426 protein-coding genes, 1 other RNA gene, 3 pseudogenes and 1 riboswitch (1 of these 431 only partly in view) are annotated in these 454991 nt (G+C 61.8%); of the genes and pseudogenes, 219 read left to right on the top strand and 211 right to left on the bottom strand.

The window, feature by feature from the left end:
* Positions 1 to 142, top strand: partial view of an acyltransferase gene (locus HBO11_RS16050; protein ID WP_169953727.1) — the final stretch only. Its footprint begins 746 nt before the window's first position; the window shows 142 of its 888 coding nt (coding positions 747-888); the start codon falls outside the window, past its left edge; it ends in the stop codon at positions 140 to 142.
* Here the strand turns inward: HBO11_RS16050 and HBO11_RS16045 are convergent.
* A complete protein-coding gene (locus HBO11_RS16045; protein WP_169953725.1) occupies positions 139 to 708 on the bottom strand; it encodes a DUF2780 domain-containing protein in 570 nt (189 codons plus the stop codon). The genes HBO11_RS16050 and HBO11_RS16045 overlap by 4 nt on opposite strands.
* A 182-nt stretch (positions 709 to 890) precedes the next feature.
* Between HBO11_RS16045 and HBO11_RS16040 the strand changes: the two genes are divergently transcribed.
* Together HBO11_RS16040 and HBO11_RS16035 are read left to right on the top strand one after the other, a co-directional pair.
* Complete coding sequence (locus HBO11_RS16040; protein WP_169953723.1) at positions 891 to 1349, top strand: anti-sigma factor; 459 nt, start codon at positions 891 to 893, stop codon at positions 1347 to 1349.
* Positions 1350 to 1607: 258 nt separating this feature from the next.
* A complete protein-coding gene (locus tag HBO11_RS16035) occupies positions 1608 to 1973 on the top strand; it encodes a hypothetical protein (RefSeq protein WP_178121185.1) in 366 nt (121 codons plus the stop codon).
* Between the two features lie 137 nt (positions 1974 to 2110).
* Here HBO11_RS16035 and fdhA read toward each other — a convergent pair whose 3' ends face one another.
* The 8 genes from fdhA to HBO11_RS15995 form a co-directional block, all read right to left on the bottom strand.
* Positions 2111 to 3310: a formaldehyde dehydrogenase, glutathione-independent gene (fdhA, locus tag HBO11_RS16030; RefSeq protein ID WP_038443950.1), complete on the bottom strand. Its 1200-nt coding sequence runs from the start codon at positions 3308 to 3310 to the stop codon at positions 2111 to 2113.
* A 233-nt stretch (positions 3311 to 3543) separates the two neighbouring features.
* Positions 3544 to 4401 (bottom strand): formyltetrahydrofolate deformylase, encoded by an 858-nt coding sequence (gene purU / locus HBO11_RS16025; protein WP_169953721.1) that lies wholly within the window; start codon positions 4399 to 4401, stop codon positions 3544 to 3546.
* Between the two features lie 51 nt (positions 4402 to 4452).
* Positions 4453 to 5085, bottom strand: coding sequence for a sarcosine oxidase subunit gamma family protein (gene soxG / locus HBO11_RS16020; RefSeq protein WP_169953719.1), 633 nt, complete (start codon positions 5083 to 5085; stop codon positions 4453 to 4455).
* A gap of 132 nt (positions 5086 to 5217) precedes the next feature.
* Positions 5218 to 8235 (bottom strand): sarcosine oxidase subunit alpha, encoded by a 3018-nt coding sequence (locus HBO11_RS16015; RefSeq protein ID WP_169953717.1) that lies wholly within the window; start codon positions 8233 to 8235, stop codon positions 5218 to 5220.
* A complete protein-coding gene (locus tag HBO11_RS16010; protein ID WP_169953715.1) occupies positions 8232 to 8534 on the bottom strand; it encodes a sarcosine oxidase subunit delta in 303 nt (100 codons plus the stop codon). The genes HBO11_RS16015 and HBO11_RS16010 overlap by 4 nt, the downstream gene beginning before the upstream one ends.
* A 15-nt stretch (positions 8535 to 8549) precedes the next feature.
* Positions 8550 to 9800: a sarcosine oxidase subunit beta gene (locus HBO11_RS16005; RefSeq protein WP_010207084.1), complete on the bottom strand. Its 1251-nt coding sequence runs from the start codon at positions 9798 to 9800 to the stop codon at positions 8550 to 8552.
* Between the two features lie 22 nt (positions 9801 to 9822).
* Positions 9823 to 11076 (bottom strand): serine hydroxymethyltransferase, encoded by a 1254-nt coding sequence (locus tag HBO11_RS16000; RefSeq protein WP_029296971.1) that lies wholly within the window; start codon positions 11074 to 11076, stop codon positions 9823 to 9825.
* 236 nt (positions 11077 to 11312) lie between these two features.
* Positions 11313 to 12041 (bottom strand): TraX family protein, encoded by a 729-nt coding sequence (locus HBO11_RS15995; protein WP_169953843.1) that lies wholly within the window; start codon positions 12039 to 12041, stop codon positions 11313 to 11315.
* Between the two features lie 90 nt (positions 12042 to 12131).
* On the opposite strand from HBO11_RS15995, the gene HBO11_RS15990 reads away from it, so the two are divergent.
* Positions 12132 to 13172: a low specificity L-threonine aldolase gene (locus HBO11_RS15990; RefSeq protein WP_169953713.1), complete on the top strand. Its 1041-nt coding sequence runs from the start codon at positions 12132 to 12134 to the stop codon at positions 13170 to 13172.
* Positions 13173 to 13241: 69 nt separating this feature from the next.
* On the opposite strand, the gene HBO11_RS15985 is transcribed toward HBO11_RS15990, so the two are convergent.
* Positions 13242 to 15056: an NAD(P)/FAD-dependent oxidoreductase gene (locus tag HBO11_RS15985; RefSeq protein WP_169953710.1), complete on the bottom strand. Its 1815-nt coding sequence runs from the start codon at positions 15054 to 15056 to the stop codon at positions 13242 to 13244.
* Positions 15057 to 15319: 263 nt separating this feature from the next.
* Here HBO11_RS15985 and HBO11_RS15980 point away from each other — a divergent pair, with 263 nt between their 5' ends.
* Positions 15320 to 16765, top strand: coding sequence for a cytosine permease (locus HBO11_RS15980; RefSeq protein WP_169953708.1), 1446 nt, complete (start codon positions 15320 to 15322; stop codon positions 16763 to 16765).
* A complete protein-coding gene (locus HBO11_RS15975) occupies positions 16762 to 17577 on the top strand; it encodes a nitrilase family protein (protein ID WP_169953706.1) in 816 nt (271 codons plus the stop codon). The genes HBO11_RS15980 and HBO11_RS15975 overlap by 4 nt, the downstream gene beginning before the upstream one ends.
* Before the next feature lie 60 nt (positions 17578 to 17637).
* Here HBO11_RS15975 and gbcB read toward each other — a convergent pair whose 3' ends face one another.
* Positions 17638 to 18738, bottom strand: coding sequence for a glycine-betaine demethylase subunit GbcB (gbcB, locus tag HBO11_RS15970; RefSeq protein ID WP_169953703.1), 1101 nt, complete (start codon positions 18736 to 18738; stop codon positions 17638 to 17640).
* A gap of 281 nt (positions 18739 to 19019) precedes the next feature.
* Between gbcB and gbcA the strand changes: the two genes are divergently transcribed.
* Positions 19020 to 20315 carry a glycine-betaine demethylase subunit GbcA gene (gene gbcA / locus HBO11_RS15965; protein WP_170058899.1) on the top strand — a complete coding sequence of 432 codons (1296 nt, stop codon included), beginning with the start codon at positions 19020 to 19022 and terminating at the stop codon, positions 20313 to 20315.
* An 854-nt stretch (positions 20316 to 21169) separates the two neighbouring features.
* On the opposite strand, the gene HBO11_RS15960 is transcribed toward gbcA, so the two are convergent.
* The 6 genes from HBO11_RS15960 to HBO11_RS15935 all read right to left on the bottom strand — a co-directional run bounded on the left by HBO11_RS15960 (position 21170) and on the right by HBO11_RS15935 (position 28952).
* Complete coding sequence (locus tag HBO11_RS15960) at positions 21170 to 21940, bottom strand: electron transfer flavoprotein subunit beta (protein WP_169953699.1); 771 nt, start codon at positions 21938 to 21940, stop codon at positions 21170 to 21172.
* 15 nt (positions 21941 to 21955) lie between these two features.
* A complete protein-coding gene (locus HBO11_RS15955) occupies positions 21956 to 23176 on the bottom strand; it encodes an electron transfer flavoprotein subunit alpha/FixB family protein (protein ID WP_169953697.1) in 1221 nt (406 codons plus the stop codon).
* Complete coding sequence (dgcB, locus tag HBO11_RS15950; RefSeq protein ID WP_169953695.1) at positions 23176 to 25113, bottom strand: dimethylglycine demethylation protein DgcB; 1938 nt, start codon at positions 25111 to 25113, stop codon at positions 23176 to 23178. Before dgcB ends, HBO11_RS15955 begins: the two co-directional genes overlap by 1 nt.
* Positions 25114 to 25298: 185 nt before the next feature.
* On the bottom strand, positions 25299 to 27359 hold the full coding sequence (dgcA, locus tag HBO11_RS15945) for a dimethylglycine demethylation protein DgcA (protein WP_169953693.1): 2061 nt from the start codon (positions 27357 to 27359) through the stop codon (positions 25299 to 25301).
* Between the two features lie 15 nt (positions 27360 to 27374).
* The gene (locus HBO11_RS15940) at positions 27375 to 27905 is read right to left on the bottom strand and encodes a DUF5943 domain-containing protein (protein ID WP_169953691.1); all 531 of its coding nucleotides are present in this window, start codon (positions 27903 to 27905) and stop codon (positions 27375 to 27377) included.
* A 69-nt stretch (positions 27906 to 27974) separates the two neighbouring features.
* Positions 27975 to 28952, bottom strand: a complete 978-nt coding sequence (locus tag HBO11_RS15935; protein WP_169953689.1) for a dipeptidase — start codon at positions 28950 to 28952, stop codon at positions 27975 to 27977.
* 220 nt (positions 28953 to 29172) lie between these two features.
* On the opposite strand from HBO11_RS15935, the gene HBO11_RS15930 reads away from it, so the two are divergent.
* Both HBO11_RS15930 and HBO11_RS15925 read left to right on the top strand, forming a co-directional pair.
* The gene (locus HBO11_RS15930) at positions 29173 to 29574 is read left to right on the top strand and encodes a lysozyme inhibitor LprI family protein (protein ID WP_169953687.1); all 402 of its coding nucleotides are present in this window, start codon (positions 29173 to 29175) and stop codon (positions 29572 to 29574) included.
* A gap of 42 nt (positions 29575 to 29616) precedes the next feature.
* On the top strand, positions 29617 to 30024 hold the full coding sequence (locus HBO11_RS15925; protein ID WP_169953685.1) for a DUF3010 family protein: 408 nt from the start codon (positions 29617 to 29619) through the stop codon (positions 30022 to 30024).
* 132 nt (positions 30025 to 30156) lie between these two features.
* Here the strand turns inward: HBO11_RS15925 and HBO11_RS15920 are convergent, their stop codons facing one another.
* Entirely contained in the window at positions 30157 to 31101 is a 945-nt protein-coding gene (locus HBO11_RS15920; protein ID WP_169953683.1) for a GlxA family transcriptional regulator, read from the bottom strand.
* Positions 31102 to 31294: 193 nt separating this feature from the next.
* Between HBO11_RS15920 and HBO11_RS15915 the strand changes: the two genes are divergently transcribed.
* The 5 genes from HBO11_RS15915 to HBO11_RS15895 all read left to right on the top strand — a co-directional run bounded on the left by HBO11_RS15915 (position 31295) and on the right by HBO11_RS15895 (position 35409).
* Positions 31295 to 32233: a choline ABC transporter substrate-binding protein gene (locus HBO11_RS15915; RefSeq protein ID WP_169953681.1), complete on the top strand. Its 939-nt coding sequence runs from the start codon at positions 31295 to 31297 to the stop codon at positions 32231 to 32233.
* Between the two features lie 74 nt (positions 32234 to 32307).
* Positions 32308 to 33195: a 3-keto-5-aminohexanoate cleavage protein gene (locus HBO11_RS15910; RefSeq protein WP_169953679.1), complete on the top strand. Its 888-nt coding sequence runs from the start codon at positions 32308 to 32310 to the stop codon at positions 33193 to 33195.
* Positions 33196 to 33340: 145 nt separating this feature from the next.
* Positions 33341 to 34306 (top strand): L-carnitine dehydrogenase, encoded by a 966-nt coding sequence (locus HBO11_RS15905; protein WP_169953677.1) that lies wholly within the window; start codon positions 33341 to 33343, stop codon positions 34304 to 34306.
* Between the two features lie 117 nt (positions 34307 to 34423).
* The gene (locus HBO11_RS15900) at positions 34424 to 34897 is read left to right on the top strand and encodes a thioesterase family protein (RefSeq protein ID WP_169953675.1); all 474 of its coding nucleotides are present in this window, start codon (positions 34424 to 34426) and stop codon (positions 34895 to 34897) included.
* Positions 34898 to 35145: 248 nt separating this feature from the next.
* Positions 35146 to 35409 (top strand): hypothetical protein, encoded by a 264-nt coding sequence (locus HBO11_RS15895; RefSeq protein ID WP_169953673.1) that lies wholly within the window; start codon positions 35146 to 35148, stop codon positions 35407 to 35409.
* Between the two features lie 88 nt (positions 35410 to 35497).
* Here HBO11_RS15895 and HBO11_RS15890 read toward each other — a convergent pair whose 3' ends face one another.
* Both HBO11_RS15890 and HBO11_RS15885 read right to left on the bottom strand, forming a co-directional pair.
* Positions 35498 to 36601, bottom strand: a complete 1104-nt coding sequence (locus tag HBO11_RS15890; protein WP_029300670.1) for a GlxA family transcriptional regulator — start codon at positions 36599 to 36601, stop codon at positions 35498 to 35500.
* A gap of 560 nt (positions 36602 to 37161) precedes the next feature.
* Positions 37162 to 38538 (bottom strand): L-serine ammonia-lyase, encoded by a 1377-nt coding sequence (locus HBO11_RS15885; RefSeq protein ID WP_170058898.1) that lies wholly within the window; start codon positions 38536 to 38538, stop codon positions 37162 to 37164.
* Positions 38539 to 38965: 427 nt separating this feature from the next.
* Between HBO11_RS15885 and HBO11_RS15880 the strand changes: the two genes are divergently transcribed.
* The 3 genes from HBO11_RS15880 to choV all read left to right on the top strand — a co-directional run bounded on the left by HBO11_RS15880 (position 38966) and on the right by choV (position 42001).
* Positions 38966 to 39913 (top strand): choline ABC transporter substrate-binding protein, encoded by a 948-nt coding sequence (locus HBO11_RS15880; protein WP_169953669.1) that lies wholly within the window; start codon positions 38966 to 38968, stop codon positions 39911 to 39913.
* Positions 39914 to 39980: 67 nt separating this feature from the next.
* The gene (gene choW / locus HBO11_RS15875; protein WP_032858679.1) at positions 39981 to 40826 is read left to right on the top strand and encodes a choline ABC transporter permease subunit; all 846 of its coding nucleotides are present in this window, start codon (positions 39981 to 39983) and stop codon (positions 40824 to 40826) included.
* Positions 40823 to 42001, top strand: coding sequence for a choline ABC transporter ATP-binding protein (gene choV / locus HBO11_RS15870; RefSeq protein WP_029300678.1), 1179 nt, complete (start codon positions 40823 to 40825; stop codon positions 41999 to 42001). Before choW ends, choV begins: the two co-directional genes overlap by 4 nt.
* Before the next feature lie 156 nt (positions 42002 to 42157).
* Here choV and HBO11_RS15865 read toward each other — a convergent pair whose 3' ends face one another.
* Positions 42158 to 44095: a BCCT family transporter gene (locus HBO11_RS15865; protein ID WP_346266490.1), complete on the bottom strand. Its 1938-nt coding sequence runs from the start codon at positions 44093 to 44095 to the stop codon at positions 42158 to 42160.
* A gap of 378 nt (positions 44096 to 44473) precedes the next feature.
* Here HBO11_RS15865 and betI point away from each other — a divergent pair, with 378 nt between their 5' ends.
* From betI to yccS, 11 genes are all read left to right on the top strand, one after another.
* Complete coding sequence (gene betI / locus HBO11_RS15860; protein ID WP_032858683.1) at positions 44474 to 45067, top strand: transcriptional regulator BetI; 594 nt, start codon at positions 44474 to 44476, stop codon at positions 45065 to 45067.
* A 94-nt stretch (positions 45068 to 45161) separates the two neighbouring features.
* The gene (gene betB, locus HBO11_RS15855; protein WP_169953665.1) at positions 45162 to 46634 is read left to right on the top strand and encodes a betaine-aldehyde dehydrogenase; all 1473 of its coding nucleotides are present in this window, start codon (positions 45162 to 45164) and stop codon (positions 46632 to 46634) included.
* Between the two features lie 128 nt (positions 46635 to 46762).
* The gene (betA, locus tag HBO11_RS15850; protein ID WP_169953663.1) at positions 46763 to 48463 is read left to right on the top strand and encodes a choline dehydrogenase; all 1701 of its coding nucleotides are present in this window, start codon (positions 46763 to 46765) and stop codon (positions 48461 to 48463) included.
* Positions 48464 to 48709: 246 nt separating this feature from the next.
* Positions 48710 to 49405, top strand: coding sequence for an RraA family protein (locus HBO11_RS15845; RefSeq protein ID WP_029297314.1), 696 nt, complete (start codon positions 48710 to 48712; stop codon positions 49403 to 49405).
* A gap of 127 nt (positions 49406 to 49532) precedes the next feature.
* Positions 49533 to 50975, top strand: coding sequence for a TldD/PmbA family protein (locus HBO11_RS15840; RefSeq protein ID WP_169953661.1), 1443 nt, complete (start codon positions 49533 to 49535; stop codon positions 50973 to 50975).
* A complete protein-coding gene (locus HBO11_RS15835; protein WP_169953659.1) occupies positions 50975 to 52291 on the top strand; it encodes a TldD/PmbA family protein in 1317 nt (438 codons plus the stop codon). Before HBO11_RS15840 ends, HBO11_RS15835 begins: the two co-directional genes overlap by 1 nt.
* A gap of 256 nt (positions 52292 to 52547) precedes the next feature.
* Entirely contained in the window at positions 52548 to 53438 is an 891-nt protein-coding gene (locus HBO11_RS15830) for an alpha/beta hydrolase (RefSeq protein ID WP_169953657.1), read from the top strand.
* Between the two features lie 36 nt (positions 53439 to 53474).
* Positions 53475 to 54902, top strand: a complete 1428-nt coding sequence (mdtD, locus tag HBO11_RS15825) for a multidrug transporter subunit MdtD (RefSeq protein ID WP_169953655.1) — start codon at positions 53475 to 53477, stop codon at positions 54900 to 54902.
* A gap of 130 nt (positions 54903 to 55032) precedes the next feature.
* Positions 55033 to 56370 (top strand): ATP-dependent RNA helicase DbpA, encoded by a 1338-nt coding sequence (gene dbpA, locus HBO11_RS15820; protein WP_232545553.1) that lies wholly within the window; start codon positions 55033 to 55035, stop codon positions 56368 to 56370.
* 163 nt (positions 56371 to 56533) lie between these two features.
* A complete protein-coding gene (locus tag HBO11_RS15815; RefSeq protein WP_169953653.1) occupies positions 56534 to 57712 on the top strand; it encodes an NAD(P)/FAD-dependent oxidoreductase in 1179 nt (392 codons plus the stop codon).
* A 223-nt stretch (positions 57713 to 57935) separates the two neighbouring features.
* A complete protein-coding gene (gene yccS, locus HBO11_RS15810; RefSeq protein WP_169953651.1) occupies positions 57936 to 60119 on the top strand; it encodes a YccS family putative transporter in 2184 nt (727 codons plus the stop codon).
* An 87-nt stretch (positions 60120 to 60206) separates the two neighbouring features.
* Here yccS and HBO11_RS15805 read toward each other — a convergent pair whose 3' ends face one another.
* Positions 60207 to 60944, bottom strand: a complete 738-nt coding sequence (locus tag HBO11_RS15805; protein WP_169953649.1) for a transporter substrate-binding domain-containing protein — start codon at positions 60942 to 60944, stop codon at positions 60207 to 60209.
* A gap of 255 nt (positions 60945 to 61199) precedes the next feature.
* Here HBO11_RS15805 and HBO11_RS15800 point away from each other — a divergent pair, with 255 nt between their 5' ends.
* Complete coding sequence (locus tag HBO11_RS15800) at positions 61200 to 61652, top strand: GNAT family N-acetyltransferase (protein WP_169953647.1); 453 nt, start codon at positions 61200 to 61202, stop codon at positions 61650 to 61652.
* 96 nt (positions 61653 to 61748) lie between these two features.
* On the opposite strand, the gene HBO11_RS15795 is transcribed toward HBO11_RS15800, so the two are convergent.
* From HBO11_RS15795 to HBO11_RS15785, 3 genes are read right to left on the bottom strand one after another with little or no spacing between them, the layout of a single operon-like run.
* Positions 61749 to 62045, bottom strand: a complete 297-nt coding sequence (locus HBO11_RS15795) for a winged helix-turn-helix domain-containing protein (protein WP_169953646.1) — start codon at positions 62043 to 62045, stop codon at positions 61749 to 61751.
* 17 nt (positions 62046 to 62062) lie between these two features.
* Positions 62063 to 62569: a M48 family metallopeptidase gene (locus HBO11_RS15790; RefSeq protein WP_169953644.1), complete on the bottom strand. Its 507-nt coding sequence runs from the start codon at positions 62567 to 62569 to the stop codon at positions 62063 to 62065.
* 42 nt (positions 62570 to 62611) lie between these two features.
* Positions 62612 to 64732, bottom strand: a complete 2121-nt coding sequence (locus HBO11_RS15785; protein WP_169953642.1) for an EAL domain-containing protein — start codon at positions 64730 to 64732, stop codon at positions 62612 to 62614.
* A gap of 319 nt (positions 64733 to 65051) precedes the next feature.
* Between HBO11_RS15785 and HBO11_RS15780 the strand changes: the two genes are divergently transcribed.
* The 5 genes from HBO11_RS15780 (at position 65052) to HBO11_RS15760 (ending at position 69032) form a co-directional block, all read left to right on the top strand.
* On the top strand, positions 65052 to 65717 hold the full coding sequence (locus HBO11_RS15780) for a polysaccharide lyase family 7 protein (RefSeq protein WP_169953640.1): 666 nt from the start codon (positions 65052 to 65054) through the stop codon (positions 65715 to 65717).
* A gap of 131 nt (positions 65718 to 65848) precedes the next feature.
* Positions 65849 to 67078, top strand: coding sequence for an alanine racemase (gene alr, locus HBO11_RS15775; RefSeq protein ID WP_169953638.1), 1230 nt, complete (start codon positions 65849 to 65851; stop codon positions 67076 to 67078).
* Positions 67079 to 67396: 318 nt separating this feature from the next.
* On the top strand, positions 67397 to 67654 hold the full coding sequence (locus HBO11_RS15770) for a hypothetical protein (protein WP_169953636.1): 258 nt from the start codon (positions 67397 to 67399) through the stop codon (positions 67652 to 67654).
* 374 nt (positions 67655 to 68028) lie between these two features.
* A complete protein-coding gene (locus HBO11_RS15765) occupies positions 68029 to 68298 on the top strand; it encodes a hypothetical protein (RefSeq protein WP_169953634.1) in 270 nt (89 codons plus the stop codon).
* Between the two features lie 272 nt (positions 68299 to 68570).
* A complete protein-coding gene (locus HBO11_RS15760) occupies positions 68571 to 69032 on the top strand; it encodes a hypothetical protein (RefSeq protein WP_169953632.1) in 462 nt (153 codons plus the stop codon).
* Between the two features lie 119 nt (positions 69033 to 69151).
* On the opposite strand, the gene fba is transcribed toward HBO11_RS15760, so the two are convergent.
* From fba to tkt, 6 genes are all read right to left on the bottom strand, one after another.
* Entirely contained in the window at positions 69152 to 70216 is a 1065-nt protein-coding gene (gene fba / locus HBO11_RS15755) for a class II fructose-bisphosphate aldolase (protein WP_029297347.1), read from the bottom strand.
* Between the two features lie 279 nt (positions 70217 to 70495).
* Positions 70496 to 70831: an MliC family protein gene (locus HBO11_RS15750; protein ID WP_169953630.1), complete on the bottom strand. Its 336-nt coding sequence runs from the start codon at positions 70829 to 70831 to the stop codon at positions 70496 to 70498.
* A 60-nt stretch (positions 70832 to 70891) separates the two neighbouring features.
* On the bottom strand, positions 70892 to 71113 hold the full coding sequence (locus HBO11_RS15745; RefSeq protein WP_169953628.1) for a hypothetical protein: 222 nt from the start codon (positions 71111 to 71113) through the stop codon (positions 70892 to 70894).
* Positions 71114 to 71142: 29 nt separating this feature from the next.
* Complete coding sequence (locus HBO11_RS15740) at positions 71143 to 72306, bottom strand: phosphoglycerate kinase (protein WP_169953626.1); 1164 nt, start codon at positions 72304 to 72306, stop codon at positions 71143 to 71145.
* Positions 72303 to 73388: an erythrose-4-phosphate dehydrogenase gene (epd, locus tag HBO11_RS15735; RefSeq protein WP_169953624.1), complete on the bottom strand. Its 1086-nt coding sequence runs from the start codon at positions 73386 to 73388 to the stop codon at positions 72303 to 72305. The genes HBO11_RS15740 and epd overlap by 4 nt, the downstream gene beginning before the upstream one ends.
* 122 nt (positions 73389 to 73510) lie before the next feature.
* Entirely contained in the window at positions 73511 to 75508 is a 1998-nt protein-coding gene (tkt, locus tag HBO11_RS15730) for a transketolase (RefSeq protein ID WP_169953622.1), read from the bottom strand.
* A gap of 273 nt (positions 75509 to 75781) precedes the next feature.
* Here tkt and HBO11_RS15725 point away from each other — a divergent pair, with 273 nt between their 5' ends.
* The 5 genes from HBO11_RS15725 (at position 75782) to HBO11_RS15705 (ending at position 80839) form a co-directional block, all read left to right on the top strand.
* Complete coding sequence (locus HBO11_RS15725; protein WP_169953620.1) at positions 75782 to 76777, top strand: metalloregulator ArsR/SmtB family transcription factor; 996 nt, start codon at positions 75782 to 75784, stop codon at positions 76775 to 76777.
* Positions 76778 to 76796: 19 nt separating this feature from the next.
* On the top strand, positions 76797 to 77987 hold the full coding sequence (gene metK, locus HBO11_RS15720; protein ID WP_169953618.1) for a methionine adenosyltransferase: 1191 nt from the start codon (positions 76797 to 76799) through the stop codon (positions 77985 to 77987).
* Positions 77988 to 78238: 251 nt separating this feature from the next.
* Positions 78239 to 78586: a DUF1090 family protein gene (locus HBO11_RS15715; protein WP_070993955.1), complete on the top strand. Its 348-nt coding sequence runs from the start codon at positions 78239 to 78241 to the stop codon at positions 78584 to 78586.
* A gap of 95 nt (positions 78587 to 78681) precedes the next feature.
* Positions 78682 to 80364 (top strand): NAD-dependent DNA ligase LigB, encoded by a 1683-nt coding sequence (ligB, locus tag HBO11_RS15710; RefSeq protein ID WP_169953616.1) that lies wholly within the window; start codon positions 78682 to 78684, stop codon positions 80362 to 80364.
* Between the two features lie 79 nt (positions 80365 to 80443).
* Positions 80444 to 80839 carry a DUF1090 domain-containing protein gene (locus HBO11_RS15705; RefSeq protein ID WP_169953614.1) on the top strand — a complete coding sequence of 132 codons (396 nt, stop codon included), beginning with the start codon at positions 80444 to 80446 and terminating at the stop codon, positions 80837 to 80839.
* 18 nt (positions 80840 to 80857) lie between these two features.
* Here HBO11_RS15705 and HBO11_RS15700 read toward each other — a convergent pair whose 3' ends face one another.
* Entirely contained in the window at positions 80858 to 81307 is a 450-nt protein-coding gene (locus HBO11_RS15700) for a cytochrome c (RefSeq protein WP_169953612.1), read from the bottom strand.
* A gap of 127 nt (positions 81308 to 81434) precedes the next feature.
* On the opposite strand from HBO11_RS15700, the gene HBO11_RS15695 reads away from it, so the two are divergent.
* Positions 81435 to 82616, top strand: coding sequence for an MltA domain-containing protein (locus HBO11_RS15695; RefSeq protein WP_169953610.1), 1182 nt, complete (start codon positions 81435 to 81437; stop codon positions 82614 to 82616).
* Between the two features lie 102 nt (positions 82617 to 82718).
* Here HBO11_RS15695 and HBO11_RS15690 read toward each other — a convergent pair whose 3' ends face one another.
* The 4 genes from HBO11_RS15690 to HBO11_RS15675 form a co-directional block, all read right to left on the bottom strand.
* Entirely contained in the window at positions 82719 to 83105 is a 387-nt protein-coding gene (locus tag HBO11_RS15690) for an MAPEG family protein (protein WP_057960859.1), read from the bottom strand.
* A gap of 31 nt (positions 83106 to 83136) precedes the next feature.
* The gene (locus tag HBO11_RS15685) at positions 83137 to 83970 is read right to left on the bottom strand and encodes an EamA family transporter (RefSeq protein ID WP_169953608.1); all 834 of its coding nucleotides are present in this window, start codon (positions 83968 to 83970) and stop codon (positions 83137 to 83139) included.
* A 74-nt stretch (positions 83971 to 84044) separates the two neighbouring features.
* Positions 84045 to 84932 carry a formate/nitrite transporter family protein gene (locus tag HBO11_RS15680; RefSeq protein WP_169953842.1) on the bottom strand — a complete coding sequence of 296 codons (888 nt, stop codon included), beginning with the start codon at positions 84930 to 84932 and terminating at the stop codon, positions 84045 to 84047.
* 87 nt (positions 84933 to 85019) lie between these two features.
* A complete protein-coding gene (locus HBO11_RS15675; protein ID WP_029297383.1) occupies positions 85020 to 85418 on the bottom strand; it encodes a hotdog domain-containing protein in 399 nt (132 codons plus the stop codon).
* A gap of 198 nt (positions 85419 to 85616) precedes the next feature.
* Positions 85617 to 85724, top strand: a riboswitch (S-adenosyl-L-homocysteine riboswitch).
* A gap of 21 nt (positions 85725 to 85745) precedes the next feature.
* Between HBO11_RS15675 and ahcY the strand changes: the two genes are divergently transcribed.
* The 4 genes from ahcY to HBO11_RS15655 all read left to right on the top strand — a co-directional run bounded on the left by ahcY (position 85746) and on the right by HBO11_RS15655 (position 91208).
* Positions 85746 to 87155, top strand: a complete 1410-nt coding sequence (gene ahcY / locus HBO11_RS15670) for an adenosylhomocysteinase (RefSeq protein ID WP_169953606.1) — start codon at positions 85746 to 85748, stop codon at positions 87153 to 87155.
* Positions 87156 to 87324: 169 nt separating this feature from the next.
* The gene (gene metF / locus HBO11_RS15665; protein WP_029297387.1) at positions 87325 to 88170 is read left to right on the top strand and encodes a methylenetetrahydrofolate reductase [NAD(P)H]; all 846 of its coding nucleotides are present in this window, start codon (positions 87325 to 87327) and stop codon (positions 88168 to 88170) included.
* A gap of 130 nt (positions 88171 to 88300) precedes the next feature.
* The gene (locus tag HBO11_RS15660; RefSeq protein WP_169953604.1) at positions 88301 to 89104 is read left to right on the top strand and encodes a transporter substrate-binding domain-containing protein; all 804 of its coding nucleotides are present in this window, start codon (positions 88301 to 88303) and stop codon (positions 89102 to 89104) included.
* Between the two features lie 223 nt (positions 89105 to 89327).
* Positions 89328 to 91208, top strand: a complete 1881-nt coding sequence (locus tag HBO11_RS15655; protein ID WP_169953602.1) for a DEAD/DEAH box helicase — start codon at positions 89328 to 89330, stop codon at positions 91206 to 91208.
* A gap of 226 nt (positions 91209 to 91434) precedes the next feature.
* On the opposite strand, the gene HBO11_RS15650 is transcribed toward HBO11_RS15655, so the two are convergent.
* Both HBO11_RS15650 and HBO11_RS15645 read right to left on the bottom strand, forming a co-directional pair.
* The gene (locus HBO11_RS15650; RefSeq protein WP_169953600.1) at positions 91435 to 92013 is read right to left on the bottom strand and encodes a YceI family protein; all 579 of its coding nucleotides are present in this window, start codon (positions 92011 to 92013) and stop codon (positions 91435 to 91437) included.
* A 32-nt stretch (positions 92014 to 92045) separates the two neighbouring features.
* The gene (locus tag HBO11_RS15645; protein ID WP_169953598.1) at positions 92046 to 92597 is read right to left on the bottom strand and encodes a cytochrome b; all 552 of its coding nucleotides are present in this window, start codon (positions 92595 to 92597) and stop codon (positions 92046 to 92048) included.
* Between the two features lie 274 nt (positions 92598 to 92871).
* On the opposite strand from HBO11_RS15645, the gene HBO11_RS15640 reads away from it, so the two are divergent.
* Positions 92872 to 94278 carry an adenosylmethionine--8-amino-7-oxononanoate transaminase gene (locus HBO11_RS15640; protein ID WP_169953596.1) on the top strand — a complete coding sequence of 469 codons (1407 nt, stop codon included), beginning with the start codon at positions 92872 to 92874 and terminating at the stop codon, positions 94276 to 94278.
* Positions 94279 to 94444: 166 nt separating this feature from the next.
* The gene (locus tag HBO11_RS15635) at positions 94445 to 95164 is read left to right on the top strand and encodes a 16S rRNA (uracil(1498)-N(3))-methyltransferase (RefSeq protein WP_169953594.1); all 720 of its coding nucleotides are present in this window, start codon (positions 94445 to 94447) and stop codon (positions 95162 to 95164) included.
* A 120-nt stretch (positions 95165 to 95284) separates the two neighbouring features.
* Here HBO11_RS15635 and HBO11_RS15630 read toward each other — a convergent pair whose 3' ends face one another.
* The 3 genes from HBO11_RS15630 to HBO11_RS15620 are packed head-to-tail and all read right to left on the bottom strand — an operon-like array spanning position 95285 to position 97816.
* Positions 95285 to 96187 (bottom strand): transporter substrate-binding domain-containing protein, encoded by a 903-nt coding sequence (locus HBO11_RS15630; protein WP_169953592.1) that lies wholly within the window; start codon positions 96185 to 96187, stop codon positions 95285 to 95287.
* Between the two features lie 24 nt (positions 96188 to 96211).
* Positions 96212 to 96565, bottom strand: a complete 354-nt coding sequence (locus HBO11_RS15625) for a RidA family protein (RefSeq protein WP_169953590.1) — start codon at positions 96563 to 96565, stop codon at positions 96212 to 96214.
* A gap of 9 nt (positions 96566 to 96574) precedes the next feature.
* The gene (locus tag HBO11_RS15620; RefSeq protein ID WP_169953588.1) at positions 96575 to 97816 is read right to left on the bottom strand and encodes a D-amino acid dehydrogenase; all 1242 of its coding nucleotides are present in this window, start codon (positions 97814 to 97816) and stop codon (positions 96575 to 96577) included.
* A 106-nt stretch (positions 97817 to 97922) separates the two neighbouring features.
* On the opposite strand from HBO11_RS15620, the gene HBO11_RS15615 reads away from it, so the two are divergent.
* Positions 97923 to 98825 (top strand): LysR substrate-binding domain-containing protein, encoded by a 903-nt coding sequence (locus HBO11_RS15615; protein WP_169953586.1) that lies wholly within the window; start codon positions 97923 to 97925, stop codon positions 98823 to 98825.
* Between the two features lie 95 nt (positions 98826 to 98920).
* Here the strand turns inward: HBO11_RS15615 and HBO11_RS15610 are convergent, their stop codons facing one another.
* Entirely contained in the window at positions 98921 to 99538 is a 618-nt protein-coding gene (locus HBO11_RS15610; RefSeq protein ID WP_057440355.1) for a hemolysin III family protein, read from the bottom strand.
* Between the two features lie 132 nt (positions 99539 to 99670).
* Between HBO11_RS15610 and HBO11_RS15605 the strand changes: the two genes are divergently transcribed.
* Positions 99671 to 100585, top strand: coding sequence for a LysR substrate-binding domain-containing protein (locus tag HBO11_RS15605; protein WP_169953584.1), 915 nt, complete (start codon positions 99671 to 99673; stop codon positions 100583 to 100585).
* A 102-nt stretch (positions 100586 to 100687) separates the two neighbouring features.
* On the opposite strand, the gene madM is transcribed toward HBO11_RS15605, so the two are convergent.
* From madM to HBO11_RS15550, 11 genes are all read right to left on the bottom strand, one after another.
* Positions 100688 to 101452, bottom strand: coding sequence for a malonate transporter subunit MadM (gene madM, locus HBO11_RS15600; RefSeq protein WP_169953582.1), 765 nt, complete (start codon positions 101450 to 101452; stop codon positions 100688 to 100690).
* A 5-nt stretch (positions 101453 to 101457) separates the two neighbouring features.
* Positions 101458 to 101850 (bottom strand): malonate transporter subunit MadL, encoded by a 393-nt coding sequence (madL, locus tag HBO11_RS15595; RefSeq protein ID WP_169953580.1) that lies wholly within the window; start codon positions 101848 to 101850, stop codon positions 101458 to 101460.
* Positions 101851 to 101916: 66 nt separating this feature from the next.
* Entirely contained in the window at positions 101917 to 102822 is a 906-nt protein-coding gene (gene mdcH / locus HBO11_RS15590; protein ID WP_169953578.1) for a malonate decarboxylase subunit epsilon, read from the bottom strand.
* Positions 102819 to 103415 carry a malonate decarboxylase holo-ACP synthase gene (locus HBO11_RS15585; RefSeq protein WP_169953576.1) on the bottom strand — a complete coding sequence of 199 codons (597 nt, stop codon included), beginning with the start codon at positions 103413 to 103415 and terminating at the stop codon, positions 102819 to 102821. Before HBO11_RS15585 ends, mdcH begins: the two co-directional genes overlap by 4 nt.
* Positions 103409 to 104188 (bottom strand): biotin-independent malonate decarboxylase subunit gamma, encoded by a 780-nt coding sequence (gene mdcE, locus HBO11_RS15580; RefSeq protein ID WP_169953574.1) that lies wholly within the window; start codon positions 104186 to 104188, stop codon positions 103409 to 103411. The genes HBO11_RS15585 and mdcE overlap by 7 nt, the downstream gene beginning before the upstream one ends.
* A complete protein-coding gene (locus tag HBO11_RS15575) occupies positions 104185 to 105027 on the bottom strand; it encodes a biotin-independent malonate decarboxylase subunit beta (protein ID WP_169953572.1) in 843 nt (280 codons plus the stop codon). Before HBO11_RS15575 ends, mdcE begins: the two co-directional genes overlap by 4 nt.
* Positions 105020 to 105319, bottom strand: coding sequence for a malonate decarboxylase subunit delta (locus tag HBO11_RS15570; protein WP_057960874.1), 300 nt, complete (start codon positions 105317 to 105319; stop codon positions 105020 to 105022). The genes HBO11_RS15575 and HBO11_RS15570 overlap by 8 nt, the downstream gene beginning before the upstream one ends.
* Positions 105319 to 106176 (bottom strand): triphosphoribosyl-dephospho-CoA synthase, encoded by an 858-nt coding sequence (locus tag HBO11_RS15565; protein ID WP_169953570.1) that lies wholly within the window; start codon positions 106174 to 106176, stop codon positions 105319 to 105321. The genes HBO11_RS15570 and HBO11_RS15565 overlap by 1 nt, the downstream gene beginning before the upstream one ends.
* The gene (gene mdcA, locus HBO11_RS15560; RefSeq protein ID WP_115129199.1) at positions 106177 to 107847 is read right to left on the bottom strand and encodes a malonate decarboxylase subunit alpha; all 1671 of its coding nucleotides are present in this window, start codon (positions 107845 to 107847) and stop codon (positions 106177 to 106179) included.
* A gap of 99 nt (positions 107848 to 107946) precedes the next feature.
* Entirely contained in the window at positions 107947 to 108669 is a 723-nt protein-coding gene (locus HBO11_RS15555) for a hypothetical protein (protein ID WP_169953569.1), read from the bottom strand.
* A gap of 121 nt (positions 108670 to 108790) precedes the next feature.
* Complete coding sequence (locus HBO11_RS15550) at positions 108791 to 109054, bottom strand: DUF6124 family protein (protein ID WP_169953567.1); 264 nt, start codon at positions 109052 to 109054, stop codon at positions 108791 to 108793.
* A gap of 395 nt (positions 109055 to 109449) precedes the next feature.
* Between HBO11_RS15550 and HBO11_RS15545 the strand changes: the two genes are divergently transcribed.
* Together HBO11_RS15545 and HBO11_RS15540 are read left to right on the top strand one after the other, a co-directional pair.
* Complete coding sequence (locus HBO11_RS15545) at positions 109450 to 109710, top strand: type II toxin-antitoxin system RelE/ParE family toxin (RefSeq protein WP_169953841.1); 261 nt, start codon at positions 109450 to 109452, stop codon at positions 109708 to 109710.
* A 14-nt stretch (positions 109711 to 109724) separates the two neighbouring features.
* Positions 109725 to 110012 (top strand): HigA family addiction module antitoxin, encoded by a 288-nt coding sequence (locus tag HBO11_RS15540; protein ID WP_099168625.1) that lies wholly within the window; start codon positions 109725 to 109727, stop codon positions 110010 to 110012.
* A gap of 73 nt (positions 110013 to 110085) precedes the next feature.
* Here the strand turns inward: HBO11_RS15540 and HBO11_RS15535 are convergent, their stop codons facing one another.
* From HBO11_RS15535 to pilG, 6 genes are all read right to left on the bottom strand, one after another.
* Entirely contained in the window at positions 110086 to 110541 is a 456-nt protein-coding gene (locus HBO11_RS15535; protein WP_169953565.1) for a chemotaxis protein CheW, read from the bottom strand.
* Positions 110534 to 116389 carry an Hpt domain-containing protein gene (locus tag HBO11_RS15530; RefSeq protein ID WP_169953564.1) on the bottom strand — a complete coding sequence of 1952 codons (5856 nt, stop codon included), beginning with the start codon at positions 116387 to 116389 and terminating at the stop codon, positions 110534 to 110536. The genes HBO11_RS15535 and HBO11_RS15530 overlap by 8 nt, the downstream gene beginning before the upstream one ends.
* A gap of 158 nt (positions 116390 to 116547) precedes the next feature.
* The gene (locus HBO11_RS15525) at positions 116548 to 118599 is read right to left on the bottom strand and encodes a methyl-accepting chemotaxis protein (RefSeq protein WP_169953563.1); all 2052 of its coding nucleotides are present in this window, start codon (positions 118597 to 118599) and stop codon (positions 116548 to 116550) included.
* Positions 118596 to 119132: a chemotaxis protein CheW gene (locus tag HBO11_RS15520; RefSeq protein ID WP_169953562.1), complete on the bottom strand. Its 537-nt coding sequence runs from the start codon at positions 119130 to 119132 to the stop codon at positions 118596 to 118598. Before HBO11_RS15520 ends, HBO11_RS15525 begins: the two co-directional genes overlap by 4 nt.
* Positions 119133 to 119144: 12 nt before the next feature.
* Positions 119145 to 119510, bottom strand: a complete 366-nt coding sequence (gene pilH / locus HBO11_RS15515) for a twitching motility response regulator PilH (RefSeq protein ID WP_169953561.1) — start codon at positions 119508 to 119510, stop codon at positions 119145 to 119147.
* A gap of 44 nt (positions 119511 to 119554) precedes the next feature.
* A complete protein-coding gene (pilG, locus tag HBO11_RS15510) occupies positions 119555 to 119962 on the bottom strand; it encodes a twitching motility response regulator PilG (protein ID WP_032858786.1) in 408 nt (135 codons plus the stop codon).
* Positions 119963 to 120200: 238 nt separating this feature from the next.
* On the opposite strand from pilG, the gene gshB reads away from it, so the two are divergent.
* The 7 genes from gshB (at position 120201) to HBO11_RS15475 (ending at position 126124) form a co-directional block, all read left to right on the top strand.
* Positions 120201 to 121154, top strand: a complete 954-nt coding sequence (gene gshB / locus HBO11_RS15505; RefSeq protein WP_029300457.1) for a glutathione synthase — start codon at positions 120201 to 120203, stop codon at positions 121152 to 121154.
* Between the two features lie 77 nt (positions 121155 to 121231).
* A complete protein-coding gene (locus tag HBO11_RS15500; protein ID WP_169953560.1) occupies positions 121232 to 122131 on the top strand; it encodes an energy transducer TonB in 900 nt (299 codons plus the stop codon).
* A gap of 100 nt (positions 122132 to 122231) precedes the next feature.
* A complete protein-coding gene (locus HBO11_RS15495) occupies positions 122232 to 122801 on the top strand; it encodes a YqgE/AlgH family protein (protein ID WP_169953559.1) in 570 nt (189 codons plus the stop codon).
* Positions 122801 to 123238 carry a Holliday junction resolvase RuvX gene (gene ruvX / locus HBO11_RS15490; protein WP_005792259.1) on the top strand — a complete coding sequence of 146 codons (438 nt, stop codon included), beginning with the start codon at positions 122801 to 122803 and terminating at the stop codon, positions 123236 to 123238. The genes HBO11_RS15495 and ruvX overlap by 1 nt, the downstream gene beginning before the upstream one ends.
* Positions 123239 to 123320: 82 nt before the next feature.
* Positions 123321 to 123827: a bifunctional pyr operon transcriptional regulator/uracil phosphoribosyltransferase PyrR gene (gene pyrR / locus HBO11_RS15485; RefSeq protein ID WP_169953558.1), complete on the top strand. Its 507-nt coding sequence runs from the start codon at positions 123321 to 123323 to the stop codon at positions 123825 to 123827.
* Positions 123828 to 123851: 24 nt separating this feature from the next.
* On the top strand, positions 123852 to 124856 hold the full coding sequence (locus HBO11_RS15480; RefSeq protein ID WP_038444135.1) for an aspartate carbamoyltransferase catalytic subunit: 1005 nt from the start codon (positions 123852 to 123854) through the stop codon (positions 124854 to 124856).
* A complete protein-coding gene (locus tag HBO11_RS15475; protein ID WP_169953557.1) occupies positions 124853 to 126124 on the top strand; it encodes a dihydroorotase in 1272 nt (423 codons plus the stop codon). Before HBO11_RS15480 ends, HBO11_RS15475 begins: the two co-directional genes overlap by 4 nt.
* A gap of 128 nt (positions 126125 to 126252) precedes the next feature.
* On the opposite strand, the gene HBO11_RS15470 is transcribed toward HBO11_RS15475, so the two are convergent.
* Positions 126253 to 126681, bottom strand: a complete 429-nt coding sequence (locus tag HBO11_RS15470) for a TM2 domain-containing protein (protein WP_169953555.1) — start codon at positions 126679 to 126681, stop codon at positions 126253 to 126255.
* A gap of 249 nt (positions 126682 to 126930) precedes the next feature.
* On the opposite strand from HBO11_RS15470, the gene HBO11_RS15465 reads away from it, so the two are divergent.
* Positions 126931 to 127566 (top strand): C40 family peptidase, encoded by a 636-nt coding sequence (locus HBO11_RS15465; protein ID WP_169953553.1) that lies wholly within the window; start codon positions 126931 to 126933, stop codon positions 127564 to 127566.
* Between the two features lie 76 nt (positions 127567 to 127642).
* On the opposite strand, the gene HBO11_RS15460 is transcribed toward HBO11_RS15465, so the two are convergent.
* A complete protein-coding gene (locus tag HBO11_RS15460; RefSeq protein WP_169953551.1) occupies positions 127643 to 128677 on the bottom strand; it encodes a type IV pilus twitching motility protein PilT in 1035 nt (344 codons plus the stop codon).
* A gap of 57 nt (positions 128678 to 128734) precedes the next feature.
* Between HBO11_RS15460 and HBO11_RS15455 the strand changes: the two genes are divergently transcribed.
* The 9 genes from HBO11_RS15455 (at position 128735) to HBO11_RS15415 (ending at position 135393) form a co-directional block, all read left to right on the top strand.
* A complete protein-coding gene (locus HBO11_RS15455) occupies positions 128735 to 129421 on the top strand; it encodes a YggS family pyridoxal phosphate-dependent enzyme (protein WP_169954934.1) in 687 nt (228 codons plus the stop codon).
* Between the two features lie 33 nt (positions 129422 to 129454).
* Positions 129455 to 130273: a pyrroline-5-carboxylate reductase gene (proC, locus tag HBO11_RS15450; protein ID WP_057440375.1), complete on the top strand. Its 819-nt coding sequence runs from the start codon at positions 129455 to 129457 to the stop codon at positions 130271 to 130273.
* Positions 130274 to 130282: 9 nt separating this feature from the next.
* Positions 130283 to 130873, top strand: a complete 591-nt coding sequence (locus HBO11_RS15445) for a YggT family protein (protein WP_057440376.1) — start codon at positions 130283 to 130285, stop codon at positions 130871 to 130873.
* Between the two features lie 162 nt (positions 130874 to 131035).
* On the top strand, positions 131036 to 132175 hold the full coding sequence (locus tag HBO11_RS15440; RefSeq protein ID WP_169954935.1) for a homoserine O-acetyltransferase: 1140 nt from the start codon (positions 131036 to 131038) through the stop codon (positions 132173 to 132175).
* Between the two features lie 7 nt (positions 132176 to 132182).
* Positions 132183 to 132803 (top strand): methionine biosynthesis protein MetW, encoded by a 621-nt coding sequence (gene metW / locus HBO11_RS15435; RefSeq protein ID WP_029300485.1) that lies wholly within the window; start codon positions 132183 to 132185, stop codon positions 132801 to 132803.
* Between the two features lie 21 nt (positions 132804 to 132824).
* Complete coding sequence (locus HBO11_RS15430) at positions 132825 to 133259, top strand: DUF4426 domain-containing protein (protein ID WP_029300487.1); 435 nt, start codon at positions 132825 to 132827, stop codon at positions 133257 to 133259.
* Positions 133256 to 133852, top strand: coding sequence for an RdgB/HAM1 family non-canonical purine NTP pyrophosphatase (rdgB, locus tag HBO11_RS15425; RefSeq protein ID WP_169955044.1), 597 nt, complete (start codon positions 133256 to 133258; stop codon positions 133850 to 133852). Before HBO11_RS15430 ends, rdgB begins: the two co-directional genes overlap by 4 nt.
* Positions 133849 to 135051: a radical SAM family heme chaperone HemW gene (gene hemW, locus HBO11_RS15420; protein ID WP_262381048.1), complete on the top strand. Its 1203-nt coding sequence runs from the start codon at positions 133849 to 133851 to the stop codon at positions 135049 to 135051. Before rdgB ends, hemW begins: the two co-directional genes overlap by 4 nt.
* A gap of 18 nt (positions 135052 to 135069) precedes the next feature.
* Complete coding sequence (locus tag HBO11_RS15415; RefSeq protein WP_034116244.1) at positions 135070 to 135393, top strand: DUF3392 domain-containing protein; 324 nt, start codon at positions 135070 to 135072, stop codon at positions 135391 to 135393.
* A 138-nt stretch (positions 135394 to 135531) separates the two neighbouring features.
* Here HBO11_RS15415 and trmB read toward each other — a convergent pair whose 3' ends face one another.
* The 4 genes from trmB to HBO11_RS15395 all read right to left on the bottom strand — a co-directional run bounded on the left by trmB (position 135532) and on the right by HBO11_RS15395 (position 137769).
* Positions 135532 to 136257 (bottom strand): tRNA (guanosine(46)-N7)-methyltransferase TrmB, encoded by a 726-nt coding sequence (gene trmB / locus HBO11_RS15410; protein ID WP_169954936.1) that lies wholly within the window; start codon positions 136255 to 136257, stop codon positions 135532 to 135534.
* Between the two features lie 9 nt (positions 136258 to 136266).
* The gene (locus HBO11_RS15405; protein ID WP_017845016.1) at positions 136267 to 137061 is read right to left on the bottom strand and encodes a thiazole synthase; all 795 of its coding nucleotides are present in this window, start codon (positions 137059 to 137061) and stop codon (positions 136267 to 136269) included.
* Positions 137062 to 137116: 55 nt separating this feature from the next.
* Positions 137117 to 137317 carry a sulfur carrier protein ThiS gene (thiS, locus tag HBO11_RS15400; RefSeq protein WP_162947777.1) on the bottom strand — a complete coding sequence of 67 codons (201 nt, stop codon included), beginning with the start codon at positions 137315 to 137317 and terminating at the stop codon, positions 137117 to 137119.
* 71 nt (positions 137318 to 137388) lie between these two features.
* A complete protein-coding gene (locus HBO11_RS15395) occupies positions 137389 to 137769 on the bottom strand; it encodes a DUF423 domain-containing protein (RefSeq protein WP_076963151.1) in 381 nt (126 codons plus the stop codon).
* Between the two features lie 74 nt (positions 137770 to 137843).
* Here HBO11_RS15395 and mtgA point away from each other — a divergent pair, with 74 nt between their 5' ends.
* Positions 137844 to 138566 (top strand): monofunctional biosynthetic peptidoglycan transglycosylase, encoded by a 723-nt coding sequence (gene mtgA / locus HBO11_RS15390; protein WP_169954937.1) that lies wholly within the window; start codon positions 137844 to 137846, stop codon positions 138564 to 138566.
* A 170-nt stretch (positions 138567 to 138736) separates the two neighbouring features.
* Here mtgA and rpoH read toward each other — a convergent pair whose 3' ends face one another.
* From rpoH to ftsY, 4 genes are all read right to left on the bottom strand, one after another.
* Complete coding sequence (gene rpoH / locus HBO11_RS15385) at positions 138737 to 139591, bottom strand: RNA polymerase sigma factor RpoH (RefSeq protein ID WP_003176698.1); 855 nt, start codon at positions 139589 to 139591, stop codon at positions 138737 to 138739.
* Positions 139592 to 139720: 129 nt separating this feature from the next.
* Positions 139721 to 140743 (bottom strand): permease-like cell division protein FtsX, encoded by a 1023-nt coding sequence (ftsX, locus tag HBO11_RS15380; protein ID WP_057440383.1) that lies wholly within the window; start codon positions 140741 to 140743, stop codon positions 139721 to 139723.
* Positions 140740 to 141411, bottom strand: a complete 672-nt coding sequence (ftsE, locus tag HBO11_RS15375; RefSeq protein WP_003213784.1) for a cell division ATP-binding protein FtsE — start codon at positions 141409 to 141411, stop codon at positions 140740 to 140742. Before ftsE ends, ftsX begins: the two co-directional genes overlap by 4 nt.
* Positions 141408 to 142820 carry a signal recognition particle-docking protein FtsY gene (gene ftsY / locus HBO11_RS15370; RefSeq protein ID WP_169954938.1) on the bottom strand — a complete coding sequence of 471 codons (1413 nt, stop codon included), beginning with the start codon at positions 142818 to 142820 and terminating at the stop codon, positions 141408 to 141410. The genes ftsE and ftsY overlap by 4 nt, the downstream gene beginning before the upstream one ends.
* 341 nt (positions 142821 to 143161) lie before the next feature.
* On the opposite strand from ftsY, the gene HBO11_RS15365 reads away from it, so the two are divergent.
* Genes HBO11_RS15365 through HBO11_RS15350 form a run of 4 tightly spaced genes read left to right on the top strand, consistent with a single transcriptional unit; the run spans position 143162 to position 147668 of the window.
* Positions 143162 to 144517, top strand: coding sequence for a pitrilysin family protein (locus tag HBO11_RS15365; RefSeq protein ID WP_169954939.1), 1356 nt, complete (start codon positions 143162 to 143164; stop codon positions 144515 to 144517).
* A complete protein-coding gene (locus HBO11_RS15360; RefSeq protein ID WP_169954940.1) occupies positions 144510 to 146000 on the top strand; it encodes a pitrilysin family protein in 1491 nt (496 codons plus the stop codon). The genes HBO11_RS15365 and HBO11_RS15360 overlap by 8 nt, the downstream gene beginning before the upstream one ends.
* Complete coding sequence (rsmD, locus tag HBO11_RS15355) at positions 146000 to 146614, top strand: 16S rRNA (guanine(966)-N(2))-methyltransferase RsmD (RefSeq protein ID WP_169954941.1); 615 nt, start codon at positions 146000 to 146002, stop codon at positions 146612 to 146614. Before HBO11_RS15360 ends, rsmD begins: the two co-directional genes overlap by 1 nt.
* 58 nt (positions 146615 to 146672) lie before the next feature.
* Positions 146673 to 147668, top strand: coding sequence for a hydrolase (locus HBO11_RS15350; RefSeq protein ID WP_169954942.1), 996 nt, complete (start codon positions 146673 to 146675; stop codon positions 147666 to 147668).
* Between the two features lie 113 nt (positions 147669 to 147781).
* Here HBO11_RS15350 and HBO11_RS15345 read toward each other — a convergent pair whose 3' ends face one another.
* Both HBO11_RS15345 and HBO11_RS15340 read right to left on the bottom strand, forming a co-directional pair.
* Entirely contained in the window at positions 147782 to 148636 is an 855-nt protein-coding gene (locus tag HBO11_RS15345; protein WP_169954943.1) for a sulfurtransferase, read from the bottom strand.
* Between the two features lie 33 nt (positions 148637 to 148669).
* Positions 148670 to 149341 carry a TetR/AcrR family transcriptional regulator gene (locus tag HBO11_RS15340; protein WP_029300622.1) on the bottom strand — a complete coding sequence of 224 codons (672 nt, stop codon included), beginning with the start codon at positions 149339 to 149341 and terminating at the stop codon, positions 148670 to 148672.
* A gap of 147 nt (positions 149342 to 149488) precedes the next feature.
* On the opposite strand from HBO11_RS15340, the gene HBO11_RS15335 reads away from it, so the two are divergent.
* From HBO11_RS15335 to HBO11_RS15315, 5 genes are all read left to right on the top strand, one after another.
* Positions 149489 to 150916: a coniferyl aldehyde dehydrogenase gene (locus tag HBO11_RS15335; RefSeq protein WP_169954944.1), complete on the top strand. Its 1428-nt coding sequence runs from the start codon at positions 149489 to 149491 to the stop codon at positions 150914 to 150916.
* A 28-nt stretch (positions 150917 to 150944) separates the two neighbouring features.
* Positions 150945 to 151490 (top strand): twin-arginine translocation pathway signal protein, encoded by a 546-nt coding sequence (locus tag HBO11_RS15330; protein ID WP_169954945.1) that lies wholly within the window; start codon positions 150945 to 150947, stop codon positions 151488 to 151490.
* Between the two features lie 57 nt (positions 151491 to 151547).
* Positions 151548 to 153143, top strand: a complete 1596-nt coding sequence (locus HBO11_RS15325; protein ID WP_169954946.1) for a GMC family oxidoreductase — start codon at positions 151548 to 151550, stop codon at positions 153141 to 153143.
* A gap of 114 nt (positions 153144 to 153257) precedes the next feature.
* The gene (gene coaD / locus HBO11_RS15320) at positions 153258 to 153737 is read left to right on the top strand and encodes a pantetheine-phosphate adenylyltransferase (protein WP_003176711.1); all 480 of its coding nucleotides are present in this window, start codon (positions 153258 to 153260) and stop codon (positions 153735 to 153737) included.
* 103 nt (positions 153738 to 153840) lie between these two features.
* On the top strand, positions 153841 to 154092 hold the full coding sequence (locus HBO11_RS15315; RefSeq protein ID WP_003213796.1) for a YfhL family 4Fe-4S dicluster ferredoxin: 252 nt from the start codon (positions 153841 to 153843) through the stop codon (positions 154090 to 154092).
* A 122-nt stretch (positions 154093 to 154214) separates the two neighbouring features.
* Here HBO11_RS15315 and mutM read toward each other — a convergent pair whose 3' ends face one another.
* Both mutM and HBO11_RS15305 read right to left on the bottom strand, forming a co-directional pair.
* A complete protein-coding gene (mutM, locus tag HBO11_RS15310; RefSeq protein WP_169954947.1) occupies positions 154215 to 155027 on the bottom strand; it encodes a bifunctional DNA-formamidopyrimidine glycosylase/DNA-(apurinic or apyrimidinic site) lyase in 813 nt (270 codons plus the stop codon).
* A 21-nt stretch (positions 155028 to 155048) separates the two neighbouring features.
* Positions 155049 to 155861 (bottom strand): HDOD domain-containing protein, encoded by an 813-nt coding sequence (locus HBO11_RS15305; protein WP_169955046.1) that lies wholly within the window; start codon positions 155859 to 155861, stop codon positions 155049 to 155051.
* 296 nt (positions 155862 to 156157) lie between these two features.
* On the opposite strand from HBO11_RS15305, the gene HBO11_RS15300 reads away from it, so the two are divergent.
* The 3 genes from HBO11_RS15300 (at position 156158) to ilvD (ending at position 160870) form a co-directional block, all read left to right on the top strand.
* Positions 156158 to 157354: a class I SAM-dependent rRNA methyltransferase gene (locus HBO11_RS15300; protein WP_169954948.1), complete on the top strand. Its 1197-nt coding sequence runs from the start codon at positions 156158 to 156160 to the stop codon at positions 157352 to 157354.
* Between the two features lie 246 nt (positions 157355 to 157600).
* Positions 157601 to 158800 carry an MFS transporter gene (locus HBO11_RS15295; RefSeq protein ID WP_169954949.1) on the top strand — a complete coding sequence of 400 codons (1200 nt, stop codon included), beginning with the start codon at positions 157601 to 157603 and terminating at the stop codon, positions 158798 to 158800.
* A 228-nt stretch (positions 158801 to 159028) separates the two neighbouring features.
* Positions 159029 to 160870 carry a dihydroxy-acid dehydratase gene (ilvD, locus tag HBO11_RS15290; protein WP_169954950.1) on the top strand — a complete coding sequence of 614 codons (1842 nt, stop codon included), beginning with the start codon at positions 159029 to 159031 and terminating at the stop codon, positions 160868 to 160870.
* A 168-nt stretch (positions 160871 to 161038) separates the two neighbouring features.
* Here ilvD and HBO11_RS15285 read toward each other — a convergent pair whose 3' ends face one another.
* Positions 161039 to 162037: a haloacid dehalogenase-like hydrolase gene (locus HBO11_RS15285; protein WP_169955047.1), complete on the bottom strand. Its 999-nt coding sequence runs from the start codon at positions 162035 to 162037 to the stop codon at positions 161039 to 161041.
* 302 nt (positions 162038 to 162339) lie between these two features.
* On the opposite strand from HBO11_RS15285, the gene HBO11_RS15280 reads away from it, so the two are divergent.
* Positions 162340 to 163731: an L-cystine transporter gene (locus tag HBO11_RS15280; RefSeq protein WP_169954951.1), complete on the top strand. Its 1392-nt coding sequence runs from the start codon at positions 162340 to 162342 to the stop codon at positions 163729 to 163731.
* 67 nt (positions 163732 to 163798) lie between these two features.
* Here the strand turns inward: HBO11_RS15280 and HBO11_RS15275 are convergent, their stop codons facing one another.
* Entirely contained in the window at positions 163799 to 164311 is a 513-nt protein-coding gene (locus HBO11_RS15275; protein WP_169954952.1) for a dihydrofolate reductase, read from the bottom strand.
* Positions 164312 to 164380: 69 nt separating this feature from the next.
* Between HBO11_RS15275 and HBO11_RS15270 the strand changes: the two genes are divergently transcribed.
* Together HBO11_RS15270 and HBO11_RS15265 are read left to right on the top strand one after the other, a co-directional pair.
* Complete coding sequence (locus HBO11_RS15270; protein WP_169954953.1) at positions 164381 to 165760, top strand: DUF2868 domain-containing protein; 1380 nt, start codon at positions 164381 to 164383, stop codon at positions 165758 to 165760.
* A complete protein-coding gene (locus HBO11_RS15265; protein WP_169954954.1) occupies positions 165753 to 167120 on the top strand; it encodes a DUF3482 domain-containing protein in 1368 nt (455 codons plus the stop codon). Before HBO11_RS15270 ends, HBO11_RS15265 begins: the two co-directional genes overlap by 8 nt.
* On the opposite strand, the gene HBO11_RS15260 is transcribed toward HBO11_RS15265, so the two are convergent.
* From HBO11_RS15260 to HBO11_RS15235, 6 genes are all read right to left on the bottom strand, one after another.
* Positions 167117 to 167671, bottom strand: a complete 555-nt coding sequence (locus tag HBO11_RS15260; RefSeq protein WP_169954955.1) for a phosphonate degradation HD-domain oxygenase — start codon at positions 167669 to 167671, stop codon at positions 167117 to 167119. The two genes, HBO11_RS15265 and HBO11_RS15260, sit on opposite strands and share 4 nt — an antisense overlap.
* Before the next feature lie 141 nt (positions 167672 to 167812).
* A complete protein-coding gene (locus HBO11_RS15255; protein ID WP_169954956.1) occupies positions 167813 to 168838 on the bottom strand; it encodes a putative 2-aminoethylphosphonate ABC transporter substrate-binding protein in 1026 nt (341 codons plus the stop codon).
* 26 nt (positions 168839 to 168864) lie between these two features.
* Positions 168865 to 170589 carry a putative 2-aminoethylphosphonate ABC transporter permease subunit gene (locus HBO11_RS15250; RefSeq protein ID WP_169954957.1) on the bottom strand — a complete coding sequence of 575 codons (1725 nt, stop codon included), beginning with the start codon at positions 170587 to 170589 and terminating at the stop codon, positions 168865 to 168867.
* 1 nt (position 170590) lies between these two features.
* Positions 170591 to 171655: a putative 2-aminoethylphosphonate ABC transporter ATP-binding protein gene (locus tag HBO11_RS15245; protein WP_169954958.1), complete on the bottom strand. Its 1065-nt coding sequence runs from the start codon at positions 171653 to 171655 to the stop codon at positions 170591 to 170593.
* A gap of 237 nt (positions 171656 to 171892) precedes the next feature.
* A complete protein-coding gene (locus HBO11_RS15240; RefSeq protein ID WP_169954959.1) occupies positions 171893 to 172756 on the bottom strand; it encodes a LysR family transcriptional regulator in 864 nt (287 codons plus the stop codon).
* A 16-nt stretch (positions 172757 to 172772) separates the two neighbouring features.
* Positions 172773 to 175112, bottom strand: coding sequence for a heavy metal translocating P-type ATPase (locus HBO11_RS15235; protein WP_169954960.1), 2340 nt, complete (start codon positions 175110 to 175112; stop codon positions 172773 to 172775).
* 85 nt (positions 175113 to 175197) lie between these two features.
* Here HBO11_RS15235 and cadR point away from each other — a divergent pair, with 85 nt between their 5' ends.
* A complete protein-coding gene (gene cadR / locus HBO11_RS15230) occupies positions 175198 to 175647 on the top strand; it encodes a Cd(II)/Pb(II)-responsive transcriptional regulator (RefSeq protein ID WP_169954961.1) in 450 nt (149 codons plus the stop codon).
* A gap of 114 nt (positions 175648 to 175761) precedes the next feature.
* Here cadR and HBO11_RS15225 read toward each other — a convergent pair whose 3' ends face one another.
* Both HBO11_RS15225 and lgt read right to left on the bottom strand, forming a co-directional pair.
* Positions 175762 to 176733, bottom strand: coding sequence for a thymidylate synthase (locus HBO11_RS15225; protein ID WP_029289382.1), 972 nt, complete (start codon positions 176731 to 176733; stop codon positions 175762 to 175764).
* A 51-nt stretch (positions 176734 to 176784) separates the two neighbouring features.
* Complete coding sequence (gene lgt / locus HBO11_RS15220) at positions 176785 to 177597, bottom strand: prolipoprotein diacylglyceryl transferase (RefSeq protein WP_169954962.1); 813 nt, start codon at positions 177595 to 177597, stop codon at positions 176785 to 176787.
* A 213-nt stretch (positions 177598 to 177810) separates the two neighbouring features.
* Between lgt and HBO11_RS15215 the strand changes: the two genes are divergently transcribed.
* A complete protein-coding gene (locus HBO11_RS15215; protein ID WP_169954963.1) occupies positions 177811 to 178557 on the top strand; it encodes an NRDE family protein in 747 nt (248 codons plus the stop codon).
* A gap of 111 nt (positions 178558 to 178668) precedes the next feature.
* Here the strand turns inward: HBO11_RS15215 and ptsP are convergent, their stop codons facing one another.
* Both ptsP and HBO11_RS15205 read right to left on the bottom strand, forming a co-directional pair.
* Positions 178669 to 180948, bottom strand: a complete 2280-nt coding sequence (ptsP, locus tag HBO11_RS15210; protein ID WP_169954964.1) for a phosphoenolpyruvate--protein phosphotransferase — start codon at positions 180946 to 180948, stop codon at positions 178669 to 178671.
* A 22-nt stretch (positions 180949 to 180970) separates the two neighbouring features.
* A complete protein-coding gene (locus HBO11_RS15205; RefSeq protein ID WP_032858866.1) occupies positions 180971 to 181450 on the bottom strand; it encodes an RNA pyrophosphohydrolase in 480 nt (159 codons plus the stop codon).
* 143 nt (positions 181451 to 181593) lie between these two features.
* Here HBO11_RS15205 and HBO11_RS15200 point away from each other — a divergent pair, with 143 nt between their 5' ends.
* Positions 181594 to 182250 (top strand): HAD family hydrolase, encoded by a 657-nt coding sequence (locus HBO11_RS15200; RefSeq protein WP_169954965.1) that lies wholly within the window; start codon positions 181594 to 181596, stop codon positions 182248 to 182250.
* A gap of 112 nt (positions 182251 to 182362) precedes the next feature.
* Here the strand turns inward: HBO11_RS15200 and HBO11_RS15195 are convergent, their stop codons facing one another.
* Together HBO11_RS15195 and ilvA are read right to left on the bottom strand one after the other, a co-directional pair.
* Complete coding sequence (locus HBO11_RS15195; protein WP_169954966.1) at positions 182363 to 182776, bottom strand: DUF2269 family protein; 414 nt, start codon at positions 182774 to 182776, stop codon at positions 182363 to 182365.
* 40 nt (positions 182777 to 182816) lie between these two features.
* Positions 182817 to 184331, bottom strand: coding sequence for a threonine ammonia-lyase, biosynthetic (ilvA, locus tag HBO11_RS15190; protein WP_169954967.1), 1515 nt, complete (start codon positions 184329 to 184331; stop codon positions 182817 to 182819).
* 136 nt (positions 184332 to 184467) lie between these two features.
* On the opposite strand from ilvA, the gene rpiA reads away from it, so the two are divergent.
* Both rpiA and HBO11_RS15180 read left to right on the top strand, forming a co-directional pair.
* Positions 184468 to 185139, top strand: a complete 672-nt coding sequence (gene rpiA, locus HBO11_RS15185; protein WP_076963671.1) for a ribose-5-phosphate isomerase RpiA — start codon at positions 184468 to 184470, stop codon at positions 185137 to 185139.
* A gap of 348 nt (positions 185140 to 185487) precedes the next feature.
* A complete protein-coding gene (locus tag HBO11_RS15180) occupies positions 185488 to 187434 on the top strand; it encodes an autotransporter domain-containing protein (protein ID WP_169954968.1) in 1947 nt (648 codons plus the stop codon).
* A gap of 7 nt (positions 187435 to 187441) precedes the next feature.
* On the opposite strand, the gene HBO11_RS15175 is transcribed toward HBO11_RS15180, so the two are convergent.
* The 4 genes from HBO11_RS15175 to HBO11_RS15160 form a co-directional block, all read right to left on the bottom strand.
* On the bottom strand, positions 187442 to 188362 hold the full coding sequence (locus HBO11_RS15175; protein ID WP_169954969.1) for an SdiA-regulated domain-containing protein: 921 nt from the start codon (positions 188360 to 188362) through the stop codon (positions 187442 to 187444).
* 121 nt (positions 188363 to 188483) lie between these two features.
* Entirely contained in the window at positions 188484 to 189410 is a 927-nt protein-coding gene (locus HBO11_RS15170) for an SdiA-regulated domain-containing protein (RefSeq protein WP_169954970.1), read from the bottom strand.
* Positions 189411 to 189673: 263 nt separating this feature from the next.
* Positions 189674 to 190339, bottom strand: coding sequence for a fumarylacetoacetate hydrolase family protein (locus HBO11_RS15165; RefSeq protein ID WP_169954971.1), 666 nt, complete (start codon positions 190337 to 190339; stop codon positions 189674 to 189676).
* A 24-nt stretch (positions 190340 to 190363) separates the two neighbouring features.
* Positions 190364 to 191758, bottom strand: a complete 1395-nt coding sequence (locus HBO11_RS15160) for an FAD-binding oxidoreductase (protein ID WP_169954972.1) — start codon at positions 191756 to 191758, stop codon at positions 190364 to 190366.
* A gap of 205 nt (positions 191759 to 191963) precedes the next feature.
* Here HBO11_RS15160 and serA point away from each other — a divergent pair, with 205 nt between their 5' ends.
* Positions 191964 to 193193: a phosphoglycerate dehydrogenase gene (gene serA / locus HBO11_RS15155; RefSeq protein ID WP_029289418.1), complete on the top strand. Its 1230-nt coding sequence runs from the start codon at positions 191964 to 191966 to the stop codon at positions 193191 to 193193.
* 63 nt (positions 193194 to 193256) lie between these two features.
* Here the strand turns inward: serA and HBO11_RS15150 are convergent, their stop codons facing one another.
* Positions 193257 to 193694: a DUF4399 domain-containing protein gene (locus tag HBO11_RS15150; RefSeq protein ID WP_169954973.1), complete on the bottom strand. Its 438-nt coding sequence runs from the start codon at positions 193692 to 193694 to the stop codon at positions 193257 to 193259.
* Between the two features lie 134 nt (positions 193695 to 193828).
* Between HBO11_RS15150 and HBO11_RS15145 the strand changes: the two genes are divergently transcribed.
* Positions 193829 to 194452: a transporter substrate-binding domain-containing protein gene (locus tag HBO11_RS15145; RefSeq protein WP_169954974.1), complete on the top strand. Its 624-nt coding sequence runs from the start codon at positions 193829 to 193831 to the stop codon at positions 194450 to 194452.
* A 131-nt stretch (positions 194453 to 194583) separates the two neighbouring features.
* Here the strand turns inward: HBO11_RS15145 and HBO11_RS15140 are convergent, their stop codons facing one another.
* Positions 194584 to 195078, bottom strand: a complete 495-nt coding sequence (locus HBO11_RS15140) for a DUF523 domain-containing protein (RefSeq protein WP_169954975.1) — start codon at positions 195076 to 195078, stop codon at positions 194584 to 194586.
* Positions 195079 to 195080: 2 nt separating this feature from the next.
* Positions 195081 to 195713: a 2OG-Fe(II) oxygenase gene (locus HBO11_RS15135; RefSeq protein WP_169955048.1), complete on the bottom strand. Its 633-nt coding sequence runs from the start codon at positions 195711 to 195713 to the stop codon at positions 195081 to 195083.
* A gap of 131 nt (positions 195714 to 195844) precedes the next feature.
* On the opposite strand from HBO11_RS15135, the gene HBO11_RS15130 reads away from it, so the two are divergent.
* Complete coding sequence (locus HBO11_RS15130) at positions 195845 to 196597, top strand: DUF2059 domain-containing protein (protein WP_169954976.1); 753 nt, start codon at positions 195845 to 195847, stop codon at positions 196595 to 196597.
* Between the two features lie 122 nt (positions 196598 to 196719).
* Here HBO11_RS15130 and HBO11_RS15125 read toward each other — a convergent pair whose 3' ends face one another.
* Entirely contained in the window at positions 196720 to 197661 is a 942-nt protein-coding gene (locus tag HBO11_RS15125; RefSeq protein ID WP_169954977.1) for an alpha/beta hydrolase, read from the bottom strand.
* 111 nt (positions 197662 to 197772) lie between these two features.
* Here HBO11_RS15125 and HBO11_RS15120 point away from each other — a divergent pair, with 111 nt between their 5' ends.
* Together HBO11_RS15120 and HBO11_RS15115 are read left to right on the top strand one after the other, a co-directional pair.
* A complete protein-coding gene (locus HBO11_RS15120) occupies positions 197773 to 198348 on the top strand; it encodes a DUF6436 domain-containing protein (protein WP_169954978.1) in 576 nt (191 codons plus the stop codon).
* A gap of 40 nt (positions 198349 to 198388) precedes the next feature.
* The gene (locus HBO11_RS15115; RefSeq protein ID WP_169954979.1) at positions 198389 to 200755 is read left to right on the top strand and encodes a penicillin acylase family protein; all 2367 of its coding nucleotides are present in this window, start codon (positions 198389 to 198391) and stop codon (positions 200753 to 200755) included.
* 110 nt (positions 200756 to 200865) lie between these two features.
* On the opposite strand, the gene HBO11_RS15110 is transcribed toward HBO11_RS15115, so the two are convergent.
* Complete coding sequence (locus tag HBO11_RS15110; RefSeq protein WP_076963658.1) at positions 200866 to 201771, bottom strand: AraC family transcriptional regulator; 906 nt, start codon at positions 201769 to 201771, stop codon at positions 200866 to 200868.
* 99 nt (positions 201772 to 201870) lie between these two features.
* On the opposite strand from HBO11_RS15110, the gene HBO11_RS15105 reads away from it, so the two are divergent.
* Positions 201871 to 202263: a carboxymuconolactone decarboxylase family protein gene (locus HBO11_RS15105; protein WP_169954980.1), complete on the top strand. Its 393-nt coding sequence runs from the start codon at positions 201871 to 201873 to the stop codon at positions 202261 to 202263.
* Here HBO11_RS15105 and HBO11_RS15100 read toward each other — a convergent pair.
* Positions 202202 to 203167 carry a GlxA family transcriptional regulator gene (locus HBO11_RS15100; RefSeq protein ID WP_169954981.1) on the bottom strand — a complete coding sequence of 322 codons (966 nt, stop codon included), beginning with the start codon at positions 203165 to 203167 and terminating at the stop codon, positions 202202 to 202204. The genes HBO11_RS15105 and HBO11_RS15100 overlap by 62 nt on opposite strands.
* A gap of 272 nt (positions 203168 to 203439) precedes the next feature.
* On the opposite strand from HBO11_RS15100, the gene HBO11_RS15095 reads away from it, so the two are divergent.
* Entirely contained in the window at positions 203440 to 204081 is a 642-nt protein-coding gene (locus HBO11_RS15095) for an HD domain-containing protein (RefSeq protein ID WP_169954982.1), read from the top strand.
* A gap of 130 nt (positions 204082 to 204211) precedes the next feature.
* Here the strand turns inward: HBO11_RS15095 and HBO11_RS15090 are convergent, their stop codons facing one another.
* The 8 genes from HBO11_RS15090 to HBO11_RS15055 form a co-directional block, all read right to left on the bottom strand.
* On the bottom strand, positions 204212 to 205096 hold the full coding sequence (locus tag HBO11_RS15090) for an ABC transporter permease subunit (protein ID WP_057440425.1): 885 nt from the start codon (positions 205094 to 205096) through the stop codon (positions 204212 to 204214).
* On the bottom strand, positions 205093 to 205974 hold the full coding sequence (locus HBO11_RS15085) for an ABC transporter permease subunit (protein WP_169851359.1): 882 nt from the start codon (positions 205972 to 205974) through the stop codon (positions 205093 to 205095). Before HBO11_RS15085 ends, HBO11_RS15090 begins: the two co-directional genes overlap by 4 nt.
* A gap of 35 nt (positions 205975 to 206009) precedes the next feature.
* Complete coding sequence (gene potA, locus HBO11_RS15080) at positions 206010 to 207152, bottom strand: polyamine ABC transporter ATP-binding protein (RefSeq protein WP_029289449.1); 1143 nt, start codon at positions 207150 to 207152, stop codon at positions 206010 to 206012.
* A gap of 67 nt (positions 207153 to 207219) precedes the next feature.
* Entirely contained in the window at positions 207220 to 208314 is a 1095-nt protein-coding gene (locus HBO11_RS15075; protein WP_169954983.1) for a polyamine ABC transporter substrate-binding protein, read from the bottom strand.
* Between the two features lie 241 nt (positions 208315 to 208555).
* On the bottom strand, positions 208556 to 209668 hold the full coding sequence (locus HBO11_RS15070) for a polyamine ABC transporter substrate-binding protein (RefSeq protein ID WP_220273125.1): 1113 nt from the start codon (positions 209666 to 209668) through the stop codon (positions 208556 to 208558).
* A gap of 179 nt (positions 209669 to 209847) precedes the next feature.
* Positions 209848 to 211212, bottom strand: a complete 1365-nt coding sequence (locus HBO11_RS15065) for an aspartate aminotransferase family protein (RefSeq protein WP_169954984.1) — start codon at positions 211210 to 211212, stop codon at positions 209848 to 209850.
* Positions 211213 to 211267: 55 nt separating this feature from the next.
* Positions 211268 to 212626: a glutamine synthetase family protein gene (locus HBO11_RS15060; RefSeq protein WP_169954985.1), complete on the bottom strand. Its 1359-nt coding sequence runs from the start codon at positions 212624 to 212626 to the stop codon at positions 211268 to 211270.
* Positions 212627 to 212665: 39 nt separating this feature from the next.
* A complete protein-coding gene (locus HBO11_RS15055) occupies positions 212666 to 213454 on the bottom strand; it encodes a gamma-glutamyl-gamma-aminobutyrate hydrolase family protein (RefSeq protein WP_169954986.1) in 789 nt (262 codons plus the stop codon).
* 278 nt (positions 213455 to 213732) lie between these two features.
* On the opposite strand from HBO11_RS15055, the gene HBO11_RS15050 reads away from it, so the two are divergent.
* Together HBO11_RS15050 and HBO11_RS15045 are read left to right on the top strand one after the other, a co-directional pair.
* Positions 213733 to 215109: a glutamine synthetase family protein gene (locus HBO11_RS15050; protein WP_057440427.1), complete on the top strand. Its 1377-nt coding sequence runs from the start codon at positions 213733 to 213735 to the stop codon at positions 215107 to 215109.
* A 163-nt stretch (positions 215110 to 215272) separates the two neighbouring features.
* Complete coding sequence (locus tag HBO11_RS15045) at positions 215273 to 215899, top strand: TetR/AcrR family transcriptional regulator (protein WP_169954987.1); 627 nt, start codon at positions 215273 to 215275, stop codon at positions 215897 to 215899.
* Between the two features lie 114 nt (positions 215900 to 216013).
* On the opposite strand, the gene HBO11_RS15040 is transcribed toward HBO11_RS15045, so the two are convergent.
* From HBO11_RS15040 to HBO11_RS15005, 8 genes are all read right to left on the bottom strand, one after another.
* Positions 216014 to 216229 carry a TOBE domain-containing protein gene (locus HBO11_RS15040; protein WP_003213899.1) on the bottom strand — a complete coding sequence of 72 codons (216 nt, stop codon included), beginning with the start codon at positions 216227 to 216229 and terminating at the stop codon, positions 216014 to 216016.
* A gap of 27 nt (positions 216230 to 216256) precedes the next feature.
* Positions 216257 to 217063 carry an aliphatic sulfonates ABC transporter ATP-binding protein gene (ssuB, locus tag HBO11_RS15035; protein WP_169954988.1) on the bottom strand — a complete coding sequence of 269 codons (807 nt, stop codon included), beginning with the start codon at positions 217061 to 217063 and terminating at the stop codon, positions 216257 to 216259.
* Entirely contained in the window at positions 217060 to 217848 is a 789-nt protein-coding gene (gene ssuC, locus HBO11_RS15030; RefSeq protein WP_169954989.1) for an aliphatic sulfonate ABC transporter permease SsuC, read from the bottom strand. The genes ssuB and ssuC overlap by 4 nt, the downstream gene beginning before the upstream one ends.
* A 9-nt stretch (positions 217849 to 217857) precedes the next feature.
* Complete coding sequence (ssuD, locus tag HBO11_RS15025; RefSeq protein WP_169954990.1) at positions 217858 to 219006, bottom strand: FMNH2-dependent alkanesulfonate monooxygenase; 1149 nt, start codon at positions 219004 to 219006, stop codon at positions 217858 to 217860.
* A 25-nt stretch (positions 219007 to 219031) separates the two neighbouring features.
* The gene (locus tag HBO11_RS15020; RefSeq protein ID WP_169954991.1) at positions 219032 to 220000 is read right to left on the bottom strand and encodes a sulfonate ABC transporter substrate-binding protein; all 969 of its coding nucleotides are present in this window, start codon (positions 219998 to 220000) and stop codon (positions 219032 to 219034) included.
* Between the two features lie 93 nt (positions 220001 to 220093).
* Complete coding sequence (gene ssuE / locus HBO11_RS15015) at positions 220094 to 220687, bottom strand: NADPH-dependent FMN reductase (RefSeq protein ID WP_038444301.1); 594 nt, start codon at positions 220685 to 220687, stop codon at positions 220094 to 220096.
* Positions 220688 to 221003: 316 nt separating this feature from the next.
* Positions 221004 to 221642, bottom strand: coding sequence for a peroxiredoxin (locus HBO11_RS15010; RefSeq protein ID WP_169954992.1), 639 nt, complete (start codon positions 221640 to 221642; stop codon positions 221004 to 221006).
* A gap of 276 nt (positions 221643 to 221918) precedes the next feature.
* Positions 221919 to 223250, bottom strand: a complete 1332-nt coding sequence (locus HBO11_RS15005; protein ID WP_169954993.1) for an OprD family porin — start codon at positions 223248 to 223250, stop codon at positions 221919 to 221921.
* 369 nt (positions 223251 to 223619) lie between these two features.
* Between HBO11_RS15005 and tauA the strand changes: the two genes are divergently transcribed.
* Positions 223620 to 224606 carry a taurine ABC transporter substrate-binding protein gene (gene tauA / locus HBO11_RS15000; protein WP_169954994.1) on the top strand — a complete coding sequence of 329 codons (987 nt, stop codon included), beginning with the start codon at positions 223620 to 223622 and terminating at the stop codon, positions 224604 to 224606.
* A 114-nt stretch (positions 224607 to 224720) separates the two neighbouring features.
* Here the strand turns inward: tauA and argA are convergent, their stop codons facing one another.
* Positions 224721 to 226019: an amino-acid N-acetyltransferase gene (argA, locus tag HBO11_RS14995; RefSeq protein ID WP_032858930.1), complete on the bottom strand. Its 1299-nt coding sequence runs from the start codon at positions 226017 to 226019 to the stop codon at positions 224721 to 224723.
* Positions 226020 to 226154: 135 nt separating this feature from the next.
* On the bottom strand, positions 226155 to 227303 hold the full coding sequence (argE, locus tag HBO11_RS14990) for an acetylornithine deacetylase (RefSeq protein WP_169954995.1): 1149 nt from the start codon (positions 227301 to 227303) through the stop codon (positions 226155 to 226157).
* A 160-nt stretch (positions 227304 to 227463) separates the two neighbouring features.
* Between argE and HBO11_RS14985 the strand changes: the two genes are divergently transcribed.
* Positions 227464 to 228831, top strand: a complete 1368-nt coding sequence (locus HBO11_RS14985) for a CYTH domain-containing protein (protein ID WP_169954996.1) — start codon at positions 227464 to 227466, stop codon at positions 228829 to 228831.
* Positions 228832 to 228933: 102 nt separating this feature from the next.
* On the opposite strand, the gene HBO11_RS14980 is transcribed toward HBO11_RS14985, so the two are convergent.
* Positions 228934 to 229404 carry an Lrp/AsnC family transcriptional regulator gene (locus HBO11_RS14980; RefSeq protein WP_076963642.1) on the bottom strand — a complete coding sequence of 157 codons (471 nt, stop codon included), beginning with the start codon at positions 229402 to 229404 and terminating at the stop codon, positions 228934 to 228936.
* Positions 229405 to 229531: 127 nt separating this feature from the next.
* Between HBO11_RS14980 and HBO11_RS14975 the strand changes: the two genes are divergently transcribed.
* The 6 genes from HBO11_RS14975 to HBO11_RS14950 all read left to right on the top strand — a co-directional run bounded on the left by HBO11_RS14975 (position 229532) and on the right by HBO11_RS14950 (position 234843).
* Positions 229532 to 229867, top strand: a complete 336-nt coding sequence (locus HBO11_RS14975; RefSeq protein ID WP_169954997.1) for a hypothetical protein — start codon at positions 229532 to 229534, stop codon at positions 229865 to 229867.
* A gap of 84 nt (positions 229868 to 229951) precedes the next feature.
* A complete protein-coding gene (locus HBO11_RS14970) occupies positions 229952 to 231703 on the top strand; it encodes a GspE/PulE family protein (RefSeq protein ID WP_169954998.1) in 1752 nt (583 codons plus the stop codon).
* A 74-nt stretch (positions 231704 to 231777) separates the two neighbouring features.
* On the top strand, positions 231778 to 232698 hold the full coding sequence (locus tag HBO11_RS14965; RefSeq protein WP_027608388.1) for an SPFH domain-containing protein: 921 nt from the start codon (positions 231778 to 231780) through the stop codon (positions 232696 to 232698).
* Between the two features lie 10 nt (positions 232699 to 232708).
* Positions 232709 to 233155, top strand: coding sequence for an NfeD family protein (locus tag HBO11_RS14960; RefSeq protein WP_169954999.1), 447 nt, complete (start codon positions 232709 to 232711; stop codon positions 233153 to 233155).
* 69 nt (positions 233156 to 233224) lie between these two features.
* On the top strand, positions 233225 to 233542 hold the full coding sequence (locus HBO11_RS14955) for a DUF2388 domain-containing protein (protein WP_057440438.1): 318 nt from the start codon (positions 233225 to 233227) through the stop codon (positions 233540 to 233542).
* Between the two features lie 161 nt (positions 233543 to 233703).
* The gene (locus HBO11_RS14950) at positions 233704 to 234843 is read left to right on the top strand and encodes a DegT/DnrJ/EryC1/StrS aminotransferase family protein (protein WP_169955000.1); all 1140 of its coding nucleotides are present in this window, start codon (positions 233704 to 233706) and stop codon (positions 234841 to 234843) included.
* A 42-nt stretch (positions 234844 to 234885) separates the two neighbouring features.
* On the opposite strand, the gene gcvH is transcribed toward HBO11_RS14950, so the two are convergent.
* From gcvH to HBO11_RS14905, 9 genes are all read right to left on the bottom strand, one after another.
* On the bottom strand, positions 234886 to 235269 hold the full coding sequence (gene gcvH, locus HBO11_RS14945) for a glycine cleavage system protein GcvH (RefSeq protein WP_169955001.1): 384 nt from the start codon (positions 235267 to 235269) through the stop codon (positions 234886 to 234888).
* Positions 235270 to 235321: 52 nt separating this feature from the next.
* Positions 235322 to 236404, bottom strand: coding sequence for a glycine cleavage system aminomethyltransferase GcvT (gene gcvT, locus HBO11_RS14940; RefSeq protein ID WP_169955002.1), 1083 nt, complete (start codon positions 236402 to 236404; stop codon positions 235322 to 235324).
* A 156-nt stretch (positions 236405 to 236560) separates the two neighbouring features.
* Complete coding sequence (locus HBO11_RS14935) at positions 236561 to 238177, bottom strand: iron ABC transporter permease (RefSeq protein WP_169955003.1); 1617 nt, start codon at positions 238175 to 238177, stop codon at positions 236561 to 236563.
* 197 nt (positions 238178 to 238374) lie between these two features.
* On the bottom strand, positions 238375 to 239379 hold the full coding sequence (locus HBO11_RS14930) for an extracellular solute-binding protein (protein WP_169955004.1): 1005 nt from the start codon (positions 239377 to 239379) through the stop codon (positions 238375 to 238377).
* Positions 239380 to 239545: 166 nt separating this feature from the next.
* Positions 239546 to 240763: a 2-octaprenyl-3-methyl-6-methoxy-1,4-benzoquinol hydroxylase gene (locus HBO11_RS14925; protein WP_169955049.1), complete on the bottom strand. Its 1218-nt coding sequence runs from the start codon at positions 240761 to 240763 to the stop codon at positions 239546 to 239548.
* A 9-nt stretch (positions 240764 to 240772) separates the two neighbouring features.
* Complete coding sequence (locus HBO11_RS14920) at positions 240773 to 241258, bottom strand: DUF4442 domain-containing protein (protein WP_169955005.1); 486 nt, start codon at positions 241256 to 241258, stop codon at positions 240773 to 240775.
* Positions 241251 to 242438 carry a 2-octaprenyl-6-methoxyphenyl hydroxylase gene (ubiH, locus tag HBO11_RS14915; protein ID WP_170042110.1) on the bottom strand — a complete coding sequence of 396 codons (1188 nt, stop codon included), beginning with the start codon at positions 242436 to 242438 and terminating at the stop codon, positions 241251 to 241253. Before ubiH ends, HBO11_RS14920 begins: the two co-directional genes overlap by 8 nt.
* Entirely contained in the window at positions 242435 to 243757 is a 1323-nt protein-coding gene (pepP, locus tag HBO11_RS14910; protein ID WP_169955007.1) for a Xaa-Pro aminopeptidase, read from the bottom strand. The genes ubiH and pepP overlap by 4 nt, the downstream gene beginning before the upstream one ends.
* 20 nt (positions 243758 to 243777) lie before the next feature.
* A complete protein-coding gene (locus HBO11_RS14905) occupies positions 243778 to 244335 on the bottom strand; it encodes a YecA family protein (protein WP_169955008.1) in 558 nt (185 codons plus the stop codon).
* Positions 244336 to 244472: 137 nt separating this feature from the next.
* Here HBO11_RS14905 and HBO11_RS14900 point away from each other — a divergent pair, with 137 nt between their 5' ends.
* The 4 genes from HBO11_RS14900 to HBO11_RS14885 all read left to right on the top strand — a co-directional run bounded on the left by HBO11_RS14900 (position 244473) and on the right by HBO11_RS14885 (position 245897).
* The gene (locus tag HBO11_RS14900; RefSeq protein WP_057440444.1) at positions 244473 to 244682 is read left to right on the top strand and encodes a TIGR02449 family protein; all 210 of its coding nucleotides are present in this window, start codon (positions 244473 to 244475) and stop codon (positions 244680 to 244682) included.
* Complete coding sequence (locus HBO11_RS14895; RefSeq protein WP_029289530.1) at positions 244679 to 244996, top strand: cell division protein ZapA; 318 nt, start codon at positions 244679 to 244681, stop codon at positions 244994 to 244996. Before HBO11_RS14900 ends, HBO11_RS14895 begins: the two co-directional genes overlap by 4 nt.
* 30 nt (positions 244997 to 245026) lie before the next feature.
* Positions 245027 to 245205: non-coding RNA, 6S RNA (gene ssrS / locus HBO11_RS14890), on the top strand.
* A 56-nt stretch (positions 245206 to 245261) separates the two neighbouring features.
* Complete coding sequence (locus HBO11_RS14885; RefSeq protein ID WP_169955009.1) at positions 245262 to 245897, top strand: 5-formyltetrahydrofolate cyclo-ligase; 636 nt, start codon at positions 245262 to 245264, stop codon at positions 245895 to 245897.
* Positions 245898 to 245899: 2 nt separating this feature from the next.
* Here HBO11_RS14885 and HBO11_RS14880 read toward each other — a convergent pair whose 3' ends face one another.
* Positions 245900 to 246049, bottom strand: a complete 150-nt coding sequence (locus HBO11_RS14880; RefSeq protein WP_169955010.1) for a hypothetical protein — start codon at positions 246047 to 246049, stop codon at positions 245900 to 245902.
* A gap of 195 nt (positions 246050 to 246244) precedes the next feature.
* Between HBO11_RS14880 and HBO11_RS14875 the strand changes: the two genes are divergently transcribed.
* The 5 genes from HBO11_RS14875 (at position 246245) to HBO11_RS14855 (ending at position 252178) form a co-directional block, all read left to right on the top strand.
* Positions 246245 to 246694, top strand: a complete 450-nt coding sequence (locus HBO11_RS14875) for an EVE domain-containing protein (protein ID WP_169955011.1) — start codon at positions 246245 to 246247, stop codon at positions 246692 to 246694.
* 86 nt (positions 246695 to 246780) lie between these two features.
* On the top strand, positions 246781 to 247746 hold the full coding sequence (locus tag HBO11_RS14870; protein WP_169955012.1) for an HlyD family efflux transporter periplasmic adaptor subunit: 966 nt from the start codon (positions 246781 to 246783) through the stop codon (positions 247744 to 247746).
* On the top strand, positions 247743 to 250460 hold the full coding sequence (gene rbbA, locus HBO11_RS14865; protein ID WP_169955013.1) for a ribosome-associated ATPase/putative transporter RbbA: 2718 nt from the start codon (positions 247743 to 247745) through the stop codon (positions 250458 to 250460). Before HBO11_RS14870 ends, rbbA begins: the two co-directional genes overlap by 4 nt.
* A complete protein-coding gene (locus HBO11_RS14860) occupies positions 250460 to 251578 on the top strand; it encodes an ABC transporter permease (protein WP_169955014.1) in 1119 nt (372 codons plus the stop codon). The genes rbbA and HBO11_RS14860 overlap by 1 nt, the downstream gene beginning before the upstream one ends.
* A 150-nt stretch (positions 251579 to 251728) precedes the next feature.
* Positions 251729 to 252178 carry a hypothetical protein gene (locus HBO11_RS14855; protein WP_169955015.1) on the top strand — a complete coding sequence of 150 codons (450 nt, stop codon included), beginning with the start codon at positions 251729 to 251731 and terminating at the stop codon, positions 252176 to 252178.
* A 62-nt stretch (positions 252179 to 252240) separates the two neighbouring features.
* Here the strand turns inward: HBO11_RS14855 and HBO11_RS14850 are convergent, their stop codons facing one another.
* Positions 252241 to 252648 carry a flagellar basal body-associated protein FliL gene (locus HBO11_RS14850; protein ID WP_169955016.1) on the bottom strand — a complete coding sequence of 136 codons (408 nt, stop codon included), beginning with the start codon at positions 252646 to 252648 and terminating at the stop codon, positions 252241 to 252243.
* 149 nt (positions 252649 to 252797) lie between these two features.
* Between HBO11_RS14850 and HBO11_RS14845 the strand changes: the two genes are divergently transcribed.
* The gene (locus tag HBO11_RS14845; protein ID WP_169955017.1) at positions 252798 to 253778 is read left to right on the top strand and encodes an NADPH:quinone oxidoreductase family protein; all 981 of its coding nucleotides are present in this window, start codon (positions 252798 to 252800) and stop codon (positions 253776 to 253778) included.
* A gap of 288 nt (positions 253779 to 254066) precedes the next feature.
* On the top strand, positions 254067 to 255404 hold the full coding sequence (gene glpT, locus HBO11_RS14840; protein WP_057440450.1) for a glycerol-3-phosphate transporter: 1338 nt from the start codon (positions 254067 to 254069) through the stop codon (positions 255402 to 255404).
* Here the strand turns inward: glpT and HBO11_RS14835 are convergent.
* On the bottom strand, positions 255388 to 256053 hold the full coding sequence (locus tag HBO11_RS14835) for a gamma-glutamylcyclotransferase (protein WP_169955018.1): 666 nt from the start codon (positions 256051 to 256053) through the stop codon (positions 255388 to 255390). The genes glpT and HBO11_RS14835 overlap by 17 nt on opposite strands.
* A gap of 26 nt (positions 256054 to 256079) precedes the next feature.
* Entirely contained in the window at positions 256080 to 258467 is a 2388-nt protein-coding gene (locus tag HBO11_RS14830) for a TonB-dependent receptor (protein WP_169955019.1), read from the bottom strand.
* A gap of 326 nt (positions 258468 to 258793) precedes the next feature.
* Between HBO11_RS14830 and HBO11_RS14825 the strand changes: the two genes are divergently transcribed.
* Positions 258794 to 259270: a sn-glycerol-3-phosphate transporter gene (locus HBO11_RS14825; RefSeq protein ID WP_169955020.1), complete on the top strand. Its 477-nt coding sequence runs from the start codon at positions 258794 to 258796 to the stop codon at positions 259268 to 259270.
* A 203-nt stretch (positions 259271 to 259473) separates the two neighbouring features.
* Here the strand turns inward: HBO11_RS14825 and HBO11_RS14820 are convergent, their stop codons facing one another.
* From HBO11_RS14820 to HBO11_RS14800, 5 genes are all read right to left on the bottom strand, one after another.
* Positions 259474 to 260442 carry a CDP-6-deoxy-delta-3,4-glucoseen reductase gene (locus HBO11_RS14820; RefSeq protein ID WP_169955021.1) on the bottom strand — a complete coding sequence of 323 codons (969 nt, stop codon included), beginning with the start codon at positions 260440 to 260442 and terminating at the stop codon, positions 259474 to 259476.
* Positions 260442 to 261908 carry a 4-hydroxy-3-polyprenylbenzoate decarboxylase gene (gene ubiD, locus HBO11_RS14815; RefSeq protein ID WP_038444369.1) on the bottom strand — a complete coding sequence of 489 codons (1467 nt, stop codon included), beginning with the start codon at positions 261906 to 261908 and terminating at the stop codon, positions 260442 to 260444. The genes HBO11_RS14820 and ubiD overlap by 1 nt, the downstream gene beginning before the upstream one ends.
* A 156-nt stretch (positions 261909 to 262064) precedes the next feature.
* On the bottom strand, positions 262065 to 263324 hold the full coding sequence (rho, locus tag HBO11_RS14810) for a transcription termination factor Rho (RefSeq protein WP_003176825.1): 1260 nt from the start codon (positions 263322 to 263324) through the stop codon (positions 262065 to 262067).
* Between the two features lie 232 nt (positions 263325 to 263556).
* A complete protein-coding gene (trxA, locus tag HBO11_RS14805) occupies positions 263557 to 263886 on the bottom strand; it encodes a thioredoxin TrxA (protein WP_169955022.1) in 330 nt (109 codons plus the stop codon).
* A 120-nt stretch (positions 263887 to 264006) separates the two neighbouring features.
* The gene (locus HBO11_RS14800) at positions 264007 to 264708 is read right to left on the bottom strand and encodes an FCD domain-containing protein (protein ID WP_169955023.1); all 702 of its coding nucleotides are present in this window, start codon (positions 264706 to 264708) and stop codon (positions 264007 to 264009) included.
* A gap of 254 nt (positions 264709 to 264962) precedes the next feature.
* On the opposite strand from HBO11_RS14800, the gene HBO11_RS14795 reads away from it, so the two are divergent.
* From HBO11_RS14795 to HBO11_RS14780, 4 genes are read left to right on the top strand one after another with little or no spacing between them, the layout of a single operon-like run.
* Complete coding sequence (locus HBO11_RS14795; protein WP_169955024.1) at positions 264963 to 265748, top strand: transporter substrate-binding domain-containing protein; 786 nt, start codon at positions 264963 to 264965, stop codon at positions 265746 to 265748.
* Positions 265749 to 265762: 14 nt separating this feature from the next.
* Positions 265763 to 266431, top strand: coding sequence for an amino acid ABC transporter permease (locus HBO11_RS14790; RefSeq protein ID WP_169955025.1), 669 nt, complete (start codon positions 265763 to 265765; stop codon positions 266429 to 266431).
* Positions 266428 to 267078 carry an amino acid ABC transporter permease gene (locus HBO11_RS14785; RefSeq protein ID WP_169955026.1) on the top strand — a complete coding sequence of 217 codons (651 nt, stop codon included), beginning with the start codon at positions 266428 to 266430 and terminating at the stop codon, positions 267076 to 267078. The genes HBO11_RS14790 and HBO11_RS14785 overlap by 4 nt, the downstream gene beginning before the upstream one ends.
* On the top strand, positions 267065 to 267802 hold the full coding sequence (locus HBO11_RS14780; RefSeq protein WP_169955027.1) for an amino acid ABC transporter ATP-binding protein: 738 nt from the start codon (positions 267065 to 267067) through the stop codon (positions 267800 to 267802). The genes HBO11_RS14785 and HBO11_RS14780 overlap by 14 nt, the downstream gene beginning before the upstream one ends.
* On the opposite strand, the gene HBO11_RS14775 is transcribed toward HBO11_RS14780, so the two are convergent.
* The 4 genes from HBO11_RS14775 to HBO11_RS14760 form a co-directional block, all read right to left on the bottom strand.
* Entirely contained in the window at positions 267774 to 268328 is a 555-nt protein-coding gene (locus HBO11_RS14775) for a hypothetical protein (protein WP_178121768.1), read from the bottom strand. The two genes, HBO11_RS14780 and HBO11_RS14775, sit on opposite strands and share 29 nt — an antisense overlap.
* A gap of 4 nt (positions 268329 to 268332) precedes the next feature.
* Positions 268333 to 270762, bottom strand: coding sequence for a fimbria/pilus outer membrane usher protein (locus HBO11_RS14770; protein ID WP_169955050.1), 2430 nt, complete (start codon positions 270760 to 270762; stop codon positions 268333 to 268335).
* Positions 270763 to 270811: 49 nt separating this feature from the next.
* Positions 270812 to 271504 carry a fimbria/pilus chaperone family protein gene (locus tag HBO11_RS14765; protein WP_169955028.1) on the bottom strand — a complete coding sequence of 231 codons (693 nt, stop codon included), beginning with the start codon at positions 271502 to 271504 and terminating at the stop codon, positions 270812 to 270814.
* A gap of 143 nt (positions 271505 to 271647) precedes the next feature.
* On the bottom strand, positions 271648 to 272295 hold the full coding sequence (locus HBO11_RS14760) for a DUF1120 domain-containing protein (protein ID WP_169955029.1): 648 nt from the start codon (positions 272293 to 272295) through the stop codon (positions 271648 to 271650).
* A gap of 480 nt (positions 272296 to 272775) precedes the next feature.
* On the opposite strand from HBO11_RS14760, the gene ppx reads away from it, so the two are divergent.
* Positions 272776 to 274278 carry an exopolyphosphatase gene (gene ppx, locus HBO11_RS14755; protein WP_170058897.1) on the top strand — a complete coding sequence of 501 codons (1503 nt, stop codon included), beginning with the start codon at positions 272776 to 272778 and terminating at the stop codon, positions 274276 to 274278.
* A gap of 3 nt (positions 274279 to 274281) precedes the next feature.
* Here the strand turns inward: ppx and HBO11_RS14750 are convergent, their stop codons facing one another.
* The 3 genes from HBO11_RS14750 to hemB all read right to left on the bottom strand — a co-directional run bounded on the left by HBO11_RS14750 (position 274282) and on the right by hemB (position 279179).
* A complete protein-coding gene (locus HBO11_RS14750; RefSeq protein ID WP_262381045.1) occupies positions 274282 to 275784 on the bottom strand; it encodes an amidase family protein in 1503 nt (500 codons plus the stop codon).
* A 140-nt stretch (positions 275785 to 275924) separates the two neighbouring features.
* Positions 275925 to 278147, bottom strand: coding sequence for a polyphosphate kinase 1 (gene ppk1 / locus HBO11_RS14745; protein ID WP_169955031.1), 2223 nt, complete (start codon positions 278145 to 278147; stop codon positions 275925 to 275927).
* An 18-nt stretch (positions 278148 to 278165) separates the two neighbouring features.
* Complete coding sequence (gene hemB, locus HBO11_RS14740; protein WP_169955032.1) at positions 278166 to 279179, bottom strand: porphobilinogen synthase; 1014 nt, start codon at positions 279177 to 279179, stop codon at positions 278166 to 278168.
* Between the two features lie 218 nt (positions 279180 to 279397).
* Here hemB and HBO11_RS14735 point away from each other — a divergent pair, with 218 nt between their 5' ends.
* A complete protein-coding gene (locus tag HBO11_RS14735; protein WP_169955033.1) occupies positions 279398 to 280042 on the top strand; it encodes a DedA family protein in 645 nt (214 codons plus the stop codon).
* Here the strand turns inward: HBO11_RS14735 and HBO11_RS14730 are convergent.
* On the bottom strand, positions 280023 to 281258 hold the full coding sequence (locus tag HBO11_RS14730; protein WP_169955034.1) for a sterol desaturase family protein: 1236 nt from the start codon (positions 281256 to 281258) through the stop codon (positions 280023 to 280025). The two genes, HBO11_RS14735 and HBO11_RS14730, sit on opposite strands and share 20 nt — an antisense overlap.
* Positions 281259 to 281372: 114 nt before the next feature.
* Here HBO11_RS14730 and elbB point away from each other — a divergent pair, with 114 nt between their 5' ends.
* The gene (gene elbB, locus HBO11_RS14725; RefSeq protein WP_169955035.1) at positions 281373 to 282038 is read left to right on the top strand and encodes an isoprenoid biosynthesis glyoxalase ElbB; all 666 of its coding nucleotides are present in this window, start codon (positions 281373 to 281375) and stop codon (positions 282036 to 282038) included.
* A 63-nt stretch (positions 282039 to 282101) separates the two neighbouring features.
* Here the strand turns inward: elbB and HBO11_RS14720 are convergent, their stop codons facing one another.
* Positions 282102 to 284000: an FTR1 family protein gene (locus tag HBO11_RS14720; RefSeq protein ID WP_169955036.1), complete on the bottom strand. Its 1899-nt coding sequence runs from the start codon at positions 283998 to 284000 to the stop codon at positions 282102 to 282104.
* 301 nt (positions 284001 to 284301) lie between these two features.
* Between HBO11_RS14720 and HBO11_RS14715 the strand changes: the two genes are divergently transcribed.
* From HBO11_RS14715 to HBO11_RS14700, 4 genes are read left to right on the top strand one after another with little or no spacing between them, the layout of a single operon-like run.
* Positions 284302 to 285699, top strand: coding sequence for a hypothetical protein (locus tag HBO11_RS14715; RefSeq protein ID WP_169955037.1), 1398 nt, complete (start codon positions 284302 to 284304; stop codon positions 285697 to 285699).
* 10 nt (positions 285700 to 285709) lie between these two features.
* The gene (locus HBO11_RS14710) at positions 285710 to 286078 is read left to right on the top strand and encodes a YcfL family protein (RefSeq protein WP_169955038.1); all 369 of its coding nucleotides are present in this window, start codon (positions 285710 to 285712) and stop codon (positions 286076 to 286078) included.
* 35 nt (positions 286079 to 286113) lie between these two features.
* Positions 286114 to 286701, top strand: coding sequence for a penicillin-binding protein activator LpoB (lpoB, locus tag HBO11_RS14705; protein WP_169955039.1), 588 nt, complete (start codon positions 286114 to 286116; stop codon positions 286699 to 286701).
* A gap of 3 nt (positions 286702 to 286704) precedes the next feature.
* Positions 286705 to 287445 carry a penicillin-binding protein activator LpoB gene (locus tag HBO11_RS14700; protein ID WP_169955040.1) on the top strand — a complete coding sequence of 247 codons (741 nt, stop codon included), beginning with the start codon at positions 286705 to 286707 and terminating at the stop codon, positions 287443 to 287445.
* A 122-nt stretch (positions 287446 to 287567) separates the two neighbouring features.
* On the opposite strand, the gene HBO11_RS14695 is transcribed toward HBO11_RS14700, so the two are convergent.
* The 3 genes from HBO11_RS14695 to HBO11_RS14685 form a co-directional block, all read right to left on the bottom strand.
* The gene (locus HBO11_RS14695; protein WP_169955041.1) at positions 287568 to 288200 is read right to left on the bottom strand and encodes a LysE family transporter; all 633 of its coding nucleotides are present in this window, start codon (positions 288198 to 288200) and stop codon (positions 287568 to 287570) included.
* 70 nt (positions 288201 to 288270) lie between these two features.
* Positions 288271 to 288840, bottom strand: coding sequence for a mechanosensitive ion channel family protein (locus HBO11_RS14690; protein ID WP_057440468.1), 570 nt, complete (start codon positions 288838 to 288840; stop codon positions 288271 to 288273).
* Positions 288840 to 290750: an ATP-binding cassette domain-containing protein gene (locus HBO11_RS14685; RefSeq protein ID WP_169955042.1), complete on the bottom strand. Its 1911-nt coding sequence runs from the start codon at positions 290748 to 290750 to the stop codon at positions 288840 to 288842. Before HBO11_RS14685 ends, HBO11_RS14690 begins: the two co-directional genes overlap by 1 nt.
* Positions 290751 to 290800: 50 nt before the next feature.
* Here HBO11_RS14685 and HBO11_RS14680 point away from each other — a divergent pair, with 50 nt between their 5' ends.
* Positions 290801 to 291265, top strand: a complete 465-nt coding sequence (locus tag HBO11_RS14680; RefSeq protein WP_169955043.1) for a TIGR02444 family protein — start codon at positions 290801 to 290803, stop codon at positions 291263 to 291265.
* On the opposite strand, the gene HBO11_RS14675 is transcribed toward HBO11_RS14680, so the two are convergent.
* Positions 291262 to 292377: an AlgP family protein gene (locus HBO11_RS14675; RefSeq protein ID WP_170058896.1), complete on the bottom strand. Its 1116-nt coding sequence runs from the start codon at positions 292375 to 292377 to the stop codon at positions 291262 to 291264. The genes HBO11_RS14680 and HBO11_RS14675 overlap by 4 nt on opposite strands.
* 192 nt (positions 292378 to 292569) lie before the next feature.
* Here HBO11_RS14675 and HBO11_RS14670 point away from each other — a divergent pair, with 192 nt between their 5' ends.
* Positions 292570 to 293235: an FKBP-type peptidyl-prolyl cis-trans isomerase gene (locus HBO11_RS14670; protein ID WP_169955373.1), complete on the top strand. Its 666-nt coding sequence runs from the start codon at positions 292570 to 292572 to the stop codon at positions 293233 to 293235.
* Positions 293236 to 293290: 55 nt separating this feature from the next.
* Here HBO11_RS14670 and HBO11_RS14665 read toward each other — a convergent pair whose 3' ends face one another.
* The 7 genes from HBO11_RS14665 to HBO11_RS14635 form a co-directional block, all read right to left on the bottom strand.
* Entirely contained in the window at positions 293291 to 293749 is a 459-nt protein-coding gene (locus HBO11_RS14665) for an Rsd/AlgQ family anti-sigma factor (RefSeq protein ID WP_070994033.1), read from the bottom strand.
* Positions 293750 to 293953: 204 nt separating this feature from the next.
* Positions 293954 to 294475: a disulfide bond formation protein B gene (locus HBO11_RS14660; protein WP_169955374.1), complete on the bottom strand. Its 522-nt coding sequence runs from the start codon at positions 294473 to 294475 to the stop codon at positions 293954 to 293956.
* Between the two features lie 236 nt (positions 294476 to 294711).
* Complete coding sequence (locus HBO11_RS14655) at positions 294712 to 295953, bottom strand: heme biosynthesis protein HemY (RefSeq protein WP_169955375.1); 1242 nt, start codon at positions 295951 to 295953, stop codon at positions 294712 to 294714.
* 5 nt (positions 295954 to 295958) lie between these two features.
* Positions 295959 to 297071: a uroporphyrinogen-III C-methyltransferase gene (locus tag HBO11_RS14650; RefSeq protein WP_169955376.1), complete on the bottom strand. Its 1113-nt coding sequence runs from the start codon at positions 297069 to 297071 to the stop codon at positions 295959 to 295961.
* A gap of 19 nt (positions 297072 to 297090) precedes the next feature.
* Positions 297091 to 297858, bottom strand: a complete 768-nt coding sequence (locus HBO11_RS14645; protein WP_169955377.1) for a uroporphyrinogen-III synthase — start codon at positions 297856 to 297858, stop codon at positions 297091 to 297093.
* The gene (gene hemC / locus HBO11_RS14640) at positions 297855 to 298796 is read right to left on the bottom strand and encodes a hydroxymethylbilane synthase (protein WP_169955378.1); all 942 of its coding nucleotides are present in this window, start codon (positions 298794 to 298796) and stop codon (positions 297855 to 297857) included. The genes HBO11_RS14645 and hemC overlap by 4 nt, the downstream gene beginning before the upstream one ends.
* 137 nt (positions 298797 to 298933) lie before the next feature.
* Positions 298934 to 299680: a LytTR family DNA-binding domain-containing protein gene (locus HBO11_RS14635; protein WP_169955379.1), complete on the bottom strand. Its 747-nt coding sequence runs from the start codon at positions 299678 to 299680 to the stop codon at positions 298934 to 298936.
* 552 nt (positions 299681 to 300232) lie between these two features.
* Here HBO11_RS14635 and argH point away from each other — a divergent pair.
* The gene (gene argH, locus HBO11_RS14630) at positions 300233 to 301627 is read left to right on the top strand and encodes an argininosuccinate lyase (protein ID WP_169955380.1); all 1395 of its coding nucleotides are present in this window, start codon (positions 300233 to 300235) and stop codon (positions 301625 to 301627) included.
* 167 nt (positions 301628 to 301794) lie between these two features.
* Here the strand turns inward: argH and HBO11_RS14625 are convergent, their stop codons facing one another.
* Positions 301795 to 302457, bottom strand: a complete 663-nt coding sequence (locus tag HBO11_RS14625; RefSeq protein WP_170058895.1) for a glutathione S-transferase — start codon at positions 302455 to 302457, stop codon at positions 301795 to 301797.
* Between the two features lie 126 nt (positions 302458 to 302583).
* Between HBO11_RS14625 and HBO11_RS14620 the strand changes: the two genes are divergently transcribed.
* The 3 genes from HBO11_RS14620 to HBO11_RS14610 all read left to right on the top strand — a co-directional run bounded on the left by HBO11_RS14620 (position 302584) and on the right by HBO11_RS14610 (position 306281).
* Positions 302584 to 302868, top strand: a complete 285-nt coding sequence (locus HBO11_RS14620) for a hypothetical protein (RefSeq protein WP_057440482.1) — start codon at positions 302584 to 302586, stop codon at positions 302866 to 302868.
* A gap of 149 nt (positions 302869 to 303017) precedes the next feature.
* Positions 303018 to 303272: a TIGR02647 family protein gene (locus tag HBO11_RS14615; RefSeq protein WP_169955381.1), complete on the top strand. Its 255-nt coding sequence runs from the start codon at positions 303018 to 303020 to the stop codon at positions 303270 to 303272.
* A 168-nt stretch (positions 303273 to 303440) separates the two neighbouring features.
* Positions 303441 to 306281, top strand: a complete 2841-nt coding sequence (locus tag HBO11_RS14610) for a class I adenylate cyclase (protein WP_169955382.1) — start codon at positions 303441 to 303443, stop codon at positions 306279 to 306281.
* On the opposite strand, the gene rnk is transcribed toward HBO11_RS14610, so the two are convergent.
* The 3 genes from rnk to cyaY form a co-directional block, all read right to left on the bottom strand.
* Positions 306278 to 306688, bottom strand: coding sequence for a nucleoside diphosphate kinase regulator (gene rnk, locus HBO11_RS14605; RefSeq protein WP_169955383.1), 411 nt, complete (start codon positions 306686 to 306688; stop codon positions 306278 to 306280). The genes HBO11_RS14610 and rnk overlap by 4 nt on opposite strands.
* A 143-nt stretch (positions 306689 to 306831) precedes the next feature.
* Positions 306832 to 307050, bottom strand: coding sequence for a DUF1289 domain-containing protein (locus HBO11_RS14600; protein ID WP_169955384.1), 219 nt, complete (start codon positions 307048 to 307050; stop codon positions 306832 to 306834).
* Between the two features lie 2 nt (positions 307051 to 307052).
* Positions 307053 to 307385, bottom strand: a complete 333-nt coding sequence (gene cyaY, locus HBO11_RS14595; RefSeq protein ID WP_038444425.1) for an iron donor protein CyaY — start codon at positions 307383 to 307385, stop codon at positions 307053 to 307055.
* A 239-nt stretch (positions 307386 to 307624) separates the two neighbouring features.
* On the opposite strand from cyaY, the gene HBO11_RS14590 reads away from it, so the two are divergent.
* The 6 genes from HBO11_RS14590 to HBO11_RS14565 are packed head-to-tail and all read left to right on the top strand — an operon-like array spanning position 307625 to position 312210.
* Positions 307625 to 307786, top strand: coding sequence for a lipoprotein (locus HBO11_RS14590; RefSeq protein WP_038444426.1), 162 nt, complete (start codon positions 307625 to 307627; stop codon positions 307784 to 307786).
* Positions 307787 to 307795: 9 nt separating this feature from the next.
* Positions 307796 to 309043: a diaminopimelate decarboxylase gene (gene lysA, locus HBO11_RS14585; RefSeq protein ID WP_169955385.1), complete on the top strand. Its 1248-nt coding sequence runs from the start codon at positions 307796 to 307798 to the stop codon at positions 309041 to 309043.
* 3 nt (positions 309044 to 309046) lie between these two features.
* Positions 309047 to 309877, top strand: coding sequence for a diaminopimelate epimerase (gene dapF / locus HBO11_RS14580; protein WP_169955386.1), 831 nt, complete (start codon positions 309047 to 309049; stop codon positions 309875 to 309877).
* Between the two features lie 13 nt (positions 309878 to 309890).
* Entirely contained in the window at positions 309891 to 310616 is a 726-nt protein-coding gene (locus HBO11_RS14575) for a DUF484 family protein (RefSeq protein WP_169955387.1), read from the top strand.
* A 2-nt stretch (positions 310617 to 310618) separates the two neighbouring features.
* Positions 310619 to 311518 (top strand): tyrosine recombinase XerC, encoded by a 900-nt coding sequence (gene xerC / locus HBO11_RS14570; protein WP_169955388.1) that lies wholly within the window; start codon positions 310619 to 310621, stop codon positions 311516 to 311518.
* On the top strand, positions 311515 to 312210 hold the full coding sequence (locus HBO11_RS14565) for an HAD-IA family hydrolase (RefSeq protein ID WP_169955389.1): 696 nt from the start codon (positions 311515 to 311517) through the stop codon (positions 312208 to 312210). Before xerC ends, HBO11_RS14565 begins: the two co-directional genes overlap by 4 nt.
* Positions 312211 to 312320: 110 nt before the next feature.
* On the opposite strand, the gene sutA is transcribed toward HBO11_RS14565, so the two are convergent.
* The 4 genes and pseudogenes from sutA to glnK form a co-directional block, all read right to left on the bottom strand.
* Complete coding sequence (gene sutA, locus HBO11_RS14560) at positions 312321 to 312644, bottom strand: transcriptional regulator SutA (protein WP_169955390.1); 324 nt, start codon at positions 312642 to 312644, stop codon at positions 312321 to 312323.
* Between the two features lie 103 nt (positions 312645 to 312747).
* Positions 312748 to 312909, bottom strand: a pseudogene (locus HBO11_RS14555) (YjbQ family protein); the annotation flags it as partial.
* A gap of 251 nt (positions 312910 to 313160) precedes the next feature.
* Entirely contained in the window at positions 313161 to 314498 is a 1338-nt protein-coding gene (locus HBO11_RS14550; RefSeq protein WP_029289659.1) for an ammonium transporter, read from the bottom strand.
* Positions 314499 to 314532: 34 nt separating this feature from the next.
* On the bottom strand, positions 314533 to 314871 hold the full coding sequence (gene glnK / locus HBO11_RS14545) for a P-II family nitrogen regulator (protein WP_002555808.1): 339 nt from the start codon (positions 314869 to 314871) through the stop codon (positions 314533 to 314535).
* A 420-nt stretch (positions 314872 to 315291) separates the two neighbouring features.
* Here glnK and HBO11_RS14540 point away from each other — a divergent pair, with 420 nt between their 5' ends.
* Positions 315292 to 315552, top strand: coding sequence for an accessory factor UbiK family protein (locus HBO11_RS14540; protein ID WP_057444205.1), 261 nt, complete (start codon positions 315292 to 315294; stop codon positions 315550 to 315552).
* A 176-nt stretch (positions 315553 to 315728) separates the two neighbouring features.
* On the top strand, positions 315729 to 317225 hold the full coding sequence (locus HBO11_RS14535) for a YifB family Mg chelatase-like AAA ATPase (RefSeq protein WP_169955391.1): 1497 nt from the start codon (positions 315729 to 315731) through the stop codon (positions 317223 to 317225).
* A gap of 6 nt (positions 317226 to 317231) precedes the next feature.
* Here HBO11_RS14535 and HBO11_RS14530 read toward each other — a convergent pair whose 3' ends face one another.
* A complete protein-coding gene (locus HBO11_RS14530; RefSeq protein WP_169955392.1) occupies positions 317232 to 317807 on the bottom strand; it encodes a TetR family transcriptional regulator C-terminal domain-containing protein in 576 nt (191 codons plus the stop codon).
* Between the two features lie 113 nt (positions 317808 to 317920).
* Between HBO11_RS14530 and HBO11_RS14525 the strand changes: the two genes are divergently transcribed.
* Positions 317921 to 318835, top strand: a complete 915-nt coding sequence (locus HBO11_RS14525) for an ABC transporter six-transmembrane domain-containing protein (RefSeq protein WP_169955393.1) — start codon at positions 317921 to 317923, stop codon at positions 318833 to 318835.
* A gap of 3 nt (positions 318836 to 318838) precedes the next feature.
* Here HBO11_RS14525 and HBO11_RS14520 read toward each other — a convergent pair whose 3' ends face one another.
* A complete protein-coding gene (locus HBO11_RS14520; protein WP_169955394.1) occupies positions 318839 to 320815 on the bottom strand; it encodes a methyl-accepting chemotaxis protein in 1977 nt (658 codons plus the stop codon).
* Between the two features lie 188 nt (positions 320816 to 321003).
* On the bottom strand, positions 321004 to 321924 hold the full coding sequence (locus tag HBO11_RS14515) for a LysR substrate-binding domain-containing protein (protein WP_169955395.1): 921 nt from the start codon (positions 321922 to 321924) through the stop codon (positions 321004 to 321006).
* 152 nt (positions 321925 to 322076) lie between these two features.
* Between HBO11_RS14515 and HBO11_RS14510 the strand changes: the two genes are divergently transcribed.
* On the top strand, positions 322077 to 323444 hold the full coding sequence (locus tag HBO11_RS14510; RefSeq protein ID WP_169955396.1) for a NorM family multidrug efflux MATE transporter: 1368 nt from the start codon (positions 322077 to 322079) through the stop codon (positions 323442 to 323444).
* A 129-nt stretch (positions 323445 to 323573) separates the two neighbouring features.
* Here HBO11_RS14510 and HBO11_RS14505 read toward each other — a convergent pair whose 3' ends face one another.
* Positions 323574 to 325247: a bifunctional diguanylate cyclase/phosphodiesterase gene (locus HBO11_RS14505; protein WP_169955397.1), complete on the bottom strand. Its 1674-nt coding sequence runs from the start codon at positions 325245 to 325247 to the stop codon at positions 323574 to 323576.
* A 268-nt stretch (positions 325248 to 325515) separates the two neighbouring features.
* On the opposite strand from HBO11_RS14505, the gene rep reads away from it, so the two are divergent.
* Both rep and HBO11_RS14495 read left to right on the top strand, forming a co-directional pair.
* Positions 325516 to 327525, top strand: coding sequence for a DNA helicase Rep (gene rep, locus HBO11_RS14500; RefSeq protein ID WP_169955398.1), 2010 nt, complete (start codon positions 325516 to 325518; stop codon positions 327523 to 327525).
* A gap of 57 nt (positions 327526 to 327582) precedes the next feature.
* Positions 327583 to 328155, top strand: coding sequence for a xanthine phosphoribosyltransferase (locus HBO11_RS14495; protein WP_029289761.1), 573 nt, complete (start codon positions 327583 to 327585; stop codon positions 328153 to 328155).
* A gap of 131 nt (positions 328156 to 328286) precedes the next feature.
* Here HBO11_RS14495 and HBO11_RS14490 read toward each other — a convergent pair whose 3' ends face one another.
* The 6 genes from HBO11_RS14490 to dadA form a co-directional block, all read right to left on the bottom strand.
* The gene (locus HBO11_RS14490) at positions 328287 to 330209 is read right to left on the bottom strand and encodes an acetyl-CoA hydrolase/transferase family protein (protein ID WP_169955399.1); all 1923 of its coding nucleotides are present in this window, start codon (positions 330207 to 330209) and stop codon (positions 328287 to 328289) included.
* 133 nt (positions 330210 to 330342) lie between these two features.
* Entirely contained in the window at positions 330343 to 330756 is a 414-nt protein-coding gene (locus tag HBO11_RS14485; RefSeq protein WP_169955452.1) for a c-type cytochrome, read from the bottom strand.
* A gap of 181 nt (positions 330757 to 330937) precedes the next feature.
* A complete protein-coding gene (locus HBO11_RS14480; RefSeq protein WP_029289768.1) occupies positions 330938 to 331486 on the bottom strand; it encodes a cupin domain-containing protein in 549 nt (182 codons plus the stop codon).
* A 116-nt stretch (positions 331487 to 331602) separates the two neighbouring features.
* Entirely contained in the window at positions 331603 to 332676 is a 1074-nt protein-coding gene (alr, locus tag HBO11_RS14475; protein WP_169955400.1) for an alanine racemase, read from the bottom strand.
* Positions 332677 to 332753: 77 nt separating this feature from the next.
* Entirely contained in the window at positions 332754 to 333107 is a 354-nt protein-coding gene (locus HBO11_RS14470) for a RidA family protein (RefSeq protein WP_032856829.1), read from the bottom strand.
* Positions 333079 to 334380, bottom strand: coding sequence for a D-amino acid dehydrogenase (dadA, locus tag HBO11_RS14465; RefSeq protein WP_170058894.1), 1302 nt, complete (start codon positions 334378 to 334380; stop codon positions 333079 to 333081). The genes HBO11_RS14470 and dadA overlap by 29 nt, the downstream gene beginning before the upstream one ends.
* A gap of 156 nt (positions 334381 to 334536) precedes the next feature.
* Here dadA and HBO11_RS14460 point away from each other — a divergent pair, with 156 nt between their 5' ends.
* Positions 334537 to 335025: an Lrp/AsnC ligand binding domain-containing protein gene (locus tag HBO11_RS14460; RefSeq protein ID WP_003206849.1), complete on the top strand. Its 489-nt coding sequence runs from the start codon at positions 334537 to 334539 to the stop codon at positions 335023 to 335025.
* Between the two features lie 105 nt (positions 335026 to 335130).
* On the opposite strand, the gene HBO11_RS14455 is transcribed toward HBO11_RS14460, so the two are convergent.
* On the bottom strand, positions 335131 to 335484 hold the full coding sequence (locus HBO11_RS14455) for a YkgJ family cysteine cluster protein (RefSeq protein ID WP_169955401.1): 354 nt from the start codon (positions 335482 to 335484) through the stop codon (positions 335131 to 335133).
* 115 nt (positions 335485 to 335599) lie between these two features.
* Here HBO11_RS14455 and HBO11_RS14450 point away from each other — a divergent pair, with 115 nt between their 5' ends.
* Positions 335600 to 336892, top strand: a complete 1293-nt coding sequence (locus HBO11_RS14450; protein WP_169955402.1) for an FAD-binding oxidoreductase — start codon at positions 335600 to 335602, stop codon at positions 336890 to 336892.
* Position 336893: 1 nt separating this feature from the next.
* On the opposite strand, the gene HBO11_RS14445 is transcribed toward HBO11_RS14450, so the two are convergent.
* On the bottom strand, positions 336894 to 337127 hold the full coding sequence (locus tag HBO11_RS14445; protein WP_169955403.1) for a DUF1127 domain-containing protein: 234 nt from the start codon (positions 337125 to 337127) through the stop codon (positions 336894 to 336896).
* Between the two features lie 165 nt (positions 337128 to 337292).
* On the opposite strand from HBO11_RS14445, the gene HBO11_RS14440 reads away from it, so the two are divergent.
* Positions 337293 to 338726, top strand: a complete 1434-nt coding sequence (locus tag HBO11_RS14440) for a PLP-dependent aminotransferase family protein (RefSeq protein WP_169955404.1) — start codon at positions 337293 to 337295, stop codon at positions 338724 to 338726.
* Between the two features lie 62 nt (positions 338727 to 338788).
* On the top strand, positions 338789 to 340354 hold the full coding sequence (locus tag HBO11_RS14435; RefSeq protein ID WP_169955405.1) for a phospholipase D family protein: 1566 nt from the start codon (positions 338789 to 338791) through the stop codon (positions 340352 to 340354).
* Between the two features lie 82 nt (positions 340355 to 340436).
* Here HBO11_RS14435 and HBO11_RS14430 read toward each other — a convergent pair whose 3' ends face one another.
* Together HBO11_RS14430 and HBO11_RS14425 are read right to left on the bottom strand one after the other, a co-directional pair.
* Entirely contained in the window at positions 340437 to 341579 is a 1143-nt protein-coding gene (locus tag HBO11_RS14430; protein WP_169955406.1) for an MFS transporter, read from the bottom strand.
* A 166-nt stretch (positions 341580 to 341745) separates the two neighbouring features.
* Positions 341746 to 343239, bottom strand: a complete 1494-nt coding sequence (locus HBO11_RS14425; protein WP_057440504.1) for an aldehyde dehydrogenase — start codon at positions 343237 to 343239, stop codon at positions 341746 to 341748.
* A 227-nt stretch (positions 343240 to 343466) separates the two neighbouring features.
* Between HBO11_RS14425 and HBO11_RS14420 the strand changes: the two genes are divergently transcribed.
* Entirely contained in the window at positions 343467 to 343829 is a 363-nt protein-coding gene (locus HBO11_RS14420) for a cupin domain-containing protein (RefSeq protein ID WP_169955407.1), read from the top strand.
* An 80-nt stretch (positions 343830 to 343909) separates the two neighbouring features.
* On the opposite strand, the gene rpmG is transcribed toward HBO11_RS14420, so the two are convergent.
* A complete protein-coding gene (gene rpmG, locus HBO11_RS14415; protein WP_003176906.1) occupies positions 343910 to 344065 on the bottom strand; it encodes a 50S ribosomal protein L33 in 156 nt (51 codons plus the stop codon).
* A gap of 11 nt (positions 344066 to 344076) precedes the next feature.
* Positions 344077 to 344310, bottom strand: coding sequence for a 50S ribosomal protein L28 (gene rpmB / locus HBO11_RS14410; RefSeq protein ID WP_007920377.1), 234 nt, complete (start codon positions 344308 to 344310; stop codon positions 344077 to 344079).
* A gap of 458 nt (positions 344311 to 344768) precedes the next feature.
* On the opposite strand from rpmB, the gene HBO11_RS14405 reads away from it, so the two are divergent.
* Entirely contained in the window at positions 344769 to 346361 is a 1593-nt protein-coding gene (locus HBO11_RS14405; protein WP_169955408.1) for an ABC transporter substrate-binding protein, read from the top strand.
* 47 nt (positions 346362 to 346408) lie between these two features.
* Here the strand turns inward: HBO11_RS14405 and radC are convergent, their stop codons facing one another.
* Complete coding sequence (gene radC / locus HBO11_RS14400) at positions 346409 to 347083, bottom strand: DNA repair protein RadC (RefSeq protein WP_169955409.1); 675 nt, start codon at positions 347081 to 347083, stop codon at positions 346409 to 346411.
* Positions 347084 to 347215: 132 nt separating this feature from the next.
* Between radC and coaBC the strand changes: the two genes are divergently transcribed.
* From coaBC to argB, 4 genes and pseudogenes are all read left to right on the top strand, one after another.
* The gene (gene coaBC, locus HBO11_RS14395; RefSeq protein WP_029289805.1) at positions 347216 to 348424 is read left to right on the top strand and encodes a bifunctional phosphopantothenoylcysteine decarboxylase/phosphopantothenate--cysteine ligase CoaBC; all 1209 of its coding nucleotides are present in this window, start codon (positions 347216 to 347218) and stop codon (positions 348422 to 348424) included.
* Between the two features lie 5 nt (positions 348425 to 348429).
* Entirely contained in the window at positions 348430 to 348885 is a 456-nt protein-coding gene (gene dut / locus HBO11_RS14390) for a dUTP diphosphatase (protein WP_169955410.1), read from the top strand.
* Positions 348886 to 349035: 150 nt separating this feature from the next.
* Positions 349036 to 350439, top strand: a pseudogene (locus HBO11_RS14385) (phosphomannomutase/phosphoglucomutase); the annotation flags it as partial.
* A gap of 21 nt (positions 350440 to 350460) precedes the next feature.
* Positions 350461 to 351366 (top strand): acetylglutamate kinase, encoded by a 906-nt coding sequence (gene argB / locus HBO11_RS14380; RefSeq protein WP_076963434.1) that lies wholly within the window; start codon positions 350461 to 350463, stop codon positions 351364 to 351366.
* Positions 351367 to 351562: 196 nt separating this feature from the next.
* Here argB and pyrE read toward each other — a convergent pair whose 3' ends face one another.
* On the bottom strand, positions 351563 to 352207 hold the full coding sequence (gene pyrE, locus HBO11_RS14375) for an orotate phosphoribosyltransferase (protein ID WP_169955412.1): 645 nt from the start codon (positions 352205 to 352207) through the stop codon (positions 351563 to 351565).
* Positions 352208 to 352289: 82 nt separating this feature from the next.
* Here pyrE and HBO11_RS14370 point away from each other — a divergent pair, with 82 nt between their 5' ends.
* Positions 352290 to 353069, top strand: coding sequence for an exodeoxyribonuclease III (locus HBO11_RS14370; RefSeq protein WP_029289816.1), 780 nt, complete (start codon positions 352290 to 352292; stop codon positions 353067 to 353069).
* Between the two features lie 58 nt (positions 353070 to 353127).
* Here HBO11_RS14370 and HBO11_RS14365 read toward each other — a convergent pair whose 3' ends face one another.
* Both HBO11_RS14365 and rph read right to left on the bottom strand, forming a co-directional pair.
* Positions 353128 to 353496: a DUF4870 domain-containing protein gene (locus HBO11_RS14365; RefSeq protein ID WP_169955413.1), complete on the bottom strand. Its 369-nt coding sequence runs from the start codon at positions 353494 to 353496 to the stop codon at positions 353128 to 353130.
* Between the two features lie 23 nt (positions 353497 to 353519).
* Positions 353520 to 354242 (bottom strand): ribonuclease PH, encoded by a 723-nt coding sequence (gene rph, locus HBO11_RS14360; RefSeq protein WP_057961002.1) that lies wholly within the window; start codon positions 354240 to 354242, stop codon positions 353520 to 353522.
* A gap of 233 nt (positions 354243 to 354475) precedes the next feature.
* Here rph and HBO11_RS14355 point away from each other — a divergent pair, with 233 nt between their 5' ends.
* The 7 genes from HBO11_RS14355 to HBO11_RS14325 all read left to right on the top strand — a co-directional run bounded on the left by HBO11_RS14355 (position 354476) and on the right by HBO11_RS14325 (position 360585).
* Complete coding sequence (locus HBO11_RS14355; protein WP_169955414.1) at positions 354476 to 355339, top strand: YicC/YloC family endoribonuclease; 864 nt, start codon at positions 354476 to 354478, stop codon at positions 355337 to 355339.
* A 10-nt stretch (positions 355340 to 355349) separates the two neighbouring features.
* On the top strand, positions 355350 to 355970 hold the full coding sequence (gmk, locus tag HBO11_RS14350; RefSeq protein WP_169955415.1) for a guanylate kinase: 621 nt from the start codon (positions 355350 to 355352) through the stop codon (positions 355968 to 355970).
* A gap of 167 nt (positions 355971 to 356137) precedes the next feature.
* Positions 356138 to 356401, top strand: a complete 264-nt coding sequence (gene rpoZ, locus HBO11_RS14345; RefSeq protein ID WP_169955416.1) for a DNA-directed RNA polymerase subunit omega — start codon at positions 356138 to 356140, stop codon at positions 356399 to 356401.
* 60 nt (positions 356402 to 356461) lie between these two features.
* The gene (gene spoT, locus HBO11_RS14340) at positions 356462 to 358567 is read left to right on the top strand and encodes a bifunctional GTP diphosphokinase/guanosine-3',5'-bis pyrophosphate 3'-pyrophosphohydrolase (RefSeq protein ID WP_032856810.1); all 2106 of its coding nucleotides are present in this window, start codon (positions 356462 to 356464) and stop codon (positions 358565 to 358567) included.
* A 37-nt stretch (positions 358568 to 358604) separates the two neighbouring features.
* Complete coding sequence (locus tag HBO11_RS14335) at positions 358605 to 358985, top strand: RidA family protein (protein ID WP_025130815.1); 381 nt, start codon at positions 358605 to 358607, stop codon at positions 358983 to 358985.
* A gap of 55 nt (positions 358986 to 359040) precedes the next feature.
* Positions 359041 to 359784 (top strand): hypothetical protein, encoded by a 744-nt coding sequence (locus HBO11_RS14330; protein WP_169955417.1) that lies wholly within the window; start codon positions 359041 to 359043, stop codon positions 359782 to 359784.
* Between the two features lie 66 nt (positions 359785 to 359850).
* A complete protein-coding gene (locus HBO11_RS14325) occupies positions 359851 to 360585 on the top strand; it encodes a hypothetical protein (protein ID WP_169955418.1) in 735 nt (244 codons plus the stop codon).
* Positions 360586 to 360686: 101 nt separating this feature from the next.
* Here HBO11_RS14325 and HBO11_RS14320 read toward each other — a convergent pair whose 3' ends face one another.
* On the bottom strand, positions 360687 to 361538 hold the full coding sequence (locus HBO11_RS14320; RefSeq protein ID WP_169955419.1) for an NAD-dependent epimerase/dehydratase family protein: 852 nt from the start codon (positions 361536 to 361538) through the stop codon (positions 360687 to 360689).
* Between the two features lie 190 nt (positions 361539 to 361728).
* Between HBO11_RS14320 and exbB the strand changes: the two genes are divergently transcribed.
* The 6 genes from exbB (at position 361729) to HBO11_RS14290 (ending at position 368644) form a co-directional block, all read left to right on the top strand.
* On the top strand, positions 361729 to 362742 hold the full coding sequence (exbB, locus tag HBO11_RS14315; RefSeq protein ID WP_169955420.1) for a tonB-system energizer ExbB: 1014 nt from the start codon (positions 361729 to 361731) through the stop codon (positions 362740 to 362742).
* Between the two features lie 6 nt (positions 362743 to 362748).
* On the top strand, positions 362749 to 363174 hold the full coding sequence (exbD, locus tag HBO11_RS14310) for a TonB system transport protein ExbD (protein WP_029289838.1): 426 nt from the start codon (positions 362749 to 362751) through the stop codon (positions 363172 to 363174).
* Entirely contained in the window at positions 363171 to 363917 is a 747-nt protein-coding gene (locus tag HBO11_RS14305) for an energy transducer TonB (RefSeq protein ID WP_169955421.1), read from the top strand. Before exbD ends, HBO11_RS14305 begins: the two co-directional genes overlap by 4 nt.
* Before the next feature lie 220 nt (positions 363918 to 364137).
* Positions 364138 to 365058: a hydrogen peroxide-inducible genes activator gene (locus tag HBO11_RS14300; protein ID WP_169955422.1), complete on the top strand. Its 921-nt coding sequence runs from the start codon at positions 364138 to 364140 to the stop codon at positions 365056 to 365058.
* A 7-nt stretch (positions 365059 to 365065) separates the two neighbouring features.
* Positions 365066 to 367141, top strand: coding sequence for an ATP-dependent DNA helicase RecG (gene recG / locus HBO11_RS14295; protein WP_057961010.1), 2076 nt, complete (start codon positions 365066 to 365068; stop codon positions 367139 to 367141).
* Between the two features lie 102 nt (positions 367142 to 367243).
* Complete coding sequence (locus tag HBO11_RS14290; protein WP_170058893.1) at positions 367244 to 368644, top strand: aminoacyl-tRNA deacylase and HDOD domain-containing protein; 1401 nt, start codon at positions 367244 to 367246, stop codon at positions 368642 to 368644.
* A gap of 122 nt (positions 368645 to 368766) precedes the next feature.
* Here HBO11_RS14290 and HBO11_RS14285 read toward each other — a convergent pair whose 3' ends face one another.
* The 4 genes from HBO11_RS14285 to HBO11_RS14270 form a co-directional block, all read right to left on the bottom strand.
* Positions 368767 to 369144, bottom strand: a complete 378-nt coding sequence (locus HBO11_RS14285) for a hypothetical protein (RefSeq protein WP_029289848.1) — start codon at positions 369142 to 369144, stop codon at positions 368767 to 368769.
* 286 nt (positions 369145 to 369430) lie between these two features.
* Positions 369431 to 369706, bottom strand: a complete 276-nt coding sequence (locus HBO11_RS14280; protein WP_003213368.1) for an HU family DNA-binding protein — start codon at positions 369704 to 369706, stop codon at positions 369431 to 369433.
* A gap of 190 nt (positions 369707 to 369896) precedes the next feature.
* Complete coding sequence (locus HBO11_RS14275) at positions 369897 to 371045, bottom strand: FAD-dependent oxidoreductase (RefSeq protein ID WP_169955424.1); 1149 nt, start codon at positions 371043 to 371045, stop codon at positions 369897 to 369899.
* Positions 371046 to 371083: 38 nt separating this feature from the next.
* Positions 371084 to 371251: a rubredoxin gene (locus HBO11_RS14270; RefSeq protein ID WP_003213373.1), complete on the bottom strand. Its 168-nt coding sequence runs from the start codon at positions 371249 to 371251 to the stop codon at positions 371084 to 371086.
* Positions 371252 to 371447: 196 nt separating this feature from the next.
* On the opposite strand from HBO11_RS14270, the gene HBO11_RS14265 reads away from it, so the two are divergent.
* On the top strand, positions 371448 to 372011 hold the full coding sequence (locus HBO11_RS14265) for a chorismate lyase (protein ID WP_169955425.1): 564 nt from the start codon (positions 371448 to 371450) through the stop codon (positions 372009 to 372011).
* Positions 372011 to 372901 (top strand): 4-hydroxybenzoate octaprenyltransferase, encoded by an 891-nt coding sequence (ubiA, locus tag HBO11_RS14260; protein WP_169955426.1) that lies wholly within the window; start codon positions 372011 to 372013, stop codon positions 372899 to 372901. The genes HBO11_RS14265 and ubiA overlap by 1 nt, the downstream gene beginning before the upstream one ends.
* 102 nt (positions 372902 to 373003) lie before the next feature.
* On the opposite strand, the gene HBO11_RS14255 is transcribed toward ubiA, so the two are convergent.
* Entirely contained in the window at positions 373004 to 373384 is a 381-nt protein-coding gene (locus HBO11_RS14255; RefSeq protein ID WP_169955427.1) for a hypothetical protein, read from the bottom strand.
* Between the two features lie 152 nt (positions 373385 to 373536).
* On the opposite strand from HBO11_RS14255, the gene phoB reads away from it, so the two are divergent.
* From phoB to HBO11_RS28700, 4 genes and pseudogenes are all read left to right on the top strand, one after another.
* Positions 373537 to 374226 (top strand): phosphate regulon transcriptional regulator PhoB, encoded by a 690-nt coding sequence (gene phoB / locus HBO11_RS14250; RefSeq protein ID WP_003176964.1) that lies wholly within the window; start codon positions 373537 to 373539, stop codon positions 374224 to 374226.
* A gap of 81 nt (positions 374227 to 374307) precedes the next feature.
* The gene (phoR, locus tag HBO11_RS14245) at positions 374308 to 375594 is read left to right on the top strand and encodes a phosphate regulon sensor histidine kinase PhoR (RefSeq protein WP_187699292.1); all 1287 of its coding nucleotides are present in this window, start codon (positions 374308 to 374310) and stop codon (positions 375592 to 375594) included.
* 259 nt (positions 375595 to 375853) lie between these two features.
* Positions 375854 to 377194, top strand: a complete 1341-nt coding sequence (locus HBO11_RS14240; protein ID WP_029289929.1) for a hemolysin family protein — start codon at positions 375854 to 375856, stop codon at positions 377192 to 377194.
* Positions 377195 to 377218: 24 nt separating this feature from the next.
* A pseudogene (locus HBO11_RS28700) lies at positions 377219 to 377305 on the top strand (outer membrane lipoprotein carrier protein LolA); the annotation flags it as partial.
* Positions 377306 to 377311: 6 nt separating this feature from the next.
* Here HBO11_RS28700 and HBO11_RS14235 read toward each other — a convergent pair.
* The 8 genes from HBO11_RS14235 to HBO11_RS14200 all read right to left on the bottom strand — a co-directional run bounded on the left by HBO11_RS14235 (position 377312) and on the right by HBO11_RS14200 (position 387824).
* The gene (locus tag HBO11_RS14235; protein WP_169955429.1) at positions 377312 to 377992 is read right to left on the bottom strand and encodes a M23 family metallopeptidase; all 681 of its coding nucleotides are present in this window, start codon (positions 377990 to 377992) and stop codon (positions 377312 to 377314) included.
* A 168-nt stretch (positions 377993 to 378160) separates the two neighbouring features.
* Positions 378161 to 379060, bottom strand: coding sequence for a response regulator (locus HBO11_RS14230; protein WP_169955430.1), 900 nt, complete (start codon positions 379058 to 379060; stop codon positions 378161 to 378163).
* Positions 379061 to 379228: 168 nt separating this feature from the next.
* Complete coding sequence (phoU, locus tag HBO11_RS14225) at positions 379229 to 379990, bottom strand: phosphate signaling complex protein PhoU (protein WP_057961181.1); 762 nt, start codon at positions 379988 to 379990, stop codon at positions 379229 to 379231.
* Between the two features lie 70 nt (positions 379991 to 380060).
* Positions 380061 to 380894, bottom strand: a complete 834-nt coding sequence (gene pstB, locus HBO11_RS14220) for a phosphate ABC transporter ATP-binding protein PstB (RefSeq protein WP_029289934.1) — start codon at positions 380892 to 380894, stop codon at positions 380061 to 380063.
* Between the two features lie 164 nt (positions 380895 to 381058).
* On the bottom strand, positions 381059 to 382729 hold the full coding sequence (gene pstA, locus HBO11_RS14215; RefSeq protein WP_169955431.1) for a phosphate ABC transporter permease PstA: 1671 nt from the start codon (positions 382727 to 382729) through the stop codon (positions 381059 to 381061).
* Between the two features lie 15 nt (positions 382730 to 382744).
* Entirely contained in the window at positions 382745 to 384778 is a 2034-nt protein-coding gene (locus HBO11_RS14210) for an ABC transporter permease subunit (RefSeq protein WP_169955453.1), read from the bottom strand.
* A 487-nt stretch (positions 384779 to 385265) separates the two neighbouring features.
* Positions 385266 to 386252 carry a phosphate ABC transporter substrate-binding protein PstS gene (locus HBO11_RS14205; protein ID WP_169955432.1) on the bottom strand — a complete coding sequence of 329 codons (987 nt, stop codon included), beginning with the start codon at positions 386250 to 386252 and terminating at the stop codon, positions 385266 to 385268.
* A gap of 291 nt (positions 386253 to 386543) precedes the next feature.
* The gene (locus HBO11_RS14200) at positions 386544 to 387824 is read right to left on the bottom strand and encodes an MFS transporter (RefSeq protein ID WP_169955454.1); all 1281 of its coding nucleotides are present in this window, start codon (positions 387822 to 387824) and stop codon (positions 386544 to 386546) included.
* A gap of 562 nt (positions 387825 to 388386) precedes the next feature.
* Between HBO11_RS14200 and HBO11_RS14195 the strand changes: the two genes are divergently transcribed.
* Together HBO11_RS14195 and HBO11_RS14190 are read left to right on the top strand one after the other, a co-directional pair.
* Positions 388387 to 388791 carry an acyl-CoA thioesterase gene (locus HBO11_RS14195; RefSeq protein WP_003176975.1) on the top strand — a complete coding sequence of 135 codons (405 nt, stop codon included), beginning with the start codon at positions 388387 to 388389 and terminating at the stop codon, positions 388789 to 388791.
* Between the two features lie 57 nt (positions 388792 to 388848).
* Positions 388849 to 389736 (top strand): D-hexose-6-phosphate mutarotase, encoded by an 888-nt coding sequence (locus tag HBO11_RS14190; RefSeq protein ID WP_169955433.1) that lies wholly within the window; start codon positions 388849 to 388851, stop codon positions 389734 to 389736.
* Between the two features lie 126 nt (positions 389737 to 389862).
* On the opposite strand, the gene HBO11_RS14185 is transcribed toward HBO11_RS14190, so the two are convergent.
* The 5 genes from HBO11_RS14185 to HBO11_RS14165 form a co-directional block, all read right to left on the bottom strand.
* On the bottom strand, positions 389863 to 390399 hold the full coding sequence (locus HBO11_RS14185; protein ID WP_169955434.1) for a DUF3299 domain-containing protein: 537 nt from the start codon (positions 390397 to 390399) through the stop codon (positions 389863 to 389865).
* Between the two features lie 78 nt (positions 390400 to 390477).
* Positions 390478 to 390723, bottom strand: a complete 246-nt coding sequence (locus HBO11_RS14180) for a GlsB/YeaQ/YmgE family stress response membrane protein (RefSeq protein ID WP_029289950.1) — start codon at positions 390721 to 390723, stop codon at positions 390478 to 390480.
* A gap of 100 nt (positions 390724 to 390823) precedes the next feature.
* Entirely contained in the window at positions 390824 to 391909 is a 1086-nt protein-coding gene (locus tag HBO11_RS14175) for a 5-(carboxyamino)imidazole ribonucleotide synthase (RefSeq protein WP_032856724.1), read from the bottom strand.
* 12 nt (positions 391910 to 391921) lie between these two features.
* Entirely contained in the window at positions 391922 to 392413 is a 492-nt protein-coding gene (purE, locus tag HBO11_RS14170; protein ID WP_057440545.1) for a 5-(carboxyamino)imidazole ribonucleotide mutase, read from the bottom strand.
* A 313-nt stretch (positions 392414 to 392726) separates the two neighbouring features.
* Positions 392727 to 393650 (bottom strand): LysR substrate-binding domain-containing protein, encoded by a 924-nt coding sequence (locus HBO11_RS14165; protein ID WP_169955435.1) that lies wholly within the window; start codon positions 393648 to 393650, stop codon positions 392727 to 392729.
* A 180-nt stretch (positions 393651 to 393830) separates the two neighbouring features.
* Between HBO11_RS14165 and aspA the strand changes: the two genes are divergently transcribed.
* From aspA to HBO11_RS14035, 26 genes are all read left to right on the top strand, one after another.
* A complete protein-coding gene (aspA, locus tag HBO11_RS14160; RefSeq protein WP_038444539.1) occupies positions 393831 to 395255 on the top strand; it encodes an aspartate ammonia-lyase in 1425 nt (474 codons plus the stop codon).
* A gap of 521 nt (positions 395256 to 395776) precedes the next feature.
* On the top strand, positions 395777 to 396613 hold the full coding sequence (locus HBO11_RS14155; RefSeq protein WP_262376972.1) for an ABC transporter ATP-binding protein: 837 nt from the start codon (positions 395777 to 395779) through the stop codon (positions 396611 to 396613).
* A 39-nt stretch (positions 396614 to 396652) separates the two neighbouring features.
* Positions 396653 to 397645 (top strand): ABC transporter substrate-binding protein, encoded by a 993-nt coding sequence (locus tag HBO11_RS14150; protein WP_169955437.1) that lies wholly within the window; start codon positions 396653 to 396655, stop codon positions 397643 to 397645.
* A gap of 28 nt (positions 397646 to 397673) precedes the next feature.
* Positions 397674 to 398447: an ABC transporter permease gene (locus HBO11_RS14145; RefSeq protein ID WP_076963115.1), complete on the top strand. Its 774-nt coding sequence runs from the start codon at positions 397674 to 397676 to the stop codon at positions 398445 to 398447.
* Complete coding sequence (locus HBO11_RS14140; protein ID WP_169955438.1) at positions 398447 to 399211, top strand: SDR family oxidoreductase; 765 nt, start codon at positions 398447 to 398449, stop codon at positions 399209 to 399211. Before HBO11_RS14145 ends, HBO11_RS14140 begins: the two co-directional genes overlap by 1 nt.
* Before the next feature lie 13 nt (positions 399212 to 399224).
* On the top strand, positions 399225 to 399764 hold the full coding sequence (locus HBO11_RS14135) for a cupin domain-containing protein (RefSeq protein ID WP_029289969.1): 540 nt from the start codon (positions 399225 to 399227) through the stop codon (positions 399762 to 399764).
* A 4-nt stretch (positions 399765 to 399768) separates the two neighbouring features.
* Complete coding sequence (locus HBO11_RS14130; RefSeq protein ID WP_169955439.1) at positions 399769 to 400647, top strand: alpha/beta hydrolase; 879 nt, start codon at positions 399769 to 399771, stop codon at positions 400645 to 400647.
* Positions 400644 to 401477: an IclR family transcriptional regulator gene (locus HBO11_RS14125; protein ID WP_169955440.1), complete on the top strand. Its 834-nt coding sequence runs from the start codon at positions 400644 to 400646 to the stop codon at positions 401475 to 401477. The genes HBO11_RS14130 and HBO11_RS14125 overlap by 4 nt, the downstream gene beginning before the upstream one ends.
* A 1-nt stretch (position 401478) precedes the next feature.
* Entirely contained in the window at positions 401479 to 402276 is a 798-nt protein-coding gene (locus HBO11_RS14120) for an SDR family oxidoreductase (protein ID WP_169955441.1), read from the top strand.
* Positions 402269 to 403951, top strand: coding sequence for a thiamine pyrophosphate-binding protein (locus HBO11_RS14115; protein WP_169955442.1), 1683 nt, complete (start codon positions 402269 to 402271; stop codon positions 403949 to 403951). The genes HBO11_RS14120 and HBO11_RS14115 overlap by 8 nt, the downstream gene beginning before the upstream one ends.
* Positions 403952 to 403961: 10 nt before the next feature.
* Positions 403962 to 404765: an aspartate dehydrogenase gene (locus tag HBO11_RS14110; RefSeq protein WP_169955443.1), complete on the top strand. Its 804-nt coding sequence runs from the start codon at positions 403962 to 403964 to the stop codon at positions 404763 to 404765.
* 10 nt (positions 404766 to 404775) lie between these two features.
* Positions 404776 to 406269: an aldehyde dehydrogenase gene (locus tag HBO11_RS14105; RefSeq protein WP_169955444.1), complete on the top strand. Its 1494-nt coding sequence runs from the start codon at positions 404776 to 404778 to the stop codon at positions 406267 to 406269.
* Complete coding sequence (locus HBO11_RS14100) at positions 406269 to 407234, top strand: VOC family protein (protein ID WP_169955445.1); 966 nt, start codon at positions 406269 to 406271, stop codon at positions 407232 to 407234. The genes HBO11_RS14105 and HBO11_RS14100 overlap by 1 nt, the downstream gene beginning before the upstream one ends.
* 13 nt (positions 407235 to 407247) lie before the next feature.
* On the top strand, positions 407248 to 408390 hold the full coding sequence (locus HBO11_RS14095; RefSeq protein ID WP_169955446.1) for an FAD-dependent monooxygenase: 1143 nt from the start codon (positions 407248 to 407250) through the stop codon (positions 408388 to 408390).
* Between the two features lie 2 nt (positions 408391 to 408392).
* The gene (locus HBO11_RS14090) at positions 408393 to 408710 is read left to right on the top strand and encodes a hypothetical protein (protein ID WP_169955447.1); all 318 of its coding nucleotides are present in this window, start codon (positions 408393 to 408395) and stop codon (positions 408708 to 408710) included.
* Between the two features lies 1 nt (position 408711).
* A complete protein-coding gene (locus HBO11_RS14085; protein ID WP_029289990.1) occupies positions 408712 to 408939 on the top strand; it encodes a recombinase-like helix-turn-helix domain-containing protein in 228 nt (75 codons plus the stop codon).
* A gap of 21 nt (positions 408940 to 408960) precedes the next feature.
* On the top strand, positions 408961 to 409995 hold the full coding sequence (locus HBO11_RS14080; protein WP_169955448.1) for an aromatic ring-hydroxylating dioxygenase subunit alpha: 1035 nt from the start codon (positions 408961 to 408963) through the stop codon (positions 409993 to 409995).
* Entirely contained in the window at positions 409992 to 410399 is a 408-nt protein-coding gene (locus HBO11_RS14075; RefSeq protein WP_169955449.1) for a Rid family hydrolase, read from the top strand. Before HBO11_RS14080 ends, HBO11_RS14075 begins: the two co-directional genes overlap by 4 nt.
* Positions 410392 to 411351: a PDR/VanB family oxidoreductase gene (locus HBO11_RS14070; RefSeq protein ID WP_169955450.1), complete on the top strand. Its 960-nt coding sequence runs from the start codon at positions 410392 to 410394 to the stop codon at positions 411349 to 411351. The genes HBO11_RS14075 and HBO11_RS14070 overlap by 8 nt, the downstream gene beginning before the upstream one ends.
* A gap of 437 nt (positions 411352 to 411788) precedes the next feature.
* Entirely contained in the window at positions 411789 to 413015 is a 1227-nt protein-coding gene (locus HBO11_RS14065; protein ID WP_169955451.1) for a hypothetical protein, read from the top strand.
* 1125 nt (positions 413016 to 414140) lie between these two features.
* Entirely contained in the window at positions 414141 to 415592 is a 1452-nt protein-coding gene (locus tag HBO11_RS14060; RefSeq protein ID WP_169954010.1) for an alanine/glycine:cation symporter family protein, read from the top strand.
* A gap of 77 nt (positions 415593 to 415669) precedes the next feature.
* A complete protein-coding gene (locus HBO11_RS14055; RefSeq protein ID WP_169954011.1) occupies positions 415670 to 416647 on the top strand; it encodes an asparaginase in 978 nt (325 codons plus the stop codon).
* A 50-nt stretch (positions 416648 to 416697) separates the two neighbouring features.
* Positions 416698 to 417690, top strand: a complete 993-nt coding sequence (locus HBO11_RS14050) for an AraC family transcriptional regulator (RefSeq protein WP_057440561.1) — start codon at positions 416698 to 416700, stop codon at positions 417688 to 417690.
* 136 nt (positions 417691 to 417826) lie between these two features.
* A complete protein-coding gene (locus HBO11_RS14045; RefSeq protein WP_169954012.1) occupies positions 417827 to 418861 on the top strand; it encodes a histone deacetylase family protein in 1035 nt (344 codons plus the stop codon).
* Complete coding sequence (locus HBO11_RS14040; RefSeq protein WP_169954013.1) at positions 418858 to 419949, top strand: polyamine ABC transporter substrate-binding protein; 1092 nt, start codon at positions 418858 to 418860, stop codon at positions 419947 to 419949. Before HBO11_RS14045 ends, HBO11_RS14040 begins: the two co-directional genes overlap by 4 nt.
* 115 nt (positions 419950 to 420064) lie before the next feature.
* Positions 420065 to 424699: a DUF6543 domain-containing protein gene (locus HBO11_RS14035; RefSeq protein WP_169954014.1), complete on the top strand. Its 4635-nt coding sequence runs from the start codon at positions 420065 to 420067 to the stop codon at positions 424697 to 424699.
* Between the two features lie 3 nt (positions 424700 to 424702).
* On the opposite strand, the gene HBO11_RS14030 is transcribed toward HBO11_RS14035, so the two are convergent.
* Positions 424703 to 426226 carry a PLP-dependent aminotransferase family protein gene (locus tag HBO11_RS14030; RefSeq protein WP_169954015.1) on the bottom strand — a complete coding sequence of 508 codons (1524 nt, stop codon included), beginning with the start codon at positions 426224 to 426226 and terminating at the stop codon, positions 424703 to 424705.
* Between the two features lie 87 nt (positions 426227 to 426313).
* On the opposite strand from HBO11_RS14030, the gene HBO11_RS14025 reads away from it, so the two are divergent.
* The 3 genes from HBO11_RS14025 to HBO11_RS14015 are packed head-to-tail and all read left to right on the top strand — an operon-like array spanning position 426314 to position 428074.
* On the top strand, positions 426314 to 426949 hold the full coding sequence (locus HBO11_RS14025) for an FMN-binding negative transcriptional regulator (RefSeq protein ID WP_169954016.1): 636 nt from the start codon (positions 426314 to 426316) through the stop codon (positions 426947 to 426949).
* Positions 426946 to 427392 carry a GNAT family N-acetyltransferase gene (locus HBO11_RS14020; RefSeq protein WP_169954017.1) on the top strand — a complete coding sequence of 149 codons (447 nt, stop codon included), beginning with the start codon at positions 426946 to 426948 and terminating at the stop codon, positions 427390 to 427392. The genes HBO11_RS14025 and HBO11_RS14020 overlap by 4 nt, the downstream gene beginning before the upstream one ends.
* A 10-nt stretch (positions 427393 to 427402) precedes the next feature.
* Positions 427403 to 428074, top strand: a complete 672-nt coding sequence (locus HBO11_RS14015; RefSeq protein WP_169954018.1) for a GNAT family protein — start codon at positions 427403 to 427405, stop codon at positions 428072 to 428074.
* A 3-nt stretch (positions 428075 to 428077) separates the two neighbouring features.
* On the opposite strand, the gene HBO11_RS14010 is transcribed toward HBO11_RS14015, so the two are convergent.
* Entirely contained in the window at positions 428078 to 428347 is a 270-nt protein-coding gene (locus tag HBO11_RS14010; RefSeq protein ID WP_346266875.1) for a transcriptional regulator, read from the bottom strand.
* Between the two features lie 125 nt (positions 428348 to 428472).
* Here HBO11_RS14010 and HBO11_RS14005 point away from each other — a divergent pair, with 125 nt between their 5' ends.
* On the top strand, positions 428473 to 429729 hold the full coding sequence (locus HBO11_RS14005; RefSeq protein ID WP_169954020.1) for an autotransporter outer membrane beta-barrel domain-containing protein: 1257 nt from the start codon (positions 428473 to 428475) through the stop codon (positions 429727 to 429729).
* Between the two features lie 76 nt (positions 429730 to 429805).
* On the opposite strand, the gene oadA is transcribed toward HBO11_RS14005, so the two are convergent.
* Together oadA and HBO11_RS13995 are read right to left on the bottom strand one after the other, a co-directional pair.
* Entirely contained in the window at positions 429806 to 431614 is a 1809-nt protein-coding gene (gene oadA / locus HBO11_RS14000) for a sodium-extruding oxaloacetate decarboxylase subunit alpha (protein WP_169954021.1), read from the bottom strand.
* An 11-nt stretch (positions 431615 to 431625) separates the two neighbouring features.
* Positions 431626 to 433041 (bottom strand): acetyl-CoA carboxylase biotin carboxylase subunit, encoded by a 1416-nt coding sequence (locus HBO11_RS13995; protein WP_029290035.1) that lies wholly within the window; start codon positions 433039 to 433041, stop codon positions 431626 to 431628.
* A gap of 194 nt (positions 433042 to 433235) precedes the next feature.
* On the opposite strand from HBO11_RS13995, the gene HBO11_RS13990 reads away from it, so the two are divergent.
* Positions 433236 to 434210 carry a LysR family transcriptional regulator gene (locus HBO11_RS13990; protein ID WP_169954022.1) on the top strand — a complete coding sequence of 325 codons (975 nt, stop codon included), beginning with the start codon at positions 433236 to 433238 and terminating at the stop codon, positions 434208 to 434210.
* Here HBO11_RS13990 and HBO11_RS28695 read toward each other — a convergent pair.
* The 3 genes from HBO11_RS28695 to HBO11_RS13980 form a co-directional block, all read right to left on the bottom strand.
* Entirely contained in the window at positions 434140 to 434337 is a 198-nt protein-coding gene (locus HBO11_RS28695; RefSeq protein WP_262376960.1) for a hypothetical protein, read from the bottom strand. The two genes, HBO11_RS13990 and HBO11_RS28695, sit on opposite strands and share 71 nt — an antisense overlap.
* A gap of 224 nt (positions 434338 to 434561) precedes the next feature.
* Positions 434562 to 435428, bottom strand: coding sequence for a transcriptional regulator HexR (gene hexR, locus HBO11_RS13985; protein ID WP_029290040.1), 867 nt, complete (start codon positions 435426 to 435428; stop codon positions 434562 to 434564).
* A 156-nt stretch (positions 435429 to 435584) separates the two neighbouring features.
* Entirely contained in the window at positions 435585 to 438464 is a 2880-nt protein-coding gene (locus tag HBO11_RS13980) for an EAL domain-containing protein (RefSeq protein ID WP_170058892.1), read from the bottom strand.
* 280 nt (positions 438465 to 438744) lie between these two features.
* Between HBO11_RS13980 and uvrD the strand changes: the two genes are divergently transcribed.
* From uvrD to HBO11_RS13940, 8 genes are all read left to right on the top strand, one after another.
* Entirely contained in the window at positions 438745 to 440928 is a 2184-nt protein-coding gene (uvrD, locus tag HBO11_RS13975; protein ID WP_169954024.1) for a DNA helicase II, read from the top strand.
* Between the two features lie 223 nt (positions 440929 to 441151).
* Positions 441152 to 442024 (top strand): Tim44 domain-containing protein, encoded by an 873-nt coding sequence (locus HBO11_RS13970; protein ID WP_169954025.1) that lies wholly within the window; start codon positions 441152 to 441154, stop codon positions 442022 to 442024.
* A 185-nt stretch (positions 442025 to 442209) separates the two neighbouring features.
* A complete protein-coding gene (locus HBO11_RS13965; protein ID WP_169954026.1) occupies positions 442210 to 442707 on the top strand; it encodes an RNA polymerase sigma factor in 498 nt (165 codons plus the stop codon).
* Between the two features lie 43 nt (positions 442708 to 442750).
* Entirely contained in the window at positions 442751 to 443731 is a 981-nt protein-coding gene (locus tag HBO11_RS13960) for a FecR domain-containing protein (protein ID WP_346266489.1), read from the top strand.
* Between the two features lie 135 nt (positions 443732 to 443866).
* Positions 443867 to 446977, top strand: a complete 3111-nt coding sequence (locus tag HBO11_RS13955; protein WP_169954027.1) for a TonB-dependent receptor — start codon at positions 443867 to 443869, stop codon at positions 446975 to 446977.
* A gap of 310 nt (positions 446978 to 447287) precedes the next feature.
* Positions 447288 to 447827, top strand: a complete 540-nt coding sequence (locus tag HBO11_RS13950) for a Slam-dependent surface lipoprotein (RefSeq protein WP_262381042.1) — start codon at positions 447288 to 447290, stop codon at positions 447825 to 447827.
* A 93-nt stretch (positions 447828 to 447920) separates the two neighbouring features.
* Positions 447921 to 449420 carry a surface lipoprotein assembly modifier gene (locus tag HBO11_RS13945; RefSeq protein WP_169954029.1) on the top strand — a complete coding sequence of 500 codons (1500 nt, stop codon included), beginning with the start codon at positions 447921 to 447923 and terminating at the stop codon, positions 449418 to 449420.
* A 99-nt stretch (positions 449421 to 449519) separates the two neighbouring features.
* Positions 449520 to 449927 (top strand): SMI1/KNR4 family protein, encoded by a 408-nt coding sequence (locus tag HBO11_RS13940; RefSeq protein ID WP_029290059.1) that lies wholly within the window; start codon positions 449520 to 449522, stop codon positions 449925 to 449927.
* A 60-nt stretch (positions 449928 to 449987) separates the two neighbouring features.
* Here HBO11_RS13940 and HBO11_RS13935 read toward each other — a convergent pair whose 3' ends face one another.
* Entirely contained in the window at positions 449988 to 451751 is a 1764-nt protein-coding gene (locus HBO11_RS13935; RefSeq protein WP_169954030.1) for a cation:proton antiporter, read from the bottom strand.
* Between the two features lie 293 nt (positions 451752 to 452044).
* On the opposite strand from HBO11_RS13935, the gene HBO11_RS13930 reads away from it, so the two are divergent.
* Positions 452045 to 452527: an acyl-CoA thioesterase gene (locus tag HBO11_RS13930; RefSeq protein WP_029290061.1), complete on the top strand. Its 483-nt coding sequence runs from the start codon at positions 452045 to 452047 to the stop codon at positions 452525 to 452527.
* A 116-nt stretch (positions 452528 to 452643) separates the two neighbouring features.
* On the opposite strand, the gene pdxY is transcribed toward HBO11_RS13930, so the two are convergent.
* A complete protein-coding gene (gene pdxY / locus HBO11_RS13925) occupies positions 452644 to 453516 on the bottom strand; it encodes a pyridoxal kinase PdxY (RefSeq protein ID WP_169954031.1) in 873 nt (290 codons plus the stop codon).
* A gap of 116 nt (positions 453517 to 453632) precedes the next feature.
* Here pdxY and HBO11_RS13920 point away from each other — a divergent pair, with 116 nt between their 5' ends.
* Entirely contained in the window at positions 453633 to 454025 is a 393-nt protein-coding gene (locus HBO11_RS13920; protein ID WP_057961211.1) for a DUF3301 domain-containing protein, read from the top strand.
* Here the strand turns inward: HBO11_RS13920 and HBO11_RS13915 are convergent.
* Positions 454019 to 454981, bottom strand: coding sequence for a CobW family GTP-binding protein (locus tag HBO11_RS13915; protein ID WP_169954149.1), 963 nt, complete (start codon positions 454979 to 454981; stop codon positions 454019 to 454021). The two genes, HBO11_RS13920 and HBO11_RS13915, sit on opposite strands and share 7 nt — an antisense overlap.
* Positions 454982 to 454991: the final 10 nt, after the last annotated feature.

The raw sequence follows: 454991 nt of genomic DNA, 5'->3' as shown, positions 1-454991 counted from the left end.
CACCCGCGAGCTGGATCCGGCGTTGTGGCAGGGGGATTACGAGAATGATCCGGCGTTTCGCCAGACCGTCCAGAACTGGGTCAACCAGCTCTGGATGGAGAAGGATGCGCGCATTGCCCAACTGCGCGCCGAGCGACCTTAGCTACCGGTACCCCAGGCCTGGGCCAGTTTGCCAAGCAGTGAGCTGTCGGCACCCTGGCCGCCCAGGTATTGCAGGATCACCGGGGCAAACTGGCCGATCATGCCGCTGTCCATGCCCAAGGCGCTGAACGCGGTGTTCAGGTCGTTGGTGTTCTTCACGTTACCCAGCACGCCGTCCAGGCCGCTGGTCTTGCTGCCACCGTTCTGGCCAAGCATGCCGCTCAAGGCGCCAAGGCTGCCCAATGCGTTGTTGCCCGACAGCTTGTCCAGGCCCGGTACGCTTTTGCCCAACTGCGAATAATCGGTGCTGCTCAGTTGGTTCTTGGCCAGGCCCAGCATCGCACCGGTACCGCCGACGGCCTGCTCCGGGGTGACATTCAGTTGCTGGGTCAGTGCGCCCAGCAAGCCAGCGGTCTGTGAGGTCGGCGCAGCGGCGGCGGCCTTGTTGGTGCCCTGGGCGCCAGAAACGGCGTTGGCCACATCGCCCAGGCTGAAACCTGCTGCAAATACCGGGCTGGCCACCACGGTCAGGAGGCAGGACAGGGCAAAACCGCGTGAAATCTTCATCGAGACAACCTCGTAAATGTAGGAGCTAAAGCAGCCGTTTGACTCAGCATCCAACAGGTTGTTCCACGTCACAGATTTGTTCAGAAAAGCACCAAAGCCCGGCACCATCAAACTGCCACTAGGAACCCATCGCCTGTCACAGGGTCAATCAACACACTACAAAACTTGTCAGGAAGAGCCTTATGACTGCGTCCCAACCCCCAGTGATCGAGCACAAGCCCTCATTCTGGACCCGCCCGCGCCTGTTCATCGGCGTCTGCGTGGTGGTGGTTGCCGGTATCGGCGGCGCGCTCTACACCCAGGACAGCGTCAAGTCCGCCGCGACCCTGGTCAGCAGCACCCAACAACCGGCGGCGCAAATTGTGGCGCACAAGGATTACCTGGAAGTCCAGCCCATCGCCGCCACCGCGCCTGAGCCGGACCGCAGCCTCGAACTGTGGGCCCTGCCGGCCGGCGGCACGCCTGTGTCTTTGGGCCTGTTGCCTGAAGATGGCAAAGGCATCATCGGCCTCAACCCACGCCAGCAGGAAACCATCAGCCAGCCGGTGGAGTTAATGGTCAGTTCGGAAACCAAAGGTGGCTCGGTGAGCAAGCAGCCTACCGGCCCGACGGTGTACCAGGGCGCGCTGGCAATTCGCTAACCGCCCTGCCTCCCCCCAAAAAACACTGTGGAAACGGGCTTGCCCGTGATAGCGCACGCGCCGTGAAGTTCGCAAAAAAAACCTGCTCCTTTGCAGGTTTTTTTGCGCCTGCGCATTTGCTCGGTCGCAGTCGCGGCGTTTGAAATAAGACACGTACTTTTAATTGTATTTGATTTTATCTAACTGTCATTTCCCACAGTAGGCACCCTCCAACTCCCGTTGCAACATGAAGCCTCCCACAACAAAGGAACGTTGATCATGCACAGCAAAATTGCAATCGGAGCACTCGTCTTCATGGCCCTGACCGGTCAGACCCTGGCGGCAGACATTAGTAGTTGTCCCGACGTAAGCGCGATCAAATCGTCACCCTACAGCGACCCCGCGCTTGGAACGTTTGCTGATGGTTTCAAATACGAAGCCAGCAGCAACGGCAAGAAGTGGGAGGGCGTAACGGCCGGCACCGACGATGACTACCTTGATCCCAAATACAAACTCAAAGCTGAAGGCTTCAACCAGGCAAATGGCAAGCTGACATGTATTTATGGTGGCGAGGCGGTGAAGGCGGGCGAACCTGGCAAAGAAGTCTATTCCAACCCCTTCCTGAAATTACATGCCCCCGAGTAGTCCGCCCCGGTATCAAAACGCAAAAACGATGACCGTTGGATCTAATGCCGATCAGTCAAGAGAAGGCGCAGACAGGCCGCTGTTCGCTCTTGGTTGGTCGGCATTAACCTCGGGTCACCGTTTTGTATTACGAGTGCCTACGCCGCGCTGAACAGCTTGTGCGGATCAATCACAAACTTCTTCGGCACCCCGGCATCGAACTCGCCGTACCCACGCGGCGCGTCATCCAGGCTGATCACCTGCACGCCGACGATCTCGGCGATGTTGATGCGGTCCCACATGATCGCCTGCATCAACTGGCGGTTGTACTTCATCACCGGGGTCTGGCCGGTGTGGAAGCTATGGGACTTGGCCCAGCCCAGGCCAAAACGAATGCTCAGGCTGCCCATTTTCGCGGCGGCATCCACCGCCCCTGGATCTTCGGTGACGTACAGGCCGGGGATGCCGATCTTGCCTGCGACGCGCACCACCCCCATCAGTGAGTTGAGCACCGTGGCCGGCGCCTCGTGCTTGACGCCATCATGCCCGTGGCCGCGCGCCTCAAAGCCCACGCAGTCCACCGCACAGTCCACTTCCGGCTCGCCCAGCAACGCGGCGATCTGCTCGTGCAGCGGCGTGTCCTTGGACAAATCGGCGATTTCAAAACCCTGGGCCTTGGCGTGGGCCAGGCGGATCGGGTTGACGTCACCGATGATCACCACCGCCGCGCCCAGCAGACGCGCCGAAGCGGCGGCCGCCAGGCCTACAGGACCGGCGCCGGCGATGTACACGGTACTGCCAGGGCCAACGCCAGCAGTGACGGCGCCGTGATAGCCGGTGGGCAGGATGTCGGAGAGGCACGTCAGGTCACGGATTTTCTCCATGGCCTTGTCGCGATCCGGCAGTTTCAGCAGGTTGAAGTCGGCGTACGGCACCAGTACGTATTCGGCCTGGCCGCCGGTCCAGTCGCCCATGTCGACATAGCCGTAGGCACCACCGGCACGGGCCGGGTTGACGGTCAGGCAGACGCCGGTGTGTTGTTCCTTGCAGGAGCGGCAGCGGCCGCAAGCAACGTTGAAGGGCACAGACACCAGGTCGCCGAGCTTCAGGTTCTCGACGTCGCTGCCCTTCTCGATCACCTCGCCGGTGATTTCGTGACCGAGCACCAGGCCGGTCTGGGCGGTGGTACGGCCGCGCACCATGTGCTGGTCGGAGCCGCAGATGTTAGTGGAGACCACGCGCAGGATGACGCCGTGCTCGATCTTCCTGCCACGGGGGTCCTGCATTTTGGGATAGTCGATTTTCTGTACTTCGACCTGACCGTTGCCGAGATACACGACACCACGATTACCAGACATGCTTTCACCTCGCTGTTGTTTTTATGGAACTGCGGTGCCCGTTCGAGTGGGCAGCGCGTTTAAGTGCTCGGGTTACAGATGCTGTTTTTGCGTTGTTTGTAAGGGCCTCATCGCGGGCAAGCCCGCTCCCACATTTGATCGGGTTCACACACCACTCTGTGGGAGCGGGCCCTCACATTTGGTCGGGTTCACATATCACCCTGTAGGAGCTGGCTTGCCTGCGATGGCGTCAGTCAGAGCACCACCGTTCTATTGGCATTCAAGAACACCCGCCGCTCAATGTGGTACCCCACCGCCCGCGCCAATGTCAGCCCTTCGATATCCCGCCCCTTGGCAATCAGGTCCTCGGGATAGTGGCTGTGATCCACCACCTCCACGCCCTGGGCGATGATCGGGCCTTCGTCCAGGTCGTTGTTGATGTAGTGCGCAGTGGCGCCGACCAACTTCACGCCCTTGTTGTACGCCTGGTGGTAGGGCTTGGCGCCCTTGAACCCCGGCAGCAATGAGTGATGGATATTGATCGCCTTGCCATCGAGCTTGCGGCACAGCTCCGGCGACAGCACTTGCATGTAGCGCGCAAGGATCACCAGTTCGGCACCCGCGTCTTCAATCACTTGCCACACCTGACGCTCCTGGGACGGCTTGTCGTTGGGGTCGAGGGGGAAATGGTAGTAGGGAATCTGGTGCCAGTCGGCCAACGGCTTGAGATCGGGGTGGTTGGACACCACCGCGACCACATCCATCGACAGTTGGCCGATACGCTGGCGGTACAGCAGGTCGTTAAGGCAATGATCGGCCTTGGACACCATGATCACTACTTTTGGCCGGTAGTTCGGTGCCGTCAGCTCGAAGATCATCCCAAAGGCTTCGCCTCGCGTGGCCAGGCCATCGCGAAAACCTTGCTCGTCGAAGCCATCGGGCTGACGGAACTCCACGCGGATAAAAAAGCGCCCCGAGAGGCGGTCATCGAACGAATGGTGCTCGGTGACGTAGCAGCCCTGCTCGAACAGATAGCGGGTGACCGCGTCCACCGTGCCGAGCACGCTGGGGCAGTCGGCGGTCAAAATCCATGTATCGGGTGCGCGGCTCATTACAGTTGACTCCTCAGGGATGCGTTCCCACGCAGCGCATGGGAACGATCATCAGGCTTGGACATTCAGGCCGAATTCGGCCGAGGCATCCTGCAACCACAACCACCAGTAGTCCGAGAAGCTGCGACGGATCAGCAGTTCCCAGGTGTCTTCGGCGGTATGGCGGATCACCAGCTGCGACTTGGCGAACACCGTGCCCACTGCCTTGCCCACCGGGAAGTTGTCGGGGTGCACGTCGTAGCTGGTGGACTTCATCAGCACATCGCGCACGTTCGGGCCGCTGAGTTCGAGGATCTGCTGGCCGCCGCTGACGTTGACGACCTGGATGTGCAGATCGCCCAGGGCGGCCCGCAGGTTTTGCTCGGCGGCAAATTCTTCACCGCCTGGCACGATCAGCAACCACTCATCCGGGCCGAGCCATTGCAGGCTGGTTTCGCCTTTGACGATGACCTGCAGGGCGCCGGGCAGTTCGATGCCCAGGGCCTTGTGCACGCCGGCGGCGAAGGCCGCATCGTGGCCGTCGCCGCGCAGGGTCAGGTGGCCGAGGAGTTTCTTTTCGCGCACGGTCACGCCGGCGTTCTTGCGGCCCTTGCCCACCTGGCTGGCGAGGTCGGCATGGTGCAGCGACGACTCGGCCTTGGCGCCGGAGGTGGGGCGTTGTTGGTACACATTGGCTGCTGTCATAAAGCACCTATCTGAATTCCAATGAACACCACAACCCCTGTAGGAGCCGGCTTGCCGGCGATGAGGCCCTCAAGCCTGGCGGCGATTTCCGAAACGCCATCGCCGGCAAGCCGGCTCCTACAGGGAGTGGTGTCAGATGTTTTGGCGATCGCCTTTCGGGTCGAAGAACACCGAAGACACAATCTCCGCTTCGATCACGCTGCCATCGGCCTGGGGCGAGAACACCCGCTCGCCCAATCGCTTCAAGCCGCCCTTGACCACCGCCATCGCAAACGAATAGCCGAGGGAGTTGTGCGCATAGCTGGAGGTGACGTGGCCGACCATCTTCATCGGGATGCTCTGCTTCGGATCAAACACCAGTTGCGCGCCTTCCGGCAGCCACACCTTCGGATCGATCGGCTTCAAGCCCACCAGTTGCTTGCGCTCTTCACGCAGGCAATCCTCACGGTTCATCCCACGCCAGCCGATCCAGGAGAACGGTTTGGTACGGCCCACGCACCAGCCCATGTTCAGGTCGTCCGGGGTCATCGAGCCGTCGGTGTCCTGGCCGACGATGATGAAGCCCTTCTCGGCCCGCAGCACGTGCATGGTCTCGGTGCCATATGGGGTCAGGTTGTACTGTTTGCCGGCCTCGACGATCTGTTCGAGCACGCCCATGGCGTAGTCGGCCTGCACGTTGACTTCGTACGACAGCTCACCGGTAAACGAGATCCGGAACACCCGCGCCGGCACACCGCCCACCAGGCCTTCTTTCCAGGTCATGAACGGGAAGCCATCCTTGTCCAGGTCGATATCGGTGACCTCGCTCAACAGCTTGCGGCTGTTGGGCCCGGACAGGGTCATGGTCGCCCAGTGGTCGGTGACCGAGGTGAAGTACACCTTGAGGTCCGGCCATTCGGTCTGCTGGTAGATTTCCAGCCACTGCAACACACGCGCCGCGCCGCCGGTGGTGGTGGTCATCAGGAAGTGGTTGTCGGCAAGGCAGGCGGTGACGCCGTCGTCGAAGACCATGCCGTCTTCCTTGCACATCAGGCCGTAGCGCGCCTTGCCCACGTCGAGCTTGGTCCAGGCGTTGCTGTAGATGCGGTTGAGAAACTCCCGGGCATCCGGGCCCTGGATGTCGATCTTGCCCAGGGTCGAGGCGTCCAGCAGGCCGACGCTGTCGCGCACGGCCAGGCATTCGCGCTTGACTGCCGCATGCAGGTCTTCACCGTTGCGCGGGAAGTACCATGGGCGTTTCCACTGGCCGACATCTTCGAACTCGGCGCCGTTTTTCACGTGCCAGGCTTGCAGCGCGGTGTAGCGCACCGGCTCGAAGATATGCCCGCAGTGCCGGCCCGCCACGGCGCCGAAGGTCACCGGCGTGTAGTTGGGGCGGAACATGGTGGTGCCCATCTGCGGGATGGTCACGTTCAGCGAGCGCGCGGCAATCGCCAGGCCGTTGACGTTACCCAGCTTGCCCTGGTCGGTGCCAAAGCCCAGCGCGGTGTAGCGCTTGACGTGTTCCACCGACTCGAAGCCTTCGCGGGTCGCCAGTTCGATGGCGGCGGCGGTGACGTCGTTCTGCAGGTCGACAAATTGCTTGGGCGCCCGTGCAGTGGCTTTTTCGTGAGGCACCTGGAACAAGGCCAGGGTCGGCTCTTCCAGGCGCGTCAGGGCCTTGGGCAGCGTACCTTCCACCGGGGCAAACCCGGCTTCGCTGGCCGCGCGCACGCCACCTTCAAAGCCATCGGCCAGGGAATCACCCAGGCCGTAGACGCCATTGATACCGCCCACGCACACGCGTTTTTGCGGTGCTTGGCCCGGAACAAAACCGAGGATATCTTCACGCCAGGTTGGCTTGCCGCCCAGGTGCGAGGCCAAGTGCACCACCGGGCTGTAGCCGCCGGAGCTGGCCACCAGGTCGCAGTCCAGCCATTCGCCGGGGCTGGTGACCTTATGTGCTTTGACGTCGATGGCTGCCACACGGGCGCCAGTGACGTGCTTGCTGCCACGGGCTTCAATCACGGCGCTGCCGGTGAGGATGCGAATGCCTTTGGCGCGCGCTTCTTCCACCAGCGCGCCGCGTGGGTTGTGGCGTGCATCGGCCACCGCGACCACGCTGAGGCCAGCGTCGAACCAATCCAGCGCCACACGGTAGGCGTGATCATTGTTGGTCGACAGCAGCAGCTTTTTACCCGGCGCCACGCCATAACGGCGCACGTAGGTCGAAACCGCACCCGCCAGCATATTGCCCGGCACATCGTTATTGCCGTACACCAGCGGACGCTCGCAGGCACCGGTCGCCAGCACCACACGCTTGGCGCGCACACGGTGGATACGCTGGCGTACCACGCCAATCGGCGCACGGTCGCCGAGGTGATCGGTGAGGCGCTCGTGGATGGTCAGGAAGTTATGGTCGTGATAGCCATTGACGGTAGCGCGAGGCAGCAGCACCACATCCGGCAGGGCCTTGAGCTCGGCGATCACGCTGGCGACCCACTCGGCCGCCGGCTTGCCGTCGAGGCTTTCGCGCGAGTCGAGCAGCGACCCACCGAATTCTTCCTGCTCATCGGCGATGATCACCCGCGCCCCACTGCGCGCAGCAGCCAGGGCCGCTGCCAGGCCCGCTGGGCCTGCGCCGACGATCAGCACGTCGCAATGGCGGTTCATGTAGTCGTAGGTGTCCGGATCATTCTCGGTCGGCGAGCGGCCAAGCCCGGCGGCCTTGCGGATGTACTTCTCGTAGGTCATCCAGAACGATTGCGGGTACATGAAGGTTTTGTAGTAGAAACCCGGCGGCATCAGCTTGCCGCCGACCTTGCCGAGGATGCCCATCATGTCGTTGTTCACGCTCGGCCAGCCGTTGGTGCTGGTGGCCACCAGGCCCTGGTACAACGCCTGTTGCGTGGCGCGCACGTTGGGGATCTGCGTGGCTTCGGTGGCACCGATCTGCAGCACCGCGTTCGGTTCTTCGGCGCCGGCGGCAAAGATGCCGCGCGGGCGCGAGTACTTGAAGCTGCGGCCGATGATATCCACGCCGTTGGCCAGCAGGGCGGCGGCCAGGGTGTCGCCTTCAAAACCTTTGTAGCTCTGGCCGTTGAAGGTAAACGTCAGGACTTTATTGCGGTCGATGCGGCCACCGTTGGACAGGCGATTGATCTGGCTCATACCTTCTCTCCAGAAGCCTTGGCGGTGAATTGCGGCTGGGTGCCAATCTTGTAGGTTTCAAGAATTTCGTAGGTCAGGGTGTCGCGGGTGGCGTTGAAATACTGGCGGCAACCGGCGGCATGGATCCACAGCTCGTGATGCAGGCCGCGCGGGTTATCGCGAAAGAACATGTAGTCACCCCACTCTTGATCGGTGCAGGCATTCGGGTCCAGCGGGCGCGGGATGTGCGCTTGGCCGGAGGCGTGGAATTCCTCTTCGGAGCGCAGTTCGCCACAGTGAGGACAGAAGATATGCAACATAGGGAATTTCTCCTGTTAGTGGGCGACGGCCGCAGCGCCGTGTTCGTCGATCAGCGCACCGTTGTGGAAACGGTCGATGGAGAAAGGTGCCGCCAGCGGGTGCATCTCACCCTTGGCCAGGCTCGCGGCAAATACGTTGCCTGAGCCGGGGGTGGCCTTGAAGCCACCGGTGCCCCAGCCGCAGTTGAAAAACATGTTCGGCACCGGGGTCTTGGAGATGATCGGGCACGCGTCCGGCGTGGTGTCGACGATGCCGCCCCACTGGCGGTTCATGCGCACCCGCGAGAGCACCGGGAACATCTCGACGATGGCCTGGATGGTGTGTTCGATCACCGGGTACGAGCCGCGCTGGCCGTAGCCGTTGTAGCCGTCGATACCGGCGCCGATCACCAGGTCGCCCTTGTCGGACTGACTGATGTAGCCGTGCACGGCGTTGGACATGATCACGCTGTCGATAATCGGCTTGATCGGCTCCGACACCAGCGCTTGCAGCGGGTGGGATTCGATCGGCAAGCGGAACCCGGCCAGCGAAGCCATGTGCCCGGAGTTACCTGCGGTGACCACCCCAACGCGCTTGGCGCCGATAAAGCCCTTGTTGGTCTCCACGCCGATGCACACGCCGTTTTCCTTACGAAAGCCGATCACTTCGGTCTGCTGGATCAGGTCCACGCCGAGCGCATCGGCAGCACGGGCAAAGCCCCAGGCCACGGCATCGTGACGGGCCACGCCGCCGCGCCGCTGCACGGTGGCGCCAAGTACCGGGTAGCGGGTGTTTTTCGAGCAGTCGAGGTACGGGATCTCGTCCGCGACCTGCTTGGCATTGAGCAACTCGCCATCCACGCCGTTGAGGCGGTTGGCACTCACGCGGCGCTCGGAATCGCGAATGTCCTGCAGGGTGTGGCACAGGTTGTAGACGCCACGCTGGGAGAACATCACGTTGTAGTTGAGGTCCTGGGACAGACCTTCCCAGAGCTTCATCGCGTGCTCATACAGGTGCGCCGACTCGTCCCACAGGTAGTTGGAACGCACGATGGTGGTGTTGCGCGCGGTGTTGCCGCCGCCCAGCCAGCCTTTCTCGACCACCGCCACGTTGGTGATGCCGTGCTCCTTGGCCAGGTAGTAAGCGGTCGCCAGGCCATGCCCGCCGCCGCCGACGATGACCACGTCGTAGACCTTTTTCGGGGTCGGCGTGCGCCACATCTTCTGCCAGTTTTCGTGGTGGCTGAGGGAGTGTTTGAAGAGGCCGAAGCCCGAGTAGCGTTGCATAGGCATTACTCCAAAACCGCGCTCAGCGATAAACCGGGAAATCCGCGCACAGGGCAGACACGTGCTTGGCCACGTTGGCCTCGACGTCGGCATCGCCGAGGTTGTCGAGGATGTCGCAGATCCAGCCGGCCAGCTCCACACATTGCGCCACCTTGAAGCCACGGGTGGTCACCGCCGGGGTGCCGATGCGCAGGCCCGAGGTCACGAACGGCGACTGCGGGTCGTTGGGCACCGCGTTCTTGTTGACGGTGATGTGGGCGCGACCGAGGGCGGCGTCTGCGTCCTTGCCGGTGAGGCCCTGGCGGATCAGGCTGACCAGGAACAGGTGGTTATCGGTGCCGCCGGAGACTACATCGTAGCCACGCTTGATAAACACGCTGGCCATGGCCTGGGCGTTGTCGATCACCTGCTGTTGATAGGCTTTGAAGCCTGGCTCCATCGCCTCCTTGAAGCACACAGCCTTGCCCGCGATCACGTGCATCAGCGGGCCACCCTGTGCGCCGGGGAACACGGCGGAGTTGAGTTTTTTCTCAATCTCTTCGTTGGACTTGGCCAGGATCAGGCCACCCCGCGGACCGCGCAGGGTTTTGTGGGTGGTGGTGGTGACCACATCGGCGTAGGGCAGCGGGTTCGGGTACAGGCCAGCGGCCACCAGGCCGGCGACGTGGGCCATGTCGACGAACAGCAGCGCGCCGACCTTGTCGGCAATCTGACGAAAGCGTGGGAAATCCAGGGTCTTGGAGTAGGCAGAGAAGCCAGCGACGACCATCTTCGGTTTGTGTTCCACGGCCAGGCGCTCGACTTCGTCGTAGTCGATCAGGCCGGTGTCGGTGTTGATGCCGTACTGCACCGCGTTGTACAGCTTGCCCGAGGACGACACCTTGGCGCCGTGGGTCAGGTGGCCGCCGTGGGCCAGGCTCATGCCGAGGATGGTGTCACCGGCATTGATCAGCGCCAGGTACACCGCACTGTTGGCGGACGAACCGGAGTGCGGCTGCACGTTGGCGTAATCGGCGCCGAACAGTTGCTTGGCGCGCTCGATGGCCAGGGCCTCGACCTTATCCACATGCTCGCAGCCGCCGTAGTAGCGCTTGCCAGGGTAGCCTTCGGCGTATTTGTTGGTCAGGCCGCTGCCCTGGGCCTGCATCACGCGCTTGCTGGTGTAGTTCTCCGACGCGATCAGCTCGATATGATCTTCCTGGCGCTGCTCCTCGGCATTCATGGCCGCCAGCAGTGCGTCGTCATATCCCTGGATCTGGTCTTGTTTGCTGAACATCGCGTCTCTCCCAGCCTTTCGTATTGTTGAGGCCCGTGCAGGGCCCTTTGATGCGATGGTAGGGCTGGCGCAGGCAGGTCAAATGCCTACGCACGCCACGCAAAGGTGCGTTTACGACATGGCCAGAACAACACCGAACAAATGTGGGAGCGGGCTTGCTCGCGAATGCGATGTGTCAGGCAGCACATGCATTGGCTGGCCCACCGCATTCGCGAGCAAGCCCGCTCCTACAGGGACTATGTGATGACCTTTCGAAGGAGTAGCAGCAGTAAGAAATGCGCGGGATAAAGTGCATACGCCCAGCGCCGCATAGCCGGCGGTGACACATGTGTGACCTGTCGCAATAAGACCAGCCCGGCGAGCGGCGCAATCAGGCATGCGGCCAACCCGAGCATCGCGACGAGATTGCCGCTATTGAGTAAGACCTGCCATTGATTGGCAGCTACACACACCAACCCCGGCAACACGCTGAAATACCAGGGGCGACTGAACACCAGCAACATCGCCAGCGGCAGTAATACACCAAAAAAGCCGAACATCAGTTGCGCCGAGAACGTACCGGCGATCAACAGCGCGATCAGCGCCAATCCCCGGTCAAAATTCGTCTTCTGCTGCCATCCCCTGGCAACCAGCAGCCCCAGCGCCAGGGTCGGCAGCACGTTCAATGTATCGGCATCGTCGATAAACATCCGATACGGCACCTCGCTGATCACGCTGAACAGCAGCAACCAGCCCAGGTAACGCCATTGCCCGCTGACCGGTGCATCCCGGACCCGCTGCAAATTGGCCGCAATCGCCAGGCAAAACCACGGGAACGCCAGGCGCCCCGGCACGTACAGGCCATCGAGGCTTAAACCGACATAACGCAGGTGGTCGAGCACCATGCTCAATAGCGCCAGCCATTTGAGCAGGTCCAGAGCGCCATCGCGCCCGCGCTGCAAAGGAATCGTTTCAGTACCGTGCATAATTCCCCAGAGACTTTGCATTAACAGTGCGTGCGCCCGCCGGATATTCTTGGTTAAAGTGCGCACCAACATCGACCACAGGAACGGGCCATGACCGACAAGAGCCAACAATTTGCCAGCGACAACTATTCCGGGATCTGTCCGGAAGCCTGGGCCGCCATGGAGCTCGCCAACCAGGGCCATCAACGCGCCTATGGCGACGATGAATGGACCCATCGTGCTGCCGACGGTTTCCGCAAACTGTTCGAAACCGACTGTGAAGTGTTCTTCGCCTTCAACGGAACAGCGGCCAACTCCCTGGCCCTGTCTTCCTTGTGCCAGAGCTACCATAGCGTGATTTGCTCGGAAACCGCCCATGTCGAGACCGACGAATGTGGCGCACCGGAGTTTTTCTCCAACGGCTCCAAGCTGCTCACCGCGCGCACCGAAAACGGCAAGCTGACCCCCGAATCCATCCGCGAGATCGCCCTCAAGCGCCAGGACATCCACTACCCCAAGCCGCGCGTCGTGACCCTGACCCAGGCCACCGAAGTGGGCAGCGTGTACACCCCGCAAGAAATCCGCGCCATCAGCGTCACCTGCAAGGAACTGGGGCTGAACCTGCACATGGACGGTGCGCGTTTCTCCAACGCCTGCGCGTTCCTCGGCTGCTCACCTGCCGACCTGACCTGGAAAGCCGGTGTGGATGTGCTGTGCTTTGGCGGCACCAAGAACGGCATGGCGGTGGGTGAAGCGATCCTGTTCTTCAACCACAAGCTGGCGGAAGACTTCGACTACCGCTGCAAACAGGCCGGCCAGTTGGCGTCGAAAATGCGCTTTTTGTCAGCCCCGTGGGTCGGCCTGCTGGAAAACGACGCCTGGCTCAAACATGCACGCCACGCCAACCACTGCGCCCAGTTGCTCAGCAGCCTGGTGGCGGATATTCCCGGCGTGGAATTGATGTTCCCGGTGCAGGCCAACGGCGTGTTCCTGCAACTCTCGGAGCCGGCCATCGCCGCGCTGACGGCCAAGGGCTGGCGCTTCTACACCTTCATCGGCAAGGGCGGCGCGCGCTTCATGTGTGCGTGGGATACCGAGGAAGAGCGGGTGCGAGAACTGGCGGCGGATATTCGTGAGGTGATGGGCGCCTGATCTCCCCCCGAAGGAGCCGGCGTGCCGGCGATGGCGACCCTGAGGGCGCCATCGCCGGCACGTTGTTGCCTACAACTGGAGAGGTTGTAATGCGTCCCACTGATCAATCGGCCCGGGATTGTGTTCGATCGTCCCACCGCCAAACTTGACCGCCAACTTGTTCACCGCATTCAACGCCGTCGTCACCCCGCCCTCGGCCCAGCCCCCGGTCCAGGAAATATCATCTCCAGACAGAATGAAACCGTCCGGCGCGCCCTCCTTTACACCACTCATGAACTGGGAAAACAGCAGTCTTTGATACTCATACTGCCCCGGCAGGTTCATCTTGAAGGCACACAGGTAGAACGGCTCATTTTCCCAGTTGATCTCGATAAAAGGGTCAACCATGCCGAACTCGGCTGCCAGGTTTAGTTGCGTGTCGGCATACACCGTATCGAGTAAGGTCGTACACAAATCGACATGAGACGGCAACGGCGCGCTGCGGTCGCCAAGGAACTTCAGGCTGTCATCGTTCCAGGTATATGAGAGAAACATGCCGCTGCCCTTGTTCACCCCGTTGCTTGGGGCATAGTCCAGCAGATAGGTGCCACGGGTAAGGCGGTCCGACAAGGTCACACTCATCTTGTAGCGACCATTCTCGACATCATTCCAAAACGGCCGTCGAGTGTTGGCGAAGATCTTTGCCGATTGCATGTAATGGGTATACATCACCGCTTCCCAGGTAGCCTGGGGCAGTAAGTTGTTCATCGGCGTAAAGCGCTCTTTGCCATCCATATAGCGGAACTTGTCGAGCACTCGCACGTGAGGCGTATAAATCACACTTTTAAAGTTACGCAGGGTGTCTCCACCCTGTTTGTTGTCATGCAGGTACACATCGAACGTGCCATCGGCCAGGCGGTGGATCTGCCGGACTTCCTGGTTGAGAGGGTCAGCAATCTCCCGCCGCGTCAAACTCTCCACCGTCGTGCCTGCCGGCCAATGGACCTGGGTGTCGCCGAACGAAGCCGGCGTGCGGCTCCATAGGCGCAGGGGCAGCTCGCTGGAACCGTCATACATCAACGTGTGGTTGGTATCCAGGCCGGTGTACAACACCCGCAACACTTCCAGGAAACAGTTCGGATAGTCGGTGTTCCAGCCGCCAGTGCCGAAGCCTATCTGGCCAAACAGGTCAATGTCTTCGCGGCTCCACTTGGCTTGCTCGACCATGGCGGCATAGAAACTCAGGTCATCCCAGCCCGCCCTGAGGATCGTATTCCAGATCGCTTTGATTTCACCTTGGTCCACTGCCGTTTCCTGCATCGCGTTTTCCATGTCAGTGAACCGGATCGGGTCTTGTTCAAGGAATTCGCCGAAGAACATATCTTCGATTCGCCTGTATTTTTGCGGCAGGTCATTGCGTTCGTAGTAGGTCTGCTCGTTCTCGTAATCGACGAGGGTACTGGGGGCGGCGGGCGAGCCGGGGTTAGGGAAGTCCGCCGAGTTGGCGCTCATCCCGACCTTGGCAAAGTAGTGCATCAACGCCTTGCCGGACTTGGGGAAGCGCATCGCCCCCAGTTCACAGATCACCCGGCCTTGTGGGTCGTTGCGATCACCCAGCACATGGGAATAGAGCCGCCCGCCAATGCGCCCCGAAGCTTCCACCACTATCGGATGCAGGCCCATGCGCATCGCCTCGTAGGCTGCCACCAGCCCGGACACGCCGGCACCGACGATCAACACCTGCTCGCCAAGATGCTGCGCGGCAACTTGGGCCAGGGGCTTTTTAAGGATCGCGGCCTGCCATAAATAGCGGGCGTAATGAAACGGAAAGTCAGGAATCAGCGCCGTGACATTTTTGTTCAAAAGCCGCTGAGCACCTTGGGAGCGGGAGGGAATCGCAGACATGATGGCGTCCTTGCAGGTTGGGTAAATGTCCACCCTCTACTACAAGGCTAAAGGCGAATGCGACGAGACTAAGAGCCAGCCTAGTAGACCGTCCTCGCCACAATTAGATCGCTTTGCAATAAGAAAGAACGGCTCCATCGCCCCCCACGCGCAAAAGCCATTACTTAAGGAAAGTCTGAAGTGATTATTTATAGATCAGGATTTAATCGGGCCATCAGTTGCCCGATGCTGCGGCACTCACTATAAAAACAAGCCGTGAATCTATGAACGCCCTATCTGACAAGACGGTTCCCTGCGTCGCCCCTCGCCCAAAAATCGAGACCCGTTCCATTGACTATGTGCCGCGCAACGAACGGCACGGCAAAGTCTGGCATCAGGGACCCTTCTGGTTCACCGGCAACTTCGTCCTCACCACCATGGTCACCGGGTTCACCGGCGCCGCACTGGGCTTGAGCCTGGTCTACGCGATCCTGGCGATTGTCATCGGCGTGGGCCTGGGCACCTTTGCCATGGCCTTCCACGCCAACCAGGGCCCGCGCATGGGCTTGCCGCAGATGATCCAGTCACGGGCCCAGTTCGGGCTGCGCGGCGCTATCGTGCCGTTTGTCGCGGTGATCTTTGTGTACATCGGCTTCAATGTGTTCAACGTGATTCTCGCCACCGACGCCATCAACACGGTGCTGCCTGGCAGCCGGGCGCCGTGGTATGCGTTGATGATCATCCTCGCGGTGATGATTGCCGTGATCGGCCATGACCTGCTGCACACTGTGCAACGCTGGCTGACCTACGTGATGATCAGCGTATTCGCAGTGCTGACCGTTGCCGCCCTGATGAGCCTGTCGGCCGATGCCGCAGTGGCCGAGGCGCATTTCTCCTGGTCGGCGTTCCTGATCCAGCTCAGCGCCGCTGCCGGTTATCAGATCAGCTACGCCGTGTATGTATCGGACTACTCGCGCTACCTGCCCCATCAAACCCCGTCGCGCCGGGTGATTTTCTGGACCTACCTGGGGGCTGCCGGCTCGGCGCTGTGGCTGATGTCTCTGGGCGCGTTCCTGGCCTCGGCCCTGCCCTCGCCCGATGCCATCGCCAGCGTGCGCACGGTGGGCAACCAGGTGATTCCTGGCTTCGGCACCTTGACCGTGCTAATCGCGGTGCCGGCGCTGATTGGCATCATGGCGGTCAATTGCTATGGCGCGATGCTGACCGGCATCAGTGCCATCGACGGTTTCGTGAAAATCCAGCCGCGCCTCAAGAGCCGGGTCATTGGCATCGGCCTGGTGGCAGTGATCATTTTCCTGATCGCCTTGAGCATTCCCGACAGCTATCTGGCCAGCTTCAACACGTTCGTGCTGCTGATGTTGTACTTCCTGGTGCCATGGACTGCCGTCAACCTCGCCGACTTCTACCTGGTGCGCAAAGGCCAATACGCCATCAGCGATATCTTCAACCCCGCCGGCATCTATGGCCTATGGGGCAAGGCGGGCTTGGTCGCGTACTGCCTGGGCCTGGTGTCGATGATCCCGTTCATGTCGTTGAGTTTCTACGAAGGACCGGCCGCCGTGGCGCTGGGCGGGGCCGATATCGCCTTCGTGATCGGCCTGGGCGTTTCCGCGCTTATCTATTGCCTGATGAGCCGCAACCTTGACCGCGATGCCGAACACCGTGCCATTGCCGCCAGCGAGGCCATGTTGGAAGGTGGTAAGCCATGAACACCCTACGTGTCGTCTGTGATCAACTCGCCCCGCGTATCGCCGATGTGGAACACAACCGCGCACTCAGCGCCAAGGCCATTCGCGGTGCGGCGGCGCTGGGCGCGCAAGTGCTGGTGTTGCCGGAGCTGATGCAAAGCGGCTACGCGTTCAATGACCGGGAGGAAGCCCTGGCAGTGTCCGAGGAGCTGGACGGCCCGACACTCACCCGCTGGAAAACCCTCGCGAGCGAACTGGGCATCATTGTCGTGGCCGGCTTTTGTGAGCGCCTGGCGGCAGGCCAGGTGGCCAACAGCGCCGCGCTGATAGAGCCGGGCGGCAGGCTGACGGTGTATCGCAAGGCGCACTTGTGGGATCGCGAGAAATTGATCTTCACCCCCGGAACTGAACCGCCACCGGTGGTGGAAACCGCCGCTGGACGGATCGCTGTCATGATCTGCTACGACCTGGAACTGCCGGAGTGGGTACGCCTGGCAGCCCTGTCCGGGGCCGACCTGCTCTGTGTGCCGGTGAACTGGCCGGACGGCCCGCGCCCAGCCGGTGAAAGACCGGCAGAAATCGTGCGGGTCCAGGCCAATGCGGCGGTCAACCGGATGTTTATCGCCGCATGCGATCGCCATGGCGAAGAGCGGGGGGTCAACTGGATTGGGGGATCCGTCATTGTCGATGCCGATGGCTACCCATTGGCCGGAGCGGTCTCACATCAGAACGAACAACGCCTGGTGGCCGACCTGCCCCTGACCCAGGCCAGGGACAAGTTCATCAGCGAGCACAACCACGTGCACCAGGACCGTCGGCCGCAGTTGTACTGATCCGCCCGTTAACTCCCCTGATCGCTCCCACGCTCCACGTGGGAACGATCACACGATCTATCAGAACTCGATCCGCACATCGCCCTTCGGCACGCTGCAGCACGACAGGATGTAGCCCTCGGCTTCGTCTTCCTCGGTAATCCCGCCGTTGTGCTCCATTTCTACTTCCCCGCCCAGTTTCATCACCTTGCACGTGCCGCAAATGCCCATGCCGCAGGCCTTGGGGATCAGCAGGCCGAGCTTGGCCGCTGCCGCATGCACGGTTTCCCCAGGGGCCACACGGATACTTTTGCCCGACGAGATGAACTCCACCTGGTGCAAGTCCGCCAGGTCGATTTCTGGCGCATCGGCCGCCTGTTCGGCTTGCTCCACCGCATCGGCACGCGCCTCTGGCGGGGTCGCACCGAAGGACTCCTCGTGGTAGCGGGTCATGTCAAAGCCATTGGCTTCCAGCAGGCGCTTGACCGCGTTCATATAGGGCGTAGGGCCGCAGCAGAACACTTCGCGCTCAAGGAAGTCCGGCACCATCAGTTCGAGCATTTTCTGGTTGAGGTAGCCCCGATATCCGGCCCACGGTTCGCCCAGGCCGTGCTTCTCGCAGATCAGGTGCAGGCTGAAGTTGTCGATGCGCGAGGCCATATGCTCCAGCTCGCGGTGGTAGATGATGTCTTTGGGTGACCGGGCGCTGTGCACGAACACCATGTCGACATTGGCGTTGGTGTCGTAATACCAGCGCGCCATGGACATCACCGGGGTGATCCCCACGCCGCCGCTCAGGTACAGCACCTTGGGGTTGCTGAAGTCGATGGCGTTGAACAGCCCGACCGGCCCGTGTACTGCCAGTTCCTGGCCTTCGTGCAGGGTGTCGTGCAGCCAGTTGGAAACCTTGCCACCGGGCACGCGCTTGATCGTCACCGAGAAGCTGTAGGGCACCGACGGCGAGCTGGAGATGGTGTACGAGCGCATGATCGGCTGGCCGTCGATTTCCAGCTCCAGGGTGACGAACTGCCCCGGCTTGAAAAAGAACAGGATCGGCTGGTCGGCCATAAAGCAGAAGGTGCGCACATCCCAGGTTTCCTGGATGACTTTGACGCAACGGACGATGTGCCGACCATTGGCCCAGGTCTGGGTGGTGACAGGATTCAGGAAGCTGTTGGACATGCTGTTCTCCACGGCCGTAGTTCGGCTTGATGCTGGCGATTCTGCGTAAGGCCGCAACCTGCCATTTACCTATCTGCGACATTCGCATACTTATCGCGACCAGCCCCCATACCACTGGGGTTGCGCGTCGGGAACAGAGTGGGCCATGTCGTTAATGGACAAGGTTGCGGGCAGCGCCGGGCCCACACTCGCAGCCAACAACGACGCTTTCTTTACGCCTTGCTGCAAACCTGATTAGCCACTTATCGCGGCCACACAGAATGGCCTTGAGGACACACACGATGGACGTCACCGCAACCTTGAGCTTGGGCGATCCGCTGGAACCCGCACGCAAGGCCACCGCGCAAATGCTGCAGGAGCGCGAGCGCACTTTTTCACTGCCACAGCCGTTTTACTCTGACCAGCGCCTGTTCGATATCGACATGCAGGAGATCTTCCAGAAGGAATGGTTGATCGCCGGCATGACCTGCGAGATCCCCAGCAAGGGCAACTACCTGACCCTGCAGATCGGCAAGAACCCGATCATCGTGATCCGTGGCGCCGAGGGCGTGGTGCATGCCTTCCACAACGTCTGCCGCCACCGCGGCTCGCGCTTGTGCACCAGCGACAAGGGCAAGGTCGCCAAGCTCGTATGCCATTACCACCAGTGGACCTACGAACTGGACGGGCGCCTGCTGTTCGCCGGCACCGAGATGGGCGCTGACTTCGACATGAAGCAGTACGGCCTCAAACCGGTGAACGTGAAGACCGCCGGCGGCTACATCTTCATCAGCCTGGCCGAGAACCCGCCGGCCATCGATGACTTTTTGTCGACGCTGAACCACTACATGGAACCCTACGACATGGAGAACACCAAGGTGGCGATCCAGACCACCTTGTTCGAAAAAGCCAACTGGAAACTGGTGCTGGAAAACAACCGCGAGTGCTACCACTGCAACGCCTCGCACCCCGAACTGCTGAAAACCCTGCTGGAATGGGACGACGTCACCGACCCACGGGCCGACCAGGCCTTCAAGGACCACGTCGCCGCCTCCGCCGCCGCCTGGGACGCCGAGAAGATCCCTTACGCCCACGCCAGCTTCGGCCTGCGTAACCGCATCGTGCGCATGCCGTTGCTCAAGGGCACCGTGTCCATGACCCTGGATGGCAAGCAGGGCTGCAAGAAACTGATTGGCCGGATCAAGAACCCCGACCTGGGCTCGATGCGCATCCTGCACCTGCCCCACTCGTGGAACCACTGCATGGGTGATCACATCATCGTGTTTACCGTGTGGCCGATCAGCGCCCAGGAAACCATGGTCACCACCAAATGGATTGTCCACAAGGACGCCGTGGAAGGCGTGGACTATGACGTCGACCGCATGCGCCAGGTGTGGGACGCCACCAACGACCAGGACCGGCGCCTGGCCGAAGAGAACCAGCGCGGGATCAACTCCACCGCTTACCAGCCGGGGCCGTACTCCAAGACCTATGAGTTTGGTGTGGTGAACTTTGTGGACTGGTACAGCGAACGCATGTTGAACAACCTGGGAGCGGCGCCAGCGCCGTACCTTAAAGGTGTCGCCGCTCACGAATAACGGACACACCAGAGATCAAACTGTGGGGCTTGTGTGGGAGCGGGCTTGCCCGCGATTGCGGTGTATCAGTCACAGATTTGTTGGCTGACCCACCGTAATCGCGGGCAAGCCCGCTCCTACATTTGGTTACTCATCTGGTCAGAAATTAATCATCGCGCCTCCAGCCCGCTATTACCCTGCCCTCCAGCCATCCCCCAACAACTTATCCACAAAGCCACCCACAGTAATTGTGGGCAACTGCCTTATCTCCTTGAAATAAAACCAAGAAAATCCGTGACTTATTCAAAGCAGCGGGTTTGATCGAACATTGATCATTTTTTAATCAGAAGCGTACAAGCCACGTTTTATATGGCCTGTAGCGGATCGCAAACACCTTATCCACAGAAGCGCCAACAGACTTTGGGGGCAACTTCGGCCATTCTGTGGAAAACCGCCTGCAACCGAGCAAAATCGAGGCTTTACGCGCGTAAACCGATTGAAATGGCGATATTGATCATATTTCAACCAACTCACTGCAAGCCTTTATTCACATGGCCTGTAGCGGGTAGCGAACATCTTATCCACAGAAGCACCAACAGACTTTGGGGGCAACTATGAGCCGAGCTTTTTCCTTATCCACAGAAAAAGCCCAGTAAAAACCGTCGCTTAGGTTGGTTGTTTTTCGTACAGAGGGCTACAGGGCTTGATTTACATGGGGTGTGGACAGCCGCGAACAGGTTATCCACAGCTGGGCTAACAGGGATTGTGGGTAACACCGCAAACCCTGTAGGAGCTGGCTTGCCTGCGATGCAGGCACCGCGGTTTTTCAGTTACACCCAGGTGACGCCATCGCAGGCAAGCCAGCTCCTACAGGGTCAGCGCACCACGCCCTCTTCGACCAACAGCTTGAGAATCGCCTCGGCACCCGCCTCAGGGCTCACCCCCTTGAGCACCTGCCCACCGCCACCACTGGCCTTGGCCGTGGCGGCTTTCATGCGGTCGGCGCCGCTCTTGGCCTTGATCACCTTGAGTCGCTTGGGCCGAGGCTTGGCCGGTTGCAGCACGGCGCCTGTGAATAACTCATCGTCCACCACCTGCACGTCGTGCTCCTGCAGCACGCCACGCTGGGCCGGGCCGTAGGCGCTTTGCCGAGGCTTGGGCGCGGCGTTATCCACCGTGGCCAAAAAGGGCAGGCGCACCTTCAGGCGCCGCCGCTGCCCGCGAGGCAGCGCTTGCAGCACAAGGGCCACGCCGCTGTCGATGGACTCCACCTGGGCCAGGCCGACGATCAGCGGCCAGCCCAGTTGCTCGGCCAACAGGAACGGCAACATGCCCGAGCCTTCGCCGGTTTCGGCCTGGCTGCCGGTGAGCACCACCTGGGCGCCAGCGTCCCGCAGGTAGTCACCGAGTACCGGCAAGGCATCGGCGCCAGCCGGTTGTTCCAGCACGTGCAACTGCGCCAGCCCCATGCCCAGGTAGGCGCGCAGGGTCGGTTCGGCGATGTCGCCGGCATGCAGGACTTGCAGGTTATCCCCAGCCAGTTGCAGCCCCAGCTCGACGGCGCGGGCATCCTGTTCGGCGCGGCGCGGACGGCCGGAGGTCGGGTGGGCGCCTATGGATACCAGGCTGATTACATGGGTGGTCATGGCCATATCCTTTGTTTAAGCCGCATCGCGCTTGGCGCCGTTGCGGTGGGCCTGGACCGCTGCAATCAAGGCCCGGAGAATGTCACCGCTGTCGCCGATTACCGACAGGTCGGCGCGCTTGATCATGTCGCAACCCGGATCGAGGTTGATCGCCACCACCTTGTCGCAGGCCCCGATGCCTTGCAGGTGCTGGATCGCCCCGGAGATCCCGACCGCCACATACACCCGCGCGGTGACCCAGATACCACTGGCGCCGACCTGGCGATCACGGGTCATAAAACCATCGTCCACCGCCACCCGCGACGCACCTTCGGTGGCGCCCAGGGCAGCGGCGGTCTGGTGGAACAGGTGCCAATCCTTGACCCCGTTGCCACCGGAGAAAATAAACTCGGCCTCGGCCATGGGAATCGCACCGGGATCCACCGCCACCGCGCCCAAATCCTCGATACGCGGCAAGCTGCGCGCCAGGGCTGTGGATAACTCCACGGGCAACACTTCGTGACGCGTATCGCTGACCGGATCGGCGCATTCCACAGCAGCCAGGATCAGCCGTGGCAGCGCGCGCGCCAGGTCTTCCCGGCCTGCGCCGGCACGGCCGATGCACTCAGAGCCCTTGATCTGCCACACCCGGGTGGCCGGGCGTTCCTTGAGGCTGGCGGCAAAGCGCCGCCCCAGTTCGCCACCGCCACTGCGGCTGTCGGGCAGCAGCCAATGACGCGGGCTGAACTGGTTATCCACAGCCCGCAGGCCATGGACCCGCTGCTCCGGTGAATAACCGTCGAATTCGTGCCCGTCGAGCACCAGCAGGCGGTCCACGCCGGCCGTGTCGAAGGCACTTTCCTTATGCTCGCCAAACACCACCGCCAGCACCGCGCCGTCGCTGCCGGCCAGTTGCCGCGCCAGGCCCAGCAAGTCGCGGTCGTGGCTGCTCAGGCGGCCGCCGACCATGTCCGGCACCACGTTGATGTAGAACGCCGGGGCTGGCACCTGGTGCAACGGCAACTGCACTTGCGCCGCTGCCGTACGTTTGGTCGCACCGCCCTGCTGGGCGCCGCTGCGGTCGATACGCTTGATGCCGTTGGGCCCGATAAAACCTATGCCATGCACGTTTTTACGGAGGATGCCGTTAGGCCCCATCCAGCTGTGCTGTTCCGGTTGCATCGCCGCATGCAGCGGGTGCAAGCGGTTGCGGGCGATCCATTCGGCCCGTGGGTCGCGGCGGATAATGTCGCTCATCAGTGGACCTCCGCTGGTACACGCGTGTTCTTGGCCGGTACAGCCTCTTCGAGCAAGGCGTCCGCCACCAACTCGGCAATGTCCTTGATCAGTGGGCGGGGTTCGACCACCCCTTCGAGCATCGCCGTGCACTGTGGACAACCCACGGCCACCAGTTCGGCGCCGGTCTCGCGGATGTCTTCCATGCGCATGTCGGGGATGCGCTGCTTACCGGGAATATCGGTGATCGGCGCGCCGCCACCGCCACCGCAACAACGGGAACGGAACCCCGAACGTTGCATCTCCTTGACCTCGATCCCCAGCGCCCGCAGCACTTGGCGCGGTGCCTCGTACTCACCGTTATAGCGGCCCAGGTAGCACGGGTCGTGGTAGGTCACGCTGTTGCCTTTGTGCTGGTCCAGGTTCAGCAGGCCTGCGTCGATCAGCTCGGCCATGTAGGTGCTGTGGTGCTGCACCCGGTAGTTGCCGTCGAAGGCGCCGTATTCGTTTTTCAGCACATGGAAGCTATGGGGATCGCAGGTGACGATGCGCTGGAAGCGGTACTTGGCCAGGGTCTGGATATTGCGCGCGGCCAGCAGCTGGAACGTTGCCTCATCGCCCAGACGCCGGGCCACGTCGCCGCTGTCACGCTCCTCAAGGCCCAGTACGGCGAAGTCGACCTTCGCCGCCTTCAGCACTTTGACGAAGGCGCGCAGGGTGCGCTGGTTACGCATGTCGAAGGCGCCGTCGCCGACCCAGAACAGCACGTCGGTGCTGCCTTTATCGCCGAGCAGCGGCAGGTTCAAGTCCGCCGCCCAGTTCATCCGCCCACCCGGGGCGAACCCGCCGGGGTTGTCGGTGGCGATCAGGTTCTCCAGGACTTCGGCGCCCTTGTTCGGGGTCGCGCCTTTTTCCAGGGTCAGGTGGCGACGCATATCGACGATGGCATCTACGTGCTCGATCATCATCGGGCATTCTTCGACACAGGCACGACAGGTGGTGCACGACCACAATGTCTCGGCATCCACCAGGCCATTGACGATCGGTTGGTGCGGATTGCCGCTGTGTTCGCCGATGGCCTTACCCGGGTAAGGGCTGCCGGCGAACTTGGCATCGGTGCCGCCGGCCAGGCCGACCACCATGTCCTGGATCAGTTTTTTCGGGTTCAGCGGCTGGCCGGCGGCAAACGCCGGGCACGCGGCTTCGCACTTGCCGCACTGCACGCAGGCGTCGAAGCCCAGCAGTTGGTTCCAGGTGAAATCCTTGGGTTTTTCCACGCCCAGGGGCGCGCTCTTGTCGCTCAGGTCCAGCGGCTTCAAGCCGGTAGAGCGGCCCCCGCCAAAGCGTTCGGCGCGGCGGTGCCAGGCCAGGTGCAGGGCGCCGGCAAAGGCGTGTTTCATCGGGCCGCCCCAGGTCATGCCGAAGAACAGTTCCGACACACCCCACAGCACGCCCACACCAAGCAGTACGGCCAGCAGCCAGCCACCGAAGTCGGCAGGCAGGAGCCCGGCCACCGGCAACGTCACTAGGAAGAAGCTCACCGAGAACGCCATCAGGCTTTTCGGCAGGCGCATCCACGGGCCTTTCGACAGCCGCGACGGCGGGTTGCGCCGGCGCAGATAGACGAAGGTGGCGCCGACAAACATCAGCACCGACGCCAGCAGCAAGGCGTAGCCGAGGATGCGGTTATGCAGGCCGAAGCCGTGCACCAGGATCGCCAGCAATGCCGACAGCACAAAGCCCAGGGCCGTGGCGACGTGGGTGTTGGCGATGTATTTGTCGCGGGCGACCACGTGGTGCAGGTCGACCATATAGCGCTTGGGCATGGCCAGCAGACCGCCCAGCAGGTCGACCTTGGCAGCACGGCCCCGGCGCCACATGTTCATCCGGCGCACAGCACCGAGGACGGCCAGGCCTATCGCTGCGAACAAAAGAACAGGAAGCAAGGTGTTCAACATGGTGAAGCTCCCACAGACCACGCAAGTCTCGCGTGGGACCCGGCTCAATGTGGGAGCTGGCTTGCCTGCGATGGCATCACCCAGGTCTCACTCGAGACCGAGTTGCCTGCATCGCGGGCAAGCCCGGCTCCTACATAAAGCAGCTCCCACATTTTTGACCGAGTCCACATTGGTTCGGTGTTGGGTCAGAAATCCTTGCACAAGCGCAGGGCGTCGTAGATCGCAGCGTGGGTATTGCGCTGGGCCACACAGTCACCGATGCGGAACAGCAGGTACCCTTCCCCCGGCTCGCTCAGGCACGGTTGCGGCTTGATCGCGAACAGCGCCTCGACGTCCATCTGCCCCTTGTTGCGCGCCCCTTGCTTGAGGGCGTAGTAGATTTCTTCGTCCGGACGCACGCCGTTCTCCACCACCACCTGGTCCACCACCCGTTCTTCCTTGGCGCCGGTGTATTCGTTCTCCAGCACGGCTACCAGCTTGTCGCCCTCGCGGTAGACCTTCTCCAGCATCATGTCGCCGGTCATGATCACTTCCTTGGGATACATGCTGCGGTAGTAGGTCGGGAATGACGTACCGCCGATGGCCACGCCAGGCTTGATGTCGTCGGTGACGATCTCGACCTGGCAGCCCTTGTCGGCCAAAAAGTCGGCCACCGACATACCGGTGAATTCGCAGATGGTGTCGTACACCAGCACGTTCTTGCCCGGCGCCACCTTGCCGTCGAGCACGTCCCAACTGCTGACCACCAGGCCTTCTGCCGCGCCCCAGTGTTCGTTCTGCTCGATGAACGGATGCCCGCCCACCGCCAGCACCACCACATCGGGGCGCAGGTCGAGGATGGTCGCGGCATCCGCCGCCACGCCCAGGCGCAGGTCGACGTTCAGCCGTGCCAGTTCCAGCTGGAACCAGCGGGTGATACCGGCGATCTGGTCGCGCTGCGGCGCCTTGGACGCCGTGGTGATCTGCCCGCCGATAAAGTCTTTTTTCTCGAACAGAGTCACGTCGTGGCCGCGCTCGGCAGCGACCCGCGCCGCTTCCATCCCGGCCGGGCCGGCACCGACCACCACCACTTTGCGCTTGGGCCCGGTGGATTTTTCGATGATGTGCGGCACGCCCATGTATTCACGGGAGGTTGCCGCGTTCTGGATACACAGCACGTCCAGGCCCTGATACTGGCGGTCGATGCAATAGTTGGCGCCGACGCACTGCTTGATCTGGTCGATCTGGCCCATCTTGATCTTGGCGATCAGGTGCGGGTCGGCCATGTGCGCGCGGGTCATGCCGACCATGTCCACATAGCCGCCTTCGAGAATGCGCGTGGCCTGGTTCGGGTCCTTGATGTTCTGCGCGTGCAGCACCGGGGACTTGACCACTTCCTTGATCCCGGCCGCCAGGTGCAGGAACGGCTCCGGTGGATAACTCATGTTGGGGATCACGTTGGCCAGGGTGTTGTGGGTGTCGCAACCCGAGCCGACCACGCCGATGAAGTCGAGCATGCCGGTGTCGTCGTAGTACTTGGCGATCTGTTTCATGTCCTCGTGGGACAGGCCGTCCGGGTGGAATTCATCCCCGCACAAACGGATACCCACGCAAAAGTCCGGACCGACCTCCGCACGCACAGCCTTGAGCACTTCCAGGCCGAAACGCATGCGGTTTTCAAAGCTGCCGCCCCATTCATCGGTGCGTTTGTTGACCCGTGGGCTCCAGAACTGGTCGATCATGTGCTGGTGCACCGCCGACAGTTCCACGCCATCCAGGCCACCGGCCTTGGCCCGGCCTGCGGCGCTGGCGTAGTTGCCGATCACCCGCCAGATTTCTTCCGGCTCGATGGTCTTGCAGGTCGCACGGTGCACCGGCTCACGCACGCCCGAGGGTGACATCAGGGTCGGCCAGTTGAAGCCGTCCCAACGCGAGCGGCGCCCCATGTGGGTAATCTGGATCATGATCTTGGCGCCATGCTTGTGCATCGCGTCAGCCAGGTTCTGGAAGTGCGGGATGATGCGGTCGGTGGACAGGTTCACCGAACTCCACCACTCCTGCGGGCTGTCGATCGCCACCACCGAGGAGCCGCCACAGATCGCCAGGCCAATGCCGCCCTTGGCTTTCTCTTCGTAATACCTGATGTAGCGCTCGGTGGTCATCCCGCCGTCGGTGGCATACACCTCGGCGTGGGCGGTACTGAGCACGCGGTTACGGATGGTCAGTTTGCCGATCTGGATCGGCGCAAACATTGCTTCGAAAGCCATGGCACGGTCCTCGGCTTACAACGGCTTGACGGTGAACAGACCGTCGTCGTGGCCCTCTTCGGAGCCTCCGTAGACTTGCTCGGCGACGGTGCGGATGTTGCTGCCGCGCGCTTGCAGAATCTGGTCCATGGCACCGGCAAACCAGCCGGTGAACATGTAGTCGACCTTGCGCCCGACCTTGCCGTACACATAGACGAAGGCCGAGTGTTCGAGGGTGACGCTGGCGGTGCCTTTATCGAGGTCGATGTCCTGGATCTTGAACAGGCCCCAGCCGCGCTGCGACAGGCGCTTCATGTAGTGTTCGAACACCGCGACGCCTTCCAGGCCGTGGCATTCTGCTTCTTTTTCACACCAGTGCCAGGCGGACTTGTAGCCGGCCTTGTAGAGGATTTCGGCGTAGGCGTCAGCGCCCAGGACCTCTTCGATACCCATGTGGTTGTTGACGAAAAAATGGCGCGGCACGTACAGCATCGGCAGGGCGTCGGAAGTCCAGACACCGGTTTCGCTGTCGACTTCGATAGGCAATTGCGGGGCGATCTTGGCCATGGAAACTCAACTCCAGAAAATTCGGTTTGGTGCCCGCCGCACGGATGGCAGCGGGAAAGAATGCAGGGCTTATTCGCCCCAGACGTCCTTGAGAACGTTGACCCAGTTCTCGCCCATGATCTTGCGCACTACGCGCTCGCTGTGGCCGCGCTTGAGCAGGGTTTCGGTCAGGTTGGGGAACTCGCCCACGGTGCGGATGCCCAGCGGGTTGATGATCTTGCCGAAGCTGGTCAGGCGGCGGGCGTAGCCCTTGTCATGGGTCAGCATTTCGAAGAAATCCTGGCCATGGCCCTGGGTGAAGTCGGTGCCGATGCCGATGGCGTCTTCGCCGACGATGTTCATGGTGTACTCGATGGCTTCGGCGTAGTCGTCGATGGTCGAGTCGATGCCCTTGGCCAGGAACGGTGCAAACATGGTCACGCCGACAAACCCGCCGTGGTCGGCAATGAACTTGAGTTCTGCATCGGACTTGTTGCGCGGATGCTCTTTCAGGCCGGACGGCAGGCAATGGGAGTAGCACACCGGTTTCTTCGATTCGAGGATGACTTCTTCGGATGTCTTGGAGCCGACGTGGGACAGGTCGCACATGATCCCGACACGGTTCATCTCAGCAACGATCTCACGCCCGAAGCCCGACAGGCCGCCGTCACGCTCGTAACAGCCGGTGCCCACCAGGTTCTGGGTGTTGTAGCACATCTGCACCACACCGACGCCGAGCTGCTTGAAGATCTCGACGTAGCCGAGCTGGTCCTCAAAGGCATGGGCATTCTGGAAGCCGAAGATGATGCCGGTCTTGCCCTGCTCCTTGGCGCGGCGGATGTCGGCGGTGGTCTTCACCGGGATCACCAGGTCGCTGTTCTCGCGGATCAGGGTCTGGCTGGCCACGATGTTATTGATGGTGGCCTGGAAGCCTTCCCACACCGACACCGTGCAGTTGGCGGCGGTCAGGCCACCCTTGCGCATGTCCTCGAACAGGTCGCGGTTCCACTTGGCAATGATCAGCCCGTCGATAACGATGCTATCGGCGTGCAGTTCGGCTGGGCTCATCAGGCGTCCCCTTATTGGCGATTCATGCGCCGAATCGTCTGCCGGCGCTTTGGGGCCAGCATATGCCCAGGGGCTGACAGAGCCGGGTGCAAAAACGACAGGGGAATTGCCGAAAGCGTCAATCCACGACAAAGGGTGCACGCAGGTGTCTGTCCTGCATCTGTTCTTTGGCCTACGCTTGAGCCAGAATTCGACCCATCCACTGATATGAGAAGGCGCAATGAAACCGATTTTCCTGGCTTTGGCACTCCTCGCCACCGGCGTCCACGCAGCCGAAGACACCGACAGCACCCCGTGTGATGGCATCGAAAACGACAAACAGACCCTGGAATGCGCCTCCTACAACAAAACCACCGCCGAACAGCTGCTCAAGGATAACTACCAGGGCCTGCTGGAACGCATGGGCTCCACCTACGCCAGCAACAAGGCGCAGTTGGCGGACATCACCGCTCGTCTGAAGGATGCCCAGCAGAAGTGGGAAAAACTGCGGGATGCCGACTGCGCGGTGGACACCTTCCCGGCAGTCACCGGCACCAAGGCCTACGCCATTGCGCAAAATGACTGCCTGGCGCGGATGAGTGATGAGCGGTCGGAGTTTTTGGAGTCGATCGGGCAGGAATAAGCGACAATCGCGCCCATCCTTTCCTCTGAACCAAGGCCACCCATGACTCTCTGCGGCATCGAAATCAAAGGCAGCGAAGCCATCATCGCCGTTGCCACCCTGGATCTGGCCCACGTCGCCCTGGCCACCAAGAAAATCGCCCTCGAGGACGATGACGAGGCGGCCAACGTCAAAGCTTTCGCCAGCCAGGTGGCCGCGTTTGTACGCGACAACGGCATCACCCGTATCGCGATCAAGAAACGCAGCAAAAAAGGCGAATTCGCCGGCGGCCCGACCACGTTCAAGATTGAAGGAGTGCTGCAGTTGCTGGACGGCGTTGAAGTGACACTGCTGTCGCCGCAGACCATCAATGCGCAGAACAAGAAGCACGACTTTGCGTTGCCGGCGACGCTGAACAAGTATCAGCATGAGGCGTTTAAAACCGCGTGCTCGGCCTTGGTAAAAAAGTAAGCCCCACCACAAATCCGATGTAGGAGCTGGCTTGCCTCCGATAGCGGTGGGTCAGCAACTTATCTGCCAACTGATAGACGGCTATCGCAGGCAAGCCAGCTCCTACATGGGGTCGGCGTATGCGCAATAGACTTACACCACCTCCCGCCGCCGATCCTCCCGCGGGCACTTGGCAAACCGCGCCCGGTAGCTTCGAGTGAAATACGACGGCGACTCGAACCCACAGGCAATGCTTACTTCCAGCACGCTCATGCCGCTCTGGCGCAGTAACTGCCGGGCTTTTTCCAGGCGCAGGCCGAGGTAGAAGTTGCTCGGGGTGTCATTGAGATGCAGGCGGAACAGGCGCTCCAGCTGGCGCCGTGTGACCTTGATCATCTGCGCCAGCGCCAGGGTGCTCAGGGGCGGTTCGGTGTGTTGTTCCATCTCGCCAATCACCTGCACCAGCTTCTGGTTGTTGATGCCGTAGCGCGTGGCGATCTGCATGCGCTGGTGGTCTTTGCGCGGGCGGATGCGGCCCAGCACGAATTGCTCGGAAACCTGGATCGCCAGCTCCGGGCCGTGGGCCTGGCTGATCAGGTCGAGCATCAGGTCGATGGACGCGGTGCCGCCGGCGCAGGTGATACGCCGGCGGTCGATCTCGAACAGTTCCTGGGTCACGGCCAGTGCGGGATAGGATTCCTTGAAGGCATCGATGGCCTCCCAATGCAGGGTCAGGCGGTAGCCGTCGAGCAGGCCGGCCTGGGCCAGGACGAAACTGCCGGTGTCGATAGCGCCGAGGGTCACGCCGTCATGGTCGAGGCGGCGCAGCCAGTGCTCCAGGGCCGGCGTGGCGAATTCCAGGGGCTCGAAGCCGGCGACTACCAGCAGAGTCGCACCTTTTTTCAGAGGCTCAAGCCCGGCGTCGGCGTTGACCGACATGCCGTTGCTCGCCAGCACTGCACCACCGTCAGCGCTCAGCACATGCCAGCGATACAGCTCGCCGCGAAAGCGGTTGGCCACGCGCAGCGGTTCGATGGCCGAGATAAAGCCGATGGCCGAGAAACCCGGCATCAGCAGGAAGTAGAAATCCTGGGACATGGTGCGCACTCGTGGGACGGGTAGCGTGGTCACTGTGATACGCCAGTTCCAGCGCCCATTCAAGGGCACAGGTCGCTGCAGTGCAAGAGTGGGTCGCCGCCGTGCGTTTTGCCGCGCCGCAAGCTGGGTAACTTGGCGGCACGGTGCACAAAGACGCCGGAACCCACAATAACGACCTGCCGAGGGATCCATCATGAACCGACTGATCAGCCGCTGCGTGCTCGCACTCAGTGCCGTCTTGAGCACCAGCCTGTGGGCCGCCGATGCCGCTTCCTGTAAGAACGTGCGCATGGGCGTGGTGAACTGGACCGACGTGATCGCCACCAGCGCCATGACCCAGGTGCTGCTCGACGGCCTCGGCTACAGCACCAAGCAAACCAGTGCGTCCCAGCAAATCATCTTCTCCGGCATTCGCGACCAGCGCCTGGACCTGTTCCTCGGCTACTGGAACCCGCTGATGACCCAGACCATCACCCCGTTCGTCGACGCCGGGCAGGTCAAAGTCCTCGAGGCGCCCAGCCTCAAGGACGCCCGCGCGACCCTGGCGGTGCCGACCTATCTGGCAGACAAGGGCCTGAAAACCTTCGCCGACATTGCCAAGTTCCAGAAAGAGCTGGGCGGCAAGATCTACGGCATCGAACCAGGCTCCGGGGCCAACACCCAGATCAAGGCGATGATCGCCAAGAACCAGTTCGGCCTGGGCAAATTCCAGTTGGTGGAGTCCAGCGAGGCCGGCATGCTCGCCGCCGTGGACCGCGCCGTACGCCGCAACGAAGCCGTGGTGTTCTTTGGCTGGGCGCCGCACCCGATGAACGTCAATGTGCAGATGACCTACCTGTCCGGCAGCGAGGACGCCCTGGGGCCCAATGAAGGCATGGCCACGGTCTGGACAGTGACCACCCCGACCTACGCCGAGCAATGCCCGAATGTGCACAAGTTGCTGACCAACCTGACGTTCACCGCCGCCCAAGAGAGCCGGATGATGCAGCCGTTGCTGGAGCACAAAGATGCGTTCGAGTCGGCCCGCCAGTGGCTCAAGGATCACCCCCAGGACCAGCAGCGTTGGCTGGAGGGCGTGACCACGTTCGACGGCAAGCCCGCTGCCGCCCATCTGCAATTGACCAGCAAATAACCTCTCCCGAATCACCGTTTCGCGGCCAACAACGGCCGCGAACGGCACTACCACGCCTGTAAGGAACCTGCCCCATGAACCACGACGTCATCATCACCTGCGCACTCACCGGTGCTGGCGACACGACCGCCAGAAGCCCCCACGTGCCGGTCACCCCCAGGCAAATCGCTGCGGCTGCGGTAGAGGCCGCCAAAGCCGGCGCCACCGTGGTGCATTGCCATGTGCGCGACCCGCACACCGGCAAGTTCAGCCGCGACGTGGCGCTGTACCGCGAGGTGATGGAGCGCATCCGCGAGGCGGACATCGACATCATCGTCAACCTCACCGCCGGCATGGGCGGCGACCTGGAAATCGGCGGTGGCGAGAACCCCATGGCGTTCGGCCCCAATACCGACCTGGTCGGCCCGCTGACCCGCCTGGCCCACGTCGAGGCACTGCTGCCGGAAATCTGCACCCTGGACTGCGGCACCCTGAACTTTGGCGATGGCGACACTATTTATGTGTCCACCCCGGCCCAGCTGCGGGCGGGCGCCAAGCGCATCCAGGAACTGGGGGTGAAGGCCGAGCTGGAGATTTTCGATACCGGCCACCTGTGGTTCGCCAAGCAACTGATCAAGGAAGGCCTGCTCGACAACCCACTGTTCCAACTGTGCCTGGGCATCCCCTGGGGTGCGCCGGCCGATACCACCACCATGAAAGCCATGGTCGACAACCTGCCCGCCGACGCGGTGTGGGCCGGCTTTGGTATCGGGCGCATGCAGATGCCGATGGCGGCGCAGGCGGTGCTGCTGGGCGGCAACGTGCGGGTTGGGTTGGAAGACAACTTGTGGTTGGACAAGGGCGTGCTGGCGACCAATGGGCAACTGGTGGAGCGTGCCGGGGAAATCCTCAGCCGCCTGGGCGCGCGGGTTCTGACCCCGGCTGAAGGCCGAACCAAGATGGGCCTGACCAAACGTAGCTAATCCCCTGCCGCAACCGGCTCAAAAATGTAGGAGCTGGCTTGCCTGCGATAGCGGTGTATCAGTTGATGCATTTGGCACTGACCCACCGCTATCGCAGGCAAGCCAGCTCCCACAATGAACCTCTTTAGCACTGGAAATTACCGAAATGAGCTTTATCACCGAAATCAAAACCTTCGCCGCCCTGGGCAGTGGTGTCATCGGCAGCGGCTGGGTATCCCGCGCCCTCGCCCATGGCCTGGATGTGGTGGCCTGGGACCCGGCGCCCGGCGCCGAAGCGGCCCTGCGCAAGCGTGTCGCCAATGCCTGGGCCGCCCTGGAAAAGCAGGGCCTGGCACCGGGCGCCTCCCAGGACCGCCTGCGGTTTGTCGCGACCATCGAAGAATGCGTGCAAGACGCCGACTTCATCCAGGAAAGCGCCCCCGAACGCCTGGAGCTGAAGCTGGAGCTGCACAGCAAGATCAGCGCGGCAGCCAAGCCCAATGCGTTGATCGGCTCCAGCACTTCGGGGCTTTTGCCCAGCGAGTTTTATGAAAGCGCCACACACCCGCAGCGCTGCGTGGTCGGCCACCCGTTCAACCCGGTGTACCTGCTGCCGCTGGTGGAAGTGGTCGGCGGCAAACACACTGCGCCCGAAGCGATCCAGGCGGCGATAAAAGTCTACGAATCCCTGGGCATGCGCCCGCTGCATGTGCGTAAGGAAGTCCCCGGTTTTATCGCCGACCGCTTGCTTGAGGCGCTGTGGCGCGAGGCGTTGCATCTGGTCAACGACGGTGTAGCGACCACCGGCGAGATCGACGATGCGATCCGCTTTGGCGCCGGTTTGCGCTGGTCGTTCATGGGCACGTTCCTCACCTACACCCTGGCCGGCGGCGATGCCGGGATGCGGCATTTCATGGCGCAATTCGGCCCGGCGTTGCAGCTGCCGTGGACGTACCTGCCGGCCCCGGAACTGACGGACAAACTGATTGATGATGTGGTCGATGGCACCCGCGAGCAGTTGGGCAGCCATAGCATTGCGGCGCTGGAGCGCTATCGTGATGATTGCCTGCTGGCGGTGCTGGAGGCGGTGAAGACCACCAAGGAAAAACACGGCATGAGCTTCGCCGAATAGCGGCTGTTTATTTCTGTGGGAGCTGGCTTGCCTGAAATAACGGTGTTGGATTGACCACCACCATCGCAGGCAAGCCAGCTCCCACAGTTGACCGCGTACAGATCTGGAATTGACGACATGCCCGCACTGACGACCTACACCACCCACATCATCCCCGACTGGGTCGATTACAACGGCCACCTGCGGGATGCGTTCTACCTGCTGATCTTCAGCTACGCCACCGATGCGTTGATGGACACCCTGGGCCTGGACAGCGACAACCGCGAAGCCAGCGGCCACTCGCTGTTTACCCTGGAGCTGCACCTCAATTACCTGCACGAAGTGAAACTCGGGGCCGAGGTCGAGGTGCGCACCCAGTTGATCGCCCATGACAACAAGCGCCTGCATCTGTATCACAGCCTGCACCTGGTGGGCGAAGAGCGGGAGCTGGCGGGCAATGAGCAGATGCTGCTGCATGTCGACCTTGCCGGGCCACGCTCGGCACCGTTCAGCGCAGCGGTGGCACAGCGCCTGGCGGCAATCAGCAGCGAGCAGGCAGACCTGCCCCGGCCGGCCCTGCTCGGGCGTGTCATCGGCCTGCCGGTCAAATAAAAAAAGCCCCGATCCAGCCGTGACAGGATCGGGGCAGAGTGCTTTGTGCGAGCGTGCGGGCCGAGGGTGACCAAACCTTCAATCTGCTTGCTTGAGCCTAAGTGTGCCCACAACCACCCTTGGCAACTGGCCCGAAAACGACCTGTTCATAGTCGTTCCAGCCATCGCGCCATTCAGGCCTTGCCGACCCGCTGACGGCCCACCAGAATCGAACCTGATCGAAGTCTCCCCTAACCAGGATGAACATCATGATGCACGCGGATTTGATTGATCAGGATGACCTGCTGAGCCAGCTGCGCTCCCTGGGTTTCGAGGTGTCCAGCGGCGCCACTGCCGAGCAGGCCTGTGAATGCGCGGTACGCGGCTTGAGTGAAGCGCGGGCCAAGGCACTCAAGGGCATGGTCGAGCAGATGTACACCGGCAGCGCGACTATTCTGCCGGCGGTGCGCCAGGCGATTGATAAGCAGTTGTTGCCTGCTTTGGTGGCATTCAGGAATAGTTCTGGGGCCTGATACACCGCTATCGCGGGCAAGCCCGCTCCCACAGGGGAATGCATTCCAAATGTGGGAGCTGGCTTGCCTGCGATGCAGGCGCCTCGGTCTACAGCCTTACACTGGCAAACGTCGACTCATTGCGCGCCTGGCTCAACGCCGACATCGGCCCCGCCAACGGTGACAACACCAACGCCTGCGGAATCGGCATCATCGCCACTTGCTGGGTGGTGTTGGAACCGACGCGTTCATCCCGTGGCGGAATGCCGAAATACTCGCGGTAGCACTTGGAGAAGTGCGGCGTGGACACAAACCCGCACACCGAGGCCACTTCAATGATCGACATCGGCGTTTGCTTGAGCAACTGCCGGGCACGGATCAGGCGCAGCTTGAGGTAGTAGCGCGACGGCGAGCAGTGCAGGTATTTCTGGAACAGGCGCTCCAGCTGGCGCCGCGAGACGGCGACGTAGACGGCCAGTTCATCGAGGTCGATCGGCTCCTCCAGGTTGGCTTCCATCAGCGCGACGATTTCCTGCAGCTTCGGCTGGTTGGTGCCGAGCATGTGCTTGAGCGGCACACGCTGGTGATCCTGTTCATTGCGGATACGTTCGTACACAAACATCTCGGAAATCGCCGCCGACAGTTCACGGCCGTGGTCGCGGCTGATCAGGTGCAGCATCATGTCCAGCGGCGCGGTGCCGCCCGAACTGGTGAAGCGATTGCGGTCGAGGGTGAACAGGCGCGTGCTCATCGACACCCGTGGGAAAGCTTCCTGCATCGACGCCAGGCATTCCCAGTGCACGCTGCAATCAAACCCGTCGAGCAAGCCGGCGCAGGCCAGGGCCCAACTGCCGGTGCACACCGCGCCGAGGCGGCGGGACTGGCGCGCCTGGCTTTGCAGCCACGACACATGTTCGCGGGTCACGGTGCGCTGGATACCCACGCCGCCGCAGACAATCACGGTGTCCAGGGCCGGGGCTTTGTGCATGGAGCAATCGGGGGTGATTTGCAGGCCATCGCTGGCCCATACCTGGTTGCCGTCGACGCTCAAGGTGGTCCAGCGATACAGCTCGCGACCGGACAATTGGTTGGCCATGCGCAGTGGCTCCACTGCGGACGCCAGGGAAATCAGCGTGAAATTGTCCAGCAGCAAAAAGCCGATGGATTGAGGCGCACGGTTCTGGGGTTGAGCCCCGGAGTTGAACGACGTCATCGCGGTATCTCCTCACACAAAGCAGGTGATGGCCTCAGGCGAGGCTCTTGTTATTGCACTCTTCGTCCGTCAGGAGAGAGGCTTTGAATTGATAGAGCAAATGCCATGCCTAAAGTTGAATAGGTATTCAATAACTCCTGAAAACGACCTATTGAGGTGTCTATATAAGCCCGCGCCCGGCGTGAGGATATGAGTCGGAAAAAGCCTACGCTCACGGTCTGTGAGCAGATCGGTAGCACTTGTGGGAAGGCGCTTTCAGGGCGTAGGAAAAGTGTGTCACCACACGCACAGGTGACGGGTGGTCGGGAGGGAAATCGTTTGGGGGCTACTTATCTGTTTGCGACGCGCTAAAAGGTGGCGTGTTGGGGGTGAAGTGTTCACTTTATGAGCAGTGGGGTTTGACCCTGCGTCATCGCGGGCAAGCCCCAATGCCAGTCAGTTAAGCGCAGATCCCCTGTGGGAGCGGGCTTGCCAGCGATAGCGGTAGTGAATCCAACACCGCTATCGCTGGCAAGCCAGCTCCTACATTTGATCTTCACTGCTTTGAGCATTGGGTTCGCTTAACACTCAACAGCACTCACCGCCAACCCACCCCGCGAGGTCTCCTTGTACTTGTCATGCATATCCGCCCCGGTATCGCGCATGGTGCGGATCACCCGGTCCAGGGAGATAAAGTGCTGGCCGTCGCCACGCAACGCCATCTGCGCGGCATTGATTGCCTTGACCGCTGCAATCGCATTGCGCTCGATGCACGGCACTTGCACCAGGCCGCCCACCGGGTCGCAGGTCAGGCCGAGGTTGTGCTCCAGGCCGATTTCGGCGGCGTTGCACACCTGCTCCGGCGAGGCGCCGAGAATCTCTGCCAACCCCGCCGCCGCCATGGCGCAGGCCGAGCCGACTTCGCCCTGGCAACCGACTTCGGCGCCAGAGATCGACGCATTCTTTTTGCACAGAATGCCGATGGCCGCCGCACCGAGAAAGTAGTCCACCACATTGGCCTCGGTGACTTGCTCGCTGAACTTCATGAAGTAGTGCAGCACCGCCGGAATGATCCCCGCCGCCCCGTTGGTCGGGGCCGTGACCATGCGCCCACCGGCAGCGTTTTCTTCGTTGACGGCCAGGGCGAACAGGTTGACCCACTCCATGGCGCTCAAGGTCGAGCCGATCACATTCGGCTTGCCCAACTCCTGCAGGCTGCGGTGCAACTTGGCGGCGCGGCGGCGCACATTCAAGCCGCCGGGCAGGATGCCTTCGTGCTTGAGGCCCTGCTCGACGCAGTCCTGCATGGCACGCCAGAGTTTCATCAGGCCGCTGCGGATTTCTTCCTCGGAACGCCAGACCTTTTCATTGGCCAACATCAGTTCGGCGACGCGCAGGTTGTGGGTCTTGCACAACTGCAACAACTCCACCGCGCTGGAGAAATCATAGGGCAGTTCGGTGCGGTCCATATCTGCCACGCCGCTGCGCGCCTGGGCTTCATCCACCACAAAGCCGCCGCCCACCGAATAGTAGGTATCGCGATGCAACTCGGTCTGGGCGCCGTAGACCACCAGGGTCATGGCATTGGGATGGAAGGGCAGGTTTTCGTCGATCAGGCGCATGTCCCGCGACCACACAAACGGCACCGGTACGCGGTTGTCCAGCAGCAACGTCTGCGTTTGGCGCAGGGCCTCGATACGCGGGCCGATCTGCGATGGATCAATCGCGTCTGGCCACTCGCCCATCAGCCCCATGATCACCGCGTTGTCGCTGCCGTGGCCGATGCCGGTGGCCGATAACGAGCCATACAGCTGCACTTCGACACGCCGTACCTGATCCACAAGCGCACGTTCCCGCAAGCCCTGGACGAATAACGCCGCGGCGCGCATGGGGCCGACGGTGTGGGAACTGGACGGCCCAATGCCGATCTTGAACAGGTCGAAAACGCTGATAGCCATTGCGCGAAACTCCTCGATAGCACAGGCCAGGCGCAATAACGCCTGGTGGCGGAGCTGCTACGCTCAAGTCGCCCAGATGGCGGCATCATCAAGCTTTCACTGCGCCGTCCGGCGTCTCACACCGACATACCCATGCTCACCAGCGTCTTCCCCGTGCAATGGGACGTAATCGCCGTTTTTTGCGGCGCAGATCGAGAAAAAGTGCAGTTTTGCCTATGGAAAAATCTGTAAGCGACGTCACCGACACTGGATACGACCATCCCTGTACTGGATACGACCCACCCTGTAGGCGTCAGATTTTCACTGGTACATGATCAGTCTCGACTCGTTTGCAAGGCACCGAGGCTGCACATCGCTCGCACGCCCCAACTGCAACACTTATAAGCGCGGTCAAGCACCGCCGGAAAAACACCAGGAGTCCAAACCCATGAAAGGTTCCCCCCCGTTGTTGTTGGCCGCCATGCTGAGTCTTCCCCTTGCGGCCCTCGCTGCTGATCCTGAGCAGTGCAGCACCGTCAACTTCTCCGATGTCGGCTGGACCGATATCACCGTCACCACCGCCACCACCAGCGAAGTCCTCAAGGGCCTGGGCTACAAGCCCCGTACCACGATGATTTCCGTACCCGTGACCTACAAGTCCCTGGCCGACGGCAAGAACATGGATATCTTCCTTGGCAACTGGATGCCGACCATGGAAAACGACATCAAGCAGTACCGTGATGCCGGCACCGTGGAAACCGTGCGCGCCAACCTGGAAAACGCCAAATACACCCTGGCCGTGCCACAAGCGCTGTACGACAAGGGCCTGAAGGACTTCGCCGACATCGTCAAATTCAAGGACGAACTGGGCGGCAAGATCTACGGCATCGAGCCGGGCAACGACGGCAACCGTACGATCCAGAGCGTGATCGACAAGAATCAGTTCGGCTTGAAGGACGCAGGCTTCAAGGTGGTGGAGTCCAGCGAAGCGGGGATGCTCTCGCAAGTGGACCGCGCCACCAAGCGCGGCCAGGCCATTGTGTTCCTCGCCTGGGAACCGCACCCGATGAACACCCGTTTCAAACTCAAGTACCTGACTGGAGGTGACGATTCATTCGGCCCCAACTACGGCCAGGCCACCATCTACACCAACACCCGCAAGGGCTACGTGCAGGAGTGCAGCAACGTTGGCCAACTGCTGAAAAACCTGTCGTTCACCCTGGACATGGAAAGCACCCTGATGGGCAACGTCCTCGACGACAAGATGAAACCCGACGTAGCCGCCAAGGCCTGGCTGAAGAAGAACCCGCAAGTACTCGACACCTGGCTCGCCGGGGTCACCACCCTTGATGGCAAACCAGGACTTGCCGCCGTGAAAGCCTACCTCGACAAGTAACCGCTGACCCTGGGCCGGCGTGCCGGCCCGGGATGTTTTCCCTCTTCGCATGTGGACATTCACTACCATGCTGACTGAACAGAAAATCCCACTAGGCCAGTACATCGCTGCCTTCGTCGAATGGTTGACGCAGAACGGCGCCGATTATTTCGACGCGATCGCATCGACACTGGAAACGATGATCCACGGCGTGACGTTTGCGCTGACCTGGTTCAATCCGCTGGCATTGATCGGTCTGATTGCGCTGCTTGCTCACTACATTCAACGTAAGTGGGGCCTGACCGTATTTGTCATCGCCTCCTTCCTGCTGATCCTCAACCTGGGGTACTGGCAGGAAACCATGGAGACCCTGGCGCAGGTGCTGTTCGCCACCCTGGTCTGCGTGGTGATCGGCGTGCCGCTGGGCATAGTTGCCGCGCACAAGCCGATGTTCTACACGATGATGCGCCCGGTGCTCGATTTGATGCAGACCGTGCCAACCTTCGTCTACCTCATCCCGACCCTGACCCTCTTCGGGCTGGGCGTGGTACCTGGCCTGATCTCCACGGTGGTGTTCGCGATTGCCGCGCCGATCCGCCTGACCTACCTGGGCATCCGCGATGTGCCGCAAGAGTTGATGGATGCCGGCAAGGCCTTTGGCTGCTCGCGCCGCCAGTTGCTCTCGCGCATCGAACTGCCCCACGCCATGCCGAGCATTGCTGCCGGCATTACCCAATGCATCATGCTGTCGTTGTCGATGGTGGTGATCGCGGCCCTGGTGGGCGCCGACGGCCTCGGCAAACCCGTGGTCAACGCGCTGAACACCGCCGACATTGCCCTGGGCTTTGAAGCCGGCCTGGCGATTGTGCTGCTGGCCATCATGCTCGACCGCATCTGCAAACAACCCGACGCCAAAGTAGGGGGTGATGCATGAGCATTATCCGATTCGACAATGTCGACGTGATCTTCTCCAAAGACCCACGCGAAGCCCTCAAGCTGCTGGACGAGGGGATGCACCGCAACGAAATCCTGAAAAAGACCGGGCAGATCGTCGGCGTGGAAAAGGCCAGCCTGGATATCGAGAAAGGCGAGATCTGCGTGTTGATGGGCCTGTCCGGCTCCGGCAAATCCAGCCTGTTGCGCTGTATCAACGGCCTTAACACCGTGAGCCGTGGCCAGTTGTTTGTCGAGCATGAAGGGCGCCAGATCGACATCGCCTCATGCACCCCGGCAGAGCTGAAAATGATGCGCACCAAGCGCATCGCCATGGTGTTCCAGAAGTTCGCCCTGATGCCCTGGCTCACGGTACGTGAAAACATCAGCTTTGGCCTGGAGATGCAGGGCCGCCCCGAGAAAGAGCGGCGCAAGCTGGTGGACGAAAAACTTGAGCTGGTGGGCCTGACCCAATGGCGCAACAAGAAGCCCGACGAACTCTCGGGCGGCATGCAACAGCGCGTCGGCCTGGCTCGCGCCCTGGCGATGGACGCCGATATCCTGCTGATGGACGAACCCTTCTCGGCCCTCGACCCCCTGATCCGCCAAGGCCTGCAGGATGAACTGCTGGAGCTGCAACGCAAGCTGAGCAAGACCATCGTGTTCGTCAGCCACGACCTGGATGAGGCGCTCAAGCTCGGTAGCCGGATCGCGATCATGAAAGACGGCAAGATCATCCAGTACAGCGTGCCGGAAGAGATTGTGCTGAACCCGGCGGATGACTATGTGCGCACCTTCGTCGCCCATACCAACCCGCTGAACGTGTTGTGCGGCCGCAGCCTGATGCGCACCCTGGACAACTGCAAGCGGGTCAACGGCTCGGTGTGCCTGGACCCAGGCGGCGATTCGTGGCTGGACCTGGCCGAAGGCAACACCATCCAGGGCGCGCGGCAAAATGGCGTGGCAATGAACCTGCAGAACTGGGCGCCAGGGCAAGCCGTGGAAGGCCTGGGGCGGTTGCCGACCTTGGTGGATTCGAATATCGGCATGCGCGATGCGTTGCAGATTCGCTACCAGACCGGCAACAAGCTGGTGCTGCACGACAACAACAAGGTGGTAGGGATTCTGGGGGATAGCGAGCTGTACCACGCCCTGCTGGGCAAGAACCTGGGCTAAAGACCCAACTGAAGGAACTGGGTCATTGTAGGAGCTGGCTTGCCAGCGATAGCGGTAGTGAATCCAACACCGCTATCGCTGGCAAGCCAGCTCCTACATTTGAGCGCATTGCCAAGTTTGAACAGGCGGTGTCAGTGACGACACCGCCGGCTTTTATCAGCTATAGACACGGCCAAGGAGCTGCCGATGGCTTTCAAACTGATCGAGCACATCCCGGGTGATCTGCTCCTGGGTGAAGCCCATCAGGTCGTATTCCTGGCCGCCGTTGTGCAGGTAGACCTCGGCGCGGTAGTAGCGCGCACGCTCCTCGTCCGCTTCGATCGACTCACTGGGCGCCGCCAGGTAGCCGTCCAGGCTCACCTCGTAGACAAACGGGTTGCCTTCCATCTCGATCCGCACGCCAATGCAGCGCTTGGACTTACCCAGCAGCGTCTGCACATCCAGCCCTTGGGCGCGCAATGCCACGGCCGCTTCTTCCAGCGCCGGGGTGACTTTCTTGTCCATAAAGCGTTGCACCACCGCCTGGCTCGGTTGCAGGTCCTGGGCGGTGAGGCGCTCGCTGAAACCGCGACGGCCGCGTTCGGCCAATTGCGCCTGCTCCTGTTCGATGGCCACATCCTGGCGCATGGCCTTGTGCAAACCGAACATAAAGAAGATCAGCACCACCGAGAACGGCAGGCCCGCCAGTACCACCATGGTCTGCATGGCTTCAAAGTTGCCGGCAAACAACAAGCCGATGGTCACCAGGGTGATCACCGCCGACCAGAAGATCCGCAGCCAATGCGGCGCATCCTCATCCACATTGCCACCTTTGCACGACAGGTTGGCCATCATCACCGCGCCAGAATCCGCCGGCGTCAGGAACAGCACAAAGCCGACAAAGATCGACACGCCAATCACCACTTTCGACGCTGGGTAGTATTCCAGCAACTGGTAGATCGCCATGGATGGCTGCTCCAGCGCGGTCTTGCCCAGCTCCACCGCACCGTGGTTGAGCACCAGGTCCAACGCCGAGTTGCCGAAGATCGACAGCCACGCCAGGGTAAAGCCCAGCGGGATCAGCAATACGCCAGCCACCAGTTCACGCACGGTACGGCCACGGGAAATACGCGCGATGAACATGCCTACGAACGGTGCCCAGGAAATCCACCAGGCCCAGTAGAACAGGGTCCACAGGCCCATCCAGCGCTCGGACTTCTCGCCATCGCCTTCGTACACGTAGAGGTCGAAGGTTTTGAGCACCAGGCCGTTCATGTAGTCGCCCAGGTTCTGCACAAAGCCGTTGAGCAGGTGCAGGGTCGGGCCAAACAGCAGCACGAAAATCAGCAGGCCGCTGAACAGCACGATGTTCAGGTTGGACAGGCGGCGAATGCCATTTTCCACGCCCGACACGGCGGCGATGGTCGCCACGGTGCTCATCACGATGATCACGATCAGCAGGTTGGTGTTGCTGTGCTCCATGCCGAACAGGTTTTCCAGCCCGGACGACACTTGCATCGAACCAATCCCCAGGTTCGTCACCAGGCCCAGCAGGGTCACGAACATGCCGAAGCCATCCACCGCATGACCGGCCGCACCCTTGACCCAGCGCTCGCCCATCAACGGGTACAGCGCCGAACGCAGGGCCAGCGGCTGGTTATGGCGGTAAGCAAAGTACGCCACGGCCAGGCCGACCAGCGCATAGATCGCCCAGCCATGCAGGCCCCAGTGCAGGAAGGTCAGCTGCAACGCCTGGCGCGCGGCCATATGGGTGGCGGCGGCGCCTTCGGGCGGGTTGAAGTAGTGGTCCAACGGCTCGGACGCGCCGAAGTACAGCAACGAGATGCCGATGCCCGAGGAGAACAACATGCCGGCCCAGGCGCCGTAGCTGAAGTCCGGGGTATCGGCCTTGCTGCCCAGCTTCAATTTGCCGTAGGACGAAAACGCCAGGCCCACGACAAATACCAGGTAGGCGGCGATAACCACCATGTAGTACCAGCCAAAGCTCTTCGAGAGCCAGGTCTGGGCGACTCCCAGCATTCTGCCGGCCTCTTGCGGGGCGATGATCAGAACGGCGGTCAACAACAGGATCAGCGCGGTGGAGGTGTAGAACACCCAACCGTTGACCCGCACCTTTTCCGGTGGGGTCTTTATAAGAGAGGCAGAACTCATGGCACAGAGGCTCCGGGCAGTGCGAGAGAGGACACAAGGCAGCGCGTGACCCGCGCCATCGATTTTTCGGCAGTCGACGGACGGGTGTTATAAAGACATCCCGAAAATCCCCGAACCCCAGCGACCCAGGGTCATGGGCGGTTTCAAGGGTTTTTACGGATGTCAGATGTGCCTGCCGACATGTAGGAAATACCTGTAGGCAGCGACCATTTGTCGCAGATCTTATTCTTTGTTGATTGAACGTTCAATCAAAACAAAATAGACTGGCCCTCAAGCCGACGAACGTTTACGCCCGTCGGCAGGCCTAAGGAGAGGTGCTACATGCCCAAGGTCGGTATGCAACCCATACGCCGCCAGCAGTTGATCGAAGCCACATTGACGGCCATCGATCAGGTTGGGATGGGAGATGCCAGCATTGCGCTGATCGCCCGTCTGGCCGGCGTCTCGAACGGCATCATCAGTCACTACTTTCAGGACAAGAATGGCCTGATCGCCGCAACCATGCGGTACCTGATGAATGTGCTGATCGAGAACGTCCACGAACGCCGGCAGGCATTGAAGGAAGACAGCCCCCGGGCGCACCTTCAAGTGATTATTGGCGGCAACTTCGACGCCAGCCAGGTCAACGGCCCGGCAATGAAAACCTGGCTGGCCTTCTGGGCCACCAGCATGCACCACCCGTCTTTGCACAGGTTGCAGCGGATCAACGATCACCGCCTGTATTCCAACCTGTGCTGCCAGTTCCGCCGTGTGCTGCCGCTGGAAGATGCACGCAGCGCAGCCCGAGGCCTGGCGGCCCTGATCGACGGCTTGTGGTTGCGCGGCGCCCTGTCGGGAGACGCTTTCGACACGGAGCAGGCGCAACGGATCGCTTACGAATACATGGATTTCCAATTGGCCAAGCAGGTGAGTTAGAGCCCACATAAACGCTCAACCCCTGAACTGCTGCTGAGCGGGCTATGCCCCTTCAGTGGTTAACGCCAACCACTTATGCACTTGCGAGGACTTTATGGCCCGTTTCGAACTGCAAAAACTCTACATTGACGGCGGCTACAGCGACGCTGGCAGCGATGCCACCTTCGAAGCCATCAACCCGGCTAACGGTGAAGTTCTCGCCAACGTGCAGCGCGCTACGTTCGAAGACGTTGAGCGTGCGGTGGTCAGCGCCGAAAAGGGCCAGAAAATCTGGGCCGCGATGACCGCTATGGAGCGTTCGCGCATCCTGCGTCGCGCCGTGGAAATCCTGCGTGAGCGCAACGATGAACTGGCCGCCCTGGAAACCCTGGACACCGGTAAATCCTTCTCTGAAACCAAGTACGTCGACATCGTCACCGGTGCCGACGTGCTGGAATACTACGCCGGCCTGGTGCCCGCCATCGAAGGCGAGCAGATCCCGCTGCGTACCACTTCGTTCGTCTACACCCGCCGCGAGCCGCTGGGCGTGGTCGCCGGTATCGGCGCGTGGAACTACCCGATCCAGATCGCCCTGTGGAAGTCTGCCCCAGCTCTGGCGGCCGGCAACGCAATGATCTTCAAGCCAAGTGAAGTGACGTCGCTGACCACCCTGAAACTGGCCGAGATCTACACCGAAGCCGGCGTTCCGGATGGCGTGTTCAACGTCCTGACCGGCAGCGGTCGTGAAGTCGGCACCTGGCTGACCGAGCACCCACGCATCGAAAAAATCTCCTTCACCGGCGGCACCGACACCGGCAAGAAGGTCATGGCCAGCGCTTCGAGTTCCTCGCTCAAAGACGTGACCATGGAACTGGGCGGCAAATCCCCGCTGATCATCTTCGACGACGCCGACCTGGATCGCGCCGCCGACACCGCGATGATGGCCAACTTCTACAGCTCCGGCCAGGTCTGCACCAACGGCACCCGCGTGTTTATTCCAAAGCACCTGCAAGCTGCCTTTGAAGCCAAGATCGTGGAGCGTGTTGCGCGCATCCGCGTCGGCAACCCAGAAGACGAAAACACCAACTTCGGCCCACTGGTCAGCTTCGCCCACATGGAAAGCGTGCTGGGCTACATCGCCAAGGGCAAGGAAGAAGGCGCACGCCTGCTGTGCGGCGGCGACCGCCTGACCGACGGCGACTTCGCCAAGGGCGCGTTCGTGGCACCGACCGTGTTCACTGACTGCACCGACGACATGACCATCGTGCGTGAAGAAATCTTTGGCCCGGTAATGAGCATCCTCACCTACGAGACCGAAGAAGAAGTGATCCGTCGTGCCAACGACACCGACTTCGGCCTGGCCGCGGGCCTGGTGACCCGCGATCTGAACCGCGCTCACCGCGTGATTCATCAGTTGGAAGCCGGTATCTGCTGGATCAACGCCTGGGGCGAGTCCGACGCCAAGATGCCGGTGGGCGGCTACAAGCAGTCGGGTGTTGGCCGTGAGAACGGCATCAGCTCGCTGAACAACTTCACCCGCATCAAATCGGTACAGGTTGAGCTGGGCGACTACGCCTCGGTGTTCTAACCCGGCTACCGCCAATCGCCCGCAAGCGGGCTCCTACAAGAATTGCGCACGACCTGTAGGAGCCGGCTTGCCGGCGATCGAGGGCAACGCCCTCGCCTGACCTGACCATCTCCAAAGAGGGTGCATTTATGTCCCAAGAATACGACTACATCATTGTGGGTGCCGGTTCCGCCGGTAACACCCTGGCGACCCGTCTGACCGAAGACGAAGGCGTCACCGTCCTGCTGCTGGAAGCCGGCGGCCCGGACTACCGTTTCGATTTCCGTACCCAGATGCCCGCCGCCCTGGCGTTCCCGCTGCAAGGCCGCCGCTACAACTGGGCCTATGAAACCGATCCAGAGCCACACATGGACGGCCGCCGCATGGAATGTGGGCGCGGCAAGGGCCTGGGTGGCTCGTCGCTGATCAACGGCATGTGCTACATCCGTGGCAACGCCATGGACTACGACAACTGGTCGAAGCTGCCAGGCCTGGAAGACTGGAGCTACCTCGACTGCCTGCCGTATTTCCGCAAGGCCGAAACCCGCGACATCGGCCCTAACGACTACCACGGTGGCGAAGGTCCGGTCAGCGTGACCACGCCTAAAGCCGGGAATAACCCGCTGTTCCACGCCATGGTTGAAGCCGGCGTGCAGGCCGGTTACCCGCGTACCGAGGACTTGAACGGCTACCAGCAAGAAGGCTTCGGCCCGATGGACCGTACCGTGACGCCCAAAGGCCGTCGCGCCAGTACCGCCCGTGGCTACCTGGACACCGCCAAGAAACGTTCGACCCTGACCATCGTCACCCATGCCCTGACCGACAAAGTGTTGTTCGAAGGCAAGCGTGCGGTCGGCGTGCGTTACCTGATCGGCGCCGCCGAAGAACGTGTTGAAGCCCGCGCGCGCAAGGAAGTGCTGGTGTGCAGCGGCGCCATCGCTTCGCCGCAATTGCTGCAACGCTCCGGTGTAGGCCCGGCCAAACTCCTGGAAAGCCTCGACATCCCGGTGGTCCACGACCTGCCAGGCGTCGGTGAAAACCTGCAGGACCACCTGGAGCTGTATCTGCAATACGCCTGCACCCAGCCGGTCTCGCTGTACCCGTCGCTGCTCTGGTACAACCAGCCGGCCATTGGTGCCGAATGGCTGTTCAACGGCACCGGCATCGGCGCCAGCAACCAGTTCGAGGCGGGCGGTTTTATCCGTACCCGTGAAGAATTCGAATGGCCGAACATCCAGTACCACTTCCTGCCGGTCGCGATTAACTACAACGGCAGCAACGGTGTGAAAGAGCACGGTTTCCAGGCGCACATGGGCTCCATGCGTTCGCCGAGCCGTGGCCGTGTGCAAGTGAAGTCGAAGAACCCACGGGACTACCCGAGCATCCTCTTCAACTACATGGCCACCGAGCAGGACTGGCAAGAGTTTCGCGATGGCATCCGCCTGACCCGTGAAATCATGCAGCAGCCGGCACTGGACGCGTACCGTGGCCGCGAGATCAGCCCGGGCATCGACGTGCAAACCGACGAGCAACTGGACAAGTTCATCCGCGAACACGCCGAAACCGCGTTCCACCCCTCCTGCTCGTGCAAGATGGGCACCGACGAAATGGCTGTGGTCGATGGCGAAGGCCGCGTGCATGGCATGCAGGGCCTGCGGGTGGTCGATGCGTCGATCATGCCGATCATCACCACCGGCAACCTGAACGCGCCAACCATCATGATCGCCGAGAAAATCGCCGACAAGATGCGTGGCCGCCAGTTGCCGCGCAGCACCGCGGACTACTACGTGGCCGGCGATGCGCCAGTGCGTGGCAAGCCGTTGCGTGAAGTGGGTCCGACCGCGCAGTAACTGTTACACCGCGGTGCTCTTATCGCGGGCAAGCCAGCTCCCACATTTGAATGTATTCACCCGTCAAAATGTGGGAGGGGGCTTGCTCCCGATGAGGCCCGACCAGCCAACACACATCTTCCCAGACTCCTCCTACACAGCCCCGCCCTTGATCCCACCCCCCGCGCCGGCCTAATCTAGTCCCTCGCGCAAACGTTTCACCTTCCTACCGACACGCCGGCTTCTGCCTGGCCACGAGGCTTTCTCATGTTTGATGTCGTTTCTTCGAGCAAATGGCCTACCGGCTTCCTGATCAATCCAAACGTTGAACCGCTGGACCCGAAATGGCTGAAGGAATTCAGCAAGATTCCGGCCGCGGCCGTCAGCGACTGCCTGGGCCGTAACGTCGGTGGCCTGGGCCTGAAGGCCTTCCACGGCAATGCACCGATGCTCGGCAGCGCGCTGACCGTGCGAGTGCGCCCCGGTGACAACCTGATGATTCTCAAAGCCATGCAAATGGCCCGCCCGGGCGATGTGCTGGTGATCGACGGCAGCGCCGACCTGACCCGTGCGGTGTTCGGCGGCATCATGCGCGCCATGGCCCTGAAGGCCGGCATTGTCGGGGTGGTGATCAACGGCGCCCTGCGTGACCTCGACGAATGGCAGACCGGCGAACTGCCAGCCTACGCCATCGGCGGCGTGCATCGTGGCCCGAGCACTGACGGCGGCGGCGAGATCAACGTGCCGATCTCCTGCGCTGGCATGCTGGTAGCGCCTGGCGACCTGATGATCGGCGACGGCGACGGCGTGGTCGCCGCCTCGCGCAGCGAACTGCCGGAATTGCTGGTGCGCTGCCATGACCTGCTGGCCCGCGAGAAAGCCACACTGGCCGCCATCGAAGCCGGCACCCTGGACCCTGATCGCTTTGACGCGATTTTGCGCGCCAAGGGTTGCCCGGTCTAAAGCCAAGGCAAAAGCATCGCAGGCAAGCCAGCTCCCACATTTTGATTTGTGAACACATTCAAAAGGTGGGAGCTGGCTTGCCTGCGATGGGGCCCTCAAAGCCATCACCGCCCACAAGGAAGGCCCCATGTTCGACAAACACCCGCAACTCAAACAACATTTCGCCGCCCTGCGCACCCGCGCCGAGTTCTTTTCCCTGCGCTACGTGCGCGAGTCTGGCCAGTACCTGTCGGTGCGCAAGAACGTTGCCGAACCGCCACACCTGAGCCGCGACGAAGGCGCCATGCTCACCGTGCGCCTCAACGGGGTCGAAGCCTACGCGGCCACGAATGATATTTCCCTGACCGGCCTGCAAGCCGCCCTCGAGCGTGCCGAGCAGCAAGCCCGGCGGATCAGGCCCCACGCCCTGCTCGACCTGCGCGACCAGCCGGTGTCCAGCGACGTCGCCGACTATCTGTCGCCAGAACTCGAGCAACCCTTCCCGTCCCTGAGCGACTGCTACCAACTGCTCGGCGCCGAATCGGCCGCCGTGCCCAAGGACGAGCGCCTGGTGAACTGGGAGGTCAGCCTGGGCACCACCCGCGTTGAACAGATTTACCTCAACAGCGCCGGCGCCGAGTTGCGCCAGGCCCAGCGCTTTGTGTTCCCCGGCGTCAACGTGACCGCCTACGACGGCAACGACAGCCAGACCCGCACCCTGGGTGGCAGCAACTTTGGCCAGCAAGGTGGCTTTGATGTGATCAGCCGCTTCGGCCTGATAGGTGCTGCACCCCGAATTGCCGACGAGGCCCTGCAACTGCTGCTGGCCCCCAACACGCCCCAAGGCCCGCGCGATCTGCTGCTGATGCCCGACCAGATGATCCTGCAGATCCACGAGTCCATCGGCCACCCGCTGGAGCTGGACCGCATTCTCGGCGACGAGCGCAATTACGCCGGCACCAGCTTCGTCAAGGCCAGCGACTTCGGGCACCTGCAATACGGCTCCAACCTGCTGAACGTGACCTTTGACCCCGACATTCCCGAGCAACTGGCCAGCTACGCCCATGACGATGACGGCACGCCCGCCAACAAGCAGTTCCTGATCCGTAACGGCCTGCTGCTCAAGCCCCTGGGCGGGGCGCTGTCGCAATACCGCTCGGGCATGGGCGGCGTGGCCAACAGCCGCGCCAGCAGTTGGAACCGCGCGCCCATCGACCGCATGGCCAACCTCAATATCGAGGCCGGCGACCAGAGCCTGGGGCAACTGATCGGCGGCATCGAGCACGGCATCCTGATGTCGACCAACCGTTCCTGGTCCATCGATGATGCGCGCAACAAGTTCCAGTTCGGCTGCGAATGGGGCCAGTTGATCGAGAATGGCGAACTCAAGGGCGTGGTGAAGAACCCCAACTACCGGGCGATTTCCGCGCAGTTCTGGCGCAAGCTCAGCGCCGTGGGCGATGCCAGTACCTTCAGGGTGCTGGGCACGCCCAACTGTGGCAAGGGCGAGCCGAACCAGGTGATCCGCGTCGGCCATGCGTCGCCGGCGTGTGTCTTCAGTGATGTGGATGTGTTTGGGGGAGACGCCTGATGAAGGCTTTCAAGGACCTGGTGGAGTGGCTCAAGCGGGCCATCACCGAAGGGGAACAGTTTCATCTGGACTACGCGGCGGAGTCGTCCGAATTCGTGCGTTTCAACCACGCCAAGGTGCGCCAGGCCGGCCAGGTACAGCAGGCCAGTGTCAACCTCAAGCTGATCAACGATGGCCGGCACGCCGACCTCGGTATCACCCTGGCCGGAGACCCCGAGGTGGACCGCCAGCGCCTGGCCGAGGGCCTGCAGCAACTGCGCGAAACCTTGCCCTTGCTGCCCAAGGATCCTTACCTGCTGCTCAATCACACGGCCTGGCAAAACAGCAGCGAGCAGGCTCAGGCGCTGCCGGACCTCGATCAGGTCCTGGGCGAAATCAGCCAGGGCGCCCAAGGTTTCGACCTGGTCGGCATTTATGCCGCCGGGCCGATCAGCCGTGGGTTCGCCAGCTCGTCGGGGGCTTTTGGCTGGCATCAGGCCAATAGTTTCAACTTTGACTTCAGCCTGTTCCATGCCAATGGCGAGGCGGTCAAGGCCAGCTACGCCGGCGATGCCTGGGACAGCGCGGCCTTTGCCCAGCGCTTGCAGCAAGCCCGCGAACAACTGGAGTTCCTTGGCCGGCCCTTGCACACCCTGGCGCCCGGTCAATACCGCGCGTACCTGGCACCGGCGGCCATGGAAGAAATCATCGGCATGCTCGCCTGGGGTGGTTTTTCTGCGCAGGCCATCGCCAGCAAGGGCAGCCCGTTGCAGCGCCTGTATGCCGGCGACCAGGCACTGAGCCCGCTGGTGGGCATGAGCGAACAGATCACGGCCTCCCTGAGCCCGGCGTTCTCCCGTGACGGCTACCCGCGCAGCGACGTGACCTTGATCGCCAATGGCCAGGCGCAAGGGCAACTGGTCAACTCGCGCAGCGCCGCCGAATACGGCTTGAGCACCAACGGCGCCAGCGCCGATGAGTCCCCCAGCGCCTTGCAGATGGCCGCCGGCAGCCTGGCCCAGGCCGATATCCTCAAGCAACTGGGCACCGGCCTGTACATCAGCAACCTGTGGTACCTGAACTACTCCGACCAACCGGCGGCGCGCCTGACGGGCATGACCCGCTTCGCCACGTTCTGGGTGCAAGACGGTGAGATCAAGGCGCCGGTCAGCACCATGCGTTTTGACGATAGCGTCTACCAACTGCTGGGCTCACAGTTGGAAGCGCTGACTGCCGAGCGCGAGTTGTTGCTGTCGGCCAGCACCTATGGCGAGCGTAATACCTCGTCCAACCTGCTGCCCGGCGCGCTGGTAAAACGTCTGACCCTGACCTTGTAAACGCCCGGCTTGGCGGCGATGGCGGCCAGACGATCGCCGTCAGGCTCCCGGGCCTGATCGCCGGCAAGCCGGCTCCTACAGGGGAATGCCCTGGGTTCTGATGAACCGTCCCTTGCCGCACCCCGTTGGTTGGCGGGCTGTTGTCGACACTCCAAAACCTCGTTATAACGGTTGGTGGCATCCCGCCACCTTTCAACCCGCTTGCGCGCAAGCGATGCATGACCTCGCCCGGGATAGGGCGAGCCGGAGCGTTGACATGTACCAAGGAAGTTTTGTCATTGATAAGTTGTTCAAGCACTACAACGTTCACGTAGAGCAACTGGGTAACGATCCGCAACGCAAGACCGTGCTGTTGGTCAACGGCGCGCTGTCCACCACCCGCTCATTCGCCCGCACCAGCAAGTGCCTGGCCGAGCATTTCAATGTGTTGATGTTCGACTTGCCGTTTTCCGGTTATTCGCGCCCCCACAACACCGATCTGGACCTGGTGACCAAGGACGACGAAGTCGAGATCCTGCGGGCGCTGGTGGAGCGTTTCCAGGTCAACCACCTGGTGTCGGCCTCCTGGGGTGGCATCTCGACCCTGCTGACCCTGGCGCGCAACCCGCCTTCTATCGAAAGCTCGGTGGTGATGGCCCTGGCGCCCAATCTCAACCAGGCGATGCTCGAATACGTGGAGCGCGTGCGGGTGCTGATCGAGGCCGATGACAAGTCCGCCGTCGGCCACCTGCTCAATGAAACAGTCGGCAAATTCCTCTCCAGCCGGCTCAAGCGCAATAACCATCGGCACCTGTCGACCATGGCCACCACCGAATACCGCCAGGCGCGCTTTCATATTCATCAGGTGCTGGCCCTGGGCGATGGCAACTACCTGCCGCAATTGCGCCAGATCGAAACCCCGGTGCATTTTCTCAACGGCACCCTGGACGAATACACCCCGGCCAATGAAGCCCAACTGTTCAAGCAGTACGTGGGCCGCAGCAGCTTCGCCAGCGCCGAGCACACCGGCCATTTGCTCGACCTGGAGTCGCGGGAGGCGGCGCTGGCGGTGCACCGGGCGTTGATCGATTTCCTGGTGGGTAAAGACGTTCCCCTGTCAGATATAGACGAACCGCCAGTGGGAAAACCGGCGGAGGTTAGCGCATAATCGGCAACACATAGCCTGCTAACAAAAAGGGATCCCATGCCCAATCGTGTCGTGCTCGATGCCAAGACTGCCCGCTGGTTGCCCTGGGTGGTCGCGATTGCCTTCTTCATGCAGTCGCTCGACGGCACGATTCTCAACACGGCACTGCCCGCCATGGCCGAGGATCTGGCGGAAAACCCGCTGCGCATGCAGGGCGTGATCATCGCCTACATGCTCACCGTGGCCCTGCTGATCCCGGCCTCGGGCTGGATCGCCGACCGTTTCGGTACCAAGAAGATTTTCTTTGGCGCGATCATGCTGTTCAGCATCGGCTCGCTGCTGTGCGCCCTGTCCAGCAGCCTGACCATGCTGGTGGGCGCGCGGGTGATCCAGGGCCTGGGCGGTGCGCTGATGCTGCCGGTCGGCCGGCTGGTGGTGCTGCGCGCCTACCCGCGCTCGGAGCTGGTGCGGATCATGGGCTTTATCACCATCCCCGGCCTGCTCGGCCCCTTGCTCGGCCCGACCATGGGCGGCTGGATGGTGCAATACCTGACCTGGCACTGGATCTTCCTGATCAACCTGCCGGTGGGCATGATCGGCTGCTACGCCGTGTGGAAGTTCATCCCCGACCTGCGCGGCAGCGAGCGAACACGCTTCGACAGCCTGGGCTTTTTGCTGTTTGGCGCGGCGATGGTGCTGATCACCATTGCCATGGAAGGCCTGGGTGAGCTGCACTTGCCGCATTTGCGCGTGATGTTGCTGCTGTTCGGCGGCATGGCGTGCCTGGCGGCCTACTGGCTGCGCGCCGGGCATATCGAAAACCCACTGTTCTCGCCGGTGCTGTTCAAGACCCGGACCTTTGCCGTGGGCATTCTCGGCAACCTGTTCGCGCGCCTGGGCAGCGGCGCCCTGCCGTTTCTCGTACCGCTGTTGTTGCAGATCGCCCTGGGCTATTCGCCGTCCCAGGCGGGGATGAGCATGTTGCCCCTGGCGGCGGCGGCCATGCTCGCCAAGTCCATCGCCCGGCCGCTGATCGAACGCCTGGGCTATCGCATCGTGCTCACCGGCAACACCCTGGCGCTGGGGATCATGCTGGCGAGCATGGGCCTGGTCAGCGAGCAGACGCCGTACCCGCTGCTGCTGGCAATGCTCGCAGTGCTGGGGGCGATCAACTCCCTGCAATTTACCGCGATGAACACCGTGACCCTGATCGACCTCGACGACGCCCAGGCCAGCAGCGGCAACAGCCTGCTGTCAGTGGTGGCGCAACTGGCCCTGAGCCTGGGGGTGGCCTGTGCCGGTGCCCTGCTTGGCGGGTTTACTGCCGAAGCCGGTAACGATGGGGTCAACACCGTACTTGAGGCATTCCAGTTGACGTTCCTCACCGTGGGCATCATGGCGATGCTGGCGGCGGCGATCTTCCTGCAATTGTCGCCAAAAGACGGCAAACGGGTGGTCAGCCGCGAGCACGACATTGAGCATTAAGCAGCGACTCGTCTAGAACTTGCAGGGAAATTCCCACGGGGCTGGTACACTGCGCGACATTTTGTTTTGCAGAGCCAGTCCCGTGACCACCATCGCCACCGCTTTTAATACTTTGCCGCTCTCCGCCGCCATGCTGGCTAACCTCGACTCGCTGGGTTATGCCGAGATGACGCAGATCCAGGCGCAAAGCTTGCCGGTGATCCTCAAGGGGCTGGACCTGATCGCCCAGGCCAAGACCGGCAGCGGCAAGACCGCTGCCTTTGGTATCGGCCTGCTGAACCCGATCAACCCGCGCTACTTCGGTTGCCAGGCCCTGGTGATGTGCCCGACCCGCGAGCTGGCAGACCAGGTGGCCAAGGAAATCCGTCGCCTGGCCCGCGCCGAAGACAACATCAAGGTGCTGACCCTGTGCGGCGGCGTCTCCCTCGGCCCGCAGATCGCCTCCCTGGAACATGGCGCCCACGTCATCGTCGGCACCCCGGGCCGCATCCAGCAACACCTGCGCAAGGGTTCGCTGGTGCTGGACGGCTTGAACACGCTGATCCTCGATGAAGCCGACCGCATGCTCGACATGGGTTTCTACGACGCCATCGAAGACATCATCAGCAAGACCCCGGCCCGTCGCCAGACCCTGCTGTTCTCGGCCACCTACCCGGTGAGCATCAAGCAACTGGCCTCCAAATTCATGCGCGCTCCGCAGCAGGTCAAGGCCGAAGCGTTCCACTCCGATGAGCAGATCGAGCAGCGTTTCTACGAAATCTCCCCGGAAGAACGCATGGACGCGGTGACCAAGGTGCTGTCGCACTTCCGTCCGGCCTCATGCGTTGCCTTCTGCTTTACCAAGCAGCAAGTGCAGGAAACCGTGGATCACCTGACCGCCAAGGGCATTTCTGCGGTCGGCCTGCATGGCGACCTGGAACAGCGCGACCGTGACCAGGTGCTGGCGATGTTCGCCAACCGCAGCACTTCGGTACTGGTGGCCACCGACGTGGCGGCCCGTGGCCTGGACATCGACTCGCTGGACATGGTGATCAACGTCGAACTGGCCCGCGATTCGGAAATCCACATCCACCGCGTCGGCCGTACCGGTCGTGCCGGTGAGACCGGGATCGCCATCAGCCTGGTGGCGCCGTCCGAGGCGCACCGCGCCCAGGCCATCGAACTGCTGCAAAAGGCCCCGCTGAACTGGGACCAACTGAGCAACCTCAAGTCCCAGGGCGGCGCGCCGCTGCTGCCGGTGATGAGCACGTTGTGCATTGCTGCCGGCCGTAAAGACAAGGTTCGCCCAGGCGACATCCTTGGCGCGCTGACCGGTGAAGCCGGGATTCCGGGCGCCCAGGTCGGCAAGATCGCGATCTTTGACTTCCAGGCCTATGTGGCAGTGGAACGCAGCGTCGCCAAGCAGGCGTTGCAGCGCTTGAACGACGGCAAGATCAAGGGCCGTTCGTTGCGCGTACGGATCCTGTAAGCACACCGCGTTCCTGTTGAAGGAACCGAATCAATGTGGGAGCCGGGCTTGCCCGCGATGCAGGCGACTCGGTCTGACAGATTGACCGAGTTGATGCCATCGCAGGCAAGCCAGCTCCCACAGTTGATTGCATTTCAAATCAGGTTTTTGTGAGGACATTGCTGTGCGCTCGACCGAAGTTGTGATCATTGGCGCTGGCGCCGCAGGCTTGATGTGCGCGCTGACCGCCGCCGGGCGTGGGCGCAAGGTGATGCTGATCGACCATGCGAACAAGGCCGGCAAGAAGATCCTGATGTCCGGCGGTGGCCGCTGTAACTTCACCAACATGTACACCGAGCCGGCCAACTTCCTCTCGCACAATGCGCACTTCTGCAAATCCGCCCTGGCCCGCTACACCCAGTGGGATTTCATCGCCTTGGTGGCCAAGCATGGCGTGCCGTACCACGAGAAAAAACTCGGTCAGCTGTTCTGCGATAACAAATCCAGCGACATCCTCGGCATGCTGCTCGACGAATGCATCCAGACCGGCGTGAGCCTGCACCTGGACACCTCGATCCAGGAGATCGCCAGGCTCGACAGCGGCTACCAACTGCAAACCACCCTCGGCGAGTTGCGCTGCGAATCCCTAGTGATTGCCACCGGCGGCCTGTCGATTCCGACCCTGGGCGCCACCGGCTTTGGTTATCAGGTTGCCAGGCAGTTCGGTCATGAACTGCTGCCAACCCGCGCAGGCCTGGTGCCGTTTACCATCACCGATCAGCTCAAGGAGCTGTGTGGCGAGCTGTCCGGCACCTCGGTCGATTGCCTGGTCAGCTGCAACGAGCAGAGCTTTCGCGAGAACATTCTGTTTACCCATCGCGGCCTGAGCGGGCCGGCGATTTTGCAGATTTCCTCGTACTGGGAGCCCGGCGACACGGTTGAGATCAACCTGCTGCCCGACCACGACGCCCACGCCTGGCTGCAACAGCAACAGGCCGAGCGCCCCAACAGCGAGCTCAAGACCCTGCTGGGCGAGATCTTCACCAAGAAGATGGCCAACCTGCTGGCCGAGACGTGGTTTGTGTCCAAGCCGATGAAGCAGTACACCCACGCCGAGCTCGCGGACATCGCCACGCGGCTGGGCTGCTGGCAATTGGTCCCGGCCGGCACCGAAGGCTACCGCACCGCCGAAGTCACCCTGGGCGGGGTGGATACGCGGGAAGTGTCGTCCAAGACCATGGAATCGCTGAAAAGCCCCGGCCTGTATTTTATCGGCGAAGTGCTGGACGTGACCGGGCACCTGGGCGGCTTCAACTTCCAGTGGGCCTGGGCTTCGGGGTATGCGGCGGCGCAGTACGCCTGAACCAAGGATGTACTCGATCAAACTGTAGGAGCCGGTTTGCCGGCGATAGCGGTGTATCAGTGCCCCATTTGCCGGTTGACCCACCGCTATCGCCGGCAAGCCAGCTCCTACAGTTGATTGCGGTGCCTGGGATATTTTTTGCTTATGAATGTGATCGCCACGCTTGCCGTGGCGTCATTACTGGCTCAATTTAGCGGCATCGTCCCGGAAGACCCCAGACTTCATGTCCTCGACCTCGTTCAAGCAGTCCATGCGGCGCCTTTGGGCACTGGATAAGTTCAGTTACAGCGTACGGGTGTTTATCGCCCTCACCGGCAGCATGGCGCTGTGCTGGTATCAGGATGAAATGTCGCTGCTGATCCCGCTGTTCCTGGGGATTATCGCCAGCGCCCTGGCCGAGACCGATGACAGCTGGCAGGGCCGCCTCAATGCGCTGGCGGTAACGCTGGTGTGTTTCAGCGTGGCGGCGCTGTCGGTGGAGTTGCTGTTTCCCTACCCGTGGATTTTTGCCATCGCCATCGCCCTGGCGAGTTTCTGCCTGACCATGCTCGGCGCGTTGGGCGAGCGTTATGGGGCGATAGCCTCGGCCACCTTGATCCTGTCGGTCTACACCATGATCGGCGTGGACCAGCGCGGCGGTGCCGTCACAGACTTCTGGCACGAGCCTTTGCTGCTGGTGGCCGGTGCCGCCTGGTACGGCGCACTGTCGGTGCTGTGGCAGGCAATGTTTTCCAACCAGCCGGTGCAACAGAGCCTGGCCCGGCTGTTTCGCGAGCTGGGGCGTTACCTCAAGCTCAAGTCATCGTTGTTCGAGCCTATTCGCCAGCTGGACGTAGAAGCGCGGCGCCTGGAGCTGGCGCAACAAAATGGCCGGGTGGTGGCGGCGCTCAATGCGGCCAAGGAAATCATCCTGCACCGTGTCGGCAATGGCCGGCCGGGGTCCAAGGTCAGTCGCTACCTCAAGCTGTACTTCCTGGCCCAGGACATCCACGAGCGCGCCAGCTCCTCCCACTACCCCTACAACGCCCTGGCCGAGGCGTTCTTCCACAGCGATGTGCTGTTCCGCTGCCAGCGCCTGCTGCGCCAGCAAGGCAAGGCCTGCCAGGCCCTCGCCGAGTCGATCCAGTTGCGCCAGCCATTCGTCTACGACGACAGCTTCGCCGAGGCCCTGGGCGACCTGAACGCCTCCCTCGAACACCTGCGCATCCAGAGCAACCCGGCCTGGCGCGGGCTGCTGCGTTCGTTGCGCGCGCTGGCGGCCAACCTGTCGACCCTCGACCGCCTGCTCAGTGACGCCAGCAACCCCGACAGCCTGGCAGATGCCAGCGACAGCAGCCTGCTGGACCGTTCGCCGCGCAACCTCAAGGAAATGTGGACGCGCCTGCGTACCCAACTAACCCCGACTTCGCTGCTGTTCCGTCACGCCCTGCGCCTGCCGCTGGCGCTGAGTGTCGGCTACGGCATGGTGCATTTGATCCACCCGTCCCAGGGCTACTGGATCATCCTCACCACCCTGTTTGTCTGCCAGCCCAACTACGGCGCCACGCGGCGCAAGCTCGGCCAGCGGATCGTCGGCACAGCCATCGGCCTGACAGTGGCCTGGGCGCTGTTCGATCTGTTCCCCAGCCCCCTGGTGCAATCGATGTTCGCCATCGCCGCCGGGCTGGTGTTCTTTATCAACCGCACCACCCGCTACACCCTGGCCACCGCGGCCATTACCCTGATGGTGCTGTTCTGCTTCAACCAGGTGGGCGATGGCTACGGGCTGTTCCTGCCGCGCTTGTTCGATACCCTGCTTGGCAGCCTGATCGCCGGGCTGGCGGTGTTCCTGTTCCTGCCGGACTGGCAAGGCCGGCGCCTGAACAAAGTGCTGGCCAACACCCTGACCTGCAACAGCATCTACCTGCGCCAGATCATGCAGCAATATGCCGCCGGCAAGAGCGACGACCTGGCCTACCGCCTGGCCCGGCGCAATGCACACAACGCCGACGCCGCGCTGTCCACCACCCTGGCCAATATGCTGATGGAGCCTGGGCATTTCCGTAAGGAAGCCGACGTGGGCTTCCGCTTCCTGGTGCTGTCCCACACCTTGCTCAGTTACCTCTCGGGGCTTGGCGCGCACCGCGATACCCAACTGCCAGCAGACGTGCGCGAGCACCTGATCGAAGGCGCGGGCAAGACCCTCGCCACGAGCATCGATGAAATCGCCACGGGGCTGGCGAACAAGCAGCCGATCGCGGTGCAAAGCGATGCCGAGGAAGCGCTGGCGGTGGAGCTGGAGCAGATGCCGGATGAGATCGACGAAGCACAACGCCTGGTACAGACACAGTTGGGGTTGATCTGTCGGCAGTTGGGGCCGCTGCGTACCTTGGCGGCGCATTTGATCAAGGAAACCAGTGCGGCTTAGGCCGTCATCGCAGGTGAGCCAGCGCCTACCTTTGAAATGCATTCCCATGTGGGAGCTGGCTTGCCTGCGATGAGGCCCTGAAGACCACTACATCCCATGCTGTTTGAGCAGTCGCGCATAACTGCCATCAACTTTCATCCGGGCAATCTCCCGATCAAACCCGGCAACAATCTGCTCATGCCTGGGGTTTTTCAGGCTGACCAGAATATGCAGGCTGTTCTCACTCAAGGGCTTAGGCAAAAACTCCACCGCACTGCGCACCCTGGGTGATTCCCGCGCCAGGTAAAAGCGCGCGACATATTCGTCCTCGACCGTCAGCCGCACCCGCCGGGCCGCGAGCATGCGCACGGCCATGGCGAAGTTATGCACCGGGACTTTTTGCAGTTGGGGATCGGCATCGAACTCGGCCGAATAGGCGTAGCCGCGTACCACGGCGACGGGATAGTCGTGCAGTTGCTGCAGGTTCTGGAACTCGATGGAATCGTCGCGGCGCTTGATAAAACGCACGCGGTTGAGCAGGTACTCGGCGGAAAACTGCCCCAACTGCGTGCGCGCCTCGTCGTACCAGGCATTGATCAGTACGTCATAACGCCCGTCGCCTACACCCATCAGCGCCCGCGCCCAAGGCACCTGCTCGAAATCACTGGCATAGCCGGCACGCGCCAGGGCAGTGCTGACGATATCGGTGGCCAGGCCTCCATTGACCAGGGTCGCATCGGTAAACGGCGGCCACGCATCCGCCACCAGGCGCAAGCGTTCCGCGGCCACCGTGGGGGCCAGCAACAGCAATACGATCAAAGCAACGGCACGAGACAATCGCAGCATGCTTAATGTCCTTGCACAGCGGGCAGTTCCTTGCGGGCGATGACGCCTGGCGGGAATCCTTCCAGGTTCTGACTTTAGCTTATCGCTCGCGGTGTACCGCAGATTACACAAAGAACCCGGCCGCGAAAGCACTCAATGATGGCAAATTGACGCCACTCACAAAAAACGTGGTTTTGCAGGTGTTTGCACCACCGCCCAAGACAGTCGCCGGTCAGGGCATTACTATCCAGGCAGGTCTTTATGCGAGATGGAACGATGACTGTCGATTGGGTTTGCAAGCACCACAATGATCTGGGCAAGGAACAGCTCTACGCCATTTTGCGTCTGCGGGCAGCGGTGTTTGTGGTCGAGCAGAAATGCGTCTACCAGGATATCGATGACCAGGATCTGGAGGGCGATACCCACCACCTGATGGCCTGGCAGGACAATCAACTGGTGGCCTACCTGCGCCTGCTCGACCCGGAGCTGCACGGCGGCGACGTGGTGATCGGCCGCGTGCTGGTGGCCGAGGCGGCACGGGGTACCGGCCTGGGGCACGAGATGCTGGAGGAAACCCTCAAGCAGATCGACGATATCTGGCCGCAGACGCCGATCTTTCTCTCAGCCCAGGCGCATTTGCAGGGGTACTACGCAAGATACGGGTTCAAGGTCGAGGGGGAGGAATACCTGGAGGATGAAATTCCGCATATTGGGATGCGGCGCGCCTGAGGACGCCATCGCGGGCAAGCCCGCTCCCACAGGTTGATTGCGATCAAATGTGGGAGCGGGCTTGCCCGCGATAGCGCCAGGCCTGCCAACCCAACTTCAGGGATAACCCAACACCTGCTTGACCTGCACCAGGTTGCGCTCGATCCAGCCGCGGTCAATCGCCCCCCAGTCGCGAATCCGATAGTGCCCGGCATGATTGCGGGCGCCCTCTTCCTGCTCGAACTCACAGACGATATCCAGGTCCGCCAACGCGGCGATGGTGTCCTGCGCCGTGCGCCGGGGCATGCCGGTCACCTCGGTCAGCGCCGGGACGCTGCTGGCCAATTGGCTATCGATCAGGTACGCCACATACAGGCGGCGGTAGAAACTGCTCTTGGTCTTGCTGACATCCATGCTCGCTTCCTCTCGATTCAATCCCGCGCCGCGCCTTGCAAGTCGCGATAGGTCAGGTACACCCGCAGGTCGAATTCCACCTGGTGGTAGCCGGGCAACATGTATTCGCAAAGTTTATAGAACGCCTTGTTGTGGTCCGATTCCTTGAAGTGCGCCAGTTCGTGGACAACGATCATCTTCAGGAACTGCGGCGCCGCGTCCTTGAACAACGCGGCGATGCGGATCTCTTTCTTGGCCTTGAGATTGCCGCCCTGCACCCGCGAGATCGTGGTGTGCAGGCCCAGGGCGCGGTGGGTCAGGTCCAGGCGGTTGTCGAACAGCACTTTGTCGATGGCCGGCGCGTTGCGCAGGTGCTCCTGCTTCAGGGCCAGGGCGTAGCTGTACAACGCCTTGTCACTTTGCACCCCATGACGCTCGGGGTAGCGCTGTTGCAGGTAGTCGCCCAGTTGATCCTTGGCGATCATTTGGCGCACTTGCTCTTGCAGGGCGGCGGGATAGGCCTGGAGGTATTTCAACGCAGTCATGGGTTCGAACGGCAGGGGCGTGAGGCCGCCAGTGTAGCGAATTCAGCAAGGGCCTGCCCGTAGCGCGAAAAGCTGCGGCCACTGGCAAATATCCTCAGCCGTCAGGGGCGGGGCCACCAGCGGTCCCTGGATAAACTGGCAGCCATTGGCCTGCAGCCAGTGGCATTGCTCAAGGGTTTCCACACCTTCGGCGATCACCAGCAAGCCGAAGTGCCCGCACAGCTCGATAATGCTGCGGGCCAGCGCCGCCTCCCGCGGCGAGCCGAGCACGCGGGCGACCAGGCCGGGGTCGAGCTTGAGCGTGTCGAACTCCAGGTCACGCAGATGCGCCAGGGAGCAGTTGCCCGAGCCAAAGTCATCCAAGGCTATGCGCACGCCCAGGCGCCGTAGCTGCTTGAGCTGCTTGATGGACTCTTCAATGTTGTGCATCAGGCTTTCTTCGGCGATTTCCACTTCCAGTTGTCGCCCGTGCAGCCCATGTCGCTCCAGTGCCTGCTGCAGTTGAGCCACCAGGTTGGGCATATTGAACTGGCTGCTGCTCAGGCTCACGCTGAGCACCCAGTCGTCACGCATGACTGGGGCCCAGGCCTGTCGCGCCAATGCCACCTGGTGGTAGATCCAACTGCTGAGCTGGCTAATCAACCGCGCCTCTTCCAGCAAGGGCAGGAACAACCCGGGCGGCACATCGCCAACACTGGGGTGCTGCCAGCGCAACAAGGCTTCGACCCCGCGCAAGTGCCCGTCCACCAGGGACACTTGGGGCTGGTACACCAACGTCACCTGCTTGTTGTCGATGGCCTCGCGCACACTGCTTTCTAGCATCAGGCGCGAGCGGGCCCGGCCGTTCATTTCCTGATCGTAATAGCGATATTGCTGACGCCCTGCCCGCTTGGCTTCGTACATGGCGATGTCGGCGGCGCGCAGCAGGCCAGTGAGATCGCGCCCGCAATCGGGGAAAGTGGCAATGCCGATACTGACCCCCAGCATCACTTCCAGACCGTCTACCTGCTGGCAGATCGACACTCGCTCGATCAGTTGTTCGGCGAGCTTGGCGGCCTGCTCCGGGTATTGCAGTTCCAGCAACGCGACAAACTCATCCCCCCCAAGGCGGCCAAGAATGTCACAACTGCGCAGGCACAGCTCCAACTGCTCCGAGACCCAGCGCAGCACCCGGTCGCCGGCGTCGTGCCCCACGGAATCATTGACCCGCTTGAAGCCATCCAGGTCCATGTACAGCAGCACCGTGGCCAGCTCGCTGCGCTCGTTGCGCAGCAGGATCGTCTCCACGGTCTGGTAAAAACCCCGCCGGTTGAGCAGACCGGTGAGGGGGTCGGTGACGGCCTGGGACTCCAATTGCTGATGCAGGTGCCGTACTTGCGACATGTCCTGCACAGTCACCACCATGGCCTTCTGCTCGCGGGGCAAGGGCGCACAGGACATCGCCACCGGCAGTTGCTGGCCGGGCGCGGTACGCAGGATCGCATCGTGCAGGCGCCAGGTTTCGCCGCGCAGGTAGCCGGCGTAAAGCTCGCAGCCGAACCAGTCGGGCATATGGGGTTTTTGCAGGTAGCCGAGGAACGCCCGGCCTTGCAGTTCATCCACCGTGGCATTGAGCAATCGCGAAATAGCCGGGTTGGCGTAGCTGATCACCCCGTCTTCGCCCACCACCAGGATGCCCTCGGCGGCGTTGTCGAGCACCGAGGCATTGAAGGCACGAGCCAGTTCCAGGTCATGACTCAAGCGCTGCAAGGCCCGTCGGTTGCGCTGATGCTCCAGCAGGGCCTGGACCTTGGGCTTGAGGATCTGCGGGTCGAATGGCTTGAACAGGTAGTCGATGGCACCGCTGGCATAGCCTTCCAGCACGGCGGCGGGCGATTGCTCATTGGCACTCAAGAAAATGATCGGAGTCATGCGGGTGCGCTGGCTGCCGCGCATCAAGCGCGCCACTTCGAAGCCGTCCATGCCCGGCATTCGCACATCCAGCAGCACCAGGTCGACGTCACGTTCGAGCAGCAGCCCCAGGGCTTCCTCGCCGGAAGCCGCCGTCACCACCTGCCAGTCGTCGCGCTGCAGGAGCGCGCGCATGCTGATCAGGTTTTCCGGGTAGTCATCGACCACCAGGAGCACTGAACAGCCGTCGGCCGGGGTTGGAACGGATTCCATGCTGCATCTCTTCCTTGAGGGTTAATTCCGGTCATTTTTGCGACAAAACCGGACACTTAATGTGGAGTCACTCTAGCCCTGGATCCAATAAAGCAGAAGGCGCGACGATGCCATCATTGCGCCAAAAGGCCACACAACCGACTAACGGTCAGCGCCTACAGCCCACGGACTACGGGAAAGATGGCTTTTTGACAGACTATTGACGCCAATAAACCGCCTAAAACTTGTTAACAAACAGTTACCAGCCGCTTATAAAGAACGCGCCAATCCACGGGCCAAAGCCTTTTGACCCTTCTTTCGTACAGTAAAGGCGCACCCCATGATTGATCTGTCCACCTGGAACCTGAGCATCCCTGTTGGCACCCCGCCAGCCACCATCGACACCCCCAAGCTGCTCAGTGGTTTCAAAGGCAAATACTTCCAGGCCGAAGGCAGCAGCGTGCAATTCTGGTCCCCGGTGACCGGTACCCGTACCGAAAACGCCATCTACCCGCGCAGCGAACTGCGCGAAACCTATGCCGACGGCCGGCTGCGCAACTGGACCTATCCCGAAGCCGACAATTACCTGCGCGCCACCCTGGCCATCAACCAGGTGCCCTCTTCGGGCAAGATCGTGATCGGCCAGATTCACGCCTATGACAGCCAGAAACCGCTGGTCAAAGTCGAATACCAGTACAAGGAAAAAACCCAGACCGGCAACATCGTCGCCAAGGTGCGCATGCGCCCGGACGACAGCAAGGGCCGGGTAATTATCGTGGCCGAGAATGTGCCCCAGGGGCGCAACTTCACCTACGTCATTCACCTGAACAAGGCTGGCTTGTTGAGCATCGAGGCCGCCAACGGCCAATGGAACGAACGCCTCGGCGCGGCCTGGGGCAAAAAGCCGTTGTACTTCAAGGCCGGTGTGTACGTGCAAGACAACAGTGGCGACAGCAAAGAGGGCGGCAAAGTGACGTTTGCCAAGCTGGATATCGATCACAACTGACAGTCTGATCATTCTCACGACGCTTTAGGACAGAACCGCGACCCTGGGTCTCGACTTTCTTGTAGGACAATTCGAGTATGGCGCCGCGCACGCGCAATGCTTACCTATAAGAAAGTCATGGAGACTCATCAATGCCCTTCACTCGCACCCTACTCGCCCTGTCCATGGGCATGGTTCTGCTGCAAAACCCGGCCTTCGCGGCCCCGCCGTTGTCGATGACCGACGGGGTGGCCCAGGTCAATATCCAGGACAGCAACGCCTGGGTTGAGATCAGCAAAGCCGCGTTTGAACACAACATCCGCACCCTGCAAACCAGCCTCGCCGACAAGTCGAAAATCTGCGCCGTGCTCAAGGCCGACGCCTACGGCCACGGCATTGGCCTGCTGATGCCATCGGTGATCAAGCTCGGCGTGCCTTGCGTGGGCGTGGCCAGCAATGAAGAAGCCCGCGTGGTACGCGAAAGCGGCTTCAAGGGCCAACTGATCCGCGTGCGCACCGCCGCCCTGAGCGAACTGGAAGCGGCGCTGCCATACAACGTCGAAGAGCTGGTGGGCAACCTCGACTTCGCCGTGCGCGCCAGCCTGATCGCCGAGCATCACGGCCGCCCGCTGGTTGTGCACCTGGGCCTGAACTCCAGTGGCATGAGCCGCAACGGCGTGGAAATGACCACCGCCCAGGGCCGCCGCGACGCCGTAGCCATCACCAAGGTGCCAAACCTGGAGGTGAAGGCGATCATGACCCACTTCGCCGTCGAAGACGCCGCCGACGTACGCGCCGGCCTCAAGGCCTTCAACGAGCAGGCCAACTGGCTGATCAACGTCGCCCAACTGGACCGCAGCAAAATCACCCTGCACGCCGCCAACTCCTTCGCCACCCTGGAAGTGCCCGAGTCCCGCCTGGACATGGTGCGCCCTGGCGGCCTGCTGTTCGGCGACACCGTGCCGTCGTTTACCGAATACAAGCGGGTGATGCAGTTCAAGTCCCACGTGGCCTCGGTCAACAGCTACCCCAAGGGCAACACCGTCGGCTATGACCGCACCTACACCCTGGCGCGTGATTCGAAACTGGCAAACATCACCGTGGGCTATTCCGACGGCTATCGCCGGGCGTTCACCAACAAAGGCATCGTGCTGATCAATGGCCATCGCGTGCCGGTGGTGGGCAAGGTGTCAATGAACACGCTGATGGTGGATGTGACGGACGTGCCGACCGTGAAGAGCGGCGATGAGGTGGTGTTGTTTGGCAAGCAGGGGAATGTGCAGACGACCCAGGCGGAGGTAGAGGATATTAACGGGGCGTTGTTGGCGGACCTTTATACGGTGTGGGGTAATTCCAATCCCAAGGTTCTGGTCGATCAATAAACTACAGCAACCCTGTGGGTTGATACTTTCAAATCCTGCCCACAAAAAACCCGCATCTCTGCGGGTTTTTTATTAATACCTAAAGCTTAGTTAACCCTGTTATTAATTTTAAATACCACTTCAAATTTACCGCTCTCACACAACTTACATTTCCTAATAACAACCATTCCAAAAAAATCTAAAAAACTGTCATTTCTTACAGATGAAAGCAACAGTTAACGCCCCTATCATTCTCCTCGCACCACCCAGGAAGGGTGAAGCTGGAAACCGGGATTTATCTAATTCACCCACCAACTTTATTTAATAAAGGAATATGCAATGACCATTTCAATCAACTATGCACAAAGCACTTCAACCGGGACCATTACCGTCGGTGGTACAGGCGCAGCACCAAATACTGTTCTAAACGTACAGCAAGCCAACACCGGATATCTCTATGGGCAAATGACCTCAAGTTATGATGGTAGTTTTGCTGGAACATTTGCAGGTGTACCTTCAGGCACACGACAAGACTTGACGATCTACGATACAACCATCGGTCGATACACGCCTTACTATTATGTAGACGTCCGATAAGAAGCATCCCTCTGAGCACTATAAAAGCAACCGAAGGAAGCTTGCTCAAACATCGCTACAAAAAAGCCCGCGTCGCTGCGGGCTTTTTCCATTGAGGATAAAGGGGACGGATCTTTTTTGGCACCATTTTTACTGCTATACGTCTACCCGATTACACGGGCGTGGGAGGATCGATGCCCAATCTGGCTAGAGTTGCATTGCCTAAAAACCCGCATCAGATGGTCCAGCGCAGCCATAACAAACAGATCTTATTAACCACAAGTGCAATCACGAAAAAATATAAAAAAGCCACCAATACTGTGAGATTTCACAGTAGAGACAGTTATAAAAAAAAACTACCTTAAGGACTCAGATCAATCCAGATGAGAAAAATCATGAAAAACTCAATCCTTACGAAGTTATTAAATTCAGGAAAAAACCTCACCCCGGCAGCTTTCCTTGCTTGCACCCTAGCGGTGTCTGCTCCAGCCCATGCACAGGAGGATACATACATATGCAATATATCGTTACCTGGCAACCCAATTTCAACTGTCAAAGCAACGTCTGCAAGTGAGGCAGAAAAAAAAGTAAAAGCGGAAATGGCGGGCACCGCCCAAAAAATTTACGGCATAACATCCCTTAATGTTACTTGCGTAAAAAAGTGAACAAGCCATAACGATAAAGAGGGTAAAGGGGACGGATCTGTTAGATTCCATAGAGTACTGACGCCCCATAAGGGTGGGTTAGTTAAATAGATCTGTCCCCATTATCGATATTCTTCCATTTTATCCTCAATAGCGAAAGAGTCTAAAGACTGCAGCTTTTGACAGGTTTAACTTGGTTTTTGTTGGTTTATTTTTGTTGTGTGGTCTTTGGTGATTAAGGATGAGCCACAAAGTGTGTTTATTTCGCTAACATTTAGGTGAGGTTTAAAGTCATGGAATATAATTTTGTACAAGCACCACATGTAGGCACTGCAACTGCAAGGGCTTTGGCTCACCGGGACTTTCTTAAAAATCCTGAAGACTCGACAAAGAAACTTTTTATATCTCTTGGGGGTTGGACACCGGAAGACCCTTTATCTTATGAAGAGACACAAGTGCTTCAGCAGCATGACCAACAATGGGCTGAATTTACTAATCATCATTACTTCTTTGAAGAAACCATCTCAGATGCTCAAAGAATCAGTTATATAGTCGGGCATCGCGTTGGAGACGAGTTTCCAGGCGTTACAGGCGCCGCTAATTATGAGGAACTGGCATCTGGGGTCTTGTCGCAATTAAGAGCCGGTACTTATAAACGAGGAAGTGGTGCTGCATATTCCTTGGATGATTTTGAAAAAAATGTGAAGGCGAGCAATAAAAGCAAGTTGAAATCAGGATGGTTGCGAAAAGAATGATTTTGCTGCGGTTTCGCCTTGCGTTGCCAGGTGTTTCACGCATCTATAAAAAACCCGCAGGAATCAGGCTGCGTTTTCACACAGCCTGAAGAGGCGGGTTTTTTATTAACACCTGAAGCTTAGTTAACCTTGGCGTTCAACTCACCTTTCAAGTACCGCTGGTACATCGCTTCCAACGACACAGGCTTGATCTTCGAAGCATTACCGGCAGTACCGAACGCTTCGTAACGCGCGATACATACATCACGCATCGCAGTCACAGTGGCACCGAAGAACTTACGCGGGTCGAACTCGCTCGGGTTGGTGGCCATCAGGCGACGCATCGCACCGGTGGAAGCCAGGCGCAGGTCGGTGTCGATGTTGACCTTGCGCACGCCGTGCTTGATGCCTTCGACGATTTCTTCAACCGGTACGCCGTAGGTTTCTTTGATGTCGCCGCCGTACTGGTTGATGATCGCCAGCCACTCTTGCGGTACCGAGGAAGAACCGTGCATCACCAGGTGGGTGTTGGGGATGCGTTTGTGGATTTCCTTGATGCGGTCGATGGCCAGTACGTCGCCAGTCGGTGGCTTGGTGAACTTGTAGGCGCCATGGCTGGTGCCGATGGCGATGGCCAGGGCATCGACCTGGGTGCGCTTGACGAAGTCAGCGGCTTCTTCGGGGTCGGTCAGCATCTGGCTGTGATCCAGCACGCCTTCGGCGCCGATGCCGTCTTCTTCACCGGCCATGCCGGTTTCCAGGGAACCCAGGCAGCCCAGCTCACCTTCTACCGACACACCGCAGGCGTGAGCCAGGGCGACGGTTTGTTGGGTGACACGCACGTTGTAGTCGTAGTCGGTCGGGGTCTTGCCGTCTTCACCGAGGGAGCCGTCCATCATTACCGAGCTGAAGCCCAGTTGGATCGAGCGCTGGCACACGTCAGGACTGGTGCCGTGGTCCTGGTGCATGCACACCGGGATGTGTGGGAATTCTTCGATTGCCGCAAGGATCAGGTGACGCAGGAACGGCGCACCGGCGTATTTGCGGGCACCGGCCGAAGCCTGGACGATCACTGGGGAGTCGGTCTTGTCAGCGGCTTCCATGATGGCGCGCATCTGCTCAAGGTTGTTGACGTTAAAGGCTGGGACGCCGTAGCCGAACTCGGCTGCGTGGTCCAGCATTTGACGCATGCTGATAAGTGCCATTGTGTTGTCTCTCCCGGTCGAGGGTCGTTAATCGTGCAAGCCTGCCGTAGCGGCGGCTGCTATTCAAGTTATTGCAGATCAAGGCGTTGAGCCTTGGCCTGCTGAATCGTTATTGCTACTGGGGCTGACCCAAATTCCAATCTGGAACCGAAACATGTGGGAGCTGGCTTGCCTGCGATCGCGGTGTGCCAGACACCGAATTCGCCAACTGCGCCACCGCTTTCGCGGGCAAGGTCGCTCCCACATTTGGATATCATTTATGTTGAGACCGTGTTCTTTCTATTGGGCCTTGCAGCCCCGGCCGATCAAATCATCGGTGGCCACCCAGTAAACCAGGCCTTCCTCACCTTTGGTGTGAAACGCCAGCCGTTCATTGCTGTACAGCGCGCCGGAGGCCGCCACGTCTTCCTTGAGGCGATAGACCTGGTCGGAGCCGCCGAGGCGCACATCCACCTGCTTGTGGTCGGTATCGACAAACCGCCAGTTCACCTGGGCCTGGCTGTCGCATACCCAGGTGGTCCATGGTGCTTGCTGCGGTTGTGCCTTGTTGAACATGTTCAGGTTGGCACAACCGGCCAGTAGAGCCAGTGCTGCCAGGGCGATAACGCCTTTCATTGCCAATCCTCGAACGGCGGCCTGGGGCCGCCACTGCTGTCGGTTAGTGAATCAGACCCATCAAGGGCAACCCTGTTCCTTACCTTTGGGCGGGGAGTCGTATTTCTCCAGCCCGTCGGGCCCTATGCGCTTGCTGATCACCGGCATGGTTTCAGCCTGCCAGTCGGCCTGGTAGCAGCCCTTGTGCGGCGCAGCCCCCGGTGCCTCTGGCGGCGCCTTGGGCGCGCTGCCGCAGCCGGCCAACAGGCCTGCTGCAATCACCAGCGCGAATGGCTTGATCATGGGAATGCTCCTTTTCCAGACCGCAGGCCTCAGCCCTTGGCTCGACTTTCCAGCACTTCAACGGCTGGCAGCACCTTGCCTTCGACGAACTCAAGGAACGCGCCACCACCGGTAGAAATGTAGGAGATCTGCTCAGCAACGCCATATTTATCGATGGCCGCCAGGGTGTCGCCACCGCCGGCAATGGAGAATGCCGAACTTTCGGCAATTGCCTTGGCCAGCACTTTGGTGCCGTTGCCGAACTGGTCGAACTCGAACACACCCACCGGGCCGTTCCACAGGATAGTCCGGGAGGCTTTCAGCAGCTCAGCGAAGTTCGCAGCAGTTTGTGGGCCGATGTCCAGGATCATGTCGTCTGCCGCCACGTCGGCGATCAGCTTGACGGTCGCTTCGGCGCTTTCAGCGAATTCCTTGGCTACTACCACGTCCACCGGCAGTGGCACGCTGACCTTGGCCGCGATGGCGCGGGCAGTGTCCAGCAGGTCCGGCTCGTACAGGGATTTGCCTACCGGATGGCCAGCAGCCGCCAGGAAGGTGTTGGCAATGCCGCCGCCCACGATCAACTGGTTGCAGATCTGGCTCAGGCTGTTGAGCACGTCCAGCTTGGTCGACACCTTGGAGCCCGCCACGATGGCGGCCATTGGCTGGGCCGGTGCGCCCAGGGCCTTGCCCAGTGCGTCCAGCTCGGCAGCCAGCAACGGGCCAGCAGCGGCCACCTTGGCGAACTTGGCTACGCCATGGGTCGAACCCTCGGCGCGGTGCGCGGTGCCGAACGCATCCATCACGAACACGTCACACAGCGCAGCATATTGCTGGGCCAGTTCGTCGCTGTTCTTTTTCTCGCCCTTGTTGAAACGCACGTTTTCGAACAGCACGATGTCGCCGGCCTTGACGTCGACGCCGCCCAGGTAATCAGCCACCAGCGGCACTTCGCGGCCCAGGGCCTTGCTCAGGTAATCGGCTACAGGCTTGAGGCTATTTTCGGCGGAGAACTCACCTTCGGTCGGACGACCCAGGTGGGAGCAGACCATTACGGCCGCGCCTTTTTCCAGGGCCAGCTTGATGGTCGGCAGCGAGGCAAGGATGCGCGCATCGCTGGTGACCACACCGTCCTTGACTGGGACGTTGAGGTCTTCGCGGATCAATACGCGCTTACCTTGCAGATCGAGGTCGGACATCTTCAACACGGTCATGGTCGCAGTTCCTGAATTGCTTGATTTTGAAAGGCTGATTTTGCAGAAGCGATGTGCAGATAATGTTCCGCAACATCCAGCATGCGGTTGGCAAAGCCCCATTCGTTATCGAACCAGGCCAGGATGTTCACCAGCCTCGGGCCGGAAACACGGGTCTGGCTGGCATCGACGATGGCCGAATGCGGGTCATGGTTGAAATCACAACTGGCGTGGGGCAACTCGGTGTAGGCCAACAGGCCTTTGAGCGGGCCGCTGGTGGCGGCGTCGCGCAAGATCCGGTTGACCTCGCCGGCGTCGGTGTCACTGACGGTTTGCATGGTGATATCCAGGCACGACACGTTCACCGTCGGCACGCGCACTGCTTTGGCCTGGATTCGCCCGGCAAGTTCCGGCAGCAGGCGTTCGATACCACGGGCCAGGCCGGTGGACACCGGAATCACCGACTGGAACGCCGAACGGGTGCGGCGCAGGTCTTCATGGTGGTAGGCGTCGATCACCGGCTGGTCGTTCATCGCCGAGTGAATGGTGGTGATCGACACATATTCCAGGCCAATTGCCTGGTCCAGCAGACGCAACAGCGGCACGCCGCAGTTGGTGGTGCAGGAGGCGTTGGACACCAGCAACTCGTCACCGGTCAGGCAGTCCTGGTTGACGCCGTAGACGATGGTGGCGTCGACATCCGCCTCGCTGGCCATCGGCTGGGAAAACAGCACGCGCGGCGCACCGGCGTCGAGGAATCGCTGGCCATCGGCACGGGTGTGGTAGGCACCGGAGCATTCCAGTACCAGGTCGACGCCCAGCGCCGCCCAGTCGATGCCCTCGGGCGTGGCACTGCGCAAAACTTTCACGCAGTTGCCATTGATATGCAGACAATCGCCGTCGATCCGCACTTCGCCGGGGAACCGGCCGTGGGTGGAGTCGAAGCGTGTCAGGTATTCGATGCTGGCCATGTCGGCCAGATCGTTGATTGCGACAATTTCAAACCCGGCCGCCGCCCCTCGCTCGAACAGCGCACGCAAGACGCAACGACCAATCCGGCCGTAGCCGTTGAGTGCAACTTTGTAGGGACGGGGTTCAGGCATGGGGTTCTCGATCAATATGTTCCATCGCTATCGCGGGCAAGCCCGCTCCCACATTAGACCGCGATCCAAATGTGGGAGCGGGCTTGCCCGCGATGGCGCCAGTACAGACAACGCAGACTGACTTAGTCTTCCAGCAGCTCTTCAGCCTGACCCAGGATGTTTTCCAGGGTGAAACCGAACTCTTCGAACAACGCTGGCGCCGGCGCCGACTCACCATAGGTAGTCATGCCGATCACGCGACCTTCCAGGCCCACGTACTTGTACCAGTAGTCGGCGTGCGCCGCTTCAATGGCGATACGCGCGCTGACCTGCAACGGCAGGACCGATTGCTTGTAGTCCGCGTCCTGGGCTTCGAACACGCTGGTGCACGGCATGGACACAACGCGCACGTTACGGCCTTGGGCAGTCAGCTTGTCGTAGGCCTGAACGGTCAGGCCCACTTCGGAACCGGTGGAGATCAGGATCAGCTCCGGCTCGCCGATGCAGTCCTTGAGCACGTAGCCACCACGGCTGATAGCGGCGATCTGCGCGTCGGTACGCGCCTGGTGCTGCAGGTTCTGGCGGGAGAAGATCAGCGCCGAAGGGCCGTCCTTGCGCTCGATCGCGTGCTTCCAGGCCACGGCCGATTCCACTGCGTCGGCTGGGCGCCAGCAATCCAGGTTCGGCGTGGTACGCAGGCTGGTCAGTTGCTCGACCGGCTGGTGCGTCGGGCCGTCTTCGCCCAGGCCGATGGAGTCGTGGGTGTACACGTGGATCACGCGCTTCTTCATCAGCGCCGCCATGCGTACGGCATTGCGTGCGTATTCCATGAACATCAGGAAGGTCGCGCCGTAAGGCACCAGGCCGCCGTGCAGGGCAACGCCGTTCATGATGGCGCTCATGCCGAACTCGCGCACGCCGTAGTACATGTAGTTGCCGCTGGCGTCTTCAGCCGAGACACCTTTGCAACCTTTCCACAGGGTCAGGTTGGAACCGGCCAGGTCAGCCGAACCGCCAAGCAGCTCAGGCAGCAGTGGGCCGTAGGCATTCAGCGCGTTCTGGCTGGCTTTGCGGCTGGCGATGGTTTCGCCTTTGGCGGCCACTTCTGCGATGTACTCGTCGGCCTTGGCCGAGAAGTCCAGCGGCAGGTCGCCATTGAGGCGGCTCATCAGCTCATTGGCCAATGCCGGGAATTGGGCGGCGTAGGCTTCAAAACGCTGGTCCCACTCGGCTTCAGCGGCGCGGCCGGCTTCCTTGGCGTCCCACTCGGCGTAGATATCAGCCGGGATTTCGAACGGGCCGTAGTTCCACTTCAGCGCTTCGCGGGTCAGGGCGATTTCCGCGTCACCCAGTGGGGCGCCGTGGCAGTCTTCCTTGCCTTGCTTGTTCGGCGAACCGAAGCCAATGGTGGTCTTGCAGCAGATCAGCGTCGGCTGCTCGCTTTTGCGCGCCGTTTCGATGGCCGTCTTGATCTCTTCCGGATCGTGGCCGTCAACATTGCGGATGACCTGCCAGTTGTAGGCTTCGAAACGCTTTGGCGTGTCGTCGGTGAACCAGCCTTCGACTTCGCCATCGATGGAGATGCCGTTGTCATCGTAGAAAGCAATCAGCTTGCCCAGGCCCAGGGTACCTGCCAGGGAACTGACTTCGTGGGAAATGCCTTCCATCATGCAGCCATCACCCAGGAACACATAGGTGTGGTGGTCGACAACGTTATGGCCTGGACGGTTGAACTGCGCCGCCAGGACTTTTTCGGCCAGGGCGAAGCCCACGGCGTTGGCCAGGCCTTGGCCCAGGGGACCGGTGGTGGTCTCGACGCCAGGGGTGTAGCCGAATTCCGGGTGGCCCGGGGTGCGGCTGTGCAGTTGGCGGAACTGCTTGAGGTCGTCGATGGACAGGTCGTAGCCGGTCAGGTGCAGCAACGAATAGATCAACATCGAGCCATGGCCGTTGGACAGCACGAAGCGGTCACGGTCGGCGAACGAGGGGTTGCTCGGGTTGTGTTTCAGGTAGTCACGCCAAAGTACCTCGGCGATATCCGCCATGCCCATCGGGGCACCGGGATGGCCGCTGTTGGCTTTTTGCACGGCATCCATGCTGAGGGCACGAATGGCGTTGGCACGCTCACGACGGCTGGGCATCGCTGATCTCCTGAGGATATTGAATCGAGAGTGAATAAAAGAAACGGAAAAAAGGACCGGCATTTTCCCTCAGCCAAGGCCTTAGGGGCAATGACAGATACCGACATATGTAGGTTTTTCCTGTGGTTTGGACTGCATTGGCAGCAAGAACACTTCCCGCCGTTCGTCTAAAGGTTATAGCGCCTGCTTATAACCACCGATTATCGACCAATATCAAAACTTTTTGATATTGGCCTTGCGAGGATTTGACCTCATCACTAGACTGCTGGCCTTATGAACTTACCTGCGCCTTCCATTCGCCCCGACGACTGCGATGAGCTGGCGGCCCTGTGCAAGGCCGGCGGCGATCCGCTGCGCCTGAATGTACTGCGCGCCCTGGCCAACGACTCGTTTGGCGTATTGGAACTGGCACGGATCTTTGCCATTGGCCAGTCCGGTATGAGCCATCACCTGAAAGTGCTGGCCCAGGCCGACCTGGTGGCCACCCGCCGTGAAGGCAACGCGATTTTTTACCGTCGCGCCCTGCCCCACACCGACTTGCTGGGTGGCAAGCTGCACGCTGCATTGCTCGAAGAAGTGGACAACCTGGCCCTGCCGGCTGACGTCCAATCGCGGATCGCACAGGTCCACGGGCAACGCGCCGCCGCCAGCCAGGACTTTTTCTCACGGGTGGCGGACAAATTTCGCGCCCAGCAGGACCTGATTGCCGGGCTGCCTCAATACCGCGAAAGCGTATTGGCGCTGCTCGACAAACTGGGCTTCAGCCAGGCTGCCACGGCGCTGGAAGTCGGCCCGGGCGATGGCGGGTTCCTGCCAGACCTGGCACGCCGCTTCCACCAGGTGACGGCGCTGGACAACAGCCCGGCCATGCTGGAACTGGCGCGCCAGCTGTGCGAGCGCGAGCACTTGGGCAACGTCAGCCTGCGGCTGGCCGATGCCTTGAATGATGTAGGGCTGCAAGCCGATTGCGTGGTGCTGAACATGGTCTTGCACCATTTCGCCGCCCCGGCCGATGCCCTCAAACAAATGGCCGGTTTGCTGCAACCGGGCGGCAGTCTTTTGGTAACCGATTTATGCAGCCACAACCAGAGTTGGGCCAGGGAGGCCTGCGGTGATCTATGGTTGGGGTTTGAACAGGACGATCTGGCCCGTTGGGCCACCGCTGCGGGACTCGTTCCCGGGGAAAGCCTCTATGTAGGCTTACGTAATGGTTTCCAGATTCAGGTCCGCCACTTTCAGCGGCCAACTGGCGACACTCACCATCGGTAAATATCAGGAAAACATCGAGATGAGCGAATATTCCCTTTTCACCTCCGAGTCCGTGTCTGAAGGGCATCCGGACAAAATCGCCGACCAGATTTCTGATGCGGTGCTGGACGCCATCATTGCTGAAGACAAGTTCGCCCGCGTGGCGTGCGAGACGCTGGTGAAAACGGGCGTGGCGATCATCGCCGGTGAAGTCACCACGTCGGCCTGGGTCGACCTGGAGCAGATCGTCCGTGACGTGATCACCGACATCGGCTACACCAGCTCCGACGTCGGCTTCGACGGCGCGACCTGCGGCGTGATGAACATCATCGGCAAGCAGTCGCCCGACATCAACCAGGGTGTGGACCGTGCCAAGCCAGAAGACCAGGGCGCCGGCGACCAGGGCCTGATGTTCGGCTACGCCAGCAACGAAACCGACGTACTGATGCCTGCGCCGATCACCTTCTCCCACCAGTTGGTCAAGCGCCAGGCCGAAGCCCGTAAATCCGGCCTGCTGCCTTGGTTGCGCCCGGACGCCAAGTCCCAGGTGACCTGCCGTTACGAAGGCGGCAAAGTGGTGGGCATCGACGCCGTGGTGCTGTCGACCCAGCACAACCCGGAAGTCTCCTACAAAGACCTGCGCGAAGGCGTGATGGAGCTGATCGTCAAGCACGTGCTGCCTGCCGAGCTGCTGACCAAGGACACCCAGTTCCATATCAACCCGACCGGCCAGTTCATCATTGGTGGCCCGGTAGGCGACTGCGGCCTGACCGGTCGCAAGATCATCGTCGACAGCTACGGCGGCATGGCCCGTCACGGCGGTGGCGCGTTCTCCGGCAAGGATCCATCCAAGGTTGACCGCTCGGCCGCCTACGCCGGTCGTTATGTGGCCAAGAACATCGTTGCCGCCGGGCTGGCCGAACGCTGCGAGATTCAGGTGTCCTACGCCATTGGTGTGGCCCAGCCTACGTCGATCTCGCTGAACACCTTCGGCACCGGCAAGATCAGCGACGACAAGATCGTCAAGCTGGTGCGTGAGATTTTCGACCTGCGTCCGTACGCAATCACCACCATGCTCGACCTGCTGCACCCGATGTACCAGGAAACCGCGGCCTACGGCCACTTCGGCCGTACCCCTGAACAGAAGACCGTCGGCGACGACACCTTCACCACGTTCACCTGGGAAAAAACCGACCGCGCCGACGACCTGCGCAGCGCTGCCGGCCTGTAATCGCAGCATGTAGCACCCAAGGCCCCGCCGGGTATTCCCGGCGGGGCTTTTTGTTGCGCTTTTTTACAGGCGCCGATGAGCACGCGACGGCGAACCTGGCAAATAGTTCACATTTATTGGATCCAAACCTTGCAGGCAAAATGATGGCCCACTAGAATCCGCGCCCTCCCGAGCGCTCAACCACATTGGATATTGCATTGCGCCCGCTCGGGACAGCCAAGTGCGCAGGCAATCGAACATTGAGGTTTTTCATGCGTATTTCCACGTTCGCCCCTGCCGCCGTCCTGTTCAGCCTGTTCGCCCTGCCAGTGCAAGCCGCTGACCTGAGCGGCCTGACTGGCGCCCTGACTTCCCAGTTGGGCGGCGCAACCGGCAACTGCGAAAAACAGAGCCAGGAGCTGCAAGCCAAGGTCGATGCCGCCAAAGCCAATGGCGAAGACCTGAAAGTGAAGGCCATGCAGGCTGCACTGGATCAGGTAAACAAAGGTTGCAAAAAAGTCGGTGAGTCCCAGGGCAAGCTCGACGAAGCCTCGCAAAAGCAGCAGGCCAAGGCAGACAGCAACGACACCGTGAAAGCCCTGGGCGGTCTGTTCAAGTAAGCAGAAACACCCGGTAAAAAGCCTCGCGCCTGCGGGGCTTTTTTATGGGCGTCTGCCTGCTTTAGGCTGGCCCCCCCTTCAGAGCAAGGATGCTCATGATGCCGCCACGCCTGCTGACCTACCTGCTGTTGATGCTCTTCCCTCTCATCGCCTGGGCGCAGGGCTGCCCGGACTGGCCACTGAACAAGGCCCAGGACGAAATAACCGCTCTGCAACGGCAAATCGGCCTGTGGGATGACAGTTACCATCGGCTCGGCCAATCCCTGATCAGCGACGAGCTCTACGATCAGGCCCGCATACGCCTGGAGCAATGGCGGGGTTGCTTCGCACAGGCACCGTCATCTGCCGACAACCCCCTGTCCAGCGCGCGCGGCACTGTTGCCCACCCAGTCGCGCATACAGGCCTTGAGAAGCTGGTCAACGACCGCGCCGTGGCAGACTGGATCAGCACACGCCGCGACCTGTGGGTACAACCCAAGGTCGATGGTGTGGCGGTGACCCTGGTCTATCGCGCAGGGCGCCTGGTCCAGGTCATCAGCCGCGGCGACGGCCTGTTCGGCCAGGACTGGACCGCCTCGGCCCGCAACATTCCAGGCATCGTGCAACAGCTGCCCGAGGCCATCGACCTGCTCTTGCAGGGCGAGCTGTATTGGCGCCTGGGCGCCCACATACAAGGGGAGACGGGCGGCATGAATGCCCGCAGTAAAGTCTCCGGGCTGATGAACCGCCAACACCTGAGTGACGCCGACGCCGCAGGTATCGGCCTGTTTGTCTGGGCCTGGCCCCATGGGCCGGCGGACCTCAAGCAGCAGTTGGACAGCCTCGAACGCTGGGGTTTTGGCGATAGCCAGCGTTACAGCCAGCCCATCGACACCTTCGAACAGGCACGGCACTGGCGAACTTTCTGGCATGAACATCCATTGCCCTTCGCCACTGATGGCGTGGTGCTGCACCACAGCCAGCGCGCCCCGGCCGAACGCTGGCAGGCCAGTACGCCGTATTGGGCTGTTGCCTGGAAATACCCGGTCATCAAAGCCCTGGCCCATGTTCGCCATGTGCAGTTCAAAATCGGCCGCACCGGCCGTATCACTCCGATCCTGGAACTGGACCCGGTGCTGCTCGACGACCGTCAGATCAAACGCGTCAGCATCGGCTCCTTGAAGCGCTGGCAGGAATTGGATATCCGCCCAGGCGACCAGGTGTCCATCAGCCTCGCCGGCCAAGTGATCCCAAGGCTCGACCAGGTCATCCTGCGCAGCTATCCACGGGTCGATGTCGCGGTGCCGGTAGCCAGCAATTTCCATCACCTGAGCTGCTGGCAATTGGCCCCGGCCTGCGAGGAGCAACTGCTGGCCCGGCTGACCTGGCTCAGCGGCAAGCAAGGGCTGGACCTGCCACACATTGGCCGCGAGACCTGGAATGGCTTGATCCAGGCCGGGCAAATCAGTGGTTTGGTGGATTGGTTGAACCTTGATGAGACAGAGCTTGCTACCATTGACGGATTCGGCGACCGCAGCAGTGCGCGCCTGCTTGCGAGCCTGCAAGTGGCGCGCCAGCGACCGTTCGCGCAATGGCTGATGGCGCTTGGGGTTCCACCTACCGCCCGCAATAACCTGGCGGGCGGCTGGCATGCCCTGGCTGCGCGAGACACTCAAGCCTGGCAGGCCGAAGCAGGAATCGGCCCGGGGCGCGCGGCGCAATTGAGCGCCTTTTTTCGCGACCCCCAGGTGGTGGCTATGAGTGAAACACTGCGGGCTGCCGGGATAGATGGCTTTTAGTCCCGACCCGCCAATTTAATCGGTGCCAGCAGAAATCATCCTGCCCACCTGACAACGATCTGTTTACTTTGGAGTTTCCATGAAATTTCTTGCACCGCTTGCCCTGTTGACCGTTACCAGCTTCCTCGCCACGCCATTGCTGGCTGCCGAGACAGCCCCGCAACTGACCGGTTGCGCCGCCAAGCGCCAGGCCATCAGCCTGCAGATCGAACAAGCCAAGGCCCACGGCAACAGTGAGCAACAAGCCGGCCTGGAAAAAGCCTTGAGCGAAGTCACCACCCACTGCACCGATGCCTCCCTGAAAAAGGAACGCGAGAACAAGGTGCTGGACGCCAAGCACGAAGTCAGCCGCCGTCAGGCCGACCTCGACAAGGCCATGAAAAAGGGCGACTCCGAGAAGATCAACAAGCGTAAGGACAAGCTCGCCGAATCGCGCAAAGAGCTGCAGCAAGCTCTCGACGACCTGGACAAGTAAGGCGCAGCCAATCGAGCCTCAATGGTCGCGAAACTGCTTATGACAGGCGCTGCAGGCATCTTCGACTTTCTGCACCGCAGGCTTCAGGTCACTGGCTTTGTAAGGCTGCACCTGGCTGGCGATCACCAATTCACCGGTGGCCGCCTCAAGGTTGCGCGCCAGTTCCTGGAACTGGGCCTGTTTTTGCCATACGTCGTCCTTGGCGCTGGTGTGATCTTCTTCGCGCACCGTTGGAAAGTGCTTCCACGGCTCATGGGACAAAGCGTCAAGCTTGACCGCACCTTCGGCAAATTTGGCCCCGTCGAACGGGATGCGGCCACGCAGCATGCCGCCCAGGTCTTCGCCCGTCTTGAGCATCTGCTTGAAGATGGCCTTGCGCTGGCCCAATGGCGAGTTCGGGTCAACGCCACCGCAAGCGGTCAGCGTCAGGCAGGCCAGCAATACAACAGTCAGTTTTTTAAAAGTCATGGTGGCTCAGGGTTACGGGAAACGGCGGCCAGTATCCTCGCCCCGCCCGCAAAGACCAATAGCCCTATTAATAATATGGATGCTTGCGCCGCACCCTGCGCAGGCAATCGCCTTGGGAATTACTTGCATGAATAACCTGTTTAACCCCTGGAGCCGCCGGCTGGCATGGGCTCTGCCGATGATCGCACTACTCGCCGGATGCGACGGCGGCAACGCTCCGGCACCCAAACCTGAGCCAGAAAAACCCCATGCTGTGGCGACCTACGTCAGTGCCACCTGGGAAGACCTGCCGGTGGTTTCGGACAGCGACCTGCAAGCTGGCTTCGAATCCTGGCGTAGTGCCTGCCAACGCCTGAAGAACGATCCGGTGTGGGGCGCCACCTGCGCTGCAGCGGTCAATGTGCCGGGCAATGCCGGGGATATCCGTGGCTTCCTCAAGCAGCAGTTGGACGTCTATGGCTTGCGCTCGGCGGACAACACGCCCAATGGCCTGATCACCGGCTATTACGAACCGGTCTACCCGGGCAGCCTCACCGAAACCAAGACCGCCCACGTGCCGGTGTTTGGGGTGCCGGACGACCTGATCATCGTCAACCTGGAAAGCATCTACCCCGAACTCAAGGGCAAACGCCTGCGCGGGCGCCTGGAAGGCCGGGTACTCAAGCCCTATGACGATGCCGGCACCATCAACCAGCAAGGCTCCAGTGCCAAGCCTATTGCCTGGCTGACCCACCCGATGGACCTGCAATTTCTGCAAATCCAGGGTTCTGGCCGCATCCAGCTGGCTGACGGTCGTCAGTTGCGCGTGGGCTATGCCGACCAGAACGGCTTCCCGTATCGCCCTATCGGCCGCTGGCTGGTGGAGCAAGGCGAGTTGAAGAAAGACGAAGTGAGCATGGGCGCGATCAGTGCCTGGGCCAAGGCCCATCCTGAGCGGATCCCGGAACTGTTGGCGAGCAACCCCAGCTACGTCTTCTTCAGCACCCGCCCCGACAGCAATGAAGGCCCGCGCGGCTCGCTGAATGTGCCGCTGACCGCCGGCTACAGCGTGGCCGTGGACCGCAAGGTCATCCCGCTGGGCAGCCTGTTGTGGCTGTCGACCACCCGCCCCGATGGCGCGCCGGTCGTACGGCCGGTAGCGGCCCAGGATACCGGCGGCGCGATTGTCGGCGAGGTACGTGCGGACCTGTTCTGGGGCACCGGTGATGCGGCGGGCGAGTTGGCCGGGAACATGAAGCAGCAGGGCCAGATCTGGATGTTGTGGCCCAAGGGTACGGCGCTGCCTCAAGTGCCGGATGCGCCTTTGTAGGAACCGGCTGGCCGGCGATGGCGGTTTGAAATCCGACATCGCGGGTGCACGTGCTGGCGTCATCGCTGGCAAGCCAGCTCCCACAAGGGCTGGCTGCGTGCCTTAGATCGAGACGAAGAAGAAACTCGCAATCAACGCCATGCCCACGAACCACACCAGCGAACGCAAGATCGCCCAGTCCGCCAGGTAGCAGATGATGTACAGCAGGCGGCTGGTGATAAACAGCACCGCCAGTACGTTGATGGTCACCAGTTCCGCGTTGCCGGCCAGGTGGGCAATGATCACCGCAGCGGCAAACGCCGGGGTCACTTCGAAGCTGTTGAGCTGTGCACTATGGGCGCGCTTGGCGAAGCCTTCGAGGGTTTCGAGGAAGGCCCGGGGGTCATGGTTCTGCCGGGGGCCGAACTTGCCACCACTGAACTTGGCCACGCCGGTACACAGGTAAGGCAGAAAAATTGCGATCAACACACACCAGAAAGCGACAGTCATCACTCATTCCTTTTTTAGTTTTATCCGCTGGTTAGAGTTTCATCACGAGCATGCCGATCAGTACCAACCCACAGGCTAAGAGCCGGGAGCGGCCGAAAGGTTCTTTCAGGTAACGCATGCCGAACAACACCACCAGGATCACGCTGACTTCCCGCAGCGCGGCGGCCTCGGCAATCGAGCCCAACTGCATGGCCCAAAGCACCAGAGCGTAGCTCAACAACACGCACAATCCCACGCTCAGCCCCAACCGCCATTGTGTGCGCCAGAACAGGCTGAACGCCGCACGCTTGCGCACCATGGCCAACAATGGAAACGGCCAGGCGCTGAGCAGGGTCACCCAGACCAGGTAGTCCAATGGGTGCGACCAGCGCCGCAGCGCCTGACCATCGAGGAAGGTATAGCAGCCGATGCACAGGCCGATCAGCGCCACCACCGGCAACATCGACCACGGCAACCGATCCCCACCACCGCCATGCCACAACAGGCACAACATGCCGAGCGGGATCAGCAGGATGCCGACAATCTGCTGGGTACTGAGTACCTCCCCGGCAAACACCAGGGTCAACGCCAGCACCACCAGCGGCGATAAGCCGCGCATCAGCGGATACACCAACCCCAGGTCACCGACGCGGTAGGCCTGGATCAGCAGGTAGCGGTAGAGCAACTCGAACAGCGCCGAGGCGATGATCCACGGCCAGATTTCCAAGGGCGGCAGCGACACAAATCCTACCGCCAATAGCACAAACAGCAGCGCAACGCTGTCCATGCAGGCGATCACCAACAGGCGTTCGCCGCTGAATTTGATCAAGGTGTTCCACGTCGCATGCAACAGTGCCGCTATCAGTACCAAGACTGTCGCAAGCAATGGAACCTCCTGTAAGTGATTCGTGATGTGTCAGCACATACATATACCAAATACCGCGCTGGCACACACTGGCCTCACTGATCCTTGTCGATCCGCTGCGGATGCCTCGGGTCCGCCGCCTTTTTGCCCGGCAGGCTGCCTTCGCTGCGAATCTGCGCATGGCTGATCAACGCAAAGATAAAGCTGCCGCCGATGATATTGCCCGCCAGGGTCGGCCCGGCAAATACCAGCCAGAAGTCCTTCCACGGTAGCTCGCCGGCAAATACCAGGTAGGACACTTCCGCCGAACCGACGACGATGTGGGTGAAGTCGCCCAAGGCCATCAGGTAGGTGATCAGGATAATGATCCACATCTTGGCGCTTTCCATGGACGGGATCATCCACACCATGGTGGCGATCATCCAGCCGGAGACGATGCCCTTGGCGAACATCTGGCCCGTATCGTTTTCCATGATCTTGCGCCCGATTTCGAGGAAGGCCTGGTCGGTCTTGGTGTCGAAGATCGGCAGGTGCAGCATCACATAAGCCACCAGCAAGGTGCCGCAGAGGTTGCCCACCAGCACCACCGTCCACAGCCGCAACAGGCGCCCGGCATTGCCCAGGGTCGGCTTGCTCATCACCGGCAGCACGGCGGTCAGGGTGTTTTCGGTGAACAGTTGCTGGCGCGCGAGGATCACTGCAAGGAAGCCTGCGCAGTAGCCAAAGCTGGCAATCACCTTGAAGCCTTCGCCGTCGGGCAGGCGTGAGTTGAGCAGCCCCATGGCCATCAATGACAGGCCCATGGTCAGGCCGGCGGCCAGCGCCGACCACCACAGCGCCGCTACGCTGCGCTCCAGCTCCTGGTCGCCCTGGGTGCGGATGATTTCATGCAGCACCGCCGCCCGGGGTGGCTGGTTCTTGTCCACATCCTGCTGTTCTTCCTGCGACAGGTTGGGAGTCTTGCCGTCTTTTTGCGTGGCCATGGGCGTACCTGAACGTTGGGTGACGATGTTCAGGTACGACCTGCCAGTCATCACCAGCGTTCAATGGCCACTTGCTTATACGGAGGGTTACTCGCTGTCGTCCTGGAACTGGTCTTTGACGTACTTGATCTCGGTACGACCATGGGGTGCCGGCAGGCCGTCTTCGCCGAGGTTGACGAAGACCATTTTTTCTACGGTGAGGATGCTCTTGCGCGTGATCTTGTTGCGCACTTCACAGGTCAGGGTGATGGAGGTGCGGCCAAACTCGGTGGCGGTGATGCCCAGTTCGATGATGTCGCCCTGGCGCGAGGCGCTGACAAAATTGATCTCGGAAATGTACTTGGTCACCACGCGCTGGTTGCCCAGTTGAACGATGGCGTAGATCGCCGCTTCTTCGTCGATCCAGCGCAGCAGGCTGCCACCGAACAGGGTGCCGTTGGGGTTGAGGTCTTCGGGTTTTACCCATTTGCGGGTGTGGAAGTTCATGTTCACTCCAAAGCGTCTTGCGAAATGATGGCCAACATCATGGCAGAGCGCCGGCCCAAGCTCTATGAGCCATTGCCTATCAGTGTCATGAGCGATCTTCATGACCCCGACAGAAAGGCTTGGGAAGTCAGGCGCAGGCGGCTATAATCGCCACCGTTTCAAAACGGTCATCTGTGATTGATACCGTTCTCCCGCCACCTGTCCGAGGGGCGCTGCAGCAGGCCGTGGCCTGTCAGGCTCGGATGGGGCGTTGCCCAGCCGGGTTGTCCTGGCTGGATACTAAACGCACAACGGCGCCCATTCGCACACTACGAATGGAGGCTCTTCATGAGCGCTGTAATCACGCCTGCAGGTTTTACCGACTACAAAGTCGCCGATATGTCCCTCGCTGCCTGGGGCCGTCGCGAAACCTTTATCGCCGAATCCGAAATGCCTGCCCTGATGGGCCTGCGCCGCAAGTACGCCGCTGAGCAGCCGCTCAAGGGCGCGAAGATTCTCGGCTGCATCCACATGACCATCCAGACTGCCGTGCTGATCGAAACCCTGGTTGCCCTGGGTGCCGAAGTGCGCTGGTCGTCCTGCAACATCTTCTCGACCCAGGACCAGGCCGCTGCTGCCATCGCCGCTGCCGGCATCCCTGTCTTCGCCTGGAAAGGCGAGACCGAAGAAGAGTACGAGTGGTGCCTGGAGCAAACCATCCTGAAAGATGGCGCGCCTTGGGATGCCAACATGATCCTCGACGACGGCGGCGACCTGACCGAGCTGCTGCACAAGAAGTACCCGCAGATTCTCGACCGCGTCCACGGCGTGACCGAAGAGACCACCACCGGCGTACACCGCCTGCTGGACATGCTGGCCAAGGGCGAGCTGAAAATCCCGGCCATCAACGTCAACGACTCGGTGACCAAGAGCAAGAACGACAACAAGTACGGCTGCCGTCACAGCCTCAACGATGCGATCAAGCGCGGCACCGACCACCTGCTGTCGGGCAAGCAAGCCCTGGTGATCGGCTACGGTGACGTGGGCAAGGGTTCGTCCCAGTCCCTGCGCCAGGAAGGCATGATCGTCAAGGTCTCCGAAGTCGACCCGATCTGCGCCATGCAAGCCTGCATGGACGGTTTCGAAGTGGTCTCGCCGTTCATTGACGGCCAGAACGACGGCACCGAAGCCAGCATCGACAAGGCCCTGCTGGGCAAGATCGACCTGATCGTGACCACCACCGGTAACGTCAACGTCTGCGATGCGAACATGCTCAAGGCCCTGAAAAAGCGCGCCGTGGTGTGCAACATCGGGCACTTCGACAACGAAATCGACACCGCTTTCATGCGCAAGAACTGGGCATGGGAAGAGGTCAAGCCTCAGGTACACAAGGTTCACCGTACAGGCAGTGGTGATTTCGACCCACAGAACGATGACTACCTGATCCTGCTGGCCGAAGGCCGCCTGGTTAACCTGGGCAACGCCACTGGCCACCCAAGCCGCATCATGGATGGCTCGTTCGCCAACCAGGTACTGGCGCAGATCTTCCTGTTCGGCCAGAAGTACGCCGACCTGTCGCCAGCCCAGAAAGCCGAGCGCCTGACCGTGGAAGTACTGCCGAAGAAACTCGACGAAGAAGTGGCCCTGGAAATGGTCCGCGGCTTCGGCGGCGTCGTGACGCAACTGACCAAGACCCAGGCCGACTACATCGGAGTGACCGTCGAAGGCCCGTTCAAGCCGCACGCCTACCGCTACTAAGTAACCGGCTCTCTCCCTGCTGGAGCGGGCTTGTGTGGGAGCGGGCTTGCTCGCGAATGCGCAGTGTCAGTCGAAGCAGTAACGACTGGCACACCGCTTTCGCGAGCAAGCCCGCTCCCACATTGACGGTGTATGTCTTCCGGTTTTATGAGTTTTCAAGGGTATTACCATGTCCCAAGACCGTCGCTACAGCTTCGAGTTCTTCCCGACCAAGACCGATGCTGGGCATGAAAAGTTGATGGCGACTGCCAAGCAGTTGGCCAGCTACAACCCCGATTTCTTCTCCTGCACCTACGGCGCAGGCGGCTCGACCCGTGATCGTACGATCAACACCGTGCTGCAGCTGGAAAGCGAGGCCAAGGTGCCTGCCGCGCCGCACCTGTCGTGCGTGGGCGACAGCAAGGACGACCTGCGCGGCCTGCTGACCCAATACAAGGCCGCCGGCATCAAGCGTATCGTCGCCCTGCGCGGTGACCTGCCGTCCGGCATGGGCATGGCCAGCGGCGAGCTGCGCTACGCCAATGACCTGGTGAGCTTCATCCGTGAAGAAACCGGTGATCACTTCCATATCGAAGTGGCTGCTTATCCGGAAATGCACCCGCAAGCGCGCAACTTCGAAGACGATCTCAACAACTTCGTGCGCAAGGCCAATGCCGGCGCCAACAGTGCGATCACCCAGTACTTCTTCAACGCCGACAGCTACTTCTACTTCGTCGAGCGCGTGCAGGCCCTGGGCGTGAACATCCCGATCGTGCCGGGCATCATGCCGATCACCAACTACAGCAAGCTGGCGCGCTTCTCTGACGCCTGCGGTGCAGAAATCCCACGCTGGGTACGCAAGCAGCTGGAAGCCTACGGCGATGACGTCAAGAGCATCCAGGCCTTCGGCGAGCAGGTCATCAGTGAAATGTGCGAAACCTTGCTGCAAGGTGGCGCACCGGGGCTGCACTTCTACACCCTGAACCAGGCTGACCCGAGCCTGGCGATCTGGAACAACCTCAAGCTGCCACGCTGAGGCTGCCCCCTTTGTACCGCCGGCCAGGATTCCTTCCCGGCTCGGCGGCACAATAAAAGTTCAGGTTTGCCGCCTGAAGATCCCCGATCCAGAGCTTCTCTTTAACCTGAGACAGTCGTAACCTCAGGGTATGCCCGTCATTCTCCAGCTGTTGAGCGCTGTTCTTTTCACTTGCCTGAGCCTGACCGCCCACGGCGAGAAACTGCGCATTGTCACCGAGCCCTGGGCACCTTACGTCTACGAAGAAAACGGCCAGATGCGCGGGCTCGACTACGAGACTACCGTCATCGTGTTCCAGCGCCTGGGGATCGAGGTGCAGTGGCAGTTCCTGCCCTGGAAACGCTGCCTGGCCATGCTCGACCAAGGCCTGGCCGACGGCGCGCTGGATATTTTCCACAGCCACGAACGCGACGCGGCGCTGCTTTACCCCAGCGAACCGTTGTCCCAGGTTGAGTTTGTGATGTTCTACGCCAACCAGCGCCCGCATCCGTTCCAGACCCTGGATGAGCTCAAAGGGCTGACCATCGGCACCTCCCCCGGTTACCTGTATAGCGCCGGGTTCAGCGAATCCACGCTGTTTACCCGCGAACCGGCCCCCAGCCATGAGGCTAACTTCGGCAAATTGGCCCGTGGCCGGATCGATCTGGTGATCACCGACCGCCGGGTCGGCCAGCATGTGCTCAAGGAATTGGGCCTGGAGCACCAGGTCACCCAGGCGCCGCCGGTGATCAGCAGCCAGAAACAATTCCTCGCCGTACGCCGTGGCGCGGGCATGGACCTGCTGGTCCAGCGTTTTGGTGCCGAGCTCAAACGTTTCAAGCAAGAGCCCGCCTACGCGGCCCTGAGTGCCAAATATGCCGGCGCCGGGACCCAGATAGCCCCGTCGCCGCTGCTGGACGACACCGTTGAGCAGCAGGAAAGCAGCGCGCAGTGATTGCTCTGTTATACTCCGGCCTTTCCGCCAGGCTTACGCCCGGCCGCTGTGGTCGTATCACAGGCATCCAACCCCGCTACTGCGCAGCTTTGCAGCCCGCGCGAGCCATTGGAGTGCCTGCCAGCCCCAGCAGGACCGGACGGGGTTGCGTTCCTCTAAACGCCATTCGCGCCCGGCAAGATTATCCCTTTGGGCCAAGCCCTAACTACAAACAGGATTACTCATGTCCTTTGCTTCCCTCGGTCTCTCCGAGGCTTTAGTCCGCGCCATCGAGGCAGCGGGCTATACCGAGCCTACTCCGGTGCAACAGCGGGCTATTCCCGCCGTGTTGCAAGGTCGCGACCTGATGGTCGCGGCTCAGACAGGTACTGGTAAAACCGGCGGCTTCGCCCTCCCGATTCTGGAGCGGTTGTTCCCCAACGGTCACCCGGACAAATCCCAGCGTCACGGCCCGCGCCAACCCCGCGTACTGGTCCTGACCCCTACCCGCGAACTCGCCGCACAAGTGCATGACAGCTTCAAGCTGTACGCTCGCGACCTGAAGTTCGTCAGCGCCTGCATCTTCGGCGGCGTCGGCATGAACCCACAGGTTCAGGCCATGTCCCGCGGGGTTGACGTGCTGGTCGCCTGCCCTGGTCGTTTGCTCGACCTGTGCGGCCAAGGCAGCGTCGATCTGTCCCACGTGGAAATCCTCGTGCTGGACGAAGCCGACCGTATGCTCGACATGGGCTTTGTCCATGACGTGAAGAAAGTCCTCGCGCGCCTGCCGGCCAAGCGTCAGAACCTGCTGTTCTCGGCAACGTTCTCCAACGACATCACCGCCCTCGCCGGCAAGCTGCTGCACAACCCCGAGCGCATCGAGGTCACGCCGCCCAACACCACGGTCGAGCGTATCGAGCAACGGGTATTCCGCTTGCCGGCCAGCCACAAGCGCTCGCTGCTGGCCCACCTGATCACCGCTGGCGCCTGGGAACAGGTGCTGGTGTTCACCCGCACCAAGCACGGCGCCAACCGCCTGGCCGAGTACCTGGACAAGCACGGCCTCACCGCCGTCGCCATCCACGGCAACAAGAGCCAGAACGCGCGGACCAAGGCCCTGGCCGACTTCAAGGCCGGCTCCGTACGGATCCTGGTGGCCACCGATATCGCCGCCCGCGGCCTGGATATCGACCAACTGCCGCACGTGGTCAACTTCGAGCTGCCAAACGTCGATGAAGACTACGTGCACCGTATCGGCCGTACTGGCCGTGCCGGTCGTTCGGGCGAGGCCATTTCCCTGGTCGCCCCGGATGAAGAGAAACTGCTGAAAAGCATCGAGCGCATGACCAAGCAGAAAATCGCCGACGGCGACCTGATGGGCTTCGATGCCAGCACCGTGGAAGCCGAAAAACCGGAAGTGCGCGAGCGTCCGGATGTGCGTAACCCGCGCAACCCACGTGGTCCCAAGGGCGATGGCCCGAACGGCGGCGGTGGTGGCGGTGGTCGTCGCGACAAAGGCAAGGACAAGGGTGGCAAGGACAAGGCGCCTACCAACGGCCGTGGCGAACGCCCAGCCCGTGAGCAAAAGCCCCGTGAAGGCACCCCGGCCCGCGAACAGCGCCAGCCGAGCCAGCCGCCACGCGCCGCAGCCGACCGCGCACCGGACGAGTTCCTCGACGACGACGTGGATAACTTCGGCAACCGCGTCGACTACGTACCCCAGGCCAAGCCGGCCCAGGGCCGTGGTCGCCGCCCAGGTGCCCCGGCACCGGGCGCTGGTGCAGGTGCTCCGCGCACCGGCGGCCAGCCGCAGGGTCGCCAGAACGGTCCGCGCAGCAGCACCGGCGCCACCACCGGCACCCCACCGGCCAAGCGCAATGGTCCGCGCAACGGCGCTCCGCGTGACGGCCAGGCCCGTCGCGAAGAGTCGCGCAACCGCCGCCCTGCGCGTGATGAGCAGCCACGCGCCTCGGAACCTGCCGTGCAGAACCCGCGCAGCGGCACCACGCCGAAGATCATCCACAAGGAGTCGAAAAGCGATCGCTTCCCGACACCTGAGCAGTTGGATCAACTGCCAGGCCGCCCTCGTGGTGAAAAACCAGCGTTGCTGACCCGCAACCGCTGATTTTCAAAGCGCCATAAAAATGCCCCGAATCGAAAGATCCGGGGCATTTTTTTGGACTCGACATCGATCAACTGTGGGAGCTGGCTTGCCTGCGATGACGGAATTTCAGCCTGCATCGCAGGTGGCTGACCTGCCGCTATCGCAGGCAAGCCAGCTCCTACATTGACCGTATTCCAGGCTAAAAAAACCGGATCTCACGATCCCGTTTTTTATGCAGCCTGCGAATTTACTTCGCTTTGACACCTTCCAGCGAGATGTCCAGGTCCACGGTCTGGGAAGTCGGGCCTGGGCCTTTGATGCCGAAGTCATTCAGGTTCAGCGTAGTCTTGGCGTTGAAGCCAGCACGTTCGCCGCCCCACGGATCCTTGCCTTCACCGTTGAACGTGGCCTTGAAGGTCACAGGCTTGGTCACACCATGGAAGGTCAGGTCGCCGGTCACGTCAGCAGTTTTTTCGCCGGTTGGTTTAACTGCGGTCGAAACGAACTTGGCATCGGCGAACTTGCCAACGTCCAGGAAGTCCTTGCTGGCGATGTGCTTGTCACGTTCAGCGTGGTTGGACCACAGGCTGGCGGTTTTCACGTCGACGGCGATTTTGCTCGCTTCAGGCTTGGCGGCATCCCAGCTGAACGTACCATCCCAGTCCTTGAAGGTACCGTGGATGTAGCTGTAGCCCAGGTGGCTGATTTTCCAATCGATGAAGGCGTGCTGCCCTTCCTTGTCGATCTTGTAATCAGCAGCCATCACCTGACCAGCAGACAGCAGAGCAGAACCAATTGCCAGAGCGGCGAGAGTCTTTTTCAACATGCTTTCTATTCCTTGTGAGTCGAGGTTGAACATCAGGCTTTGCGCCCCAGCATACGAACCAGGGTCGCGTCACGATCAATGAAGTGGTGCTTCAACGCGGCCACGCCATGCAGGCCGGCAAACACCACCAGTACCCAGGCCAGGTACAAATGCACCAGCCCGGCTACGTCTGCCTGGTCCGGTAGACCGGAAACCACGGCAGGAATTTCAAACAGGCCAAACACCGGGATCCCGACACCGTCTGCGGTGGAAATCAGGTAGCCGGCAATCATCACGGCAAACAGCCCGAGATACAGGAACGCGTGGCCAAACGCCGCGCCGATCCGGGTCATGCGGCTATAGCTGGCCAGTGGCGGCGGTGGTGGGCTGAGCAGGCGCCAGACAATGCGCACCAACATCACCGCAAACAACGTAATACCAATGCTTTTGTGCAAGTCCGGTGCATCTTTGCGCCATAGGCTGTAGTAGTCGAGGCCGACCATCCACAGGCCCAGCGCGAACAGGCCAAACACCACCAGGGCCACACTCCAGTGGATAACAATGCTGACCCAGCCGTAGCGGGCCGATGTGTTTCGTAGTTGCATTCCCCAAATCCTGTAAGAGCCGTGTCCAAGACTAGCGTGTTACCTATCGATATAAAGCCGAAAATTTCGCTTTGAAATATCGATTTATCCGATGTTGAGCCTATGAACAGTAAATTAACTAGGGATTAAGGACTATTGAGCACAAACGTGACAGACCGTCCTGCATTTACTGCCAATTCACCGTTCATGGGTTGTGACACAGCCCACCATTGCATAGGCTTGCGCGATTGTTTTGCCTGCGCGGGTCACGGCAGCGCTTCGAGGAGACTAAAAGATGGGCTTGAACAACCAGTGGATGCAACGCGATCTTGCGGTGCTGTGGCATCCCTGCACCCAGATGAAAGACCACCAGCAACTGCCGCTGGTGCCGATCAAGCGCGGTGAAGGCGTATGGCTGGAAGACTTCGAAGGCAAGCGCTACCTCGATGCCGTCAGCTCGTGGTGGGTCAACGTATTCGGCCACGCCAACCCGCGTATCAACCAGCGCATCAAGGATCAGGTGGACCAACTGGAGCACGTGATCCTCGCCGGCTTCAGCCACCAGCCGGTGATCGAGCTGTCCGAGCGCCTGGTCAAGATCACCCCCGAAGGCCTGACCCGCTGCTTCTACGCCGACAATGGCTCGTCGTGCATCGAAGTCGCGCTGAAGATGAGCTTTCACTATTGGCTCAACCGCGGCCAGCCGAACAAAAAGCGCTTTGTCACCCTGACCAACAGCTACCACGGCGAAACCATCGCCGCGATGTCGGTCGGTGATGTGCCGCTGTTCACCGAGACCTACAAGGCGCTGCTGCTGGACACCATCAAGGTGCCAAGCCCGGACTGCTACCTGCGCCCCGCAGGCATGAGCTGGGAAGAACACTCGCGCACCATGTTCCAGGCCATGGAACAGACCCTGGCGGACAACCACGACAGCGTCGCCGCCGTGATCGTCGAACCACTGATCCAGGGCGCCGGTGGCATGCGCATGTACCACCCGGTGTACCTCAAGCTGCTGCGCGAAGCCTGCGACCGGTATGGCGTGCACCTGATCCACGATGAAATCGCCGTGGGCTTCGGCCGTACCGGCAGCATGTTTGCCTGTGAGCAGGCGGGCATCCGCCCGGATTTCCTGTGCCTGTCCAAGGCCCTGACCGGCGGCTACCTGCCCCTGGCCGCCGTGGTCACCACCGAAGATGTGTACAGCGCCTTCTACGACGACTATCCGACCCTGCGCGCCTTCCTGCACTCCCACAGCTACACCGGCAACCCGCTGGCCTGTGCGGCAGCCCTGGCGACCCTGGATATCTTCGAAGAAGACAACGTCATCGAGAACAACAAGGCCCTGGCCCAGCGCATGGCCACCGCCACCGCGCACCTGGTAGACCACCCCCATGTCTCGGAAGTGCGCCAGACCGGCATGGTGCTGGCCATCGAGATGGTGCAGGACAAGGCTACCAAGACCGCCTACCCCTGGCAGGAACGGCGCGGCCTGAAAGTGTTCGAGCATGCCCTGGAACGCGGCGCGCTGCTGCGCCCGCTAGGCAGCGTGGTGTATTTCCTGCCGCCGTATGTGATTACCCCGGAGCAGATCGACTTCCTCGCCGAAGTGGCCACTGAAGGCATTGATATCGCCACCAACAGCAAAGTCAGCGTGGCCGTGCCCAAGGACTTCCACCCAGGCTTTCGCGACCCCGGCTAACCCTCAGCCCCCTGTAGGAGCCGGCTTGCCGGCGAAAAACGTGAGAGCGCCGCGTTCATCCAGGCCCCCTCGTTATCGTTGACCTCCATCGCCGGCACGCCGGCTCCTACAGTACGCCGTCGCTCCCGCTGCATAGCAACACACACATTATTTGCAGAGAACAGAAATGAGACTGTCGCGTTTTTTCACCGATACCCCGCTAAGCCTTGGCGACCACGAATTGCCCGAAGCCCAGGCGCACTACATCAGCCGCGTGCTGCGCATGAACGAAGGCGATGCCGTGCAACTGTTCGACGGCTCTGGCCAGGAATTTCGCGGCAGCCTGCTGGAAGTCGGGAAAAAACGCGTGACGGTGCAACTGACCGAAGCCTTCGCCGGCCAGGTCGAGTCGCCACTGCACATTCATCTGGGCCAGGGCCTGTCCCGTGGCGAGCGCATGGACTGGGCCATCCAGAAAGCCACCGAGCTTGGGGTCAATGCCATCACGCCGATCTTCAGCGAGCGCTGCGAAGTGCGCCTCAAGGACGAACGTGCCGACAAACGCCTGCTGCACTGGCGCCAGGTCGCAATCAGCGCCTGTGAGCAATGCGGCCGCTCTACGGTGCCGGTGATTCACCCACCGCTGTTGCTGGCCGATTGGTTGAAACAGGCCGAGGCAGATTTGAAGCTGGTGCTGCACCCGGTGGCCGAGCCGCTGGTGAGCCATGCCAAGCCATCGAGCCTGGCGTTTTTGATCGGGCCGGAGGGTGGCTTGACCGATGGTGAAGTCCAGACCGCGCAAGGCGTTGGCTTCCACGCCGCACGGCTGGGGCCGCGGGTGTTGCGCACCGAGACGGCGCCCGTAGTTGCGCTGGCCGTCGCACAACAGCTATGGGGCGACTTCTAACCCCACGTTGCAAACCCAATCAAACTGTAGGAGCTGGCTTGCCTGCGATGGCGGCATCAAGGCCTGCGCAAGACTTGCGGGCCTCATCGCCGGCAAGCCGACTCCTACAGGCCGGGTGTTTTATTCCACCGGATCACTCACCGGCTTGGCAATGATCGCCTTCAGCTCGCTGGTCATGGGGAACTCCAGGTTCAAGCCCTTCGGCGGGATCGGCTGTTCAAACCAGCGCTGGTAGATCCCGTTGATTTCCCCCGAGCTGTACAGCTCGCCCAACGTTTCGTTGACCACCGCCAGAAACTGCGGGTCGTCCTTACGCACCATGCAGCTGTAGATTTCCCGCGACTGCTCCTCGCCCACCACCACCCACTTGTGCGGGTCCTTGGCCTTGGCGCGCTCGCCGTAGAGCAACGCATCGTCCATGTAGAACGCCACGGCCCGGCCCGATTGCAACATCTGGAACGCCTCGCCGTGATCCTTGGCGCTGATCACCGACATATCCAGCTTGTGCTCGTGGTTGTAGCTCTTGAGGAACCGCTCGTTGGTGGTGCCGGCAGTGGTCACCACGTTCTTGCCGCGCAGGTCGGCGAAGCGCTGGATACCGCTGTCGTTGGCGGTGAGCAACTGGCCCTTGACGTAGATAAAGCCGTAGGAAAACGCCACCTGCTTCTGCCGCTCGGCCGTCACCCCGGTGGAGCCGCACTCCAGGTCGACGGTGCCGTTGATCACCAACGGAATACGGGTCTGGGAGGTGACCAGGTTGTACTTCACGTTGAGCTGGGGCACGCCGATCTTCTGTTGGATGCGCTCGACAATCTTGCTCGCCAGGTCCACCGAGTAACCCATGGGTTTGCCGGTGTGGTCGCCGACATAGGAAAACGGCACCGACGCATCGCGATAGCCCAGGGTGATGCTCTTGGCATTCGCGACCTTGGCCAGGGTGCCCACCAGCGGCGCTTCATTGGCCTGGGCCTGGGCCGCCAGTAACAGCCCGAGGGCCGTGCCGATCAACGTGATTTTTTGCATTGTTATTCTCCGTTGGTTTTCTTGTTATGGGCGGCGTACAGCGATGACGCTGATTTCCACCAGCACACTGGGGCGTGCCAGTTCCGCCTGCAGGGTGGTACGGGTCGGTGCCTGGCCGGGCGTGAGCCAGGCGCACCAGACATCATTCATCGGCGCAAAACCCTCCTGAATGTTTTTCAGGTAGATAGTCGCGTTGAGCAGATGATCCTTGTCGCTGCCGGCTTCGGCCAGCAGCGCATCAATCTTGGCCAGCACCTCGTGGGTCTGGGTACTGACGTCCTGGCCGTCGCCCGGAACCTGGCCGGAAAGGAAGACCAGGTCCTGGAAAGTCACGGCGCCCGACAAGCGACTATTGCTGTTGATCCGGGTGATGGTCATTGCGCTGTCCTATGCGGCGCGGGGCGCGAGGCCCTGCATATCAATGGAAGGAGTGTGCTGGCCGATCAGTTCGGCCAACACCTGGCCGCTGCCGCAGGCCAGGGTGAAACCCAGGGCGCCGTGGCCGAGGTTGAGCCACAGGTTGCGGTACACGCTGGCGCCAATCAGCGGCACGCCGCTGGGGGTGGCCGGGCGCATGCCGGCCCATTCGATGGCCTGGCTGTAATCGCCGGCCAAGGGGAACGTCTCACTGGCCTGGCGCTTGATCAGGGCCAGGCGCTTGGGCTCAAGGCCCTTATCGAAGCCGACGATATCGACCATCGCCGCCACCCGCAGTTGTTCGCCGATCCGCGCGTAAACGATCTTGCGGTCATAGTCGGTGATGCTGATGTTCGGCGCGGCGTGCTGCGCGCCAATCGGCACGCTAAGGCTGTAGCCCTTGAGCGGATACAGCGGCAATGCGATGCCCGGCAAGGCCAACTCGGGGCTGCGTACTCCCGCCGCCAGCACCAGGTGCTGCACCGGCATCACCTCGTCACCTAACTCAATCGCCTGCACGGTGCCGTTGGCATGGCGGATGCCCGTGACCTTGCGCCCCAGCACAAACCGGCAACGACCCGACGCTTGCAGGCGCGCCGCCAACTGCTGGCAGAAGCCATGACAATCCGCCACTTCTTCATTAGGCGTGTAGATGCCCCCGACAAAATCCCTGGCCCCCAGGGTCGGCTCCAGCCGCGTGCAATCGGCCGCCGACAGCACTTGCTGTTGCAGGCAATCGAGCACCTTGTTGCGAGCGTGCTCGAAGGTGTGATGGCTGCGAAATGTCACCAGCTTGCCGTTACGTTTCCAGTCGAAGCCGTCCAGCCCGTCTTCTTCGCGCCATTGCTGCAAGGTGCCCTGGCTCAGAGTGGCCAGGCGCAGCAAGTGCCCGGCGTTGCGTTTGTTGACCGAAGCCCGGCAGGCACCAAGGAATGAGGCCATCCAACGCCATTGCGCCGGGTCCAGGCGCGGGCGCAGCTTTAACGGCGAGTCACCGCGCAGCAGCCAGCCAATGGCTTGCAACGGCACGCCTTTGTCCGCCAGCGGCGCAACGTAGCGATAGGACAACTGGCCGCCATTGGCAAAGCTGGTCTCGCTGCCCAGGCTGTCGCGGGCTTCGACCACCGTCACGTCCATGCCGGCGCGCACCAGGGCATAGGCGCTCGCCAGACCGATGACCCCACCGCCAATGATGCAAACCTGCTCAGCCATATCGATTCCCAAGCGTTGTAATGAGCGTCCAAGGGTAGGGGCAGGTGACAGGCGCCGGACAATGAATAAAGATGGGCCACCTATAAACAAAGGTTATGGACTCGTCATGCGCTTGCGTCATATCGAAATCTTCCAGGCCATCCGCCAGACCGGCTCGGTCAGTGCCGCCGCGCAGTTGCTGCATGTCTCGCAACCGGCGGTGACCAAGGTGCTGCAACATGCCGAGCTGCAACTGGGCTTCCCGCTGTTCCTGCGCATACGCGGCAAGCTGCAGCCCACCCCGGAAGCCCTGGCCCTGGAGCGCGAAGTCGATAAGGTCAGCGAAAGCCTGCAAGGCGTGCGGCGCTTGGCGCAGAACCTGCGGCGCGCACCCGGCCAAAGCTTGCGCATTGGCGCCACGCCGGCCCTGGCCTTGTCACTGCTGCCGCCGGCGATTGGCGAGTGGACCCAACGCTACCCGGACATCGCCTGCGAACTGTCCAGCGCCCACAGCCGCGAGCTGGTGCAAAACCTGTTGATGCGCGAGATGGATGTGGCGCTGACCCTCAAGTCCCCGGACCATCCGGGGCTCAAGGCACAGGCATTGGCCCACGGCGTATTGGTGGCCCTGGCGCCACGGGGTTTCTGGCCGGCGGCGGAACTGGGCAAACCCCTGCCCTTGATGGCCCTGGCGGGCACGCCGTTGATTGGCCTGTCGAGTGCCGACCCGCTGTCGGCGCGGCTCGACAGCTATCTGGAAGCGGTCGAACCACCGCCGCGCGTGCGGATCTCGGTGCAGACCTACTCCCTGGCCCGGGCCATGGTGGAGTCCGGCGCCGGCCTGGCGGTGATCGACCCCTTCACCGCGCTGGGCGCATCCACCGACAGCACCTGCATCCGCCCCCTGGCCCCACCGCTGCCCATCACCCTGTATGCCCTGACCCGCGCCGACGAGCCACCGCCGCATATGTTGGCGAGCCTGCTGGAGATCTTTGGCAGCCGTGCCCAGGAGCAGCTAGACCGCCTCTAAACCTGTAGGAGCCGGCTTGCCGGCGATGAGGCCATCAAGTCTTGCGCCAACCTTGCTGACGCCATCGCCGGCAAGCCGGCTCCTACAGAGGTGCGTCAGAGCACGTAGCGCATGATCGCCACAAAATGCAGCAGGCTGCCGCCAATCACAAACAGATGCCAGATCCCGTGGGAGTGCCTTAAACGGTGTTCCAGGGCAAAGAAGATAATCCCCACCGTGTACAACACCCCACCCGACGCCAGCCAGATAAACCCGTCCATGCCCAGCGCGGCAATCAACGGCTTGACCGCCACCAACACAATCCAGCCCATCACCGCGTAAATCACAATCGACAAAATGCGCGCCTCGGAACGCGGCTTGATCTCCTGCAAGATCCCGATCACCGCCAGCCCCCAGACAATCCCGAACAGCGTCCAGCCCCACGGCCCGTGCAGGGTCACCAGGCAAAACGGGGTGTAGCTGCCGGCAATCAGCAGATAGATCGAAAAGTGATCGACCTTCTGCATGATCGCTTTCTTGCGCCCGCGCACGCTGTGATACACCGTCGAGGCGCTATACAGCACCAGCAAGGTAAAACCGTAGATCGCCACGCTGACGATCTTCCACGGGCTGCCGTCCATGCTCGCCACCACCAGCATCCACACCGCGCCGATAAAGGCTGCCACGGCGCCGAGCAAATGGCTCCAGGCGTTGAATCGTTCTCCGTGATACATGTGTTGCCAACCTCCAAAACTGCTGCATCTACCCCATAAGGCTCAGGCCTGACAGGCGAGAGTGCAAGACCGTTATGACGGTTGCGGCGCTTTAAGGGCACAATCGAACGCATTCGAATAAGAGTCATCGCCATGCTGATCGACGAAGAATTTACCCTCAAGAAACTGGAAATCTTCCTGGCCTTCATGCGCACCGGCAACCTGGCCCGTGCCGCCGCCGAGTTGCAGACCAGCAATGTCAGCGTGCACCGGGCCATCCACTCCCTGGAAAACGCCCTGCGCTGCCCGCTGTTCAAGCACGAAGGGCGCAACCTCACCCCCCTGGAAAGCGCCTACGTCCTCGAAGAACGCGCGCAGAAGCTGGTACAGGATGTGGTCGACAGCGTGCGCCTGACCCGCGAAGCCGCCGGTTTCTCCGCCGAGCGTTTCAAGCTCGGCGCTCTGTATTCGCTGACGGTCAAGACCGTGCCGCAACTGATCATGGGCCTGAAAATCAGGCGTAGCGAGCTCAATATCGACCTGATCCTGGGCTCCAACGTCGACCTGATGTACAAGCTCAAGAACATGGAAGTCGACGCGATCCTGATCTCCCTCGACGACCAGGCCGTCGAGCCGGACTGCGCGCAGATCCAGCTGTTTTGCGACGATATCTTCCTCGCCACCCCCGCCGACTCGCCCCTGGACCGCGAACAGGAAATCGACCTGGCCCAGGTGCGCGATGCCACCTTCATCACCCTGACCCAAGGCTTCGCCACCCACCAGGACGGCGCACGGGTGTTCAAGCAGGCAGGCTTCGAGCCGAAGGTGGCGATGCAGGTCAACGATATCTTTACCCTGCTGAGCATGGTCAGCTCGGGCGTTGGTTATGCGCTGCTGCCGGGAAGGATCGCGGCGGTGTATGAGAACCGGGTCAAGCTGATCCCGCTGCAACCACGCTACCGGTTGCAGCAGCACATTGGCGTGGTGTTCTTGAAGGCCAAGGAGCGCGATCCGAACTTGCTGGCGTTGTTGGCGGAGTGTCGGATGTATGCCAATCGGCAACGTTGAACACTGCCCCTGTAGGAGCCGGCTTGCCGGCGATGAGGCCATTCGCCTTGCGACACATCCAAGGCAGCCATCGCCGGCAAGCCGGATCCTACAAAGGGTCGATCAGCCCACCAACCCGCGCATGATCAAAAACAACAACGAAGGTCCCAACAAACACCCCAGCGCCGTATAAAACGCCGCCGTCAGGCAGCCATAAGGCACCAGCTTCGGATCAGTCGCCGCCAACCCACCGGCCACGCCGCTGGAGGTGCCCATCAGCCCGCCGAAGATCACCGCACTGCGCGGGCTGTTCAGGCCAATCAGCGGGGCGACGAACGGGGTCATCACCATCACCAGAATGGCCTTGATCAACCCCGCCGCGATGGACAGCGCCATCACCTCGGAACTGGCGCCAATCGCCGCCCCGGTCACCGGCCCGACGATGTAGGTCACGGCCCCGGCGCCGATGGTGGTCAGGCTCACCGCATCGGTATAACCAAACGCCATGGCCACTCCGACGCCTGCGATAAACGACGAACCAACGCCGACAAACAACGCCAGCACCCCCACATATCCAGCACGCTTGAGCTCATCGACGCTCACCCCAAACGCGGTGGCCACGATGGCAAAGTCCCGCAGCATCGCCCCGCCCAGCAGGCCGATGCCCGACAGCAACGGGATATCCACCACGCCCTTGGCCCCGCCGGTAAACGCACCACCCACATAGGACAGCACCAGCCCCAGCAGGATCGCGATGGCCGAACCATGCAGGCGGCCTTTGGTGAAGGTGTCGCTGATCCAGTAGGACACCCACATGGTCAGGCCGATCACCGCAAAACCGCTGATCAGGCCGTAGCCGGTGATGACTTTCATCAAGGATTCGTACATGGCGCTCACCCTGCCGACTTGGGAGTGACAACCGCTTCCGGCTCACGCTTGCCGATGCGCACCAGCACCGGCACCAGGGCAAATGCCACCACCACCGCGCTGGTGCCGGCGAGGATCGCCATCGGGCCGCCACTGATCGCGCCATACACGTTTTGCTGGGCCGCCATGGCCACCACAATGGGAATGTACACCGCCGCCCAGAAGCTCACGCCCTGCTCGGATTTGCCGGTAAACAGGCCACGCTTGGCGAGGTAACTGCCCAGGCCGATCAGCAGCAACATCGCGATCCCCACCCCGCCGACGTTGGCCGGGATGCCCATCCATTTGCCCAATAGCTCGCCGACGAACAGGCCCGCCAGGGTACACAGGGCCAGAAACGCCACACCGTAAATAATCATGCTGGTAGTCCTCTTGATGCTTGATCGAAATTGTTGTTTTTGTGCTTCGAAAGCCAAGCTCACGCTTTATCGGTGGTGGCGGCCCTCCTGTTCCAGCAAGGCCTGCAAGGTGTCCAGGCGCGCACCTTCGAAGGCAATCACGGTGCCTTGCTCAAACACCCGCCGCGCAAGGCCGGTGAGGACTGTGCCCGGAGGCAGCTCGATGTGCAGGCGCACGCCGCGCTCATAGGCGCTTTGCACGGTGCCGCGCCAATCGACGAGGCGGCACATGTTGAACGCCAGGTCGTCGCGCAACTGCGCAGGATCGCGAATCGGCCGCGCCCGGCTGCTGCTCAGGTAAGTAATGGCCGGCGCCTTGAGCGCGACCTTGGCAAACGCTTCAGCGAGGGCCTGGGCCGGTTGCTCCAGCAGGGCGCAATGGGACGGCACGCTGACGGCCAGGCGCTTGGCCACGCCCTGGCCTTTGACGCGGTTGGCCACCCGTTGCATGGCGGCATCGCTGCCGGCGATCACGCACTGGTTATCGGCATTGATATTGGCCAGGTACACCGGGGTTTGCGCGCTGTGGACCTCGGCGAGCACGCTTTCGACGGTGGATAACTCCAGGCCGATCAGTGCGGTCATGCCATAGCCCTGTGGATAAGCGTGCTGCATCAGTTCACCGCGCAGGCTGACCAGCCGCAGCGCATCGGCAAACGCCAGGGCCCCGGCGATCACTGCCGCCGGATAAGCGCCGATGGACAGGCCCGCCACATAATCCGGTGTGTGTTGCAACTCACGGGCATGGGCCACGCCGGCGATCAGCAGGCACAGTTGCACGGCGCGGGTGCTGGCCAGGGCCTGCGCCGAATCGAGCTGGCGCACCTCTTGTCCCAAGGTATCGCTGGCTTCATCGAGGACGTTGGCAGGCAATTGCTGGAGCATGCCCGGGCGTTGGGCACCCTGCCCCGGAAACACCAGGAGGCTGCTCATGCCACGGCCTGCCAAGGGTCGATCACCAGATGCGCACCGCTGGCGTTTTTCAGCAGCACCCGCAGCGATGGGCCGGCCCATTCGCGCAAGGCCACCGCGCCATAAGGGGTTTGCAATTGCAGGTCCACGGCACACGGTGCGGTGTCCAGAATCGCCAGCAGCGCCTCGGCATCGCCACGATCAAGCCGCTCAGGCGCGCGCAGCAGCAAATCCAGATCGCTCTGGGCATGCAGTGCCTCAATGCCCGTGGCCAACTCGAAACCCGCGCTGCCCGTCACACCCCAAACCTCTTGCGCCAGCACCGGCCGCAGTTGATCGAGGGCGCGCAACGCCGGTAAATCCCGCGGCGAGATCACCCCGCACAGGGCCTCGGGTGTCACTCGTCGTTGCACAGCCGCCACGGGCATCACGGCCGCAAAGCGCTGCTCACGCACACGTCCACGCACACCCACCGCCACATAGCCCGGTTCGGCCAGCGCCCGGCGCACCACCACTGGCTGCCCCGCCCCGATCACCGCCAGTACCCAGGCCGGTGCGTCAGCGGGCAAGTGCGCCGGGGCCATGCCCCAGAGCAAGTCGTGGGCGTTCACCATTGTTCCCGCAACAGCTGGCGTACATGGCTAGACGCGGCACGATTGACGGCGCCCAGGCGCCCGAGTAAATCGCGCACGCCGCTGTTCTGCACATCCTTGATCGCCTGCACCAGGCAATCCCTGACCCGCGCCAGGTCGTCGGCGGTCGGTTGTTCGATCTGGCTGACCGTGAGGGTTTCCCAGAGCAAGCCGAGGCTGGCATAGCTGTCGATGTCATAGGCCATGGGCGGCACGCTGGCGGCCAGGGCTTCGAGTTCTTCGACGCTACGCAAGGTGACCCGCGCCGCCGAGGCCTTGCCCATGGCGTGCACCATCACCCCAGGGTCGCGCAGGGCAATCAGGCGGTTGGCCTGGTAGCCATGGGCGAGAAACGCCCCGGACATGGCCTTGCCCACCAGCAACCCGATCACCGGATGCCCGGCCAAACGGGCGCGGGCATAACTGTCCGCCGCCGCCGCCAGGGCCTGATGAATGCCCAGGGCTTCTTCGCGACGGCCATAGGCCTGGCTCGGCACGTCGACAATAGCCACAATCGCGCGTTGATCAGCGCGAGCGATGGCTTCATCCACCGCCTTGGCCAGGCCCCAGCCTTCCAGCAACCCAACCTCACCTTGGCGGGCGCGGGGGAAGCGGTTGGCAGCATCGGGCACCACCGCGATAAACCGCACGGCCTGCTCGCCGAGCACGCCATCAGCAACTTTCAACGAAGCCGGCAAACCCGCCACCGGCGCCGCATCCGCGCGCAATGCGTTGAACCAGTGCAAGCCTCTCATGAGCGTTCTCCCTGATACAGGTCACGAACCGTGGCCGGCTCGATCTGCGGTTCGGCGTCCAGCGCAGCCAGGCGCGCCAGGTAATAGTCGGCCTGGCGGCTGCGTTGCGAGGCCGGCAAACCTTGCTGCAACAGTTCGCTGATCTGCTGGCGGATCTGCGCCACATCGTCCGCCACATAACGGTCGGCCAGGCCGCTGTTGAAGCGCTGCTCGCCGCCGGTCAGGCTCCAGATGAAGGGCCGGTCACGGGAGTCGTATTCTTCAAGGCCGGCTTCCTGTTCGATCACTTGCGGGCCGTTCAAGCCCAGGCGCGCTTCACGGGTCACCACCAGGTAGCTGCACAGGCCCGCGGCAATGGACATGCCGCCAAAACAGCCAACGCTGCCGGCCACTACGCCGATCACCGGTTGGTACTGGCGCAGGTCGACAATCGCCGCGTGGATATCGGCAATCGCCGCCAGCCCGAGGTTGGCCTCCTGCAGGCGCACGCCGCCGGTTTCCAGCAACAGCACCGCACGCGTCGGGATGCCGTTGCGGTTGTCCTCGGCGGCCAGCTCCAGGGCACCGGCGATTTTTGCGCCACCCACTTCACCGAGGCTGCCGCCCTGGAAATTACCTTCGATGGCGGCGATCACCAGTGGCAGGCCATCGAGGGTGCCCTTGGCAATCACCACCCCGTCGTCAGCCTGCGGCACCACGCCCTGGCGGCTCAACCACGGCGACATCACGCGCTGGAACGGGTCAATCAATTCACGGTAGCTGCCGGCATCGAGCAAGGCCTTGGCCCGCTGGCGGGCGCCGAGTTCGACGAAGCTGTGCCGGTTGAGTAAATCAGTCATGGCCAAGCTCCTCGAAACCTTGCTCCAGGCGCAAACGCACTACGCCGGGGGTGGCGCCAAAATCGTGGATCTGAATGTTCAATGCCGGGGGGGTCTGCTCCTGGAAAATCCGCTGGAACAGGTGCTGCCAACGCTGCTCGGCGCCGTTGACCGAGGTTTGCACCTGGATGCTCAAGGTGCCCGCCGTGCCCGGTTCCAGCAGCACTTCAAGGTCGCCGGAACCGACGCAGCCCACCAGCGCGCGGCCTTTGGGCGGCTGACCGGCGGGGAATTCAAAGGATAGGGTTTCCATCAAAACGCTCCGTCGCAAGACTCGATGCGGTCGATAAACAGGCAGGCGGCCAACAGGTCGGCGGCGCCACCGGGGGAGGCATTCAGGGCCAGCAGTTGCTGGTCCAGCTCATTGAGGCGACGCCGCCCGGCCAGGCTCGCGCTGCCGCCCGCATCCAGCACGGCCTGGGCGCCCCGTTGCATTGCCTGCAAGCCATCGGTGCCGGCGCGGTAGAGCACGCAGGTGTCGGCCAGTTGGGTCATGATCGCCAGCAGCGCATCGAGGCGCGCGTTCTGCTCGCCGTGTTGTTGCAAACGGCTTGCGTGCAGTTGCGGCAGGCCCCGTTGCAGCACTGCGGGGAAGCCCAGTTGCGCTTCTTCGCGGGCGCCACGTACGCCATAGCGCTGCGCGACTTGCGCGCCATGGCTCAGCGGTTGCGGTGCAAAACGGTCATGGAGCAGGGCCAGGCGCGCAGCCCTTAAAGTCAGCGCATTGGCCGTGCGCGAGGCAGGTGCCAGCGCGGCGGCGGCCACCAGCAGGCCAAGGGCCCAGATCGCGCCACGGTGGGTATTCACGCCCTGGGTGGTGGCGAGCATCGCCTGTTCGCCTTCGCGGCCGATCCGGCCGAGGGCTTCGCGCAGCGGCAGGCCGATCTCGCCCAGGGCAATCGCCGCTTCGGCCATTTCCTTGAAGGCCGGCCACAAGGACAGCGCCGACGCGTGCATCAGGCCCAGGTGCAAATCGTGATGGGCGCCATTGCCGCGCCGATCCACCAGCGCCGGCTTGGGCGACAGGTCCGCTTCGTCGATCAGTGCATCGACCGCCAGGTCCGCCAGTTGCTCGGCCAGGGTCAGTGTGTGCAATTTGAGTGCGTGCATTTACCAGCTCCTGAACTTGGCGGGCGGGTTGTACAGGCCACCGGACCAGTCCACCAGGTCGGCCACGCTTTTGGCCGCCAGCAGTTCGCGGGTGGCGTCGGTGCGGCGGATGCCGAGGTCTTCGGGCAAGGCGATCAGGCCTTCGCGGCGCATGCGCGCGGTGTCCTTGGGGTTGTGGCGCAGGCCGATGGCGGTCACCCCGGCGACCGCCGCGATCATCGCCTGGCGCTCTTCCAGGGAGCGCGCCTTGTACAGGTAGGCGATGCCTTCTTCGGTGAGCAAGTGGGTCACGTCGTCGCCGTAAATCATGATCGGCGCCAGGGGCATGCCGCTTTTGCGCGCCACTTCCACTGCGTCGAGGGTGTCGACGAAGGTCGGTTTGCCGCCCTCCTGGAAGGTCTCGACCATCTGCACCACCAGCTTTTTGCCGCGCTCCAGCAAGGCTTCGGGGGCATCGTCGTGGCGCATATCGAGCCAGGCCGGGGTGCCGTGGCGGCGCCCGCGTGGGTCGTGGCCCATGTTCGGCGCCCCGCCAAACCCGGCGAGCCGGCCTCGGGTCACGGTGGACGAATGGCCGTCACCATCCACCTGCAAAGTGGCGCCGATAAACAGGTCCACCGCGTATTGCCCCGCCAGTTGGCAGAACATCCGGTTGGAGCGCAACGAGCCGTCGCGACCGGTGAAGAACACATCCGGGCGCGCGGCGATGTAGTTTTCCATGCCCAGTTCGGTGCCAAAGCAATGCACGCTTTCAACCCAGCCGCTTTCGATGGCGGGGATCAACGTGGGGTGCGGGTTGAGGGTCCAGTTGCGGCAGATCTTGCCTTTAAGGCCCAGGGACTCACCGTAGGTCGGCAGGATCAGTTCAATCGCGGCGGTATTGAAACCAATGCCATGGTTCAGCGACTGCACGTTGTGTTTTTCGTAGATGCCACGGATCGCCATCATCGCCATCAGCACATGCACCGGCTTGATATGCCGGGGGTCGCGGGTGAACAGCGGTTCGATATAGAAGGGCTTGTCGGCCACCACCACGAAATCCACCCAACTGGCCGGGATGTCCACGCGGGGCAAGTCGCTGACGTCGTCCACCAATTGGTTGACCTGCACGATGACGATGCCATCGCTGAACGCCGCCGGCTCGATCAGCGCCGGGGTGTCTTCGGTGCTGGGGCCGGTGTAGATATTGCCGGCGCGGTCGGCCATGAAGCCTGCGGACAGCACCACGTTGGGGATCAGGTCTACGACCAGTCGCGCATAGAGTTCGATGTAGGTGTGGATCGCGCCGACTTCCAGCAGGCCGTCTTCAAGCAGCTGGCTGATGCGCAGGGATTGGGTGCCGGCAAACGAGAAATCGAGCTTGCGGGCGATGCCCTTTTCAAACAGGTCCAGGTGCTCGGAGCGCCCGACGCTGGGCATGATCATGTGCAAATCGTGGAGCACGGCCGGGTCGGCCTTGGCCAGGGAGCGCGAGAGAAAGTCGGCCTGCTTCTGGTTATTGCCTTCCAGCACCACGCGGTCGCCGGGCAGGATCAGGGCTTGCAGGGCCTCGACGATCCTGTCGCTGGGCAGCACCGCCCCGTCGGCAAACGCCTGGACCAGCCCGAGCCGCCGCTGCTTCTCGTCGCGGCGCCGCGTCCAGCGCGAGTCGGGGGTTATTGTTGTTGTCATGATCGCTCCACGGGTTCGCTGTCGTGGGGCTCACCATAGGAGTGAATCGGGGGGGTATCAATCAAGCTCGGCGGTGGATTGTTACGGTTGGAGTAATGGTCAGGAGCGCCGCCATTCCATGCGCTGGCGCCACACCGTCCAACCCAAGCCAATGCCCGCCACGCCATGAAACCCCAGCACCGCCGCCAGGCTCCAGCTCACCAGCCCCCAAATCGCCTGCACGTACACGGGCAGCAGAAACAGCAACAGCCCAAACAACACGGCCACGCCCCATTGCTCCCACTTCATCAACCGACGCAGATAGGAGACGATCGCACAGCCTGAAGCCGCGCCCAGGAAAGCCAGCAACAGGCCGGTAACTTCATGCCCCGACACCACGGGCCAATCCAGGCGCCACAAGGGCAGGCAGAAAACAGTCAGCACCAGTGAACACATCAGGATAAACACGAACAGGTATTCAAAGACCGCCAGGCCCCAGCTACGAATGCTGGTGCGGGTCTGTTCAATCTCGGCCTTGCTCGGCCTTTTCGAAATGGCCACCCCAAGCAAGCACGAGCCCAAACCGCCGAGGCTCATGACCACCAGGTTGATCACAACACCCTTGATTTCTTTGCCTGTGGCGTTGAGCACGAGGGTTTCCAGGTACCCCAAGATAAACACCGCGCCCACCACCGAAATCCCGAAGCCAGCGAGCTTGCCGCGCCGTGTCGGAAAACTCATCGTCGCGCTGGCAGTGAACACCAACACCAGGAACCACAACAGCAAAGCACCGGTAAACGGGGTGAAGTTGTACAGCCAGGCAAATACGTCAAATAGCCACATTGTGTTGTTGCTTCCACCGAAAGACTCGTCGGGTTATCGGCGGGTTTACGTGGGGCTTTACCCGAGCAGGCATCAGTCCCAAAAAGGGAACGAACGGTCCCTTTCTGGGACTGATCAAGTTTTACGCAGCGGCCGCAGGCGATAGTTGCTCCAGCGCACGCTCGACCAGCAGTTGGCCCAGTTCGGTCATTTGTTGGATGGCCAGGAGCACGCCGCGCTGGGCGCCGTTCAGCTCAAAGGCCAGGCCGCAGGCCAGGGCGCAGGCCAGGGCGTTGAGGGAGGCGAGGGTTTCGCTGGCGTTGACCAGCAGGGTTTCGGTGTTCTGGTGTGGGTTGACGGTGAAGATACTGGATGAGGTAGGCGGGTTGGGGGTGGGTTTGATCATGGTGAACATCTCCGATATGTGAAGGAGACTGACACCGCTTGCTTGCACGCAAATCGGGTGGCAGCTGTGCGCAGGTGTGCAAGACCGGGCATATCGGACCCCGGCAGACCCGAAGGTCTCCCACGCACAGCCGCCATAACAAACACAGCAGGCATAAAAAACGCCCGCTGAATGGCTATGGGCGTTGGTGCGCCGATATGTAACCGGACTTGCACGTCCGTGTCACCGTTTTTTGCGATGACCGACCAAGCCTAGGCGCGAAGGCGGCGAGCGACAAGTTCATGGGCGGCGCGAAAATGCGCGGGAAAAATCTGAAGGCATCATGCCGCATGATCATTCCTACAGATTTTTAGGGTTGTTGCTCGGATGGCACCTCTCTAGCCTTTGGAATTTGAATCATCTCACCAGCAGAACATTATGAAACAGGATCAACCAAAGGCATCAACGCGGGTCACGCGAAACGCTTGCGTCGTGTGCTGCTGATTCTGGATAGCGCAGGACACCCGGGCGAATTGAATCTCCCAGGATGGCGTTTTCATCGACTCAAAGGCGATCTGCTCGACTACTGCTCCGTCAGCATTAGCGGTAACTGGCGCATCATTTTTCGTATGCTTGATGATCACGTCGAACTGGTTGATTACCTTGACTACCATTGAACAGGGGCACGTACATGGGTATGCACAACCCGCCACATCCCGGCGAAATCCTGCTTGAGGATGTGATGCCCAGCTTGGGCATCACCATTACCGAAATGGCCCGGCGGCTCGGCTTTGCCAGGGAAACATTCTCCAGGATCCTGCATGGTCACGCACCAGTCAGCCCAGACCTTGCCGTGAGGTTGGAGCGGGCAGGCATCAGCAAAGCGCGGTTATGGTTGTCGATGCAAAGTACCTACGATCTTTGGCAAGCAGAGCACCGTGAACAACCGGTCATTGAGCGTTTTGCGCAGATTAAGTAAGGTTTGGCGCCAAGCCAGCTCCCACACAAGCCAGCTCCCACATTGGGTCTTCAGAGGTGCTGAAAACGGTTGTTCACGCCAACCCAGCCTCGACCAGCAGCGCTTCCAACCCCATCAGATCCGGCACTTTCGCCACATGCTCGCCGACCTGTACCGCCGCCAGTTCCAGCGGTGATAGGGGTACGTCCACGTAGCTCAACTGGCTGTCGAGCTTGTACGAGCGGGGAATGCCCTGGATCACCAGCGCGATGAACTTCAAGGTCGGGCGCCCGCCTAGGGCGTTGAGCACGACGATCCGTGCGCGTTCGCTGACAACGCTGGTACCACCGCAGGCCGCTTCGAAGCTGATCAGGGGCAGTTGCTGGTCGCGCCAGGTCACTTGCCGCAGGTACCAGGGCGGAGCGTCGCTGGCCGGTTCGCCGCGCTGGAAGTCGATCAGCTCGGCCACCGCTACGTTGGGCAGCAGCAGGTGGCGGTCGGCCAGGGGCAGCAGCAAGCCGGTGAGTTGGCTGGTGCGGTGGTCAAGCATGTTTCGGGCTCCAGTAGGCGATGCTTTCGAGCAACACCGACTCTTGATAGGGCTTGCCAAGGTAGTCGTTGACCCCAATCGCCATGGCCCGATCGCGGTGTTTCTGGCCGGTGCGCGAGGTGATCATGATGATCGGCAGGCGCGCAAGCCGTGGGTCGTTGCGCACCTGGATCGCCACTTCGAAGCCATCCATGCGCGGCATTTCGATGTCCAGCAACATCAGGTCCGGGGTGTGTTCTTCGAGCAGGGCGATGGCGTCGATGCCGTCCTTGGCAGTCAGTACGTTCATGCCGTTGCGCTCGAGCAGGCGGCTGGTGACTTTGCGTACGGTCACCGAGTCGTCTACCACCAGCACCAGCAATCGCTGTTTTTTCTGCGGCTCGTTGACCGCCAATGCCGTGTCCGCCGCCTGGGCCGGCAAGGCCGGGGCCAGGGCGCGGATATGTGCCAGCAGGTCGATGATCAACACCACCCGGCCATCGCCGAGGATGGTCGCCCCGGACAGCCCCTGCACCGCCGCAAACTGCGGGCCCAGGCCCTTGACCACGATTTCCCGGGTGCCGGCCATGTCGTCCACCTGCACCGCAATATATCGCTCGTTGCATTGCATCAGCAGCACCGGCAGCGGCTGGTTCTGCCCCAGCAGCTTGGGCCGGGCCACGGTGTGCAGCAGCTCGCCCAGGTAATACAACTCGTAGCGCTGGCCGGCGTATTGATATACCGGCGGGTCCAGTTGGTAGTGCCCTTCCAGCTCATTGGGCAACACGCGCACCAGGCCCTGGATGGTGTTCAGCGGGATCGCGTACTGATCTTCCGCGCACTGCACCATCAACGCCCGGTTGACCGACACGGTGAACGGCAGGCGAATGCGAAAATGCACGCCCTGCCCCGGCGTAGAGTCGATCACCATGCTCCCGCCGAGCTGGCGCACTTCTTCATGCACCACGTCCATGCCCACGCCGCGCCCGGAAATCTGGGTGATTTTTTCGGCGGTAGAAAACCCCGGCTGCAAGATGAACTGCAACACATCGCGATCGCTGATCTCCATCTCCGGGTCCAGCAGGCCACGCTTGATCGCCTTGCGCCGCACCGCATCCAGCGGCACGCCAGCGCCGTCGTCGCGCATGTCGAAGATGATGTCGCCACCTTCATGGCTCAGGTCCAGGGTGATCCGGCCCTTCTGCGGCTTGCCCGCCAACAGCCGTGCATCCCGCGATTCCAGGCCATGGTCGACGGCGTTGCGCAGCATATGCTCCAGGGGCGCGGCCATGCGCTCCAGCACGTTGCGGTCCATCTCGCCCTCGGCATTGCCGACCACAAATTCCACGTCCTTGCCCAGCTCGCCGGCCACTTGCCGCACGATACGCTTGAGGCGCGGCAGCATGCGCTCGAACGGCACCATGCGCGTGCGCATCAGGCCTTCTTGCAGCTCGGTGTTGATCCGCGCCTGTTGCTGCAACAGGTTCTGCGCGTCCTGGTTACGCTGGTCGAGGGTTTCCTTGAGGTCCAAAAGGTCCGAGGCCGACTCGGACAACGCGCGGGACAGCTGTTGCAACTGGGAATGGCGATCCATTTCCAGCGGGTCGAATTCTTCGTAGCCCAGGCGCTCGGTCTCGGCGTGCTGGCGGCTGAGGATACGGCCCTGGGTCTCGGTATCGAGGCGGCGCAGTTGGTCACGCATGCGCTCGATGGTGGTTTCCACCTCACTGAGGGCGGCGCGGGCGTCGTTGACCTGCTGCTCGATGCGCCCACGGAAAATCGAGGTTTCGCCGGCGAGGTTGACCAGGTCATCCAGCAGCTCGGCAGAGATTTTCACCATGTCCGCGCCCGGCTCGCTAGCGGCCGGGGCTTCGGGTTTGCTGGCGGCCATGGCGATCGGTGCGGCCTGGTCTTCGCTGGGCTGGACCAGGCTTTTGATGCGCTCGATCAGGCGCTCCACCGAACCGACCGGCAACCCCGCCGCCACTGCCTCGACCATCTGCGCCAGGCGGTCATGGCAGCCCTGCAGCAGCGCAAACAGCTCGCTGGTGGGCGCCAGCAAGCCCGCCGACAGGCCTTCGTAGAGAAACTCCAGTTCGTGGGCCAGGTCGCCAATCGGGCCGATCTCGACCATCCGCGCGCCGCCCTTGAGGGTGTGCAGGTCGCGTAGCAGGGTCTCGACTTCCTGGCGGCCCTGGGGCTCGGCCTGCCAGCGCGACAGTGCGGCGCCGGAGCTGTCGAGGATGTCGGCCGCTTCCTCCAGAAAGATGTCCAGCAGCTCCGGATCACTGCCGCCGCCCTGTGCATCGGGCGGTGTGGGTAGCGCCACCGGCGCGGCGTTCTGGCGCACCTCGCGCAAGCGGCCAATCAGGGCGCTGGAATCACTCAAGGGTTGCTGCTCTTGCAACTGCTCCAGTTGCAAGGCCAGGTGTTCATGGCTGTCCATCAACACTTGCGCCATTTCAACGGAGTAGTTGTAGCGCCGGTCCACCAGGCCTTCGTAAAGGCTTTCCAACTCTTGGGCCAGATCGCCCACCGGGCCGATTTCGGCCATGCGCGCACCGCCGCGCAGGGTGTGCAGGTCGCGTTGCAGGGACGACAGCGGCGCCACGCCGTCGGGGTCCAGCAGCCAGCGCTTGAGGGACTGCCCGGCGCTGTCGAGGATATCCACCGCTTCTTCAAGGAAGATCTCGACGATCTCATCGTCCACCGCCCAGTCCTGCTGCAACTGCGAGGTGGCCGCGCCCAGTTCGGCAATGCTCAAGGCGCGACTGCCATCGGTTTTGATCAGGCCGGTGGCGCTGGGGTCGAGCCCTTCATCGAGTAACTCGCGCAAGGCTTTCATGCGCGCCGGCGCCGGGCAGACCTCCTGGCCGGCGGCCAGTTGGTCGAGCATGTTGATCAGGGCTTCATGGGCCTGTTCGGCCTCCTGGAAAAATCGCTCGCTGACCGCCAGGCTGCTTTCTTCCACCGCGCCATACAGGTCGAGCAAGGCTTCGCACAGTTCATCCATCGGATGCAGTTCGGCCAGGTGCGCGCCCTCGCCCAGGGTGGTCAGCTCGTCCAGCAACGCACTGAGCTCCTGGCGCTCGCCAGGGTGTTGTTGCCAGCGCCGCAGCAGGCTTTCGGCATCGAGCAGGATGTCCATGCCCTGGGCCAGGAAGTTGCTGATCAACTGTGGGTCGCGCTTGACCCGCAGGCCGGCGCTCGGCGCATTGAGGAAGGCTTCGAGCTGGCCGTCGAGGCGCGCCTGGGTGCGCTCGATCAACGATTGCGCACCGTCGATGGGCGCCAGGGGGTCACTGTCCAACTGGCGCAGGCCGCGCTGGAACAGGGCTTCGCCCTCCAGCAGCAAGTCGATTTCATCCAGGTCCAGGGCCAGGCGATGGGCCTTGTATTCGCGGGTCAGGTGGTCCAGCGGCCGCGCCAGCTCGGCGATGGGCAAGACGCCCGCCATGTAGGCACTGCCCTTGAGGGTATGCAGGGCACGTTGCAGCTCATCGCTGACAGGCAGCGGCATCTGCTCGGTGGCCTGGTGCAAAAACCGATTGAGGCTGTCCAGGTGACTCTGTGCTTCGTTGCGAAAGATCTCCAGCAGCAGTGGGTCGAGCGCGCTGTCATCCTGAGCCACGGCTGGCGGTAACGGCGCGCCACTGGCCAGGGCATGGGCGCGTGCGGCAAGGTGGTCGACATCATCGCGCTGGCGCTGGGTGTCGGCGGCGAACTCGGCGATCAAGGCCGGCAGCAGCACCAGCACGTCATCCAGCACGGCCTGGACCTCGGCGCCCGGCGCGACCACCCGCTCGAGCACGCGGTTCAGCAGGTTTTCCACGGCCCACGCCAACTCCGCCAACACCAGGGCACGCACCATGCGCCCGCTGCCCTTGAGGGTATGGAAGGCGCGGCGCATGTCGCTCAGGGCGGCTTTATCTTCAAGGCTGGCGGCACCTTGGGGCACCAGGCGCTGCAACACGTCCAGCACTTCGGCGGTTTCCTCCAGGAACACTTCGCGCAGTTCATCATCCACCGACTCTTCATCGGCTGGCGGCGGCAGCAGGCTGCCCGGGCGTTGCAGGGCCGGTGGGTTGAGACGTGGGGTCGGGCTGGCCAGGGCCTGCGCCAGGGTCTGGGAATCGACCGGCAATTCATCGTGCGGTGCCGAGGGTTCCTGGCGCCAGGCTTGCTGCGCGGGCAATGGCGCATAACCTAGCGCCGCGAGCCCTTCAAAAGCGATATCCAACACCCGCTCACCCGGTGCATCCGGGTCCTGCAGCATGCGCTCCAGGTAGTGTTCCAGGCTGGTGAGCACATCGGCGCAATGCTCCAGCTGCGCCGCCGGCGGCGCGGTGTCATGGCCCATCCACTGTTCATCGACGTAAATCTTGAAACCACGCACCAGGCTCGCCGCGCGCGGCAGCGGGATCATCGCCAGGGCGCCACGCACCTGGGTCAGCAGCTCTGGCAGGGACTCCAGGCGCTGTGTATCCCATTGCGCCTCAAGGCAGTCGATGACCAGCTCTCGCGCCTGCTTGAGGCACTGGCATGACTCCTTGATCACCAATTGGTGGATCTGGGTCAGGTCGGTGGTGGGCAGGCGGCTGTCTTCACGGTTTTGCGGTTCGACGGTGCCGACCATCCCGGCCAGCGTCGCCTCGACATACAGCAACGCCCCGGCCACATCCATCAACACGGCATCATTGGGCTCGCGCTGCCCCTGGGCCAGGCCCTGGACCACCGCCAATTGGTCGATGATCACTTTGCGCGGCTGGCCAAAGCCCAATACCGCCAGGGTATCGGCGATCTGCCGCAACGGCGCCAGCAGGCTGTCCAGGCCAGAGATGTGTTGGCGGTCGCTGCGCACGAACAGGTCCAGGCGCTCCTTGACCCGCACCAACTCCTCACACAATGCGCCGAGCACCGAGCCCATGGCGTTGCGGTCCGGCCCGGCCAGGCGCGCGCGCTCGGCATCGACCACGGTGCTGTCGGGCAAGGCTTCATCCAGGCCGTAGCGTTCCTTGAGGCTTTGCATGCGCGGTGTCGGCCGGGTGACTTTGGCGATGTAAAACAGCAGGCTCTTGAGCAGTTGGTCGGGCGCCGGGGTGTTGATCCCTTCGATGCCCTGGATTTGCAGGCGCTTGAGCACCTTGTCACAGCTCTTGAGCAGGCTGCGCAACGCCGGGCTATTGGCGATAACGCCGGTGAGCATGCCTTCGGCCAGCGCCGAGGTGACTTGCCACAACGCCAGCAACGGCGCGCCGTGACACAGCGCTTCCAGTTGCGCGAAGACCCGCGCCATGTCTTCCAGGTTGCTCGGGCCGTGGTCTTCACGCAGCAGCCCGGCCAAGCCCTGTTGCAGCATTTGCCGCCATTGCTGCAGTTGCTCGGCAAAATCAGCCGGCGCTCGTTGGGCCAGGGCATCATCGGGCAGCGGCGCGATCACCAGCAGTTGCGGGCTGAACAGGCTGGTTTCCGAGAGCAGGCTTTTGCCGTGCACGCTGCGCAGGTCGTTGAGCAGTGGCAACACCACCAGGGGCAGGTCGCGCCGCGCGCTGTGCACACGGTCCAGGTACAACGGCAGTTGGCCGAGGGCCTGTTGCAGCAGGCGAATGCCTTCTTCACGCTGGCTGACACGCCCGGCTTGCAGGGCCAGGGCCAGGTGCTCCATTTCTTCGGCGAGCAGTGCCGCGCCGTAGAACTCGACCATTTGCAGGGCACCGTGGACCTGGTGAATGCCCTCCAGGCACTGCGCCAGGGCTTGCTCGCTGGCGTCCTCGGCAAAGGCGTCCAGCGCCGCACGGGCCTGCTTCAGGGTGTCGGCGATCTCGCCCTTGACCCATTCGAGGGCGACGTAGTCGTGCCGGTCAACCATAACGACTCCCGTCTGAATGGGTGAAAAGTGAGAATCCATGTGGGAGCGGGCTTGCTCGCGAAAGCGCTGGGTCAGTCGGCACATTAGGTGACTGATACACCGCTTTCGCGAGCAAGCCCGCTCCCACATTTAGATTGCGGTGGTTTTGGGGGGGCATGTCATTCATCGGTCTTGCGCACGGGCGGCAGGGTGAAGCCCGATACCGAGCGGCGCAACTGGCTGGCCATTTTGGCCAGGTTGCCAATGCTCTCGGCGGTGGCCGTGGAGCCCGATGAGGTCTGGCTGGTGATCTGCTGGATCACGTTCATGGTCAGGGAGATCTGCCCCGCCGACGAGGTTTGCTGCTGCGCGGCGTTGGAGATGCTCTGGATCAGCGCGGCCAGGGTCTTGGACACCCCCTCGATTTCTTCCAGGGCCACCCCGGCGTCCTGGGCCAGGCGCGCGCCACGTACCACTTCGGTGGTGGTCTGCTCCATGGAGATCACCGCTTCGTTGGTGTCGGTCTGGATCGCCCGCACCAGGTTCTCGATCTGCCGGGTAGCCGCCGACGAGCGCTCGGCCAGGCGTTGCACTTCATCGGCCACCACCGCAAACCCGCGCCCGGCGTCACCGGCCATGCTCGCCTGGATCGCGGCATTGAGGGCGAGGATGTTGGTCTGCTCGGCGATGTCGTCGATCAGGCTGACGATGTCGCCGATTTCCTGGGACGACTCGCCCAGGCGCTTGATGCGCTTGGCGGTGTCCTGGATCTGCTCGCGAATGTTGTCCATGCCGTGGATGGTGTTGTGCACCACCTCGTTGCCCTTGTTGGCGATCTCCACCGAGCGCTCGGCCACCGCCGAAGACTCGGCGGCGTTGGCCGATACCTGGTCGATGGATTGGGCCATCTGGTTGATCGCCGTCGAGGCTTCGGCAATCTGCTGGGCCTGATGCTCCGAGGCCTGGGCCAGGTGCATGGCGGTGGCCTGGGTTTCCTGCACGGCGCCGGCCACTTCACCGGCGGTGAGGTTGATGGTCGCCACCAGGTCGCGCAACTGGTCCACCGAATAGTTGATGGAGTCGGCGATGGTGCCGGTGAAGTCTTCGGTCACCGAGGCGGTCACGGTGAGGTCGCCGTCAGCCAGGTCTTCGATTTCGTCGAGCAGGCGCATGATCGCGTTCTGGTTGCGTTCGTTTTTCTCGGCGGTTTCGCGCAGCTGGCGATTGGTCTCGCGCACCATCACCAGGCCAATCAGGATGATTGACGCCAGCGCCAGCAAGCCCAGGACATAGCCGCCGATGGTGTCGAGGGTGCGCCCGCCGGCCAGGTTTTCAAAACCGGTGGCCAGGTGCGAGGCTTCATCGAGCAGGGTTTGCGACAGGCTGAAGATGTTGCTTGCCGAGGCGCGCACCTGGAACAGTTGCGGCGAGGTTTCGAGGATTTCATCCACGGAGCCGGAGACAAACTCGAACAGCTCGGCAATCTCCGCCAGGCGCGCACGGGCATCCGGGTCCTGCACTTCGCTGATCTTCAGGCCTGCGCTGCCCTGGAGCATGCCGGCCAGGACCTGGCCAAAGCGGTTGGCATCGCGGCCAAAGGCGTCGGCGGCCTTGACCGCCGTGTCATCCCCCGCCAGCACGGTGTTGACCGCCCCCAGGATGCGCTCGGCCAGCAGCGACTGGCGCTGGGCCACGGCCACCTGGCTGGCGGGCGCGCCGCGCTGCAGCAGGATCTCGACGACCTTTTCCGACTCCAACTGCAATTGCGGCACGGTTTCGGCCAGGGTCGCCGCCACTTGATGCAGGGACAGCACCGTCTGCTCGCTGGCCAGGATCACGTCGGTGTTCTTCAGCAAGGCTTCCCAGTCATGCTGCACGGCGCGCATTTCGCTGCGCACGGCGCTGGGCGCAGCGGGCAGGCCGGTGGCCGGGTCGCCTTTTTTCAGGTAGCTCCAGCGCTGGGCAAAATCATTGCGCGCCTCGCTCAACAGCTTGAACGCGGCGGCCTTGCCGGCTGCGGCCTCGGTGGCGTTCTTGGCAATGCGCTGGGACAGCACGCGCAGCTCGCCGGCGTGGCCGATGTACTGCTTGTCGTAGGTGGACTGGGTGTTGAGGTACGCGAAGTTGGCGAACAGCAGCATGATGAAGATAATCAGCGCGATAAACAGCACGATGATCTGCGAGCGGCTACGGGAGGCTTCCTGCGGTTTGACGGGCGTGGCGGTGCTCATGCGGCAACATCCAGAAAGCCCGGGGCCTGGGCCAGGGCGAAGGGGCTGAAGACCTGCCACAGCGGGTCGCCGCTGAACTGGCCTTGGATAAACGCGGCGCTGGCCGCGGGCACGCTGGCCGATACCGGGCGCAGCTGGTCCTGGGCGAAGTGCTGCAGGCCGACCACCTCATCCACCAGCAGGCCGACGAAAGTGTCTTCGTGTTCGATCACCAGCACCCGGCGCTGCTTGCGCGCCGTCGACAGCTCATAGCCGAAAAACCCGCACAGGTTGATCACCGGCAGCAAGCGCCCGCGCAGGTTGGCCACGCCCCTGACCCAGGGCTTGACCCCGGGCATCAGGGTGCAGCGCGGTTCATGCAGTACCTCGGCGACTTCGCCCATGGGCGCCACATACCAATGCCCGCCCAGGCGAAAGCCAATGCCGCTCCAGCTGTGCGAGCGAGTTTCCTGGGACGGCAAATCAGCGGCCAGCAGGCGGCAACGGCGGTCGATGTCCAGCAGCAGCTCAAAGGCGGTTTGCGACTCGGTCATGGGAACGTGCCGTCAGGACTTGAGCACCGAGTTCAGCACTTCGATCAGCTTGTCTTCTTCCACCGGCTTGGTCAGGTACGCCTTGGCGCCCTGGCGTGCGCCCCAGATCTTGTCGGTTTCCTGGTCCTTGGTGGTGACGATGATGATCGGGATACCGTTGGTTTCCGGCTCCTTGGACAACTGGCGCGTGGCCTGGAAGCCATTGAGGCCGGGCATGACGATATCCATCAGGACGGCGTCGGGTTTTTCCTGGCGGGCCAGGGCCACGCCATCGGCGCCATTCTCGGCCTTGAGGACTTGGTGGCCGTGCTTTTCCAGCATGCCGGTCAGTTTGTACATTTCAGTCGGCGAATCGTCGACGATCAGAACGCGTGCCATGGTTTTCCCCACTACATTGGTTGACGCAAGCCCAGGGGGCTGGGTCAATGTGCTTGTTCTACTGCGGCGAAACCCGGCACATAGGCCTTGATCGCACTGAGCAGTTCTTCCTTGCTGAAAGGCTTGGTCAAAAATTGATCGACGCCGACGATGCGCCCCTTGGCCTTGTCGAACAGGCCGTCCCTGGACGACAGCATGATCACCGGGATGGCCTTGAACGCCGGGTTGTTCTTGACCAGGGCGCAGGTCTGATAGCCATCCAGGCGCGGCATCATGATGTCGACAAAGATAATGTGCGGGTGATGGTCAACGATCCTGGCCAGGGCATCAAAACCGTCGATGGCCGTGATGACTTCGCACCCCACGTTCTTCAACAGCGTTTCAGCGGTGCGGCGAATCGTTTTCGAGTCGTCGATCACCATCACTTTCAAGGCGTTGGAATGCTGTTCCATATCTGCTCTACCATCGCCACAGCGAATCGGGTTTCGGTGTGTACTGCCGGATGCTGCCTGGGACGAGCGCCAAAACCCTTGCCATGCAAGGGCCGACACGCCATGGCAGCCTTTTTAGCACAGACTGGGGAGGCAATCTATCGGCCGACCGGCAAGGTGGTTTTTCCTTGACCCACAACAGCCGCAGCGCCACTCTGACGCCACTTTTATGCGCCCTTATTTGCTAGAGGAATTCCCCATGAGCGTTCGCGTCGGCATTGTCATGGACCCTATCGCCAGCATCTCCTATAAAAAGGATAGCTCGCTGGCCATGCTGCTGGCCGCCCAGGCCCGCGGCTGGACCCTGTTCTATATGGAACAGCGCGACCTTTACCAGGGCGATGGCGAGGCGCGGGCGCGGATGCGCCCCTTGCAGGTGTTCGCCAACCCTGAGAAATGGTTTGAGCTGCAAGACGAGATCGACAGCCCCCTGAGCGACCTGGACGTGATCCTGATGCGCAAGGATCCGCCGTTCGACATGGAGTTCGTCTACTCCACCTACTTGTTGGAGCAGGCCGAGCGCGCCGGCGTGCTGATCGTCAACAAGCCGCAGAGCCTGCGCGACTGCAACGAAAAACTGTTCGCCACCCTGTTCCCACAGTGCACGCCGCCGACCGTGGTCAGCCGCCGCGCCGATGTGCTGCGTGAATTTGCCGCCAAGCATGGCGATGTGATCCTCAAGCCGCTGGATGGCATGGGCGGCACCTCGATCTTCCGTCACCGCGCGGGCGACCCCAACCTGTCGGTGATCCTTGAGACCCTGACCGCCCTGGGCACCCAGCAGATCATGGGCCAGGCCTACCTGCCGGCAATCAAGGACGGTGACAAGCGCATCCTGATGATCGACGGCGAGCCGGTGGATTATTGCCTGGCGCGTATCCCGGCGGCCGGCGAGACCCGAGGCAACCTCGCGGCCGGTGGTCGTGGCGAAGCCCGCCCGCTGAGCGACAAGGACCGCTGGATCGCCGCCCAGGTTGGCCCGACCCTGCGGGAAAAGGGCCTGCTGTTTGTAGGCCTTGACGTAATTGGCGAGCACCTGACCGAAATCAACGTGACCAGTCCCACCTGTATCCGCGAAATAGACAACGCGTTCGGCACCAATATCGGCGAAATGCTCATGGCGGCAATTGCCGACAAGCTACAAGCCAAGTGACATAGAACAGCCAGATGTAAACCAACATTGCGCTATCATGCGCCACCCGTGAGACGCGCGATGTTGGTTTTCCTGTTATGACGCTTCCGTCCGACCTGCCCCCCGAACTCAGCCACAGCGGCGTACGCCCGGCTGATCGGCTCGGATTTACCCTGTTCCTGGCAGCGCTGATTCATTTGGCGTTGATCCTCGGCCTGGGCTTCACGTTCGTCGAACCCCAGCAAATCAGCAAAACCCTGGAAATCACCCTCGCCACCTTCAAAAGTGAGAAAAAGCCCGAGAAGGCTGACTTTCTGGCGCAGGACAACCAGCAGGGCAGCGGCACCCTGGATAAAAAGGCAGTGCCCAAGACCACCGAAGTGGCGCCCTTCCAGGACAACAAGATCAATAAGGTCACCCCGCCTCCAGCGGCCAAGCCCGAGGTCAAGCAGGCCGCGCCCAAGGCCGCCGTCGCCACCATTGCGCCAAAACCCCAGAAGGCCGTGACCCAGCGCGAAGCCGTGAAGACCGAGCCTGTGCCGAGCAAGCCCGCACCGACATTCGACAGCTCGCAACTTTCCAGCGAAATCTCCAGCCTGGAGGCCGAACTGGCCAACGAACAACAGTTGTATGCCAAGCGCCCGCGCATCTATCGGCTCAATGCCGCCTCTACCATGCGCGACAAAGGCGCCTGGTATAAGGACGAATGGCGCAAGAAGGTCGAGCGCATCGGCAACCTGAACTACCCGGACGAGGCCCGGCGCCAGCAGATCTACGGCAACCTGCGCCTGCTCGTATCAATCAACCGCGACGGTTCCTTATATGAAGTGCTGGTGCTGGAGTCGTCCGGCCAGCCATTACTGGACCAGGCGGCACAACGCATCGTGCGCCTGGCCGCACCGTTCGCCCCGTTTACCGGCGACCTGAACGATATCGACCGCCTGGAAATCATCCGCACCTGGCGCTTTGCCAAGGGCGACCGGCTTTCCAGCAATTGACTACCCCACGCTCGCTCCTACACGGGCAACAAATCCGCTAACCGTATTCCTACACATCCCCAGCTTGTCAGTTCGCCCCTCCAACGCCACACTAGCGGACATGAAAAATGTCAGCCCGACTTACCTCAAGCACCAATTCCTGATCGCCATGCCCCATATGGCCGACCCGAACTTTGCGCACACCTTGACCTATATCGTCGAGCACACGGCCAATGGCGCCATGGGGCTGGTGGTCAACCGACCGCAAGACCTGAACCTGGCGGATATCCTTGAGCAACTGCGCCCGGAGATCGATCCACCCGCCAGTTGCCAGGCGGTGCCGATCTACTTCGGTGGCCCGGTGCAGGCTGACCGCGGCTTCGTGCTGCATCCCAGCGGCCCGACGTTCCAGGCAACCGTCGACCTGGAGGGCGTGTCGTTGTCCACTTCCCAGGACGTGCTGTTTGCCATCGCTGATGGCGCCGGCCCGCAGCAGAGCCTGATCACCCTGGGTTACGCGGGCTGGGAGGCCGGGCAACTGGAAGAAGAGCTGGCCAACAATGCCTGGCTGACCTGCCCCTTCGATGCCGACATTCTGTTCAACACCGCCAGCGAACTGCGCCTGAATGCCGCGGCCAAGCAGTTGGGGGTCAACCTCAACCTGCTGACCAGCCAGGTGGGGCACGCCTGATGGCCTTGCGACTGATCCTCGGGTTTGATTACGGCACCAAGCAGATTGGCGTGGCCGTGGGCCAGGTCATTACCGGCCAGGCCCGCGAGCTGTGTACCTTGAAGGCGCAGAACGGCATACCGGACTGGAATCAGGTCGAAGCCCTGATCAAGGAATGGAAACCCGACGCCGTGGTGGTCGGCCTGCCGCTGAACATGGACGGCACCCCCAGCGACATGTGCCTGCGCGCCGAAAAGTTCGCCCGCCGCCTCAACGGCCGCTACAACCTGCCCTTCTATACCCACGATGAACGCCTGACGACCTTCGAGGCCAAGGGTGAGCGTCGCGACCGTGGCGGGCAGAAAGGCAGCTACCGCGACAACCCGGTCGACGCCATTGCCGCCGCCTTGCTGCTGCAGGGTTGGCTGGATGAAAACACCGCTTTATTTGAATCCTGACTGACGCGGCTTGCCGCGTCTTCTTACGTTTGAGCCCGGACTTTGCCAGCGTCACGCTGCCCAAGCCCTTGAAGGAGCCACCATGAGCCTGCCCAATCCCGCCGAACTGATCCGTCAGATGGCGACGAGCCTCACGACCCACCTGCAACACCGCGCCATCAGCGAGCCGCGTTTCATCGGTATCCGTACCGGTGGCGTGTGGGTCGCCCAGGCGTTGCTGCAAGAGCTGGGCAGTGATGCGCCCCTGGGCACCCTGGATGTGTCCTTCTACCGCGATGACTTCAGCCAGAACGGCCTGCACCCGCAAGTGCGCCCGTCAGCGCTGCCCTTTGAAATCGAAGGCCAGCACCTGGTACTGATCGATGACGTGCTGATGAGCGGGCGCACCATCCGCGCCGCCATGAACGAGCTGTTCGACTACGGCCGCCCGGCCAGCATCACCCTGGTCTGCCTGCTCGACCTCGAGGCTGGCGAACTGCCGATCAGCCCGGATGTGGTGGGTGCGACCCTGTCGCTTTCGGCCCAGCAGCGGGTAAAATTGTCCGGTCCCACGCCGCTCGAACTCGAACTGCAAGACCTCGCCCTTTAAACCGCCTTGTAAAGAGTCCCCGCGATGACGCCTCTAGATGCCAAGCGCCCGCTGCAGCTCAACGCTCAGGGCCAGCTGCAACACTTCCTGTCCCTCGACGGCCTGCCCCGCGAATTGCTCACCGAAATCCTCGACACTGCCGACTCGTTCCTTGAAGTCGGCGGCCGGGCGGTGAAGAAAGTCCCGCTGCTGCGCGGCAAAACCATTTGCAACGTGTTCTTCGAGAACTCGACGCGCACCCGCACCACCTTCGAACTGGCGGCCCAGCGCCTGTCAGCCGACGTGATCACCCTGAACGTCTCCACCTCGTCGGCGAGCAAGGGCGAAACCCTGCTCGACACCCTGCGCAACCTGGAGGCCATGGCGGCCGACATGTTCGTGGTGCGTCATGGCGACTCGGGCGCGGCGCACTTTATCGCCGAGCACGTGTGCCCACAGGTGGCGATCATCAACGGTGGCGATGGCCGCCACGCCCACCCGACCCAGGGCATGCTCGACATGCTCACCATCCGTCGGCACAAGGGCGGCTTTGAAAACCTCTCGGTGGCCATCGTCGGCGATATCCTGCACTCGCGGGTGGCACGCTCGAACATGCTGGCCCTGAAAACCCTGGGCTGCCCGGATATCCGCGTGATTGCGCCGAAAACCCTGCTGCCGGTAGGCATCGAGCAATACGGGGTGAAGGTCTACACCGACATGGCCGAAGGCCTGAAGGATGTCGACGTGGTGATCATGCTGCGCCTGCAACGCGAGCGCATGGCCGGTGGCCTGCTGCCCAGCGAAGGCGAGTTCTACCGCCTGTTCGGCCTGACCACCGCACGCCTGGCCGGCGCCAAGCCGGATGCCATTGTCATGCACCCAGGCCCGATCAACCGGGGGGTGGAGATTGAGTCGGCGGTGGCCGACGGTCCGCACTCGGTGATTCTCAACCAGGTCACCTACGGCATCGCGGTGCGCATGGCCGTGCTGTCCATGGCCATGAGCGGGCAAACCGCCCAACGTCAATTCGAGCAGGAGAACGCCCAGTGAAGCTCAGCATTCTCGGCGCCCGAGTCATCGATCCGGCCAGCGGCCTGGATCAAGTCACTGATCTGCACCTGGAAGCCGGCAAGATCATCGCCATCGGCGCCGCCCCCAGTGGTTTCAGCCCGGTTCAGAGCATCGACGCCAAAGGCCTGGTGGCCGCGCCCGGCCTGGTAGACCTGAACGTGGCCCTGCGCGAGCCGGGCTACAGCCGCAAAGGCAGCATCGCCAGCGAAACCCGCGCCGCCGCTGCAGGCGGTGTCACCAGCCTGTGCTGCCCGCCGCAGACCAAACCGGTGCTGGACACCTCGGCCGTGGCCGAGCTGATCCTCGACCGCGCCCGCGAGGCCGGCAATTGCAAAGTGTTCCCCATCGGCGCCCTGAGCAAAGGCCTGGATGGCGAGCAACTGGCCGAGCTGATTGCCCTGCGCGACGCGGGTTGCGTGGCCTTCGGCAACGGCCTGGAGAGTTTCCGCAGCACCCGCACCCTGTGCCGTGCCCTGGAGTACGCGGCCACCTTCGACCTGACGGTGATCTTCCACTCCCAGGACCACGACCTGGCCGAAGGCGGCCTGGCCCATGAAGGCCCTACCGCCAGCTTCCTCGGCCTGGCAGGCATCCCGGAAACCGCAGAAACCGTGGCCCTGGCCCGTGATCTGCTGCTGGTGGAACAAAGCGGCGTGCGCGCACACTTCAGCCAACTGACCAGCGCCCGCGGCGTAGCCTTGATCGCCCAGGCCCAGGCCCGTGGCCTGCCGGTGACCGCCGATGTGGCGCTGTACCAGTTGATCCTGACCGATGAGGCATTGATCGACTTCTCCAGCCTGTACCACGTGCAACCGCCACTGCGCACCCGCGCCGACCGTGACGGTTTGCGTGCGGCGGTGAAGTCCGGGGTGGTTTCGGCGATCTCCAGCCACCACCAGCCCCACGAACGGGATGCCAAGCTGGCACCGTTTGGCGCGACAGAGCCTGGGATCAGTAGCGTCGAGCTGCTGCTGCCACTGGCAATGACCCTGGTGGAAGATGGGTTGCTGGACTTGCCAACGTTGCTGGCACGCCTGAGCTCAGGCCCGGCGCAAGCGCTACGCCTGCCGGCGGGCAAGCTGGCGGTGGGTGCGGCGGCGGACCTGGTGCTGTTTGACCCGGCCAGTTCTACTGTCGCCGGCGAGCAGTGGCTGTCCCGCGGTGAAAACTGCCCGTTCATCGGCCATAGCTTGCCGGCGACTGTGCGCTACACCCTGGTGGATGGACGGATCAGCTACCAGGCCTGACCCGCTAAAGTGTGGGGGCTAGCTTGTGTGGGAGCTGGCTTGCCTGCGATTGCATCACCTCAGTGTCACTGACATACCGAGGTGCCCGCATCGCAGGCAAGCCAGCTCCCACATGCGCCCAGCGACGCTTACCGCCCGCCCAGGCGCTCGGCATTGCGCACCGAAATCTGCGTGTTCAGTGTCCAGAAGTCATACAGCACGCCAATCAGGAACAAGCCGCCGGTCACCAGGTACAACAAGCCGGTGAGCCATTTGCCCTGGTACATGCGGTGCAAGCCAAATACCCCCAGAAACGCCAACAGAATCCACGCCACGTTGTATTCAATCGGCCCGGCGGTAAAACGCAGGTCGGCTTCACGGTCCATTGCCGGGATCAGAAACAGGTCGATCAACCAGCCAATCCCCAGCAAACCAAAGGTGAAGAACCAGATCGTCCCGGTCACCGGCTTGCCGTAGTAGAAGCGGTGCGCCCCGGTAAAACCGAAGATCCAGAGCAGATAACCGATCATCTTGCTGTGAGTGTCCTGTTGCGAAACATCCTGTCGATAGGTGTTCATGAATGACCTCTTTTGCCTTGATAGATAAATATTTCTGGTTTCTTTGTGACTTTTTTACAGGCACCTGACGTACGGCAAATGCTATCGTCGCTTCCCTCAAAGCCTTATGCCGCCTGACTTGTGTAGGACAATTGCGACAGTTCGTCGCGGTTTTCCTGATTTTGACGTCAAGGTTCAGTCGACAAACGGCCTGAGAAAGACACTAAAAGCTGTTATAAAGTTGCGCGCAAACCAACAAGAGCCTGCCTTATGCGACCATTTTTAAAGACATGGCTAACCATTTGCCTATTGATGCCACTGGCCGCCCACGCCACCAATCGTGAGCAACGACTTCCGAACGTTAATGGTTTCACCCCTAAAATTCACGCCACTACCAGCTCCGCCAAATCGGTAAAGCTCAGCGTCAAGCGCCCGGCTCAACTGAGCAAGGCCAACGTTAAAGCAGTTCCCGGCCTGGTCGCGAGCAATAACCAGCAAAGCAGCAAAGTCTTGAGCCGCGCGGTCAACGTGCTCGGTACCCCTTATCGTTGGGGCGGCAGCAGCCCAAGTAAAGGCTTTGATTGCAGTGGTTTGGTGAAATACGCGTTCAATGATGTAGCTGCGGTGGACTTGCCACGCACCTCCAATGCCATGGCCAGCGGCCACGGGCAGAAGGTTGATCGCAAGGATTTGAAGCCCGGCGACCTGTTGTTCTTCAAGCTCAAGAGCCGCCAGGTCAACCATGTAGCCATTTACCTGGGCAACGACCGTTTTATCCACGCACCGCGCCGTGGCAAGTCGGTCAGTATCGACACCCTGAAAAAACCGTTCTGGAACAAGAACTACGTGATTGCCAAGCGCGTGCTGCCCAAAGAGCAGAACAACCTGCGGATTGTGCAGCGCTGACAGTAAATGCAAATGTGAATGCTGGCTTGTGTGGGAGCTGGCTTGCCTGCATCCCAGGCAAGCCAGCTCCCACATCCTATATATCTGCTGGCACCCGCGCCTGCCCCCGCGCCTCTTCGCGACTAATCAGCCCCTGACCGACCAACCCCTTCAAGCTCATATCCAACGTTTTCATCCCCAACGCCCCACCTGTCTGGATCGCCGAGTACAACTGCGCCACCTTGTCCTCGCGGATCAGGTTACGGACCGCCGGCGTGCCGAGCATGATTTCATGGGCCGCCACGCGCCCGCCGCCGACTTTGCTCAATAACACCTGACTCACCACCGCCTGCAGCGACTCCGAGAGCATCGAGCGGACCATGGCCTTTTCCCCAACCGGGAACACATCCACCAGCCGGTCCACGGTCTTTGCCGCCGAACTGGTGTGCAGGGTGCCAAACACCAGGTGCCCGGTTTCAGCCGCTGTCAGGGCCAGGCGGATAGTTTCCAGGTCGCGCAACTCCCCCACCAGGATCACATCCGGATCTTCGCGCAGAGCAGAACGCAGGGCCGACGAAAAGCTGTGGGTGTCGCGATGCACCTGGCGCTGGCTGATCAACGCCTTGCGCGGTTCGTGGACAAACTCGATGGGATCCTCAAGGGTCAGGATGTGCTGCTGGCGAGTGTTGTTGAGGTAATCGACCATCGCCGCCAGGGTGGTGGACTTGCCCGAGCCCGTGGCACCTGTCACCAGCACCAGCCCCCTGGGCAGCTCGGCGATGCGCCGGAATACATCGCCAAGCCCCAAGGCTTCCAGGCTTTGGACCCGCGAGGGGATCGCGCGAAACACCGCGCCCATCCCCCGGTGCTGGCGGAACACATTGGCGCGAAAGCGCGCGACACCCGGCACTTCAAAGGAAAAATCCGTTTCAAGAGATGTTTCGAAATCCTTTTGTTGGTGTTTATTGAGGATCGGGCTGAGCAGGTCGGCCAGTTGGGCAGCACTCAGCACCGGCCAATCCAGCGGCAGAACCTCGCCATCAACGCGCACCCTCGGCGCCAGCCCTGCCGACAGATGCAGGTCGGAGGCGCCCCGGCTGACACTTGCGGCCAGCAGTTCAGTGATGTCCATAGGGCTATCCATTTCCAGTAGAATGCCGCGGACTCCATATCCACGGGCGCAACTTGAATGTCGACCATAGCAGACAATATCGGCCTGGTTAGTGAGCGCATCCGTGCCGCGGCCCGGGCCGTGCAGCGCGATGAAAGCAGCGTCCACTTGCTGGCCGTGAGCAAGACCAAACCCGCGCAAGCCGTGCGCCAGGCCCATGCCGCAGGGATACGCGACTTCGGCGAGAACTACTTGCAGGAAGCCCTCGGCAAACAGGCCGAATTAACCGACCTGCCCTTGAGTTGGCACTTCATCGGCCCCATTCAATCGAACAAGACGCGCGCTATCGCCGAGAACTTCGCTTGGGTGCACTCCGTGGACCGCCTGAAAATCGCCCAACGCCTGTCCGAACAACGCCCGGCCGACCTGCCCCCGCTCAATATCTGCATCCAGGTCAATGTCAGTGGCGAAGCCAGCAAATCCGGCTGTACACCCGCCGATTTGCCAGCATTGGCCGAGGCGATCCAAGCCCTGCCCCGCTTGAAGCTGCGCGGCCTGATGGCGATCCCCGAGCCCACCGACGACCGCGCGCAGCAAGATGCGGCGTTTGCCGCCGTACGAGACTTGCAAGCGAGCCTGGACCTGGGGCTCGACACACTTTCCATGGGCATGAGCCATGACCTTGAGTCGGCCATTGCCCAAGGGGCCACCTGGGTGCGGATCGGTACCGCCCTGTTTGGTGCCCGCGACTACGGCCAGCCATGAAATGGCTGACTTCCAACTGAGTAAGGACCTGTCATGAGCAGCACGCGTATAGCCTTTATCGGCGCCGGTAACATGGCGGCCAGCCTGATCGGCGGCCTGCGGGCCAAGGGCCTGCAAGCCTCGCAGATTCGCGCCAGCGATCCGGGCGCCGAGACCCGTGCCCGGGTGAGCGCAGAACACGGTATCGAAACCTTCGCCGACAACGCCGAGGCCATCCAGGGCGTCGACGTCATCGTGCTGGCAGTCAAGCCACAGGCCATGAAGGCCGTGTGCGAAGCCCTGCGCCCAAGCCTGGCGCCGCAGCAACTGGTGGTGTCGATTGCCGCCGGTATCAACTGCGCCAGCATGAACAACTGGCTCGGCGCCCAGCCGATCGTGCGTTGCATGCCCAACACGCCATCATTGCTGCGCCAAGGCGTCAGCGGCCTGTACGCCACCGCCCAAGTGAGCGCCGCCCAGCGTGAGCAGGCCCAGGAGCTGTTGTCGGCCGTGGGCGTGGCCCTGTGGCTGGAAGAAGAACAGCAACTGGATGCCGTCACTGCCGTGTCCGGCAGTGGCCCGGCGTATTTCTTCCTGCTGGTCGAAGCCATGACCGCCGCCGGTGTGAAACTGGGCCTGCCACGGGAAATCGCTGAGCAACTGACCCAACAAACCGCCCTCGGCGCCGCGCATATGGTGGTGTCCAGCGATGTGGACGCGGCCGAGTTGCGCCGGCGCGTGACCTCGCCCAATGGCACCACACAGGCGGCCATCGAATCGTTCCAGGCCGGGGGCTTTGAAGCCCTGGTCGAAAAAGCACTGGGTGCCGCCGCGCACCGCTCGGCTGAACTTGCCGAACAACTGGGTCAATAAGGAGCCAATATGATTGGTTTGAACACCGCCGCCGTCTATGTACTGCAAACCCTCGGCAGCCTTTACCTGCTGATCGTGCTGTTGCGTTTTGTCCTGCAACTGGTACGCGCCAACTTCTACAACCCGCTCTGCCAGTTCGCCGTGAAGGCCACCCAGCCACTGCTCAAGCCGCTGCGCCGGGTGATCCCGAGCCTGTTCGGCCTGGACATGTCTTCGCTGGTCCTGGCGATCCTGGTCCAACTGGCGCTGATGGCCCTGACGCTGCTGCTGACCTACGGCACCATGGGCAATTTCCTGCAACTGCTGGTCTGGGCCCTGATCGGCGTGACCGCGCTGTTCCTGAAGATTTTCTTCTTCGCCCTGATCATCAGCGTGATCCTGTCGTGGGTCGCACCGGGCAGCCATAACCCAGGTGCCGAGCTGGTCAACCAGATCTGCGAACCGGCCCTGGCGCCATTCCGCAAGATCCTGCCAAACCTGGGCGGCCTGGATATCTCGCCGATCCTTGCGTTCATGGTGCTCAAGCTCCTGGATATGCTGGTGATCAACAACCTGGCGGCAATGACCATGATGCCGGACATCCTGCGCTTGCTGATCTGACCTTTGTAGGAGCCGGCTTGCCGGCGATGGCACCCGCGAAAACGCCATCGCCGGCAAGCCGGCTCCTACAGAAACAAGCCGTCATCAGCCAGGACAAGGTTCGCTTGCCGCTAGCCCCCCCTCTCTTTAGACTTACGCCTCATTTAAACGAGAGCAGGGTCGATGCCAGCTGCCTTCCCCCCCGATTCTGTTGGACTGGTCGTGCCCCAAGTGGCGCACTTCAGCGAACCCCTGGCCCTGGCCTGCGGTCGATCGCTGCCGGCCTATGACCTGATCTATGAAACCTACGGCGAGTTGAACGCCACGGCCAGCAATGCCGTGCTGATCTGCCACGCCCTGTCCGGCCATCACCACGCCGCTGGCTACCACAGCGCCGACGAGCGCAAGCCCGGCTGGTGGGACAGCTGCATCGGCCCCGGCAAGCCCATCGACACCAACAAATTCTTTGTGGTCAGCCTGAACAACCTTGGCGGCTGCAATGGCTCCACCGGCCCCAGCAGCCTCAACCCGGAAACCGGCAAGCCGTTTGGCGCCGACTTCCCGGTACTGACCGTCGAAGACTGGGTGCACAGCCAGGCACGCCTGGCCGACCTGCTGGGCATCCAGCAATGGGCAGCGGTGATCGGTGGCAGCCTGGGCGGCATGCAGGCCCTGCAATGGACCATCACCTACCCCGACCGCGTGCGCCATTGCCTGGCCATCGCCTCGGCCCCCAAGTTGTCGGCGCAGAACATCGCCTTCAACGAAGTGGCGCGCCAGGCGATCCTCACCGACCCCGAGTTCCACGGTGGTTCGTTCCAGGAAGCCGGGGTGATTCCCAAGCGCGGCTTGATGCTGGCGCGGATGGTTGGGCATATCACCTACCTGTCGGATGACTCCATGGGCGAGAAATTCGGCCGTGGGCTCAAGAGCGAGAAGCTCAACTACGACTTCCACAGCGTCGAATTCCAGGTCGAAAGCTACCTGCGTTACCAGGGCGAGGAGTTTTCCGGGCGTTTTGACGCCAACACCTACCTGCTGATGACCAAGGCTTTGGACTACTTCGACCCGGCGGCAAACTTTGACGACGACCTGGCGAAGACCTTCGAGGGGGCCAGCGCCAAGTTCTGCGTGATGTCGTTCACCACCGACTGGCGCTTTTCGCCGGCCCGCTCGCGGGAACTGGTGGATGCGCTGATGGCCGCCCGCAAGGACGTGTGCTACCTGGAGATCGATGCACCGCAAGGCCACGACGCCTTCCTGATCCCGATCCCGCGCTACCTGCAGGCGTTCAGCAACTACATGAACCGCATTACATTGTGAGAAAGCCATGAGAGCCGACCTGGAAATCATCCAAGACTGGATCCCCGCCGGCAGCCGCGTGCTCGACCTGGGTTGCGGCGATGGCGAACTGCTGAGCTGGTTGCGCGACAACAAGCAAGTCACCGGCTATGGCCTGGAAAACGACCCGGACAACATCGCCCAGTGCGTGGCCAAGGGCATCAACGTGATCGAGCAGGACCTGGACAAGGGCCTGGGCAACTTTGCCAGCAACAGCTTCGATATCGTGGTGATGACCCAGGCCCTGCAGGCCGTGCACTATCCGGACCGGATCCTCGACGAGATGTTGCGCGTCGGCCGCCAGTGCATCATCACCTTCCCCAACTTCGGCCACTGGCGCTGCCGCTGGTACCTGGCCACCAAGGGCCGGATGCCGGTATCGGACTTCTTGCCGTACACCTGGTACAACACGCCCAACATTCACTTCTGCACCTTCGAGGACTTCGAAGCACTGTGCAGCGGGCGCGAAGCCAAGGTGATCAACCGCCTTGCCGTCGATCAACAGCATCGCCACGGCTGGGCGAGTAAGCTATGGCCTAATCTTTTGGGTGAAATCGGGATTTATCGGGTCAGCAGTCCTGGCCTGACCGACCACCAGATTGCCGTCTAACCATTTTCGAGGAGGACGATCATGAGTCGCCTGGCTATTTTTCTACTCACCGCCTGCCTGGGCGCCAGTGCCATGGCCGCCGGCCCTATCGACAGCAATCGGCAAAAGGCATTTGGTGATATCACCGTGCACTACAGCACCTTCACCTCCAGCTTCCTGCAACCCGAGACAGCCCAGGCCGTGGGCGTAGTGCGCAGCAAGAACAAGGGCATGATCAACGTTTCGGTGATCAAGGGCGTGGAGCCCGTGGCGGCGCAAGTGACCGGCACGATCAAGGACCTGACCGGCAAAAGTGAAATGCTGACCTTCAAGCAAATCACCGAAAAAGGCGCGATCTACTACCTCGCCCCCTACTCGGTGCCGCAGCAGGAATTCCGCACCTTTACCATCAATGTTGAAACCGGCGGCAAGGCCCACGGTTTCAGTTTCACCCAAGAACTGTTCCCGGCCGAATAATGAACCTGACACAACTCGTACTGGCCAGCCATAACGCCGGCAAACTCAAGGAACTCCAGGCCATGCTCGGCGAATCGGTGCAATTGCGCTCGATTGGCGAGTTCAGCCAGGTGGAGCCGGAAGAGACCGGCCTGTCGTTCGTCGAAAACGCCATCCTCAAGGCCCGCAATGCCTCGCGCATTTCCGGCCTGCCGGCACTGGCCGACGATTCGGGCCTGGCGGTGGACTTCCTCGGCGGCGCTCCTGGCATCTACTCGGCGCGCTATGCCGACGGCAAAGGCGACGCGGCGAACAACGCCAAGCTGCTGGACGCCCTCAAGGACGTGCCGGACGCGATGCGCGGCGCGCAGTTTGTCTGCGTGCTGGCGCTGGTGCGGCATGCCGACGACCCGCTGCCGATCCTCTGCGAAGGCTTGTGGCACGGGCGCATCCTGCATACGGCCAGCGGCGAGCACGGGTTTGGCTATGACCCGCTGTTCTGGGTGCCGGAGCGCAATGTGTCCAGCGCCGAACTGAGCCCCGCCGACAAAAACCAGATCAGCCACCGCGCCCGCGCAATGGATTTGCTGCGCCAGCGCCTGGGCTTGAAATGACCCACAACACCTCCGCGCAGCCCCTGATCCTCGGTGGCGCGCAAACACCTCGGGCGGCCTTGCCAGTGCTGCCGCCCCTGGCGCTGTACATCCACATCCCGTGGTGCGTGCGTAAATGCCCCTATTGCGACTTCAACTCCCACACCGCCAGCAAGGTGTTGCCGGAAGAAGAGTATGTCGACGCGCTGCTGACGGACCTGGATCAGGACCTGCACGCGGTGTATGGCCGCGAGTTGAGTTCGATCTTCTTTGGCGGCGGCACGCCAAGCCTGTTCAGTGCGGCGGCGCTGGGCCGGTTGCTGGAGGGCGTGGAGCAACGTATCCGGTTTGCCAGCGATATCGAAATCACCCTGGAAGCCAACCCCGGCACCTTCGAGCAAGAGAAGTTCGTCGCCTACCGCAAGCTGGGGATCAATCGCCTGTCGATTGGCATCCAGAGCTTCCAGCAGGAAAAGCTCAAGGCCTTGGGCCGCATCCACAACGGCGACGAAGCCGTACGCGCCGCCGGCATGGCACGCCAGGCCGGGTTCGATAACTTCAACCTGGACCTGATGCACGGTTTGCCCGATCAATCCCTGGACGACGCCTTGGGCGACCTGCGCCAGGCGATTGCGCTCAAGCCGACCCATCTGTCGTGGTACCAACTGACCCTGGAACCCAACACCGTATTTTGGAACCAGCCGCCGACGCTGCCGGAAGACGACACCCTGTGGGATATCCAGGAAGCCGGCCAGGCCCTGCTCGCCGAACACGGCTACGCGCAATATGAAGTCTCGGCCTACGCCCAGCCGGGCCGGCCCGCGCGGCATAACCTCAATTACTGGAGTTTTGGCGACTTTATCGGCATCGGCGCCGGCGCCCACGGCAAGCTCAGCCATCCAGACGGGCGCATCGTGCGCACCTGGAAGACCCGCGCACCGAAGGACTACCTCAACCCGGCAAAAAGCTTCCAGGCAGGCATGAAAGAGCTGACCAACGAGGAACTGCCCTTCGAGTTCCTGATGAACGCCCTGCGCCTGACCGAGGGCGTGGAAGCCAAGCTGTATGCCGAGCGCACCGGCCTGGACCTGGCCAGCCTGGATCAAGCCCGCAGGGATGCCGAACAAAGTGGCTTATTGCAGGTCGAACCGTCACGCCTGGCGGCCACGGACCGTGGGCAACTCTTTCTCAATGACCTGCTGCAGAAGTTTTTGAGCTGATCGCTCTAAGGAAATCGAATGGATCTGGTACTCGACCTGCTCGCCACCGTATCCCGCTGGAGCCGTAGCAACCTGTCGGAAATATCCCTGGCGCTGGTAGGCTGCCTGTTGGTGCTATTCGGCGCCGACATCAAGGGCTGGGTCGAAGCGCGCCTGGGCAGCATCGCCGGCGCCTTGCGCGTACCGTTGATGGCCCTGCTGTGCATGATCGGCAGCGGCGCCGCGCTGATCTACGCCACGCCGTGGATTGTGCGGGGGTTGAGCCAGTTCAATAACTACAGCCTGGCACCGGTGCTGTTGGTGGTGCTGGTGTTGATTGGCGTGGTTGCCGACCGCCGCTGACTCAAAGCCCACCACAAAACAACTGTAGGAGCTGGCTTGCCTGCGATAGCGTCACCTCGGTGTATCAGTGATACCCAAGTGACGCTATCGCCGGCAAGCCAGCTCCTACAGTTGATCGCATTCCAGCTTTCTAGCTGATCAAGCCAGCTTTTCGAACTTCAAATCCCAAACCCCATGCCCCAACCGCTCGCCACGGCGTTCGAACTTGGTGATCGGACGTTCGGCCGGGCGTGGTACGCACTGACCATCTTCGGCCAGGTTGCGATAGCCAGGGGCAACGTTCATCACTTCCAGCATGTACTGCGCATACGGTTCCCAATCGGTGGCCATATGCAGGATGCCACCCACCTTGAGCTTGCTGCGCACCAGTTCCGCGAAGGACGCCTGGACGATACGGCGCTTGTGGTGACGACTCTTGTGCCATGGGTCCGGGAAAAACAGCATCAGGCGGTCGAGGCTGTTGTCGGCGATGCAGCGGTTAAGCACTTCGATCGCATCGCAGTCATAGACCCGCAGGTTTTTCAGGCCCTGGGTCAGCACGCCGTTAAGCAGCGCGCCCACGCCCGGACGGTGCACTTCCACACCGATAAAGTCTTGCTCGGGCGACGCCGCAGCCATTTCCAGCAGGGAATGGCCCATGCCGAAGCCAATTTCCAGGGAGCGCGGGGCCGAACGGCCAAACACCTGGTCGAAGTCCACCGGCGCATCGGCCAGGGGCAGGACGAACAGCGGCGTGCCCTGGTCCAGGCCCTTTTGCTGGCCTTCGGTCATGCGCCCGGCACGCATCACAAAACTCTTGATGCGGCGGTGCTTGGACTCGTCGCCTTCTTCCACGGGGTTCGGCGTTTCGTTTGATTCAGTCATCAATGGCTCTTACTTGATCAGACCATCCAGCGGCGAGGAGGCGCTGGCGTAAAGTTTTTTTGGCATACGCCCGGCGAGGTACGCCAGGCGGCCGGCGACAATCGCGTGTTTCATGGCTTCGGCCATCATGATCGGCTGTTGCGCATTGGCGATGGCCGAGTTCATCAGCACCGCTTCGCAGCCCAGTTCCATGGCGATGGTGGCATCGGACGCGGTACCGACGCCGGCATCCACCAGCACCGGGATCTTGGCTTCTTCGAGGATGATCTGCAGGTTGTACGGGTTGCAGATCCCCAGGCCAGTACCGATCAGGCCGGCCAGCGGCATGACCGCGATGCAGCCGATCTCGGCCAGTTGGCGGGCGATGATCGGGTCATCGCTGGTGTAGACCATCACGTCGAAACCTTCCTTGACCAGGGTTTCGGCGGCCTTGAGGGTTTCGATCACGTTGGGGAACAGGGTTTTCTGGTCCGCCAGCACTTCCAGCTTCACCAGGTTGTGGCCGTCGAGCAGCTCACGGGCCAGGCGGCAGGTGCGCACAGCTTCGATGGCGTCGTAGCAACCGGCAGTGTTGGGCAGGATGGTGTAGCGATCGGGCGGCAGGATATCCAGCAAGTTCGGTTCGCCCGGGTTCTGGCCGATATTGGTGCGGCGCACAGCCACCGTCACGATTTCGGCGCCCGAGGCTTCGATAGCCAGGCGGGTTTCTTCCATGTCGCGGTACTTGCCGGTGCCTACCAGCAAACGCGACTGGTAGGTACGACCGGCCAGGACGAAGGGCTTGTCGCTACGAACGATGCTCATGGGAAATCCTCGAGTTGGGGTGAGGTTCTGCAGAATCCGGGTAGTTGCCGCAGGGCTAGCCGCCGCCGATGGCGTGGACCACTTCAACCTGATCGCCTTCGGTGAGGGCGGTTTCGGTGTGCTGGCTACGCGGGACGATATCCTGGTTGAGCTCCACTGCGACGCGACGTCCGGTCAGTTCCAGACGGGTCAGCAGGGCCGCGACGGTTTCACCGTCGGGCAGTTCATAGGATTCGCCGTTCAATTGAATGCGCATGCCACGGGCCGCCATCGTTTTTAGGGGCCAGCATTCTAGCCTGATCGTGACCTGAAGGTCAGCTACAAGCGTCAGGCGGTCAGTTGCAGGCGCCAGGCGGCGAGCCCCAGGCACAGCCAGCCAATCAGGAACGCCAGGCCGCCAAACGGCGTGATGATCCCCAGCTTGCCAATGCCGATGGTGGTCAGCAGGTACAGGCTGCCGGAGAACAGCAAGATGCCGATGCTGAACGACACACCGGCCCAGAGCACCAGGCGCCCGGGCACATGCGCGGCCAGCAAGGCCACGCCAAACAACGCCAGGGCGTGCACCAGTTGGTAGGTCACGCCGGTGTGGAATATCGCCAGGTATTCAGCCGTCAGGCTTTTTTTCAGGCCATGGGCGGCGAACGCGCCGAGGGCAACACCGGTAAAGCCGAAAAAGGCCGCCAACATCAGAAAGCCACGCAGCATGAGGAACTCCAGTCAGACTCAAAGGGCCGGGTCTGTATAATGGCCCGCTCAACGGGTTCGGCCAAGCCATCTCTATGCTGCGTGTCCTCTTCAGTCGTTTTCTCAAAGTCGTGAAATGGTTTGTCATCGGCAGTGTTTTGCTGGTGCTGCTGTTTCGTGTCGTCCCGCCGCCGTTTACCGCACTGATGGTCGAGCGCAAGATCGAGTCCTGGGTCGATGGCGAGCCCATTGACCTGCAACGTACCTGGGTGCCGTGGGATGAGATCTCCGATGACCTGAAAGTCGCGGTGATGGCCGGCGAGGACCAGCGCTTCCCGCAGCATTGGGGTTTTGACTTCGGGGCGATCCAGGCTGCGCTGCTGCATAACGAGCGCGGCGGCTCGATTCGCGGCGCCAGTACGCTGAGCCAGCAGGTATCGAAAAACCTGTTCCTGTGGGCCGGCCGCAGTTATGTGCGCAAGGGCCTGGAAGCCTGGTTTACCGGGCTGATCGAAATCCTCTGGCCCAAGCAGCGGATCCTTGAGGTGTACCTCAACAGCGTGGAATGGGACGAAGGTGTGTTTGGCGCAGAGGCGGCAGCGCGGCATCATTTTGGCGTGGGTGCCAAGGGGCTTTCGCGGCAGCAGGCCAGTTATCTGGCAGCGGTACTGCCCAATCCAAGGGTGTGGAGTGCCAGCCATCCGACGGCGTATGTGGCGCGGCGGGCGGCGTGGATTCGCCAGCAGATGGGGCAGTTGGGTGGTACTGGCTATTTGAATGAGCTGAACAGTACGCGAAAGGCGCCGTGGGCCAACTGACGCAACATAAAACCTGTAGGAGCCGGCTTGCTGGCGATGGCGCTGTATCAGCCAATCATTGAGAGCCGGTAGATCGCCATCGCCGGCAAGCCGGCTCCTACAGGGGCGCGGCACGAACAAAAATGCCCCGAGCTTTCGATCGGGGCATTTTTTTGCTCGTTCGTTGCGTGTTAGGCGGCGATCGACAGTTTCAGCTTATTCATCGCGCTCTTCTCAAGCTGACGAATACGCTCGGCCGACACATTGTACTTTTGCGCCAGGTCGTGCAGCGTGGCTTTTTCTTCTGCCAGCCAGCGCTGGTAGAGGATGTCACGGCTGCGGTCGTCCAGCACTTCCAGTGCTTCGTGCAGATTGTGATTGGAGTTGTCGCTCCAATCGGCATCTTCCAGTTGACGCGCCGGGTCATACCGGTGGTCTTCCAGATAGTTGGCCGGCGATTGGAAAGCACTGTCGTCGTCCGCTTCAGCGGCCGGGTCAAAGGCCATGTCATGGCCGGTCAGGCGACTTTCCATCTCGCGCACTTCCCGAGGCTCCACGCCGAGGCTTTCGGCCACACGGTGGACTTCCTCGTTGTTCAGCCACGCCAGGCGTTTTTTCTGGCTGCGCAGGTTGAAGAACAGCTTGCGCTGGGCCTTGGTGGTTGCCACTTTCACAATGCGCCAGTTGCGCAGGATGAACTCGTGGATTTCCGCCTTGATCCAGTGCACGGCGAACGACACCAGGCGCACACCCATTTCCGGGTTGAAGCGTTTCACAGCCTTCATCAGGCCGACGTTGCCTTCCTGGATCAGGTCAGCCTGGGCCAGGCCGTAGCCGCTATAGCTACGGGCGATATGTACGACAAAACGCAGGTGGGCGAGCACCATCTGCCGAGCCGCCCCCAAATCCTGCTCATAGTAGAGACTCTCGGCCAGTTCACGCTCCTGCTCGGGCGTCAGCAATGGAATGCTGTTGACCGTGTGCACATAGGCTTCCAGGTTCGCACCCGGGACCAGAGCATAAGCAGGTTGCAAAGAAGTGGTCATACGAAAAAACCTCCGACTCACATAACTCGTGCAGTTCAGCACTGCGAAAATTGACCGGAAACCGTAGGACAAGTTCCCTAAACCACTGATACGGTCAATACAAACGAAACCACATTAATCTGACATTAACTACTTCGGCGCCAGCTCACGTAAATGCCGTGCGACCGCAATCCAAGCACCGATATACCCCAACAACACCGCGCCAAGCAACAGTGATAGACCATCGGCAGCGGGTACGCCAGCCAGGGCAAAATCACTGCCATACAAACCGGCCAGGCCGACTACCGCGTCGTTCAGCCAATCCAGGCCAAACGCCAATACGCCCCAGGACAGAATCCCCGCACCAAAGCCATAAAGCGCGCCCATGTACAGAAAAGGACGACGCACATAGCTGTCTGTGCCGCCGACCAGTTTAATCACTTCTATCTCGGTGCGGCGGTTTTCAATATGAAGGCGAATGGTATTGCCTATCACCAAAAGTAATGCAGAAACCAGCAACACCGTCAGGCCAAAGACAAAACGGTCGCCCAGCTTGAGAATCGCCGCCAGACGCTCGACCCACACCAGATCAAGCTGCGCCTGCTGTACCTTGGGCAATTCAGCCAATTTTTGTCTTAATGCTTCAAGGGCCGTCTTGTCGATTTCATTGGGCGTGACCAACACAACCCCCGGCAGCGGGTTCTGCGGCAGCTCCTTGAGCGCCTCACCCAGGCCGGACTGTTGCTGGAACTCTTCCAGCGCCTGGTCGCGGCTGATGTACTCGGCATCCGCCACGCCCGGCAGGTTCTTGATCTGCTCGCGCAGGGCCTCGCCTTCGGTGGCGCTGGCATCCAGTTGCAGATATAGGGAAATCTGCGCCGCGCGCTGCCAGGAACCGCCCAGGCGCTCGACATTATTAAGCAGCAACGACAAGCCCATCGGCAGGCTCAACGCCACGGCCATCACCAGGCAGGTGAAGAAGCTGCCAATCGGCTGCTTGCCCAGGCGGCGCAGGCTGTCCACCAGGCTGGCGCGATGGCTTTCGATCCAGGCGTGCAGCAAGGTGCTGAAGTCAGGGCCGTCATCATCGTCGCGTTTCTTTTTCTGCGGTTGCGGGTCGGCCGCTTTCGGCGCTACGCGCTCGGAAACTTTAGGGCTGCGTGTGGCACTCATACGCCGGCCTCCCCGTCACCAATCAGGCGGCCGCGCTGCAGGGTCAGCATGCGATGGCGCATGCGCGCGATCAATGCCAGGTCGTGACTGGCAATCAGCACGCTGGTGCCCAGGCGGTTGATGTCTTCAAAAACACCCATGATTTCTGCAGCCAGGCGCGGGTCGAGGTTACCGGTAGGTTCGTCCGCCAGCAGCAAGGCCGGGCGATGGACGATGGCGCGGGCAATGCCGACGCGCTGTTGCTGGCCGGTGGACAGGTCGCCGGGGTACAGGTCGGTCTTGTCCGACAGCGCCACCCGCTCCAGGGCCGAATCCACACGCTTGACGATTTCGGCCTTGGACAGCCCCAGGATCTGCAATGGCAGGGCGATGTTATTGAACACCGTGCGATCGAACAGCAACTGGTGGTTCTGGAACACCACGCCGATCTGCCGGCGCAGGAACGGGATCTGTGCATTGCTGATGGTGGCCAGGTCCTGGCCCGCCAGCAGCAATTTGCCGGTGGTCGGACGCTCCATGGCCAGCAACAGGCGCAGCAAGGTACTTTTGCCGGCGCCGGAGTGACCGGTGACAAACAAAAACTCGCCACGACGCACCCGGAAACTCAGCTCATGCAAGCCGACATGCCCGTTGGCGTAACGCTTGCCCACCTGTTCAAAACGAATCATGAACGCTCCCGCTCGGCAAACAGTGCCTGGACAAAGGGTTCGGCCTCAAACGTGCGCAGGTCATCAATACCTTCGCCGACACCGATATAACGAATCGGCAGCCCGAATTGTTTAGCCAGGGCGAAAATAACCCCACCCTTGGCCGTGCCATCGAGCTTAGTCAACGCCAGGCCAGTCAGCTGGACTGTCTGGTTGAATTGCTTGGCCTGGCTGATCGCGTTCTGCCCGGTCCCGGCGTCCAGCACCAACAGCACCTCGTGGGGCGCGTCGGCGTCGAGCTTGCCTATCACCCGGCGGACTTTCTTCAACTCTTCCATCAAGTTGTCTTTGGTATGCAGGCGACCGGCGGTATCGGCGATCAGCACATCGATGTTACGGGCCTTGGCGGCCTGCACGGCATCGAAGATCACCGAGGCGGAGTCGGCACCGGTGTGCTGGGCGATCACCGGGATCTTGTTGCGCTCGCCCCACACCTGCAATTGCTCCACGGCAGCGGCGCGGAAGGTGTCACCGGCGGCGAGCATGACTTTCTTGCCTTCCAGTTGCAGCTTCTTCGCCAACTTGCCGATGGTGGTGGTCTTGCCGGCGCCGTTGACGCCAACCACCAGGATCACAAAGGGTTTTTTCTCGGTAATCACCAGCGGCGCTTCCACCGGTTTGAGCATGGCGGCCAGTTCGGCCTGCAATGACTTATAGAGCGCGTCGGCGTCGGTGAGCTGCTTGCGCGCGACCTTCTGGGTCAGGCTCTGGATGATCACGGCGGTGGCTTCGACGCCCACGTCAGCGGTCAGCAGGCGGGTCTCGATATCTTCGAGCAGCTCGTCATCGATGATTTTTTTGCCGAGGAACAGGCTGGCCATGCCTTCGCCGATGCTTGCGCTGGTCTTGCTCAGGCCTTGCTTGAGTCGGGCGAAGAAGCCGGTCTTGCTGGTTTCGGCAGGTGCGGTGGCAGGCTCGGCAACTACGGCTACGGGCTCGACAATCACCGGTTCGACCACAACGGGCAGGGGCTCGGCGACCACCTCGACCGGCTCCACAACCACAGGAATCGGTGGTGCCACATGTTCGGCCTGCACATCCTCGACCAGCGCGACAGGCTCTTCAGCCACCGGCAATAGCGGCCACGGCTTGTGCTCTGGCTCTGGCTCTGGCTCTGGCGCAGCCTCCACCACCGGCTGCAAGACCGGCTCGGCGATAGGCAGCACCACAGGCGCCGGCGTCTCGACGACAGGCTCGGCCACCGATTCAATCGCAGGTTGCGCCTGCAAAACAGGCTCAGGCACGGGCTCAGGTTGCACTTGCGGCTGTTCGACGACGGTTTCCTGCGGCTTTTTGCGCAGCCATCCGAACAGGCCTTTTTTCTCGCCAGCCGCAGCTGGGCTCTTCTTGTCGTCGTTGGAACCAAACATGGAGGACGGCTATCTCACGGTAGCGACGCGCCAAGGTGGCGCCTCGGTAAATAATATTCGATGCGCAACAGACTGTTTTTTAGCCAGCTTGTTCATGCGCAGTATTTTGTGAGGCGTGAATACAGCCTCAACAAATCGATTCAATATAGGACTGAAGCGATAAAATCGGCGAAAAGCGGATTAAAACCGGGGAACCCCACGGATAACTCCATCTTCACGACGACTGGATCCGAAACGATATGACAGCCGCAGTGGCCGCCGCTAATACGGATCAGTATCCTAGCACCTCCTCGCCCGCCGACGCTAAGACCAAGCGGGCAGCCCAACAGGTTTAAAAACGAATGAATGCTCTAGCCCGCCGCGCCGCAGGCCTGCTGCTCAGCACAGTTTGTCTGCCCCTTTCAGCCTTGGCTGCCGACCCTCAACCCACCCATGAATTCACCCTGGACAACGGCCTCAAGGTCGTCGTGCGCGAAGACCATCGCGCTCCGGTGGTGGTCTCGCAGGTCTGGTACAAGGTCGGCTCCAGCTATGAAACCCCTGGCCAGACCGGCTTGTCCCATGCCTTGGAACACATGATGTTCAAGGGCAGCTCCAAGACCGGCCCAGGCGAAGCTTCGTTGATCCTGCGCGACCTGGGCGCCGAAGAAAACGCCTTCACCAGCGACGACTACACCGCCTACTACCAAGTGCTGGCCCGCGACCGCCTGGGCGTGGCCCTGGAACTGGAAGCCGACCGCATGGCCACCCTGCGCCTGCCAGCCGACGAATTCAGCCGCGAGATCGAAGTCATCAAGGAGGAGCGCCGCCTGCGCACCGATGACAACCCGATGTCCAAGGCCTTCGAACGCTTCAAGGCCATGGCCTACCCGGCCAGCGGCTATCACACGCCGACCATCGGCTGGATGGCCGACCTGGACCGCATGAAGGTCGAGGAACTGCGCCACTGGTACCAATCCTGGTACGTGCCGAACAACGCCACCCTGGTAGTGGTCGGCGACGTGACCCCGGACGAGGTGAAAACCCTGGCCCAGCGTTACTTCGGCCCGATCCCCAAGCGTGACGTGCCACCGGCGAAAAAGCCCCTGGAACTGGCCGAGCCGGGCGAACGCCTGCTGACCATGCACGTGCAGACCCAATTGCCGAGCGTCATCCTGGGCTTCAACGTACCGGGCCTGGCCACTGCCGAAGACAAGCGTTCGGTCAACGCCCTGCGCCTGATCTCGGCACTGCTCGATGGCGGCTACAGCGCGCGCATCCCGAGCCAGCTGGAACGCGGTGAAGAACTGGTGTCCGCTGCCTCGACCAACTACGACGCCTACACCCGCGGCGACAGCCTGTTCACCTTGAGCGCCACGCCCAACCAGCAGAAGCAGAAAACCGTGGCCCAGGCCGAAGCCGGGCTCTGGCGCCTGCTGGACGAACTCAAGGCCAAGCCACCGACCGCTGAGGAGCTGGAACGCATTCGCGCCCAGGTCATTGCCGGCGTGGTCTATGAGCGCGACTCCATCACCAGCCAGGCCACGGCCATTGGCTCCCTGGAAACGGTCGGCCTGTCGTGGAAACTCATGGACACAGAGCTGGCCGAACTGCAGAGCGTGACGCCCGAGGACATCCAGAAAGCCGCGCGTACGTATTTCACCCGCGAACGCCTGAGTGTCGCCCATGTCATGCCCGAGGAGACCACTCATGAGTGATCGCAAAAACAACCGCCTGGTGCTGCCTGGCCTGATCGTCGTGACCCTGGTGGCAGCGGTCGCGGTGTATATCGGTCGCCCGGACGACTCCGTGGCCAGCCCGGCGCTGGAGCAGGCCAAGTCCAGCAAGACCCTGCAATCCCTGGCGGAACTGGACGGCAAAAACCCGACCAATCGCCAGCTCAACGTGCAGACCTGGAACACCGCCGAGGGCGCCAAGGTGCTGTTCGTCGAGGCCCATGAGCTGCCAATGTTCGACATGCGCATCCTGTTCGCCGCCGGCAGCAGCCAGGACGGCAACACGCCGGGCCTGGCGCTGCTGACCAACGCCATGCTCAACGAAGGCGTGCCGGGCAAGGATGTGGGGCAGATTGCCGCCGGTTTTGAAGGCCTGGGCGCGGATTTCAGCAACGGTGCCTACCGCGACATGGCGCTGGTGTCGCTGCGCAGCCTCAGTGCCGCCGACAAGCGCGAGGCCGCCCTCACGCTGTTTGACCAGGTGATCGGCCAGCCGACCTTCCCTGCCGACTCCCTGGCGCGGATCAAGAACCAGTTGCTGGCAGGCTTCGAGTACCAGAAACAGAACCCGAGCAAGCTGGCGAGCATCGAGCTGTTCAAGCGCCTGTACGGCGATCATCCCTATGCGCACCCGAGCGAAGGCACACCAGAGAGCGTACCGGCCATTACCCAGGCACAGTTGAAGGCATTCCACGCCAAGGCCTACGCCGCCGGCAACGCGGTGATCGCGATGGTCGGCGACCTGTCCCGTGCCGACGCCGAAGCCATGGCAGCCAAGGTGTCCGCGTCCCTGCCCAAGGGCCCGGCACTGGCGAAAATCGCCGAGCCGACCGAGCCCAAGGCCGGCCTGGGGCACATCGAGTTTCCCTCCAAGCAGACGCACTTGCTGTTCGCGCAACTGGGCATCGACCGTGCCGACCCGGACTACGCCGCCCTGTCCCTGGGCAACCAGATCCTTGGCGGCGGTGGCTTTGGCACCCGCTTGATGAGCGAGGTGCGCGAGAAGCGCGGCCTGACCTATGGCGTGTACTCCGGCTTCTCGCCGATGCAGGTACGTGGCCCCTTCATGATCAACCTGCAGACCCGCGCCGAAATGAGCGGTGGCACCTTGCGCCTGGTGGAGCAAGTGCTGGCCGACTACCTCAAGACCGGGCCGACGCAAAAAGAATTGGATGACGCCAAGCGTGAACTGGCCGGCAGCTTCCCGCTGTCTACCGCGAGCAACGCCGATATCGTCGGGCAACTGGGCGCCATGGGTTTCTACAACCTGCCGCTCAATTACCTGGAAGACTTCATGAAGCAATCCCAGGCCCTGACCACCGAACAGGTCAAGGCTGCACTGAACAAGCACTTGAGCAGCGATAAAATGGTGATCGTGACCGCTGGTCCCACCACCGCGCAAAAGCCACTACCGCCCCCCACTGATAAACCTGCCGAGCAGCCGCTCGGGGTTCCGGAGCATTAATGGCTAGTCCATCGCGCCCTAAAAAACCTGTCCACAACGTTCATAACGGTGTGGGCCAACTGCGCATCATTGGCGGCCAATGGCGCAGCCGCAAGCTGAGCTTCCCCGATGTCGTGGGCCTGCGCCCGACCCCGGACCGGGTCCGCGAGACCCTGTTCAACTGGCTCGCGCCGTACATCGAAGGGGCCAAGGTGCTTGACCCGTTCGCCGGCAGCGGCGCGCTGTTCCTGGAGTCGCTGTCCCGTGGCGCCGCCCTGGGCCAGGCCCTGGACGCGAGCAACGTGGCGGTTTCCAGCCTGCGCGAACACCTGGGCACCCTGCGTTGCACCACCGGCCACGTCCAAACCGCCGATGCCCTGCGCTACCTGGAAACCCAGCCGGCCAGTGCATTCGACGTGGTGTTCCTCGACCCGCCGTTCAACCAGAACCTGCTGCCGACCGTCTGCACCCTGCTGGAAGAGCGCCAATGGCTGGCCGATGACGCCTGGGTCTACACCGAAAGCGAAACCGCGCCATCAACCCTGGGCCTGCCGGGCAACTGGCGCCTGCACCGCGAGCAAAAGTCCGGGCGGGTGTATTACGCGTTGTGGCAACGTACGGCTCTGACCCACTGAAAACGCTGTAGGCGCGAGTTTGTCTGCGGGCAGGCCCGCGCCTACAGGACAGGTATTCATGACACCGCCAGCAAACCGCTTCACCCCCGCCTTCGGCCTCGGCAACCCACATCTGCAAACGCTGTGGGGCCCGCTCTGGCGCCCCACCACCCACCTCGAGCGCCAGCGCGAGCGCCTGTGGCTGGAAGATGGCGATTTTCTCGACCTCGACTGGCACGGCCCCCACGACCCGCATGCGCCCTTGGTGCTGGTGCTGCATGGGCTGACCGGTTCGTCCAACTCGCCCTACGTTGCCGGCCTGCAAAAAGCCCTGGCCAGCCAGGGCTGGGCCAGTGTCGCGCTGAATTGGCGTGGCTGCTCCGGCGAACCCAACCTGTTGGCCCGCAGTTACCACTCCGGCGCCAGTGAAGACCTGGCCGCCGCCATCGCGCACCTGCGGGCCAAGCGGCCGTTGGCGCCGCTGTATGCCGTGGGTTACTCCCTGGGCGGCAATGTGCTGCTCAAGCACCTGGGCGAAACCGGCGACCACTGCGGCCTGCAAGGCGCGGCGGCGGTATCGGTGCCGTTTCGCCTGGATCAGTGCGCCGACCGCATCGGCCTGGGCTTCTCACGGGTCTATCAGAAGCACTTCATGCGCGAGATGCTCAGCTATATCCGGGTCAAGCAGCGCCAATTCACCCAGGACGGGCGCGAAGACGCACTGAAGACCCTGGCCGAGCTGGGCTCGCTGGAGAAGATGCGCACATTCTGGGATTTTGATGGGCGCGTCACCGCACCGCTGCATGGATACCTGAGCGCCGAGGACTATTACCGGCGGGCGTCGAGTCGTTACTTCCTGGGGGAGATTCGCACGCCAACGCTGATCATCCAGGCGGCGGATGATCCTTTTGTGTTTGCCCACAGCTTGCCCCAGGCCAGCGAACTGTCGGACTGCATCGAGTTTGAACTGCAGGCCAAGGGTGGGCATGTGGGGTTTGTCGAGGGTTCGCTGAAGACGCCTGGGTACTACCTGGAGCGGCGGATCCCGCATTGGTTACGGGCAAAACACGGTTAATCATGTGGGAGCGGGCTTGCTCGCGAATGCGGCGTTTCAGCTAATAAATTCGGTGGCTGGCACACCGCATTCGCGGGCAAGCCCGCTCCTACATTTGATCGGGGATTACCCACTTAATCGCCGGTAGCAATTTCGCGCTGCGGATCATTGATCCACTCACTCCACGACCCCGCATACAACTTGCCCAACGGATACCCCGCCAGGCTCAAGGCAAACAGGTTGTGGCACGCCGTCACACCCGAGCCACAATACGCCACCAATTCCTGGGGCGAGCGGCCTTGCAGCTTTTCCGCAAACCGTTGCTTGAGCTGCGACACCGGCAAGAAGCGCCCGTCACTGCCCAGGTTCTCGCTGAACGCCGCACATTGCGCGCCGGGAATATGCCCGGCAATCGGGTCAATGGGTTCCACTTCACCGCGAAAGCGCGGCAAGGCACGGGCGTCGATCAAGGTCAGGCCCGGCTGGCCCAGGCGTTTTTGCAGGTGCTCGGTGTCCAGCAGAAGATGGTTGTCCGGGCTGCCGGCAAAGGTGCCAGGCTCGGTGCTCGGCGCCTCCAGGCTCAAGGGGAAACCGGCGCTGTGCCAGGCCTTCAGGCCACCATCGAGGATCGACACACCGTCACGCTTGCCCAGCCACACCAGCAGCCACCAGGCACGGGCGGCAAACGCGCCAGGGCCGTCGTCATACAGCACGATTTCGCTGTCGGCATTGACGCCCCAGGCCTGTAACTGCTGGACCAGCACCTGGGGCGCCGGCAGCGGATGGCGACCAGTCACGCCCTTGGTCACTGGCCCACTGAGATGGCGCTCCAGGTCCGCATACTGCGCCCCCTCGATATGCCCTTCGGCATAGCTGCAACGCCCGTAATCCGGGTCTTCCAGGGCAAAACGGCAATCGAGGATGACTAAGCCTGCGTGCTGCTGGCGTTCGGCCAGTTGTTGCGGGCTGATCAGTTGCGCAAGCGGCATGACGGACTCCTGGAAATACGTTCGGGAAAGGGCCTACTTCACTTCTTCCAGTGCCTGACTTAGAGGCACGTAAAATTCTTTGAACAACGCGTCCACGGCTTCTTTGGCCTGGGGCGTGATAAACCCCGCCTCCAGCACCAGCACCTGATACACCCCGCGCTTGATCGCCTCGGCACTCAGGTGTGCGGAGTTCTCGTTGGTGGTGCACAAAAAGCGCACCCAGGAGGTGAGGATGATCCAGGCGTTGAGGGTCAAGGCTTCGGTCTGCACCGGGTCCATGTTCAGGATCCCGGCCTCGACAAACCCCCGGTAAATCGCGCCGCCCTGGATCAGGCAGCGCTGGGAAAAGCGCCGGTAGCCGGTGGCCAGTTCCGGGTCGCTTTCCAGCAGATGCTCAAGGTCGCGGTGCAAAAAGCGGTAGCGCCACATGCCGGCCAGCACCGCCTGCAGGTAGAAGCGCTTGTCCTCGACCACCATGGCGCGCCCCTGGGGCGGGCGCAGGAAGCTGTCTACCAGGGCTTCGTACTCGCGAAACAGCACGGCGATAATCGCCTGCTTGTTCGGGAAGTGGTAGTACAGGTTGCCGGGGGATATTTCCATGTGGGCGGCAATATGGTTGGTGCTGATGCTGCGCTCGCCCTGCTGGTTGAACAGCTCCAGGCTGGTTTGCACAATGCGTTCGCTGGTCTTTACTCGTGGTGCCATGGGGTATCGGCTTCTGGAATCCTGATGCAAACATCTTACGGTCTATCCTTGCCAGGATAAAACTGCATGTTGCCGCGAAGTCATTTGACAAAATAGAGCAATAACTCTAAAAACGCAGGTATTCCAATAACAATCGGGAACTGCGCCATGTCTGCCAACGTTGCCTACCTGCAAGATTCCCAGGCGCTGGACCAACTCCAGGACCTGTTCGCTGCCCAGCGCCGCGCCTACGCGGCCAACCCGATGCCAACGGCGGCGCAGCGTCAGCAGTGGCTCAAGGCCTTGCGCGACCTGCTCAGCGATGAGCGCCAGGCGCTGATCGAGGCCATCAGCAGCGATTTCAGTCATCGCAGTGCCGACGAAACCCTGTTCGCCGAACTGATGCCCAGCCTGCATGGCATTCACTACGCCAGCAAACACCTCAAAGGCTGGATGAAACCGTCGCGCCGCGCTGTAGGTATAGCCTTCCAGCCGGCATCTGCCAAAGTGATCTATCAACCCCTGGGCGTCATCGGGGTGATCGTGCCCTGGAACTACCCGTTATACCTGGCCATCGGCCCGCTGGTCGGTGCGCTGGCGGCGGGCAACCGGGTGATGCTCAAGCTCAGCGAATCCACCCCCGCCACTGGCCAGTTGCTCAAGACCCTGCTGGCGCAAATCTTCCCCGAAGACCTGGTGTGCGTGGTGCTCGGCGAAGCAGAAGTGGGCATGGCGTTCTCCAAGCTGCCGTTCGATCATCTGCTGTTCACCGGTGCCACCAGCATCGGCAAGCATGTGATGCGCGCCGCCGCCGAGCACCTGACCCCGGTGACCCTGGAGCTGGGCGGTAAATCCCCGGCAATTGTCTCGGCCGATGTGCCGCTCAAGGATGCCGCTGAACGGATCGCATTCGGCAAGGCACTGAATGCCGGGCAAACCTGTGTGGCGCCGGACTACGTGCTGGTTCCCGAAGACCGTGTGGACGGCTTCGTCGAGGCCTACACCCAGGCGGTACGTGGGTTTTATCCGACCCTGGCCGACAACCCGGACTACACCGCCATCATCAACGAGCGACAACTCGCCCGACTCAATGCCTACGTCAAGGACGCAACCGACAAGGGCGCGACCCTGGTGCCGCTCTATGACCAGGGCCAGGCACGGCGCATGGCCCATAGCCTGCTGCTGAATGTCAGCGATGAAATGACCGTGATGCAGGACGAGATTTTCGGCCCGGTGTTGCCCATCGTGCCCTATCGCGGGATCGACCAGGCCTTTGCCTACATCAACCAACGCCCTCGCCCACTGGCGCTGTATTACTTCGGCTACAACAAGGCCGAACAGAATCGCGTACTCCACGAGACCCATTCCGGCGGCGTGTGCTTGAACGACACCCTGCTGCACGTGGCCCAGGACGATATGCCCTTTGGCGGCATCGGCCCGTCGGGCATGGGCCACTATCACGGCCATGAAGGGTTCCTCACGTTCAGCAAGGCCAAGGGGGTGCTGATCAAGCAACGCCTGAATGCGGCCAAGCTGATTTACCCACCGTATGGCAAAGCCATCCAGAAACTGATCCAGAAGCTGTTCGTGCGCTAAAACCGTTACCACCGGGACCACAATAAAAATGAACCCTAGCCTGACTGAATCACCCGCGCTGTCACGGCGCGGCGTCTTGAAAATCGGCCTGTGCGCCAGCGCCTTCCTGGCCACCGCAGGCCTTGGCGCCAGCCTCAGCGGTTGCTCCAGCAGCACCCCCGCCAGCGGCTTTGCCATGTTGCGCAACAGCGACCTGCCGTTTTTGCGCGCAGTGATCCCGGTGTTACTCGAAGGCGCGGCCAGCGCCGAGGTGGTGGCGGCAGGCATTGAGGACACCCTGAAAAAACTCGATTACAGCCTGCTGCACCTGTCGCCGGAGATGTTCAAGCTGACCCAGCAGTTGTTCGACGTACTGGGCATGGCCGTCACCCGTGGCCCGCTGACCGGCATCTGGGGCAGTTGGGAAAATGCCAGCAGCGAGCAGATCCGCAACTTCCTGCATCGCTGGGAGAACAGCTTCCTCAACCTACTGCGCATGGGCCAGGGCTCGCTGCTCAAGCTGGTGATCATGGCCTGGTACTTTCGGCCCGAGTCCTGGGCCCATTGCGGGTACCCCGGGCCACCGAAGATCTGACCTTGGCAACCCACTTTGATAGCCACTCCGTAGCCAAAACAATAAGAGAACAAGCTAATGCCCGTACCTGATGTGTTCCGCGATGGCATGGCCCGCGGCTGGAAAACCCATAACGGCGCCGCCCTCGACCAGGACCTGGTGCTGGAAGCCGATGTCGCGATCATCGGCAGCGGCGCAGGCGGCGGCACTACCGCAGAGATTCTCAGCGCCGCCGGCTACAAGGTGCTGCTGATCGAAGAAGGCCCGCTCAAGACCAGCAGCGACTTCAAGCTACTGGAAGACGAGGCCTACGCCAGCCTGTATCAGGAAGGCATCGGCCGCATGAGCAAGGACGGCGCCATCACCATCCTGCAAGGCCGCGCCGTGGGCGGCACCACGCTGATCAACTGGACCTCGAGCTTTCGCACCCCCGACCCGACGCTGTCCCACTGGGCCAGCGAGTACGCGGTCAAGGGCCACAGCAGCGCCGAGATGGCGCCGTGGTTTGAAAAGATGGAACAGCGCCTGGGCATCGCGCCCTGGGCCGTGCCGCCCAACCCCAACAACGATGTGATCCGCAAAGGCTGCGAAAAGCTCGGCTACAGCTGGCACGTGATCCCGCGCAACGTGCGCGGCTGCTTCAACCTGGGCTATTGCGGCATGGGCTGCCCGGTTAACGCCAAGCAATCGATGCTAGTGACCACCATTCCCTCGACCCTGGAGCAAGGCGGCGAGTTGCTGTACCTGGCCCGCGCCGAGCGCCTGAAGTTCAGCGGCGACACCATCACCAGCCTCGAATGCGTGGCCATGGACTCCCGTTGCGTCGCGCCCACCGGCCGCAAGATCACAGTCAAAGCCAAGCATTACGTGCTGGCCGGCGGCGGCATCAACAGCCCGGCGCTGTTGATGCGCTCGGACGCACCCGACCCGCATTCGCGCCTGGGCAAGCGCACGTTCCTGCATCTGGTGAATTTTTCTGCGGGGCTGTTCGACGAGGTGATCAACCCGTTCTACGGCGCGCCGCAGTCGATTTACTCCGACCACTTCCAATGGCAGGACGGCACCACCGGCAAAATGTCCTACAAGCTCGAAGCGCCGCCGTTGCACCCGGCGCTGGCCAGCACATTGTTCGGGGGTTATGGCACGCAGAACGCCCTGGACATGAGCCAGTTGCCCAAGACCCACGCCATGCTGGCGCTGCTGCGCGACGGCTTCCACCCCGACAGCCAGGGCGGCAGCGTCGGCCTGCGCGGCGATGGCACGCCGGTGCTCGACTATGAGGTCTCGCCCTACGCCTGGGACGGCCTGCGCCGGGCTTTCCACAGCATGGCCGAGATCCAGTTTGCCGCCGGCGCCAAGTCGGTCAAGCCGCTGCACCACGACGCGCGCCACGTCAACACACTGGCGCAGGCCCGCAGCCTGATTGACGGCCTGAACCTGGAACTGCATCGCACCTGCCTGGGCAGCGCCCATGTGATGGGCGGTTGCGCCATGGGCGAAGAGCCGAAAAGCGCCGTGGCCGACAGCCTGGGGCGGCATCACCAACTGCGTAACCTGTCGATCCACGACGGCTCGCTGTTCCCCACCAGCATCGGCGCCAACCCCCAGCTTTCGGTGTACGGCCTGACTGCGCAACTGGCGACGGCGCTGGCTGAACGTCTGAAAACAGCATGAAAAAACCAGGTATTCGCGGTGTCTATAGTGCTTTCTTCTGAATAAGTTGACTTGGCCGACCGGGATGGCTGCGATACCATCCGGTTCCCCAACGGACTCCGCCAGGACGACGCGATGAACCGAGTGTTGTACCCAGGTACCTTCGACCCGATTACCAAAGGCCATGGCGATCTGGTCGAACGCGCCTCGCGCTTGTTCGACCATGTGATCATCGCGGTCGCGGCCAGCCCCAAGAAAAACCCGCTGTTTCCCCTGGAACAGCGCGTGGAGCTGGCCCGCGAGGTCACCAAGCACCTGCCCAACGTGGAAGTGGTGGGCTTTTCGACGCTGCTGGCGCACTTTGCCAAGGAACAGAACGCCAATGTGTTCCTGCGTGGCCTGCGGGCGGTGTCGGACTTCGAATATGAATTCCAGCTGGCCAATATGAACCGCCAACTGGCGCCGGACGTAGAGAGCCTGTTCCTTACGCCGTCGGAGCGTTACTCGTTCATTTCCTCGACCCTGGTGCGGGAAATCGCGGCATTGGGTGGGGATATCACCAAGTTTGTGCACCCTGCGGTCGCCGATGCGCTGACGCTGCGCTTCAAGAAGTAAGACCGCTCGACCGGCGCCCGCTCGCACTGCGGGCGCCAATGCGGCACAATTGCGCGCATTAGTTTTTCAGATGCCTTGGCAGAGCGCCCTGGCAGGAGTTTCCATGTCCCTGATCATCACCGACGATTGCATCAACTGCGACGTCTGCGAACCCGAGTGCCCGAACGCTGCCATTTCCCAGGGTGAAGAGATCTACGTGATCGACCCCAACCTGTGCACCCAGTGTGTCGGCCACTACGACGAACCCCAGTGCCAGCAAGTGTGCCCGGTCGATTGCATCCCGCTGGATGAGGCACACCCTGAGACTGAAGAGCAGTTGATGGAGAAGTACCGGTTGATTACCGGTAAGGCCTGAGACCTTGTGGTGGCTGGGCGGGCCTCATCGCGGGCAAGCCCGCTCCCACACTTGAAGGTGTTCACAAGTCAAAATGTGGGAGCGGGCTTGCCCGCGATGACGGCAGCCGCCGTCACACACAATCAGCTCTGGCACTTGGGGCAAAACACACTCGCCCGCTGCCCCAGCATCACATTGCGCAACTCACTGCCGCAGACCTTGCACGCCTCGCCCCCACGCCCGTAGACAAACAGCTCCTGCTGGAAATACCCCGGCTGGCCATCACCCCCGATAAAGTCGCGCAATGTCGTACCGCCGCGCTCGATGGCGGCCGCGAGGATGCGTTTGATCTCGATCGCCAGCTTCAGGTAACGCCCACGGGAAATGCCCTTGGCCTCCCGGCGCGGGTCGATCCCGGCGGCAAACAGCGCCTCGGTCGCGTAGATATTGCCCACCCCCACCACCACCGCGTTGTCCATGATGAACGGCTTGACCGCCATCGAGCGCCCACGGGACAGCTGGAACAGGCGCTCGCCGTCGAACAGGTCGGTCAACGGCTCCGGCCCCAGGCGCAACAGCAGTTCGTGGTTGTGCGGGTCCTGGCTCCAGAGTATCGCGCCAAAGCGCCGGGGGTCGGTGTAGCGCAGGGCCAGGCCCGACTCCAGCTCGATATCCACATGCTCGTGCTTGGCCGCCGGCAGGCCGACTTCCACCAGGCGCAGGTTGCCCGACATGCCCAAGTGGCTGATCAAGGTGCCAACTTCGGCGTTGATCAAAAGGTACTTGGCCCGCCGCTCCACCAGCACGATGCGCTGCCCGGACAGCCGCACATCGAGGTCTTCGGGGATCGGCCAGCGCAGGCGCCGTTCACGCACCACCACGCGGCTGACCCGCTGGCCTTCCAGGTGCGGCGCAATTCCGCGCCGGGTGGTTTCGACTTCTGGCAGCTCAGGCATATTCGTCTCGCGATAGAAAGGTTAGTGCGCGCCCAGCTCGCGGATCGACAACTTCAGGCTCTCGAAGTCGTAGTCCGACAGGCCCACGTAATCCAGCACCAGGTGGCCGATGCTGTCCCATTCATGGTCCACCGTCTGGTTGCCCAGCACCCGATAGGACGCGCAAATGTGCTCGGCCATCTTCAGGATCGCCAGCAGGTTTTTCAGCGGGCTGTTGCGCGCCGACTCATCGCTGAAAATCGCCAGGGCGTTGTGGTGGTTGGCGATGGCGTTGGTCACATGCTCCGGCAGGCGCCAGGACTTGGCAGTGTAGTAGCCCACCACCGCGTGGTTGGTGTGGAACGCACGGTTCTCGGTGTCGACCACCCGGCAATCGGGCCCTGCCTTGGCGTAGGAGTCTTCCAGCACGCTCATGTAGTCCGGGAAACGCTTGAGCATCAGCGGCACGCCACAATCGTGGAACAGCCCCAGGGCATAGGCTTCGTCCACCGCCTGGGAGCCGGTGCGCTTGGCCAGGGTCAGGCAGGTCATCGCCACATCCTGGGCGGTGTCCCAGAACCGGTTGAGGGTGACGATGGTGTCGTCGCTCATCTCGCCCTTGATCGACTGGGCGTTGATCAGGTTGACGATCGAGCGGCTGCCCAACAGGTTCACCGCGCGCTGGATCGAGGCAATCTTGTTACTCAGGCCGTAATACGGCGAGTTGACGATTTTCAGCAATGAGCCGGAGAGGCCCGGGTCCTGGGAGATCAGCCGCGCAATCACCTCCAGGTCCGGATCGGGCATGTATTGCTCCATCTGCAAATCCACCATGATTTGCGGTTGGGGCGGCACGCTGATGCCTTGCAGGGCCTGTTGGATCTGTTCGGCGGAAAGCTCTTGGGACATAAATACACACTCTGGGCTAGGGGGCGATTCTAACCCCGATGGGAACCTGACCGACACCTCAAAAGCCGGATTGGAAACCGGAGCAAAATGTGGGAGCTGGCTTGCCTGCGATGGCATCGCTGCGGTGCGACAGACAGACCGAGTCGCCTGGATCGCAGGCAAGCCAGCTCCCACATGTCCGGCGGCGCGGCCAACAACGACACAACACGGTATACTCCCGCTCTTTTTTCCGGAGCGACGTCATGTCCCTGCCAAGCCTGCGTCTCAAAGCCAACGCCGATCGTCGTTTGCGCAACGGCCACCTGTGGGTCTACAGCAACGAAATCGATGTGGCCGCCACCCCACTCCACGGCTTCCAGGCAGGCGACCAGGCCATCCTCGAAGCGGCCGGTGGCAAGACCCTGGGCATCGTGGCCATGAGCCCAAACAACCTGATCTGCGCGCGCCTGCTGTCGCGCGATATCAAGTTGCCATTGGACAAGTCGCTGCTGGTGCACCGCCTCAACGTCGCCCTGTCCCTGCGCGACCGCCTGTTCGACAAGCCGTTCTACCGCCTGGTCTACGGCGACTCCGACCTGTTGCCGGGCCTGGTGGTCGACCGTTTCGGCGATGTCCTGGTGGTGCAGATCGCCTCGGCGACCATGGAAGCCCATAAAGAAGACGTGATCGCCGCACTGACCCAAGTGCTCAAGCCCAGCGGCATCCTGTTCAAGAACGATTCCGCCGCGCGCGACGCCGAAGGCCTCAACCGCTACGTCGAAACCGTGTTCGGCCTGGTGCCAGAGTGGGTTGCCCTGGAAGAAAACGGCGTGCAATTCGAAGCCCCGGTGATCCAGGGCCAGAAGACCGGCTGGTTCTACGACCACCGCATGAACCGTGCACGCCTGGCCCCGTATGCCAAAGGCAAGCGCGTTCTCGACCTGTACAGCTACATCGGCGGCTGGGGCGTGCAAGCTGCCGCGTTCGGCGCCAGTGAAGTGTTCTGCGTCGACGCCTCGGCTTTCGCCCTGGATGGCGTAGAGCGCAACGCCGCGTTGAACGGTGTTGCCGAGAAAATGACCTGCATCGAAGGCGACGTGTTCGAAGCCCTCAAAGAATTGAAAGCCAGCGAAGAACGCTTCGACGTGATCGTCGCCGACCCACCGGCCTTCATCAAACGCAAGAAAGACATGAAGAATGGCGAGGGCGCCTACCGCCGCCTGAACGAGCAAGCCATGCGCCTGCTCAGCAAGGACGGCATCCTGGTCAGCGCCTCGTGCTCCATGCACCTGCCCGAAGACGACCTGCAAAACATCCTGCTGACCAGCGCCCGCCACCTGGACCGCAATATCCAGATGCTCGAACGTGGCGGCCAGGGCCCGGACCACCCGGTGCACCCGGCGATTGCCGAGACGCGCTACATCAAGAGCATCACGTGCCGGTTGCTGCCCAATAGCTAAGTAACACGCAGATCAAAGGTGGGAGTGGGCTTGCTCGCGATAGCGGTGTATCAGTTACAGATTTTTAATCTGTTACACCGCTATCGCAGGCAAGCCAGCTCCCACCTTTTTTGTGCCGTATCAAAAAGATTTCTCCTACCGTCGCAAGCCATACGCCATCAGGAAATTTCCTTCGACGATTTTGATTGAATTCCACTTTTTGCAGACTAGTATCGGTTTCTGGCTTCACTGCGGAAAACAAAAACAATGTCTGATTCCACCTGCTCGCCCGTCCTCGATGGCCCAGCCAAACGCCAGTATCTTTCCCGCTTCATCCTCATCACCTGCATTTCCCTGATCAGTTTTTTCCCGATCAATATCCTGCTGCCTTCATTTCCGGCCCTCGCCGCCAGGTTCGACACGCCCAGCGCCAATGTCGCGCTGTCTATCAGCCTGTTTACCCTGGTCTTTTCGGTCTCCCAACTGATCGCCGGCCCACTCTCGGATAAATGGGGGCGCAAGGAAGTCCTGCTTGGCTGCATCACACTGTCGATCCTGGGGGCGATAGGCTGCACGCTGGCACCGGACTACCTGACCTTCCTGCTGTTTCGCAGCGTGCAGGCCATGGGCTGTGGCTTCTTCGTGCTGGGCCACGCCCTGGTGGAAGACCTGTTCGAGGAGCAGGACCGGGCTCGCGTGCGCCTGTATTACATGACCCTGAGCGGCTCGTTCGTCGCCCTTTCGCCGCTGATCGGCTCCTGGCTGCAAACCACCTTTGACTGGCAAGGCAGCTTCTACGGGTTCGCGGTGATGGCATTGGGCATGCTGATCCATGCGCTGTGCATCCTGCCCACCAAGTCCGCCAGCCCCCATCGCGCATCGGTGTCGATCATCGCCACCTTGAAAGCCGTGGCCGGCAACCGGGACTTCCTGCGCTACTGGTGGATCGCCGCACTGGTGTTCGCCTGCTACTTCGCATTGATCAGCGTCACACCCCTGATGTTCATGGATGGGCTGAAACTGTCCGAATACCAGTACGCCCTGGTGCTGATGGTCTACGGCGTGGCCTATCTGCTGGGCGGCATGGTGGCCTCGTTTCTGCAAAAACGCATCTCGCTGGCCCGGCAAATCAATATCGGCCTGGGGTTACTGCTGGTGGCCGGTGTGCTACTGATGCTGATCGTCAGCCTTGACGCCATCACCACCATAACCCTGCTGATCCCGATGCTGATCAGCGCCCTGGCCGTGACCCTGGTGCGCCCGGCGGCCATTTCGGCGGCGATGCTGTTGTTCTCAAGCAGCGCGGGCACGGCCGCCTCGGCGGGCAACAGCATCATGTTCCTGACGGCCGCCATCAGCAGCGCAGCCCTTGCGCAAACCGGAACGCATTTGCTGATGACCATTGCCGCAAGCTTTATCGTCTTCAGCCTCTGGGGCTGGCTGACAAATACGAGGGTCGGGCGATAAAGCCCCGGGACATGCTTCTCGCCATTCCCTCCCGACGCCAGCGGTGTAGAATCGACCCTATTCATCGCCAGTCATCCCCCGGCGGGTTTATGAGCTCAAGGCCAATGCGCACGGCGATCCCGTAACGTTTGCGGCAACTTCCGGACACACGGCTATTTCTGAGTGTTCCAGACGTCAATAGAAGCTCACTCCCCTATTTAGTACCTGATTAGCCGCCCGGAGTGCTCCATGCCAGATTACCGCTCGAAAACATCCACCCATGGCCGCAACATGGCCGGCGCCCGCGCACTGTGGCGTGCCACGGGGATGAAAGATGACGACTTCAAGAAGCCGATCATCGCGATTGCCAACTCGTTCACCCAGTTCGTACCGGGCCACGTCCACCTCAAGGACCTGGGCCAACTGGTCGCCCGCGAGATCGAACGTGCTGGCGGCGTAGCAAAAGAATTCAACACCATTGCCGTGGATGACGGCATCGCCATGGGCCATGACGGCATGCTGTATTCCCTGCCGAGCCGCGAGATCATCGCCGACTCCGTGGAGTACATGGTCAACGCCCACTGCGCCGACGCCATCGTCTGCATCTCCAACTGCGACAAGATCACCCCCGGCATGCTGATGGCCTCCCTGCGCCTGAACATCCCGGTGATCTTCGTCTCCGGCGGTCCGATGGAAGCCGGCAAGACCAAACTCGCCTCCCACGGCCTGGACCTGGTGGACGCCATGGTCATCGCCGCCGATTCCAGCGCTTCTGACGAGAAAGTCGCGGAATACGAGCGTAGCGCCTGCCCGACCTGCGGTTCGTGCTCCGGCATGTTCACCGCCAACTCGATGAACTGCCTGGTGGAAGCCCTGGGCCTGGCCTTGCCGGGCAACGGTTCGACACTGGCCACCCACAGCGACCGCGAGCAGCTGTTCCTGCAGGCCGGCCGCACCATCGTCGAACTGTGCAAGCGTTACTACACCGACAACGACGAGTCGGTATTGCCACGCAATATCGCCAACTTCAAGGCGTTCGAAAACGCCATGACCCTGGATATCGCCATGGGCGGTTCCACCAACACCATCCTGCACTTGCTGGCCGCAGCGCAAGAAGCCGAGATCGACTTCGACCTGCGCGACATCGACCGCCTGTCCCGCCACGTGCCGCAGTTGTGCAAGGTCGCGCCGAACATCCAGAAGTACCACATGGAAGACGTGCACCGCGCCGGCGGGATCTTCTCGATCCTAGGCTCCCTGGCCCGTGGCGGCCTGCTGCACACCGACCTGCCGACCGTGCACAGCACGTCCATGGCCGAGGGCATCGCCAAGTGGGATATCACCCAGACTGACGACGAAGCCGTGCACACCTTCTTCAAGGCCGGCCCGGCCGGCATCCCGACCCAGACGGCCTTCAGCCAGTCGACCCGTTGGGACACCCTGGACGACGACCGTGAAAACGGCTGCATCCGCAGTGTCGAACACGCGTACTCGCAAGAAGGCGGCCTGGCCGTGCTCTACGGCAACATCGCCCTCGACGGCTGTGTGGTGAAGACCGCTGGCGTGGATGAGTCGATCCACGTGTTCGAGGGTCGCGCCAAGATCTACGAAAGCCAGGACAGCTCGGTGCGCGGCATCCTCGCCGACGAAGTGAAAGAAGGCGACATCGTGATCATCCGCTACGAAGGCCCGAAAGGCGGCCCGGGTATGCAGGAAATGCTCTACCCGACCTCGTACCTGAAATCCAAGGGCCTGGGCAAAGCCTGTGCGCTGCTGACCGACGGGCGCTTCTCGGGCGGCACTTCGGGCCTGTCCATCGGCCATGCTTCGCCAGAAGCCGCTGCCGGTGGCGCGATTGGCCTGGTGCAGGATGGCGACAAGGTGCTGATCGACATTCCGAACCGCTCGATCAACCTGTTGATCAGCGACGAAGAACTGGCCGCACGCCGGGTCGAGCAGGACAAGAAAGGCTGGAAACCGGTGGAGAAGCGTCCGCGCAAAGTCACCACCGCCCTCAAGGCCTACGCCCTGCTGGCCACCAGTGCCGACAAGGGTGCGGTGCGTAACAAGGCCATGCTCGACGGCCTGTAAGCCCCGCCCATAAAAATGCCCCGCCACGTGCGGGGCATTTTTTTGCCTGCCTGAATTGCCAAACCACAGGAGATCAAATGTAGGAGCTGGCTTGCCTGCGATCCAGGCGACCCGGTCTGCCTGCCACACCGCAGTGATGCGATCGCAGGCAAGCCAGCTCCCACAGGGTTACTGGATTTCATCGGGCTTGACGATCACCCAGTTCTTGTCCGCCGTCACCGCCAGCCCTTCCTTGGCCTGGGCCGCAGCATGCTTGGCCATCATGCCGTTGAGCTGGGTCATGTACTTGTCCTTGCGGTTGATCCACAAGTGGATGCCACCCTTGGCCACGTCCACATCGTGAAACAGCATGTAGCCGTCGCTGGTAGGGGTGTCGCCGCCGACCAGTAGCGGTTTTTTCCACTCGTCGATGTAGGTGAGGATCGCCGCATGCTTGCCGGCCATCCAGGTCGCCGGGGTCCACAGGTAGGGGGTCAGTTCCAGGCCGAGGTTGGCCTTTTCATCGTATTTGCCGGCGCTGATCTGCTTGCGGGCAGTGGTCAGCTCGCCAGTCTTGCGGTCCTTGAGCAACAGGCTGACCCCGATGACATTCTGCGGCTTGACGTTGTAGCCGTACTTCGGATCGGAGGCGACCATGCGTACCAGCTCTTCAGAGGCGGCGGTCATCACGTACACGTCGATGCCGTTTTCCATCAGTTTGTTGTACAGCTCGGTCTGGCCGGTGAAGATTTTCGGCGGTTGCACCTCCATGTTCTTCACCACATCGCCTTCAAAGTAGGTGACCGGCACCGGCTTGCCGGAGGCCATCAACTCATCCACGTAACCCTTGAGTTCCTTGAGGGTAAAGCCTGAAAACACCTGGGCGACCCACGGGTAGCAGACCATGTCGTCCACTTCGCACAGGCGATAGTAGTAACTGAACAGACTTTCCTTGTGCTCGGCGGTGTCTTTGAACGGCATAAGCTTGAGCGATGGGTCGAGACTGTCGCGGGTGATCAGGCCCTTGTTTTCCATGTACGGCAACAGCGACTCTTCGAGGTCGAAGCGGTAGCTGGTGTTGTCCATGTCGAACACCGCGTAATTGCCCTTGTTGGCGTTGGCCGCAATCATTTCATTGAGTTGCTTGGCGGCGGGTGCCGGCCAGTGCTTCAACTCGGTGGCGGCCATGACCTGGCTGGCAAGCCCCAGGCACAGCGCGGCGGCAAACAGTCTCGACGTGAGCTTCATGTGCGTTTTCTCCCTGAGTGAAAGACATCGACGCTAACAAATCCGTGTGACCGTTCCCGGCACCAGCACGACCGTCTGCGTCCTGAAACCGCCACCGGCATATGTCAGGGCGCCAGGCCCTTATTCCAAAAACGACAGTAGTCATTCCATAAAGGTATTAAATCAATATATTTCAAGCTGTTAGGCTTTCCGGTTCGCAGTCGCACGCTCAGGCGACTGGCAGCCATTTACTTGGAGCTTCAATGAATCTGCCGCTGATTCTCAATCTGCTGGTGTTCCTGGCCTTATTGCTAGGCCTGGCCCAAACCCGTCGCACCCACTGGAGCCTGGCCAAGAAGGTCTTGCTGGCCCTGGTGCTCGGGGTGGTGTTTGGTGTGGTCCTGCACACCATCTACGGCGCCGGCCACCCGGTGCTCAAGGCCTCGATCAGTTGGTTCGACCTGGTGGGCAATGGTTATGTGCAGCTGTTGCAGATGATCGTGATCCCGCTGGTGTTCGCCTCGATCCTCAGCGCCGTGGCCCGCCTGCACAACGCCGCGTCCCTGGGCAAGATCAGCTTCCTGACCATCGGCACGCTGCTGTTCACCACCGCCATTGCGGCGCTGATCGGTATCGGCCTGACCAACCTGTTCGGCCTCACCGCCGAAGGCCTGGTGGCCGGCACCCAGGAACTGGCACGCCTGCAGGTGATCCAGAGTGACTACGCGGGCAAGGTCGCCGACCTGAATATCCCGCAGTTGCTGCTGTCGTTTATCCCGCAAAACCCGTTTGCCGACCTGGCCCGGGCCAAGCCGACGTCGATTATCAGTGTGGTGATCTTCGCTGCGTTCCTGGGGGTTGCCGCGCTGCAACTGCTCAAGGACGACGTGGAAAAAGGCCAGAAGGTGCTGAACGCCATCGACACCCTGCAAGCCTGGGTGATGCGCCTGGTGCGCCTGGTGATGAAGCTGACCCCCTACGGCGTGCTGGCGCTGATGACCAAAGTGGTCGCCAGCTCCAACCTGCAAGACATCATCAAGCTCGGCAGCTTTGTGCTGGTGTCCTACCTGGCGCTGGGGTTGATGTTTGTGGTCCACGGCCTGCTGCTGTCGCTGGCCGGGATCAACCCTCTGCGCTTCTTTCGCAAAGTATGGCCGGTGCTGACCTTTGCCTTCACCAGCCGCTCCAGCGCGGCGAGCATCCCGCTGAGCATCGAGGCGCAGACCCGCCGCCTGGGCATCCCGCAGTCCATCGCCAGCTTCGCCGCCTCGTTCGGCGCGACGATTGGCCAGAACGGCTGTGCCGGCCTGTATCCGGCGATGCTGGCCGTGATGGTGGCGCCGACCGTGGGCATCAACCCGCTGGACCCACTGTGGATCGCAACATTGGTGGCGATTGTGACCTTGAGTTCAGCCGGCGTGGCCGGTGTGGGCGGCGGTGCGACGTTTGCCGCGCTGATCGTGCTACCGGCCATGGGCTTGCCGGTGGCGTTGGTGGCGCTGCTGATTTCCGTGGAGCCGCTGATCGACATGGGCCGCACGGCGTTGAACGTGAATGGTTCGATGACGGCGGGGGCGATTACCAGCCAGATCATGCAGCAGACCGATAAAGAGCTGCTCAATGCCGATGAGCATGCTGAGTTGGCGCAGGCCTGATAGAGCGCTATCGCCGGCAAGCCGGCTCCTACACGGTCCTGTAGGAGCCGGCTTGCCGGCGATGCTTTTAGGCCTTTTCCCAGACTTCGAAGTTGTACGCCGGCTTGTCGCCTTCTGCCGGATTCTGCACATTCGACACCAGCGTCCACCGGTTCAAGTCAAACTCCGGAAACCACGCATCCCCCTGCGGGCTCAACGCAACCCGCGTCAGATACAGGCGATCCGCCTGCTCCAGCCCCTGCGCATACAGTTGCGCGCCGCCGATCAGCATCAGCTCGTCCACGCCCTGCTCCAGCGCCCAGGCCTCGGCTCGCTCAATTGCCGCATCGAGGGACGGAAAAACTTCCGCACCTTCGAGCACCAGATCGGTCTGACGGCTGACCACTATGTTCAAGCGACCCGGCAACGGTCGACCCAGGGAGTCCCAGGTCTTGCGCCCCATAATGATCGGCTTGCCCAGGGTGGTGGCCTTGAAATATTTGAAATCCCCCGGCAAATGCCAGGGCATGCTGTTGTCGACGCCGATCACGCGGTTTTCACCGAGGGCTGCGATCAGGCTTAAAGGGAGAGTTTTTTTCATGGCGACGAGAATACCAGAGGCGCGGGCCAGCGGTTATGCTCCAGGCTCACTGACACAACAGGACGGCGCGTGACTGCTCTGAACCCCCTGCACACACTCTGGCTGACGGAAACCGTGCGCCTGCGTGAAGAACACGCTGGCCCCCTGGAAGACCAGGAAGCCAATCGCCTGGCCCGCAGCAACGGCGGCGACCTGCCGACGCGCATTCAAAACCGCGCGCTGTGGCTGGCCGAGCGTGACGGCCTGCGCGCTGCCCTGCTGCATTGGCTGCAAGGCGCACGCCTGGCGCTGATCGTGCTGATGGTGCTGGCCATCGTCAGCGGCGCTGGCCTGGCCTTCGCCGCCCTGGGCAACGGCCTGGCCCCGGTCAATGTGTTCTGGGCCCTGGGCAGCCTGTTGGGCTTGAACCTGATCCTGCTGCTGAGCTGGGCCCTGGGCTTGCTGTTTGCCGGCGAACACAGCGCCAGCCTCGGCCGCCTGTGGTTGTGGCTCAGCGAAAAACTCGCCCGCGATGCCAAGACCGCGCAACTGGCGCCAGCGCTGTTGTTGCTGCTGCAACGCCATAAGCTCAACCGCTGGGCGGTGGGTGTGCTGGTCAATGGCCTGTGGCTGCTGGCACTGTGCAGCGCGCTGGTGATCCTGCTGACGCTGATGGCCACCCGGCGCTACGGGTTTGTCTGGGAAACCACCATCCTTGGCGCCGACACCTTTGTCAGCGTGACCCAGGCCCTGGGCAGCCTGCCCGCGCTGCTCGGTTTCAGCGTACCCAGCGTGGAGATGATCCGCGCCAGCGGCGATTCGGCGCTGAATATCGAAAGCGCCCGCCAGGCCTGGGCTGCGTGGCTGGTAGGGGTGTTGCTGGTTTATGGCTTGCTGCCAAGGCTGATTCTCGCCGTGCTGTGCCTATGGCGCTGGAAACGCGGGCGCGCAGCCTTGGGCCTGGACCTCAACCTGCCCGGCTACAGCCACTTGCGCGAAGCCTTGATGCCCAGCAGCGAACGCCTTGGCGTCAACGATGCCGCGCCGCCGCAGTTGCACCACGTCAGCGGCGGTGCCAGCGACCTGCACAGCGATGGCGCCCTGCTGGTGGCCATCGAACTGGACAACCAGCGCCCCTGGCCGCCCAAGTTGCCGGCCACGGTCAAGGACGCCGGCATCCTCGATAGCCGCGAATCGCGCCACAAACTACTGGAGCAACTGACCCGCTTCCCGCCGGCACGCCTGCTGATCGCCTGCGACCCACGCCGCTCGCCGGATCGCGGCAGCCTCACGCTGATCGGCGAGCTGGCCCGCAGCGCCAGCGCTACCCGCGTCTGGCTGCTGCAAGCGCCACCGGGCCAGGCGCTGGATGCCGAGCGCCTCGGCGATTGGCACAGCGCGTTGCAGCAACTGGACTTGCCCTTCGCCGATTGCGCGCCGCTCACCTGGCTGGAGACCGGTCATGACTAAACCCCTGAAACTGGCGGTAGTCGGCCACACCAACGTCGGCAAGACCTCGCTGCTGCGCACCCTGACCCGAGACGTGGGCTTTGGCGAAGTGTCCCACCGCCCCAGCACCACCCGGCATGTCGAAGGTGCACGCTTGTCGGTCGACGGCGAAGCCTTGCTGGAGTTGTACGACACCCCAGGCCTGGAAGATGCCATCGCCCTGCTCGACTACCTCGAACGCCTCGACCGCCCCGGTGAACGCCTGGATGGCCCAGCGCGCCTGGCGCGTTTCCTCGAAGGCAGCGAAGCCCGCCAGCGCTTTGAGCAGGAGGCCAAGGTCTTGCGTCAGTTGCTGGCGTCCGACGCCGGCCTGTACGTGATTGACGCCCGGGAGCCGGTGCTGGCCAAGTACCGCGACGAGCTGCAAGTGCTGGCCAGTTGCGGCAAACCGCTGCTGCCGGTGCTCAACTTTGTCAGCAGTGCCGAACACCGCGAGCCGGACTGGCGTGAAGCCCTGGCCCGCCTGGGCCTGCACGCGCTGGTGCGCTTTGACAGCGTGGCGCCCCCCGAAGATGGCGAGCGGCGGTTGTATGAAAGCCTCGCCCTGTTGCTGGAAAGCTCGCGGCCACAGCTGGAACGGCTGATCCTCGACCAGGAAGCCCAGCGCCAGGCGCGCCAGCTAAGCGCTGCACGCCTGATCGCCGAGCTGCTGATCGACTGCGCCGCGTGCCGGCGCAGCGTGGTCACCGAGGATGAACAGCAAGCCATCAGCGATCTGCGCAAGGCCGTGCGCCAGCGCGAACAACGTTGCGTCGAGGCCCTGCTCAAACTCTACGGCTTCCGCCCGCAAGACGCTGCGGCCAGCGACCTGCCGTTGCTGGACGGGCGTTGGGGTGATGATTTGTTCAACCCCGAAACCCTCAAGCAACTGGGGGTGCGGGTCGGCGGCGGGATTGCCGCGGGGGCCGCCGCCGGGGCCGGTGTGGATTTGCTGGTGGGCGGCCTGACCCTGGGCGCAGCCGCCCTGGCCGGGGCGATTGCCGGCGGCGCGCTGCAAACCGCGCGCAGCTACGGCAGCCGTCTGCTGGGCAAGATCAAGGGCCAGCGCGAACTGACCGTGGATGACAGCGTGTTGCGCCTGTTGGCCCTGCGCCAGCGCCAGTTGCTCAAGGCCCTGAACCTGCGCGGGCATGCGGCGCTGCACAGCATCAAGGTCGACACCCCGCAGGACAAGAGCTGGCGCGAAGGCAAACTGCCCGACGCCTTGCACAAGGCGCGCGCCCATCCGCAATGGTCATCGCTCAACCCTCACCCAAGGTTGAGCCAGGCCGAGCGCCAGGAACAGATCGAGGCCCTGGCCCAACGCCTGGACGAGGCCTAGGCCGCCAGCAGTTGCCGGGCCTTGGCCTTCAACACCTCAAGGTCGAGCAGCGGCACGTGCATTTCCTTGGCCTGTTCATCCCAGTGGCGCATGCGCAGGCTCACCGCGCACAGCGGGTCCTGCTCGAACGCGCGGGCCTCGTCGGCCGTCATCACCCCGCCCTGATAACCCAGGGTGCGGCGGCTGGCCTCGCTCAAGCGTGCGTAATAGTCCGGCTGGCTGAAGGTCAGGTAACGCTTGGCCTGCACGTGATACTCCACCAGTTTCGCCAGGCGTTCGCTGAACCCGGCGCGCCGCAAGTAATCGGCGCCCAGCCGTTCGTGGCTGACCACGCCGTAGCCGCCCATGTTCGCGCCACCCTGGCCGCAGATATGTCCGATGTCGTGAAAGAACGCCGCCAGCACCACTTCATCGTCGAAGCCTTCGGCCATGGCCAGTTGCGCGGCCTGGGACATATGCTCGATCTGCGACACCGGCTCGCCGATGTAATCGGCAGCGCCATGCTGTTCATACAGAGCAAAGACCTCGGCGACTACCTGCTCAGCTTTCATTAGGCCTCTCCCCAGAATTAAGTGATGTAGCGAATTGCAGACCACTATTGCAGGCAAGCCAGCTCCCACATTTTGAATTGTGAATACCTTCAAATGTAGGCGCTGGCTTGCCGGCGATGAGGCCATCAGCCCATCGAACAGTTACTGACCCGCCACCTTCTCCGATTTGCCGTCATAGCGCTTGCGCCATTCAGCCAGGATGTTGTCACGGTTCTTCGAGGCCCAGGCAAAATCGTTCTTGATCAGGCGCTGCTCATAGTCCGCCGGCAATTCGGTCTGCGGCTTGGCAATGCCCGGCTGGGCCAGCACCGCGAAGTTTTCCTTGTACAGCTCCATCGCTGCGGGGCTGGCGGAGAAGTCGGCGAGTTTCTGCGCTGCTTCCGGGTGGGCCGTGCCCTTGATCAGCGCAGTGGCTTCGATATCCCAGCCCAGGCCTTCCTTGGGCAAGACGATGTCCAGCGGCGCGCCCTGGCGTTTCAACTGTACCGCCGGGTATTCGAAGGAAATGCCGATCGGGAACTCACCCGAAGCCGCCAGCTTGCACGGCTTGGAACCGGAGTGCACGTACTGGCCGATGTTCTGGTGCAGGTCATCCATGTACTGCCAGCCCTGCTTCTCACCGAAAGTCTGCAACCAGGCGCTGACGTCGAGAAAGCCGGTGCCGGACGACGCCGGGTTAGGCATGACGATCTTGCCCTTGTACTCGGGCTTGGTCAGGTCCTGCCAGCTGATGGGTTTGCTCAAGCCCTGTTTCTCGGCTTCGACGGTGTTGAAGCAAATCGTCGCGGCCCACACGTCCATGCCGACCCAGGCCGGTGGGTTGGCAGCGTCGCGGTAGTTCTTGCCAATCTTGTCCAGATCCTTTGGCGCATAGCTTTGCAGCATGCCTTGCTGATCGAGGATCGCCAGGCTGGAAGCCGCCAGGCCCCACACCGCATCGGCTTGCGGGCGGGATTTTTCCGCCAGCAGCTTGGCGGTGATGATCCCGGTGGAGTCGCGCACCCACTTGATCTCGACGTCCGGGTTGGCCGCCTCGAAGGCTTTTTTGTAGGTCTTCAACTGCTCGGCTTCAAGGGCCGTGTACACGGTCAACTCGGTCTTGGCAGCAAAGGCATTCAGGCTGAACGCGGTGAGCACAGCAGCGGCGAGGGCCAGGGGCTTGAACATGGTGCGTTTCCTTGTGGGGGGCAGAGTTATTGACCGGGCGCGGTTTGGCGCCAGGCCTGGGAGCGGCGCAACAAACCGCGTGAGGCCCACGCCAGCAGCAGCGAGACGCTGGCTGAGGTGAACAGAATCAGGGTCGACATGGCCGCCGCGCCGCCTACGTTGCCGGCGTCGTCCATGTTCAGCACGGCCACTGCGGCGAGGATGGTGTCGGGGCTGTAGAGAAAGATCGCGGCCGATACGGTGGTCATCGCCGAGACAAACAGGTAGCGCAGGATGTCCAACAGCGCCGGCAGGCAGATCGGTACGGTGACCCGCAAAAAGTGGCGGTACAGCGGCGCCTTGAGCGACAGCGCGGCGGCTTCGAACTCGGCGTCGAGTTGGCGCAGGGCCGTGGTGGCGGTCATTTGCGCGGTGGTCAAATAGTGAGCAATGGTGCACACCACCAGCAGCGTCATGGTCCCGTAGAGCACATGCAGCGGGTTGCCGTTGAGGTTGAAAAAGAACACGTAGCCCAGGCCCAGCACCAGGCCCGGTACCGCCATCGGCACAAAGCTGAGCATGCGCAGCGCCAGGTTGAGGCCTTTTTGCCCCTTGGTCTTTTCCATCAGATAAGCGCCGGTGAAGATCAGCACGCTGCCGATCAGTGCGGTGCAGATCGCCATGGTCAAGCTGTTGCGATAGGCCAGCCAGCCGCCGCCGGCGGTGTCATTGAACTGATAGTGGTTGAGCGACAGCGACAGGTTGTACGGCCAGAACTTCACCAGCGACGAGTACACCGCCATGCCGAACACCAACAGCAGCACCGCGCAGATCAGCAGCACAATCGCCAGGTAACAGCCATCACGCAGACGCGAAGGCGCCGGCTGGAACACCTGGGCGCGGCCGCTCATGGAGTCTCCGTGGCGCCGGCGCAGCCAGGTATCCACCGCAAAACTGAGCAGCGCCGGCAACAGCAGCACCATGCCGATCAGGGCACCACGACCGAATTGCTGCTGGCCGACCACGGCCTTGTAGGCTTCCAGCGCCAGCACTTGATAGTCGCCGCCCACCACCACCGGCACGCCGAAGTCGGTGATGGTCAGGGTGAACACCAGGCAGAACGCGGCGAACACGGCCTGGCGTGTCGCCGGCCAGGTGATGCTGCGAAACGCCCGGGCCGGGCTGGCGCCCATGCTTGAGGCGGCATCGAACAGCCGCGCGTCCGCCAGGGACAACGCCGACAGCAGGATCATCAGCGCGTGGGGAAAGGTGTAGATCACTTCACCGAGGACAATCCCCCAGAAGCCGTAGATGTTGTCTGACAGCAACCCGCGCAACATGCCCTGGTTGCCGAACAGGTACACCAGGGCGATGCCCGGCAACATTGACGGCGCCATCAGTGGCAGCAACGACAGGCCGCGCCAGAGGGTCTTGCCGGGGATCAGCGTGCGTTGCAGGGCGTAGGCAAACAGGTAGGCCAGGGGTACGACAATGATCGCGACGCTCAGGGAAACCTTCAGGCTATTGCCCAGCAGCCAATGGAAGTTGGCGCTGGTCAGCAACTCGCGCGCGGCCACCAGGCCGCCGCCCTGGCCGTCTTCGGCGCTGAAACCGCGCCAGAAGATCGCCAGCAACGGCAGCAGCACGGCGACGCCCAACAGGCACAGTAGCAGCAGCTTGCCGCCCAGCACAAAGATGCGGTCGCCGATTTGCGCACGGGAAGCCTGACGGGCCACGCGGCCGGGTACCGGCAGGGTCATATCAACGGCCATCTCAGGCAAACACCTGCAGGCTGCGCGGTGGCAGTGCCACCCAGATATCCTGGGCGCCCAGGCGTGGCATGGCTTCCGGCGCCAGTTCGGCCAGCAGCGAATGGCCGGGCAACTGGTCCAGTTCAAAGCTCATGCGGCAACGGTTGCCGAGGAAGGTGATCTCGCGGACCTTGGCCGGGAACAGGTTTTCTTCGTGTACCGGCGGGTTGACGCTGATCGCTTCCGGCCGGCAGAACAGGCGGCCCGACGCGGCTTTGCCGCAGTCATCGGCCAGGCGCACGTTCATCCCGCCGACCTGGGCGTGGCTGGCGCTGTTGCGGCTGAACGGCAGCCAGTTGCCCTGGCCGACAAACTCGGCCACGAACGGCGTGGCCGGGCGGTCGTAGATTTCTTGCGGGGTGGCGTACTGCTCGACCTTGCCATTGTTCATCACGGCGATGCGGTCGGCCATCAGCATGGCCTCGTCCTGATTGTGCGTGACCATCAGGGTGGTGATGCCCAGGCGGCGTTGCAGTTGGCGCAGCTCGGTACACAGGTGCTCGCGCACTCGGGCATCGAGGGCCGACATCGGTTCGTCCAGCAGCAACAACGACGGGGCCGGCGCCAGGGCACGGGCCAGGGCGACGCGCTGTTGCTGGCCGCCGGACAGTTGGCCGGGGTATTTTTTTTCGCTGCCGGTCAGGCCCACCAGTTCCAGCATCTGCGCCACGCGCTTGCGCACTTCATCGCGACCGCTGCCGGTCAGGCCGTAGCCGATGTTGGCCTCGACGCTGAGATTGGGAAACAGCGCGTAGGACTGGAACAGAATGCCGTAGTCCCGCGCCTGGGGTGCCAGTAGGGAAACGTCGCGATCACCCAGGTACAACTCGCCGCTGTCCTGGCGTTCCAGGCCGGCGATGCAGCGCAGCAAGGTGGTCTTGCCGCAGCCCGAGGGACCGAGCAGGCACACCAGTTCACCGGCGGCGACGTCCAGGGACACATGGTCCAGGGCAGTAAAGGCGCCAAAGCGCTTCTGGATACCACGCACCTTCATCGGCGCGCCGGGGTTGAGCTGGGCTGTGTTCATGGTGGCACCTCATCAAACTGATGAAGGCCATGCTAGGCAGCAAATGCGTCCCTGGTGTGGCAGGAAGGCAAAAGCGGGTGATAGTGGTATTGGTGGATTTGGGTAGAGGTATAGCCTTGGGGTGTTTGGTCTACCGCTATCGCAGGCAAGCCAGCTCCCACATTTGAATGTATTCACAGATCAAAATGTGGGAGCTGGCTTGCCTGCGACGGCGATTTCAAAACCATCAAAAATCTTTCAGAGTGGCGACATTTCCTGCGCCAACCCCAGAAAAGCCGCCGGCAACCGCGCACCTTTGCGCTCTTTAAGGCAGTACAGGTACTCGGGAATCTGCGGCGCATTCTCGATCGTCAGCACTCGCAGTTGCGGGTCATGGGGCACTTCCTGGCGGGCGATGATACTGATGCCGATGTTGCGCAGCACCGCCTCGCGAATCGATTCGCGGCTGCCGATTTCCAGCAGCGGCCCATAACTCACGCCAGCGCCCTTGAGCATCTCTTCAGTCAGGCGCCGGGTGGTGGACCCTGCCTCGCGCATCAACAGGGTATGCCCCGCCAGCGCACTGAGCGGCACATGCTCCAGCACGGCTAGCGGATGATTGCGATGCACCGCCAGCACCAGCGGGTCGGTGCCCAGCACCCGGCGGATCAGGCGCGGGTCGTCCAGCAGTTGCGAGGAGGCGGCGACGTCCACCCGGTAATCATCCAGGGCTTCGAGGACCTGCTGGGAATTGCCGATTTCCACCGCCACTTCCACGTGGGGCAAGCGTTCACGAAAGGTTTTCACCAGGTCGAGGATGTAATAGGGCGCGGTCGCGGCGATCCGCAACGTGCCCTGGACCTGGCCACTGTTGCGCAGGAAAAACTCGATATCCGCTTCCTGTTGCAACAGCGCCTTGACCATCGGCATCAACCGCGCGCCTTCGTCGCTGACGGTGAGGCGGCGGCCACCGCGGTAGAACAGCTCAACTGCGTACTGGCTTTCCAGATGGCGGATCTGGGTGGTCACCGTGGGCTGGCTCAGGCCGAGTTTTTTCGCCGCCTGGGTAATACTGCCCAGGCGGGCAACCATGTAAAACGCCTTCAACTCGGCACTCAGCACACCACCCTCTCATCGACTATTTGCGCAGTAGGCGCAGACCATTGAACACCACCAGCAGGCTCACGCCCATGTCGGCGAACACCGCCATCCACATAGTGGCCATGCCCATGAAGGTGACCGCCAGGAAGATCGCCTTGATCACCAGCGCCAGGGCGATGTTCTGCTTGAGGATACTCGACGTTTGTCGCGACAAGCGTATGAATGCCGGAATCTTGCGCAAATCGTCGTCCATCAGCGCAACGTCGGCGGTCTCGATGGCCGTGTCGGTGCCCGCTGCAGCCATGGCAAAGCCAATCTCGGCGCGGGCCAGGGCCGGGGCGTCGTTGATGCCGTCGCCGACCATGCCGACCCGGTGGTTTTTCCCGTACAGGTCCTCGATAGCCTTGAGCTTGTCGGTGGGCAGCAGGTCGCCCTGGGCCTGGTCGATGCCCACCTGGGCGGCAATTGCCTGGGCGGTGTGGGTGTTGTCGCCGGTGAGCATCAGGGTCTTGATGCCCAGCTCGTGCAACTGCTGGATGGCTTCGCGGCTGCTGTCCTTGACCGTATCGGCCACGGCGAACAGCGCCAGTGGGCCAGATGTGTCGAGCAGCAGCACCACCGACTTGCCTTGTTTTTCCAGGGCGAAGAGTTTTTCTTCAAGGGCCGGCGAGCACAGGCCCAGTTCTTCCACCAGGCGATGGTTGCCCAGGTGATAGACCTGGCCATTGATCTCGCCGCGCACCCCGCGCCCGGCCAGGGCTTCGAAGTTATCCACAGCCTGTAGCGGGAGTTTTTTATCCACAGCGGCATTGGCGATCGCCAGCGACACCGGGTGGTCGGAACGCGCGGCCAGGCTGGCGGCCAAGGCCGGCGCGCGGTCCTCCAAGTTGGGGAACAACGCCAGGTAGTCGGTCTGCACCGGCTTGCCGTGGGTGATGGTGCCGGTCTTGTCCAGGGCCAGGTAGTCGAGCTTGTAGCCGGCCTCCAGGTACACGCCGCCCTTGATCAGGATGCCTTTGCGCGCAGCGGCAGCCAGGCCGCTGACGATGGTCACCGGGGTGGAAATCACCAGCGCACAAGGGCACGCGACCACCAACAGCACCAGGGCGCGGTAGATCCAGTCGAACCACACCGCGCCCATGAACAGCGGCGGGATCACGGCCACGCCGAGGGCAAACAGGAACACCGCCGGGGTGTAGATTTTCGAGAAGCTGTCGACAAAGCGCTGGGTCGGCGCCCGCGAGCCCTGGGCCTGTTCCACTGCGTGGATGATGCGCGCCAGCGTCGAGTTGTTGGCGGCAGCGGTCACCCGGTATTCCAGGGAACCGGCCTGGTTGATGGTGCCGGCGAAGACTTTATCGCCCACGGTCTTCTCGATCGGCAGGCTCTCGCCGGTGATCGGCGCCTGGTCGATGGTGGACTGGCCGGCAGTGACTTCGCCGTCCAGGCCAATGCGCTCGCCGGGACGTACCCGCACGACAGCGCCCAGTTCAATGGTCTTGACCTCTTGTTCGACCCAGCTACCGTCAGCCTGGCGCACCGTGGCCCGCTCCGGGGTCATCTGCATCAAGCCACTGATGGCATTGCGCGCACGGTCCAGGGACTTGGCCTCGATCAACTCGGCCACGGTAAACAGGAACATCACCATCGCCGCTTCCGGCCACTGGCCGATCAGGATCGCACCGGTCACGGCGATGCTCATCAGCGCGTTGATGTTCAGGTTGAGGTTTTTCAGGGCAATCCAGCCCTTTTTGTAGGTGGTAAGGCCGCCACTGAGGATCGACACCAGCGCCACCAGCGCCACCACCCAGGTCGGGGCCGCGTCAGTGAAATGGATCACCTCTGCTGCCAGGGCGCAAAAACCAGACAGGGCCAGCGGCCACCAGTGCTTCTTGGCCGGTGGTGCGGCGGCCGGCACGCCCTCTTCGATCGGATCGGCCTGCATGCCCAGGGACTTGATGGCCTCGACGATCGGCGCGGTGCTCGGCAGGTCGTGGGTCACGCCGAGGATACGGTTGATCAGGTTGAATTCCAGTTGCTGCACACCGGCCATCTTGCCCAGTTTGTTCTGGATCAGCGTCTGCTCGGTGGGGCAGTCCATGGCCTCAATGCGGAAGGTACTCAGGCGCGCGTTGGCGCTGGTTGCTTGCGTCAACGTCACCAGCGACGGGGCTGCGGCGCCGGAACAGCAGGAGCCGCCACCGTGATCATGCTTTTTCACAGGCGCAAGCTTTTGCGCGTGATCATGATGGCTATGATCATGGCCGTGGTCGTGATGGCTGTGATCATGGTCGTGGTCGTGATGGCTGTGATCATGGTCGTGATCATGATCGTGGCTGTGGTCGTGCTTGTGCGGGGTGCGCAGGGAATCGCTCATTGTGTCGCGTCCATGAAGGTGCCTGTTGCCAAGTAAAGACCCTGTAGCCACTATAGGGTCAAGCACCCTTTTGGAGATTGCTGCGATGAAGATCGGCGAACTGGCAAAACTGACCGACTGCCCGGTGGAAACCATCCGTTATTACGAGAAAGAAGGCCTGCTGCCACCACCGGCGCGCAGTGAGGGCAACTACCGGCTGTACACCCAGGCGCACACCGAGCGCCTGACCTTTATCCGCAACTGCCGCAGCCTGGACATGACCCTGGAGGAAATCCGCAGCCTGCTCGGCCTGCGCGACAGCCCCCAGGACCAGTGCGAGAGCGTGAATGCACTGATCGACGAGCATATCCATCACGTCAAGGCGCGGATTGACGGGTTGCTGGCCTTGCAGACACAACTACTCGACCTGCGCCAGCGCTGTGGCGAAGGGCCGGAGATCGACCAGTGTGGGATTTTGCAGCGGCTGGAGGTCAGTGGGAGTGTGGCGGCCAGTGAGGCGGAGCACTCACATGTGGGTCGTAGTCACGGCCATTAGATAATGGGGTAACTGAGCTGACGCCATCGCAGGCAAGCCAGCTCCCACATGTGCCTGAGTACTCGGTCACATGTAGGAGCTGGCTTGCCTGCGATGCAGACGATGCGGTCTCGACTAGACCGCCATCGGCGCCGTCATCGGCGCATGGTGCTCATAGCCTTCCAGCGAGAAGTCGCCAGGCTCGATCAGCTCCAGCCACTCCGGCTGGTACACGCCGGTCTTGGCAAACTCCGGCACGCGCTCGCTGATCACCAACTTCGGCGCGGCGAATGGCTCGCGCTTGAGCTGTTCGTTGAGCATGTCCAGGTGGTTCTCGTAGACGTGCGCATCACCGATGAAATAGGTGAACCAGCGCGGCGTGTAGCCGGTCAGGCGCCCGATCAGGCTCAGCAGCGCGGCGCCTTCGGTGAGGTTGAATGGCGTGCCCAGGCCCAGGTCGTTGGAACGGATGTAGAGGGTCAGGGAGATTTCCTTGGTCTCGACATTCGGGTGGAACTGGTACAGCAGGTGGCACGGCGGCAAGGCCATTTCATCGAGCTGGGCGCAGTTCCAGCCGTGGAACAGGATGCGCCGGCTGCCCGGGTCCTTGATGATGGTGTCGACACACTGGCGGATCTGGTCGATGGCCTTGTACAGCACCACGTAGGCCTGGCCGTCTTCCTCGCCTTCGGCGATCTGGCGATAGCCCTGGGCCAGGGTCTGCTCGATAGCGGCCTGGTTGCTTAGCGGGATCTGCTTGTACGCCGGCCATTTGCGCCATTGCACGCCGTAGATCTCGCCCAGGTCGTCCTCGCCCTGGCGGAACGGGTTGGCCAGCCACTGCGCGTTTTCGTTGGCGTTCTGGTCCCAGACCTTGCAGCCCAGGGCGCGGAATTCGGCGGCGTTATTCACCCCACGCAAAAAGCCGCACATCTCGCCAATCGCCGATTTGAAGGCCATTTTGCGGGTGGTGATGGCCGGGAAGCCTTCCTGCAGGTCAAAGCGCAACATCGCACCGGGGAAGCTGATGGTGTTCACGCCAGTGCGGTTGGCCTGCTTGGTGCCGTTGTTGATGACGTGGGAAACCAGCTCGAGATATTGCTTCATGACATTACCTGTATCGGTGAAGCCGAGGCCCTCGGGCCTCGGCGTTCGAATTTATAGCGCAGTGGTCTTGATCGCCTGTGGGCGGTTGTAAGCCCACCAGAGCAGGCCCAGGCCAACAAGAATCATCGGAATGCTCAGTACCTGACCCATGGTCAGCCAGCCGAACGCCAGGTAGCCCAACTGCGCATCCGGCACCCGCACGAACTCGACGATGAAACGGAAAATCCCGTAGAACAGGGCGAACATCCCCGAAACCGCCATGGTCGGCCGCGGTTTGCGCGAGTAGATATAGAGGATCAGGAACAGCGCCACGCCTTCCAGGGCGAACTGGTACAACTGCGACGGATGGCGCGCCAACTGCGCCGGGTCGCTGAACGGCGGGAACACCATGGCCCACGGCACATCGGTCGGCTTGCCCCACAGCTCGGCGTTGATGAAGTTACCGATCCGCCCGGCACCCAGGCCAATCGGCACCATCGGCGCGACAAAATCCATCAGTTGGAAGAACGACTTACCGTTGCGCCGGCCAAACCACCAGGCCGCGAGCATCACGCCGATAAAGCCGCCGTGGAACGCCATGCCGCCCTTCCATACCTCGAAAATCAGGGTCGGGTTGGCCAGGTACGCGCTCAGGTCGTAGAACAGCACATAGCCCAGGCGCCCGCCGACGATCACGCCCATCGACATCCAGAACACCATGTCGGAGAGCTTCTCCTTGGTCCAGGTCGGGTCGAAGCGGTTCAGGCGTCGGGAAGCCAACAGCCAGGCGCCGCCGATGCCGATCAGGTACATCAACCCGTACCAGTGGATTTTCAGCGGACCGATGGCCAGGGCCACCGGGTCGATCTGCGGGTAAGGCAGCATTGCGACTCCTCGTTAAATCATTCGTTATTGCGCACGGACCTTGCCGGTGGACGATTAAGCCTGCGTTACAGCAGCTCGATCAAATGAAGAAGTTCGCACCCGCGCCAAGCAGCCTGGCATGTTAACGGATGGGAGGCATCTGGCCCAACTTCGATACGATGGATAGCCGGCGGTTCTATGGGTAGAGTGAGCAAAACACAAAAGGATCGCCTTATGTGCCTGATTGTTTTCGCCTGGCGGCCGGGCCATGCCCAGCCGCTGATCGTCGCGGCCAACCGTGACGAATTCTACGCCCGGCCCAGCCTGCCCTTGGCCCAGTGGCCGGATGCACCGCAGGTGTATGCCGGTCGCGACCAGGAAGCGGGAGGCACTTGGCTGGGGGTCGGCGCCGATGGACGGTTTGCCGCGCTGACCAATATCCGCGACCCGCACCAACCACCGGCGCGCAAGTCCCGCGGCGAGTTGGTGGCGCGTTTTCTCGGTGGTTCGCTGCCGGTTGCCGACTACTTGACCGAGGTTAACGGCAGATCGATTGAATATGCCGGATTCAACCTGTTGCTTGGCACGCCGCACGAGCTGTGGCACTACAACGCCAATGAATCGGCCCCCACCCAACTGAAGGCCGGGATCTATGGTTTATCCAACGCCGGGCTGGATACGCCCTGGCCAAAGCTGCTCAAGGCCAAGGCGGCACTGGCCCAAGTGCTGAGTGATCCGCAGCCGGATGCCTTGCTGAAAATTTTGAGCGACCCGCAGACCGCTCCTTTTGCCGAGTTGCCGGATACCGGGGTGGGGTTGGCTACGGAGAGTTTGTTGTCGAGTGTGTTTATCGCCAGCCCCAGTTATGGGACGCGGGCGAGTACCGCGCTGATTGTGCATGCCGATGGGCTGCGACATATGCTCGAACGCAGCTTTGGGCCCCATGGGGGGCGGTTGGGCGAGGTGGAACTCAAGATCTAACAGCGCCGCAGGTCAACTGTGGGAGCGGGCTTGCCCGCGATAGCATTGGATCAGTCGGCATCTTAGTTGACTGACCTACCGCAATCGCGGGCAAGCCCGCTCCCACATTTTTTAGAGGGTTTTCGTCGCGGTCGGATTGATCATCCGCGCCAACCCCAGGCTTTTCAGGGCCAATTGCAGCGAGCTGTGGATAACTTGCGGGTTGTCGATGGTCATCAGTTCCGCCAGCAAGTCCTTGGCCTTGCTCAGGTTGATCTGGCGCAGCATCCACTTGACCTTGGGCAAGTTGGTGGCGTTCATCGACAGGCTGTCAAAGCCCATGGCCATCAACAGCACCGCCGCCGCCGGATCACCGGCCATTTCCCCACAGATACTCACCGGCTTGCCTTCGGCATGGGCATCGCGTACCACGTTCTGCAAGGCTTGCAGCACCGCCGGGTGCAGGTAGTCGTAGAGGTCGGCCACCCGTGGGTTGTTGCGGTCCACGGCCAGCAGGTATTGGGTCAGGTCGTTGGAGCCCACCGACAGGAAGTCCACCTGCCGCGCCAGTTCCTTGGCCTGGTACACCGCGGCCGGGATTTCGATCATCACGCCAATCGGCGGCATCGGCACGTCGGCGCCTTCGTCGCGCACTTCGCCCCAGGCCCGGTGGATCAGGTGCAGGGCTTCTTCCAGCTCATGGGTGCCGGAGATCATCGGAAGGAGAATGCGCAGGTTGTTCAGGCCTTCGCTGGCCTTGAGCATGGCGCGGGTCTGGACGAGGAAGATTTCGGGGTGGTCGAGGGTAACGCGGATACCGCGCCAGCCAAGGAAGGGGTTGTCTTCCTTGATGGGGAAATAAGACAGTGACTTGTCGCCGCCGATGTCCAGGCTGCGCATCGTCACCGGTAACGGATGGAAGGCGGACAGTTGCTCGCGATAAATCGCCAGCTGCTCCTTCTCGCTCGGGAAACGTTGGTTGATCATGAACGGCACTTCGGTGCGGTACAGGCCCACCCCTTCAGCGCCACGTTGTTGCGCACGCGCCACGTCCGCCAGCAGGCCAGTATTGACCAGCAGCGGTACACGGTGGCCGTCGAGGGTCACGCAGGGCAGTTCGCGCAGGGCATCGAGCCCCTGGGACAGCTGGCGCTCCTCCTCGACAACTTCGGCGTACTGCTTGCGCAGCACCTCGCTGGGGTTGGTGAACACCTCGCCACGGTGCCCGTCGACGATCATCGAAATGCCGTCGACCTTGGAATACGGCAGGTCCACCAGGCCCATCACTGTCGGGATGCCCATGGCACGGGCCAGGATCGCCACGTGGGAGTTGCCCGAACCCAATACCGAGACCAGGCCCACCAGTTTGCCTTCCGGCACTTCGCCGAGCATGGTGGCGGTCAGTTCTTCACTGATCAGGATGGTGTTGTCGGGGTAGACCAGGTTGGTGGTGCGGTCTTCCTGCAGGTAGGCCAGCAGGCGCCGACCGAGGTCACGCACATCCGAGGCGCGCTCGCGCAGGTAGGCGTCGTCCATCAATTCAAAGCGGTTGACGTGATCGGTGACCACCTGGCGCAGCGCGCCCTGGGCCCACTGGCCGGTCTTGATCACGGTCTTGACTTCGTTACCCAGGGACGCGTCGTCGAGCATCATCTGGTACACGTCGAACAGCGCCCGTTCTTCGGGGCGCAACTGGGTGGCCAGCTTGGTCGACAGGTTGCGCATATCGGCGCGCACGCCTTCCAGGGCGGTCTTGAACAGTTTGATTTCCGCGTCGATGTCGTCGACGGACTTGTCCGGCACCACATCGAGGTCGGCCGGCGGCAGCATGACCACCGCAGTACCGACCGCCGCACCCGGCGAACCCGGTACGCCGACGAACTTGGCTTCCTGGATCCCCTTGCCCTGGCGCCCCAGGCCGCGAATCGAGCCGGTGGCTTCGGCGTGGGCGATCACCCCGGCCAACTGCGCGCTCATGGTCACGAGGAAGGCTTCTTCACCTTCATCGAACTGGCGGCGTTCTTTCTGCTGGATGACCAATACGCCGACAACGCGGCGGTGGTGGATGATCGGTGCGCCGAGGAATGAGGCATAGCGCTCTTCACCGGTTTCGGCAAAGTAGCGATAACGCGGGTGATCGGCCGCGTTTTCAAGGTTCAGGGGTTCTTCACGCGTCCCCACCAGGCCCACCAGACCTTCATTGGGCGCCATGCTGACCTTGCCGATGGAGCGCTTGTTCAAGCCCTCCGTGGCCATCAGCACAAAACGGTTGGTTTCGGGGTCCAGCAGGTAAACCGAGCAGACCTGGCTGCCCATGGCTTCCTTGACGCGCAACACAATAATCCCCAACGCCGCCTTGAGATCCTTGGCGGAGTTAACTTCCTGGACGATCTTGCGCAGCGTATTGAGCATGGCTCGGGGTCGAACTCCGTCGTCAGTCGCGCGCTAAAAGGCGCGGGGCAAGCTCTTTGAGAGCGCGACGATAAACCTCGCGCTTGAATGTCACCACCTGGCCCAACGGATACCAATAACTGACCCAGCGCCAGCCATCGAACTCCGGTTTACCGGTCAAATCCATACGCACCCGCTGCTCGTTGGAGACAAGGCGCAGCAGAAACCACTTTTGCTTCTGGCCGATGCACAGCGGTTGGCTGTGGGTACGCACCAGGCGTTGCGGCAAACGATAGCGCAACCAGCCTCGGGTACAGGCCAGAATTTGCACATCTTCGCGCTCCAGGCCGACTTCTTCGTTCAACTCACGGTACAGGGCGTCTTCAGGGGTTTCATCGGGGTTGATCCCACCCTGGGGAAACTGCCAGGCATCTTGGTTGATTCGGCGAGCCCATAGCACCTGTCCGGCATCATTCGTAAGAATAATCCCGACATTTGGACGGAAACCATCGGGGTCGATCACGGCAACAACCTCGCAAACGCATGTCGCCGCATTGTTCCACAAAGCTTGTTGCAGCGGCAACGAGGCTGCTTACCTTATGTGCACTCTTGTGAAAAGACCGTATTCTGGACGCCTTTTTACAGACTTTTCAGCGAGTAACCGCAATGCGCCTGGCTTTATTCGACTTGGACAACACGCTTTTGGGCGGCGACAGTGACCACGCCTGGGGTGATTACCTGTGTGAGCGCGGCATCCTCGATGCCGTTGCCTACAAGACCCGCAACGACGAGTTCTACCAGGATTACCTGGCCGGCAAGCTGGACAACGCCGCGTACCTGAACTTCAGCCTGGAGATCCTCGGCAGCACCGAGATGGCCCAGCTCGACGAATGGCACCGCGACTTCATGCGCGACTGCATCGAGCCGCTGATGCTGCCCAAGGCGGCTGAACTGCTGGCCAAGCACCGCGCCGCCGGTGACACGCTGGTGATCATCACCGCCACCAACCGCTTTGTCACCGCGCCGATTGCCGCACGTTTGGGGGTTGAAACCCTGATCGCCACCGAATGCGAGATGGCCGATGGCCGCTACACCGGGCGCAGCACCGATGTACCGTGCTTTCGCGAGGGCAAGGTCACGCGCTTGAATCGTTGGCTGGAAGAGACCGGGTATAGCCTGCAAGACAGCTATTTCTATAGCGACTCGATGAATGACCTCCCGCTGCTGGAGCAGGTGACCCACCCGGTGGCGGTGGATCCGGACCCGAATCTGCGGGCCGAGGCCCAGAAGCGTGGCTGGCCGGTGATTAGCCTGCGCGGCTGATAAAGCTTTCGCGAGCAAGCCCGCTCCCACATTCGACTGCATTCCAAAGGTGGAACCCGATCAAATGTGGGAGCGGGCTTGCTCGCGAATGAAGGCGACCCGGTTTCAAGCCTTAAGCGGGTTTGGCACCCATCAACCCGGCAATCGCCACAAACCCCACCAGGCTGACAACCGCCAGGGCCAGGGTGAATTTCGCACTGCCCGTACCGCCCAGCCGCAGGCGATTGAGGCGCACCACCAGCCAGAACCAGGCCAGCGCCGCCACGGTGTAGATCACGCTGGAGCCCAGGATCCATGTCTGCCCCAATGGCCAGCCGATCAGGTGCACCAGCCACCAGCCGGTAAACGGCATGCTCACCAGGCTTACGCCCATCAACAACCAGACAAACAGCCATGGCCGGTGCAACGTAACCGCCGGGCCGGCGGCGCGCTTGCGCCAGCTCAGTACGGCCAGCGCCAGGCCACTGGCCAACAGCAGCACTGTTGCCACCATGTGGATCGTCTTGAGGGTCGTCAGATATTCCATGCTCTCGATTCCTTAAAGGCCGCCCAGTCAGCGTAGTCGCTCAACCGAGGAACAGCTGATAGGCCGGGTTGTCACTTTCATCCCAATACGGGTAGCCAATCGCTTCCAATGCCGCTGGCACCAGGTGGCGCTCGTTGGCCGGCACTTGCAGCCCAGCCACCACGCGGCCATCGGCCGCACCGTGGTTGCGATAGTGGAACATCGAGATGTTCCAGCGCCCGCCCAACTTATTCAGAAAGTTGAACAAAGCCCCAGGACGCTCCGGGAACTCGAAGCGAAACACCACTTCATTGCTGACATGCGCCGCATGCCCGCCGACCATATGGCGGATGTGCAGCTTGGCCAGTTCGTTCTCGGTCAGGTCCAGCACCGGGAAACCCTGCTCGCTCAGGCTGGCAATCAACGCGCTGCGCGGGTCGGTTTCCGGGTGGGTCTGCACCCCGACAAAAATGTGCGCTTCGCTGCCGGAGTGGTAGCGGTAGTTGAATTCGGTGATCTGGCGCTTGCCCACGGCCTCGCAGAAGGCCTTGAAGCTGCCCGGGCGCTCGGGGATGGTCACGGCAATGATCGCCTCGCGACCTTCGCCGAGCTCGGCGCGCTCGGCCACATGGCGCAGGCGGTCGAAGTTGACGTTGGCCCCGGAATCAATGGCGACAAAGGTCTGGCCGCTGACGCCACGGGTCTCCACATACTTCTTGATCCCGGCCACGCCCAATGCCCCTGCAGGCTCGGTGATGGAGCGGGTGTCGTCGTAGATATCCTTGATCGCCGCGCAGATTTCATCGGTGCTGACGGTGATCACTTCATCCACATAGTCCTTGCAGATATCGAAGGTGTGCTGGCCGATCTGCGCCACCGCCACGCCATCGGCAAAGATCCCCACGGCCGGCAGTACCACGCGTTCGCCCGCGGCCATGGCGGCTTGCAGGCAGTTGGAGTCGTCCGGCTCGACACCGATGATCTTGATCTCCGGGCGCAGGTACTTCACGTACGCCGCGATGCCGGCAATCAGGCCGCCGCCGCCCACTGGGACGAAAATCGCATCCAGCGGCCCTGGGTGCTGGCGCAGGATTTCCATCGCCACGGTGCCCTGCCCGGCAATGGTGTGTGGATCATCGTAGGGGTGAATATAGACGTAGCCTTTTTCGTCGACCAGTTTCAGCGAGTACGCCAGCGCTTCCGGGAAGGAGTCACCGTGCAGCACCACTTTGCCGCCACGGGAACGCACGCCTTCGACTTTGATCTCCGGGGTGGTCTTGGGCATCACGATGGTGGCCTTGACCCCCAGCACCTTGGCCGCCAGGGCCAGGCCCTGGGCATGGTTGCCCGCCGAGGCGGTGACCACGCCACGGGCACGTTCTTCGGCGCTCAGTTGGGTCAGCTTGTTGTAGGCGCCGCGAATCTTGAAGGAGAACACCGGCTGCAAGTCTTCACGCTTAAGCCAGACCTTGTTGCCCAGGCGCTCGGAGAGCTGGCGGGCGGTCTGCAACGGGGTTTCCACGGCAACGTCGTAAACGCGCGAGGTGAGGATCTTCTTGACGTACTGTTCGAGCATCGGAAAGCATCACTGGGCGGGTTGGGCAGGGCCGAGGAGTCTAACCCGCCTCTTGGCCGGACGACCACACGAATCCAGAGGTTTTGTTGGGTTATACTCGCGCCCCTCTTTACTCCCCGCCCGTTCCGGAGCCCGCATGACCCAGGATCAACTCAAACAGGCAGTGGCCCAGGCCGCCGTCGATTTAATCCTTCCTAAACTCGACGATAAAAGCATCGTCGGCGTCGGCACCGGCTCCACCGCCAATTGCTTTATCGATGCGCTGGCCCTGCACAAGGGCGCGTTCGACGGCGCCGTGGCCAGCTCCGAAGCCACCGCCGCGCGCCTCAAGGGCCATGGCATCCCGGTGTACGAGCTCAATACCGTGAGCGACCTGGAGTTCTACGTCGACGGCGCCGATGAAAGCGACGAGCACCTGAACCTGATCAAGGGCGGCGGCGCAGCCCTGACCCGCGAGAAGATCGTCGCAGCCGTGGCCAAGACCTTTATCTGCATCGCCGACGCCAGCAAGCTGGTGCCAGTGCTGGGCAACTTCCCGCTGCCCGTCGAAGTGATCCCCATGGCCCGCAGCCACGTGGCCCGCGAGCTGGTGAAACTGGGCGGCGACCCGGTGTACCGCGAAGGCGTGCTGACCGATAACGGCAACATCATCCTCGATGTGTTCAACATGCAGATCACCAACCCGGTGGAGCTGGAGACCCAGATCAATGCCATCGTCGGCGTGGTCACCAACGGGTTGTTTGCAGCGCGGCCTGCCGATGTACTGCTGCTGGGGACCAGTGAAGGCGTGAAAACCCTCAAGGCCTGATGCTGTATGTGGGAGCTGGCTTGCCTGCGATGCAGGCGACTCGGTCTTTGAGCAAGACCGAGTTGATGCTATCGCAGGCAAGCCAGCTCCCACATTTGACCGAGTTGTACCCGATGTACATGTAACAAAAACGCTACTTTTCGCAGCATCCCCTCCCCCGCCTGCCCCAATTTGTGCGCCAGCTCACGGCATCCTCTGCCATATCTGGTATCAAATCCGTTACAACTTATAGCCAGGCGACCCCCACTTCCAACAACGCGCCAATTCGCGACCGCCCCATGGAATGAGGCGCGCATTGTGCAATCGGTCCCGCCGAGCCACTCCCTCAACCACCTCAAGGAAGACCTTGTGATCAAGCCCCTAGCCCTCGCTGTCAGCGTTGCCTGTGCCCTGCTGTCGACTCAATCCAATGCCTACGACTACGGCGAGCACGCCAATGTCACCCTGGAAAAGCTGATCACCGACTACCCCGGCCGCTATCGCGGCACGGCCAACTTTGCCGGGGCCGCCGACTGGATGCAGAGCCAGATGGGCAGCGCCTACAACATCAGCCGCCAGGACTTCACCTGGAATGGCGGCAGCCGCGCCTCGCAGAACGTGGTGGCCTACGCCGCCGGTACCAAACCGCAATACGTAGTGATTGGCGCGCACTTCGACACCTACTTCGGCCGCCCGACCCTGCAAGGCCTGGACGACAACGGCTCCGGCGCCAGCGTGCTGACCGAAGTGGCGAAGAACCTCGGTGGCCTGCAACTGGAAAACGGCCTGCAGATCGTCGGCTTCGGCGCCGAAGAGGAAGGCCTGCGCGGCTCCCGGGCGTTTGTCGACTCATTGAGCGCCAGCCAACGCGCCAATATGCTGGCCATGATCAACCTCGACAGCCTGATCACCGGCGACATGATGTACGCCCACGCCGGCCAGAACAGCACCGCCAACCCGGCCCTGGCGTCGTTACGCGAACACACGTTCCAGATCGCCAAGGAGTTGAACATCAACCTGTTCACCAACCCCGGCCTGGACGCGCAATACCCCGCCGGCACCGGCTGCTGCAGTGACGGCGAGGCCTTCGAGGCGCTGAACATCCCGATCCTGTATATCGAAGCCACCAACTGGGAACTGGGCGCCCTGGACGGCTACACCCAGACCAACAACCCGGCAATCCCCGGCGGCTCGACCTGGCACGACCCCAATGAAGACAACAAGACGGTCCTGACCAACGCCTTCGGCCAGGAACGCATCGACCAGCGCCTGCGCGACTATTCGCGCCTGCTCAGTCGCCTGGTGCTGGAGCTGACCAATGCCGACTTGATGGCTTCCACCACCTCGGGCGGCGCGGTTGCGCGCAATATGCAGGACAACCTGCAGCGCCAGCACCAGGCCATGGTGCGCCTGCACGACCGTCGCTGGCTGACTTTGCAAGCGGCCAGCCGTGAAGTCGGCAGCTTCGATGGCGAGATCGGCGTGGACGGCGAATACAACCCAGACAGCGGCTTCGACACCGCCCCCAACCCAGAGGCCCGGCGCCTGGGCCTGCATGCCCTGGGCGACTATCAACTGAGCAGCAGCCTGAACATCGGCGCCAGCCTCAGCTACCTCAACGGTCGCGACAAGCTGGAACACCGTGGCAAGCTGCAAAGCGACACCTGGCAAGCCGCGGTCTACGCCTTGTTGAACGATGGCGGCCCGACCTGGCTGGCCGGAGACCTGAGCGTGGGCCACAGCAGCTTCGACTCCAAGCGCAACCTGCTGATCCAGGCCAACGGTGGCCCCGTGCTACTTAACCAGCAATTGACTGGCGAGACCGACGCCCTGTCCCTGGGCGCCCGCGTGCTCGGCGGTTATGACTTCGATCTGGGCGCGATCAAGACCGGGCCGTTTGCCGGGCTCGATTACAGCCACTCGCGCATCGACAAGTTCCACGAGAAGCAGAACCTGCGCACCGCCCTTGAATATGAAGAACAGTCCTTCGATTCCCTGGAAGCCAGCCTCGGCTGGCGCGTGCGCGGTGCCGTGGCCCTGCCTTATGGCCTGAGCCTGATGCCCTACGGCGACATCGCCTGGGTCAAGGAATTGGCCGACGGCCGCCTCGACGACCTCGACCTGACCGCCCGCGCCGACGGCCAGGCCCGTACCGCACGCCTGGGCTCAGTGGACAAGAGCTTTGGCCGCGCACAGGTCGGCAGCCAATTGGCGATCACCCCGCAGCTTGGGGTGTACGCAGAGGTGAACGGCCGCCTGGGCCATGCCGAAGGCAGCCAGACCGGCTATTCGTTGGGTGTGCAGTGGATGTTCTGATCCACGCTTACCGCTGCTCGGGCTTTTTCTTGAAGACATAGAACAGGTTCGGCTCACTCACCAGGTACAACGTGCCATCGTCATCCATGGCAATACCCTCGGCCTGGGGCACGCGTTTCTTCAGGCCATTGCGCCCCTTGAGCAGCGACAAGCTGCTCAAGGGGCGACCGTCGATATCCAGTTCCAGCACCAGGTACGACTCATCGGACAGCGCCAGCAAGTGGCCGCTGCGCTCATCGTATTGCAGGCTGGAAAGGTCGCGTACAAACAGCCCGGCATCGCGCCGGGGGTTGTTGACCACGTGGACCGAGTAGGTTTTTTCCGGTTTGAAATGGGGAAAGCCGTGCACTTCGTAGATCAGCATCGGGTCCCGTTCCTTGGCGACAAACAGGCGCTTGCCCACTGAGTCATAGGCCAGCCCTTCAAAGCCTTTATTGCCCTTCAGGTGCACACCCAGGGTCATTTGCTCGGCCTCGGCCGCGTCGAGAAACTGCGTGTCGTCCTCCAGGTGAATCTTGATCAGCCGCTGCTGGCGTTCATCGCTGACCACGTAGGTGTTTTCGCTGATGAACTCCACCGCCTCGGCATCGCCAAACCCCACCAGGTTGATGCGCCGCAGGATCTTGCCGTCCAGGGACAGTTCCACCAGTTCGGCGTTTTGGTTGGTCACGGTAAACAGGCTCTTGCGCACCGGGTCGTAGGTCAGCGCCGAGACATCATCATCCAGGCCTTCAATCACCTGGGCTTCCAGCACCACCTCATAGTCCGCCAGGCCAATGGAGCGTTCATCCAGCGGTTGGCGCCAGGTCTGCCAGTTGAACCAGGCGCGCTCGAATAAACGAAACTGCTGGGCGACCACGCCCACAGCAACCAGGGCGATCAACACTAGGATAAGAAGGGCAGGTTTGGGGCGGGCAAATCGGCGCATGGGGGCTGGCTCAAAGTCAAAACTGGCAAATGAATATCACAGCCATCTGAATTTAAACTTAAACGCAGCTCAGTGTCTGGGGAATGCCGCTCATAGAGAAGAATCCGACGTAATCAATCGGCTATTTCTGCTTCTCGAAGCGGTAGAACAAATTGGGCTCGCTGACCATGTACAGGGTGCCGTTTTCGTCCATGGTCACGCCTTCGGCGCGGGGGATGGTGTTTTTCAAGCCGTTGAAGCCGCCCAGCACAGTCATGAAGCTGACTTGCTCGCCCTTCTCGTCCAGTTCCAGCAGCAGATGGGAGTCGGCGGACAGTACCAACAGGTGGCCGGTACGCGGATCGACACTCAGGGCCGAAAGGTTGCGGATATCCAGCTCGGAGCTGGGCAATTTCTGCTTGTCGCCCGCCAGGACCTGGCTGCCGTCGCTGGCCCAGGTAAACAGTTGCGCTGGGCGCTCGATACCCAGCACCAGCTGTTGATTGCGTTTGTCCCAGGTGATGGCCTCGAACGCCTTGTTCTGGTTCTTGGAGGGGCCCAGGTCGTAGCTCGGGTAGTCGGCGAAGGCCAGTTGGCGGGTGTCGGCATCGACCTTGACCAGGGTCACGTTGTGCCTGCGCTCATCCACGATGGCCAGCACGCCGTTTTCCATGACCGTCACGCCTTCCGGGTTGCTCCAGCCCACCATCGGAATCTTGCGCAACACATCACCCTGCAGGCTCAGCTCCACCAGGAACGGGTTTCTGCCCATGACGGCGAACAGGGTCTTGGTCCTGGGGTCGTAGGCCAGATCCGAAGCTTCGTCCTTTTCCATGCCGGGCAACGGCTTGGCGTCGATTACCGCCTGGTAATCCGGAAGCCAGATGCTCTCGCGACGCTCCATCGGGCTTTCAAACCGCTCCAACACCCACAACGCGCCCCGGTCATCCCAGTGCATCAACCAGGAAATCCCGTACATGATCGCCCCGGCCAGGAACAGCCAGGAATACCAGCGCATGTTCAAGCGCGAACGAAGAGTGGGTTTCACAGAAGGGAGGGGCACGGCCATGGAGGCATTCCAGATAATCGGCTGTAGGTGATGGCCCAGGCTCAGAGCGCCTGCGTACCATATGGCCGAGGATTATCCGGATGGAGTGTGAAAAAAATGCAAAGCCCCGATGTGCGCAGTACGCGCAAATAATCTGTGTACAAGCTTGTGTGGGAGCCGGGCTTGCCCGCGATGCAAGCACCGTGGTGCATCAGGCACACCGCGGTGATGCTATCGCAGGCAAGCCAGCTCCCACACAAGCCGGCTCCTACAGAGAGATGGGGTTAGCGTACGGCGCTTTCGAAGCGGCTGACACCCGGCAGTTCCAGCACCAGTTCGTCACCCACTTCCAGCGGGCCCACGCCCACAGGGGTTCCGGTCAGGATCACATCCCCGGCCTGCAGCGAGAAGCAGCCCGCCATGTGCTGGATCATCGGCACGATCGGGTTGAGCATTTGCGCGCTGTTGCCGTCCTGGCGCACCTGGCCATTGATGGTCAGGCGAATGCCGATATCGGTCAGGTCGGGGAAGGTGCTGCCCACCACGTACGGCGCAATGACTGCCGCACCGTCGAAGGACTTGGCGATTTCCCACGGCAGGCCCTTGGCCTTGAGCTCGGACTGCTTGTCGCGCAAGGTCAGGTCCAGGGCCGGGGCGAAGCCGGAGATGGCGTCCAGCACTTCTTCACGGCTCGGGGTTTTCGACAGCGGTTTGCCGATCAACACCGCGATTTCCGCTTCGTAGTGCACCGAACCGCGCTCGGCTGGAATGGCAAAGCCGCCTTCCAACGGCACCACGCAACTGCCCGGCTTGATAAACAGCAGGGGCTCGGTCGGCACCGGGTTGTCCAGTTCCTTGGCGTGTTCGGCGTAGTTGCGCCCGATGCAGACCACTTTGCCCAGTGGAAAGTGGATGTTGGTGCCGTCGACGTACTTGTGCTGATAGCTCATGGACCGCTTCCTCTTTCGTGATGGTTAAACAGCGAAGATCTTGCCCGGGTTCATGATCCCGTTCGGGTCGAACACGGCTTTCACTGCCTTCATATATTCGATTTCAACCGGAGAGCGGCTGTAAGTCAGGTAATCGCGCTTGGTCATGCCCACGCCGTGTTCGGCGGAGATCGAGCCGTTGTACTTCTCGACGGTCTCGAACACCCACTTGTTGACGGTGGCGCACTTGGCGAAGAACTCGTCCTTGGACAGGTTTTGCGGCTTGAGAATGTTCAAGTGCAGGTTGCCATCGCCGATGTGGCCGAACCAGACAATTTCGAAGTCTGGATAGTGTTCGCCGACGATCGCGTCGATTTCCTTGAGGAATGCCGGCACTTTCGACACGGTGACCGAAATGTCGTTCTTGTAGGGCGTCCAGTGGGAGATGGTCTCGGAGATGTACTCGCGTAGCTTCCACAGGTTGTGCAACTGGGTTTCGCTCTGGCTCATCACGCCATCGAGCACCCAGCCCTGTTCGACACAGTGCTCGAAGGTTTCCAGGGCGTGGTTGGCGACTTCTTCGGTGGTGGCTTCGAATTCCAGCAGGGCGTAGAACGGGCAATCGGTCTCGAACGGCGCCGGCACATCGCCACGGCCGAGGACTTTGGCCAGGGCCTTGTCAGAGAAAAACTCGAACGCCGTCAGGTCCAGTTTGCTTTGGAACGCGTGCAGCACCGGCATGATCGAGTCGAAGTCGGTGGTGCCCAACACCATTGCGGTGAGGTTTTTCGGGGCCCGGTCCAGGCGCATGGTGGCTTCGACCACAAAACCCAGGGTGCCTTCAGCGCCGATAAACAGCTGGCGCATGTCGTAGCCGGTGGCGTTCTTGATCAGGTCGCGGTTCAGTTCCAGCACATCGCCTTTGCCGGTGACGACCTTCATGCCCGCTACCCAGTTACGGGTCATGCCGTAGCGAATCACCTTGATCCCGCCGGCATTGGTGCCGATATTGCCGCCAATCTGGCTGGAACCGGACGATGCGAAGTCCACCGGGTAGTACAGGCCGTTTTCTTCGGCGACGTTCTGCAATTGCTTGGTGACCACGCCCGGCTGGCACACGGCGGTGCGATCGGTGAGGTTCACATCGAGGATCTGGTTCATGTAGTCGAACGACACCACCACTTCGCCATTGGCCGCCACGGCAGCCGCCGACAGGCCGGTACGCCCGCCGGACGGCACCAGCGCCACCTTGTGCGTGTTGGCCCAGCGAACAATGGCCTGCACTTGCTCAATGGTCTTGGGGAAGACGATAGCGGTCGGCGCGGGGGCGAAGTGCTTGGTCCAATCCTTGCCGTAAGCCTCCAGGGAGTCTGCATCGGTCAGCACTTTGCCGGGCTCAACCAGGGTCTTTAGCTCATCAATCAGGGCAGGATGGGTCATCGACAGAACTCTCGAACAATTCATGGTCATCCTGAGAACGCTTCACGTCGCAGGAATGAGTGTTTAGCGGGGCGCGTATGCTAGCATACCGCCCCCGCAGGACAGAGCCCAAGGGCGTTTCTGCGGTGACGGCTTTCCTGCCGTCCGGGTCAGCTTGCGCTGCTCGATTCCCTGCCATTTTTCTCCGGGATACAGGTTTACGCAGATGAGCAAGACTTCTCTCGATAAGAGCAAGATCAAGTTCCTTCTTCTGGAAGGCGTCCACCCATCGGCCGTCGACGTCCTAAAGGCCGCCGGGTACACCAGCATTGAGTACATCACCAGTTCTCTGCCGGAATCCCAGCTCAAGGAAAAGATCGCCGACGCGCACTTTATCGGCATTCGCTCCCGCACCCAGCTGACCGAAGAGATCTTCGACCACGCCAAGAAGTTGGTGGCGGTCGGTTGTTTCTGCATCGGCACCAACCAGGTCGACCTCAATGCAGCGCGCGAGCGCGGTATCGCGGTGTTCAACGCCCCGTACTCCAACACCCGTTCCGTAGCGGAGCTTGTGTTAGCGGAAGCCATCCTGCTGTTGCGCGGTATCCCTGAGAAAAACGCTTCCTGCCACCGTGGCGGCTGGATCAAGAGCGCGGCCAATTCCTTCGAAATCCGCGGTAAAAAGCTGGGTATCGTCGGTTACGGCTCCATTGGTACCCAGCTGTCGGTATTGGCTGAAGGCTTGGGCATGCAGGTGTTCTTCTACGACACCCTGACCAAGCTGCCGTTGGGCAACGCCACCCAGGTGTCGAGCCTGACCGAACTGCTGGGCATGTCCGACATCGTCACCCTGCACGTGCCGGAAACCGCTGAGACCCAGTGGATGATCGGCGAGAAGGAAATCCGCGCCATCAAGAAGGGCGGGATCCTGATCAACGCCGCACGCGGCACCGTGGTCGAGCTGGATGCCCTGGCCGACGCGATCAAGGACAAGCACCTGATCGGCGCCGCCATCGACGTGTTCCCGGTGGAGCCACGCTCCAACGACGACATCTTCGAAAGCCCGCTGCGTGGCCTGGACAACGTGATCCTGACCCCGCACATCGGCGGCTCCACCGCTGAAGCCCAGGCCAACATCGGCCTGGAAGTGGCAGAGAAGCTGGTCAAGTACAGCGACAACGGTACGTCGGTGTCCTCGGTCAACTTCCCGGAAGTGGCCCTGCCGGCTCACCCTGGCAAGCACCGCCTGCTGCACATCCACCAGAACATTCCTGGCGTGATGATGGAGATCAACAAGGTCTTCGCGGAAAACGGCATCAACATCTCCGGTCAGTTCCTACAGACCAACGAGAAGGTCGGCTACGTGGTGATCGACGTAGACGCCGAGTACTCGGACCTGGCGCAAGAGAAGCTGCAGCACATCAGCGGTACTATTCGTAGCCGCGTGTTGTTCTAAGGTTTCAAGCGCACCACGAAAAAGGGAGCCCCGCGGGGCTCCCTTTTTTCGTCTGAACAAATCTTACTTCACGGTAACAGTGATCACTTTTGAGGCTACAGTAGGTTCGAACTGACGATGCAGGTTATCGCCCGCCACCAGTTGCAGCGTGTGCTTGCCTGGGGCCAGGGTCAGTTCGGTCTTGGTTTGCGCCTTGCCGAAGTGGATCACAGTGTCGGTGGCCGGAATCGGCTGGCTTGGATCAGGCAGTTGCGCCTGGTCGACCAGCAGGTGGTGATGGCCTGCACCCGGGACTTGTTTGTCGATGGGCTCCAGGTCCATGCCCTTGATGCCAAACTCGACGGTGAAGGTCTTGTCGACGGTGGCGCCATCCTTGGGCGAAACAATGAACACTTCAGCCCCTTTGGGTGCCGGTGTGCGCGGGATATCCGCCGCAGACGCCAGCATTGAAGCCCCCAGCAGCAGGCTGGCCAGGGTTGCACGAGACAAAATGGCTTTCATTAACTTCTCCAGTTTTTCTATGAAATCTGTAGGGTTAAGACAACTTAGTGACGAAACGTTGTCCAAGGCACTCAACACCATAGCAAAGCGAGCCTTAACCGCGTCTCGCACCTTCGAATTCTTTAGGAGTGACCATGCGTTTTTTGCCTGGCCTGTTACTTGTGCTGCCTTTGCTGAGCCCCTTGGCTCACGCCGAACTGTTCGACGAGGTGTTTGACCGTGGCGAACTGCGCATTGCCCTGGAAGCGGACACGCCGCCCTTCAACTTCAAGGAAGGCGACAAACTCACCGGCTTTGAAGTGGACCTGGGTGAGTTGCTGGCTCGGGAAATGGACGTACGCGCCTCCTTTATCACCACCGACGACAGCGACTTGCTGCCCGGTGTGGAAAGCGGCAAGTACGACGTGGCGATCAACCACATCGCTGTGACTCCTGAACTGCGGGATCGTTTCGATTTCAGCGCGCCTTATAGCTATGCCAATGCCCAGATGCTTGCCAACAAGCAGCAAAAACCCCTGTTGAGCGGCCTGAATACACTCACCAGCAGTCAATTTGCCGCCAAGCCCACCGCAGGCGTGGATTTGCGCAGCCGGGTCGATGCCAAGGCCACGTTGACCCTGGCCATCCCCTTCCAGAAGGGCAACCCGGCGTTCAAATCGAGCCTGGACAAGGCACTGGAGCGGATCAAGGCCGATGGACGGCTGACGGCGCTGTCGGAAAAGTGGTTTGAGGCTGACACCAGCAAACCTGCCAAATAACCAATGTGGGGCCAGGCTTGTGTGGGAGCGGGCTTGCTCGCGAAAGCGGTGTGTCAGTCAACAAATCTGGCACTGATAAACCGCATTCGCGAGCAAGCCCGCTCCCACAAAAGGCTGGTCCTACATGGGATTTAAGCGGGGTTTGAGAGCTGGTCCAGGGCTACCGCCGCCTCGGCCAGCTCCAGCTCGCTGAACACCTGCACCCCATGGCGCTTGAGCAACGCCGCCGTCACGCCTTCGCCCGTGACTTTGACCCCACTGAAGGTGCCGTCATACGTCAGCAGGTTGCCGCAAGACGGGCTGTTGGCCTTGAGCACGGCGATGCGGATGCCATGGCGCTGCACCAGGGCCAGAGCCTGGCGCGCACCCTCGACAAAGGCGTCGCTGAAGTCCTCGCCATCGGCGGTCAGCACTTGGGCGCGGCCTTCCCACACCGCCATCCCCTGCCCGCCCGGAATCTCGGCAGATGGCCGTGGGGTAGGCAGGCCACCGGCTACCTCCGGGCATACCGCAACCACCCGGCCTTCGGCCTGCCAGGCGGCCAGTTGGTCAAACGGCCCGCTGGCCCCACCGTCGTAACGTACGCGATGCCCCAGCAGGCAGCGGCTGACCAGAATCTTTTGCATGCTCAAAACGGCTCGTTGCCCCGCCGGCGAAACCAGCCTGTCAGGGACAGGCGTTCGCGGTGGGCGGGCAGGACTTCGTGGGGCACTTCCCCCGACAGGAACACCACCAGGCAACCGCCGGTGGGGTCCACGTCATATTCAACGCCGTCCTTGAGGTACATGCGCAACTGGCCGCCGTGCTCGGGCAGCCAGTCCTGGTTCAGGTAGACCACCGCCGAGACCATGCGCCGGTCATCGTCGCGAAAACGGTCGAGGTGCTTGAGGTAGAACGCCCCCGGCGGGTACATGGCGAAGTGGCATTCGAACTCTTCCAGGCCGAGGAACAGCCCGCGGTTCATCGCCAGCCGCAGGTTGTCCATCAACGCCAGATAGCGGTCGCAGATCGCCGCCTGGCCGGGCTCCAGCCATTGGATATGGTCGCCACGGATCCCCTCGCGAATCTCCTGGGCCGGGCCGCGTCCGACAGCGGCCGGGGCCAATTCGCCTTCAATTGCGCGTTTATGGCACTCAGCCGCCAGTTCCAGGGTCAGAGCCTCTGGCAGGAAGATGTTCTGCTGCGACCAGCCCTTCACGGCCAGGTCGTCGACGATGCTTAGCAGCAGCGGGTCATCAGGGGATATTTGCATGGCGCGCATAGTATCCATACGCCTGGCAAACCGACAGCGCCGCCGAGCGCCTAAATACACTTTAGTCAGGCGATTGATAGGACTTCTCGACAAATCCTACGCCCGACACGGACAATAGTGGCCGACTGACAGGAGTCCCTATGCGTCGTTTGTTTTTATCCTTGCTGATGTTCTGCGTGTTGCCCGCCTGGGCAGACAGCCATGACCAGTTGTACGCGGTCGCCGGCTGGCCGGAACAACGCGCGCATTTTAATGACGCCTTGAGTGCCGCCCAGCAGCGCTACCGCAACAGCTTGCCGCCGGCGGTGTACCAGGCGCTGGTGGACAACAGCAATAAACGCTTCGCCCCCAAGGCCATGGATCAGCGCGCCGAAGCCCAGTTGCGCCAGAACCTGGCGGACCCAAAACCGGCGCTGGCGTTTTTCCAGTCGCCGCTGGGGCGCAAGATTGTCGCCGCCGAGTTGCTGGCGACCCGTCGCGACCAGTTGGCCAAGAACGCCCAGGGCTTGCCGCAGATCCAGGCCGACGCCACCCGCAGCCTGATCATCGGCCATCTGGCCCAGGCCCTGCCTGCCCGCGAAGCCGGGGCCGAAGTCAGCCTGGCGATTGCCGGCGTGGCCGCAGACAGCCTGAGCCAGATGATCCCCGGCCTGTTGGGCGGCGGTCAGGCGCAGAGCATGCTCAATGGCCAGCGCGAGCGGTTGATGCAGCAGATCGGCAATGACCTGAACAACACCTTGTTGTACGTCTATCGGGATTTGTCGGACCCGGAGCTGGAAGAATTCGCCACCTTTGCCGAGTCGCCGCAAGGCAAGGCTTACTACCAGGCAGCGCTGGCGGCGATCCGCGCCGGCTTGGCGGTTGGGCAAAGCACCTCAAGCCTGGCCCCCTGACGCTCCTCCCCCTGTATGAGCGAGCTTGCTCGCGAAGAACTCAAGGACGCCGCGTCTAACCAGGCAGCACGCGTTATCGTTGACGTTCTTCGCGAGCAAGCTCGCTCCTACAGGGGGGAGGGTTATTTCAGGTGGTCGGTGAGGAACTTGAAGTATTCCTCGCGGATTTGCGGCAGTTCATTGGCCAGATGATGCCGGCCCTTGGGCACCATCAGGATCTGCGGCTGATCAAACTTGCCACGCAGCACCTGCAAGTTGTACTGCCAATCCACCGTCATATCTTCCTCGCCCTGCACGATCAGTGGTCGCCGCGTACTGCGCGGCGCGGCCTCGATGCGCTTGATCCAGCGCGCCAGCGCGCCCACCCAGGCGGTCGGCAGTTGCCGGGGCTGCAACGGATCGGCCTCGAGGAACGGACGGAACGCCGGGTCGTTGCTGTTATCGCTGAAGCGCCGGGCGATGCCTTTGACGAACGGCTTGAGCAGGTAATAGCTGAGCTGCGACCAACCCCAGGCACGCGGCCGCACCAGCGGCGACAACAGGAAGGCCTGGCCTTGCGCCGGGCTGCTGGAGCCATGGTTGAGCAGATGGTCCACCACAATCGCCCCGCCGGTGCTTTGCCCGAACAGGTGCCAGGGCTTGGGCAGTTGCAGCGCGTCGGCCTGGTCGAACAAGCCGTTCACCACGTGCTGGTACACCGCAAAATCATCGATGCTGGCACGTTCGCCACTGGACAGGCCATGGCCCGGCAAATCGCAGGCAATCACCACAAAACCCTGGTCCAGCCCCCACTCCACCACGCTGCGATACAGCCCCATGTGATCGTAGAAACCGTGGAACATAAACAGTGTGGCCACAGGTTGCGCCGGCCACCAGACCTGGCTGACCACCTCGAACCCATCCACCTCCATGCGCCCCAGGCGGCTGGCCACCGGGGTTTTGCGCGCGGCCAGATCTAGCCCGTAGAAGCGCTGGTAGACCCTGGCCTCGGCCGAAAGCGGCTGCGCGTCCACCAGGGGCCGCAGGCTTTCGCGCAGATGATCGGGGTCAAAGGTAACGGGCATAAGAACTTCCAGACTAGGGCTTCACAGCAGTGAACAGATGAATATTGAGTCGCGATATTCATCTGTCAGGGCAAGCATGGCAAGCTACGCCACCGTCGAGGATTGTTCTGAATGCCAAAGCCCTACCGCAACGCCCTGCTCGCCAGCCTGATCCTGCTGATCTGCGCCGTGGTGCTGTGGGTCGCGTATGACTGGTTCCAGGGCCGCTACCTGCGGGCATTCAGCGAACATACGGCGGTGTTTTCCGGCGACCTGCTGCGCCTGCCCGACGACCTCGCAGGCCCCGGCCCGATCCGCCTGGTGCACTTCTGGGACCCGGCTTGCCCGTGCAATGTCGGCAACCAGCAGCACCTGAGCGAACTGATCGAGCAATACGCGCCCCAGGGCGTGGAGTTCTATGCCCTGCAAAAAGCCGGCAGCCACGGCCAATTGCCCGCGACCCTTGGCGCGATGAAAATCATCACCGCCCTGCCCGGCGCCGACCAGGTGCCCGCCAGCCCGGCGGTGGGTATCTGGGATCGCAGCGGCAAGCTGGCGTATTTCGGCCCGTACAGTGAGGGCCTGACCTGTAATTCGAGCAACAGCTTTATCGAACCGATCCTGCATGCGCTCAACGGCGGGCGGGCGGTGAACGCAACCCACACCCTGGCAGTGGGCTGCTATTGTTCCTGGCCGCAAGGTTCGTAGATTTTCAAGGTAGCCCCACTTCTAATAATAAGGATTGTTTATGAAGCGCGTTTTGTCGGGTCTTGTAGCCCTGCTGGTGTTGATCGCCCTCGGGGCTGGCTGGTACGTCTACAGCAAGCAACCCACCCGCCAGGGCACGGTGGAGCTGGCCAACCTGCAAGGCTCGGTCACGGTGCGCTATGACGACCGGGGCGTGCCGCATATCCGCGCGGAAAACGAGGCCGACCTGTATCGCGCCCTGGGTTACGTGCACGCCCAGGACCGCCTGTTCCAGATGGAAATCATGCGCCGCCTGGCGCGCGGTGAGCTGGCCGAGGTGCTCGGCGTCAAGTTGCTGGACACCGATAAACTGTTCCGCAGCCTGCGTATCCGCGAGCGCGCCACCACCTACGCGGCCCAGATGGACCGCCAGTCCCCGCACTGGAAGGCCCTGCAAGCCTATCTGGACGGGATCAACCAATATCAGGACAGCCACGCCAGCCCCATGGAGTTTGACGTGCTGGGCATCCCCAAGCGGCCGTTCACCGCCGAGGACACCATCAGCATCGCCGGCTACCTGGCCTACAGCTTTGCCGCAGCCTTTCGTACAGAGCCCTTGCTGACTTACGTGCGCGACCAACTGGGCAGCGATTACCTGAAGGTGTTCGACCTCGACTGGAAACCCAAGGGCGACCTCGGCCTGGCCGCCGCCGATTGGCAAGGCCTGAGCGCCATCGCCCGCCTCAGCGAGCAGGCCCTGGCCGACAATGGCCTGCCGCAGTTCGAAGGCAGCAACGCCTGGGCCATCAGCGGCAACCGCACCAAGAGCGGCAAGCCGTTGCTGGCGGGCGACCCGCATATCCGCTTTTCGGTGCCGTCGGTATGGTACGAGGCGCACCTGTCGGCGCCCGGCTTTGAACTCTACGGTTATCACAACGCCCTGGTGCCGGTGGCGTTCCTGGGCCATAACAAAGCGTTTGGCTGGAGCCTGACGATGTTCCAGAACGACGACCTCGACCTGATCGCCGAGCAGGTCAACCCGGACAACCCCAACCAGGTGCGCTACCACGACCAGTGGGTCGACATGACCAGCAGCGAGCAACAGATCGCGGTCAAGGGCCAGGCCCCGGTGACGCTGACCCTGCGCCAGTCGCCCCACGGCCCGATCATCAACGACGTGCTCGGCGCCAATGCCGGCACTACGCCGATTGCCATGTGGTGGGCCTTCCTCGATACCGAAAACCCGATCCTCGATGGCTTCTACCAACTCAACCGCGCCGACACCCTGGCCAAGGCCCGCCAGGCGGTGGCCAAGGTGCATGCACCGGGGCTGAATATCGTGTGGGCCAATGCCAAGGGCGATATTGGCTGGTGGGCCGCAGCGCAGTTGCCGATCCGCCCGGCCGGGGTCAACGCCGGGTTTATCCTCGATGGCAGCACAGCCCAGGCCGACAAGCTGGGCTTCTACCCGTTCAGCGCCAACCCCCAGGAAGAAAACCCGGCCCGTGGCTACGTGGTCTCGGCCAATGCTCAGCCGGTGTCACCTACTGGCATGCAGATCCCCGGCTATTACAACCTGGCGGACCGTGGCCAGCAGTTGAACGCGCAATTGAGCGACAACCAGATCAAATGGGACCTGGACAACAGCCAGGCCCTGCAACTGGGCACCACCACCGCCTACGGGCCGCGCCTGCTGGCGCCGCTGTTGCCGGTGCTGCGCGAGGTGGTCAAGGACCCGGCCGAACTCAAGCTGCTGGAGCAACTGGCCGCGTGGAAAGGTGACTACCCGGTGCAGTCGATCCCGGCCACGCTGTTCAACCAACTGCTGTACGACCTGACCGACGCGGCCTTTCGCCCCAAACTGGGAGACGAGATGTTCAAGACCCTGATCACCACTCGTGTGATCGACGCCGCCTTGCCACGCCTGGCCGCTGCTGCCGATTCGCCGTGGTGGAACGGCCAACGTGCCGCGACCGTCAAGCACGCCTGGGACAACAGCCTGGCGCACCTGAGAACCACCTTCGGTGACGACCCGGCACAATGGCAGTGGGGCAAGGCCCATACCCTGACCCACGGCCATCCGCTGGGCATCAAGAAGCCACTGGACCAGATCGTCAATGTCGGGCCGTTCGCCTCACCGGGCAGCCACGAAGTGCCGAACAACCTGTCGGCAATCATCGGCCCTGCGCCATGGCCGGTGACGTACGGCCCGTCCACCCGACGCCTGGTGGACTTTGCCGACGCCGCTCACGCGCTGACCATCAACCCGGTGGGCCAAAGCGGCGTGCCGTTCGACAAGCACTACGCCGACCAGGCCGAGACCTATATCGAGGGCGGGTACGAGCAGGCGCATTTTGATGAAGAAGAGGTCCAGGCCAATACTCGCGGCACCCTCAAGTTGTTGCCGGCCCGCCCACAACAGCCCTGAAGAAACACCCTCAAAACGGTGGGAGCGGGCTTGCTCGCGATGGCTGAGTGTCAGTCGATACATTAGTTGACTGATACACCGCCATCGCGGGCAAGCCCGCTCCCACAGTTTTAATCTGCGTTGCGCATTCGACCGGGCGCTTGGCCATATGCCTCCTTGAATTTCTTGCTGAACGCCGCCTGGGACTGGTAACCCACCCGGGCCGCAATATCCGTCAGGCTCAGCCGTGACTGCTGCAGCAGATTGAACGCCAGCTCCATGCGCAACTGGGTCAGCAGCACCCACGGCGACACGCCGGCCACTTTGACAAATGCGCGCATGAACGTGGCCCGGGACATCGATGCAGCCCCCGCCAGGCTGTCGATGGTCCAGTCATGCCCGGGCTCGGCCAGCATCGCCTGCCAGGCGCGGCCCAGGCGTTTGTCGGTGAGCAAGGCAAAGGTGCCGGCCAGCGGCGCCTGTTGCGCCAACCAGGTGCGCACCAGCAAGGTGAACAGCGCCACCGACAGGGCATCAATAAACGACCGCGCGCCCAGCCGCTCACCGTCAGCCTCACTGCGCATCAGCGCAATCAGTGCCGCCAGTTGCCCATCGGCCGGCCATTGTCGGCTGGACACCACCAGGTACTCGGGCAAGGCCGCAAACAGCAACGACTGGCGGTTGTAGTGAAAGGCGCCACAGAGCATCTCCACCTCCGGCTGATCACCGCCCAAGCGATGCACCTTCAGTACCCCGCTGTCGATCACCGTGGGCAGCCTCGGCGGGGTCTGCGCGCCCTGGCTGCGCAGTAGATGGGTCGCACCACCGGGCATCAACAGGATATCGCCTTCTGCCAGCGTCACCTGCTGCCCACCCGAAAGCTCGGCGTGGCAGGTCCCCCGCACGACAATATGATACGGCGCCACCCCCAGCGATTCGGGCGCATGGTCCAGGGCCCAGTCGCCCTGGAACTGGCAGCGCACGTCAAGGCGGCCGCGCAGGTTGGCCAATGTGATCAGCGTGTCGATAGCGTTCATTTGCGAATATCGGTCAAAAAGATGAGCGGATCGAACAATACCGCCAAATCCGAACGGCACACACTGGCTTCACACCCAACCCGTTCAGGAGTCAACGCAATGTTCAATAACTGGCCCGACTTGCTGCCCACCGTGAAGAACGCCTTTGGCGCACTGGGCAAGAGCAACCCGAAGATGGTCAAAGCCTACATGGCGCTGGGCGAGGCTGCCGAGGAAAACAACGTCCTGGATGCCAAGACCCGCGAACTGATCGCGATTGCCGTGGCCATCACCACCCGCTGCGACGGCTGCATCGGCGTACATGCCGACGCCGCGATCAAGGCCGGCGCCACCCGCGAAGAAATCGCCGCGACGCTTGCCACCGCGATCTCGCTGAATGCCGGCGCCGCCTACATCTACTCGCTGCGCGCACTGGAAGCCTACGACACACTCAAACCAGCGCCGCAAAGTTCAGCCGGAACTGCTGCGGCGTCACCCCCAGCCGGCGATTGAACACGCTGCGCAGGTGCTGGGCGTCGCGAAACCCGCATTGGTAGGCCACGGTCTTCAGCGGTGCGGTGCTGCTTTCGAGCATCACCCGCGCCGCATCCACCCGCGCGCGCTCGACAAACTCTGCCGGGGTGATCCGCGCTTCGCGGGCAAACACCCGCGAAAAGTTGCGCGCACTCATATTGGCCGCGCGGGCCAGGTCGGCGATGCCCAGGTCACCCGTCAGGTTCGCCAGCACGTACAACTGCACTTGCGCCACCGCCGAGGTGGCTTCGGCGTGGGGCGTGAGAAACGGGCTGAACTGCGATTGCCCGCCGCTGCGCTGGGTAAACACCACCAGGCGCTTGGCCACGCTCAAGGCCACTTCCGGGCCGTGGTCCTGGGCCAACAGGTACAGCGACAGGTCGATGCCCGCCGTGACCCCGGCCGAGGTGTAGAGGTTGGCGTCCTGCACGTAGAGGCGGTCGGCGTCGACCTGGGTCGAGGGGCACAGGCGCGCCAGATCAGCCGCGTCGCTCCAGTGGGTGGTGACGGTTTTGCCATCCAGCAATCCGGCCCGGGCCAGCATGAAGGCGCCATTACAGATCGAACCGAAGCGCCGGGCCCTGGCGCTGGCGTCACGCAGCCATTGATGGAACGGCGCGCCGAAATCTTCGAAGGGCAACTGCGGGCCGCCGGCGACCAACAACAGGTCATAGGCTTGTAGCGCATTGCTGTAATGGATATGAGCCTGCAAGGACAGACCGTTGGAACAGGCGATCTGGCCCTGGACCTGGCCGATGACTTCGAGCTGGTAATGATCCGCAGGCGCCAGGAAGCGATTGGCCTCGCAGAACACATCCATGGGGCCGGTCACGTCCAGTGACTGGACGCCGGGGAAGATCAGGATCGCGACGGTCTTGTGCATGGGTAAACCTTCCTCTGGACTGTCGCAAAACCCTGTGGGAGCTGGCTTGTCGGATCGCCGCATCGCTGCGATGGCATCACCTGGGTATACCTGATGTACCGAGGCGATGCTATCGCAGGCAAGCCAGCTCCCACATTGCATCGTGTACAACCATGGCGCGATATGAAGGCACATTGGCCGGGATCGCGCCCCTGCGGCGGTGGTTGCCTGGCAGCTGGGCGACCAGACTGGACTGATCAGCGCCAACCGGCGCTTTCTTGAGGATCATGACCATGAGCACCACCATCGCCGGCATCAAAATCCCCGACAGTGCCCTGGCCAAGGCTACCACCGAGTACATCCGCGACATTGAATCCGACCTGCTCTACCACCACTCCCGCCGGGTGTTCCTGTTTGGCGCCTTGAGCGGCGAGCGCCAGCAATTGGCCTACAACCCGGAGCTGCTGTACGTCGGCGCAATGTTCCATGACTTGGGCCTGGTGGCCGGCCACCGCAGCGATGATGAGCGTTTTGAAGTGGACGGCGCCAACGCTGCTGCCGCCTTCCTGAAGCCTTATGGCTTGAGCGACGACGATATCGAGCAGGTGTGGCTGTCCATCGCCCTGCACACCACGCCGGGCGTGCCCAAGCACCTGCGCCCTACCGTCGCCCTGGTGACCGCTGGCGTGGAGATGGATGTGCTGGGCATGGACTACGCCGCGTTTACCCACGTGCAGCGCGAGGCGGTGGTGCATGCGCATCCACGGGGTGAAGGGTTCAAGGAGTGCATCATCTGCGCGTTTGCCGACGGGTTGCGCCATCGCCCGCAGACCACGTTTGGCAACGTGAAGACCGATGTGCTGGTGGATCAGGAGCCAGGGTTCAAGCCGATGAACTTTGTCGAGGTGATTCGCCAGTCGCCGTGGACGGCTTAATCAACTTGAAATGCAATCAAATGTGGGAGCTGGCTTGCCTGCGATAGCGGTGGTTCAGTCACATCTTCTGTGACTGACACTCTGCTATCGCAGGCAAGCCAGCTCCCACATTTTGAGCCTGTTCCGGCCGTTAGACCGGTGCGGGCGCGCGCCGTACATCCGGCTGTTTCCAGCCATCCGCCGCAGCTTCTTCGATCGCTTGCTGGATCGCCTTCTTGCGCCGCTCTTCGGCACGGCGGCTGAAGAACCACACCAAAAAGGTCACCAGCGACACCGCCAACAGAATCAGGCTGGCCACGGCGTTGATCTCGGGCTTGACCCCAAGGCGCACCGCCGAGAACACTTCCATCGGCAAGGTGGTCGAACCCGGGCCCGACACGAAGCTGGCCAGTACCAGGTCATCCAGGGACAACGCGAACGACATCATGCCGCCCGCCGCCAGCGAGGGTGCGATCATCGGGATAGTGATCAGGAAGAACACCTTCCACGGCCGCGCACCCAGGTCCATGGCCGCCTCTTCGATCGACAGGTCCAGCTCACGCAAGCGTGCCGACACCACCACCGCCACATACGCCGCACAGAACGTGGTGTGGGCGATCCAGATGGTGACGATGCCACGCTCCTGGGGCCAGCCGATCATCTGCGCCATGGCCACGAACAGCAGCAACAGCGACAGACCGGTGATCACTTCCGGCATCACCAGCGGCGCGGTCACCAGGCCGCCAAACAGCGTGCGGCCCTTGAACTGGCTGATACGGGTCAGCACGAACGCTGCCAACGTACCCAGCGCCACCGCGGCCACCGCCGTGTAGCAGGCGATTTCCAGGGAGCGCGCCACCGAGCCCATCAACTGGGTGTTATCCAACAGGCCCACGTACCACTTGATCGACCAGCCGCCCCACACCGTCACCAGTTTCGATTCGTTGAACGAATAGATCACCAGGATCAGCATCGGCAGGTAGATGAACAGCAGCCCTACGACCAGCATGAAGCTGGAGAAACTGAAGCGCTTCATACCTTGCCCTCCATCTCTTTGGCTTGGCTGCGGTTAAACAGAATGATCGGCACGATCAGGATCGCCAGCATCACCACCGCCAGCGCAGAGGCCACCGGCCAGTCGCGGTTGTTGAAGAATTCTTGCCACAACACTTTACCGATCATCAGGGTTTCCGGGCCGCCCAGCAGTTCCGGGATCACGAACTCGCCCACCACCGGGATAAATACCAGCATGCAGCCGGCAATGATGCCGTTCTTGGACAGCGGCACGGTGATTTTCCAGAAGCTGTTGAAGGTGCTCGAACCCAGGTCCGACGCGGCTTCCAGCAGGCTCTGGTCATGTTTGACCAGGTTGGCATACAGCGGCAGGATCATGAACGGCAGGTACGAATAGACCACGCCGATATACACCGCGATATTGGTGTTGAGGATCTGCAACGGTTCGTTGATCAGGCCCATGGACATCAGGAAGCCATTGAGCAAGCCGTTGTTGCTAAGGATGCCCATCCACGCATACACGCGGATCAGGATCGCGGTCCAGGTCGGCATCATGATCAGCAGCACCAGCACGGTCTGCATCTCTTTGCGCGCACTGGCGATGGCGTAGGCCATCGGGTAGCCGATCAGCAGGCACAAGGCCGTGCTGAAAAACGCCATCTTCAGCGAGCCGAGGTAGGCGGCAATGTACAGTTCGTCGCCGGCCAGCAGGCTGTAGTTGGCCAGGTTGAGCACCACCTCCAGCTTCTGCTCGATGTAGGTGTAGATCTCGGTGTAGGGCGGGATCGCCACGTCGGCTTCGGCAAAGCTGATCTTCAGGACGATGAAGAACGGCAGCATGAAGAACAGGAACAGCCACAGGAATGGAATCCCGATGACCACCTGCTTGCCGCTGGGAATTATTCGGTGTAATCGCCGTTTGAATTTCTTCATGTTCATGAGCGAAGTACCACGCCGCTGTCGTCTTCCCACCATACGTAGACCTGGTCACCCCAGGTCGGCCGCGCGCCACGGCGTTCGGCGTTGGCGACGAAGGACTGCACCAGCTTGCCGCTCGGCAGCTCGACGTAGAACACCGAGTGGCCGCCCAGGTAGGCAATGTCATGCACCTTGCCGCTGGACCAGTTGTGCTCGCAGGTCGGCATTTCGGTGGTGACCAGCAGCTTTTCCGGGCGGATGGCGTAGGTCACCGACTTGTCTTCCACCGACGTGGCGATGCCATAACCCACGTAGATATCGCGGTCCAGGTCGGCGCACTTGAGCACCGCGTGGCCTTCGGCGTCATCCACCACCACGGTGTCGAAGATGTTGACGTTGCCGATGAACTCGCACACCAGGCGGCTGGTGGGGGTTTCGTAGATATCGATCGGGCTGCCGATCTGCGCGATCCAGCCCAGGTGCATGATCGCGATGCGCTCGGCCATGGTCATGGCCTCTTCCTGGTCGTGGGTCACCATCACGCAGGTCACGCCGACGCGCTCGATGATTTCGACGAGTTCAAGCTGCATCTGCGAGCGCAGCTTCTTGTCCAGCGCGCCCATTGGCTCATCGAGCAGCAGCAGTTTCGGGCGCTTGGCCAGGGACCGGGCCAGGGCCACCCGCTGACGCTGGCCGCCAGACAACTGGTGCGGCTTGCGCTTGGCGTACTGGCTCATCTGTACCAGCTTGAGCATCTCGGCCACGCGGGCCTCGACTTCGGCCTTGGGGATCTTGTCCTGTTGCAGGCCGAAGGCGATGTTCTGCGCCACGGTCATGTGTGGGAACAAGGCGTAGGACTGGAACATCATGTTGATCGGCCGCTCGTAGGGCGGCATGTCGGTGATATCCACACCGTCGAGGAAAATCCGCCCTTCGGTCGGTCGCTCGAAACCTGCGAGCATGCGCAGCAAGGTGGACTTGCCCGAACCAGAACCGCCGAGCAAGGCGAAGATCTCGCCTTTCTTGATTTCCAGGGACACATCGTCCACGGCAATCGTCTCGTCGAACTTCTTCGTGACCCGGTCGATTTTGACCAACACCTTTTTCGGTGTCTGGTCGCCCTCGAGGGCTTTCTTATAGGCGCCGGAGGCAACTGCCATTTACGAAACTCCCAGAAAAAAAGAGTGCAGAACGTCCAATACGGACGAACCTTAGATAGTGTGAGCCTTACTTGCCCGTCTTGACCTTGGTCCAGCTACGGGTCATCAAGCGTTGCACTTTCGGGGGTAGCTCGAAGTTGACAAACGTCCGGTCGAGAACCGCCTGCGGTGGATAAACCGCTTCGTCGGTGCGTATCGATTGCTCCATCAGCGTGTCCGCCCCTGGGTTAGGGTTGGCGTAGCCGACGTAATCACTGACCTGAGCGATCACTTCAGGTTGCAGTAAATAGTTGATGAAGGCGTGGGCTTCCTTGACGTTGGTCGCGTCCTTGGGGATCGCCAGCACGTCAAACCACAGGTTGCCGCCTTCTTTCGGAATCGCGTAGGCGATGTTCACGCCCTTGCCTGCCTCGGCCGCCCGGGCCTTGGCCTGGAACACATCGCCGGAGAAGCCGGCAGCCACGCAGATATTGCCGTTGGCCAGGTCCGAGATGTATTTGGATGAGTGGAAGTAGGTCACGTAGGGACGTACTTTCAGGAGTTTTTCCTCGGCCTTTTTATAGTCGGCCGGGTTGGTGCTATTAGGGTCCAGGCCCATGTAGTTGAGCACCGCCGGTAGCATTTCATCGGCCGAGTCCATGAAGGACACGCCGCAACTGGCCAGCTTCTTCATGTTTTCCGGCTCGAACAGCACGGCCCAGGAGTCGATCTTGTCGACACCCAGCACTTCTTTGACTTTGTCGACGTTGTAGCCAATGCCGTTGGTGCCCCACAGGTAAGGCACCGCGTATTGGTTACCCGGGTCGTTCTTTTCCAGGCGCTTGAGCAGCGCCGGGTCGAGATTGGCATAGTTGCTTAGCAACGACTTGTCGATCTTCTGGAACGCGCCCGCCTTGATCTGCTTGCCCAAAAAGTGGTTGGACGGCACCACCACGTCATACCCGGTGCGCCCGGCCAGCAACTTGCCTTCCAGGGTTTCGTTGGAATCGAACACGTCATAGACCGGCTTGATGCCGGTGGCCTTTTCAAAGTTGGCCAGGGTGTCGGGGCCGATGTAGTCCGACCAGTTATAAATATGCACAGTCGAAGCCGCCTGCACGCTGACTGCCAACGTGAGACCCGCCCCTACCAGCAAGGCTTTGCGAAATAAAGAAATTGGCAAGTGGAGGTCCTCTTAAATAGTTGGGCCCAAAGTTGTTGCCCGACAACAAAACCGGCGCGCAACTTACCCTCGATAAACCGATCCGGCAAAACTTTCTGTCATTTAATTTGTGAGAGCGGGCTTGTGTGGGAGCGGGCTTGCTCGCGAAGGCGGCGTGTCAGCCTGCATATGTCTCTACTGACACGCCGCTTTCGCGAGCAAGCCCGCTCCCAACCAAACCCTCTCCCACACTTATCAAGGCTTATTTACCCGACTTGATCTTGGTCCAGCTGCGTGTCAGCAGGCGCTGGGTAGCGGCCGGCAGGTCGCTGATTGCATACAGCTTGGCTTTCACTGCATCCGAGGGATAGATGCTCGGGTCACCCGAAATATCCTTGTTCACCAGCGGCGTAGCGGCCTTGTTACCGTTCGGGAAACGTACGCTGTTGGTGATGGCAGCCATGACTTCAGGCTTGAGCAGGTAGTTCATGAACTGGTAGGCGGCGTCCAGGTTCTCGGCATCTTTAGGGATGGCGACCATGTCGTAGAAGCTGCCTGCGCCTTCCTTGGGAATGGCGTAGGAAACCTTGACCTTGCCACCGGCTTCAGCCGCGCGGGACTTGGATTGTTCCAGGTCGCCCGAGTAACCCACGGCCACGCAGATGTTGCCGTTGGCCAGGTCCGAGATGTACTTGGAGGAATGGAAGTAGCCTATCGAAGGACGGATCTTGAGGAACAGTGCCTCGGCTTCAGCCAGTTGCTTCTTGTCCTGGCTGTCGGTCGGGTAGCCCAGGTAGTGCAGGGCCACCGGGATCATTTCGGTTGGCGAATCGAGGAAGCTCACGCCACAGCTTTTGAGTTTTTCGATGTTCTCGGGCTTGAACAGCACATCCCACGAGTCGATCTTGTCCACGCCCAGCGCAGCCTTGACCTTGTCGGGGTTGTAGCCGATGCCGATGGTGCCCCACATGTACGGGAATGCGTGCAGGTTGCCTTTGTCGCTGGCGTCACCGACGGCCTTGAGCAGGTCGGTATCGAGGTTCTTCCAGTTAGGCAGCTTGGACTTGTCCAGCTCCTGGTACACACCGGCCTTGATCTGCTTGGCCAGGAAGTTGTTCGACGGCACAACCACGTCGTAGCCGGACTTGCCCGCCAGCAGCTTGGCCTCGAGGGTTTCGTTGCTGTCGAAAACGTCGTACACCACTTTGATGCCAGACTCTTTCTCGAAGTTGGCGATGGTGTCCGGTGCAATATAGTCGGACCAGTTGTAGACATGCAGTACTTTACTGTCTGCCTGGGCCGCGCCCGCCATCACGCCCATCAGGGACAAGGCCAGGAGGGTCTTGCCAGCGTTCTTCAAACCTAATGCCTTCATTCGGTCATGCTCCAATTTTTCTTTTTTGGGCCACATTTTTCTACGTTTCATGGCCCGTCGAAGGGCAACAAAACAGGGCGACAGTCTGGCAAGTTCAGGGGCCGGCTTTCAACCAAAGCCCCGCATTTATCATTGCCCGAATGCAACAGCCGCTAGCCGCTGCATTCTGAGCCTAGCACTTAGCCCTGCAATGCCGCCAAAGTCAGGTCCAGGCACTGGCGAGCCTTAGTGACCAGCTCGTCAATCTCGGCCTTGCTGATCACCAGCGGCGGCGAAATGATCATGGTGTCGCCCACGGCGCGCATGATCAGGCCATTTTCGAAACAGAAGGTGCGGCAGATCATGCCCACGCCCTTGCCTTCATAACGCTTGCGCGTGGCCTTGTCCTGTACCAGCTCGATCGCACCCAACATGCCGACACCACGTACTTCGCCCACCAGCGGATGATCCGCGAGCTCGCGTAGACGCTTTTGCAAATACGGTGCCGTTTCGTCATGGACGCGGCTGACAATTTTTTCATCGCGCATGATGCGGATGTTTTCCAGGGCCACCGCAGCAGCCACCGGGTGCCCGGAATAGGTGAAGCCGTGGTTGAAATCGCCGCCTTCGTTGAGCACTGCCACCACTTCGTCGCGCACGATCAGGCCGCCCATGGGGATGTAGCCCGAGGTCAGGCCCTTGGCGATGGTCATCATGTCCGGCTTGAGACCGTAGAAATCGCTACCGAACCACTCACCGGTGCGGCCAAAGCCACAGATCACTTCGTCGGCGACAAACAGGATGTCGTACTTGGCGAGGATTTCCTTGATGCGCGGCCAGTAGGTCTCTGGCGGCACGATCACACCGCCGGCGCCCTGGATCGGCTCGGCGATAAAGGCACCGACGTTGTCCACGCCGACTTCCAGAATCTTCTCTTCCAGTTGATTGGCGGCCCACACCCCGAACTCTTCAGGGCTCATGTCGCCGCCTTCGCCAAACCAGTACGGCTGGGCGATGTGCACGATGCCCGGGATCGGCAAGTCGCCCTGCTCGTGCATATAAGTCATGCCGCCCAGGCTGGCGCCGGCCACGGTGGAACCGTGGTAGCCATTCTTGCGGCTGATGATGGTTTTCTTGTTCGGCTGGCCCTTGATCGCCCAATAGTGGCGGACCATGCGCAACATGGTGTCGTTGCCTTCGGAGCCGGAGCCGGTGAAGAACACGTGGTTCATGCCGGCCGGGGCGATATCGGCGATCGCCTTGGCCAGTTCCAACACTGGCGGGTGGGCGGTCTGGAAGAACAGGTTGTAGTAAGGCAGTTGTTTCATCTGCTTGGCGGCGGCGTCAGCCAGCTCATCGCGGCCATAACCGATGGCCACGCACCACAGGCCGGCCATGCCGTCGAGGATCTTGTTGCCTTCGCTGTCCCACAGATAAACGCCCTTGGCGTTGGTGATAATGCGCGGGCCTTTCTCTTTCAACTGCTTGAAGTCGCTGAACGGCGCCAGGTGATGATCGTTGCTCAGGGCTTGCCATTCACGGGTTTGCGGGTTGTTGCTGGACATACCAATCTCCAAAAAGTAGGTGAAGGTGCGACCCATCCTGGCCGCACCCGGCGCATCAGACGGCGAAGAGCAGGAATTCCCGCTCCCACGAACTGATCACGCGCTTGAAGTTTTCATGCTCGGCCCGCTTGACCGCGACGTAGCCAGTGATGAATTTTTGACCCAGGTATTTCTCGATGGTCTTGCTGTTTTCCATGCGCTCCAGCGCATCTTCGATAGTCAACGGCAGGCGCAGGTTGCGTCGCTCGTAACCACGACCGACCACCGGGGCGCTCGGGCTGATGCCTTCGACCATGCCGATATAGCCGCACAGCAGGCTGGCGGCGATGGCCAGGTACGGGTTGGCATCGGCGCCCGGCAGGCGGTTTTCCACGCGGCGGTTCTGCGGGCCGGCATCAGGCACGCGCAGGCCCACGGTGCGGTTCTCTTCGCCCCACTCCACGTTCACCGGCGCCGAGGTGTCGGGCAGGAAGCGGCGGAACGAGTTGACGTTAGGCGCAAACAGCGGCAACAGCTCGGGGATGAACTTCTGCAGGCCACCGATGTGGTGCAGGAACAGCTCGCTCTTGGAGCCGTCCTCATTGGAGAACACGTTCTTGCCGGTGGCGATATCAATGATGCTCTGGTGCAGGTGCATGGCGCTGCCGGGCTCGCCGGTCATCGGCTTGGCCATGAAGGTGGCGGCCACGTCGTGCTTGAGCGCGGCTTCACGCATGGTGCGCTTGAACACCAGGATCTGGTCGGCCAGGGACAGGGCATCGCCGTGACGGAAATTGATTTCCATCTGCGCCGTGCCGTCCTCGTGGATCAGGGTGTCGAGGTCCAGTTCCTGCAGCTCGCACCAGTCGTAGACATCTTCGAACAGTGGGTCGAATTCGTTGGCCGCTTCTATAGAGAAGGACTGGCGACCGGTTTCCGGACGGCCAGAGCGGCCAATCGGCGGTTGCAGCGGGAAGTCCGGGTCTTCGCAGCGCTTGGTCAGGTAGAACTCCATCTCCGGCGCCACGATGGGCTGCCAGCCTTTGTCGGCGTAGAGCTTGAGGACTTTCTTGAGCACGTTGCGCGGCGACAGCTCGATGGGGTTGCCTTGCTTGTCGTAGGTGTCGTGGATCACCTGGGCGGTGGGCTCGATGGCCCAGGGCACCAGGAACACAGCGTTTTGGTCCGGGCGGCAGATCATGTCGATGTCGGCCGGGTCGAGCAATTCGTAATAGATGTCGTCTTCGACATAGTCGCCGGTCACGGTCTGCAACAGAACGCTCTCGGGCAGGCGCATGCCTTTTTCGGCAATGAACTTGTTGGTCGGCGAGATCTTGCCCCGGGTGATCCCCGTGAGGTCGCCAATCATGCATTCGACTTCTGTGATCTTGTGGTCTTTCAACCAATCGGTGAGCTGGTCGAGGTTGTTACTCATAAATGCCTCTGGGCTGGGTTTCCTGACATCCATTAAAGGTCAGGCGTTGTTTGACGCGTGCGCGTCTCTTTGTTTCGCCCGCGTTCGGCAGGCATCGCCAAATGCCTGGAAGATCGCGAGGTAGTACGGGTTGGAGCTTACCTGCCATTCAGGGTGCCATTGCACTCCTAATGCAAAAGCGTCTGCAAAAGCCTTGCCCTGTTTGAGCGAAAAAGCCTCGACCAGGCCGTCCGGCGCGGTCGCCTCGACCTGCAGGCCCGGCGCCAGGCGGTCGACGCCCTGGCTGTGGATCGAGTTGACCTGGATCGTGTCCGGCAAGCCCAGGCCCGCCAATACCCCGCCCGGGGCAATCGCCACGGCGTGCGCCGGGCCGTACTGGACTTCCAGCGGCTGGGTATCGTCTTCGCGGTGATCGAGCATACCCGGCAACTCATGAACCTTCTGGTGCAGGCTGCCGCCCAGGGCCACGTTCATTTCCTGGAAGCCCCGGCAAATCCCCAGCACCGGCACGCCTGCGGCAATCGCGGCGCGAATCAGCGGCAGGGTGCTCTGGTCCCGTGCAGGATCATGGGCAGTCCCGGGCGCACTGGCCGGACCGTCGTAATGGAAGGGTTCGATATTGGAAGGTGAGCCGGTAAAGAGAATGCCGTCCAGACCGTCAAGAATATTGGCCGGTTCGAACAGCTCCGCCAAGGACGGAATAATCAATGGCAGGCCCTTGGCAGCGACTGCCACGGCGCGGACGTATTTGTCGCCACTGATGTGATAAGCATGCAGACCAACCTGTTTGGAGCAGGCGGTGACGCCGATTAACGGCAGGCCAGACATGAAGCACCCCGGTATTATTGCTGTTATGGGTTTGAATCGAGCTTAGCCTTGTTCATTTTTTTACACAACACCCCCGTAAAAAATACAACACGGCCCGCTCAAGCCTGCTAGTCCCAAGCCGGTCAAACTGGCAAAACTGCCCAAAAAAGCCGCAAAAAAGCCCCCCGGGCGCTTTTTTAGGGCAAAAAAGGCCTCGCTTGACTTCGGCAAGCCGTTCGGGTTGACTGAAACCAGAAAAGATCAATGATTGATATTTTTAACAACAAAGGTGTTGCATCATGTCGGTACCCCCGCGTGCCGTTCAGCTTAACGAAGCGAACGCGTTCCTTAAGGATCATCCTGAGGTTCTGTACGTAGACCTTCTAATTGCGGATATGAATGGTGTGGTGCGCGGTAAGCGCATCGAACGCACCAGCCTCCACAAGGTTTACGAGAAAGGCATCAACTTGCCGGCCTCTTTATTTGCCCTGGATATCAATGGCTCGACGGTGGAAAGCACCGGCCTGGGTCTGGACATCGGTGATGCTGACCGAATCTGTTATCCAATCCCCGACACCCTGTGCAATGAACCCTGGCAAAAGCGCCCTACCGCGCAACTGCTGATGACCATGCACGAACTTGAAGGTGAACCTTTCTTCGCCGATCCGCGCGAAGTGCTCCGCCAAGTTGTAACCAAGTTTGACGATATGGGCCTGACCATCTGCGCCGCCTTCGAGCTTGAGTTCTACCTGATCGACCAGGAGAACGTGAACGGCCGGCCACAACCTCCCCGCTCGCCGATTTCCGGCAAACGCCCGCACTCGACACAGGTCTACCTGATCGACGACCTCGACGAATACGTCGACTGCCTCCAGGACATTCTGGAAGGTGCCAAAGAGCAAGGCATCCCAGCTGACGCCATCGTCAAGGAAAGTGCCCCGGCGCAGTTCGAAGTGAACCTGCACCACGTCGCCGATCCGATCAAGGCATGCGACTACGCGGTACTGCTCAAGCGTTTGATCAAGAACATTGCCTACGACCATGAGATGGATACCACCTTCATGGCCAAGCCTTACCCAGGCCAGGCCGGCAATGGGTTGCACGTGCATATTTCGATCCTGGACAAAGACGGCAAGAACATCTTTGCCAGCGAGGATCCCGAGCAGAACGCCGCATTGCGTCACGCGATCGGCGGTGTGCTGGAGACCCTGCCTGCACAAATGGCTTTCCTGTGCCCCAACGTCAACTCCTACCGTCGTTTCGGCGCACAGTTCTACGTGCCGAACTCGCCGTGCTGGGGCCTGGACAACCGCACCGTGGCGATTCGCGTACCGACCGGCTCGTCCGATGCCGTACGTATCGAACACCGTGTGGCCGGCGCCGATGCCAACCCTTACCTGCTGATGGCTTCGGTCCTGGCAGGCGTGCACCACGGCCTGACCAACAAGATCGAGCCTGGCGCACCGGTGGAAGGCAACAGCTACGAGCAGAACGAGCAAAGCCTGCCGAACAACCTGCGCGACGCCCTGCGCGAGTTGGACGACAGCGAGGTGATGGCCAAGTACATCGATCCGAAATACATCGATATCTTCGTCGCCTGTAAGGAAAGTGAGCTGGAGGAGTTCGAACACTCCATCTCCGACCTTGAATACAACTGGTACCTGCATACCGTGTAAGCGGTGGCTGCAATAAATGAACGCTGCAGGCTTATGGCCTGTGGCGTTTTTTTATGGCCGCCTGCGGCGGATCGCTGGCAAGCCCGCGCCTACAGCGATAGCGGTTTGGCAGACAACACACCTTCCTGCTCATACAATGCCCGCTGCCCTGTAGGAGACATCCATGACCCGCCCCGCCGCCCCTCGCAAACCCCGCGCCCGCAGCCAGGCCCGGATCGACGCGATCCTCGACGCCGCCCGCACCTTGCTGGCCGCCGAAGGTGTGGCCAGCCTGTCGATCTACAGCGTGGCCGAACGGGCGCAGATTCCGCCGTCCTCGGTGTATCACTTTTTCGCCAGCGTACCGGCCTTGCTCGAAGCCCTGACGGCAGACGTGCACGCCGCCTTCCGCGCAGCGCTGCAAGCACCCATCGACCACGACCAACTGCACACTTGGCGCGACCTGTCGCGCCTGGTCGAGCTGCGCATGCTGGCGATCTACAGCAAGGACGCCGCCGCCCGCCAATTGATCCTCGCCCAGCACGGCCTCACCGAAGTAACCCAGGCCGACCGCCAGCACGACCTGGAGTTGGGGGACTTGATGCTGCAAGTGTTCAACCGCCACTTTGAGGTGCCGACGCTGCCGGCGGATGTGGACGTGTTTGCCCTGGCACTGGAACTGAGCGACCGCGTGTATGCGCGCTCGGTGCATCAGCATGGGCAGATCACCCCGCGCATGGCGGAGGAAGGGATGCGGGTATTCGATGCGTATGTGGGGCTTTATTTGCCGGTGTTTTTGCCTAAGCGATAAGTGTTGTAGTGACCGGGCCGGCCTTATCGCAGGCAAGCCAGCTCCCACACTTTGAATGCATTCGCAGATCGAAATGTGGGAGCTGGCTTGCCTGCGATAGTGGCCTGAAGCCGATCACAGCTTGGCGATCGACACCTCGGTGGACTTCACAAACGCAATCACTTCACTGCCAATCACCAGCTCCAGCTCTTTGACCGAGCGGGTGGTGATCACTGACGTGACGATGCCGGACGCCGTCTGCACGTCGATTTCCGACAGTACGTCGCCTTCGACGATTTCCTTGATGGTGCCTTTGAACTGGTTACGCACGTTGATCGCTTTGATAGTCATGGTGTTATTCCTTAAGGGACAAGTGAGTTATTGCGCCCAACGCAATTGCGTAGGCAACGGTGAAACAGGTTCCGGCTCAGGCGGCGTGCCGGGCAGTGACAGCACACGGTTGAGCACTTCGGTTTCCAGGGCCGCCAGGCGATGGGAGCCGCGGACCCGCGGGCGTGGCAGTTCCACATGCAGGTCGAGGCCGATTTCGCCGTCCTCGATCAGGATCACGCGGTCGGCAATGGCCACGGCTTCGCTGACGTCATGGGTCACCAGCAACACGGTAAAACCATGCTTGCGCCACAGGTTTTCGATCAGTTGCTGCATCTCGATGCGGGTCAGGGCATCCAGCGCCCCCAAAGGTTCGTCCAGCAGCAACAGGCGCGGCTGGTGAATCAGGGCGCGGGCCAGGGCCACCCGTTGTTTCTGGCCACCGGACAACGCTGCCGGCCACTCATCGGCACGCTCGGCCAGGCCGACCGCTTCCAGCGCTTCAAGGGCCTGGGGCCGCCAGTTGCCTTTAAGGCCCAGGCCGACGTTATCGATGATCTTTTTCCAGGGCAGCAGGCGCGCTTCCTGAAACATCAGCCGCGTGTCTTCGAGCGCTTCGCTCAACGGTGCGGAGCCTGCAAGCAACTCGCCACTGGTGGCGCTATCAAGGCCGGCCAGCAAGCGCAGCAAGGTACTTTTGCCGCAGCCACTGCGCCCGACCACGGCGACGAACTGGCCCGCCGGGATGTGCAGATCGATCTCGCGCAGGACTTCCCGCGCGCCAAAGGCCTTGCGTAGCTTGCGCACCGCCAACGGGATACCCCGCAGCAGGCGTGGAGGTTGTTGAGCGGTCATGCCGCACCTCCTTTATGTACTTGATAGGCCGGATGCCAGCGCAGCCAGACCCGCTCCAGGCCCCGCGCCGCCAGGTCCGCCAGCTTGCCGAGCACCGCGTACAGCACGATCGCCAGCACTACAACGTCGGTTTGCAGGAACTCGCGGGCATTCATAGCCAGGTAGCCAATGCCGGAACTGGCCGAGATGGTTTCCGCAACGATCAGCGTCAGCCACATAAAGCCCAGGGCAAAGCGCACCCCCACCAGGATCGAGGGCAAGGCGCCGGGCAGGATCACCTGGCGAAACAGGCTCAAACCCGACAAACCGTAACTGCGAGCCATCTCCACCAGCGCCGGGTCGACGTTGCGGATGCCGTGATAGGTGTTGAGGTAGATCGGGAACAGCGTGCCAAGGGCCACCAGGAAAATCTTCGCCGTCTCATCGATGCCAAACCACAGGATCACCAGCGGGATCAGCGCCAGGTGCGGTACGTTGCGAATCATCTGCACCGAGCTGTCCAGCAGGCGTTCGCCCCATTTCGACAGGCCGGTGATAAAGCCCAGGGCCAGGCCGATGCCGCCGCCGATCACAAAACCCAGGCCCGCGCGCCAGCCACTGATGGCCAGGTGGGTCCAGATTTCACCGCTGCTGACCAGATGTACCCCAGCCGCAATCACTGCGCTGGGGGCCGGCAGAATACGCGTCGACAACCAGCCCGCCGACACCGACAACTGCCACACCGCCAGCAACAGGACCGGCAGCGCCCACGGCGCCAGCCGATGCAGAATCCGTTGACTATTCATGACGGCGCCTCAGCTCTGCGACGCGGCTTTGGGAAGAATGTCGTTGGCCACCATCTCGCCAAACGGGCTGACGTAACCGGCGCTTTTCGGCAGCTCGGGACGTTCGATATCCAGGTGCGGGAACAATAATTCCGCGACCCGGTACGACTCTTCCAAGTGTGGATAACCGGAGAAGATAAAGGTGTCGATGCCCAGGTCCGCGTACTCCTTGACCCGCGCCGCCACGGTCGGCCCGTCACCCACCAGTGCCGTGCCGGCACCACCGCGTACCAGGCCGACGCCGGCCCACAGGTTAGGGCTGACTTCGAGGTTGTCGCGGCTGCCGCCATGCAGGGCGGCCATGCGTTGCTGGCCCACCGAATCAAAGCGCGACAGCGACGCCTGGGCGCGCGCGATGGTGTCGTCGTCCAGATGGGAGATCAGTTTGTCGGCGGCTTTCCACGCCTCGTCATTGGTTTCACGCACGATCACATGCAAGCGAATACCGAAGCGCACGGTGCGCCCGAGCTTCGCCGCTTTGGCCCGCACCTGCTCGATTTTTTCCGCCACCGCCGAAGGTGGTTCGCCCCAGGTCAGGACCATTTCCACTTGTTCGGCTGCCAGGTCCTGGGCCGCTTCGGAAGAACCGCCGAAATACAACGGCGGCCGAGGTTGCTGGATCGGTGGGTACAGCAGCTTGGCGCCTTTGACGCTGATGTGCTGGCCGTCGTAGTCCACGGTTTCGCCTTCCAGCACGCGCCGCCAGATGCGGGTGAACTCCACCGAGGCCTGGTAGCGCTCTTCATGGCTGAGGAACAGGCCGTCACCGGCCAGCTCTTCTGGATCGCCACCGGTCACCAGGTTGAACAGTGCGCGGCCACCGGACAGCCGGTCAAGGGTCGCTGCCTGGCGCGCCGCCACCGTCGGGGAAATGATCCCGGGGCGCAGCGCAACCAGGAACTTCAGACGCTGGGTCACCGGGATCAGCGAGGCGGCCACCAGCCACGAGTCCTCGCAGGAGCGCCCGGTGGGGATCAGCACCCCGCCAAAGCCCAGGCGATCAGCGGCCTGGGCGACCTGCTGCAAATAACCGTGATCCACGGCGCGAGCGCCTTCGGCGGTGCCAAGGTAATGGCCGTCGCCGTGGGTTGGCAGGAACCAGAAAATATTGAGGCTCATGGAGTTGTCTCCTGAAGAAGTCGGATTACGGCGCTTTGGCAACGGTCGCAGGTGGCGTCCAGATCACGTCCTTGATGCTCAAGGGCTTGGGAATCAATTTGAGCTGGTAGAAGGTGTCGGCGATTTTCTGCTGGGCGGCGACCACTTCCGGGGTCAGGAACAGCGCTCCGTAGCCTTGGCGTTTCACCGAGGTCAGGGTGATGTCAGCCGGCAGGCCGAGCAATGGTGCGACTTGTTCGGTGACTTGCTGGGGGTTGGCCTTGGACCATTCGCCCACGGCGCGCACTTCTTCCACCAACGCCTTGATCACGTCCGGGTGTTTTTCGGTGTAAGGCTTGGTGGCCAGGTAGAACTGGTGGTTATCGGCAATGCCGGTGGCGTCACGCAGGGTGCGGGCTTGCAGTTGCTTCTCGGCAGCCGCCTGGTACGGGTCCCAGATGACCCACGCATCGACACTGCCACGCTCGAAGGCGGCACGGGCGTCGGCGGGCGGCAGGAACACGGTCTGTACGTCGGTGTATTTCAGGCCCGCGTCTTCCAGGGCGCGCACCAGCAGGTAATGCACGTTGGAGCCTTTGTTGAGCACAACTTTCTTGCCCTTGAGCTCGGCCACCGATTTGATCGGCGAGTCCTTGGGTACCAGGATGGCTTCGCTGGTCGGCGCTGGCGGTTCGTAGGCGACGTAGAGCAGGTCGGCGCCGGCGGCCTGGGCGAACACTGGCGGGGTCTCGCCGGTGACGCCAAAGTCGATGGAGCCGACATTCAGCCCTTCAAGCAACTGCGGGCCACCGGGAAATTCGGTCCACTGCACGTTCACGCCCTGGTCCGCCAGGCGTTTTTCCAGGGTGCCCTTGGCCTTGAGCAGCACCAGGGTGCCGTACTTCTGATAACCGATCCGCAGGGTTTCTGCGGCTTGGGCTTGAACAATGGCGCCGAAGGACACAGCCGCAGCAAACAGTGCGACCAGGCCCCGACGCAAGATGACAGTGCGCATGGCGCTCTCCAAATTGACGATGAGGGTTGTGGCTGCACCTGCTTGGCCGTTGGCGGCTGAGTAAGGTGAGGGTTTCTTACATTAGGGTTCGGCTTAAATGCTCCAGCGAGCGCTCAACAAACGTTCATTCAACACATGGGGGTCCAGCGGTTGCGGGCGGCGGGCCATGGCGCTGTAGAACTGCTCCAGGGCTTCGCTCAAGCGTTGTTCAAGGATCGGCACCAACTGCGCCTGGGCACTGCCTTCGCCGTAGGCGATCTGGCTGTCTTCGGCGAAAATCCCGTGCAGCAGCTCCTGGGCTTTCAGCGCCGACAGCACGGGTTTCAGGGCGTAGTCCACCGCCAGCATGTGGGCAATGCTGCCGCCGGTGGCCATGGGCAATACCACTTTGTGGGCCAGGGCGCGTTCCGGCAGCAGGTCGAGGACGGTTTTCAATGCACCGGAAAACGAAGCCTTGTACACCGGCGTGGCAATCAGCAAACCATCGGCATTGGCCACCTGGGCCAGCAGGTCGAGGACCTTCGGGCTGTCGAAGCGGGCATACAACAAATCTTCGGCCGGGAAGTCCCGTACCTGATAACTCACCACTTCCACGCCTTGCTGCTGCAACCAGCGCCGGGAATGATCCAGCAAGACCCCCGAGCGGGAACGCTGACTGGGACTGCCACCAAGTGTTACGACCAGCATCTGGAGTTTCCTTGAGCAAGTGTCGGCGGTTCGCGGTGCGGCGATGGCGCCAAGATGGGACAGACCTTATCAGCAGATTTATATATCTATAAATCTTATTTTTTCATTTGTTTATTCTTAAATTGCATATAAGAAAGATCATTCGCCAGGCGAAAAAAAAGGCCGTCGAAACGGCCTGAAAACCCCTGCTATGTGAGTACTGAAATGCGATTAACTTGTGGGAGCGGGCTTGCTCGCGATTGCGGCGTATCAGTCAGCACATTTCTTGCTGAACCACCGCATTCGCGAGCAAGCCCGCTCCCACATTGGATTCGGGTTACCGGTTGGGCTGTGGGGTCAGCCGCAGATACGGCTTCACCGCCCGATAGCCCTTGGGAAAGCGCTTCTTGATCTCTTCCTCATCCTTGAGCGAAGGCACGATCACCACTTCGTCACCGTCCTGCCAGTTGGCCGGGGTGGCGACTTTGTAGTTGTCGGTCAGCTGCAACGAGTCGATGACCCGCAGGATTTCGTGGAAGTTGCGCCCGGTGCTGGCCGGGTAGGTGATGGTCAGGCGAATCTTTTTGTTCGGGTCGATCACGAACAGCGAACGCACGGTAAGGGTGTCGTTGGCATTGGGGTGGATCAGGTCGTACAGGTCCGAGACCTTGCGGTCGGCATCGGCCAGGATCGGGAAGTTGACGATGGTGTTCTGGGTTTCGTTGATGTCTTCGATCCACTTGTGGTGGGAGTCCACCGGGTCTACCGACAGGGCAATGGCCTTGACCCCGCGCTTGGCGAACTCATCCTTGAGCTTGGCGGTGAAACCCAGCTCGGTGGTGCACACCGGGGTGAAGTCCGCCGGGTGGGAAAACAACACGCCCCAGCTATCGCCCAGCCACTCGTGGAAGCGAATCTTGCCGGCGCTGGAATCCTGTTCAAAGTCGGGGGCGATATCGCCCAGTCTGAGGCTCATGGTGTGGCTCCTGATGAGTGCTTATGGAACCCACTGTGCCTGTGCCGATGAGATTTTAAAAAGAATAAATATCGATTTATTTAGACGATAAAGGAATATTAAAAATCTGTTCACTGGACCGCAACCAAGGCGCAGGCCAACATGCACCCAAGGTTCGAGAAGGCCTTGAGACGCTGTAGAAAGAGGGGTTCAGGAAGGGCTTGCGGGGGTTGAGCCCGACTTGAAAGCAACAGCACCTTGCCCGGCATTGCGCCGGGCAAGGTTTTACTGCTGGTCTTACAGGATCGGCAGGGTGTAGCTGACGATCAGACGGTTTTCGTCCTGGTCACGCTGGGTAGTAACCTGGGAACGCAGCGAAGCGTTTTTCCAGGCCAGGCCCAGGCCCTTGAAGGTGCCTTCAGGGATTACGTAGCCGAGGTTGAAGTCACGTTCCCACTCGCTTTTGTCACCATTCACGGCGGCAATGTTGTCGCCCTTGAGGTAGACCACAGAAGTGGTCAGGCCTGGCAAGCCGATGGTTGCGAAGTCATAGGCGTACTGGGCCAACCAGGTACGCTCACCGGCGCGTTGGAACTTGCCGATCTGCATGTCGGTGATGATGTAAGCCGAAGCGCCATCACCCTGGTTGAGGAACGGGAAGTCGCTGGTGCCATTGACACGCTGGTAGCCGGCGCTGATGGCGTGGCCTTGCAGGCTGTACGTGAACTTGGCGCTCCAGGTGCGGTTGTCGACTTCGCCGCCATTCTGGTAGCCCGAAGCACGGTAGCCGGCAATACGACCTTCCTGGCTCGAGTTCTTGCCGTCGGAGTCGCTGTTGAAGTAACGCAGGTCGGACTTGATGCTACCGACTGGCAGCGCCCAGTTGTGGGTCAGGCCCAGGAAGTGCTGCTTGTAGAAGTCAGACAGGTTGCCGTAGTAGTACTGGGCAGTCAGGTCCTTGGTGATCTTGTAGTCACCACCAGCAAAGTAGAACTCGTTGCTGCGGGCGTTGGCGGTAGCGGTGCGGGTTGCACCGTTGGAGCCAGCGATGGTCAGCGAGTCGTTGTTGGTGGAGTTACGGCCTTTGGCGTGTTCCAGCTTACCGCCAACCAGAGTCAGGTTGTCGATGTCGTTGGAGGTGATCTGACCGCCTTCAAAGGTCTGCGGCAGCATACGACCGTCGTTGGACGTCACTACCGGCAGTTTCGGCAGCAAGGTACCCAGCTTCAGTTCGGTCTTGGAGATCTTAACCTTACCGGTCAGGCCCAGGCTGGCGAAGTCGTCTACCGCACGACCGTCGTGGTCGCTAGGGAACACGGTGCCGCCCTTGGAGTTGTTGCCGTTGTAGGCAGTGCCTTTACCGGAGTCCAGCTTGACGCCGTACAGGCCGATTGCATCAACACCAAAACCAACGGTGCCTTGGGTGTAGCCCGAAGCAAAGTTGAAAATGAAGCCCTGGCCCCACTCTTCCTGCTTGGAAGGCTTGGCCGTGCCATCACGGTTGTCGGTATTGATGTAGAAATTACGTGCAGTAACGCTTGCCTTGCTGTCTTCAACAAAACCAGCGGCGCCAGCTTGCTGGGCCAAAACCCCAGCTGCGACGGCGAACGCCAATGTGGACTTCTTCATGTACCGCTCCTCTCGTTTCTAATTTTTGTAGTTCTTTGGTCTCGGGTCTGACGCCCTCGATCCACAGATGCGCGATTAGCGCCAGATCGTGACTGACAAGTCAATCGTAACCTTGTGTGTCTACTACCTTCGTCTAATCGCAGTTGATTTGGTCCCTGCAGGGTAATGAGTTTTTCATACACCCAAAAAGAATTATTTCATCCTTTTTCATACTATTCAGGAATAACACTTTCCATGGCGCGACAATCCCGCAGCGGGGTATCGCTCCATAAGCTAATTCCTAAAGGGTATTTATTGGCCATTTTTTAGATCGTTTAGTGTGAGCAGAATCTCGCACACGTCACTCACGATCAAAAAGGCGACGCCATCATGGCCAAACGCGCATCCTCTAGTCAATTTGTTACAGTTTTACTATCGCTTACACTTTCTTTTGGGGTGCAGGCCGCCAACCTCACCATCGGTTATCAGACCGGCATCGATCCGAGCAAAGTGCCCCAGGCCGATGGTGTTTATGAGCAGGCCATCGGCGAGAAAATCGACTGGCGCCGCTTCAATAGCGGCCCGGACGTGGTCACCGCGATTGCCTCCGGCGATGTGCAGATCGGCAACCTCGGCTCCAGCCCGTTGGCGGCCGCCGCATCCCGCAATCTACCCATCGTAGCCTTCATCGTATCGGCTCAGATCAATAGTTCTGAAGCTTTGGTAGTGCGTAACGGCAGCCAAATTGACGCACCCAAGGACCTGATCGGCAAAACCATTGCCACACCTTTTGTCTCCACATCTCACTACAGCCTGCTCGGGGCCTTGAAACACTGGGGCCTGGACACCACCCAGGTGAAAGTGGTGAACCTGCAACCAGGCGAAATTGCCGCAGCCTGGAAACGCGGGGATATCGATGGTGCCTTTGTCTGGTCGCCCGCCCTGGGGGAAATCCGCAAGACCGGCAAGACGTTGACCGACGCCGCCGAGGTGGGCCAATGGGGCGCGCCGACGTTCGAGGTGTGGGTGGCGCGCAAGGACTTTGCCGAGAAACATCCGGAGGTCGTGGCCAAGTTTGCCAAGGTCACCCTGGATTCGTTTGCCGAGTACGCAGCGCACAAATCCGAGTGGACGGCGGATTCGGTACCGGTGCAGAAGATCGCCCGGTTGACCGGCGCAAACGCCGCAGACATCCCCGAACTGCTGGAAGGCAGCACCTTCCCCGATGCACAGGCGCAGCGAACCGACGCTTTGCTCAATGGTGGGACAGCCAAGGCCATTGGGGAGACGGCGAAATTTCTTAAGGAACAAGGGAAAGTAGAGACCGTGTTACCGGACTATTCGGCCTACGTCACCGGAAAATTCATCAAAGAATAAACCCTCCCCCTGTAGGAGCGGCTTGCCGGCGATGGCGGTGGGCCAGTTAACAAAGATGTCGACTGATACACCGCCATCGCGGGCAAGCCCGCTCCTACATTGGATGGGTGGCGCTTATAAGGTCTTTTCGAAGATCTTCGAATTACGCTGGAAGTTGTACAGCGAAGCCCGCGCCGATGGCAGGCGATCGACGCTGCTCGGCACGAAGCCGCGCTCGCGGAACCAGTGGGCAGTGCGGGTCGTCAGCACGAACAAGGTCTTCAAGCCTTGGGTCCGGGCGCGGGTTTCGATGCGCTCCAACAGCTCATCGCCACGGCCGCCATGGCGATACTCCGGATTGACCGCCAGGCACGCCAGTTCGCCAGCATCCGAGTCGGCAATCGGGTATAGCGCGGCGCAGGCGATGATCATGCCTTCGCGTTCCACCACGCTGAACTGCTCGATTTCCCGCTCCAGCACTTCCCGCGAGCGGCGCACCAGGATCCCCTGCTCTTCCAGCGGGCTGATCAAGTCCAGCAAGCCACCGACGTCTTCAATCGCCGCCTCACGCACCAGCTCGAACTGCTCCTGAGCCACCAGGGTACCGCCGCCGTCGCGGGTGAAAAGTTCGGTCAACAGCGCACCGTCCTCGACATAACTGACGATATGGCTGCGCCCCACGCCCCCACGACAGGCCTCGGCCGCCGCATCCAGCAGTTCGGCCTGGTAATTGTTGCCCAGGCGTTGCAGGTGCGCCGGCACTTGTTGCGGGCGCAGTTCGCGCACTAGCCGGCCGTTTTCGTCGATCAGGCCCAGGTCTGCGCCGAACAGCAGCAGCTTGTCGGCGCCCAGGTCGATGGCGGCGCGGGTGGCGACGTCTTCACAAGCGAGGTTGAAAATCTCCCCGGTCGGCGAATAGCCCAACGGCGACAGCACGACGATGGAGCGCTCGTCCAACAGGCGATTGATGCCCTTGCGGTCGACCCGGCGCACTTCGCCAGTGTGGTGGTAGTCGATGCCGTCCAGCACACCGATCGGCCGCGCGGTCACCAGGTTGCCACTGGCCACCCGCAAGCGCGAGCCCTGCATCGGCGAAGACGCCATGTCCATGGACAGCCGCGCTTCAATGGCAATGCGCAGGTGGCCGACCGCGTCGATCACGCACTCAAGGGTTGCCGCATCGGTGATGCGCATGCCGTCGTGGTAATGCGGGGTCAGGCCGCGAGCGGCAAGGCGGGTTTCGATTTGCGGGCGCGAACCATGCACCAGCACCAGGCGCACGCCGAGGCTGTGCAGCAGCACCAGGTCGTGGACGATATTGCCGAAGTTGGGGTGATCCACACCATCGCCCGGCAGCATGACCACAAAGGTGCAGTCACGGTGGGCATTGATGTAGGGCGAAGCGTGACGAAGCCAATTGACGTATTCGGGCATAAAACCTGGGCCTGTAATAAAAAGCAGCCAAAAAAGGATGAATCGCTAAACGCACAGCGGGCTGATGGTTATCGTCGGAACAGGCTTGGCGACACGCTCGCTCTCCTTCTATGTACGGGGTGCAATGGAGTTAATTTATGCAGGTTTGAGGCAGTAGTGTTCAATCAATTCCCGCAATAGACGCACTGTAGGCGTCAAGCGTGACATTTCAAGGTACTCGCCCGGCTGGTGGGCGCAGGCGATATCCCCAGGGCCGAGCACCAGGGTTTCACAACCAAGGCGCTGAAGATAAGGCGCTTCAGTGCCGAACGCTACTGCTTCGGCACGATGACCGGTCAAACGTTCCGCGACCCGCACCAGCTCCGCATCTTCCGGCTGCTCGAAGGGCGGCACTTCGGGGAACAGTGGCGCGTAGTCGATCTGCACCTGATGGCGCTCGGCGATGGGCGTCAGCTTCTGGCGGATGGCGTCGCGCAACACCTGGGGATCCATGCCGGGCAAGGGCCGCAGGTCGAACTCCAGGGAGCACTGGCCGCAAATGCGGTTGGGGTTATCGCCGCCGTGGATGCAGCCAAAATTCAAGGTCGGCTGGGGCACGCTGAACTGGGGGTTGCGGTACTCCCGCTGCCAGGCCAGGCGCAGGCCGCGCAGCTCGCCCATGGCGTCATGCATGGCTTCGAGGGCGCTGTGGCCCAGGCTTGGGTCCGACGAATGGCCACTGCGTCCGAGAATATCGATGCGCTCCATCATCACGCCTTTGTGCAGGCGGATCGGCTTGAGGCCCGTGGGCTCGCCAATCACCGCGGCACGCCCCAGCGGGCGACCGGCCGCAGCCAGGGCGCGGGCGCCGGCCATGGAGCTTTCTTCATCGCAGGTGGCGAGGATCAGCAGCGGCTGCTTGAACGGTTGGTCGAGCAGCGGCAAGACGGCTTCGATGGCCAGCGCGAAAAAACCCTTCATGTCGCAGCTACCCAATCCTACCCAGCGCCCGTCCACTTCCGTCAACTTCAAAGGATCGGTCTGCCACAGCGCTTCATCGTACGGCACAGTATCGCTATGCCCCGCCAGCACCAGGCCACCGGGGCCGCTGCCAAAGCTGGCCAACAGGTTGAACTTGCCGGGGCTGACCTGCTGGATATCGCAGGCAAAACCCAAATCGCCGAGCCAGGTGGCGAGCAAATCGATCACCGGGCGGTTGGTCTGGTCGAGAGACGCTTGGGTACAACTGACAGAGGGCGCGGCAATCAGTGCGGCAAATTGTTCTTTCATGGACGGTAAAGGCATGCGCTGTCTCTCAACTTCCACAGATGAAACCCATCATAGAACCATCCGCGCTGCACAATAAACCCGTTACGGCACGTTGCCCGGCTCAGTCCTGTACACTGCACGGCCTTGGCAGCCACCTATTCTCCCGGCTGCACTCCCGATCCTGGATGTTCCGGCCATGCAAAAAGAAACCGAAATCAAGCTCCGCGTCAGCCGCGAGACCCTCGCCGCGCTGCGTGAGCACCCGCTCCTGAAAAAACGCAACAAAAGTGGCTGGGAACGCCGTGAGTTGATGAACCAGTACTTCGACACCCCCGAGCGCGACCTGGCCCAGGCCAAGGTTGCCCTGCGCCTGCGCAAGGATGGCGACGAAGTGATCCAGACCCTCAAGACCCGTGGCCACAGCGTTGCCGGCTTGTCGGAGCGCAATGAATACGACTGGAAACTGGCCAAGGCCAAGCTCGACGTGAAGAAACTCGACGGCGAGTGCTGGCCCGAGCAACTGGCCGAGCTGGACAAAAAGACCCTCAAGCCGATCTTCACCACCGACTTCGTACGCGAACGTGCCGAGATCGCCTGGGGCCGTGGCAAGGCCAAGGTGGTGATCGAAGCCGCCCTGGACCTGGGCCAGGTGATTGTCGGCAAGCAGAAGGAAGAAATCTGCGAGCTGGAACTGGAACTGCGCGAAGGCGAGCCCGCCGCCCTCCTGGAACTGGCAGCCGAGCTGGCGCAAACCCTGGCGCTGATGCCGTGTGATATCAGCAAGGCCGAGCGCGGCTATCGCCTGTTCGACGCCAACAGCTACTCCCTGAGCCTGCCGGCCCCGCAACTGCAACCACAAATGCCCCTGGACGACGCCTTCGCCGCGCTGACCTGGCATTTGCTGGGCAGCAGCCAGCGCCTGGCCGAGCAGTACCGTTTCAACGGTCACTGGCGCCTGTTGCAGGACTGGGTAGACAACCTCGCCGAAATGCGCGCCCTGATCGGCAGCCTTGGCCAGGCCGCGCCGCGCCAATCCACCAGCGAACTGCGCAGCGCCCTCGACGCCCTTTTGGAAGACTGGCGCCCGCTGGTCCAGGCCGGTGAAGACGATGAAGACGTGCGCAAGGCCGCGCCGGAACAGTTCCTCGAAGAATTGACCGACGTGCGCTGGGGCCTGTTCTCACTGAACACTTCGCGCTGGCTGCTGGCCCGCACCTGGACCCTGGACCGCAATGTGCGTGGCAACCGCCAGGGCGCCGCCCAGGCCGCCAACTGGCTGCCGCGCCTGCTGGCCGACGAAGCCGTCGCCCTGCGCCTGCCGCGCTACCAGCAACAGCCCGAAGACCTGGCCGAGCAACTGCCGCGCATCGAGCGTCTGCAGGCCTGGCTGCATCACGCCCGCCACCTGCTGGAGATCCCGGAGCTGGATCGTTTGTACGGCGAGTTGAACAAGTTGGCGGCCCTGGCCAACCAGCCGATCACCGATGAGTCGCTGGATGCGCGGATGCATCAGGTGATTGCGGTGTATCAGAACCGTGCCTGGAAGACTTTGTTGCGCATGTAAGATTGCTATCGCGGGCAAGCCCGCTCCCACACTCGAACCGATTTGCTCTGGAACACTCGGTCAACTGTGGGAGCGGGCTTGCCCGCGATGACACCCGCACTATCACCGCAACACTGGCAGGCTGGTGGTGGACTTGATCTCCGACAGCGCCACAATCGAATTGACCTCCTGAATCCCCGGCACCATCGACAGTTTCTCGAAGAAGAAACGCTCATATGCCTCGATATCCGAGGTGACAATGCGCAGTAGAAAATCCACCGACCCCATCAGCACATAACACTCCAGCACTTGCGGGAACCCGCGGATCGCCTCGGTGAATTCCGTGAAGTTGGAGCGCCCGTGGGCGTTGAGTTTGACCTCGGCAAAGATCTGCGTGTTAAGGCCAATCTTCTTGCGATCAAGCAGCGTTACCTGGGCGCGAATCACCCCCTCCTCCTTGAGCCGCTGAATCCGCCGCCAGCAGGGCGACTGCGACAGGCCGACCTGTTCGGCAATCTGCGCGCTGGAGAGCGACGCGTCTTCCTGGAGCAGTGCCAGGATCCGGCGGTCGTAGACGTCCAACTCACTGTGCATAAAAATACCTATTAATCCAGTTTCTGCGAATTACCTTATTCATATATAAGGCATATCACTCCAACATAGATAAGAAATACCCCACACCCCATGTAAAAATTTCTCCAGTCAAATTTGGAGAACGGCCATGCATTCAATTCCATCCAGCCCCACCACCCGCGTCGATGCCTGGGCCGTCAACAACAGCCATTGCCAGGCGCGCTACCAGATCCTCGCCGAAGCCGAGCCCGATGTGCTGTGCCGGATCCTCAATTTCTTCGCCTTGCAGTTTTTGGTGCCGCAGCAGGTGACCGTGATGCGCGACGATGACCTGCTGAACATCGACGTAGTGATGGATGGCCTGAGCTGGCACCGCGCCCAGGTGATCGGTGAAAAACTTCGTAACCTGATCAGCGTGTGCTCGCTGGAACTGCAACCCGTTGAATCCACAAGGCTACAAACCGTGCAGGCGGTGGCTCAGTAAAAACCGGCAATAACCCGCTGGGCGACAGCGACCAGGATCAGACTAGCCTTGGCGCTGCTGCTTCAAACCGCCCAGGAAACCGCCATGTCCGCTGTGCCAGAACACCAGGATCGCCGGCTTTGCCTCGACGATCTGCTGCCCGCCCTTACCGCCCACGGTTTGCTCGACACAGCCCTGGCCGAGCGCTTGCGGCGCACATCGGCCGATGGTTTGCATCCGCTGGAGTTTCTCGCCGGCCAGTCACTGCCTGATCCCGCCAGGCCCGGCCTATTGCTGTGCCTGGAACGGCTGACGGAGTGGCTCGCCCGTCAGGTCGGGCAGCCCTACCTACGCATCGACCCGCTGAAAATTGATGTCGCGAGCGTGGTGCCGCTGATGTCTCACGCCTTCGCCCAACGCCACCATATCCTTGCCGTCGCCGTTGACCGCGACAGCGTGACGGTAGCCAGTGCCGAACCGTACCTGCGTGAGTGGGAAACAGGCCTGGCCCATGTGTTGAAGCGCCCGATCAAGCGCGTGGTAGCCAACCCCGAGGCGATCCGCAGTTGCACCCAGGAGTTCTTCCGCCTGGCCAGGTCGGTCAACGGGGCCGACCAGACCAACCCCACGGCGACCGCTGCCGAGCAACTGCTCAGGCTCGGTGCCGGTGAGCAGGAACCAGACGCCAACGACGCGCACATCGTCAATATTGTCGACTGGCTGCTGCAATTTGCCTTTGGCCAGCGCGCCAGCGATATCCACATCGAGCCCGGCGCCGACCAGGGTCGCGTGCGCTTGCGTATCGATGGACTGCTGCACGATGCCTATCAGTTTCCGTCCCAGGTCACCACCGCCGTGGTCAGCCGCCTGAAAAGCCTTGGGCGGATGAATGTCGCCGAAAAGCGCAAACCCCAGGATGGCCGGATCAAGACCAAGACGCCCGCGGGGATCGAAGTGGAACTGCGCCTTTCGACCCTGCCCACGGCCTTCGGCGAGAAGCTGGTGATGCGGATTTTTGATCCACAGGTGCTGCTCCAGGACTTCCAGCAACTGGGGCTTTCGGCCGATGACTTGCTGCGCTGGGGGCAAATGACCGGTCAGGCCAACGGCATCATCCTGGTCACCGGCCCCACCGGGTCAGGCAAGACCAGCACCCTCTACAGCACCCTGCGACAGCTGGCGACCCGCACGGTCAACCTGTGCACGGTGGAAGATCCAATCGAGATGGTGGAACCGGCCTTCAACCAGATGCAGGTCCAGCACAATATCGACCTGACCTTCGCCAGCGGCATCCGCGCGCTGATGCGCCAGGACCCGGACATCATCATGATCGGCGAGATCCGCGACCTGGAAACCGCTGAAATGGCGATTCAGGCGGCCTTGACCGGCCACCTGGTGCTCTCGACCCTACATACCAACGATGCCCCCAGCGCGATCAGTCGCCTGCTGGAACTGGGCATCCCCCACTACTTGATCAAGGCCACATTAATTGGGGTCATGGCCCAGCGTCTGGTGCGGCGGTTGTGCCCACAGTGTAAAAGCCCGGCGGTGTTGAACCAGGACGATTGGCACAGCGCCACCCAGTCCTGCACGCCGCCCCCCGCCAGCGTCTACCGGGCCAATGGCTGTGCAGAGTGCCGGGACAGTGGCTATCGCGGACGCATCGGGGTTTACGAGATCATGCTGATGAATGACGCTGCCAGGAACCTGGTCTGCGCCGAAACCGACCTGCAGGCATTGCGCCGCGAGGCGCTCAAGGACGGCATGCACAGCCTGCGATTGTCGGGCGCCCACAAGGTTGCGGCGGGGCTGACCACCCTGGAAGAAGTCTTACGGGTCACCCCCTCCAACGAGTAAACCGTTCTTATCTGCGACAAGCCCGTTACAATCGACAGACTTCGCGTACCGCCACCACCAGACAAGGAATCGTTATGCAGATCGGAACAGTGCTTCTCCTCTTCGTAGGCTTGGCCATTGCCATCCTGTTCATGGGCTTCAAAGTCGTGCCCCAGGGCTACCAATGGACGGTGGAGCGCTTCGGCCGCTACACCAACACGCTCAAGCCTGGCCTGAATATCATCATTCCGGTGATGGACCGCATCGGGCGCAAGATCAACGTGATGGAAAGCGTGCTGGATATTCCGCCCCAGGAAGTGATCACGGCCGATAACGCCACGGTGCAGATCGACGCGGTGTGCTTCTTCCAGGTGGTGAATACCGCCCAGGCGGCCTACGAGGTCAACAACCTCGAACATGCGATCCGCAACCTGCTGCAAACCAACATCCGTACGGTGCTCGGTTCCATGGAACTGGACGCCATGCTCAGCCAGCGCGACGGCATCAACGAGAAGCTGCTGCGCACGGTCGATGAAGCCACCGCGCCGTGGGGCATCAAGATCACCCGCATCGAGATCAAGGACATCAGCCCGCCTGCCGACTTGATGGCCGCCATGTCCGGCCAGATGAAAGCCGAGCGGATCAAGCGTGCCCAGATCCTCGAAGCCGAAGGCCTGCGTGCCTCCGCCATCCTGACCGCCGAAGGCAAGAAGCAGGCGCAGATCCTCGAGGCCGAAGGGGGTCGCCAGGCTGCGTTCCTGGAGTCCGAGGCCCGTGAGCGTCAGGCTGAAGCCGAAGCGCGCGCCACACAGGTGGTATCGGAGGCGATTGCCACCGGTAACGTGCAGGCCATCAACTACTTTGTCGCGCAGAAATACATCGATGCGCTGGGCAAGCTGGCCTCGGCCAACAACAGCAAAGTGATCCTGATGCCGCTGGAAGCCAGCCAAGTCATTGGCGCGGTGGGCGGCATCGGCGAAATCGTCAAGGCCACCTTCGACAACAAGAAAGCCTGAGGCTCGCGCCATGTGGGAATTCCTGCAACACCTGTCGTTCTGGGATTGGCTGGCGCTGGGCACCGTGCTGCTGATTCTCGAAGTGTTTGGTGCCGGCGGCTATCTGTTGTGGATGGGGATCGCGGCGGCAGCGGTTGGCGTGCTCAAGTTCCTGATTCCAGGGCTTGGGCTGGAGCTGCAACTGCTGCTGTTTGCGGTGCTGTCGATCCTGACGGCGGTGTACTGGTGGAAGCGCCAGCGCAGCAGTGCCAAGGCCAGCGATCAGCCGGGCCTGAATATGCGCGGTTCGGAGCTGATTGGCCGCACCTTTGTGGTGCATCAGGCGATTATCGATGGCCGGGGCAAAGTCAAGGTCGGCGATGGCGTGTGGATGGTCACCGGGCCTGATGCGCCTGTAGGGGCTCAAGTACGGGTGATTGGCCAGGAAGGCGTGATTCTGCGGGTCGAAACTGTTTAGTCAGCCATGGAACTAGGCTGGGTTATCTACAATCAAACTGTTCAGATAACCCAGTCGGAGTCACCCATCATGCGTCTCAAATATGCTGTCGCCACCCTCGCCGTGCTTTCCCTCCCAGTTGGATCGGCCATGGCCGACAGCTTCTGGCGTAATGTCATCTCATCGGGCGCCACCACCGGCTCCACGTACCTGACCTTCAAGGACCACAAGCTGGTAGTCGCCGCCCAGGACGACGCCGGTAGCTTCGTCGCCAGCGACGGCGGCATCCGTGGCCCTTACCTGGAAGCCGCCATGCAGAAAGTGCGTGCCGACAACCCAGGCCTGAAGGCCACTGACATGGAACTGGCCAACGCCATCCTGGCGAAGAACGCCATCGCCGCCGAGTAAACCGGGCACAAAAAAGCCGCTTCAAAAGCGGCTTTTTTGTGCCCGTCGTTCGACGATTCGTTCACGGATGACAGGCTATATTCAGTTACCCCGTGCGACGATGCCGGGGTTGATATGAGCTTTTATTCTTAGTTCTTCTTAAAACGGATGCTTTCAACGTCATGAGCCAACTGCCTTTCCTGCCGTTTTCAAAACCGACCATTGATGAAGCCACTATCGCGGCAGTCGGTGAAGTGTTGCGTTCCGGCTGGATCACCAGCGGGCCCAAGGTGCAGGCGTTCGAAGCACAGTTGTCGGAATATTTTGGCGGCCGGCCGGTGCGCACCTTCAACTCCGGCACCTGCACCATGGAGATTGCCTTGCGTATCGCCGGTGTCGGGCCGGGGGATGAAGTGATCACCACGCCGATTTCCTGGGTGGCAACGGCCAACGTGATTCTGGAGGTAGGCGCCACGCCGGTGTTTGCCGATATTGACCCGGTGACCCGCAATATCGACCTGGCCCAGGTGGAAGCCGCCATTACGCCGCGCACCAAGGCGATCATCCCGGTGTACCTGGCCGGCCTGCCGCTGGACATGCCGATGCTCTATGCACTGGCCAACAAATATGGGCTGCGGATCATCGAGGACGCCGCCCAGGCATTGGGCTCCAGTTGGGATGGCCAGCGAATTGGCGCCACGGGGGATTTTGTCTCGTTCAGCTTCCAGGCGAACAAGAACATCACCTGTTCCGAAGGCGGCTGCCTGGTGTTGAACAACGCTGAAGAAGCGCGCCTGGCGGAGAAATACCGCCTGCAAGGCGTGACCCGCAGTGGGTTCGATGGCCTGGACGTGGATGTGCTGGGCGGCAAGTTCAACATGACCGATATCGCCGCCGCCATCGGCCTGGGCCAGTTTGCCCATCTCGAGCAGATCACGGCCCATCGCCAGGCCCTGGCCCGGCATTACTTCGAGTGTTTGGGCAGCGATTTCGAGGCAACGTACGGCGCACAACTGCCGCCTGCGGACTTTGAAAACAGCAACTGGCACCTGTTCCAACTGGTTCTGCCCGAGCGTTCGGATGGCCTACCGGCCCGCGCTACGTTCATGGAGCAGATGCAGGCCCAGGGCGTGGGCATTGGCTATCACTACCCGCCGATCCACCTGCTGAGCCTGTATCGGGCACAGGGGTTCAAGGAAGGCATGTTCCCGGTTGCGGAAAGCGTCGGGCGCTTGATTGTGTCGTTGCCGATGTTTACGGCGATGACCAAGGCGGATGTGGAGCGGGCTGTTGCGGCGGTGAAGCAGGTGCTCAAGCCCTGACCGTTGCAGGAGCCGGCTTGCCGGCTCCTGCAGGGGGCGGTGTTATTCGCCGATGGCGGCTTGGTAGCCAGCGGCATCCAGCAGTTTTTCCAGTTCTGCGGCATTGCTTGGCTGGACCTTGAAGATCCAGGCCTCGTAAGGCTTTTCATTGAGCGACTCAGGGGCATCGGCCAACTCCTCGTTGACCGCAATCACTTCACCCGAAACCGGCGAGTAGATATCCGAAGCAGCCTTCACCGACTCGACTACGCCCGCGGCGTCGCCTGCGGCGAACACCTTGCCCACTTCCGCCAACTCAACAAAAACCACATCACCCAACGCTTCCTGGGCGTGATCGGAGATCCCGACGGTCACGGTGCCATCCGCTTCCAGGCGTGCCCATTCGTGGCTTTCGGCAAAACGCAGTGCGGCAGGGATATCGCTCATAGTCTGTGTCCTCAAAAAGAAATGTCAGCGGCCATTGGCCTGCCGCAAAAGGTTAGATCAAGGTCTTGCCATGGCGCACGAAGGTCGGCTTGACCACTCGCACCGGGTACCACTTGCCGCGAATCTCTACTTCCGCGCGGTCAGCGGTTGCCATCGGTACACGCGCCAGGGCAATGGATTTACTCAGCGTAGGAGAGAAACTACCACTGGTGATCTCTCCTTCGCCAACATCGGCGATACGAACCACTTGATGAGCGCGTAAAACCCCGCGTTCTTCCAGCACCAAACCCACCAGCTTGAGCTGCACTCCGGCGGCCCGTTCAGCCTCCAGGGCGGCACGCCCGATGAAGTCGCGGCCCGCCGGTTCCCAGGCGATGCTCCAGGCCATATTGGCGGCCAACGGTGACACATTCAGGTGGATATCCTGGCCGTAGAGGTTCATGCCGGCCTCCAGGCGCAGGGTGTCACGCGCACCCAGGCCGATAGGCGAAATGCCCGCGCCCACCAGGTCGTTGAAAAAGCCCGGGGCCTGATCGGCGGGCAGGACGATTTCCAGGCCATCTTCGCCGGTATAGCCTGTGCGTGCGATAAACCAGTCGCCGTCGGCGCGGCCCTCGAAAGGCTTGAGCTGGTGGATCAGCACGCCGCGAGACTGGGTGACCAGCTCGGCAATCTTGTGCCGGGCCTGGGGCCCCTGGATCGCCAGCATGGCCAGGTCCGGGCGCTCACGCATCAGCACCTGATAGCTGCCCAACTGGGCCTGCATCCACGCGATATCCTGGTCGCGGGTGGCCGCATTGACCACCAGCCGGTAACCGTCTTCGGTGCGGTAGACAATCATGTCGTCCACCACCCCGCCCTGCTCGTTTAGCATGGCGCTGTACAGCGCATGGCCGCAGCCATGCAAACGATCGACATCATTGGCCAGCAAGTACTGCAGCCACTCCCTGGCCTGGTGGCCTGAGATATCGATCACGGTCATGTGGGAAACATCAAACACCCCGCAGTCACGGCGCACCTGATGGTGCTCCTCGACTTGCGAGCCGTAGTGCAGAGGCATATCCCAACCGCCAAAATCGACCATTTTCGCGCCGAGGGCGAGATGCAGGTCATACAGAGGCGTACGCTGTCCCATGGGTTTCTCCTTCCGGGCGTGGCGAAGGTGCGGACGGTTGCCGTTCGGGCTACACACCTTGAAATACAAGGCCTGCAGCCACAATCAGCCACCCTGCCCGGAAGACGGGCCGCACCGAATGCCGCGCATTGTAGCCTCAAGCCGTAGGACTGGCACCTAACCGATTCGTCGCGCCGAACGTCGGATCAAGCCGATGACCGGCAACAGGCCGACCAACACCAGGGTCAGGGCGGGCAACGAGGCACGCGCCCACTCACCCTCGCTGGTCATCTCGAAGATGCGTACCGCCAGCGTGTCCCAGCCGAATGGGCGCATCAGCAGGGTCGCGGGCATTTCCTTGAGCACATCGACAAACACCAGCAAGGCCGCGCTCAAGGTGCCGGGCAGTAAAAGTGGCAGATACACTTTGCAAAACAGTCGTGGCCCACTTACCCCCAGGCTGCGCGCTGCTTCCGGCAAGGACGGGCGGATGCGCGCCAGGCTGTTTTCCAGCGGGCCATAGGCCACCGCCAGGAAGCGCACCAGATAGGCCATCACCAGCGCCGACAGGCTGCCCAGCAGCAAAGGTTTGCCAGCGCCGCCCAGCCAGCTGGAAACCGGAATCACCAACTCGCGGTCCAGATAGCTGAAAGCCAGCATGATCGACACCGCCAATACCGAACCCGGCAAGGCATAGCCCAGGTTTCCCAGGCTGACCCCGGAGCGGATAGCCCGGGTCGGCGCCAGGCGGTTGGCGAAGGCCAGCAGCAACGCCACGCTGACGGTGATCAGCGCGGCCATGCCGCCCAGGTAGAGGGTATGCACGATCAGCCCGGCATAGCGCTCGTCGAGGTCGAAACGCCCGCGCTGCCAGAACCAGGCCAGCAGCTGGAGCATCGGGATAACAAAGGCACAGGCAAACACCAGGGCGCACCAGCCGGTTGCGGCGGCGGCCTTGACGCCATGCAGGTGATAGAGCGCCTTGCCCCGCGGTCGCTCGTTGCTCGGGCGGCTGGCGCCACGGGCCCGGCGCTCGCCGTAGAGCACCAGCATCACCACCAACAGCAGCAGGCTCGCCAGTTGTGCGGCGCTGGACAGGCTGAAAAAGCCATACCAGGTCTTGTAGATGGCGGTGGTGAAGGTGTCGAAGTTAAACACCGACACCGCGCCGAAGTCCGCCAGGGTTTCCATCAACGCCAAGGCTACGCCGGCGCCGATCGCCGGGCGCGCCATGGGCAGGGCCACCCGCCAGAACGCCTGCCAGGGCGACTGGCCCAGCACTCGCGCCGCTTCCATCAACCCCTTGCCCTGCGCCAGGAAGGCGGTGCGCGCCAACAGGTAGACGTAGGGATAGAACACCAGCACCAGCACGATGATCACGCCACTGGTGGAGCGCACGCGCGGCAGGCGCAGGCCCATGCCGAACCATTCGCGCAGCAGGGTTTGTACCGGCCCGGAGAAATCCAGCAAACCCACGAAGACAAACGCCAGGACATAGGCCGGGATGGCAAACGGCAGCATCAACGCCCAGTCCAGCCAGCGCCGGCCGGGGAACTCGCAGAGGCTGGTCAGCCAGGCCAGGCTCACGCCCAGCACCGTTACGCCTACCCCGACGCCCACCACCAGGGTCAAGGTGTTGCCCAGCAGACGCGGCATCTGGGTGTCCCACAGGTGCGACCAGATTTGCGTGTCGATGCTTTGCCAGGACAGCAACAGGACACTCAGGGGCAGCAGCACCAGGGCGGCGACAGTGAAGACCGGCAGGTACCAGCGGCGTTGGGCGGGGTGGGCCAAAAGGAATTCTCAAGCAGTGGATGATTCGCAGGCCTGCACAAAACACTGTGGGAGCGGGCTTGTGTGGGAGCCGGCTTGCCTGCGATGCAGACACCTCGGTTTATCAGCGATACCGGGGTGATGCTATCGCAGGCAAGCCAGCTCCCACCCAAGCCGCTCCCACATTAATTAGAACTGCGGCGTGCTACAAATTGTACTCAGTTCCAGCCCGCACGATCCATCAGGCGAATCGCCTCGGCCTGGCGCTTGCCCGCCACTTCCACCGGCAGGGTGTCCGCCTTGAACTTGCCCCAGCTCGCCACTTCAGCCGAAGGTTCTACCGCAGGGTTGGCCGGGAACTCCTGGTTGACGTCGGCAAAGATCTTCTGCGCCTCAGGCGTAGTCATCCACTCCACCAGAGCCTTGGCGGCTTCCGGGTGCGGGGCGTACTTGGTCAGGCCGATGCCCGACAGGTTGACGTGCACGCCACGGTCGCCCTGGTTCGGCCAGAACAGTTTCACCGCCAGTTTCGGGTCCTGCTTGTGCAGGCGGCCGTAGTAGTAGGTGTTGACGATACCCACATCGCACTGCCCGGCGTTGATTGCCTGCAGTACCGCAATGTCATCGGAGAAGACGTCGGTGGACAGGTTATTGACCCAGCCCTTGATGATTTCTTCAGTCTTTTCTGCGCCATGGGTTTCGATCAGGGTGGCGGTCAGCGACTGGTTGTAGACCTTCTTCGCGGTGCGCAGGCACAGGCGGCCTTCCCATTGCTTGTCGGCCAGGGCTTCGTAGGTGGTCAGCTCTGCCGGCTTCACGCGGTCGGTGGAGTAGGCGATGGTGCGCGCCCGCAGGCTCAAGCCCGTCCAGGCATGGCTGGAGGAGCGATATTGTGCAGGGATGTTGGCGTCGATCACCTTGGAGGTGAAGGGTTGCAGAATGCCCATCTGCTCGGCTTGCCAGAGGTTGCCACCATCGACGGTCAGCAGCAGGTCGGCGGTGGCGTTCTGGCCTTCGGCCTTGATGCGCTGCATCAGCGGCGCTTCCTTGTCGGTGATGAACTTCACCTGCACCCCGGTTTTCTTGGTGTAGGCGTCGAACACCGGCTTGATCAACTCGTCGATACGAGAGGAGTAGACCACCACTTCGTCAGCCGCCTGGACGGTGGTGCTGGCGATAAGGGTGAGTGCCAGGGCAGTCAGGAGGCGCTTGGGTGCCAACATAGGTGCGGTCTCTCGTAGGAAAAGTGAGCGCAAATGATAAGGACTCACATTTAGCATCTCAACCAAACACTGGGCGCAGGCGTTACGAGATGTTGCATGGGAAGGATTTACCCTGCGACAACCGGCCTCATCGCCGGCAAGCCGGCTCCTAGCGGGGTGAACGCACTCAGGGCTTGGCCAGGTCCGGCAGGTCGCCGGTCAAGCCCAGCGCCTGACGCACAAACAGCGCCTTGGCCTCGGGCATTTGGTCGACCATTTTCAGCCCGGCATTGCGCAACCAACGCAACGGCAACTGGTCGGCCTGGAACAACCGTTCAAAGCCCTCCATCGCCGCCATCAGCGCCAGGTTGTGCGGCATGCGCCGGCGCTCGTAGCGACTGAGCACCTTCACATCTGCCAAGCGTTCACCGCGCTCGCACGCCTTTAGCAGCACCTCGGCCAACACCGCGGCGTCGAGGAAGCCCAGGTTCACGCCCTGCCCCGCCAACGGGTGAATAACGTGGGCTGCATCGCCAATCAGCGCCAGGCCTTCGGCGACGTAGCGCTTGGCGTGGCGCTGGCGCAGCGGTACGCACAGGCGTGGGTCGGCACTGACCACGCTGCCCAGGCGGCCCTCAAAAGCGCGCTCCAGTTCACCACAGAAGCTTTCGTCGTCCAGGGCCATCAAGCGTTCGGACTCGCTCGGCGTGGTCGACCAGACGATCGAGCACCAATCTTCGTGGCCATCGCGTACCAGCGGCAGGAACGCCAGCGGGCCATGGTCGGTGAAGCGCTGCCAGGCCGTACGCTGGTGCGGCTGGCTGCTGCGCACGCTGGTGACGATGGCGTGGTGCAGGTAATCCCATTCGCGTGTGGCGGTGCCGGTCAGGCGGCGCACGGCCGAGTTGGCGCCGTCGGCGGCGATCACCAGCGGCGCGCGCAGGGTGCGGCCATCGGCCAGGGTCAGCAGCCAGTCATCGCCGGAGCGGCGCATCTGCTCCAGGCGTGCATTGGCCAGCAGGCCCAGGTCGCAGTCGTGCAGGCGCTCAAGCAGGGCGTCCTGGACCACACGGTTTTCGACGATATGCCCCAACACCTCGGCATGCACACTGGCCGCCGAGAAGTGGATCTGCCCGGTGCCGCTGCCATCCCAAACCTGCATTTCGCCGTAGGGGCTGGCGCGGCGGCTGGCGATGCCGTCCCACACGCCCAGGCGGTCGAGGATGCGCTGGCTGGCGGCCGACAAGGCGCTCACCCGCGGTTCAAACGGAGCATCGGCGTCAAATGGCTTGACGCTCAACGGGCTGCCGTCGAGCAGCAGCACTTGCAGGCCACTGCCCTGCAACGCCAGCGCCAGGGCGCTTCCGACCATTCCGGCCCCGACAATCAGCACATCTGCGCGCATGTCCATGCTTTATGCCTGTTTCGCTGGCGGCTTGCGCCGCACGTAAAGGGTTTTGTCGACTCGCGCCACCAGGGTGCCGGAGCCGTCGTAAATCTGCACCTTGAGGTGCGGCAAGTATTTCTCGCCGCCCTCGGTCTGGCGTCGCACTTCATCGAGCAAGGCCTGGTCGATGGAGAATTCGGCAAACACCGGGCCTTTGCCCGGCGAGATGAAATCGATGCTCGCCGCCTTGTCCCACACGATGTAGTCGCGGCCCAGGTTCTCCATCAGCATCAGCATGTAGAACGGGTCGACCATCGAATACAGGCTGCCGCCAAACTGCGTACCGACGTAATTGCGGTTGTACCAGCCCAGGCCCATGCGCACCTTGGCGTGACAAAAGTCGGCACTCAGGTGCTGGACCCGTACCCCGGCGCCGAGGTACGGCGGGTACAGGCTCAAGAACCACCGTAACAACCGCGCCTTGCCCAGGCGCTCCGTCAGCCACTTACGCATCGGGGCGCGTGCCCAGGCCCATGGCCTGCCGGGCGAACCAGCGTTTGGCCGGCGGCAGCAGGTCCAGGCCCAGCAGGCCGAGGTTACGGCCCATGGCGACCAGCGGTTGGCCGCTGCCGAACAGGCGGGTGACCTGGTCGGAGAAGCCCACGGTCAGTTGTTGATCCAGGCGCTGGCGTTCGCGGTAGGCCTGCAAGGTCGCCAGGTCACCCGGCACGGCGGGCCCGGCCAGCAAGGCCTCGGCCAACGCATAGGCATCGCGCAGGGACAGGTTGAAACCCTGGCCGGCAATCGGGTGCAAGCTGTGGGCGGCGTTGCCCAGGACCACCAGGTGCGAGCGCACTTGCTCCTCGGCCTCCACCAGCGTCAGCGGATACAGGTGGCGCGCGCCGACCTGTTTCAGGGTGCCCAGGCGATAGCCAAACACGCCCTGCAACTCGCTGAGGAAACTGCGCTCATCTAACTGCGCCAAGCGCTGGGCGTCCATGCCGACGCGGGTCCAGACCAGCGCGCAACGGTTGTCCGCCAGCGGCAGCAAGGCCATCGGGCCTTCGTCGGTGAAACGCTCGAACGCCTCGCCGTTATGGGCTTCGCTGGGGGTGATGTTGGCGATCAGGGCACTCTGGTTGTAAGGCCGTTGCTTGACGCCAATGCCCAACTGCTCGCGCAGCCCGGAGCGGCCACCATCGGCCAGTACCGCAAGGTCGCACTCAATGACGGTTTCATCGTTGAGGGTCAGGCGGTAGCCATCGGCCAGCGGTTCCATGCGGCTGACTTCTGCGGGGCAGCGCCAACTGATCACGTCTTTGTCCAGGCCTTGCCACAGGCACTGCCCGAGCCAGGCGTTTTCCACCACATAGCCCAGGGCCGGTACGCCCTCTTCAAGGGCCGACAAGCGTGCGGTAGAGAAGCGCCCACGGTCGGAAACATGGATTTGCTTGATCGGTTCGGCACGTCGGGAAATGTCTTGCCACACACCCAGGCGCTGGTAGATCTGCCGCGCGCCAAAGGACAGCGCCGAGGAACGCGCGTCATAGCTCGGCTGGTAGCTGTCGCCGGGGGCGAAGGGTTCGATCAGCACGATTTTCCAGCCACGGGCTTTGGCCCCGGCCTGCAATGCCAAGGCCAGGCTGGCGCCCACCAGGCCGCCACCGATAATCGCCAGGTTGACCCGGCTCATCGGGCGGCCGCCATCAGTGCTTCAATCTCGGCCACGGTCTTGGGTACGCCACCGGTCAGAATTTCACAGCCTTGCTTGGTCACCACCACGTCATCCTCGATGCGCACGCCTATGCCACGCCATTTCTTTGCCACGTTCTGGTTGTCCGGGGCAATGTAGATGCCCGGCTCCACGGTCAGGGCCATGCCCACTTCCAGCACCCGCCATTCGCCGCCGACCTTGTACTCGCCCACATCATGCACATCCATGCCCAGCCAGTGCCCGGCGCGGTGCATGTAGAACGCCTTGTAGGCTTCGCTGGCGATCAACTCGTCCACATCACCCTGCAACAAGCCCAGCTTCACCAGCCCCGCGGTGATGACTTGCACCGTCGCCTCATGGGCCTGGTTCCAGTGCTTGTTCGGCGCGATCTGGGCAAAGGCGGCGTCCTGGGAGGCCAGCACAATTTCGTAGATCGCCTTCTGCTCGGCCGAGAACTTGCCATTGACCGGCCAGGTGCGGGTGATATCGCTGGCATAGCAGTCGATTTCACAACCGGCGTCGATCAACACCAGGTCCCCGTCCTTGAGCAGCGCGTCATTCTGCTGGTAGTGCAGGATGCAACTGTTGCGCCCCGAGGCGACGATGGAGCCATAGGCCGGCATCTTCGCCCCGCCCCGGCGGAATTCGTAGTCCAACTCGGCTTCCAGGCTGAACTCATGCAACCCGGCGCGGCTGGCCTGCATCGCCCGAATATGGGCCGCGCAGGAAATCCGCGCGGCTTCGCGCATGACCTTCACTTCTGCGGCGGATTTATACAGGCGCATGTCGTGCAGCAGATGATCCAGGGCAACGAATTCGTTCGGCGGCTGCGCACCGAGGTGCGCCTTGGAGCGGATCACGTTGATCCACTCCATCAGGTGCCGGTCGAATTCGGCATTGCTGCCCATGGCCGAGTACACCCGGTCGCGGCCTTCGATCAGGCCGGGCAGGATGTCGTCGATATCGGTAATCGGGAACGCATCGTCGGCGCCGTATTCGCGAATCGCGCCTTCGGTGCCAGCGCGCAGGCCGTCCCACAATTCGCGCTCGGCGTTGCGTTCACGGCAGAACAGCACGTATTCGCCGTGAATGCGCCCAGGCATCAGCACAATCACCGCTTCGGGCTCGGGGAAGCCGCTCAGGTACTGGAAGTCGCTGTCCTGGCGGTACACGTGCTCGACATCACGGTTGCGGATCGCCACGGCAGCGGCCGGCAGGATCGCGATGCTGTTGGGTTCCATCTGCGCCATGAGCGCCTTGCGGCGGCGGGTGTATTCCGCTTTGGGGATATGGATCATGGGCAGGTGGGTTCCCTCTCTTAGTGCAGCGACGGCTTGGTTGCAGCAGGTTCAGCAGACTTTTTGTTCTCGGTGAACAGCAGCAACGGCGCGACGCGCAGGTATTCCATGACTTCCATATAGTCGCCTTCGCCGTCTTCGGATTCTTCCAGGGCATCTTGCACCTGGGAGATGGCTGCGAGGTCCTGCAACACTTCCTTGGCGTCGGTGCTCAGCTCCAGGCCGCCGGCGTTCACGCCAAAGCCATGGAGGAAACCCTGGCACCATTGGCCCAGTGCAGCGGCACGCTCGGTGAGCGACGCATCGTCGGTTGGCAGCAGCAGGACCACGGTGACGTCATCACCGGTCAGTTCGCCTTTAACCATTTCTTGCAGGCCGATCAACGCGTTGCGCACGTTTTCGGTAGGCTCGGTTTCCAGCAGCTCGGCCACGTCGGCCAGCCAGTTGTCGGCGTCAAAACCGACGCCGGTGCAGCTACGGCCCAGCAGCACGCCATGCAGTTCGGCAGGCGAGCAAGGGTGACCGCTGGAGCTCAGCAGTTTGGAAAAAGCGTCGTACGGGGAGTTCTGAATAGGCATGATGAGCTAGGCGCCAGGCGGCGCGATGTCTAGAATGAAGCGCTGTATCCTAGCACCGGCAGACGCACCCGACTATCAAGGGCGTCAGATCGTTTATCCTGCAGTTGCCATTCATCAGACAAATCCAGTGGAACCCTATGGAAGACGCCGACTTGCAAGCGCTGATGGCCAGACTCGAATTGCTAATTACCCGGGTCGAGCAACTAAAGAGTCAAAACGGACTCCTATTAGCTCAGGAAAAGACCTGGCGCGAGGAACGCGCGCACCTCATTGAAAAAAACGAAATCGCCCGGCGTAAGGTCGAATCGATGATTTCGCGCCTGAAGGCCCTGGAGCAAGACTCATGAGTTCAAGCAATAGCGTCACCGTGCAGATTCTCGACAAAGAGTATTCGATCATCTGCCCCCAGGAGGAGCGCAGCAACCTGGTGAGCGCCGCCCGCTACCTGGATGGCAAGATGCGTGAAATCCGCAGCAGCGGCAAAGTCATCGGCGCCGACCGTATCGCCGTGATGGCCGCGCTGAACATTACCCACGATTTGCTGCATAAGCAGGAACGCCCTGACGTACAGGCCAGTGGTTCGACACGCGAGCAAGTGCGTGACCTGCTCGAGCGCGTCGACCTGGTGCTTTCTACCGACCAGGAACCACCCAAGGGCTGATCGCCGCGTCTATTTCGGGTATACTCGCCTCACTCCCTGGCGTGCTTGCCAGTCGGCGATGTCCCTGAGCCGATTCGCACTACCCTGGAAGTTGCACGTTGGGCTGGTGTGCATGTCCGCTAGACGGAAAGCCTTAAAGCCTACTGCATCTTCCACCTTGAACTTTCGGGTTCAAGGGCTAAGTCGACAGCGGTTCTGTCGGGGAGCCTGATTCCCAAACTCAATGCCAGTCCCCGGACTGGCATTGTTTTATGAGCCGAACACCATGACCGAACCTGCGCCACTTTCCCGTCCGCACCTTCGACGCATGTTGCGCAAGGCCCGCCGCGCCCTGACGCCAAGCGAGCAACGCCAGGCCGCGCTTGGCCTGTATCGGCAACTGGCACAGCACCCGCTGTTTCGCCGGGCCAAACATATCTCCCTGTACCTGTCGACGGATGGCGAAATCGATCCGCGCTTGCTGCTGCGCACTGCCCAGCGCCGGGGCAAGGCCACCTACCTGCCGGTGCTCAGCGCCTGGCCACGGACCAAGATGGTGTTCCAACGCGTGCGCCCTGGGGAAAAGCTCGCGCCCAACCGCTTTGGCATTCTTGAGCCACGGGTCAATGTCGGGCGCCAGCGCAAGGTCTGGGCCCTGGACCTGGTGCTGCTGCCGTTGGTGGGTTTTGATGACGCGGGCGGGCGGCTGGGCATGGGCGGCGGTTTTTACGATCGCAGCCTGGCGTACCTGGCGCGCCGCTCGTCGTGGCGCAAGCCGACGCTGCTGGGGCTGGCCCATGAATGCCAGAAGGTCGAACGCCTGGCGCAGGCAAGCTGGGACGTGCCGTTGAATGGCACCGTTACCGATAGAAGATGGTATGTCGCAGAGGGGACGCCGCTGGACTCAACGGCGCCGAAATAGCGTCAACGCTTGAAGGTTTGTTGTTGCTGCTGTGCAAATTCAACCGGGGCTTGGGTCTTGTTCGACCATAGGCTTTGCGCATACCCGGTGGTCACGACGCCCAGACCGAACAAAATAACCAAAATCCATAGTAAATCCGGTTTGCGTTTCATCGATTGCCCCCCTTCAGGCATATCACACACGATGACAGCAACGTTCCAAAGTAGTCCGTTCCAGCTGCGTCAAGCTTAAAATCCCGGCATTCTGCGTTAACGTGAACCAACACGCAAACCTTGGCGTCAACCGACCGTCGGTTTGTCATGAAATTGACAGACAAGCTGCCCAATCCCCTGCAAAGGAGCAAAACCATGGCCTATTGGCTGATGAAATCCGAGCCCGATGAGCTGTCCATCAAGGGCCTGGAAAAACTCGGCGAGGCGCGCTGGGACGGCGTGCGCAATTACCAGGCGCGCAATTTCCTGCGGGCCATGGCCGTGGGCGACGCGTTCTTCTTTTACCACTCCAGTTGCCCGGAACCGGGCATTGCCGGCGTAGGAAAAATCATCGAAGCGGCTTACCCCGACCCGACTGCGCTGGAGCCTGATAGCCATTACTTCGATGCCAAGGCCACCACCGAGAAGAATCCGTGGAGCGCCATCACCGTGGCCCACGTCGAAACCTTCCCCAAAGTCCTCGGGCTGGGCTACCTCAAGCAACAGACGGCCCTGGCCGAATTGCCGCTGGTGCAAAAAGGCAGTCGCCTGTCAGTGATGCCAGTCACAGCGGAGCAATGGGCTGCGGTCATGGCGCTGCGCTAACGCCTAAAGGTATTCATTTGACCGGTATCAACGGCTATCGGTTACGATCCCGGCAAACTAGGACGCTAACACCGCAGGATGCACCCATGTCGACGTCACATCGCAGTTCGCAATTCTTCGCCTTTCTCCTGATTTTGCTGTTGGTGGCCGCCGGCGGCTTCGGTTACTGGAAGTCCACCCTCGACCGCCTGCCGGAAGGCTTGAGCATGGGCAACGGCCGACTGGAATCCACCGAAGTGCAGATCGCCACCAAGATCCCCGGCCGCTTGGCCGAGGTGCGGGTCGATGAAGGCGACAAGGTGCTCAAGGGCCAACTGCTGGCGCGTATCGACACCCGCACCCTGGAAGCCCAGCGCTCCCAGGCCGAAGCCGAAGTACTGCGGGCCAAGGAAAACTTCGCCGCTGCCGAAGCCAACGTGCAATTGCGCCAGAGCGAGAACCTGCTGGCCAGCCAGGAACTCAAGCGGACCCAAGAGCTGTACCGCCGCGGCTTCGCCAGCGCGCAGTTGATCGACCAGCAGCAGGCACGCCAGAACACCGGCAATGCGGCGGTGGTGGCCGCCCAGGCCCAGGTGAATGCGGTCAAGGCCGCCATTGGTGCCGCCGAAGCCCAGGTGGCGCAACTGACCAGCGAAATCGACGACAGCAGCCTGCGCGCACCCATCGACGGCATCATTCAACTGCGCCTGGCCGAACCTGGCGAAGTGCTCGGCGCCGGTGGGCGGGTGTTGTTGCTGATCGATCCGAATGACCAGTACATGAACCTCTACCTGCCCGCCTCCGTCACTGGTCGCCTGACCGTGGGCAGTGAAGCGCGGATCGTGCTCGATGCCCTGCCGGATCAGCCGCTGCCAGCGAAAATCAGCTTTGTCGCGGCCAAATCCCAGTTCACCCCCAAAGAAGTGGAAACCCGCGACGAGCGCCAGAAACTGGTGTTTCGCGTCAAGCTGCGCCTGACTCAACCAAGCGCCGTGCCCCAGGCCAAGCCCGGCATGCCCGGCGCCGGCTACGTGCGCACTGCCGACCTGGACTGGCCGGCCAACCTGCAATGAACGGGCTGGCGCTGCACGCCACGGGCATCAACCACCGCTACGGCAAGCAACAGGCGCTGATCGACATCGCCTTCAGCCTGCCGGCCGGCACCCGCTGCGGCCTGATCGGCCCCGATGGCGCGGGCAAGTCGAGCCTGCTGGGCTTGATCGCCGGGGTCAAAAAGCTGCAGACCGGTGACTTGCAGGTGCTGGGCGGTTCCATCGAAGACCGCCGCCACCGCAACAGCCTGTACCCGTTGATCGCCTTTATGCCCCAGGGCCTGGGCGGCAACCTGTATCCAGAGCTGTCTATCAGCGAGAACATCCGTTTTTTCGCCACCCTGTTTGGCCTGTCCACAGCCGATTGCGACCAGCGCATGCACAACCTGTTGCTGGCCACCGACCTGGCACGCTTCGCCGACCGCCCGGCGGGCAAGCTGTCGGGCGGGATGAAGCAAAAACTGGGGCTGTGCTGCGCGCTGATCCACGATCCGGACCTGCTGATCCTCGATGAACCGACTACCGGCGTCGACCCTTTGTCACGCCGGCGCTTCTGGGAACTGGTAGAAACCGTACGCAGCGAGCGCCCACAACTGACGCTACTGGTGGCCACGGCCTACATGGAAGAAGCCGAGCAGTTCGAGCACTGCCTGATGCTCGACCGCGGCAAGCTGATTGCCGATGGCCTGAGCCGTGACCTGGCTGCTGTTACGCCCAGTGGCAAGCTGGATGAAGCCTTCACCCATTTCCAGGGCGACAGCGCGCACAACAACCAGCCGCTGGTGATCCCCCCTCGGGCTAACGACAACACCGATATCGCCATCGAAGCCCACGACCTGACCCTGCGTTTTGGCGACTTCACCGCTGTCAACAAAGTCAGCTTCGCCATTGGCCGTGGCGAGATCTTCGGCTTTCTCGGTTCCAACGGCTGCGGCAAGACCACCACCATGAAAGTCCTCACCGGGCTGATGCCGGCCAGTGAAGGCAGCGCCACGCTGCTGGGCAACCCGGTGAATGCCAAGGACCTGGCGACCCGCAAGCGCGTGGGTTTCATGTCCCAGAGCTTCTCGCTGTACGGCGAACTCAGCGTGCGCCAGAACCTGGTGCTGCACGCACAGCTATTTGACCTGCCCAAGGCCGACAGCGGCCCACGCATCGAAGAATTGATCCAGCGTTTTGACCTGGGCAGCGTCGCCGAACAACCCTCCGGCGAGTTGCCCCTGGGCTTGCGCCAGCGCCTGTCCCTGGCCGTGGCGGTGCTGCATCGCCCGGAAGTGCTGATCCTCGACGAACCCACATCGGGTGTGGACCCCGCCGCCCGCGACGATTTCTGGCGCTTGCTGGTGGAGCTGTCCCGCGAGCAAGGGGTGACGATTTTCCTCTCCACCCACTTTATGAACGAAGCCCAGCGCTGCGACCGCATCTCGTTGATGCACGCAGGCAAGGTGCTGGCCTGCGACACGCCAGACGCCCTGCAACGACAATTCCACGGCGAGACCCTGGAAGCCGCGTTCGTCACCTGCCTGGAGCAAGCCCAGCAAACCCCGGAAACCGCCGCGCCCAGCGCGAGCGTCAGCACGCCGACCACGCCGCCCGTCAGCAAGCGCGGCTTCAGCCTGGCGCGCCTGCTGGCGGTGGCCAGCCGTGAAGGCAAGGAACTGCTGCGCGACAAAGTGCGCATGGCCTTTGCCCTGCTCGGGGCGATTTTCATGATGGTGATCTTCGGCTACGGCATTTCCTTGGACGTGGAGAAACTCGCCTTCGCCGTGTATGACCAGGACCAGACGCCGCAAAGCCGCGCCTATCTGGAGGCCTTTCGCAGTTCGCGCTACTTCGCCGAACAGCCGCCGATCACTGATTCGGCCGAGCTGCACCGGCGCCTGCAACGTTCGGAAATCAAACTGGCCCTGGAAATTCCGCCCGGCTTTGGCCGCGACCTCTACGCCGGGCGCCAACCAGCGGTGGCCGCCTGGCTCGATGGAGGTATGCCGTTTCGCGCCGAGACCAGCCGCAATTATGTAGAAGCCGTACACCAGGCCAACCTGCAGCAACTGGCCGAACTCAACAGCACACCGCTGTCCCAACCGGCCGCGGCCAAGCTGGAAACGCGCTTTCGCTACAACCAGGACGTGGTCAGCGTAAATGCCATCGGCCCGGGTGTGATGGCGCTGATCCTGGCGTTTATCCCGGCCATGCTCACTGCCCTGGGCATCGTGCGCGAGAAGGAACTGGGCTCGATCACCAACTTCTACGCCACGCCCCTTACCCGCCTGGAGTTCCTTCTTGGCAAACAGGCGCCGTACCTGGTGATCAGTCTGATCAACCTGGCCTTGCTGGTGGCGATGAACCGCTGGCTGTTCGGCGTGCCGTTCAAGGGCAGCGGCCTGACCCTGGCGTTTGGCGGCCTGCTGTATGTGCTGGCCACCACCAGCATGGGCCTGCTGATTTCCGCGTTCACCCGCACCCAGATCGCGGCGATCCTCGGCACCATGATTATCACCAGCCTGCCGACCATCCAGTTCTCCGGATTGATCGTGCCGCGCTCGTCCCTGGAAGGGGCGGCGGCGCTGATGGGGATGCTGTTTCCCGCCGGTTACTTCCTGGATGTCGCCGTCGGCACCTTCACCAAAGCCCTGGACCTGCGCCAACTGTGGCCCCAGTGCCTGGCGCTGTTCGGGTTTTTCCTGGGGTTCACCGGGCTGAGCCTGGTCATGCTCAAGAAGCAGGAGGCCTGATGCACAAGTTCGCCCATATCCTGCGCCTGGGAGTCAAAGAGCTCACCAGCCTGCGCCACGACAGCGTGCTGCTGCTGTTTCTGTTCTATGCCTTCACCGTCGCCATCTACATGCCGGCGGCCGGCTCGGTGATTGGCGTGCACAACGCCAGCGTGGCCTTTGTCGATGAAGACCACGGCCAATTGTCGCGCCAGTTGGCCGAAGCCCTGCAGCCACCGGAGTTCCAGCCTGCCGTGCCACTGCCCTACGACCAGTTGGACAAGGTCATGGACAGCGGCCAGTACACTTTCGTGATCAACGTGCCGGCCAATTTCCAGGCCGACCTGTTGGCCGGACGCCAGCCGAGCGTGCAGGTCAACGTGGATGCCACGGCCATGAGCCAGGCGTTTATGGGCGCGGGCTATATCGGGCGGATTTTCCAGCGCGAACTGCTGACCTACGGCGGCCAGTCCGACGCCAGCCAGCGCGCGCCAGCGGCCCTCACCACCCGCGCGTTGTTCAACACCAACCTGGAAGGTGGCTGGTTCCTGGCGGTGATCCAGATCGTCAACAACATCACCATCCTCGCCATCGTACTGACCGGCACCGCCCTGCTGCGCGAACGCGAGCACGGCACCCTCGACCATTTGCTGGTGCTGCCGCTGACCGCCCTGGAAATCATGCTGGCAAAAATCTGGAGCAATATGCTGGTGGTGGTGCTGTGTACCTGGCTGTCCCTGGAAGTGGTGGTCAAGGGCCTGCTCGGCGTGCCGCTGGCCGGCTCGTTGAGCCTGTTCCTGCTGGTGACGGCGTTATACCTGTTTGCCAGCACCGCCTTGGGCATCTTCCTTGCCACCCTCGCCCGCTCGACGCCGCAGTTCGGCTTGCTGGCGATCCCGGTGATCATTCCGATGCTGCTGTTATCAGGCGGCAGTACGCCGTTGGACAGCATGCCCGAATGGTTGCAATGGGTGATGCAGGGCTCGCCGTCCACGCACTTTGTGAGTTTGAGTGCGGCGATTCTGTTCCGGGATGCGGGGGTGAGCGTGGTGTGGCCGGATTTGCTGGCGCTGGCGGGAATTGGGTTGCTGTTTTTTGCGGTGGCGTTGGCGCGGTTCAGGAAGAGTCTGGCGTCTTGAACTATCACTTGTAAATTATAAAAACCACTAAGCCTATTAAAAAACAAAATAAAAAACTGTCATTTATGACAGTAGCCGGCATTCCTCTCCCCTTGTTAGCTTGAACAGCCAACCACGAACTTATCGCCGTAGCACCCCGGGAGAGCGAAAATGGTCAATAAATCAGATTCGGATAACAGTGGCTCCAGCGACGCTGCCACCCCAGAGGTCATAGAGATTAAGATCGACTCGAATAACCCCAACGGAAAAACAACAGTTACAGGGGAGTATTCATTGCATGGATATAAAGGAGCGATAGAGGTTGAATACACCTGGAGAAGTAATGTCTACACGATAACCGCGCTCAGATATCTATTCGAGCGTACTGCGGTAACGGGTAAAAACCCCCGCTTCGAAATCACCAGAGACACCGACGGCCCCAGCGGCCCCACATTGTCAGTCAACCCTCCACAAGATGGCCAATGGCACTCTTGGGGTTCATCAATGAGCTACCAAACAGCCAACACAGCACTATTTTTCACTTTCTACTTTATCTTCGACGCGCCCCCCGAGGGGGTATGGAGAACAGATAGAAAAATACTGAAGCTCACTGTGTACTAACAATTACAACCAGCAACTTAGTTGCTGGTTTTTTAAACCATCAAAAGTCCCCCCACTCGGACCTATTGAATGATCAGGTTGTTAAACAACAAATCCTCAACCACCGGCTTGCCCGTCTCATCGTTCATCACTTGCTGAGCCTGCTTCAGCGCTTCCTGGCGCAACTTCTCCTTGCCCTCGACGCTGCCCATGCTCTCGACTGTCTGCTGGGTAAACAACGCCACCAGTTGATTGCGAATCAGCGGCTCATTGGCCTTGATCGCCGCCGCCGCTTCCGGGCCGGTCACGCGCAGGGCCACATCGGCCTTGTATACCCGCAGTTTCGGGCCGCCATCCAGGGCGTAGTTGCCGACAAAAGGCGGCGTCAGGCTGTAATAGCTGACCTTGGGCGCTTCGCCTTCCTTGGCTTCTTCGGCATGGGCTGCCATCGGCAACGTCAGGGCCAGCATCAACAGGATCCACGCTTTCACAGTTCATTCCTCATATTCGGTGGCCAGTAGCATAACGCTAGCAAGGCAGAGCACAAGCTTATGGCGACTTATCAGGCCGGGGCATGCTCGTTGACCCGTGACCTTACCCACCTACACTTATCGGCCAATACGCCAAAAGGAATAGTCCGATGAAAGCCGTGCTGTGCAAAGCCTTCGGCCCTGCCGAAACCCTGGTGTTGGAAGACGTCGAAAGCCCGGCGATCAAGAAGAACGAGATCCTGCTGGATGTGCACGCCGCCGGGGTGAATTTCCCGGACACGCTGATCATCGAGGGCAAGTACCAGTTCAAGCCACCCTTCCCGTTCTCGCCGGGTGGCGAAGCGGCAGGTGTGGTCAGCGAGGTCGGGGAAAAGGTCAGCCACCTCAAGGTCGGCGACCGGGTCATGGCGTTGACCGGGTGGGGCAGCTTTGCCGAGCAGGTCGCGGTGCCGGGCTATAACGTGCTGCCGATCCCGCCGAGCATGGATTTCAATACCGCCGCTGCCTTCAGCATGACCTACGGCACCTCGATGCACGCCCTCACCCAGCGTGGCCATCTGGCCGCTGGCGAGACCCTGCTGGTACTGGGCGCGTCCGGTGGCGTCGGGCTGGCCGCCGTGGAAATCGGCAAGGCCATGGGTGCCCGGGTGATCGCCGCCGCCAGCAGCGCCGACAAGCTGGCCGTGGCCAAGGCTGCCGGGGCCGATGAGTTGATCAACTACAGCGAAAGCAACCTCAAGGATGAAATCAAACGCCTGACCGATGGCAACGGCGCCGACGTGATCTACGACCCGGTGGGTGGCGATCTGTTTGACCAGGCCATCCGCGCCATTGCCTGGAACGGCCGCCTGCTGGTGGTGGGGTTTGCCAGCGGGCGCATCCCTGAACTACCGGTGAACCTGGCGCTGCTCAAGGGCGCGGCGGTGCTCGGGGTGTTCTGGGGCTCGTTCGCCCAGCGCCAGCCGCAGGATAACGCGGCGAATTTCCAGCAGTTGTTCAGTTGGTATGCGCAGGGCAAGTTGAAGCCGCTGGTGTCGCAGGTATATCCGCTGGATAACGCGGCGCAGGCGATCAATGACCTGGGGCAACGCAGGGCGGTGGGCAAGGTGGTCGTGCAGGTCCGCCAGTGATTTGAAATGCAATCAATGTAGGAGCTGGCTTGCCTGCGATAGCGGTGGGCCAGCTACATCGTTGGTAACTGATCCACCGCTAGCGCAGGCAAGCCAGCTCCTACAGTGGGTCTGCGGTGTTCTGAAGAATCTGGTTACGACCCATACTTGTCTATTGGCGACATGTTCGTAAAAGAACATGCAATTACTCCGGTTTCCTGTGTTTGCGGATAAGAGGCGATGCTATTTTCGGTAACGAAACTGTAACATTCGCATCCGCAGTCAAAACAAGAAATTTGGAGCTCTTGAATGTTTGCTTTCTTTCGTCCTGCCCCACACCAGGCACCTCTGCCTGAAGAAAAGATCGACAGTACCTACCGACGACTGCGCTGGCAGATCTTCGCCGGTATTTTCTTTGGCTACGCGGGTTACTACCTGCTGCGCAAAAACTTCTCCCTGGCCATGCCGTACCTGATCGACGAGGGTTACACCCGTGGTCAACTGGGCTTGGCCATGTCGGCAATCGCCATTGCCTACGGCCTGTCCAAGTTCCTCATGGGCCTGGTGTCCGACCGCTCCAACCCGCGCTATTTCCTGCCGTTTGGCCTGCTGGTATCGGCCGGGGTGATGTTCATTTTCGGTTTCGCGCCTTGGGCAACCTCCAGCGTGACCATGATGTTCATTTTGCTGTTCATCAACGGCTGGGCCCAGGGCATGGGCTGGCCGCCAAGCGGGCGGACCATGGTGCACTGGTGGTCGCAGAAAGAACGCGGCGGCGTGGTGTCGGTATGGAACGTGGCGCATAACGTCGGCGGCGGCCTGATCGGCCCGCTGTTCCTGTTGGGCATGGCCTGGTTCAACGACTGGCACGCAGCGTTCTACGTGCCGGCCACCGTAGCCTTGGCAGTGGCGGCGTTTGCCTTCATCACCATGCGCGACACCCCGCAGTCGGTGGGCCTGCCGCCTATCGAGAAGTACAAGAACGACTACCCGGAAGGCTACGACGCCAGCCACGAAGACGAATTCAGCGCCAAGGAAATCTTCGTCAAGTACGTGCTGCGCAACAAAATGCTCTGGTACATCGCCTTCGCCAACGTGTTCGTCTACCTGCTGCGCTATGGCGTGCTGGACTGGGCACCGACCTACCTCAAGGAAGCCAAGCACTTCACCGTCGACAAATCGTCGTGGGCGTACTTCTTCTACGAATGGGCGGGGATTCCCGGCACGCTGCTGTGCGGCTGGATGTCGGACAAGATCTTCCGTGGCAACCGTGGCCTGACCGGCATTGTGTTCATGGCCCTGGTGACCGTGGCGACCCTGGTGTACTGGCTCAACCCGCCAGGCAACCCGATGGTCGACATGATCGCGCTGTTCTCCATTGGCTTTTTGATCTACGGCCCGGTGATGTTGATCGGCCTGCAGGCGCTGGAGCTGGCGCCGAAGAAAGCCGCTGGTACGGCGGCAGGCTTTACCGGCCTGTTCGGTTACCTGGGCGGTTCGGTAGCGGCCAGTGCGGCCATGGGCTACACCGTGGACCACTTCGGCTGGGACGGCGGCTTTGTGCTGCTGATCGGCGCGTGCCTGCTGGCCATCGCGTTCCTGATCCCAACCCTGTGGCACACCAATAGCGTCAGCTCGGCGCGTTAATCGCCGCGACGCCTTTGGCACATCGCTTGAGCCGCGCCTCCAGATTTTTATCTGGCATGGCGTGGCTACGCAGGGCGTTGACGGTCTGCTCGACATAATCGCGAGTGGTGCCGTAACGCCCGCAAGCGCTTTCAAATACCTGGTTCAGCACGCTGTCGGGCAAGTTGCCGGCGTAGCTGGGCAGGTGCCGCTCCAGCACAAAACCCAACGCCTGCACCTGGCTGCCGTCTTCAAGCCGGCAACTGAGCCAATGTGGCCGATACGATGGGTAAGGCATCTCGCGCTGCCACAAGGCATAGAGCGAGGCCTCCAGTTGATCCTCCGGCAGGCGGTAGGCAAAGCCGCTGCACGAGCCACCACGATCCAGGCCAAACACCAGCCCCGGCAACTCCGGCGTGCCCCGGTGCTCGTGGGACCACAGGTACAGGCCCCGGTGATACCCATGGACCCGGGCGCGCAGGCGCTGGGTCGCCGAACACTCGGGACGCCAGATCAGCGAGCCATACGCAAACAGCCAGACCGGCCCACCCTTGTGCAGGCCCATGGTGGCTTGCATCGAGCTCATCAATTGTTCGTGAGTGAGTTGCGGCCCCAGATCGAGCCGCGGTGGGTAAGCCAATTGCAGACGTTCGGATTCAATAACGGTCATGGCAGATCGCTTAGGTCTCCTGTGCATTACCAGTTATAGGCGACTTTACCGTAATAGAACGCGCCGCTGTAACCGTAAGGCGAAAAAGTGCTATAGGCCAGGTTGCCGCCACTGCTGGCGTAGGCATTGAGCTTTTCCGGGTATTTGTCGGTCACGTTGTCGCCGCCCACGGTGAAGGTCCAGTTGTGCAATTTGTAGTCAGCCGACAGGTCCAGCACCCAGGCGGCCTTGAAGGTCTGGTCGTTGACCTTGTCTGCCTGGTAGCTGGTGAATTCGCCATAACGCACCAGGTTGCTGTGCAGCGCCCAGTTGCCGAAGGTGAAATCGTTGGCCAGGCTCAGCTTGTGCTGGGGCGTGGTGTCACCCAGCAAGCCGATGCGCTCGCGCCGGTCGACCCGCACCAGGTTGGCGCCCAGGCTATCGAGAATGGCCGGGTTGGCCTTCACGTCCGTGACCTTGGTGTGGTTGTAGTTGTAGCCCACAGTGCTGTTCCAGCGGATGCCGTTATCCAGTTGGTAGCGGTAGTTGGCCACCAGGTCGACACCATCGGTGCTGGTGTCGGTGGCATTGGTGAAGTAACGGGCGGTGGTGTAGTCGATGTTGCCGACACCGTTGGCCTGCAGATAAGCGCGAGTCGCAGCGTTGAGCGCGAGGTTGGACGACAGGCTGATACGGTCGCGGATATCGATACGGTACACGTCGACCGTCACCGTCAGGTTATCCGCGGGCTCCAGCACCAGGCCCAGGCTGTAGTTGCGCGACTTTTCGGCCTTGAGGTCTTCGGCGCCGAGCAGGCGGGCGACCTGGCTGGTGGCCGGGAACGTGCCGGCTTCCTGGATAGTGTTGCCGATCAACTGCGACGAGGTGTAGGCAAAGTTCTGCTGGGCCAGGGACGGTGCGCGAAAGCCATTGGAAATGCTGCCGCGCAGGGCCACCTGCGGGGTGAAGTCATAGCGTGCCGACAGCGAGCCGCTGACGTTGGAGCCAAAGTCGCTGTAGTCCTCATGGCGCACCGCCGCCGAAACCCCGAGCTTCTCGGTGAAATTGGTTTCCAGGTCCAGGTATTGCGCCCAGTTGTGGCGCGAGGTGCTGCCGGCGTCGGCATCACGGAAACCGCCGAGGCCCGAACTGCCGGTCTGGTAGTAGGACGCCGGCTCACCCGCTTCAATCTCATAGCCCTGGTGCAGGTATTCGCCACCGAAGGCCACCGACACCGGGTACGGCAACCAACCAAGGTCGAACTCCCGGGACAGGTCCAGGCTGAGCTGCTTCTGTTCGTTGCTCAGGGTGCCGTTGTCGAACTTGCGCGGCGTCGCCAGGCCCAGGGAGGTGTTGATGGTTTCGGTGCGCAGTTCGTACTGGTTCTTGCCGTAGTTGGCCGACAGGTCGTAGTGCCAGTCATACGCAAACTGCCCACGCAGGCCGGCCACCAGCGAGGTGTCTTCGAGGTTGCCACGGATCAGCGGCAAGTAGCCATTGGGGTTGAGCGCCGGGATGTTGTTGGACGCATTGCTCGCCCGGTAAAACGCCGCCGTCTCGCCGCGCCGCTTACTGTAGCCACCAAAGGTGTAGAACTCGGCAGCATCGTTGAAGGCATAGCCGGCGTTCAACCACAGCTTGCCTTCGTTGGTCGAGGGTTCGCCCTGGCGGAACACTCGCTGGCCGTACGTGGTAGAGCCGACGCTGGCCGGGCGGTAATCGTGGCCGGCGCGATTGGTGTAGTCATTGTCGGCGCCTTCGGCGGAGAGGTTGATAAACCCATTCTCGCCCACTGCCAGGCCGGTATTGCCGCTGATGTTGCGCTGGATCCCGTCGCCTTTCTTGTATTGCCCGAACTTGCTGGAAACCGCGCCTCCATGGTCGGTCTGCTTGAGGATCACGTTGATCACCCCGGCAATCGCGTCAGAGCCGTAGCGGGCCGACGCGCCATCGCGCAGCACTTCGATATGGTCGACCGCCGACAGCGGGATGGCATTCAAGTCTGCCGGGGCCGAACCGCGACCGACCGCCCCGCCCAGGTTGACGAAGGCACTGGTGTGGCGCCGCTTGCCATTGACCAGCACCAGCACCTGATCCGGCGACAGGCCGCGCAGTTGCGCCGGGCGCACCAGCTCGGCGCCGTCCACCAGGCTGGGGCGTGGGAAGTTGATGGAAGGAATCAGCCGCGCCAGTACAGCACCCAGTTCATCGGAGCCGGTACTGCGCAGACTTTCGCCGGAAATAACATCAATCGGTGACAGTGAGGCGCTGGCCGTGCGTTCTTGGGCACGAGTGCCGGTGACGATCACCGTGTCGAGCTTTGGTGCGTCCGCAGTCGTCGTTTCAGCGGCGATCACTGGATTGAATCCCACGGCGGTCAGCAAATTGGCTGACAAAATCGCCGTGTACAGCGCGTGTTTGTTGTAGCTCCCCATACCGCTCCCCTTGCAATCAAAAGTCAGAACGTCAATGCCCTGAGTTCATACGATCGATCCGTGTGGCGGACGGTGGCGGTCATTTACTGGTTATTGGCAGAAAGTCGGTGGCCCGATGACATATAGCTTAATGATATTTATCTTGACGAATAAATATCTTTTAAGAATAAGAGAAAGCATAAGCAATGGGCCCCATTCGTCAGGATTGCCCCGGTAAACGTCGTTGTTTCAGCACCGGTTCAGCCTTTACGGGCGACCTGGCCTCAAGATAGGCCCGCGTCACGACCCCACTTAGCCGCGCATTAACCGACTATCGAGGTCGCCCCATGAAAAACCGACTTTCTGGCCTGCTGCTCCTGGCGCAGGCCACCACCGCCCTGGCCGCCGAAACACCCGCCAACGACGACAAAGGCTTCTGGTACGCCCAGACCAGCGTCTACACCCGGCACTTTGCGCCGGATCCCGAGCACAACAACCACCAGGACCTGATCGGCCTGGAGCGCAATGACGCTTCGGGGTGGGTGTATGGCGGTGCGACCTTTCGCAACTCGTTTCGCCAGCGCTCGTATTACGCCTATGCGGGCAAGCGCTATGACATGGCCAACTATCCGGTGTACCTGAAGCTGACCGGCGGGGCGATCCAGGGCTATCGCGGCAAATACCGCGACAAGATCCCGCTGAACCGCTACGGCGTGGCACCGGTGATCATTCCGTCGGTAGGCGCGCACTATGGGCCGGTGGCGGCAGAGCTTGTGCTGCTGGGGTTCAATGCGGCGATGGTGACCACGGGCGTGCGCTTCTGAGGCCGCGCACCTGAGTAAACACAATCCGATGTGGGAGCTTGCCCACTCCCATATGTGATTTGTGGCGGTACCAAAATTCCCTGCCATGCGCAGATCCCCTGTGGGAGCGGGCTTGCCCGCGATGGCGTTGGTTCAGTCAATATCGTCGGTGACTGATACACCGCTATCGCGGGCAAGCCCGCTCCCACAGTTTGATCGGCGCCTCAGGCGCGAGGGGCGTAGGCAAACACGTCAGCACGCATCTGATGTGCATCCATGCCGGCGTTGACCAACGCATCCAGCGTGCCATAGATCATCGCCGGCGAACCGCTGGCGTAGACATGCACAGCCTTGAGGTCGGTTATGTCTTCGCACACCGCCTCATGCAACAAGCCACAACGCCCTTCCCAACCGCACAGGTCGCTGACCACTTTGTGCAGGAACAAGTTGGGCAATTGCTGCCACTGCTCCCAATGCTCGACCTGGTAGAAATCTTCGGGACGGCGCACGCCCCAGTACAGATGCACCGGGTGCTTGAAACCGCTGGCCCGGCAGTGCTCGATCAGGCTGTGCATCTGCGCCATGCCGGTGCCGGCCGCGATCAGCACCAGCGGCCCGTCGGGCAGCTCTGCCAGGTGGGTATCGCCAAACGGCAGCTCGACCCGCGCCATCTGGTTGCGCTGCAACTGCTCGATCAGGCTGCGGGCACTGTCTTCGCGCACCAGCACATGTAGCTCCAGCTCGCGCCCGGCATGGGGCGCCGACGCCAGGGAAAACGCCGATTTCTCGCCGTTTTCGCGCTCGATCATCAGGTACTGGCCAGCGTGGTAGCGCAGCGCCTTGCCGGCCGGCGCACGCAGGCGCACGCGCCACACATCGCCACCCAGGTCCACGCACTCGCTCAACTGGCAGGCAAGCTTGCGCAACGGCAACTCCCCCGGCGCCAACACGCCATCCCATAGCACGATGCAATCTTCCAGCGGCTCGGCGATGCAGGTGTAGAACTCGCCATGATCGCGCACCTCGCCGGCCTGCTGCACCCGGCCCTCGACCAACAGGGCCGCGCACACGTGGCACACGCCATTGCGGCACGCCTGCGGGCATTCGTAGCCCAGGCGCCGCGCACCTTCAAGAATCCGCTCGCCCGGCTGCAAGTCGAGGACCGCACCGGAAGGTTGCAGGGTTACACGCATCAATCTATTCCCAATTCTTTCCACATCGCATCGACACGCGCCGTCACGGCTTCATCCTTGACGATCACCCGGCCCCACTCACGGGTGGTTTCACCCGGCCACTTGTGGGTGGCATCCAGGCCCATCTTCGAGCCCAGGCCCGACACCGGCGAGGCGAAGTCGAGGTAGTCGATCGGCGTGTTATCGATCATCACTGTGTCGCGCTTGGGGTCCATGCGCGTGGTGATAGCCCAGATCACATCGTTCCAGTCCCGGGCATTGATGTCGTCATCGGTGACAATAACGAACTTGGTGTACATGAACTGTCGCAAAAACGACCACACACCGAGCATGACGCGCTTGGCGTGGCCCGGGTAGGACTTCTTCATGGTCACGATGGCCATGCGGTACGAGCAGCCTTCCGGCGGCAGGTAGAAGTCGGTGATTTCCGGGAACTGCTTCTGCAGGATCGGCACGAACACTTCGTTCAGCGCCACACCCAGGATCGCCGGCTCATCAGGCGGGCGGCCGGTGTACGTGCTGTGGTAGATCGGCTTGATCCGGTGGGTAATGCGCTCGACGGTGAACACCGGGAAGCTATCGACTTCGTTGTAGTAGCCGGTGTGGTCGCCATAGGGGCCTTCATCGGCCATCTCGCCCGGATGAATCACGCCTTCGAGGATGATTTCGGCGGTGGCCGGCACTTGCAGGTCGTTGCCACGGCACTTCACCAGCTCAGTGCGGTTGCCGCGCAACAGGCCGGCAAAGGCGTATTCGGACAGGCTGTCCGGCACCGGCGTCACGGCCCCGAGGATGGTGGCCGGGTCGGCGCCCAGGGCGACAGATACCGGGAACGGCTGGCCGGGATGCTTCTCGCACCACTCACGAAAGTCCAGCGCGCCGCCACGGTGGCTAAGCCAACGCATGATCACCTTGTTGCGGCCGATCACTTGCTGGCGGTAGATGCCGAGGTTCTGGCGGTCTTTGTTCGGGCCCTTGGTGACGGTCAGGCCCCAAGTGATCAGCGGGCCGACGTCGCCGGGCCAGCAGGTCTGCACCGGGAGCATTGCCAGGTCGACGTCATCGCCTTCGATGACCACCTCCTGGCACACCGCGTCCTTGACCACTTTGGGCGCCATGGCAATGATCTTGCGGAAGATCGGCAGCTTCGACCAGGCATCCTTGAGGCCCTTGGGCGGCTCGGGCTCCTTGAGGAAGGCCAGCAGCTTGCCGATCTCGCGCAGTTCGCTGACCGACTCGGCGCCCATGCCGAACGCCACCCGGTCGGGCGTGCCGAACAGGTTGCCGAGCACCGGAATATCAAAGCCTGTGGGGTTCTCGAACAGCAGCGCCGGGCCCTTGTTACGCAGGGTGCGGTCGCAAATCTCAGTCATTTCCAGGACCGGGGAAACCGGCACCTGAATACGTTTCAACTCTCCGCGCTGCTCAAGTTGCTGCACGAAATCCCGAAGATCCTTGAATTTCATTAACCATGCCACCCGTAAAATAGGCGTACATCCTACCTGCTCTGAGGGCGGCTGGCAGCTTATCGCGGCGTATTTGCGTTTGGAACATGCTTAAAAAACACACGAAAAAAAATGGCGCCCCTGGGGGCGCCATTCTTTCGGACCTGAAACGTCGTATTACTTACGCTTCATCGACAGGAAGAACTCGTCGTTGGTCTTGGTGGTTTTCAGCTTGTCGATCAGGAACTCGATGGCGGCAACTTCGTCCATCGGGTGCAGCAGCTTGCGCAGGATCCACATGCGCTGCAGTTCGTCGTCGGCCGTCAGCAACTCTTCGCGGCGGGTGCCGGAGCGGTTGATGTTGATGGCCGGGAACACGCGTTTTTCAGCGATGCGACGGTCCAATGGCAGCTCCATGTTGCCGGTACCCTTGAACTCTTCGTAGATCACTTCGTCCATCTTCGAGCCGGTTTCAACCAGCGCGGTGGCGATAATGGTCAGCGAGCCGCCTTCTTCGATGTTACGCGCGGCGCCGAAGAAACGTTTCGGCTTCTCCAGGGCGTGGGCATCGACACCACCGGTGAGCACTTTGCCGGAGCTCGGGATCACGGTGTTGTAGGCACGGGCCAGACGGGTGATGGAGTCGAGCAGGATCACCACGTCCTTCTTGTGTTCGACCAGGCGCTTGGCCTTCTCGATCACCATTTCGGCAACCTGCACGTGGCGGGTTGGCGGCTCATCGAACGTCGAGGCAACCACTTCGCCGCGCACGGTGCGCTGCATTTCGGTCACTTCTTCCGGACGCTCATCGATCAGCAGCACGATCAGGTGAACTTCAGGGTTGTTACGCGCGATGTTCGCTGCAATGTTCTGCAGCATGATGGTCTTACCGGCTTTCGGCGGTGCGACGATCAGGCCACGCTGGCCCTTGCCGATCGGGGCGCACAGGTCGATCACACGACCGGTCAAGTCTTCAGTGGAACCGTTGCCGGCTTCCATCTTCATGCGCACGGTCGGGAACAGCGGCGTCAGGTTCTCGAAGAGAATCTTGTTCTTCGCGTTCTCGGGACGATCGAAGTTGATCGTGTCGACCTTGAGCAGGGCGAAGTAACGCTCGCCTTCCTTTGGAGGACGGATCTTGCCAACGATGGTGTCACCGGTGCGCAAGTTGAAGCGACGGATCTGGCTCGGCGAGACGTAGATATCGTCTGGGCCGGCGAGATAGGAGGCGTCTGCAGAGCGGAGGAAGCCGAAGCCGTCCTGGAGAATCTCCAGCACGCCATCACCGGAGATTTCCTCGCCGCTTTTCGCGTGCTTTTTCAGCAGGGAGAAAATCACGTCCTGCTTGCGCGAACGGGCCATATTTTCTATGCCCATTTCTTCGGCCAGTTGGAGCAGGTCGGTAATCGGCTTTTGCTTGAGTTCAGTCAGATTCATATAGGAATGACGTAATCATTTATAGAGGGGGGGAATTAAGCTTTTGGCTTAATGAGGCCGCGCCGCAGAGAAGGCGACAGGATCGCGTACTAATCGAAAGGAATGCGTCGGCGACGGCTTGCAGGGGGCAGTGGAGAAACCAGTGCGGGGCCGAATGTACCACCTGAGTTTGGGAGCGTCTAGCCCTGTTTCACGAAAAAGCCCCGCAATTTGCGGGGCTTTTTGACGACGCTTAGATGTTGGCGTCGAGGAAAGCTTGCAGTTGCGACTTCGACAGCGCGCCGACCTTGGTGGCCTCGACGTTGCCGTTCTTGAACAACATCAGGGTCGGGATACCACGTACGCCATGCTTGGCCGGGGTTTCCTGGTTGTCGTCGATGTTCAGCTTGGCGATGGTCAGCTTGCCTTCGTAGGTAGCTGCGATATCGTCCAGGACCGGGGCGATCATTTTGCAAGGGCCGCACCACTCAGCCCAGTAGTCAACCAGCACCGGGCCTTGGGCCTGAAGGACTTCGGCATCAAAGGTCGCGTCGGTGACGTGCTTGATAAGATCGCTGCTCATGGATGTCTCCGGGTTGTAAGCAAAAAAAACGTTGCCCATCATAGCCGCCCTTCCTTCGTTCAGGAAGCCGCCGCTGATTGACTCTTGCTATGGGACGCCATCATTTTGGATATGGCCGGGTCAGGAGGCTACCGGGGTGATAAAGGCGATCCCCGTACGCAGCGCCGCGTTACGCACGTGCTCCTGCATGGATTTGTGCGCCGCCGCGCTGCTGCGCCGGGCCAGGGCACGGAGGATCTTGCGGTGCTCCTGCCAGGTTTCCATCGCCCGCTCCGGTCGGATGAACGGTAGTTTCTGGCTTTCCAGGAACACCTCGGCGCTGGCGCTGAGGATGCTCACCATCGCCTGATTGCCACTGGCCAACAGGATGCGCTGGTGGAAAGCGAAGTCCAGCCGTGCGGCGGCCTCGAAATCACCGGCCTTGAGCTCCCGGCGCATGGCCTGGACATTGTCTTCGAGCCCATCCAGTTCCTCGGTGGTCAACGTCATGGCCGCCAGCCCCGCAGCAAAACCCTCCAGGGCGTAACGCAACTGGAAGATATCCAACGGGCTGGCCTGTGCCGTAAACGGCCAGGCCACACCGCCCATATCACCCGCCGGTGGTGCCTGCACGAACACGCCCTTGCCCGGTTGCACGCTGACCAACCCCAGGGCGCTGAGCGATGACAAGGCCTCACGCAACGAGGCACGACTGACCCCCAGTTGCAGCGCCAGGTCCCGCTGGGAAGGCAATGCATCACCTGGCCCGAAGCCCTGTTGCTTGATCAGTTTGCGGATGGCTTGCAAGGCCGCTTCCGGTACGGCTTGGGCGATGGAATTCATAAAAACCCGAGGTTTTAGTCAACAGTAAGCCTAGTTGTAAATCTATTCTCGGCAGCCCGCAAGCCACGCCCCAAAGGGGCTCGCGCGATTTTGCCGGCGCTCGAAAAGGGTGCGAAACAGCGGCTGACTGTTCAGACCAGTAAGACCGCTGCAAGCCCATTAAATCCTGCCTTGCGACCGTTTCAGGGCGTCATGGCATGGGCTGTGCACTGGGCAAACTCAGAAAATCCCTTCACCCTTTTCGGAGAGTTGCCATGACCAAGCGTTGCAGCGCCCTGCTCACTGCCTTGTTTGCCAGCCTGATGCTCAGCCAGGCGCCAGCCCAGGCCAACGGCCTGGACGATATCGTCGCCCGTGGCACCCTCAAGGTCGCGGTGCCCCAGGATTTCCCGCCGTTCGGCTCGGTCGGCCCCGACATGAAGCCGCGCGGCCTGGATATCGACACCGCCAAACTGTTGGCCGAGCAACTCAAGGTCAAGCTGGAGCTGACCCCGGTCAACAGCACCAATCGCATCCCGTTCCTCACCACTGGCAAGGTGGACCTGGTGATTTCCAGCCTGGGCAAGAACCCGGAGCGCGAGAAGGTCATCGACTTCTCCAAGGCCTACGCGCCGTTCTATCTCGCGGTATTTGGCCCACCTGACGCGGCCATCGCGAGCCTCGACGACCTCAAGGGCAAGACCATCAGCGTAACCCGCGGCGCCATCGAAGATATCGAGTTGACCGCCGTCGCGCCCAAGGAAGCCACGATCAAGCGCTTTGAAGACAACAACTCGACCATCGCCGCCTACCTCGCCGGCCAGGTAGACCTGATCGCCAGTGGCAACGTGGTGATGGTGGCGATCAGCGCGCGCAACCCCAAGCGGGTGCCGGCGTTGAAAGTCAAACTCAAGGATTCGCCGGTGTATGTCGGCGTGAACAAAAACGAGCCGGCGCTGCTGGAGAAGGTCAACCAGATCCTGGTCGCCGCCAAGGCTGACGGCAGCCTGGAAAAAAACGCGATGCAGTGGCTCAAAGAACCGTTGCCGGCAGACCTGTGAGGCGGAGCTGACCCATGGCCTATCAATTCGACTTTGTGCCGGTGCTGGCCAATACCGACCTGTTGTTGCGCGGTGCGCTGTTCACCCTGGAGCTGACCGCTATCGGCGCCATCCTGGGGGTGGCGCTGGGGATTGTCGGCGCCGTGGTGCGGGCATGGAAAATCCAGCCGCTCTGCTGGCTCTTCGGGGTGTATGTCGAGTTGATCCGCAATACGCCATTCCTGGTGCAGTTGTTCTTCATCTTCTTCGGCTTGCCGTCCCTGGGCCTGCAGATTTCCGAATGGCAGGCGGCGGTGCTGGCGATGGTGATCAACCTGGGGGCTTATTCCACGGAGATCATTCGCGCCGGGATCCAGGCGATTCCCCGTGGGCAACTGGAGGCCGCAGCGGCGCTGGCAATGACGCGCCTTGAAGCGTTCCGCCATGTGGTGTTGCTGCCGGCGCTGGGCAAGGTGTGGCCGGCGCTGAGCAGCCAGATCATCATCGTGATGCTCGGTTCGGCGGTGTGCTCACAGATCGCCACGCAAGAGTTGAGCTTTGCCGCCAACTTTATCCAGTCCCGCAATTTCCGTGCGTTTGAAACCTATGCACTGACCACCCTGGTGTACCTGTGCATGGCGTTGATGATCCGCCAGTTGCTCAACTGGATCGGCCGCCGCTATGTGATGAGGAACAGCCGATGAGTGATTTTTCGTTCTGGGACATCGTGCGCAACCTGCTGACCGGCCTGCAGTGGACGCTACTGTTGTCGCTGGTGGCGTTTATCGGCGGCGGGCTGATCGGCTTGCTGGTGATGACCCTGCGCATCAGCAAAAAGGCACTGCCGCGCAATATTGCCCGCACCTATATCGAACTGTTCCAGGGCACGCCGCTGCTGATGCAGTTGTTCCTGGTGTTCTTCGGCATCGCCTTGCTGGGGATCGATATCTCGCCGTGGCTGGCCGCCGCGATTGCCTTGACCCTGTTTACCAGCGCCTACCTGGCCGAGATCTGGCGCGGCTGTGTCGACGCTATCGCCCATGGCCAGTGGGAAGCCTCCGCCAGCCTGGCCCTCAACCCTTATGAGCAACTGCGCTACGTGATTTTGCCCCAGGCCCTGCGAATTGCCGTGGCGCCGACAGTGGGTTTCTCGGTGCAGGTGGTCAAGGGCACGGCGGTGACGTCGATCATCGGCTTCACCGAATTGACCAAGACCGGCAGCATGCTCGCCAACGCCACCTTCGAGCCCTTCATGGTCTACAGCCTGGTGGCACTCGGTTACTTCCTGCTCTGCTACCCCTTGTCCCTCAGTGCCCGCTACCTGGAAAGGAGACTGCATGCCTCTGCTTAGAATATCCGCGCTGCACAAGTATTACGGCGATCACCATGTGCTCAAGGGCATCGATTTGACGGTCGAGGAAGGCCAGGTGGTGGCGATCATCGGCCGCAGTGGCTCGGGAAAATCCACCTTGCTGCGCACCCTCAATGGCCTGGAGTCGATCAACGATGGGGTGATTGAAGTCGACGGCGAATACCTCGACGCGGCCCGCGCCGACCTGCGCAGCCTGCGGCAGAAAGTCGGCATGGTGTTCCAGCAGTTCAACCTGTTCCCCCATTTGACCGTGGGCGAAAACGTCATGCTCGCGCCCCAGGTCGTGCAAAAAGTCACCAAGGCCAAGGCCGCGGACCTGGCGCGACAGATGCTGGAGCGCGTCGGGCTGGGAGAAAAATTCGATGCCTTCCCGGATCGCCTGTCCGGCGGCCAGCAACAGCGGGTGGCCATCGCACGGGCACTGGCGATGTCGCCCAAAGTGTTGCTGTGCGATGAGATCACCTCGGCGCTGGACCCGGAGTTGGTCAATGAAGTGCTCACAGTGGTGCGCCAACTGGCTAAGGATGGCATGACCTTGATCATGGTCACCCACGAGATGCGTTTTGCCCGGGAAGTCGGCGACAAATTGGTGTTCATGCACCAGGGCAAGGTACATGAGGTTGGCGACCCGAAGGTTCTGTTTGCCCAACCGCGCACCGCTGAGCTAGCCAACTTTATTGGTTCTGTGGAGCAGCCGGGCTGATGCCAGCCCCGTGCGGCACCCACTCGACCTGGACCTGCCCTTCCAATGTGGTTTCACGGCGCACAGAGAACGCATCGACCGGCAGATACGGGTCGACCTCCAACTGCGCCGATAATCGCCGGCCTGTCACCGGTACGCCTGCGGCCCGGGCGATCAGCACCTGCCCGGGCACAAGCTGATCGCCGGTCGAGCCGTCGACGGCCAGGTCCACGGGGCGGCCATCCAGCTGGGCGTGCCGGATACTCAAGGTAACGACGCCCTCGCCACCAAACCGAAACCCCCGCCCTCCCGCAGGCAACCCGCCAAACCGGATCGCCATGGGCACGGGATCGATGCACACCACGTTCAGCACCACCGTACGCTTGCCCAGTGACGATGAACTGGCGGGGCCATCGAGCCACTGCGCGTGGCGCAATATGCCAAAGTCGACGCGAGGCTGGCTTAAAACCAACTGGCAATTGGCGACACTGGCTTCACTGGCCAATATCGCGATAACGAACAACAGGCGCTGATAAAACCTGCTCACCGATTTACAACCCTTGGCAGGTGGCCGAGGCGGTTTCATAAAGTTTGTCATTGGAGGGCTCTGGCTCAAGGTTCAGTTGCAACAGGCAGGGTTTGGTCGAATCCGGCAATTGGACACTCAGGGTTTGCTGGGGCTGGCTGTCATTCAGGAAGATCAGGCCTTCGCCCACCACGCTGGTCACAAAGGCCTTGTCGGTGCCAAACACAGCAGCTCCCTGGGGTAACGTGCGCCCATGCTGATCACGGGCAGTCAATAGAACACGGCGGGCACTGACCACCTGGAATTCCACGGTATTGAACGAGCCGCGTGCAGCCGCCAGGGTTTGGGTGCCGTTCTTGAGGTCGACGCGCTTGGGCAGCGACTGGGTCTGCACTTGGAGGTGGCTGTTGCTGTACGCCGGTAGCCCAGGAATGACCGCTTGGCCGCGATAGTCGGTCCAGACCGGGCCCTGGGGCGTCTCGACCTTGGCGCCCGAGATATTCCCCACCGACAGCAGGCCGAACGTGTCCTGTACCGGGTAGGGCGAAAAAGTCAGCCCTTGCCCATGGGCCACCACGGCGCCCTGCAATTGCCCGGTGTAGCTGGTTCCCGAGGCGTCGCGGTTCACTCCCGCACCTATGCGGGTGTAGCGCGGCATGACATCGACCCGCCCGTGCACCGATTGCTGGCGGTCCGTCAGATCGCGCTCGGCTCCAACCTCATAGTCCACATACTCATTGACCCGTTCCGACAAGGATGTGCCGATATCGGAGCGGCCATTGCGCCGACTGGCGTAGGAGGTCAGGCGACGGCTCTCGCCAAAGGGCAGGCTGACCTGCAGGCGCAGGGACATCCCTTGCGAGGGAAGCTCCTCATTGGCGGCATAACGGCGTTTTCGGCGGCGCGACGGGCCGGTTTGCGAGTCGGCGATCAACGCGACATCAACCTCACTGAAACGCCTGTTCCACGACGCGAATACGTGTTCGGCACCCTGCCCGTCAAACTGGGTGCTGCGCGAATAGCTGAGAGATAGCGCGCCAAACAGCGGCTCGGCCCAACTCAGCCCGGCGGTGTACTGGCGCTGGAAACGCGCATCCAGAAAGTCCTTGTTCGAGACGGCGCCTGCCTCCAGGACATCCCGATAACCTCGGCTCTGGGTGGTAGCACTCAGGTTCACTTCAACCCCGGCGCCCAACGGGCTGCCCAGCGACACGGCATTGCGCGTGCCGCCCACGCCACGGACCTGGTCACGCGACATGTTGTGCCTTGCCGTCAGCGAAACCCGCTGGAAAAACACCCGGCTCAACGTACCACCGGCCGCATGATATTCATCTGTCCCCAGCACGCCGAACCCCAGGGCCGTGCCTGCGCCCAGGCCCCAGGTGCCACTGCCCATCGCCACCACCGGTTGCTCCCGGCCACTGACGAGCGTTTCGCGCACCTTGCCCAGGGCAAAGTCGAAGCCAGGCGCCACAGGCACCTGGGCTCCGAACGACGCCGCCGGCACCACGAAACTGCGCTTGCCACCCCGGGTCCCGATGACACTCACGTCCAGGTCACTGGTGCCATTGAGCAGCGGCAGACCGGTCAGGCTGAAGGGGCCTTCAGGCACCAGGGTCGAATAAATCAGTACCCCGGACTGGCGCACCTCAACCCTCGCCTGGCTATGGGCCAGGCCTTCGACCACTACACCGTTGGCGCTCCCAAGGCGCGCCACCCCATCGGGAAAGAATTGGAAGCCCGAAAGCTGGAGCCCACCAAACACCGGGCTGCGGCTGGAAATCTGGCCTGCCTGGAAGGTCGATTGCAGGGCCGCGAAATCGCGCTGGGCGTAGGCATACACATGCTCGCTGCTGCCCCTGCCATTATCGGAAATGTAGAACTGCCGACTGCGCACAACCCAGTTGCCCAGGTTGAACCCCGCCTCGGTATAGGCCGAGACAAACCGGCTGGAGCCATCACGTGCATGGCTGTCGAACCCCAGCACATCGTAATTGAGCATGGCGGCCGTACCGCCCTGGCTGAAGCTGCCCGCCTCCCACTGCGCCTCGCGCAACGATTGCGTGGGCACCACCAGGGATACTTCGTCACTGCCGGGGCGCAACCGCACTATCGTTGCCGGATACTCACCAATAAAGTCATGGCATGCCTGATCGGCCGTGACACCGGCCTGCAAGATCGCCGATGGCACCCGCAAACCGGCCTTGTCCAGCAGCCCTCGGGTAAAGCACAGTTGGCCCTGATAGTCGAAACGAGCGTCGACCAGCCCCAATGCGGCGCCATTGACCCGCAGCCCGACCACCTGGACACCCTCGCGAAAACGCGCGGCACTGCGAAAGTATTCCGAGACTTTTGGATCAATGCCATGGGTGGTCAGGGCCGCCAGGTCAAACCCCGTCCCCAGCTCGATGGCCACCACCTCCCCATGCCCCCCGAAAAGGCTGGCCAGGCCCATGAACAGCCCCGAACAACGGGCACCACCCGTCATCTTGCCCACCGCCCGGTCAATTCCCATGATCGGCCACATTGGCTTGGTAACTGTCGACGCTGAACCCGTAGACAGTCGCCGGCTGCAGGACCACCGAGCTGACGGCGGAAAGGGCGCCCTGGGTCGCAACCGCCAGGGTCTCACCCGGCAGGATGTAGCTGCGCGGCAGGATCGCCAGCTGTTTGCCCGGCAGCAGTTGCAACTCCAGCGCCAACCGCACTACATACGCACTGTCGTTGTGCACGACCAGGCCACTGCCCTGGCGCTTCCACTTCAGCAGTTCCCAGGGTGCCTGGTGCCTGGCCAGCCCCTTGGGATGCAGGATCAGCGGCAGGTTCTGGCGCAGCGTGATGCCAATGGTCGCCCCGCCGGGGCTGCGGGCCTGGGGGATGCCTTCAAAGGACACGCGTTTCAAGCGTTGGGTCTTGAGCGGCGCAGCGGCGGTGCTGATAAAACGCACCAACTGGGTTTCACCGGCTTCGACCCGGCTAATCGGCGGCGTGACAACCAGCAGCGGCTCTTGATCTTCCGGGATGTTTTCAATCACCGAGTGAAGTAACGCGGGACCCGGATCGGTGTTCTTGAGATTGATCGTCGCTTCACCGTCTTCTTCATAGAGCACAACCACCGTTGTCTCGGGCTGCATGCCATCGGCGAAGGCCATGCCACTTGCGCAAAACAGTAAAGCTGAACAACTCAACAGCGTCACACTTGCTTTCAAAAAACAACTCACAGTGTTTTCTCCGCAACGACCCAAACAAATAACAAACAAGTGCCCACGCAAAAGCAGCCGACAAGTTCCGGAAGCACCAAGAAAACTTCCGTTGCAATATCGGCTGTTTTTATAAGTGCTTAGATGTAACTAAGTACTAAAGTAGCCCGCCCATCCAGCGTGAGATCCCGGGTGAGGTCCAGGTCCTGCGCCTTGTTGATGACCGCCTTGACCGCAATCACACCGGTCAGTTGGGCAACGGCTGCCGGAGTAATGGTCGCGCCATTGCGCCACGAATACTGGCTGGGGGATTGCGCGACTTTGCCATCACTGACCTGCCAGGCGCCGGTGCCCGACCGCATGATCGGGTTCAACACCACCCCTGACGACCTCAGGTCGCGCAGGGTGACCGAGTAACCGCCGGTACGCCGGTTCGATACGGCCCCCAAGCCGAAGTTCTGCGCCTCGGTATAGCCGGCACCGAGGATCCCGGTGACCTTGCTGCTAGCCTGTAGGTCGGTCAGGGCCAGGGCGAACTTGGCCGGGGTGCTGCCGCAGTTGACGGACACCGAGGTGGTTCGCTCCTCGCGAGGGTTGAAGGCGGTCTGGGACAACTCGCCGGAGCGGATGGTCCCGTAGTCGATGATCCCACCACCACCCAGGCTCAGGTTGCAGGAGGTGGGAGTGATCGTCCCCCGCACCACCAGTTGCGCTACGTTTGTTGCCTGGGCAGCGATACTGGCTGCCAGGCAGATAATGCCCATCGTCAAACCCAATGCTTTTTTCATGATCAACCTGTCGTTAGAAAGTGTCAGGCGTTATTTATTTAAACCGGGCAGTTTACCGCCCACCTTTAGTTCCTTGTTGAAACACAAAGCCATAAATAAATAACACCACGGCATCATTGCCGAAAGACAGTTTCACCCTGGCCACCACCTAATAAATATAAGACAACACCTTAAACCCTGTGAGACCTGTTAAATACAACCGTCCCTTTTAACAACTACAGAAGTAGTCCGGAGCAAACTAAAGATCAGCATAATTAACGCCGCCATGTAGGAAACCGCATAAGCACTTCAACTTTTGAAAAACTTTATAACCCCCTACATACCACTAGGGAGATGTCATAGGCCGCCCGGGAATTTGCCCTACATTTCCTACAAAACTTGATCGAGAGCAGGGGTAAGACAAATCACCGAGCACTACGCGTTGGCGCCAGCGTTTGATCGTGGCACGATGGCAAGGTTATCGACCGAGATCCCCTACCCATGCCGCAATCCCAAGCCAAGAATCTGTCCCTGATCGCCGCCATCGACCTGGGCTCCAACAGCTTTCACATGGTCGTGGCCAAGGCCCAGAACGGTGAGATCCGCATCCTTGAGCGGCTCGGCGAAAAGGTACAATTGGCGGCCGGGATCGACGATGAGCGCAAGCTCAACGAAGAATCCATGCAGCGCGGGCTCGATTGCCTCAAGCGCTTTGCCCAACTGATCAACGGCATGCCCCAGGGCGCCGTGCGTATCGTCGGCACCAACGCCTTGCGCGAAGCGCGTAACCGTGGCGAATTCATCCGCCGCGCCGAGGAGATCCTCGGGCACCCGGTGGAAGTCATCTCCGGCCGTGAAGAAGCGCGCCTGATCTACCTCGGCGTTTCCCACACGTTGGCCGATACCCCCGGCAAGCGCCTGGTGGCCGACATTGGCGGCGGCAGCACCGAGTTCATCATCGGCCAACGCTTCGAGCCGCTGCTGCGCGAAAGCCTGCAAATGGGTTGCGTCAGCTACACCCAGCGCTATTTCAAGGACGGCAAGATCACCCCGGCGCGCTACGCCCAGGCGTACACGGCGGCGCGGCTGGAGATCATGAGCATCGAACACGCCCTGCACCGCCTGACCTGGGATGAAGCCATCGGCTCATCCGGCACCATCCGCGCCATCGGCCTGGCCCTGAAGGCCGGCGGCCATGGCGCTGGCGAAGTGAATGCCGAAGGCCTGGCCTGGCTCAAGCGCAAGCTGTTCAAGCTCGGCGATGCCGAGAAGATCGACTTCGATGGCATCAAGCCCGACCGCCGCGCCATCTTCCCTGCCGGCCTGGCGATCCTGGAAGCCATCTTCGACGCCCTCGAGTTGCAGCGTATGGACCATTGCGATGGTGCCCTGCGTGAAGGTGTGCTCTACGACCTGTTGGGCCGCCATCATCACGAAGACGTGCGTGAGCGCACCCTGGGCTCGCTGATGGAGCGTTACCACGTTGACCTGGAACAGGCGGCACGGGTCGAGCGCAAGGCGCTGCATGCCTTTGACCAGGTCGCCGAGGATTGGGACCTGGAAGACGGGGTCTGGCGTGAACTGCTGGGCTGGGCGGCCAAGGTCCATGAGGTGGGCCTGGACATCGCCCACTACCATTACCACAAGCACGGCGCGTACCTGATCGAGCACTCCGACCTGGCGGGGTTTTCCCGGGAGGACCAGCAGATGCTGGCGCTGCTGGTGCGCGGCCATCGCCGCAATATCCCCAAGGACAAGTTCGCCGAGTTCGGCGCCGAGGGCATCAAGCTGATTCGCCTATGCGCCCTACTGCGCTTTGCGATCCTGTTCCATCACATTCGAGGCACCCAACAGATGCCGCAAGTCACCCTGCGCGCCAATGGCGACAGCCTGGATGTGGTGTTCCCCAAAAACTGGCTGGACGAGAACCAACTGACCCAGGCGGATTTCGCCCAGGAAGCCGAGTGGCTGACGCGGGTGGGGTTCAGCTTGAACGTGCACTGACACCTAGACCCTCTCGGACGACAGCGGTACGCCAGGCCGGAACGCCGGCTCGCGGATGGCCTGCGAGGCCTGTTCATAACCGTGTGCAACCGAGAGCAGCGTGGCTTCACTGTTGCCCGTGCCGCAAAAGTGCAGCGCGGTCGGCATACCCTCCTCATCCATGCCCGAGGGCACCGAGATGCCGGGGTAACCGGCTGCGGCGGCAAAGTAGTAACTGTCGGAGCGGAAGTTCGACACGATGGCATCGAGCCTGTGCTCGCTCAACGGCTTATCGAGGGTGTCCTTGAAAGTCGGCAGGACGGCCGCCCACAGTTGCTCGCGCTGCTCATGCGTCACGTCCAGGCTGTTGATGTGCTCCAGCAACGCCTGGTCCGGCTCCCCGGTTTTCCTGTCACGCTCGTTGAACGCAATCAGCTCAGCCAGCGACTTCACGGGCAACCCTTCCCGGCCGGCCAAGTAGCCTTCCAGGCGTTGCTTGATCCCAGCAAACAGCGCGTCGCTGTATTGATCGTACGTCTCATTCGATACATTCGCGTCCAGCCTGCCTATGGGCACCATGACTGCACCCTTGGACGCGAGCAATGCGAGCGCGTCCTCGTAGTGCTTTCTGTCTGCGCGCAGGGCCGGATTCTGGGCGGCCTGCGGCGACAGCTCAGGCAGCGGGGTGTAGCCGATACGCTTGCCCTGCAAGGCATTGGCCGTCAGGCCGGCGGTATAGCCGGTGGTTTCGGTCATGGCATTGAGCGCTTCGCCAGCATCCCGCACGCTGCGGGTAAACGTGCCCACCGAGTCCAGCCTGGAACTGGTGATGACGCCCTCGGTACTCACCAGCCCGACCGAGGTTTTCAAACCAACCACGCCGTTGTAGGCCGCCGGGGCAATGATCGAGCCGTTGGTCTCGATGCCCAGGGCCAGCGGTACCAGGCCCTGGGCGACCGCCACCGCCGAACCCGAACTGGACCCTGCCACCTGCCCTCCCAGCCGATGGGGATTGAGGGTCTGCCCGCCACGGGAGCTCCAGCCATCGACCGCCACGCTGGAGCGGAAGTTGGACAGCTCGCTCATATTGGTCTTGCCCACGATCACGGCGCCAGCCTTGAGCAGGTTGTCCACAACCTTGGCGTTTTTGGTCGCCGGTGAACCGACCAGCGCACGGGAACCCGCACTGGTGTGCATTTTACCGCTGGTTTCAAAGACATCTTTCAGGGCAATCGGCACGCCGTGCAAAAATCCGCGCACAGTACCGCCGGCACGCTCCTGATCGCGCGCCCGCGCCTGTTCACGTGCATCGGGGTTGACCTGCAGGAACGCATTGCCACCCTGCAAACCCTGGTCGATGTTGGCGATACCTTGCAATGAATCGCGCACCAGCGACTCTGAAGTGACTGCCGCCCGAGCCATGTCGGACGACATGGCCTGCGCACTGCGGTAGCCCTTCGGCGGTGCGGCCAGCACCTCAAAAAAACCCGAGGCTTCAAGCCCGATTCCTACGCCCGATCCGATCATCGAAAACTCCTCAACTGCGCTATACAGGCTATCGCCTGATAGCCCGAGGTCAGTCTAGGAGCGGGAGCCTGGGCTCCCCAACCTGGGAAATCTGACGGTGCTGTCCGATTTCTCAGTGGGGGGTGTAGGCCTGGCCGATATCAGCGGACCGTCAGCACCGGGCTGCCCAAGCGCTCCAGCAAGGTTGCCTGGGCACTGCGCGGGTTCTGGTTGCCGGTCGGCGTGTTGCGCACATAGCGCCCGTCCGACTGTAGGCTCCAGCTGTGGGTGTTGTCGGTCAGATAACTCTCAAGCTCTTTCTTGACCCGCATGATCAGCTTCTTGCCTTCCACCGGGAAGCAAGTCTCCACCCGCTTGTCGAGGTTGCGCTCCATCCAGTCGGCGCTGGAGAGGAACATCTGCTCCTCGCCGCCGTTGAGGAAGTAGAACACCCGCGTGTGCTCCAGGAAGCGCCCAATGATCGAACGCACGTGGATATTGTGGGACACGCCCGCGATGCCCGGACGCAGGCAGCACATGCCCCGCACCACCAGGTCGATCCGCACGCCGGACTGGCTGGCCTTGTACAGCGCGCGAATGATCTTCGGATCGGTCAGCGAGTTGAACTTGGCGATGATATGCGCCGGCTTGCCGTCGAGGGCGAACTGGGTCTCGCGGGCAATCATGTCGAGCATGCCCTTTTTCAGGGTGAACGGCGCATGCAGCAGCTTTTTCATGCGCAGCGTCTTGCCCATGCCGATCAACTGGCTGAACAGTTTGCCGACGTCTTCGCACAGCGCGTCGTCGGACGTCAGCAGGCTGTAGTCGGTGTAGAGCTTGGCGTTGCCCGCGTGATAGTTGCCGGTACCAAGGTGCGCGTAACGCACGATTTCACCGGCCTCGCGGCGCAGGATCAGCATCATCTTGGCATGGGTCTTGAAGCCGACCACGCCATAGATCACCACCGCGCCGGCCGCTTGCAGGCGGCTGGCCAGTTGCAGGTTGGATTCTTCGTCGAACCGCGCACGCAGTTCGATCACCGCCGTGACTTCCTTGCCGTTACGCGCGGCGTCGACCAGTGCATCGACGATTTCCGAGTTGGCGCCGCTGCGGTACAGGGTCTGGCGCACGGCCAGGACATGAGGATCCTTGGCGGCCTGGCGCAACAGGTCGACCACCGGGGTGAACGACTCGAAGGGGTGCAGCAGCAAGATGTCCTGCTTGCTGACCACACTGAAGATGTTCTCGCTGTTTTGCAGCAGCTTCGGAATCTGCGGGGTGAACGGCGTGTATTGCAGTTCCGGGTGGCTGTCCAGGCCGGTGATGCTGAACAGGCGCGTCAGGTTCACCGGGCCATTGACCTGGTACAGCTCGGTCTCGGCCAGGTTGAACTGCTTGAGCAGGTAGTCCGACAGGTGCTTGGGGCAGGTGTCCGCCACTTCCAGGCGGACCGCATCGCCGTAGCGCCGCGAGAACAGCTCGCCACGCAGGGCGCGGGCCAGGTCTTCGACGTCTTCGGTATCGACCGCCAGGTCAGCGTTACGGGTCAGGCGGAACTGGTAGCAACCCTTGACCTTCATGCCCTGGAACAGGTCATCGGCGTGGGCGTGGATCATCGACGAAAGGAATACATAGTTATCGCCAGCCCCCCCGACCTCTTCCGGTACCTTGATGATCCTTGGCAACAGGCGCGGTGCAGGAATGATCGCCAGGCCCGAATCACGGCCAAAGGCATCGATCCCTTCGAGCTCGACAATAAAGTTCAGGCTCTTGTTCACCAGCAGCGGGAACGGGTGCGTCGGGTCCAGGCCAATCGGGGTGATGATCGGAGCGATCTCGTCACGGAAATAGCGACGAACCCAGGTCTTGAGCTTGACGGTCCAGTTGCGGCGGCGGATGAAGCGCACCTGGTGCTTTTCCAGCTCCGGCAAGAGGATGTCGTTGAGGATGGCGTATTGGCGATCCACATGGCCGTGCACCAGCTCGCTGATACGGGCCAGGGCCTGGTGCGGCTGCAGGCCATCGGCGCCGGCTTGCTCGCGGGCAAAGGTGATCTGCTTCTTGAGGCCGGCGACACGGATCTCGAAGAACTCGTCCAGGTTGCTGGAAAAGATCAGCAGGAACTTCAAACGCTCGAGCAGCGGGTAGGACTCATCCAGCGCCTGTTCCAGCACGCGGATATTGAATTGCAGTTGCGACAGCTCGCGATGGATGTACAGGCTGCTGTCGTCCAGGTTCGGAATCACGATAGGCGGTGCCGCCACCACCGGCTCCGCGGTCACGGCAGGCTGCTCGGGCGCAAGCTCCGGCGGGGTTTCGGCCACCTGTTCAACCACCGGGTGCGCATCTTTTACGGCAACTTCTGTGAGTCCTTCGGTATTCATCGAGTGTTCCTGTGAGGGCTATTGTTGCTCTCTAAGCAATTGGGCGGCACGGGCGGCAAAGTAAGTCAGGATGCCATCAGCACCCGCACGTTTAAAGGCGGTAAGGGACTCAAGGATCACGCCTTCACCCAACCAGCCATTTTGAATCGCGGCCATGTGCATGGCGTATTCACCACTGACCTGATAGACAAAGGTTGGCACCTTGAATTCCTCCTTGACCCGATAAAGGATGTCCAGGTACGGCATGCCAGGCTTGACCATCACCATATCGGCGCCTTCGGCCAGGTCCGCCGCCACTTCGTGCAAGGCTTCGTGGCTGTTGGCCGGGTCCATCTGGTACGAGGCCTTGTTGGCCTTGCCCAGGTTCAATGCCGAGCCGACCGCATCGCGGAACGGGCCGTAGTAGGCGCTGGCGTACTTGGCCGAATAGGCCATGATCCGCACGTTGACATGCCCGGCCAGCTCCAGCGCCTCGCGGATCGCCTGGATCCGACCGTCCATCATGTCCGAGGGGGCCACCACCTGGGCGCCCGCTTGGGCATGGGACAGCGCCTGCTTGACCAGTGCGTCGACGGTGATGTCGTTCTGTACATAACCCTCTTCATCCAAGATGCCATCCTGCCCGTGGGTGGTGAACGGGTCCAGCGCCACGTCGGTGATCACCCCAAGCTCGGGGAAACGCTCGCGCAGGGCGCGGGTTGCGCGCTGGGCAATGCCTTCAGGGTTCCAGGCCTCGGCGGCGTCCAGGGACTTGAGCCCGGCCGGCGTGACCGGGAACAGCGCCAGCGCCGGGATCCCCAGTTCAACCCACTGCGCCGCCTCTTCGAGCAGCAGATCAATGGTCAAGCGCTCGACACCCGGCATCGACGCCACCGCTTCCCGGCGATTTTCGCCATCGAGCACAAACACCGGCAGGATCAGATCATCCACCGTCAGTACGTTTTCACGGACCAGGCGGCGAGAAAAATCATCACGACGGTTGCGGCGCAGGCGGGTAGCGGGAAACAGGCGTTGGGCGGGGGTAAAGCTCACGGCAGACTCCTGAGCCCGGCTTGACGGGCGAGCGTGACAGTTATAAGCGGCCATTATGACGAAGGAATGACAGTTGTGCTTACTCATACAACTGGCATGCGACCTGTAGCCGCATTCATGCTTTACGTAGGAAATGTTCACTTCGTGACACATCTCGATACTTTCATGAATGTTCACGAAGGCGTAGGCTGCGCGTTCATTTCGCCAGCACCCAGACAATGCTCCAACAATTTCTGAATGACTTTGGCTACTTTGCCCTCTTCCTGGGGACGTTCTTTGAAGGTGAGACCATCCTGGTTCTCGCAGGCTTCCTTGCGTTCCGCGGATACATGGATATCAACGTGGTGGTGGTGGTCGCGTTCTTCGGCAGCTACGCCGGCGACCAGCTCTGGTACTTCATGGGCCGCAAGCACGGGCGCAAATTGTTGGCGCGCAAGCCACGCTGGCAACTGCTGGGCGATCGGGCGCTGGAGCATATCCGCCGGCACCCGGATATCTGGGTACTGAGTTTCCGCTTCGTCTACGGCTTGCGTACGGTCATGCCCGTGGCCATTGGCCTGTCCGGCTACCCGCCGGGGCGCTACCTGTTGCTCAACGGTATCGGCGCGGCGATCTGGGCGGCAGCGCTGGGTGCTGCGGCCTATCACTTTGGCGCCGTGCTCGAAGGCATGCTGGGCAGCGTCAAGAAGTACGAGCTGTGGGTCCTCGGCGCCTTGCTGGTGCTCGGCCTGGGCTTGTGGCTGCGCCGGCGCATCCGCAACGCCCGCCTGACCCGGGAAAACTGCGCGGCCGAAAAAGCCCGGCTGGAGCAGGAACAACTGGCCGAGCCGAAAAAGCCCGAGCCTACGACGCCAATCGAGTAAGCCGGCCCCGGCAACAGTAAAGGCCGATGACACTGAGCAGGCTGTAGCTGACCAACCCCAGCCAGCCCAGCACGCTGGCGGGCCACAACCCTACCAGCGGCGCCAGCCACACCAACGGCACGTTCAGCACCAGCCGCAGCAGCTCGGCCTTCAAGGCCCACGGGCGATTCTCCAGGGCCACGCCCAGGGTAAACAAGCCCAGTGCCATCACACTCCAGCCCAACACAAGCGCAGCGGTCGGCATGCCTTCGCCGACATTCATCAAATAGCTGCCAAAACCCACATACGCGGCAAATTGCAGGGCGATGTAAATCTGCTGGCGCGTGTCCAGGGGCACCTCGAATTTCCGGAACTGGCTCAGGTCCGGCTTGGCCAGCGGGTACCTGGCCTGGACGTCCGCCGGGCGCCAGCCGGTGCGCATGAACCAGATACGCAGTTTGTCCCACCCATTTTCGGTACGCCGGGCGTCACTCCACAGCTGTGCATAAAACTGCAGGTTGGCCCACAGCGGATTCCAGCTGGCCAGAGGCGTGGTCACGCCAAAGACCACCGGCTCGTTTTCGTCTTCTTCCTGGAACGAGCCAAACAAACGGTCCCAAATAATGAACACCCCGCCGTAGTTGCGATCCATGTAGAGAGCGTTCTGTGCATGGTGGGCCCGATGATTGGACGGTGTGACGAAGAACCATTCGAACCAGCCGAGCTTGGGCACATGGCGGGTATGCACCCAGAACTGGTACAGCAGGTTGAGCGACGCCACGCTGATAAACACCAGCAGCGGCACGCCGACGACAGCCAGCGGCAGATAGAAGACCCAGCTCAGCAAAAAGCCGGTGCTGGTCTGGCGCAAGGCGGTGGTGAGGTTGTAGTCCTCGCTCTGGTGATGCACCGAGTGCGCCGCCCACAGGATATTGCGCTCGTGGCCGCAGCGGTGCAGCCAGTAGTAGCAGAAGTCGTAGAAGACAAACGCGAACACCCAGGTCCAGACGCTCTGGGCCGGCAGCTCGAACAGCGCCAAATGCTTGAGGGCGAAGGCATAGGTCAGCAGCCCGACGCCTTTGGTCAACAGCCCAGTGGTGGTGGACAATACACCGGTGCTCAGGCTGTTGATGGCGTCGGCCACCCGGTAGTTGCGCTCGCCACGCCAACGGTCGGCCAGCAGTTCGACCACAATCAGGGCAATGAAAAACGGTACCGCGTAAGGGACGAAGTCCATGGGCCAGTCCGGTCAATTATTGTTACACCAAGATTAGTGCAGTGGCCGGTTGTCCCATTGGCAATGCGCGACAAATAAGTAGACATTTAACGCCATAAATCAGGAGAAATGCCCATGAGCAAAAAGATTGCAGTGATCCTTTCCGGCTGTGGCGTGTACGACGGCGCTGAAATCCATGAAAGTGTTATCACGCTGCTGCGCCTGGATCAGCGCGGCGCCGAGGTCCAGTGCTTTGCCCCGGACATCGCGCAGTTGCATGTGATCAACCACCTCACCGGCGAAGAAATGCCTGAGTCGCGCAATGTCCTGGTGGAGTCGGCGCGCATCGCCCGGGGCGAGGTGAAGGACATTCGCGAGGCCCGCGTGGAAGAATTCGATGCGCTGATCGTGCCCGGCGGTTTTGGCGCGGCGAAGAACCTGTCGAACTTTGCCGTCGAAGGCGCAGGTTGCAGCGTCAACCCGGACGTACTGGTACTGGCCGAAGCCTTTGCCGAAGCGGGCAAGCCGGTGGGGTTGATCTGCATTTCGCCGGCCCTGGCGGCAAAAATCTACGGCCCAGGCGTGACCTGCACCATCGGCAACGACGCCGACACCGCCGCCGCCCTGGGCAAGATGGGTGCGACCCACCAGGAATGCGCGGTAGACGAAATCGTCGAAGACAAGGCGCGCAAGCTGGTGAGCACGCCGGCCTATATGCTGGGCAAGAACATCAGCGAAGTGGCATCGGGGATCAACAAGCTGGTGGACCGGGTGCTGGAACTGACCCACGAGAACGACTGAACCAGCGAAGCCGATCAAACAGGTGGGAGCTGGCCAGCTCCCACAATTTGACCGCAAGTACCTTCAGGAAGCCGCCACCCGGCGCTTCTCGGCCAAGCGGCTGCGGCTGTACAGCACCACAATCGCAATGATCGCCACGGCCTGGGCACTCAACGAATAAGCATCGGCATGGATGCCCAGCCAATCGAAGTCAAAGAATGCCACCGGCCGAGTGCCGAAGATGCCGGCTTCCTGCAATGCCTTGACGCCATGCCCGGCGAACACCACCGACAGCGCACACAGCAACGCCGCGTTGATGCCGAAGAACAGCGCCAACGGCAACTTCGCCGAACCGCGCAGGATGATCCACGCCAGGCCCATCAGCAGCACCAGCGCCGTGGCACCACCGGCCAATACCGCGTTATGCCCGGCAGGACCGGCCTGCAGCCACAGGGTTTCGTAGAACAGGATCACCTCGAACAGTTCGCGGTACACCGAGAAGAACGCCAGGATCGCAAACCCAAAACGCCCGCCACCGCCGACCAGGCTGCTCTTGATGTAGTCCTGCCAGGCGGCCGCGTGGCGCCGATCGTGCATCCATACCCCCAGCCACAACACCATCACACTGGCAAACAGCGCCGTGCAGCCTTCGAGCAATTCACGCTGGGCGCCGCTGACGTCAATCACATACGCCGCCAGGGCCCAGGTCGCCGCGCCAGCGACCAACGCCAGCGCCCAACCGACGTTGACGCTGCGCACCGCCGACTGCTGGCCGGTGTTACGCAAAAAGGCCAGGATCGCCGCCAGCACCAGGATCGCTTCCAGCCCTTCACGCAGCAGGATCAGCAAGCCCGAGATATAGCTCAACGACCAGCTCAGGCCGTCGCCGCCCAACAGGCCGGCCGCTTCAGTGAGTTTGCCCTTGGCCACATCCAGGCGCTGCTGGACCTGCTCGATTGGCAATCCGTCCTGCAACGACTGCCGATACGCCATCAGGGCTTTCTCGGTGTCCTTGCGCACGTTGGCATCGACGTTATCCAGTGAGCTTTCCACCAGCTCGAAACCTTCCAGGTACGCCGCTACCGACAGGTCGTAGGCCTGCTCGTGCTCACCACTGCGGAACGCCGCCAGGCTCTTGTCCAGGGTCGCCGCGGTGTACTCCAGCAACTGCGCCGGACCACGCTGGACCTGCGGCGGCTGCGCGCGCTGGGCGCGGAACACCCGGACGGCGTCCGGCCCTTCGGCGGCCAGCACCTCTTCCGGGGTCTGGCGCGCCAGGTCGGCCAGGTTGAAGGATTTTTCGCTTTTTGCAGCGGCCGGGTCGGCGGTGAAGCCGGCGATGTAGGTCGCCAGGTCCCAGCGCTGACGGTCATCCAGCTGGTCGGCGAACGACGGCATGTCGGTGCCTTCGACGCCCAGGCCCAGGGTGTTGTAGATGCCATACAGGCTCAGGCGGTCCAGGCGCTGCGCATCGCGCAGGTTGGCCGGCGGCGGGGTCATGCCGACACCGGCCGGGCCATCGCCCGCCCCGGCGTCACCGTGGCACACCGAACAATGCTGGGCGTACAGCGGCGCGCCACGTGTCGGGTCCGGGGTAATGGCCGGCGCCTGGCTGACTTCATAGGCTACCGCCAACTGCGCCCCCAGTTGCCGGGCCTGGCGTGCTACCGCGTTACCGTCCTGATGACTGGTAACGGCGGCCAGCAGCTCATCGACGCCTTTGACCAGCGCCTCACGCTCGGGCTTGTCCGGCAGTTCTGCCACCAGCCCCTGCAACACGCCGAGAAACTCCACCTGTTCACGGTATTCAGACTCATCGACCACCTTGCCCGCCTGCACCGTCGGCGGATAGTCGGCGCCAATGTAGTCCAGCAAATGCAGGGCCTGGGGCGCACCTTCTGCGGTGGCAGCCAGCAGATTGAAGCTGCACGACACCAACGCTGGCAACAACAGCCAGGCGAGAAAACGGGAGGGGGCAGTCATGAATGAATCTCAGATGGAAACAAGAAGTAACATATTGTCGAATGTTAATGGGTTTGACTCAAGGCGTTAGTGATTGGCGGCTGAAATCTGTGCCCTGGGTAGTGGCACAAACCTTAAACAATGCCGCTGAAAAGCCATTGTTTTGCCAGTAACGAGGCCTATAATGCGCCGCCTTCGTTATCGCGAATCGGCATTTAGGCTCCTCTTTTTATGAGGAATAGGTAGGAAAAAGCTTCCTGCGATTGGTTATTCGACCCGACCAGCCCCTTCGGCCGATTACGCTCAGGGAAGCAGCACCTCAATGGCATCTCGCGCTTTTACCTCCCTTGCCCTCGCGGCAGTCACGCTGCTGTCGGGCTGTTCGATGTTCCGCAGCTACGACACGGAACTGCAAGCCACCAACCAGCAGTTGGCCAGCGGCAACGTGGATGCCGCGCTGACCCTGCTGGAAAAGAACAACAGCAGCGAAGACAAAGACCTTCTCTACTACTTTGAAAAAGGCGAGTTGCTGCGCGCCAAGGGCGACCTGGCCGGCAGCCAGGCGGCCTGGCACCGCGCAGACGTGGTGGTGTACAAGTGGGAGGAGTCGGTCAAGTTCGACACCGAGCGCTATCTGGCGCAGTTCGGCAGTTTCCTGGTCAATGACAAGGTGCGGCGCTACGAAGGGTATGACTATGAAAAAGTCATGCTCACCACCCAGATGGCGCTGAACCTGCTGGCCGTCAACGACTTTGACGGCGCGCGCACCGAAATCAAGAAAACCCACGAACGCGAAGCGGTGATCGCCGAGCTGCGGGACAGGGAATACCTCAAGCGCGAAAACGAAGCCGAGCGCCAGGGCGTAGCCACCCAGTTCAAGGATTTGCGTGGCTACCCGGTAGAAAGCCTCGACGCGCCGGACGTGGTGGGCCTGAAGAACAGCTACCAGAGCGCGTTCAGCCATTACCTGGCCGGTTTCGTCTACGAAGCCCTGGGTGAAAAAGACCTGGCCGCGCCGGGCTATCGCAAGGCCGCCGAACTGCGCCCCAACACACCGCTGCTGGAACAGGCGCTGCTCGATCTGGACGCCTCTGCCGTAGCAGCTGACGAAAGCGACGTTCTGATCGTGGTCCAGAGCGGCCTGGCGCCGGCCCGCGACTCGATCCGCCTGCCGTTGCCGATTCCTATTGACGGGCATTGGGTGATCACACCGCTGTCGTTCCCGGTGATCAAGCCAGACACTTCGACGGCCACCTTTGCGCAGATCGGCGTCGACGGCCGGCAGCAGAACCTCACGGCCCTCAACAGCACGACCGCGATGTCACGCCGCGCCCTGCGCGACGACATGCCGGGGATCATCCTGCGCACGACCGTGCGTGCCATCAGCCGTGGCGTGACGCAAAAAAACCTCAACCAGACCAACCCAATGGCCGGCCTGGTGCTGGGCATCGCCTCCGCCGTCACCGAGGGCGCCGACACCCGCACCTGGCGCACCCTGCCGGACGTCACCCAGGTCACGCGCCTGCGCCTCAAGCGTGGCGAGCACCAGGTGAGCCTGCCCAATGCCCTGGGCGGCAGCCTGGTGACGGTCAAGGCCGAACAACGCCATCAGGTGATCACCTTGCGGGTGGTCGGCAACCAGGTCTTCGCCAGCGGCCTGGCGGCCCATGTGGTCGCGAGCAACCCGGCCCAGGCCGTCGCCAGCCTCAAACAACCTTAAGGAGCACGCTATGCGTCATTTCATCCTCGGCGCCCTGGCGCTGATCTTCCTCGCCGGCTGCGCCACCCCGCCGCCGGCACCTGGCAGCGCCGCGAGCAAAGTCGTGGTGATGGGCAAGTTCAAGGGCATCGCCGTCGGCGCCATTCGGGTGGCCCGCGAAAACGGCTTCCTGACAGCCAAAGTGCAACTGAGCAACATCACCAGCAGCAATCAGATGATGTACTACCGCTTCGCCTGGCTGGGCGCCGATGGCTTCCCGGTGGGCGACGAAGAAACCTGGAAAGTGCTGAACCTCTACGCCAACCAGGCCACCTTCCTGCCGGCCATCGCCAACCTGCCCCAGGCCGCCGACTTCCGCCTTGAAGTCAAGACGCCTTGAGCCTGGCCCCTATTCAGTTTTCGAGAGACCTTCCCATGTTTGCACGCTTTTCGTTCCTCGCCGTGATCGCCGTCCTGGCCAGCGGCTGCGCCAACACCTCGCCGGTCATCGGCGGCAAAAACATCAGCTATGGCGACACCAAGGCCGTGGAACTGGTGACCAACGAGTTCGGCTCCACCGACCTGCAGATGATCGCTGAAAGCATGACCCGCTCCCTGGCGCAGTCCGGCATCCTCCAGGGCCGCCCGGTGGTGCAGGTGTATGACGTGAAGAACAAGACCAGCGAGTACATCGATACCCGCGAGATCACCACCTCGATCAAGACCCAGTTGATGAAGACCGGCACCGCCCGCTTCGCCAGCGACAACACCGATATGCAAAGCCAGGTCGACCAGCTCAAGCTGCAAAACCAGAGCGGCCTGTACAAGAAGTCCACGGTCAGCAAGACCGGCAACATGGTCGCCGCCAAGTACCGCCTGGAAGGTTCCATCAGCTCCATCGTCAAGCGCAGCGCCGACTACAAGGACGTGTTCTACAAGTTCAGCCTGCAACTGGTCGACGTCGAAAGCGGCCTGGCGGAATGGATGGACGAAAAAGAAATCCGCAAGACCACGGAGCGCTAAGCCATGGGCCCATGGATCGGCATCATCGCCCTGCTGTGCAGCTTTGGCGCCTGGGCGGCGCCGAAAATCGCGGTCACGGACCTGGCCTACGAGGCGCGGGTGGAGCAATACATCCACGCCGTCGCGGCCAGCAATAACTTCCAGGCCAGCCCGTACAACGCCAGCGGTGCGTCCAGCTACACCGAGTTCGAGAGCCGCAACAGCTACATCGAACAGAGCGAGCTGCGCAAATTCAGCGGCGATATCAAGGGCGAGATTCTCAAGTCGCGCCAGTTCCAACTGGTCCAGGGCACGCCCTACACCAGCGAGGCCAAGGGCGATGTGTACGACGTGATCAAGCGGATCAAGGCCGGCCACTTCAAGGGCGCCGACTATGTGTTGTTTGGCACCTTGTCGGATATCGACTTCACCCAGGACATCAACGCCCTGGATCGCACCAACAGCTATTCAGCGGTACTGGGGCTGGCGGTCGTGGCGGACTTCAGCCTGATCAACACCCGTACCTACGAGATCACCTCGGCATTTACCGCCATGGGTGAAGGCCAGGACACCAAGTTGGTGAGCAGTCGCGACGTGCGCGTGAGCCTGAGCCGGCCACGGGTGGTGAAGGAAGTGTCGAAAACCCTGGGTGAAGATGTGGCGCGCCAGCTGCAGGAGCAACTGGGCGCTGGCTACCAGGAACCTGGGCAGCCGGCATTGCGCAACAACCTGCCAAGGGATGAGGCGCCGAAGATCCTGCACTGAACCCAAAACCAATGTAGGAGCCGGCTTGCCGGCGATAGCGATGGGTCAGTGCAATATATGCTGGCTGATACACCGCTATCGCCGGCAAGCCGGCTCCTACAGTTTTGATTGGGTTCGTTCAGTCAGGCCGTTGCGCGATGCAGGCTGGCGAGGAAACCCGCCGCGCCCACGAACAGCCCGGCAAACGTACGGTTCACGCGTTTTTGCTGCTTGGGTGTGCGCAACAGGCGCAGTACCTTCGACGCCAGCCCGGTATAGCCGGCCATCACGATCATATCCACGCCGATCATGGTCGCGCCGAGGATCAGGTACTGGATCAGCAGCGGTGCCTGCGGGTTCACAAACTGTGGCAGCACCGCCAGCATGAAGACCAGGGCCTTGGGGTTGCTGGCATTGACCAAGAAACCACGGAACATCATCGCCATCGGCTTGCCGATCGGGCGTACGGCCGCGTCATCGCTCATGTCCATGGGCAAGGCGCGCCATTGCTTGACGGCCAGGTACACCAGGTACGCCACGCCAAACCACTTGATCGCATAGAACGCGGTAGAAGACGCCGCAAGAATGGCGCCCAGGCCGCCCGCCACCACGGCAATCTGCATCGCCAGGCCCAATTGCAGGCCGATGGCGTTCCAGTAACCGCGCAGGAAACCGTATTGCAGGCCGCTGGACATCGAGGCGATGGCGCCCGCGCCGGGGGAGAGACTGATGATCCAGCTGGCCAGGAAAAAGGCCAGCCATGTGTCGAGCGCCATTACACACCTCGTAGCAAATTCGTTGTGAGCACTAAGCTAACTCCGAGGGCCGAGGGCTGGCTAGAGAATTTTAAGGCAAGGGGCTGATATCACTACCGCGCCAGCGGCGTACCGAACGCTGGAAGAACAGGCTGTTGGGCACTTGCACCACCGCGCTGTCGGTGCCCGCCTCGGCCACTTCGATCAGCGTGGTGTAAAGCAGGTTGATCGCGATCACCCGGCCTTTGACGCCAGGCTTGTCGACGGTGTCCACCAGCTCGACCACATCGCCCAGGCGAAACGGCCCGACGGTAAAAATCAGGATCGCGCAGAGCAGGTTGGACAGCACCGACCACATGGCAAAGAACGCCACCGCCGCCACGGCCACAAAACCCGACAGCGCAGTCCACAGCACGGTGGCCGACACGCCCAGGCGTTCGAGGACGAAGATCAGTGCACTGCCCATGATCAGCCAGCGCAGGCCGCCACGCAGGGGCATCAGCAGTTGCGGCGGGAACGGGTAGCGCTCGCCCAGGCGCGTCAGGCCCTTGGCGACGAAGCGCTGGGCCAGGTAGCCGGCCAGCAGGATCAGCAGGATTTGCACGCCGACCCACACCGGTTCGATCCATTGCGCTGGCAGCGGCAGTTGCAAGGCTTCCATCAGGACAGCGCCTCCAGCTCCGCTTGCAGGCCTTCGAGCAATTCGAGGGCTTCCATCCAGGTTTCCTCCAATTGCCCTTCACGCACCTTGAGCTTGGCCTGTTCGGCCAGCAAGTCGCGCAGTTCATCCTTGCGGGCCGCTTCGTACACCGCGCTGTCGCCGAGGCTGGCTTCGATCTTGGCCAGGCGCTCGTGGACCTTGCCCAACTCGGCTTCGAGCTTGTCGGCTTCGCGTTTGTGCGGCGCCAACTGCTGGCGCAGGGCAGCGGCGGCCTGGCGCTGGGCTTTCTTGTCGGTCTTGTCCGGGTTGACCGGGGTGTTGCTGACCGGCGCGTTACGCAGGCGATAGTCAGTCAGCCAACGGGCGTAGTCGTCCAGGTCGCCGTCGAACTCTTCCACCTTGCCATCGGCCACCAGCAGGAAATTGTCGGTGGTGCTCTTGAGTAAGTGGCGGTCGTGAGACACCACCAGTACCGCCCCGCTGAACTCCTGCAAGGCCATGGTCAGCGCCAGGCGCATTTCCAGGTCCAGGTGGTTGGTCGGTTCGTCGAGCAGCAGCAGGTTTGGCCGGTCCCAGGCGATCAGGGCCAGGGCCAGGCGGGCTTTTTCGCCGCCGGAGAAATTCAGCACCGGCTCATCGATGCGTGCGCCACGGAAGTCGAAGCCACCGAGGAAGTCACGCAGGGTCTGTTCGCGCTCCGTTGGCGCCAGGCGCTGCAAGTGCAACAGCGGGCTGGCCTTGGAGTCGAGGGAGTCCAGTTGATGCTGGGCGAAGTAGCCCACCACCAGGTTCTCGCCACGGGTCAGGCGCCCGGCCAGGGGTTGCAGCTCGCCTGACAGGTTCTTGATCAGCGTCGATTTGCCCGCGCCGTTGGGGCCGAGCAAACCGATGCGCGCACCCGGGGTGAGCTGCAGCTTGACCTTCTCCAGGATGGTTTTGTCGCCATAACCCAGGCGTGCATCCGAGAGATCGAGCAAGGGGCTGGAGATTTTCAGCGACTCGCGGAACACAAAGTCGAACGGCGAATCGACGTGGGCCGCCGACAGTTCTTCCATGCGCTCCAGGGCCTTGATCCGGCTCTGGGCCTGACGGGCCTTGGTGGCCTGGGCCTTGAACCGGGCGATGTAGCTTTCCATGTGCGCACGCTGCGCCTGCTGCTTCTCGAAAGCCTGTTGCTGCTGGGCCAGGCGTTCGGCACGGGCCCGCTCGAACGCGGTGTAGCCGCCGCGATAGAGGGTGATTTTCTTTTGCTCGACATGGGCGATGTTATCGACCACGGCGTCGAGGAAATCCCGGTCGTGGGAAATCAGCAACAAGGTGCCGGGGTAGCTCTTGAGGAAATCCTCCAGCCACAGGATCGCATCGAGATCCAAGTGGTTGGTCGGCTCATCGAGCAGCAACAGGTCCGAGGGGCACATCAGCGCCTGGGCCAGGTTCAGGCGCATGCGCCAGCCACCGGAAAAGTCGGCGACCGGGCGATCCATCTGTTCGTTGGTGAACCCAAGGCCAGCGAGCATTTTGCGCGCGCGGGCGTCCGCGGTGTAGCCGTCGGCGCTGTCGAGTTCCGAGTGCAGGCGGGCCTGGGCGGCACCGTCCTGGGCTTTCTCAGCCTCGGCCAGGTCGTGTTGCACCTGGCGCAGGCGCAGGTCGCCATCGAGCACGTAGTCGATCGCGATGCGGTCCAGGGTGTCGATCTCCTGGCGCATATGGGCGATACGCCAGTCGGCCGGCAGCAGGCAATCCCCGGAATCCGGGGTCAGCTCACCGAGCAACAGGGCAAACAACGTGGATTTGCCGGCGCCATTGGCACCGATCAGGCCGGCTTTGTGACCGGCGTGCAGGGTCAGCTCGGCGTCTTCAAGAAGACGTTGCGGGCCACGCTGTAATGTTAGGCTTTGAAGTCGGATCATAATGGCGGCGGAGTCTACCAGCTTCGTTGACCGCTGGCTTGGGTGTGAACATGTGCGCTGACCTGTGGAGCTTTGCCCTCTCGACCTACGCCCGTGCGGGCGCTGAAGATGCCTGCCTGCGCTTGCAGGAACAAGGGGCGGATGTGTGTCTGTTGTTGTGCGGGCTGTGGCTGGAACAGCGTGGCGTCGCACCCGAACCTGCGCGTGTGCTGGCACTACGGGAAATTGCCGACCCCTGGCAGGCAGATGTCGTACAGCCCTTGCGCAAGGTGCGCACGCAATGGCGCGCTATGGCGCAGCAGGATGTGGAACTGGGAGCTTTGCGCGAGCGGGTCAAGGCCCTGGAGCTGGAAGCCGAACGGCAGTTGCTGTTACGCCTGGAGGCGCTGGCGAAGGGTTGGCCAACAGGGGAACGAGCCACGGATCAAACATGGCTTGAAGGACTGGCGACCGAAGCCGCCAACCTTGACCACGACGCGCTGCATCAGCTGCGCGCCGCGGCCACCGGCACTTAGGAAGCGCTGGTTGGGGTGGTGACGGGTGCTGCCGGGGCAGGCGTGTTGCTGGCCGGTGCGGTGGTAGCGGCTGGAGCGGCAGGGGTAGCAGGCTTGGCGGCTGCTGGAGCTGGTTTGGCGGCTGGCTTTGCAGCAGCTGGCTTGGCAGCAGCAGGTTTAGCCGCTGATTTTGCAGCAGCAGGTTTGGCAGCTGGCTTAGCGGCTGGTTTTGCGGCAGCAGTTTTAGTAGCTGGCTTAGCGGCCGGCTTTGCAGCAGCAGTTTTGGCAGCTGGCTTGGCGGCTGGTTTCGCAGTAGCAGTTTTGGCAGTTGGTTTAGCGGCAGGCTTTGCAGCAGCAGTTTTGGCAACTGGCTTAGCGGCTGGTTTCGCAGCAGCAGTTTTGGCAACTGGCTTAGCGGCTGGTTTCGCAGCAGCAGGTTTGGCAGCTGGCTTGGCGGCTGGCTTGGCGGCTGGTTTCGCAGCAGCGGTTTTGGCAGCTGGCTTGGCGGCTGGTTTCGCAGCAGCAGTTTTGGCAGCTGGTTTAGCGGCTGGTTTCGCAGCAGCGGTTTTGGCAGCTGGCTTGGCGGCTGGTTTCGCAGCAGCGGTTTTGGCAGCTGGTTTAGCGGCTGGTTTCGCAGCAGCGGTTTTGGCAACTGGTTTCGCAGGCGCTTTTTTAGCAGCAGGCTTGGCCGCAACTTTGGCCGGCGCCTTGGCCGCAACGGCCTTGGCCGGTGTACGAGTGCTCAGCACTTTGGCCACCGCTTCTTTCACACGACCAACACCCTGCGCCAATTTCAGGCTCTCTTGGGCATCGCGCTTGAGTTGAAGGATGTAGGTGCGGGTTTCGGATTGACGATCCTTGAGGGCATCGAGCAAGTCCTCAAGTTCTTTCACGGCGCCCTTGGCTTTGGTTTGCGCCTTGGCTTTGCCGGCGGTTGCGGCGTCTTGCAGTTTGGTACGCGATTTATGCAGTTTTTCTTGCGCCTTGCCGCGTTGCTTTTCCAGCTTGGCGAGCAATTTTTCTGCATCAGCCAAGGCTTGGGAGCAAGCACTTTCCAAATGTTCGAGCAGGCTGCCCGAGAGTTGTTGGAGCAAGTGCAACGGGGTATTAACAGGCTTCTGTTTGGCCGACATGGTTTACCTCCTGGCTGACGTGGGTGCGGCTCATACTAGCCCTCTGCTCTTACCGCCGCTAGGGCATGTTGACAGTATCGAATGCGTTGCGTTGCACCGCACAAAAATTCTTATCGATATAACGAAAAACCACTCCATTCTTTACCCCCTCACACTGGCATAATCCACCGCACTTTCGGCTGGAGAATACCCATGTCGCGTTACCTTTTTTTCATCCTGGGTTTGTCGATTTCAGTGGCCAATGCAACTGAACCGGCGGCGTCCAAAGACAGCCACGACCTGGCCTACAGCCTGGGCGCCAGCCTGGGTGAGCGCCTGCGCCAGGAAGTCCCCGACCTGCAGATCCAGGCCTTGCTCGACGGTCTCAAACAAGCCTATCAAGGCAAGCCCCTGGCACTGGATGAGGCACGCATCGCACAGATTCTCGCCCAGCACGAAGCGCAGGCCAGCCACGAGAGCCAAGTGCCGCAAAGCGAAAAGGCCCTCGCCGCCGAACAACAATTCATGACCACGGAAAAAGCCAGGACCGGCGTGCGTGAATTGGCCGACGGTATCTTGCTCACGGAACTGACCCCCGGCAGCGGGAAAAAGCCGGGCGCCCATGATCGGGTTCAAGTGACGTATGTGGGGCGATTGCCCGATGGCACGATTTTCGACCAGAGTGCCCAGCCCCAATGGTTTCGCCTGGACAGTGTGATCAACGGCTGGCAAAGCGCGTTGCAGCAGATGCCGGTGGGCGCGAAGTGGCGCCTGGTGATTCCATCGGCACAAGCCTATGGCGCAGACGGCGCAGGTGAGTTGATAGCACCTTACACGCCACTGGTTTTCGAGATTGAGTTGCTCGCAACCGGAGCCTGACCCCAACGAAAAACGGTGCGCCATGCGCACCGTTTTCTTGTCTCGCCGCGAAGGCTCAAGCCTGGGTTGCAGGCTCTTCCTTGTGGGCGTTGTGCAGCACTTCGATCAGGCAGTCTTCCAGCTCGAAACGCTCATGGAGCAAGCCGCCCAGCTCTTTGAATTTTGCGGCAACGCACTCACCCTTGTCGCAGAGGTCGTTAAAAGCCAGGAGCTTTTCGGTGATGACGTCGATGCGCGGGTAAATGGTCTTGGCCAAGTCCAGGCCACGCTGGTCGTCAAAGGCCTCGGCCTCCTTGGTCAGTTGCTCATACACCCCGAAGTGCCCTGCCGAGACGTAGTCCACCAAGACACCACAGAACTCCTGCAGAGGCTTGCGGTTCTCAGCCAGAGCCTCGGGTTTCTCACCAAGAGCATCAAAGGCCCGAACCAATTCGTGACGTGCTTTCAACCAGCTGTCGATCAGCTTATGCACACCACCCCAGCGTTCCTGAGCATTCTGACAACTTTCCAACATGATGATCTCTTCCCTTATGGGCGGTGCCGCTTTTGCCCGCGCAATACGTCGAGGATAAGCGGCAAGCGGACAACGCCGCATCGAACAAACTGTTTCAATAACGCGTGCGGGCCAGATTATGCCCGCGTGACTATGGCTTCAAGGTACGCAGACCAGAAAGTTCATACAAGTGTTTAATCCCATCCTACGAGCCAACACACCCAATCAGTGCTTCACGAACCGCAAACCCGGGCCGGGCAACAAACGCGAAAACTGCGTTGCCCCCAGGATGAGCATGGCCACGAAGAACAGCAGGCTCCACTCCGGGATGCTCAAGTCGAACAGCGTCCAGTTGATTTCCACACAATCGACGGTGCCCTTGAATGCCAGTTGCAAGGCTTGCCCCAGCGACAGGTTTTCGATCATGTATTCCAGGCTCGGCCAGCAGTTGGGCATCTGGTCAGGCGGGATGTTCTGCAACAGCACCTGGCGCACCGCTGTCACTGCGCCGAGCAGCGCACAACCCATGCTCGCCGCCCAGTACAGGTAAATGCCCACGCGCCTGGGGCCATGGAGCGTTGCTATCAGGGTAATCAAGGTGAACACCGCCAGCAGGCTGCGCTGGATCAGGCACAGGAAACAAGGTCGCAGCAGAGCCCCGTATTCCAGATAAAAAGACGCGCCCAACGTCAGCACACCGGCCATGAACGCCAGGAAGAACAAGGAGCGTGAGGGGGCCAAAGACATTGTTTATCCGCAACGCAAGAGATAGGTAGTTACGGTAGAGGAAAGACCTTACCCCTTTCAATACGCGCTGGAGCAGACGCTTCCGCGAGATAGCAGGGATATCCCGTCAGAGGGCAGGCGACTTTACGTGGCCCGGTGTGGGAAACCACCTCAAGCCCCTGAAATCGAGAAAACCCAGGGATTTTGAAGGGCTGGTTACCAGATGCTTCCGAGCCAACCCTTCAAAACATCCTACGTTAAACCCGTGCAGGCACCGGTAGCGGCGAAGCCAGCAGGCGACTATCCAACAACCCCAGGCCTTCCTGGAACAGTTGATTACTGCGCTCGGTGTCACCCAACTGCGCCAGCAATCGCGCCAATTCGGCGCAGGCCTCGGGGTTACGTTGCACTTGCAGGCTGCTTTCCAGATAGTCCCGCGCCTTGCCCCAAAGACTGTTTTGCAGGCAGAGCCGGCCCAGCGTCAGCAACAGGCTGGCGTCCCCCGGATGGTCCTTGAGCCAACCTTCGGCGAATTTCAGCTGGCGTGCCGGGTCGCTACCGCGCAGCAGGCCATACAACCTGATCAAGTGACTGTCGTAACCACGCTTGAGCGCAACACGCAGCGCCTCTTCGGCCTTGGCATCGGCGCCCAATTGGCGCAATTGCTCGGCATAGGCCAACACCAACTGGGGATCCTGGCGCTGGGCCGAGGTCAATTGTTGCCAGGCCCGTTCAAGGGACTGCAGACCCGCCTCGCCTTGTTCTTCACGCTGTACCGCCAGGCTCAGGTTTTCACCCCAGGCCCGGCGCTCCAGATCCGCCAGCTCGGGGGCGGGCAGCACTTTGTCCTTGCGCAGTTCCGGTAACAGCCGGATCACCGAGGACCAGTCACCGCGCTGCTGGTGCAAGCGCTGGAGCTGGCGCAAGACCTGGGCGTTGTGCGGATGGCGCTCATGCATGGCCTGCAGCGTCACGAGGGCCGCATCCGTGTCGCCACGGTCCATCTGCAACTGCGCGTGGCTCAAGGCGATGGCGAGCTCGGCCTGGGGCTGACGCTCCAGGGCGCGCTCCAGCAGGCTGTCGGACTCTTCATAACGGCCCTGCTCGTTGGCCGCCCGAGCTGCGCCAAGGTAATACAGCAATGGTTGGCGTTCGGCTTCCGCCGCGCGGTGCAGGTGCCGCTCGGCACTGGCCCAGCGGCCTTCCGCCAGGTCCATCTGCCCTTGTTCAATAGCGACTTGCACCCGTCGACTGCGATTGCGCCGCGACCACGGGTTGACCACGCCACCGGAAGTCGTCACCAGGCCCAGCAGTACCCGCAGCAGATAGATCGCCAGGCCGACGACAAACACCGCCACCAGGGTCGACCACAGGCCGGACTCATAATGCAGCATATGGGGGTAGCTGATCAGCACATAGCCGGTGTGTTTCGAGATGCCCACAGCCAGCGCCAGGGCGAGAGCAATCGCCAGCACCAGGATCACATAGAAACGCTTCATCGGCTTTACTCCTGGGTCGCCGGCTTACCGGCGGAAGCCTTGGCTTCATCGGCAGACAGGTGGCGGCGTTCAAGGTAAGCCTGCACCGCAGACAAACTCGCGGCGAGGTCCGGGGTCACCACCGAGACGGCCTTGGGCTCAAGCTCGGTGATACGCGCCAGCATGGCCTGGCTTTGCGGATTGTCCTGGTTGAAGTTGCCCTGCAACACGCTGCGCGCCTCGCCCAGCGCTCGGGCGTATACCGCCGGCTCGCCATTGAGTGCGGCCCATTGCGCCTGCTCCAGCGCCAGGCTCAGGGCCAGGCGCACCTGGTTCAGGCCTTGGCCTGCCAGCAACGGGCGGATGTTATCGTCGGGATTGAAGTCGATACGGAAGTAGCGGGAAATCTGCTCCCACCATTGGCTCCAGCGATTGTCAGTGTCGGTAGTCGCAAGGCCTTGCGGGCTTTCTTGCAGCTGATATTCCGGGGACACGGCCGCCAGTTGCACCACCTGGTCACGCAGCGCCGCCAGCTGCAGGTACAGCCCGGTACGATCCGGCTGCTCGACACTGCGCAACGCCGCCAGGCTCTTGGCCAATTGCTCACGGGCGGCGTACGAACCCGGATCGCTCTGCTCGCGCAGGATCTCATCGGCGCCCTGCACCAGCGCCTGGGCACTGTTGATGTCCTGCAACGCTGACAAACGCAGGCTGGCCAGGCGCAGCAGATGCTCGGCCTCGGCCAGGCGCCAGTCCTTGCGGCTGGCACCCAGCACGGTTTCCAGACGCTGGTTCAGGCGCTGCTGGTCGCCCTGTAATTGCGCGACCAACCGGCGGCGTTCCTCCAGCTCATCAGCACCGGGCAATTGTGCCAGACGTGCGGCCAACTGCTGTTGCGCCTGCGCGATGCCCTGGGATTGTTCATCCAGGGTGCGCACCTGCCCCAACTGTTGCTGGCTGCTCGCTTGCAAGGCCCGGACCTGCCAGAGCCCCCAGCCGCCAGCCGCAACACCGGCGGCACCAAGCAGCAGAGCGAGGATCGCCAGGCCATTGCCACGGCGAGGCGCAGTGATCGGGGTCTCAACAGGCGCATCGAGCGCGGGCTGAGCTTCATCTTTAGGCAAGGCTGTTTCGCTCACGTGTCCATCCTTTGCGTTATTAGAGAGTGGGAACGGGCTGGCTCCGTAACGCCACTAGCAAAGCCGCGGCACTGGCACCACGGCAATCCACAACTTTTTCCGCGCCCGCCGCCCGCGCCATTTCGGCGACTCGTGGGCTGGGCACGAACAACGGCAACTGGGCCACGCGTGGCCAATGGGCACCGGCGAGGCCTTGCAGATGCAAAAACCCCTGCCCACTGCTGACCACCAGGCCGTTCAAGCGTTCCACTGCAATGCGTTGGGCGAGCACATCCGGGTCGTAGGCCGGCAGAAACCGACGATACAACTCCAGATAATCGACACTAGCACCTTGGCCGCGCAAACGCTCAGCCAGCAGCTCTCGCCCACCCTGCCCGCGCAGGATCAATACCCGCGCATGGTCAACAGCGACAGCCTCGCGCAACCTGGGCAATGCAAGCAAGGCCTCACTGTCATCCCCAAGCTCGGGGTAGCTCACGTTAAGGCCATGCTCAGCCAGGACCTGGGCCGTTGCCGCACCAACGCTGAACCACGGCAAGGCCGGCACTGCTGGCGCGTATTGATCAAGCAAGTGCAACGCCCGGCGTGCGGCCGGCTTGCTCACGACGATCACCGCACAATAGCGATCCAGGCCCTGAAAAACCGCCCGGTGTTCAGCAGTGATGGGCAAGGGTTGGGTTTCCAGCAACGGCAGGCTGCTGCTGAAGATACCGGCTTCGGACAACGAGGCCGCCAAGGCTGCCGAATCCTCGGCAGGCCGCGTCAGCAGCACACGCCAGTCGGTCACTGCGGACCGGCCTCGCCATAGACTTTTTGCAGAATGGCGCCGGCGCCTTTTGCCAGGAGTTCTTCGGCTACCTGCACGCCCAGGCTCGCGGCTTCGGCTTGTGGCCCGCGGATTTGCGCGGTGAGCAGCAAACCACCGTCAGGGTCGCCCACCAGGCCGCGCAGCCACAGGTTCTCACCCTCAAGTACCGCGTAGCAGGCAATCGGCACCTGGCAGCCACCGTTGAGGTGTTTGTTCAGGGCGCGTTCGGCGGTGACACGAACCTCAGTGTCTTGGTGATCCAGAGGCTTGAGCAGCGCCTGGATTTCCCGGTCTGCGGTGCGGCATTCGATACCGACTGCTCCCTGGCCACCGGCCGGCAGGCTGTCCTCGACACTGATGGCCGAGGTGATGCGGTCTTCAAAGCCCAGACGAATCAGGCCAGCCGCCGCCAGGATGATCGCGTCGTACTCGCCGGCATCCAGCTTGGCCAGGCGGGTATTGACGTTGCCCCGCAGGAAGCGGATCTGCAGGTCCGGGCGACGGGTCAGCAACTGGGCCTGGCGACGCAGGCTGGAGGTGCCGACGATACTGCCCTGCGGCAATTCATCGAGGGAGGCGTAGGTGTTGGACACGAAAGCATCGCGCGGGTCTTCACGCTCGCAGATGCAATACAGGCCCAGGCCTTCGGGAAAGTCCATCGGCACGTCTTTCATCGAGTGCACGGCGATGTCGGCTTCGTTCTCCAGCAGAGCGGTTTCCAGCTCCTTGACGAACAGGCCCTTGCCACCGATTTTCGACAGCGGCGAGTCGAGCAGCTTGTCGCCGCGACTGACCATGGGCACCAGGGTCACCGTGAGGCCAGGATGGGCTTGCTCAAGGCGGGCTTTGACGTATTCGGCCTGCCACAAGGCCAGGGCGCTTTTACGGGTGGCGATGCGGATTTCGCGAGAGGACATGGATCAATCCGTACTGAATAGATACGGCAGATAATAACAGCTCAGGCAGAACCGCCTTGATTTGAATCAGCAAGTGCGGGGCCTCCCTGGCCGCAGCGCACCGCAATTGGGGCATGCAGGTCGCTACAGCCTTCGGGCTAAAGCTGCTGCATCATCTTGCGCACGCCTGCGACGTGGCGCCGGCTGACGATCAATGCGTCGCCGTTGAGCCCTTTGAGGAACAGCTGGAAATGGCCCAGGGGCGTGCGCTGCAGACGCTCGATGCGTTCGCGGGCCACCAGCGCGTTGCGGTGGATACGCACGAAACGCTCGCCAAATTCGTCTTCCAGGGCCTTGAGCGGCTCATCGAGCAGCACTTCACCGTGCTCGTGACGCAAGGTCACGTACTTGTGATCGGCAATGAAATAAATCACCTGGTCCACGGGAATCAGCTCGATACCCTTGCGAGTCCTGGCACTGATATGGCTGCGGGGGCCGTTGCCACTTTGCGCCGCGGGCTGGGTCAGGGCGGCAAGTTGCACGCGATTGGGCCGCTCGGCTTTCTTCAAGGCCTTGAGCAGGGCATCGGCTGATACCGGCTTGGCCAGGAAGCTGACACCGCTGGCCTCCAGGGCCTCGGCAGAGAACTCCTCGTCGCTGGCGCATAACACCAGCGCCGGCGGCGACTCGCGCTCGCTCAAGCGGGCGGCGACCTGCAGGCCATCAAGGCCCGGCATGCGGATATCGAGGAGCACCACGTCCGGCTTCAGGCTGTCGATCAAGGTCAATGCCTCGTCGCCACTGGACGCGCTCGGTTCAAGGGCAGTGTATCCCTCGAGTTCACTGACCATACGGCTCAGTCGCTCGCGGGCTTGGGGTTCGTCATCAACGATCAGGACATTCATATTGCGCTGGATTCCTGCGTGAGTCTCGCACAAGGATAGCGTAGACAGGTGCGGTGACTTCCGTCACGGCGATCCACGCTAAGACTAGCGTGAGCGGCAAAAAGTGCCCCGAGAGCGACACCAATATTTACCCGGACCTGTTCAATACCGCCCAAAACCCGATACCGCAGGGCATCGTCATAGGGTTTGCTGATACTCAATATGAACACCCCCTCTACTTTAAGGTTAGCCTGGAGTTCGACCTCATCGCCTGGCATTGGTGCACTGCACCCCTGTCAGTGCAACTGTAGACGCTCACGAAGGCGACATTGCTCAATCGTCAAATATCGTCTCAATAAACACCCTTTGTTTACCTCAGGAACCGACCGGTTTAAACCCCCGCGTTCACTCCCGCCTCCAGTCTCATCCCGGACGCGGCCAACGGCAAGGCACTTTGCCACCCATCAAACAAATAAAAATGCCGACGCGGCGTATCAACGCCTCCACGGACAACCCTGTTATTATCGGCGGCACACTTTCATGCCCTCTTTTAAGCAGATCACGAGCGAATCCATGAGCACCGACAAGACCAACCAGTCCTGGGGCGGCCGCTTCAGTGAGCCCGTCGACGCCTTCGTCGCGCGCTTCACCGCCTCCGTCAATTTCGACCAGCGCCTCTATCGCCACGACATCATGGGCTCGATCGCCCACGCCACCATGCTGGCCAAGGTCGGCGTGCTGACCGATGCCGAGCGCGACAGCATCATCGATGGCCTGACCACCATCCGTGGCGAAATCGAGGCTGGCACCTTCGACTGGCGCGTGGACCTTGAAGACGTGCACATGAATATCGAGGCGCGTCTTACCGACCGCATCGGCGTGACTGGCAAGAAGCTGCACACCGGGCGCAGCCGCAACGACCAGGTGGCCACCGATATCCGCCTGTGGCTGCGCGATGAAATCGACCTGATCCTGGCCGAAATCACCCGCCTGCAAAAAGGTCTGCTGGAGCAGGCCGAGCGTGAATCGGACACCATCATGCCCGGCTTCACCCACCTGCAGACCGCACAACCCGTGACCTTTGGCCACCACCTGCTGGCCTGGTTCGAAATGCTCAGCCGCGACTACGAGCGCCTGGTCGACTGCCGCAAGCGCGCCAACCGCATGCCTCTGGGCAGCGCGGCCCTGGCCGGCACCACCTACCCGATCGACCGCGAGTACACCGCGCAACTGCTGGGTTTCGACGCCGTGGGCGGCAACTCCCTGGACGGCGTATCGGATCGCGACTTCGCCATCGAGTTCTGTGCAGCAGCCAGCATCGCGATGATGCACTTGTCGCGTTTCTCCGAAGAACTGGTGTTGTGGACCAGTGCACAGTTCCAGTTCATCGACCTGCCGGACCGCTTCTGCACCGGCAGCTCGATCATGCCGCAAAAGAAAAACCCCGACGTGCCGGAGCTGGTGCGCGGTAAAAGTGGCCGTGTATTCGGCGCACTGATGGGCCTGCTGACCCTGATGAAGGGCCAGCCCCTGGCCTACAACAAGGACAACCAGGAAGACAAGGAACCGCTGTTCGACGCCGCCGACACCCTGCGCGACTCGCTGCGCGCATTTGCCGACATGATCCCGGCGATCAAGCCCAAGCACGCGATCATGCGTGAAGCGGCGCTGCGCGGTTTCTCCACCGCCACTGACCTGGCGGACTACCTGGTGCGCCGTGGCCTGCCGTTCCGTGACTGCCATGAAATCGTCGGGCATGCCGTGAAGTACGGCGTGGACACCGGCAAGGACCTGGCGGAAATGAGCCTGCAAGAGCTACGTCAGTTCAGCGACCAGATCGAGCAGGACGTGTTCGCGGTGCTGACCCTGGAAGGCTCGGTCAATGCCCGCAACCATATCGGCGGCACGGCTCCGGCCCAGGTCAAGGCAGCAGTGGTGCGCGGCCAGGCCCTGCTCGCCAGCCGCTAAAAGCATCGCAGGCAAGCCAGCTCCCACCTTTGACCAGAGCCTTCAATTTAACTCGGTCAAAATGTGGGAGCTGGCTTGGCTGCGATAGCATCACCTTAGTGTCACTGACACACCGAGGTGCCTGCATCGCGGGCAAGCCCAGCTCCCACACAAGCCCGCTCCCACATTTATGACTTCTTCGCCGCGACCATCGCCATGAAGGCTGGCATCGCCGCCTCCTTGTCCGCCGCCACTCGCTGGGCGTTGGGCAGGTCTTGCAACTTCTTCAGCAAGGCCTTGGCCTTCGGCAACTCAGCCAGCAGATCCAGGCCAAACAGCTTCCCACCGACCGCACACGCCAAGTCCACGCTGTACATAAAATACAGATCGGCAAGCGTAAAACTCTCCCCCGCCACATACGGCGCAAACTTGCCGTGCCGGCCCAGTGATGCAATCCCCAACAGCAACTCGGCCTTGGCCTTGTCCTTGATCGCCTGCGGTACCGTCATGCCAAAGAACGCCTCGCCATAACAAGCGCGGGCCGGCAGTTCGATGTACAACTCGATTTCCCGGCACAGCGCCAACACTTGGGCGCGCTGGAATGCATCGCCTGGCAGCAGGGCCGGGCCCGACTGGGTCTGCTCGAGGTATTCGAGAATCACGCTGGTTTCGTTGATAAAACCTTTCTCGACCTTCAGCACCGGCACCTTGCCGCGCGGGCTCACCACCAGGGCTTCAGGGGTTTGCCCGGCATAAAAAGCCACTTCCTCGAAGGGCAGGCCTTTTTCCAGGAGCGCCAGCTTGACCATGTTGTAGTAGTTACTGACCGAAAATCCGTAGAGCTTGAGCATCACAAAGCCTCCAGGCCGTGCAGGGGGTTGGCTGGGTAGGTTATAGAACGTGATGCGCCGCCTGACCAGCAGCATCACCTGGCTGAATGGAGGTAGACTGGCGCCCTTTCCTGACAGGAGGCAGCCATGAGCGAGCCAACCGATATCGACAACGACGACGAAGAGTTCGCCGAATCCACCCTGACCCAAGCGATCGAAAACCAGATCGAAAGCGACAACCCGCCCGCGGCCAAGGCCACGTTCAACAAGCTGACTCTGGTGGGTTACGAGCGCGAAGACATCCTGAACCTGATGGCCCATGTGCTGGCCGTGGAAATCGACGCGATGCTGGAAGAAGACCGGCCGTTCAACACCGACTGGTATGAAACCGCCCTGCGCGCACTGCCAGAGCTGCCGCCGGAAAACCAGTAGGCCCCTGGAACCGCCATCGCCGGCAAGCTGGCTCCTACAGGAGTGCGGCTTGCCTCCCCTGTGCCCATATCGCACTGGACAGTTCGCCCAAGTACGTTCACCTTAGGGGCTGCTAGCGTCTGACAATTCCTAGAACGTCTGGAGTCCTTATGTCGTATACCCCTGAGTTGGTTGCCGAACTGGAAATCCTTGCACTTTTTAACCTGGGCAATATCCAGGAAGGCCTGAAAGTCCATCAGACCGCCGCTCCCACTGCCATTGCTGCTGCCAAACGCCTGTTCGAGAAAAAACTGATCGACCAGCCAGATGGCGGCTACCTGACCAGCCTGGGCCGCGACGCGGCAGAACAAGCGCAAACATTGCTGACGATTCTGACTACCGCTACCACCAAAGAAGCCGCCTGATCCACCGTATCGCCCACGGGATCCTCTGTTCACGGATTCCGCGGGCATTCCTGTGTGCACGATAAAATTCTGACGTCAAAAACAAATTCCCCTTAAGCCTCCTACGATTCTGTCTGTAAACTCCTACACGGCTGCCCACGCCGGGCCCTGCGAGCCGTTGAGTTCGACATGACCAGTACCCATGAAATCCGCCCTGACTTGGATGAAGGCATTGACCGCAAGGTACTGGCCCAACTGCGCTCGCGTTTCCTGACCCTCAATGCCGGCCGCATGGCCCGCGCCGTCGAAGGCCTGACGCCGCGCCAGCAAAGCGTGCTGGCGCTGCTGCCGCTGTTTTTCCACGTCAATCACCCGCTGCTGCCGGGCTATGTCTCGGGCAGTACGCCGGCCGGCTTGGCGAATTTTGAACCGGATGCCCAGGTCCTGGCCGAAGCCCAGCGCCTGACCCGCTCGTTTTCCTACAAACCACGCCATGGCAACCCGCCCACCCCGATCCACGGCCTGTTCCTGATGGGCAGCCTCGGCACGTTGGCCCAGGCTGACCAGAGCGATATGGACGTGTGGGTGTGCCACGCCGCCGACCTGAGCGAGGCCGAGCTGGGCGAGCTGCGCAAAAAATGCCAACTGCTGGAAGCCTGGGCCCTGGGCATGGGCGCCGAAGCGCATTTTTTCCTGATCGAACCGAGCCGCTTTGCACAGGGCGGTCGCGATACCCAGCTCAGTTCAGATGACTGTGGCACCAGCCAGCACTATCTGTTGCTCGACGAGTTCTACCGCACCGCCATCTGGCTGGCCGGGCGCACGCCGATCTGGTGGCTGGTACCGGTCTACGAAGAAGCGCGCTACGCCGAATTTACCCACACGCTGATTTCCAAACGTTTTATCCGCGCCGACGAAACCCTCGACCTCGGGCACCTGGCCCATATTCCACCTGGGGAATTCATCGGCGCCGGCCTGTGGCAACTGTTCAAGGGCATCGAGTCACCCTATAAGTCGGTGCTCAAGCTGTTGCTGACCGAGGTGTATGCCAGCGAACACCCCAAGGTGCAGTGCCTGAGCCTGCGTTTCAAACGCGCAGTGTTCGCCAACCAGTTGGATCTGGATGAGCTGGACCCGTATATCGTGGTCTACCGCCGCATCGAGGAATACCTGCGCAGCCGCAACGAACCCGAACGCCTGGAACTGGTGCGGCGCAGCCTGTACCTGAAGGTCAACCGCAAGCTCACCACCGGCCAGCGCACCATCGGTTGGCAGCGCGCACTGCTGGAGCGCCTGGCCAATGAATGGGGCTGGGACCAGCGGCAACTGGCCCTGCTCGACAGCCGCAGCCAGTGGAAAGTGCGCCAGGTCGCGTCCGAGCGCCGGGCCCTGGTCAATGAGCTCAATTACAGTTATCGCTTCCTGACCCAGTTCGCCCGCACCGAACAGACCGTGAGCCTGATCAACAAGCGCGACCTCAATGTGCTGGGCCGGCGCCTGTACGCGGCCTTCGAACGCAAGGCCGGCAAAGTCGAGTTCATCAACCCCGGGATTGCTCCGGACCTGGCCGAAGACACCCTCACCCTGGTTCATTCGCCCAATCGCAAGGAGCCGGGTCAGTTTCATTGGGGCCTGTACAACGGCAGCCTGACCGCCCTGGAATGGGAGCACTTTGCGCCGATCAAACGCAGCCGCGACCTGCTGGAGATGCTCACCTGGTGCCATCGCAACGGCGTGATCGACAGCAGCACACGCCTGGCCCTGCACCCCGGCACCAGCGACTTGAGCGAATTCGAGCTGTTCAACCTGCTGGGCAGCCTGCAACAGACCGTCGCCCTGCCCCTGGCCACGGTCGATGAAGAACGCCTGCTGCGTACGGCGATACCCGAGGAGGTGCTGTTGCTGATCAACGTCGGCGTCGACCCCCTCAAGCATCACCGTGACTTGAATATCCTGATGACCACCGAGCGCACCGACTCCCTGAGTTACGCCGGCGTCAGGGAAAACCTGGTGCTGACCCTGGACCAGGTGACGCTCAACAGCTGGAACGAGGTGATGGTCAGCCGCTACGAGGGGCCCCACGCCCTGCTCGATTGCCTGCGCGATTACCTGAATCAGTTACCGCATGACCGATTGCCGCGGCTGCGGGTGCGTTGTTTCTGTCACAACCGTGCGCAGTTCATTGCCCAGCGGGTCGAAGAGATTTTCGATACCGCGCAAAACCTGATGCTCAGCCAGCTCAACCACCGCTATCTGATCCAGGTACAACAGCACTATCACGTCATGGAGCTGGCACCGGGGCAAGCCAATCACGTGTCATTGCCCAGCCAGCAGGCGCTGGTGGACTACCTCAGCGAGGAGCTGGCCAGCTACAGCCCGTTGCACCTGGATGCCATGGCCCTGGAAGACCACGACCTGGCAGCACTGCTGCCCATGGGCCAGGCCGATTGTGTGCAGGTGTTCTACCGCATCAACGACGGCTTCGCCGAGCTGTACGTACTCGACGAGTTCAACGCCCTCTGGCAACAGCGCCTGCCGTTTCATGATGAGCAGAGCTTGCTCGCGCCTTTGCAGCGCTTCCTGCAATCGATCATTTATCGACGGGACGCGCTGTCACCGCTGGACCCGCAGCAGCCACTGGGGGCGGTGCAGACGCTGTATTACCAACTGCTGCCATCGGCAGGCGGCCGTACCCGTCGGGTCGAGCCACGGCCTGCGCCGCAGACTCCGGCCAACAAACCGTTCTACGACGTGCAGGCGATTATCGGCAAGGGTGCGCCAGGCCAGGTGGGGATTACCCTGTACTGCAATCAGCGGGAGTTTTGCGAACTGGAGTTTGGCGATCAGCTGTTTGCTGTGGTCGCCCAGGAGATCGTCGGGCAGCGCCGGGAAACCGAGCGCTATCGTTGCTACATCACCGATTTGGACCTATCCGGCCTACTCGGTGATGTTCAAAGCCCAAGCAATCTGTACCTGCGCTACAAAGCCGAGTTGGAGCAGGCGCTCAACCAGGCCTTGAATGAGGTTTAGAGCGCGAATGCGCCGCCGTCCTTCGGCTGGCCTTCGACACTCAGCAGCTCAAGCTTGAGGGTCTTGCCGCCCGGAGCAGGCCAATCGATGTGCTGGCCGACTTGCAGGCCCAGCAACGCACTGCCCACCGGGGCCAGGATCGAGATCTTGCCTTCGTCGGCATTCGCGTCCTTGGGGTAGACCAGGGTCAGGTGATAGTCCTTGCCGCTGCTTTGCTCACGGCAATGCACGCTGGAGTTCATGGTCACGACACCGGCAGGCACTTCATCGTGGCCAACCACCTCTTCGGCGCGGTCAAGTTCGGCTTGCAGGGCGATGACGCCTGGCAGTTTGTCGTCCATACGGTCGATCAGTTGCTCAAGACGTTGCACATCGAGACGGGTGAGGATGATGGAAGGTGCAGTCATGATTGCGGCAGACTCCTTTTTTTCTGCACAAAAAAGCAAAACCCCGCCAATAAACGGCGGGGTTCTCACGGACCTCGATGAGTTGAGGTATACCCGGACACTACCACAGCACACCAAATAAACAAGATGGGCCGGCCTGAAGGTCAGGCGCCAGCCTTGCGTTGCTCGGCCTGGGCGACGATCACGCGGCGCCGCTGATCGTCGGCGGAGCGCCATTCCCGGATGTCTTCCACATGCCGAAAGCAGCCAAGGCAGACTTTTTGCTCATCCAGCCGACACAAACTGATACAAGGTGACGGCACAGCCGGGCTGACATTGCTGAACAGCGGCTTGGGCGGACGGACGGGCGCGGGCTGGGTCACGATCAGATCTCATCGAAGTCCAGCTCGACGCCGGCTTGTTCCAGGGTGATGCGTGCAAGCATTTCGCTCAACAGCTCGTCACTGGTGTCGTTCGACCAGCGTTTTTCTTCTTCGTCGTAGTCGAAGTGAAACCCTCCGGAACGCGCGGCCAGCCACAGCTGGCGCAGCGGCTCCTGGCGGCTGAAGATCAATTGGCTGCCGTTCTCAAACTTGACGGTCAACACGCCTGCAGAATTTTCCAGATCCACGTCCAGGCCACTCTCGTCGAAAATATCCTCCAGCGCTTGCTGGGTCGCATCGACCAGGTCGTGAAAGCGGGCTTCGGTCAAACTCATGGTGGGAACCTCAAAAAGTGTCTACTCACGCTCAAGCGCCGCACGATACGGAGGCGCCATGATGATTGCAAAGGATACCGATTTCATTCCCACCAGCCGTGCGAATTATCCCGACGGGATGTAGGCCACATCACGACATACTCGGCAAAGCCCCGCCGGACGGGTGTCCCGGCGCATAGGCAAGCTGGCGGGTGGTCGGTATACTCGGGCGCAATTAATGCATATTCAAGGATTTAGCCATGAAGCGCCTGATCTCTTCCCTTGCTGCGCTCGTCGCGGTCGCTTGCCTCGTCAGTGCCTGTGGTCAAAAAGGCCCGCTGTACCTGCCCGATGACAGCAAAGACCCGAATGAACAGGCGCAAACGTCGCAATCCAAAGCGCACAAGCACGACACCTACTAAGGGAATTTCATGGACGCTTTTAACTACCGGGACGGCGAGCTGTTCGCGGAAGACGTGGCGCTGTCCGCGATTGCCGAACGCTTCGGTACCCCGACCTATGTGTACTCGCGAGCGCATATCGAAGCGCAATACCGCACCTTTGCCGATGCACTGGAGGGTACGCCAAGCCTGGTGTGCTATGCAGTAAAAGCCAACTCCAACCTGGGTGTACTCAATGTCCTGGCGCGCCTGGGCGCTGGTTTTGACATCGTGTCCCGTGGCGAGCTGGAGCGTGTACTGGCCGCGGGCGGCAAGGCTGACAAAATCGTGTTCTCCGGTGTCGGCAAGACCCGCGAAGACATGCGCCGCGCCCTGGAAATCGGCGTGCATTGCTTCAACGTCGAGTCCACCGACGAGCTGGAGCGCCTGCAAGTGGTGGCCGCCGAGATGGGCGTGCGTGCGCCGATTTCCCTGCGCGTCAACCCGGACGTGGATGCCGGCACGCACCCGTACATTTCCACCGGTCTCAAAGAGAACAAGTTCGGCATCGCCATTGCCGACGCCGAAGACGTGTACATCCGCGCCGCCCAACTGCCGAACCTGGAAGTGCTGGGCGTGGACTGCCATATCGGCTCGCAACTGACCAGCCTGCCACCGTTCCTCGATGCCCTCGACCGCCTGCTGGCGCTGATCGATCGCCTCGGCGAGTGCGGCATCTACCTGCACCACATTGATCTGGGTGGTGGCGTGGGCGTGCGTTATCGCGACGAAGAGCCGCCGCTGGTGGCCGACTACGTCAAGGCCGTACGCGAGCGCACCGAAGGCCGCGACCTGAAGCTGATATTCGAGCCGGGCCGCTACATCGTTGCCAATGCGGGCGTACTGCTGACCCAGGTCGAGTACCTCAAGCACACCGAACACAAGGATTTCGCCATCGTCGATGCGGCGATGAACGACCTGATCCGCCCGGCCCTGTACCAGGCCTGGATGGATGTCAGCGCCGTGCGCCCGCGCGACAGCGCGCCGCACACCTATGACATCGTCGGCCCGATTTGCGAGACCAGTGACTTCCTGGCCAAGGACCGTGAACTGGCCCTGGCAGAAGGCGATCTGCTGGCCGTGCATTCGGCCGGTGCCTATGGGTTTGTCATGAGTTCCAACTACAACACCCGCGGGCGTACCGCCGAAGTGTTGGTGGACGGTGATCAAGCGTTTGAAGTGCGTCGCCGCGAGACGGTAGCCGAGTTGTTTGCTGGCGAAAGCCTGCTGCCGGAGTAAGCCATGCTGCTGCGTTTTACCAAGATGCACGGGCTGGGCAATGACTTCATGGTCCTTGACCTGGTCAGCCAGCACGCGCATATCCTGCCCAAGCACGCCAAACTGTGGGGCGACCGCCATACCGGCATCGGCTTCGACCAACTGCTGCTCGTCGAAGCGCCGAGCAACCCGGAGGTGGATTTCCGTTACCGGATCTTCAACTCCGACGGTTCCGAAGTGGAGCAATGCGGCAACGGTGCGCGCTGCTTCGCGCGGTTCGTGCTGGACAAGCGCCTGACCGCCAAACGGCAGATTCGCGTCGAGACCAAAAGCGGCATTATCGAGCTGGATATCCGCAGCGACGGCCAGATCAGCGTCGACATGGGCGCCCCGCGCCTGGTACCGGCCGATATTCCGTTCGTGGCTGATGCCCAGGCGTTGAGCTATCCGCTGGATGTCGACGGTACCGTGGTCGAGGTGGCCGCCGTGTCCATGGGCAACCCCCATGCAGTGCTGCGGGTCAACGACATCAACAATGCGCCAGTGCATGAGTTGGGCCCGAAGATCGAACATCACCCACGTTTTCCGGCACGGGTCAACGTCGGCTTCCTGCAGGTCATCGACCGCTCCCGCGCGCAGTTGCGGGTCTGGGAACGCGGCGCCGGGGAAACCCAGGCTTGTGGCACCGGTGCTTGCGCCGCCGCCGTGGCGGCGATCAGCCAGGGCTGGATGGATTCGCCACTGTTGATCGACCTGCCTGGTGGACGCCTGTCCATCGAATGGGCAGGCCCAGGCCAACCGGTGAAGATGACCGGCCCGGCATCCCGTGTATACGAAGGACAGGTCCGTCTATGAGAGCGACTCGCTAATGACCGATAAGCCCCAGGCACCCGCCAAGCAGCCCGAAGGATCCCCTTGCGAAAGCCTGGAGGCAGCGGCTGTCGCCGCTTACCTGGAGGCTAACCCGGACTTCTTCGTCGAACACGACGAGCTGCTGCCGGCCCTGCGCATCCCTCACCAGCGCGGCGATACCGTGTCGCTGGTGGAGCGGCAGATGAAGATCCTGCGCGAGCGCAATATCGAAATGCGCCATCGGCTCTCACAGTTGATGGACGTGGCCCGCGACAACGACCGCCTGTTCGACAAGACCCGCCGCCTGATCCTGGCGCTGCTGGATGCCGCCAGCCTGGAAGACCTGACCATTGCCGTCGAAGACAGCCTGCGCCAGGACTTCCAGGTGCCGTTTGTCAGCCTGATCCTGTTCAGTGACAACCCGATGCCGGTCGGGCGCTGGGTCAAGGGCAGCGACGCACAGACCGCCATCGGCGGCCTGTTGTCGGAAGGCAAGACCATCAGCGGCACCCTGCGCGAGCATGAGCTGGACTTCCTGTTTGGCGAAGACCAGCGCGTGCAGATCGGCTCGACTGCCGTGGTCGCCCTCAGCCATCAAGGCTTGCACGGTGTCCTGGCCATCGCCAGCCGTGATCCGCAGCACTACAAAAGCACCGTGGGCACGCTGTTCTTGACCTACATTGCCGAAGTGTTGAGTCGCAGCCTGCCACGCTTCACCAGCGCCCTGCGCGCGGTGCGCTAGCCATGGAACGACAACTGGACGCCTACTGCGCTCACCTGCGCAGCGAGCGCCAGGTGTCTCCCCATACGCTGGAAGCCTACCGGCGGGACTTGAACAAGGTCCTGGCGTTCTGCCAGAAACAACAGATCGGCAGCTGGAAGGCCCTCGATATCCAAGGCCTGCGCAGCCTCATTGCGCGCCTGCACCAGCAAGGCCAATCCTCCCGCAGCCTGGCGCGCCTGCTGTCGGCGGTGCGTGGCCTGTATCACTACCTCAACCGCGAAGGCCTGTGCGATCACGACCCGGCCAACGGCCTGGCACCGCCCAAGGGTGAGCGCCGCCTGCCCAAGACCCTGGATGCGGACCGCACCCTGCAATTGCTCGATGGCGCGGTCGAGGATGACTTCCTGGCGCACCGCGACCAGGCGATCCTGGAGCTGTTCTATTCCTCGGGCCTGCGCCTGTCGGAGCTGACCAGCCTCAACCTCGAGCAGTTGGACCTGGCCGATGGCCTGGTGCAAGTGCACGGCAAAGGCAGCAAGACCCGCGTGCTGCCCATCGGCAAAAAAGCCCGCGACGCCCTGCTGGTATGGCTGCCCCTACGAGCCCTGGCCAACCCGCCGGACGATGCGGTGTTTGTCAGCCAGCAAGGCCGACGCCTCGGGCCACGGGCCATTCAGCTGCGGGTCAAGGCCGCCGGCGAGCGGGAGCTGGGGCAAAACCTGCATCCGCACATGCTGCGCCACTCCTTTGCCAGTCACCTGCTGGAGTCATCACAAGACTTGCGCGCCGTGCAGGAACTGCTCGGCCACTCGGATATCAAGACCACCCAGATCTACACCCACCTGGACTTCCAGCACCTGGCGACGGTGTACGACAGCGCCCATCCACGGGCCAAACGCGTTAAAGGCGGCGACTCATGAGCATCAAGCTAATCACCTTCGACCTGGACGATACCCTGTGGGACAACGTCCCCGTCATCATCAGCGCCGAAGCGTCGATGCGCCAATGGCTGGCGACCCATGCGTCCAAGGTCGGCGACTTGCCCCTGGAGCATTTCGCCAGCCTGCGCCAGCATGTACTGCAACGTCATCCCGAACTCAAGCACCGGATCAGCATCCTGCGCCACCGGGTGCTGATGCACGCCTTTGAAGAGGCCGGTTATCCACAGCCGCAGGCCACGGAAATGGCCGATGTGTGTTTTGAAGCGTTTATTCATGCGCGGCACCAGCTCACGGTCTTCCCGCAAGCTGAGCCGATGCTGCAAGCCCTGCGCCAGCACTTCCTGCTGGGGGTGATCACCAATGGCAATGCCGATGTCCAGCGCGTGGGCCTGGCGGATTACTTCCACTTTGCCCTGAGGGCCGAAGATATCGGCATCGCCAAGCCGGATGCGCGCTTGTTTCAGGAAGCGTTGCAGCGAGGTGGGGTGGATGCCAGTGCGGCGGTACATATTGGCGACCATCCGGGCGACGACATCGCCGGGGCGCAGCAGGCGGGGTTACGGGCAGTGTGGTTCAACCCGGCGGGCAAGGTTTGGGAAGGCGAGAAATTGCCGGATGCGCAGATTCGCAGCTTGAGCGAGCTGCCTTCGCTGCTCCACAGCTGGAAATAACGCGACCCGACAAGCCAGCTCCCACATGGGTTTGCGGCACTGGCCATTTGTCTCAGGCATGAAAAAGCCCGCAGCGACGGCGGGCTTTTTCAGCAAGCAAGTAACCGGCCTCAGATAGGCCGACTGCCGTACTTGTTGTCCGGCTTCTTCGGTGGATCTGCCACCACGTTGGCCTCGACTTCCTGCACTTTGCCGCCCTTGGCGAGGAATTCTTCCATCGCGCGGGCCAGCGCATCGCGCTCTTTGTTCTTGGCTTCAACGCTCGGCAACTCATCAACCGACACAGCAGCCTTGGCCTTGCCCTTGGCGGTCGGGGCCGGCGCGTCATCGCCGCCGTCGTCGTCAGCTACGTCTTCGGCAGCCGCCTCAAGACCTTCTTCGGTTTCGTCGTCACCTACTTCGAGGTCGTCGTTTTCCAGATCATCGTCGCTCATGTTCTACCTCATGACTTGCGAAAAGCAGATTAGTTATAGCCCAGCTTCACCATCTGTCGAAGGCTGCCGGAAAAAAATCAACGTCCACCGGATAACCAGTGGCTTATGCCCCGTCACCGTGCAAGGTGCCGAGGACTTTACGAGCACCGCCATGATCACGCTGCTCGCCCAGATAAACGCCTTGCCATGTGCCCATTGCCAAATGGCCGGCCGTGACCGGCAAACTCAGTTGGCGAGCCGAAAGGCTGCCCTTGAAATGACCCGGGGCTTGGCCCGCAGGGTAATCAGGGTCTGCCGATGTATACAGTTCTGCGCCCATCGGCGCGCATTCTAGCGCGCTCTGGGAAAAAACAAAGTGCCGAATACGCCTACATGCCTGTAAGACATTCGCACACTGAAAAGTACCGTGTGGATCCGATCACAAACTCGACACAAAAATTCTCACACGCTTTCACCACAGGCAAATACCAGACAAAAAAATGCCCGGCAAGCCGGGCATGTTTTTTTCATAGGTTCTTACAAGTTGTAGCCACGTTCGTTGTGTTCCGCCAGGTCCAGGCCAACGGCCTCTTCCTCTTCGGTCACACGCAGGCCGATGGTCAAGTCCAGCACCTTGAGAATCACAAAGGTCACGATACCGGTGTAGATCACGGTAAAGCCTACGCCCTTGGCCTGGATCCAGACCTGCGCGGCAATATCGGTCACCGTGCCGAAGCCACCCAGGATCGGCGCCGCGAATACACCGGTGAGGATCGCCCCGACAATTCCGCCAACACCGTGCACGCCGAAGGCATCCAGGGAGTCATCGTAGCCCAGCTTGCGCTTGAGGCTGGTGGCGCAGAAGAAGCAGATCACGCCAGACGCCAGGCCGATCACCAGGGCGCCCATTGGGCCTACGGTACCAGCGGCCGGGGTGACGGCCACCAGGCCGGCAACCACACCCGAAGCGATGCCCAGGGCGCTTGGTTTGCCGTGGGTAATCCACTCGGCGAACATCCAGCCCAGCGCCGCAGCCGCGGTAGCGATCTGGGTCACCAGCATCGCCATGCCCGCCGTGCCGTTGGCCGCAGCAGCAGAGCCGGCGTTGAAGCCGAACCAACCGATCCACAGCATCGCCGCGCCAATCAGGGTGTAGCCCAGGTTATGCGGGGCCATCGGCGTGGTCGGGTAGCCTTTACGCTTGCCGAGCACGATGCACGCCACCAGGCCAGCCACACCGGCGTTGATGTGCACCACGGTGCCGCCAGCGAAGTCCAGCACGCCCCAGTCCCACATCAGGCCGCCGTTGCCGCTCCAGACCATGTGCGCGATCGGCGCATAGACCAGGGTGAACCAGATGGCCATGAACAGCAGCATGGCGGAGAACTTCATACGCTCGGCAAACGCACCGACGATCAGCGCCGGGGTGATGATCGCGAAGGTCATCTGGAAGGTGATGAACACCGCTTCCGGGAACAGCGCTGCAGGCCCAGTGATGCTGGACGGTGTGACACCCGCCAGGAACGCCTTGCCCATGCCGCCGAAGAACGAGTTGAAGTTGACGACGCCTTGCTCCATGCCCGTGGTGTCGAACGCAATGCTGTAGCCGTAGACGACCCACAGGATGCTGATCAGACCGGTAATGGCGAAGCACTGCATCATCACAGAAAGAATGTTTTTGGAGCGGACCATGCCGCCGTAGAACAGCGCCAGGCCAGGGATGGTCATGAACAGCACCAGTGCGGTGGCTGTCAGCATCCAGGCAGTGTCGCCGGAATTGAGGACTGGAGCCGCCACTTCGTCTGCCGCCATGGCCAGGCTGGGCATTACGATGGACAACAGGGCTCCTAGCCCTGCGAATTTACGCAGAGTCATATTGTTTTCTCCTGGGGCGTTGGGGTTTGGCGGCTTAGATTGCGTCGGTATCGGTTTCGCCGGTACGGATGCGAATAGCCTGTTCCAGATTGACCACGAAGATCTTGCCGTCGCCGATCTTGCCGGTGTTGGCCGCCTTGGTTATCGCCTCGATAACCCGATCAAGATCCTTGTCGTCAATGGCGACATCAATCTTCACCTTCGGCAGGAAATCGACTACGTATTCCGCGCCGCGATACAGCTCGGTATGACCCTTCTGCCGACCGAAGCCTTTGACCTCAGTGACGGTAATGCCCTGCACGCCGATCTCGGACAGTGACTCGCGTACATCGTCCAACTTGAACGGCTTGATGATGGCAGTGACTAGCTTCATGAAAACTCTCTCCCGAATTGGTGGACTTGCCCCAGGAAAACAAACCCGTCTCAAGTCTAAGCGCAGTGCCTGGCTTTGTAACGCATCGTCGCCTCGGCAATTGCCTTGTCGACGCCAGCTAACCGTTGGTGACGAAACATGTACCCTGGTCCGTCAGCGCACTGCATTCGTCACAGCGACTGCATCAGTGCATGGGTCATGATCGTCTAAGCAGAAACCTTGCCAGCTCCGTAAAAATCACTGAAATCAATCCGTTGCCCGCTCACACCGAGCAGTGGGCCGGTGTAGCAGCCCACATACGCACAAAAACAGTGCATCCGCATTCGGGACAATGCGCGAAAAGCGTGCGCAGAGCACTGGGAAAAGACTATAGGCGCTGCGTGATACACTGCCGGCCAACTGTTTTCCGGAATGTTTCCCATGCTCGCGCCCAAAGACCTCCTCGACGCCCTGAGCGGCCACGCCTCTCGCCTGTTCAGCGGCGAGACCCCGCTACCTCGCAATGAAATCGAAAGCCAGTTCAAGGCACTGCTGCAAAGCGGGTTCAGCAAACTGGACCTGGTCAGCCGGGAAGAATTCGACAGCCAGATGGTAGTCCTGGCCCGCACCCGAGCACGCCTGGAGAGCCTGGAGGCGAAGGTGGCAGAGTTGGAAGCGCGGTTGAATCCACCCCAGGAATAACCACCCTGCCCCCTGTAGGAGCCGGCTTGCCGGCGATGGCTGTCTACCTGACACACCAAGCCGGCTCCTGCAATTTCAACGCCCGGATACGTTCAGTAAAACCTGCGCAAGGCGCCTCCCCCTCTCTCGTCTACCCTTGAAAAACCGCAAAGCGGCCCTCCCTTCAAGGAACGAACATGTCCCTCGCCATCGTCCACAGCCGCGCCCAGATCGGCGTCGAAGCCCCCGCCGTCACGGTCGAAGTGCATATGGCCAATGGCTTGCCGTCCCTGACCCTGGTGGGCTTGCCGGAGACAGCGGTCAAGGAAAGCAAAGACCGCGTGCGCAGCGCCATTCTCAACAGTGCGCTGCAATACCCCGCGCGCCGCATCACCCTTAACCTGGCGCCCGCCGACCTGCCCAAGGACGGCGGGCGTTTTGATCTGGCGATTGCCCTGGGGATTCTCGCGGCCAGCGTACAGGTGCCGGCACAGGCGTTGGATGGCGTGGAGTGCCTCGGCGAACTGGCCCTGTCTGGCGAAGTGCGTGCCGTCAAAGGTGTGTTGCCAGCCGCATTGGCCGCACGCAAGGCCGGGCGCAGCGTGATCGTGCCCAGGGCCAATGCCGAGGAGGCATGCCTGGCCTCGGGGTTGAAGGTGATTGCGGTGGATCATCTGCTGCAAGTGGTGGCGCACCTGAATGGGCTGGTGCCGATCGAGCCTTACACGTCCGACGGATTGCTGTACCTGAACAAACCTTACCCGGACCTGAGCGAGGTGCAGGGCCAACTGGCCGCCAAGCGCGCACTGCTGATTGCGGCAGCGGGTGCCCACAACTTGCTGTTCAGCGGGCCACCCGGCACCGGCAAGACCTTGCTTGCCAGCCGCCTGCCCGGCCTGCTACCGCCCTTGAGCGAACAGGAGGCGCTGGAAGTGGCGGCGATCCAATCAGTGGTCAGCCTGGCGCCGTTGAGCCACTGGCCTCATCGGCCCTTTCGCCAGCCGCACCATTCCGCGTCCGGGCCGGCGCTGGTGGGCGGCGGCTCGAAACCGCAGCCTGGGGAAATCACCCTGGCCCATCACGGGGTGTTGTTTCTCGATGAGCTGCCGGAATTTGATCGCAAGGTGCTGGAGGTGCTGCGCGAACCGCTGGAATCGGGACATATCGTGATTTCCCGGGCACGCGACCGCGTCAGCTTCCCGGCACGCTTTCAACTGGTGGCGGCGATGAACCCCTGCCCTTGCGGTTACATGGGTGAGCCCAGTGGACGTTGCCGGTGTACGCCGGAGCAGATCCAGCGCTACCGCAACAAACTCTCCGGGCCGTTGCTGGACCGGATTGATTTGCACCTGACCGTGGCACGTGAAACCACCGTGCTGAACCCCTCCCAAAAGGTCGGTGATGACACGGCGAAGGCATCCGCCCAAGTGGCCGAGGCCCGGGAGCGCCAGCAAGGGCGCCAGGGTTGCGCGAATGCCTTCCTCGACCTGGCGGGATTACGCGAGCACTGCGCACTGGTAAACGCCGATGAAAGCTGGCTGGAGAGCGCTTGCGAGCGGCTGACGTTATCGCTGCGCGCAGCCCACCGACTGCTCAAGGTCGCGCGTACCCTGGCAGACCTTGAGCAAGTGGAAGGCATCGCTCGCCATCACTTGGCGGAGGCATTGCAGTACCGGCCGGCATCAGTTGGCTAGCAGCGTTCAGGAAAAATCCAGCAGCAGCCTCGCCACTTCCAGCACCTCACCCAGTACCGCTTCTGCCGACTCGGCGGAAGGCTTGAGCATCAGGTCATCGGCGTAGCCCATCGCCAGGGCGAAGAGCTGCCGTGCAGCGCGTTGGGGCGACTTGCAGCGAAAGACCCCGGCAGCGACACCCCGCTCGATCACCTCGGCAAGCATGCCTTGCCATTGGGCATTGATCACCAGGTAAGCCTTGGCCATTTGCGCGTCATGCATGGCCTCGTCCCAGGCGTCCAGCCAGAGAGCCCAGCCTGCATCGGCGGTGCTGGGCAGGCAGTCGCTCAAGAATCCTACGAGCGCCTCCAGTGGTGGGGCATCGGCCAAGGGCTCGCGCACTTCATCCAATTGCTCATTCGCAAAGCGCACAAAGGCTTCGCGGCGCAATTCATTCCAGTCGCTGAAGTAGTGATAGACATGGCTGCGCGACAGCCCGGCATGTTCGGCCAAGTCACGGGTGGATACATCGGCAAACCCCTTGCTGCGAAACAGCTCCAAGGCAGCGGCGATGATCTGGTCTTTACGGTCGATACGCGACATGGGCAATTCCTTACGGGCGCCACCAGATAAGCGGCGCTTGCTTTTTGAGCGATCGCTCAAGGATACTTGAGCAGTCGCTCAATAGTAGCGCCTATTACTCCTTCGGTGCACCCATGCCATCCACAACGCCACACATCCTGATCGAAGAAAGCAAGAAAATCGGCCAGCAATCGGCCAGCCAAACCCTCAAGGCAATCGCCAAGGCTTATCCCGGCAAGCTGTTCTGCACGCTGTCGTTGGTTGCGCTGGAGAACGCGTTGCTGCTGGCCTATCCCCTGTTTGCCGGTTTCGCCGTGGACTCGATCCTGCGCGGCGATGCCGGCAGTGCGCTGTTCTATGCGGCCGTGGTGATGGCGTTCTGGGTGGTCGGCGCCGCACGCCGGGCGTTGGATACCCGCACCTTCACGCGGATCTACGCCGATCTTGCCGTACCTGTGATTCTCAATCAGCGTCTGCAGAACCACAGCACGTCCAAGGCAGCCGCACGGGTGGTGCTGGCGCGGGACTTTGTCGATTTTTTCGAAAAACATGTGCCGGTGATCGCAACGGCCTTGGTCTCCATCGTTGGCGCAGCTGCGATGCTGCTGGTGATTGAACCTTGGGTGGGCCTGGCCTGCTTTGCGGCATTGCTGCTTTGCATCATCCTGCTACCGCGATTTGCCCGCCGTAACGAGCAGTTGCACGAACGGTTGAATAACCGCCTGGAGAAAGAAATTGGCCTGGTGGAAAAGGTGGGCGCCCAGACGTTGCGACGCCATTACCAGTTGCTGGCACGCCTGCGTATCTGGCTGTCGGACCGCGAAGCCGCCGCCTACCTGTTTCTCGGCACGCTGGCAGCGCTACTGTTCATCGTAGCGATCAGCCAACTGGCCTTGTCGCCAGCGGTCAAGGCCGGTCATGTCTATGCGGTGATGACGTACCTGTGGACCTTCGTCAGCAGTCTCGACGAAGCACCAGGGATGGTCGACCAACTGGCGCGGCTCAAGGACATTGGCAAGCGCGTGGACCCAGGGCTCGGCGACCACTAAGCCTCAACGAAACCGATCCACCTCATGGCGCAGGCCGGCCGCCAAGGTCTCCAGTTCCTTGGCGGTAACTGCCAGGTTCGACACCACTTCCCGCTGCTCACTGTTGGCCAGGGCAATGCTCTGCAGGTTGCTGCTGAGCAAGGTCGCGGTGCTGCTTTGCTCCTGGGTCGCGGTGGTAATCGCGGCGAACTGCTGCCCCGCCGAACGGCTTTGTTCGTCGATGCGCGCCAGGGCCGAGGCCACGTCGGCGTTGCGCGACAGGCCTTCCTGCATCAGCACATTGCCCTGCTCCATGGTGCTGATGGCGTTGCCGGTTTCCTGCTGGATGCTCTGGATCATTCCGGAAATTTCATCGGTGGCCTGGCGGGTGCGTGAGGCTAGGTTGCGCACTTCATCGGCGACCACGGCAAACCCACGCCCCTGCTCCCCGGCCCGCGCCGCCTCGATGGCGGCGTTGAGCGCCAGCAGGTTGGTCTGATCGGCAATCGAGGTGATCACACCGACGATGCCGCCGATTTCATGGGAGCGCTGGCCCAGGGTATTGATCACCGTGGCCGTGCTGTTGAGTGCCGTGGCGATATGTTCCAGGGACGACGACGCCTCCTGCATCGAGTTGCGACCGATGCGGGTCTGCTGGGCATTTTCCTGGGCCAGGCGCTCGGTATTGCCCATGTTGTCGGCAATGTTCAACGAGGTGGCGCTGAACTCTTCCACCGCGCCGGCCATGCTGGTGATCTCGCCGGACTGCTGCTCCATGCCCTCATAGGCCCCGCCCGACAGGCCCGACAGCGCCTGGGCGCGGCTGTTGACCTCTTCGGCCGCCTCGCGGATGTGGGAGACCATGGTCGACAGGGCTTCACCCATCTGGTTGAAACTGCGCGCCAGTTGACCGATCTCGTCATGGCTGGACACATTCAGCCGCGCACTCAAATCACCGGCGCCCAGGGCTTCGGCCTGGCGCACCAGGTCACCCAGGGGCTGGAGTTTGCTGCGCAGCAGCCAGACCGCCGCGCCCACGGCCAACAGCATCGCCAGCACGCTGCCGATTACCAGGCGGATACCCACGGCCCAGGTCACCGCGCGGATCTCGGCCTTGGGCATGCTCGCCACCACCGACCACGGGCCGCCGTCAAACGGCACCGCAACGCTGTAGAAGTCCTCGCCCTGGTCACTCCAGAAACGCCCCTGGCCGGGCTTTTGCGCCAGCTCCAGGATCGGCGCAACCGCCTGCTCCGGGGCCTGCACACCAGCGGGCGGCACCAGCCAGTGTTTTTGCTCATCCAGCAGCGCCAGCGAGCCGGTCTGGCCAATGCGAAAACGCTTGAGGTTGGCGAACTGGGCGTTCTGCGCATCGGTGTAGTCAAAACCGATAAACAACACCGCAATCACCTGGCCGCTGGCATCGCGCACCGGGCTGTATTGGGTCATGTAGGAGCGCTCGAACAGCACCGCACGGCCAATGTAGCTCTGCCCGGCAAGCAGGCGCTGGTAGGCCGGGCCCTGGCGATCCAGCACGGTGCCGATCGCACGGTTGCCGTCCTGTTTGGTCAGGGAGGTGCTGATGCGGATAAAGTCTTCGCCACTGCGCACGAACACCGTAGCCACGCCACCGGACATCTGCTTGAACTCATCGACCTCGTCGAAGTTGTTGTTCAACACCTGCTCGCCCAGGTACAGGCTCGGGGTCTGTACCCCGGCCACATTCACTTTCTGCTCGGAACCCACGCGCAACCCGGCGGCGAAGCGCTGCTCAAACAACCCGCTCAAACGCTCGGTGCTCTCGCGCAGGGTGCTGTGGAAGGTATTGAGTTGGTCGGCGAGCAAGCGCGCTTCGCTGGCCAGGTGTTCTTCGCGGGTTTGCAGGTTGGCCGAATCCAGGGAGCGCAGGGCAAATAGGGTGCTGGCGCTGATCACGACAGCCAATATGACCGCCAAGGCAATGCCCAGCTGCGAAGCGATGCGGGCGCGGGGTTGAGACATGACAGCTCCTGGCCGAGGCCCGGATCGTCCTGATCTCATAGCGCTAATCGGCGAATTTCTTGGATTGGGGGCACGCTGAGCCGCAACTAATGGCGGCTCCGACACACCTACTTCGGCGGCCTGGATCAATACTTGAGCAAATTACAGGGGTATCACTCAAACGCATTGTCTGTGCGCGCTGCATCGATTCAGTCGAGCTGCTCCACTGGCGGCAGTGTCATGGCCCGGACCTCACTTTGCAGGAAGTCCGAGAGCCTGCGCAGGCGCTCGCCGCCGGGGCGGGTCTTGGGCCAGACCAGGTAGTAACTTTCGCCGCTGGCCACCGCAGTAGGCCAGGGCAGGCTCAAGCGCCCCTGCGCCACATCTTCGGCAACCATCAGCAAATCCCCCATGGACACGCCATAGCCCCGGGCGGCGGCAATCATGCCCAACTCCAGCGTATCGAACACCTGCCCGCCCTTGATGGCGACACGAGAGGCCAGGCCGGTGCGTTGCAACCAACGGCGCCAATCACGCCGGTCCGGCGTGGGGTGCAGCAGTTCAGCGCCGGCCAGGCGCTCCACATCCCAGGGGCCATCGCTGAGCAGGTTCGGCGCGCCCACCGGGATCAGCAGTTCGGGGAACAGGTAACTGGCCTCCCAATCTGTGGGAAAGTGCCCATCGCTCAGTAGGACCGCGCAGTCGAACGGCTCCTGGTTGAAATCCACCTCATCGATGCTCATCCACGCACTGGTCAACTGCACCTCGTTGCCCGGCTGCAAGTGCCGGAACCGACTCAGGCGTGCCAGCAACCAGCGCATGGTCAGGGTCGACGGGGCCTTCATGCGCAGGATGTCATCTTCGGCATTCAAGGTATGGCAGGCGCGCTCCAGGGCGGCGAAGCCCTCGCGCACGCCCGGCAGCAGCAAGCGCGCCGATTCGGTGAGCTGCAAGGTGCGCCCGCTGCGCTGGAACAGGCGACAGGCGAAATGCTCCTCCAGGGTGCGGATATGCCGGCTGACTGCACTTTGGGTGATGGACAGTTCTTCGGCGGCACGGGTGAAGGAGTTGTGCCGTGAGGCGGCTTCAAATGCACGCAAGGCATACAGCGGAGGAAGGCGACGAGACATGAGGAAAACTCCGACGGCACGATCCGCAAACCCTACCAGAATCATCCTGGCATGAGTTTTAATCATGCCAATGATCGCATTTATCCCTTTGTGCAAAGCGCTGAGAGCGCCGAGAATCAACCCTTCTACCCTTTGTGCAAATATTGAGCGTGATGATCATGCAGCATCCGGCGCGTACCGAACTCTGGGCCATTCTGCGGCTGTCAGGGCCGTTGATTGCCTCACAGCTGGCGCACATGCTGATGGTGCTGACCGACACCCTGATGATGGCCCGCCTGAGCCCCGAAGCCCTGGCCGGCGGTGGGCTCGGCGCAGCGAGCTATTCGTTTGTGTCGATCTTTTGCATCGGCGTGATTGCCGCCGTGGGCACCCTGGTCGCCATTCGCCAGGGCGCCGGTGATATCGAAGGCGCTACCCGCCTGACCCAGGCCGGCCTGTGGCTGGCCTGGCTGATGGCCCTGGTGGCGGGCCTGCTGCTGTGGAACCTCAAGCCGGTGCTGCTGATGTTCGGCCAGACCGAGACCAACGTGCAGTCGGCCGGCCAGTTCCTGATGATCCTGCCGTTTGCCCTGCCCGGCTACCTGACGTTCATGGCCCTGCGCGGCTTCACCAGCGCCATCGGCAAAGCCACCCCGGTGATGGTGATCAGCCTGTGCGGCACGGTGATCAACTACCTGCTCAACCATGCATTGATCGAAGGCATGTTCGGCCTGCCCAAACTGGGCCTGATGGGCATCGGCCTGGTCACGGCGATTGTCGCCAACTGCATGGCCCTGGCGCTGTTGTGGTACATCAAATACAACCGCGCCTACGCCGCCTACCCATTGGGCAAGGGCCTGTTGCGGCCCAACCTGCATTACTTGCGCGAGCTGTGGCGCCTGGGCCTGCCGATTGGCGGCACCTATGCAGTGGAAGTCGGCTTGTTCGCCTTCGCGGCGCTGTGCATGGGCACCATGGGCAGTACGCAGTTGGCGGCCCACCAGATTGCCCTGCAAATCGTCTCGGTGGCGTTCATGGTCCCGGCGGGCATGTCCTATGCGGTCACCATGCGCATCGGCTTGCATTACGGCGGCGGGCACCTGCTCGGCGCACGGCTCGCCGGGCGTGTGGGTATCGCCTTCGGCGCGACGGTGATGCTGGGGTTTGCCATGGTGTTCTGGCTGTTTTCAGACCCGCTGATCGGCCTGTTCCTCGACCATGACGACCCGGCCTTCGCCCAGGTGATCAGCCTGGCGGTGAGCCTGTTGGCCGTGGCGGCGTGGTTCGAGTTGTTCGACGGTGTGCAGACCATCGCCATGGGCTGCATCCGCGGGCTGAAGGATGCCAAGACGACCTTCCTCGTCGGCCTGGGCTGTTACTGGTTGATTGGCGCACCGGCGGCCTGGCTGATGGCGTTTACCCTGGGGTGGGGGCCGACCGGGGTGTGGTGGGGGTTGGCGCTGGGGCTGGCCTGCGCGGCGATTACCCTGACGTGGGCGTTTGAAAGAAAGATGAGGCGGATGATTGCCCAGACAAACTGAAGAAGGTACGCGTTCACTGTAGGAGCTGGCTTGCCAGCGATGGCGATGTATCAGTCACAGTATCGTTGACCGACAGACTGCTATCGCTGGCAAGCCAGCTCCTACAATCATTGGTTTGACCGCACCGGCCTAGATCACCTCGCCCAACAACGCCTGCTGGCTGCTGCCAAACGTCAGGTATTCCACCAATTCCGCCAGCGGCAACGGCTTGCTGATCAGGTAACCCTGGGCCTGGTCGCACCCAAACAAGCGCAACAACGCCAGTTGCTCGGGGGTTTCCACGCCTTCGGCCACCACTTCCAGGTTGAGGTTGTGGGCCAGGTTGATCATGGCATGCACCAGCTTGCGGTTTTCCTCGCGTTCCTCCATGCCGCCGACAAAGCTCTTGTCGATCTTGAGCAAGGCAATCGGCAGGCTGTTGAGGTGTACGAAGGACGAGAAACCGGTACCAAAGTCATCCAGGGAGAAACGCACCCCCAGGCGGCCCAGGGCATCCATGGTCTGCTTGACCAGGTCGCTGCGGCGCATCACGGCGGTTTCGGTCAGCTCGAACTCCAGCCACTGCGCCTCCACCCCGCGCTCGGCAATCAAGCGGCTCAAGGTCGACAGCAACTGGCTGTCCTGGAACTGACGGAACGACAGGTTGACCGCCATGTGCAGCGGCGGCAGGCCGCGTTCGCGCAGGTCCTGCATATCGCGCAGGGCCCGGGAAATCACCCAGTAGCCCAACGGCACGATCAGGCCGCTCTGCTCGGCCAGCGGCACGAACTCGCTAGGCGGCAACAACCCGCGCTCACCATGGCGCCAGCGCACCAGGGCTTCGAGGCCGACGATATGCCCATCGTCCAGGTCCAGACGCGGCTGGTAATGCAGTTCCAATTCGTCACGGCGCAGCGCCCGGCGCAGTTCGCTTTCCAGGTCGGCGAGGCTGCGGGCGTTGCGGTTGATGCGTTCATTAAAGATATGAAAGGTGCAGCCCTGGGTGCTCTTGGCCTGCTGCATGGCGATATGCGCGTGCCACATCAACGGGTCGGCGCCGGCCTTGGCGCGGGCATGGGCCACACCCAGGCTGCAACCGATCAGCAGGCTTTCGCCATCGACCCAATAAGGTTCCGCCATGGCCTCGGTGATGCGCTCAGCCATCCACTCGGCGCGCTGCGGCGCACGGCGGGTGTCGATCAGCAAGGCGAATTCGTCACTGCCAAGGCGTGCCAGTTGGTCGCCGACTTCCAGTTGGCTCTTGAGCCGCGAGACCACTTGCAGGATCAGCCGGTCGCCCGCCTGGTGACCGAGGGCATCGTTGGCGTGGCGGAAGTTGTCCAGGTCCAGGTGGCCGAGGGCCAGGCCACGCCCGTCGTTTTCGGCAAGGCGCGCGGCCAGCAAGGTCTGGAAGCCCTGACGGTTGGCGATGCCGGTCAGCGGATCCTGTTCGGCCAGGCGTTGCAGGGTATTTTCCAGCACGCCGCGCTCGCGCACGTGGCGCAGGCAGCGGCGCAGCGTATCCACGTCAAACGCATCACGGATCAACCAGTCGCTGGCGCCCAATGGCGCAACCAGCGGTTCCTGCTCCAGCAGCAACACGGTGGGCAGGCTACAGCGGCCAGGGCCGGGTTGCAGGCTGGGGGTGGTCAGCAATACAGCCGTGCGGTCGTCGTCGAACAGGCTGCTCACCGACTCCCAGTTTGGCGCACTGATCAGCACAGCCCCATCGCCCATCGGCGTCAGGCACTCGCGCAACAACGCTGCCCACGCAGGCTCATCGGCCAGTAGCAGCAAACGCAAGGGTTCGACAGGCGTAGACAAGCTAGCTCCCTAGACTTTGCAAAATTTCGTTGGCGGCGGGCATTATGACGTGCAGCCTGATAATGACCAATGATATTGGTTATCAAATACGTGCTGTGCGGCTCTAGATCGAACAATAGACCCAAAAACCCCGCACATCCTGCGGCAAAGTAACAAAACCGGCAAATTTAGATCGAGTGGTACGTCACACTGTCGTTCAGAGGCGGCAGAATCTTGCCAGCCTGTTAAAATGCCCGCCCTTTTCGCTCAAAGACTCCCAAAACCCTGTATGTCCCGACTCAATCCCCGGCAGCAAGAAGCCGTGAACTACGTCGGCGGCCCTCTATTGGTGCTCGCCGGTGCTGGCTCCGGCAAGACCAGCGTGATCACCCGCAAGATCGCGCACTTGATCCAGAACTGCGGCATCCGTGCCCAGTACATCGTCGCCATGACCTTTACCAACAAGGCGGCGCGGGAAATGAAAGAGCGCGTCGGCACCCTGCTCAAGGGGGGCGAAGGCCGTGGCCTCACCGTGTGTACCTTCCACAACCTGGGGCTGAACATCATCCGCAAGGAGCATGTGCGGCTGGGCTACAAGCCGGGCTTCTCGATCTTCGACGAGACCGACGTCAAGTCCCTGATGACCGACATCATGCAGAAGGAATATGCCGGCGACGACGGCGTAGACGAGATCAAGAACATGATCGGCTCGTGGAAAAACGACCTGATCCTGCCCGCCGAAGCCCTGGAAAACGCGCGCAACCCCAAGGAACAGACCGCCGCCATTGTCTATACCCACTACCAGCGCACGCTCAAGGCGTTCAACGCGGTGGACTTCGACGACCTGATCCTGCTGCCGGTGAAACTGTTCCAGGAACACAAGGACATCCTGGAAAAGTGGCAGAACAAGGTGCGCTACCTGCTGGTTGACGAATACCAAGACACCAACGCCAGCCAGTACCTGCTGGTGAAGCTGCTGATCGGCACGCGCAACCAGTTCACCGTGGTCGGCGACGATGACCAGTCGATCTACGCCTGGCGCGGAGCGCGCCCGGAAAACCTGATGCTGCTCAAGGACGACTACCCGTCCCTGAAAGTGGTGATGCTGGAGCAGAACTACCGCTCCACCAGTCGCATCCTGCGTTGCGCCAACGTGCTGATCTCCAACAACCCCCACGAGTTTGAAAAACAACTGTGGAGCGAGATGGGCCACGGCGACGAGATCCGCGTGATCCGCTGTCGCAACGAAGACGCCGAAGCCGAGCGCGTGGCCGTCGAACTGCTGACCTTGCACCTGCGCACCGACCGCCCCTACAGCGACTTCGCCATCCTGTATCGCGGCAACTACCAGGCCAAGCTGATCGAGCTGAAGTTGCAGCACCACCAGATTCCTTATCGATTGTCAGGCGGCAACAGCTTTTTCGGACGCCAGGAAGTAAAGGATCTGATGGCCTACTTCCGGCTGATCGTGAACCCGGACGACGACAACGCCTTCCTGCGCGTGATCAACGTGCCACGCCGGGAAATCGGCTCCACCACCCTGGAAAAGCTCGGTAACTACGCCACCGAACGCAAGATCTCGATGTACGCCGCCACCGATGAAATCGGCCTGGGCGAGCACCTGGATACGCGCTTCACCGATCGCCTGTCGCGCTTCAAGCGCTTTATGGACAAGGTGCGCGAGCAATGCGCCGGCGAAGACCCGATCAGCGCCCTGCGCAGCATGGTCATGGATATCGACTATGAAAACTGGCTGCGCACCAACAGTTCCAGCGACAAGGCGGCGGACTACCGCATGGGCAACGTCTGGTTCCTGATCGAGGCGTTGAAGAACACCCTGGAAAAAGACGAAGACGGTGAAATGACCGTCGAGGACGCCATCGGCAAGCTGGTGCTGCGCGACATGCTCGAGCGTCAGCAGGAAGAAGAGGATGGCGCCGAAGGTGTGCAGATGATGACCTTGCATGCGTCCAAGGGCCTGGAATTCCCCTACGTGTTCATCATGGGCATGGAAGAGGAAATCCTCCCACACCGTTCCAGCATCGAAGCCGACACCATCGAAGAAGAACGGCGCCTGGCCTACGTGGGTATTACCCGCGCGCGTCAGACCCTGGCCTTCACCTTTGCGGCCAAGCGCAAGCAGTACGGCGAGATCATCGACTGCGCCCCGAGCCGGTTCCTCGATGAGCTGCCACCGGACGACCTGGCCTGGGAAGGCAACGACGACACCCCAACTGAAGTCAAGGCGGTACGCGGCAACACCGCCCTGGCGGATATACGCGCGATGCTAAAGCGCTAGAATCGACTACTTTTTAATCTACTTTCGGCGCCCCTTGCGCCACCAGAGGAAGCTTTTGTGGAAGCACTGCACAAGAAAATTCGCGAAGAAGGCATCGTGCTTTCCGACCAGGTACTCAAGGTCGACGCCTTTCTGAACCATCAGATCGACCCGGCGCTGATGAAGCTGATCGGCGACGAATTCGCCGCGCTGTTCAAGGACTCGGGGATCACCAAGATCGTCACCATCGAAGCCTCTGGCATCGCGCCGGCGATCATGACCGGCCTGAACCTGGGCGTGCCGGTGATCTTCGCCCGTAAGCAGCAGTCCCTGACCCTGACGGAAAACCTGCTGTCGGCGACGGTGTATTCCTTCACCAAGAAAGTCGAAAGCACTGTGGCGATTTCCCCGCGCCACCTGACCAGCAGCGACCGCGTGCTGGTGATCGATGACTTCCTGGCCAACGGCAAGGCGTCCCAGGCACTGATTTCGATCATCAAGCAGGCTGGCGCCACCGTGGCAGGCCTGGGGATCGTGATCGAGAAGTCGTTCCAGGGCGGGCGTGCCGAGCTGGATGCCCAGGGTTACCGGGTTGAGTCGCTGGCGCGGGTCAAGTCCCTGGCTGGCGGTGTCGTGACCTTCATCGACTGAAGGTGAGCGAGCACAGTTAAAAATGTGGGAGCTGGCTTGCCTGCGATAGCGCAGTGTCAGGCGACAGAGATGTCGACTGTCAGGCCCTCATCGCAGGCAAGCCAGCTCCCACATTTGCCTTGTGTTACCTGTCAGCGTGCGGTGGCCTGTAGGCCAGCAAGCAATAGGCGCTGATACAAATCCTCTTTAAACCCCTCCGGCTTTTCCAGGCGCATGCGCAGCAGGTGCTCGGCAAACGCCTCAGGCTCCGGTGCATCCAGCGCCGCCTTGCCCAGTTCCAAAATCTCCGTCAGCTTGAATTTGCTCTTGAGCCAGTTCAACGCGCGCAACAAATCGCGCTCTTCGTCAGTGAAGTCACTGCCCAGCGGGTACTCCGGGAACAGCCTTGGATGCCGCGCCTGCACGGCCTCCAAGCGCTCGGGCGTGTTGTCGGCAAAGCGCGGGTCGAGCTGGAAGTCCTTGGGCAACTTGCCGGCTTTTTGCGCCTGCTCGATCAGGTCGGCCTGGAACCGCGAGTCGGTGATATTGAGCAGCGCCTCGATCACCTTGGCGTCGGTCTGGCCGCGCAGGTCGGCGATGCCGTATTCGGTGATCACAATGTCGCGCAGGTGCCGGGGAATCGTGCAGTGGCCGTACTCCCAGACAATATTGGAGCTGACATCGCCACCCGACTCGCGCCAGCTGCGCAGGATCAGGATCGAGCGCGCGCCCTCCAGCGCATGGCCCTGGGCGACAAAGTTGTATTGCCCGCCCACCCCGCTGAGCACGCGACCGTCTTCCAGTTGGTCGGCAACACCGGCGCCCAGCAACGTGACCATGATCGCGCTGTTGATAAACCGCGCATCCAGGCGCTGCAAGCGCTTGAGCTCTTCCTGCCCGTACAGCTCGTTGATGTAGCTGATGCGGGTCATGTTGAATTCCAGGCGCTTGGCGTGAGTCATTTCCTGCAAGCGCTGGTAAAAACTGCGTGGCCCGAGGAAGAAACCACCGTGGATCGACACGCCATCCGGCTGCGCCGCATCGTCCAGCAGGCCAGCGTTAGCCTGCTGCTGCGTCGCCACATCCGGGTACACCCTGCGCCGCACAATCCCGGCGTCGGCCAGCACCAGCAAGCCGTTGACGAACATTTCGCTGCAGCCGTAAAGGCCCCGGGCAAACGGCTCGACCCCGCCCTCACGGCTGATCAGCGGTGCCCACTGGTACACATCAAGGTCTGTGAGCAACTGCCGGTAGCCTTCGTTATCGGCCTGGCGCGCCAGCAGCGCAGCGGTCAGGGCGTCGCCCATCGAACCGATGCCGATCTGCAACGTACCGCCGTCGCGCACCAGGGTGCTGGCGTGCAAACCGATGAAGTGGTCCTGCAAACCCACGGGCATGTTTGGCGTGGAGAACAGCGTGGTGCGGTCTTTTTCGTCGATCAGGAAGTCGAACTGATCCATGCCCAGCTCGGCATCACCGGGCATGTAGGGCAAATCTTCATGCACCTGGCCGACCACCAGGATGGTCTCCCCGGCCGCACGGCGCTTGGCGATCATCGGCAACAGGTCGAGGGTGATATCGGGGTTGCAGCTCAGGCTCAGGCGATCCGGGTGTTCGCTGCTGCTGGCCACCAACTGCGCGACCAGGTTCAGGCCGGCGGCGTTGATATCGCGGGCGGCATGGCTGTAGTTGCTGCTGACATAGTCCTGTTGGGCCGAGGCGCTATGCAGCAGGCTGCCGGGCTGCATAAAGAACTGCTGCACGTGGATATTGGCCGGCAGGCTGTCCTTGCGCAGGGCGGCGAGGAAGTCCAGCTCGGGATAATCGCCAAACACCCGCTCGATAAACGGCTCCAGGAAACGCTTCTGCAAGCCATCTCCCAACGGTGGGCGGCCCAGGCTGAGGGCCGTGTAGATGGTCAGCGCCCGCTCGGGCAGCTTGGCAATGCGCCGGTACAAGGCGTTGGCAAACAGATTCGGCTTGCCCAGGCCCAACGGCATACCCATGTGGATATGCGCAGGCAAGCGCTCCAGTACGTCATCGACCGCTTGTTCGATTGAACACAACTGCACCATCCGACCCTCCTGAACATTCCGTGATTAGGGGTTGGACCGAGCTTGCCGGGTCTTTGCTGCAATGAACAGCCTTGGCCGCCAAATTGCGCCCACAAAAAAGCCGCTGGTCAGCGGCTTTTTGGCGAAGATCGGTTTATTTCAAACCAGACATCTTCTCGATCGCAGCCTTGAGGTCGTCATCCGAGCAATCGGAGCAGGTGCCTTTAGGCGGCATGGCGTTGATGCCGGTGATGGCTTTGGCCAGGATGCCATCGAGGCCGCCCTGGTGGTCGGCGCGTTCTTTCCAGGCTGCGGTGTCACCGATTTTCGGTGCACCCAACAGGCCCGTGCCGTGGCAAGCGTTACAGTGTTTGGCAATGACTTCGTCCGGCGTTTTCGCACCGCCGCCGCCTGCTGTCACAGCGACTTCCATCCCCTTGCACTCTTGCCCCTGGACACACACCTGTCCGACAGGCGCCAGGCGCTTGGCAATATCATCATTGGTCGCAGCTTGAGCGCTGGCAGCCCAAAGGGCCAGTACGGTTGCTGGTACGGCCAGCATTTTCATAATTAGGTTCACGCGTTCACCCTCATGGTGGCTATTCACGCCTGCGGCCACGGTTTCGCAGGCGGCGAAAGTATAACGGTTAGGCCGCCTCACTGAAACAACCCTATTATCCAAGGGGAGATTCAGTAGGGCGAAATACAACGATGGGCACCTCTGCAAGGTAGGCAGGGCGCCTCTTCTGTTAAAAGTTCGCGGGCGTGGCTGCGCTGATTAGTCGCGCCGGCACATCGAACGGATTACGAAAACGGTGCGGCTTGGTGCTTTCAAAGTAGTAGCTATCGCCGGCTTCGAGCACAAAAGTTTCGACGCCCACGACCAACTCCAGACGACCTTCCAACAAGATCCCGGTTTCCTCACCGTCATGGGTCAGCATTTCCTCGCCGGTATCGGCGCCTGGCGGGTAGATTTCGTTGAGAAACGCAATCGCCCGGCTGGGATGCGCCCGGCCCACCAGTTTCATCGTGACCGCGCCATCGGAGATGTCGATCAGCTCATTGGCTTTATAGACGATCTGCGTCGGTTTTTCCTGGAGGATCTCCTCGGAAAAGAACTCGACCATGGACATGGGAATGCCGCCCAGCACCTTGCGCAAGGAGCTGATGGAGGGGCTGACACTGTTTTTCTCGATCATCGAAATGGTGCTGTTGGTGACGCCCGCACGCTTGGCGAGTTCACGCTGGGAAAGACCTTTCAGTTTACGGATGGATTGCAGTCGTTCGCCGACGTCCAATGCAGGAGCCTCCTAGGATTCAGGCTTTGTTGTAATTGAGCGTTATCATGGCGACAGCGTTCAGTATTTACAACACTTTGGTCTGAATCCTGGTGGGCGTGATCGGCGGCCTGCGGCTATGTGCCGGAATAGAGCCGTGGCACGCGGCGCAAGTTGCAAAAAATCTGGTAGGGAATGGTATCGGCGGCGCTCGCCACATCGCTGGCGAGGATGTTTTTGCCCCACAACTCCACGGTCGAGCCCAGGCCGGCCTGGGGCACGTCGGTCAGGTCGATGCACAGCATGTCCATTGATACCCGCCCCAGCAACTGGCTGCGCTGGCCGGCGACCAGCACCGGCGTGCCGGTCGGCGCGTGCCGTGGATAACCGTCGGCATAGCCCATGGCAACCACGCCGATACGCATCGGCTTGGGCGTCACGAACCGCGCGCCATAACCCACAGGCTCACCCGCTGGCAGCTCGCGCACGCAGATGACTTTCGACTCCAGGGTCATCACCGGCTGCAAACGCGCGGCAACTGCCTGGTCTTCGCCAAAGGGCGTCGCACCGTAAAGCATGATGCCCGGTCGTACCCAATCACTGGAAACGCTCGGCCAGCCCATCACCGACGGCGAATTGCGCAGGCTGACCTGGGCCGCCAGGCCCTGGCGCGCCGCCTCGAATACCGCGACCTGCTCATCGCTGCTGGCGCAGTCCAGCTCATCGGCACGGGCGAAGTGGCTCATCAGCACAATCTTTGCGACTTTGCCGCTGGCCAGCAGGCGCTGGTACGCATCGTGATAATCCTTGGGATGCAGCCCAACCCGGTGCATGCCCGAATCCAGCTTCAACCACACCGTCAGCGGCTTGCTCAGGCGCGCCTGTTCAATTGCCTCCAGTTGCCACAGCGAATGCACCACGCACCACAAGTCATGCTCGATGATCAGCGGCAGCTCGTCGGCCTCGAAGAATCCTTCGAGCAACAACACCGGCCCACCAATTGCAGCAGCGCGCAGCTCCAGCGCTTCCTCGATGCAGGCCACGGCAAAACCGTCGGCCTGGTCTTCCAGGGCCTGGGCCACACGCACGGCACCATGGCCGTAGGCATCGGCCTTGATCACGGCGAGGGCCTTGGCCCCGGTCAGTTCGCGGGCCAATTGGTAGTTATGGCGCAGGGCTTGTAGGTCGATCAGGGCACGGGCAGGACGCATGGCGGCAGGCTTCTAGGCGGCGGTGGGAAGAAAAAACCGGTACCGGCCAATAGCGCCGGCACCGGAAGAGGGATCGTTTATGGCAGAGCAGCCACGACAGACAGCTCCACCAGGATTTCTGGCTCACACAGCTTCGACTCGACCGTGGCACGGGCCGGGGCCACGCCTTTTGGCAGCCACTTGTCCCATACCGCGTTCATGCCGGCAAAGTCGGCGTCGATGTCTTTGAGATAGATCGTCACCGACAGCAACTTGGTTTTGTCGGTACCGGCCAGATCCAGCAAACGCTCGATATTGGCCAGGGTTTCTCGGGTCTGCTGTTCAATCCCGGCACTCATGTCGTCGCCGACTTGTCCTGCCAGATACACGGTACCGCTGTGGACAACGATCTGGCTCATGCGCTCATTGGTGAGCTGGCGCTGGATTGACATGTTTTGTGGACTCCTGAGGGTTGCCGTAACGGGAAATATCAAGGCCTGCGGCACTGATCTGCGGGGTTTTCTTGGCCATCAGGTCTGCCAGCAGGCGACCAGAGCCACAGGCCATGGTCCAGCCGAGAGTGCCGTGACCGGTATTCAAGAACAGGTTCTTGAAGGGCGTGGCGCCGACGATCGGCGTACCGTCCGGGGTAGTCGGACGCAGGCCGGTCCAGAAGGTGGCTTCGCTCAAATCACCGCCCTGAGGATAAAGGTCGTTGACGATCATCTCCAGGGTTTCGCGCCGGCGCGGGTTCAGCGACAGGTCAAAACCGGCTATTTCAGCCATGCCACCGACCCGGATGCGGTTGTCGAAACGGGTGATCGCGACCTTGTAGGTCTCGTCGAGAATGGTCGAGGTCGGGGCCATCGCCGGGTTGGTGATCGGCACGGTCAGGGAGTAACCCTTGAGCGGATACACCGGCGCCTTGATCCCCAGCGGCTTGAGCAACTGCGGCGAGTAACTGCCCAGGGCCAGCACGTAGCGGTCGGCGGTTTCCAGCTTGCCGTCGATCCACACGCCGTTGATGCGGTCGCCGGCGTGGTCCAGGCGCTGAATGTCCTGTTCAAAGCGGAACTCCACACCCAACTGCTTGCACATATCGGCCAGGCGGGTGGTGAACATCTGGCAGTCGCCGGTCTGGTCATTGGGCAGGCGCAGGGCACCGGCCAGGATATCCGTGACACTGGCCAGGGCCGGCTCGACGCGGGCAATGCCGGCGCGGTCAAGCAGCTCGAACGGAACCCCGGACTTTTTCAGCACGGCGATATCCTTGGCCGCGCCATCGAGTTGCGCCTGGGTGCGGAACAATTGCGTAGTCCCCAGGCTACGGCCTTCGTAGGCGATACCGGTTTCGGCGCGCAGTTCGTCGAGGCAGTCGCGGCTGTACTCGGACAGGCGCACCATGCGCTCTTTGTTCACCGCATAACGGTTGGCCGTGCAGTTGCGCAGCATCTGCGCCATCCACAGGTATTGGTCGATATCGGCGGTGGCCTTGATCGCCAGCGGCGCATGGCGCTGCAGCAACCACTTGATGGCCTTGAGCGGCACGCCCGGCGCGGCCCATGGCGACGCATAACCGGGCGAGACCTGGCCGGCGTTGGCGAAGCTGGTCTCCATTGCAACGGCCGGCTGACGGTCGACCACGACCACCTCAAAACCGGCACGCGCCAAATAGTAGGCACTGGCCACACCAATGACACCGCTACCCAAGACCAAAACGCGCATTTTTATATCCTCATCACGGCTTGACCGCTGACGTTTGTTGTTCAGCACAAAGATGTGGGCAGTATAAAAAGCAATGGCCAGTGCATTTCACTATATAAGTGCCTATATTTGGCGACAATTCTCGGCAAAAACCCTTTTCACGGAGGAGCATCCCCTATGCGGACCAATACCCAGACCAAGCGGGAGCTGGACAAGATCGACCGCAACATCCTGCGCATCCTGCAGGCCGACGGGCGGATTTCGTTTACCGAGCTGGGGGAGAAGGTCGGGCTGTCGACCACGCCTTGCACCGAACGGGTCCGGCGCCTGGAGCGCGAGGGGATCATCATGGGCTACAACGCCCGCCTCAATCCGCAGCACTTGAAGGGTAGCCTGCTGGTGTTTGTCGAGATCAGCCTCGACTACAAATCCGGCGATACCTTCGAAGAATTCCGACGTGCCGTGCTGAAACTGCCCCATGTGCTGGAGTGTCACCTGGTCTCAGGGGATTTCGACTATCTGGTGAAGGCGCGGATCTCCGAGATGGCTTCGTACCGCAAACTGCTGGGCGACATCCTGCTCAAGCTGCCCCATGTGCGCGAATCCAAGAGCTATATCGTGATGGAAGAGGTGAAGGAGAGCCTAAACCTGCCGATCCCGGATTGACGCCCCTACCGTGTAGGAGCCGGCTTGCTGGCGATGAGGCCCTGGAGTCATGCATTCAATTGAACGACGCCATCGCCGGCAAGCCGGCTCCTACTAGGGGAGCAGTCAGACCAGGACCTGCCGGGTGGTCGCCATATACTCGTGGATCTGCTTCTCCACCCGCGGGTGAATCAACTCCACCGGGCCACGGTTGTTGGGGCATGGCAGGCTGGGGGTAGTACCAAACAGCCGGCAGATCAGCGGGCGTTCGTCGTACACCGTGCAGCCGTCGGGGCCCAGGTGTACGCAATTGAGCTCATCCATGGCCGCTTCCTGCTCGGCCGCCGTCTTGCGCGGCAGGCGCGACATTTCCTCGGTGGATGTAGTCACCGGCCCACAGCAATCATGGCAACCCGGCACACACTCGAACGAGGGAATCTGCCGGCGCAGCGCGTTGACTTTCTGGCTGTTGCAACTCATCGAAACCCATACCGAACGGCGAATAGGCGTGGATTTTGCCCTAAAAGCCCCGAGTGAGACAGCTTCACCCGACCGCTGTATCCTGCGTCAAATTTTCCAAACACGGATGCTCCCCATGACCGCCAGCGCCCGGCACACCGCTTCCTACTACGCCGCCAGCAGCCTGCCGCAGCCCGATTATCCGGTGCTGGCAGGCGAAGTCGTCGCCGATGTGTGCGTGGTGGGCGGCGGGTTTTCCGGGCTGAACACCGCGCTGGAGCTGGCCGAGCGCGGCTTTAGCGTGGCGCTGCTGGAGGCGCGCAAGATCGCCTGGGGCGCCAGCGGGCGCAACGGCGGGCAGTTGATTCGTGGCGTCGGTCATGGCCTGGATCAGTTTGCCAATGTAGTCGGCACCGAAGGTGTGCGGCAGATGAAGCTGATGGGCCTGGAAGCCGTGGAAATCGTGCGCCAGCGGGTCGAGCGCTTCCAGATCGATTGCGACCTGACCTGGGGCTACTGCGACCTGGCCAACAAGCCCCGCGACCTGCAAGGCCTGGCCGCCGACGCCGAAGAACTGCACGGGCTTGGTTATCGCCATGAACTGCGCCTGCTGCAAGCCGGGGAGATGCGCAGCGTGATCGGCTCCGACCGTTACGTGGGCGGCATGATCGACATGGGCTCCGGCCACCTGCACCCGCTGAACCTGGCCCTCGGTGAAGCCGCCGCCGCGCAGCAACTGGGGGTCAGGCTGTTCGAGCAGTCCGAAGCCCTGCGCATCGACTACGGCCCGGAAGTCAAAGTCCACACCGCCCAGGGCAGCGTGCGCGCCAAGACCCTGGTGCTGGGCTGCAATGCCTATCTCAATGGCCTCAACCCGCACCTGAGCGGCAAGGTGCTGCCCGCTGGCAGCTACATCATTGCCACCCAACCCTTGAGCCCAACCCAGGCCGCCGAGTTACTGCCGCAAAACATGGCGGTGTGTGATCAGCGGGTCACGGTGGACTACTTCCGCTTGTCGGCCGACCGGCGCCTGCTGTTCGGCGGTGCTTGCCACTACTCCGGACGCGATCCCCAGGACATCGGCGCCTATATGCGGCCGAAGATGCTCAAGGTCTTCCCGCAATTGGCCGAGGCGAAGATCGACTATCAATGGGGCGGCATGATCGGCATCGGCGCCAACCGCCTGCCGCAGATTGGCCGGCTGGCCGACCAGCCCAATGTGTACTTTGCCCAGGCCTACGCCGGCCATGGCCTGAACGCCACCCACCTGGCCGGCAAACTGTTGGCCGAAGCCATCAGCGGCCAGCACAGTGGGCGCTTCGATCTGTTTGCCCAGGTGCCACACATCACCTTCCCTGGCGGCAAGCACTTGCGCTCACCGCTGCTGGCCCTGGGCATGCTCTGGCACCGCTTGAAAGAACTGCTCTGACTCAGCCGCGCCAGAACGGCTTCAAGCCTTCCTGGCGCGCCTGCTCGGCACTCAGGCCGATGTCGCGCAGTTGCTCCCGGCTCAACTCCAGCAAGGCCTTGCGCGTGTGGCGCCGGCGCCAGAACAGTTCCCAACGGCTCGGATTGCCAGGCGCCAGCCCGGCCAGCCCACGTTCCTGCCCTGCTTCCAGTTCCTGACTGTGTAACGCCAGCCGCACGTCGCTCAAGCCACTCATTGTCTTGCCCCTCATTTGCCTGTTGCCATGAGTGACTAGAATGAGCGCCGCAGCAAAACCATTACAGATTCAACCAACTTATATTAAATCCATACAGATACTCCACAGCACACGCTGAATCCTGTATTTTCCAGGCATCTGTACTGGTCCTCGGGAGCAACCGCCATGACGCTTTACGTCAACCTCGCCGAACTGCTGGGCACCCGTATCGAACAGGGCTTCTATCGCCCCGGCGACCGCCTGCCCTCGGTGCGCGCCCTGAGCGTGGAACACGGGGTCAGCCTGAGCACCGTCCAGCAGGCTTACCGGCTGCTGGAAGACAACGGCCTGGCGACACCCAAGCCAAAATCCGGCTACTTCGTGCCTGTCGGGCGCGAGCTGCCGGCGTTGCCCGCCGTGGGTCGGCCGGCCCAGCGCCCGGTGGAGATTTCCCAGTGGGACCAGGTGCTGGAACTGGTCCGCGCGGTGCCGCGCAAAGATGTCATACAGATGGGCCGAGGCATGCCGGATGTACTGTCGCCGACCATCAAGCCGCTGCTGCGCAGCCTGGCCCGGGTCAGCCGGCGCCAGGACCTGCCAGGCCTGTACTACGACAATATCTACGGCTGTATGGAGCTGCGCGAGCAAATCGCCCGTCTGTCATTGGATTCCGGCTGCCAGCTCGACGCCCAGGACATCGTGATCACCACCGGCTGTCATGAGGCGCTGTCCTCCAGCATCCGTGCGATTTGCGAGCCTGGCGATATCGTCGCCGTCGACTCGCCAAGCTTTCATGGCGCCATGCAGACCCTCAAGGGCCTGGGCATGAAAGCCCTGGAAATCCCCACCGACCCGCTCACCGGCATCAGCCTCGAAGCCCTGGAACTGGCCCTGGAACAATGGCCGATCAAAGTCATCCAGTTGACCCCCAATTGCAACAACCCCCTGGGCTACATCATGCCCGAGGCCCGCAAACGGGCGCTGCTGACCCTGGCCCAGCGCTTTGACGTGGCGATCATCGAAGACGATGTGTATGGCGAACTGGCCTACAGCTACCCGCGACCACGCACCATCAAATCCTTCGACGAAGATGGCCGCGTCCTACTCTGCAGTTCCTTCTCCAAAACCCTGGCCCCCGGCCTGCGGATCGGCTGGGTAGCCCCTGGCCGCTATCTGGAGCGGGTGCTGCACATGAAGTACATCAGCACCGGCTCCACCGCCACCCAACCGCAGATCGCCATTGCCGAGTTCCTCAAGAACGGGCACTTCGAGCCGCATTTACGGCGGATGCGCAGCCAATACCAGCGCAATCGCGACCTGATGCTCGATTGGGTCAGCCGCTATTTCCCCGCCGGCACCCGCGCCAGCCGGCCCCAGGGCAGCTTTATGCTGTGGGTGGAACTGCCCGAGGGCTTCGACACCCTCAGGCTCAACCGCGCCCTGGTCGAGCAAGGCGTACAGATTGCCGTGGGCAGCATCTTTTCTGCCTCGGGCAAATACCGGAACTGCCTGCGGATGAACTACGCTGCCAAGCCAACACCCCAGATTGAAGAGGCGGTGCGCAAGGTCGGGGCCACGGCGATCAAGATGCTCGCCGAAGCCGAACAGCGGGTGGACTGACCTTTTGCCAGCAATCACCGTCATATGCCCACCACCGCCCTGATTCGGAACCTGCCTCCTTGATGAGCCAACGGCTGTTAGCGCTTCTTTTGCTGGGGTTCCTGGGCCTGGGCGGTTGCGCCACCCTCAACGTACCCCGCGTACCCAGCGAAGCGCTGCCGGCCACGCAGTCCGCCTTCGGCCGCTCGATCCAGGCCCAGGCCGCGCCCTATCAGGGCCGCTCCGGGTTCCGCCTGCTGCCCAACAGCAGTGAAGCGTTCATGGCCCGCGCCGAACTGATCCGCAATGCCCAGACCAGCCTCGACCTGCAGTACTACATCGTCCATGACGGCATCAGCACGCGCATGCTGGTGGACGAGTTGCTCACCGCGGCCGACCGGGGCGTGCGGGTGCGCATCCTCCTGGACGACACCACCAGCGACGGTCTGGACCAGATCATCGCCACCCTGGCCGCGCACCCGCAGATCCAGATTCGCCTGTTCAACCCCTTGCACCTGGGGCGCAGCACCGGCGTGACGCGGGCCATGGGCCGGCTGTTCAACCTATCGCTGCAACACCGGCGCATGCACAACAAGCTGTGGCTGGCGGACAACAGCATGGCGATAGTCGGCGGGCGCAACCTGGGGGATGAGTATTTCGATGCCGAGCCCAACCTGAACTTCACCGATATCGACATGCTCAGCGTGGGGCCTGTGGCCGAGCAACTGGGCCACAGCTTTGACCAGTACTGGAACAGTGCACTGAGCAAACCCATCGCCGACTTCATCTCCAGCGCCCCCTCCTCCCGCGACCTGGCCACCGCGCGCGGGCTCCTGGAGAAGTCCCTGGCCGAGTCGCGCCAGCAAAACCATGCCCTGTACAACCGTCTGCGCACCTACCAGACCCAGCCTCGCATGGACATCTGGCGCCGAGAGCTGATCTGGGCCTGGAACCAGGCTCTGTGGGACGCACCGAGCAAGGTCCTGGCCAAGGCCGATCCCGACCCGCAACTGCTGCTCACCACTCAACTGGGGCCAGAGCTGGAAGGCGTGCACAGTGAACTGATGATGATTTCGGCCTACTTCGTCCCCGGTCAGCCGGGCCTGGTGTACCTGACCGGCCGCGCAGACGCGGGTGTGGACGTACGCCTGCTGACCAACGCCCTGGAAGCCACCGACGTGCCGGCGGTGCATGGCGGCTATGCGCCCTATCGCAAGGCGCTGCTGGAACACGGGGTGAAGTTGTACGAACTGCGCCGCCAACCGGGCGACGGCGGCGGCAGTGGCCCGCACCTGCTGGGTAGCCGCGCGCTGCATGGCTCGGACTCCAGCCTGCACAGCAAGGCGATGATCTTTGATCGGCAGAAGTCGTTTATCGGCTCATTCAATTTCGATCCGCGCTCGGTGCTGTGGAACACCGAGGTCGGGGTGCTGGTGGACAGTCCTGAGCTGGCCGAACACGTGCGCAACCTGGCCCTGCAAGGGATGGCGCCCGCCTTGAGTTATGAGGCGAAACTGCAGGAGGGCCAGGTGGTCTGGGTGACGGAAGATAACGGCCAGTTGCACACCCTGACCCGTGAGCCGGGTAGCTGGTGGCGCCGGCTCAATGCCTGGTTCGCTACCACCGTGGGCCTGGAACGCATGCTCTAACCCCTGTAGGAGCCGGCTTGCCGGCGATAGCGGCGGGTCAGCTAAGTTGCTATCGCCGGCAAGCCGGCCCCTACAGGTTTACCTAGGCTGGCTGCTCAACGCCAAACGCTCCTTGGCGCAACAACAGAATCACCAGCCCCAAGGCCCCCGCCGCCATCAACAACGGCAACGCATGCCCGCTGATCCACTGGCTGCCAGCCCCCGCTACCAGTGGGCCGATCAGGCAACCAATGCCCCACAACTGCGCGATATGGGCATTGGCCCGCACCAGCGCATCATCACGGTAGCGTTCGCCGATCAGGATTAACGACAAGGTAAACAAGCCCCCGGCGCTGGCACCGAACAGCACCCAGATCGGCCAGATCAGCCAGGTATCGAGCAACGGCGCAATCGCCAGGCTCGACAGCAGCAACAGCACCGCGCAGCCCAGAAACAGGGTGCGCCTTGGCAGGTAATCGGCCAGGGCGCCAATCGGCAATTGCAGCAGGGCATCGCCGACGACCACGGTGCTGACCATCGCCAGCGCCACCTCGGCGGTAAAGCCCTGTTGCAGGCAATAAACCGGTAATAGCGTCAGAATCATCGCTTCGAACGCGGCAAACAGCGCCACCGCCCAGGCAATCGCCGGCAGGCCACGGCAAAAACCCCACAAGTCGCCAAAGGTCACGCTGAAGGCTTCTGCCGTCGGCGCCCCGCTGCGCCCCAGGAGCAGGACCGGCGCAACGATCAACAGGCCGACACCAACCCAGAAACCATAGTCATGCTCGGTGCCCAGCACACCGAGCAACAACGGCCCCGACAGCTGGCTCAAGGCGTAGGTACAGCCATACAGCGCCACCAGCCGGCCACGCCACTGCTCCACCACCAACTGGTTGATCCAGCTCTCGCCGAGGATAAACACGATGGTCAGGATCACCCCGATCATCAACCGCAGCACCAGCCACACCGGATAGCTGGGCAACACCGCGAGCAAACCGATGGAAATCGCCCCGGCCCACAGGCACAGGCGCATCAGGTTCGCCGTGCCCAACCAGGAGGCCAGGCGACTGGACACCTTGGCGCCCAACAACACACCGAATGCCGGCATGGCCGCCATGATGCCGATGGCAAAGTTGCCATAGCCCCAGCTTTCCAGGCGCAGGGACACCAGCGGCATGCTCACGCCGAGGGCGAGGCCGACGCTGAGTACCGACGCCAGGACGGCGAAGTAAGTCGCCCAACGCATTGCCACGCTCCTGTGGGTTATTTCCAGATCACGCAAAATACTGTGGGAGCGGGCTGGCCCGCGATGAGGGAGTACCAGCCAACTCATGAGTGACTGATATACCGCTATCGCGGGCAAGCCCGCTCCCACATTTGGGTCTACTGCAGCTTGGGCCCGGAGTCCGGACTTACAGCTTGATCCAGGTCGCCTTCAGCTCGGTGTACTTGTCGAACGCGTGCAGCGACTTGTCGCGACCGTTGCCCGACTGCTTGAACCCACCAAACGGCGCAGTCATGTCGCCGCCATCGTACTGGTTGACCCACACGCTACCGGCGCGCAGGGCCTTGGCGGTCAGGTGCGCCTTGGAGATATCCGAAGTCCAGACTGCAGCGGCCAGGCCATAAGGCGTGTCGTTGGCAATCGCCACCGCTTCTTCAGCACTGTCGAAAGTCAGCACCGATAGCACCGGGCCAAAGATCTCTTCCTGGGCAATTTTCATGGCGTTGGTCACGCCGTCGAAAATCGTCGGCTCGACATAAGTACCACCGGTCTCCTGCAGGGTGCGCTTGCCACCGGCCACCAGCTTGGCGCCATCGGCGTGCCCGGCCTCGATGTACGACAGCACGGTGTTCATCTGCTGGGTATCCACCAGCGCACCGACATTAGTCGCCGGGTCCAGCGGGTTGCCCGGCTTCCAGCCCTTGAGGGCCTCGATCACCATTGGCAGGAATTTGTCCTTGATCGAACGCTCCACCAGCAGGCGCGAGCCGGCCGTGCAGACTTCGCCCTGGTTGAAGGCGATCGCGCCCGCAGCGGATTCGGCGGCGGCTTGCAGGTCCGGGGCATCGGCAAACACGATGTTCGGGCTCTTGCCGCCGGCTTCCAGCCAGACGCGTTTCATGTTCGATTCGCCGGAGTAGATCATCAGTTGCTTGGCGATCTTGGTCGAACCGGTGAACACCAAAGTGTCGACGTCCATATGCAGCGCCAGGGCCTTGCCGACAGTGTGGCCATAACCCGGCAGCACGTTGAGCACGCCTTTGGGGATACCGGCTTCAACGGCCAGGGCGGCGATGCGGATGGCAGTCAGCGGGGATTTTTCCGACGGCTTGAGCACGACCGAGTTACCGGTGGACAGCGCCGGCCCCAGCTTCCAGCAGGCCATCATCAGCGGGAAGTTCCACGGCACGATGGCCGCCACTACGCCGACGGGCTCGCGGGTCACCAGGCCCAGTTGGTCATGGGGGGTGGCGGCCACTTCATCGTAAATCTTGTCGATGGCCTCGCCGCTCCAGCTCAGGGCTTGCGCCGCGCCGGGGATGTCGATGCCCAGGGAGTCGCCGATGGGCTTGCCCATGTCCAGGGTTTCGAGCAGGGCCAGCTCTTCGGCATTGGCCTTGAGCAGCGCGGCGAAACGGATCATGGTGGCTTTGCGCTTGGCCGGGGCCAGGCGTGACCAGGCACCGGAGTTGAAGGTGGCGCGGGCGTTTTCCACGGCGCGCTGGGCGTCGGCGACGTCACAGCTGGCAACCGTGGTCAGCAGGCGGCCATCGACCGGGCTGAGGCATTCGAACGTGTCGCCGGAAACCGCGGCGGTGTATTCGCCATTGATGTAGGCGCGGCCTTCGATCTTCAGGTCCTTGGCGCGTTGTTCCCAGTCGGCACGGGTCAGGGTGGTCATGCGAGTGTCCTCCTCTTATTAAATATAAGGGCCCGGCGTTATAACCGCTCCCTTCCAAATGCTTGCCCGGCCAGCCAGCTATTCGGTCCGAGGCACCCGCCACCCTAAACCAGCCGCAAGGGATGTTTCAATATATTTGACATAACCGCGGCAAACGCCCTTGCGATGTTCATTTTAATAAACATAGACTTTGGCTCTCCAACCCCAGGCCTAGACGGGATACGTGCATGAACATTCAGGATGTCGTCGATTTCAGCCAGGCGAACACCGCCGCCGAACGCTACCGCCCCGCCACAGAAAAAATCCTCAAGGGCGACCCCGAGCAGACGCTCTACAACCACTACAACAGCCCGTGCGGCCAGATGAACGCCGGGGTCTGGGAAGGTGAAGTCGGGCAATGGAAGGTGAACTACACCGAACACGAGTACTGCGAGATCGTGCAGGGGGTTTCGGTGCTGCGCGATGCCGAGGGCAACGCCAAGACCTTGCGCGCCGGTGACCGCTTCGTGATCCCGGCCGGGTTCAGTGGCACGTGGGAAGTGCTGGAGCCGTGCCGCAAGATCTACGTGGTGTTCGAAGAAAAGGCCTGATCGGTCGAGCGCGACTTTTCAAAAGGCAAAAAAAACCCGCATCGTGAGATACGGGTTTTTTTCACAAGAAAGAAAACCAATTACTTGATTTTGCCTTCTTTGTAGATCACGTGCTTGCGAACGCGCGGGTCGAACATTTTCTTTTCGAGCTTGTCCGGGGTAGTACGCTTGTTCTTGTCGGTAGTGTAGAAGTGACCAGTACCGGCGCTAGAGATCATTCGAATCAATTCACGCATGATTTAGCTCCTTAGATTTTGCCGTCGCGGCGCAGTTCAGCGAGCACGACAGTGATGCCACGCTTGTCGATGATACGCATGCCTTTGGCAGATACGCGCAGACGGACAAAACGTTTCTCTTCTTCAACCCAGAAGCGGTGATGCTGCAGGTTTGGCAGGAAACGACGACGGGTTTTGTTGTTTGCGTGGGAAATGTTATTCCCAGTCACCGGACCCTTACCGGTAACTTGACAGACTCTCGACATGCCTCAGCCCTCTAAAACCACATGCCCAACCCGGCATGGGTTGGCCGCTTAATCTCTCAGTCATTTGGCGCCAGGCGCCGCGTTTCTTTAAGGGTCTTACCGGCTACACCTACAGTGAAGGAACCGGGCCCCTAGAAAAGAGCGCTGCTTTATACCAGAAAGACCCCAGTGCAACAACAGCCGGTGTGTTTTTCCCGCTGTAAATCTCGCCCGAACAGCTCTCAAGCGCTGCCAGGGTGGGCCGCCGTGCTGGCGAACCGCTCGTCGCACCAAATGATTTATCGCCGCTGCTTGTAGGCCAAGGCCCCGGGCAAAATGACCTGAGGCGCCATCAAAACAGTATTTGCTGCAAATGCACAGGCAAAAATGGGCTAGTCATTTGTGAATCAGGCCACTACGGTAGGCCTTTTCCAGACTGCACTCGCAGATGGGCCTCCGATCTGCAAAGGAAACCGACCATGCGCCTCGCTGCCCTGCCACTCCTGCTCGCCCCGCTCTTTCTCGCCCCGCTGGCCCAGGCGGCCTCCACGTTGAGCGTCTGCACCGAGGCCAGCCCCGAAGGGTTCGATGTGGTGCAGTACAACTCCCTGACCACCACCAACGCCTCGGCGGATGTGTTGATGAACCGCCTGGTGGACTTCGACGCCGTAAGCGGCAAGCTGGTGCCGAGCCTGGCCGACAGCTGGGAAGTCTCGCCAGACGGCCTGACCTACACCTTTAAATTGCACCCGGACGTGAAATTTCACCGTACCGCGTATTTCAGCCCAAGCCGCAGCCTCACCGCCGAAGACGTACGCTTCAGCTTCGAGCGCATGCTCGACCCGGCCAACCCCTGGCACCAGATAGCCCAGAGCGGCTTCCCTCACGCCCAGTCGCTACAACTGCCGGCGCTGATCAAGAAGATCGACGCCCTCGACCCGCTGACCGTGCGTTTTACCCTGAATCACGCCGACTCCACGTTCCTCGCCGCGCTGAGCATGGGCTTTGCCTCGATCTACCCGGCCGAATACGCCGACAAGCTGCTCAAGGCCGGCACCCCGGAGAAGCTCAATAGCCAACCCATCGGCACCGGGCCCTTCGTTTTCGGGCGTTTCCAGAAAGATGCGGCCATTCGCTACAAGGCCAACCCGGATTACTTTGCCGGCAAACCGGCTGTGGATAACTTGATCTTTGCGATCACCCCGGACGCCAACGTGCGCCTGCAGAAACTGCGCCGGGATGAGTGCCAGATCGCCTTGTCACCCAAGCCCCTGGATATCGGCGAGGCGCAAAAGGATGCGGCGCTCAAGGTGGAAAAGACCGCAGCCTTCATGACCGCCTTTGTGGCCATCAACAGCCAGCACCCTCCGCTGGACAAGCCAGAAGTGCGCCAGGCGATCAACCTGGCCTTCGACAAGGCCAGCTACCTCAAGGCCGTGTTTGAAGGCACCGCCGAAGCCGCCACCGGCCCCTATCCGCCCAATACCTGGAGCTTTGCCAAGGAATTGCCGGGTTATCCACAGGACATCGCCAAGGCCAAGGCCCTGCTGGCCCGTGCCGGCTTGAGTGACGGCTTCAAGACCACCATCTGGACCCGGCCCTCGGGCAGCCTGCTCAACCCCAACCCAAGCCTGGGCGCCCAGTTGTTGCAGGCGGACCTGGCCAAGGTCGGCATCCAGGCCGAGATCCGCGTGATCGAATGGGGCGAGCTGATCCGCCGCGCCAAGGCGGGCGAGCACGACCTGCTGTTTATGGGCTGGGCCGGCGACAACGGCGACCCGGATAACTTCCTGACCCCGCAGTTTTCCTGCGCAGCGGTCAAATCCGGCACCAACTTCGCCCGCTACTGCGACCCCGCGCTGGACAAGCTGATCAGTGCCGGCAAGACCACCAACGAGCAAGGCGTGCGCAGCAAGCTGTACCAACAGGCGCAGGTGCAGATCCAGCAGCAGGCACTGTGGTTGCCACTGGCCCACCCGACGGCCTTTGCCCTGACACGCAAGAGTATCGAGGGGTATCAGGTCAGCCCGTTTGGGCGCCAGGACTTCTCCAAGGTCAGCGTAAAACCCTGACCCGGCCTTTGTAGGAGCCGGCAAGCCGGCTCCTACAAGAGGTTGCGTTACAGCCAGCCATATTCAGCCATCGACAGCGGGTCACCGTCGCCGACAATGATGTGGTCCAGTACCCGCACGTCCACCAGATCCAGGGCCTTTTGCAGCACTTTGGTCAATTTTCGATCAGCAACGCTCGGCTCGGCATTCCCGGAGGGATGGTTGTGGCACAGGATCAAGGCCGCCGCGTTGTAGTCCAGGGCGCGCTTGACCACTTGTCGCGGGTAGACCGTGGCGTTGTCGATGGTGCCCTGGAACAGCGCCTCGAAACCCAGCACCCGATGCCTGGAGTCGAGAAACAGGCAGCCAAATATCTCGTGGGGCTGGTGGCGCAGCAGGGCCTTGAGGTAATCACGCACGGCTACCGGGCTTTCCAGTACCGACTCATTACGCACATGCTCGGCCAGATGGCGCCGCCCCATTTCCAGTACCGCCTGCAACTGGGCGAACTTGGCCGGCCCCAGGCCCAGGTGCTGGATGAATACGGCCTGGCGCGCCTCCAGCAGCGTACGCAGGCTGCCAAACTGCCCCAACAGGTGGCGCGCCAGGTCCACCGCGCTTTTACCCGAGACACCGGTACGCAGGAAAATCGCCAGCAACTCGGCATCCGAGAGGCTCTGCGCGCCCAACTCCAAAAGCTTCTCCCGCGGACGCTCCGCCGCAGGCCAATTGCGAATACTCATGGCACCTCCGTGTGCATGTGCGCCGCTGTTGCATGGCGGACGCTGTGTTATCTTAGCCGCTCTTTTTTGCGCGCGATTTCACCCTGGGGAGGGGGGATCGCAACGCCATCACTGAACTGGAAAGGCAAACCAATGCAGCGTCTGTATCGGAAACGCATCGTTCTCGGCGTCGGCGGCGGCATTGCCGCCTACAAGAGCGCAGAGTTGGTTCGCAGGCTCCTGGACCAGGGCGCCGAAGTGCGCGTGGTCATGACCCGTGGCGGCAGTGAGTTCATTACCCCACTGACCATGCAGGCACTGTCCGGCCACCCGGTACACCTGGACCTGCTGGACCCGGCTGCCGAAGCCGCCATGGGCCATATCGAACTGGCCAAATGGGCCGACCTGGTGCTGATCGCACCCGCCACCGCCGACCTCATCGCGCGCCTCGCCCAAGGTATTGCCGACGACCTGCTGACCACGCTGGTACTGGCCACCGACGCCACCGTCGCCATCGCCCCGGCGATGAACCAGGCCATGTGGCGCGACCCGGCCACCCAGGCCAACACCCAATTGCTGCAAAGCCGTGGCCTCAAGGTTTTTGGCCCGGCCTCCGGCAGCCAGGCCTGTGGTGACGTCGGCCTGGGCCGCATGCTCGAAGCCACGGACCTGGCGCTGTGCGCCGCCGAGTGTTTCCAGCACCTGGCCCTGACCGGCAAGCATGTGCTGATTACCGCCGGCCCGACCCAGGAAAACATCGACCCGGTGCGCTACATCACCAACCATAGCTCAGGGAAAATGGGCTTTGCCCTGGCTGAGGCGGCGGTTGAGGCAGGCGCGCGCGTGACCCTGATCACCGGCCCGGTGCATCTGCCAACCCCGGACCGGGTCACCCGCATCGACGTCGTCAGCGCCCGCGACATGCTCGCGGCCTGTGAGGCGGCGATTCCCTGTGATGTGTTTATCGCTTCGGCAGCGGTCGCAGACTACCGCCCGGAAGTGGTTGCGCCGCAAAAACTCAAGAAAGACCCTACAAGCGGCGATGGCCTGCTCCTGCAAATGGTCCGCAACCCGGACATTCTGGCCACCATTGCCACCCGCGCCGATCGTCCGTTCAGCGTCGGTTTCGCCGCCGAGACCGAAAACCTGCTGGACTACGCCGCACGCAAACTGAAAGACAAAAACCTCGACCTGATCGTTGCCAATGATGTCGCCAACCCCAGCATCGGCTTCAACAGCGAGGAAAACGCCTGCAGCGTGATTGACCGCGAGCTGCACGCCACCCTTTTCGCCCAGACCAGCAAGGGCAAGATTGCCCGCCAACTGATCTCTTTTATCGCCCAACGGCTGAACCAGGTTTAATTTCCATGCACGCTTTGCAAGCCAAGATCCTCGACCCCCGCATCGGCACCGACTTCCCACTGCCGGCCTACGCCACACCCGGCTCCGCCGGCCTGGACCTGCGCGCCATGCTCAAGCAAGACACCGTCCTTGAGCCGGGCCAGACCCTGCTGATCCCTACCGGCCTGTCGATCTACGTCGGCGACCCTGGCCTGGCTGCGTTGATCCTGCCGCGCTCGGGCCTTGGCCACAAACACGGGATCGTGCTGGGTAACCTGGTGGGCCTGATCGACTCCGACTACCAAGGTGAGCTGATGGTCTCGTGCTGGAACCGTGGCCAGACCGCCTTCAACATCGCCGTCGGCGAGCGTATCGCCCAACTGGTGCTGGTACCGGTGGTGCAGGCGCATTTCGAGCTGGTGACCGAGTTCGACGAAACCCAGCGCGGCGCAGGCGGTTTCGGGCATTCCGGCAGCCACTGACTACGCTCAGGCATGCCGGGCGCAGCGTCCGGTATGCCCCAGTGGCACTTTCGCACTACGAACTCTAGGGCTAAAACGCCGTCTTACCCTTCAGTTTGAGCCTGCCGGTCGCCGCACTCAGGCCTGTCCGCCCCGTATCGATGGAGTTTCCCAGTGATGAGCAACGCAGCCCCAGTCGCACCGACGTTTCCCGACAGCATTTTCCGCGCCTACGACATCCGTGGCGTCGTCCCGAAAACCCTGACCGCCGAAACCGCCTACTGGATCGGCCGCGCCATCGGCTCCCAAAGCCTGGCCCAGGGCGAGCCCAACGTCTCGGTGGGGCGTGACGGTCGCCTGTCCGGCCCCGAGTTGGTGGAGCGCCTGATCCAGGGCCTGGCCGACAGCGGCTGCCATGTCAGTGACGTAGGCCTGGTGCCAACGCCGGCGCTGTACTACGCCGCCAACGTGCTGGCCGGCAAATCCGGCGTGATGCTCACCGGCAGCCACAACCCATCGGACTACAACGGCTTCAAGATCGTGATTGCCGGCGACACCCTGGCCAACGAGCAGATCCAGGCCCTGCACACTCGCCTCAAGACCAATGACCTGACCAGCGGCCAGGGCAGCATCACCCAAGTCGATATCCTCCAGCGCTATTCGGACGAAATCACCCGGGACGTCAAGCTCCAGCGCCGCCTGAAAGTCGTGGTGGACTGCGGCAACGGCGCAGCCGGCGTGATCGCCCCGCAACTGCTCGAAGCCCTGAACTGCGAAGTGATCCCGCTGTTCTGCGACGTCGACGGCAACTTCCCCAACCATCACCCCGACCCTGGCAAGCCTGAAAACCTGGTGGACCTGATCGCCAAGGTCGCAGAAGTGGGCGCCGATGTCGGCCTGGCCTTCGATGGCGACGGCGACCGCGTGGGCGTGGTGACCAACACCGGCAGCATCGTGTTCCCCGACCGCCTGCTGATGCTGTTCGCCCGCGACGTGGTTGCACGCAACCCAGGCGCCGAGATCATCTTCGACGTCAAGTGCACCCGACGCCTGACGCCGTTGATCAAGGAATATGGCGGCCGCCCACTGATGTGGAAGACCGGTCATTCGTTGATCAAAAAGAAAATGAAAGAAACCGGTGCCCTGCTGGCCGGCGAAATGAGCGGCCACGTGTTCTTCAAGGAACGCTGGTTCGGTTTTGACGACGGCATCTACAGCGCCGCCCGCCTGCTGGAGATCCTCAGCAAGGAGAAATCCAGCGCTGAAGACTTGTTCGAGACCTTCCCGAACGATATTTCTACGCCGGAAATCAATATCCATGTGACCGAAGAGAGCAAATTCAGCATCATTGACGCATTGCACGACGCGCAATGGGGTGAAGGCGCCAACCTGACCACCATTGATGGTGTGCGAGTCGATTATGCCGAAGGCTGGGGCCTGGTTCGCGCGTCCAACACCACTCCGGTGCTGGTCCTGCGTTTCGAGGCGGATACCGAGGCCGAGTTGCAGCGCATCAAGGACGTGTTCCACGCCCAGTTGAAACGTGTTGCCCCTGATCTCCAACTACCGTTCTGATTATTTGCCCCGGAGCCCTGAATGACCCTCGAACGCGACGCTGCCGCCAATACCGCCAAGGTCCTTTCCGAAGCGCTGCCTTACATTCGACGCTACGTCGGCAAGACGCTGGTGATCAAGTACGGCGGCAATGCCATGGAAAGCGACGAGCTGAAAACCGGCTTTGCCCGCGACATCGTGTTGATGAAAGCCGTCGGGATCAACCCGGTGGTGGTACACGGCGGCGGCCCGCAGATCGGCGACCTGCTCAAGCGCCTGTCCATCGAGAGTCATTTCATCGACGGCATGCGTGTCACTGATGCACAGACCATGGATGTGGTGGAGATGGTCCTGGGCGGCCAGGTGAACAAAGACATCGTCAACCTGATCAACCGTCACGGCGGCAGCGCCATTGGCCTGACCGGCAAGGACGCCGAGCTGATCCGCGCGAAGAAACTCACCGTGACCCGCAAGACCCCGGAGATGACCCAGCCGGAAATCATCGACATCGGCCAGGTGGGCGAAGTGATCGGCATCAACACCGATTTGCTCAACCTGCTGGTCAAGGGCGACTTCATCCCGGTGATCGCGCCGATTGGCGTGGGGGCCAATGGCGAGTCCTACAACATCAACGCTGACCTGGTAGCCGGCAAGGTGGCCGAGGCCCTGAAGGCCGAGAAGCTGATGCTGCTGACCAACATCGCCGGCCTGATGGACAAGGAAGGCAAGGTCCTGACCGGCCTGACCACCCAGCAAGTCGACGACCTGATCGCCGACGGCACTATCTACGGCGGCATGCTGCCGAAGATCCGCTGCGCACTGGAAGCAGTGCAAGGTGGTGTCGGCAGCTCGCTGATCATCGACGGCCGGGTGCCCAATGCGGTGCTGCTGGAGATCTTCACTGATACGGGCATGGGCACGCTGATCAGCAATCGCAAGCGTCCCTGACCGCTGAAACAAAAAGCCCCCGTTCAACCTGGTTGAACGGGGGCTTTTTTATGTGCACCGACCTGCAGCATCGTGGAGATCCCCTGTAGGAGCGGGCTCGCCCGCGATAGCGGTAGTCCATTCAACACTGATGTTGACTGACAGATCGCCATCGCGAGCAAGCTCGCTCCTACACAAGCTCATCAGCTACAAGGGGTCAGACGCCAAACTGCTCGCGGTACGCACGCACTGCCGGCAGGTGCTGCTTGAGCTGCGGGTCGTCTTCGAGGAACTGCAATACCTGGTTCAGCGACACGATGCTGACCACTGGAATGCCAAAATCACGCTCTACTTCCTGGATCGCCGATAACTCACCGTTGCCGCGCTCCTGGCGGTTCAGTGCGATCAGCACGCCGGCGGCCTTGGCACCGTCCTGGGATGCAATGATCTGCATCACTTCACGAATCGCGGTGCCGGCGGTGATCACATCGTCGATGATCAGCACATCACCGGCCAGCGGTGCGCCGACCAGGCTGCCGCCTTCGCCGTGGGCCTTGGCTTCCTTGCGATTGAAACACCATGGCAGATCCCGGTCGTGATGTTCGGCCAGGGCCACTGCGGTCGCGGCGGCCAACGGAATGCCTTTGTAGGCAGGGCCAAACAGCACATCGAAGGAAATACCGCTTTCAACAATGGCGGCGGCGTAGAAACGCCCCAGTTGCGCCAGGGCAGAACCCGAGTTGAACAGGCCAGCATTGAAGAAATATGGGCTGGTGCGCCCGGACTTGAGGGTGAACTCACCGAAGCGCAAAACCCCGCGATCGATGGCAAAACGAATGAAATCGCGTTGATACGCCTGCATGAAAAAAGCCTCAGATACCACGGATTTAGCTAAATAGGTAGACGGCGTGTATCATACACGCACGCGATTTTTGGGGCCATTTATGCGGATCATCAGTGTGAACGTTAATGGTATTCAGGCTGCAGTCGAGCGTGGTTTGCTCAGTTGGCTGCAAGCCCAGAATGCCGACGTCATCTGCCTGCAGGACACCCGCGCCTCCGCCTTTGAACTGGACGACCCAGCCTTCCAACTGGATGGCTACTTCCTTTATGCCTGTGATGCCGAAGTCCCTGCCCAAGGTGGCGTGGCTCTGTATTCACGGTTGCAACCCAAGGCGGTCATCAGCGGCCTCGGCTTCGAGACAGCCGATCGCTACGGGCGCTACCTGCAAGCCGATTTCGACAAAGTCAGTATTGCTACCTTGCTGCTCCCTTCGGGGATGAACGGCGATGAAGACTTGAACCAGAAGTTCAAGCTAATGGACGATTTCGCCCGTTATCTGGATAAACAGCGACGCAAACGTCGCGAGTACATTTATTGTGGCTCGTTGTACGTGGCGCAACAGAAGCTGGATATCAAGAACTGGCGCGACAGCCAGCAATCCCCGGGTTTCCTGGCGCCGGAACGGGCCTGGATGGACGAGATTGTCGGCAACATGGGTTATGTAGATGCCCTGCGTGAAGTCAGCCGCGAAGGCGACCAGTACAGCTGGTGGCCGGACAACGAACAGGCCGAGATGCTTAACCTGGGCTGGCGTTTTGACTACCAGTTGCTGACCCCCGGCCTGCGCCGGTTTGTGCGCAGCGCACGTCTGCCGCGTCAACCGCGCTTCTCGCAACATGCGCCGTTGATCGTGGACTACGACTGGACCTTGACCATCTGAGGTCAATATCCAGGCACAAAAAAACCGACATCGCTGTCGGTTTTTTTGTGGGCGATGATTATTTGATCAATCGCCAAGTGAGCGGGTAACGGTAGGCAATGCCTTTGTTCGCCTTGACCCCGCCGATGATGGTCAACACCAGCGCGGCAATTACCAGCACCACCATCAACAGGAAGCCGATCACCACGAACCCCAGGACAAAGCAGACCAGCCAGGCGATGGCCACGGTCAGCTGGAAGTTCAGCGCTTCCTTGCCCTGGTCATCGATCAGCGGGTCCATGTCCTTCTTCACCTGCCACAGGATCAACGGCCCCAACACACTGCCAAAGGGGAACACCAGGCCGAGGAACGCCGCGAAGTGACAGAGCATCGCCCACTGGCGCACTTCTTTGTTCTGGGCCGACACAGGAAGCTGGTTGTCACTCATGGCGTTGCTCCTTGAGGCTGGTTTCAGTCAGCCAGTGCGGCGTTCTGCAGTTCGAAGATTTCGCTCATGCCTTTCTGGGCCAAGGCCAGCATGGCGTTCAGGTCGGCCGGTTGGAATGGCGCACCTTCGGCGGTGCCCTGCACCTCGATGAAGCCACCGGTGCTGGTCATGACCACGTTCAGGTCGGTCTCGGCAGCCGAATCCTCCAGGTAATCCAGGTCCAGTACCGGCTCGCCCTGGTACATGCCCACCGACACAGCGGCAATCATCTGCTTGAGCGGGTCGCCACCTTTCAGGCCACCGCGTTTCTTGATCACTTTCAGCGCATCGACCAGGGCGACCATGGCGCCAGTGATGGACGCGGTGCGGGTGCCGCCGTCGGCCTGGATCACGTCGCAGTCGACATATAGGGTCACGTCGCCCAGTTTGGACATGTCCAGCGCAGCGCGCAGGGAGCGGCCGATCAGGCGCTGGATTTCCAGGGTACGACCACCCTGCTTGCCACGACTGGCTTCACGCTGGTTACGCTCGCCAGTGGCGCGCGGCAACATGCCGTATTCGGCGGTCAACCAACCCTGGCCCTGGCCCTTGAGAAAACGCGGCACGCCGTTCTCGACGCTGACGGTGCAGATGACCTTGGTATCGCCAAACTCGACCAGTACAGATCCCTCGGCGTGTTTGGTGTAGTTGCGGGTGATGCGGATCGAGCGGAGCTGATCGGCAGCGCGACCACTTGGACGTTTCATAGGGGATACCTGTACTAAGGACGAAAAACTGCCGAGCATTATAGAGCCGCAGGCCGCTTCTCGGCACTGCTAATAAATTCGGTAACGAATGGACAAGCCCTGCCACCCTTTGTCACAGCCAGCATTTGGGGGCGCTCGCCCCGTTGCGCTACAATCCTGCGCCTTCGCAGCCTGTCGGCTTCAATCTACCTACCAGCCCGCCCGTTTGCGGGACTGTATCGCGAGGTACCTCCATGGTGCACAGCATGACCGCCTTCGCCCGCGTCGAAAAAGCCGGCGCCCAGGGCACCCTGAGCTGGGAACTGCGCTCGGTCAACAGCCGCTACCTGGAGCCGCACCTGCGCCTGCCCGAATCCTTTCGCGACCTTGAAGGCGCCGTGCGCGAAGCCCTGCGCGCCGGCATCTCCCGTGGCAAGCTGGAATGCACCCTGCGCTTTACCGAGGAAACCACCGGCAAGCCGCTGCAGGTTGACCGCGAACGCGCCGCGCAACTGGTCGCCGCCGCCGAGACCATCGCCAGCCTGATCAAGCAGCCGGCAGCCCTGAACCCGCTGGAAGTCCTGGCCTGGCCCGGCGTACTGGTGGCCGACGCCACTGACCCGCAGGCGCTGAATGCCGAGGCCCTGGCCCTGTTCAACCAAGGCCTGAAGGAGCTCAAGGCCGGGCGCGAGCGCGAAGGCGCCGAACTGGCGCGCCTGATCAGCGAGCGCCTGACCGCTATCGAAGCCGACGTGGTGACCCTGCGCGAGTTGGTCCCGCAAATGCTGGCCACCCAGCGCCAGAAGGTCCTCGACCGCTTCGCCGACATGAAGGCCGACCTCGACCCGGTGCGCCTGGAGCAGGAAATGGTCCTGCTCGCGCAAAAAAGCGACGTCGCCGAAGAACTCGACCGCCTGAGCACCCACATCCTGGAAGTGCGCCGCGTGCTCAAGTCGGCCGGTGCCGCTGGTCGGCGCCTGGACTTCCTGATGCAGGAACTCAACCGCGAAGCCAATACACTGGGCTCCAAAGCCTTCGATCCGCGCAGCACCCAGGCTGCGGTCAACCTCAAAGTGTTGATCGAGCAAATGCGCGAACAAGTACAGAATATTGAGTAAGGCAACTCCCATGACCCACAGCACCGGCACCCTCTACATTATTTCCGCGCCCTCGGGCGCGGGCAAAAGCAGCCTGGTCAAGGCCCTGACCGACGCCAACCCGGAGATCCGCGTATCGGTCTCCCATACCACCCGCGCCATGCGTCCGGGTGAGGTGAACGGCGTGAACTATCACTTCGTCGAGCGCAGCGAGTTCGTGAAGATGATCGAACACGGTGACTTCCTGGAGCGTGCCGAAGTGTTTGGCAACCTCTATGGCACGTCCCAGAGCCATTTGCAGCAGACCCTCGACGAAGGTCATGACCTGATCCTGGAAATCGACTGGCAGGGCGCCGAACAAGTGCGCCAATTGATGCCCAAGGCGCGCTCGATCTTTATCCTGCCGCCGTCCCTGGAGGCCTTGCACCAGCGCCTGACCAATCGCGGCCAGGACAGTGACGAGATCATCGCTGGGCGCATGCGCGAAGCCGTCAGTGAAATGAGCCACTATGTGGACTACGACTACCTGATCATCAACGACGACTTTGCCCACGCCCTGGACGACCTGAAGGCGATTTTCCGTGCCAATCAGCTCCAGCAAAAACGCCAGCAGCAGCGTTTTGGCAAATTGTTGGCCGAACTGCTCGGTTGAATGGCTCTTCCCAAAACCGCTGCAAGGGCCTTACATTGGCGCTTGTAGCGTGTTTGCCGGGGCCTGCGGAAAATCAGCGCTTCCCTAAACGCTGGTGATTTTTTAAACTGTTGAGTCCGCTCGCCCAACCGGGCAGCGCGCATCTTGCATTCGCTCCGAGGAATACCATGGCCCGCGTAACCGTTGAAGACTGCCTAGAACACGTGGATAACCGCTTTGAGCTGGTCATGCTCTCTACCAAGCGTGCCCGTCAATTGGCCACTGGCGGCAAAGAGCCGTTGCTCAATTGGGAAAATGACAAGCCTACCGTGATGGCCCTGCGCGAAATCGCTGCCGGCGTGATGAGCTACGAGTTCATCGCCAACGCCGAGATCGTTGAAGACGAACCGCTGTTTGCAGCGTTCGAGGACGAGTCCAACGAGGCCGTCTAAGCCTATGCCTGGTCGACGTAGCACGGCGCGGGGTCAAAGCCTTCGGCAGGAGTTAATACCTTGCCGAGCATAGACGCCCTCGCCGATCGCTTATCGACCTACCTCGGTACCGACCAGGTCAACCTGGTCCGCCGAGCGTATTTCTACGCCGAACAAGCCCACGACGGCCAACGCCGCCGCAGCGGCGAGGCATATGTCACCCATCCTCTTGCGGTGGCCAATATTCTTGCCGACATGCACATGGACCATCAAAGCCTGATGGCCGCGATGCTGCATGACGTGATCGAAGACACCGGCATTGCCAAGGAAGCGCTCAGCGCGCAATTTGGCGAAACCGTGGCCGACCTGGTCGACGGGGTCAGCAAGCTGACCCAGATGAACTTCGAGACCAAGGCCGAGGCCCAGGCGGAAAACTTCCAGAAAATGGCCATGGCCATGGCCCGGGATATCCGGGTGATCCTGGTCAAACTGGCCGACCGGCTGCACAACATGCGCACGCTGGAAGTGCTGTCCGGCGAGAAACGCCGGCGCATTGCCAAGGAAACCCTGGAAATCTACGCGCCCATCGCCAACCGGCTGGGCATGCATGCCATTCGTATCGAATTCGAAGACCTTGGTTTCAAGGCGATGCACCCGATGCGCTCAGCGCGTATCTACCAGGCGGTCAAGCGCGCCCGGGGCAATCGCAAGGAAATCGTCAACAAGATCGAAGAGTCCCTGAGCCATTGCCTGGCAATCGACGAGATTGAAGGCGAAGTCAGCGGGCGGCAGAAGCATATCTACGGCATCTACAAGAAGATGCGCGGCAAGCGCCGGGCCTTCAACGAGATCATGGACGTGTATGCGTTCCGGATCATCGTCGACAAGGTCGATACCTGCTACCGCGTGCTGGGCGCTGTACATAATTTGTACAAACCCCTGCCAGGCCGCTTCAAGGACTACATCGCGATCCCCAAGGCCAACGGCTATCAGTCGCTGCATACCACGCTGTTCGGTATGCATGGGGTGCCGATCGAGATCCAGATCCGCACCCGGGAAATGGAAGAGATGGCCAACAACGGCATCGCCGCCCATTGGCTGTACAAGTCCAGCGGCGACGAGCAGCCCAAAGGCACCCATGCCCGCGCCCGCCAGTGGGTCAAGGGCGTGCTGGAAATGCAACAACGTGCCGGCAACTCCCTGGAATTTATCGAAAGCGTGAAGATCGACCTGTTCCCGGACGAGGTCTACGTGTTCACGCCCAAAGGCCGGATCATGGAGCTGCCCAAGGGCTCCACGGCGGTCGACTTTGCCTACGCGGTTCACACCGACGTCGGTAACAGCTGCATTGCCTGCCGGATCAACCGTCGCCTGGCCCCACTGTCGGAACCGCTGCAAAGCGGTTCCACCGTGGAAATCGTCAGCGCGCCGGGGGCCCGGCCGAATCCGGCGTGGCTCAACTTCGTGGTCACCGGCAAGGCTCGCACCCATATCCGCCACGCGCTGAAGCTGCAACGTCGCTCCGAGTCCATCAGCCTGGGCGAACGCCTGCTGAACAAGGTGCTCAACGGTTTCGACAGCTCCCTGGAGAAGATTCCCGCCGAGCGCGTGCAGGCGATCCTCCACGAGTACCGCCAGGAAACCATCGAAGACCTGCTCGAAGATATCGGCCTGGGCAACCGCATGGCCTACGTCGTCGCCCGTCGCCTGCTGGGCGAAGGCGAGCAACTGCCGAGCCCCGAAGGCCCGCTGGCCATTCGTGGCACCGAAGGCCTGGTGCTGAGCTACGCCAAATGCTGTACGCCAATCCCGGGCGACCCGATTGTCGGGCACCTGTCCGCCGGCAAAGGCATGGTGGTGCACCTGGACAACTGCCGCAATATCAGCGAAATCCGCCACAACCCGGAAAAATGCATCCAGCTGTCATGGGCCAAGGATGTGACCGGCGAATTCAACGTCGAGCTGCGGGTGGAGCTGGAGCACCAGCGCGGCCTGATCGCCCTGCTGGCCAGCAGTGTCAACGCGGCCGACGGCAATATCGAAAAAATCAGCATGGACGAACGCGATGGTCGCATCAGCGTGGTCCAACTGGTGGTCAGCGTGCACGACCGCGTGCACTTGGCCCGTGTGATCAAGAAACTGCGTGCCCTGACCGGGGTTATCCGCATCACTCGCATGCGCGCATAACACCCCCCTATAGCCCGGACATTACAAGGAGTCATTCATGACCAAGACTGTTATCACCAGCGACAAGGCACCTGCTGCCATCGGTACTTATTCCCAGGCGATCAAGGCGGGCAACACCGTCTACATGTCCGGCCAGATCCCACTGGACCCAAAGACCATGGAACTGGTTGAAGGCTTTGAAGCCCAGACCGTACAAGTCTTCGAGAACCTCAAGTCGGTAGCTGAAGCAGCAGGCGGTTCGTTCAAGGACATCGTCAAGCTGAACATCTTCCTCACCGACCTCAGCCACTTCGCCAAGGTCAACGAGATCATGGGCAAGTACTTCGAACAACCCTACCCAGCCCGCGCCGCCATTGGCGTTGCTGCCCTGCCCAAGGGTTCCCAGGTTGAGATGGACGCGATTCTGGTCATCGAGTAATACATTCGGCGCAACCCACGGGGTTGCGCCGACTTCGTTTTAAAAGGATTTCGTAATGCGCAAAGCGCTCGTTGCCTCCACGCTGCTGGCCCTTCTTCTTGGCGGCTGCGCCAGCAGTCCTGCCACCCGGGATGTGAGCGGCACCTGGATCAACCAGGTTGCCATCGATGCGGCGTCCAAGGGCGGCCCTTTGCGTGAAGCCCTGCAAGCCTACGGCCCGAACCTCGAATGGGAGGTCAACACCCGGGCCAACCAGGCGCGCTACTTCAACGGTTTTGAACGCCCTGAAGGCACCCTGGCCGGCGAAAAATCCGGCACCTGGAACGTTGATTTCTACGGCAGCTCGACCACCGAACTCAAGCGCAAGGGCAAACAGCTGCTGCAAGTGGCCAACGACAACGAGCCCGAACAGCTCTTTGATCGCCCCAAGGACCCTGCCCCTGAAGGCGCACCGTTGGGTGCCAACTTCGAACGGGCGCTGTACGCGGCCTACATGGGCGGCAGTTGGAAAATCACCAGCGGCAGCGGCCTGGGCGAGACCGTACAGTTCCAGGCCAACGGCCAGGTTACCGGCCTGCCGGGTGCCGACCAGTATTCACTGTGCCTGGCAGGCGATTGCGCCTCCATGAGCGGTGGCTACGACAGCATCTGGCTGCAACAAGGCGGCCAGGGCAACCCGTGGATCTTCAGTCGCAACGACAAGCAACTGGAGATTTTCCAGGCGATCAATACCTCCCAGGCCGACGAAGTGCCTTCGTTCACCCCTGGGCCGCGCCAGTGGCTGCTGGAAAAACAGTGATACGAAACAAAGGAGCCTACAGGCTCCTTTTTCTTTAGCCAGCAATCCTTTGCCTCGGACTACGCCATGTTCAAACCACTCCTCATTGGCCTGGCCTTGCTGGGCGGCTGCACCCACGTATCGCAACCCGTCGACATCAGCGGGATCTGGATCAACCAGGCCGCCATCGATGCCGCCGCCCAGGGCCGGCCGCTGCTCAACAGCCTGCAAGCCAACGGCAGGAACCTGGAGTGGAATGTCGACACCCGCGCCGGCCAAGCTCATGCCAGCAGTGCCTTTGAGGTAGATGAAGGCCAACTCCTGCCAAAAGCACCTGGCGCATGGACCGTCGATCACAACGGCCATGGCCGTGACGAACTGCAATTAAAGGATCAGCAACTGCTCCAACTGCCTCGCAAGGATCTGCCCGGCCAGGTGTTCCAGCGTGCCCACCCATCGACCACGGAGGGTGCGCAATGGGGGAGTACATTCCGGCAGGCACTGAACTCAGCTTACATGGGTGGCCCGTGGAAAATCCTTGAGGGCGAAGGCGCCGGCGGCACCGTAGTGTTCAATGCGCACGGCAACCTGTCGGGCCTGGGGAAGAATGACCGATACGAATTGTGCCTGGGCGGGGACTGCGCCACTCAGGGCGCCGGCAATGACACCCTGTACCTGGGCAAAGGCGACGCGGGGGATAGTTGGATTTTCGTGCGCAACGGCAACACGCTGGAAATTTTCCAGGCGATCAATCATTCCAGGCCAGACGAAATTCCTCAGTTGAGCCCTGGGCAGCGCCAGTGGCTGCTGGAAAAACAGTAAGACCACTGTGGGAGCTGGCTTGCCTGCAATAGCATCACCTCTGTTTCACTGACACACCGAGCTGCCTGCATCGCAGGCAAGCCCGGCTCCCACAGGAGAGGTCAGCCCTTGAGGATAGCGGCGTAGCCTTCGCGGTAGCTTGGATAGGTTGGCGTCCAGCCCAGCGCCTTGGCTCGCGCATTGCTGCACTGCTTGCTGCCCGCACGCCGCACGCTGGCGTCTTCGGCCCACTCGGTGACCCCAAGGTACTCGCGCAGCCAATCCACGACTTCGGCCAGCGGCGCAGGCGCGTTGTCGACACCGATGTAGACCTTGTCCAACGTACCGCCCTGCTCCACATGCAGCAGCAAAAAGGCCAGCAGCCCTGCCGCATCATCGACGTGGATGCGGTTGCCATATAAAGGTGGTTCAACCGCCACGCGATAGCCTTGGCGCACCTGGCTCAACAACCACTCGCGACCAGGACCATAGATACCGGTCAAGCGTACAGTCGTGGCCGGGATACCGCTGTCCAATGCCACTTGCTCGGCTTCCAGCATCACCTGCCCGGAGTACCCAACGGCCTGGGTGGACGAGGTTTCATCGACCCATTCACCGTTTTGCTGGCCGTAGACGCTGCTACTGGACACAAACAGCAGGTGCTTGGGCTGCTGACCATAGTCATCGAGCCACTCCAGCACATGCTGCAAACCTTCGACATAGGCTTTGCGATAGCCCGCTTCATCGTGGTCGGTCGCAGCCGCGCAGTACACCAGGTAGTCCACGCCACCAATCGGCCAGGTGTCGGGGCAGTCCTTTTTGAACAGGTCGCCGGCAATGCCAATCACCCCTTCCGGCAGGCGCGAGACATTGCGTCGCAGGCCATGCACCTCCCATCCCGCGACCAGCAATTGACTCGCCAGCCGACTACCTACATCACCACAACCGGCAATCACCACAGAAGGCGCAGACATCACAAAACTCCGTTCTCAAAGGTCTAGATTAGCCCTCGCAGGTGACCAGCGGCCAGAAAAAGCACAAATAAAGTTACTGTATTACTTCTGTTAACAAGAATTACTTGCAATAATAACGGCCCATTTGTCCTCGGCCCTTTTGCGGCCTGGCAGGGCAATCCCTTATTTTTTCCTCTCAGGTCCGGCCAGCATGACACGCAATAACCTCCCCGCTTCGCCAACCAAGCCTCACAGCCCGTCCCGCGCCTGGCGCGCGATAACTGCGTTGCTGCTCAGCGTCCTGCTGGCTCCGACCGCCGCGTTCGCCGATGCCACGGCACCGGCCACCCCGCCTGCCGCCGCTGCACCAGCCCCGGCTGCAGCCCCAGCACCTGAGCAAAATGCCGCCGCTCCCGGCGCGCCGGCTGCCGCACCTGCGGCCACCGACCCGGTCGCAGCCGACGGTGTTACCCCGCAAGATGAAACCGGCGTAGTCCTGGAAGAAGACAACACCCTGGGCATGGCCCACGACCTGTCGCCATGGGGCATGTACCAGAACGCCGACATCATCGTGAAGATCGTGATGGTCGGCCTGGCTATCGCCTCGATCATCACCTGGACCATCTGGATCGCCAAAGGCTTCGAACTGCTGGGCGCCAAACGCCGCCTGCGCACTGAAATCGTCAACCTGAAAAAAGCCACCACCCTTAAAGAAGCCAGCGAAAGCGCGGCCATCAAGGGCACCCTGGCGCATCTCTTGGTGCACGACGCGCTGGAAGAAATGCGCCTGTCGGCCAACACCCGCGAAAAGGAAGGCATCAAGGAACGCGTGAGCTTCCGCCTGGAGCGCCTGGTAGCGGCCTGCGGTCGCAACATGAGCAACGGCACCGGCGTGCTGGCAACCATCGGTTCTACCGCACCGTTCGTCGGTCTGTTCGGTACCGTGTGGGGCATCATGAACAGCTTCATCGGCATCGCCAAGACCCAGACCACCAACCTCGCCGTCGTTGCCCCCGGCATCGCCGAAGCCCTGCTGGCAACCGCCCTGGGCCTGGTCGCCGCGATTCCGGCGGTGGTGATCTACAACGTCTTCGCACGCTCGATCGCCGGCTACAAGGCCCAGGTGTCGGATGCTTCGGCAGAAGTCCTGTTGCTGGTCAGCCGTGACCTCGATCACCTGCCTACCGAGCGCAGCTCGCAACCGCACATGGTGAAAGTGGGGTAATCGGCCATGGGCCTGCATTTGAATCAAGGCGACGACGAGCTCGTCGAGAACCACGAAATCAACGTCACGCCGTTTATCGACGTGATGCTGGTGCTGCTGATCATCTTCATGGTGGCAGCACCCTTGGCCACGGTGGACATCAAGGTCGACCTCCCCGCCTCCAGCGCGAAACCCGCGCCGCGGCCGGAGAAACCGGTGTTCCTCAGCGTCAAGGCTGACCAGCGCCTGTTCCTGGGCGAAGAAGAAGTCAAATCCGAAACCCTGGGTGCGGTGCTCGACGCGCGGACCCAGGGCAAGAAAGACACGACGATCTTCTTCCAAGCCGACAAAGGCGTGGACTACGGCGACCTGATGAGCGTGATGGATGCCCTGCGGGCGGCCGGCTACCTCAAGGTCGGTCTGGTCGGACTTGAGACGGCAGCCAAAAAATGATCACGACGCGCCACAAACTGACGCGTTATGGCACCAGCCTCGCCGTCGTGCTGGGCGTCCACGCCGTCGCGATCATCCTCGCGTACCAATGGTCGGCACCCCATATGGTGCAGTTGCCACCGGCGGCCATGGTCATCGACCTGGCGCCGATGCCGGCACCACCGCCTCCGGCCCCGCCGAAGGTGGTGACGCCGCCGCAACCGCCGGCGCCGGTGGAAGAGTTGCCCTTGCCGAAACTGGCCGAGGCACCCAAGCCGACGATTTCCGTGCCCAAGCCGGTCAAGCCAAAGCCCAAGCCGCAGCCGCCCAAGCCTGAGAAAAAGGTCGAGCAGCCCAAGGAAAAACCTTCCGAGGACCCGCCGAGCGAAAGCCCTCAGAACAACGCGCCTTCGGAAAAGTCGGCCCAACCGCAACCCGGCCCTTCGCCGGCGCAAGTCGCGGCCAAGGCCACCTGGGAAAGCACGCTGCTCGGTCACCTGGCGAAATACAAGAAGTACCCGCCAGGCGCCCAGGCCCGTGGCAAGGAAGGCTTGAACCGCTTGCGGTTCGTGGTGGATGCCGAAGGCAAGGTGCTGTCTTATGAATTGGTGGGCCGTTCCGGCAACGCCGACCTGGACCGCGCCACCCTGGAGATGATCCGTCGTGCCCAGCCGCTGCCCAAGCCACCGGCCGACATGTTGAAAAACGGCAGCATCGAAATCGTTGCGCCGTTTGTCTACAACATCGAGAAGCGTCGCCGCTGACCCCTGTGGGAGCGGGCTTGCCCGCGATGACGGTGTAACAGTCAACATCCACAATGACTGACACACCGCCATCGCGAACAAGCCCACCCCCACACAAAGCCGCCAACGCCATTAAGCAAAATCCCCCGCACAAACCGCTCAATCCCCAATCTAGTTCTGATAACGTGCGCCTATCGATTGCAGCCGGTATGCTTGGCCCGCAACCTCATGGACGCCCGCTATGACTCTTACAGAATTACGCTACATCGTGACCCTCGCCCAAGAGCAACACTTCGGCCATGCCGCCGAACGTTGCCATGTCAGCCAGCCGACGCTGTCGGTGGGTGTGAAGAAGCTTGAAGACGAACTCGGTGTGCTGATTTTCGAGCGCAGCAAGAGCGCCGTGCGCCTCACTCCGGTAGGCGAAGGCATTGTGGCCCAGGCCCAGAAGGTACTGGAGCAGGCCCAGAGCATTCGTGAGCTGGCCCAGGCCGGCAAGAACCAGCTGACTGCCCCGCTGAAAGTCGGCGCGATCTACACCGTCGGCCCGTACCTGTTCCCACACCTGATCCCGCAACTGCATCGCGTTGCGCCGCAGATGCCGCTGTATATCGAGGAAAACTTCACCCACGTACTGCGCGACAAACTGCGCAACGGTGAGTTGGACGCGATCATCATCGCCCTGCCGTTCAACGAAGCCGACGTGCTGACGTTGCCACTCTATGACGAGCCGTTCTACGTGCTGATGCCCGCCTCCCACCCGTGGACGCAAAAAGACACGATCGACGCCGGCCTGCTCAACGACAAGAGCCTGCTGCTGCTCGGTGAAGGCCATTGCTTCCGCGACCAAGTGCTGGAAGCCTGCCCGACCCTGACCAAGGGCAACGACGGCGCCAAGCACACCACGGTGGAATCCAGCTCTCTGGAGACCATCCGCCATATGGTGGCGTCTGGCCTGGGCATCTCGATCCTGCCACTGTCGGCCGTGGACAGCCATCACTATGCAGCCGGCGTGATCGAAGTGCGTCCGCTCACCCCACCCGTGCCGTTCCGCACCGTGGCGATTGCCTGGCGGGCCAGTTTCCCGCGCCCGAAAGCGATTGATATCCTCGCCGACTCGATCCGCCTGTGCTCGGTGGCCAAGCCGCCCGCTGCGAGCTAAGCCTTGTATGACTGAGCTGTCGCAGGTGTCGGTGACGGCACTCAAGGGTGTCGGTGAAGCCATGGCCGAGAAGCTGGCCAAGGTCGGCCTGGAAAACCTCCAGGACGTGCTCTTTCACCTGCCCCTGCGCTATCAGGACCGCACCCGCGTAGTGCCCATCGGCCATCTGCGCCCCGGGCAGGACGCGGTGGTCGAAGGCACCGTCAGCGGTGCCGATGTAGTGATGGGCAAGCGCCGCAGCCTGGTGGTGCGCCTGCAGGACGGCACCGGTGGCCTAAGCCTGCGCTTCTACCATTTCAGCAACGCGCAAAAGGAAGGCCTCAAGCGCGGCACTCGCGTGCGTTGCTACGGTGAAGCGCGCCCGGGCGCCTCGGGCCTGGAAATCTACCATCCGGAATACCGCGCCATTACCGGCGACGAACCGCCGCCGGTAGACACCACCCTCACTCCCATCTACCCGCTCACCGAGGGCCTGACGCAACAGCGCCTGCGCCAGCTGTGCATGCAGACCCTGACCCTGCTCGGCCCGCAAAGCCTGCCCGATTGGCTCCCGCAGGAGCTGGCCCGTGACTACCAGTTGGCGCCCCTGGCGGATGCGATTCGCTATCTGCACCATCCACCGGCCGATGCCGATGTCGATGAGCTGGCCCTGGGTCATCACTGGGCCCAGCATCGCCTGGCCTTTGAAGAGTTGCTGACCCACCAACTGTCCCAGCAGCGCCTGCGCGAAAGCATGCGCTCCCTGCGTGCGCCAGCGATGCCCAAAGCCACGCGCCTGCCCGCGCAATACCTGGCCAACCTGGGTTTTGCACCGACTGGCGCGCAGCAACGCGTAGGCAATGAAATCGCCTACGACCTGAGCCAGAAAGAACCCATGCTGCGCCTGATCCAGGGCGATGTTGGCGCCGGCAAGACCGTGGTCGCGGCCCTGGCCGCGCTGCAGGCCCTGGAGGCCGGCTACCAGGTGGCGTTGATGGCACCGACCGAGATCCTCGCCGAGCAGCACTTCATCACCTTCAAGCGCTGGCTCGAACCCCTGGGCCTGGAAGTGGCGTGGTTGGCGGGCAAGCTCAAGGGCAAGAACCGCACGGCCGCCCTGGAACAGATCGCCGCCGGCGCACCGATGGTGGTGGGTACCCACGCGCTGTTCCAGGACGAAGTGAAATTCAAGAACCTGGCCCTGGTGATCATCGACGAACAGCACCGCTTTGGCGTGCAGCAACGCCTGGCCCTGCGCGAAAAGGGCGTGGGCGGGCGGATGAACCCGCACCAGTTGATCATGACGGCCACCCCGATCCCACGCACGTTGGCCATGAGTGCCTACGCCGACCTCGACACCTCGATCCTCGACGAGCTGCCGCCCGGCCGCACCCCGGTCAACACCGTATTGGTCACCGACACCCGCCGCGTCGAAGTCATCGAGCGCGTGCGCGGCGCCTGCGCCGAGGGGCGCCAGGCGTATTGGGTATGCACGCTGATCGAAGAGTCCGAAGAACTGACCTGCCAGGCGGCCGAAACCACCTACGAAGACCTCACCAGCGCCCTGGGCGAGCTCAAGGTCGGGCTGATCCACGGGCGCATGAAGCCTGCGGAAAAAGCCGCAGTGATGGCCGAGTTCAAGGCCGGCAACCTGCAATTGCTGGTCGCCACCACAGTCATCGAAGTCGGCGTGGATGTGCCCAACGCCAGCCTGATGATCATCGAAAACCCCGAGCGCCTGGGCCTGGCGCAACTGCACCAGCTGCGCGGTCGTGTCGGCCGGGGCAGTGCCGCCAGCCACTGTGTGCTGCTCTACCATCCGCCGCTGTCGCAGATTGGCCGCCAGCGCCTGGGGATCATGCGCGAGACCAACGACGGCTTCGTGATCGCCGAAAAAGACCTGGAACTGCGCGGCCCCGGCGAAATGCTCGGCACCCGCCAGACCGGCCTGCTGCAATTTAAAGTGGCCGACCTGATGCGCGACGCCGACCTGCTGCCCGCCGTGCGCGACGCCGCCCAGGCCCTGCTGGAACGCTGGCCGCACCACGTCAGCCCGCTGCTGGATCGCTGGCTGCGCCACGGCCAGCAATACGGCCAGGTCTGACAGACCGCCGATAGCCGACACCATCACAAACCGCAGTTAGACACCCCCCCGCCGAACCAAGCTGGTTATACTCCAAGCAAATGTAGGAAATTGGATCCGGCCATGTCAGAAGTTGCCCACGCCACAGCCCCGCCGACCGCACCCTCGGTCATTCGGGACCTGCTCGCGAAACTCGCCATCAGCTACACGGAAGTCACCGAACACCCCGGCCTTAACCCGGCCCGAAAGGTTCAAGCGGTACTGCTCGATGACGCGGTGGGCGCCCTGATGGTGCTGTTCCCCCAGAGCCAGTTGCTGGATCTCAATCGCCTTACCGAACTGACCGGGCGCAACCTCACCGCCGTCGCACCGGAGCGCCTGGAGCGCATGCTCGGCAAACACAGCCTGAGCCTGCTGCCCGGCCTGCCGCCGTTGACCAGCTCGCCATGCCTGTATGAAGAATGCCTGCTGCGCGAGCCGACCCTGCTGGTGCACTCGGGCGAAGCCACGGTGCTGCTGGAAATCGCCAGCGATGACTTCAAGCGCATGCTGAGCAAAGCCAGCGCCGCCAACTTCGGCGAGCCCTTGAGCAGCATCCGGCCCAACTTCGATCGCCCTAACGATGACCGCGACGAAATCTCCCAGGCCATGCAGGCGTTTACCGCCCGCCGCATCCAGCAAAGGCTGGAAGCCACCATCGAGATTCCGCCGCTGGCCGACACCGCGCAGAAGATCATCAAGCTGCGGGTTGACCCGAACGCGACCATCGACGACATCACCGGCGTGGTCGAGACCGACCCGGCCCTGGCCGCGCAAGTGGTGAGCTGGGCGGCATCGCCGTACTACGCCTCGCCGGGCAAGATCCGTTCGGTAGAGGATGCGATTGTGCGCGTGCTGGGCTTCGACCTGGTGATCAACCTGGCCCTGGGCCTGGCGCTGGGCAAGACCCTGAGCCTGCCCAAGGACCATCCGCAACAGGCCACGCCCTACTGGCACCAGTCGATCTACACCGCTGCGGTGATCGAAGGCCTGACCCGCGCCATGCCCCGCGCCCAGCGTCCGGAGGCCGGCCTGACCTACCTGGCGGGCCTGCTGCACAACTTTGGTTACCTGTTACTGGCCCACGTCTTCCCACCGCACTTCTCACTGATCTGCCGGCACCTGGAGGTCAACCCGCACCTGTGCCACAGCTATATCGAGCAGCACTTGCTGGGCATCAGCCGCGAACAGATCGGCGCCTGGCTGATGCGTTACTGGGATATGCCGCAAGAGCTGTCCACGGCCCTGCGCTTCCAGCACGACCCGAGCTACGACGGCCAATACGCCGAATACCCGAACCTGGTATGCCTGGCGGTGCGTTTGCTGCGCGGGCGGGGGATTGGTTCCGGGCCTGAGGCCGAGATTCCGGACGAGCTGCTGGAGCGCCTGGGTCTGAGCCGCGACAAGGCTGAGGACGTGGTGAGCAAGGTGCTCGATGCTGAGGTGTTATTGCGCGAACTGGCGTCGCAGTTCAGCCAGGGGTAAAGCTGGTGCCTGTTGTACCGCTATCGCAGGCAAGCCAGCTCCCACATTTTGAGTGCATTCCAGCGTTGGAACTCGGTCAAAAGTGGGAGCTGGCTTGCCTGCGATGAATGCAACTCGGTCTTTCAGGCCTTCTTTTTCTTCGGCTTCAAATACTTGGTCAAGCCCTGGAACCACATCACCAGGGCCGGGTTGCCCTTGATCTGGATCGACTTGTCCTGAATCCCCGTCATAAACGCCAGTTGCTTGTTCTTCGCCTGCATCGTGGCGAAGCCATAGGCGGCGTCTTTGAAGGCGATGGCGAACGCAGGCTCCGGGTGTACGCCCGAGCGGCTGGTGATGCGCTGGTCTTTGACGATGAAGTGGCGGGCGACCTTGCCGTCGAGGGTCTGCAGCTGGAATGCCAGGTCTTTGTCACCCAACTGCTGCTGGAACGCGGGGTTGTTGCGGCTGGCTTTGGCCATCATCAGGCCCAGCACCCACAGGAGAAAACGAAATTTCATGCACACGGCCTCAGTGTAATTATTGGGTGGCCGCAGCAGTTTAACGATTTGCGCGCGGAACGCCACCGATCTCCCGCGTTAGCCGGAGATCGGCTGGCGTTTACCGCTTATAGCAACAACTTGGCTTAAACGTCAGGGCAAGGCATCGGTGCCCAGTCGGTCACTCCAAGCGCCACCCACACAACCGTCGTGGCCCAAGAACGCGCCCCAACAAAAATGGGCACCCGACCCAGTCGGCGTGCCCATTTTTCATACCTCTACGCCTCCCTTCGAGGCGGTGCCGCGCTTACGGGTTGACGCTGTCTTTAAGCGACTTGCCCGGTTTGAACGCTACGGTGTTGCTCGCCTTGATTTTCACCGGCTCGCCGGTTTGCGGGTTTTTGCCGGTGCGGGCGCCACGGTGGCGCTGCAGGAAGGTGCCGAAACCAACCAGGGTGACGCTGTCCTTGCGGTGCAAGGCGCCAGTGATTTCTTCAAGAACGGCGTTGAGGACGCGGTTGGCCTGTTCTTTGGTCAGGTCTGCTTTTTCTGCAATGGCGGCTGCGAGTTCTGGTTTACGCATAGGTGAAGCCTCTTTGACGGTTTTTTGTTGTTATGTCCGTGCTGCTCTCTGCTGGAGCAGCGCCAAGGCGCCGCAGGCTCTACTCTGCGGCAGACGGGAGTGAGGATGGCATGCCATTGGTGCCTGCGCCAGTCTCGCGGCGACCTTTCTAGGGGGAAAAAGGTGCTTATTCCGACAGAACGACCAGCATTTACGCCAGCAGAGGCGGAAGTTCCTTATTCAGGGCCAGTTTTTCCATGACTGCCGTACCGGTAAGCGCATAGCCCAGCAGGCGACCGCTGGCATCGCGGCACAAGGCCTTGATGTCGCCGCCCTGCCCTTCGACACTCCACACGCCTTCAGTGCCCCGTGGCGGTGGTGAGACCACCAGTGGGCACGCCGGGGTTTTCACCGTGACCGGCATCGGCCCGTAGTTGACCGCCGTGGCGTTGCCCGCCAGGGTCTGGGCCAGGGCGCGGGCGCAGCTCATCAGGGGCATGACGTACAACAGGTTCAGGCCATCGACCTCGGCGCAGTCGCCCAGGGCGTAGATATTGGCGTGGGAGGTCTTGAGGTGGCGGTCGACCATGATCCCACGGCTGATTTGCAGGCCGGCCGCAGCCGCCAGGTCCACCCGGGGGCGCAGGCCGATGGCGGAAACCACAAGGTCGCAATCAATCACCGTGCCATCGGACAGGTGGGCCTCCAGGCCGTCAGCCGTGCGTTGCAGGCGGTTAAGCACCGGGCCCAGGTGGAAGCGTGCGCCCAGGCCTTCCAACCCGGCCTGCACCGCTGCAGCCGCCGCCGGGTGCAGCAGGGTCGGCATGACTTGCTCGCACGGTGCCACCAGGTCGATGGTGTAGCCACCCAGGATCAGGTCGTTGGCAAATTCACAGCCGATCAGGCCCGCACCCAATAGCAACACCCGGCGCTTGCCGACAGCGGCGTGGCGAAAGCGCGCGTAGTCTTCCAGGTCGTTGATCGGGAAAATCAATTCAGCGGCATCGCCCTCGACGGGCACCTGCACAGTCTGGGCACCCCAGGCCAGGATCAGGTCGCGGTAGGCCACCGCCTCCTCGCCGATCCACAGGCGCTTATGCCCAGGGTCGATCCCACTGATTCGGGTATGGGTGCGCACCTCGGCCTTGAGTTGCTCGGCCATGGCGCCAGGGGTCGCCATGCTCAGGCCATCGGCATCCTTGTTTTTGCCAAAACCGGTGGAGAGCATGGGCTTGGAGTAGGAACGCCCATCATCCGCGGTGATCAGCAACAGCGGGGTTTCGCTGTCGAGCTTGCGAAACTCCCGAGCCAGGTTGTAACCGGCCAAGCCCGTACCGATGATCACGACAGGTGCGCTCATTCCATTCTCCTTGTAGTGCATTTCTTAAATTCAGCGAATCAACCGATTTCGATCATTTCAAAATCCATTTTGCCGACGCCGCAGTCCGGGCACAGCCAGTCTTCCGGGACGTCCTGCCACAGGGTACCTGGGGCGATCCCGTCATCCGGCCAACCGTCCTTCTCGTCATAGATCAGGCCACAGACTACACATTGCCACTTCTTCATTACTTGCTTCCTCAGGGTCCAGGCTTACTGGCCGACGGTCGATAGATCCAGCATTGCCGTGCGGCTCAGGGCGTTTTGTACTGATCGGGGCGCCCAGATGCAAGCATGTTCGACCCAATGTCCCGGCACACGCCGGCAACAATCCAGGCTGCCATGGTAAGCTCGGCGCCTCATTAACTGCCAATAATGACTCCCCGTGCCGCATTCGATTGCCGTTCCCGATGCCTGCCAATGGCTGAACCAGAGCCTTCTGCGCCCTCTGCCCGCCCCCCCTGCCCTTGACTGGCTGTTCGATGAAGGCTCGCTGACGCGCCGCCTGACGCACCTGTCCAACGATGGTTTCAGTGTTACGCCGCTGTACGAAGGCTGGCAGCCCCTGCGAGACGACGAATGCGCCGCCCTCGACCTGCCAGCGGCCAGTATTGGCTGGGTACGCGAGGTGTATTTGCGCGGTCACGGCCAGGCCTGGGTGTTCGCCCGCAGCGTGGCGGCGCGCAGTGCCTTGCAGGGCGATGGCTTGCATATGGATGAGTTGGGCAGTCGTTCCCTGGGCGAGTTGCTGTTTTGTGACCAGGCCTTCACCCGCCAGGCCATCGAGGTCTGCCACTACCCACGCGCCTGGCTGCCGCAGGCCGATCAGGCCAATGGCTTGTGGGCGCGGCGCTCGCGCTTTGATCGCGGCGCGTTGAGCGTGTTGGTGGCGGAAGTGTTCCTGCCGAGCCTGTGGCAAGCCGTGCAGCAATCTGCGGAGGATTGCTGATGTACCAGCGCCTGCTCCAATCCCTGAACCGCTTGAACCCACGGGCCTGGGACTTTGTGCAACTGACGCGGATGGACAAGCCCATCGGCATCTATCTGCTGCTGTGGCCCACCCTGTGGGCACTGTGGATTGCCGGCAAGGGCTCGCCATCGTTGAGCAATATCGTGATTTTTGTGTTGGGCGTGACCCTGACCCGGGCGGCGGGCTGCGTGATCAATGACTGGGCTGACCGCAAGGTCGACGGCCATGTGAAGCGCACCGCGCAACGCCCGTTGGCCAGCGGCAAGATCAGCTCCAAAGAGGCCCTGGTGTTCTTTGCGGTGCTGATGGCCATCAGCTTTTTGCTGGTGCTGCTGACCAATGCCGCCACCATCTGGCTGTCCCTGGGCGGCCTGGCCCTGGCCGTCAGCTACCCCTTCATGAAGCGCTACACCTATTACCCGCAAGTGGTGCTCGGCGCGGCGTTTTCCTGGGGCATGCCCATGGCGTTTACCGCCGAGACCGGCAGCCTGCCGGCCATTGCGTGGCTGCTGTATATCGCCAACCTGCTGTGGACCGTGGCCTACGACACCTACTACGCCATGACCGACCGCGATGACGATCTGAAAATCGGCGTCAAATCCACCGCGATCCTGTTTGGCGATGCCGACCGGATCATCATCCTTACCTTGCAGGGGCTGGCGCTGCTTTGCCTGCTACTGGCGGGCTCACGCTTCGAACTGGGCGGCTGGTTCCACCTGGGGCTGGTGGCGGCGGCGGGGTGTTTTGCCTGGGAGTTCTGGTACACCCGGGATCGGGACCGGTTGAAGTGCTTCAAGGCGTTTTTGCACAACCATTGGGCAGGGTTGGCGATTTTTCTCGGGATTGTGGCCGACTACGCCTTCCGATAATGCCCTGTAGCTTGTAGGAGCCGGCTTGCCGGCGTTGAGGCCAGCAGCCCTGCGGTGATTTCAGGGCCGCCATCGCCGGCAAGCCGGCTCCTACAGGGGAGTTCAGGGCTTGGCGACCTTCCAGGCGCCGTCCATTTTGCCGTCGCCGGTCGCATCGCCGGCCTTCTTGTCGGCGATGAAGGTATACAGCGGCTTGCCGTCATAGGCCCATTGGCTGGTGTTGTCGTCACGGGTGATGACGGTCCACTTGCCCATCGGTTTATCGGTGGACTCGGCCTTCAACGGCGGCCAGTTGGTGGCGCACTTGTCGTTGCAGTTGGACTTGCCGTCGGCATCCTTGGCAAAGGTATAGAGCGCCATGCCCTTGTGGTCCACCAACATCCCGTCTTTAGTCATGGCTGGGTCCGCCGCGACAGCCAGTGTCGGCAGCGTCAACGCCGCCGTGACCAGCAGGGCTTTCCAAGAAAAAATACCTTGAGTCATCAGAACCTTCCTTTTGCGGTTGTCAGGATTCGGACTCAAAGCGTAGTTCAGGACTAGGCCGATTGCGCAGGCCAGTAAAATACTGTCACACGACTGCAATAATTCCGTTATCTAATGCGGCGCAAGACAGTTAAATGACAAGAGGACTTAGCATGGTTGGCAGGAGCATTCTGATCGTTGACGACGAAGCGCCCATTCGCGAAATGATCGCCGTTGCGTTGGAAATGGCCGGCTATGACTGCCTGGAGGCAGAGAACTCCCAGCAGGCCCACGCCATTATCGTCGACCGCAAGCCGGACCTGATCCTGCTGGACTGGATGCTGCCCGGCACCTCTGGCATCGAGCTGGCCCGGCGCCTCAAGCGCGATGAGCTGACCGGGGATATCCCGATCATCATGCTCACCGCCAAGGGCGAAGAGGACAACAAGATCCAGGGCCTGGAAGTCGGCGCCGATGACTACATCACCAAGCCGTTTTCCCCACGGGAACTGGTCGCACGTCTGAAGGCCGTGCTGCGCCGCGCCGGCCCGACCGATGGCGAGGCGCCGATTGAAGTCGGCGGCCTGCTGCTGGACCCGATCAGCCACCGCGTGACCATCGACGGCAAGCCTGCCGAAATGGGCCCCACCGAATACCGCCTGTTGCAGTTCTTCATGACCCACCAGGAACGCGCCTATACCCGTGGGCAATTGCTGGACCAGGTGTGGGGCGGCAATGTGTATGTCGAGGAGCGCACCGTGGACGTGCATATCCGCCGCCTGCGCAAAGCCTTGGGCGATGCCTACGAGAATCTGGTACAAACCGTGCGCGGTACCGGCTATCGGTTTTCCACCAAAGGCTGAGCCAGCCCTTCCCAGACTTAACAGCCGACAAGGACGCATGTTCAAGTGAACCAAAACTGGCATGGCACCCTGATCCGCCACATGCTCCTGCTGGTCACCGGCTGCCTGTTGATCGGCCTGATCAGCGGCTACTACGGCTGGAGCCTGGCCATCGGCCTGGGCCTCTACCTGGGCTGGACCCTCAAGCAATTGCTGCGCCTGCACGAGTGGCTGCGCCAGCACAAACCCGACGAAGCACCACCCGACGGCTACGGCCTGTGGGGCGAGGTGTTCGACAGCATCTATCACCTGCAACGCCGCGACCAGCGGGTGCGGGGCCGCCTGCAAGCGGTGATCGACCGGGTCCAGGAGTCGACGGCCGCGCTCAAGGACGCGGTGATCATGCTCGACAGCGACGGCAACCTGGAATGGTGGAACCGCGCCGCCGAGACCCTGCTGGGCCTCAAGACGCCCCAGGACAGCGGCCAGCCGGTGACCAACCTGGTACGCCATCCGCGTTTCAAGGAATACTTCGAGCAGGATAACTACGAGGAAGCCCTGGAAATCCCGTCGCCCACCAACGACCGGGTGCGCATCCAGCTGTACCTCACGCGCTATGGCAACAATGAACACTTGATGCTGGTGCGCGACGTCACCCGCATCCATCAGTTGGAACAGATGCGCAAGGATTTCGTCGCCAACGTCTCCCACGAATTGCGTACGCCGCTGACGGTGATCTGTGGCTACCTGGAGACGCTGCTGGACAACGTCGAAGGCGTCAACCCGCGCTGGAACCGTGCCTTGCAGCAGATGCAGCAACAGGGCTCACGCATGCAGACCCTGCTCAACGACCTGCTGCTGCTGGCCAAGCTGGAAGCCACCGACTACCCCTCGGACAACCACCCGGTGGCCGTACAGAGCCTGCTGCAGACCATCAAAAACGATGCCCAGGCCCTGTCCGGCGAGCGCGGCCAGATCATTACCCTGGAAGCCGACCCGTCGGTGCTGCTCAAGGGCAGCGAGGGCGAATTGCGCAGTGCTTTTTCCAACCTGGTGTTCAACGCTGTGAAGTACACCCAGGACAAAGGCACGATCCGCATCCGATGGTGGGCCGATCAGCAGGGGGCGCACCTGAGCGTGCAGGATTCGGGGATTGGTATCGACAGCAAACACCTGCCACGCCTGACCGAGCGTTTCTACCGCGTCGACTCCAGCCGCAACTCCAACACCGGCGGTACGGGGCTGGGCTTGGCGATCGTCAAGCACGTGCTGTTGCGCCATCGGGCCCGCCTGGAAATCAGCAGCGTCCTGGGCCACGGCAGCACCTTTACCTGCCACTTTGCGCCGACGCAGGTCAGTCGTTCGCAAGCAATCGCGACGAAGGATTAATCTGAAAATAACCCCCACCCTCCTGTAGGAGCTGGCTTGCCTGCGATAGCATCACCTCGGTGCATCTGTAAGACTTAGGCGCCTGCATCGCAGGCAAGCCAGCTCCCACATAAGCCCAATGCAGCAGGCATTCACTGATCCGCCCGGCAGCCGCCACTAGGCAAGCGCCCCTTCAGCCGCTACATTGCCTGACTTGTGCCCGCCCTTGAGGCACAGCCATCACCCCTTTTTGAATACACGGAACCCGCAAAACCCCATCATGGACCCTTCCCCTGGTATCACCCTCGCGACACTCTTCGCCGATTTCGGCATGATTCTTTTTGCACTGATCCTGGTACTGCTCAACGGTTTCTTCGTTGCGGCGGAATTTGCCATGGTCAAACTGCGCTCCACCCGGGTCGAGGCCATCGCCCACACCAACGGCTGGCGCGGGCAGATCCTGCGCACCGTACACAGCCAGCTCGACGCGTATCTGTCGGCCTGTCAGTTGGGTATCACCCTCGCCTCCCTGGGCTTGGGCTGGGTCGGTGAGCCGGCTTTTGCGCACATCCTGGAGCCGTTGCTGGGGGCCATGGGCGTCGAGTCGCCTGAAGTCATCAAGGGCGTGTCGTTCTTCGCCGCCTTCTTCGTGATTTCCTACCTGCACATCGTGGTCGGTGAGCTGGCGCCCAAGTCCTGGGCCATTCGCAAGCCCGAGCTGCTGTCGCTGTGGACGGCGGTGCCGTTGTACCTGTTCTACTGGGCGATGTACCCGGCAATCTACCTGCTCAACGCCAGCGCCAACGCGATCCTGCGCATCGCCGGCCAGGGCGAGCCCGGCCCCCATCACGAGCACCATTACAGCCGCGAAGAACTCAAGCTGATCCTGCACTCCAGCCGTGGCCAGGACCCAAGCGACCAAGGCATGCGCGTGCTGGCCTCGGCCGTGGAAATGGGCGAGCTGGAAGTAGTGGACTGGGCCAACTCGCGGGAAGACCTGGTGACCCTGGACTTCAACGCGCCGCTCAAGGAAATCCTCGCGCTGTTCCGCCGCCACAAATTCAGTCGCTACCCGGTGTACGACCCGGTGCGTGGTGAATTTGTCGGCCTGCTGCACATCAAGGATCTGCTGCTGGAACTGGCGGCCCTGGATCATATTCCCGAGTCGTTCAACCTGGCCGAGCTGACCCGCCCGCTGGAGCGCGTGTCGCGGCACATGCCGCTGTCGCAATTGCTCGAACAGTTCCGCAAGGGCGGCGCGCACTTTGCCCTGGTAGAGGAAGCCGACGGCAACATCATCGGCTACCTGACCATGGAAGACGTGCTGGAAGTGCTGGTGGGCGATATCCAGGACGAACACCGCAAGGCCGAGCGCGGCATCCTCGCCTACCAGCCGGGCAAACTGCTGGTGCGTGGTGACACGCCGCTGTTCAAGATCGAGCGCCTGCTGGGCATCGACCTGGACCACATCGAGGCCGAAACCCTCGCTGGCTTGATCTACGACACCCTCAACCGAGTGCCGGAAGAGGAAGAAGTGCTGGAAGTGGAAGGCCTGCGGATCATCATCAAGAAGATGAAAGGCCCGAAAATCGTGCTGGCCAAGGTCCTGATGCTCGACTAGAGCACACCCCCTGTAGGAGCGAGCTTGCTCGCGAAGGACGTTAACGATAACGCTGGGATCCTGACACCCGGCAGCGCCCTCAGGTTTTTCGCGAGCAAGCTCGCTCCTACAAAAGCCTTACCGCGTGCCCGACGCAAAGTTGGGCAGGGCCTGTACCGGCTGCGTGAACTCATACGGAATCGACACCCACCCCGCCCCCGTATCGCGCTGCACCACAAAATGCAGGTGTGGCCCGCTGCTGTTGCCGGTATTGCCCGACTGCCCCAGCGGGCTGCCCACCCCCACGTGCTGCCCATCCCTGACGCTGAGCGACCCCCGCTTGAGGTGCAGATACACGCCCTGGGTGCCGTCATCGTGCAACACCCGCACGAAGTTGCCCGACGGGTCACTGCCGCGCCCGGATTGGTTGTTCTCGGTCTTCACCACCAAGCCACTCCGCGCAGCGATGATCGGCGTGCCCTCGGGCATGGCGATATCCATGGCGTAGCGACTCTTGACGTCAGAATGACTGAATGTGCCGCCAGGCCCCTGGGTCAGGCGGAAAGGCCCGCCACGCCAGGGCAAGGGGTAGCGCTGGAACTGCGCCGGCCGCAAGTTGCGCCGCGGCTGGGGATCAAGCACCTGGCGCTTCACCGGTACCACCCGCCGTTCCTGGAACACAAACGCCTGGGCGCCGGGGGTCTTCTGCTCGCTGAAAAACACCACGCCACGGGCATCGGTGGAACGATAGAGGGTCATGGCCAGGGTCGATGAAGCGACCGCGCACAGGCCACAAAACAACATAAAACGCACAAGCATCGGATAAACCTGCCGGGTATGACTGAACGGCAGGCTAGCAAGGGTTCATGACACTGTTGTGTAGACCGACGCCCCTGTAGGAGCCGGCTTGCCGGCGATGGCGGTTTATCTGTCACCGCGCCACGCCATCGCTGGCAAGCCAGCATCTACAGGGATCAGGGGGTTGGTTCAGGCACCCGGCACAAAATGCTTCTGCGCGGTGCCCCGGGCAATCAGCCGGGAGATGTAGTCCAGCTTCTGCGCGTCCTGGTCGATAAAGCGGAAGGTCAGTTGCAGCCAGTCGCTGTCGGGGCGTGGTTCGTAGGCGACGATGGCGTGCAGGTAGCCGTTGAGGCGGGCAGTTTCGGCGTTCTCGCCTTGTTCAAGATCAAGCACAGCACTTTCCAGCACTTGCGGCAGGACGTCGCCACGGCGCACCACCAGCAGCGCCTCCTTGATGCTCAGGCCCTTGATCACACATTGCTGGGTGCCGCTGGACAGACGCAATTGGCCCTGGCCGCGACCGCTGGCGGCCGAGGGGGCGGCGGTGGACTGAACGGGCGGGCTGTTGAGCAGGCCTTTGCTCGGCGCGGCCACCGGGGCGGGCTTGACCGCTTCGGGCTTGCCACCGGTCAGGGCGCTGAGGGAGTCGTTGCCGAAAGCCGAGTTCATCTTGGTCGGCGCACTGGCCAGCAAGGCGTCGAGGCGACCGATCTTATTCAGGGCCTGCTTGACCTTGTTCAGCAACTGTTCGTTGGTGAACGGCTTGCTGACATAGCCGGAGACGCCGGCCTGGATGGCCTGGACCACGTTTTCCTTGTCGCCACGGCTGGTGACCATGACAAACGGCATGGACTTGAGCTGTGGCTGCTCACGGCACCAGGTCAACAGTTCCAGGCCAGACATTTCCGGCATTTCCCAGTCGCACAGCACCATGTCGAAGGTTTCGCGCATCAGGATGGCCTGGGCCTTTTTGCCGTTCACCGCATCTTCAATCTTGATACCGGGGAAGTAGTTACGCAGGCACTTCTTCACCAGGTCGCGAATAAACGAGGCGTCATCCACCACCAATACACTGACTTTACTCATCGACCCTTCATCCTCTCAAAACCCCGGCAAGCAAAACGCTTAACTGATGGCATTTTGCCAAAAACTCGTCAGTCACGCCGGGACTTTATGGCTGCCCGCAGCGCAAAACTCATACGCCACAAACGCAAACGCCCGACCAGAGGCCGGGCGTTTATTTCTCGGGCAATCTTACTTATCGTCAGATTCGGCCGGAACATTAGGGATTTGATCGGCCGTGCCTTCAACTTCGGCTTTCATGCGCTTGAGGCCCATGTGCCGTACGTCGGTGCCGCGTACCAGGTAAATGACCAATTCCGAGATATTGCGCGCGTGGTCGCCGATCCGCTCCAGGGAGCGCAGCACCCAGATGATGCTCAATACCCGCGAGATGGAGCGCGGATCTTCCATCATGTAGGTCGCCAGCTCACGCAGGGCGGTCTTGTACTCGCGGTCGATGATCTTGTCGTACTGGGCCACGGACAACGCCAGGTCGGCGTCAAAGCGGGCAAACGCATCCAGCGCATCGCGCACCATGTTGCGCACCTGGTCGCCGATGTGACGCACTTCGACGTAACCGCGCGGCGCTTCGCCTTCTTCGCACAACTGGATGGCGCGACGGGCGATCTTGGTGGCTTCATCGCCGATGCGCTCCAGATCGATCACCGACTTGGAAATGCTGATGATCAACCGCAGGTCGGAGGCCGCCGGCTGGCGACGAGCGAGGATGCGCAGGCATTCCTCGTCGATGTTGCGCTCCATCTGGTTGATCTGGTCGTCGATCTCGCGCACTTGCTGGGCCAGGCCCGAGTCGGCCTCGATCAGCGCGGTCACCGCGTCGTTGACTTGCTTCTCCACCAGCCCGCCCATGGCCAGGAGGTGGCTGCGCACTTCCTCAAGCTCGGCGTTGAACTGCGCGGAGATGTGGTGGGTAAGGCCTTCTTTGCTAATCATGTTGGCGTCCTTGGAGCGTCCGGTAAGGTGCGGAGAACCGCAGCGTCAGTGCAATAAAAACCACAGCTTCCTAGCCGTAGCGACCGGTGATGTAGTCTTCGGTCTGCTTCTTCGCCGGATTGGTGAACAGGGTATCGGTATCGCCGAACTCCACCAGTTTGCCCATGTACATGAACGCGGTGTAGTCGGAAACCCGCGCCGCCTGTTGCATGTTGTGGGTCACGATGACGATGGTGAACTTGGACTTGAGCTCGTAGATCAGCTCTTCGACTTTCAGCGTCGAGATCGGGTCGAGTGCCGAGCACGGTTCGTCGAGCAGCAGCACTTCCGGCTCCACGGCGATGGTCCGGGCAATCACCAGACGCTGCTGCTGGCCGCCGGACAGGCCGAGGGCCGATTCGTGCAGGCGGTCCTTGACCTCGTCCCACAGCGCCGCGCCCTTGAGGGCCCACTCCACCGCTTCGTCAAGGATGCGCTTCTTGTTGATGCCCTGGATCCGCAGGCCATAGACCACGTTTTCGTAGATAGTCTTGGGGAACGGGTTAGGCTTCTGGAACACCATGCCCACCCGGCGACGCAGCTCGGCCACGTCTTCGCCCTTGCGGTAGATGTTGCTGCCGTAGAGGTTGATCGCGCCTTCCACACGGCAACCGTCCACCAGGTCGTTCATGCGGTTGAAGGTGCGCAACAGCGTGGACTTGCCGCAGCCCGACGGGCCGATAAAGGCGGTCACGCGCTGCTTGGGGATGTTCATGCTGACGTCGAACAGGGCCTGCTTCTCACCGTAGTACAGGCTCAGGCCCGGGACTTCGATGGCCACGGTTTCTTCGGCCAGGCTCAGGCTCTGCTTGTCGCGACCCAGGGCTGACATGTTGATGCCGTGGGAATGGGTTTCATGTTGCATGGGATGCTCCCTGTGCTACCAATTCGTTTCGTTGAACCGCCGGAGCGGCTTACTCAAATTCTGTGTCTGTGGGAGCTGGCTTGCCTGCGATGGCATCACTGCGGTCTTACTGATACACCGCGTCGTCTGCATCGCAGGCAAGCCAGCTCCCACATTGGACCGTGTCAGCTATCCAGTGCCTTGTACTTTTCGCGCAGGTGGTTACGAATCCATACCGCCGACAGGTTCAGGGTGGCGATCACCAGCACCAGCAGGAACGCGGTGGCGTACACCAGCGGACGGGCGGCCTCGACGTTGGGGCTCTGGAAGCCGACGTCGTAGATATGGAAGCCCAGGTGCATGATCTTCTGGTCCAGGTGCAGGTACGGGTAGTTGCCGTCCAGCGGCAGCGATGGCGCCAGCTTGACCACACCCACCAGCATCAGCGGTGCTACTTCACCCGCAGCGCGGGCCACCGCGAGGATCATGCCGGTCATCATCGCCGGGCTGGCCATGGGCAGGACGATTTTCCACAGGGTTTCGGCCTTGGTCGCACCCAGTGCCAGGGAACCTTCACGCACCGTGCGCGGGATTCGCGCCAGGCCTTCTTCGGTGGCCACGATCACCACCGGCACCGCCAGCAGCGCCAGGGTCAACGAGGCCCACAACAGGCCCGGCGTACCGAAGGTCGGCGCCGGCAGGGCTTCGGGGAAGAACAGGCGGTCCACCGAACCACCCAGCACGTACACAAAGAAGCCCAGGCCGAATACGCCGTAGACAATCGCCGGGACGCCCGCCAGGTTGTTCACCGCGATACGGATAATGCGGGTCAAGGTGTTCTGCTTGGCGTATTCACGCAGATAGACCGCCGCCAGCACGCCGAACGGAGTCACGATCATCGCCATGATCAGGGTCATCATCACGGTGCCGAAGATCGCCGGGAAGATCCCGCCTTCGGTGTTGGCTTCCCGCGGGTCATCGCTGAGGAATTCCCAGACCTTGCTGACATAGAAACCCATCTTGGTCAGGGTGCCCATGGCGTTCGGCTGGTAGGCATGCACCACATGGCCGATGTTGATTTCCAGCTCTTTGCCGTTGGCATCACGGGCCGTGAGGCTGTCGCGGTTGAACTGGGCGTGCAGGTCGGTCAGGCGCGCCTCGACGGCCTGGTAACGCGCATTCAGCTCGGCGCGGTCGGCATCCATGTCAGCCTGGGCGGCAGCATCGAGCTTGCCGCTGAGTTCCAGTTTGCGACCGTGCAGGCGGATTCGCTCCAGGCCGGCGTTGATCGCACCAATGTCGCTCTTCTCAAGGGTCTTGAGATCGGCAGCCAACCTGTTCACCCGCTCAACCCGCGCCTGCAGCTCGGGCCACGCCGCCTCGCCTTCGGCGATGACTTTGCCATCCTGCTTGACGTTGACCAGGGTGCCGTAGAAGTTGCCCCACTCACGACGCTCGATGGCCATCAACTCGACAGGCGTGGTCTGGTTGGTCAGCCACTCGCCGACGATCCAGGTGAAGTCATTGCCGTTCAAGTCCCGGTTGCCGACCTTGATCAGCTCGCGGGTCATGAACTCCGGACCTTCGTCCGGCACCGGCAGGCCAGCGCTTTTCAGGCGCTCGCGCGGCACTTGTTCTTTCTGTACCACTTCGCCGATGACGATGTGGTTGGCCTGGCCCGGCACGTTGTAGTTGGCCTGGATCAGGTCGGCCGGCCAGAAGTGACCCAAGCCGCGTACGGCAATCACAGCCAGCAAACCAATGGTCATGATGACCGCGATGGCCACCGCGCCACCGCTGATCCAGACGCCAGGGGCGCCGCTCTTGAACCATCCATTCAGGGAGTTCTGTTTCACAGACTTCTACCTTTCTTAAAGCGACGAGTATTTCTTGCGCAGACGCTGACGGATCAGCTCGGCGAGGGTGTTCATGACGAAGGTAAACAGCAGCAGCACCAGCGCCGAGAGGAACAGCACGCGGTAGTGACTGCCGCCCACTTCCGACTCGGGCATTTCCACCGCGACGTTGGCGGCGAGCGTTCGCAGGCCTTCGAACAGGTTCATTTCCATGACCGGGGTGTTACCCGTGGCCATCAGCACGATCATGGTTTCGCCCACTGCACGGCCCATGCCGATCATCAGCGCCGAGAAAATCCCCGGGCTTGCGGTCAGCAACACCACACGGGTCATGGTCTGCCAAGGCGTAGCGCCCAGCGCCAGGGAGCCCAGGGTCAGGCCACGCGGCACGCTGAACACGGCGTCTTCGGCGATGGAGTAGATGTTCGGGATCACCGCAAAACCCATGGCCAGGCCGACTACCAGGGCGTTGCGCTGGTCGTAGGTGATGCCCAGGTCGTGGGAGATCCACATGCGCATGTCACCACCGAAGAACCAGGTTTCCAGGTACGGGCTCATGTACAGCGAGAGCCAGCCCACAAACAGGATCACCGGGATCAGGATCGCGCTTTCCCATCCATCGGGAACCCGCAGGCGGATCGACTCAGGCAGGCGGCTGAAAACAAAGCCGGCGACGAGGATGCCAATCGGCAACAACATCAGCAGGCTGAAAATCCCCGGCAGGTGCCCTTCGACATACGGCGCCAGGAACAGGCCGGCGAAGAAGCCGAGGATCACCGTCGGCATCGCTTCCATCAGCTCGATCACCGGCTTGACCTTGCGGCGCAGGCTCGGAGCCATGAAGTAAGCGGTGTAGATCGCCGCGGCGATGGCCAGGGGTGCAGCCAGCAGCATGGCGTAGAACGCGGCCTTGAGCGTACCGAAGGTCAGTGGCGCCAGGCTCATCTTCGGTTCGAAATCGCTGTTGGCGGCGGTCGATTGCCAGACGTATTTAGGCTCGTCGTAGTTTTCGTACCAGACCTTGCTCCACAACGCGCTCCAGGACACTTCCGGGTGCGGGTTGTCGAGGGTCAACGGCTGCAGCTTGCCGCCGGCTTCGACGATCACGCGGTTGGCCCGTGGCGACATGCCAAAGATGCCCTGGCCTTCGACCACCGGGTCCACCAGCAAAGTGCGGTGCGCGGTACTGTGGAACACCCCGAACTTGCCGGAGGCATCCAGGGCGGTGAAGCCTTTGCGACGCTCTTCAGCGGTGATTTCAACGATAGGCGTGGTGCCCATCTGGAAAGTCCGGATCTGCTTGAGGTGTTGCTCGCCATCCGGGTCACGGGCCATGAACCACTGGGCCAGGCCACCCTTGGAGTCGCCGACGATCAGCGAGATACCGCCCACCAGTTGGGTGCTGGCGGTGATTTCAGCGTTGCCATCTTCCAATAATTTGTATCGACCGTTGAGGCTGTTGTCCCGCAGGCTGAACACATCGGCCAGGGCGCGACCGTTGATCACATACAGCCATTGCTGGCGCGGATCGACGAAGATCGCTTTAACAGGCTCGGTCATTTGCGGCAGGTCGATGCGCTTCTGCTCGCTGACCACTTCGCCGGTCATCATGTTTTCTTCGCGGCTCACCGACAACACGTTCAGGTGCGAACCGGCAGAACCGGCAACGATCAGCGAGCTGTCAGTGGCGTTGAGGGCGACATGTTCCAGCGGCCGACCGGCTTCGTCGAGCACCATTGGCGTGTCGCCGTAGGGGTATTCGATCTCGGGCGAAATGGTCTTCTTGCCGTCCGGGTACGACACTTTATAAGAGTGACGGAACACCAGGGACTGGCCATTGGATAAGCCAAGGATTACCAGCGGGCTGCCGGGCTGGTCTTCACCGATGGACACCACGCTGGCGCCGGCCGGCAGGGCCAGGTCGACACGCTTGAGTTCAGCACCGGTATCAACGCTGAAGAACAACGCCTGGCCCTTGTCGGAAACCCGCATGGCGACCTGGTTCTGCTCTTCCAGCGAGATCAGCAACGGCTTGCCGGCATCCTGCATCCAGGCCGGGCTCAGGGCCTCGTCCTTGGTCAGGCTGGCACCCTGGAACAGCGGCGCGACCACGTAGGCCAGGAAGAAGAAAATCAGCGTGATAGCGCCGAGGACGGCAAGGCCGCCGACCAGTACGTACCAACGGGTCAGGCGGTCCTTGAGCGCGCGGATGCGGCGCTTGCGTTGCAGCTCAGGCGTATTGAAATCAATGCGCTTGGGAGGAGAAGTCGTCGTCATGGTGGAATTGGCCAGATCATTCATGCGCACACCCTAGCGATCCTGTATGACAGAAAGATGACAATGCAGTGACGCAAAAAATCCGCCGCGTAGCAGGGCTGGCAGCGGACCGAAAAATTAGGGGTGTAGATCGGCTTGTCATGGGAGCGGGCTGGCCCGCGATGGCATCAACACGATTTCAATTTTAAACCGCGTCGCCTGCATCGCGGGCAAGCCCGCTCCCACACAAGAGCATGCATCTACACCAGGTAGTGCAGGCTTATTTGCCTTCTTTCAGACCCAGGTCAGCCAGTGCCTTGGCGGCAACTTTGGCTGGCAGTGGGATGTAGCCATCCTTGACTACAACTTCCTGGCCCTGTTTGGACAGAACCAGTTTCACGAACTCGGCTTCCAGCGGGGCCAGAGGCTTGTTCGGAGCCTTGTTGATGTACACGTAGAGGAAACGCGACAGCGGGTACTTGCCGTTCAGGGCGTTTTCTTCGGTGTCTTCGACGAACTCGCCGCCTTCTTTCTTGGCCAGGGCCACGGTTTTCACGCTGGCAGTCTTGTAGCCGATGCCCGAGTAACCGATGCCGTTCAGCGAGGAGCTGATGGACTGCACGACCGAAGCCGAGCCTGGTTGTTCGTTGACGTTTGGCTTGAAGTCACCTTTGCACAGCGCTTCTTCCTTGAAGTAGCCGTAGGTGCCGGATACCGAGTTACGACCGAACAGTTGCACTGGCTTGTTGGCCAGGTCACCGGTCACACCCAGGTCACCCCAGGTCTTGGCGTCAGCCTTGGCGCCGCACAGGCGAGTCGACGAGAACACGGCATCGACCTGAGCCATGGTCAGGTGCTTGATCGGGTTGTCCTTGTGTACGAATACAGCCAGGGCGTCCACGGCCACCGGGATAGCCGTCGGCTTGTAGCCGTATTTGTTCTCGAAAGCCTGCAGTTCGTTGTCCTTCATCTTGCGGCTCATCGGGCCCAGGTTAGCGGTGCCTTCGGTGAGTGCAGGCGGCGCGGTGGAAGAACCGGCGGCTTGAATCTGGATGTTTACGTTCGGGTATTCTTTTTTGTAGTTCTCGGCCCACAGGGTCATCAGGTTGGCCAGGGTATCGGAACCGACGCTGGACAAGTTGCCCGATACACCAGTGGTCTTGGTATAGGCCGGAATTGCCGGGTCAACACCAGCGGCCACCGCGTGGGCAGTCGCAACGCCAGCAGCGACAAAAGTCATTGCCGCCATCAAACGCTTCAGTTTCATGCCTTACTCCTAGCAGATAGGGATAGTTGGATCGGGGCCAAGTATCGGTAGGCCGTGTGAACACTCTATGTCTGGAATATGACAATTAGATGAAAGGCCAGTATTGGCTAGGAAAGCGGATGCGGGGGGGACGCTGAGTAAACGCGGGGGCGAGGCGAGGGATTGCGGTAATTTTAGAAACACTCTGTAAACGTTGCAGGAGCCGGCTTGCCGGCAATGGGCCCTTGAATTGTGCACTGATCAAGGGACGCCATCGCCGGTAAGCCGGTTCCTACAGGGGACTTGCCAGGTTCAGCGCCCGCGTTTCCACAGGTAGGCACCCACCAGCATCCCCATCGTGCAGATCACGGCAACGTAGTACGCCGGGCCCATTGGGCTTTCTTTCATCAGCAGCGACACCACCAACGGCGTCAGACCACCGAACACCGCGTAGGCAACGTTGTAGGAAAACGACAGGCCGCTGAAGCGCACCACCGGTGGGAAGGCCTTGACCATCACGTAGGGCACCACGCCGACCACGCCGACGAACAGGCCGGTAAGGGTGTACAGCGGGAACAGCCAGTTTGGGTGGTCCAGCAGGCTGTGATACAGCGTCCACGAGGTCGCGAGCAGCAATGCGCAACCGGCGATCAGCACGCGCCCGGCGCCAAAGCGGTCAGCCAGTGCGCCGGAAAGGATGCAGCCCAGGCTCAGGGTGACGATCGCCAGGCTGTTGGCCTGCAACGAGACTGTCGGGCTGAAGTGGTAGATGGTCTGCAGCACGGTCGGGGTCATCAGGATCACGACGACGATGCCGGCCGACAGCAGCCAGGTCAGCAGCATCGACAGCACGATGGCACCACGATGGTCACGCAGGACCGCACGCAATGGCAGCTCGGCGGCCAGGGTCTTGCGCTGCTGCATTTCGGCGAAGATCGGCGTTTCGTGCAGCCAGCGGCGCAGGTACACCGAGAACAGGCCGAATACACCGCCCAACAGGAACGGGATCCGCCAGGCGTAATCCGACACTTGCTCCGGGGTGTAGATCGTGTTGATGGCGGTGGCCACCAGCGAACCCAGGAGGATCCCGGCGGTCAGGCCGCTGGTCAGGGTGCCGCAGGCGTAGCCGATATGGCGTGGTGGGACATGTTCAGAAACAAAAACCCACGCCCCCGGCACTTCGCCACCAATCGCCGCGCCCTGGATCACGCGCATCAGCAGCAACAGGATCGGAGCCCACAGGCCGATCTGCGCGTAGGTCGGCAACAGGCCCATGATCAGGGTCGGCACGGCCATCATGAAGATGCTCAAGGTGAACATCTTCTTGCGCCCCAGCAGGTCGCCGAAGTGCGCCATGATGATCCCGCCCAGCGGCCGCGCCAGGTAGCCGGCGGCGAAGATGCCGAAGGTCTGCATCAGACGCAGCCATTCGGGCATGTCGGCGGGGAAAAACAGCTTCCCGACCACAGTGGCGAAGAACACGAAGATAATGAAGTCGTAGAACTCCAGCGCGCCGCCCAGGGCCGACAGCGACAGGGTTTTGTAGTCGTTGCGGTTCAGCGGTCGTGCGGGCGGCGCAATGCTTGAAGGCACTGTGGTCATGGCAAGGCTTCTCTTATTAGGTCAGATCAGGAATCCGCAACAGTGCTGGTTTGGCCTGGCAGGTCCGGCAAGATAACAAATTGCCTGGAAAAGCACAGTCTAAACACCTGCACAGCGGTTGGCGCCGACTCGCAAAGTCACCACCTTGCAAGGCCCGCCTCTTCCTTCTTCGAATTATTGTCGGGGACCAAAAACGCCAGCAAATACTGGGGTGCAGGGTTTAAAAGAAACAATGGTCAAACCCCTCAAGTTGCATGACTGTTTTGGCCATTTGCCTGACACCTTCAAAGCCACGCAGATAGATGTACAAAATCCGGCCCCAATGGTCGTCGCGCAGGCTAGCGACCGATATACTGCCCGCCTTGCACCGGCATATCAGTGGAAGTTGCGCGAAAACGTCGTTGGCACCGGCCAGCCGATTTCGCAGAGTTTCCCTCAAGGCGCCTTTCGAAAAACGTGACGAACGTAGTATGTTCGGGGCTGAATCGTTTTTCCAAGACGGCTATTCACCGATTACATAGTCCAAGAGTCACGGGTCAGAGGCACCCCCGGCATGATCGAACTCGAACAAGAAGATCCTATCCCGCAAGGCGATCTCGCCCTGCAAATCACCGCACTGCCCCGTGAAACCAACGGTTTCGGCGATATTTTCGGCGGCTGGCTGGTAGCGCAGATGGACCTGGCCGGCACGGCAATGGCCAGCAAGGTCGCCGGCGGCCGCGTGGCTACCGTAGCCATCGACCGCATGGCCTTCCTGGTTCCGGTGGCGGTGGGCGCGCAATTGTCCTTCTACACCCAGGCCCTGGAAATCGGCCGCAGCTCGATCCAGATGATGGTCGAAGTGTGGAGCGACGACCCGCTGTCCAGCGAATGGCGCAAAGTCACCGAGGCGGTGTTTGTGTTCGTCGCCATCGATGGCAGCGGGCGCACCCGGTCGGTTCCGTCGCGAGCGCGTTAAACCTCGCGGCGGTTTGACGGTCCATTGCCCCATTGCCTGTCACTAAGAGAGCCTTGTATGCCTACGCCCCACGTTGAAGCCGTGAAAATGGATGAGCTGAACTGCTGGCGCATCCGCCACAACGGCGCCGAAGTGCTGGTGGCCCAACAGGGTGCGCACGTGTTCAGTTACCAGCCCGCTGGCGCTAAGCCGGTGATCTGGCCAAACGAGCAGGCTGTGTTCAAGGCTGGCAAAGGTATCCGTACGGGTGTGCCGGTGTGCTGGCCGTGGTTTGGTGTGTTCGAGCGCAACCCGCAAAGCGTCAAGGCGATGCGCCAGAGTGATCAGCCGGCCGGCGCCCATGGTTTCGCGCGCACGGCCATCTGGACCTTGGCCGGCGTCGAAGACAATCGGGTTGAACTGGTCCTGCCGGCACCTGCTGACGGCTTCCCTGGCTGGCCCCATCAGGTCGATCTGAAAATGAGCATCCTGCTCGACGAGCAACTGCATATCCGCCTGACCAGCCACAACCGCAGCACCGACACCGTGACCATCAGCCAGGCGCTGCACAGCTACTTCGCGGTCAGCGACGTACGCAAGGTGCAGGTCGAAGGCCTGGACGGATTGGACTATATCGATACCGCCGACGGCTGGGTGACCAAAAAGCAATCCGGCCTCCTGCACTTTACTGCCGAGACCGACCGCATCTACCTCGACACGCCGGCACAGTTGAACATTGTCGATAAAGACTGGCAGCGCCAGATCCAGCTCACCAGCCAAGGATCAAAATCGACCGTGATCTGGAACCCCTGGACTGAACGCGCCAAGGCCTTCGATGACATGGCCGACGATGGCTGGCAGGGCATGCTGTGCATCGAGACGGCGAATGTGCTGGACGATGTGGTGGCACTGGCACCGGGCGCTAGTCACACCATGGGCGTGAGCATCGCCAGTCTGCCCCTGTAACCTAACCAAAATGTAGGAGCGGGCTTGCCCGCGATAGCGGTGTTTAAGCCGATACATTCGGCGACTGATACACCGCTATCGCGGGCAAGCCCGCTCCCACACAAGCCGGGGGTTTTGTAGCGCTGGTTATAGATCCGCTTCCTGCACCACCCTCACCACTCCCGCATCCAGCGCATAAGCCGCATCCGCCAGGTCGTTGTTGACCGTCTCTACCTTCAAGGTGCCGGTCACCCATAGCGGCGTGTAGATGTCATCCAGCTTCAAGCCCTTGGGATAGCGCACCAACACCAACTGATTTGGCGGCGGCGGCGGCACGTGGATGCACGCGCCCGGGTAAGGCACCAGGAAGAACAAGGTGCTGCGGCCCTTGGCGTCGGTTTCCAATGGCACCGGGTAGCCCCCCAGGCGGATATGCTTGCCGTTCAGGGCGGCCACGGTCTTGGTCGAGTACATCACCGCCGGCAAGCCTTTGCTCTGCTTCAAGCCACCCTTTTCGGTAAAGGTGCCCAGGGCTTCCGGGGAGTTGTGGTCGATATCCGGCATTTGCTCCAGGGCTTTCTGGTCTGACTCAGGCATCAGTTCCAGCCAGTCGGTTTCCGGCAATTGGGCGGCGTGTGCCAGGCTTGAACCCAGCAAAAGGACAGTCAACAGGAGGCGGCGCATGAAGGGGCTCGGCAAATGAACACAGTGCCGGCATTCTAGCCCTCTGCGCCTGCGCAGCGCAGAGGGCTTGTCGCTAAATCATTTCTTTTTCAGCAGACCGTAGATCACCAGCAACACGATGGCACCGACCAGCGCGCCAATGAAGCCTGCGCCCTGGCCTGCCTGGTAGATACCCAGCGCCTGGCCGCCATAGGTCGCCGCCAGGGAGCCGGCGATACCCAGCAGGATGGTCATGATCCAGCCCATGCTGTCGTCGCCTGGTTTCAGGAAACGCGCCAGCAGGCCGACGATCAAACCGATAAAGATGGTCCCAATGATACCCATGGCATTTCCCTCTGAATGAAAGTTAGCTGAAGCCTAGTCAGACTTTGGCATCCTGCAATCAGAGGATGGCGGTCACCAATGGTTCCCGCCAGCCCGTGGGTTATTGCGCGGCGATCAGTGCCTGGACCTTGGCGATCTGCGCGTCGAGTGTCGCGCGGTCCTTGCAACGCAGGTTGGCGTGGCCGACCTTGCGCCCGACCTTGAAGGCCTTGCCGTAGTGATGCAGGTGGCAGTCATCAATCGCAATGACCTGCTCTACCGGCGGCACCACACCAATGAAGTTGAGCATCGCGCTCTCGCCCACCTTGGCCGTGGAACCCAGTGGCAGGCCCGCAACCGCCCGCAGGTGGTTTTCGAACTGGCTGCACTCGGCGCCTTCGGTGGTCCAGTGCCCGGAGTTGTGTACACGCGGGGCGATTTCGTTGGCCTTGAGGCCACCGTCCACTTCAAAGAATTCGAAGGCCATCACGCCGACATAATCCAGTTGCTTGAGCACGCGGCTGGAATAGTCTTCGGCCAGGGCCTGCAACGGGTGGTCGGTGCTGGCCACGGACAGCTTGAGGATGCCGCTGTCGTGGGTGTTGTGCACCAACGGGTAGAAGCGCGTTTCGCCATCACGGGCGCGCACGGCCACCAGCGAGACTTCGCCGGTGAACGGCACGAAGCCTTCCAGCAGGCAAGCAACGCTGCCCAGCTCGGCGAAGGTGCCGACCACATCGGCGTCAGTACGCAGGACTTTCTGGCCCTTGCCGTCGTACCCCAGGGTGCGGGTTTTCAGCACAGCCGGCAGGCCGATGCTGGCTACGGCAGCGTCCAGGTCCGCCTGGGACTGGATGTCGGCGAAGGCCGGGGTCGGAATGCCCAGGTCCTTGAACATGCTCTTTTCGAACCAGCGATCACGGGCGATGCGCAGGGCTTCGGCGCTCGGGTACACCGGCACGAATTGCGACAGGAACGCCACGGTTTCGGCCGGCACACTTTCGAACTCGAAGGTCACCAGGTCGACTTCATCGGCCAGTTGGCGCAAGTGGTCCGGGTCGCTGTAGTCCGCCCGCAGGTGTTCGCCCAGGGCCGCCGCACAGGCGTCCGGCGCCGGATCAAGAAACGCGAAGTTCATCCCCAGCGGCGTACCCGCCAGGGCCAGCATGCGACCCAGTTGGCCGCCACCGATTACACCGATTTTCATCAATCAACAACCTCAGGCGATGCGTGGGTCTGGATTGTCCAGGACGCTGTCAGTCTGTTCGGCGCGGAATTTCTTCAGGGCCGCGTGGAACTGTGGATGCTTGGCGCCCAGGATACTGGCCGACAGCAATGCCGCGTTGATCGCGCCAGCCTTGCCGATCGCCAGGGTGGCCACCGGAATGCCGGCGGGCATCTGCACGATGGACAGCAGCGAATCCACGCCCGAGAGCATCGACGACTGCACCGGCACACCGAGTACCGGCAAGTGGGTCTTGGCCGCACACATGCCCGGCAGGTGGGCTGCGCCACCGGCACCGGCGATAATCACCTCGATGCCACGGGATTCTGCTTCATCGGCATACTGGAACAGCAAGTCCGGCGTGCGGTGGGCGGAAACCACCTTCACTTCAAACGGAATGCCGAGTTTTTCCAGCATATCGGCGGTGTGGCTAAGGGTGGACCAATCGGACTTGGAGCCCATGATCACGCCAACCAATGCACTCATCGTCGTGCCTCTTCTCTCTGGGCGCCCGCAGGCGCGTCAAAAAACAACAAGCCACGCGGGAAATCCGGCGTGGCTTGTTGTACGAATTAAGGCCGGTTGGACCGGCCGAAGGCCGCGCAGTATACCGTAATAATGCAGATAAACAGCCCCTGGAATGACCATCTGTCTTACCGGTCAAACCTGCGGTTTTATTGACTTCAGAGTCAGCCAAAACACCCAAAACCTGTAGGAGCCGGCTTGCCGGCGATTGCGGTCAATCAGCACCAAATATTCGACTGGCACACTGCTATCGCTGGCAAGCCAGCTCCTACAGTTAACCGCGTTCGGTCGGCGGATTCTGCGCCGCCCCACCTTCCAACTTGCGCCACAACAACCGCACGTTCGCCTTGCGCACCAACGCGCAGCGATACAGGCGGATCTCCAGCGGGACATGCCACTGCGGCCCGCCGCACACTACCAGTTCACCCCGGGCCAGCTCGGCGCGTACGCTCAACTGTGGTACCCAGGCAATCCCCAGCCCTTCCAGCGCCATGCTTTTAAGGCTGTCGGCCATGGCGGTTTCATACACCGTGGTAAAGCGCAGGGCGCGCTGGCGCAGCAGCAGGTTCACCGAACGCCCGAGGAATGCCCCAGCGCTGTAGGCCAGCAATGGCACGCTGCCCTCGCCTTCCAGGTCAAACAGCGGCTTGCCATCGGCATCGGCGGCGCACACCGGAAGCATTTCGGTGTTGCCCAGGTGCAGCGACGGGAAAATATCCGGGTCCATCTGCATTGCCGCATCCGGGTCGTAGAACGCCAGCATCAGGTCGCAGCCACCTTCGCGCAGGGCATGCACCGCGTCGCCGACGTTGGTCGCGACCAGCCGCGTGGCGATGTTCAGCCCTTCGTTGCGCAATTGCGCGATCCAGCGTGGGAAAAAGCCCAGCGCCAGGGAGTGCGCCGCCGCGACTTGCATGACTTCGCCCTGGCCGCCTTCAAGGTGATGCAAATGGCGTAGCACTTCGCCCAGTTGCTCGACCACCGTGCGCGCCGTTACCAGGAACAACTGCCCCGCCGCCGTCAATTCGACCGGCGTGCGCGAACGGTTGACCAACGTCAGCCCCAGGGCCGCCTCAAGGCTGCGGATGCGTCGACTGAAGGCCGGCTGGGTGACAAAGCGCCGCTCCGCCGCCTGGGAGAAGCTGCGCGTGGCCGCCAGGGCGCTAAAGTCTTCCAGCCATTTGCTTTCAAGGTTCATCTGATTCTCCAGGGCACGCACCATTTTGGCACACACGCCCGCCATGTTAACCGGGTCACATCAACATTATGCCGTTTGTGCATAGGCCAGCGCTTAATAGCATTGGCCCAAAAACTCCCACAAGCCTAGCATTCACAGCGTTCCGGCCTAGCCCGGGTCCATATCGAGATGATTTCCGTCATGTCCTCCGCTGCATCATTCCGCACAGAAAAAGACCTGCTTGGCGTACTCGAAGTACCTGCCCAAGCGTATTACGGCATCCAGACCCTGCGAGCCGTGAATAACTTCCGTCTCTCCGGCGTTCCGATTTCGCATTACCCGAAATTGGTGGTCGGTCTGGCAATGGTCAAGCAAGCCGCCGCTGATGCCAACCGCGAGTTGGGCCAGCTCAGCGAAGCCAAGCACGCTGCCATCAGCGAAGCCTGCGCCCGCCTGATCCGCGGCGACTTCCACGAAGAGTTCGTGGTGGACATGATTCAAGGCGGCGCTGGCACTTCAACCAACATGAATGCCAACGAAGTCATCGCCAACATCGCGTTGGAGGCCATGGGCCACAACAAGGGCGAGTACCAATACCTGCACCCCAACAACGACGTGAACATGGCGCAGTCGACCAACGACGCCTATCCGACCGCGATCCGCCTGGGTCTGCTGTTGGGCCATGACGCGCTGCTGGCCAGCCTCGACAGCCTGATCCAGGCGTTCGCCGCCAAGGGTGTCGAGTTCGGCCACGTCCTGAAAATGGGCCGTACCCAGCTGCAAGATGCCGTGCCGATGACCCTCGGCCAGGAATTCCGTGCCTTCGCCACGACCCTGGGTGAAGACCTGGCACGCCTCAAGACCCTGGCGCCGGAGCTGCTGACCGAAGTCAACCTGGGCGGCACCGCCATCGGTACCGGCATCAACGCCGACCCGCGCTACCAGGCCCTGGCTGTACAGCGCCTGGCCACCATCAGCGGCCAGCCGCTGGTACCGGCGGCCGACTTGATCGAAGCCACCTCCGACATGGGCGCGTTCGTGCTGTTCTCCGGCATGCTCAAGCGTACGGCGGTGAAGCTGTCGAAGATCTGCAACGACCTGCGCCTGCTGTCCAGCGGCCCACGTACCGGGATCAACGAAATCAACCTGCCAGCGCGTCAGCCAGGCAGCTCGATCATGCCCGGCAAGGTCAACCCGGTCATCCCGGAAGCCGTGAACCAGGTGGCCTTCCAGGTCATCGGTAACGACCTGGCCCTGACCATGGCGGCCGAAGGCGGCCAACTGCAACTGAACGTGATGGAGCCGCTGATCGCCTTCAAGATCTTCGACTCGATCCGCCTGCTGCAACGCGCCATGGACATGCTGCGCGAGCACTGCATCGTCGGCATCACCGCCAACGAAGCACGCTGCCGCGAACTGGTGGAGCACTCCATCGGCCTGGTCACCGCGCTGAACCCGTACATCGGCTATGAAAACGCTACCCGCATCGCCCGCATTGCCCTCGAAAGCGGCCGCGGCGTGCTGGAACTGGTGCGCGAAGAAGGCTTGCTCGACGACGCCATGCTCGACGACATCCTGCGCCCGGAAAACATGATTGCCCCGCGTCTGGTGCCTTTGAAGGCCTGAACGCATGTAGCACCGCTCACCAGGTTGAGGGACTAGACACCTCTCACCCTTTTGAGGGCTTGAAGACTTGCTCTTCAGGCCCTTTTTTTTGCCCGCAATTTGCCAACCCCCAACCTTTGTAGGAGCCGGCTTGCCGGCGATGAGGTCCTCAAGGCAGGTACAACATTTCAAGGACGCCATCGCCGGCAAGCCGGCTCCTACATAAACGCAACCAGTCCCTCGAATGCGTTTTACATATAAAACAAATAACGCCTTTCGCAACTTCCCCGCGTTACCCAATAAAGCACCGACTTCTTGCAACTTCCCATTACACGCTCAAGCAGTGTGCAATTTCGTGCCATATAAGAACCAACGTTTCATATATGAAACAACCAACTTCCAACTACTAGAACCTAAATCACTAATATCAAAGGATATTTACTAATAGTTTGTAGGAAATAACCCCCTGGCATTGTTCATGCACTAAACGGCGTATCACCTATAAAACAGACCAGAGTACCTACCTGATGGCTGTGAAAGAGATGTACGCCGTGACGCCCCAATGGAATAACCAAGCTCTCAGGGAAGAGCTGGAGCCGACTGAAATTGAATTTCGCAATGTCGGTAAATGTTTCCCGGCCAAGGGTAAAGCAGACGCGCCCTTCGCCATTCGCGAGGTGAACTTCAAGATTCGCCGGGGTGAAGTGGTGTCGATCATCGGCCCTTCCGGTTGTGGCAAGAGCACCATCCTGAACATGGGCTCAGGCCTGTACCGCCCCAGCGAAGGTGAAGTGTTCGTTGGTGGCGAGCCGGTCACCGGGCCGGTGCCGCAGGTTGCGTTCATGTTGCAAAAGGACCTGCTGATGCCCTGGCGCAGCATCCGCCGCAACGTCGAACTGGGCCTGGAGATCCAGGGCGTACCCGCCGCCACCCGGCAGAAAGTCGCCCTCGACCTGCTCGAGCGCTGCCACCTCAATGGCTACGCCGATCACTACCCGTTCCAGCTCTCTGGCGGCATGCGCCAGCGCGCCGCCCTGGCCCGCACCCTGGCCATCGACCCGCAGGTGCTGTTCCTCGACGAGCCGTTCTCGGCCCTCGATGCCCAGACCAAGATGATCCTGCAACAGGACATGGCGCGGATGCTGTTCGACGAGAAGAAGACCGCGCTGTTCATCACCCATGACCTGATCGAAGGCATCGCCATGTCCGACCGCTTGCTGGTCATGAGCGCCCGCCCCGGCACGATCATCGAGGAAATCAGTATCGACCTGCCGTTTCGCGACAACCCCCTGGAGCGCCGCAAGCTGCCGGAAATCGGCCCGCTGGTCGGCCGCCTGATGGAGTTGCTCCAAGTCGGCGCCGACACCGAACTGCACTGATCACCGCCCTTGCGGCCCCCAACCGATTCAGGAGTCCCCATGCTCAAGTCTCTGTTTCAACGTCTTTGCGCCCTCAGCCTGGGCCTCGGCATGGCCTGTGCCGCCCAGGCGCAGCCGACCAAGGTCACCTACCTGCTGCCGGCGCCGCCCAACTCGCCCGCGTTCGCTCCGTGGATCATCGCCAAGGAAAAGGGCTACTACACGGCCCAGGACCTGGACCTGACCTTTATCGCCGCCAAAGGTGGCGTGGACGTGGCCAAGCAGATCGGCGCCGGTAATGCGCTGATCGGCGGGGCCATCGGTGACACGCCGATCGTGGTGCGGGCCAATGGCATCCCGGTGCGCGCCGTGGCGGTGCTGGGCGACGGCGGGGTGACGATGATCGCCACCAACGCCAAGGACAACATCAACAGCGTCAGCGACCTCAAGGGCAAGACCATGACGGTGATGTCGTACTCCGACACCACCTACTACGCCCTGCTCGCCTCGCTGCGCAAAGCCGGGCTGGGCAAAAACGACGTGAACATCCAGGCCGCCGGCCCCGCCGGGGTCTGGCAATTGTTCTCCGCCAACAAGGCCCAGGCCATGGCGGGCGTGCCGGACTGGGTGATCAATGCCGAGGAAGCCGGGGTGCAGATCAAGCTGATCCCCCAGGACCAGATTTTCGAGAGCATGGCCCAGGCGATTCTCGCCTCCGACGACGCGATCAAGAACCAGCCCCAGATTGTGCGCGGCGTGGTCCAGGGCACCCTGCAAGGCATGCGCGACATCATCCAGGACCCGCGCGCCGCCGCCGTGACCTTCGCCAAGGCGGTACCGGCCTACGCCGGCAAGGAAGACTCGCTGGAGAAGATCTTCAAGCTCTACGTCGAACACGTCTACGCCAAGCAGGCCGTGCTCGGGCACATCGATCCGCAGCACCTGGACAAGGTCCTGCAGTTCTATGTCAGCGAAGGCATCGTCACCCAGGCGACTCCGCTTGAAGACCTCTTCACCAACCAATTCGTCGACAGCCCGGTCGCCGCACAGTGAACCACCGGGATATTGAGGTACGTACACGATGAAAAACAACAACTCCGTGCTCGGTAGCGTCGCGCTGCTGATCCTGTTCCTGGTGCTTTGGCAATGGGGCCCCGGCCTGCTCGGCATGCCCGAGTTCGTCATGCCCAAACTCAGCCGCGTGGCCCAGGAAGGCCTGGTGATGTGGCAAACCGGCGGCCTGCTGCAACACACCCTGATCACCGCCCTGGAGATCGTCGTCGGCTTCGCCCTCGGCGCCCTGCTGGGAGTGATGATCGGTGTCTCGCTGGGCCTGTCGCCGGCGGCCGAAGCCATGTTGTCGCCGTACATCCTGGCCTTGCAGATCGCCCCGAAAGTCGCCTTCGCGCCACTGTTCGTGATGTGGCTGGGCTACACCATCTACCCGAAGATTCTGATCGCGATCCTGATCGTGTTTTTCCCAGTGATGATCAACGTGCTCTCGGCGATCCGCACCGTCGACCCGGACATGATCAACCTGGTACGCACCATGAATGCCAGCCGCTGGCAGATCTTCCGCCTGGTGGAGTTCCCGTCGGCCATGGCCGCACTGTTTTCCGGCCTGCGCATTGCCTCGACCCTGGCCGTGATCGGCGTCACCGTCGGTGAGCTGGTCGGTGGCAACCAGGGCCTGGGCTTCTTGCTGGTAGACGCCGAGGGCCAGGGCAACACCGCCGGGGTGTTCGTCGCCATTGTCGCGCTGACCCTGATTGGGGTGATCGCCTACGGCGCAGTGGTGTGGGCGGAAAAACGCGTCCTGCACTACATGCCCAAAGCCATGTTGAGCACCCAATGATGAGCCGCCATGACCTTTTGCTTGCAGGCCGCCGCGTGCTGGTCACCGGTGGCGCCCGGGGCCTGGGCTATGCCTTTGCCCAGGCCATCGGCCAGGCCGGCGCCCGGGTGGTGATTGCCGATGTGCTGCACGAGCGTGTACAGCAGGCCGCCGGCGAATTACGGGCGCTGGGCCTGGACGTGCAGGCCGTGGCTGTCGACCTGGCGCAATCCACCTCGATCCAGGCCTGTGTCGACGCGACGATCAGCCTGCTGGGCGGCCTCGACGGCCTGGTGAACAACGCCTCGATCACCAACTCCGGGGGCAAGGGCTGCGAAGAGCTGAGCATCGACACCTGGGACCAGGTGATGCAGGTCAACGTGCGCGGCACCTGGCTGATGACCACCGCCTGCCTGCCGGCCCTGCGCGCCAGCGGCCAGGGCGCCATCGTCAACCTGGCCTCGGACACCCCGCTGTGGGGTGCACCGAACCTGTTGGCCTACGTCGCCAGCAAGGGCGCGATCATCGCCATGACCCGCAGCCTGGCCCGTGAGCTGGGCAGCGACAACATCACCGTCAACGCCATCGCCCCTGGCCTGGTGCTGGTGGAAGCCACCGCCTACGTGCCCGAGGCGCGCCACCGTTTGTACAACGACCAACGGGCCCTGCAACGCCCGCAATTGCCCGAAGACGTCAGCGGCGCCGTGCTGTTCGCGCTGTCCGACCTTGCCCGCTTTATCACTGGACAAACCCTGCCGGTCAACGGCGGGTTCGTCATGCCTTGATCTGGAGACTGTCATGACTGATCTATCTGCCCAAAACGACACCCCAAAAAGCTGGGACCGCCCTGCCGGCGCCAGCCTGGAAAGCTGGATGAGCACGCGCATCGCCCGCTACGAGACGCGCAAGTACGACTGGGATGCCCTGAAGTTCCAGGCCGACTACGACCCCAAGTTCCGCCGCGCGCAAATGCGCTACATCGGCACTGGCGGCACCGGCATCAGCACCGACATGAACACCATCCCGTCGGAGCACTTCACCTTTTCCACCATGGTCATCCCGGCCGGCCACGAAGGCCCGCCGCACCTGCACATTGACGTCGAAGAAGTGTTTTTCGTGCTGCGCGGCAAACTCAAGGTGGTACTGGAAAAGGACGGCGAGCGTTTCGAAACCATCCTCACCGACCGCGACGTGATTTCCGTGCCGCCGGGCGTGTACCGCGAAGAGATCAATATCGGCGACGAAGACGCGCTGATGTGCGTGATGCTCGGCGCGAAAAAGCCGATCACCCCGACCTATCCGCCAGAGCACCCTCTGGCCTCGATCAAGCGCGGGTAAGCCCATGTTGCCAGGACTCACCCAAGCCGCGCCGACGGCCGACCTGCAAGCCCAACTGCAGCGCGACTTCCCCCAGCGCCTGGTCGCCGCCGCCGGTGGCCAGCAGGCCCTGCGCGAATGCGGCACGGGGCCGGCGGTGGTGTTGCTGCACGGCATCGGCTCGGGCGCGGCGTCCTGGCTGCAAGTGGCACAGCACCTGGCGGCCCAGGCCCGGGTCATCGCCTGGGACGCGCCCGGCTATGGCGACTCCAGCCCCCTGGAGTCGGACGTGCCCAAAGCCGAGCAATACGCCGCCCGCCTGGTACAGATGCTCGATGCGCTGGAGGTGAACGAGTGCGTGCTGGTCGGCCATTCCCTGGGCGCGCTGACCGCCCTGGCATTGGCCCGCAGTGCGCAGGCCCAGCGGGTGAGCCGCCTGGTGCTGATCAGCCCGGCTCGCGGCTATGGCGCACCTGAGCGCAGCCAGCAGCGCCAGCAAGTACGCCAGCAACGCCTGGATAACCTGCAACGCCTGGGTATCACCGGCCTGGCCGCACAACGCAGCGCCCACATGCTCTCGCCGCGGGCCCAGCCCGAAGCGTTGGCCTGGGTGCACTGGAACATGGCCCGCCTGAACCCGCTGGGTTATCGCCAGGCCATCGAATTGCTGTGCGGCGACGACTTGCTGCGCCACGGCCAACCTGCAATGCCCTGCGAAGTGCATTGCGGCGAAGCCGACGCCATCACCACGCCCGACACCTGCCTGGGCGTGGCCAAGGCCCTGGGTGCCAGCTTCAACCTGATCGCCGACGCAGGCCATGCCAGCCCCATCGAACAACCGCTGGTGGTTGCCGGTCGCCTGGCCTACGCCCTCAAACAATCCCTGACAGGTAGAACCCTATGAACGACTCAGATCTGCTGAAGGATGCTCAGGACAAATACATCGTGCCGGGCCTGGAGCGCGGCTTGCTGCTGCTCTGCGAGTTCAGCCGGCGCAACCGCACCCTGACCGCGCCGGAGCTGGCACGGCGCCTGGCGCTGCCGCGCTCGACCATTTTCCGCCTGCTGACCACCCTGGAAACCATGGGCTTCGTCACCCGCAGCGGCAACGAATACCGCCTGGGCATGTCGGTGCTGCGCCTGGGCTTCGAGTACCTGGCCTCGCTGGAGCTGACCGAACTCGGCCAGCCGCTGCTGGCCCGTTTGTGCGACCGGGTTAACTACCCCAGTAACCTGGTGGTGCGTGACGGGCGTTCCATCGTCTATGTGGCCAAGGTTTCGCCGCCGTCGGTGTTCTCCAACGCGGTCAACGTCGGCACCCGCCTGCCGGCCCATGCCACGGTGCTGGGGCGCATCCTCCTCGAAGACCTGTCACTAGCCGAACTGCGCGAGCTGTACCCCGAGGAGCACCTGGAACAGCACTCCCACTGCACCCCCAAAACCGTGATGGAGCTGTTCGACATGCTCCAGGCCGACCGCCAGCGCGGCTTTGTCAGCGGCGAAGGGTTCTTTGAATCGGCGATTTCCACAGTGGCCGCGCCCGTGCGCGACCAGAGCGGCGACATCGTGGCCGCCCTCGGCGTGACCATCCCGACCACGCAGATCGGTCATGTGAATTTTGAAGAGCTGTTGACCCAGGTACGACGCAGCGCCGACGAGCTGTCGCGCCTGCTCAACTACAACGGCGGCGCCCACAGCAGCCAGCCCCGCGTCACTGCCTTGATGAGAGATTGAGATGAGCCTTTATCCATTGCAGGGCCGCACCGCAATCGTCACCGGAGGCTCCTCGGGCATTGGCCTGGCGTGCGTCGAGCTGCTGCTGGAAGCCGGCGCCGCCGTTGCGTTCTGCGGCCGCGATGCAGAACGCCTGCGCCGTGCCGAAAGCGACCTGCGCCAACGTTTCCCCCAAGGCCAACTGCTGGCCCAGGTGTGCGATGTGCTCGATGGCGAAGCGGTCAACGCCTTTGCCAGCGCCAGCCAGGCCGCGCTGGGCGCCGCCAGTGTGTTGATCAACAACGCCGGGCAAGGCCGGGTCTCGACCTTCGCAGACACCACCGACAGCGCCTGGACCGAAGAGCTGCAGCTGAAGTTTTTTTCGGTGATCAACCCGGTCCGCGCCTTCAAGCCGCAGCTGCAAAACCAGGCCGATGCCGCCATCGTCTGCGTCAACTCACTGCTGGCCAGCCAGCCGGAGCCGCACATGGTCGCCACCTCGGCCGCCCGCGCCGGGATCAAGAACCTGGTGCGCTCGATGGCCACCGAGTTCGCCCCGCAAGGCATCCGCGTCAACGGCATCCTGATTGGCCTGGTGGAGTCCGGGCAATGGCGCCGCCGCTTCGAAGCGCGTGAAGAACGCGACCTCGACTGGGCGCAATGGACCGCCCGCCTGGCCCAACAAAAACATATTCCCCTGGGGCGCCTGGGCCTGCCGATTGAAGCGGCCCGCGCGATCCTGTTTCTGGCCTCGCCTCTGTCGGCTTACACCACAGGCAGCCATATCGATGTATCCGGAGGCCTGTCCCGCCATGCGTAATGAAAACACTGTCACCGTGGGCGCTGCCATCACCGCCTTTCTCGAACAATGCGACGTCAAGGCCGCGTTTGGCGTGATCTCGATCCACAACATGCCGATCCTCGATGCCTTCGCCGTGCGCGGCAATATCCGCTTTGTCATGGCCCGGGGTGAAGCCGGCGCCGCCAACATGGCTGACGCCTATGCCCGTACCACCGGCGGCCTGGGCGTGTGCCTGACCTCCACCGGCACCGCCGCCGGCAATGCCGCCGGCGCCATGGTTGAAGCGCAGACTGCCGGCACCCCGCTGCTGCACATCACCGGGCAGATCGAGACGCCATACCTGGATCAGGAACTGGCGTATATCCACGAAGCCCGCGACCAGTTGAACATGCTCAAGGCCGTGTCCAAGGCCGCCTTTCGCGTGCGCAGCGTCGAGACCGCCATCAGCACCCTGAAGCTCGCGGTACAGACCGCCCTCACCGCGCCCACCGGCCCGGTCAGCGTCGAGATCCCGATCGATATCCAGTCGACCTTTATCCCGATGCCTACCGACCTGTCGCCGCTGCCGATCCCGGTCGCCGTGCCGGCACCGGAAGCCCTCGACCTGGTGGCCGCGCGCCTGGCCAGTGCCAAGCGCCCGATGCTCTGGCTCGGTGGCGGCGCACGGCATGCCGGGGCGCAGGTCAAGCGCCTGCTGGCGATGGGCGTGGGGGTGATCACCTCGACCCAAGGCCGTGGCGTGGTCAATGAAGACGACGAGCGCTGCCTGGGGGCCTTTTCGCAGAACAAACGGGTCGAGCAGTTCCTGCAAACCTGCGATGCACTGCTGATCGCCGGGTCGCGCCTGCGCAGCAACGAGACCTTCAAGTACGCGCTCAAGCTGCCGCAGAACACCCTGCGCATCGACGCCAACCCGGCCATCGAAGGCCGCAGCTATGCCAGCGAGCTGTTTATCTGCGGCGATACGGCCCTGGCCCTGGACGGCCTGGCTGACCGCCTGGAAGGCCGCCTGCACACCGACCCGCAGTTCCTCAGCGAACTCAAGGCCGTGCGCGAGCAATCGCGCAACCAACTGGTGGCGGACCTGGGCCCGTACTCGGCGATGGTCGAGCAATTGCAGGCCAGCACCGGGCGCAACTTCTCCTGGGTGCGCGATGTGACCCTGTCCAACAGCATCTGGGGCAACCGCCTGCTAAACCTGTACCACCCCCGCGCCGGGGTTCACGCCTTGGGCGGCGGTATCGGCCAAGGCCTGGCGATGGGCATCGGGGCAGCGGTGGCAGCCGCTGAAACCGCGCCCGAGCGCAAGGTGTTCGCCCTGGCGGGCGATGGCGGTTTCATCCTCAACCTGGGTGAGCTGGCGACCCTGGTCCAGGAGCGCGCCAACCTGGTGATCCTGCTGATGAACGACCAGCGCTATGGGGTGATCCGCAATATCCAGGACGCGGTCTACGGCAGCCGGCATTGCTATGTCGACCTGCACACCCCGGACTACACCAAGCTCGCCGAATCCATGGGCTTGCGCCACGGCCTGGTCACCGACCTCAAGGATTTCGGCAAGGTGGTCGACAGCGCCCTGAGCCAACCCGGCCCGTTCCTGCTGGAAGTGGACATGCTCAGCGTGGGCAATTTCGCCACCCAGTTCGCCGGCCCGCCCAACAGCGAAACCAAAGCCCAGAAGGCCACCGCCTGAGGATCGCCGCATGTTGCATATCACCATGATCGGCTGCGGCGCCATTGGCGTCGGCGTGCTGGAGTTGCTGGAGAACGATCCGCAGCTGTGCGTGGATTACGTCATCGCCTCCGAGGGCTCCGAGGCGTTGGTGCGCCAGCGCCTGGCCAGTTTCAAGCGACCGCCGCAGGTGCTCACCGCCTTGCCCGCCGATACGCGCCCGGATTTGCTGGTGGAGTGCGCCGGCCACCGCGCTATCGAGGAACATGTGCTGCCGGCCCTGGAGCGTGGGATTGCCTGCCTGATTGTGTCGGTCGGCGCCTTGTCCGAAGTGGGTCTGGTCGAGCGCCTGGAAGCAGCCGCTGAGCGCGGCAAGACCCGCATCGAGCTGCTGCCCGGTGCGATTGGCGGTATTGATGCGTTGTCGGCGGCCAAGGTCGGCGGCCTGGATTCGGTCAACTACACCGGGCGCAAGCCGGCCCGCGCCTGGAAAAACACTCCCGGCGAGCAGGCGTGCGACCTGGACACCATCAGCCAAGCCACGGTGATCTTCCAGGGCAGCGCCCGCGAAGCCGCGCGGCTGTATCCGAAAAACGCCAACGTCGCCGCCACCCTGTCCCTGGCCGGGCTGGGCCTGGATCGCACCCACGTCACGCTGATCGCCGACCCCCACAGCGACGAAAACGTCCACCACTTCGAAGCCCGTGGCGCCTTTGGCCGTTTCGAGTTGAGCCTGCGCGGCAAGCCGCTTTTGGCCAACCCCAAGACCTCGGCGCTGACCGTGTACAGCGTGGTCCGTGCGCTGGGCAACCACGCCCATGCCATCTCAATTTAGGAGCCCGTCGATGACTCTCGAACAGACTTTACCGATCTGCATCGCCGGCCACTGGCGCCTGGGCCGTGGCGAACGCTACGCCAGCCGCTACCCGGCCACCGGCGAGGCCGTGGCCTGGCTCAATGCTGCCGATTTGCAGGATGTGGAAGACGCCATCCAGGGCGCACACCAGGCCTTCCTGCACAGCGGCTGGGCCCAGCGCAAACCCCATGAGCGGGCCAGCGTGCTGTACCGCATCGCCGAGCTGATCCGCCTGCACAGTGAAGAGCTGGCGCAGCTGCAACGCCAGGACAACGGCAAGCCGATCAATGAAACCCGCGCGCTGGTGGCCAGTGCGGCCGGCACCTTCCAGTTCTTCGCCGCCGCCTGCGAAACCCTGGAAGAAACCATCACCCCCTCGCGCGGCGATTTCGTCAGCATGAGCGTGTATGAGCCGATGGGCGTGGTCGCCGCGATCACCCCGTGGAATTCGCCGATTGCCAGCGAGGCGCAAAAGGTCGCGCCAGCCCTGGCGGCGGGCAATGCGGTGGTGATCAAGCCAGCGGAAATCACCCCGCTGCTGGCCCTGCGCCTGGCGCGCTTGTGTGAAGAGGCCGGCCTGCCCAAGGGCCTGATCAGCGTGCTGCCCGGCAAAGGCTCGCTGCTGGGTGATGCGCTGACCCGCCACCCGCTGGTCAAGCGCGTGTCGTTCACCGGCGGCACCCGCACTGGCAAGCACATCGCCCATATCGCCGCCGACAAGATGATGCCGGTGTCGTTGGAGCTGGGCGGCAAGTCGCCGACCATCGTCCTTGATGACGCCGACCTCGACCACGCGGTGGCGGGCGTGCTCTACGGCATCTTCAGCTCTTCGGGCGAGGCCTGTATTGCCGGCTCGCGGCTGTTTGTCGCGCGCGCCCTGTACGAACCCTTCATGCAACGCCTGGTAGCCGCCGCCGCGAACCTGCGCATGGGCGACCCGGCCGACGAAAACACGCAGATGGGCCCGCTGATCAGCGCCAGCCATCGTGAATCGGTGGAACGCTACGTCGCCCTCGGCCTGGCCGAAGGCGGGCGCCTGCGCCTGGGTGGGCAGCGCCCCAGCGGCGGCCTGTATGACCAGGGTTACTTCTACCCGCCGACCATCCTCGAAGACCTGCACAACCAACAACAGGTGTGCCAGGAAGAAATCTTCGGCCCGGTGCTGGTGGCCATGCCCTTCGACGATGAAGAGCAACTGCTGGAGCAGGCCAACGACAGCCTGTACGCCCTCGCGGCAGGCATCTGGAGCCGCGACTACAAGCGCGCCTGGGCCCTGGGCCGGCGCTTGCAGGCCGGCACGGTGTGGATCAACACCTACAAGCAGTTCTCGATTTCCACGCCGTTCGGCGGTTGGCGCGACAGCGGCCTGGGCCGCGAGAAAGGCCGCCTGGGGATCCTGCAATACATGGAACAAAAGAGCCTCTACTGGGGCATGAACCAACAGCCACTGGCCTGGGCCGGTGTGCCACACGAGGTAGCGTGATGAGCGTTTTAGGTATTGATGAAGTCACCTATGGCGTCGAGGACCTCGACACCTGCGTGCGTTTTTTCAGCGACTGGGGCCTGACCCAGGTCAGCGCGCAACCCGATGAGGTGATCTTCGAGACCCTCAACGGCTGCCGCGTAGTGCTCGCCGACCTGAACAAACCCGGCCTGCCGCCCGCCATCGAGGCCGGCTCGACCGTGCGCGAAGTGGTGTGGGGCGTGGCCGACGCGGCGGACCTTGCGCTGTACGCCGAACGCATCGCCAACGACCCGGGGTTTGTCGAGGGCAACGGGCGTATCGGCTGCACCGACCCCAACGGCTTGGCGATCCGCCTGCAAGTGACGCGCAAGCGTGAGCTGGAGATCGAGTGCAGCGGCCACAACACCTGGCAGACCAAGGGCCGGATCAACAAGGCGGCGCCGATCTACGAGCGCGCCACGCCGATTGAGGTCGGTCACGTGGTGTTTTTCGTCAAGGACGTAAACGCCTGCGAAGCCTTCTACCACGAACGTTTCGGCTTCCAGGCCTCGGACCGCTACCCGGATCGCGGGGCCTTTTTGCGCACCGCCGAGGAAGGCGGCCATCACGACCTGTTCATGCTGCAACTGCCGGCGCCACGGGCCGGCCTGAACCATGTGGCCTTTACCGTGCGCGATGTGCACGAGGTGTTTGGCGGCGGCATGCACGTGTCCCGCAGCGGCTGGCCGACCGAGATCGGCCCTGGGCGCCACCCGGTGTCTTCGGCGTTTTTCTGGTACTTCAAAAACCCCGCTGGCGCGCTGGTGGAGTACTACGCCGACGAAGACCAACTGACCGGCGAATGGCAGCCCCGCACCTTTGAGCCGGGGCCCACGGTGTTCGCCGAATGGGCGATTGCCGGGGGTATCGACGGCAATACCCGGCGCCAGCAACACGTCGAGGCGCCGCAAGGCAAGTTCCTCACCGACAAACCGAAACCTTGAGCAGGAGTCGCACATGCCTTCCTTAAATATTGCTATCGCCGGCGCCGGCATCGGCGGCCTGACCGCCGCGATCGCCCTGCACCGCGCCGGTCACCAGGTCACCGTGTTTGAACAGTCCAAGGCCTTTTTGCGGGTCGGTGCCGACATCAACCTCACCCCCAACGCGGTACGGGCGCTGGATGGCCTGGGAATTGGCGCCGCCGTGCGCATCCCGGCCGCGCGGCCGACCCACCGTATCAGCCGGATGTGGGACAGCGGCGAAGAGACGTCACGCCTGGAAATGTCCGACGCCGCCGAGCAGAAATACGGCGCCCCGCAACTGACCATCCACCGCGCCGATCTGCTGGCGGCCCTGGCCGAAGTGTTCCCGCTGGAGCAGGTGCAGTTCGCCAAGCGTGCCGAACGGGTCGAGCACACTGACGACGGCATCTGCCTGCATTTCAAGGATGGCAGCCAGCACCACTGTGACGTGCTGATCGGCGCCGACGGTATCCACTCGGTGGTGCGCAACGCGCTGTTCGGCGAAGAGCACCCGCGCTTTACCGGGGTGGTGGCATACCGCGCGGTGGTGCCGGCCGAGTTGGTGGCCCATGTGCCGAATATCCAGGCCTTCACCAAATGGTGGGGCCCCAACCCGCAGAGCCAGATCGTTACGTTCCCGCTGAACCAGGGCAAAGATATTTTTATCTTCGCCACCACCGCCCAGGACAGCTGGCACGAAGAGTCGTGGACCAGCGCCGGCGATGCCGACGAACTGCGCAGCCACTACCAGGCATTCCACCCCGACGCCCGTGCCCTGCTGAATGCGTGCAGCGATGTGCTCAAGACCGCGCTGTATGAGCGCGACCCGCTGCCGTTCTGGTCCAAGGGACCCATCACCCTGCTGGGCGATGCGTGCCACCCGATGATGCCGTTCATGGCCCAGGGTGCCGGCCAGGCCATCGAGGATGCGGTGGTGCTCGCCCGTTACCTGCAAGACCTCGACAGCCCGTCCCAGGTCGCCGCTGCCTTGCAGGGCTATCAGCAGGCGCGCCTGGAACGCACCAGCCAGATCCAGATCGGCTCGCGCGGCAACCAGTGGCTCAAGGACGGCGGCAATGCCGATTGGGTCTACGGCTACGACGCCTGGACCATCCCCACCCAAAGCGCGGCCTGACCATGAGCGACACCTTGCTGGTGACCGTGCTGCTCAAGCACGACCAATCAAAAAACCTGGAAGACATTCAGCGGCACATGAAGCAGCAGGACTGGTGGGAGCGCTTTCCACCGCAAGGCGTGGAGGTGGTGAGCTGGACCGTGGCCATGGGCCTGGGCCAGATCGTCACCCTGCGCTTGGCGCCGGGCCTGCTGCCGTCCCTTAACGTGGAGCTTGAGCGCTCGGCGTGGGGCGTGTTCAGCACTGAAGTTTTCCCGACATACGACTTTATCCCGGTGCGCGAAACCATCCGCGAACGGGTACGCAACGGAGGTCAATGACATGAGCACTACCGAACGATTCCTCGAGCCCCATCAGGCGCGCAAACGGCCCAATACCCAGTTTGAAGAGCTGCTGGGCGACTCCATCGAGCGCGCCTTCGGCAACGGCGTGACCGAGTTGGCGGCCCTGCTCGCCCACCTCAACCTGGCCGGCCCGCCCTGCCCGCTGACCAGCGGCGAGTGGACGGCAGATGCCTATCAAACCCTGATGGCCCGGCTGGGCGAATGACCCGGCAGAAGGAATAAAAAAATGACTATGCAATTGACCGTCGACCCTGTTGAAAACCATCTGGCCAATGGCCTCAAAGACCTCTGGTTCCCGGTATTACCCTCGGACCTGCTAGGTGAAAAGCCGGTATCGGTACGCCGCCTGGGCTACAAGATCGCCCTGTGGCGCGATAACGATGGCCGCGTGCACGCCCTCGAAGACCATTGCCCCCATCGCGGTGCGCCGCTGTCCCAGGGCCCGGTGTTGGGTGATCGCCTGCAATGCCCGTATCACGGCATCGAAGTGCGCTGTGACGGTACCGTGACCAAGGTACCGGGCAGCCCCGGCTGCAAACTCGAAGGCAGCCGCCCGACCCGCATGTTCCATACCCGCGAAGCGGCAGGCGCGATCTTTTTGTTCAATGCCACCGACCCGCATTTAACGACCCCGCCGGAACTGGTGCTGCCCGAGCAACTGACGTCCCCGGAGTGGAGCAGCTTCGTCTGCTACACCGAGTGGAAAGGCGACTACCGCTACGTGATCGACAACGTCATGGACCCAATGCACGGCACCTACCTGCACAAGATGTCGCACTCGATGAGTGAAGGCGAAGCCACCGCCAAGTTCGTCACCCGCGACACCGAAAACGGGTTCTTCTTCGAGAAGGAAGGCCAGCGCGGGGTGAACTTCGACTGGACCGAGTTCATGGACAACGGCTGCCATTGGCTGCGCCTGGAAATCCCCTACCCGAAAACCGGCGGCCCGGGCGGCAACTTCACCATTATCGGCAGCTACACCCCAAGCAGCCGCGCGCTCTCGGCGGTGTTCCACTGGCGCTGCCGACCGCTGACTGGCTGGCAGCGCGACACCTGGCGCTTCCTCTACAAAAACCGCCTGGAAGCGCGGCACTGGGCCGTGCTGGAGCAGGATCGGGTGCTGCTGGAGTTCATGGAACCGGACGCCAACCAGCGCGAAAACCTCTACCAGCACGACCTGGGTGTGGTGCGCATGCGCCGTTACCTGAAGAACGCGGCCAAGGCCCAGCTCGAACTGATCGACGCGAAGCAACTGCCATGAACCCGGTCGTGGTGGCGCCCGCCGGGGCCAGTTGGTCGAATGCGCTGCTGATCGGCCGCGAGGTGGTGATATCCGGGATGACCGCACACCCCGCCAGCCGCGAGGCGACCCTGGATTGCTACGCCCAGACCCTGGTGGTGCTGGGCAAGATCCAGGCGCTGGTGACGGCGGCCGGTGGGCATCTGGGCAATATCTACCGGCTGACGGTGTACCTCACCGATATCGCCGACAAGGACCAGGTGGGCCGCGCACGCCGCGATTTCTTCGCCGGGCAGGCCGTATTTCCCACGTCCACCCTGGTGGCCGTCAGCGCGCTGGTGTTTCCTGAACTTCGGGTCGAGATCGAGGCCAGTGCCCGGCTCGATGTCGACCTGCGTACCGTCACAGAGGTGAATGATGTCTAAGCCCTCCCTGCTCAACGCCCGCGTACACACCCTGCGCTATGAAGCCGAAGGCATCATCAGCGTGGAGTTTCGGCCGTTGGGCGATACCGTGTTCCCGCCGTTCGAGGCCGGCTCGCACATCGACCTGCACCTGGCCAACGGCCTGGTGCGCAGCTACTCGCTGCTCAATTCTCCCAGCGACCAGGGGCGCTACACCGTGGGCATCCTGCGTGACCGCAACAGCCGCGGCGGCTCGGAGTATGTGCACAGCCAACTGCGGGTCGGCATGGCGCTGTCGATCTCGGCGCCGCGCAACAACTTCGCGCTGGACCTGAGCGCCAGCCACAGTGTGCTGGTGGCCGGTGGCATCGGCATTACGCCGATCTACTGCATGTTTCGCCAACTGCTGGCCCAGGGCAAATCCGCCGAGCTGATCTATTGCGCACGCTCGCGCCAGGAAGCGGCATTGGTGGAAGCCTTGAACGGCCTGGATGCGCGGGTGGTGTACCACTTCAACGACGAAAAAGGCGTGCCGCCGGACCTCGCCGCCTACCTCGCCGGCCAACCTGCGGATACGCACTTCTACTGTTGCGGCCCAACGCCGATGCTGGATGCGTTCGAGGGCACCTGTGAGCGCCTGGGTTATCCCCATGCCCATATCGAGCGCTTTACCGCCGCCGAACTGCCGCCCAGCGAAGATGCGCAGAACCGCTATAGCGTGGAGTTGAAAAAGTCCGGCAAGACGCTGTCGGTGGAACCCGGCTTGAGCTTGCTGGATGTGCTGCTCGAAGCCGGTTGCGACATCGATCACAGCTGCCGCGAGGGGGTGTGCGGCTCCTGTGAAACCCGGGTGGTGGAAGGCCAGATCGACCACCGCGACGGGGTGCTGACCAAGGCCGAGCGCGCGGCGAACAAATCGATGATGGTGTGTGTTTCGGGCTGCAAGAGCCAACGGTTGGTGCTGGACCTCTAGCCCCCCTGTAGGAGCGAGCTTGCTCGCGAAGAACGTTAACGATAACGCGGTTTATCCTGAATAACCGCGTTACCCTCAAATTCTTCGCTCGCGCCTACAGGATCACCCGCAAAGTGCCCGTTTCATTGGCAGCGTGCAATAAAGACGCACCTATCACGGGCAACTTTGTTACCGCACTTACGGATTGTTTCATGGGTTATACACAGCGCTTTGTTTCCCATATAAACAATTGTTTTTAAGCGGTTTTTTATAAAATCCAAACTAATTTACCGCCTGGCACACTTCCTGCTCTACTCCCGTGCATCCACTGATTAAACGGCGTTTCGCCGATAAAACAATAAGAACCAACACTTAAACCCGGTAAGACCCGCTCCCTCCTTAGTTGCCTTTAAAGGCAAGCGGACGAGTGTTGCCGATCACCCGGTAGAGAGGTCTCTATGAAGCGTGTCTTATGTGCAGGATTGATGTTTGCCAGTTTCAGCGGTTTCGCCGCAGAACCCATCCCTTCCGAGCCGGTGCGGGCCAACGCCGCCAATAAACCTTTCCCCCACATTGCCTGGCGCAGTGACGCCGGGGACGCCAGCCTGGACATCGGCGGCGCGCTGCGCACCAACTATCGCGACGAGCATTGGGACACCACCGAGAACAATGGCCGCTTCCTCTTCGACACATTCCGCCTGGACGTGCAGGCCACCTACAAGAGCCTCTATAGCGATATCGGCTACTGGTTCCAGGACGACGGCAAGCGCTCCATCGACCGTGGCTTCGTTGGCTATCGGCTCAATGCCAACTCCAACCTGCAACTGGGCGCACCGTTCAAGCCGTTTGGCCTGGAGCCGTATCCGCAATTTGGCTGGAGTTACCACCTGCCGTTTTTCATGGGCTATGCAGTGAGTGCCGGCACCGGCCTCAAGTACAGCTACAAGGATCAGGATTGGGACGTGCAGCTTGGCTTTTTCCCACGCATGTTGCCCAGCGACCTTCGCTACTCGCCTGAAGTCGGGCGTTACGCCGACCTGAACGACAACGCGATTGCCTTCACCCAGTCGCGCCAGGACAACGAGAAGCGCAACCAGCTCAACGCCCGCGTGGCGCGCACCTTCAACAGCAATGGCTGGAAAACCGAGATCGGCGCCTCGCTGGCCACCGCCCAGCTGTACAACGCCACCACCAAGGACGATGGCGACTATTGGGCCGCCGGTGTACACGCCATCATCAACAAGGGGCTGTGGACCGTCACCACCCAGGCCATCCGCTACGAATACGATCCCGAAAACCCCACCGGCGTCAGCAAGGACTCGGTACTGATGGGCGGCAACGGCCTGACCCCGGCCTACCTGATCGCGTCAAAGGCCAGCCTGGCGTCGATCAACCTCGGCTATGACGTCTACACGCCGAGGCTGGGGCAGTTGAAGAAGGTCAAGCTGTACACCGACTACAGCCGGATGATGAAAGACAAGAGCGACTGGGATGATTCGCAGATGTTCACCGTAGGCGCGCAGTTCCTGGCCATGCCGGTGATGGCCTGGGTCGACTTTACCTGGGCGCGCAACGCCAACCCCTATGGCGGCGCAGAGAATGGCAGTGGCTTTACCAACACCAGTTCGGTGGGCAGCAACGAGTGGTACTACCGCACCAACGTGAATATTGGTTACTACTTTTAACCAGGCAACAAAAAACAAAGGTGGGGGGGGGGGGTGAGTACATATCCGTTGCTGCGGTCATGGCCACTTAGGGCTCCGCCCTTACGGCGGGTCACTTTCGAAAAGCGCGAAAGTAACCAAAGCGCTCTTGCCCCACCACTCGGTGCCTCGCCTAGGCTCGGCATGCCCGCAGTCAGGCATTGCTCCGTGGGCCCGCCGCGATCGGCCATCCATGGCCGTGTCGCGGCTACCCCGGCATCGTGCCGGGGTGCCCACTGCGCAATACCTGCCTGCGGCCATCGTGGTTTAACGGGGCGCCTAAAATCAAAAGCCAGATCAAAAACAGAGCAACAGCAAAGCCAGAGCGCGAAGCTGCATTCCACTGTAGGAGCTGGCTTGCCTGCGATGGCGGCAGGTCTGCCAACAGATTCATCGACTGATACACCGCTATCGCAGGCAAGCCAGCTCCTACAGGGTACGCGTACGCTTCGACGATCAGGTCGGCTGTCAGGCCGCCTCGCGTTGCTTGTGATTTTGATCCCAGCGCCCCGTTAAACCACGCTGGCCGTCATCCGATATTGATTTGGGGGGTAACCCGGCAGGACGCCGGGTTAGCCGCGCTGGGCCAGGGATGGCCCATCGCGGCGGCCCCCCAAATCAATGTCGGATGACGGGCACACCGAGCCTAGGCGAGGTGCCGAGTGGTGGGGCAAGAGCCCTTTGCTTACTTTGGGGCTTTTCCAAAGTGAGCCGCCGTAAGGGCGGAACCCTAAGTGGCCATGACCGCAGCAACGGATATGTACACAAACCCAAAAAGCACCAGAGAAAAGAGTCACGTAGATATTCATGCCTATCGCAGCCTCACCAAAGCTCGACAGCCCCCACATCAGGCCAGTGTGACTCTTCGACCATTCCTCGCTCAGTTGCGCTGCTTGCAGACGGCTGGCGCACACCTAGGTATAGTGCCGCCCCTCTTCGCATGCACGATCGTCAACCGCATGCGAACGCCGAACTAATAACAACCCGCGACTTGGAACCGGGACGAGCACTCGCCCCACCTATCGTGCTGCCTGCGCGACGGTGTGTAACGCGATGTTTCGACCCGTCCGGCTTTTGCCTTTACAAAAAAACAGCGAGGAATACTCCATGCTAGAAGTCATCAACGACTTCCTCTCAGGAAAAGTACTGATCGTGCTCATTGTCGGGCTCGGTGGTTACTTCACGATCCGCTCGCGTTTCGTTCAGTTTCGTCACTTCTTTCATATGTTCGCGGTGTTTCGCGACAGCCTCAAAAGCAGTGCCGGCCAACTCAGTTCGTTCCAGGCGCTGATGCTCAGCCTGGCCGGGCGGGTGGGCGCCGGTAACATCGCCGGGGTCGGCATTGCCGTGACCCTGGGTGGCCCGGGCGCAGTGTTCTGGATGTGGGTCACCGCGCTGGTGGGCATGTCGTCGAGCTTTATCGAGTGCTCCCTGGGCCAGCTCTACAAACGCACCGACGCCGAAGGCACCTACCGTGGTGGCCCGGCCTATTACATCCAGCACGGCCTGCAAAAACGCTGGCTGGGGATGGTCATGGCGTTCCTGCTGCTGGTGACCTTCGGGTTCGCCTTCAACGGCCTGCAAGCCCATGCCGTGACCCACTCGCTCAATAACGCCTTTGGTTTCGACACCACCTACACCGGCCTGGCGCTGGCGGTGTTGCTGGGCCTGGTGTTTATCGGCGGGATCAAGCGTATTGCCTCGATTGCCGACCTGCTGGTGCCGGTCAAGACCCTGGTCTATATCGCCGTGACGGTCTACGTGATCGTGCTGCAATTCGACCAGGTGCCGGCCATGCTCGCGACCATCGTCAAGAGCGCCTTTGGCCTGGACCAGGCCTTCGGTGGCCTGGTGGGCAGCGCGATCATCATGGGTGTGAAGCGCGGCGTGTTCGCCAACGAAGCCGGCCTGGGCAGCGCGCCCAACGTGGCCGCGGTGGCCTCGGTGAAACACCCGGTCGCCCAAGGCGTGGTGCAAGCGTTCAGCGTGTTCCTCGACACCTTCATCATCTGCACCTGCACCGCCCTGCTGATCCTGCTTTCGGGCTTCTACACCCCAGGCTTCGAAGGCGACGGCATTGCCCTGACCCAGAACTCCCTGGCAGCGGTGGTCGGTGACTGGGGGCGGATGTTTATCTCGGTGGCCCTGGCGTTGTTCGTGTTTACATCGATCATGTACAACTACTACCTGGGCGAGAGCAACCTGCGCTTTTTGGTGGGCAACAACCGCAAGGTGCTGATCGGTTATCGCGCGTTGGTACTGGTGCTGATCTTCTGGGGTTCGATCGAGAACCTGAGCACCGTGTTCGCCTTCGCCGACATCACCATGACCATGCTGGCGTTCGTCAACCTGTTCGCCCTGGCCTTCCTGTTCAAGATCGCCATGCGTATCCTCAACGACTACGACAACCAGCGCGCGGCGGGCATCAGGACCCCGGTGTTCGACTCCAGCCAGTTCCCGGACCTGGACCTGGACCGCAAGGCCTGGCCGGCCAACCCGGTGCAGCCTGAGCCAACCGCTCAAGCGACTGCTGAGCTGAACGCCCAAGTGCAACGCTGAGCCTAGATAGATGACACGCCGCCCGGCCTTGGGCATGCTCTGGGCCCGGCGGCGTTTTTCGTTCAGGAGATTGTTCGATGTCCAAAGCTAACACCCTCATGGTGCTCTACACCGGCGGCACCATCGGCATGCAAGCCAGCGCCAACGGCCTGGCGCCCGCTTCGGGCTTTGAAGCGCGCATGCGCGAACAGCTTGCCCACCTACCAGCGCCAGCCTGGCGCTTTCGGGAAATGTCGCCGCTGATCGATAGCGCCAATATGACGCCCGCCTACTGGCAACACCTGCGCAGCGCCGTGGTCGAGGCTGTGGACGAGGGCTGCGATGGCGTGCTGATTTTGCATGGCACCGACACCCTGGCCTACAGCGCGGCGGCCATGAGTTTCCAACTGCTGGGCCTGCCGGCGCCGGTGGTGTTCACCGGTTCGATGCTGCCGGCCGGCGTGCCCGATAGCGATGCCTGGGAAAACGTCAGCGGCGCCCTGGCAGCGTTGGGTGAAGGCCTGGCGCCCGGGGTGCACCTGTACTTCCACGGCGCACTGATGGCGCCGACCCGCTGTGCGAAAATCCGCAGTTTTGGCCGCCATCCCTTTGCTGCACTGCAGCGCAACGGCGGTGTGGCCAAGGCCCAGGCGCTGCCTGCCGCCCTGGACTACCGCCAGCCCAAGGCCCTGGCCAATGTCGGCGTATTGCCGCTGGTGCCGGGCATTGATGCCGGGCAACTGGATGCCCTGGTCGACAGCGGCATCCAGGCACTGGTGCTCGAATGCTTTGGCAGCGGCACCGGGCCCAGCGATAACCCGGCGTTCCTCGCCAGCCTGCAGCGTGCGCAGGCTCGGCACATCGTGGTCGTCGCGATCACCCAATGCCATGAAGGCGGTGTGGAACTGGGCGTATATGAAGCGGGCAGCCGCCTGCGTGGGGTCGGTGTGTTGTCCGGTGGCGGCATGACCCGCGAAGCCGTGTTCGGCAAGCTGCAAGCCTTGCTCGGCGCCGGGCTGCCCAACGACGAAGTACGGCGCCTGGTCGAACTGGACCTGTGCGGCGAACTGAGCTGAGCGGCATATAACTTGCTCCACTTCCAGCCATCCCCTGGCTGGAAGTTCCCATGCTGCACTCCCACCTCACTACCCTCAACGCCGTTTCCCTGGTGCTCAGCACCTTCAAGGCCGAAGGCTTGCCCGCCGAAGCGCTGCTGGCCGGCAGTGGCATCTGTGCGGCGGACCTGAGCCGCGCCGACACACGCATCGCCACGCACCAGGAAATGCAAGTGTGCGCCAATGCCGTGGCCTTGCAGCGCGATATCGGGCTGATCGTGGGGCGACGGATGCACGTATCGGCGTACGGCATGCTCGGCTATGCCCTGCTCACCAGTGCCACTTTCGGTGACGCTTTGCGCCTGGCCCTGCGTTATCCGGCGCTGTTGGGAACACTGTTCGAACTGAGCCTTGAGCAAGACGGCGAGCGTATCTGGTTCACCGCCAGCGATTACCGCGAGAGCCCGGCGCTGACCGCCTTCAACGTGGAGCTGTGCCTGGGGTCGCTGAAGGTGATCTGCGACGACCTGCTCGGCCATCCGCTGCCCTTGCTGGGCGCGCGCTTTGAGCATGCTGCGCCGGATTACCAGGCGCGCTATGCCGAGTGTTTCGACTGCCCGTTGCAGTTCCAGGCCACGGCCAATGCGTTCGCCTTCGACCAACGCTGGCTCGCCCAACCCTTGCCCCTGGCCGACACCGTGACCCACCGGGCCATGGCCGAACGCTGCCGCAAGCAGAACACCGAATTCACCGGGCGCGAGGCCTGGCTGGGGCGGGTCCGCCAGTTGCTCGCGGCACAACTGCACGCCGCACCGGGGCTCGATGGCCTGGCCCAGCAGATGAACTGTTCGCCGCGCACCCTGCGCCGGCACCTGCACGACCTGGGCTGCAGCTACCAGGAACTGCTGGACGAACTGCGCTTCGAGCGCGCCAAGCAGTTGTTGGCGCAAGACCAGTGGCCGATCTACCGCATCGCCGAGCAGTTGGGTTTCAGTGAGACCGCGAGCTTCCGGCATGCCTTTGTACGCTGGAGCGGTGTAGCGCCGAGTCAATTTCGAGCATGACGCCCCATGCAGGGGCGAATTTCGGACAGACAATTTGGCCATATTTATCCCCTTTTGGCCGCTCCTGCCGTTCTCCAAACCTGCGCGCACCGCAACACTGCAAGGCATCCCAACCTGCCTGCGGAGAACAATAAAAATGCTGACGATCTACTCGCACGATCACCACCTGCACCATGGCCGTTGCGAATTGATGGACGGCCAGTTGATGCCCTGCTTCGAAATGCCTTCGCGCGCCGACCATGTGCTGCAACGGGTCAAGGACCGTGCACTGGGCCCGGTGCAAGCGCCCCAGGACTTTGGCCTGGCGCCGCTGCAGCGCATCCACAGCCGCGACTACCTGGAGTTCTTCCAGGGTGCCTGGGCCCGTTGGGTCGAATTCGGCCAGGACGGCGACCTGCTGCCCTACACCTGGCCCGCCCGGACCTTGCGCCGCGTGCTGCCCACCAGCCTGCACGGCCAACTGGGCTATTACAGCTTCGACGGCGGTGCGCCGATCACCGCCGGCACCTGGCAGGCGGCCTACAGCGCGGCGCAGGTCGCGCTGACCGCGCAGCAGGCGATCCAACAAGGCGCCCACAGCGCCTTCGCCTTGTGCCGGCCACCGGGACATCACGCCGCTGGCGACTTGATGGGCGGTTACTGCTACCTCAACAACGCCGCCATCGCTGCCCAGGCTTTTATCGACCAGGGCCACAAAAAGGTCGCGATCCTCGACGTGGATTACCACCACGGCAACGGCACCCAGTCGATCTTCTATGAGCGCAGCGATGTGCTGTTCACTTCGATCCACGGGCACCCGCAGGCCGAGTTTCCGTTTTTCCTCGGTTATGCCGACGAGTTGGGCGAGGGTGCCGGCGAAGGCTTCAACTTCAATTACCCGCTGCCGGCTGGTGCCGCCTGGGACACCTGGAGCGCGGCACTGGAGCAGGCCTGCCGGGAGATCGAGGGCTATGGCGCCGACATCATCGTGGTGTCCCTGGGCGTGGACACGTTCAAGGACGATCCCATCTCGCAATTCAAGCTCGACAGCCCGGACTACCTGGCCATGGGCGCGCGTATCGCCCGCCTGGGCAAGCCGACGCTGTTTGTGATGGAAGGCGGTTACGCGGTGGCAGAAATCGGCATCAATGCCGTCAACGTTCTCGAAGGTTTTGAAGGGGCAGCCCAATGAACATGCTCAAGTCGCTTGTGCTCTGCGCCGCCGTGCTCAGCAGCGCCGCCCACGCCGAAGAAAAAACCCTGCGGGTCTACAACTGGTTCGACTACATCACGCCCAAGGCCCTGGAAGATTTCAAGGCGCAGAACCCGGCGATCAAGCTGGTGTACGACATCTTCGACACCAACGAAGCCCTGGAAGCCAAGTTGCTGACCGGCAACTCCGGGTATGACGTGGTGGTGCCGTCCAATGTGTTCCTGGCCAAGCAGATCGAAGCCGGGGTGTTCCAACCCCTGGACCGCAGCCAGTTGCCCAACTGGAACCACCTCGATCCCAAGCTGATGAAGCTGATCGAGGCCAACGACCCGGGCAACAAACACGCGGTGCCCTACATGTACGGCACCATCCTCATCGGCTTCAACCCGGACAAGGTCAAGGCCGCCCTGGGCGCCGACGCACCGGTGGACAGCTGGGATTTGATCTTCAAAGAAGAGCACATCAGCAAGCTCAAGCAATGCGGCGTGGCACTGTTGGACTCACCGTCGGAAATCCTGCCCCTGGCCCTGCAGCACCTGGGCCTGGACCCCAACAGCAGCAACCCCAAGGACTATGTCAAAGCCGAAGCGTTGCTGATGAAGATCCGCCCCTACATCACCTACTTCCACTCATCCAAATACATGGCCGATATCGCCAACGGGGATATCTGCGTGGCCGTCGGTTACTCCGGCAGTTTCTCCCAGGCCGCCAACCGCGCCCGGGAGGCCAAGAACGGGGTGATCGTCGACATGCGCCTGCCCAAGGAAGGCGCGCCAATCTGGTTCGATATGCTGGCCATTCCCAAGGGTGCAAAAAACCCGCAGGACGCCTACACCTTCATCAACTACCTGCTGCAACCCCAGGTGATCGCGCCCATCAGTGATTTTGTCGGCTACCCCAACCCCAACAAGGATGCGACCGAGCACGTCGACCCGGCGATTCGCAACAACCCCAACCTGTATCCCACCGAAGCGGCGATGGCCACGCTCTACACCCTCAAGCCCCTGGAGCGCGACGCCGAGCGTGCGCGGACCCGGGCCTGGAGCAAGATCAAGTCCGGCACCTGATCGACCTTGGCCTGGGCGCGCCGACCCCGGCCAGGGTATTTATCTACCGTCTTCGCCGCCGCCGCAGAAACTACCGTGCAGCTCTTCAAGCCTTCCACTGGCCAAGGAGCTGCAAATGCCCAACGACTCACCCGCCCCCCACAACCGTCCGCCAAGTGCCTATGAGCTGCTGATGCAATTGAGTACCGGCCCCTCCATCCGTGAAGTCGCCGCGAACCTGCTACGTGCAGCCCTCAAGGAGCAATACCCGACACTGAACATCGAGCCGGACCTGGCCATGGTCGTCACACCGCATTGGCGCATCGTCGGCGATGCGATCCAGGCAGCGCCGGCGTCTACCGAATCTCTGACCTCGGTCCTGGCCAACCAGGCCCTGTCGCCTGAGCCGGTGATCTATATCGACGGCGAGCATTTCCTCACCCTGGAGCCCGCAGCCCAGCCCCCCGACCACCTGCCCGTGAAAATCGATGCTATCGCGCGGCTGGTCAACGAGCTGTCGGCCCTGATCTTCAGCGCTTTCCAGGAGCAGCAGTTGGACTACTGGAATGCCTCCAACGGCCTGGCAGGCCCCCGCTGGCAGACACTCGCCCATTCCTTGCGCAACGTGTGGAACGTTACGGCCCAGGAAGGCTGGGATGAGCAAGATTGCGCCATGGCCAGGACGCTGTTCCACTTCCCGCAGCTGGCCAGGCGCAAAACCTCCGATACCTTCCAGACCCACGCTTACCTGGTCGACATTGATGCCAGCCACGAAAACCAGTCCATTCACGTTGGCCTGTCGGATATCGCGGTGCTGATCGGCGTACATGAGCAACAGCAGCGCATCCTCACGTATTCGCTGAGCACTGGTTATGCGAAATTCGACTCCCTGGACGCCTTCGGCCAAGCCCTGCCCACAGGCCTGACGCAAAGTGCGGCGCAGGTGAACGTGCAATGGCGCCTGTACGAACCGCAGGGGGATTTCTTCGAGAGCCAGGCGTGTAACCTGGTCGCCCTGCAACTGGAGGCCATCGGCTCGGTGGGCTCATCCGCTATCGAAGCACCTCCCGCAGCAGCGGTCGGCGGCAAGGCGGTCGCTCGCATCCTGCCGGTGATTGAGGACCTGAGCAGCCACTCACTGTCGAACATCCGCCAGATACATGAAGAGCTTCCCGAGTGGCTGACCGGCGCCTCAGACCTCGACATCTCGACCTACAGCCGCTACCTGATCGACCTGGCCGAACTGCACACCCACAACCACGGGCGCACGTTCCAGGACGGTATCCCGGCAATCCGCGACTACGCCCGGGAGCAGTTGCAAGGCACACTCAAACAGCAACCCAATGGCGCGAGCCTGAACCTGGACAAGGTCGAGATCAGCATCGAGAGCCCGGTGGTCTGGGGCACTTTTGTGCTGCCCGGGGCCAGCGACATCACCCGGCGCAGCCTGATCGACCTGGCCCTGGAAAACCTCACCGGGCTGCCCACAGGAACAACCAGCGTGCTCTACAACGGCGGCAAGAGCCCGACCTGGCTGACCTACACCTACCTCAAGGACCTGATCGAAACCCTCGATATCGGCGAACACTACCCGGCGCTGATCAAACGCACCCTGCTCGACGACCCAGCTGAGTCGAAGAGCCGGCAGACCCTCTACACCTCGCACTTGCGGGTGCAACTGCCGCTGCTGGCCTTGCAGTGGAAAATCCAGCGCCTGCATGGCATCGACGAGCGCGGTTACCGCTATGTGGCGGCGGCCGTGCAGGCAGAGGCGCACGAGCGCCAGGTGGAAGGGCAAGAGATCGTGTTCCGCCGCCTGGCCTTTGTCCCGACCTTGCGCCCCAGCAAGGAACAGGATGGGGTGGCGAATATGTTCGTGATCGGCCCCCGCGACCACACCCAGGGCCCGTGCCTGCTGTATCGCCCGTTGCTGGCTCCGGTGCTGATCCAGTTCCCGTCCCGGCAAAACCTGCTGTATGCGATCAAGCATCAGCGCACCCTGCGCGATTCGGTGCTGGCCTGGCTGGCCGAAGACATACGCTTTAACTACGAGCAGTACGTGTTCCCCGCCGCCCTGCCCTCGCCATGGACGGTGGTGCGCGCGCTGGTGGAACCGCAAGTGGTGCTGCAAATGAGTGGCCCCATGGCCCTGAGCGACGAAGTGCTGGGCAATGATGCCCTGGCGACGTTGTTCACGGACAACGCCAATGCGCTGGTGGAGCTGGCCAACCGCCAATCGGTGTCCAATGTGCAGAAGCGCTGGGCCAGTTACCGGCAGGCCGGCTGGATGATCTTCGGCGCGGCGCTGCCCTTTTTGGGGCGCACGGTGGGGATCGCCGCATGGATCTGGCAAATCATGGACGACCTGCAAGCCACGGCCCAGGCCGAACCGGGGCCCAATGGGGAGGTTTCCTGGACGGCTCAGGTCGACCTGCTGCTCAACCTGGGCATGGCCCTGGTGCTGCACGTGACCTTGCGCCATCCACCTGAGCGAGCAGCGCAAAAGGTGGCGCTGGTGGAGCCTGAACCCACACCGGTAGAACCTGAAACCACGGTTCTGGAAAAGACGCAAAAAGCACTGCCGCCGGCGCCCAAAGTCCTCGTCAGCCAGCAAGCCAACGTGTCCGAGAGCGACCTGGCCGCACGTCATCAAGGCCCCCTGCACAGCAGCGGCGCACTCAGTCGTGCGCGCTCAAGCCTGGGGGCGACCCTGGATCGCTTCAAAATTGACAAACCCGAGGGGCTGGGGGAGCCGATCACGGAGGCCGGGGTGCACCTGCATCTCTATGCCCTTGCCGATAAATGGTACGCACCGGTCGGCCCACGCTGGTTCGAGGTGACGGTGGATGAGAACGACAACGTCATGATCATCGACCCCAAACGCCCCACCCACAACGGCCCCTTGCTGCTAAGCAACCTGGCCGGCCAATGGTTTGTCGACACCCGCCTGCGCCTGCGCGGTGCCGGGTTCAGGAACCGCCGCAAAGCTGCGCAAGCCAAAGCACCTTCGCGCATCCTCGACCTGCGGCAAAAACTCAACGCGTTCAACGCCGACCAGCGACGCGGGCAAACCGAAATCACCCAGGCACATGCGGCGATAGAGCCAAAGCCAGGCCCCTCCTCCGAGCGCCAGCGCGAGGCGTACATCGACAAGGTCGACGCCCGCATGGCCGAATACGACGTGCCCATCCGCCAACTGCGGGCACTGAACATCATCGACACAGTGCCCAATTACCAGGGCAACATGATTGACTATTTGAGCCAACAACTGCTGCTGACCCGTTCGGCCGTTGCGCAACGCCTGCCCATGTTTCGCACCAAGCTATTGACCACGCTCCAGGAGCTGGAAACGATCACCTCGCGGGACGCCAAGCTTCAGGCGCAGCTCGCCGGAACGGTATCAAAGCTCAACCTGGACATGATCAAGCGCCTGCAATACGCCGAGTCGCGTTATCGCGAGCTGGAAAAGCTCGGTATCGAGGGCACCAAAATCATCCAGACCACGCTGCGCGCCTTGCCCCACTTCAAGCTGTACGACCTCAAAGCCCTGCAAATCACCCTGACCCGCTACCTGTGCATCACGCCAGGCACAGGCGAAGCGTTCACCGATGCGCACCGCCAGCTCGATGAAATCGTCAACTGCGCCGATATCAACATCCTGACCTGGGTCGAGACCCTGAGCGAATCGACCATCAGCAACCCGGACGAGCGCCTCGATGTGCTCAACAGCCTGGTAGAACAGTTCGCCATCATTGACCAGCGCTTGCTGGACCTGCACGCCGAATACCCTGAACACGTGCAGCGAGAGCCCCTGGAAGACCTGCGCCAGCGGATCGACGAATTCAACCAGCAGGCGACTCACGAACTGGTGCTGCTGCTGCGTGAGCGCAAGCCCCCGGAACCCAAGGCCGGCTCGTCCAGAACGCCGCAGACGCCGAAAAAAAAGGTTATCAAGACCCGTTTCAGCGGCGTGCTGGTGGGGGAGTTGCGGCCTGACGAGGCAGGCCTGCTGGATGTCAGGGCGCCGGTGACGGGCAAGGTCATTGCCACCTTCCACGAAAAAAGCCCCGGCGTGTGGGTGGAACGCGCAAGGCCTGCCGCAAAGCTGCCCAAGCCACAGGCTGCCGACCTCAATACCAGCATGAACGATGGTCAGCACCTGCTGGATGAGGAACCCGCCGCCACGCAGCGGGTGCTGGCGCATGCCAAAAAAGCCGGACGCATCCCGGTAGAGATCGAAGAAATGCTGCATCAGTACGCGGCACGCCTGGAGCAGGCGGTTAACACGGTCGAGGAGGCGCTGACCCAGCGCAACCTCACCGAAAGCGATCGCCCCTCTGCTGCCACACTCAACCGCAAACTCAACGAGGCGGCGCAACGCCTCTACCAATTGGGCACCAACACCCGTATCAGCATGACCAAACAGCAACTGCCCACCGCCGAACGGGTGGAATGGCTGCACAGCCTGGGGCAGGTAAACATCGTCAAGGTGGTCACCCGCCGACGCCTCAAGGGGCCCGGCAAAAACTATCTGGATGAGTACGCCATCCGCGATCACCAAAGCCAGGAAGTGCTGTGGTATGCGCACTTCCACTACGAATCGCCGCAAGCCGAACTCGACAACTACACCGCCGGCCACCTCAAGACCCGCGACCAGCAAAAGCTCGGCGGCGCGATCCACCGTACGGGCTTGAGCGAGCGCGACCAGATCGCGATTTATCGCAGTGAAATCCGCCCGCCACTGGCGCGTGCCCTGTTCTTCCAGAACTGAGGCTCAACCGGCCTGCCAGGCCCGGCGCAACCGGGCCAGCGCCTGGGCAATAGCCTCTTCGGGCACGGCGGCAAACCCCAGCACCAGGCCGGCACGCAGCTCCGGTGCCGGCCCGGTATCGGGCAGCCAGTAGCTGCTCAGGGCGTTGATCTCCACATCCGCGGCCAAGGCCTGGGCCACCAGTTGCGCTTCACGGGCCAAGCCCTGCACCCGCACGGTGAGGTGCAAGCCGGCCGCGACACTGGGCAGGCTCCCCACACCCGGCACATCGGCCGGCCAGCCGGCCAGCACGGCATTGCGCCGGCTCAGGGCGGCGCGACGCATGCGGCGGATATGCCGCTGGAAGTGCCCCGCTGCCATGAACTCAGCCATCACTGCCTGGGTGCTGACCTCAGAGTGCCGCACATCCACGGCGCGGCGTCGGGTGAAGGCACTCACCAGCGCCTGGGGCAAAACCAGATAGCCCAGGCGCAACGCCGGGAACGCCACCTTGCCGAAGGTGCCCACGTAGAGCACCCGGCCACTGCGGTCCAGGGCGGCCAGCGGGGCCAAGGGCGCGCCGCTGTAGCGGTACTCGCCGTCGTAGTCGTCCTCGATGACCCAGCCACCGGTGCGCTCGGCCCAGGCCAGCAGCTCCAGGCGCCGGGCCAGGCTCATCACCACTCCCGTCGGGTATTGGTGCGAGGGCGTGACGTAGGCCAGGCGGCAATCGCTGAGCGCGTTCAACGCGGTGCAGTCGATGCCGCCAGCGTCCACTGCCACGCCTTGGAGTTTCGCCCCGGCAATGGCGAACGCATGTCCGGCCGCCCGATAACCGGGATTTTCAATCGCCACTCCATCCCCGGGCTCCACCAGCAGCTGTGCACAAAGGCTGATCGCCTGTTGCGCGCCACTGGTGATCACTATTTGCTCAGCAGTGCACTGCATGCCTCGCGAGCTACGCAAGTAGGCGGCGATCAGCCCGCGCAGGCGCGCGTCCCCTGCCGGGTCGCCGTAGCACAACTGCTGCAGGTTCGGCTTGCGCCAAAAAGCCGCATTCAGCTTGGCCCACACGTCAAACGGGAACAGATCGAAGGCCGGCACACCCACGCGAAAAGCCCGTGGCGGGCCAGCCGGCGGCAAGGGTAAATGGTTGCTTTCCAGACGTCCCAAGGCGCCGCTGTGGATAACTGCACTGGATGAAAATCCAGGCAGGTCGGCGTGAATTGTGGATAAAGCTGGGGATAAGCCTGTTGATAACCCTGTGGACACTTTTGTGGATAGTTTTTTTTCCAATTGCGCCACATAGGTCCCGTCACCCACCCGCCCTTCGATAAAGCCTTCGGCATACAGCTGGTCGTAGGCCCGCACCACGCTATTGCGGGAAATCCCCAGGGCCGCTGCCAGGTCGCGGCTAGCCGGCAGGCGAGTGCCACTGGCCAGTCGCCCATCCAGCACGCGCTGGCGCAGCGCCTCGTACAACTGGCGTGTCAGGCCTTGGCGACGATCAAGCTCGATACCAGCAGGGTTAAACGACATGGGCGACATATTGGACCTATGAAATTGGTCTGAGATGGCTCTTACAACGGACCATTAGCCTGCCTAGGATGCACGTATTCGCCAAGGAAAATATTCATGTACACACCGTCCGCCTTTGCTCTCGACGATTTGCCCGAACAGCAGCAACTGATCCAGCACACGCGCCTGGCGCAACTGGTGACCTTTGGCGAACAAGGCCTGCAAGCCAGCCACCTGCCGCTGCTGCTCAACCCCGACGAGGGCCCCAACGGCACCCTCTATGGGCACCTGGCCAAGGCCAACCCTCAGTGGCGCGACCTACAAAATGGTAGCGAAGCGCTGGTGATCTTCGCGGGCGCCGAGGCCTACGTCAGCCCGGCGTTCTACCCGGCCAAGGCCGAACACGGCAAAGTGGTGCCAACCTGGAACTACCTGGCGGTACACGCCTACGGCAAGGCCCAGGTGTTTACCGATGCCGAGCGCTTGCTGGCGGTGGTCAGTGCGCTGACCGATCGCCATGAAGGCCGCCGCGCCCAGCCATGGAAAGTCAGCGACGCCCCGGCCAGCTACATTGACGGCATGCTCAAGGCCATCGTCGGCTTCGTCCTGCCAATCGAGCGCCTGATCGGCAAACGCAAGCTCAGCCAGAACCGCAGCGCGGCCGACATTGCCGGGGTGCGCGAAGGACTGGCCGCCAGCGTTGATATGCGTGACCAAACCCTCGCCCGATTCATTCCCAAGGACCACACATGAGCCAGATCGAAATCCGCCGGGTAGCAGCCACCGAGCACGCCGCCTGGTTACCGCTGTGGCAGGCCTACCTGCGCTTCTATAACACCGAGTTGCCTGACGCGGTCAGCGCCAGCACCTGGCAACGCCTGCTCGACCCCAGCGAACCGACCCATTCGGCCCTGGCCTGGCAGGATGGCAAGGCGGTGGGCATGGTCAACTTTATCTATCACCGCTCCAACTGGAGCATCGAAAACTCCTGTTACCTGCAAGACCTGTTCGTGGAGCCCGGCCAACGCGGCACCGGGGTTGGTCGCCAACTGATCGAGTTCGTCTACACCACCGCCAAGGCCGAGGGGTGCGCCAAGGTCCACTGGTTGACCCATGAGAGCAACGCCACGGCGATCCAGTTGTATGAACGCATTGCCGAACGTCCCGGCTTTATCCAATTTCGCAAAGGCCTTTAAGGAGTACCCCATGTCGACCTCACTTGCAGATTGGAAAGGCGTCCCCGCGCCCACCGCCCAATTGATCGAAGGGCGCTTTATCCGCCTGGAAAAACTCGACCCGGCCCGCCACGCCGATGGCTTGTGGCAAGCCCTCCAGGGCCCCGGTGCCGACCCCAAGCTGTGGGACTATTTGCCCTACGGCCCGTTTCCCGAGCGCGCCGCGTTCGACGCGTGGTTGAACAACCACGCGGCCAACAGCGACCCATACTTTTTCAGCGTGATCGACCGCGCCAGGGGCGACGTGCAGGGCATCCTCAGCCTGATGTCGATCGTCCCGGCCCAGGGCCGCATCGAAATCGGCCACGTCACCTTCGGCGCACCGATGCAGCGCTCGCCCAAAAGCACCGAGGCCGTGTACCTGCTGGCGCGGCACTCGTTCGAGCTGGGCTACCGCCGCCTGGAATGGAAGTGCAACAACGGCAACGCCCGCTCCAAATACGCCGCCGAGCGGCTGGGATTCAGTTTTGAAGGGGTGTTCCGCCAGCATATGGTGGTCAAGGGGCAGAACCGCGATACCGCGTGGTATTCGATCCTCGATGGGGAATGGCCGAAGGTAGGCGCGGGGTTTGAGGCGTGGCTATCCGAGACTAACCAGACAGCGGATGGGCAGGCGAAAAGCCTGGCGCAATGCCGGGGCTGACGGTCAGTTCAGCGACCGCCGGACCTTGACCACGCCCATCTGCAAACCGAACGGCCGGAACACCGCGTTCAACGACTTGAGCGTCTGATTGCCCTCGCCATGCTCGATATGCACCAGGGTGCGCAGGGAAATCTTGCACATCCTGGCGCATTGGCTCTGGTGCACTCCGGTGGCGTCCACGCCCAGCCGACGCACGGCTTCGCCGATCTGCAGGGTGCCTTCGGCCAGGCCCTGCTCTGCGCTCTGGATCAACAAAGCGCGTGTCCAGGCCACAACCCGCACGTATGTATTCGCCCCGGACTAAAGACATCTCCCTCCCACCTAAAACGCTGCTCCTGACAGTTATCCCTCCGCCGCCTCGCTAAATTCCCCGCCTCACATATCAGAGGTCGGACCCTATGCACTGCACATCCAAGCGACTCGCCCTTGCCATCACTTTCATGCTGAGTGCCTTGAGCATTCAATTGGCCGCCGCACGCGGGGATATGGGGCCACCGCCCAGCGAGCCGGACCCGGCCAGCCCTTTTTATTTCATTGACTACGCCACCACCGGCAATGGCCGGGGCGTCGCCCAGGTGCTGGACCGTGCAGTGGATGCCTTGCTGGAGTCAGGCAACCTGAGCGTGCGCGAGCAGTATCTGATTGCAGATGACGCCCGCTATATGGGCAACCTGGCCCCCGGAAGAATCGGCGCGGTGCTTGAGCAACTGGCCGGCAGCCAGAACGCCAACCTGGGCAACGCCACCCAAAGCAGCCTCAAGCCACTGCAAAGCAGTTTGCTGTCGGCCATGGGCGAGATGAACGGCGACGCCAACAGCCGCGTCTGGCTGCAAGGCCTGGGCAACGCCGGCAGCCTGGACGGCCAGCACGGCGGTGGTGATTTACAGCAGCGTAACCAGGGCCTGGTGCTGGGCGCCGATTGGGCCGTGGACCCCGCTTGGCGCGTGGGTGTAATGGGGGCCAAGACGACCAGTGACCTGAGCGCCAAACGCTTCAAGGCCGCGCTCGACAGCTGGCACCTGGGGGCATACGCGGTGCGCCAGGACGGGCCGTTGGCGTTGCGCCTGGGGGCAATCCACAGCAACCACGCCGGGCTGAACAAGCGCAGTGTCGATTTTGATTTCATCGACCATCAAGAGCAGCTCAAGGGCAAGTATTCTGCGCAAAGCCAGACGCTTTTCAGCGAGCTGGGCTATCGCGTGGACCACGGCAGTTTCACCGTCGAACCGTTCGCGGGCGTCGGTTATCAGCGTTACCAACGCGAGCGCTTCAAGGAAAAAGGCGGCCTCAGCGCCCTCAATGTCGGCGAGCAGACCCAGGCGAACCTCAACAGCATCTTCGGCCTGCGCATGACCAGCCTCTATACCCTGGACAACCAGATGACCCTCAAACCCCACGCCAGCGCCAGCTGGAAACACCTGTACGGCGACGTCGACAGCCGCGTGCGCCAATCGTCGGCATGGGTGAACAAGGACGAGTTCAACAGCACCTTCACCATCGAAGGCACGTCCCTGGACCGCGACAGTATGGCGCTGCAAGCCGGGCTGGGCCTGGGCATCTCCAGCAGCCAAAGCGTCGGCCTGACCTACACCGGCGATTTTGGCGCCCGCAGCAACAGCCAGGCCGTCATGGGCCAATGGACCCTGAGCTTCTGATTGGCGCTTTATTACAGGCAAAAAAAGGGGGCAACATGCCCCCCGAGGATTAAGCGGTAGTGTCGAAGGCTGGATATCAGCCTTCGATTTCGATCAGGATTTCGCCCGGGTTGACCCGGTCGCCCTTGGCTACGTGAACGGCGGTGACTTTGCCGGCGATGGCCGCCTGCACCTCGGTCTCCATCTTCATCGCTTCGGTGATCAGCACGGCCTGGCCGGCCTTGACCACGTCGCCTTCCTTGACCAGAACATCGACGATATTGCCCGGCATCGCCGTGCTCACATGGCCCGGCGCGCTGGCCTGCTTGCGCTTGCTGGTGCCGCCGCCGACAAACTCGTTGAGCGGTTCGAACACCACTTCTTCCGGCATCCCGTCGATGGACAGGTAGAAGTGGCGCTTGCCTTCGGCCTTGACGCCAACACCGGTGATATCCACGCGGTAGCTTTCGCCGTGTACGTCGATGACGAACTCGGTCGGCACACCTTCACCGCCAGCACGGGCTACACCACCGGCTTCAGGGATCGGCAGCAGCACTTCAGGGGACAAGGTGCCGGCATCGCGCTCTTCCAGGAACTTGCGCCCGATATCGGGGAACATGGCGTAGGTCAGCACGTCTTCTTCGGACTTGGCCAATGCGCCGATCTCGCCGCGCAGCTTGGTCATTTCCGGCTTGAGCAGGTCGGCTGGGCGCACGTCGATCACGTCTTCGCTGCCGATGGCCTGGCGCCGCAGTTTCTCGTTCACGGTGCCCGGCGCCTTGCCGTAGCCGCCTTGCAGGTACAGCTTCACTTCATTGGTGATGGTTTTGTAGCGCTCGCCAGCGAGCACGTTGAAGAACGCCTGGGTGCCGACAATCTGCGAGGTTGGCGTGACCAGCGGCGGGAAGCCGAGGTCTTCGCGCACCCGTGGGATTTCCGCCAGCACTTCGCTCATGCGGTTGAGGGCGCCCTGCTCTTTCAACTGGTTGGCCAGGTTGGAAATCATCCCGCCCGGCACCTGGTTGACTTGCACGCGGGTGTCGACGGCGGTGAATTCGCTTTCGAACTGGTGGTATTTCTTACGCACGGCGTAGAAGTACAGGCCGATTTCCTGCAGCAGTTCCAGGTCCAGGCCGGTGTCGAATTCGCTGCCTTTGAGGGCGGCGACCATCGACTCGGTGCCCGGGTGGCTGGTGCCCCAGGCGAAGCTGGAGATGGCGGTGTCGATATGGTCGGCACCGTTTTCGATGGCCTTGAGTTGGCACATCGCGGCCAGGCCAGCGGTGTCATGGGAGTGGATAAAGATCGGCAGGCTCTGCTCGGCCTTCAGCGCCTTGACCAGTTCACCGGTGGCGTACGGGGTCAGCAGGCCGGCCATGTCCTTGATCGCGATGGAATCGCAACCCATGGACTCCAACTGCTTGGCCTGGGCCACGAACGCCTCGATGGTGTGCACCGGGCTGGTGGTGTAGGCGATGGTGCCCTGGGCGTGCTTGCCCGCCGCTTTCACCGCTTCGATGGCCACCCGCAGGTTACGCACGTCGTTCATCGCGTCGAAGGTGCGGAACACGTCGATACCATTCACCGCGGCCTTGGCGACGAAGGCCTTGACCACATCGTCGCTGTAGTGGCGGTAGCCCAGCAGGTTCTGCCCACGCAACAGCATTTGCAGGCGCGTGTTAGGCAACGCCGCGCGCAGTTTGCGCAGGCGCTCCCATGGGTCTTCCTTCAAGAAGCGCACGCAAGCGTCAAAGGTCGCGCCGCCCCAGACTTCCAGGGACCAGTAGCCGACTTTGTCGAGCTTGTCGCAGATCGGCAGCATGTCGTCGGTGCGCATGCGGGTGGCCAGCAACGATTGGTGGGCGTCGCGCAGGATGGTGTCGGTTACGAAGATTTTCTTAGACATTGGAATGTTCCTCACAGGCCTGCGTGGGCGGCGATGGCGGCGGCGATGGCCAGGGCCAGCTCTTCGGGTTTGCGCTTGATCGAGTAGTTGGTCAGCTCAGGGTGGCTTTCCACAAAACTGGTGTTGAACTGGCCGCTGCGAAATTCCGGGTTGCGCAGGATTTCCTGGTAGTAGGCGGCGGTGGTCTTCACGCCTTGCAGGCGCATGTCGTCCAGGGCACGCAGGCCGCGGTCCATGGCTTCTTCCCAGGTCAACGCCCACACCACCAGCTTCAGGCACATGGAGTCGTAGAACGGCGGGATGGTGTAGCCGGTGTAGATCGCCGTGTCGGTACGCACGCCAGGGCCGCCGGGGGCGTAGTAACGGGTGATCTTGCCGAAGCTTGGGAGGAAGTTGTTCTTCGGGTCTTCGGCGTTGATACGAAACTGCAACGCAAAGCCACGGTGCTGGATATCTTCCTGTTTTACCGACAGCGGCAGGCCGGAAGCGATGCGGATCTGCTCGCGGACGATATCAATGCCGGTGATTTCTTCGGTGATGGTGTGCTCCACCTGCACCCGAGTGTTCATCTCCATGAAGTACACCTCGCCCTCGGCGAGCAGGAACTCCACGGTGCCGGCGTTCTCGTAGCCCACAGCCTTGGCCGCACGCACCGACAGGTCGCCGATATAGGCGCGCTGCTCGGGGGTCAGCTGGGGGCTGGGGGCGATTTCGATGAGCTTCTGGTTACGGCGCTGGATCGAACAATCGCGCTCGAACAGATGCACCACGTTGCCAAAGCTGTCACCGAGGATCTGCGCCTCGATGTGCTTGGGATTGACGATGCATTTTTCCAGGAACACTTCCGCCGAACCAAAGGCCTTGGTGGCCTCGGAGATCACGCGGGGGAAGGCTTGTTCGAGTTCTTCACGGCTGTTGCAGCGACGAATGCCGCGCCCGCCACCACCGGAGGTGGCCTTGAGCATCACCGGGTAGCCGATGCGGTCGCCTTCGGTCAGCGCCTCGGCGATGTCGGCGACGTTGCCTTCGGTGCCCGGCGTCACCGGCACGCCGGCCTTGATCATGCTGCGACGCGCTTCGGTCTTGTCGCCCATGCGGCGAATCACTTCGGCCGATGGACCAATGAACTTGATGCCGCGTTCGGCGCAGATATCCGCCAGTTCGGCGTTTTCCGACAGGAAGCCGTAGCCTGGGTGCAATGCATCACAGCCGGTTTCCACCGCCAGGTTCACCAGCTTGCGCGGGTTCAGGTATCCGGCCAGGGGCTCGGCACCAATGCTGTGGGCCTCGTCGGCGCGCTTGACGTGCAAGGCATGCCGGTCTGCGTCGGAATAGACCGCCACCGAACGGATACCCATTTCGGCACAGGCCCGCACGATGCGGACGGCAATCTCACCACGGTTGGCGATCAGGATCTTTGTTATCACTTGGAAATTCCCTTGAGCCGATTGCTGCGTTCATCGACCTGCTAGACCAGGTCGGCGCGTGACCAAATGTTTCAAGCCAGTCGCGAGACACACACTATGCGCACTTAGGGATTAACAAAAATCAATAATTATTGGGTTGTGTATAAGTAAAGACTTATAGTTGGCCGTACAAACCCAGCGAGCCGTCTTGAATTATGCGTAAGTCATTGATGCGTATGACATTACGCCAGTTGCAAATCTTCAATGAAGTCTGCGACTTGCGTTCCTACAGCCGCGCTGCCGAGGAAATGTCCCTCACGCAACCCGCCGTCAGCCTACAAATTCGCCAGCTTGAAGAGCTGATCGGCCAGCCGCTATTCGACTACGTCGGCAAAAAGCTCTACATGACCGAAGCCGCCGAAGCCCTGCAACGGGCCAGCCGGGACATTTTCGGGCGCCTGGAAAACCTCGATATGCAGCTCTCGGACATGCAAGGCTCGCTGCAGGGGCAATTGAAGCTGGCCGTGGAATCCAGCGCCAAATACTTCGTGCCGCACTTGTTCGCTGCCTTCAAGCGCCAGCACCCGGAGGTGCAGTTGCACCTGACGGTGGTCAACCGCGCCCAGGTGATCCGCCGGCTATCGGACAACCGTGACGACCTGGTGATCATGTCCATGGTGCCCCAGGACATGGGCCTGGAATTCCTGCCGTTTCTCAATAACCCGATTGTGGCGGTGGCCCCGCCGGACCATCCGCTGAGCCTGCAAGGGCCGCTGCGCCTGCAGGACCTGGAGCCTTACACCTTGTTGCTGCGCGAGCCGGGCTCAGGGACACGGCTGGCCTGCGAGGAATACTTCAAGGAAAAGCGCGTGCACTTCACCCAGACGGTGGAAGTGGCCTCGGCCGAGGCGCAGCGCGAGTGCGTGGTGGCGGGGTTGGGCGTGGCACTGCTGACGCGCCACGCCCTGAACCTGGAGCTGGCCACCGGTGGGCTCAAGGAGCTGCCGGTGGAAGAGCTGCCGCTGTACCGCAGTTGGTGCCTGGTGCAGGCCAAGGCCAAGCGCCTGTCACCGGTGGCCCATGCGTTCCTGGGCTTTATCCGCAGCGAACGGGTGCAGATCAGCGCGCTGGCTGAACGTTTCGCTGGGCAGCCGCGGGTGCCTGCCAATGCAACTCCGGGTAGTCACTGATGCTTTGCAGCAGTTGGCGTTGTTCACAGCGATCTTCAATTGCACGTCGGAACGCCATGCGGCGCTGGTCTTCCTGCTGACGACGGGTCTTGACGGTGCTGGTGCTGTCTTCGTAGTGCCGGGCCATTTCGAGTCTCCCAATGCGAGTACGGGGAGTCCAGGATGGGCACGGGGGATGACGGTTTGGCGGCGCGAGGGTTACAGGACGATGAATCTTGCGAATGCAACACCGGCCAAAACTGTAGGAGCCGGCTTGCCGGCGATGGCGGTGCCTCGGGCGATAAGTGTGGGGCTGGCAGACCGCTATCGCAGGCAAGCCAGCTCCTACAGTTGATCGAGTGCGACCTTGGGTCAGTCGTCGAGGGCTTTGACCGATTTGGGCGAGAGACGCAGGCTGCGCAAGCTGCGCTTGACGCTCTTGAGGTGGTTGACCAGGCTCGGGCCACGCGCCATCGCCACGCCCATCGCCAGCACGTCGATCACCACCAGGTGGGCGATGCGCGAGGTCAGCGGCGTATAGATCTCGGTGTCTTCATGCACATCGATCGCCAGGTTGACCGTGGACAGCTCCGCCAATGGCGTCTGGCTCGGGCACAAGGTGATCAGCGACGCGCCGCTTTCACGCACCAGGTTGGCGGTGATCAACAAGTCCTTGGAACGGCCCGACTGGGAAATACAGATCGCCACGTCGGTGGGCTTCAACGTCACCGCTGACATCGCCTGCATGTGCGGGTCGCTGTAGGCCGCCGCCGTCAGCAGCAGGCGGAAAAATTTGTGCTGGGCATCCGCCGCCACCGCGCCGGAGGCACCAAAGCCATAGAACTCCACGCGCTGGGCCTGGGACATAGCGGTCACGGCTTTTTGCAGTTCGATCGGGTCGAGCTTTTCCCGCACTTCCATCAGGGTGTGCAGGGTGGTATCGAAAATTTTCAGGCTGTAGTCGGCGACGGAGTCGTCTTCGTGGATCGCAAACTGCCCGAAGCTGGCGCCGGCCGCCAGGCTCTGGGCCAGTTTCAACTTCAAGTCCTGGAACCCCGAGCAACCGATGGCGCGGCAGAAGCGCACGATGGTCGGCTCGCTGATCCCCACGCTGTGGGCCAGGTCAGCCATGGAACTGTGCATCACGGCCGCAGGGTCAAGCAGCACGTGATCGGCAACCTTGAGTTCCGATTTGCGTAACAGGTGGCGCGACTGGGCGATATGTTGCAACAGGTTCAAAGGGCAGGACTCTTGTTATTGGCAGGCGCCAGGGATGTAGCAAGCTTGTAGTTATACTACAAGAATTGCGGATTTGCCCGTTCGATGCATCACTAAATCGCCCTACTACCCCCTGAATCAGCGGGCATATGCGATGTAGCACCCGATGGCGCCTCGCTAGCAGCCAGGAAAATCCGCATTTTTCCGTAACAAATCCGCCAGCCCTTCGGCCTCGATCGGTCGACTGATCAAATAGCCCTGTACCTCATCGCAGTTTTCGGCGCGCAGGAAATCCAGCTGCTGCTGATCCTCCACACCCTCGGCCACCACCTTGAGCGCCAAGCCATGGGCCATGGCGATGATGGCCCGGGTAATCGCCAAGTCTTCGCGCCCCTGGCCCAGGCCCCGGATAAAGGTCTGGTCGATCTTCACGTAATCCACGGGGATGCGCTTGAGGTAGCTGAGGGACGAATAGCCGGTGCCAAAGTCGTCAATCGCCAGCTTCACCCCCAGGTCGCGCAGTTGCTGGAAGGTGGCGATGATGTGCTCGACGCTGTCGAGCAACTGGCTTTCGGTCAGCTCCAGCTCCAGGTACTGCGGGGCCAGCCCGGTTTCGTCCAGCACCTGACGCACCAGGCTGACCAGCTTGCCCTGGCGCAACTGGTGCACCGACAGGTTGACCGACACGCGGATCGGCGCCAGGCCCTGGCGCTGCCATTCACACGCCTGCCAGCAGGCCTGGCGCAGCACGAACTCGCCCAACGGCACGATCAATCCGGTTTCTTCTGCCAAGCCAATGAAATCACCGGGCGGCACACTGCCCCATTGCGGATGATCCCAACGCACCAGCGCCTCGGCGGCGTTCATCTTGCCAGTGGCCAGGCACAGCTTGGGTTGGTAGAACACCTTCAATTGGCGTTCATCGATGGCTTTGCGCAGTTTGTTTTCCAGCTGCAGGCGCTCAAGGGTGCTGGCTTGCAGGCTGTCGGTGTAGAACTGGAAGTTATTGCCGCCCAAATGCTTGGCGTGCTGCATAGCCATGTTCGACTGGCTGACCAACGCGGAAATTTCCCGCGCGTTATCCGGCAACAGGCTGACACCGATTGAGGCGCTGACCACCAACTCATGCCCCTCCACCGCCACTGGCACCCGCAACTTGGCCAGCAGCCGGGTGGCCACTCGCGCCAGGCTCGACAGGCTGCCATAAGCGTCGAACAACACCGCAAATTCATCGCCGGACAACCGCGCAATGGTGTCGGCCTCCGGCAACGCGTTGATCAGGCGCCGCGCCATTTTTTGCAGCAATTGGTCGGCGACTTCATGGCCCAGGCTGTCATTGAGCAGCTTGAAGCGGTCCAGGTTGATATGCAGTAACGCCAGGCTGCGGCCACCCTGGCGCACCCGCTGATGGGCCTCGCGCAGGCGCTCGCGAAACAGCGAGCGGTTGGCCAGGCCCGTCAGTTCGTCGTAATGGGTGAGGTAGCGCATGCGCTCCTCGGATTCGCGGCGCGCCGACAGATCGGCGAAGAAGCCCACGATGTGACTCACGTTTCCCCGAACATCGCGCACTACGCTCAGTTGCAGCCATTGCGGGTACAGCTCGCCGTTCTTGCGCGCCTCCACCAATTCGCCCTGCCAACTGCCGTGGCTCAACAACGCCTGGCGGATCACCGGGAAGTGTCGGCGGGCATCGCGGCTGCACGGCAACTCCACGACATTGCGCCCGAGCATGTCGTCGATATCAAAGCCGGTCACGCGACTGAAGGCCTGGTTGACCGCAATCAGCACGTACTCCGGGTCCAGGATCACGATGCCTTCGCTGGCCGCCTCGAACACCGTGGACGCCAGCCGCAGCTGTTCTTCCACCGCCTTGCCGGCACTGATATCGCGCCGGGTACCGAGCATGCGCGTCACGCGCCCGCTGGCCGCACGCTCCACGGCGCGCCCACGGTCCTCGATCCACACCCAGCGCCCGTCGCCATGGCGCACGCGGTACTCCACCTGGTAGTCCTCGCTGCGCCCTTTCAAGTGCTCCACCAGCGCGCGCTTGAGCAGCGGCAAGTGGTCCGGGTGCAGGCGAGGCGTGAGGTCGCGCAACATCGCCGTGACGTATTCCGGCTCCAGGCCGAACAACTCCTTGAGTTGGGTGTGGTGGACCTCGTCGGTTTGCAGGTTCCAGTCCCACAAACCCAACTCGCTGGCCTGCAATGCCATCGCCAGGCGCGCTTCGCTTTTGCTCAGGGCCAGGCTGGCGGCGTCCAGTTGCTGGCCGCGTTGTTCGACACGGTGTTGCAGGCCGACCTGGGCTTCACGCAACTCCTGCTCGACCTGGCGCCGCTGCTCAACCTCGCGCACCAGGTCCTGATTCAACTGCTCGCTGCGCTGACGGGCCTGCTGCAGATGCTCGATCAGGGCCTGGTTCTGGAACCGGCGCAGCAAACCGCGCTGGATCAGGCGGTTGACCTGCCATGCCACCAGGCTCAGGGATGCCAGCAGAATCAGGCCCAGGTAACTCCAGCCCTGCAGTTGCGGTTCGCCGCTCCAGAATAAATAGAGGACGGTGGGCACCAGGCAGGGCAAGGCAAACGATAAAAACGCCGGCACGCTCACCGCGTAGGCCACGCTGGCCGATAAGGTGGCCACGCCAATCAGGCCGAAGATCCAGGCCTGCTGCACGAAACTGTCCAGGGGCACCAGGACAATGGCCGCGCTCGCCAGGGTCAGGCCGCTGGCCGCCGAGCCCAACATGAACATGCGCCGCCAGACCGGCTGCGCCTGCCGGCTGGGCAGGGCGCTATCGAAGGCCGCCACCTGGATCACGCGCATCGCCACCAGGGCCAGCAACCACACCAGCCAACTGCCGACCAGCACGTAGCGCTGCGGGCTCCAGAGCAACCAGGCGCAGACCAGACCGTTAATCAACATCAATAAAGTGGGCAGCAACGAACCTTGGTACAACAGACGCGTGCGCTCGACCGCCATCTCCATGGCGTAGTGCTTGCGGATAACTTGCGCCGGCGCGACAGAAGGGCCAGGCAAGTCGGTGCTGAGGGTCATAGGCAGTGTTCTTATAATGGTGAGCCCGAAACGTCGACGGAGCATACACAAGCGGGCGGGCAGACCAAACTGCTCTGGATCATAAAAATCGGCGAATAAACCATCGCAAACCTTGGGCCCAGAGGGGCTGAACAAGACAGGGCGCGGGCTACAGGCGATGACTTACCGGTCATCACCGTGGATCGATTATTTGCCGATTGAAGATCGCCGCGGATTTTTTTGTGCCGACCACCCGGCAATGGGATTTGCCCCCCTTCCCCCGGCACCCTAGAATGCGCCGATGCGCGATGATCTCTCCCTTTTGCTGAATTCCCTCAACGATGCCCAACGCCAGGCCGTAGCAGCCCCCGTTGGCCGTCAGTTGGTCCTGGCCGGTGCTGGCTCCGGTAAAACCCGAGTGCTGGTGCACCGTATCGCCTGGTTGATCCAGGTCGAGAACGCGTCGCCGCATTCCATCCTGTCGGTGACCTTCACCAACAAGGCCGCTGCCGAGATGCGCCACCGCATCGAGCAGTTGATGGGCATCAGCCCGGCCGGAATGTGGGTCGGCACCTTCCACGGCCTGGCGCACCGCTTGCTGCGGGCCCACTGGCAGGAGGCGGGCCTGGCCCAGACCTTCCAGATTCTCGACAGCGATGACCAGCAACGCCTGGTCAAGCGGGTGATCCGCGAGCTGGGCCTGGATGAACAACGCTGGCCGGTGCGTCAGGCCCAATGGTTTATCAACGGCCAGAAAGACGAAGGCCTGCGCCCGCAACATATCCAGGCCAGTGGCGACTTGTTCCTGGCCACCATGCGCAGCATTTATGAAGCCTATGAAGTGGCCTGCCAGCGTGCCGGCGTCATCGACTTCTCCGAACTGCTGCTGCGGGCCCTCGACCTGTGGCGCGACAACCCCGGCTTGCTGGCCCACTACCAGAAGCGCTTCCGGCACATCCTGGTGGACGAGTTCCAGGACACCAACGCCGTGCAGTACGCCTGGTTGCGCCTGCTGGCCAAGGGCGGCGACAGCCTGATGGTGGTGGGCGACGACGATCAGTCGATCTACGGCTGGCGCGGCGCGAAAATCGAGAACATCTACCAGTATTCCGACGACTTCCCAGACGCCGAGACCATTCGCCTGGAGCAGAACTATCGCTCCACCGCCGGGATCCTCAAGGCCGCCAACGCCTTGATCGCCAATAACACCGGGCGCCTGGGCAAGGAATTGTGGACCGACGGCGGCGAAGGCGAGGCAATCAACCTGTACGCGGCCTTCAACGAGCACGACGAAGCGCGCTACGTGGTGGAAACCATTGAAAGCGCCCTGAAAACCGGGCTGGCCCGCAGTGATATCGCCATTCTGTACCGCTCCAACGCCCAGTCACGGGTACTCGAAGAGGCCTTGCTGCGCGAGCGCATTCCGTACCGCATCTACGGCGGCCAGCGCTTCTTCGAGCGCGCAGAAATCAAGAACGCCATGGCCTACCTGCGTTTGCTGGAAGGTCGCGGCAACGATGCCGCGCTGGAGCGGGTGATCAACGTACCGGCACGGGGCATCGGCGAGAAAACCGTCGAGGCGATCCGCGAACATGCGCGTCACAGCGATGTGTCGATGTGGGAGGCCATGCGCCTGCTGATCGCCAATAAAGGCCTGACCGGCCGCGCTGCCGGAGCGTTGGGTGGGTTTGTCGAGTTGATCGACAGCCTCGCCGCCAAATGCCTGGAAATGCCGCTGCACCTGATGACCCAGACCGTGATCGAACAATCCGGCCTGATCGCTTATCACGAGGCGGAAAAGGGTGAGAAAGGCCAGGCTCGGGTAGAAAACCTTGAGGAACTGGTCAGCGCCGCCCGCGCGTTCGAGAACAGCGAGGAAGATGCCGACCTGTCGCCACTGGCGGCGTTCCTCGGCCACGCCTCCCTGGAAGCCGGCGATACCCAGGCCGACGAGCATGAAGACAGCGTGCAACTGATGACGCTGCACAGTGCCAAGGGCCTGGAATTCCCCTACGTGTTCCTGGTGGGCATGGAAGAAGGCCTGTTCCCGCACAAGATGAGCCTGGAAGAGCCCGGCCGCCTTGAAGAAGAACGCCGCCTGGCCTACGTGGGTATCACTCGGGCGATGCAGAATCTGGTGATGACCTACGCCGAGACACGACGCCTGTATGGCAGCGAGACCTACAACAAGGTGTCGCGTTTCGTACGGGAAGTGCCCAAAGGGCTGATTCAGGAAGTGCGCCTGTCCAATAGCGTCAGCCGGCCGTTTGGTGGCGGCCAGCAGCAGAACTCCAGCAACATGTTTGCCGGCTCGGAAATTCCCGAGACCCCGTTCAGCCTTGGCCAGCAGGTCCGGCATGCGATCTTTGGCGAAGGGGTGATCCTCAACTTCGAAGGCGCCGGGGCCCAGGCACGGGTGCAGGTGAACTTCGCCGAAGGCAGCAAGTGGCTGATGATGGGTTACGCCAAGCTCGAAGCGGTCTGACTGAGCGTTCCCACGCTCTGCGTGGGAACGCTCGGGCGCTCTGCCTCGGTGAGATGGGTCGCCTTGCCCTTGTTTTTAACCAGTACGGGCCAATATCTGTAATTAGTCCTACAGACCATTCGCAAAGGTCTTACGCAAAAGCCCGAAACATTATGCCGCTAGCCACTGCCTCTGCACCTGTGCAACATGGCGCGCGTGCAATCCACAAATGGGAATTCCCTTTATGAAACGTTTTCTTAGCATCGCCATGGCGTTGTGCATCGGCCTGACGATGAGCCTCGACGCCAACGCCAAACGCTTCGGTGGCGGTAAAAGCTCCGGCGCAGCACCGAGCCACCAGACCAGCCAAATGGCCCCAGCCGCTGGCGGCATGGGCGGAGCGGCTGCCACCGCAGGTGCAGCCGGTGCCGCTGGCGCTGCTGCCAAGGCCGGCGGTGCTTCGCGCTGGTTGGGCCCTCTGGCCGGTATCGCTGCCGGTGGCCTGCTCGCTTCCATGTTCATGGGCGGCGGCTTCCAGGGCATGCAGATCTTCGACATCCTGATCATGGCGGTCATCGCTTTTGTGATCTTCCGCTTCATCGCCGCCCGTCGCCGCAAGCAGCAGGAGCACCTGGCTCCAGCCGGCGCGCCGATGCAGCGTGAAGTGTTCGAGCAAAAGCCTGCCATGGGTTCGATCTTCGGCGGCTCTGCAGCACCTGCTGCCGCTCGTCCGGTGATCAACGCGCCAGCCTGGTTCAACGAAGAGCGTTTCGTCGAAGCGGCCCGCAACCACTTCCAGTCCCTGCAGCAACACTGGGACGCCAACGAAATGGACAAGATCGCCGAGTTCGTGACCCCGCAACTGCTGGAGTTCCTCAAGCGCGAACGTGCCGAACTGGGCGACGGCTTCCAGTCGACCTACATCGACGACCTGCGCGTGCAGTTGGAAGGTGTGGATGATCGCGCCGACAAGACCATCGCTACCCTGACCTTCAGCGGTACGTCGAAGACTTCGCGCTTCGACCAGGGCGAAGTGTTCAGCGAAAGCTGGAACATGGAACGTCCACAGGGCGAAAACCAGCCTTGGCTGGTAGCCGGTATCCGCCAGAACGGCTGATCCGCAAAGGCCTACAGCCTGCTGTAAGAAACACCCCGGTCTTGTGCAGCGCTTTAAGAAGCCTGCACAGCCGGGGTGTTTTTTTGCCTGTGGAAAAGTCAGCATGGGGTTTTGCTGGATTAATGAGAACGACTCTCATTATACTCGCCCTCCCCGGTTCTGCCCGAGCATAGGAAAGTGCCGCCGTGCTGGAAAAACTGTTCACTCAACATGCACCCGCGTTGCATCGGTATCTGTTGCGCAAAAAGTGCTCCCCAAGCCTGGCTTCGGACCTGGTACAGGACACTTTCCTGCGCATCGCCCAATTGGAGAGCCTGGAGCGCGTGCTGTGCGCGCCGTCCTATCTGTTTCGGGTAGCGCACAACCTGATGATCGACCATCACCGCCGCTATGGTGAAAAGCGCTACGACAACGACCCCAGCGCCTTCTTCGCCACCCTGGTAGACGAAACCAGTTGCCCTGAAGAACAGGCCCTCGGCGCGTTGGAACTGGAGCACCTGGAAAGCCTGCTGCAACGCATGCCACCGCGTACCCGCGATGTGTTCATGCTGTGCCGGGTGGAAGGCATGACGCACAAAGAGACCGCGCGCTATTTACGGATATCCACAAGCTCTGTACAAAAACACATGGCAATGGCCCTGGCCAGGATTGGCCGGGCGCTTGAGCCGGACCAAGAGGGCTGAGCCTTGTGTACAACAAAGAGCCAAAAGGTAAATAGACCGAACCGTGAACGCCTCCCCACAGACTATCGACCCGGTAGAGCGCAAAGCTGCCGACTGGGTGATGCGCCATCGCCAAGGACAGCTTTCGGCACGTGAACTCGAGGCTTTTCAGCGCTGGCTGGCCGCCGACCCTTTGCACGCCGCCGCCGCCGAGCGCGCCAATCGTGCTTGGCTGGCCACCGCGCAGCTCAAGCAACGTCCCGGCTATGTAAAACCCCAACGCCCGCCGCGCTCTGCCTGGCTGCGCATGCCGGTGGTCGGCGGCAGCGCCGTGGCGGCGCTGGCGTTGGGCTGCTGGATGCTGCTGGCACCACCTTTCTGGGTCCAGGCCCTGAACAGCGACTATCACACCGGGTTTGGCGAGGTGCGCCAGATCACCCTGGCCGACGGCAGCCAGGTGCAACTGGGCAGCCACAGCATCCTGAGCCTGGCCTACGACGATCAGACCCGTCGGGTGCGCCTGAGCCAGGGCGAGGCGGTCTTCACCCCTGCGCCAATGAATGAACAGGAGCGGCGGCCCTTCACCGTACAAGCGCCCGGGGCCGATATCACCGCGCGAGGCACGCGTTACCTGGTCGGTGTCGGCAAGGATCGCGAAGGCTGGGTGGGGGTGCTGCAGCATCGGGTCGAGGTCAACCTGACCCAGCACGGGCGCGATGAAGCCGCAGGTTCCGCGCTGCTGGAGCAGGGCAACAGCCTGCACTTCAGCCCCAGAACGGGCCTGGTGCCGCTGAACACCAGCCCCGAGGAACTGGCCAGTTGGCAGGAAGGCCGGCTGGTATTCCAACGCGAATCCCTGGCCGACGCCGCCGCCCGCATCAACCGTTACCGACCGGGGCTGGTGCTGGTCAAGGGCGAGGCCCTGCGCAACGTGCGGGTCAGTGCGGTAATGCGCCTGGATAACCTCGACGCCGCGCTTGAACACCTGGTGGCGCAAGTCCACGGGCGCATGTTCGAGCTGCCAGGACTGACACTGATCTACTGAGCCGCCTCGCACGGCGTCAATTTCAGAAAAACATAAATAACGATATTTATAGATCATAACGATCTATCGCGTTTTTGCAGCTGGGCCGTTTCTACTACATGTGAATAAATCTTATTTACTTTAGTGAGGCCGGTTTTGCAGACGCAAGAGAACAACAAAAAACGCCAGGCAACAAAACGCACCCGACTGAGCCTGGGGATTGTGTCGGCCGCCATTGCGCTGGTCGCCAATGCCGCCATCATCAGCCCGGTGCTGGCAGCGCCAAGCGCAAACCACGCCCCGGCCACTGACGTGCACAACTTCGACGTGCCCGCCCTGGCGCTGGATCAAGCCTTGGTCCTGCTGGCGCGCCAGGCCGGTGTCGAGTTGTACCTGGGCAGCAACGACTTCACCAACAGCTACGGCAACCCGGTCAAGGGACGCCTGTCCCTGGACACGGCGCTGCAAACGCTGCTGGCCAATCAAGGGGTCAGCTATAGCCTCACCGGCTCAGCCGAACGCCCGATCATCCAGGTGCAATCGGCACCGAACTCGGCGGGTATCCAGGCCGGCGACTTGCACCCGACCTACGTCATGGGGATGGAAGGCAAGCAGTCCCGGGACGAAAAGGGCTACAACGATATCTACGATCAGGACATCTCCTCGGTGTATGCCGGCAAGGAGCAGATCGAACGCTACAAAGGCGCAGCCCCCGCCGATATGTTCAAGGGCATGCTCAACGTGTACAGCGGCGACTCGCGCAACAGCGGCGCACTGGACCCAAACATCCGCGGCATCCAGGGCCCCGGCCGCGTGCCTGTGACCATCGACGGTACCGAACAGGCAATCACCGCTTACCGCGGCTACATGGGCGCCAACAACCGCAACTACATCGACCCCAACCTGATCGGCAGCATCAAGGTGCTCAAGGGGCCGAACCTGGAGCGTAACGTCTACAGCGGCATTGGCGGCGCGGTGGTGGCCAGCACTCTAAACGTCGACGATGTGCTCAAGCAGGACCAGGAATATGGTGGCGAACTTAAAATCGAAGGCAGCAATAACTCGGTGTCACCCAAACTGCCGACGCTGATGACCGGGCAAATGCCCAGCCCCGGTTATGAATATTCACCCATCAGGGGCTATTACGATCACTCGCTGTACAAACACCCGCGCACCAGCAGCAGTAACAAACTGCTGTCCAGCGATGACTCCGCCTACCGCCTGGCACTGGCCACGCGCCAGGAAAAATTCGAACTGCTGGCTGCCTACGCCTTCCGTGAAAAAGGCAACCACTACGCGGGCAAGAACAAGAGCGGCTTCTATTCCAGCGGGAAGAAAGTCAACGGCGAGTTTGACTACATTCCCAACCTCGCCACTATCTACAAACCGGGCGATGAGGTGCCCAACACCTCCAGCAAGATGGAGTCCTGGCTGGGCAAGGCCAAACTCAAGATTGATGAAAACCAGTCCCTGGAATTCGGCTATCGCGACACCGATGCGCTGTACGGCGAGATCCTGCCATCACGGATCTCGTTCTTTAAACCCGGCACGACTTACGACGCCGCCACCAACGGCGTGCCGCAATGGCCGTTGAGCCATGTACAAAGCAAAGCCTACAACCTGGAATACAACCTCAAGCCCGAAGGTAACCCGTGGGTGGATTTCTATTCCAACCTGTGGATGACCAACACCCGCAGCGATACCTACAGCAGCGGTGGCGTCCCCAATCAAACCACCATTGCCGACCCGGTGTACCGCAATACCGCCCTGGCCAACGCCAAGCATGATCGTATCGGCCTGACCGCAAGCAATAAGTTGAAGTTGCTCGACAGCCTCGACCTGACCCTGGGTGGTAGTTATCAGCATGAAAAGTTGGGATCGAACGACAACTATTACGACCCTATCATCAGCGACACGTTGCGCATGTACCCTCGGGCCGGGCGCCGCGAGGAACAGGAATACAACTTCAAATTCGACTGGCGGCCCGTAAGCTTTGCCAAGTTTGAGGCGGGGATGCGTTATTCGTCTTATTGGGCATTTGATGATTACTTGAAAAGTGCCCAGGACAAGAGTGGGATAACAACACAATTTGAAGAAACCGGGCGTCGGGTGGATTACACCACGCAAAAAACACTGACGGATGCAGAATTAAAAACAATCATTGATCAGAAAGTTGAAAACATGAAAGGGCTCTGGGATGTTTTCGGCGCCACAGAGGCCGAACGTTTGGCTGATATAGAAGTGATTAAGCAAGAAACATCACCCGTTCAAAAAACCCAACATAGGGTTAACTGGGAGAGCGATGGTAAAGGTCGCTATTCACGCGCTAACAACCCATGTATCAATGGCTTGAATGCAGGCGAGAATATTATTTCCTGCAGCTCTTCCGGAAACGGCAAGGGCTACGAAAAAGATATCAAAGCCAAACACCAGAAAGACAGTGGCTGGACACCTTCGCTTTCTGCAACCTTCTATACCTCGGAAAATGGCCGGGTCTACCTGCGCTACAGCGAGGCCATCCGTTACCCAAGCATGTTTGAAAGCACCATGGGCTTTTCCTCATCGGTCAACCCCTGGGGGCTTGAGCCAGAACATGCGCATAACTACGAAGCCGCCTACATCCATAACCTGGCCGGCTGGGGTGGCAGTGAAAGCGCCGACATCAAGCTGAGCTATTACTACAACACGACCAAAAACGTGATCGAACGTGACCCACAACTGCGCTTCAGTAACCTTGAGAAGCAAGTCACTTCCGGCGTGGAGTTCCAGGGCCGCTACGATAACGGACGGTTTTTCACCGACATGAGTATCGGCCACGTCCTGAAAAACAGAGTCTGCGATGAAAACTCGGCTGTCTCCGTCAGCACCGACGGTAGCACCCCCAACTGCGTGGAAGACGGTTTTGTAGGCGGATACCTGGTGAGCATGGCAATGCCGGAGTGGACTGCCAACCTCGGGTTAGGTGCGCGCTTCCTTGATCGCAAACTGGAAGTGGGCGGACGGGCTATTTATTACCGCCAACATGAAAACAAGTTCTATGACAACTACCCCAACAGCGCCATGGTCAGTTATTACCTGAATACGCCCATGTCATGGGACAAGATCATCACTTATGACGCCTACGTTAACTATAAATTGACCGATGACGCATCCATCGAGTTAACCGGCACCAACTTGAGCAACCTTTATTACATCGACCCACTCACGCGTTCGGCCATGCCCGCACCCGGTCGAACGTTGAAACTCGCTTTCACCACTACTTTTTAACTTGGGAGGTACTGCATGGGAGGCTAAAGAAGAAATTGGCAAACGCTTGACGTGTTGACTTAATTTAAATCACTCAATGGATGATGAAATGAAATCTTTCAACTACACAGTATTGGCAGTGGCACTTCTGGGTCTGGCTGGCGTTGCTCAAGCAGCCACTTCTTCTGGTCAAAGTTACGATGGCACGATCGTCGTCGACGGCTCCAGTGGTTCAGGCTCAACTAACCACCCAGGTTCCGCAGGCCAGCCAGCCATTGGCGTTAAGGCTTTTTACAACGGCACGAAAGTCGCTTTCAGCGGTTTGAAAGGTATGGCTGCCACCGATGCCAATGGTGTCTCCACCATTACCACCGCGATGATGCCACCCTCTCACTCCACACTGGGCAACTTCGACTTCAAACAAGTCGCCAACCAGCAGGTGTACTACGGAGAGTGGTCGCAGACCGGCGCCAACAATGATCCAACCCGCGTCGTGTACTACTCCGGCGATACCACCGGCCGCGTATTGCCAACGGCCAGCGTGACCTATGCGGTACAGGGCATCAACAACTACTCCGGAGCTAACGTGCTGTCTGGCGACCTGACCGCATCCTTCGGTACGGCCGCCCCGACGCTGGTAGGTTCGCTGAGCAACAGCACCTTGAAGGTCCAGTTGGTGGCCAACATCAACACCGCCGACGCCAGCTTTGCCGGCAACGCAGCTGCGCGCGATGCGGTCACTAACGCAAGCCTGTCAACCGGCACCACCCAAGGCAGCTTCTTCGGCGCAGGCGCCACCGCGTCGCTGGCCGGTATCGCCAAGTTCACCGACCGCAACTACGACACCGCCTTCGGTGGTGTCGCCAAGTAATCGCACGTTGAACCTGTTGTAGCACCACCCAAGCAAGTGCCTGCCCCCAGGCACTTGCTTTTGGCGTTTTGAAGCGATCCCGAGAGCCCGGTAATGCCCCAGCCCTATTGCATGCGATCCCTCACGCTCCACGCTTTACCCTTTTCCCTGCTGCTGTGCATGACCCCGGCGGTATTTGCCGCCGACCAGGACACCAGCCTGCGCCTGAACCAGACCATCGAGTACCGCGCCAATCAGCAAGAGCGCGAGTTGCTCAAGGATGAACTGCCCAGCGACGGCGCCCCGCCGCTGTTGAATATCGATGGGCAGACCTACAGTGTGGGCAACAACCTCGATGAACTGGGCCGCGCGGTGTACCTGTCCATCGAGCGCCAGCAATGGCCGCAAGCCAGGGATTACCTCAAGCGCTACACCGCCCTGCCCGGCCACGACCCGATGCTCACCGCCTATGCCAACGGCGGCCTGGCCCGCGCCGATGGCAACCTTGAACAAGCAGAAAGCTACTACCGCCAGCTGCTGGCGTTGCAGGGCGACTTCCTGCCGGGGCGCCTGGAGCTGGCGCGGGTATTGTTCGAGAACCGCAAGGATGGCGAATCCAACGCCGCGTTCCGGCAGATCAGCAGCAGCCTCAGCCCAGCGGACGCCCAAGCCATGGGCGTGGGCAAGACCGTCGACAGTTTTATCCAGGCCCTGGACCACCGTGAAGACTGGCAAGGCTCCCTGGCCATCGGCCCGACCTGGGGCTACAACCTCAACCAGTCCCCGGAAAGCGAGGTGACTTATCGCTACGTCACCCCCGACGAAACCATCTACGTCAAACGCTCACTGCCCAAGGCCGTGTCTGCCCACGGCGCGGACTACGAGGCCACGCTCAACAAACGCGTGGCCATCAGCGGCCACCACGGGGTGTTCATGCGCTCGCTGCTCTATGGCCAGGCCTATGAAAAACAGAGCAAGTACAACGAAAGCACCCTCATCAATAACGCTGGCTACAGCTACCACGACGCCAAAAACCAGTACGCCCTCGGGCCGTCGTTTGAATTCAATACGATTGGTGACAACGCCATGTACAGCGCCTGGGGGCTGCGCGGCGAATGGATTCATACACTGTCGGCCACACGTATGTTCAAGCTGGAAGGCGAATATAAGGACATGGCCTACAAACACCAGATCAATAGCAACCTCGACGGCGGCATCAGTTCGGTCTACGCCACCCTGTGGCAGGCCCTGCCCCAGCGGTGGACGCTGTTCGGCGGCGTAGACCTGACCGAACGTAATACCCAGGACCGCACGGCGGCCTACCTGCAAAAGGGCGTGCGGCTGGGGGTGGCGAAGGATTTCGAAGTGGGCGTCAGCGCCGTGCTGTTCGCCTCGTACCGCAAGCGCCAATACGATGCCTACAGCGCTATCGTCGATGACCGACGCAATGAGAAAGAACAAGGCTACACCTTTATCCTGCGTGCCCCACGCCTGGCGGTGCTGGATGCGGTGCCCAGCCTGACGGTCAAGTACAACAAGGTCGTCAGCAATGTCGACTGGCTTTATTCCTACGACAAAAACAGCATCAGCCTAAAGCTGGAAAAGCAGTTTTAACCGACAACACCGGGTTTTCTATTTCGCGGTTGCACTTATAGCGAGCTACTGTATAAAACGCCCCTATAAACCGCGCCATCTAGCATGAGGATCCCGGCCGTGGAAGAAGTTATCGAACAATTGCGTGAAGCCAACGAACCGGTACCGGTTCCTCTGGAACTGCCCGACGAAGACCAGTTGGTGGAAGTCGAGGAACAGCTGTTTATCAACATCCCGTTTGTGTTCAAGGAATTCCTGCTGACCGTCAGCGATGTGGTGTATGGCAGCCTGGAGCCGGTGACCATCACCGACCCCCAGTCCCACACTTACCTGCCGGAAGTCGCCGCCAATGCCTGGGATATCGGCGTGCCTCGCGAACTGATCCCGATTTGCCAGGATGGCGACGACTACTACTGCGTCGAAGAAGACGGCACGGTGGTGTTGTGGTCCGGCGAAGAAGAGCTGGTAACCGAAGAGTCCTGGGAGTCGGTGTGGCACTGGGCGCGGGACGTCTGGCTGGAAAGCTGATGCCTTTGTAGGCGCCGGCCGGCCGGCGCCTACGGTGGATCGCTCAGTTGAGGGTGGTGGTCAGTGCTCCGGCGTGTCCTTGTGATTGTCCAGGGTCTCCAGCAAAGCCACTTGCATACGTGTATGGATGCGGATGAACCAACGCCAGAGCACGGCGGCCACCGCAGCCGTGACCACGGCAATCAACACCAGCAACTTGTTGGTCGGCAAAATACTGGCCGACAAGGCTGCCAACAGCAGGAAGATCACCAGTAGCGAGAGAATCGGGATCAGCTCGGCAATCACCCGCCGCACGCGCTGGGTATGGCGCCCGGCCATTTCCGGCTTCACGCTCATCTCCGCCAGCAACATCGACAGCGCCTTGAGCTTGCGATATGCGGCAATCAGAAACGGCAGCGACAGCAACAACGCACCGCCCCAGATCAATGCCTTCTGCCAACTCGGATCACTGATCCAACCTTCCAGATACCCACCAATGCGCGCGGCAAAAAAGCTGCCGGTGAAGAAGATCGCCACCACCAGCGCCAGGTTTACCCCCACCTGCAAGATGATCTTGCGGATCATCGACGCCAGCATCGCGCCTTCGCCCTGGGGCGAAATACTGCGCAACCATTCGCCATACATGCCAAACACCCGGCTCAAGCGTTGGGGCATCACCGCCGCGATCTTCAAGGACAATGGGTCGGCGCCACGAATCAGGTAGGGCGTGAGCAACGTCGTGATGGCGGAAACGGCCACCGCCACCGGGTAGAGAAAGTCGCTGGTCACCTGCAAGGTCATCCCCAGCGCCGCAATGATGAAAGAAAATTCGCCAATTTGTGACAGGCCCATACCCACCCGCAACGAAGTGCGGCCGTCATTGCCGGCGATAAACGCGCCAAGGCCACAGGACAGCATCTTGCCCAACACCACGGCCACGGTGATCACTGCAATCGGCCAGGCATATTGCAGCAGGATCTGCGGGTCGATCATCAAGCCAATGGCAACAAAGAAGATTGCGCTGAACATGTCGCGAACCGGTTCGATCAGGCGCTCGATTTTCAGCAACTGCCGGGATTCGGCCATGATCGCACCGATCAGGAAGGCGCCCAGCACCATGCTGTATTCGAGCTTGACCACCAGCAGGCAGAAGCCGAAACACAGGCCCAGGACGGTGATCAGCAGCATCTCGTTGCTTTCGAACTTGGCCACGTAGGCCAGCAGCCGTGGCACCAGCAAAATGCCGATCACCAGGGCCACGATCATGAACAGCGAGAGCTTGCCGACCGTGGAAAACACCTCGCCGGAACTGACCGTACCGCTGACGGCGATGCTCGACAGCAAGGCAATGATGCCGATACCCAGGATGTCTTCGACAATCAGCACGCCAAAGATCAGCTGGGCAAAGCGCTGGTTTTTCATCTTCAGGTCGTTGAGCGCCTTGACGATGATGGTGGTCGAGGAAATCGCCAGGATCGCGCCGAGGAACAGCGAGTCCATGGTGTTCCAGTCGAACCATTGGCCAATTTCATAGCCAATCCAGATCATCAGAATGATTTCCAGGAAGGCCGCGATAAACGCCGTGGCGCCCACCTTGAACAGCTTGCGCAGGCTGAACTCCAGGCCCAGGCAGAACATCAGGAAGATCACCCCCAGCTCGGCCAGGGTCTTGATAGTGTCTTCGTCGTGGATCAGGCCGAATGGCGGGGTGTGCGGGCCAATGATGAAGCCGGCGACGATGTACCCCAGGACGACCGGCTGCTTGAGGCGATGAAACAGGATAGTCACCACCCCTGCCACCAGCATGATCACGGCCAAATCCTGGATAAAGCTGATGGCGTGCATGGCGAGGGGCTCCTTGAGGGTACTGGCGCTGTCCCGGTTTCCACGCGGCCGCTACAACGGCGCGCAATGTGCGGAAGGAGAAGTCTGCCTTAATCGTAAGAAATGCCCTTGAAATGGGCTTTTCAAGGGTAACACCACGACTTCCGGCAGAAAGCCGGTGCAATATATGGAAACAGATCGCCTTGGGCGTGACGGCAAGGCCCGTCCCGGCGTCCCGTAAGGGATGACGCCGCAATGATTCCAGCATCCGCAGAGGTGCCCCCCCAACCAATGCCTACAACCGTGAGTGTGCTATGGAACCCGGAAACGCCCAGCTGTCGATGACGGTATTGATGACCCCTGACATGGCCAACTTCTCAGGCAATGTCCACGGCGGCACCCTGCTCAAGTACCTCGACGAAGTGGCCTACGCCTGCGCCAGCCGTTATGCCGGCCGCTACGTAGTCACGCTGTCGGTGGACCAGGTGATTTTTCGCGAGCCGATCCATGTCGGCGAGTTGGTGACGTTCCTGGCTTCGGTCAACTACACCGGCAACACCTCGATGGAAGTAGGGATCAAGGTCGTCACCGAGAACATCCGCGAGCGCTCGGTGCGCCATACCAACAGTTGCTTCTTCACCATGGTTGCCGTCGATGACGACCGCAAGCCGGCCGCCGTGCCCGCATTGCAGCCGCAGAACAGTGAAGACAAGCGCCGGTTTATCCAGGGCAAGCAGCGCCGGCAGATTCGCCAGGAGCTGGAGAAGCGCTACCAGGAAATCAAGGCCGACGTGTAACCCCAATCAAAATGTGGGAGCGGGCTTGCTCGCGAAGACGATGTACCAGTCAGCACATGTATTGACTGATACACCGTCTTCGCGAGCAAGCCCGCTCCCACATTGGGTTGGTGGTGTCAGAGGCTGATCGGCGTGGCTTCGAAGCGCACGCGCGGATGGGCGATGCGGTCCTGGGCCCGCACCAATTCCAACTCGTAGCTGGCGCACGCCTGGGTTTCCAGCAGCACTTCATGCACAGCCGCCGCCGTAAATTCGAAGGCAGCCAGCAGGCTGTCACCCAGTAGCACCCGCGCCAGGAACAGGCCCGACGTCAAGTCGCCCACCCCCACCGGCTGGCGTGGAAACGCCAGCAATGGCCGACGCAGGTGCCAGCTGCCTTCTGCCGTCACCAGCAGCATCTCGAAACCGTCCGCTAGCTTGCCCGGGTAATCCAGGTGCTTGACCAGCACCGCCTTGGGACCACGCGCCAGCAGGGCCCGCGCCATGCCCAGGCAGTCAAACAGCGACTGCGGTTTACGCCCGCAAAAGCTGTCCAGCTCCAATTGGTTGGGGCACAGGAAGTCAGCCATGGCCACGGCTTCGTCGAGCAAGAAATCACTGACTTCCTGGGGCACGATGCAGCCTTTTTCCGGATGCCCCATCACCGGATCGCACAGGTACAGGGCCTTGGGGTTGATGGCCTTGATCCGCGCCACACCGGTCAGGATCGCCCGGCCCTGGGCGGCGCTGCCCAAGTAACCGGACAACACCGCATCGCAGTTGCCCAGCTCGCCAATCGCCGCGATCCCCTCCACCAACGCAGGAATTTGCTGGGGCGCCAACACTTCTCCCGCCCACTGGCCATACTGGGTATGGTTGGAGAACTGCACAGTGTTCAGCGGCCAGACATTCACCCCCACCCGCTGCATGGGAAACACGGCGGCGCTGTTGCCGGCATGGCCGAAGACCACATGGGACTGGATCGCAAGCAGATGAGGCGTACGTTTCATGCAGGAAACTTCCGTAAAACCGTTAAATTCTGGCCGCGCAGTATGCGACTAAAAGCAGCCTGTACGACAGACCGGAGACGCAGTTAAGCTGGCCTTACTTTGTTGGAGCAAATCGCATGCTGACCCTGGGAAATATCTTTGTGCTGATGCTACTGGCGGCGGCTGCCGCCTGGGTGTGGCACAACCACGGCCTGCGCGAGCGCGCGCTGGAGAGGGTCAAACAGCATTGCGCCAAGCTCGACATCGAACTGCTCGACGGCGCCGTGGCCTTGAAACGCATCGGTTTCGTCAAGGACGCCAGCGGGCGCCGGCGTTTGGCACGGGTCTACAATTTTGAGTTCACGGTGACCGGCGAAGCCCGCCATCCCGGCACCATCACCCAATTTGGGGCCCACAGCGCGCAAATCGAACTGGCGCCCTACCCGTTTGAAATAAAGACGCCGCCGCCCAGCGCCGAAGTGATTGAACTGAGCCAGTGGCGCCAGGAGCACGGCAAAAGCCGTCACTGACGGCAAGCGGCCAGGGCTTTTTGCAGTTTTGCCACATCCTGCTCTTTGCCAAAGATCAGCTCGATACGCGAGTCCCGACGCCATTCGCTGGGCTGCCAGGTGAGAGTGGTGTTATCCACAGCGTTGGCCGAGACCCAACCGTCGGCGCTGTGGATAACCAATTTGGCGCGACGCCACTCCAGGTTCTGCAACCATTGGCACAGCCGCGTGGGGTCGAACTGCTGGCTTGGGTGCCAGCGCCAACCGATGCTCCAGCCGCCGGCCTGCGCCTGATGCAGGCAAATCGGCACGCACGGATCGCTCCAGATTGCCGGGATTTGCGCCAGCCCCTGGGGCACTTGAAAGTTATCCACAGCCGCCCCGGCCTGTGCGCCAAACCCCGGTAGCCGAACCAATGGCAGCTGCGCCTGCCGCGCCCAGTAAATCTCGCAGGCCGGCAGGGTCCTTTCGATTGCGCTACGTTGCGCGGCGTCCAACCCTTCAGCCTTGTTCAGCAGCAGCAACCCGGCACTGGCCAATGCTTCGCGTTGCGCGTCGGGCAACGGTCTGCCCGCCGCCAGTGCCTGGGCGTCGAGCACCAGCACACAAGGCTGGACAGCGAGCACGGTCTGCCAGGGCGCCTGGCGCAACTGCGCCAGCAATTGCGCCGGGTGCCCCAACCCCGAGGGCTCGATAAACAGCCGGTGCGGCTTGGCCTTACGCAGTAGGCGGCCTAGCCCTACCTGGAACGGCGCACCATTCACACAGCACAAACAGCCACCGGCCACTTCGCCAATGGCAATGCCGTCGTCATCCAGGCTCAGCAGCGCAGCATCCAGGCCAATCTGCCCGAACTCATTGATCAACACCGCCCATCGCTCATTGGCCGGGCGCTGGGTGAACAGGTGCTTGATCAAGCTGGTCTTGCCAGCACCCAAGGGGCCGGCAATCACATGCGTGGGAATATTCTGCAGCATCGTGGACATT

The organism is Pseudomonas sp. WS 5010 (assembly GCF_012985565.1).
Taxonomy (GTDB): Bacteria; Pseudomonadota; Gammaproteobacteria; order Pseudomonadales; family Pseudomonadaceae; genus Aquipseudomonas.
This window is presented reverse-complemented; position numbering and strand designations above follow the sequence as displayed.

Coding starts and splice junctions, on each gene's coding strand:
- HBO11_RS16045 (WP_169953725.1), bottom strand. CDS start 708: ATGAAGATTTCACGCGGTTTTGCCCTGTCCTGCCTCCTGACCGTGGTG.
- HBO11_RS16040 (WP_169953723.1), top strand. CDS start 891: ATGACTGCGTCCCAACCCCCAGTGATCGAGCACAAGCCCTCATTCTGG.
- HBO11_RS16035 (WP_178121185.1), top strand. CDS start 1,608: ATGCACAGCAAAATTGCAATCGGAGCACTCGTCTTCATGGCCCTGACC.
- fdhA (WP_038443950.1), bottom strand. CDS start 3,310: ATGTCTGGTAATCGTGGTGTCGTGTATCTCGGCAACGGTCAGGTCGAA.
- purU (WP_169953721.1), bottom strand. CDS start 4,401: ATGAGCCGCGCACCCGATACATGGATTTTGACCGCCGACTGCCCCAGC.
- soxG (WP_169953719.1), bottom strand. CDS start 5,085: ATGACAGCAGCCAATGTGTACCAACAACGCCCCACCTCCGGCGCCAAG.
- HBO11_RS16015 (WP_169953717.1), bottom strand. CDS start 8,235: ATGAGCCAGATCAATCGCCTGTCCAACGGTGGCCGCATCGACCGCAAT.
- HBO11_RS16010 (WP_169953715.1), bottom strand. CDS start 8,534: ATGTTGCATATCTTCTGTCCTCACTGTGGCGAACTGCGCTCCGAAGAG.
- HBO11_RS16005 (WP_010207084.1), bottom strand. CDS start 9,800: ATGCAACGCTACTCGGGCTTCGGCCTCTTCAAACACTCCCTCAGCCAC.
- HBO11_RS16000 (WP_029296971.1), bottom strand. CDS start 11,076: ATGTTCAGCAAACAAGACCAGATCCAGGGATATGACGACGCACTGCTG.
- HBO11_RS15995 (WP_169953843.1), bottom strand. CDS start 12,041: ATGCACGGTACTGAAACGATTCCTTTGCAGCGCGGGCGCGATGGCGCT.
- HBO11_RS15990 (WP_169953713.1), top strand. CDS start 12,132: ATGACCGACAAGAGCCAACAATTTGCCAGCGACAACTATTCCGGGATC.
- HBO11_RS15985 (WP_169953710.1), bottom strand. CDS start 15,056: ATGTCTGCGATTCCCTCCCGCTCCCAAGGTGCTCAGCGGCTTTTGAAC.
- HBO11_RS15980 (WP_169953708.1), top strand. CDS start 15,320: ATGAACGCCCTATCTGACAAGACGGTTCCCTGCGTCGCCCCTCGCCCA.
- HBO11_RS15975 (WP_169953706.1), top strand. CDS start 16,762: ATGAACACCCTACGTGTCGTCTGTGATCAACTCGCCCCGCGTATCGCC.
- gbcB (WP_169953703.1), bottom strand. CDS start 18,738: ATGTCCAACAGCTTCCTGAATCCTGTCACCACCCAGACCTGGGCCAAT.
- gbcA (WP_170058899.1), top strand. CDS start 19,020: ATGGACGTCACCGCAACCTTGAGCTTGGGCGATCCGCTGGAACCCGCA.
- HBO11_RS15960 (WP_169953699.1), bottom strand. CDS start 21,940: ATGACCACCCATGTAATCAGCCTGGTATCCATAGGCGCCCACCCGACC.
- HBO11_RS15955 (WP_169953697.1), bottom strand. CDS start 23,176: ATGAGCGACATTATCCGCCGCGACCCACGGGCCGAATGGATCGCCCGC.
- dgcB (WP_169953695.1), bottom strand. CDS start 25,113: ATGTTGAACACCTTGCTTCCTGTTCTTTTGTTCGCAGCGATAGGCCTG.
- dgcA (WP_169953693.1), bottom strand. CDS start 27,359: ATGGCTTTCGAAGCAATGTTTGCGCCGATCCAGATCGGCAAACTGACC.
- HBO11_RS15940 (WP_169953691.1), bottom strand. CDS start 27,905: ATGGCCAAGATCGCCCCGCAATTGCCTATCGAAGTCGACAGCGAAACC.
- HBO11_RS15935 (WP_169953689.1), bottom strand. CDS start 28,952: ATGAGCCCAGCCGAACTGCACGCCGATAGCATCGTTATCGACGGGCTG.
- HBO11_RS15930 (WP_169953687.1), top strand. CDS start 29,173: ATGAAACCGATTTTCCTGGCTTTGGCACTCCTCGCCACCGGCGTCCAC.
- HBO11_RS15925 (WP_169953685.1), top strand. CDS start 29,617: ATGACTCTCTGCGGCATCGAAATCAAAGGCAGCGAAGCCATCATCGCC.
- HBO11_RS15920 (WP_169953683.1), bottom strand. CDS start 31,101: ATGTCCCAGGATTTCTACTTCCTGCTGATGCCGGGTTTCTCGGCCATC.
- HBO11_RS15915 (WP_169953681.1), top strand. CDS start 31,295: ATGAACCGACTGATCAGCCGCTGCGTGCTCGCACTCAGTGCCGTCTTG.
- HBO11_RS15910 (WP_169953679.1), top strand. CDS start 32,308: ATGAACCACGACGTCATCATCACCTGCGCACTCACCGGTGCTGGCGAC.
- HBO11_RS15905 (WP_169953677.1), top strand. CDS start 33,341: ATGAGCTTTATCACCGAAATCAAAACCTTCGCCGCCCTGGGCAGTGGT.
- HBO11_RS15900 (WP_169953675.1), top strand. CDS start 34,424: ATGCCCGCACTGACGACCTACACCACCCACATCATCCCCGACTGGGTC.
- HBO11_RS15895 (WP_169953673.1), top strand. CDS start 35,146: ATGATGCACGCGGATTTGATTGATCAGGATGACCTGCTGAGCCAGCTG.
- HBO11_RS15890 (WP_029300670.1), bottom strand. CDS start 36,601: ATGACGTCGTTCAACTCCGGGGCTCAACCCCAGAACCGTGCGCCTCAA.
- HBO11_RS15885 (WP_170058898.1), bottom strand. CDS start 38,538: ATGGCTATCAGCGTTTTCGACCTGTTCAAGATCGGCATTGGGCCGTCC.
- HBO11_RS15880 (WP_169953669.1), top strand. CDS start 38,966: ATGAAAGGTTCCCCCCCGTTGTTGTTGGCCGCCATGCTGAGTCTTCCC.
- choW (WP_032858679.1), top strand. CDS start 39,981: ATGCTGACTGAACAGAAAATCCCACTAGGCCAGTACATCGCTGCCTTC.
- choV (WP_029300678.1), top strand. CDS start 40,823: ATGAGCATTATCCGATTCGACAATGTCGACGTGATCTTCTCCAAAGAC.
- betI (WP_032858683.1), top strand. CDS start 44,474: ATGCCCAAGGTCGGTATGCAACCCATACGCCGCCAGCAGTTGATCGAA.
- betB (WP_169953665.1), top strand. CDS start 45,162: ATGGCCCGTTTCGAACTGCAAAAACTCTACATTGACGGCGGCTACAGC.
- betA (WP_169953663.1), top strand. CDS start 46,763: ATGTCCCAAGAATACGACTACATCATTGTGGGTGCCGGTTCCGCCGGT.
- HBO11_RS15845 (WP_029297314.1), top strand. CDS start 48,710: ATGTTTGATGTCGTTTCTTCGAGCAAATGGCCTACCGGCTTCCTGATC.
- HBO11_RS15840 (WP_169953661.1), top strand. CDS start 49,533: ATGTTCGACAAACACCCGCAACTCAAACAACATTTCGCCGCCCTGCGC.
- HBO11_RS15835 (WP_169953659.1), top strand. CDS start 50,975: ATGAAGGCTTTCAAGGACCTGGTGGAGTGGCTCAAGCGGGCCATCACC.
- HBO11_RS15830 (WP_169953657.1), top strand. CDS start 52,548: ATGTACCAAGGAAGTTTTGTCATTGATAAGTTGTTCAAGCACTACAAC.
- mdtD (WP_169953655.1), top strand. CDS start 53,475: ATGCCCAATCGTGTCGTGCTCGATGCCAAGACTGCCCGCTGGTTGCCC.
- dbpA (WP_232545553.1), top strand. CDS start 55,033: ATGCTGGCTAACCTCGACTCGCTGGGTTATGCCGAGATGACGCAGATC.
- yccS (WP_169953651.1), top strand. CDS start 57,936: ATGTCCTCGACCTCGTTCAAGCAGTCCATGCGGCGCCTTTGGGCACTG.
- HBO11_RS15805 (WP_169953649.1), bottom strand. CDS start 60,944: ATGCTGCGATTGTCTCGTGCCGTTGCTTTGATCGTATTGCTGTTGCTG.
- HBO11_RS15800 (WP_169953647.1), top strand. CDS start 61,200: ATGACTGTCGATTGGGTTTGCAAGCACCACAATGATCTGGGCAAGGAA.
- HBO11_RS15795 (WP_169953646.1), bottom strand. CDS start 62,045: ATGGATGTCAGCAAGACCAAGAGCAGTTTCTACCGCCGCCTGTATGTG.
- HBO11_RS15790 (WP_169953644.1), bottom strand. CDS start 62,569: ATGACTGCGTTGAAATACCTCCAGGCCTATCCCGCCGCCCTGCAAGAG.
- HBO11_RS15785 (WP_169953642.1), bottom strand. CDS start 64,732: ATGGAATCCGTTCCAACCCCGGCCGACGGCTGTTCAGTGCTCCTGGTG.
- HBO11_RS15780 (WP_169953640.1), top strand. CDS start 65,052: ATGATTGATCTGTCCACCTGGAACCTGAGCATCCCTGTTGGCACCCCG.
- alr (WP_169953638.1), top strand. CDS start 65,849: ATGCCCTTCACTCGCACCCTACTCGCCCTGTCCATGGGCATGGTTCTG.
- HBO11_RS15770 (WP_169953636.1), top strand. CDS start 67,397: ATGACCATTTCAATCAACTATGCACAAAGCACTTCAACCGGGACCATT.
- HBO11_RS15765 (WP_169953634.1), top strand. CDS start 68,029: ATGAAAAACTCAATCCTTACGAAGTTATTAAATTCAGGAAAAAACCTC.
- HBO11_RS15760 (WP_169953632.1), top strand. CDS start 68,571: ATGGAATATAATTTTGTACAAGCACCACATGTAGGCACTGCAACTGCA.
- fba (WP_029297347.1), bottom strand. CDS start 70,216: ATGGCACTTATCAGCATGCGTCAAATGCTGGACCACGCAGCCGAGTTC.
- HBO11_RS15750 (WP_169953630.1), bottom strand. CDS start 70,831: ATGAAAGGCGTTATCGCCCTGGCAGCACTGGCTCTACTGGCCGGTTGT.
- HBO11_RS15745 (WP_169953628.1), bottom strand. CDS start 71,113: ATGATCAAGCCATTCGCGCTGGTGATTGCAGCAGGCCTGTTGGCCGGC.
- HBO11_RS15740 (WP_169953626.1), bottom strand. CDS start 72,306: ATGACCGTGTTGAAGATGTCCGACCTCGATCTGCAAGGTAAGCGCGTA.
- epd (WP_169953624.1), bottom strand. CDS start 73,388: ATGCCTGAACCCCGTCCCTACAAAGTTGCACTCAACGGCTACGGCCGG.
- tkt (WP_169953622.1), bottom strand. CDS start 75,508: ATGCCCAGCCGTCGTGAGCGTGCCAACGCCATTCGTGCCCTCAGCATG.
- HBO11_RS15725 (WP_169953620.1), top strand. CDS start 75,782: ATGAACTTACCTGCGCCTTCCATTCGCCCCGACGACTGCGATGAGCTG.
- metK (WP_169953618.1), top strand. CDS start 76,797: ATGAGCGAATATTCCCTTTTCACCTCCGAGTCCGTGTCTGAAGGGCAT.
- HBO11_RS15715 (WP_070993955.1), top strand. CDS start 78,239: ATGCGTATTTCCACGTTCGCCCCTGCCGCCGTCCTGTTCAGCCTGTTC.
- ligB (WP_169953616.1), top strand. CDS start 78,682: ATGATGCCGCCACGCCTGCTGACCTACCTGCTGTTGATGCTCTTCCCT.
- HBO11_RS15705 (WP_169953614.1), top strand. CDS start 80,444: ATGAAATTTCTTGCACCGCTTGCCCTGTTGACCGTTACCAGCTTCCTC.
- HBO11_RS15700 (WP_169953612.1), bottom strand. CDS start 81,307: ATGACTTTTAAAAAACTGACTGTTGTATTGCTGGCCTGCCTGACGCTG.
- HBO11_RS15695 (WP_169953610.1), top strand. CDS start 81,435: ATGAATAACCTGTTTAACCCCTGGAGCCGCCGGCTGGCATGGGCTCTG.
- HBO11_RS15690 (WP_057960859.1), bottom strand. CDS start 83,105: ATGACTGTCGCTTTCTGGTGTGTGTTGATCGCAATTTTTCTGCCTTAC.
- HBO11_RS15680 (WP_169953842.1), bottom strand. CDS start 84,932: ATGGCCACGCAAAAAGACGGCAAGACTCCCAACCTGTCGCAGGAAGAA.
- HBO11_RS15675 (WP_029297383.1), bottom strand. CDS start 85,418: ATGAACTTCCACACCCGCAAATGGGTAAAACCCGAAGACCTCAACCCC.
- ahcY (WP_169953606.1), top strand. CDS start 85,746: ATGAGCGCTGTAATCACGCCTGCAGGTTTTACCGACTACAAAGTCGCC.
- metF (WP_029297387.1), top strand. CDS start 87,325: ATGTCCCAAGACCGTCGCTACAGCTTCGAGTTCTTCCCGACCAAGACC.
- HBO11_RS15660 (WP_169953604.1), top strand. CDS start 88,301: ATGCCCGTCATTCTCCAGCTGTTGAGCGCTGTTCTTTTCACTTGCCTG.
- HBO11_RS15655 (WP_169953602.1), top strand. CDS start 89,328: ATGTCCTTTGCTTCCCTCGGTCTCTCCGAGGCTTTAGTCCGCGCCATC.
- HBO11_RS15650 (WP_169953600.1), bottom strand. CDS start 92,013: ATGTTGAAAAAGACTCTCGCCGCTCTGGCAATTGGTTCTGCTCTGCTG.
- HBO11_RS15645 (WP_169953598.1), bottom strand. CDS start 92,597: ATGCAACTACGAAACACATCGGCCCGCTACGGCTGGGTCAGCATTGTT.
- HBO11_RS15640 (WP_169953596.1), top strand. CDS start 92,872: ATGGGCTTGAACAACCAGTGGATGCAACGCGATCTTGCGGTGCTGTGG.
- HBO11_RS15635 (WP_169953594.1), top strand. CDS start 94,445: ATGAGACTGTCGCGTTTTTTCACCGATACCCCGCTAAGCCTTGGCGAC.
- HBO11_RS15630 (WP_169953592.1), bottom strand. CDS start 96,187: ATGCAAAAAATCACGTTGATCGGCACGGCCCTCGGGCTGTTACTGGCG.
- HBO11_RS15625 (WP_169953590.1), bottom strand. CDS start 96,565: ATGACCATCACCCGGATCAACAGCAATAGTCGCTTGTCGGGCGCCGTG.
- HBO11_RS15620 (WP_169953588.1), bottom strand. CDS start 97,816: ATGGCTGAGCAGGTTTGCATCATTGGCGGTGGGGTCATCGGTCTGGCG.
- HBO11_RS15615 (WP_169953586.1), top strand. CDS start 97,923: ATGCGCTTGCGTCATATCGAAATCTTCCAGGCCATCCGCCAGACCGGC.
- HBO11_RS15610 (WP_057440355.1), bottom strand. CDS start 99,538: ATGTATCACGGAGAACGATTCAACGCCTGGAGCCATTTGCTCGGCGCC.
- HBO11_RS15605 (WP_169953584.1), top strand. CDS start 99,671: ATGCTGATCGACGAAGAATTTACCCTCAAGAAACTGGAAATCTTCCTG.
- madM (WP_169953582.1), bottom strand. CDS start 101,452: ATGTACGAATCCTTGATGAAAGTCATCACCGGCTACGGCCTGATCAGC.
- madL (WP_169953580.1), bottom strand. CDS start 101,850: ATGATTATTTACGGTGTGGCGTTTCTGGCCCTGTGTACCCTGGCGGGC.
- mdcH (WP_169953578.1), bottom strand. CDS start 102,822: ATGAGCAGCCTCCTGGTGTTTCCGGGGCAGGGTGCCCAACGCCCGGGC.
- HBO11_RS15585 (WP_169953576.1), bottom strand. CDS start 103,415: ATGGTGAACGCCCACGACTTGCTCTGGGGCATGGCCCCGGCGCACTTG.
- mdcE (WP_169953574.1), bottom strand. CDS start 104,188: ATGAGAGGCTTGCACTGGTTCAACGCATTGCGCGCGGATGCGGCGCCG.
- HBO11_RS15575 (WP_169953572.1), bottom strand. CDS start 105,027: ATGACTGATTTACTCAACCGGCACAGCTTCGTCGAACTCGGCGCCCGC.
- HBO11_RS15570 (WP_057960874.1), bottom strand. CDS start 105,319: ATGGAAACCCTATCCTTTGAATTCCCCGCCGGTCAGCCGCCCAAAGGC.
- HBO11_RS15565 (WP_169953570.1), bottom strand. CDS start 106,176: ATGCACGCACTCAAATTGCACACACTGACCCTGGCCGAGCAACTGGCG.
- mdcA (WP_115129199.1), bottom strand. CDS start 107,847: ATGACAACAACAATAACCCCCGACTCGCGCTGGACGCGGCGCCGCGAC.
- HBO11_RS15555 (WP_169953569.1), bottom strand. CDS start 108,669: ATGTGGCTATTTGACGTATTTGCCTGGCTGTACAACTTCACCCCGTTT.
- HBO11_RS15550 (WP_169953567.1), bottom strand. CDS start 109,054: ATGATCAAACCCACCCCCAACCCGCCTACCTCATCCAGTATCTTCACC.
- HBO11_RS15540 (WP_099168625.1), top strand. CDS start 109,725: ATGGGTATGCACAACCCGCCACATCCCGGCGAAATCCTGCTTGAGGAT.
- HBO11_RS15535 (WP_169953565.1), bottom strand. CDS start 110,541: ATGCTTGACCACCGCACCAGCCAACTCACCGGCTTGCTGCTGCCCCTG.
- HBO11_RS15530 (WP_169953564.1), bottom strand. CDS start 116,389: ATGGTTGACCGGCACGACTACGTCGCCCTCGAATGGGTCAAGGGCGAG.
- HBO11_RS15525 (WP_169953563.1), bottom strand. CDS start 118,599: ATGAGCACCGCCACGCCCGTCAAACCGCAGGAAGCCTCCCGTAGCCGC.
- HBO11_RS15520 (WP_169953562.1), bottom strand. CDS start 119,132: ATGACCGAGTCGCAAACCGCCTTTGAGCTGCTGCTGGACATCGACCGC.
- pilH (WP_169953561.1), bottom strand. CDS start 119,510: ATGGCACGCGTTCTGATCGTCGACGATTCGCCGACTGAAATGTACAAA.
- pilG (WP_032858786.1), bottom strand. CDS start 119,962: ATGGAACAGCATTCCAACGCCTTGAAAGTGATGGTGATCGACGACTCG.
- gshB (WP_029300457.1), top strand. CDS start 120,201: ATGAGCGTTCGCGTCGGCATTGTCATGGACCCTATCGCCAGCATCTCC.
- HBO11_RS15500 (WP_169953560.1), top strand. CDS start 121,232: ATGACGCTTCCGTCCGACCTGCCCCCCGAACTCAGCCACAGCGGCGTA.
- HBO11_RS15495 (WP_169953559.1), top strand. CDS start 122,232: ATGAAAAATGTCAGCCCGACTTACCTCAAGCACCAATTCCTGATCGCC.
- ruvX (WP_005792259.1), top strand. CDS start 122,801: ATGGCCTTGCGACTGATCCTCGGGTTTGATTACGGCACCAAGCAGATT.
- pyrR (WP_169953558.1), top strand. CDS start 123,321: ATGAGCCTGCCCAATCCCGCCGAACTGATCCGTCAGATGGCGACGAGC.
- HBO11_RS15480 (WP_038444135.1), top strand. CDS start 123,852: ATGACGCCTCTAGATGCCAAGCGCCCGCTGCAGCTCAACGCTCAGGGC.
- HBO11_RS15470 (WP_169953555.1), bottom strand. CDS start 126,681: ATGAACACCTATCGACAGGATGTTTCGCAACAGGACACTCACAGCAAG.
- HBO11_RS15465 (WP_169953553.1), top strand. CDS start 126,931: ATGCGACCATTTTTAAAGACATGGCTAACCATTTGCCTATTGATGCCA.
- HBO11_RS15460 (WP_169953551.1), bottom strand. CDS start 128,677: ATGGACATCACTGAACTGCTGGCCGCAAGTGTCAGCCGGGGCGCCTCC.
- HBO11_RS15455 (WP_169954934.1), top strand. CDS start 128,735: ATGTCGACCATAGCAGACAATATCGGCCTGGTTAGTGAGCGCATCCGT.
- proC (WP_057440375.1), top strand. CDS start 129,455: ATGAGCAGCACGCGTATAGCCTTTATCGGCGCCGGTAACATGGCGGCC.
- HBO11_RS15445 (WP_057440376.1), top strand. CDS start 130,283: ATGATTGGTTTGAACACCGCCGCCGTCTATGTACTGCAAACCCTCGGC.
- HBO11_RS15440 (WP_169954935.1), top strand. CDS start 131,036: ATGCCAGCTGCCTTCCCCCCCGATTCTGTTGGACTGGTCGTGCCCCAA.
- metW (WP_029300485.1), top strand. CDS start 132,183: ATGAGAGCCGACCTGGAAATCATCCAAGACTGGATCCCCGCCGGCAGC.
- HBO11_RS15430 (WP_029300487.1), top strand. CDS start 132,825: ATGAGTCGCCTGGCTATTTTTCTACTCACCGCCTGCCTGGGCGCCAGT.
- hemW (WP_262381048.1), top strand. CDS start 133,849: ATGACCCACAACACCTCCGCGCAGCCCCTGATCCTCGGTGGCGCGCAA.
- HBO11_RS15415 (WP_034116244.1), top strand. CDS start 135,070: ATGGATCTGGTACTCGACCTGCTCGCCACCGTATCCCGCTGGAGCCGT.
- trmB (WP_169954936.1), bottom strand. CDS start 136,257: ATGACTGAATCAAACGAAACGCCGAACCCCGTGGAAGAAGGCGACGAG.
- HBO11_RS15405 (WP_017845016.1), bottom strand. CDS start 137,061: ATGAGCATCGTTCGTAGCGACAAGCCCTTCGTCCTGGCCGGTCGTACC.
- thiS (WP_162947777.1), bottom strand. CDS start 137,317: ATGCGCATTCAATTGAACGGCGAATCCTATGAACTGCCCGACGGTGAA.
- HBO11_RS15395 (WP_076963151.1), bottom strand. CDS start 137,769: ATGCTGCGTGGCTTTCTGATGTTGGCGGCCTTTTTCGGCTTTACCGGT.
- mtgA (WP_169954937.1), top strand. CDS start 137,844: ATGCTGCGTGTCCTCTTCAGTCGTTTTCTCAAAGTCGTGAAATGGTTT.
- rpoH (WP_003176698.1), bottom strand. CDS start 139,591: ATGACCACTTCTTTGCAACCTGCTTATGCTCTGGTCCCGGGTGCGAAC.
- ftsX (WP_057440383.1), bottom strand. CDS start 140,743: ATGAGTGCCACACGCAGCCCTAAAGTTTCCGAGCGCGTAGCGCCGAAA.
- ftsE (WP_003213784.1), bottom strand. CDS start 141,411: ATGATTCGTTTTGAACAGGTGGGCAAGCGTTACGCCAACGGGCATGTC.
- ftsY (WP_169954938.1), bottom strand. CDS start 142,820: ATGTTTGGTTCCAACGACGACAAGAAGAGCCCAGCTGCGGCTGGCGAG.
- HBO11_RS15365 (WP_169954939.1), top strand. CDS start 143,162: ATGAATGCTCTAGCCCGCCGCGCCGCAGGCCTGCTGCTCAGCACAGTT.
- HBO11_RS15360 (WP_169954940.1), top strand. CDS start 144,510: ATGAGTGATCGCAAAAACAACCGCCTGGTGCTGCCTGGCCTGATCGTC.
- rsmD (WP_169954941.1), top strand. CDS start 146,000: ATGGCTAGTCCATCGCGCCCTAAAAAACCTGTCCACAACGTTCATAAC.
- HBO11_RS15350 (WP_169954942.1), top strand. CDS start 146,673: ATGACACCGCCAGCAAACCGCTTCACCCCCGCCTTCGGCCTCGGCAAC.
- HBO11_RS15345 (WP_169954943.1), bottom strand. CDS start 148,636: ATGCCGCTTGCGCAACTGATCAGCCCGCAACAACTGGCCGAACGCCAG.
- HBO11_RS15340 (WP_029300622.1), bottom strand. CDS start 149,341: ATGGCACCACGAGTAAAGACCAGCGAACGCATTGTGCAAACCAGCCTG.
- HBO11_RS15335 (WP_169954944.1), top strand. CDS start 149,489: ATGTCTGCCAACGTTGCCTACCTGCAAGATTCCCAGGCGCTGGACCAA.
- HBO11_RS15330 (WP_169954945.1), top strand. CDS start 150,945: ATGAACCCTAGCCTGACTGAATCACCCGCGCTGTCACGGCGCGGCGTC.
- HBO11_RS15325 (WP_169954946.1), top strand. CDS start 151,548: ATGCCCGTACCTGATGTGTTCCGCGATGGCATGGCCCGCGGCTGGAAA.
- coaD (WP_003176711.1), top strand. CDS start 153,258: ATGAACCGAGTGTTGTACCCAGGTACCTTCGACCCGATTACCAAAGGC.
- HBO11_RS15315 (WP_003213796.1), top strand. CDS start 153,841: ATGTCCCTGATCATCACCGACGATTGCATCAACTGCGACGTCTGCGAA.
- mutM (WP_169954947.1), bottom strand. CDS start 155,027: ATGCCTGAGCTGCCAGAAGTCGAAACCACCCGGCGCGGAATTGCGCCG.
- HBO11_RS15300 (WP_169954948.1), top strand. CDS start 156,158: ATGTCCCTGCCAAGCCTGCGTCTCAAAGCCAACGCCGATCGTCGTTTG.
- HBO11_RS15295 (WP_169954949.1), top strand. CDS start 157,601: ATGTCTGATTCCACCTGCTCGCCCGTCCTCGATGGCCCAGCCAAACGC.
- ilvD (WP_169954950.1), top strand. CDS start 159,029: ATGCCAGATTACCGCTCGAAAACATCCACCCATGGCCGCAACATGGCC.
- HBO11_RS15285 (WP_169955047.1), bottom strand. CDS start 162,037: ATGGCCGCCACCGAGTTGAAGCACTGGCCGGCACCCGCCGCCAAGCAA.
- HBO11_RS15280 (WP_169954951.1), top strand. CDS start 162,340: ATGAATCTGCCGCTGATTCTCAATCTGCTGGTGTTCCTGGCCTTATTG.
- HBO11_RS15275 (WP_169954952.1), bottom strand. CDS start 164,311: ATGAAAAAAACTCTCCCTTTAAGCCTGATCGCAGCCCTCGGTGAAAAC.
- HBO11_RS15265 (WP_169954954.1), top strand. CDS start 165,753: ATGACTAAACCCCTGAAACTGGCGGTAGTCGGCCACACCAACGTCGGC.
- HBO11_RS15260 (WP_169954955.1), bottom strand. CDS start 167,671: ATGAAAGCTGAGCAGGTAGTCGCCGAGGTCTTTGCTCTGTATGAACAG.
- HBO11_RS15255 (WP_169954956.1), bottom strand. CDS start 168,838: ATGTTCAAGCCCCTGGCCCTCGCCGCTGCTGTGCTCACCGCGTTCAGC.
- HBO11_RS15250 (WP_169954957.1), bottom strand. CDS start 170,589: ATGGCCGTTGATATGACCCTGCCGGTACCCGGCCGCGTGGCCCGTCAG.
- HBO11_RS15245 (WP_169954958.1), bottom strand. CDS start 171,655: ATGAACACAGCCCAGCTCAACCCCGGCGCGCCGATGAAGGTGCGTGGT.
- HBO11_RS15235 (WP_169954960.1), bottom strand. CDS start 175,112: ATGAGCGATTCCCTGCGCACCCCGCACAAGCACGACCACAGCCACGAT.
- cadR (WP_169954961.1), top strand. CDS start 175,198: ATGAAGATCGGCGAACTGGCAAAACTGACCGACTGCCCGGTGGAAACC.
- HBO11_RS15225 (WP_029289382.1), bottom strand. CDS start 176,733: ATGAAGCAATATCTCGAGCTGGTTTCCCACGTCATCAACAACGGCACC.
- lgt (WP_169954962.1), bottom strand. CDS start 177,597: ATGCTGCCTTACCCGCAGATCGACCCGGTGGCCCTGGCCATCGGTCCG.
- HBO11_RS15215 (WP_169954963.1), top strand. CDS start 177,811: ATGTGCCTGATTGTTTTCGCCTGGCGGCCGGGCCATGCCCAGCCGCTG.
- ptsP (WP_169954964.1), bottom strand. CDS start 180,948: ATGCTCAATACGCTGCGCAAGATCGTCCAGGAAGTTAACTCCGCCAAG.
- HBO11_RS15200 (WP_169954965.1), top strand. CDS start 181,594: ATGCGCCTGGCTTTATTCGACTTGGACAACACGCTTTTGGGCGGCGAC.
- HBO11_RS15195 (WP_169954966.1), bottom strand. CDS start 182,776: ATGGAATATCTGACGACCCTCAAGACGATCCACATGGTGGCAACAGTG.
- ilvA (WP_169954967.1), bottom strand. CDS start 184,331: ATGCTCGAACAGTACGTCAAGAAGATCCTCACCTCGCGCGTTTACGAC.
- rpiA (WP_076963671.1), top strand. CDS start 184,468: ATGACCCAGGATCAACTCAAACAGGCAGTGGCCCAGGCCGCCGTCGAT.
- HBO11_RS15175 (WP_169954969.1), bottom strand. CDS start 188,362: ATGCGCCGATTTGCCCGCCCCAAACCTGCCCTTCTTATCCTAGTGTTG.
- HBO11_RS15170 (WP_169954970.1), bottom strand. CDS start 189,410: ATGGCCGTGCCCCTCCCTTCTGTGAAACCCACTCTTCGTTCGCGCTTG.
- HBO11_RS15165 (WP_169954971.1), bottom strand. CDS start 190,339: ATGAGCTATCAGCACAAGTACGTCGACGGCACCAACATCCACTTTCCA.
- HBO11_RS15160 (WP_169954972.1), bottom strand. CDS start 191,758: ATGACCCATCCTGCCCTGATTGATGAGCTAAAGACCCTGGTTGAGCCC.
- serA (WP_029289418.1), top strand. CDS start 191,964: ATGAGCAAGACTTCTCTCGATAAGAGCAAGATCAAGTTCCTTCTTCTG.
- HBO11_RS15150 (WP_169954973.1), bottom strand. CDS start 193,694: ATGAAAGCCATTTTGTCTCGTGCAACCCTGGCCAGCCTGCTGCTGGGG.
- HBO11_RS15145 (WP_169954974.1), top strand. CDS start 193,829: ATGCGTTTTTTGCCTGGCCTGTTACTTGTGCTGCCTTTGCTGAGCCCC.
- HBO11_RS15140 (WP_169954975.1), bottom strand. CDS start 195,078: ATGCAAAAGATTCTGGTCAGCCGCTGCCTGCTGGGGCATCGCGTACGT.
- HBO11_RS15135 (WP_169955048.1), bottom strand. CDS start 195,713: ATGCGCGCCATGCAAATATCCCCTGATGACCCGCTGCTGCTAAGCATC.
- HBO11_RS15130 (WP_169954976.1), top strand. CDS start 195,845: ATGCGTCGTTTGTTTTTATCCTTGCTGATGTTCTGCGTGTTGCCCGCC.
- HBO11_RS15125 (WP_169954977.1), bottom strand. CDS start 197,661: ATGCCCGTTACCTTTGACCCCGATCATCTGCGCGAAAGCCTGCGGCCC.
- HBO11_RS15120 (WP_169954978.1), top strand. CDS start 197,773: ATGCCAAAGCCCTACCGCAACGCCCTGCTCGCCAGCCTGATCCTGCTG.
- HBO11_RS15115 (WP_169954979.1), top strand. CDS start 198,389: ATGAAGCGCGTTTTGTCGGGTCTTGTAGCCCTGCTGGTGTTGATCGCC.
- HBO11_RS15110 (WP_076963658.1), bottom strand. CDS start 201,771: ATGAACGCTATCGACACGCTGATCACATTGGCCAACCTGCGCGGCCGC.
- HBO11_RS15105 (WP_169954980.1), top strand. CDS start 201,871: ATGTTCAATAACTGGCCCGACTTGCTGCCCACCGTGAAGAACGCCTTT.
- HBO11_RS15100 (WP_169954981.1), bottom strand. CDS start 203,167: ATGCACAAGACCGTCGCGATCCTGATCTTCCCCGGCGTCCAGTCACTG.
- HBO11_RS15095 (WP_169954982.1), top strand. CDS start 203,440: ATGAGCACCACCATCGCCGGCATCAAAATCCCCGACAGTGCCCTGGCC.
- HBO11_RS15090 (WP_057440425.1), bottom strand. CDS start 205,096: ATGAAGCGCTTCAGTTTCTCCAGCTTCATGCTGGTCGTAGGGCTGCTG.
- potA (WP_029289449.1), bottom strand. CDS start 207,152: ATGGCAGTTGCCTCCGGCGCCTATAAGAAAGCCCTCGAGGGCGACCAG.
- HBO11_RS15070 (WP_220273125.1), bottom strand. CDS start 209,668: ATGAAGGCATTAGGTTTGAAGAACGCTGGCAAGACCCTCCTGGCCTTG.
- HBO11_RS15065 (WP_169954984.1), bottom strand. CDS start 211,212: ATGTCCAGCAACAACCCGCAAACCCGTGAATGGCAAGCCCTGAGCAAC.
- HBO11_RS15060 (WP_169954985.1), bottom strand. CDS start 212,626: ATGAGTAACAACCTCGACCAGCTCACCGATTGGTTGAAAGACCACAAG.
- HBO11_RS15055 (WP_169954986.1), bottom strand. CDS start 213,454: ATGTCTGGCCTGCCGTTAATCGGCGTCACCGCCTGCTCCAAACAGGTT.
- HBO11_RS15050 (WP_057440427.1), top strand. CDS start 213,733: ATGTCGGTACCCCCGCGTGCCGTTCAGCTTAACGAAGCGAACGCGTTC.
- HBO11_RS15045 (WP_169954987.1), top strand. CDS start 215,273: ATGACCCGCCCCGCCGCCCCTCGCAAACCCCGCGCCCGCAGCCAGGCC.
- HBO11_RS15040 (WP_003213899.1), bottom strand. CDS start 216,229: ATGACTATCAAAGCGATCAACGTGCGTAACCAGTTCAAAGGCACCATC.
- ssuB (WP_169954988.1), bottom strand. CDS start 217,063: ATGACCGCTCAACAACCTCCACGCCTGCTGCGGGGTATCCCGTTGGCG.
- ssuC (WP_169954989.1), bottom strand. CDS start 217,848: ATGAATAGTCAACGGATTCTGCATCGGCTGGCGCCGTGGGCGCTGCCG.
- ssuD (WP_169954990.1), bottom strand. CDS start 219,006: ATGAGCCTCAATATTTTCTGGTTCCTGCCAACCCACGGCGACGGCCAT.
- HBO11_RS15020 (WP_169954991.1), bottom strand. CDS start 220,000: ATGCGCACTGTCATCTTGCGTCGGGGCCTGGTCGCACTGTTTGCTGCG.
- ssuE (WP_038444301.1), bottom strand. CDS start 220,687: ATGCTGGTCGTAACACTTGGTGGCAGTCCCAGTCAGCGTTCCCGCTCG.
- HBO11_RS15010 (WP_169954992.1), bottom strand. CDS start 221,642: ATGAGCCTCAGACTGGGCGATATCGCCCCCGACTTTGAACAGGATTCC.
- HBO11_RS15005 (WP_169954993.1), bottom strand. CDS start 223,250: ATGAAGAAGTCCACATTGGCGTTCGCCGTCGCAGCTGGGGTTTTGGCC.
- tauA (WP_169954994.1), top strand. CDS start 223,620: ATGGCCAAACGCGCATCCTCTAGTCAATTTGTTACAGTTTTACTATCG.
- argA (WP_032858930.1), bottom strand. CDS start 226,019: ATGCCCGAATACGTCAATTGGCTTCGTCACGCTTCGCCCTACATCAAT.
- argE (WP_169954995.1), bottom strand. CDS start 227,303: ATGCCTTTACCGTCCATGAAAGAACAATTTGCCGCACTGATTGCCGCG.
- HBO11_RS14985 (WP_169954996.1), top strand. CDS start 227,464: ATGCAAAAAGAAACCGAAATCAAGCTCCGCGTCAGCCGCGAGACCCTC.
- HBO11_RS14980 (WP_076963642.1), bottom strand. CDS start 229,404: ATGCACAGTGAGTTGGACGTCTACGACCGCCGGATCCTGGCACTGCTC.
- HBO11_RS14975 (WP_169954997.1), top strand. CDS start 229,532: ATGCATTCAATTCCATCCAGCCCCACCACCCGCGTCGATGCCTGGGCC.
- HBO11_RS14970 (WP_169954998.1), top strand. CDS start 229,952: ATGTCCGCTGTGCCAGAACACCAGGATCGCCGGCTTTGCCTCGACGAT.
- HBO11_RS14965 (WP_027608388.1), top strand. CDS start 231,778: ATGCAGATCGGAACAGTGCTTCTCCTCTTCGTAGGCTTGGCCATTGCC.
- HBO11_RS14960 (WP_169954999.1), top strand. CDS start 232,709: ATGTGGGAATTCCTGCAACACCTGTCGTTCTGGGATTGGCTGGCGCTG.
- HBO11_RS14955 (WP_057440438.1), top strand. CDS start 233,225: ATGCGTCTCAAATATGCTGTCGCCACCCTCGCCGTGCTTTCCCTCCCA.
- HBO11_RS14950 (WP_169955000.1), top strand. CDS start 233,704: ATGAGCCAACTGCCTTTCCTGCCGTTTTCAAAACCGACCATTGATGAA.
- gcvH (WP_169955001.1), bottom strand. CDS start 235,269: ATGAGCGATATCCCTGCCGCACTGCGTTTTGCCGAAAGCCACGAATGG.
- gcvT (WP_169955002.1), bottom strand. CDS start 236,404: ATGGGACAGCGTACGCCTCTGTATGACCTGCATCTCGCCCTCGGCGCG.
- HBO11_RS14930 (WP_169955004.1), bottom strand. CDS start 239,379: ATGTTGGCACCCAAGCGCCTCCTGACTGCCCTGGCACTCACCCTTATC.
- HBO11_RS14925 (WP_169955049.1), bottom strand. CDS start 240,763: ATGCGCGCAGATGTGCTGATTGTCGGGGCCGGAATGGTCGGAAGCGCC.
- HBO11_RS14920 (WP_169955005.1), bottom strand. CDS start 241,258: ATGCGTAAGTGGCTGACGGAGCGCCTGGGCAAGGCGCGGTTGTTACGG.
- ubiH (WP_170042110.1), bottom strand. CDS start 242,438: ATGAGCCGGGTCAACCTGGCGATTATCGGTGGCGGCCTGGTGGGCGCC.
- pepP (WP_169955007.1), bottom strand. CDS start 243,757: ATGATCCATATCCCCAAAGCGGAATACACCCGCCGCCGCAAGGCGCTC.
- HBO11_RS14905 (WP_169955008.1), bottom strand. CDS start 244,335: ATGCCTATTCAGAACTCCCCGTACGACGCTTTTTCCAAACTGCTGAGC.
- HBO11_RS14900 (WP_057440444.1), top strand. CDS start 244,473: ATGGAAGACGCCGACTTGCAAGCGCTGATGGCCAGACTCGAATTGCTA.
- HBO11_RS14895 (WP_029289530.1), top strand. CDS start 244,679: ATGAGTTCAAGCAATAGCGTCACCGTGCAGATTCTCGACAAAGAGTAT.
- HBO11_RS14885 (WP_169955009.1), top strand. CDS start 245,262: ATGACCGAACCTGCGCCACTTTCCCGTCCGCACCTTCGACGCATGTTG.
- HBO11_RS14880 (WP_169955010.1), bottom strand. CDS start 246,049: ATGAAACGCAAACCGGATTTACTATGGATTTTGGTTATTTTGTTCGGT.
- HBO11_RS14875 (WP_169955011.1), top strand. CDS start 246,245: ATGGCCTATTGGCTGATGAAATCCGAGCCCGATGAGCTGTCCATCAAG.
- HBO11_RS14870 (WP_169955012.1), top strand. CDS start 246,781: ATGTCGACGTCACATCGCAGTTCGCAATTCTTCGCCTTTCTCCTGATT.
- rbbA (WP_169955013.1), top strand. CDS start 247,743: ATGAACGGGCTGGCGCTGCACGCCACGGGCATCAACCACCGCTACGGC.
- HBO11_RS14860 (WP_169955014.1), top strand. CDS start 250,460: ATGCACAAGTTCGCCCATATCCTGCGCCTGGGAGTCAAAGAGCTCACC.
- HBO11_RS14855 (WP_169955015.1), top strand. CDS start 251,729: ATGGTCAATAAATCAGATTCGGATAACAGTGGCTCCAGCGACGCTGCC.
- HBO11_RS14845 (WP_169955017.1), top strand. CDS start 252,798: ATGAAAGCCGTGCTGTGCAAAGCCTTCGGCCCTGCCGAAACCCTGGTG.
- glpT (WP_057440450.1), top strand. CDS start 254,067: ATGTTTGCTTTCTTTCGTCCTGCCCCACACCAGGCACCTCTGCCTGAA.
- HBO11_RS14835 (WP_169955018.1), bottom strand. CDS start 256,053: ATGACCGTTATTGAATCCGAACGTCTGCAATTGGCTTACCCACCGCGG.
- HBO11_RS14830 (WP_169955019.1), bottom strand. CDS start 258,467: ATGGGGAGCTACAACAAACACGCGCTGTACACGGCGATTTTGTCAGCC.
- HBO11_RS14825 (WP_169955020.1), top strand. CDS start 258,794: ATGAAAAACCGACTTTCTGGCCTGCTGCTCCTGGCGCAGGCCACCACC.
- HBO11_RS14820 (WP_169955021.1), bottom strand. CDS start 260,442: ATGCGTGTAACCCTGCAACCTTCCGGTGCGGTCCTCGACTTGCAGCCG.
- ubiD (WP_038444369.1), bottom strand. CDS start 261,908: ATGAAATTCAAGGATCTTCGGGATTTCGTGCAGCAACTTGAGCAGCGC.
- rho (WP_003176825.1), bottom strand. CDS start 263,324: ATGAATCTGACTGAACTCAAGCAAAAGCCGATTACCGACCTGCTCCAA.
- trxA (WP_169955022.1), bottom strand. CDS start 263,886: ATGAGCAGCGATCTTATCAAGCACGTCACCGACGCGACCTTTGATGCC.
- HBO11_RS14800 (WP_169955023.1), bottom strand. CDS start 264,708: ATGAATTCCATCGCCCAAGCCGTACCGGAAGCGGCCTTGCAAGCCATC.
- HBO11_RS14795 (WP_169955024.1), top strand. CDS start 264,963: ATGACCAAGCGTTGCAGCGCCCTGCTCACTGCCTTGTTTGCCAGCCTG.
- HBO11_RS14790 (WP_169955025.1), top strand. CDS start 265,763: ATGGCCTATCAATTCGACTTTGTGCCGGTGCTGGCCAATACCGACCTG.
- HBO11_RS14785 (WP_169955026.1), top strand. CDS start 266,428: ATGAGTGATTTTTCGTTCTGGGACATCGTGCGCAACCTGCTGACCGGC.
- HBO11_RS14780 (WP_169955027.1), top strand. CDS start 267,065: ATGCCTCTGCTTAGAATATCCGCGCTGCACAAGTATTACGGCGATCAC.
- HBO11_RS14770 (WP_169955050.1), bottom strand. CDS start 270,762: ATGGGCCTGGCCAGCCTTTTCGGGGGGCATGGGGAGGTGGTGGCCATC.
- HBO11_RS14760 (WP_169955029.1), bottom strand. CDS start 272,295: ATGAAAAAAGCATTGGGTTTGACGATGGGCATTATCTGCCTGGCAGCC.
- ppx (WP_170058897.1), top strand. CDS start 272,776: ATGCCGCAATCCCAAGCCAAGAATCTGTCCCTGATCGCCGCCATCGAC.
- HBO11_RS14750 (WP_262381045.1), bottom strand. CDS start 275,784: ATGATCGGATCGGGCGTAGGAATCGGGCTTGAAGCCTCGGGTTTTTTT.
- ppk1 (WP_169955031.1), bottom strand. CDS start 278,147: ATGAATACCGAAGGACTCACAGAAGTTGCCGTAAAAGATGCGCACCCG.
- HBO11_RS14735 (WP_169955033.1), top strand. CDS start 279,398: ATGCTCCAACAATTTCTGAATGACTTTGGCTACTTTGCCCTCTTCCTG.
- HBO11_RS14730 (WP_169955034.1), bottom strand. CDS start 281,258: ATGGACTTCGTCCCTTACGCGGTACCGTTTTTCATTGCCCTGATTGTG.
- elbB (WP_169955035.1), top strand. CDS start 281,373: ATGAGCAAAAAGATTGCAGTGATCCTTTCCGGCTGTGGCGTGTACGAC.
- HBO11_RS14720 (WP_169955036.1), bottom strand. CDS start 284,000: ATGACTGCCCCCTCCCGTTTTCTCGCCTGGCTGTTGTTGCCAGCGTTG.
- HBO11_RS14715 (WP_169955037.1), top strand. CDS start 284,302: ATGGCATCTCGCGCTTTTACCTCCCTTGCCCTCGCGGCAGTCACGCTG.
- HBO11_RS14710 (WP_169955038.1), top strand. CDS start 285,710: ATGCGTCATTTCATCCTCGGCGCCCTGGCGCTGATCTTCCTCGCCGGC.
- lpoB (WP_169955039.1), top strand. CDS start 286,114: ATGTTTGCACGCTTTTCGTTCCTCGCCGTGATCGCCGTCCTGGCCAGC.
- HBO11_RS14700 (WP_169955040.1), top strand. CDS start 286,705: ATGGGCCCATGGATCGGCATCATCGCCCTGCTGTGCAGCTTTGGCGCC.
- HBO11_RS14695 (WP_169955041.1), bottom strand. CDS start 288,200: ATGGCGCTCGACACATGGCTGGCCTTTTTCCTGGCCAGCTGGATCATC.
- HBO11_RS14690 (WP_057440468.1), bottom strand. CDS start 288,840: ATGGAAGCCTTGCAACTGCCGCTGCCAGCGCAATGGATCGAACCGGTG.
- HBO11_RS14685 (WP_169955042.1), bottom strand. CDS start 290,750: ATGATCCGACTTCAAAGCCTAACATTACAGCGTGGCCCGCAACGTCTT.
- HBO11_RS14680 (WP_169955043.1), top strand. CDS start 290,801: ATGTGCGCTGACCTGTGGAGCTTTGCCCTCTCGACCTACGCCCGTGCG.
- HBO11_RS14675 (WP_170058896.1), bottom strand. CDS start 292,377: ATGTCGGCCAAACAGAAGCCTGTTAATACCCCGTTGCACTTGCTCCAA.
- HBO11_RS14670 (WP_169955373.1), top strand. CDS start 292,570: ATGTCGCGTTACCTTTTTTTCATCCTGGGTTTGTCGATTTCAGTGGCC.
- HBO11_RS14665 (WP_070994033.1), bottom strand. CDS start 293,749: ATGTTGGAAAGTTGTCAGAATGCTCAGGAACGCTGGGGTGGTGTGCAT.
- HBO11_RS14660 (WP_169955374.1), bottom strand. CDS start 294,475: ATGTCTTTGGCCCCCTCACGCTCCTTGTTCTTCCTGGCGTTCATGGCC.
- HBO11_RS14655 (WP_169955375.1), bottom strand. CDS start 295,953: ATGAAGCGTTTCTATGTGATCCTGGTGCTGGCGATTGCTCTCGCCCTG.
- hemC (WP_169955378.1), bottom strand. CDS start 298,796: ATGTCCTCTCGCGAAATCCGCATCGCCACCCGTAAAAGCGCCCTGGCC.
- HBO11_RS14635 (WP_169955379.1), bottom strand. CDS start 299,680: ATGAATGTCCTGATCGTTGATGACGAACCCCAAGCCCGCGAGCGACTG.
- argH (WP_169955380.1), top strand. CDS start 300,233: ATGAGCACCGACAAGACCAACCAGTCCTGGGGCGGCCGCTTCAGTGAG.
- HBO11_RS14625 (WP_170058895.1), bottom strand. CDS start 302,457: ATGCTCAAGCTCTACGGATTTTCGGTCAGTAACTACTACAACATGGTC.
- HBO11_RS14620 (WP_057440482.1), top strand. CDS start 302,584: ATGAGCGAGCCAACCGATATCGACAACGACGACGAAGAGTTCGCCGAA.
- HBO11_RS14615 (WP_169955381.1), top strand. CDS start 303,018: ATGTCGTATACCCCTGAGTTGGTTGCCGAACTGGAAATCCTTGCACTT.
- HBO11_RS14610 (WP_169955382.1), top strand. CDS start 303,441: ATGACCAGTACCCATGAAATCCGCCCTGACTTGGATGAAGGCATTGAC.
- rnk (WP_169955383.1), bottom strand. CDS start 306,688: ATGACTGCACCTTCCATCATCCTCACCCGTCTCGATGTGCAACGTCTT.
- cyaY (WP_038444425.1), bottom strand. CDS start 307,385: ATGAGTTTGACCGAAGCCCGCTTTCACGACCTGGTCGATGCGACCCAG.
- HBO11_RS14590 (WP_038444426.1), top strand. CDS start 307,625: ATGAAGCGCCTGATCTCTTCCCTTGCTGCGCTCGTCGCGGTCGCTTGC.
- lysA (WP_169955385.1), top strand. CDS start 307,796: ATGGACGCTTTTAACTACCGGGACGGCGAGCTGTTCGCGGAAGACGTG.
- dapF (WP_169955386.1), top strand. CDS start 309,047: ATGCTGCTGCGTTTTACCAAGATGCACGGGCTGGGCAATGACTTCATG.
- HBO11_RS14575 (WP_169955387.1), top strand. CDS start 309,891: ATGACCGATAAGCCCCAGGCACCCGCCAAGCAGCCCGAAGGATCCCCT.
- xerC (WP_169955388.1), top strand. CDS start 310,619: ATGGAACGACAACTGGACGCCTACTGCGCTCACCTGCGCAGCGAGCGC.
- HBO11_RS14565 (WP_169955389.1), top strand. CDS start 311,515: ATGAGCATCAAGCTAATCACCTTCGACCTGGACGATACCCTGTGGGAC.
- sutA (WP_169955390.1), bottom strand. CDS start 312,644: ATGAGCGACGATGATCTGGAAAACGACGACCTCGAAGTAGGTGACGAC.
- HBO11_RS14550 (WP_029289659.1), bottom strand. CDS start 314,498: ATGACTCTGCGTAAATTCGCAGGGCTAGGAGCCCTGTTGTCCATCGTA.
- glnK (WP_002555808.1), bottom strand. CDS start 314,871: ATGAAGCTAGTCACTGCCATCATCAAGCCGTTCAAGTTGGACGATGTA.
- HBO11_RS14540 (WP_057444205.1), top strand. CDS start 315,292: ATGCTCGCGCCCAAAGACCTCCTCGACGCCCTGAGCGGCCACGCCTCT.
- HBO11_RS14535 (WP_169955391.1), top strand. CDS start 315,729: ATGTCCCTCGCCATCGTCCACAGCCGCGCCCAGATCGGCGTCGAAGCC.
- HBO11_RS14530 (WP_169955392.1), bottom strand. CDS start 317,807: ATGTCGCGTATCGACCGTAAAGACCAGATCATCGCCGCTGCCTTGGAG.
- HBO11_RS14525 (WP_169955393.1), top strand. CDS start 317,921: ATGCCATCCACAACGCCACACATCCTGATCGAAGAAAGCAAGAAAATC.
- HBO11_RS14520 (WP_169955394.1), bottom strand. CDS start 320,815: ATGTCTCAACCCCGCGCCCGCATCGCTTCGCAGCTGGGCATTGCCTTG.
- HBO11_RS14515 (WP_169955395.1), bottom strand. CDS start 321,924: ATGTCTCGTCGCCTTCCTCCGCTGTATGCCTTGCGTGCATTTGAAGCC.
- HBO11_RS14510 (WP_169955396.1), top strand. CDS start 322,077: ATGATCATGCAGCATCCGGCGCGTACCGAACTCTGGGCCATTCTGCGG.
- rep (WP_169955398.1), top strand. CDS start 325,516: ATGTCCCGACTCAATCCCCGGCAGCAAGAAGCCGTGAACTACGTCGGC.
- HBO11_RS14490 (WP_169955399.1), bottom strand. CDS start 330,209: ATGGTGCAGTTGTGTTCAATCGAACAAGCGGTCGATGACGTACTGGAG.
- HBO11_RS14485 (WP_169955452.1), bottom strand. CDS start 330,756: ATGAAAATGCTGGCCGTACCAGCAACCGTACTGGCCCTTTGGGCTGCC.
- alr (WP_169955400.1), bottom strand. CDS start 332,676: ATGCGTCCTGCCCGTGCCCTGATCGACCTACAAGCCCTGCGCCATAAC.
- HBO11_RS14470 (WP_032856829.1), bottom strand. CDS start 333,107: ATGTCAATCCAGCGCCAGCTCACCAATGAGCGCATGAGCCAGATCGTT.
- dadA (WP_170058894.1), bottom strand. CDS start 334,380: ATGCGCGTTTTGGTCTTGGGTAGCGGTGTCATTGGTGTGGCCAGTGCC.
- HBO11_RS14460 (WP_003206849.1), top strand. CDS start 334,537: ATGCGGACCAATACCCAGACCAAGCGGGAGCTGGACAAGATCGACCGC.
- HBO11_RS14455 (WP_169955401.1), bottom strand. CDS start 335,484: ATGAGTTGCAACAGCCAGAAAGTCAACGCGCTGCGCCGGCAGATTCCC.
- HBO11_RS14450 (WP_169955402.1), top strand. CDS start 335,600: ATGACCGCCAGCGCCCGGCACACCGCTTCCTACTACGCCGCCAGCAGC.
- HBO11_RS14445 (WP_169955403.1), bottom strand. CDS start 337,127: ATGAGTGGCTTGAGCGACGTGCGGCTGGCGTTACACAGTCAGGAACTG.
- HBO11_RS14440 (WP_169955404.1), top strand. CDS start 337,293: ATGACGCTTTACGTCAACCTCGCCGAACTGCTGGGCACCCGTATCGAA.
- HBO11_RS14435 (WP_169955405.1), top strand. CDS start 338,789: ATGAGCCAACGGCTGTTAGCGCTTCTTTTGCTGGGGTTCCTGGGCCTG.
- HBO11_RS14430 (WP_169955406.1), bottom strand. CDS start 341,579: ATGCGTTGGGCGACTTACTTCGCCGTCCTGGCGTCGGTACTCAGCGTC.
- HBO11_RS14425 (WP_057440504.1), bottom strand. CDS start 343,239: ATGACCACCCTGACCCGTGCCGACTGGGAACAACGCGCCAAGGACCTG.
- HBO11_RS14420 (WP_169955407.1), top strand. CDS start 343,467: ATGAACATTCAGGATGTCGTCGATTTCAGCCAGGCGAACACCGCCGCC.
- rpmG (WP_003176906.1), bottom strand. CDS start 344,065: ATGCGTGAATTGATTCGAATGATCTCTAGCGCCGGTACTGGTCACTTC.
- rpmB (WP_007920377.1), bottom strand. CDS start 344,310: ATGTCGAGAGTCTGTCAAGTTACCGGTAAGGGTCCGGTGACTGGGAAT.
- HBO11_RS14405 (WP_169955408.1), top strand. CDS start 344,769: ATGCGCCTCGCTGCCCTGCCACTCCTGCTCGCCCCGCTCTTTCTCGCC.
- radC (WP_169955409.1), bottom strand. CDS start 347,083: ATGAGTATTCGCAATTGGCCTGCGGCGGAGCGTCCGCGGGAGAAGCTT.
- coaBC (WP_029289805.1), top strand. CDS start 347,216: ATGCAGCGTCTGTATCGGAAACGCATCGTTCTCGGCGTCGGCGGCGGC.
- dut (WP_169955410.1), top strand. CDS start 348,430: ATGCACGCTTTGCAAGCCAAGATCCTCGACCCCCGCATCGGCACCGAC.
- argB (WP_076963434.1), top strand. CDS start 350,461: ATGACCCTCGAACGCGACGCTGCCGCCAATACCGCCAAGGTCCTTTCC.
- pyrE (WP_169955412.1), bottom strand. CDS start 352,207: ATGCAGGCGTATCAACGCGATTTCATTCGTTTTGCCATCGATCGCGGG.
- HBO11_RS14370 (WP_029289816.1), top strand. CDS start 352,290: ATGCGGATCATCAGTGTGAACGTTAATGGTATTCAGGCTGCAGTCGAG.
- HBO11_RS14365 (WP_169955413.1), bottom strand. CDS start 353,496: ATGAGTGACAACCAGCTTCCTGTGTCGGCCCAGAACAAAGAAGTGCGC.
- rph (WP_057961002.1), bottom strand. CDS start 354,242: ATGAAACGTCCAAGTGGTCGCGCTGCCGATCAGCTCCGCTCGATCCGC.
- HBO11_RS14355 (WP_169955414.1), top strand. CDS start 354,476: ATGGTGCACAGCATGACCGCCTTCGCCCGCGTCGAAAAAGCCGGCGCC.
- gmk (WP_169955415.1), top strand. CDS start 355,350: ATGACCCACAGCACCGGCACCCTCTACATTATTTCCGCGCCCTCGGGC.
- rpoZ (WP_169955416.1), top strand. CDS start 356,138: ATGGCCCGCGTAACCGTTGAAGACTGCCTAGAACACGTGGATAACCGC.
- HBO11_RS14335 (WP_025130815.1), top strand. CDS start 358,605: ATGACCAAGACTGTTATCACCAGCGACAAGGCACCTGCTGCCATCGGT.
- HBO11_RS14330 (WP_169955417.1), top strand. CDS start 359,041: ATGCGCAAAGCGCTCGTTGCCTCCACGCTGCTGGCCCTTCTTCTTGGC.
- HBO11_RS14325 (WP_169955418.1), top strand. CDS start 359,851: ATGTTCAAACCACTCCTCATTGGCCTGGCCTTGCTGGGCGGCTGCACC.
- HBO11_RS14320 (WP_169955419.1), bottom strand. CDS start 361,538: ATGTCTGCGCCTTCTGTGGTGATTGCCGGTTGTGGTGATGTAGGTAGT.
- exbB (WP_169955420.1), top strand. CDS start 361,729: ATGACACGCAATAACCTCCCCGCTTCGCCAACCAAGCCTCACAGCCCG.
- exbD (WP_029289838.1), top strand. CDS start 362,749: ATGGGCCTGCATTTGAATCAAGGCGACGACGAGCTCGTCGAGAACCAC.
- HBO11_RS14305 (WP_169955421.1), top strand. CDS start 363,171: ATGATCACGACGCGCCACAAACTGACGCGTTATGGCACCAGCCTCGCC.
- HBO11_RS14300 (WP_169955422.1), top strand. CDS start 364,138: ATGACTCTTACAGAATTACGCTACATCGTGACCCTCGCCCAAGAGCAA.
- recG (WP_057961010.1), top strand. CDS start 365,066: ATGACTGAGCTGTCGCAGGTGTCGGTGACGGCACTCAAGGGTGTCGGT.
- HBO11_RS14290 (WP_170058893.1), top strand. CDS start 367,244: ATGTCAGAAGTTGCCCACGCCACAGCCCCGCCGACCGCACCCTCGGTC.
- HBO11_RS14285 (WP_029289848.1), bottom strand. CDS start 369,144: ATGAAATTTCGTTTTCTCCTGTGGGTGCTGGGCCTGATGATGGCCAAA.
- HBO11_RS14280 (WP_003213368.1), bottom strand. CDS start 369,706: ATGCGTAAACCAGAACTCGCAGCCGCCATTGCAGAAAAAGCAGACCTG.
- HBO11_RS14275 (WP_169955424.1), bottom strand. CDS start 371,045: ATGAGCGCACCTGTCGTGATCATCGGTACGGGCTTGGCCGGTTACAAC.
- HBO11_RS14270 (WP_003213373.1), bottom strand. CDS start 371,251: ATGAAGAAGTGGCAATGTGTAGTCTGTGGCCTGATCTATGACGAGAAG.
- ubiA (WP_169955426.1), top strand. CDS start 372,011: ATGTACCAGCGCCTGCTCCAATCCCTGAACCGCTTGAACCCACGGGCC.
- HBO11_RS14255 (WP_169955427.1), bottom strand. CDS start 373,384: ATGACTCAAGGTATTTTTTCTTGGAAAGCCCTGCTGGTCACGGCGGCG.
- phoB (WP_003176964.1), top strand. CDS start 373,537: ATGGTTGGCAGGAGCATTCTGATCGTTGACGACGAAGCGCCCATTCGC.
- phoR (WP_187699292.1), top strand. CDS start 374,308: ATGCTCCTGCTGGTCACCGGCTGCCTGTTGATCGGCCTGATCAGCGGC.
- HBO11_RS14240 (WP_029289929.1), top strand. CDS start 375,854: ATGGACCCTTCCCCTGGTATCACCCTCGCGACACTCTTCGCCGATTTC.
- HBO11_RS14235 (WP_169955429.1), bottom strand. CDS start 377,992: ATGCTTGTGCGTTTTATGTTGTTTTGTGGCCTGTGCGCGGTCGCTTCA.
- HBO11_RS14230 (WP_169955430.1), bottom strand. CDS start 379,060: ATGAGTAAAGTCAGTGTATTGGTGGTGGATGACGCCTCGTTTATTCGC.
- phoU (WP_057961181.1), bottom strand. CDS start 379,990: ATGATTAGCAAAGAAGGCCTTACCCACCACATCTCCGCGCAGTTCAAC.
- pstB (WP_029289934.1), bottom strand. CDS start 380,894: ATGCAACATGAAACCCATTCCCACGGCATCAACATGTCAGCCCTGGGT.
- HBO11_RS14210 (WP_169955453.1), bottom strand. CDS start 384,778: ATGCAGGATGCCGGCAAGCCGTTGCTGATCTCGCTGGAAGAGCAGAAC.
- HBO11_RS14205 (WP_169955432.1), bottom strand. CDS start 386,252: ATGAAACTGAAGCGTTTGATGGCGGCAATGACTTTTGTCGCTGCTGGC.
- HBO11_RS14195 (WP_003176975.1), top strand. CDS start 388,387: ATGATCGAACTCGAACAAGAAGATCCTATCCCGCAAGGCGATCTCGCC.
- HBO11_RS14190 (WP_169955433.1), top strand. CDS start 388,849: ATGCCTACGCCCCACGTTGAAGCCGTGAAAATGGATGAGCTGAACTGC.
- HBO11_RS14185 (WP_169955434.1), bottom strand. CDS start 390,399: ATGCGCCGCCTCCTGTTGACTGTCCTTTTGCTGGGTTCAAGCCTGGCA.
- HBO11_RS14180 (WP_029289950.1), bottom strand. CDS start 390,723: ATGGGTATCATTGGGACCATCTTTATCGGTTTGATCGTCGGCCTGCTG.
- HBO11_RS14175 (WP_032856724.1), bottom strand. CDS start 391,909: ATGAAAATCGGTGTAATCGGTGGCGGCCAACTGGGTCGCATGCTGGCC.
- purE (WP_057440545.1), bottom strand. CDS start 392,413: ATGAGTGCATTGGTTGGCGTGATCATGGGCTCCAAGTCCGATTGGTCC.
- HBO11_RS14165 (WP_169955435.1), bottom strand. CDS start 393,650: ATGAACCTTGAAAGCAAATGGCTGGAAGACTTTAGCGCCCTGGCGGCC.
- aspA (WP_038444539.1), top strand. CDS start 393,831: ATGTCCTCCGCTGCATCATTCCGCACAGAAAAAGACCTGCTTGGCGTA.
- HBO11_RS14155 (WP_262376972.1), top strand. CDS start 395,777: ATGTACGCCGTGACGCCCCAATGGAATAACCAAGCTCTCAGGGAAGAG.
- HBO11_RS14150 (WP_169955437.1), top strand. CDS start 396,653: ATGCTCAAGTCTCTGTTTCAACGTCTTTGCGCCCTCAGCCTGGGCCTC.
- HBO11_RS14145 (WP_076963115.1), top strand. CDS start 397,674: ATGAAAAACAACAACTCCGTGCTCGGTAGCGTCGCGCTGCTGATCCTG.
- HBO11_RS14140 (WP_169955438.1), top strand. CDS start 398,447: ATGAGCCGCCATGACCTTTTGCTTGCAGGCCGCCGCGTGCTGGTCACC.
- HBO11_RS14135 (WP_029289969.1), top strand. CDS start 399,225: ATGACTGATCTATCTGCCCAAAACGACACCCCAAAAAGCTGGGACCGC.
- HBO11_RS14130 (WP_169955439.1), top strand. CDS start 399,769: ATGTTGCCAGGACTCACCCAAGCCGCGCCGACGGCCGACCTGCAAGCC.
- HBO11_RS14125 (WP_169955440.1), top strand. CDS start 400,644: ATGAACGACTCAGATCTGCTGAAGGATGCTCAGGACAAATACATCGTG.
- HBO11_RS14120 (WP_169955441.1), top strand. CDS start 401,479: ATGAGCCTTTATCCATTGCAGGGCCGCACCGCAATCGTCACCGGAGGC.
- HBO11_RS14115 (WP_169955442.1), top strand. CDS start 402,269: ATGCGTAATGAAAACACTGTCACCGTGGGCGCTGCCATCACCGCCTTT.
- HBO11_RS14110 (WP_169955443.1), top strand. CDS start 403,962: ATGTTGCATATCACCATGATCGGCTGCGGCGCCATTGGCGTCGGCGTG.
- HBO11_RS14105 (WP_169955444.1), top strand. CDS start 404,776: ATGACTCTCGAACAGACTTTACCGATCTGCATCGCCGGCCACTGGCGC.
- HBO11_RS14100 (WP_169955445.1), top strand. CDS start 406,269: ATGAGCGTTTTAGGTATTGATGAAGTCACCTATGGCGTCGAGGACCTC.
- HBO11_RS14095 (WP_169955446.1), top strand. CDS start 407,248: ATGCCTTCCTTAAATATTGCTATCGCCGGCGCCGGCATCGGCGGCCTG.
- HBO11_RS14090 (WP_169955447.1), top strand. CDS start 408,393: ATGAGCGACACCTTGCTGGTGACCGTGCTGCTCAAGCACGACCAATCA.
- HBO11_RS14085 (WP_029289990.1), top strand. CDS start 408,712: ATGAGCACTACCGAACGATTCCTCGAGCCCCATCAGGCGCGCAAACGG.
- HBO11_RS14080 (WP_169955448.1), top strand. CDS start 408,961: ATGACTATGCAATTGACCGTCGACCCTGTTGAAAACCATCTGGCCAAT.
- HBO11_RS14075 (WP_169955449.1), top strand. CDS start 409,992: ATGAACCCGGTCGTGGTGGCGCCCGCCGGGGCCAGTTGGTCGAATGCG.
- HBO11_RS14070 (WP_169955450.1), top strand. CDS start 410,392: ATGTCTAAGCCCTCCCTGCTCAACGCCCGCGTACACACCCTGCGCTAT.
- HBO11_RS14065 (WP_169955451.1), top strand. CDS start 411,789: ATGAAGCGTGTCTTATGTGCAGGATTGATGTTTGCCAGTTTCAGCGGT.
- HBO11_RS14060 (WP_169954010.1), top strand. CDS start 414,141: ATGCTAGAAGTCATCAACGACTTCCTCTCAGGAAAAGTACTGATCGTG.
- HBO11_RS14055 (WP_169954011.1), top strand. CDS start 415,670: ATGTCCAAAGCTAACACCCTCATGGTGCTCTACACCGGCGGCACCATC.
- HBO11_RS14050 (WP_057440561.1), top strand. CDS start 416,698: ATGCTGCACTCCCACCTCACTACCCTCAACGCCGTTTCCCTGGTGCTC.
- HBO11_RS14045 (WP_169954012.1), top strand. CDS start 417,827: ATGCTGACGATCTACTCGCACGATCACCACCTGCACCATGGCCGTTGC.
- HBO11_RS14040 (WP_169954013.1), top strand. CDS start 418,858: ATGAACATGCTCAAGTCGCTTGTGCTCTGCGCCGCCGTGCTCAGCAGC.
- HBO11_RS14035 (WP_169954014.1), top strand. CDS start 420,065: ATGCCCAACGACTCACCCGCCCCCCACAACCGTCCGCCAAGTGCCTAT.
- HBO11_RS14030 (WP_169954015.1), bottom strand. CDS start 426,226: ATGTCGCCCATGTCGTTTAACCCTGCTGGTATCGAGCTTGATCGTCGC.
- HBO11_RS14025 (WP_169954016.1), top strand. CDS start 426,314: ATGTACACACCGTCCGCCTTTGCTCTCGACGATTTGCCCGAACAGCAG.
- HBO11_RS14020 (WP_169954017.1), top strand. CDS start 426,946: ATGAGCCAGATCGAAATCCGCCGGGTAGCAGCCACCGAGCACGCCGCC.
- HBO11_RS14015 (WP_169954018.1), top strand. CDS start 427,403: ATGTCGACCTCACTTGCAGATTGGAAAGGCGTCCCCGCGCCCACCGCC.
- HBO11_RS14005 (WP_169954020.1), top strand. CDS start 428,473: ATGCACTGCACATCCAAGCGACTCGCCCTTGCCATCACTTTCATGCTG.
- oadA (WP_169954021.1), bottom strand. CDS start 431,614: ATGTCTAAGAAAATCTTCGTAACCGACACCATCCTGCGCGACGCCCAC.
- HBO11_RS13990 (WP_169954022.1), top strand. CDS start 433,236: ATGCGTAAGTCATTGATGCGTATGACATTACGCCAGTTGCAAATCTTC.
- HBO11_RS28695 (WP_262376960.1), bottom strand. CDS start 434,337: ATGGCCCGGCACTACGAAGACAGCACCAGCACCGTCAAGACCCGTCGT.
- HBO11_RS13980 (WP_170058892.1), bottom strand. CDS start 438,464: ATGACCCTCAGCACCGACTTGCCTGGCCCTTCTGTCGCGCCGGCGCAA.
- uvrD (WP_169954024.1), top strand. CDS start 438,745: ATGCGCGATGATCTCTCCCTTTTGCTGAATTCCCTCAACGATGCCCAA.
- HBO11_RS13970 (WP_169954025.1), top strand. CDS start 441,152: ATGAAACGTTTTCTTAGCATCGCCATGGCGTTGTGCATCGGCCTGACG.
- HBO11_RS13950 (WP_262381042.1), top strand. CDS start 447,288: ATGGCTGCCACCGATGCCAATGGTGTCTCCACCATTACCACCGCGATG.
- HBO11_RS13945 (WP_169954029.1), top strand. CDS start 447,921: ATGCCCCAGCCCTATTGCATGCGATCCCTCACGCTCCACGCTTTACCC.
- HBO11_RS13935 (WP_169954030.1), bottom strand. CDS start 451,751: ATGCACGCCATCAGCTTTATCCAGGATTTGGCCGTGATCATGCTGGTG.
- HBO11_RS13930 (WP_029290061.1), top strand. CDS start 452,045: ATGGAACCCGGAAACGCCCAGCTGTCGATGACGGTATTGATGACCCCT.
- pdxY (WP_169954031.1), bottom strand. CDS start 453,516: ATGAAACGTACGCCTCATCTGCTTGCGATCCAGTCCCATGTGGTCTTC.
- HBO11_RS13920 (WP_057961211.1), top strand. CDS start 453,633: ATGCTGACCCTGGGAAATATCTTTGTGCTGATGCTACTGGCGGCGGCT.
- HBO11_RS13915 (WP_169954149.1), bottom strand. CDS start 454,981: ATGCTGCAGAATATTCCCACGCATGTGATTGCCGGCCCCTTGGGTGCT.